Origin of the sequence: Streptomyces sp. NPDC059255, from assembly GCF_042752355.1 — a bacterium.
GTDB lineage: Bacteria > Actinomycetota > Actinomycetes > Streptomycetales > Streptomycetaceae > Streptomyces.
This window is the reverse complement of the sequence record NZ_JBHYZP010000001.1, coordinates 133732-463988: the sequence shown is the minus strand read 5'-3', so window position 1 is coordinate 463988 and position 330257 is coordinate 133732. Positions and strand designations below refer to the sequence as shown.

Annotated in this window: 260 protein-coding genes, 4 tRNA genes, 1 other RNA gene, 8 pseudogenes and 1 riboswitch; of the genes and pseudogenes, 129 read left to right on the top strand and 144 right to left on the bottom strand. The window is 71.7% G+C overall.

The window, feature by feature from the left end; genetic code table 11:
• Nucleotides 1-97 precede the first annotated feature (97 nt).
• Nucleotides 98-2755, bottom strand: a complete 2658-nt coding sequence (locus ACFXKG_RS01970; RefSeq protein ID WP_384830742.1) for a PA14 domain-containing protein — start codon at nucleotides 2753-2755, stop codon at nucleotides 98-100.
• A gap of 47 nt (nucleotides 2756-2802) precedes the next feature.
• On the opposite strand from ACFXKG_RS01970, the gene ACFXKG_RS01965 reads away from it, so the two are divergent.
• The 5 genes from ACFXKG_RS01965 (at nucleotide 2803) to ACFXKG_RS01945 (ending at nucleotide 8756) form a co-directional block, all read left to right on the top strand.
• The gene (locus tag ACFXKG_RS01965; RefSeq protein WP_384830739.1) at nucleotides 2803-3843 is read left to right on the top strand and encodes a LacI family DNA-binding transcriptional regulator; all 1041 of its coding nucleotides are present in this window, start codon (nucleotides 2803-2805) and stop codon (nucleotides 3841-3843) included.
• 187 nt (nucleotides 3844-4030) lie between these two features.
• The gene (locus ACFXKG_RS01960; protein WP_384830736.1) at nucleotides 4031-5119 is read left to right on the top strand and encodes an ABC transporter substrate-binding protein; all 1089 of its coding nucleotides are present in this window, start codon (nucleotides 4031-4033) and stop codon (nucleotides 5117-5119) included.
• A 121-nt stretch (nucleotides 5120-5240) separates the two neighbouring features.
• Nucleotides 5241-6773: a sugar ABC transporter ATP-binding protein gene (locus ACFXKG_RS01955; RefSeq protein WP_384831739.1), complete on the top strand. Its 1533-nt coding sequence runs from the start codon at nucleotides 5241-5243 to the stop codon at nucleotides 6771-6773.
• The gene (locus ACFXKG_RS01950; RefSeq protein WP_384830733.1) at nucleotides 6766-7740 is read left to right on the top strand and encodes an ABC transporter permease; all 975 of its coding nucleotides are present in this window, start codon (nucleotides 6766-6768) and stop codon (nucleotides 7738-7740) included. Before ACFXKG_RS01955 ends, ACFXKG_RS01950 begins: the two co-directional genes overlap by 8 nt.
• 5 nt (nucleotides 7741-7745) lie before the next feature.
• A complete protein-coding gene (locus ACFXKG_RS01945) occupies nucleotides 7746-8756 on the top strand; it encodes an ABC transporter permease (RefSeq protein ID WP_384831736.1) in 1011 nt (336 codons plus the stop codon).
• A gap of 45 nt (nucleotides 8757-8801) precedes the next feature.
• Here the strand turns inward: ACFXKG_RS01945 and glgC are convergent, their stop codons facing one another.
• Together glgC and glgA are read right to left on the bottom strand one after the other, a co-directional pair.
• On the bottom strand, nucleotides 8802-10019 hold the full coding sequence (gene glgC, locus ACFXKG_RS01940; protein ID WP_382892978.1) for a glucose-1-phosphate adenylyltransferase: 1218 nt from the start codon (nucleotides 10017-10019) through the stop codon (nucleotides 8802-8804).
• A gap of 23 nt (nucleotides 10020-10042) precedes the next feature.
• Nucleotides 10043-11236, bottom strand: a complete 1194-nt coding sequence (gene glgA, locus ACFXKG_RS01935; RefSeq protein ID WP_384830730.1) for a glycogen synthase — start codon at nucleotides 11234-11236, stop codon at nucleotides 10043-10045.
• 326 nt (nucleotides 11237-11562) lie between these two features.
• On the opposite strand from glgA, the gene ACFXKG_RS01930 reads away from it, so the two are divergent.
• Nucleotides 11563-12585, top strand: coding sequence for a DMT family transporter (locus tag ACFXKG_RS01930; RefSeq protein WP_384830727.1), 1023 nt, complete (start codon nucleotides 11563-11565; stop codon nucleotides 12583-12585).
• On the opposite strand, the gene ACFXKG_RS01925 is transcribed toward ACFXKG_RS01930, so the two are convergent.
• The 7 genes from ACFXKG_RS01925 to ACFXKG_RS01895 form a co-directional block, all read right to left on the bottom strand.
• Nucleotides 12466-13800, bottom strand: coding sequence for a transglycosylase family protein (locus ACFXKG_RS01925; protein WP_384830724.1), 1335 nt, complete (start codon nucleotides 13798-13800; stop codon nucleotides 12466-12468). The two genes, ACFXKG_RS01930 and ACFXKG_RS01925, sit on opposite strands and share 120 nt — an antisense overlap.
• Nucleotides 13801-14110: 310 nt before the next feature.
• Nucleotides 14111-15040: a PfkB family carbohydrate kinase gene (locus ACFXKG_RS01920; RefSeq protein ID WP_384830722.1), complete on the bottom strand. Its 930-nt coding sequence runs from the start codon at nucleotides 15038-15040 to the stop codon at nucleotides 14111-14113.
• Entirely contained in the window at nucleotides 15037-16026 is a 990-nt protein-coding gene (locus ACFXKG_RS01915; RefSeq protein WP_365812567.1) for a zinc-dependent alcohol dehydrogenase family protein, read from the bottom strand. Before ACFXKG_RS01915 ends, ACFXKG_RS01920 begins: the two co-directional genes overlap by 4 nt.
• Entirely contained in the window at nucleotides 16026-16925 is a 900-nt protein-coding gene (locus ACFXKG_RS01910; RefSeq protein WP_384830719.1) for a carbohydrate ABC transporter permease, read from the bottom strand. Before ACFXKG_RS01910 ends, ACFXKG_RS01915 begins: the two co-directional genes overlap by 1 nt.
• On the bottom strand, nucleotides 16922-17899 hold the full coding sequence (locus ACFXKG_RS01905; protein WP_384830716.1) for a carbohydrate ABC transporter permease: 978 nt from the start codon (nucleotides 17897-17899) through the stop codon (nucleotides 16922-16924). Before ACFXKG_RS01905 ends, ACFXKG_RS01910 begins: the two co-directional genes overlap by 4 nt.
• Nucleotides 17896-19257, bottom strand: a complete 1362-nt coding sequence (locus tag ACFXKG_RS01900; RefSeq protein ID WP_384830714.1) for an ABC transporter substrate-binding protein — start codon at nucleotides 19255-19257, stop codon at nucleotides 17896-17898. Before ACFXKG_RS01900 ends, ACFXKG_RS01905 begins: the two co-directional genes overlap by 4 nt.
• A 138-nt stretch (nucleotides 19258-19395) precedes the next feature.
• Complete coding sequence (locus ACFXKG_RS01895; protein ID WP_384830711.1) at nucleotides 19396-20157, bottom strand: DeoR/GlpR family DNA-binding transcription regulator; 762 nt, start codon at nucleotides 20155-20157, stop codon at nucleotides 19396-19398.
• 439 nt (nucleotides 20158-20596) lie between these two features.
• Between ACFXKG_RS01895 and gndA the strand changes: the two genes are divergently transcribed.
• Entirely contained in the window at nucleotides 20597-22039 is a 1443-nt protein-coding gene (gndA, locus tag ACFXKG_RS01890; protein WP_384830708.1) for an NADP-dependent phosphogluconate dehydrogenase, read from the top strand.
• Nucleotides 22040-22690: 651 nt separating this feature from the next.
• On the opposite strand, the gene ACFXKG_RS01885 is transcribed toward gndA, so the two are convergent.
• Together ACFXKG_RS01885 and ACFXKG_RS01880 are read right to left on the bottom strand one after the other, a co-directional pair.
• Nucleotides 22691-23332, bottom strand: coding sequence for an aspartate/glutamate racemase family protein (locus tag ACFXKG_RS01885; protein ID WP_384831732.1), 642 nt, complete (start codon nucleotides 23330-23332; stop codon nucleotides 22691-22693).
• A 59-nt stretch (nucleotides 23333-23391) separates the two neighbouring features.
• Entirely contained in the window at nucleotides 23392-23742 is a 351-nt protein-coding gene (locus ACFXKG_RS01880) for a GNAT family N-acetyltransferase (RefSeq protein WP_384830705.1), read from the bottom strand.
• Between the two features lie 449 nt (nucleotides 23743-24191).
• Here ACFXKG_RS01880 and ACFXKG_RS01875 point away from each other — a divergent pair, with 449 nt between their 5' ends.
• The gene (locus ACFXKG_RS01875) at nucleotides 24192-25172 is read left to right on the top strand and encodes an MIP/aquaporin family protein (RefSeq protein WP_384830702.1); all 981 of its coding nucleotides are present in this window, start codon (nucleotides 24192-24194) and stop codon (nucleotides 25170-25172) included.
• A gap of 87 nt (nucleotides 25173-25259) precedes the next feature.
• Here the strand turns inward: ACFXKG_RS01875 and ACFXKG_RS01870 are convergent, their stop codons facing one another.
• The 14 genes from ACFXKG_RS01870 to ACFXKG_RS01805 all read right to left on the bottom strand — a co-directional run bounded on the left by ACFXKG_RS01870 (nucleotide 25260) and on the right by ACFXKG_RS01805 (nucleotide 43064).
• A complete protein-coding gene (locus ACFXKG_RS01870; RefSeq protein WP_384830699.1) occupies nucleotides 25260-25808 on the bottom strand; it encodes a DoxX family protein in 549 nt (182 codons plus the stop codon).
• Between the two features lie 174 nt (nucleotides 25809-25982).
• The gene (locus ACFXKG_RS01865) at nucleotides 25983-27215 is read right to left on the bottom strand and encodes an SGNH/GDSL hydrolase family protein (RefSeq protein WP_384830696.1); all 1233 of its coding nucleotides are present in this window, start codon (nucleotides 27213-27215) and stop codon (nucleotides 25983-25985) included.
• Nucleotides 27216-27285: 70 nt separating this feature from the next.
• Nucleotides 27286-29583, bottom strand: coding sequence for an MMPL family transporter (locus ACFXKG_RS01860; RefSeq protein ID WP_384830693.1), 2298 nt, complete (start codon nucleotides 29581-29583; stop codon nucleotides 27286-27288).
• A gap of 127 nt (nucleotides 29584-29710) precedes the next feature.
• A complete protein-coding gene (yicI, locus tag ACFXKG_RS01855; RefSeq protein WP_384830690.1) occupies nucleotides 29711-32023 on the bottom strand; it encodes an alpha-xylosidase in 2313 nt (770 codons plus the stop codon).
• A gap of 83 nt (nucleotides 32024-32106) precedes the next feature.
• Complete coding sequence (locus ACFXKG_RS01850; RefSeq protein WP_384830687.1) at nucleotides 32107-32934, bottom strand: carbohydrate ABC transporter permease; 828 nt, start codon at nucleotides 32932-32934, stop codon at nucleotides 32107-32109.
• Nucleotides 32935-32939: 5 nt separating this feature from the next.
• Nucleotides 32940-33941 carry a carbohydrate ABC transporter permease gene (locus ACFXKG_RS01845; RefSeq protein WP_384830684.1) on the bottom strand — a complete coding sequence of 334 codons (1002 nt, stop codon included), beginning with the start codon at nucleotides 33939-33941 and terminating at the stop codon, nucleotides 32940-32942.
• A gap of 16 nt (nucleotides 33942-33957) precedes the next feature.
• Entirely contained in the window at nucleotides 33958-35184 is a 1227-nt protein-coding gene (locus ACFXKG_RS01840) for an extracellular solute-binding protein (protein ID WP_384830681.1), read from the bottom strand.
• Nucleotides 35185-35592: 408 nt separating this feature from the next.
• Nucleotides 35593-36702: a LacI family DNA-binding transcriptional regulator gene (locus ACFXKG_RS01835; protein WP_384830678.1), complete on the bottom strand. Its 1110-nt coding sequence runs from the start codon at nucleotides 36700-36702 to the stop codon at nucleotides 35593-35595.
• Between the two features lie 140 nt (nucleotides 36703-36842).
• On the bottom strand, nucleotides 36843-37340 hold the full coding sequence (locus tag ACFXKG_RS01830) for a hypothetical protein (RefSeq protein ID WP_384830675.1): 498 nt from the start codon (nucleotides 37338-37340) through the stop codon (nucleotides 36843-36845).
• Nucleotides 37341-37498: 158 nt separating this feature from the next.
• Complete coding sequence (locus ACFXKG_RS01825) at nucleotides 37499-38293, bottom strand: SDR family NAD(P)-dependent oxidoreductase (protein WP_384830672.1); 795 nt, start codon at nucleotides 38291-38293, stop codon at nucleotides 37499-37501.
• A gap of 107 nt (nucleotides 38294-38400) precedes the next feature.
• Nucleotides 38401-39174: an SDR family NAD(P)-dependent oxidoreductase gene (locus ACFXKG_RS01820; protein ID WP_384830669.1), complete on the bottom strand. Its 774-nt coding sequence runs from the start codon at nucleotides 39172-39174 to the stop codon at nucleotides 38401-38403.
• 88 nt (nucleotides 39175-39262) lie between these two features.
• Complete coding sequence (locus ACFXKG_RS01815) at nucleotides 39263-40615, bottom strand: MFS transporter (protein ID WP_384830666.1); 1353 nt, start codon at nucleotides 40613-40615, stop codon at nucleotides 39263-39265.
• A gap of 407 nt (nucleotides 40616-41022) precedes the next feature.
• A complete protein-coding gene (locus ACFXKG_RS01810) occupies nucleotides 41023-41901 on the bottom strand; it encodes a polysaccharide deacetylase (RefSeq protein WP_384830663.1) in 879 nt (292 codons plus the stop codon).
• Nucleotides 41902-42044: 143 nt separating this feature from the next.
• Nucleotides 42045-43064 (bottom strand): asparaginase, encoded by a 1020-nt coding sequence (locus ACFXKG_RS01805; protein WP_384830660.1) that lies wholly within the window; start codon nucleotides 43062-43064, stop codon nucleotides 42045-42047.
• Nucleotides 43065-43259: 195 nt separating this feature from the next.
• Here ACFXKG_RS01805 and ACFXKG_RS01800 point away from each other — a divergent pair, with 195 nt between their 5' ends.
• The 4 genes from ACFXKG_RS01800 to ACFXKG_RS01785 all read left to right on the top strand — a co-directional run bounded on the left by ACFXKG_RS01800 (nucleotide 43260) and on the right by ACFXKG_RS01785 (nucleotide 48142).
• Nucleotides 43260-44306 (top strand): LacI family DNA-binding transcriptional regulator, encoded by a 1047-nt coding sequence (locus ACFXKG_RS01800; protein ID WP_384830656.1) that lies wholly within the window; start codon nucleotides 43260-43262, stop codon nucleotides 44304-44306.
• A 162-nt stretch (nucleotides 44307-44468) separates the two neighbouring features.
• Nucleotides 44469-46109, top strand: a complete 1641-nt coding sequence (gene pgm, locus ACFXKG_RS01795) for a phosphoglucomutase (alpha-D-glucose-1,6-bisphosphate-dependent) (RefSeq protein WP_384830653.1) — start codon at nucleotides 44469-44471, stop codon at nucleotides 46107-46109.
• 167 nt (nucleotides 46110-46276) lie between these two features.
• Entirely contained in the window at nucleotides 46277-47224 is a 948-nt protein-coding gene (locus ACFXKG_RS01790; RefSeq protein ID WP_384830650.1) for a 4-hydroxybenzoate octaprenyltransferase, read from the top strand.
• Between the two features lie 24 nt (nucleotides 47225-47248).
• The gene (locus tag ACFXKG_RS01785; protein WP_384830647.1) at nucleotides 47249-48142 is read left to right on the top strand and encodes an oxygenase MpaB family protein; all 894 of its coding nucleotides are present in this window, start codon (nucleotides 47249-47251) and stop codon (nucleotides 48140-48142) included.
• 6 nt (nucleotides 48143-48148) lie between these two features.
• Here ACFXKG_RS01785 and ACFXKG_RS01780 read toward each other — a convergent pair whose 3' ends face one another.
• Complete coding sequence (locus tag ACFXKG_RS01780; protein WP_384830645.1) at nucleotides 48149-50353, bottom strand: SpoIIE family protein phosphatase; 2205 nt, start codon at nucleotides 50351-50353, stop codon at nucleotides 48149-48151.
• Nucleotides 50354-50707: 354 nt separating this feature from the next.
• Here ACFXKG_RS01780 and ACFXKG_RS01775 point away from each other — a divergent pair, with 354 nt between their 5' ends.
• Complete coding sequence (locus tag ACFXKG_RS01775) at nucleotides 50708-53200, top strand: SpoIIE family protein phosphatase (RefSeq protein ID WP_384830642.1); 2493 nt, start codon at nucleotides 50708-50710, stop codon at nucleotides 53198-53200.
• Nucleotides 53201-53220: 20 nt separating this feature from the next.
• On the opposite strand, the gene ACFXKG_RS01770 is transcribed toward ACFXKG_RS01775, so the two are convergent.
• On the bottom strand, nucleotides 53221-55023 hold the full coding sequence (locus tag ACFXKG_RS01770) for a bifunctional sugar phosphate isomerase/epimerase/4-hydroxyphenylpyruvate dioxygenase family protein (RefSeq protein WP_384830639.1): 1803 nt from the start codon (nucleotides 55021-55023) through the stop codon (nucleotides 53221-53223).
• Nucleotides 55024-55199: 176 nt separating this feature from the next.
• On the opposite strand from ACFXKG_RS01770, the gene ACFXKG_RS01765 reads away from it, so the two are divergent.
• The 3 genes from ACFXKG_RS01765 to ACFXKG_RS01755 all read left to right on the top strand — a co-directional run bounded on the left by ACFXKG_RS01765 (nucleotide 55200) and on the right by ACFXKG_RS01755 (nucleotide 57676).
• A complete protein-coding gene (locus tag ACFXKG_RS01765; RefSeq protein WP_384830637.1) occupies nucleotides 55200-56036 on the top strand; it encodes an IclR family transcriptional regulator in 837 nt (278 codons plus the stop codon).
• Nucleotide 56037: 1 nt separating this feature from the next.
• On the top strand, nucleotides 56038-57111 hold the full coding sequence (locus ACFXKG_RS01760; RefSeq protein ID WP_384830634.1) for a protein kinase family protein: 1074 nt from the start codon (nucleotides 56038-56040) through the stop codon (nucleotides 57109-57111).
• A gap of 319 nt (nucleotides 57112-57430) precedes the next feature.
• Nucleotides 57431-57676 carry a hypothetical protein gene (locus tag ACFXKG_RS01755; RefSeq protein ID WP_384830631.1) on the top strand — a complete coding sequence of 82 codons (246 nt, stop codon included), beginning with the start codon at nucleotides 57431-57433 and terminating at the stop codon, nucleotides 57674-57676.
• A gap of 106 nt (nucleotides 57677-57782) precedes the next feature.
• On the opposite strand, the gene ACFXKG_RS01750 is transcribed toward ACFXKG_RS01755, so the two are convergent.
• The 3 genes from ACFXKG_RS01750 to ACFXKG_RS01740 form a co-directional block, all read right to left on the bottom strand.
• Nucleotides 57783-58727: a LamG-like jellyroll fold domain-containing protein gene (locus tag ACFXKG_RS01750; protein WP_384830628.1), complete on the bottom strand. Its 945-nt coding sequence runs from the start codon at nucleotides 58725-58727 to the stop codon at nucleotides 57783-57785.
• The gene (locus ACFXKG_RS01745) at nucleotides 58717-60141 is read right to left on the bottom strand and encodes a PQQ-dependent sugar dehydrogenase (protein ID WP_384830625.1); all 1425 of its coding nucleotides are present in this window, start codon (nucleotides 60139-60141) and stop codon (nucleotides 58717-58719) included. The genes ACFXKG_RS01750 and ACFXKG_RS01745 overlap by 11 nt, the downstream gene beginning before the upstream one ends.
• 200 nt (nucleotides 60142-60341) lie before the next feature.
• Entirely contained in the window at nucleotides 60342-60749 is a 408-nt protein-coding gene (locus ACFXKG_RS01740; RefSeq protein ID WP_384830622.1) for a winged helix-turn-helix transcriptional regulator, read from the bottom strand.
• A gap of 63 nt (nucleotides 60750-60812) precedes the next feature.
• On the opposite strand from ACFXKG_RS01740, the gene ACFXKG_RS01735 reads away from it, so the two are divergent.
• Nucleotides 60813-61502 (top strand): DsbA family oxidoreductase, encoded by a 690-nt coding sequence (locus ACFXKG_RS01735; RefSeq protein WP_384830619.1) that lies wholly within the window; start codon nucleotides 60813-60815, stop codon nucleotides 61500-61502.
• A gap of 257 nt (nucleotides 61503-61759) precedes the next feature.
• A complete protein-coding gene (locus ACFXKG_RS01730) occupies nucleotides 61760-62935 on the top strand; it encodes a serine hydrolase domain-containing protein (RefSeq protein WP_384830616.1) in 1176 nt (391 codons plus the stop codon).
• A gap of 52 nt (nucleotides 62936-62987) precedes the next feature.
• Here ACFXKG_RS01730 and ACFXKG_RS01725 read toward each other — a convergent pair whose 3' ends face one another.
• From ACFXKG_RS01725 to ACFXKG_RS01705, 5 genes and pseudogenes are all read right to left on the bottom strand, one after another.
• Nucleotides 62988-63668: a response regulator gene (locus ACFXKG_RS01725; RefSeq protein ID WP_384830614.1), complete on the bottom strand. Its 681-nt coding sequence runs from the start codon at nucleotides 63666-63668 to the stop codon at nucleotides 62988-62990.
• Entirely contained in the window at nucleotides 63665-64942 is a 1278-nt protein-coding gene (locus tag ACFXKG_RS01720) for a sensor histidine kinase (protein WP_384830610.1), read from the bottom strand. Before ACFXKG_RS01720 ends, ACFXKG_RS01725 begins: the two co-directional genes overlap by 4 nt.
• 98 nt (nucleotides 64943-65040) lie before the next feature.
• Nucleotides 65041-67419, bottom strand: coding sequence for an MMPL family transporter (locus tag ACFXKG_RS01715; RefSeq protein ID WP_384830607.1), 2379 nt, complete (start codon nucleotides 67417-67419; stop codon nucleotides 65041-65043).
• A 161-nt stretch (nucleotides 67420-67580) separates the two neighbouring features.
• Nucleotides 67581-68312, bottom strand: a pseudogene (locus tag ACFXKG_RS01710) (amidohydrolase); the annotation flags it as partial.
• A gap of 42 nt (nucleotides 68313-68354) precedes the next feature.
• Entirely contained in the window at nucleotides 68355-69533 is a 1179-nt protein-coding gene (locus tag ACFXKG_RS01705; RefSeq protein WP_384830604.1) for a cytochrome P450, read from the bottom strand.
• Between the two features lie 320 nt (nucleotides 69534-69853).
• On the opposite strand from ACFXKG_RS01705, the gene ACFXKG_RS01700 reads away from it, so the two are divergent.
• Complete coding sequence (locus tag ACFXKG_RS01700; protein ID WP_384830601.1) at nucleotides 69854-71356, top strand: multicopper oxidase family protein; 1503 nt, start codon at nucleotides 69854-69856, stop codon at nucleotides 71354-71356.
• Between the two features lie 195 nt (nucleotides 71357-71551).
• On the opposite strand, the gene ACFXKG_RS01695 is transcribed toward ACFXKG_RS01700, so the two are convergent.
• Together ACFXKG_RS01695 and ACFXKG_RS01690 are read right to left on the bottom strand one after the other, a co-directional pair.
• The gene (locus ACFXKG_RS01695) at nucleotides 71552-72064 is read right to left on the bottom strand and encodes an RICIN domain-containing protein (protein ID WP_384830598.1); all 513 of its coding nucleotides are present in this window, start codon (nucleotides 72062-72064) and stop codon (nucleotides 71552-71554) included.
• A gap of 114 nt (nucleotides 72065-72178) precedes the next feature.
• The gene (locus ACFXKG_RS01690; RefSeq protein ID WP_384830595.1) at nucleotides 72179-72547 is read right to left on the bottom strand and encodes a Dabb family protein; all 369 of its coding nucleotides are present in this window, start codon (nucleotides 72545-72547) and stop codon (nucleotides 72179-72181) included.
• A 559-nt stretch (nucleotides 72548-73106) separates the two neighbouring features.
• On the opposite strand from ACFXKG_RS01690, the gene ACFXKG_RS01685 reads away from it, so the two are divergent.
• From ACFXKG_RS01685 to ffs, 11 genes and pseudogenes are all read left to right on the top strand, one after another.
• The gene (locus ACFXKG_RS01685) at nucleotides 73107-74231 is read left to right on the top strand and encodes a ketoacyl-ACP synthase III family protein (RefSeq protein WP_384830592.1); all 1125 of its coding nucleotides are present in this window, start codon (nucleotides 73107-73109) and stop codon (nucleotides 74229-74231) included.
• A gap of 10 nt (nucleotides 74232-74241) precedes the next feature.
• Nucleotides 74242-75372: an acyl-CoA dehydrogenase family protein gene (locus tag ACFXKG_RS01680; protein ID WP_384830589.1), complete on the top strand. Its 1131-nt coding sequence runs from the start codon at nucleotides 74242-74244 to the stop codon at nucleotides 75370-75372.
• On the top strand, nucleotides 75369-76868 hold the full coding sequence (locus ACFXKG_RS01675) for an AMP-binding protein (RefSeq protein ID WP_384830586.1): 1500 nt from the start codon (nucleotides 75369-75371) through the stop codon (nucleotides 76866-76868). The genes ACFXKG_RS01680 and ACFXKG_RS01675 overlap by 4 nt, the downstream gene beginning before the upstream one ends.
• Nucleotides 76865-77611: a class I SAM-dependent methyltransferase gene (locus tag ACFXKG_RS01670; protein WP_384830584.1), complete on the top strand. Its 747-nt coding sequence runs from the start codon at nucleotides 76865-76867 to the stop codon at nucleotides 77609-77611. The genes ACFXKG_RS01675 and ACFXKG_RS01670 overlap by 4 nt, the downstream gene beginning before the upstream one ends.
• Nucleotides 77608-77886 (top strand): phosphopantetheine-binding protein, encoded by a 279-nt coding sequence (locus tag ACFXKG_RS01665; protein WP_382895554.1) that lies wholly within the window; start codon nucleotides 77608-77610, stop codon nucleotides 77884-77886. Before ACFXKG_RS01670 ends, ACFXKG_RS01665 begins: the two co-directional genes overlap by 4 nt.
• A gap of 72 nt (nucleotides 77887-77958) precedes the next feature.
• The gene (locus tag ACFXKG_RS01660; RefSeq protein ID WP_365812674.1) at nucleotides 77959-79308 is read left to right on the top strand and encodes an NAD(P)/FAD-dependent oxidoreductase; all 1350 of its coding nucleotides are present in this window, start codon (nucleotides 77959-77961) and stop codon (nucleotides 79306-79308) included.
• Nucleotides 79309-79500: 192 nt separating this feature from the next.
• Nucleotides 79501-80586, top strand: coding sequence for a ketoacyl-ACP synthase III family protein (locus tag ACFXKG_RS01655; RefSeq protein ID WP_384830579.1), 1086 nt, complete (start codon nucleotides 79501-79503; stop codon nucleotides 80584-80586).
• On the top strand, nucleotides 80583-87107 hold the full coding sequence (locus ACFXKG_RS01650; protein WP_384830576.1) for an SDR family NAD(P)-dependent oxidoreductase: 6525 nt from the start codon (nucleotides 80583-80585) through the stop codon (nucleotides 87105-87107). The genes ACFXKG_RS01655 and ACFXKG_RS01650 overlap by 4 nt, the downstream gene beginning before the upstream one ends.
• A gap of 100 nt (nucleotides 87108-87207) precedes the next feature.
• Nucleotides 87208-87633 carry an HIT family protein gene (locus tag ACFXKG_RS01645; protein WP_384830573.1) on the top strand — a complete coding sequence of 142 codons (426 nt, stop codon included), beginning with the start codon at nucleotides 87208-87210 and terminating at the stop codon, nucleotides 87631-87633.
• Nucleotides 87630-87941 (top strand): annotated as a pseudogene (locus ACFXKG_RS01640) (nucleoside 2-deoxyribosyltransferase domain-containing protein); the annotation flags it as partial. The gene ACFXKG_RS01645 and the pseudogene ACFXKG_RS01640, both read left to right, overlap by 4 nt.
• Before the next feature lie 290 nt (nucleotides 87942-88231).
• Nucleotides 88232-88328: signal recognition particle sRNA small type (gene ffs / locus ACFXKG_RS01635), an RNA gene on the top strand.
• A 173-nt stretch (nucleotides 88329-88501) separates the two neighbouring features.
• On the opposite strand, the gene ACFXKG_RS01630 is transcribed toward ffs, so the two are convergent.
• The 3 genes from ACFXKG_RS01630 to ACFXKG_RS01620 form a co-directional block, all read right to left on the bottom strand.
• Entirely contained in the window at nucleotides 88502-90457 is a 1956-nt protein-coding gene (locus ACFXKG_RS01630) for an FHA domain-containing protein (RefSeq protein WP_384830570.1), read from the bottom strand.
• A 177-nt stretch (nucleotides 90458-90634) separates the two neighbouring features.
• Nucleotides 90635-92368, bottom strand: coding sequence for a serine/threonine-protein kinase (locus tag ACFXKG_RS01625; RefSeq protein ID WP_384831729.1), 1734 nt, complete (start codon nucleotides 92366-92368; stop codon nucleotides 90635-90637).
• Nucleotides 92369-92835: 467 nt separating this feature from the next.
• Entirely contained in the window at nucleotides 92836-94485 is a 1650-nt protein-coding gene (locus ACFXKG_RS01620; RefSeq protein ID WP_384830568.1) for a hypothetical protein, read from the bottom strand.
• Between the two features lie 128 nt (nucleotides 94486-94613).
• Between ACFXKG_RS01620 and ACFXKG_RS01615 the strand changes: the two genes are divergently transcribed.
• Both ACFXKG_RS01615 and ACFXKG_RS01610 read left to right on the top strand, forming a co-directional pair.
• Nucleotides 94614-95294 carry a response regulator transcription factor gene (locus ACFXKG_RS01615; protein WP_384830565.1) on the top strand — a complete coding sequence of 227 codons (681 nt, stop codon included), beginning with the start codon at nucleotides 94614-94616 and terminating at the stop codon, nucleotides 95292-95294.
• A complete protein-coding gene (locus tag ACFXKG_RS01610) occupies nucleotides 95281-96744 on the top strand; it encodes a sensor histidine kinase (RefSeq protein ID WP_384830562.1) in 1464 nt (487 codons plus the stop codon). The genes ACFXKG_RS01615 and ACFXKG_RS01610 overlap by 14 nt, the downstream gene beginning before the upstream one ends.
• 99 nt (nucleotides 96745-96843) lie before the next feature.
• Here ACFXKG_RS01610 and ACFXKG_RS01605 read toward each other — a convergent pair whose 3' ends face one another.
• The gene (locus tag ACFXKG_RS01605; RefSeq protein ID WP_384830559.1) at nucleotides 96844-97296 is read right to left on the bottom strand and encodes an alpha/beta hydrolase family protein; all 453 of its coding nucleotides are present in this window, start codon (nucleotides 97294-97296) and stop codon (nucleotides 96844-96846) included.
• Nucleotides 97297-97404: 108 nt separating this feature from the next.
• Nucleotides 97405-98721 (bottom strand): MFS transporter, encoded by a 1317-nt coding sequence (locus ACFXKG_RS01600; RefSeq protein ID WP_384830556.1) that lies wholly within the window; start codon nucleotides 98719-98721, stop codon nucleotides 97405-97407.
• Nucleotides 98722-99080: 359 nt separating this feature from the next.
• On the opposite strand from ACFXKG_RS01600, the gene ACFXKG_RS01595 reads away from it, so the two are divergent.
• The 9 genes from ACFXKG_RS01595 to ACFXKG_RS01555 all read left to right on the top strand — a co-directional run bounded on the left by ACFXKG_RS01595 (nucleotide 99081) and on the right by ACFXKG_RS01555 (nucleotide 110352).
• Nucleotides 99081-99611: a flavin reductase family protein gene (locus ACFXKG_RS01595; protein WP_384830553.1), complete on the top strand. Its 531-nt coding sequence runs from the start codon at nucleotides 99081-99083 to the stop codon at nucleotides 99609-99611.
• Nucleotides 99612-99830: 219 nt separating this feature from the next.
• Nucleotides 99831-100802 carry a hydroxymethylglutaryl-CoA lyase gene (locus ACFXKG_RS01590; protein WP_384830550.1) on the top strand — a complete coding sequence of 324 codons (972 nt, stop codon included), beginning with the start codon at nucleotides 99831-99833 and terminating at the stop codon, nucleotides 100800-100802.
• Complete coding sequence (locus ACFXKG_RS01585; RefSeq protein ID WP_384830547.1) at nucleotides 100799-102118, top strand: CaiB/BaiF CoA transferase family protein; 1320 nt, start codon at nucleotides 100799-100801, stop codon at nucleotides 102116-102118. The genes ACFXKG_RS01590 and ACFXKG_RS01585 overlap by 4 nt, the downstream gene beginning before the upstream one ends.
• 50 nt (nucleotides 102119-102168) lie before the next feature.
• Nucleotides 102169-104532 (top strand): pyruvate dehydrogenase, encoded by a 2364-nt coding sequence (locus ACFXKG_RS01580; protein WP_384830544.1) that lies wholly within the window; start codon nucleotides 102169-102171, stop codon nucleotides 104530-104532.
• Nucleotides 104533-104909: 377 nt separating this feature from the next.
• A complete protein-coding gene (locus ACFXKG_RS01575; protein WP_384830541.1) occupies nucleotides 104910-105878 on the top strand; it encodes an AraC family transcriptional regulator in 969 nt (322 codons plus the stop codon).
• A 208-nt stretch (nucleotides 105879-106086) separates the two neighbouring features.
• Entirely contained in the window at nucleotides 106087-107574 is a 1488-nt protein-coding gene (locus ACFXKG_RS01570; protein ID WP_384830537.1) for an aldehyde dehydrogenase family protein, read from the top strand.
• A gap of 117 nt (nucleotides 107575-107691) precedes the next feature.
• Nucleotides 107692-108870: an LLM class flavin-dependent oxidoreductase gene (locus ACFXKG_RS01565; RefSeq protein WP_384830534.1), complete on the top strand. Its 1179-nt coding sequence runs from the start codon at nucleotides 107692-107694 to the stop codon at nucleotides 108868-108870.
• A gap of 291 nt (nucleotides 108871-109161) precedes the next feature.
• Nucleotides 109162-110088 (top strand): MBL fold metallo-hydrolase, encoded by a 927-nt coding sequence (locus tag ACFXKG_RS01560; protein WP_384830531.1) that lies wholly within the window; start codon nucleotides 109162-109164, stop codon nucleotides 110086-110088.
• Between the two features lie 27 nt (nucleotides 110089-110115).
• The gene (locus ACFXKG_RS01555) at nucleotides 110116-110352 is read left to right on the top strand and encodes a hypothetical protein (RefSeq protein WP_384830528.1); all 237 of its coding nucleotides are present in this window, start codon (nucleotides 110116-110118) and stop codon (nucleotides 110350-110352) included.
• A gap of 440 nt (nucleotides 110353-110792) precedes the next feature.
• Here ACFXKG_RS01555 and ACFXKG_RS01550 read toward each other — a convergent pair whose 3' ends face one another.
• The 6 genes from ACFXKG_RS01550 to ACFXKG_RS01525 form a co-directional block, all read right to left on the bottom strand.
• Entirely contained in the window at nucleotides 110793-112115 is a 1323-nt protein-coding gene (locus tag ACFXKG_RS01550) for a cytochrome P450 (protein ID WP_384830525.1), read from the bottom strand.
• Nucleotides 112112-112756, bottom strand: a complete 645-nt coding sequence (locus ACFXKG_RS01545; RefSeq protein ID WP_384830522.1) for an ATP/GTP-binding protein — start codon at nucleotides 112754-112756, stop codon at nucleotides 112112-112114. The genes ACFXKG_RS01550 and ACFXKG_RS01545 overlap by 4 nt, the downstream gene beginning before the upstream one ends.
• Nucleotides 112734-113090 (bottom strand): DUF742 domain-containing protein, encoded by a 357-nt coding sequence (locus tag ACFXKG_RS01540; RefSeq protein ID WP_384830519.1) that lies wholly within the window; start codon nucleotides 113088-113090, stop codon nucleotides 112734-112736. The genes ACFXKG_RS01545 and ACFXKG_RS01540 overlap by 23 nt, the downstream gene beginning before the upstream one ends.
• Nucleotides 113087-113572 carry a roadblock/LC7 domain-containing protein gene (locus tag ACFXKG_RS01535; protein ID WP_384830516.1) on the bottom strand — a complete coding sequence of 162 codons (486 nt, stop codon included), beginning with the start codon at nucleotides 113570-113572 and terminating at the stop codon, nucleotides 113087-113089. Before ACFXKG_RS01535 ends, ACFXKG_RS01540 begins: the two co-directional genes overlap by 4 nt.
• Entirely contained in the window at nucleotides 113569-115320 is a 1752-nt protein-coding gene (locus ACFXKG_RS01530; RefSeq protein WP_384830513.1) for a sensor histidine kinase, read from the bottom strand. Before ACFXKG_RS01530 ends, ACFXKG_RS01535 begins: the two co-directional genes overlap by 4 nt.
• Before the next feature lie 860 nt (nucleotides 115321-116180).
• A tRNA-Pro gene (locus tag ACFXKG_RS01525) sits at nucleotides 116181-116254 on the bottom strand.
• Between the two features lie 110 nt (nucleotides 116255-116364).
• On the opposite strand from ACFXKG_RS01525, the gene ACFXKG_RS01520 reads away from it, so the two are divergent.
• Entirely contained in the window at nucleotides 116365-116838 is a 474-nt protein-coding gene (locus tag ACFXKG_RS01520) for a DUF309 domain-containing protein (protein ID WP_384830510.1), read from the top strand.
• Nucleotides 116839-116870: 32 nt separating this feature from the next.
• Here the strand turns inward: ACFXKG_RS01520 and ACFXKG_RS01515 are convergent, their stop codons facing one another.
• The 8 genes from ACFXKG_RS01515 to ACFXKG_RS01480 all read right to left on the bottom strand — a co-directional run bounded on the left by ACFXKG_RS01515 (nucleotide 116871) and on the right by ACFXKG_RS01480 (nucleotide 125799).
• On the bottom strand, nucleotides 116871-117515 hold the full coding sequence (locus tag ACFXKG_RS01515; protein ID WP_384830507.1) for a lactate utilization protein C: 645 nt from the start codon (nucleotides 117513-117515) through the stop codon (nucleotides 116871-116873).
• Nucleotides 117512-119095, bottom strand: coding sequence for a LutB/LldF family L-lactate oxidation iron-sulfur protein (locus ACFXKG_RS01510; protein ID WP_384830504.1), 1584 nt, complete (start codon nucleotides 119093-119095; stop codon nucleotides 117512-117514). The genes ACFXKG_RS01515 and ACFXKG_RS01510 overlap by 4 nt, the downstream gene beginning before the upstream one ends.
• Nucleotides 119092-119811, bottom strand: coding sequence for a (Fe-S)-binding protein (locus ACFXKG_RS01505; protein ID WP_384830501.1), 720 nt, complete (start codon nucleotides 119809-119811; stop codon nucleotides 119092-119094). Before ACFXKG_RS01505 ends, ACFXKG_RS01510 begins: the two co-directional genes overlap by 4 nt.
• Nucleotides 119812-120048: 237 nt before the next feature.
• A complete protein-coding gene (locus ACFXKG_RS01500) occupies nucleotides 120049-123357 on the bottom strand; it encodes a family 78 glycoside hydrolase catalytic domain (RefSeq protein ID WP_384830498.1) in 3309 nt (1102 codons plus the stop codon).
• 255 nt (nucleotides 123358-123612) lie between these two features.
• Entirely contained in the window at nucleotides 123613-124125 is a 513-nt protein-coding gene (locus ACFXKG_RS01495) for a hypothetical protein (RefSeq protein WP_384830495.1), read from the bottom strand.
• Nucleotides 124126-124205: 80 nt separating this feature from the next.
• A complete protein-coding gene (locus ACFXKG_RS01490; protein WP_384830492.1) occupies nucleotides 124206-124616 on the bottom strand; it encodes an ATP-binding protein in 411 nt (136 codons plus the stop codon).
• Between the two features lie 103 nt (nucleotides 124617-124719).
• Nucleotides 124720-125079, bottom strand: coding sequence for an STAS domain-containing protein (locus ACFXKG_RS01485; protein WP_384830489.1), 360 nt, complete (start codon nucleotides 125077-125079; stop codon nucleotides 124720-124722).
• A gap of 204 nt (nucleotides 125080-125283) precedes the next feature.
• Nucleotides 125284-125799 (bottom strand): MarR family winged helix-turn-helix transcriptional regulator, encoded by a 516-nt coding sequence (locus ACFXKG_RS01480; RefSeq protein WP_384830486.1) that lies wholly within the window; start codon nucleotides 125797-125799, stop codon nucleotides 125284-125286.
• A gap of 118 nt (nucleotides 125800-125917) precedes the next feature.
• Here ACFXKG_RS01480 and ACFXKG_RS01475 point away from each other — a divergent pair, with 118 nt between their 5' ends.
• The gene (locus ACFXKG_RS01475; RefSeq protein WP_384830483.1) at nucleotides 125918-127108 is read left to right on the top strand and encodes a PP2C family protein-serine/threonine phosphatase; all 1191 of its coding nucleotides are present in this window, start codon (nucleotides 125918-125920) and stop codon (nucleotides 127106-127108) included.
• A gap of 37 nt (nucleotides 127109-127145) precedes the next feature.
• Here ACFXKG_RS01475 and ACFXKG_RS01470 read toward each other — a convergent pair whose 3' ends face one another.
• The 4 genes from ACFXKG_RS01470 to ACFXKG_RS01455 form a co-directional block, all read right to left on the bottom strand.
• Nucleotides 127146-127613, bottom strand: coding sequence for an ATP-binding protein (locus tag ACFXKG_RS01470; protein WP_384830481.1), 468 nt, complete (start codon nucleotides 127611-127613; stop codon nucleotides 127146-127148).
• 103 nt (nucleotides 127614-127716) lie between these two features.
• Nucleotides 127717-128181, bottom strand: a complete 465-nt coding sequence (locus ACFXKG_RS01465; protein WP_384830478.1) for a response regulator — start codon at nucleotides 128179-128181, stop codon at nucleotides 127717-127719.
• Nucleotides 128178-129923: a CHASE3 domain-containing protein gene (locus ACFXKG_RS01460; RefSeq protein ID WP_384830475.1), complete on the bottom strand. Its 1746-nt coding sequence runs from the start codon at nucleotides 129921-129923 to the stop codon at nucleotides 128178-128180. Before ACFXKG_RS01460 ends, ACFXKG_RS01465 begins: the two co-directional genes overlap by 4 nt.
• Nucleotides 129920-131065 carry a PP2C family protein-serine/threonine phosphatase gene (locus ACFXKG_RS01455; RefSeq protein ID WP_384831726.1) on the bottom strand — a complete coding sequence of 382 codons (1146 nt, stop codon included), beginning with the start codon at nucleotides 131063-131065 and terminating at the stop codon, nucleotides 129920-129922. The genes ACFXKG_RS01460 and ACFXKG_RS01455 overlap by 4 nt, the downstream gene beginning before the upstream one ends.
• A gap of 485 nt (nucleotides 131066-131550) precedes the next feature.
• Here ACFXKG_RS01455 and ACFXKG_RS01450 point away from each other — a divergent pair, with 485 nt between their 5' ends.
• From ACFXKG_RS01450 to ACFXKG_RS01430, 5 genes are all read left to right on the top strand, one after another.
• Nucleotides 131551-131964, top strand: coding sequence for an ATP-binding protein (locus ACFXKG_RS01450; RefSeq protein ID WP_384830472.1), 414 nt, complete (start codon nucleotides 131551-131553; stop codon nucleotides 131962-131964).
• A 485-nt stretch (nucleotides 131965-132449) separates the two neighbouring features.
• Nucleotides 132450-134039 (top strand): PP2C family protein-serine/threonine phosphatase, encoded by a 1590-nt coding sequence (locus ACFXKG_RS01445; protein WP_384831724.1) that lies wholly within the window; start codon nucleotides 132450-132452, stop codon nucleotides 134037-134039.
• Nucleotides 134036-135196, top strand: a complete 1161-nt coding sequence (locus ACFXKG_RS01440) for a B12-binding domain-containing protein (RefSeq protein ID WP_384830467.1) — start codon at nucleotides 134036-134038, stop codon at nucleotides 135194-135196. The genes ACFXKG_RS01445 and ACFXKG_RS01440 overlap by 4 nt, the downstream gene beginning before the upstream one ends.
• A complete protein-coding gene (locus ACFXKG_RS01435; RefSeq protein WP_384830465.1) occupies nucleotides 135193-135585 on the top strand; it encodes an STAS domain-containing protein in 393 nt (130 codons plus the stop codon). The genes ACFXKG_RS01440 and ACFXKG_RS01435 overlap by 4 nt, the downstream gene beginning before the upstream one ends.
• 152 nt (nucleotides 135586-135737) lie before the next feature.
• The gene (locus tag ACFXKG_RS01430) at nucleotides 135738-136658 is read left to right on the top strand and encodes an AEC family transporter (RefSeq protein ID WP_384830462.1); all 921 of its coding nucleotides are present in this window, start codon (nucleotides 135738-135740) and stop codon (nucleotides 136656-136658) included.
• 88 nt (nucleotides 136659-136746) lie between these two features.
• On the opposite strand, the gene ACFXKG_RS01425 is transcribed toward ACFXKG_RS01430, so the two are convergent.
• From ACFXKG_RS01425 to ACFXKG_RS01395, 7 genes are all read right to left on the bottom strand, one after another.
• Entirely contained in the window at nucleotides 136747-138624 is a 1878-nt protein-coding gene (locus ACFXKG_RS01425; RefSeq protein ID WP_384830459.1) for an FAD/NAD(P)-binding protein, read from the bottom strand.
• Nucleotides 138621-139661: a membrane dipeptidase gene (locus tag ACFXKG_RS01420; RefSeq protein WP_365819966.1), complete on the bottom strand. Its 1041-nt coding sequence runs from the start codon at nucleotides 139659-139661 to the stop codon at nucleotides 138621-138623. The genes ACFXKG_RS01425 and ACFXKG_RS01420 overlap by 4 nt, the downstream gene beginning before the upstream one ends.
• A 56-nt stretch (nucleotides 139662-139717) precedes the next feature.
• Nucleotides 139718-140518 carry an ABC transporter permease gene (locus ACFXKG_RS01415; RefSeq protein WP_365819968.1) on the bottom strand — a complete coding sequence of 267 codons (801 nt, stop codon included), beginning with the start codon at nucleotides 140516-140518 and terminating at the stop codon, nucleotides 139718-139720.
• Nucleotides 140515-141579: an ABC transporter permease subunit gene (locus tag ACFXKG_RS01410; RefSeq protein WP_384830454.1), complete on the bottom strand. Its 1065-nt coding sequence runs from the start codon at nucleotides 141577-141579 to the stop codon at nucleotides 140515-140517. The genes ACFXKG_RS01415 and ACFXKG_RS01410 overlap by 4 nt, the downstream gene beginning before the upstream one ends.
• Entirely contained in the window at nucleotides 141576-142742 is a 1167-nt protein-coding gene (locus ACFXKG_RS01405) for an ABC transporter ATP-binding protein (protein WP_384830451.1), read from the bottom strand. The genes ACFXKG_RS01410 and ACFXKG_RS01405 overlap by 4 nt, the downstream gene beginning before the upstream one ends.
• A complete protein-coding gene (locus ACFXKG_RS01400) occupies nucleotides 142735-143850 on the bottom strand; it encodes an ABC transporter substrate-binding protein (protein WP_384830448.1) in 1116 nt (371 codons plus the stop codon). Before ACFXKG_RS01400 ends, ACFXKG_RS01405 begins: the two co-directional genes overlap by 8 nt.
• Before the next feature lie 171 nt (nucleotides 143851-144021).
• Complete coding sequence (locus tag ACFXKG_RS01395; RefSeq protein WP_384830445.1) at nucleotides 144022-145299, bottom strand: peroxidase-related enzyme; 1278 nt, start codon at nucleotides 145297-145299, stop codon at nucleotides 144022-144024.
• 421 nt (nucleotides 145300-145720) lie between these two features.
• Here ACFXKG_RS01395 and ACFXKG_RS01390 point away from each other — a divergent pair, with 421 nt between their 5' ends.
• The 5 genes from ACFXKG_RS01390 (at nucleotide 145721) to ACFXKG_RS01370 (ending at nucleotide 152864) form a co-directional block, all read left to right on the top strand.
• The gene (locus ACFXKG_RS01390; protein ID WP_384830442.1) at nucleotides 145721-146518 is read left to right on the top strand and encodes a GntR family transcriptional regulator; all 798 of its coding nucleotides are present in this window, start codon (nucleotides 145721-145723) and stop codon (nucleotides 146516-146518) included.
• Between the two features lie 419 nt (nucleotides 146519-146937).
• Complete coding sequence (locus ACFXKG_RS01385) at nucleotides 146938-149382, top strand: zinc-dependent metalloprotease (RefSeq protein ID WP_384830439.1); 2445 nt, start codon at nucleotides 146938-146940, stop codon at nucleotides 149380-149382.
• A gap of 168 nt (nucleotides 149383-149550) precedes the next feature.
• Nucleotides 149551-150570, top strand: a complete 1020-nt coding sequence (locus ACFXKG_RS01380) for a lytic polysaccharide monooxygenase (protein ID WP_384830436.1) — start codon at nucleotides 149551-149553, stop codon at nucleotides 150568-150570.
• A gap of 48 nt (nucleotides 150571-150618) precedes the next feature.
• The gene (locus tag ACFXKG_RS01375) at nucleotides 150619-151866 is read left to right on the top strand and encodes a pyridoxal phosphate-dependent aminotransferase (protein ID WP_384830433.1); all 1248 of its coding nucleotides are present in this window, start codon (nucleotides 150619-150621) and stop codon (nucleotides 151864-151866) included.
• Between the two features lie 101 nt (nucleotides 151867-151967).
• Nucleotides 151968-152864, top strand: coding sequence for an LLM class F420-dependent oxidoreductase (locus tag ACFXKG_RS01370; RefSeq protein WP_384830430.1), 897 nt, complete (start codon nucleotides 151968-151970; stop codon nucleotides 152862-152864).
• Nucleotides 152865-152924: 60 nt separating this feature from the next.
• Here ACFXKG_RS01370 and ACFXKG_RS01365 read toward each other — a convergent pair whose 3' ends face one another.
• Nucleotides 152925-153833 carry a YceI family protein gene (locus ACFXKG_RS01365; RefSeq protein WP_384830427.1) on the bottom strand — a complete coding sequence of 303 codons (909 nt, stop codon included), beginning with the start codon at nucleotides 153831-153833 and terminating at the stop codon, nucleotides 152925-152927.
• Nucleotides 153834-154203: 370 nt separating this feature from the next.
• Nucleotides 154204-156783, bottom strand: coding sequence for a beta-L-arabinofuranosidase domain-containing protein (locus ACFXKG_RS01360; RefSeq protein WP_384830424.1), 2580 nt, complete (start codon nucleotides 156781-156783; stop codon nucleotides 154204-154206).
• 218 nt (nucleotides 156784-157001) lie between these two features.
• Here ACFXKG_RS01360 and ACFXKG_RS01355 point away from each other — a divergent pair, with 218 nt between their 5' ends.
• Nucleotides 157002-157916 carry a helix-turn-helix transcriptional regulator gene (locus ACFXKG_RS01355; protein ID WP_384830421.1) on the top strand — a complete coding sequence of 305 codons (915 nt, stop codon included), beginning with the start codon at nucleotides 157002-157004 and terminating at the stop codon, nucleotides 157914-157916.
• 95 nt (nucleotides 157917-158011) lie between these two features.
• Nucleotides 158012-159433 (top strand): DUF2252 domain-containing protein, encoded by a 1422-nt coding sequence (locus ACFXKG_RS01350; protein ID WP_384830418.1) that lies wholly within the window; start codon nucleotides 158012-158014, stop codon nucleotides 159431-159433.
• 91 nt (nucleotides 159434-159524) lie between these two features.
• On the opposite strand, the gene ACFXKG_RS01345 is transcribed toward ACFXKG_RS01350, so the two are convergent.
• The 5 genes and pseudogenes from ACFXKG_RS01345 to ACFXKG_RS01325 all read right to left on the bottom strand — a co-directional run bounded on the left by ACFXKG_RS01345 (nucleotide 159525) and on the right by ACFXKG_RS01325 (nucleotide 165286).
• Nucleotides 159525-160799 carry a cation:proton antiporter gene (locus ACFXKG_RS01345; RefSeq protein ID WP_384830415.1) on the bottom strand — a complete coding sequence of 425 codons (1275 nt, stop codon included), beginning with the start codon at nucleotides 160797-160799 and terminating at the stop codon, nucleotides 159525-159527.
• Nucleotides 160800-160976: 177 nt separating this feature from the next.
• A pseudogene (locus ACFXKG_RS01340) lies at nucleotides 160977-162019 on the bottom strand (LacI family DNA-binding transcriptional regulator).
• Nucleotides 162020-162119: 100 nt separating this feature from the next.
• On the bottom strand, nucleotides 162120-162989 hold the full coding sequence (locus tag ACFXKG_RS01335) for a carbohydrate ABC transporter permease (protein WP_384830412.1): 870 nt from the start codon (nucleotides 162987-162989) through the stop codon (nucleotides 162120-162122).
• Nucleotides 162979-163998 (bottom strand): carbohydrate ABC transporter permease, encoded by a 1020-nt coding sequence (locus ACFXKG_RS01330; protein WP_384830409.1) that lies wholly within the window; start codon nucleotides 163996-163998, stop codon nucleotides 162979-162981. The genes ACFXKG_RS01335 and ACFXKG_RS01330 overlap by 11 nt, the downstream gene beginning before the upstream one ends.
• A 1-nt stretch (nucleotide 163999) precedes the next feature.
• Nucleotides 164000-165286: an ABC transporter substrate-binding protein gene (locus tag ACFXKG_RS01325; protein WP_384830407.1), complete on the bottom strand. Its 1287-nt coding sequence runs from the start codon at nucleotides 165284-165286 to the stop codon at nucleotides 164000-164002.
• Between the two features lie 603 nt (nucleotides 165287-165889).
• Here ACFXKG_RS01325 and ACFXKG_RS01320 point away from each other — a divergent pair.
• Nucleotides 165890-167011 (top strand): peptidoglycan recognition family protein, encoded by a 1122-nt coding sequence (locus ACFXKG_RS01320; RefSeq protein ID WP_384830404.1) that lies wholly within the window; start codon nucleotides 165890-165892, stop codon nucleotides 167009-167011.
• Nucleotides 167012-167131: 120 nt separating this feature from the next.
• Nucleotides 167132-168343 (top strand): cytochrome P450, encoded by a 1212-nt coding sequence (locus ACFXKG_RS01315; RefSeq protein WP_384830400.1) that lies wholly within the window; start codon nucleotides 167132-167134, stop codon nucleotides 168341-168343.
• On the opposite strand, the pseudogene ACFXKG_RS01310 reads toward ACFXKG_RS01315, so the two are convergent.
• From ACFXKG_RS01310 to rpmG, 7 genes and pseudogenes are all read right to left on the bottom strand, one after another.
• Nucleotides 168337-168979: pseudogene (locus ACFXKG_RS01310) on the bottom strand (bifunctional glutamine-synthetase adenylyltransferase/deadenyltransferase); the annotation flags it as partial. The gene ACFXKG_RS01315 and the pseudogene ACFXKG_RS01310 overlap by 7 nt on opposite strands.
• A gap of 559 nt (nucleotides 168980-169538) precedes the next feature.
• A complete protein-coding gene (locus ACFXKG_RS01305; RefSeq protein ID WP_384830397.1) occupies nucleotides 169539-171848 on the bottom strand; it encodes an FdhF/YdeP family oxidoreductase in 2310 nt (769 codons plus the stop codon).
• A 44-nt stretch (nucleotides 171849-171892) separates the two neighbouring features.
• Entirely contained in the window at nucleotides 171893-172405 is a 513-nt protein-coding gene (locus tag ACFXKG_RS01300) for an SRPBCC family protein (protein ID WP_384830394.1), read from the bottom strand.
• 399 nt (nucleotides 172406-172804) lie between these two features.
• Nucleotides 172805-173053, bottom strand: coding sequence for a 30S ribosomal protein S18 (rpsR, locus tag ACFXKG_RS01295; RefSeq protein ID WP_384830391.1), 249 nt, complete (start codon nucleotides 173051-173053; stop codon nucleotides 172805-172807).
• Between the two features lie 38 nt (nucleotides 173054-173091).
• Nucleotides 173092-174252, bottom strand: coding sequence for a CobW family GTP-binding protein (locus ACFXKG_RS01290; RefSeq protein WP_384830388.1), 1161 nt, complete (start codon nucleotides 174250-174252; stop codon nucleotides 173092-173094).
• Complete coding sequence (locus ACFXKG_RS01285; RefSeq protein WP_384830386.1) at nucleotides 174252-174497, bottom strand: type B 50S ribosomal protein L31; 246 nt, start codon at nucleotides 174495-174497, stop codon at nucleotides 174252-174254. Before ACFXKG_RS01285 ends, ACFXKG_RS01290 begins: the two co-directional genes overlap by 1 nt.
• 47 nt (nucleotides 174498-174544) lie before the next feature.
• Complete coding sequence (gene rpmG / locus ACFXKG_RS01280; RefSeq protein ID WP_384830383.1) at nucleotides 174545-174709, bottom strand: 50S ribosomal protein L33; 165 nt, start codon at nucleotides 174707-174709, stop codon at nucleotides 174545-174547.
• Between the two features lie 69 nt (nucleotides 174710-174778).
• Here rpmG and rpmB point away from each other — a divergent pair, with 69 nt between their 5' ends.
• The 3 genes from rpmB (at nucleotide 174779) to metE (ending at nucleotide 178181) form a co-directional block, all read left to right on the top strand.
• A complete protein-coding gene (gene rpmB, locus ACFXKG_RS01275; protein ID WP_384830380.1) occupies nucleotides 174779-175015 on the top strand; it encodes a 50S ribosomal protein L28 in 237 nt (78 codons plus the stop codon).
• A complete protein-coding gene (gene rpsN / locus ACFXKG_RS01270) occupies nucleotides 175015-175320 on the top strand; it encodes a 30S ribosomal protein S14 (RefSeq protein ID WP_384830377.1) in 306 nt (101 codons plus the stop codon). The genes rpmB and rpsN overlap by 1 nt, the downstream gene beginning before the upstream one ends.
• A gap of 174 nt (nucleotides 175321-175494) precedes the next feature.
• Nucleotides 175495-175698, top strand: a riboswitch (cobalamin riboswitch).
• Between the two features lie 164 nt (nucleotides 175699-175862).
• Entirely contained in the window at nucleotides 175863-178181 is a 2319-nt protein-coding gene (metE, locus tag ACFXKG_RS01265; protein ID WP_384830374.1) for a 5-methyltetrahydropteroyltriglutamate--homocysteine S-methyltransferase, read from the top strand.
• A 340-nt stretch (nucleotides 178182-178521) separates the two neighbouring features.
• Here the strand turns inward: metE and ACFXKG_RS01260 are convergent, their stop codons facing one another.
• On the bottom strand, nucleotides 178522-179202 hold the full coding sequence (locus ACFXKG_RS01260) for an HAD family hydrolase (protein ID WP_384830372.1): 681 nt from the start codon (nucleotides 179200-179202) through the stop codon (nucleotides 178522-178524).
• Between the two features lie 123 nt (nucleotides 179203-179325).
• On the opposite strand from ACFXKG_RS01260, the gene ACFXKG_RS01255 reads away from it, so the two are divergent.
• On the top strand, nucleotides 179326-179679 hold the full coding sequence (locus tag ACFXKG_RS01255; RefSeq protein WP_384830369.1) for a helix-turn-helix domain-containing protein: 354 nt from the start codon (nucleotides 179326-179328) through the stop codon (nucleotides 179677-179679).
• 491 nt (nucleotides 179680-180170) lie between these two features.
• Here the strand turns inward: ACFXKG_RS01255 and ACFXKG_RS01250 are convergent, their stop codons facing one another.
• Nucleotides 180171-181160, bottom strand: coding sequence for an NAD(P)-dependent alcohol dehydrogenase (locus ACFXKG_RS01250; protein WP_384830366.1), 990 nt, complete (start codon nucleotides 181158-181160; stop codon nucleotides 180171-180173).
• A gap of 482 nt (nucleotides 181161-181642) precedes the next feature.
• Between ACFXKG_RS01250 and ACFXKG_RS01245 the strand changes: the two genes are divergently transcribed.
• The 3 genes from ACFXKG_RS01245 (at nucleotide 181643) to ACFXKG_RS01235 (ending at nucleotide 184224) form a co-directional block, all read left to right on the top strand.
• Nucleotides 181643-181783 (top strand): hypothetical protein, encoded by a 141-nt coding sequence (locus tag ACFXKG_RS01245; protein WP_384830364.1) that lies wholly within the window; start codon nucleotides 181643-181645, stop codon nucleotides 181781-181783.
• A gap of 54 nt (nucleotides 181784-181837) precedes the next feature.
• Nucleotides 181838-183805 (top strand): ABC transporter ATP-binding protein, encoded by a 1968-nt coding sequence (locus tag ACFXKG_RS01240; protein ID WP_384831720.1) that lies wholly within the window; start codon nucleotides 181838-181840, stop codon nucleotides 183803-183805.
• A gap of 170 nt (nucleotides 183806-183975) precedes the next feature.
• Nucleotides 183976-184224, top strand: coding sequence for a hypothetical protein (locus ACFXKG_RS01235; RefSeq protein WP_384830361.1), 249 nt, complete (start codon nucleotides 183976-183978; stop codon nucleotides 184222-184224).
• A gap of 177 nt (nucleotides 184225-184401) precedes the next feature.
• Here the strand turns inward: ACFXKG_RS01235 and ACFXKG_RS01230 are convergent, their stop codons facing one another.
• The 4 genes and pseudogenes from ACFXKG_RS01230 to ACFXKG_RS01215 all read right to left on the bottom strand — a co-directional run bounded on the left by ACFXKG_RS01230 (nucleotide 184402) and on the right by ACFXKG_RS01215 (nucleotide 186656).
• On the bottom strand, nucleotides 184402-184836 hold the full coding sequence (locus ACFXKG_RS01230; RefSeq protein ID WP_384830358.1) for a VOC family protein: 435 nt from the start codon (nucleotides 184834-184836) through the stop codon (nucleotides 184402-184404).
• A pseudogene (locus tag ACFXKG_RS01225) lies at nucleotides 184833-185651 on the bottom strand (IS5 family transposase). Before ACFXKG_RS01225 ends, ACFXKG_RS01230 begins: the two are co-directional and overlap by 4 nt.
• Before the next feature lie 6 nt (nucleotides 185652-185657).
• Nucleotides 185658-185987: a hypothetical protein gene (locus ACFXKG_RS01220; protein ID WP_384830355.1), complete on the bottom strand. Its 330-nt coding sequence runs from the start codon at nucleotides 185985-185987 to the stop codon at nucleotides 185658-185660.
• Nucleotides 185988-186407: 420 nt separating this feature from the next.
• Nucleotides 186408-186656 carry a hypothetical protein gene (locus ACFXKG_RS01215; RefSeq protein ID WP_384830352.1) on the bottom strand — a complete coding sequence of 83 codons (249 nt, stop codon included), beginning with the start codon at nucleotides 186654-186656 and terminating at the stop codon, nucleotides 186408-186410.
• 356 nt (nucleotides 186657-187012) lie between these two features.
• Between ACFXKG_RS01215 and ACFXKG_RS01210 the strand changes: the two genes are divergently transcribed.
• The 5 genes and pseudogenes from ACFXKG_RS01210 to ACFXKG_RS01190 all read left to right on the top strand — a co-directional run bounded on the left by ACFXKG_RS01210 (nucleotide 187013) and on the right by ACFXKG_RS01190 (nucleotide 192191).
• Complete coding sequence (locus tag ACFXKG_RS01210) at nucleotides 187013-187450, top strand: hypothetical protein (protein WP_384830349.1); 438 nt, start codon at nucleotides 187013-187015, stop codon at nucleotides 187448-187450.
• An 890-nt stretch (nucleotides 187451-188340) separates the two neighbouring features.
• Nucleotides 188341-188745 (top strand): peptidase inhibitor family I36 protein, encoded by a 405-nt coding sequence (locus ACFXKG_RS01205; protein WP_384830346.1) that lies wholly within the window; start codon nucleotides 188341-188343, stop codon nucleotides 188743-188745.
• A gap of 322 nt (nucleotides 188746-189067) precedes the next feature.
• Nucleotides 189068-189895, top strand: a complete 828-nt coding sequence (locus ACFXKG_RS01200) for a DUF3626 domain-containing protein (protein ID WP_384831717.1) — start codon at nucleotides 189068-189070, stop codon at nucleotides 189893-189895.
• A pseudogene (locus ACFXKG_RS01195) lies at nucleotides 189882-190627 on the top strand (IS5 family transposase); the annotation flags it as partial. The gene ACFXKG_RS01200 and the pseudogene ACFXKG_RS01195, both read left to right, overlap by 14 nt.
• 1303 nt (nucleotides 190628-191930) lie before the next feature.
• The gene (locus ACFXKG_RS01190) at nucleotides 191931-192191 is read left to right on the top strand and encodes a tyrosine-type recombinase/integrase (RefSeq protein ID WP_384830343.1); all 261 of its coding nucleotides are present in this window, start codon (nucleotides 191931-191933) and stop codon (nucleotides 192189-192191) included.
• 88 nt (nucleotides 192192-192279) lie between these two features.
• Here ACFXKG_RS01190 and ACFXKG_RS01185 read toward each other — a convergent pair.
• Nucleotides 192280-192353 (bottom strand) — tRNA-Pro (locus ACFXKG_RS01185).
• A 241-nt stretch (nucleotides 192354-192594) separates the two neighbouring features.
• Here ACFXKG_RS01185 and ACFXKG_RS01180 point away from each other — a divergent pair.
• The 6 genes from ACFXKG_RS01180 (at nucleotide 192595) to ACFXKG_RS01155 (ending at nucleotide 200475) form a co-directional block, all read left to right on the top strand.
• Complete coding sequence (locus tag ACFXKG_RS01180) at nucleotides 192595-193242, top strand: transketolase (RefSeq protein ID WP_384831714.1); 648 nt, start codon at nucleotides 192595-192597, stop codon at nucleotides 193240-193242.
• A gap of 62 nt (nucleotides 193243-193304) precedes the next feature.
• A complete protein-coding gene (locus tag ACFXKG_RS01175; RefSeq protein WP_384830340.1) occupies nucleotides 193305-194204 on the top strand; it encodes a transketolase in 900 nt (299 codons plus the stop codon).
• Between the two features lie 81 nt (nucleotides 194205-194285).
• The gene (locus ACFXKG_RS01170; protein WP_384830338.1) at nucleotides 194286-194813 is read left to right on the top strand and encodes a DUF664 domain-containing protein; all 528 of its coding nucleotides are present in this window, start codon (nucleotides 194286-194288) and stop codon (nucleotides 194811-194813) included.
• Nucleotides 194814-194990: 177 nt separating this feature from the next.
• Nucleotides 194991-195848: an aldo/keto reductase gene (locus tag ACFXKG_RS01165; protein ID WP_384830335.1), complete on the top strand. Its 858-nt coding sequence runs from the start codon at nucleotides 194991-194993 to the stop codon at nucleotides 195846-195848.
• Between the two features lie 208 nt (nucleotides 195849-196056).
• Entirely contained in the window at nucleotides 196057-199518 is a 3462-nt protein-coding gene (locus tag ACFXKG_RS01160; protein ID WP_384830331.1) for a ThuA domain-containing protein, read from the top strand.
• 231 nt (nucleotides 199519-199749) lie between these two features.
• Nucleotides 199750-200475 carry a sugar phosphate isomerase/epimerase family protein gene (locus ACFXKG_RS01155; protein WP_384831711.1) on the top strand — a complete coding sequence of 242 codons (726 nt, stop codon included), beginning with the start codon at nucleotides 199750-199752 and terminating at the stop codon, nucleotides 200473-200475.
• A 413-nt stretch (nucleotides 200476-200888) separates the two neighbouring features.
• On the opposite strand, the gene ACFXKG_RS01150 is transcribed toward ACFXKG_RS01155, so the two are convergent.
• Nucleotides 200889-201044 (bottom strand): hypothetical protein, encoded by a 156-nt coding sequence (locus tag ACFXKG_RS01150; protein WP_384830328.1) that lies wholly within the window; start codon nucleotides 201042-201044, stop codon nucleotides 200889-200891.
• Between the two features lie 206 nt (nucleotides 201045-201250).
• Nucleotides 201251-204199, bottom strand: a complete 2949-nt coding sequence (locus ACFXKG_RS01145; RefSeq protein WP_384831708.1) for a BTAD domain-containing putative transcriptional regulator — start codon at nucleotides 204197-204199, stop codon at nucleotides 201251-201253.
• 669 nt (nucleotides 204200-204868) lie between these two features.
• On the opposite strand from ACFXKG_RS01145, the gene ACFXKG_RS01140 reads away from it, so the two are divergent.
• Nucleotides 204869-206539 (top strand): serine/threonine-protein kinase, encoded by a 1671-nt coding sequence (locus tag ACFXKG_RS01140; RefSeq protein WP_384830325.1) that lies wholly within the window; start codon nucleotides 204869-204871, stop codon nucleotides 206537-206539.
• A gap of 52 nt (nucleotides 206540-206591) precedes the next feature.
• Here ACFXKG_RS01140 and ACFXKG_RS01135 read toward each other — a convergent pair whose 3' ends face one another.
• Complete coding sequence (locus ACFXKG_RS01135; protein ID WP_384830322.1) at nucleotides 206592-208142, bottom strand: CehA/McbA family metallohydrolase; 1551 nt, start codon at nucleotides 208140-208142, stop codon at nucleotides 206592-206594.
• Between the two features lie 452 nt (nucleotides 208143-208594).
• Between ACFXKG_RS01135 and ACFXKG_RS01130 the strand changes: the two genes are divergently transcribed.
• The gene (locus ACFXKG_RS01130) at nucleotides 208595-208954 is read left to right on the top strand and encodes a Dabb family protein (protein ID WP_384830319.1); all 360 of its coding nucleotides are present in this window, start codon (nucleotides 208595-208597) and stop codon (nucleotides 208952-208954) included.
• A gap of 48 nt (nucleotides 208955-209002) precedes the next feature.
• On the opposite strand, the gene ACFXKG_RS01125 is transcribed toward ACFXKG_RS01130, so the two are convergent.
• Nucleotides 209003-209578, bottom strand: coding sequence for a helix-turn-helix domain-containing protein (locus tag ACFXKG_RS01125; RefSeq protein WP_384830316.1), 576 nt, complete (start codon nucleotides 209576-209578; stop codon nucleotides 209003-209005).
• Between the two features lie 208 nt (nucleotides 209579-209786).
• On the opposite strand from ACFXKG_RS01125, the gene ACFXKG_RS01120 reads away from it, so the two are divergent.
• Nucleotides 209787-212687: an ADP-ribosyltransferase gene (locus tag ACFXKG_RS01120; RefSeq protein WP_384830314.1), complete on the top strand. Its 2901-nt coding sequence runs from the start codon at nucleotides 209787-209789 to the stop codon at nucleotides 212685-212687.
• A 68-nt stretch (nucleotides 212688-212755) separates the two neighbouring features.
• Here the strand turns inward: ACFXKG_RS01120 and ACFXKG_RS01115 are convergent, their stop codons facing one another.
• The 5 genes from ACFXKG_RS01115 to ACFXKG_RS01095 form a co-directional block, all read right to left on the bottom strand.
• Nucleotides 212756-213007, bottom strand: coding sequence for a DUF397 domain-containing protein (locus ACFXKG_RS01115; RefSeq protein WP_384830311.1), 252 nt, complete (start codon nucleotides 213005-213007; stop codon nucleotides 212756-212758).
• Between the two features lie 269 nt (nucleotides 213008-213276).
• Nucleotides 213277-214521, bottom strand: a complete 1245-nt coding sequence (locus ACFXKG_RS01110) for a cytochrome P450 (RefSeq protein WP_384830307.1) — start codon at nucleotides 214519-214521, stop codon at nucleotides 213277-213279.
• 2 nt (nucleotides 214522-214523) lie between these two features.
• Nucleotides 214524-215276 (bottom strand): tRNA-dependent cyclodipeptide synthase, encoded by a 753-nt coding sequence (locus ACFXKG_RS01105; RefSeq protein WP_384830304.1) that lies wholly within the window; start codon nucleotides 215274-215276, stop codon nucleotides 214524-214526.
• 180 nt (nucleotides 215277-215456) lie between these two features.
• Nucleotides 215457-216635 carry an RNA polymerase sigma factor gene (locus ACFXKG_RS01100; RefSeq protein WP_384831705.1) on the bottom strand — a complete coding sequence of 393 codons (1179 nt, stop codon included), beginning with the start codon at nucleotides 216633-216635 and terminating at the stop codon, nucleotides 215457-215459.
• Nucleotides 216636-216643: 8 nt separating this feature from the next.
• Complete coding sequence (locus ACFXKG_RS01095; RefSeq protein ID WP_382886722.1) at nucleotides 216644-217051, bottom strand: YciI family protein; 408 nt, start codon at nucleotides 217049-217051, stop codon at nucleotides 216644-216646.
• Between the two features lie 267 nt (nucleotides 217052-217318).
• On the opposite strand from ACFXKG_RS01095, the gene ACFXKG_RS01090 reads away from it, so the two are divergent.
• The 4 genes from ACFXKG_RS01090 to ACFXKG_RS01075 all read left to right on the top strand — a co-directional run bounded on the left by ACFXKG_RS01090 (nucleotide 217319) and on the right by ACFXKG_RS01075 (nucleotide 226374).
• Nucleotides 217319-219943 carry a bifunctional FO biosynthesis protein CofGH gene (locus ACFXKG_RS01090; protein ID WP_384830301.1) on the top strand — a complete coding sequence of 875 codons (2625 nt, stop codon included), beginning with the start codon at nucleotides 217319-217321 and terminating at the stop codon, nucleotides 219941-219943.
• Nucleotides 219944-220004: 61 nt separating this feature from the next.
• Entirely contained in the window at nucleotides 220005-223316 is a 3312-nt protein-coding gene (locus ACFXKG_RS01085) for a tetratricopeptide repeat protein (protein WP_384830299.1), read from the top strand.
• 316 nt (nucleotides 223317-223632) lie between these two features.
• A complete protein-coding gene (locus tag ACFXKG_RS01080; protein WP_384830296.1) occupies nucleotides 223633-225159 on the top strand; it encodes a DUF418 domain-containing protein in 1527 nt (508 codons plus the stop codon).
• 90 nt (nucleotides 225160-225249) lie between these two features.
• The gene (locus ACFXKG_RS01075; RefSeq protein WP_384830293.1) at nucleotides 225250-226374 is read left to right on the top strand and encodes an ADP-ribosylglycohydrolase family protein; all 1125 of its coding nucleotides are present in this window, start codon (nucleotides 225250-225252) and stop codon (nucleotides 226372-226374) included.
• Here ACFXKG_RS01075 and ACFXKG_RS01070 read toward each other — a convergent pair.
• From ACFXKG_RS01070 to ACFXKG_RS01055, 4 genes are all read right to left on the bottom strand, one after another.
• Complete coding sequence (locus ACFXKG_RS01070) at nucleotides 226334-227926, bottom strand: sodium:solute symporter family protein (RefSeq protein ID WP_384830290.1); 1593 nt, start codon at nucleotides 227924-227926, stop codon at nucleotides 226334-226336. The two genes, ACFXKG_RS01075 and ACFXKG_RS01070, sit on opposite strands and share 41 nt — an antisense overlap.
• 428 nt (nucleotides 227927-228354) lie before the next feature.
• A complete protein-coding gene (locus ACFXKG_RS01065; protein WP_384830287.1) occupies nucleotides 228355-228564 on the bottom strand; it encodes a DUF397 domain-containing protein in 210 nt (69 codons plus the stop codon).
• A 217-nt stretch (nucleotides 228565-228781) separates the two neighbouring features.
• Complete coding sequence (locus ACFXKG_RS01060) at nucleotides 228782-229639, bottom strand: helix-turn-helix domain-containing protein (protein WP_384830284.1); 858 nt, start codon at nucleotides 229637-229639, stop codon at nucleotides 228782-228784.
• A 411-nt stretch (nucleotides 229640-230050) separates the two neighbouring features.
• Nucleotides 230051-230794: a GPP34 family phosphoprotein gene (locus tag ACFXKG_RS01055; RefSeq protein ID WP_384830281.1), complete on the bottom strand. Its 744-nt coding sequence runs from the start codon at nucleotides 230792-230794 to the stop codon at nucleotides 230051-230053.
• Nucleotides 230795-231279: 485 nt separating this feature from the next.
• On the opposite strand from ACFXKG_RS01055, the gene ACFXKG_RS01050 reads away from it, so the two are divergent.
• The gene (locus ACFXKG_RS01050) at nucleotides 231280-233538 is read left to right on the top strand and encodes a D-alanyl-D-alanine carboxypeptidase (protein ID WP_384830278.1); all 2259 of its coding nucleotides are present in this window, start codon (nucleotides 231280-231282) and stop codon (nucleotides 233536-233538) included.
• Nucleotides 233539-233931: 393 nt separating this feature from the next.
• A complete protein-coding gene (locus ACFXKG_RS01045; protein WP_384830275.1) occupies nucleotides 233932-235938 on the top strand; it encodes an MFS transporter in 2007 nt (668 codons plus the stop codon).
• A 345-nt stretch (nucleotides 235939-236283) separates the two neighbouring features.
• On the opposite strand, the gene ACFXKG_RS01040 is transcribed toward ACFXKG_RS01045, so the two are convergent.
• The 3 genes from ACFXKG_RS01040 to ACFXKG_RS01030 all read right to left on the bottom strand — a co-directional run bounded on the left by ACFXKG_RS01040 (nucleotide 236284) and on the right by ACFXKG_RS01030 (nucleotide 240527).
• Nucleotides 236284-237768 carry a UDP-N-acetylmuramoyl-L-alanyl-D-glutamate--2,6-diaminopimelate ligase gene (locus tag ACFXKG_RS01040; RefSeq protein ID WP_384830272.1) on the bottom strand — a complete coding sequence of 495 codons (1485 nt, stop codon included), beginning with the start codon at nucleotides 237766-237768 and terminating at the stop codon, nucleotides 236284-236286.
• A 450-nt stretch (nucleotides 237769-238218) separates the two neighbouring features.
• A complete protein-coding gene (locus ACFXKG_RS01035; protein ID WP_384830269.1) occupies nucleotides 238219-239685 on the bottom strand; it encodes an MFS transporter in 1467 nt (488 codons plus the stop codon).
• A complete protein-coding gene (locus ACFXKG_RS01030) occupies nucleotides 239682-240527 on the bottom strand; it encodes an alpha/beta hydrolase (RefSeq protein ID WP_384830265.1) in 846 nt (281 codons plus the stop codon). The genes ACFXKG_RS01035 and ACFXKG_RS01030 overlap by 4 nt, the downstream gene beginning before the upstream one ends.
• 92 nt (nucleotides 240528-240619) lie before the next feature.
• On the opposite strand from ACFXKG_RS01030, the gene ACFXKG_RS01025 reads away from it, so the two are divergent.
• From ACFXKG_RS01025 to ACFXKG_RS01015, 3 genes are all read left to right on the top strand, one after another.
• On the top strand, nucleotides 240620-241588 hold the full coding sequence (locus ACFXKG_RS01025) for a LysR family transcriptional regulator (RefSeq protein WP_384830262.1): 969 nt from the start codon (nucleotides 240620-240622) through the stop codon (nucleotides 241586-241588).
• A 174-nt stretch (nucleotides 241589-241762) separates the two neighbouring features.
• Complete coding sequence (locus tag ACFXKG_RS01020; protein WP_384830259.1) at nucleotides 241763-242647, top strand: Scr1 family TA system antitoxin-like transcriptional regulator; 885 nt, start codon at nucleotides 241763-241765, stop codon at nucleotides 242645-242647.
• Nucleotides 242647-242892: a DUF397 domain-containing protein gene (locus ACFXKG_RS01015; protein ID WP_384830256.1), complete on the top strand. Its 246-nt coding sequence runs from the start codon at nucleotides 242647-242649 to the stop codon at nucleotides 242890-242892. Before ACFXKG_RS01020 ends, ACFXKG_RS01015 begins: the two co-directional genes overlap by 1 nt.
• 80 nt (nucleotides 242893-242972) lie before the next feature.
• Here the strand turns inward: ACFXKG_RS01015 and ACFXKG_RS01010 are convergent, their stop codons facing one another.
• From ACFXKG_RS01010 to ACFXKG_RS00990, 5 genes are all read right to left on the bottom strand, one after another.
• Complete coding sequence (locus ACFXKG_RS01010; RefSeq protein ID WP_384830251.1) at nucleotides 242973-244046, bottom strand: C40 family peptidase; 1074 nt, start codon at nucleotides 244044-244046, stop codon at nucleotides 242973-242975.
• Nucleotides 244047-244074: 28 nt separating this feature from the next.
• Nucleotides 244075-244557 carry a poly-gamma-glutamate biosynthesis protein PgsC/CapC gene (locus ACFXKG_RS01005; RefSeq protein WP_382886346.1) on the bottom strand — a complete coding sequence of 161 codons (483 nt, stop codon included), beginning with the start codon at nucleotides 244555-244557 and terminating at the stop codon, nucleotides 244075-244077.
• The gene (pgsB, locus tag ACFXKG_RS01000) at nucleotides 244554-246308 is read right to left on the bottom strand and encodes a poly-gamma-glutamate synthase PgsB (protein ID WP_384830248.1); all 1755 of its coding nucleotides are present in this window, start codon (nucleotides 246306-246308) and stop codon (nucleotides 244554-244556) included. Before pgsB ends, ACFXKG_RS01005 begins: the two co-directional genes overlap by 4 nt.
• Nucleotides 246309-246314: 6 nt before the next feature.
• Nucleotides 246315-248666: a HAMP domain-containing protein gene (locus ACFXKG_RS00995; protein ID WP_384830245.1), complete on the bottom strand. Its 2352-nt coding sequence runs from the start codon at nucleotides 248664-248666 to the stop codon at nucleotides 246315-246317.
• 441 nt (nucleotides 248667-249107) lie between these two features.
• The gene (locus ACFXKG_RS00990) at nucleotides 249108-250397 is read right to left on the bottom strand and encodes a CapA family protein (protein ID WP_384830242.1); all 1290 of its coding nucleotides are present in this window, start codon (nucleotides 250395-250397) and stop codon (nucleotides 249108-249110) included.
• A gap of 53 nt (nucleotides 250398-250450) precedes the next feature.
• Here ACFXKG_RS00990 and ACFXKG_RS00985 point away from each other — a divergent pair, with 53 nt between their 5' ends.
• The 3 genes from ACFXKG_RS00985 (at nucleotide 250451) to ACFXKG_RS00975 (ending at nucleotide 255085) form a co-directional block, all read left to right on the top strand.
• The gene (locus ACFXKG_RS00985) at nucleotides 250451-251398 is read left to right on the top strand and encodes a hypothetical protein (RefSeq protein ID WP_384830239.1); all 948 of its coding nucleotides are present in this window, start codon (nucleotides 250451-250453) and stop codon (nucleotides 251396-251398) included.
• Between the two features lie 392 nt (nucleotides 251399-251790).
• On the top strand, nucleotides 251791-252792 hold the full coding sequence (locus ACFXKG_RS00980; protein ID WP_384830236.1) for an adhesin: 1002 nt from the start codon (nucleotides 251791-251793) through the stop codon (nucleotides 252790-252792).
• Between the two features lie 385 nt (nucleotides 252793-253177).
• Nucleotides 253178-255085: an RICIN domain-containing protein gene (locus ACFXKG_RS00975; RefSeq protein WP_384830233.1), complete on the top strand. Its 1908-nt coding sequence runs from the start codon at nucleotides 253178-253180 to the stop codon at nucleotides 255083-255085.
• A gap of 25 nt (nucleotides 255086-255110) precedes the next feature.
• On the opposite strand, the gene ACFXKG_RS00970 is transcribed toward ACFXKG_RS00975, so the two are convergent.
• Nucleotides 255111-255386, bottom strand: coding sequence for a hypothetical protein (locus ACFXKG_RS00970; protein WP_384830230.1), 276 nt, complete (start codon nucleotides 255384-255386; stop codon nucleotides 255111-255113).
• Between ACFXKG_RS00970 and ACFXKG_RS00965 the strand changes: the two genes are divergently transcribed.
• Nucleotides 255371-255706, top strand: coding sequence for a hypothetical protein (locus ACFXKG_RS00965; RefSeq protein WP_384830227.1), 336 nt, complete (start codon nucleotides 255371-255373; stop codon nucleotides 255704-255706). The genes ACFXKG_RS00970 and ACFXKG_RS00965 overlap by 16 nt on opposite strands.
• Before the next feature lie 89 nt (nucleotides 255707-255795).
• On the opposite strand, the gene ACFXKG_RS00960 is transcribed toward ACFXKG_RS00965, so the two are convergent.
• On the bottom strand, nucleotides 255796-257127 hold the full coding sequence (locus ACFXKG_RS00960) for a phosphoribosyltransferase family protein (protein ID WP_384830225.1): 1332 nt from the start codon (nucleotides 257125-257127) through the stop codon (nucleotides 255796-255798).
• A 151-nt stretch (nucleotides 257128-257278) separates the two neighbouring features.
• Between ACFXKG_RS00960 and polX the strand changes: the two genes are divergently transcribed.
• The gene (gene polX / locus ACFXKG_RS00955; protein WP_384830222.1) at nucleotides 257279-259006 is read left to right on the top strand and encodes a DNA polymerase/3'-5' exonuclease PolX; all 1728 of its coding nucleotides are present in this window, start codon (nucleotides 257279-257281) and stop codon (nucleotides 259004-259006) included.
• A complete protein-coding gene (locus ACFXKG_RS00950; protein WP_384830219.1) occupies nucleotides 258925-259389 on the top strand; it encodes a hypothetical protein in 465 nt (154 codons plus the stop codon). The genes polX and ACFXKG_RS00950 overlap by 82 nt, the downstream gene beginning before the upstream one ends.
• A gap of 164 nt (nucleotides 259390-259553) precedes the next feature.
• Here ACFXKG_RS00950 and ACFXKG_RS00945 read toward each other — a convergent pair whose 3' ends face one another.
• The gene (locus ACFXKG_RS00945) at nucleotides 259554-260681 is read right to left on the bottom strand and encodes a Kelch repeat-containing protein (protein ID WP_384830216.1); all 1128 of its coding nucleotides are present in this window, start codon (nucleotides 260679-260681) and stop codon (nucleotides 259554-259556) included.
• Between the two features lie 262 nt (nucleotides 260682-260943).
• On the opposite strand from ACFXKG_RS00945, the pseudogene ACFXKG_RS00940 reads away from it, so the two are divergent.
• Nucleotides 260944-261812: pseudogene (locus ACFXKG_RS00940) on the top strand (LysR substrate-binding domain-containing protein).
• Nucleotides 261813-261823: 11 nt separating this feature from the next.
• A pseudogene (locus ACFXKG_RS00935) lies at nucleotides 261824-262021 on the top strand (tyrosine-type recombinase/integrase); the annotation flags it as partial.
• Between the two features lie 68 nt (nucleotides 262022-262089).
• On the opposite strand, the gene ACFXKG_RS00930 reads toward ACFXKG_RS00935, so the two are convergent.
• From ACFXKG_RS00930 to ACFXKG_RS00915, 4 genes are all read right to left on the bottom strand, one after another.
• Nucleotides 262090-262165, bottom strand: a tRNA-Arg gene (locus ACFXKG_RS00930).
• 356 nt (nucleotides 262166-262521) lie between these two features.
• Nucleotides 262522-262827 carry a hypothetical protein gene (locus ACFXKG_RS00925; RefSeq protein WP_384830213.1) on the bottom strand — a complete coding sequence of 102 codons (306 nt, stop codon included), beginning with the start codon at nucleotides 262825-262827 and terminating at the stop codon, nucleotides 262522-262524.
• Between the two features lie 37 nt (nucleotides 262828-262864).
• Nucleotides 262865-263755 (bottom strand): MerR family transcriptional regulator, encoded by an 891-nt coding sequence (locus ACFXKG_RS00920; protein ID WP_384830210.1) that lies wholly within the window; start codon nucleotides 263753-263755, stop codon nucleotides 262865-262867.
• A 132-nt stretch (nucleotides 263756-263887) separates the two neighbouring features.
• Nucleotides 263888-264073, bottom strand: coding sequence for a hypothetical protein (locus ACFXKG_RS00915; RefSeq protein WP_384830207.1), 186 nt, complete (start codon nucleotides 264071-264073; stop codon nucleotides 263888-263890).
• Between the two features lie 139 nt (nucleotides 264074-264212).
• Between ACFXKG_RS00915 and ACFXKG_RS00910 the strand changes: the two genes are divergently transcribed.
• Both ACFXKG_RS00910 and ACFXKG_RS00905 read left to right on the top strand, forming a co-directional pair.
• Nucleotides 264213-264698, top strand: coding sequence for a hypothetical protein (locus tag ACFXKG_RS00910; protein ID WP_384830204.1), 486 nt, complete (start codon nucleotides 264213-264215; stop codon nucleotides 264696-264698).
• Between the two features lie 358 nt (nucleotides 264699-265056).
• Complete coding sequence (locus tag ACFXKG_RS00905) at nucleotides 265057-265509, top strand: VOC family protein (RefSeq protein WP_384830202.1); 453 nt, start codon at nucleotides 265057-265059, stop codon at nucleotides 265507-265509.
• A gap of 138 nt (nucleotides 265510-265647) precedes the next feature.
• Here the strand turns inward: ACFXKG_RS00905 and ACFXKG_RS00900 are convergent, their stop codons facing one another.
• Together ACFXKG_RS00900 and ACFXKG_RS00895 are read right to left on the bottom strand one after the other, a co-directional pair.
• Nucleotides 265648-265815, bottom strand: coding sequence for a hypothetical protein (locus tag ACFXKG_RS00900; RefSeq protein ID WP_384830199.1), 168 nt, complete (start codon nucleotides 265813-265815; stop codon nucleotides 265648-265650).
• 91 nt (nucleotides 265816-265906) lie between these two features.
• The gene (locus ACFXKG_RS00895; RefSeq protein WP_384830196.1) at nucleotides 265907-266767 is read right to left on the bottom strand and encodes an alpha/beta hydrolase; all 861 of its coding nucleotides are present in this window, start codon (nucleotides 266765-266767) and stop codon (nucleotides 265907-265909) included.
• 238 nt (nucleotides 266768-267005) lie between these two features.
• Between ACFXKG_RS00895 and ACFXKG_RS00890 the strand changes: the two genes are divergently transcribed.
• Nucleotides 267006-268196, top strand: coding sequence for a PucR family transcriptional regulator (locus ACFXKG_RS00890; protein ID WP_384830193.1), 1191 nt, complete (start codon nucleotides 267006-267008; stop codon nucleotides 268194-268196).
• Between the two features lie 305 nt (nucleotides 268197-268501).
• On the opposite strand, the gene ACFXKG_RS00885 is transcribed toward ACFXKG_RS00890, so the two are convergent.
• Nucleotides 268502-269665 (bottom strand): histidine kinase, encoded by a 1164-nt coding sequence (locus ACFXKG_RS00885; protein ID WP_384830190.1) that lies wholly within the window; start codon nucleotides 269663-269665, stop codon nucleotides 268502-268504.
• Between the two features lie 179 nt (nucleotides 269666-269844).
• Between ACFXKG_RS00885 and ACFXKG_RS00880 the strand changes: the two genes are divergently transcribed.
• Nucleotides 269845-270429 carry a hypothetical protein gene (locus ACFXKG_RS00880; protein WP_384830187.1) on the top strand — a complete coding sequence of 195 codons (585 nt, stop codon included), beginning with the start codon at nucleotides 269845-269847 and terminating at the stop codon, nucleotides 270427-270429.
• Here ACFXKG_RS00880 and ACFXKG_RS00875 read toward each other — a convergent pair.
• From ACFXKG_RS00875 to ACFXKG_RS00865, 3 genes are all read right to left on the bottom strand, one after another.
• Entirely contained in the window at nucleotides 270371-271051 is a 681-nt protein-coding gene (locus ACFXKG_RS00875) for a response regulator (protein ID WP_384830184.1), read from the bottom strand. The genes ACFXKG_RS00880 and ACFXKG_RS00875 overlap by 59 nt on opposite strands.
• Nucleotides 271039-272259: a histidine kinase gene (locus ACFXKG_RS00870; RefSeq protein ID WP_384830181.1), complete on the bottom strand. Its 1221-nt coding sequence runs from the start codon at nucleotides 272257-272259 to the stop codon at nucleotides 271039-271041. Before ACFXKG_RS00870 ends, ACFXKG_RS00875 begins: the two co-directional genes overlap by 13 nt.
• 399 nt (nucleotides 272260-272658) lie before the next feature.
• Nucleotides 272659-274890, bottom strand: coding sequence for an MMPL family transporter (locus ACFXKG_RS00865; protein ID WP_384830178.1), 2232 nt, complete (start codon nucleotides 274888-274890; stop codon nucleotides 272659-272661).
• Between the two features lie 287 nt (nucleotides 274891-275177).
• Between ACFXKG_RS00865 and ACFXKG_RS00860 the strand changes: the two genes are divergently transcribed.
• A complete protein-coding gene (locus ACFXKG_RS00860) occupies nucleotides 275178-275771 on the top strand; it encodes a TetR family transcriptional regulator (protein ID WP_384830175.1) in 594 nt (197 codons plus the stop codon).
• A gap of 25 nt (nucleotides 275772-275796) precedes the next feature.
• Here the strand turns inward: ACFXKG_RS00860 and ACFXKG_RS00855 are convergent, their stop codons facing one another.
• Entirely contained in the window at nucleotides 275797-276177 is a 381-nt protein-coding gene (locus tag ACFXKG_RS00855) for an ArsR/SmtB family transcription factor (protein WP_384830173.1), read from the bottom strand.
• Nucleotides 276178-276236: 59 nt separating this feature from the next.
• On the opposite strand from ACFXKG_RS00855, the gene ACFXKG_RS00850 reads away from it, so the two are divergent.
• The 3 genes from ACFXKG_RS00850 to ACFXKG_RS00840 all read left to right on the top strand — a co-directional run bounded on the left by ACFXKG_RS00850 (nucleotide 276237) and on the right by ACFXKG_RS00840 (nucleotide 280107).
• The gene (locus ACFXKG_RS00850; protein ID WP_384830170.1) at nucleotides 276237-276620 is read left to right on the top strand and encodes an ArsR/SmtB family transcription factor; all 384 of its coding nucleotides are present in this window, start codon (nucleotides 276237-276239) and stop codon (nucleotides 276618-276620) included.
• Between the two features lie 110 nt (nucleotides 276621-276730).
• A complete protein-coding gene (locus ACFXKG_RS00845; protein WP_384830167.1) occupies nucleotides 276731-278032 on the top strand; it encodes an MFS transporter in 1302 nt (433 codons plus the stop codon).
• A gap of 65 nt (nucleotides 278033-278097) precedes the next feature.
• Nucleotides 278098-280107 (top strand): heavy metal translocating P-type ATPase, encoded by a 2010-nt coding sequence (locus ACFXKG_RS00840; protein ID WP_384830164.1) that lies wholly within the window; start codon nucleotides 278098-278100, stop codon nucleotides 280105-280107.
• 96 nt (nucleotides 280108-280203) lie between these two features.
• Here ACFXKG_RS00840 and ACFXKG_RS00835 read toward each other — a convergent pair whose 3' ends face one another.
• Nucleotides 280204-281241 carry an NlpC/P60 family protein gene (locus tag ACFXKG_RS00835; protein ID WP_384830161.1) on the bottom strand — a complete coding sequence of 346 codons (1038 nt, stop codon included), beginning with the start codon at nucleotides 281239-281241 and terminating at the stop codon, nucleotides 280204-280206.
• Nucleotides 281242-281511: 270 nt separating this feature from the next.
• On the opposite strand from ACFXKG_RS00835, the gene ACFXKG_RS00830 reads away from it, so the two are divergent.
• The 4 genes from ACFXKG_RS00830 (at nucleotide 281512) to ACFXKG_RS00815 (ending at nucleotide 284673) form a co-directional block, all read left to right on the top strand.
• On the top strand, nucleotides 281512-281880 hold the full coding sequence (locus ACFXKG_RS00830) for a BlaI/MecI/CopY family transcriptional regulator (RefSeq protein ID WP_365813906.1): 369 nt from the start codon (nucleotides 281512-281514) through the stop codon (nucleotides 281878-281880).
• Nucleotides 281877-282836 carry a M56 family metallopeptidase gene (locus tag ACFXKG_RS00825; RefSeq protein WP_384830156.1) on the top strand — a complete coding sequence of 320 codons (960 nt, stop codon included), beginning with the start codon at nucleotides 281877-281879 and terminating at the stop codon, nucleotides 282834-282836. Before ACFXKG_RS00830 ends, ACFXKG_RS00825 begins: the two co-directional genes overlap by 4 nt.
• Before the next feature lie 107 nt (nucleotides 282837-282943).
• Nucleotides 282944-283777, top strand: coding sequence for a hypothetical protein (locus ACFXKG_RS00820; RefSeq protein ID WP_384830153.1), 834 nt, complete (start codon nucleotides 282944-282946; stop codon nucleotides 283775-283777).
• Nucleotides 283778-283851: 74 nt separating this feature from the next.
• Complete coding sequence (locus tag ACFXKG_RS00815; protein WP_384830150.1) at nucleotides 283852-284673, top strand: DUF1775 domain-containing protein; 822 nt, start codon at nucleotides 283852-283854, stop codon at nucleotides 284671-284673.
• 9 nt (nucleotides 284674-284682) lie between these two features.
• Here ACFXKG_RS00815 and ACFXKG_RS00810 read toward each other — a convergent pair whose 3' ends face one another.
• From ACFXKG_RS00810 to ACFXKG_RS00795, 4 genes are all read right to left on the bottom strand, one after another.
• Nucleotides 284683-285345 carry a DsbA family protein gene (locus ACFXKG_RS00810; protein ID WP_384830148.1) on the bottom strand — a complete coding sequence of 221 codons (663 nt, stop codon included), beginning with the start codon at nucleotides 285343-285345 and terminating at the stop codon, nucleotides 284683-284685.
• Between the two features lie 25 nt (nucleotides 285346-285370).
• Entirely contained in the window at nucleotides 285371-287449 is a 2079-nt protein-coding gene (locus ACFXKG_RS00805) for a cytochrome c oxidase assembly protein (RefSeq protein ID WP_384830145.1), read from the bottom strand.
• Nucleotides 287439-288077 (bottom strand): copper resistance protein CopC, encoded by a 639-nt coding sequence (locus ACFXKG_RS00800; protein ID WP_384830142.1) that lies wholly within the window; start codon nucleotides 288075-288077, stop codon nucleotides 287439-287441. The genes ACFXKG_RS00805 and ACFXKG_RS00800 overlap by 11 nt, the downstream gene beginning before the upstream one ends.
• Before the next feature lie 91 nt (nucleotides 288078-288168).
• Nucleotides 288169-288858: a hypothetical protein gene (locus tag ACFXKG_RS00795; RefSeq protein WP_384830139.1), complete on the bottom strand. Its 690-nt coding sequence runs from the start codon at nucleotides 288856-288858 to the stop codon at nucleotides 288169-288171.
• Between the two features lie 272 nt (nucleotides 288859-289130).
• On the opposite strand from ACFXKG_RS00795, the gene ACFXKG_RS00790 reads away from it, so the two are divergent.
• The 4 genes from ACFXKG_RS00790 to ACFXKG_RS00775 all read left to right on the top strand — a co-directional run bounded on the left by ACFXKG_RS00790 (nucleotide 289131) and on the right by ACFXKG_RS00775 (nucleotide 292793).
• The gene (locus tag ACFXKG_RS00790) at nucleotides 289131-290369 is read left to right on the top strand and encodes a cytochrome P450 (protein ID WP_384830136.1); all 1239 of its coding nucleotides are present in this window, start codon (nucleotides 289131-289133) and stop codon (nucleotides 290367-290369) included.
• Nucleotides 290370-290469: 100 nt separating this feature from the next.
• On the top strand, nucleotides 290470-290667 hold the full coding sequence (locus tag ACFXKG_RS00785; protein ID WP_365813916.1) for a ferredoxin: 198 nt from the start codon (nucleotides 290470-290472) through the stop codon (nucleotides 290665-290667).
• The gene (locus ACFXKG_RS00780; protein WP_384830133.1) at nucleotides 290664-291854 is read left to right on the top strand and encodes an NAD(P)/FAD-dependent oxidoreductase; all 1191 of its coding nucleotides are present in this window, start codon (nucleotides 290664-290666) and stop codon (nucleotides 291852-291854) included. The genes ACFXKG_RS00785 and ACFXKG_RS00780 overlap by 4 nt, the downstream gene beginning before the upstream one ends.
• Before the next feature lie 63 nt (nucleotides 291855-291917).
• Complete coding sequence (locus ACFXKG_RS00775; protein ID WP_384830130.1) at nucleotides 291918-292793, top strand: SDR family oxidoreductase; 876 nt, start codon at nucleotides 291918-291920, stop codon at nucleotides 292791-292793.
• A gap of 52 nt (nucleotides 292794-292845) precedes the next feature.
• Here the strand turns inward: ACFXKG_RS00775 and ACFXKG_RS00770 are convergent, their stop codons facing one another.
• Both ACFXKG_RS00770 and ACFXKG_RS00765 read right to left on the bottom strand, forming a co-directional pair.
• Nucleotides 292846-293622 carry an NADPH-dependent F420 reductase gene (locus ACFXKG_RS00770; protein ID WP_384830127.1) on the bottom strand — a complete coding sequence of 259 codons (777 nt, stop codon included), beginning with the start codon at nucleotides 293620-293622 and terminating at the stop codon, nucleotides 292846-292848.
• 158 nt (nucleotides 293623-293780) lie between these two features.
• Nucleotides 293781-294758: an aldo/keto reductase gene (locus ACFXKG_RS00765; protein WP_384830124.1), complete on the bottom strand. Its 978-nt coding sequence runs from the start codon at nucleotides 294756-294758 to the stop codon at nucleotides 293781-293783.
• Nucleotides 294759-295038: 280 nt separating this feature from the next.
• On the opposite strand from ACFXKG_RS00765, the gene ACFXKG_RS00760 reads away from it, so the two are divergent.
• Nucleotides 295039-295974, top strand: a complete 936-nt coding sequence (locus tag ACFXKG_RS00760) for a helix-turn-helix transcriptional regulator (protein WP_384830121.1) — start codon at nucleotides 295039-295041, stop codon at nucleotides 295972-295974.
• Nucleotides 295975-295998: 24 nt separating this feature from the next.
• Here ACFXKG_RS00760 and ACFXKG_RS00755 read toward each other — a convergent pair whose 3' ends face one another.
• Nucleotides 295999-297372: a diacylglycerol/lipid kinase family protein gene (locus ACFXKG_RS00755; protein WP_384830119.1), complete on the bottom strand. Its 1374-nt coding sequence runs from the start codon at nucleotides 297370-297372 to the stop codon at nucleotides 295999-296001.
• A gap of 245 nt (nucleotides 297373-297617) precedes the next feature.
• The gene (locus ACFXKG_RS00750; RefSeq protein ID WP_384830116.1) at nucleotides 297618-298889 is read right to left on the bottom strand and encodes a M6 family metalloprotease domain-containing protein; all 1272 of its coding nucleotides are present in this window, start codon (nucleotides 298887-298889) and stop codon (nucleotides 297618-297620) included.
• Nucleotides 298890-299175: 286 nt separating this feature from the next.
• Here ACFXKG_RS00750 and ACFXKG_RS00745 point away from each other — a divergent pair, with 286 nt between their 5' ends.
• Nucleotides 299176-299865 (top strand): TetR/AcrR family transcriptional regulator, encoded by a 690-nt coding sequence (locus tag ACFXKG_RS00745; RefSeq protein WP_384831702.1) that lies wholly within the window; start codon nucleotides 299176-299178, stop codon nucleotides 299863-299865.
• A gap of 352 nt (nucleotides 299866-300217) precedes the next feature.
• Nucleotides 300218-301825, top strand: coding sequence for an MFS transporter (locus ACFXKG_RS00740; RefSeq protein ID WP_384830113.1), 1608 nt, complete (start codon nucleotides 300218-300220; stop codon nucleotides 301823-301825).
• Between the two features lie 78 nt (nucleotides 301826-301903).
• Here the strand turns inward: ACFXKG_RS00740 and ACFXKG_RS00735 are convergent, their stop codons facing one another.
• A complete protein-coding gene (locus tag ACFXKG_RS00735; protein ID WP_384831699.1) occupies nucleotides 301904-302467 on the bottom strand; it encodes a MarR family winged helix-turn-helix transcriptional regulator in 564 nt (187 codons plus the stop codon).
• Nucleotides 302468-302572: 105 nt separating this feature from the next.
• On the opposite strand from ACFXKG_RS00735, the gene ACFXKG_RS00730 reads away from it, so the two are divergent.
• A complete protein-coding gene (locus ACFXKG_RS00730; protein WP_384830111.1) occupies nucleotides 302573-303352 on the top strand; it encodes a dioxygenase in 780 nt (259 codons plus the stop codon).
• Between the two features lie 367 nt (nucleotides 303353-303719).
• Complete coding sequence (locus tag ACFXKG_RS00725) at nucleotides 303720-304715, top strand: sigma-70 family RNA polymerase sigma factor (protein ID WP_365813926.1); 996 nt, start codon at nucleotides 303720-303722, stop codon at nucleotides 304713-304715.
• A gap of 197 nt (nucleotides 304716-304912) precedes the next feature.
• Here the strand turns inward: ACFXKG_RS00725 and ACFXKG_RS00720 are convergent, their stop codons facing one another.
• Nucleotides 304913-305920, bottom strand: coding sequence for a helix-turn-helix transcriptional regulator (locus ACFXKG_RS00720; protein WP_384830107.1), 1008 nt, complete (start codon nucleotides 305918-305920; stop codon nucleotides 304913-304915).
• Between the two features lie 62 nt (nucleotides 305921-305982).
• Here ACFXKG_RS00720 and ACFXKG_RS00715 point away from each other — a divergent pair, with 62 nt between their 5' ends.
• The 4 genes from ACFXKG_RS00715 to ACFXKG_RS00700 all read left to right on the top strand — a co-directional run bounded on the left by ACFXKG_RS00715 (nucleotide 305983) and on the right by ACFXKG_RS00700 (nucleotide 311660).
• Nucleotides 305983-307572, top strand: a complete 1590-nt coding sequence (locus ACFXKG_RS00715; protein ID WP_384830104.1) for an MFS transporter — start codon at nucleotides 305983-305985, stop codon at nucleotides 307570-307572.
• A gap of 104 nt (nucleotides 307573-307676) precedes the next feature.
• Nucleotides 307677-308438, top strand: a complete 762-nt coding sequence (locus ACFXKG_RS00710) for a DeoR/GlpR family DNA-binding transcription regulator (protein WP_384830101.1) — start codon at nucleotides 307677-307679, stop codon at nucleotides 308436-308438.
• An 11-nt stretch (nucleotides 308439-308449) separates the two neighbouring features.
• Nucleotides 308450-309409, top strand: a complete 960-nt coding sequence (gene pfkB / locus ACFXKG_RS00705; RefSeq protein ID WP_384830098.1) for a 1-phosphofructokinase — start codon at nucleotides 308450-308452, stop codon at nucleotides 309407-309409.
• Nucleotides 309410-309509: 100 nt separating this feature from the next.
• A complete protein-coding gene (locus ACFXKG_RS00700; RefSeq protein ID WP_384830095.1) occupies nucleotides 309510-311660 on the top strand; it encodes a fructose-specific PTS transporter subunit EIIC in 2151 nt (716 codons plus the stop codon).
• 113 nt (nucleotides 311661-311773) lie between these two features.
• On the opposite strand, the gene ACFXKG_RS00695 is transcribed toward ACFXKG_RS00700, so the two are convergent.
• Together ACFXKG_RS00695 and ACFXKG_RS00690 are read right to left on the bottom strand one after the other, a co-directional pair.
• Entirely contained in the window at nucleotides 311774-312631 is an 858-nt protein-coding gene (locus ACFXKG_RS00695) for a DUF6227 family protein (RefSeq protein ID WP_384831696.1), read from the bottom strand.
• A gap of 191 nt (nucleotides 312632-312822) precedes the next feature.
• Nucleotides 312823-313854, bottom strand: coding sequence for a P1 family peptidase (locus tag ACFXKG_RS00690; protein WP_384830090.1), 1032 nt, complete (start codon nucleotides 313852-313854; stop codon nucleotides 312823-312825).
• A 196-nt stretch (nucleotides 313855-314050) separates the two neighbouring features.
• Between ACFXKG_RS00690 and ACFXKG_RS00685 the strand changes: the two genes are divergently transcribed.
• Nucleotides 314051-314278, top strand: coding sequence for a hypothetical protein (locus ACFXKG_RS00685; protein ID WP_384830088.1), 228 nt, complete (start codon nucleotides 314051-314053; stop codon nucleotides 314276-314278).
• Between the two features lie 76 nt (nucleotides 314279-314354).
• Here the strand turns inward: ACFXKG_RS00685 and ACFXKG_RS00680 are convergent, their stop codons facing one another.
• The 6 genes from ACFXKG_RS00680 to ACFXKG_RS00655 form a co-directional block, all read right to left on the bottom strand.
• Nucleotides 314355-314795 (bottom strand): MscL family protein, encoded by a 441-nt coding sequence (locus tag ACFXKG_RS00680; RefSeq protein WP_384831692.1) that lies wholly within the window; start codon nucleotides 314793-314795, stop codon nucleotides 314355-314357.
• A gap of 273 nt (nucleotides 314796-315068) precedes the next feature.
• Nucleotides 315069-315605: a hypothetical protein gene (locus tag ACFXKG_RS00675; protein ID WP_384830085.1), complete on the bottom strand. Its 537-nt coding sequence runs from the start codon at nucleotides 315603-315605 to the stop codon at nucleotides 315069-315071.
• A gap of 370 nt (nucleotides 315606-315975) precedes the next feature.
• Nucleotides 315976-316809: an S-methyl-5'-thioadenosine phosphorylase gene (locus tag ACFXKG_RS00670; RefSeq protein ID WP_384830082.1), complete on the bottom strand. Its 834-nt coding sequence runs from the start codon at nucleotides 316807-316809 to the stop codon at nucleotides 315976-315978.
• A 126-nt stretch (nucleotides 316810-316935) separates the two neighbouring features.
• A complete protein-coding gene (locus tag ACFXKG_RS00665; RefSeq protein WP_384830079.1) occupies nucleotides 316936-317316 on the bottom strand; it encodes an FmdB family zinc ribbon protein in 381 nt (126 codons plus the stop codon).
• A gap of 66 nt (nucleotides 317317-317382) precedes the next feature.
• The gene (locus ACFXKG_RS00660) at nucleotides 317383-318825 is read right to left on the bottom strand and encodes an MFS transporter (protein ID WP_384830076.1); all 1443 of its coding nucleotides are present in this window, start codon (nucleotides 318823-318825) and stop codon (nucleotides 317383-317385) included.
• 331 nt (nucleotides 318826-319156) lie between these two features.
• Nucleotides 319157-320710 carry a potassium/proton antiporter gene (locus ACFXKG_RS00655; protein WP_384830073.1) on the bottom strand — a complete coding sequence of 518 codons (1554 nt, stop codon included), beginning with the start codon at nucleotides 320708-320710 and terminating at the stop codon, nucleotides 319157-319159.
• Between the two features lie 313 nt (nucleotides 320711-321023).
• Here ACFXKG_RS00655 and ACFXKG_RS00650 point away from each other — a divergent pair, with 313 nt between their 5' ends.
• Nucleotides 321024-323882 (top strand): penicillin acylase family protein, encoded by a 2859-nt coding sequence (locus tag ACFXKG_RS00650; protein WP_384830071.1) that lies wholly within the window; start codon nucleotides 321024-321026, stop codon nucleotides 323880-323882.
• Nucleotides 323883-323950: 68 nt separating this feature from the next.
• On the opposite strand, the gene ACFXKG_RS00645 is transcribed toward ACFXKG_RS00650, so the two are convergent.
• Nucleotides 323951-324574 carry a 5-formyltetrahydrofolate cyclo-ligase gene (locus tag ACFXKG_RS00645; protein WP_384830068.1) on the bottom strand — a complete coding sequence of 208 codons (624 nt, stop codon included), beginning with the start codon at nucleotides 324572-324574 and terminating at the stop codon, nucleotides 323951-323953.
• A gap of 102 nt (nucleotides 324575-324676) precedes the next feature.
• Between ACFXKG_RS00645 and galU the strand changes: the two genes are divergently transcribed.
• From galU to ACFXKG_RS00610, 7 genes are all read left to right on the top strand, one after another.
• A complete protein-coding gene (gene galU / locus ACFXKG_RS00640) occupies nucleotides 324677-325579 on the top strand; it encodes a UTP--glucose-1-phosphate uridylyltransferase GalU (RefSeq protein ID WP_384830065.1) in 903 nt (300 codons plus the stop codon).
• Nucleotides 325580-325582: 3 nt separating this feature from the next.
• Entirely contained in the window at nucleotides 325583-326947 is a 1365-nt protein-coding gene (gene glp, locus ACFXKG_RS00635) for a gephyrin-like molybdotransferase Glp (protein ID WP_384830062.1), read from the top strand.
• A gap of 71 nt (nucleotides 326948-327018) precedes the next feature.
• Nucleotides 327019-327618 carry a cyclic pyranopterin monophosphate synthase MoaC gene (moaC, locus tag ACFXKG_RS00630; RefSeq protein WP_384830059.1) on the top strand — a complete coding sequence of 200 codons (600 nt, stop codon included), beginning with the start codon at nucleotides 327019-327021 and terminating at the stop codon, nucleotides 327616-327618.
• Entirely contained in the window at nucleotides 327615-328154 is a 540-nt protein-coding gene (locus tag ACFXKG_RS00625) for a molybdenum cofactor biosynthesis protein B (protein ID WP_384830056.1), read from the top strand. Before moaC ends, ACFXKG_RS00625 begins: the two co-directional genes overlap by 4 nt.
• Nucleotides 328151-328774: a GNAT family N-acetyltransferase gene (locus tag ACFXKG_RS00620; RefSeq protein WP_384830053.1), complete on the top strand. Its 624-nt coding sequence runs from the start codon at nucleotides 328151-328153 to the stop codon at nucleotides 328772-328774. The genes ACFXKG_RS00625 and ACFXKG_RS00620 overlap by 4 nt, the downstream gene beginning before the upstream one ends.
• A gap of 142 nt (nucleotides 328775-328916) precedes the next feature.
• Nucleotides 328917-330068, top strand: coding sequence for a gephyrin-like molybdotransferase receptor GlpR (gene glpR, locus ACFXKG_RS00615; protein WP_384830051.1), 1152 nt, complete (start codon nucleotides 328917-328919; stop codon nucleotides 330066-330068).
• A 106-nt stretch (nucleotides 330069-330174) separates the two neighbouring features.
• Nucleotides 330175-330248, top strand: a tRNA-Ala gene (locus tag ACFXKG_RS00610).
• The last annotated feature ends 9 nt before the right edge of the window (nucleotides 330249-330257 follow it).

Below are 330257 nucleotides of genomic sequence, written 5' to 3'. Positions count from 1 at the left end.
CCCCGGGGCGCGCCGGCGGGGGGGCGCGGTGTCCAGGGTCCGCCCCTGGCGGGGGCGGACCGGGGCCGTCTCCTGCGTCCCTCAGGTCCTCAGGCCGTCAGGAGGTGCACTCCATGGTGGCCGGGTTCTCCGCGTCGCGGATCAGCGACTCGTGCGCCGCCCTGAGCCGCTCGGCGTCCGGCTTCAGCACCTTGCGGTCGTAGGTGAGCAGACCGTTCAGCTCGCCCTCCACATCGGAGATCTGGGTGTAGACCGCGCCGTTGCTCCCCCGGCAGGCGAGTGCGCGCACCTTGGCGAGTTCGGCCAGGTACGAGTCGGTGTACGCGGCCTGGTCCACCCCCACGTAGGTGTGCTGCACCGGCCAGGCGTGGCCGGGCACGGCGAGGCCGAGGCCACCGTACTCACCGCTGACCAGAGCCCGTTTCCCGTCGGGCGCGGGGAGTTGGGCGCTCGGATAGCCGTGGGCGTCGGCGATGTCCCCGTTGCGGCCGTCGACCGCGCCGCAGCAGTTCACCCCGCTCATGTTGTTGATCAGCCGGCTCGGGTCCCAGGCCTTGGCCTGGTCCGCGACGCGCGCCTGGTCGTACTGGCCCCAGCCCTCGTTGAAGGTGACCCACATGATCACCGAGGGGCTGCTGCTGTGCTGGTCGATCATCCGCTTCATCTCGTGCTCGTACTGGGTACGGGACTCCGCGTCCGGGTTGATGGTGTTCATCGCGGGCATGTCCTGCCAGACCAGCAGTCCGAGCCGGTCCGCCCAGTAGAACCACCGGTCGGGCTCGACCTTAATGTGCTTGCGCACCGAGTTGTAGCCGAGCTTCTTGTGCGCCTTGAGGTCGTAGGCGAGGGCCTCGTCGGTCGGCGCGGTGTGCAGCCCGTCCGGCCAGAAGCCCTGGTCGAGGGTGGCCATCAGGAAGGTGGGCTTGCCGTTGAGGACGGTCCTGGGGGTGCCGTCGACCTTCTCGACCGTGAGCGAGCGCATCCCGAAGTAGCTGCCGACGCGGTCCTTGCCGGCCGTCACCTCCAGCCGGTAGAGGTAGGGATCGTCCGGCGACCAGAGGCGCGGGTCGCGGACGGGCACACTGAGCGCGCTGCCGCTGCGGCCCGTGACACTGCCGACCTTGCGCCGGCCGTCGTACGCGGTGGCCGTGACCGGGACCCCGTCCCGGATGCCGCGCACCTCGACGGCGAGCTCCTCACCGGCGACGTCGGGGGTGAGCTTCAGGGAGCCGATGTGGTCGGCCGCGACCGGCTCCATCCACACCGTCTGCCAGATCCCGGAGGACGGGGTGTACCAGATGCCGCTGGGGTCCAGGCGCTGCTTGCCCATCGGCGGGTTCTCGCCGTCGCTGGAGTCGGTGGGGTCGTAGACGCCGACGATCAGTTCCTGGGTGCGGCCGGGCTTCAGCGCGTCGGTGACATCGGCGGTGAAGCGATCGTAACCGCCCTTGTGCTCGGTGACCTTGGTGCCGTTGACGTAGACCTCGGCCTGCCAGTCCACGGCGTCGAAGTTGAGGTTGAGCCGCTTGCCCTTGCCCACCTGCCAGTCGGACGGCACGGTGAAGGTACGGCGGTACCACATCCGGTCCTCGTGCCGTTCGACCCCGGAGAGCTGGGACTCCACGGGGTACGGGACGAGGATCTTCTCGCGGAGGTTCTTGCCGACCGGCGGGCTCTCGCCCTTCGTCGCGGCGGCGAACTGCCACTGCCCGTTGAGGTTCTGCCAGTCGCCCCGGGTCAGCTGCGGCCTGGGGTACTCGGGAAGGGCGTTGCGGGGCCCGACCTCCTTGGCCCAGGGGGTGGAGAGCTGGTACTCGGAGGTGTTGGGCCCGCTGCTCCAGAAGGCGTCGACGGGCTTGCCCTCGCGGGCGGCGAGGCCGCCGGTCCCGTCGTAGCGCACGTCCGCGTTGCCGCCCTGGCCGACAACCGGTTCCTTGAGGGTGACCAGCAGCCGCCGGGCGTCCTTCGGATCCTTCTTGACGGTGCCGAGCGGCCACTGGGCGCCGCCGATGACCGCGCTGAGGTGGCCGGCCAGACCGGCGGGCGGGGCGGCGAGCTTCTGCGCGAAGTCCAGGCGCAGGCTGCGGCCGTCGGGCAGGACGGTGGCGGCGAGAGCACCGTCGTACGCGAAGCCGTCGGGCAGCCGGAAGGCGGAGGAGGGGACGGGCACCTTGGTGCCGCCGGGCTCGGTCCACCGCAGACGCAGGTTCGAGCCGCCGACGCGCTCGAAGAACTCCACCTTGATGTCGTAGGCCTGGCCCTTGGTCAGGTCGATGGGCTGGGCGGTCTGTTCCTTGTCCCAGTCGTCGACCCAGTGGTCGATGGCGAGGCGGCCGTCGACCCAGAGCCGGAAGCCGTTGTCACCGATCATCGAGAATGTGTGCGCGCCGGAGGTGGCCGGGACGACCTTCCCGGTCCAGCGCACGGAGACGTCGTCGGAGCGTCCGGTGGTGGCGGCCAGCCGCGGCTCCAGATTGGCGAAGTCGATGGCCGGGTCGAACACGGTGGCCTTCAGCTCGTGGAAATCGAAGGCGCCGGGGGCGGACTGGGTGTAGTACTCGCCCTTGAGTCCCTGTACCTCGACCGGGTCGTCCGCGGCCGAGGCGGCGGGCGCCGCGGTGAGTCCGGCGACGCCGAGGACGGCGGCGAGCAGGAGGGCCAGTTTTCTTCGGATGCGCACGAATCCTCCTTGCGAAGAGAGGTGGCGGCTCGTTGCGTCAGTCTGTACAACGTTGGAAGGAACGGCAGTTGGCATGACAACACGCCAATCCTGCACTGTCCAGACCCGGGGAGAAGGTATCGGTGACCGTCAGCCTCAAGGACGTCGCGGAACGCGCGGGCGTCTCGATCAAGACCGTGTCGAACGTGGTCAACAACTACCGGCACGTCACACCGTCGATGCGGTCCCGCGTACAGCGGGCCATCGACGAGCTGGGGTACGTACCGAACATGACGGCCAGACACCTCCGCAAGGGCCGCACCGGCATCCTCGCGCTGGCCGTGCCCGAGCTGGGGAACCCGTACTTCGCGGAGCTGGCGGGCGCGGTCATCGACGCCGCCGCCGAGCACGAGTACACCGTGCTGCTCGATCACACCGGGGGCAGCCGGGAGCGGGAGATCCTGGTCAGCCAGGGGTTCCGGGCGCGGGTCATCGACGGGCTGATCCTGAGCCCGATCGAGCTGGAGGCGGAGGACCTGCGCGGCCAGGACCAGGACGCGCCGCTGGTGCTGCTCGGCGAGCGGGAGTACGACCTGCCGTACGACCACATCGCGATCGACAATGTCGCTGCTGCCAGGACGGCCGTACGCCATCTGCTCGCGCTCGGCCGGTCGCGGATCGCGTTCCTCGGGGCCCGCACCGACCGGTTCAACGAGCCCTCGCAGCTGCGGCTGCGCGGCTGGCGGGCGGAGCTGACGGCGGCGGGGGTGCCCGCGCCGGACTCGCTGGTCGCGCCGACGGGCGGCTGGGCGCACGCCGACGGCGCGGCGGCGACGGCCCGGCTGCTGGACTCGGGCGAGCTGCCGGACGCGGTCTTCGCGTACAACGACCTGATCGCCATCGGCGCGATGCGGGTGCTCTCCGAGCGGGGGCTGCGGGTCCCGGAGGATGTGGCGGTGGTGGGCTTCGACGACGTCGCGGAGGGCCGGTACGGGACGGTCACCCTGACCACGGTCTCCCCCGCGAAGCACACCATCGCCCGGCTCGCGGTGCGCTCGCTCGTGGAGCGGCTGGAGGGAGCCAGGGAAGGCACCGGCGACGCGGCCGGGGACGGCCGGCGGGCGCGGGAACTCCGGGCCGAATTCCGGCTGGTGGAACGGGAGTCCACGCTCGGCCGAGCATGAGGTGCCCGTACGGAGCGGTCGCGGGCCCGGGTGGCGCCGTTCTCGCGCGAAGGGTTTACAGGATCCGTACAACGATGTAAAAACCCTTCCGAACGAGCGCAGCAGACCGTGCAGACCAGCAGACCGTACGAGCCGATCTCCCGGGCGGTGTCCGCGCGCCGGGGCCGTGCCGAGATGGGGTTCCGCCATGAAGTCCTCCGCCCGCTCCACCACCACGACCGTTCTCGCCGCGAGCCTCGTCGCCGCACTCGCCCTGACGGGCTGCGCCAAGTCGGAGGAGGACGCCGCCAGTGACAGCGCGACGGCGACCGCCGCCGGAGGCGGCGACCAGGTGGTCGCCTCCCCCGGCGCCGGGGCCGACAAGACCTGCACCCTCGAACAGTTCGGCGGCGAGAAGCTGGACCTCTCGGGCGCGACCGTCGGCTTCTCCCAGTCCGAGAAGGAGGCCAACCCCTTCCGGATCGCGGAGACGGCCTCCATCAAGGCGGAGGCGGCCGACCGGGGGGTCAAGCTCCTCACGGCCAACGCCCAGTCGCAGTTCTCCAAGCAGATCAGCGATGTCCAGGACCTGATCGCCAAGGGCGCGGACCTGCTGGTCATCGCCCCGCTCAACTCGGACGGCTGGGGCCCGGTGCTGCGTTCGGCGGCGGCGAAGAAGATCCCGATCGTCACCATCGACCGGAAGATCAACGCCACGGCCTGCAAGGACTATGTGAGCTTCATCGGCTCGGACTTCATCGAGCAGGGCGAGCGCGCGGCGGACCGGATGATCGAGGCGACCGGCGGCAAGGGCAAGGTCGCCATTCTGCTCGGCACCGCCGGGAACAACGTCACCACGGAACGCACCAAGGGGTTCAAGGACCGGATCGCCGCCGAGGCCCCGGGGCTCCAGGTGGTGTTCGAGCAGACCGGCGAGTTCGCCCGGGAGAAGGGCCAGCAGGTCACCGAGCAGCTCATCCAGTCCAACCCGGACATCACCGGGATCTACGCCGAGAACGACGAGATGGGCCTCGGCGCCGTCAACGCCCTCAAGAGCGCGGGCAAGAAGGCGGGCGACGTCAAGATCGTGACGGTCGACGGCACGCGCAACGCGGTGCGCGGCATCGTGGACGGCTGGATCTCCGGTGTCATCGAGTCGAATCCGCGCTTCGGGCCGCTGGCCTTCGAGACGCTCGACACCTTCACCCGGGGCGAGAAGGTCTCCCAGGACGTCGTCATCCAGGACAGCGCCTACACCCCCGAGAACGCGAAGGCCGATCTCGGCAAGGCCTACTGACGTGCCGCCGGAAGCACCGGAGCCGCCGGAAGCACCGGAGCCGCCGGACACGCCTGAGCCGCGGGCAACGACTGAGCCGCCGGCAACGCCTGCGGCGCCGGAGAACGCCGTACGGCCGCCGCTGCTGTCGGTCACCGGGCTGACGAAGTCCTTCCCCGGCGCGCGGGCGCTCGACGGGGTGGACCTCACCGTCGGCCCCGGCGAGGTCCACGCGCTGATCGGCGAGAACGGCGCGGGCAAGTCCACGCTCATCAAGGTGCTCACGGGGGTGTACCGGCCCGACGGGGGCGAGATCGCCCTGCGGGGCGAGCCCGTACGGTTCGCCACCCCGCTGGAGGCGCAGCACGCCGGGATCTCCACCATCTACCAGGAGGTCAATCTCGTCCCCCTGATGAGTGTGGCCCGCAATCTCTTCCTGGGGCGCGAGCCGCGCGGCCGGCTCGGACTGATCGACTTCGGGCGGATGCACCGGGCCGCCGACGAGGCGCTGCGCGGTCTCGGGCTGCGCGTCGACGTCCGCCGGCCGCTGCGCTCGCTGGGGGTCGGCGCCCAGCAGATGGTGGCGCTGGCGCGGGCGGTCTCGGTCGACGCGCGCGTCGTCGTCATGGACGAGCCCACCTCGTCGCTCGAACCACGCGAGGTCCGCACCCTGTTCGGGGTGATCAGGATGCTCAAGGAGCGCGGGATCGCGGTGATCTACGTCAGCCACCGCCTCGACGAGCTGTACGAGATCTGCGACACCGTCACGGTGCTGCGCGACGGCCACCGGGTCCACGCGGGCCCCCTCGCCGGGCTGGACCGGCTGCGGCTGGTCTCGCTGATGCTGGGGCGCGAGATGGGCGAGGTGCGCGGCGAGGGGCTCACCAAATTCTCCGGCGGGCACGACACCGGCGGCGAACCGGTGCTGGAGGCAATCGATTTGACGCTGCGTCAGGTACTCCACGGGGTGTCGCTACGGGTGCGGCCCGGAGAGGTGGTGGGGCTCGGCGGGCTGCTCGGCTCCGGCCGCAGCGAGACCGCGAAGGCCGTCGCGGGCGCGCTGCCGCCCGACTCGGGCCGGGTGGTGGTGGCCGGGGCGCCCGTACGGACCGGGTCCACGCCCGCCGCGATCCGGGCGGGCATCAGCCTGCTGCCCGAGGACCGCAAGGCCGAGGGGATCGTCCCCGGGCTCTCCGTACGGGAGAACATCGCGCTGGCCGCGCTGCCGGGGCTGGCCCGCTTCGGGCTGGTCGACGACGCCAGGATCGACCGGCTGGTGGACACCTTCATGACGCGGCTGCGCATCAAGGCGGCGGGTCCCCATCAGAAGGTCGGTGAGTTGTCCGGGGGCAACCAGCAGAAGGTGCTGCTCGCCCGCTGGCTGGCGATGCGGCCCAAGGTGCTGCTCCTGGACGAGCCCACGCGCGGCATCGACGTCGGCGCCAAGGCCGAGGTGCAGGCGCTGATCGACGAGCTCGCGGGCGAGGGGCTCGGAGTGGTGCTGATCTCCTCCGACATGGAGGAGCTGATCGAGGGCTCCGACCGGGTCGTGGTCCTCAAGGACGGTGCGGTGGTCGCGGAGCTGACGGGTGCCGAGGTGACCGAGGACCGGCTGCTGGGCGCCATCGCGGCCGGTTCCGTACCCGGGGAGGACGGAGGGTCCCCGCATGACTGATCTCGCGGCGCTGCGGCGCCTGCCCCTGGGACAGGCCGACCGGGGGCGTCTGCTGGCGCTCCTCCAGGAGTACGGCGTCTACGCGGGCGTGGCCGTCCTGCTGGTCGCCAATGTCCTTCTCACCCCGCACTTCCTGTCGGCCGAGAACTTCCGTACCCAGGCCGTGCAGGTGGCGCCCGTCATCATCGTGGCGCTCGGCATGGCGCTGGCCATCGGCAGCGAGGGCGTGGACCTCTCCGTCGGCGCGGTGATGGCGCTCGCCACGTCCCTGCTCTCCCTCTATCTCGGGTACGGGCCGTGGATCGCGCTGCTCGCCGCCGTGGTGGGCGGGGCGGCCGTGGGGCTCGCCAACGGGTCGCTGGTGGCGTTCATCGGGGTGCAGCCCATCGTGGCGACGCTCGCGCTGATGGTCGCCGGGCGGGGTCTGGCGCTGGTCCTGCTCCCGCAGTTGAAGGACGTCCGGGACCCGGGGCTCGCCGCGCTGGGCTCCGGCGATCTGCTGGGCGTCCCGTACCTGGTGCTGATCGCCGGCGCGCTGGCGCTCGCGGTGGGCTTCACCGTACGGCGCACGACCTTCGGCCGGCAGCTCCTCGCGATCGGGGACAGCCGACCGGCGGCCCGGCTCGCGGGGCTGCCGGTGCGCCGGGTGCTGATCCTCGTCTACGTCGTCTCGGGCGTGCTGGCCGCGGTCGCGGGGGTGCTGGCCACCGCCCGGCTCCAGGCGAGCGACCCGACCTCGCTCGGGACCCTGATGGAGCTGTCGGCCATCACCGCCGTGGTCGTGGGCGGTACGCCGCTGAGCGGTGGCCGGATCCGGATCGGCGGGACCGTGGCGGGCGCCGTACTCATCCAGCTCCTCACCGCCACACTCATCAAACACGACCTGCCGCCGTCCTGGACCCAGATCGCCCAGGCCGTGGTGATCGTGCTCGCGGTCTACGCGGCACGGGAACGGGGGAAGCGGTGACCACGGTGGAGACCAGGGAGACCCACTCCCCCGCGGACGAGGCGGAGGCCCCCGGCGCGAGCCGGGCCGAGCGGCTCAGCGCCTTCGCGCAGCAGCACGGGGCGCTCGTCACGCTCGCCGTGGTGGCCGTCGCCGCCTCCGTCGGCTTCGACACCTTCGCGACCGGCGACAACCTGGCCAACATGGCGGTCTCGTCGGCGTTCCTCGCCGTCGTCGCCCTCGGCATGACCTTCGTGATCATCACCGGCGGGATCGATCTGTCGGTGGGTTCGCTCTTCGCGCTGGGCGGGGTGCTCGCCGCCTGGGGCTCGCGGTACGGCACGGCGGTCGCGCTGCTGCTGCCGCTCGCGGTGTGCGGGCTGATCGGCCTGGTCAACGGTCTGCTGATCGCGCGGGCGCGGCTGGCCCCGTTCATCGTGACGCTGGCCGCGATGCTGCTGGCGCGCGGGGTGCTGCTGTCGGTCACCGACGAGGGCGCGAACACCTATCTGGTGGACGGGACGTCCTTCTTCGCCCGGCTCGGCCAGGACAGCCTGCTCGGCATCGGCGTGCCCGTGTGGATCACGGCGGCGCTCTTCGTACTGGGCGCGGTCGTGCTGCGCCGCAGCCGCTTCGGCCAGTACGTGTACGCGGTCGGCGGCAACGAGGACGCGGCGGCGCTGATGGGCGCACCCGTGGCCCGTACGAAGATCGCCGTCTACACCCTCTCGGGGCTCTGCGCGGGGCTCGCCGGGGCGCTCAACGCGGCCTGGCTGGTCTCCGGGGTGACCATTCTCGGTACGGGGATGGAGCTGGAGGCGATCTCCGCCGTCGTCATCGGGGGCACCCTGCTCACCGGCGGCTTCGGCTTCCTCAGCGGCTCGCTCGTCGGGGTGCTGCTGCTGAAGGTCATCCAGAACGTCATCAACCAGATCGGTTCGCTGGACTCCGCCTACCAACAGGTCGTCAGTGGCGCCTTCCTGGCGGTCGTGGTGATCGCCCAGACCTGGCTGGGGCGGCGGCGCCGGATGCTGTGACCCAGGGTCTCCCGTCCGGTCCCCGCCGCCCGCCGCGGGGACCGGTCAGACCACCGGCTGTCCCTTGCCCAGGGCGATGACGCCGTTCTTCGAGACGGTGTACAGCTCCTGGTCGCGCCCGGGGTTGACGCCGATCGTCGCCCCGGGCGGCACGTCCACGTTCTTGTCGAGGATGGAGCCGCGCACCACCGCCCCGCGTCCCACCCGTACGTTGTCGTGCAGCACCGAGCCCTGCACCATCGCGCCCTCGGCCACCACCACACCCGGGGAGAGCACCGACCGGCTCACCTGGCCCCGGATCACACAGCCGGGGCTCACGATCGAGTCGGTGGCGATGCCGCCCGCCACGAAGCGCGCCGGGGGCAGCTGGCCGGGGTGGGTGTAGATGGGCCAGCGGCGGTTGTCGAGGCCGAACTCCGGCTCGGGCGAGATCAGGTCCATGTGCGCGTCGTAGTACGAGTCGAGGGTGCCGACGTCACGCCAGTAGCCGTGCTCCCGCGCCGACTCGCCGGGGACGTGGTTCTCCTGGAAGTCGTAGACCTGGGCCATGCCCCGCTCGGTGAGCATCGGGAGAATGGAACCGCCCATGTCGTGCACGGAGTTCTCGTCCTCGGCGTCCCGGTGCAGCGCGTCGACGAGGACCTTCGTGGTGAAGAGGTAGTTGCCCATCGAGGCGAAGACCCGCTCGGGGTCGCCCGGCAGCCCCGGCGGATCGGCCGGCTTCTCCAGGAACCGTTCGACCTGGACGCCGTCGGCGCCCGGGGTGATGACCCCGAACGACGACGCCTCCGTACGCGGCACCCTGATGCCCGCGACGGTGACGCCCGCGCCGTTCTCCACGTGCTGGGCGAGCATCTGGCGCGGGTCCATCCGGTAGACGTGGTCCGCGCCGAACACCGCGATGTAGTCGGGGCGTTCGTCGTGGACCAGGTTGAGGGACTGGAGGATCGCGTCGGCGCTGCCCAGGTACCAGCGCGGCCCGAGCCGCTGCTGCGCGGGCACGGGGGTCACGTAGTTGCCGAGCAGGCTCGACATCCGCCAGGTGGTGCTGACATGGCGGTCCAGCGAGTGCGACTTGTACTGCGTCAGCACACACATCCGCAGGATGTCGCCGTTCACCAGGTTCGACAGGACGAAGTCGACGAGCCGGTACGTACCGCCGAACGTCACCGCCGGTTTGGCCCGGTCCGCGGTGAGCGGCAGCAGACGCTTGCCCTCCCCGCCCGCCAGCACGATCCCGAGCACCGAAGGTCCACCACGCATGGCCGCTCCCTATGACTGGGTTCCTACCGGTTCCTGAGAAGCTCCCGGTACACGTCGTACGTACGCCGGGCCACCTGGTCCCAGCCGAACTCCCGTACGGCACGACGCCGTCCGGCGGCCCCCATCCGGGCGGCCGACTCGGGGTCGTCGAGCACCCGGTTGACCGCTTCGGTGAGCCCCGACTCGAAGTCCTCCGGGTGACGTTCGTCGTACGGTACGAGCAGTCCCGTACCGCCGTCGTCGACGACCTCCGGGATGCCGCCGACCGCCGAGGCGACCACGGCGGTGCCGCACGCCATCGCCTCCAGGTTGACGATGCCGAGCGGCTCGTACACCGAGGGGCAGACGAACACCGCCGCGTGGGTGAGGAGTTGGATCACCTCGGGGCGCGGCAGCATGTCGGGGATCCAGTGCACCCCGTCCCGGGTCCGGACCAGCTCGTCCACCAGGGCGCGGAATTCGGCGCCGGTCTCCGGGGTGTCCGGGGCGCCCGCGCAGAGCACGAGCTGAGCCTGCGGGTCGAGGGCGCGGGCCGCGCGCAGCAGGTGCGGGACGCCCTTCTGGCGGGTGACCCGGCCGACGAAGAGCACGTACGGGCGCTCCGGGTCGAGGCCGATCCGCTCCAGTACGCCGGTGCCGGGGTCGGGGCGGTAGAGCCGGGTGTCGATGCCGTTGTGGACGACACGCACCCGCCCGGGGTCGAGCGCGGGGTAGCACGCGAGGATGTCGGCGCGCATCCCCCGGGAGACCGCGATGACGGCGTCCGCCGCCTCGAAGGCGGTGCGTTCGGCCCAGCGGGACAGTGCGTAGCCGCCGCCGAGCTGCTCGGCCTTCCAGGGGCGCAGGGGTTCGAGGGAGTGCGCCGTCACCACGTGCGGGACGCCGTGGAGCAGTTTGGCGAGATGGCCGGCGAGGTGGGCGTACCAGGTGTGCGAGTGGACCAGGTCGCGGCCGCCGAGCGCGGCGGCCATCGACAGGTCCGCGGAGAAGGCGCGCAGGGCGTCGTTGGCGTCCGTGAGACCGGGGGCGGCCCGGTGCCGTACCACGGTCCCGGCGTCGGTCCCCGTCGCGGGGGGCGACGCGGCGTCGCTCCCGGTCCAGCAGTGCACTTCGAGGTCGGTCAGCGGGCGGAGCCCGTCGGCCAGGAACTCCACGTGGACGCCCGCGCCGCCGTAGACCTCCGGCGGATACTCGCGGGTGAGCAGACCGACCTTCACGCCGTACCCCCGTCCTCGCCCGGCGACCGCGCGGCCCTGTCATGGTCACCCGGAAACCGTCCGGGCGGAAGACCGCTGCGGCGCCCGGCCGGGAACCGGGCACACCCGGGCGGTCACGCTCCGCTGTGCCGGACCGGTGTGGCGGCGGCGCGGGCCCGGGTCCCGGCCGCTCGGGCCGCGCCCGTGGAGGGGCCCGAGCACGGCGCTGACCTGGAGCGACCCTCCACGGGTGGAAACCGGCCCGGATCCGTACTACTACAGCAGTACGCCGGATTGACCTCTACAGGACGACGCGGGAGCCGTCCCCGGCGAGAGATCGTGAAGACATGAGTGCACTCGCCCTGTCCGTTCTCCTGTCGCTGGTCTCCGCGGTCGCCTACGCGTCCGGGGCCATCCTTCAGGAGCATGTCGCGACGGACACCCCCGCCCGCCCGTACGCACCGCTGCACCACGGGCTGTGGTGGGCCGCGGTGGCCCTCAACGGGCTCGGGGCGGCGCTCCACGTCGTCGCGCTGGCCTACGGGCCGCTCAGCGTCGTCCAGCCGCTCGGCGCGCTCACCATCGTCTTCGCGCTGCCCATGGCGGCGCTCTTCGTGGGGCGCAGGGCCGGGCGCACGGCGTGGCGGGGCGCGCTCATGGCGTCGGTGGGGCTGGCGGGGCTGCTCGCCCTCACGGAGGGGACGGACACCCGCGCGCTGGACGGCACGGAGCGGCTGGTCCTGGCCGCCGCGACGTTCGGCGCGGTGGGGGTGGTCTTCCTGGCCGCGCAGCTCGTGGGGCGGCCCGCCGTACGGAGCATGCTGCTGGCGGCCGCGGCCGGGATCGCGTTCGGCATCGCCTCGGTCTTCACGAAGACGGTCGCCGTGGACTGGACCTCGGACCGGCCCACCGTGCAGGTGCCGAGCCTGGTGGTGATCGCGGTCCTCGCGGCGGGCGGGCTGCTGTTGTCGCAGGCGTCCTACCGGGGAGCGGGGCTGGCCGCCCCGCTGGCCACGGTCACGGTCGTGAACCCGGTGGTCGCGGCGACGGTGGGACTGACGCTGTTCGGTGAGGACTTCCGGTACGGGACGCTCGGTACGGCGCTGGCGCTGGCCTCGGGTGCCGTGGCGGCGGGCGGGCTGATCCTGCTCACCGTGGAGCGGTCGGTCGCCGCGTCGCGGGCGGCGCGGGCCGCGACGCGGGGCGGCGCCGGGTCATCGGTCCCGGCCGCCCGGCCTCCGGAGCGGGGGTCAGAGCCGGACACCGCCCGCGCGCAGGTAGGCGAGGGGGTCGATGTCGGAGCCGTAGCCGGGCCCCGTGCGCATCTCGAAGTGGAGATGCGGTCCGGTGCTGTTACCGGTCGATCCTGAGCGGGCGATCCGCTGGCCGCTGCCGACGTTCTGGCCCTCGCGCACGGTGAGCGCGGAGAGGTGCGCGTACTGGCTGTACTTGCCGTCGGTGTGCCGGATGACGACCTGGTAGCCGTAGGCCCCGGCCCACCCGGCGGAGACCACGCGGCCGGCGGCGACCGCCTTCACCGAGGTGCCGGTGGGGACGGGGAAGTCGACGCCCGTGTGGTAGCCGCTGGCCCAGGAGCCGGCCTGGCGGTACTGGGTACCGGTGGAGGCGGCGACCGGCGCGGACATGCCGCCCGTCTTCGGCTTGGCGGCCGGGGCTTCGGCCTTGACCTGCCGCTTCTCCTCCTGCTTGGGCGCCTGTTCCTTCTTCTGCTCCTGCTTCTGCTCCCGCTCCTGCTGCTTTTCCTGCGGGGGCTTTTCCTGCTTCTTCTCCACCCGGCGCTCGGGCTCGGCCGTCGCCTTCGGCTTCTCTGCGGGGGCGGGCCGCGCCGTCTTCTCCGGCCGGGTGGCGGTGCCCTTCGCGGGCGCCTGGAGCACGAGCTTCTGCCCCGGGAAGATCAGGTCCGGGTCGCTGCCGATGACCTGGCGGTTCTCCTCGTACAGCCGCTGCCAGCCGCCCTTGACGGACTCCTCGACGGCGATCCGCGAGAGCGAGTCGCCCCGGGCGACGGTGTACCCCTCGCGCTGGGTCGGTACGGAGGTGGGCGAGGCGGCCTTCGTCCGCTCGGCCTTCACCGTGGTCCCGGTCGTCTCCGTGGTCCCGGTCTGCGCGGGGGCGCTCTTGGCCTGGGCCCGCTCCACGGTGCCGGTGTCGCGGCCCTGCGCCGGGGTGATGTCGGGCGCGTCGCCGCCCCGGGTCAGTCCGGCCCGGACCGAGCAGGCGGGCCAGGCGCCGGGGCCCTGGCCCTTGAGCACCTTCTCGGCGACGGCGATCTGCTGGTCCCGGGTGGCGAGATCGGCGCGCGGAGCGTAGCGGGTGCCGCCGTACGCCTCCCAGGTGGACCGGGTGAACTGGAGCCCGCCGTAGTAGCCGTTGCCGGTGTTGATCTGCCAGTTGTTGGTCGACTCGCAGGCCGCGACCTTCTCCCAGACGTCCACCGGGGCCGCCTGCGCGGTCGCCGCGGCGAGGAGCGGCAGGGCCATGCCCGCCCCGCCCGCCGTGACGGTGAGCGACGCACGGTTGATACGGCTCGGCTGGTATCGGCGGTGCCGACCGGTTGCGGCCATGATGTGGCTCCCCCACTGGCTGTAGGACACGTCGCAGCGGCCAACGTAAAGGCTGGGCAAGGACCGTGACAAGAGCTCACCGTCGCGTCCCGGTCGCCGGACGGCCGCGTACCGGCACACAGCGTGCCATCCCGGAACCCGTGGTGTCCCGGGGAGCGGGAAATTCGCCCGCCCGAACCCGGGCACCGGCCCGCGCGCCCCGTCCGGGAGGCGCCCGCGCACCCGCGCGGAGCCGCCGCCCCGCGCGGGTGCGGGGCGGCGGCTCCGGGAGGGAACCCCAGGGGATCAGGGGAGGAAGTCCCCCGGGGGGTCAGGCGTCCGGCGGTCTCGTCGGCTCCGTACCGGTCTGGGCGCAGACCGAGGCGGCCACCCGGGACGCGAAGCCCAGCATCTCCGTCACCTCGTCGCGGGAGAGCCCGGCGACGCCGCCGGACCGGTCCGCGCCGGGTGCGGTCAGCCAGTTGAGGACGCCGGCCATGAAGGCGTCACCGGCGCCGATGGTGTTGACCACCTCGACGGGTACGGCGGGCACGGAGACCGGCTCCGCGTTCCCCGCGAACGCCGTGGCGCCCTGGGCGCCCCGGGTGAGCACCACGAGGCGCCCCTCCCCGGCCAGCCGCCGGCAGCTCGCGTCGGGGTCCGTGCCGGGCCACAGCCGGGCCAGGTCCTCGTCGCTCGCCTTGACGACCTGGGCGAGCGCGCACAGCTCGCGCAGCCGCCGGACCGCCCGTTCCGGGTCGATCGTCCGGTCCTCACGCACGTTCGGGTCCACCACCAGCAGCGAACGCGCGGCGCCCGCGCGGGCGGTGGCCGCGACCGCCTCGGCCGCGGGCTCCACGACGGCGGCGACCCCGCCCACGTACACGGCGGCGAACCGCTCGGTCCGCGCGGAGTGGTCCGGCAGCCGGAAGGTCGCCGTGTCGCCGAGGTGGAAGTGGTAGCCGGTGCCGTCGGGACCCGGGTCGGCGACCGCGAGCGTCGTGGGCAGCTCCGAGCGTGCGCAGAGGCCGAGTTCCGTACCGGCGGAGACCAGCCGCTGTTCGATCACGCGGGCGAAGCCGTCGCCGCCGAGGGCCCCGGCGAACCAGCTCGGCGTACCGAGCCGGGCGAGCCCGGCCGCGACATTGGCGGGCGCGCCGCCGGGCTGGGCCCGGTACGTCTCCGGGTCGTCCGGCACCGGGACGAGGTCGATGAGCGCCTCGCCCATGACGAGCACGGCGCCGGGGCCCACCTCGGTCACGGCTGGACCACGATCTTGCGTCCCTGGCCCGCCTTGAACTTCTCGATGGCCTGCGGGTACTGCTCCAGCGGCAGCCGGTCGCTGATGAAGACGGCCGGGTCGAGCACCCCGGAGGCGAAGAGCGCGGCGGCCCGCTCGTAGCTGTGCAGCACCGCCATGGATCCGGTGATGGTGATCTCCTGGTTGTAGATCCGGTACGGCTCGATGACGGCGGTCGTCGCGTAGTCGGCGACCCCGAACTGGAGGAACGTACCGCCCTTGGCGACCCGGCCCAGACCGTCCTGGATGGCGCCCGCGTTGCCGGTGGCGTCGATGACGACGTCCCAGCCGGTGGGCCGGTCGAACTCGTCCGCCGAGGAACCGGAGCGCGAGCAGCCGAGCTTGCCGGCGGTCGCCAGCCGCTCCGGGTTGATGTCGAGCATGTCGACGGAGGAGGCGCCGGTGCGCTTGGCGAGCTCCAGCATCATCAGGCCCATGGTGCCCGAGCCGTAGATCAGCACCTCGGCGCCGAGGGTCGACCGGAGCACGTCGTACCCGCGTACGGCGCAGGAGAGCGGCTCGATCAGGGCCGCGTCCTTGACATCGACGTGGTCGGGCAGTTTGACGCAGTTGGCCACGGGCGCGACGGCGAACTCCGCGGCCCCGCCCGGCTTGCTGACCCCGATCGCGTTCCACCGGTCGCACAGGTTGCCCCGTCCGGTGCGGCAGTAGCGGCATTCGTTGCAGTACAGGGACGGGTCGACGGCGACCTTGTCGCCGATCGCCAGTTCGGTGACGTCGGTGCCGATCCCGACGATCTCACCGGCGAACTCGTGCCCCGGAACGATCGGCAGGGTGGGCGCGAACTCACCCTGCAGGATGTGCAGATCCGTGCCGCACAGTCCGCATGCGGCGACGGAGACGACCACGTCGCGAGGGCCGGGGGTGGGGTCGGGAACCGTCGTGACGGAGACCTTGCCGACGGCTTCGACGATCGCTGCCCTCATTACTTCACAGCTCCAAGAGAAAGGCCCTGGACCAGCTTGTCCTGGGCGGCGAATCCTGCGGCGAGCACCGGCAGGGACACAACGACGGACGCCGCGCACAGTTGGGCGAGGAAGAGCCCCTGACTGGTCACGAAGCCCGTCAGGAACACGGGGGCGGTCTGCGCCGTCACTCCGGTGAGGACCCGGGCGAAGAGCAGTTCGTTCCAACTGAAGATGAAGCAGATCAGCGACGTCGCCGCGATCCCGGGCGCGGCGACCGGCGCGACCACGCGCAGCAGGACGGTCGGCAGCCGGGCCCCGTCCACCTGCGCGGCCTCGATGATGGAGACCGGTACGTCGGCGAGGAAGGACTGCATCATCCACACCGCGATCGGCAGGTTCATCGAGGTGTAGAGGATGACCAGCAGCCAGATGTTGTCCAGCATGCCGACGTTCTTCGCGAAGAGGTAGACGGGCAGCAGCCCGGCGACCACCGGCAGCATCTTCGTGGAGAGGAAGAAGAACATGACGTCCGTCCACTTCTCCACGCGCTTGATGGAGAGCGCGTACGCCGCCGGCAGGGCCAGCAGCAGCACGAAGAGCGTGGAGAAGAACGACGCGGTCACGGAGTTGATCAGCGGCGGCCAGGGGCTCGCGCCGCCGCCCTCGCCGAAGAACACCCGGTAGCTGTCGAGGGTCAGTCCGGCGGTGAGCGAAGGCGGGTTGGTCGCCGCGTCGGCCTCCGTGTGGAAGGAGGTCAGCAGCATCCAGAGGGCCGGCAGGCAGAAGACGATGCCGACGATCCAGGCCAGCAGGCCGAGTCCGGCGGAGCGCCGCCTGGCCCGCCGGGCGGCGGGGGCGTACTTGTCGACGTGCGGCCGGGCGCTCGCACGGGGGCCGGTCACGGAGAGGGTGCTCATGCGCGGTTCGCCTCCTCACTGAAGAGGGACGAGACGACGCGCAGGGCGAAGGTCGCGATCACGATGGTGCCGATCACGACCACGACGCCGGCGGCCGAGGCCAGTCCGTACTCGTGAGCCTGGTAGAAGGTCTGGTAGATGGTGTACGGGAGATTGGCGGTGCCGAGGCCCCCGGAGGTGAGGGTGAACACCGCGTCGAAGTTCTGCACGATGTAGATCGAGCCGAGCAGGATGCCCAGTTCGAGGTAGCGGCGCAGGTGGGGCAGGGTGAGGTAGCCGAACATCTGCCATCCGGTCGCGCCGTCCAGCTTGGCTGCCTCCAGGATCTCGGCGGGCCTGCTCTGGAGTCCGGCGAGCAGGATGAGCATCATGAACGGCGTCCACTGCCAGATCAGCGCGGCCTCGACCGCGAGCAGCGGCATGTCGGAGATCCAGTCGGGCTGGGTGGGGTTCTCCACCCCGAAGAGCCCGGTGAACCAGGCCCAGCCGCCGTTGAGGAGCCCGTACTCGGGGTTGTAGAGGACGTGCTTCCACATGAGCGCGGCCGAGACCGGGACCAGGAGGAACGGCGTGATCAGCAGGGTGCGGACGAAGCCGCGGCCGATGAACTTGCGGTCGAGCAGCAGTGCGAGGAGCAGCCCGAGGACCACGCTGGCGATCACCACGGTCGCGGTGAGCAGCACGGTGGTGAACACCGATTCGCGCAGGCTCGCGTCGGTGAACACCGAGCCGTAGTTGGCGAGTCCGGCGAAGCTGCGCTCGTCGGGGGCGAGCGAGTTCCAGTCGAAGAGCGAGATCAACAGGGTTGCCACGAAGGGCAGTTGGGTGACAGCGATCAGGAAGATCAGGGCGGGCAGCAGCGGTGCCCGGGTGGCCCATGCGCGGGCCCGGGTGCCCCGGCCGGCCTGGTGCGACGCGGGGGGCCGCGGCCCCCCGGCCGGGGTGAGCGGGGGTGTGCTGACGGAGGTACTCACTTCTGGTCCTTGCCCACCTTTTCGGCCAGCGCCTGCGAGTTCTTCAGCGCTTCGGCCACGGTCTTCTTGCCGGCGATGGCGGCGCTGATCTCCTGCGAGACCTTGGTGCCGAGGTCGGTGAACTCGGGGATGTCGACGAACTGGATGCCGACGGTGGGACGGGGCTGGACGCCCGGGTCGGTCGGGTTGGCGGTGGCGATGGCGTTCTTGGTCACCTCGGCGAACGCGGCGGCTTCCTTCAGGTACTGCGGGTTCTCGTACGTCGAGGCGCGCTTGCCGGCCGGGACGTTCGACCAGCCGGCCTTCTCACCGGCGAGGGTCTCGTACTCCTTGCTGGACGCCCAGGAGATGAACTTCCAGGCGCTCTCCGTCTTGCTGGACGCCTTCTGCATGCCCCAGGCCCAGGTGTAGAGCCAGCCGGAGCTCTCCGTCTTGTCGACCGGGGCCGGTACGTAGCCGATCTTGCCCTTGACCGGGGATCCCTTGGCCTCCAGCGAGCCGGCGCCGGCGGTGGCGTCGTACCACATGGCCGACTTGCCCTGCGTCATGTTGTTGAGGCACTCGGCGTAACCGGCCTGCGGGGCGCCCGCCTCGCCGTGCTCGCGCACCAGGTCGACGTAGAACTGGGTGGCCTTGGTGAACTCGGGCGAGTCGAGCTGGGCCTCCCAGTCCTTGGTGAACCAGGTGCCGCCCATGGTGTTGACCACGGTCGTCAGCGGCGCGATGACCTCGCCCCAGCCGGGCAGCCCGCGCAGACAGATGCCCCGCATGCCCTTCTCGGCGCCGTCCGCCTTGGCGGCGAGGTCCGCGACCTGCTGCCAGGTGGGCTTGTCGGGCATCGTCAGCTTCTTCGCCTCGAAGACGTCCTTGCGGTACATCAGGAAGGACGACTCGCCGTAGAAGGGCTGGCCGTAGAGCTTGCCGTCCTCCGCGGTGAGGGAGTCCGAGAGGGGCTTGAGTATGTCGCCCTGGTCGAACGCCTTGTCCTTCTCGGTGTACTCGTCGAGCGAGTGCAGCCAGCCGTTCTTCGCGAAGAACGGCACCTCGAAGTTGCTGATGGTGGCGACGTCGTACTGGCCGGCCTGGTTCGAGAAGTCCTGGGTGATCTTGTCCCGGACGTCGTTCTCCGGCAGGACGGTGAAGTTCACCTTGATGCCGGTTTCCTTGGTGAAGTTGTCCGCGGTCAGCTTCTGCAGGTCGACCATCTGCGGGTTGTTCACCATGAGCACGTTGAGCGTGTCGTCGCCGCCGGAGGAGGAGCCCCCACCCGCGCCACTGCACCCCGCGAGAAGCGCGGTCAAGGCCACACTCGCGCCCACACGCATGCGGATTCCACGACGTCGTTGTTGCAGTGGCATGAGAGATCTCCTGATCATTCGGGGTGGTGAGTGGGGGGTGGTGGGACGAGGGGACGGTGCGCCGGGGTGGCCGGCGCGGCGCCGGTCCGGCGGAACGGAGAAGACGGACGTGCCCGTTCGGGCGGGAGGGGACCGCCGTCAGACGCGGATGACCTGCGGTCCGAGCAGCGAGTACCGCTGAGCCTCGGCCGAGGGCAGTCCGGAGTCCGTGACGATGGACTCGAAGTCACCGACCTCGGCGAAGCGGCAGAAGCTCACCGCGCCGAACTTGGTGTGGATCCCGGCGAAGACCCGGCGGCGGGCGCTCCGCATCGCCTGGGCCTTCACCTCGCTGACGGCGGGATCGGGAGTGGTGAGCCCGTACTCGCGCGAGATGCCGTTGGCCCCGACGTACGCGAGGTCGATGACGAACTCGGAGAGCATCCGGGTGGTCCAGTGGTCCACGGTGGCCATGGTGGAGCCGCGCACCCGGCCGCCGAGCAGCAGCACGGCGATCTTCTCGGCGTCCGCGAGGGTGGTCGCCACGGCGAGGGAGGCGGTGACCACGGTCAGCGGCCGGTCGCGGGGCAGCGCCTCGGCGACGAGCTGGGGGGTGAACCCCTCGTCGACGAAGACCGTCTCGGCGTCGCCGAGCAGGTCGGCGGCGGCCGCCGCGATCCGGGACTTCTGGGGTACGAGCCGGGTGGTCCGTACCGCGAGGGTCGTCTCGAATCCGGCGCTCTCCACGGGATAGGCGCCGCCGTGGGTGCGCCGTACCAGTCCGTGTCCTTCCAGGGCATGCAGGTCTCGCCGTACGGTCTCCTTGGCGACCTGGAGCCTCCCGGCCAGTGCGGTGACCTCCACTGACCCGTTGCTCCGGGCGATCTCAAGGATTTCTCGTCGGCGCTCGTCGGTGTCCACGACCACACACTTCCCTGCTTTTACTGCGGCTCAGCACCCGTTCGGGCTCGTGCGTCGTTTTTACAAGCAGGCAACCCGCTGCGACCAGGCTCTTCACAGGGTTGAGTGAGTCCGAGTCTGCCCGTTCGACCAACCGCGTCTGCCCTGGTCACACCGGCCGGTGGGGTCGGTGTTGCACGGATCACTGCCCGAATGGAGTCACTTCGGTGCCCGTTCGGTGCCCGGTGCGGCCGTGGCCCGCACCGGAAACGGAGCCCGTTTGCGGGCAGGAGCGGGCGGCGCCGGGCGGGGTGAACGGCCGTGTTCGGCGGTACGTATCCCTCCCCGGCGGCCCCGTCCGGCCGGCCCGGTACCCGCAGGTCTTTCTTGGCGCGCCCGGGTGCGGGGGTCTTTACTGTCGGGGCACGGCACAATTCGACGGATATCCAGGAGCACACGCATGAGTGGTACAGCCCAGATCGGTGTCACGGGGCTCGCGGTGATGGGCCGCAATCTCGCCCGGAACTTCGCCCGCAACGGATTCACCGTCGCTCTGCACAACCGCACCGCGTCGAAGACCCGTGCCCTGGTGGACGAGTTCGGTGACGAGGGCGCGTTCGTCCCCGCGGAGTCGGCGGAGGAGTTCGTCGCGGCCCTGGAGCGGCCCCGCCGACTGGTCATCATGGTGAAGGCCGGTGACCCGACGGACGCCGTCATCGAGGAGTTCGCCCCGCTGCTGGAGGAGGGCGACGTCATCATCGACGGCGGCAACGCCCACTTCGCGGACACCCGGCGGCGCGAGAAGGAACTGCGCGAGCGCGGCATCCACTTCGTCGGCGTCGGTATCTCCGGCGGTGAGGAGGGCGCCCTGCACGGGCCGAGCATCATGCCGGGCGGCTCCAAGGAGTCGTACGCGTCCCTCGGCCCGCTGCTGGAGAAGATCTCCGGCAAGGCGAAGGACGGCACGCCCTGCTGCACCCACATCGGCCCGGACGGCGCGGGACACTTCGTCAAGATGGTGCACAACGGCATCGAGTACGCCGACATGCAGCTCATCGCCGAGGCGTACCACCTGCTGCGCTCCGTCGCCGGCTACTCCCCCGCGAAGATCGCGGAGACCTTCAAGTCCTGGAACACCGGCCGCCTCGACTCGTACCTGATCGAGATCACGGCCGAGGTGCTGGCCCATACGGATGAGGCCACCGGCAAGGCGTTCGTGGACATCGTGACCGACCAGGCCGAGCAGAAGGGCACCGGCCGCTGGACCGTGCAGATCGCCCTCGACCTGGGCGTCCCGGTCTCCGGCATCGCCGAGGCGGTCTTCGCCCGTTCGCTCTCCGGCCACGCGGGGCTGCGGGACGCGTCGCAGGCGCTGCCGGGCCCGGCGGCGGCGCCGCTGGGCGAGGCCGAGGCGGCCCGTTTCGCGGACCAGGTCGAGCAGGCGCTCTACGCGTCGAAGATCGTGTCGTACACGCAGGGCTTCCACCAGCTCCAGGCGGGCAGCGCGGAGTACGGCTGGGACCTCGACCTCGGTGCGATCTCGGCGATCTGGCGGGAGGGGTGCATCATCCGCGCCGCGTTCCTCGACCGGATCCGCGAGGCGTACGACACCCGGGCCGACCTGCCGAGCCTCCTCTCCGACAAGCAGTTCGCCGAGGAGATCGGCGCGGCCCAGGAGGACTGGCGCGCGGTGGTCGCCGCCGCCGTGCACCAGGGTGTCCCCACGCCGGGCTTCGCGGCGGCGCTCGCGTACTACGACGCGCTGCGCGCCGAGCGGCTGCCCGCCGCGCTGACCCAGGGCCAGCGCGACTTCTTCGGCGCGCACACCTACCGGCGCACGGACCGCGAGGGCTCGTTCCACACGCTGTGGGGCGGCGACCGTTCCGAGGTGCGGACCGGCTGATCCGGCGGCCGGCCGGCCACGGCTGAACGGGCTCCGTACCGACCTGGGTCGGTACGGAGCCCGTTCCGTTGCGCGCGGGGCTCGGCCGCGTGGGCTCAGCCCGGTGGGATCAGCCCAGGGGGCCCGGCTGCGGCTGGGGTTCCGGCTGGGGTACGGGGCCGGGCTCCGGCGGGCCGGGGACAGGGTCGGGGCCGGGGATCGGCGCCGGTCCCGGCGGCGTGGGCACGGGGGACGGCGCGGGGCCCGGAGGAACGGGATCCGGCGCCGGTCCCGGGCCTGGCGGACCGGGCGGCGGGCTGGGCGGCGGAACCGGGTCGGGGTACGGACTGGTCATGCCTGTCCTCCAGAAGTACGGGAGTCGTGCGTTCCCAATGTCTCCCGGTGCGCGTGCCCACGCGCGCCGGGTCCACGCGTGGTCCCTCGTCGGCCCCTGATCGGCCCCTCGTGGTCCGGGGGACGCGAGGGGCCGAGTCCGTGGCGGAGGCCGGTCGCGCGCGGCCCGGAGAGGCCGTCCGGAGAGGCCGGAGTCGGGGCGTCGCGGAGAGGCGGGTCGTGCGGGACGCGCGGGGGCGCGGGCCGCGGAGGGGCACGCGAGGCGCTCGGCGCGCGCGGGACGCGCGGGAGCGCGGCAGCGCGGCAGCGCGCCGAACGTCAGCGGGCGGCTGTCGCGGCCGCCACCGCCGCGGCCAGCCCGGTCCGGGGCCCCGTGAGTACGGGCACGGCGCCGCGGGCCCGTTCGGCCGCCCCGGCCATCGACGCCTGGGCCAGCACGATCACCCCGCCCTCGGCGGAGTCCGTGACCGCGTCGACGGTCGCCGCCACCCTCGCCAGATAGCCGTCCATGTCCCCGGCCTCGAAGCGTTCCCAGGCCCCCTCCACCAGCACCGTGCGCAGTTCCAGGGCCTGCCCGGCCGCCGCCTCACGGATCAGCTCGGCCGTCGGCCCCAGGGTGGACTCCACCGTGGCGACCACCACGACGCGGCCGGCCGCCGCCGCTGCCTCGGCCATCGGCCGGTCGGCCCGCAGCACGGGCACGCCGAGCGCGGTCCCCGCCCGCTCCGCCACCTCCCCGATGGTCGAGCAGGTGCAGAGCACTGCGCCCGCCCCCTCGGCGACGGCCGGGGCGAGCACCGCCACGACCTCGGCCGCCACCGCCTCGGGCCCCTCCGCCCTGGCGCGGGCGAGCAGCTCCTCGGCGACGACATGACGCAGGGTCACACCGGGGTGGCCCGCGTCCCGCAGGGCGTCGAAGGCCGGGACATGGACCGGAGAGGTGTGCAGCAGGACGAGCACGGCCGGGTCCGGAGCCCCCGCCGCCCGCCGCCCGTCCGCAGGCCTCGCGCTCCGCGCCGTCACGCGTTCCTCACCTGTGCCTTCGCCGCCTCGACGGCCTCCGGCGGGGCCTCGGGCGCCGCTTCGGGGTGGCGCTGCGCCCAGCGGGCGGCGTACGGGCAGAGCGGGACGACGAAGGCGCCCTCCCGCTCCGCCATCGCGTAGAACTCCCGCACCAAGGTGCCGGCGATGCCCTTGCCCTCGTACCCCTCCTCCACCACGGTGTGCACCGCGACCAGCGCGGCCGGTACGGCGGGAGTCTCCGGGGTGGCCGCCAGGGTGACGTACGAGATGGCGCCGACGGCCTGACCGTCCTCGTACGCCTCGAAGCGGCCCTGGGGCCGGTTGTCCCGGATGTTCAGGTCTGCCATGCGCCTGTCTCCCTGCTGATCGTTCACGTCCGGCTCGGTTCCGGCTCCGGTCCGTTCCCGCCTGGTTCCGGCCGGCTCGTTATGGATGAGGCCGGCCCCCCTTACCGTACGGGCGCCGGGCCGGCCGGGTGCGCGGCGGGATCGCCCGGACGGCCGACGGCCCCGCGAGGAAAACCCCCGCGCTCCCGGAAAGGCCCACCGTAATTCCCGGGCCACGGGCGCCGCGCGCGGCGGTGTCCCCGCGTTCCCTGCCCTCCGGTGGCCGTTCCGATTCCCTTTCCGGAATTCCCGGCCCCCGCGCGGCGCGTGAAATCACCGGTCTGCCGTACGCCGCCGGACGGGGCGGCCGGACTTTCCGCCGGGCCGTCCGGACGCGGCCGCCGAACCCCGCGCCTAGGGTCGGGAATGTGTGATGCGCGGTGCGGAGCCGCCCGGGAAAAGGAGAGCACATGGCCGTACGCAGTACACGCCGCAGAGGCTACCCGGAGGGTCTCGGCGGCGAACTGGCCGCCGAGTTCCTGGGCACGCTCGTCCTGCTCCTGCTGGGCTGCGGATCCGTGGCCGTCGCCGTCGTCGGGCTGCCCGGTTCGGGCCGTCAGGTCGCGCCCTTCGGGCCCGCCAACTGGCTCATCATCTCCTGGGGCTGGGGTCTCGCCGTGGTGTTCGGCGTGTATGTCGCCGGCGGTATCAGCGGCGCGCACATCAACCCGGCGGTGACGCTCGCGTTCGCGGTCCGGCGGACTTTTCCCTGGCGGAAGGTCCTCCCCTACTGGGGCGCCCAATTGCTGGGCGCTTTTATCGGCGCCGCGCTCGTCTACGCCACCTACCGGTGGGCGATCGACTCGTTCAACTTCAAAGCGGGAACCGGGCGGGAGCAGTCCCTTTCCACCTACTCGATCTTCGCCACCTTTCCCGCCGAGTATTTCGGGAATTCATGGTGGGGGCCGCTGCTCGACCAGATCGTGGGCACCGCTGTTCTGCTCCTGCTGATCTGCGCGCTCATCGACACGAAGAACCTGGCACCGGGCTCCAACCTCGGCCCGTTCCTGACCGGTCTGGTCGTTTTCGCGATCGGTCTGACCTTTGGAGTGAACGCCGGTTACGCGATCAACCCCGCCCGGGACTTCGGTCCCCGGCTCTTCACTTTCTTCGAGGGCTGGGGCGCCATCGCGCTGCCGGGCAGCTTCCAGTGGTTCAGCCACTACTGGTGGATCCCGATCGTCGGCCCGCTCATCGGGGGCATCGTCGGGTCCCAGATCTACGACCGCGTGATCGCCCCGGTCATCAGGGCGCGCGGCGGCCCCACCGAGGAGGGCCGCGTCCCGGCCAGGGACGCTCCCCCGTCCCCCTCCTCTCCCGCCGCTCCCGCGACTCCGTCGGCTCCCCATTCGACCGAGCCGCCGGTCGAGCGGCCTCCGACGGAGCCGTAGACCGGCCGGGACCACCGCGCACGTACGAGGGGCGGGCCACCGTGGATGGTGGCCCGCCCCTCGTACCTACGCGGGCGCTCCCGCGTGTCACTCCCGCGCGGAGCCACCGTCCGGCCCGCCGTCCCCGGCCGCCGCCAGCGCCTTGGCCCGCCTGCCGATCACCACATAGGCCGCCGCCGCGCTGACCGCGAACGCCGCGGGGACCATCCAGTGCCGGTCGAACACGTGGCAGGTGGCGTGGTCGAGGGAGTAGCGGCCCGCGCCCGCCAGCCCGATGGAGGCGGCCGTCCAGCCGAGGAGGCCCGGGTACTCGCAGCCGCCCGACTGGGCGAAGAACCCGTTGGGCGCGTCCACGGCCACCGCGCCCGCCATGCCGCCCGCCGCCGCCGCGCCGGCCGCCGGGGTGGCGAGGCCGAGCGCCAGCAGCACGCCGCCGCCCGTCTCGGCGAGGCCGGAGGCGAGCGCGCTCGGCCGGCCCGGGTGGTAGCCCATGGCCTCCATCCCCTGGGCGGTGCCGTCGAGCCCGGGGCCGCCGAACCAGCCGAACAGTTTCTGCGTGCCGTGCGCGGCGAGTACCGCGCCGGTGCCGAGCCGCAGGGCGAGCAGGCCGAGGTCTCGTCGGGCAGGACAGGTCATGGCGGGCTCCTGGGAGTGGCGTGGGTGCCGCGGAAGGATCCGGGCGTACGTCTCCACTCTCGGCCGGGGAGGTCGCTCCCGCACGTCGGCCGGAGGGTCCGCGCCGAGTACCGGCGGTCCCGGGCAGCCCGCCCGGGACCGCCGGCCGTGTCGTACGTCCGGATCCCCGGGGGCCTACCTTCCGCAGCGCAGCGCGCGGGTGTCGACGGTGTCCGCCATGACCTGCATGCCCGCGTCGTTCGGGTGGAGATGGTCCCCGCTGTCGTACGCGGGCAGCATCCTCTCCGGGGCCGCCGGGTCGCCGATCGCCGCGTCGAAATCGATGACGGCGTCGAACGCGCCGCTCTCCCGGATGAAGGCGTTGACCTCCTGGCGCACCGCCTCACCGGCCACGTTCCACTCGCGCCAGCCCTGGTACGGCATGACCGTCGCCCCGACCGCGCAGGCGCCCGCGGCGTGGGTCCTGGCGATGATCTGGCGGTAGCCGTCGATCATCGCCGCGGCGGTGGGCGCCGGGGTGGCCTTGATGTCGTTGACGCCTTCGAGCAGGATCACCGTCCGCAGGCCGCGCTGCGACAGGACGTCGCGGTCGAGGCGCTTCAGCGCGCTCTCCCCCGCCCCGTCGGAGAGGACCTTGTTGCCGGAGATCCCCTCGTTGGCGACGCCCTTGACGGTGGTCCGCCGGTCGTCGCCGAGCCGCCGCGCGAGGAAGTCGGGCCAGCGCCGGTTGGTGTCGGCGGTGGAGCTCGCGCCGTCGGTGATCGAGTCGCCCAGCGCGACGACGGCGCCGGTGCCGCGTGGCGCGTCGGTCACCACGGCGTCGAGGTAGTAGCGGAAGCTCGTGCGCTGGGTGTACGCCGTGCCGGCGTCCTCGGCCGCGTGGTCGCCGACGGGGGCGATGTACGAGGTCTGGAGCCCCATCCGGTGGCCGGTGGCGGTGCCGGACGCGTCCCGTACGTACAGGCTGACGGCCAGGTCCGCGTACGGCCGTACGGTGCCCGGCAGCGGATCGCTGTAGACGGAACCGCCCGCCGGTACGGTGACGGAGGCGGCGCCGCGGAAGGTCAGCGCGCGGTTGGTGCCGGGCACCACGGCGGCGCCCGAGTCCACGGCCCCCGCGTAGGCGCTGCCGAAGGTCACCGGCTGTTCGCCGAAGGCGTTGGAGAGCCGGATCCGCAGCGCGCTGCCGCCCGCGCTGGTGCGGACGACGACGCGGTGGGTGCGCTCGGGTACGGCGGTGTCCAGCCGGTCGGCGCTGGCGGCCCAGGTGACGACGGGGGTGGTACGCGCGGCGGGCGCGGCGGTGGCCTCCTGCGGAACGGTGGTGACGGCACCGAAGGCGAGGGCGCCGAGGGCGAGGGCGACGGCCGCGCGCCGGGCGCGGCGAGGTAACTCCACATTTCTCATTGCGGGTTGAAGCCTCTCGTGACGACAGTCGTGCCCATGACATAAATCGGGGCCACCTCCAGGTGTGACCTCACTCCATGACACGGACGCCGGGCGCCGCCGGTTCGACTCCCTCCGTGTCCACGTGCGGCAGGAGCCGGTCCAGCCACCGGGGCGTCCACCAGGCGGCGGAACCCAGCAGGGTCATCACCGCCGGAACGAGCAGCAGCCGGACGATGGTCGCGTCGATCAGGACGCTGACGGCCAGACCGAGGCCGATCATCTTGACCACGATGTTGTCGCTGAGGATGAACGCGGCGAAGACGCTGACCATGATGAGGGCGGCGCAGGTGATCACCCGCGCGGTGATCTCCAGGCCGTGCGCGACGCTGTCCCCGCTGCGGTGGGTACGGCGCCAGGCCTCGTGGACCCGGGAGAGCAGGAAGACCTCGTAGTCCATGCTCAGCCCGAAGACGATGGCGAACATCATCATCGGCACGTAACTCTCGATGGGCACGGTCCCGTTGACGCCCAGCGCGGGCCCGCCCCAGCCCCACTGGAAGACGGCGACGACGACGCCGTACGACGCCGCGATCGAGATGAGGTTGAGCACGGCGGCCTTGAGCGCCACCAGGATCCCGCGGAACACGAGGAGGATGATGAGGAAGGCAAGGGCGACCACCACGCCGATGATGAGCGGCAGCCGGGCCGAGATGAGGTCGAGGAAGTCCTCCTGGGCGGCAGTCGTGCCCGTCACGTAGGTCGCCGCCGCGGTGCCGGCCGCGCCGCGCGGCAGCACGTCGTCCTTGAGGTGGCGGAAGAGCTTCGCCGTCCCGGCCGACTGGGGCGAGGTGCGGGAGAGCGCCGTGGCCGTCAGCACCTCGCCGTCACCGACCGGGGTGAGCGGGCTGACACTGGCCGCGCCGGGGACATCGGTGAGCGCCTTGGTCAGATTGGCGGCGAGCGCGGAGCGGTCGGCCGGCGGCACCTTGCTCTGGTCGACGACAAGGGTGAGCGGGCCGTTGGCGCCGGGCCCGAAGCCCTCGGAGATCAGGTCGTACGCGCGCCGGTCGGTGAAGCTCGTGGGGTCGGCCCCGTCGTCGATATGGCCCAGGCGGATGGAGAACAGGGGGATGGCGAGGACGCCGACGATCACGACGCCGCCGAGCAGGAACCACCACGGGCGGTGCTCCACACGCTGGGCGTACCGGTGCCAGCCGCCCCCCGTCCCGGTGGGGACCCGGGTACTGCCGCCGTGCCGCTCGGCGCGGACGAACCCCGGGTCGGAGACGCCCTCCGCCACCGGGCGGCGGACCCGGTAGCGGTCGATCCGGCGGCCGGCGAGCCCGAGGAGGGCCGGGACGAGGGTGAGCGCGCCGAGGACGGCGGTGATGACGGTGACGGCCGCCGCCGCGCCGAGCTTGCCGATGAAGCCGATCCGGGAGACGTACAGCCCGGCCAGGGCGACGATGACGGTGCATCCGGAGACGAGTACGGCCCGGCCGCTGGTGGCGACGGCACGGCCCGCCGCCGTCACCGGGTCCGCGCCGTCCATCGACAGCTGGCGGTGCCGGGTGATCAGGAAGAGGGCGTAGTCGATGCCGACGCCGAGTCCGATCATCGTGGCGAGGGTGGGCGAGACGCTCGCGAAGGTGAAGGCCGCGGCGATCAGGCTCAGACAGGCCAGCCCGACGATGACCGCGATCAGGGCGGTGAGCAGCGGGATCCCCGCGGCGATGACGCTGCCGAATCCGATCAGCAGGACGATCACCGCCACGGCGAACCCGATGGCCTCGCTGGTCAGGTCCGCGGCTTTCGGGCGGGCGAGTTCGCCGAGCGGTCCCCCGTACTCGACCTCGACGCCCGCGGCGCGCAGCGGCCGCACCGCCTTGTCGACGCCGTCGAGATACGAGTGGGGGAACGAGGTGGGGTTGGCGCTGAAGCGGACGCTGATGTAGCCGGTCCGTCCGTCGGAGGTGAGCGCTCCGGTGGGCGGCGAGGAGGGCGTGGCGGGCAGCGGGCCGACGACGGACAGGACGTGCGGGAGCTTCTTGAGGGAGGCGACCGTCTGGTCGATCTGGCTCCCTGCGGCGGTGAGGGACTGCTTCCCGTCGTGCAGGACGACCTGGGCGCCGACGCCGCCGGCCCCGGGCGCGTGTTCACCGAGCACCCGGGCGCCGGTGTCCGACTGGGTTCCGGGGAGGGTGAAGTTGTCGGAGTACGTACCTCCGAACGTGTTCTGCAGCGCGTGCAGCCCGCCGAGGGCGACCAGCCAGACGACGACCACCACGACGACATGACGGGCGCACCACTCGCCGATGCGCTGCAGGAGGCCCGGCCGCGTCCGGTTCGCCGCCGCCGTTCCGTCCGTACCGCCGCGCTCGGCCATGCGTACCCCCAGAGGGTGCGAAACATCAGCTCACCATAATAAATACGCCATATGCGACTTATGCGGTCATCTTTACGCATTCAGCCAGGGTGGCGACGGTGACCCGCTGGGGGTACGTGGACGGGGCTCAGGCCAGGCGGAGCGTCAGCCGGTGGGTGCCCGCCGGGGCGTTGTGGAGGGCGCCGAGCGGATCCGCGGCGGCGTCCCCGGTGGGTTCCGCGCCCACCAGCAGGACCTTCCAGGGCAGTGCGCTCCCGGTCTCCACGACGATCTCGTCACCGTCGCGCCGGGTGGTGAAGACCGCGGCGGGGCCCGACCCGTCCGGCGCGGGAACGGCGGTGACGACCTCCGCGCGGTCCGCCGGGGTGTGCACGCGCAGGGTCACCCCGTCCGCCCAGTCGTACTCGGGCCCCTCGTCCACGGCGCCGAGCGGGATCACCGCGCCGGGCCTGGCGAGCAGCGGCAGGGTGTCGAAGCCGTGGGTCTCGCGGTGCCAGCCGGGCCCGGTGACCTGGGCGCCGGTCAGGATGTTGGTCCAGGCGCCGGCGGGCACGTAGTACTCGACGGAGCCGTCCTCGGTGAAGACGGGGGCGACCAGCAGGTCGTCGCCGAGCATGTACTGCCGGTCGAGCGGGTGGCAGGCCGGGTCGTCGGGGAACTCCACCACCATGGCGCGCATCACGGGCGTACCGGCGTCCCTGGCCTGGGTCGCGGCGCGGTAGAGGTACGGCATCAGCCGGTGCTTGAGCCGGGTGAAGTCGCGGGTGACGGCGACGGCCTCGTCCCCGTAGTCCCACGGCACCCGGTAGGACTTGGAGCCGTGCAGCCTGCTGTGCGAGGAGAGCAGGCCGAACTGGACCCACCGCTTGAAGAGCGCGGGCGTCGGCGTGCCCTCGAAGCCGCCGATGTCATGGCTCCAGAAGCCGAAGCCGGACAGGCCCAGCGAGAGTCCGCCGCGCAACGACTCGGCCATGGCCTCGAACGTCGACTCGCAGTCGCCGCCCCAGTGCACGGGGAGCCGCTGGCCGCCGGTGGTCGCGGAGCGGGCGAAGACGACGGCCTCGCCCTCGCCCCTTTCCTGGCGCAGCAGTTCGAAGACGGTCTCGTTGTAGATCTGCGTGTAGTAGTTGTGCATCCGCTCCGGGTCGGATCCGTCGTGCCACGCGACGTCGACGGGCACCCGCTCGCCGAAGTCCGTCTTGAAGCAGTCGACACCCTGGTCGAGCAGGACGCGCAGCTTGTCGGCGTACCAGACGCGGGCGTCCGGGTTGGTGAAGTCGACCAGCGCCATGCCGGGCTGCCAGCGGTCCCACTGCCAGACGTCCCCGTCGGGCTTCCTGAGCAGATAGCCCGCGGCCATCCCCTCGGCGAAGAGGGGCGACTTCTGCGCGATGTACGGGTTGATCCAGGCGCAGACGCGCAGCCCGCGCTCGCGCAGCCGGGCGAGCATGCCCTCCGGGTCGGGGAAGACGTCCGGGTCCCAGACGAAGTCGCTCCACTGGTACTCGCGCATCCAGAAGCAGTCGAAGTGGAAGACGCTCAGGGGGATTTCGGCGTCGGCCATGCCCTGGACGAACCGGTTGACGGTGGCCTCGTCGTACGAGGTGGTGAAGGAGGTCGAGAGCCACAGGCCGAACGACCAGGCGGGCGGCAGCGCGGGACGGCCGGTGAGCGCGGTGTAGCGGGCGAGGATCTCCCGGGGGCCGGGGCCGTGGATGACATAGAACTCCAGGCTCTGGTCCTCGACGCTGAACTGGACGCGCCCGACGGCCTCGGAGCCCACCTCGTACGAGACCTGGCCGGGGTGGTTGACGAAGACGCCGTAGCCGCGGGTGGTGAGGTGGAACGGGACGTTCTTGTACGCCTGTTCGCTGCTGGTGCCGCCGTCCGCCTGCCAGATGTCCACGGTCTGGCCGTTCTTGACGAACGGGGTGAAGCGTTCGCCCAGTCCGTACACGCTCTCCCCGACGGCGAGGGAGAGCTGCGCGAGCATGAAGTGCCGGCCGTCGGCGTCGGTCGCGAAGCCGGCCCCGCGGCTGCCGACCGAGGTGAGGGTCCGCCCGCCCGCCGTGAAGTCGAGCTGCCAGGGTGCGTCGGTGTCGGTCCGCAGGGAGAGTTCCCCGGAGGCGAGTTCGACCGTGGTGCCCTCCCTGACCACCTTCCCCGCGCCGGTTCCGGAGCCGGTGGCGAGCGCGAACTCCGGTGTCCTCGGGGCGCGTCCGCCGTGATGGGTGACGCGGACCCCGATGACGCCCTCGGCGGGTGACCAGCAGTCCACGGTCACGAGGGGGGCGTTGAGCGTGTCGCCGCGGTGGGTCACCCGCCCCACCGGAGCGTAGAGGGTGACCCGGTCGTCGGTGACCTCGGCGTCGGCGACGGAGACCGCGTACCGCGCGGTCACGCCGGGGCGCATCTGCCAGTACCCGTCGGTGAACTTCATCAGTGCTCCTGCTCTGTGGAGGGGGCTGGTGCGGATCGGTGGTCCATCAGGTCGATGGTCTCTGCTCGACGGTGCGACGGCCGTTATTTGACGGAGCCGCCGGAGATGCCCGCGGCCACGTACTTCTGCGCCACGACGAGCAGGATCGCGGCGGGGACGGCGGAGACGACGGCGGTCGCCATCACCGCGCCCCAGTCGCTGACGTGGGCGCCGATGTACTCGTACATGGAGAGGGTGATCGGTTTGACGTCGTCGGTGGTGTTGAGCGTCAGGGCGAACATGAAGTCGGACCAGGCGAAGAGAAAGGTGAACAGGCCCGCCGTGAGCAGGGCGTTGCGGCTCATCGGCAGCACGATCCGGACGAAGGCGGTGAGCCGGTTGGCGCCGTCGACCAGCGCCGCCTCCACGACCTCGCGCGGTATCGACACCATGAAGGCGCGCAGCAGCACGATGGAGAACGGCAGCCCGAGCGAGGCGTCGGCGAGGATCAGTCCCAGCGGGGAGTTGACGAGGCGGAGTTCGACATAGGCGCTGTAGAGGGCGTTGGCGATGACGATGCCGGGGACCATCTGGGTGATCAGCGTGGCGAACACCATCGTACGGCTGCCGCGCAGCCCGAGCTGGGCCAGGCCGTACGCGGCGGGCGCGGCCAGCGCCAGACAGACCACGACGGCGCCGAGCGCGACGACGAGGCTGGTCACCAGCGAGCCGCCCTGGCTGCTCAGCGCCCGCTGGAAGTTGTCCCAGCCGGGCGAGGTGGGCAGCCAGTGGGTGGCGGCGAGGCTCTCGCCGGGCTGGAGGGCGATGTTGACCATCCAGTAGAGCGGGAAGAGCAGGACGACGAGGATCAGCAGGGCGACGGCGGTGGAGCCGCCGCCGCGCGAACGGCGGGCGGAGTCGGTGGTGGACATCGCGGTCACTTCCCCTGGCCGAAGTCGGAGCGGTTGGCCCGCAGGTAGAACACGGCGAAGACCGCGCTGATCAGGATGAGAACGTTGCCGACCACCGCGCCCTGGCCGAAGTTGAGCTGCTGGAAGGAGAGTTGGTAGGTGACGGTCCCCAGGGTCTGGGTGGAGTCGGCGGGGCCGCCGCCGGTCAGGGCGAGGATCAGGTCGAGGATCTTCACCGTGGACATGAAGCCGAGGATGAGGACCACGGTCACCACCGGGCGCAGCAGCGGCAGGGTGAGGCCGCGGAAGGTGCGCCAGGGCCCGGCTCCGTCGAGGGCGGCGGCCTCGTACAGGTCGCGGGGTATCTCCTGGAGCCCGCCGTAGAGGATCACCATGTTGAAGGGGATGCCGATCCAGATGTTGACGAGGACGGCGGAGAGCAGGGCCACGTCCGGGCTGCTGAGCCAGGGCACGGCGGACGAGGTGAGGTGCAGGTCCATCAGGAAGGTGTTGAGGACGCCGGTGTCCTGGTCGAGGAGTTTGCGCCAGACGACGGCCGAGACGACCATCGGGACGAGCCAGGGCAGCAGCAGGACCGCGCGGACGAAACCGGAGAGCCGGAAGCGGCGGGAGAAGAACACGGCGAGCGCGAGGCCGATGACGAACTGGCCGAGCAGGGAGCCCGCGGTGAAGAGCAGGGTGTGCCAGAGCGAGTCGGTGAAGAGCGGATTGCCGAAGACCCCGCGCCAGTTGTCGAGCCCGTTGAAGGGGGCCTCGCCGGTGAAGTACGTGCGCGGGGTGAAGTGCTGGAAGCTCATGATGACGTTGCGCACCAGCGGATAGCCGAAGAAGGCCAGCATGTAGAGAACGGCGGGCGCGACGAAGAGCAGGCGCAGGACCGCGCCGCGGCGGCCGGGGGTGCCGGGTGCCGCGCCGCCGGGGACGGTGGCACCCGTTTCCGCTGCGGGGGCGTCCACGGAGGGTGTCGCGGCGGGTTCCGGCGCGGCGGCCGGGGTGGTGGGCTTCATGGCGGTTCTCCTCACGTCACTCACCGGCCGTGGCCCGTGACTGGGCCTGCTTCAGGGCGGCTTCGGGTGTGGAGCGGCCGGTCAGCACGGACTGGAAGGCGCCCGCGAGGGCGTCGGAGACGACCGGCCAGCGGGCACCGACCCGGTCGGTGCGGGAGCGCGCGGTGGCGACCTGGTCGGCGAACGCGCCGAGCTTCGGGTTCTGGGCCTTGTACGCGGCCGCGGCGGCCGTCCGGGTGGGGACGTTGTAGACGGACTCGCCCCAGGAGATCTGGTTGCGCTGCTCGTTGAGGCAGTCGATGATCCGCGCGGCGGTCTTCTGGCGCCCGCTGTCACCGGTGCGGGGCAGGGTCATGACCGTGCCGCCGATCGGCGGCACCGGCGGGCGGCCGGCCTCGGGAACGGGGATCGTGGCGACCGCCCAGTCGAGGTCCTTGTGCTCGCCGAGGACCGGGACCTGCCACGGCCCGTTGATCATCATCGCGGCGCGGCCCGCGATGAACTGGTCGTTGACGTCCTGCTGGTTCCAGGTGACGACGGCGCTGGAGGCCGACTTGTCGTCGACCAGGCCTTTCCAGAGCCGCAGGGCGGGGGCTCCCCGGCCGTCGTCGAGCCGCGTCTCGTCACCGCCGGCCGACCAGAAGAACGGCAGGAACTGGTAGACGCCGTCCGCGTCGGGGGTCGCGCTGAAGGCCATCCCGAACGTCCGGCCCTGGGTGAGCTTCTTGGCGGTCGCCTTCAACTCCGCCCAGGTGGTGGGCGGTTCGACGCCCGCCTTGCGCAGCAGATCGACGTTGTAGATCAGGGCGAGGGAGTTGACCGACCGGGCGATGCCGTACTGGTCGCCCCGGAAGCTGCCCATGGAGACGGCGCCGGGCGACATCCCGGTCACGTCCACGCCCGCCTCCTTCAGCGGGAGGAGGCCCCCGGTGTCGGCGAACTGCGGGAGTTCGGAGCCGTCCAGCTCCAGGATGTCGGTCAGCGAGCGGGACGAGGCCATCCGCAGGGCTTTGGACACCACCTGGTCGGCGGGGACGCTGGTCTGTCTGACCTTCACCCCGAGCGGCTTCGCACAGCGGTCGAAGAACTTCTGCTGCTGGGTGTGTTCGTGGGTGTCGGTGGCCGAGTTGAGGACGGTGAGGGTGCCGGGATCGGGCAGCCGCGCGCACCCGGCGAGCGGTGCGATGGCCACGAGCGCGGTAAGGAGCACGGCCGGCGCCGGAAGGCGGCGGATCGGGTGCATGGCAGGGGAACTCCGTTCGGTCTACAACGCTGTATGGAGACGGAGATGGACGTGGATGTGCGTGGTGTACGTGGATGCACGAGAGCGCGCTGGTGCCTACCGGGACGCACTGGCGCGTACGGGGACGCGCCTCCGGATGGGCGGGGCAGGCGGCGAGGGCCGGTAGGAGGCGGAGCGAGCGGGCGGGCGGGAGAACAGGTGTCGAATCGATTCGATTCAGCGCTGCGGCGATGTTAGGCGCTCGCCGAAACGGCGACAAGGGGCGCAGCGGCGTCTTCGCCACGAGGGTCGGGATCCGGCCGGGGCGTCTTCGCCACGAGGGTCCGGATCCGCCCGGGCGCGTTCGCGACGGAGGTCGGAATCCGCCCGGGCACGTACGCCACAGGGGTCGGAATCCGCCGGGGCGTGTCAGCCCTGCGGCGCGCCGAGGGGCCGCGTGCCCAGCAGCAGGACCGGTGCGATCAGCAGGTGCCCGACGGAGTCGGCGAGCAGCCGCGCGCCCGGCTCCGCCCGCTCCGTGCCGGGCGCGGTGTCCTCCCGCAGCGCGGCGGCGGCGGACACCGCGAGCCGGGTGACCTCGGTGGCCAGCGTCTGGACCGGCAGGTCGATCCGCGGCAGCCGGCGGCTCGACGGGTCGCCCGGGAGCGTACCGATGACGACGACGGTGACGTCCTCCGGCACCCGCAGCCCGGCCGCGGTCACGGACGCCAGGATGTGGTGGTGCGCGGAGGGGTGCTGTACGACCAGCGCGGTCGGCGCCGCGTCGGCCCCCGCGCCGCTCCCCGGCCGTCGGGTGCCGTCGGCCGTCCGGCCCCCCAGCAGCGCCCGGAGCCGGCGCGCCAGCGTGGCCGGATCGCCGACGGAGTGGACGACCCTGACGGCGGTGCCGGTGGTACGGGCGCCCCGGCGGGCGCCGGCGATCCCGCGCAGCGCGTAGCTGCGCCGCCCCCGTACCTCCGACTCACCGGGCGCGAGATACACCAGGTCGCGGTGGCCCGCGGCGGCCAGTTCCCGCACGGCGAGCGCCGCGGCCTCCTCCCAGTCGAGGTCGGTCCAGGGCAGCGCGTCCTCGTCCGCGGGCCGCCCGATCAGGGCCGCGGGGAAGACCAGTTCCCGTACGACGTCGATCCGCGCGTCTTCCATGTCGACGGCCATCAGGACCGCCGCGTCCGCGAGGCCGCTGAGCGCCACGCGTCGCAGCCCCTCCGCCTTGTCCTGAGAGGTCGTCAGCAGCAGGTCGTAGCCGAGGGTGTTGGCGGCGTCGCTGACCTCGATCGCGAACCGGCCGTCCACGGCGTGCCGTTCGCCGGCCGCGCGGGGCAGGGCGAGGGCGATCACATGGGTCCGGCTGCTGCGCAGGGTCCTGGCGCTGGCGCGCGGGTGGTAGCCGAGGGCGTCCACCGCCTCCTGTACGCGTCGGCGGGTCTCCTCGGAGATCGAGCGGGAACCGTTGAAGACGTAACTGACGGTGCTGGGCGCGACCCCGGCCCGCTGGGCGACGTCCCTGATGGTAGCCAACTCGACCCCTTCGATGATGCGGGAACGACGCCGGAGGACGTGCGGCAGCGCTGGCCGTTCATCGTATCGAACGGGTCGCCGCGCCGGTCCCGGGCGCGCTCCCGGACACCCCCGGGGTCAGCGCGGCCCTCTCCCCGGGGTCAGCGCGGCTCCTCCGGGGCGGCGCACACCCGCGTCAGATGCGCGGCGAGCGTCCGGGCGCCCCACGCGGCCTCGACCCGCACCGCGCGGGCCGCCGGATCCGTGTCCCCGCGGTGGAGCACCGGCACCGCGCCCGGCTCCGCGCCGCCGGTCAGCGACCAGCCGGCCGCCCGTACGGTGAGCGGCCCCGGCACCGCCCCGGCGCGCAGCGCCGCCGCCGTCCAGACGACCAGCGCGTGCGGGTCGATCACGGGGGCCTCCGGCAGGTGGTGGAGGCGGGTGGTGTCCCCGGACCCGGCGGTGATCACCGGCCCCGAGAGGGCGCGTACGGCGGTCCAGAGCGCGTCGAGTCCTGCGCAGTGGCGCCGGCGCCCGCCCCGGTCGGCGAGCTGCCAGCCGCCGCCCGGCCAGGGCCTGGCGGTCAGCCGGGTCCCGGCCAGCAGCAGGCGTACGGCACGGTGCCGGGCGGCCGTACCGCCGGGTCCGAGCGGCGCCACGCGCTCCGTCCAGCGGGTCGCGGGGCGGCCGCACCCTCCGCACACGGCCGGTCAGCCCCGCTCCGTACCGGAGGACTGCGGGGCGGACGGTCCGCCGGGGCGTCCGCACACACGGGAATCCGTGCCGCCGAGGCGCCCGTTCCGTCCGGAAGCCGTCCTCATGCCATCACGTCGCCGCTGTTGGGGCCGAGCGTCTGTCCCACGTAGAGGTTGCCGCCGGGGTCGGAGGCGAGGAGCAGCACGGTCGGCGCGATCTCCTCCGGGCGCCCGAACCGGCCGAGCGGCAGCTCCGCCTGCTTGGCGCGTTTCCACTCGGGGCTGAGCCCGTCCACCAGCGGGGTCTCCACCGGCCCCGGGGCGACCGCGTTGACCAGCACGTTGTGCGGGGCGGCCTCCCGCGCGAGTGCCTTGGTGAAGCCGATGACACCGGCCTTGGCGGCCGAATAGTGCGTCAGCCCCTCGCCGCCCTTCTGTCCGAGCTGGGAGGCGATGTTGACGATCCGCCCGCCGCCCCGCGCGATCATGTGCGGAAGGAGGTAACGGCAGCTCAGGAAGACACCGCGCAGGTCCACGGCGATGGTCTCGTCCCAGACCGCCGGATCCATCTCCACCAGCGGGACCTCGGTGAGGATGCCCGCCGAGTTGACGAGGACGTCCACCCCCTCGTGGCGGCGTACGGCGTCGTCCACCACCGCCCTGACCTGGTCGGCGTCGGCGACGTCGAGCGTGTGCAGGGTGACGGCGGCGGTACGGGGCAGCCGGTCGCGCAGGGCTTCCAGCCGGCGGGTGTCACGGTCGGCGAGGGCGAGCCCAACCCCCTGGCGGGCGAACGCCTCGGCGACGGCGGCGCCGATGCCGCTGGCCGCACCGGTGATCAGCACGGTGCGCGGGAAGGGAGAGGAGGCGTGGGACGAGGCCGGGGGCGGGGTCGGGGTCGGGGGCGCGGTGGTCATGGGGTCTCCGTGAGAGGTCGGGCGGTGGGGCAGTCCGGTCAGCCGAGGCAGCCGGGGCAGCCGGTCAGCCGGGGCAGCCGGTCAGGCAAGTCAGTCGGTCAGGCGAGTCAGTCGGGGAAGCGGACGGTCAGGCCGCCGTCCACGACGAGCTGCTGTCCGGTGATGTACGAGGCTTCGGGCGCGCACAGGAAGCGGATGGCCGCGGCCACCTCCGCCGGGCGGCCGACCCGGCCGGCCGGGATCGACGCCCCCGCCGCGCGCAGCCCCTCGGGGCCCAGCGAGTTGCGCGCGTCCAGCGACTGCGGGGTCTCGATCAGCCCGGGGATGACGGAGTTGGCGCGGATCCCCCGCGGTGCCAGCTCCACGGCGAGGGAGCGCACCAGCCCCAGCACCCCGGCTTTGGCGGCGGCGTAGTGCGCGTGCTCGCCCCACCCGTACACGCCGCCCGCGATGGACGAGACGGCGAGCAGCGCGCCGGGTCCCGTCATCCGCGCCGCCGCGGAGCGGAAGGTGCGCAGCACCCCGGTGAGGTCGACGCCGAGCATGTCCTGCCAGGCGTCCTCGGTGAGTTCGGCGAGCGGCGCCCGGCGCAGGATGCCGGCCGCCGCGACCGCGGCGTCGAGCCGGCCGTAGGTGTCCACGGCCGCCTGCGCCAGCCGCTCGGGCCCCGCGGCGCTCGCGACGTCCGCCTCGACGGCGAGACATCTGCCGCCGGCCGCGCGCACCGCGTCGACGGTCTCGGCCGGGTCGTGCGGATCGGCGGTGTGGAAGCCGATCACGGTGTCGATGCCGGCTTCGGCGAAGGCGACGGCCGTCGCCCGGCCGATGCCGCTGGCACCGCCGGTGATGAGGGCCGCGCCGCGCTGTCGTTCTGCGGTCATGATGTCGCGTTCTCCTGAGGGGAAAGAGGGACGAGGCGGTGGGGACGGGAGGGGGACTTGGGGCGGAGGGGAACGGCCGCCGGGCGCGTCAGACCGGCGCGGGCTCCGCCGGTACGGACGTACGGTGCCGGTCGACGTCCCGGGCGCCGAGCATCACCAGGCCGGAGCCGAAGATGCCGACGGCTCCGGCGGCGAAGGCGGCGAGGGTCATCGAGGCACCGGCCGAGAGCAGCGCGCCGAGCAGCGCGGAACCGACGATGGCGCCGACCGGGCCCATGGTGTGGGCGACGTTGGAGCCGATCCCGCGGACCTGCTCGGGGAAGGACTCGCTCATGTAGAACAACATCGCCGAGTAGGGGCCGGTCAGGAAGAACAGCCCGAGTGCGTACAGGCCGATCACGGCCCCCGTGGAGGTCGGGCCGAAGAGCATGGCCGTCATGGCGGCGCCACCGCAGCTCCAGCCGATGATGATGGTCGTACGGCGGCCGATCCGGTCACCGAGCCAGCCGTGGAAGACGTAGCCGAAGAAGCCCGCCAGGTTGGCGAGGACGAGGACCAGCAGCGCGCTGCTGAACGAGACGCCCTTGGCCTCGACGAGCACGGTCGTTCCCAGCACCGAGAAGATCTGGATGCCCATCCAGTTGAGCAGCCAGGCGGCGGCGAGACAGAGCGTGTGGCGGCGCAGCGCGGGGGCGAAGACCTCCCGCAGCCCGGGCTTGGCCTCGGCGGTCTCGATACCGGCCGACTTCTCGACGGCGGCGGCCTCGGCGGCGCGCCCCTCGGCGCGCAGGGCGCGGGCCTTCTTCAGGCCGAGGAAGACCGGGGACTCGGGCAGGGTGCGCATCAGCAGCGCGATGACGAGCGCGGGAACGGCCGCGATCACGAAGCTGCCGCGCCAGCCGAAGGTGGGCAGGGTCAGGGCCGTCACACCCGCGCCGACCAGGGCGCCGACGGGCCAGCCGCTCTGGACGAAGCTGAAGAGCAGCCCGCGCCGGGGGTGCTTTCCGTAGATCTCGTTGAGGTAGACGGTGTTGACGACCTCCTCGGAGTAGCCGAACCCGGAGAAGGCGCGGATACCGACCATGGAGATCGCGCCGCCGGCCAGGGCGGTCGCGGCGGAGGTGAGGGCGGCTCCGGCCGAGGTGATCATCAGGGCCGGGCGGCGGCCGAACCGGTCGAGGATGGGGCCGACGCAGAGCGAGACCACGAAGGTGCCCGCGGTGACGCCGGTGACGACGTTGGCGGCGGTCGCCGTGGACCAGCCGAAGTCCTCGGCGATCTTGGGGAGCAGCGTGCCGAAGAGGGTGAAGTCGTAGACGCTGAAGACCCAGGCCAGGAAGCAGATGACCGAGGCGCGGACGACGAGCTTGCGGGACGGGGCCGCCGGGTCGGTTATGACGGCGGGCTCGGTGACGGACGAGGGTTTCGCTGACGAGTGCACGAGCGGACTCCGATATGTACGAAGGGAACGCGGGGACGGTGCGGTGCGTACGGCGCGGCGAGGTGCGATGCGGTGCGTGCGGCGCGATGCGGTGCGATGCGTGCGGCGCGGCGCGTGGTGGTGCGCCGGGGCCGGGACGGGGAGCGGGGCCGGGTCCCGGCGCCGGCCCCGGGGAGAGGGCCGGCGCCGCGCGGCCGGATGCCGGGGCCGGGGCGGGAAGCCGGGGCCGGTGGCCGGGGGGGCCGCTGCGGGAAGGGGAAGGGACACAGCGGGAACGGCACGGGAGCAGTACGAAGCGGTACGAAGCGATACGGAAGCGAGCGTTCCGCGGAAGCGGTGCGGAAGCAAGCGTTCCGTGCGGGCGGTACGGGACGTGGTGAGCCGTACCGAGCGGGTACGGAGCCGGGTCAGCCGCGGGGACGGCGGCGGACGAAGTCCGTGGCGATCTCGTCGAAGGTGACCCAGCGGACGCCCTCGTGGCTGTTGATGTGGTCGATCAGCCGCTCGTGCATCAGCAGGTTCTGCGGCCGTCCCGACACGTCGGGGTGCACGGTCATCGTGAAGACGGCGTAGTCGTTCTCCCGGTAGACCCAGTCGAACTGGTCGCGCCACATCTGTTCGAGATCACGGGGGCTGACGAAGCCGTGGCTGTTGGGGCTGGCCTTGACGAACATCATCGGAGGCAGGTCGTCGAGGTACCAGTTGGCGGGGATCTCCACCAGATCGGTCTCCTCGCCGCGCTCCAGCGGCTTCATCCACTCCTCCGCCGGACGGTCGTAGTCGATCTTCGACCAGCTGTCGCCCACCCGTACGTAGTACGGCTCGAAGTCGCGGTGCATCAGGGAGTGGTCGTACGCGATCCCCCGCTCCAGCAGGAGCTCGTTGGTGACCGGGGAGAACTCCCACCAGGGGGCGACATAGCCGGTGGGGCGCCGCCCGGTGCGGGTGGTGATGAGGTCGATGCAGTGGTCGAGGATGTCGGACTCCTGCGTCCGGCTCATCGCGATCGGGTTCTCGTGGCTGTAGCCGTGCACCCCGATCTCGTGGCCGGCGGCCGTACATGCCTCGAACTCCTCGGGGAACGTCTCGATCGAGTGGCCCGGCCAGAACCAGGTGGTGGTCATCCCGCGGCGCCGGAAGAGCTCCAGCATCCGGGGCACGCCCACCTCGCCCGCGAACAGGCCGCGGGAGATGTCGCAGGGGGAGTCCTCTCCCCCGTACGAGCCGAGCCAGCCGCCGACCGCGTCGACGTCGACTCCGTAGGCGACCAGAATCTCTTTCGCCATGTCGGTTCTCCTCCACATGTGCTGGTTGGTGCGCGTTGACGTGTGCGCGTGGTGTCTGCGGGTGGTGTACGTGGTGTCTGCCGGTGGTGTACGTGGGGACGGGCCGCCCTTGGGGGAGGCGCGCCCGGTCGGCGGTCGGCCGGCTAAGGCCTCGGTGTGTCGTGGTGCCCGGCGTCGGCGAGCCAGTCGTGGATCAGCGCGGCGGCTCCCGTGGGCCCTCGCCCGGCGGCCCGGTGCAGCGCCGCGGCCAGGAGCAGCCGCAGATGCCACGGGGAGAGGTCGGCGGCGAAGACCGCGCCGGCCCGCAGCAGGTCGGCGCCGCCGCCCGCGCCGTACGCCGCCGAGGTCGCCCCGGCCGGCACCCGGCTCGCGACGGCGACCGCGACGCCGTCCGCCACCAGCCGCGCGACGGCGTCGGTGACGTCGGGCGGGGCGTTGCCCGCGCCGAAGGCGCACAGCACCACGCCGCGCGCACCCGCGGCCACCGCGGCGTCGAGCAGCGCGGGGTCGCAGCCGACGTAGAGCGGGACGATGTCCACCCGGGGCAGCCGGCCGAGGTCGTCGGCGCGGAGCAGCGGGGCGGGTCGGGGCGGCCGGCCGATCAGCCGGACGCGGCCGTCGTCCACGCGGGCGACGGGCCCCCGGCCCGGGGCGCCGAAGGCGGCGGGCGCCAGGGTGTCGGTCTTGCGCAGCCCGATGGCGGGCCAGACCGCGCCGTCGAAGACCGCGCTGACGCCGTGGCCGCGGGCCGCGGGGTGGGCGGCCCAGGTCAGGGCGGTGGCGAGGTTGCGCGGCCCGTCGGGCGCCGGGTCGTCGGCGGGACGCTGGGCGCCGGTGAGCACGACCGGGCGGTCGTCGGCCTGTACGAGGGAGAGCGCGAAGGCGGTCTCCTCCAGGGAGTCCGTGCCGTGGGTGACGACCACCGCGTCGGCCCCGTCGCGCAGGCTCTCGCCGACGGCTGCGGCGAGCGCGGCGAGGTCGGGGAGACCGAGCGAGAAGCTGGCCCTCAGGCCCATCTCCGCGCAGGTCACCTCGGTGCCCTCCGGCAGGGGGAAGGCGCGCGCGGCGTCCAGCAGCTCCTTCACCGTGACGGAGGCGACCCTCCCGGTGGGCGTGGAGCGGCTGGCGATGGTGCCACCCGTGCCGATGAGACGAAGCTGCATACGAAGCTCCACAATCGATTGCGAGAACGATTGCGCAACCATGCTCCACACGCACCCCGGAGGGCAACCCCCGTAATCGGATTTTCATGGAAGATGATGGTTCCGGACATGCGGCCACCCGGGCCGGTGCCTCCCGCACGGCCCGCATACCGGGGCCCGGCGCCCCCCAGCAGGACAGGAACGAGGACCACGGCCTTGAGACGACAGCCCGCAGCCGGCCGCGCCCCGGGCGAGAACGGTGCGACCGAGAACGGTGTGACCCTGGCCGATGTGGCCGCCGACGCGGGTGTGCACCAGTCCACCGCGTCCCGGGCGCTGCGCGACGGAGCCGGGGTAGGTGCCGCCACCGCCGACCGGGTGCGGGAGTCCGCGAGACGGCTCGGCTATGTCGCGCACCCCGCCGCGTCCAGCCTGCGGACCGGCCGCTCCCGGCTGCTGGGGGTGCTGGTCCCCCGGCTCACCGACATCGTGCTGGCCACCGTCTACGAGGGCATCGAGGCGGGCGCGGCGGCGGCCGGGTACCAGGCGGTCGTCGCCAACACCGGGGACGACCCGGCGGTCCAGCGGGCCAAGGTCGAGCGGCTGCTGGCGCTGCGGGTCGACGGGCTGCTCCTCGGGGACGCGCGCGGTGACACGACGCTCGCCTCCGAACTGGTCGCGCGCGGGGTGCCGGTGGCGCTGGTCTCCCGGCGGCTGCGCGGGGTCACCTCGTTCACCTGCGACGACATCGTCGGCGGACGGCTGGTGGCGGAGCATCTGCTGACGCTGGGACACCGCAGGGTCGCGGTCGTGGCGGGCGAGCCGTACGCCTCGACCGGGGTCGAGCGGACGAAGGGCTTCACGGACGCGTACGCGAAGGCGGGCCTGCCGGTGGACCCGGCACTGGTCGTCAACGCGCCCTTCGACGTGCACGGCGGCGAGCGCGCCGCGCACCGGCTGCTGGCCGCCGGGCCCCGCCCCACGGCGATCTTCGCGGTCAACGACTTCGCCGCGATCGGGGTCATGGGCGCGCTGCGCGCCTCCGGTCTGGTGCCGGGGCGGGATGTCGCGGTGGCGGGCTTCAACGACGTGCCGCTCTCCGCCCAACTCCCCATCCCGCTCACGTCCGTACGCTCACCGATGCGGGACATGGGAGAGCGGGCGGCGACCGCGCTGGTGGGGATGGTCGAGGGGCACCCGGCCCGGTCACGCCGGTTCACCCCGGAACTGATGGTGCGCGCGTCCACCGTCGCCGCCGACTGACCGGACCCGGGCCGGCCCCACCGTCCCGCGCCGGAACCGCCGTGGCCCGGTTCACCTGACAGGGTGCCCGGCGGGGCGGTCGCCGGTCACGGAGGCGACCCGCGAAGATGAACCGACGAAACGATCGACCGACCTGACCGACCGACCTGGAGGAATGGGCAGATGCCGCACGAACGAGCGGGACAGCCGGCCCGGCCGGAGGACCTCATCGATGTCGCCGAGCTGGTGACCGCCTACCACGCGCTGCACCCCGATCCCCAGGAGCCGGGCCAGCGCGTGGCGTTCGGGACCTCCGGGCACCGCGGTTCGTCCCTCGCCACCGCGTTCAACGAGGACCACATCGCCGCGACCAGCCAGGCGATCTGCGAGTACCGGGCGCTCCAGGGCACCGACGGGCCGCTCTTCCTCGGTGCCGACACCCACGCGCTCTCCGAGCCGGCCCAGGTGACCGCGGTCGAGGTGTTCGCGGGCAACTCCGTGACCGTGCTCATCGACAGCGCCGACGGCTACACCCCCACCCCGGCGGTCTCGCACGCGATCCTCACGCACAACCGCGGCCGTACGACGGGCCTCGCGGACGGCGTGGTGGTCACCCCGTCCCACAACCCGCCCGCCGACGGCGGTTTCAAGTACAACCCGCCGAGCGGCGGCCCCGCCGGGTCCGAGGCGACCAACTGGATCCAGGACCGCGCCAACGAGATCATCGCGGGCGGTCTCAAGGACGTACGCAGGCTGCCGTACCGGAGTGCCCTGGCCGCACCCGGCACCGGGCGGTACGACTTCCTCGGCACGTACGTGGCCGATCTGCCCGCCGTGCTCGACCTGGACGCGGTGCGCGCCGCCGGGGTACGGATCGGCGCGGACCCGCTGGGCGGCGCGTCGGTCGCGTACTGGGGCCGGATCGCCGAGGAGCACCGGCTCGACCTGACGGTGGTCAACCCGGAGACCGATCCGACCTGGCGGTTCATGACGCTGGACTGGGACGGCAAGATCCGGATGGACTGCTCGTCGCCGTACGCGATGGCCTCGCTGATCGAGCGGCGCGACCGGTTCGCGATCGCGACCGGCAACGACGCCGACGCGGACCGGCACGGCATCGTCACCCCGGACGGCGGGCTGATGAACCCCAACCACTATCTCGCGACCGCGATCTCCTACCTCTACACCCACCGTGAGCGGTGGCCGGCGGCCGCCGGGGTCGGCAAGACGCTGGTCTCGTCGGGGATGATCGACCGGGTGGCCGCGGACCTCGGCCGGCCGCTGGTCGAGGTGCCCGTCGGCTTCAAGTGGTTCGTGGACGGGCTGGCCGGCGGCTCGCTCGGCTTCGGCGGCGAGGAGTCGGCCGGGGCGTCGTTCCTGCGCCGGGACGGCTCGGTGTGGACCACCGACAAGGACGGCATCATCCTGGCGCTGCTCGCCTCCGAGATCCTCGCGGTGACCGGGAAGACCCCCTCCGAGCAGTACGCCGCGCTCACCGCGCGCTTCGGGGAGCCCGCGTACGCCCGGATCGACGCGCCCGCCACCCCGGCCCAGAAGGCGGTGCTCGCGCGGCTCTCACCGGCGCAGGTCACCGCGGACAGCCTCGCCGGGGAGCCGGTCACCGGGGTGCTCACCGAGGCTCCGGGCAACGGCGCGCCGATCGGCGGCATCAAGGTGTCCACGGAGAACGCCTGGTTCGCCGCGCGCCCCTCCGGCACCGAGGACGTCTACAAGATCTACGCGGAGTCCTTCCGCGGCGCGGACCATCTCGGCCGGGTCCAGGAGGAGGCCAGGGCGGTGGTCTCGGCGGCTCTGGGCGGCTGACACCACCGGCGGAACGGCCGCCGCCCGGCGTGCACTTACAGACTCTTGCCCTTGCCCGTAAGACTCTGGTTTCCGGGGATATCCCGACCGGAACGGCGAATTCCCCCCATCCGGGGCTAGGTTGGACGGATCGGCAGCCAATCCCCCCGGAAGGGACATGATTCGGTATGTCCGTCGCCTCAAAAGCCCCGGCCCACGTCCCTGCTCAGGTCCCGCCCCAAGGCCCTGCCGCCCGGTGGGTGGGGCGGGCCCCCGCCGGGGTGCGGCCGTATCTGGAGTCGCTGCGGCTGGACCGGCCGGTGGGGTCCTGGCTGCTGGTGATGCCCGGATGGATCGCCCTGGCAGCGATCGCCGGGCCCCGGGAAGGGGTCCTGCTCGGGCTGCTGCTCCTGGTGTACGGGGTGCTGTCGAGAGGGGCCGCCTGCGGGCTCAACGACGTGCTGGACGCGCGGTTCGACGCGCAGGTGCCGCGTACGGCGGGGCGGCCCGTCGCCTCCGGGCGGCTGGCACCCGGGCGGGCACTGGTGCTGTGTGTCGTGGTGGGGGCCCTCGCTCCGCTGGTGATGGGGTTCTGGAGTGTGGAGGCCGTGCTGTGGGCGGCGGCCGGGGCGCCCCTCGCCGCGGTGTATCCGTACATGAAGCGGGTCACCCACTGGCCGCACGTGTGGCTGGGGATCACCATCAACTGGACGGTGCCGCTGGTGTACGTCCTGCTCACCGGAGGGCTCGGGCTCGGCGGTGTGCTGCTGTACGGGGCGGTGATCTGCTGGGCCGTGGGGACGGACGTGATCTACGCCTGCCAGGACCGGGAGGCCGATGTGCGGGCCGGGGTGCGGTCGGCCGCCGTGCTGCTGGGGCGCCGCCGTACCCGGGTGCTGGTGGGCGGCGTGTACGCGGGATGTGTGGTGCTGCTCGCCTGGTTCGGGGTCGTGGCCGGGCTCGGGCCGCTGTACTGGCCCGGACTGTGCGTGGTCGCGGGGCAGTTGGGATGGCAGGTACGGCGGGCCGACCCCGCGGACGTCGGAGCCTGCGGGCGGGCGTTCGGCACCAACCCCCTGTGCGGACTGCTCATCCTCGTGGCCGTGCTCGCCGGGCGGATCGGTACCCTCGGCTGAGGGACGCGGACCCTGGAGGTACCGGTGGGAGTGCGGGAACGGATCGCGGCGGAACTCACGGCGGTCACACACGGCGGGGATCTCAAGCTGGAGCGGTACGCGGGGCCGCCCGGTGATCCCGGGCTGTTCGGGATCGCGCCGGGGGACCCGGTGTGGCGGGTGCACGGGCAGGCCACCGGGATGCTCACCGGCGGGTTCGCCGCGCTCATGCTCCAGTCGCTCCATCCGCTGACCATGGCGGGGGTCGACCAGCACTCCGATTTCCGCGCCGATCCGGTCGGGCGGCTGAACGGAACCGTACGGTTCATCACCACGACCACCTTCGGCTCCTCCGCCGCCGCCCGCGAGGTGATCGACCTCGTCCGGCGGATCCACACCCGGGTGCACGGCACCGCCCCCGACGGCCGGCCGTACCGCGCGGACGATCCCGACCTGCTCACCTGGGTGCACACCGCCGAGGTACGCAGCTTCCTCGCCGGCCACCAGACCTACGTGCCCCGGCCGCTCCGGCTGACGCCCGCCGAATGCGACGCCTACTACCGCCAGGCCGCCCCCATGGCGGAGGCGTTGGGCGCACGGGACGTACCGCGCACGTCCCTCGAAGCCGAGCGCTATCTGGCCCGTATGCGCCCCCAACTCCACGCCACTGAGGCCGCGTTGGACTCGGTCCTGTTCCTCCGCCGCTTCGGACGCACCCGACGGGAGCGGCTGGCCGCGGGCCTGCTCACGAACGCCTCGGTCGGGCTCCTTCCCGACTGGGCCCGCACCGAACTCGGCATCCGCCGCCCGGCCCCCGTCCGCACCGGCTGGGACCGGCCTCTGGCGACGGCCGTCGGACGCACCCTCCAGTGGGGGCTCGGGCCCTCCCGGATCCAGGCCGCCGCACGGGGGCGGCTGGCGGGGGCGCGGCAGGGGTGACGCCGGTCAGGCCGCCGGGAGAGGCTGTTCGGCCCAGATCGCCTTGCCGCCGGGGATCTGGCGCGAACCCCAGCGCCGGGTGAGCTGGGCGACGAGCAGCAGCCCGCGCCCGCCCTCGTCGTAGACCCGGGCCCGGCGCATGTGCGGCGCGGAGGTGCTGTGGTCGGAGACCTCGCACAGGAGCGTACGGTCGCGGATCAGCCGGAGCAGCACGGGGCCCCGGCCGTGCAGGATCGCGTTGGTGAACAGCTCGCTGACGACCAGTTCGGTGGTGAAGGTCAGCTCTTCGAGCCCCCACGCGGCCAGTTGGCCGGTGATGCGCTCGCGGGCGTCCGCGACGAGTTCGGGCTCCGCGGGCAGTTCCCAGGTGACGACCTGTTCCGCGTCGAGCACCCGGGTGCGGGCGAGCAGCAGGGCGACATCGTCGGTGCGGGACGGCGAGAGCAGCTTGTCGAGCACCGTGTCGCAGGTGGACTCCAGCGACGGGGACGGCGTGCCCAGGATCGCGCAGAGGCCCTCCACACCGGAGCCGGGCGCGGTGCCCAGCCCTTTGCCGGTGCCGGCGCCGTGCTCCGGCGACTCGATCAGGCCGTCGGTGTAGAGGGCGAGCGTGCTGCCCTCGGGAATCTCGAACTCGGCGGACTCGAAGGGCAGGTCCCCCAGGCCGAGCGGCGGTCCCGCGGGCAGGTCGAGCAGGCGCGCCGCGCCGCCGGGGGTGACGAGCACCGGCGGCGGGTGGCCGGCCCTGGCCGCGCAGCAGGCGCGGGCGACCGGGTCGTAGACCGCGTACAGACAGCTCGCGCCGATGTCCTCGTCGGCGGCGGCGCCGGGGTCGCCGTCCGGTCCCGCGCTCCCGAAGTTCTCCGAGGCGAGCCGTACCACCACGTCGTCGAGGTGGGTGAGGAGTTCGTCCGGAGGCAGGTCGATGTCGGCGAGCGTGCGGACCGCCGTACGGAGCCGGCCCATGGTGGCGGAGGCGTGGATACCGTGCCCGACGACGTCCCCCACCACCAGCGCGACCCGCGAGCCGGCCAGCGGGATGACGTCGAACCAGTCGCCGCCCACACCGTACTCGGAGTCGGCCGGGCGGTAGCGCGATGCGACCTCGACGGCCGACTGCGGGGGCAGTCCGCGCGGCAGCAGACTGCGCTGGAGGGCGACGGCGGTGGCCCGCTCGCGGGTGTAGCGGCGGGCGTTGTCGATGCAGATCGCGGCTCTGGCCGCCAACTGCTCGGCGAGGGCGAGGTCCTCCTCGGTGAAGGGCTCCGGGTGCAGGTGCCGGGTGAAGAGCGCGGCACCCAGGATGTTGCCCCGGGCGACCAGCGGGGCCGCCACGAGGGACCGGACCCCGAGGTCGGCGGACAGGGCGCCGCGCCCGGGATCGCGCGCCAACCAGTCGGTGTACGCCTGGTCCCCGGGGCCGGTGAGCACGGCGTGTCCGGTGGCGAGGCAGCGGGCCGGGGGCGAGAACTCGGGGTAGCGGTCGATGTCGCCGACGGCGACGGCGGCCTCGGGGGCGTCCGGATGCCGGGCGGATTCGTGCGCGACGCGGCGCAGCAGGATGTCACCGGAGACCGGTCCCGGCGCCGGCTCGTCGCCGCGCAGTACGGAGTCCAGCAGGTCGACGCTGATGAAGTCGGCGAATCCGGGGAGCGGTGTGCTCGCCAGTTCCTGGGCGGTGCGGGTGACGTCCAGGGTGGTGCCGATCCGCATGCTGGCCTCGCTGAGCAGGGCGAGGCTCGCGCGCGCCCTGCGCTGCGCGCTGTTCTCGAAGCCGGTCACGGCGAGCGCGTGCACCCGTCCCGAGGCGTTCCTGAGCGGCGAGAGGGAGAGTGCCCAGGAGCGGAGGTGCCGCTCGCCGTCCACGCGGCGGACGGTCTGCAGGGACTCGGCCTCGCCGGTGCGTACCACCCGGCGCAGGGCGGCTTCGAGCGCGCCCGCCGGTGTCTGCGGACCGCCCCCGCGCGCCGGGCGTCCGCCGTCCGGACCGGCCGCACCGTCGTCGGCTCCGCCGTCGTCACCGGCCGCGCCGTCGTCCAGCAGGAAGCCGGAGCGGCGGCCGCGCATCTCGGCCTCCGTGCGGCCGGCGATCCGGCACATCCGTTCGTTGGCGTGGAGCAGCCGCAGATCCGCGTCGTACACCGCCATGGGCAGGACGGACTGGGCGAATGACAGCTCCTGCCAGAGAGCCGCTTCGCGCGTGTCATCCATGGTGCTCGCTCCCCGCCGGGCCCCTGCCCTTCAGGCATGTGGTCGACCTCTGCCGGTCGCCCCCTGGTGCCCGGAGATCAAGATTACAAATCGGTACGAACGGTACCTTTCTCGTAGTTTTCCCCTTCGGCTTTCCTTCCACTCGCGTCCCCCTCACCCCTTTCGCCGTCCTGACGTTTTCCTGTCGCCTTCCTTCGTCGTCCTTCGCCATCCACGGTTCTCCTTACGCCCTCCTTAAGGAGCAGCCCCGCTTGTTGGGCGGCCCCGGGTGCCCCAGGCTGGGGAACGTGGTTCCGTACGGCGTGGCGCCGAGCCGCGCGTGGGGGCAGTGCGGCGAACGTGGGACGGTCGACGATGACGCGCCAAGGCAGCCCCTCCCCTGGCCCCGGCGACCGGCCGGAAGGCCCCGTCAACGACGCGGACGCCGGCAGCGACATCGACGCCGACACCGCCACGGTCAGGGTGGACCCGCGGGGCGTTCTCACCTCGTGGAGCGAGGGCGCCGAGCGGCTGCTGGGCTACCCGGCGTCGGAGACGGTGGGCCGGGAGGCCACGATGCTGCTGGCGCGGGGGCTGCCCGAAGGCGGTCTGCCGGAGGGGCTGCGGCCCGACGGCGGAAAGCCGCGCTGGAACGGCACGGTCACCCTGCGGCACCGGGACGGCCGTCCGCTGGACGTACGGGTCGTGGCCCACCGGCAGGACCCGACCGACCGCGCACCCGGCGGCGACTGGCTGCTGGTCTCCGCGCTGAGCGGTACGGAGGCGGTGGCCGAGGACGCCGAACTCAGCCGCTGGGCGTTCGACCAGTGCCCGTGCGCCCTGGCCGTGTACGACACCCGGCTGCGGCTGCGCCGGGTGAACGGCGCGATGGACAAGGTCATCGGGCTGCCGGAGGACGAGATCCGCGGCCTGCACCTCGCCGAGATCGGCGGCAAGCCGCAGAGCGCCGAGCTGGAGGACCAGATGCGCGAGGCACTGACCACCGGCACCGCGCTCGACGCCCGTACCTTCATGCGGACCGGCGGCGAGGCCGAGGAGCATGCCTGGTCGGCACGGCTCGCCCCGCTGCGCGACGAGGAGGGCCGGGTACGGGGCGTGTGCCTGGCCGCGCACGATGTCACCGAGGAGGTGCTGGCCCGGCAGCGGCTGCTGCTGCTCAACAGCGCGAGCGTCCGCGTCGGCACCACACTGGACGTGAACCGCACCGCGTGGGAGCTGGCCGACGTGTGCGTGCCCCACCTCGCGGACTTCGTCAGCGTCGATCTGCTGGAGCATCTCGCCGACGGCGCCGAGCCGCCGCCGGGCCCGGTCACCGGCCCCGTACCGCTGCGCAGGGTGGCGCACCGCTCCCGTACGGAGGACCACGTCAACGAGGACGCCCCCGACGCCTGGGTGAAGGTGGGCGACGTACAGGTCTATCCGGACTTCTCCCCACTGGCGGCCAGTCTGGCGTCGGGCCGTCCCGTCCTGAACACGATGACCGACCCGGTCATGCGGCGCTGGGCCGAACTGATCCCCGCACGCGCCGCGCACGCCAAGAAGTACGGCTTCCACTGGGTGATGGCCGTACCGGTCCTGGCGCGCGGCACGACGCTCGGTGTGGCGGTCTTCTCCCGGTTCGAGGGCGGTGTGCCGTTCGCCCCCGACGATGTACTGCTGGCCGAGGAGATCACCGCGCGGGCGGCGGTGTGCATCGACAACTCGCGGCGCTTCACCCGGGAGCAGAACACCTCGCTCGCGCTCCAGCGCAGTCTGCTGCCGCACCACCTGCCCCGGGCAAACGCCGTGGACATCGCCTCCCGCTATCTGCCGGCCTCCCCGCACCCCGGGGTCGGCGGGGACTGGTTCGACGTGATTCCGCTCTCCGGCGCACGGGTCGCGCTGGTGGTGGGCGACGTGGTGGGGCACGGCATCCAGGCGTCGGCCACCATGGGCCGGCTCCGCACGGCGGTGCGCACCCTCGCCGATGTCGATCTGCCGCCGGACGAACTCCTCACCCACCTCGACGATCTCGTGATCCGGCTCTCCGCCGATGCGGGCGCCGAGCAGACGTCGGCCGAGGTGGGCGCCACCTGTCTCTACGCGGTGTACGACCCGATCTCGCGGCGCTGCACCCTCGCGGGCGCGGGCCATCCGCCACCCGTCGTGGTCACTCCGGACGGCCGGACGTTCCCCGTCGAACTGCCGGTCGGTCCCCCGCTCGGGGTCGGCGGGCTGCCGTTCGAGTCGGTCGACTTCGAGCTGCCGGAGAGCACCGTGCTCGCGCTGTACACCGACGGCCTGATGGACCCCGGGGAGCGCGACACCGACGAGGGCCGGCGGATCCTCGCCGAGATCCTGGCGCGTCCCGCCGCGTCGCTGGACGCCGCCTGCGGCGCGGTACTGAGCACGCTGCTGCCCGGCGGCCGCGCGCAGGACGACGTGGCACTGCTGCTGGCCCGTACGAAGGTGCTGGACACCGCGCACGTGGCGACCTGGGACGTGCCCGCCGACCCCGCCGAGGTCGCCAGGACCCGCGGCTATGTCACCGCACAGCTCCGGGACTGGCGGCTGGAGGACGCGATCTTCGCGACCGAACTCGTCACCAGCGAACTGGTCACCAACGCCATCCGGCACGCCACGCCGCCGATCCAGCTCCGGCTGATCCACGACCTTTCGCTGATCTGCGAGGTCTCCGACTCCAGCACCACCGTGCCGCATCTGCGCCGGGCGCGCGCCTTCGACGAGGGCGGCCGGGGGCTGCTGCTGGTCGCCCAGCTCACCCAGCGCTGGGGCAGCCGGCACAACCCGACGGGCAAGACGATCTGGGCGGAGCAGATCCTCCACCCGGAGAACGGCGAGGCGTAGCGGGCGCCGACGGCCTTCGCTCAGTGGTCCGCGGCGCGCTGCGCCGCCAGCCGGACAGCGGCGTTGGCCGCGCCGTACCCCTGGTAGCCGCCGGTGCGCTGGACCACCTCGAAGAAGATCCGGCCGATCGACGCCGTGTAGAAGTGGCGGAACTCCCCGCCCCGTTCGTCACGGTCGTAGAGGATGCCCAGTTCGCGGTACGTGTCCAGCTCGCCGGGGGCGAACGCGAAGCGGGCGTCGAGGTCGTCGTAATAGTTGGCGTAGCTGGCCGAGAAGTCCAGCAGCGCCACGCCGCGCTCCCGTACCAGCCGGGCCGTGGCGGCGATGTCCTCCGTGGCGAGGGCGAGGTGCTGCGCGCGTCCCGTGTCACCGGTCGGCAGGGGGGCGAGGTTGAGCACGAGCCGCGGCTCCCCCGCGCCGCCGGTCAGGGCACGGCTGCGGAAGAGACCGTACGGGTCGGCGATGTCGACGCTGTCGTGCGGGCGCAGACCGAGCACGGTGCGGTGGAACAGGACCGCCTCGTCGTACTGGTGCCACGGCTGAGTGAGCGCGACGTGGTCGACGCGGCGGATCCCGGTGGACCGCGCCGGGCCCCGGGCGGGCACGGCGGGGAAGTCGCCGGTCCAGTCGGGCAGTCCGGCGCGGCCGGTGGCGCAGAAGAAGAGTTCGGTGCCGTCGGGGGCCGCGACCGCGTCCAGCGGTACGTCGGCGGCGGCCCGGCGGCGCGGCAGGACCGGTGCGAGAAGCGCCTCGGCGCGCCGGACGGCGCGGCCGGGGTCGGGCGTCTCCAGGCCGATCGCGGCGAGCGCGGTGGACGCGCGCCGGCCGCCCGCCGCGGTGTTGAGCAGGACCCGCGCCTCGCCCTGGGCCCACAGCTCCACCGGCTTCGTGGCGTGCTTCCCGGTACGGGCGAAACCGAGGGCGCCCAGCAGTTCCCCGACGGGTCCGGGGTCGGGGGTGGCCAGCTCGGCGAAGGCGAAACCGGAGGGCACGACGGGGCCGGGCAGCCCGGCGAGCCCGGCGGAGTCCTCCAGCGCGATCAGCGACCGCAGCGCGTCCACGGCCGTGGGTCCCGCCTCCGCCTGCCGGAAGACATCATTGAAGACCTCCAGGGAGAGCGGACCCTCGTATCCGGCGTGGACCGCCTGGCGGACCAGTCCGGCGACATCGAAGCCGCCCTGCCCCGGGAAGCAGCGGTAGTGCCGACTCCACTGGAGCACGTCCATCGCCATCAGCGGGGCGTCGGCGAGCTGGAGGAAGAAGATCTTCTCGCCGGGGATGTCCGCGATGCCCCGCGGGTCCGAGCCCCGGGACAGGATGTGGAAGCTGTCGAGGCAGACGCCGAGCGCGGGGTGCCCGGCCGCCGCCACGATCCGCCAGGCGTGGTCGTACGTCGAGACATGGCGCCCCCAGGCCAGCGCCTCGTACGCGATCCGGACACCGGCCTCCCGCGCGCGCTCGGCGAGGGCGTGGAGCTGGGCGGCGGCGAGGGCGTCGTCGTCCTCGGCGTGCGGGGAGACGCTGGAGCAGACCAGCAGCGTGTCCGCGCCGAGCCGGCGCATGACGTCGAACTTCAGCTCGGCGCGGCGCAGGTTGTGCGCGAACAGCTCCGCGGGGACGGCCTCGACGTCGCGCATCGGCTGGTACAGGTCGATGGTCAGGCCCAGGTCCGCCGCGCGGTCCCGTACCTCTTCCGGCGCGAGCGGCGAGGCGAGCAGGTCGTTCTCGAAGATCTCGACGCCGTCGAAGCCCGCACGCGCGGCGGCGGCGAGCTTCTCGCCGAGCGAGCCGCTCAGCGAGACGGTGGCGATGGACTTGCGCACAACAACCTCCGTTGGTCCACTCCACGGACCAAATGGTCCGCTGAGCGGAGAGACTAGGGCGCGGAAAGGGCACCGGCAAGGGTCGCGCCCGCACCGGGACCGGGCCGCACCGCCGCGGGGATAGGGTGCGTGGGGCGCGTACGACAGGAGCGGGCAGGAGCGGGAGGCGGTGGGCGGTGGACGACGGGACCGGGCGGTCCGACGGCGAACAGGACGCCGGTGAACGGGATACCGGCGAACGGGACACCGGCGGCGGGGTACGCAGCGTCCGGCGGGCCCTGGACATCCTCACCCTCCTGACGGAGGACCGGCCGGTCGTCTCGCTCCGGGAGATCACCGAGGCCACCGGACTGCCGAAGACGACGGTGCTGCGCCTGGTCCACACACTGGAACAGAGCGGGCTGCTGTGGTCCGCCGAGGGCGGCTACACCGCGGGCCCCGGGCTGTGGCGATGGGCGCATCTCGCGCGCCGCCAGTGGGAGGTCACTCGCGGGACCCGCGCTCTGATGCGCGAACTCGCGGACCGGACCCGGGAGACGGTCAATGTCTTCGTCGCGCACGATCTGCGCCGGGTGTGCGTCGCGCACGAGGAGAGCCCGCACCCGCTGCGCCATGTGATCGACGTGGGCGACGAACAGCCGCTGTGGGCCGGCGCGTCCTCGAAGATCCTGCTCGGCGACGCGCCGGACGCACTGCTGCGGCGAATCGCGCTCGCCTCGCCGGACGGCGAGCCCGCCATGGAACGGCTGCGCACGGCGGCCCAGGAGGCACGGCGCCGCGGGTACGCGGTGAGCAGCGGGGAGTGGGACGACGGGCTGACCGCCGTGGCCGTACCGGTCACCGGACGGTCGGGCGCCGTCATCGCCTCGCTCTCCCTGAGCGGCCCGAGCCAGCGTTTTCCGTACGAGGCGATCGAACGGTTCGCCGCCGATCTGACCGAGGTCGCCCGGCTGATCTCGGAGCAGGGCTTCAGCCATCCGCTGAGTCCGCGCGGCCCGGCCGGAACGCCCTGACGTGGCCCGGCCGGGCACCCCGTACGACGACCGCCTGTCCGCCCACGAGGCCGTGGCGGCGCGCCTGTCCCCGCTGAGCGACCAGCGCCTCGGCCGGCTCGTGGCGGCCGCGACCCCGCTCGGTACCGGCATCGGCGGCAGGTCGGCCGAGCTGGACGTCGGAGGCCGGCGGGTCTTCGTCAAGCGGATCCCCTTGACGGAGACCGAGCTGTCGTCGGCGCACGCCCGGTCGACGGCGAACGTGTTCGGGCTGCCGGTGTTCTACCAGTACGGGGTGGGCTCGGCCGGGTTCGGCGCATGGCGTGAGCTGGCCGTGCACACCATGACCACGCGGTGGGTTCTCGCGCGGGCGTACGAGGGTTTTCCACTCATGTACCACTGGCGGGTCCTGCCGGACTCCCCTCCGGAGGGGTTCGTCGACGAGTTCGGGGGCGTCGACGGGTCGGTCGCGCACTGGGAGAACTCGGCTGCCGTACGGGCCCGTCTGGAGGCGATCGGCCGGTCCACCTCCAGTCTGACGCTCTTCCTGGAATTCGTACCGCACACACTCGCCGCATGGCTGGACGGCCACCGCGACACCGTTCCGCGGGACGTCCCGGACGCGCCGTACGCCTGGGTGGCGGACGCCCTCCTGCGCGGCGCCGCGTTCATGAGCGCTCGGGGCCTCGTGCATTTCGACGCCCATTTCGCCAACGTGCTGACCGACGGCCGATCGCTCTACTTCGCCGATTTCGGGCTGGCTCTGAGTTCCCGCTTCGAACTCTCCGGGATCGAGGCCCGGTTCCTCGCCGACCACCTCTCGTACGACCGGGCGTACACCGGGGCCCACCTGCTCCGCCATCATCTTCCGCCCGGCGTGCGGGGCGGCAGGACGCACGGCGCGTTCCTGCGTGACTGGATCGCGGGCCGGCGCGCTGCCGCGGTACCGACCGGGATCGCCACGGTCCTCGACCGGTGCGCGCGGGCGGCGGTCGTCCTGGACGAGTTCCACCACCGTCTGCTCACGGAGAGCAAGCGCACCGCCTTTCCGCGCGCGGAGGTCGAGTCGGCCCTCGGCACCGACGGGTCACCGTAGCCTCACCGAAGTCCTGGACGAGCCCGGCACGGCACGCTGCCCGCCCTCTCGGCCGGCCCATCCACTTAATCGATCAACTTCTGGTCCGCAGACGACGACATGGGAATACGCAGAGCCGCAGCCCGCCGTGCCCGCGCGGCCGCAACAGGAATCGGGAGGCGGGGCGTCGCCCTGTCCGCCTGCGCCGCCGTCCTGCTCACCGGCGTCACCGTACCGGCGGCTCCCCCGAGCGCGATGGCGGATCCGGCCGCCGATCCGGCTCCCCGCCGCGCGGCGGCGTGCGGCGGCGTGCGGCGGCGGCTCCTACCAGGCGGAGGCCGTGCTCAGCGGCGACACCTGGAACGCCCGGCGCGGCAGCACCGTCGTGTACACCGGGACCGACATGCGCGCCGCGGTGCAGGCAGCGATCGGCAGCCTCACGGCGGGCCGCACCGCGAAGGAACGGGTCGTGGTCCGGGGTTCGGGCTCCATCAGCGCCAACTCACTTATCACGGAGAACCCCTGCGGCGTCAACACCACGTTCCGCAACAACAGGCTCGTCAACAGCCAGCAGAACATCTGCTGACGAGCCGCTACGAGCCACCACGACCACCCGTCCCCGGCTCCGTGGACCCCACTCGGCCCCACGGAGCCGTGGCCCCTCGCGCCGACGGCGACGGTAGACGCACCCCTTACCTGGTCCGCCGGTACTGGGCCAGGATTTCGCCCGGGGTCAGGGCACGGTCGAGGAACATCAGGTCGTCCATGCGGCAGTCGCAGGAGTTGCCCTCCCTGGTGTTCTGCGGATAGCTGCCGCCGATCTTGATGCCGCGCGGGTCGGTGGGGGATGTGGTGTCGGGCTCCGGTTCGCCCTCGACGGACCAGGGGTCGCCGGTGGTGGTGTAGAAGCCGGGCAGCGGGCGGCCGTTGCGGTAGAGCGCCATCGTGCCGTCGTCGTAGTCGAAGGTGGCCGCGAGGAACACCCACTCCCCCCGCGGCAGCAGCGTCGTCCAGTCGGCGTCGGCGGCGAAGGTCGCCGAGTTTCCGCCGTCGAGGCGGCGGCCGAGCGCGACCACCTTCATCTCGCCGTCCACCGTGATGAGTTCGAGGAGGGCGCGCACATCGTGGCCCTGGGAGGTGCCGGAGAGGACGCCGGCCAGTCCGACCGCACCGTAACGGTCGGTGGGATCGGCGGAGTTCGAGTTGAGGCCCGGGTTCTCGCCGGTCATCTTGAACCAGCCCATGACGGTGGTCTCGCGCACGCCGTTGAACGCGCCCAGCGAGGCGACGCCGCCCGGGTCGTAGACCCCGGCCTTCCAGTCGTCGTTGCCCGCGGTGGCGGGCGAGATCTGTGCGGTCCGCAGGACGGGGCCGCGGGCGCGGTCCCACACGCGCATCCGTGTGCCGCCGTTGACGAGTCGGATGTCGGTGCCGGACCCGCCGCGGTCGAGTTCCCACTCCGGATTCCCGCGTACGGGATGGGCGAAGTCGTAGTACGCGACGAGGTTCGACCGGAGGCTCGCCGGTACGGGGGCGGAGGCCGCGGTCGCCTGCTGCGCGGGGGCGAGTGCGGCGCCCAGCAACCCGACGGCCATCGCCAGCGCGCCCACGGCGCGCAGACCGCCGTTACCGCGCATCGGACACCTTCCAGATCTTGCCGTTGGCCTTCGAGAGCACGTAGAGCTCACCCGCACGGTCCGTACCGAAGCGGAGGTCGACCCGCTCGTCGCCGGCCAGCGTCCGCATCGAGGTCACCGCGCCCTGGGTGTCGAAGAGCTGGAGCTGGTGGACGCGGGCGAGCGGTCCGCCGCGGCGCATCTCGCGCACCTCGGAGTAGAAGACGCGCCCGCTCACCCCCTCGGAGAAGATGTACTTGCCGCGCAGTTCGGGGATCCGCCCTCCGCGGTAGACGAATCCGCCGATGAGCGCGTTCCCGCTGTCGGCGCAGGGCCTGTCCGCCGGAGGGTTGTGGTCGAAGGCCGCGACCGGATAGGTGTAGCCGTTCTTGGCGTCGTCGGCCGGGAGGGGGAAGACCCCGCAGGTGGGATTGTCGGCCTTACGGTAGGTGAAGGGCCCCTCGCGGTCGCTCCAGCCGAAGTTGTCGCCCGCCCTGACCTCGTAGACGGACTCGACCCGGTGTTCGCCGATGTTCCCGACGAACATCTGGTGGCGGCCGCCGGTGTCCCAGCTGAAGCGATGGGGGTCGCGCAGCCCGTACGCGTAGATCTCGCCGAGCCTGCCGGGCTGCCCGACGAAGGGGTTCGAGGGCGGGATGCCGTACTTTCCGCCCGGCCCGTCGTGGCCCAGGGGGTCGATCCTGAGAATCTTGCCCTGCGGCGCGGTCAGATCCTGGGGAACCGTGCCTCCCGCGCCCGCCCCGCCGTCACCGACGGCGACATGGAGGAGGCCGAAGTCCCGCTGCCCGGGGCGGGCGTTCGGATCGAAGCCGATCTCCTGGATGTCGTGGTAGACGTCCTGGAACCCCAGGCGCATCACCTCGCGCCGGGTCCCGCTGAACGTACCGGCCGCGGGGTCGTCCGCGGTCCACTCGGTGATCACGGAGTGCACGCGCGTGGTGGCGGGCGCCGGCAGATCCACCGGCTTGTCGGTGAGCGCGTCGCGTGCCTCGGTGTGAACGGTGTAGAACTTGCCGTTCTGCGCGAAGCGCGGATGGAAGGCGACGAAGCCGAACCCGCTGCCCAGCCCCCGGTGCGACCAGAAGTCGGGGCCCGCCGCCGCCCCCACGTCGAGGTACTCGCGCGGAGTGCCGTCGCGGTCCAGCAGATAGAGCTTGCCGTTGAGATCGGGGACGTACAACCGCTTGGAGCCGTCGGGCACTTCACCGAGGTAGTTGATCCGGGCCCAGCGTTTCAGCCGGTCGTCCGTGGGAGGCGGGACCGACTCCGACTTCGGGAGGGTCGCGAACTCCTTGAGCACCAGACCGTGCCGGGAGACGGCGGGGTCCGGCAAGGGGTCGTCGATCGGCGCGTCGTCCTGTGCGAAGGCCGGTGGCACGAGAAGCGCCATCAGCAGCACACCCGCAGAAATCACCAACCGGCTCCGGCCCGACTTGGGCATTCCGCTCACCTCATCGGTTCGCAGGGCGTAGAAAGCGCTTCCACAAGCGCCTGCGTCAAGCTACAAAGCTGGGGCCGGGGCGACAAGAGGTGCGACACGAGAAATGTGATGCACACGCCAATTCCGGCCACCGGCCTCATCGGGTCCGCCCGCGCCCGGCCGGGGCGGCCACCTCATGGGCCGGCGACGGTGCGGTGGTCGTGGTCCTTCTGCGCGGCGAGCACGGTGGGCGCGTTCTGCCGCACCCAGGCGAGCGTCGCCTGCAGCGGCTCGGCCGCGCCCCGCCCCAGCGGCGTCAGTTCGTAGCGCACACTCGGCGGCACACTGGGCAGCACCTCGCGCGAGAGCAGTCCGTCCCGTACGAGGGTGCGCAGGGCCTGCGCCAGCATCTTGTCGCTGATGCCGTCCACGAGGGTGCGCAGTTCGTAGAAGCGCAGGGGGCCGCCCTGGAGCGCCACGAGGACCAACAGGCCCCAGCGGCTGGTGAGATGGTTGAGGATTTCCCGGCCGGGACAGTCGCTGTTGAACGCGTCACACGGGTCTCGCGGCGTGCCGCCCGTGAGCTGAGAGCTGTTCAGCATGGACTGAGCTTACCTCCAGGTAGGCGCCTTCGAATAGTTAGCCATGAGGGCTACCGTCGGCCCATGAGCTCCCGACACGTCAGCATCGCCCCGTCCGGCGCCCGGACGATCGACCTCGACCTGTGGTCCGACTTCGTCTGCGCGCACTGCTACTACGGCACCCGCCGCGTGGCCGACGCGGTCGCCCGGCAGCCGGACCCCGGCCTCTTCCGGCTGCGCTGGCGGAGCTTCGAACTGGACCCGCGGCCCGCCGAGGAGCGCCCCACCGGCGATCTGTACGACTACCTCGCCCGCTTCAACGGCAGCCGCGAGGCCGGGCGCGCGGCCATGAACAGGATCGAGGCCATCGCCACCGCGGACGGCCTGCCCTTCCATGCCGACCGGGCCCGGCCGGGAAACACCGCCGACGCCCACCGGCTGATCCACCTGGCAGGGACGGAGGGCCGGCAGACCGAGGTCGCGCAGCGCTTCTACACCGCCTACTGGACCGAGGGGTTACCGGTCGCCGACCACGACGCGCTCGCCGGGACGGCCGAGAGGGCCGGTCTCGACGGCGGGCGGGTGCGGGAGGTCCTCTCCGGCGACGAGTTCGCCGACGAGGTGGTCCGGGATCAGCAACTGGCCCTGCGGATGGGCATCATGGAGGTGCCCACGGTCGTGGTGAACCGCCGGTGCTCGCTGAGCGCCGCGCTGCCGCCGGAGACACTCGCCGCCCAGCTCCGCCGTCTGACCGCCGAGGCCCAGGAGGCGTGACGCCAGCCCGGCCGGGGCCCGGCATCGCACAGCGGCCGCAGACCGGGCTACCGGGGCGGGCCCCCACTGCGCCGGTTTTGGTGAGCCGCTGGTCCCGGGCCGTCGCCCGTAGGGGCGAACCCCTACAGCTCGGTTGCTGCGCAGGGAAATTGATCCGGGCCGCATCAGGGGTGACGCCCTCCTCGCCGACGGTCCGCAGAGGTGTCGTACCGCCACAGAATGATCAGCGACATCCCCTCAGCCCGCTGGAGCAGCCGATGCGTGCCCGCGCTTCTGTCCTCACCTCCGTTGTCGTCCTCGCCCTGGCGACCGGCCCGTTGTCCGTACCGGCTTCGGCATCCGTACCCGCTTCCCCCTCAGCCGTGCCGGCGACTTTGTCCGGCACGGCAACAGGCCCGGACGGCCGGGCCCTGGCCGCCGCGATCGCCGGACTGCCGGACGCGGACGCGACCGCCGCTCTCGTCCGGGTCGGCGGCACCGAGGGCACGTGGCGCGGCAGCACGGGTGTGCACGACCTGGTGAGCGGCCGGAACGCGGACGCGGACGCGCGGTTCCGGGCCGGCTCGACGACGAAGGTGGTGACGGCGGCGGTCGTCCTGCACCTCGCGGCGGAGGGGAGGGTCGACCTGGACGAGCCGGTACAGCGCTATCTCCCGGACCTGCTGAACCGGTCTTTCAAGCCCGTCACCGTACGGCAGTTACTGAACCACACCAGTGGCATACAGGCCGGTGACGGCTTCGGGGACTCCTTCGAGGACGCGTACGCGCACCGCTTCGACACGCTGACGCCCCAGGACGTCGTGGCATCGGCGGTGGCGAAGGGCCCGGAGTTCTGCCCGGGGACCCAGCAGAACTACCTCAACATCAACTACACGATCCTCGGCCTGCTGATCGAGAAGGTGACGGGACACTCGTACGCCTCGGAGGCCACCAGCCGCGTCCTGCGCCCCGCCGGGATGCGGGACACGTACTTCCCCGGCACGAATCCTCGTATCCACGGGCCGCACAACCACGGCTACCAGGCGGTGCGGCGCGCGGACGGCACGACGGAGTTCGTGGACGTCACCGACTGGAACCAGGCCGACCGCCGGGCGGCGGGAGACATGATCTCCACGACGGCGGACCTGGAACGCCTGATCGTCACGCTGTTCCGGGGCCGGATCGTCCCCGAGCCGCAACTGGCGGAGATGTTCACGGTCCCGGCGGACATCAAAGGCGCGACGATGGGCGCGGGACTGGAACGCTTCGAGTACGACGGCACGGTCTACTGGGTCAAGTCGGGCGCCCGCTACGGCTACAGCACCGCGATCGCCGCGACCCGCGACCTGAGCCGCACCCTGGTGTACTCGGTCAACGCCACGGACGCCAAGGGCACGTCGACGAACCCGGTGGCCCGGCAGATCGTCCTGGCGGCTCTCCAGCGGGAGGAGTAGGGGGTGCCCCTCACCCAGCGCCTCCGTGCGGCGGTGCCGGATGTCGTGAGAGTCAGCGGACGGTGGGTGAGGTCCGCACCAGCCCGGCTTGATAGGCGATGACGACGAGCTGGGCGCGGTCACGGGCGCCGAGTTTGGTCAGGGCGCGCTGGATGTGCGTGCGTACCGTCAGCACGCTGATGAAGAGGTCCGCGGCGATCTCCACGTTGGACTTGCCCTGCGCGGTGAGCACGGTGACTTCCCGTTCCCGCGGTGTGAGCTCGTTCAGGCGCTCCGGTGGTGCCATGAGGTCGTCCGGCGCGGGGGTGGCGAGGAAGCGGGTGATCAGGGCGCGGGTGGCCCCGGGGGACAGGAGTGCCTCGCCGGAGGCGACCGTACGGATGCCCGCCAGCAGGGTGTCGGTGGTGACGTGCTTGCCGAGGAAGCCGGAGGCACCGACCCGCAGTGCTTTTGCCACGTACTCGTCGGTCTCGAACATGGTGAGGATCAGGACACGGGTGCCCGCCAGCTCGGGGTCGGCACAGATGACGGCGGTGGCGGCGAGGCCGTCCGAGCCGGGCATGCGGATGTCCATGAGGACGACATCGGGGTGGTGGGTGCGCGCCAGCGCCACGGCCTCGTTGCCGTTGGCGGCCTCCCCGACCACCTCCAGGTCGTCGCAGGAGTCGATCAGGAGCCGGAACGTGCCCCGCAGCAGGGCCTGGTCGTCGGCGAGCAGGACACGGACGGTCACGCGGTTGCCTCTTCTCCGGAAGGGTCTTCCCGGCGCTCTTCCAAGGCCTGGGGATGGATCGGGAGCGCGGTGGCGACTTCGTAACCGCCCGCGGCACGGGGCCCGGCCCGCAGTTCGCCGCCGACGGAGTGGGCGCGCTCACGCATGCCCATGAGACCGAAGCCGCCACCGCGGGCCGTGGGAACGGTGGGAGCTGTGGGATCTGTGGGAGCGGTGGGATCTGTGGGAGCGGTGGTGACGGGCCCGTCGTTGGTGACGGTGATGAGCAGGCGGGAGTCACGGTAGGCGAGCTGTACGCGGGCCGCTCGGCCGGCCGCGTGTCGGGTGACGTTGGTGAGGGCTTCCTGAATGATCCGGTACGCCGTGAGGTCCACGCCCGGCGTCAGCGGCCGGGGCTCGCCTTCGGTGGTGACGGTGAGGGCGAGACCGGCGGATCGGCAGGTGGAGATCAGTTCGGGGAGCCGGTACAGGCCGGGTGCCGGCTCCAGGGAGTCCGCGTCCGGGTCGCCGGCCTGGCGCAGCACGCCCACGGTGGCGCGGAGTTCGAGCAGCGCGGAGGAGGTGGTGGACGTCAGGTCGGCGAGGATCCGCTGTGCCTGCTCGGGGTGGCTGCGCGCCAGGTGGGCGGCGGTGCCGGCCTGCGCGTTGGCCACGGCCATGTGGTGGGCGACGACATCGTGGAGTTCGCGGGCGATCCGCAGGCGTTCCTCGGCCACGCGCAGCCGTGCCTCCTCCTCGCGGGTGCGCTCGGCGTGGGCGGCGCGGGCGTGCACGGACTCCGTGTAGGCGCGCCGCAGGCGGGACTGGCCGCCGAAGGTGAGGGGCAGCATCAGCCACAGGAAGGGGCCTACGGTCCTGAGCAGGAACGAATGGCTGGTGGGGTTGGCGATCAGCGCCGTGGCCACGACGACGGCCATGGTCGTGCAGCCGTAGACGCGTGTGGTCCTCGCATCGGTGAGCGTGGCCAGCCAGTACAGCGCGACCATGACCGGTGCCAGCAGCAGCGGGCTGAGCAGATATCCTCCCGCGCCCATGAGCGCGGCACCGGTCGCGGTCACCACGACCCCGGTGCGCGGATGACTGCGCCCCTTCACGACAGCGACGCAGGAGACGACGGCGGCCAGGATCTGGACGGGCCACTCCTGGGGCGGCCGGCCACTGTCGGGCGTCGCGATCACGGAGCCGAGGACCGTGCAGCCGAACAGCGCGAGCACCGTCACCGCGTCCACGGTGTGCGGGTGGCGCTCCGTGTAGCGCTCAAGGCTGAGAGTCATCACGTCCCTCCGGTTGGTGCATGGGTCCATAGTGACCGATTTCCGGCTGAGGCCGCCCGGGCGGATCTCGGGCGGCCCCGGCCGGTGGGACGGGCTGGTCAGAGACGTGCCGGGACCGGTTCCTCCCGGGCCTGGTCGGGTAGCATGGCGGCGGCCGACCGGTGACTGAGCGCCTCGCCCTCGACATCGACATGCGGCAGGATCCGGTCGAGCCGGCGCGGCAGCCACCAGGCCCGGTCGCCCAGCAGGGAGAGGACGGCGGGGACCAGGGCCATGCGGACGACGAAGGCGTCGAGGAGCACGGCCGCGGCGAGTCCGAAGCCGATCATCTTGATCATGGAGTCGCTCTCGCCGATGAAGCCCGCGAAGACCGCGATCATGATCAGCGCGGCCGCGACCACGACCCGGGCGCTGTGCCGGAAGCCGGAGATCACCGACTGTTCGGCCGTTTCCCCGTGGACATGAGCCTCCCGCATACGGGAGACGAGGAACACCTCGTAGTCCATGGCGAGGCCGAAGACGATGCCCACCAGGAAGATCGGCATCAGGCTCATGATCGGTCCGGTCTGCTCCACTCCGAACACACCGGCTCCATGTCCCTGCTGGAAGACCACGACGACCGCGCCGAGGGCCGCGAGCACCGACAGCAGGAAGCCCAGGGCCGCCTTGAGCGGGACGAGCACGGACCGGAAGACGACCAGCAGCAGGATGACGGCGAGGCCCACGATGGTCGCCAGGTAGGGGAACAGGGCGGCCTGGACCTTGTCGGCGATGTCGATGTTGAGCGCCGTGGTGCCGGTGACCTCGAAGGAGGCTCCGGTGGCGGACTCGACGGCCGGCCGCTCGTCCCGGATGGTCTTGACGAGGGTCTTGGTCCTCTCGTCGGTGGGGCTGGTGGACGGCGTCGCCATGAACACCGCGGTGTCCGCGGCCTTGTTGAAGTAGGGCGGCGCGACGGAGACCACGCCCTTCGTACCGCCGATCTTCTCGGCGATCGTCGTCACGGCCGCCTTCGCGTCGGCGCCCCGCGCGTCCACGACAATGGTCAGCGGACCGTTGAAACCGGGCCCGAAGCCCCGGGCGAGGTCGTCGTAGGCGCGGCGCTCGCTGGTGGAGGTGGGCTTGGCCTCGTCGCCGGGCATGCCCAGTTGCAGGGACGTCATCGGCACGGCGAGGGCGCCGAGGCCCAGCACGCCGAGAATCAGTACGGGAACGGGGCGGCGCCAGACGAAGCGGGCCCAGCGGGTGCCCAGGTTGTCCTGGGCGTCCTGGGCCGCCGGCCCGGTCTCCGGGTTCCGTGACGCGGTCCGTGCGGTCCGTGCGGTCCGCGGCTTCCCGCTCCACCGGGGCTTCCCACCGGTCCGGGCGGCCTTCGCGCCCGGCGTGCCCGTCTTACCTTGCTCACCCTGCCTGCTCTGCTCGCCTTGCTCTCCCTGCTTGCCCTGCTTGCCCTGCTTGCGCGCGGCGCCGGACAGTACCGCGCCGGGCCAGAAGCCGAGGAAGGCCGGGACCATGGTCAGCGCGATGAGTACGGCGACGACGACCGCGCCGCTGGCGGCCAGGCCCATCTTGGTCAGCATCGGAACGCCGACCACCGCCAGACCGGCGAGCGCGATGACGACGGTGAGGCCGGCGAAGACGACCGCGGACCCGGCGGTGCCCACGGCCAGACCGGCCGCCTCCTCCGGGGCGTGTCCCTCGGCGCGTTCCTCGCGGTAGCGGGAGACGACGAACAGCGCGTAGTCGATGCCGACGGCCAGCCCCAGCATCATCGCCAGGGTGCCGGTGCTCGTGGACAGACCGAAGGCGGCGGCCAAGGTGGTGATCGTGAACATGGTGATGGCGACACCGAGGATCGCGGTCAGCAGCGGCAGCCCGGCGGCGACCAGCGAACCGAAGGTGACCAGCAGCACGACCGCGGCCACCGATATACCGATGATCTCGGCCACACCACCGGGACCGCCGCCGCTGTCCGTCGCGGAACCACCGGCCTCCATGGTCAGGCCCGACTCACGCGCCCCGTCCACGGCCTTCTCCAGCGCCGTCCGGCTCGCGTCGGTGAGGTCGTCGGCCGTCACCCTGTACGTGACGGTCGCGTACGCCGTCGAGCCGTCCTCGCTGACCGCCTTCGAGGTGAAGGGATCGGCGACGGCGGCGACCTGCGAGCCGCCGCCCAGTTCCTCCACCGCCCCCTCGACGACCTTCTTGTTCTCGGCCGCGGTGACCTTCTGCCCGTCGGGGGCGACGAAGACCACCCGGGCGGTCGCGCCGTCGGCGGCAGCCCCGGGGAAGCGCTCGCCCATCAGGTCGAACGCCTTCTGGGACTCGATCCCCGGCATCGAGAACCCGGAGTCGGTGGCTCCCGGCGCCCGGAGCGCGCTCAGCCCGAGACAGGCCAGCACACCCGCCCACAACACGGCGACGTACCAGCGCCGCCTGAAGGCCAGACGGCCCAGTCGATAGAGAAAAGTAGCCACGGCAAGGAACCTCACGTCGGATCTCACGGACCCGACCAGGCTGCCTCGGCAGGGGGTGCCGGGGCGTCGTGCGGCTGCTGGCAGTCGCGTCTACCGAAACCGCAGCAGCCGCTACTGAAACCGCAGTACATCCGCGCCGGTCCGTCACACCGGCGTCCGGATCACGGCGCCCGCGTTCCCGCTTCGCCGCCGTCCACGTAGGTCGCCGCCACCTCGATGTCCCCGATGCGCGACGGGTCGACGCGCCGGGGGTCGTCGCCGAGCACGACCAGGTCGGCGCGCTTGCCCGGGGTGAGGCTGCCCAGGGTGTCCTCCCAGTGGCAGGCCCAGGCGCCGGTGACGGTGTAGGCGCGCAGGGCCTCGTCAATGGTGATGCCCTCGTCCGGGCCGATCACTTGGCCGGAGTCGGAGGCACGCTCGACCATGAACTGAACGGCCCGCAGCGGGGACCCGTCGGCGACGGGGCGGTCGGAACTGCCGACGAGGGGGATGCCGTGGGCGAGGAACGCCCTGCCGCGGTAGAGCCACGGGGCCCGTCGCTTGCCCATGATCGCCGCGTAGTCGTCGCCGAAGGAGCGCAGGAAATGGGGCTGGACGACCGCGCTGACGCCGAGTCGGGCGAAGCGCGGGAGCTGGTCGGGGCGGATCAGGCCGGCGTGCTCGATGCGGTGCCGGGCACCGGGGCGCGGCCGGTCGCGCTGGGCGCGCTCCAGCGCGTCCAGAGCGAGGTCGGCCGCGCGGTCGCCGATCGCGTGGACGGCGAGCTGCCAGCCGGCGCGGTGACCGTCCACGATCGTGTCCACGAGCACATCGGGGTCGTCCTGCAACTGGCCCGCGTGGTCGAGCCCTTCGTACGGGTCGCCGAGTGCGGCGGTCCTGGCACGCTCCCCTCCCCCACGACCGGATTTCTCCGCGGGGTGCGGTGACCGCGTGCGTCAGGCCGCCGCTTCGATCGCCACGTCCAGGTGGTCGAGACCGCGCAACCCGTTGTTGATCATCGGCCGGCGTTCGAGGATCTCGAAGCAGGCGACCCGGTCAGCGAGCCTTTCCAGCAACGCGCTCATTTCCAGCCTGGCGAGGTGCATCCCGACACACACGTGCTCGCCCCGCCCGAAGGCAAGGTGGTCCGAAGGGCGACGGGTGATGTCGAAGCGCGTCGGGTCCGGGTAATGGCGCTCGTCGCGGTTGGCGGAGGCGTAGAGCAGCGCGACCCGTGAGCCGGCGGCCAGCGGAACTCCGCCGATCTCGTGGTCCTCGGTGAGCACCCGGCTGAACTGGGGCACCGGGGTCTCCAGGCGCAGCGACTCGTTGATCGCGTGCGGAATCAACGAGCGGTCCTTGCGCAGCAGATCCCACTGGTCCGGGTTCTGGGCGAACAGCGCGACGGTGTTGGCGATCGCGAGGATGGTCGTGTCCAGGCTGGGAGTGACGTAGTCGAGCATCATCACCGGGCACTTGTCGCGCGGGATCTCACCCCGGTCGGCGGCCTGGTAGAGCTGCGCCGCCCAGCCGTCGGGGTCGATCTTTCCGGGTACGGCGTCCTGCATGGCGAATGCCATGAACTCCTCGACGGCCGGCCCCGCCGCGGCTGCCCGGTCGTCGGCCGGTCCCTGGGTGTTCCAGATGGCCGCGGCCCACTCCAGCATCTTCTCCCGTCCGTGATCGGGCAGTCCGACCAGGTCCGACACCACGGTCATGGGAAGGTACTCCGCCAGTTCGGTGACGACCTCGAACCGGCCCTGGCCGACGACCCGTTCGACGACGCGGTCGGCCTCGGCCTCGATCCGCGGAGTCACCTCGCGCATCCGCTCCGGCCGCAGCGGCCGCCCCAGCACCGAGCGCATCGCCGTGTGCTCGGGCGGATCGCTGCACAGCGTGATCCCCTCCAACTGGGCGTTCACGGCCGGATCCACGAACACGCCCCGGGCCGACGAGAACGTCTGCCAGTCCATCAGTGCCGCCCGCACCTCGTCGTAACGGGGCAACGCGTAGAGGTCGTAGCGGGACAGGTACACCACCGGCCCGAGAGCCCGAAGCTCGGCATAGATGTCGTACGGGTCGATGCGCGCCGATTCGGTGTAGAGATCGACGTCGCTGACAGGTATCTGGGACAACAGTTCTCCAGGAGACATGTGGAGCGAACACCGCGACGGACAACCTAACCGGTGCCGCGCGGCAGGAGGCGCGATTAGCCGACGGGCTCCTCAGGAACATACGAAAGTAAGGTCGAGAACTGTCCTTCGGAAGGGCCCTGGGAAGACTCTCCCGCGACGCCGGGATCCTTCGCGTCGGCAAGAAGTGCCTACGTCTCGACGATCCTGTCCGTCCCGTGCACGACCGCCGGCCGAATCGTCGGCGGAGCCATCGGCGGCACACCCGGTCTAGGTAATTCACACCGACGCGAAGTCGCTCTCCGGCGCGGGACGGTGTCCGCATGAAACGACGCACAGCGCTGAAGGCCCTCGGACTCGGCATCGGGGGCGCGGTTGTCCTCACCGGCGGTGGTTACGGCGTCTACTACGCCGCCGCGAAGCAGGACACGGTCGGCAAGGTCGCCTTCGACCGGGCCCTGCCGATCCCGCCGCTGGCCGAGTCGGAGGCCCGCACGCCGGGTACCCGGGTGTTCACGCTCGGCATCCAATCGGGCAGGACCCGGTTCAAGGCCGGGTCCACCACCCGCACCTGGGGTGTGAACGGTACGTACCTCGGTCCGACGATCCGCGCGCGGCGCGGCGAGCAGGTCGAGTTCGTGGTGCGCAACGGCCTGGATCAGGACACCTCGCTCCACTGGCACGGGATGCGCCTGCCCGCGGCCATGGACGGAGGACCGCACCAGGTCGTCCCGGCCGGAGGGACCTGGCGACCGCGGTGGCTGATCGACCAGCCCGCCGCGACGCTCTGGTACCACCCGCACGTACACGGCTCGACCGCCGACCACCTGTACCGGGGCCTCAGCGGGCTGTTCATCGTCGACGACGAGGGCTCCGAGGCGTCGAAGCTGCCGTCGGAGTACGGCGTCGACGACATCCCGATGATCGTCCAGGACCGCGCGTTCGACGGGGACAACCAGTTCGAGAAGCGGGTGCCGCTGGGCGGCACACTGGGCATAGTCGGTGACGAGGTGCTCGTCAACGGCACGATCGGTCCCTACGTCGACGTCACGACCGGGCTCGTACGGCTGCGGCTGCTCAATGCCTCCAACGCACGCCTGTACCACTTCGGGTTCTCCGACGACCGGCCCTTCTCGCTCGTCGCCACCGACGGCGGCCTGCTCGCCGCACCGTGGAGCACCGAGCGCCTGTACCTCTCGCCGGGTGAACGCGCCGAGATCGTGGTGGCGTTCACGCCGGGTGAGCGGGTCGAACTGCGCTCCTACCCGTCCGCGTACGGCGGCACGCTGGGCCGGGTGGACGGCTTCGACGACCGTCTCGACATCTGCCGGTTCCGGGCCGCGGCCACCCTGTCCGACGGCGCGGAAATCCCTGCCGCGCTCGGTGCCGCACCGGACCTCGCCGGCGAACAGGTCGCGCGGAAACGCTCCTTCGTGCTCGCGTCGGACCAGATCAACGGCCGTTCGATGGCGATGGACCGCATCGACTTCGGTGTCCGCGAAGGCACCGTCGAGGTGTGGGACGTGGTCAACGACAACGGTTTCCTGCACAACTTCCACGTCCACGACGTGCAGTTCCAGGTGCTGACGGTCGACGGCGGGAAGCCGGAGCCACACCTGCGCGGCTGGAAGGACACCGTCCTGCTGACGCAGGGAAAGCACTACCGGCTGGCGATGCGCTTCCACGGCCACACCGACCCGAACACGCCGTACATGTACCACTGCCACCTGCTGCAGCACGAGGACAACGGAATGATGGGCCAGTTCGTCGTCCTGGGCGAAGGCGAGAAGGTCGGCGCCGTGCCGCGGACACACCACAGCTCCTGAACACCCGCACGCCCGAGCGTGGTGAGGGGTGCCCACAGCTCGGCGTAGTCCCGGGATCGACGGACGCGTACGGTGGACGACTGTTCCTTCCCGTACGCGCCCGCCCTGAAGAGCTCCCCTACGCCGTACTACGTGCCCGGCGCCGGTCCTCGTTCACCGTCGGGTGTCGGACGACCTCGGGGCGGCGTGGCCTTGTCACCAGGCTTCCCACCGCTGGTCCGACGCGCGATTGCAGTCCCACTGAATGACTTTGGTGCCGGACTGGGTGGTGCCACCGGGTACGCTCAGGCACTTGCCGGTGGCGGCGTTCTGGTAGCTGGCGTCCCTGCCGACCGGATTCCCGTCCAGAGTCCAGAGCTGTTCCCTGCCGTTGCCGCAGGACCACTGAATGGCCACCACGCCGTTGGCCGAGTTCCCCCCGGGGATGGCGAGGCACTTACCGCTGTGCCGGTTCTTCAGTCTGACCTGATTGCCGACGAACTCGGGATCCCAGCCCTGATCACTGGTGTTGGTGCTCCCGCAGGGCCACTGGATCAACTGGGTGCCGTTGGCCTTGCTGCCACCGGGTACGGCCAGGCACTGCCCGGTGCTCTGGTTCAGCAGCGAGAGTGGGGCGGCCGCGTCGGCGGTCGCCGGGACTGCCAGGACAAGGGCGGCCGACGCTGCGGCCGTCGCCAGAACCTGCTTGACGGTGCTCTTTCTCGACATGTGACGTGCTGTGCCTTTCTGTTCTGTGCCACCTGGACAGGTGCCGTTCAGTGATGATGCGGCTGCGAGGGCAAAGGTTGCTCACTCCAACCTCCCTTTGTGCGCAGCAGAGTGCTACGGCTGCTCGCTCACCGGTGCGGGGGCGGTTTCGGACCAACGCCGTTGCAGATCGGCGATCTTCGCCCCCATCTGCGGGTCGTGATCATCAACGGTGTCGTACCAGTCGTACTTCTCCACCAGAGGTATACCGATCCGGTCGGCGTGCGCGTGCGCCGGATGCGTCAGGTACTCCCAGTAGCCGTCGAGGTCCTCGATGACGAACACGCCGCCGCAGTCGTAGTCGCCTCCGAATTCGCGGCCGACGACGAACGACTTCACCGCAGGGATGACCCGGCCCTGGTCGCGCATGCTCTCCAGAGCCTCGTCGATCTGCTCCTGCGTCACGCCCGCCTTGGCCTTCAGCCGGACACTGTGGTAGATCATCGTGCTCCCCTTCGCGGGTGGTGAAACGCCGTCGCCGGCCGGCGACGACCCTTTCGCCTTCGAGGTCATGAGCCGACTATGAACCGGTCGGGTACCTCGCCATATCGGCATGAGTTGCCTATTCGACGACGCCTGGGGCTCCGAGCCGACGCGGTGTCCGGCACCCGAGATCCACTTCCGTTCGATGTCGTCCCTTGTCCCCCTATCTATCCATATGGGTCGCCGGCGTCTTGACGCACACCGAAACGGAGTGCACCCTTACTCAGGGAATCTCACCCCCGTCGGAACATGACGGATTTCAAGGGTCGGCGCATGAGCGAGTCGGTGCACCAAAGAGCTGCACACTTCCTTCGGACGGCACGGCGCGCGTATCAAAAGACCGACAGAACTGGCGTTCCGGAATAAGCCGACACTGCCGACGCTTTCGCGCAACTCTTTTTCCATTCCTCTCCGCCCCCCACAAGTTTCACGGCCGGGGCCAAAAGAAATGCCCCCTGACGCCCTCTCCTGCCAGACAACGTTGTCAGGGAGAGACGGACGCAGGGTGGCTCTACCGGTAATGGCGCACGCGCAGCCATTTTCTGACTCATTCTTCACGCTACGCGACCGAGAGAATCCGGGGTGGGCCATGAAAACACGTGATGTGTTGATCAGCGGTCTGGGAGCCTTTCTTCCCGAGCGCGTTCCCATCGGATGGGCTGTCGAACGGGGGCTGATCGACCGGAGCGCCGCAGAAGAGTACGGAATCACCAGTGTCGCGGTCGCGGGCGATATACCCGCCCCCGAAATGGCGGTGCGGGCATGCCGGCAGGCGCTCGAACGGGCCGGTCGGCATCCCTCGTCGCTCAGCTTGTTGCTCTACGTCAGCGTCTGGTACCAAGGCCCCCACGGCTGGTGTCCGCAGTACTACGTGCAGCGGCACACGGGCGCGGGGCAGGCCACCGCGGCCGAGGTCAGGCAGGGCTGCATGGGCATGTTCTCCGCCCTGGAACTCGCGGCGGCGCATCTCATGGCCTCGGCCGAGCACGAGGCCGCCCTCGTCACCTCCGGGGACAACTTCACCTCGGACCTGCTGGAACGCTGGCGATTCAGTCCGCATTTCGTCATGGGTGACGCGGGCTCCGCCGTCGTCCTGAGCCGGCGGACAGGTTTCGCCCGGCTCAGGTCGATCAACGCGATCACCCTCCCCGAGTACGAGGCCATGCACCGCGGTCCCGAGCCCCTGTTCCCGCCCGGAGCCGGCCTGCCGGGCAAGCTCGACTACGGCGATTCCAAGCACCGCTGGCTGGACGGCCCGGACCGGGACCCGGCCGGCCCGCTGAAACTCGTGGCGGCGCAGGACGAACTCATCAGCCGCACACTCGACGAAGCCGGCATCACGATGGACGACATCTCTCGCGTCGCCTATGCCAACGGGTCACGGGAACGCGTCGAAGGCCGCGCGATGATACCGCTGGGTCTGCCGATGTCCCTTTCGACGTGGGAACAGGGCCGTACCGTCGGCCATATCGGCGCCAGTGACCAGATGGTGGCGCTCGAACAGCTTCTCCTCTCCGGTGAGCTGCGACGCGGGGACCATTTCCTGATGCTCGGCGTGGGGCCCGGACTGAATATCGCCTGCGCCGTGATCGAGATCATCGAAACTCCGCACTGGTCCTCCGGCCGTCCGGTCACCGCTGCCTGAAAGGGGTCTCATGGATTTCCGCCTGAGTGCCGAACAGCAGGAGCGGTACGCGCGCATGCGGACAGCCGCGCGAGACCTTCCTTCGCCGTCTTCCACCGCCGGATTCCGCGAGGACGCCTGGAGGAAACTGGCCGGCCTCGGATTATTGGGCGCCGCCGTTCCGGAGGAGCACGGCGGTGCGGGCTTCGGAGCTCTCGACACGGCCCTCCTGTACGAGGGGGCGAGCGACGGCGGCGCGGACACCGGAGTGCTCTTCGCCGCGGCGGCCCATCTCTTCGCCTGCGTCCTGCCGGTGCTGGAGTTCGCGCGGCCCCGGACGCGCAAGTCCCTGCTGCCCGCCCTGTGTTCAGGTGAACTGATAGCGGGAAACGCCATGACGGAGCCCGACGCGGGATCGGACCTCTCCCGGCTGGCGACCACGGCCACCAGGGTCGACGGCGGATATCTCCTCGACGGGGTCAAGAGCTTCGTCAGCAACGGCCCGGTCGCCGATCTCTATGTCACCTATGCGACAACCGATCCGGACGGCGGTTACTTCGGTTCCACCGCGTTCGCCGTGGACCGCGACTCCCCCGGGCTGGTCGCGGGAGAACCGATGCCCAAGTCCGGCCTGACCGCCTGCCAGGCCGGCGAGGTTCGGTTCACCCGGTGTTTCGTGCCGGACGACCGGGTGCTGGGCAGCCCCGGCCAGGGACAGCCGGTGTTCCAGACATCGATGTGGTGGGAGCGCTCCTGCCTGTTCGCGATCTATCTGGGCCAGCAGGAACGCCTCATCCGGCGATGCGTCCACCATGTACGGGAGCGGCGGCAGGCCGGTAAGCGGCTCGCGGACGTCCAGCCGGTCGCGGACCGGCTGGCCGACATGCGGCTGCGGCTGGAGAGCGGCCGGCTCCTGCTCTACCGGGCCTGTACCGAGATCGACGACGGCCAGGACCCCTCCCTGTGGGTCGCCCTGGCGAAACTGGCCGTGTCCGAGGCCGCGGTCGCCACCTCGCTCGACGCCGCCCGGATCTTCGGGGGCCGCGCCTTCCTCACGGAGTACGGGATCGAGGAACAGGTGCGCGACGCCGCTCCCGCCACCACCTTCTCCGGCACGTCGGACATCCAACGGCAGCTGATCGCCCGGGAGATGGGGCTGTGAGCCGCTACGGCGACGGAGCTGGGAGCCTCAACGGCGACAGGGCGGTGAGCCTCTACAGCCCGGTGGTCGACGCGGCCGCCCGGACGCCGGACGCGCTCGCGGTCCACGACCACACCACCGGCCTCGGCTACGGCGAGCTGGACCGGCGCGCGGACACGTATCTCGCCGCGCTGCGCGGTCGCGGCGTACGGCCGGGCGACCGCGTCCTGGTGTGGACGGACAAGACGGCCGAAGCGGTGGCCGTCGCACAGGCGGTGTTACGGTGCGGCGCGGTCCACGTTCCCGTCCCGAGGAGCAACCCCGCCGGACGGGTCGCCCGGATCGCCGCGGACGCCCGCCCGGCGCTGATCGTCACGGACCACACCGACCGCGTCCACGGCATCGACTCCGTACCCTGCGCGGCTCTCTTCCAGGAGGCGGCCCACCGCTCGGGCGGCACCCACCGCTCGGACGCCGCCCACCATCCGGTCCGGCCGGACGACCCGGCGTACATCCTCTACACCTCGGGGTCGACGGGGGCGCCGAAGGGAGTCTGCCTCAGCCACGGGAACGCGCTCGCCTTCGTCGACTGGGCCTGCCGGGAGCTGGACCTCACCGCGGCCGACCGGCTCGCCAACCACGCCGCGTTCGGCTTCGACCTGTCCGTCTTCGACCTCTACGGAGCCTTCCGGGCCGGTGCCTCGGTCCACCTCGTCGGCGAGACCCTCGGTCAGGCCGCCGAACCGCTGGTCGACTTCCTGCTGGAACGGCGGATCACCGTCTGGTACTCGGTGCCGTCCGTCCTGGTGCTCATGGCCGAGTACGGCGAGTTGCTGGAGCGCGGACCAGGCGCGCTGCGCGCGTGTGTCTTCGCCGGCGAGCGGTTTCCGCTGAAGCCGCTGAAGGACCTGCGCCGCGGCTGGCCCGGCGTGCGCATGCTCAACTGGTACGGCCCGACGGAGACCAACGTGTGCACCTCCTACGAGGTGACGGCGGCCGACCTGGCGCGCACCTCGGCCATCCCGATCGGCTCCCCCGCCGCCGGGGACAGGGTCGCGCTGGACGACGGCGAGATCGTGGTCAGCGGCCCGACCGTCATGCTCGGCTACTGGGGCGCGGCGCCCCAGGCCGGCCCGTACCGTACCGGTGATCTCGGCCGGTACGACGCCGACGGTCTGCTGGAGTACCGGGGGCGCGTCGACGACATGGCGAAGGTCCGCGGCCACCGGATCGAGCCGGCCGAGGTGAGCGGCGCACTCGTCGCGCACGCGTCGGTACGCGACGCGGTGGTGGTCGTCGTGGGCGCCGGTCTCGACGCCCGGCTGCACGCCTTCGTCGTCCCCGAGACCGGCTGTGCGCCCGGGTTCGCGGAGCTGCGACGGCACTGCACACACCTCCTGCCGCCGTACATGGCCATCGACGCGCTGCACACGGTCGGCGGCTTTCCCCGCACCGCGAACGGGAAGGTCGACCGGGCGGCGCTCGGCCGCCTGGTGGCGCGGGGAGCGGGCGTATGACGGGCGACGCGGCCTGGGACGCCTTCTGGTCGACGCTGCCGGCCGAGCCCGGCGCCGCCCTGTGGGACTCGTCGCCCCGGCTGACCGCGGCACGGCATCTGCCGCTGTTCCGCGGCCATGCCGACCCGACGCTGCCCCTGATCGACATCGGGTGCGGCAGCGGACGGCAGACGCGGTGGCTGGGGCGCCACTTCGGACGGGTCGTCGGACTGGACATCGCCGAGGCCGCGGTCGAACTGGCCGCCGCGTCGCACGCGGCGCCCAACGTCTCCTACCGCCGCGCCGACCTCCTCGACCGGGACACCGCGGGGGCGCTGCGCGCGGAGTTCGGGGACGTCAACGTCTACCTGCGCGGTGTGCTGCACCAGCTCGCCCCGGACGACCGCACGAGGATGCTGGCGACGATCAGGCTCCTGCTCGGCGGCACGGGGGTCCTGTTCGCCCAGGAACTGACCGAACACACCGGCTGGTACGTCGCCGAGCTGCTCGCCGGCGGTGCCCACCTGCCGAAGACGGCCGGGCTGGCGGCCCATTTCGACTTCGGCGCCCGGGTCGCCCCCGCCCATGAAGGGCGCCTGCGGCTGCTGTTCGAAGGAAACGGATTCGACGTCGTCACCGACGGCGAGATCGCCCTGCACACCACCGAGCGCACCTCCGGCGGGCTTCCGCTGGAGCTACCGACGAGATACATCGTGGCGCGTGCGTCGGCACCGCTCCGACAACCGGAGGAACCGCAACCATGACGGACCTTGACCGCACGACACTGCTCGACCTGCTGCTCCGCTACGTGCGAGAGGAACTCGCGACGGGCCTGCCGTCCGACCTGATCACCGCCGACAGCCGGCTGCTTGAACTGGGGGTGCTGGACTCGGTGCGCACCGCACGCCTGCTGGCGCACATCCGTACCACGTACGGCGTGCGTGTTCCGCCCGTACACATGACCGGTGAGCACTTCGCCACGCCGGAGACGATCACCGACCTGATCCTGCTGCTCCGGTCGCGGACCGCCGCCCTCTGACACTCCCGCCGGCACTCCCTCCGGCACCTGTTCCGACACCTTTTCCGACGTCTTGCCCTGACAGGAGAACAGATGACGTACGCCTACGACATCGGCATCATCGGCGGCGGCCCGGCCGGTTCCACCGCCGCGTCCTACCTGGCCAAGGCCGGTCTGTCGGTCGCGGTCTTCGAAGGCGAATTCTTCCCCCGGGAGCACGTGGGCGAGTCCCTGGTGCCGGCGACCACGCCGGTCCTGCTGGAGATCGGCGCCATGGACAAGATCGAGGCGGCGGGCTTTCCGCGCAAGTACGGCGCCGCGTGGACGTCGGCCAACGCGGACGACGTGGACCCGCTCGGCTTCCAGGTCCACGACCACGGCCTGGGCGCCGCCGACGTGCTGTTCAACGAACGCGATCAGCTCGGCGTCGACCGCGACCACACCTTCCACGTCGACCGCGGCCGGTTCGACCACATCCTGCTCAAGCACGCGGAGAGCCTGGGGGCGAAGGTGTTCTCCGGGGTGCGGGTGCGCGGTGTGGACTTCGCCGACAGCACCCGTCCCGTGCTGCGGGTCGGGCTGGGCGGGACGACCACGGAGGTGCCGGTACGGATGGTCGTCGACGCCAGCGGGCGCGGCACCCTCCTGGGACGGCAGCTCAAGGTCAAGGTGGCCGATCCGGTGTTCAACCAGTACGCCGTGCACAGCTGGTTCGAAGGACTCGACCGGGAGGCCCTGGCGAACGACGAGAACCAGGCCGAGTACATCTTCATCCACTTCCTGCCGCTCAGTGACACCTGGGTGTGGCAGATCCCCATCACCGACACGATCACATCGGTCGGGGTCGTCACCCAGAAGGCGCGGTTCCGGGAGGGCAAGGACGATCTCGAAGGCTTCTTCTGGGACTCGGTGGCCAGCAGGCCCCTGCTGTACGACGCGTTGAAGCAGACCGCGCGGGTGCGTCCGTTCAAGGCCGAGGGCGACTACAGCTACGGCATGCGCAAGGTGTGCGACGACTCGATGGTGATGATCGGCGACGCCGCGCGGTTCGTCGATCCCATCTTCTCCAGCGGTGTCAGCGTCGCCATGAACAGCGCCCGGCTGGCCTGCGCCGACATCATCGCCGCCGCCGAGGCCGGTGATTTCAGGGCCGGACGGTTCGAGAACTACGTGACGAAGCTGCGGCGCGGTGTGTCCAGTTGGTACGAGTTCATCTCCCTCTACTACCGCCTCAACATCCTGTTCACTGCCTTCGTCCAGGATCCCCGCTACCGCATCGACGTCCTGAAACTGCTGCAGGGCGACGTCTACGACGAGCAGGAGCCCGTCGCGCTGACGGCGATGCGCGAGTTCGTCGCCGCCGTGGAGGCGGATCCCGGCCACCTCTGGCACCCCCTGCTGGGAAAGATGAAGGTGTCCCGCAGCTCCGGGGCGTTGTTCTGACCGCGCCATGAGCGGTGTCCGGAGCATTGTTCCGACCGCGCCGTGGGCGGTTCCGGTCGACAGGGACGGAACTCTCGCCGCCGAGGAGAACCGTCCGACTCGCAGAAGAAAGTGAGGCATCGCCGTGTACGGACCCTGGCTCTCGCGCGTCGCGCGGGGCGTGCCGCCCATACGTGTCACCGGGACGTCGGTATGAGGCCGGCCAACGTGTTCCTCGCCGGCCTGGGCTGCTGGCTGCCCGCCCCCTACGCGGCGTCCGAGGCGGTCGCCGCGGGCCTGTACGACGCCACGGTCTTCGCCGAGAGCGGTCTGCGCGGCGTGCTGGTCGCCGGGCCGGAGGCACCGCCCGACATGGCCGTGCGCGCCGCGCGGACCGCGCTCGGCCGCTCTCCGGGAGGGGCCGCCGCGATCGGTACGGTGCTGCACGGCTCGACGTTCTACCAGGGGCCCGAGATGTGGTCACCGTCCGCCTACATCATGCGGGAACTGGGCATCACGGGGGCCGGCGGCACAGAGATCCGCAACGGGTGCAACAGTATGCTCACCGGTGTGGAACTGGCCGCCGGCCTGCTGTCGTACCAGCCGGACAGCCGACCGGACATCCTCCTGACCACGGCGGACAACTTCAACTCGCCGTTGATCAACCGGTGGGACAGCGGGCCGATGGGCGTGATCGCCGCCGACGCGGCCAGCTCCGTCGTGATCAGCCCGACCGGTGGCTTCGCCCGTGTCGACGCCGTCGTCTCCCGGGTCTATCCGGAGTTCGAGGCGATGGCGCGCGGCGACGAACCGCTGTTTCCCCCCACTGGATCGGCGGGCCGGCGGATCGACACCGTGGAGCGCGCCCAGCAGTTCAACGAGCGGGTGCGTGAGATCGGCGGGACGAGCGTCGCCGACGGCCTGGCGAAAGCCTGTTCCGACACGGCACTGGCCGCCCTGGACACGGCCGGGATCAAACCCTCCGACCTGCGCTGGGTCCTGGTGCCCAACGGCGACGAGGCGACCACCCGGAACTGTGTCATGGACCCGCTCGGGCTGGACGTGTCCCGGTCGCAGTGGGAGTTCGGCTGCGGGATCGGGCACGCCTCGGCCAGCGACCAGTTCATCGCCCTCGACCATCTGCTGCGCACCGGCCGGCTCGACGCCGGCGACCATGTCCTGCTGTTCGGCGGCGCGCCGGGCTGGTCGGCCGTGGCGGTGGTCCTCACCCTCTGCGCACTGCCGTCCTGGAGTGGGAGTCCGACGGGGCCGACGATGCCGACAGGAGGTGCCGCGTGACGGCGCAGCAGCAGGACCCGGCCGCCCCGCAGCCGATCGCCATCGTGGGCATGGCGTGCGAGTTCCCCGGCGCGCACGACGTTGCGGCGTTCTGGAGCATGCAGCTCGACGGGGTCGACGCCACGTCGGACGTCCCGGCCGACCGCTTCCCCGTCGACGTGTTCCACGATCCCCGCCCGCGGACCCCCGGACGGACCGTCAGCCGCCGCGGCGGCTTCCTGCCCGACATCCGGGGCTTCGACGCCCAGTACTTCGGCATCTCCGGCCGCGAGGCGAGCCACATGGACCCGCAGCAGCGGCTGCTCCTGCAGACCGCCGCCGCGGCCGTGCGGGACGCCGGCCTGACGCCGGAACGGCTCGCGGGGAGCCCGACCGCCGTCGTCGTCGGGCAGCGCACCGCCGAATACTGGGACCTGCTGCGGGCCGCCGGGGCACTGGACATCTACGCCAACACCGGCACGTCGCGCAGCGTCCTGTCCGGCCGGCTGTCGTTCTTCTTCGATCTGCGCGGCCCGAGCACCTCGGTCGACACCGCCTGCTCGTCCTCGCTGGTGGCGGTGCACCAGGCGTGCGCCGCGCTGCGCGGCGGGGAGGCAACCCTCGCCCTGGCCGCGGGGGTCAACCTGGTGATCACACCGGAGGAGAGCATCACGTTCTCCCAGGCGGACATGTTGTCCGCGGACGGCCGGTGCAAGTTCGGCGCGGACGGCGCCGACGGCTTCGTCCGCAGCGACGGCGTCGGCGTCGTCGTCCTCAAGACGCTGGCGCGGGCCGAGGCGGACGGCGACCGGATCCACGCGGTCATCCACGGTTCGGCGGTCGAGAACGAGGGCCGCAGCAGCGGATATCTGATGACCCCGTCGGGGAGCGCGCAGATCGACGCGATGCGGCACGCCTGCTCCCGTGGCGGAATCGCCCCGCGGGACGTCGGCTTCGTGGAGGCGCACGGCACCGGCACACCCACCGGCGACCCGATCGAACTGCGCAGCCTGGACGCGGTGTACGGCACCGGCGCCGACCGCCCGGCCACGGATCCCGTGCTGGTCGGCTCCGTGAAGACGAACATCGGACACACCGAGGCGGCCGCCGGCATCGCGGGACTCATCAGGGCCGCGCTGTGCGTGGCGCACGGCGTCGTCCCGCCCAGTCTGCACAGCGGCCGGCTGACCGACGCGGTGGACTGGGCCGGCATGGCCCTGGAGATCCCGCAGACCGCCAGGGAGTGGGGCCGGAACGGCGCCCCGCGGTACGCCGCCGTCAGCTCGTTCGGCATCTCCGGCACCAACGCCCATGTCGTCCTCGGCGAGCACCGGCCCGCGGCCGTGCCACCACCGGCCGGCGAGCCGCGGCCGTACCTGCTCGCCCTGTCCGCCCGGACCCCCGCCGCGCTGCGTGAACTCGCCGCCTCCTACGCGGACTTCCTCGGACCCGACGGGGCGGGCCACCGGCACACGTTACGTGACGTCAGCTTCAGCACGCTGACCCGCGGCGCCCATGACCGGCACCGCATGACCGTACTCGCCACGGAGCACGACCAGGCCGTCCGGCAACTGCGCGAGGGCCGGCCGATCGTCGCCGCCGGGCCGGGCGCGCGGTGGCGGACCGTCTTCGTGTTCCCCGGGCAGGGCTCCCAGTGGTCCGGGATGGGACGCCGGCTCCTGCGTACCTCGCCGGTCTTCCGGGAGACGGTCGAGGAGTGCGACCGGCACGTCCGCGCCGAGCGCGGCTGGTCGGTGATCGAGCAACTGACCGCCGACGACGGGGCGGACCGGCCGATCGACGTGGTGCAACCGCTGCTGTGGGCGGTCGAGGTCGGTCTGGCCGCGCTGTGGCGGTCCTGGGGCGTCGTCCCCGACGTCGTGATCGGTCACAGCATGGGCGAGGTCGCCGCCGCCTGCGCCGCGGGCGCGCTCAGCCTGGCCGACGGCGCGGCGGTGATCTGCCGTCGCAGCGCGCTGCTCAGGGAGATCGCCGGCGCCGGGTCCATGGCCGCGGTCGATCTGCCCGCCGACGAGCTGCGGCGGGAACTCGCCGATGTGCCGGACGTCGACGTCGCGGTGAGCAACGCGCCCCGGCGCAGCATCATCTCGGGCCGTACTCCGGCGGTGGAGAAGGTGCTGGCCGCACTGTCCGAGCGGGACGTCTTCACCCGGACCGTCAAGGTGGACGTGGCCTCGCACAGCAGTCAGGTGGACCCCCTGCTGGACGCGCTGCGCGCCGCCCTGGAGTCGGTCCGGCCCCGCGAGGGACGGGTACCGCTGCGCTCGACGGTGACCGGGGAGCTGCTGACCGGTGCGGAGCTGGACGCCGGCTACTGGGTGCGCAACCTCCGCGACGAGGTCCGCTTCCACGCGGCCGTCGACGCCGAGACCACCTGCTCCGAGGCGGCGGCCGTCGTCGAGATCAGCCCGCACCCGATCCTCGGCGGTGCGGTGAAGGAGTGCCTGCCCGCCGAGCGCACCGGCGACCTCGTGGTGCGGTCGCTGCTGCGCGACACCGACGAGCTGACCACGCTGCTGACCTCTGTCGGCATGCTGCACCAGGCCGGATACCCGGTGCGGTACGACGCGCTGTTCGACGGTCCGGCCGCCTATGTGGGACTGCCCTCGTATCCCTGGCAACGCACCGCGTTCTGGTTCGAGCCGGTCTCCGGGACGGCCGGCCCGGGGACCACGGCGGCTGCCCCCGCCGCTCCGGACGTCCCGGACGGACATCCGCTGCTCGGCGCGCACACCGTCCTCGACGACGGCGCGCACCGCTGGGAGGGGCCCGTCGACCTGGAGCGCAACGGTTACCTCCTGGACCACCAGGTGCAGGGTCTGGTCATCCTGCCCGGCACGGCGTACCTGGAACTGGCGGTGGCCGCCGCCACCCGGACCGTCGGCGCCGAGGTCGTCGTGCGGCACGTCCACTACGACAAGGCGCTCTTCCTCACCGTCGGCGATCCGCCGGCGCTGCGGGTGACGCTGCGGCCGGACGGGCGGGGGTGGGCCTTCGACGTCGCCACCGCCGAGGGCACCGAATGGACCCGCCATGCGCACGGCCGGGTCGAAGAGGCAGTGGCCGGCGCGCGCGTGCTCGAACTCCCCGAGGACACCCCCCGGCAGATCGCCGCACGGGTCCCCGACCACTTCACCGGCGCCGAGTTCTACCGCCGGTTCGCGGCCCGCGGCAACGACTGGCACGGCGTCTTCCGGGGCATCGGGCAGGTGTGGCGCGGCGACGACGAGGCGCTGGCCGAGATCGCCGTCCCGGCCGGTCTCCCCGGCTACGAGCGGCACCATGTCCATCCGGCGGTCCTCGACGCCTGCGGACAGATCCTCGCGGCCACCCTGCACGACTCGGCCGTACCCGGCGAGCAGCACGCCTTCGTCCTGGGTTCCCTCGACGCGTTCCGCCGGTACGGGCCGCTGACCGGGACCCTGTACAGCCACGCGGTGCGGCGCGAACTGACGGCCGAGTCGTTCAGCGGCGACGTCGTCGTCCGGGACGAACGGGGCACGCTGCTGGCCGAGTTCCGCGGCCTGCGGATCCGCTGGCTCCTGCGCCGGGAGAAGCCCGGTCGGCCGGCCGACTGGCTCTACCGGCCGCGGTGGCTGCCGGCCGCCGTACCCGGGGCACTGCCGGAGCCGGCCGCCGGCGCCTGGCTGGTGTTCGAGGACGAGGACTTCGGGCCGCGGCTCGCCCCGGCGCACGGCGCGCGGATCGCCGTACGGCCCGGGGAGCGGTTCGAGCGTACCGGCGACGGGTTGTACCGCATCGACCCGTCCCGTCGCGACGACTACGTCCGGCTGCTGTACGAGGCCGGCCGTGACCGTCCCGGGGGCGTCGCCGCCGTGGTGCACCTGTGGAGCATGCGCGCGGCCCGGCCGGTGGGGGCGGTGCCGCTGGGCCTCGGCAGCGCGCTGCTGCTGGAGCAGGCGTTGGCCACGACGCGGTGGGCCGGCGCGCTTCCCCGGCTCGTGCTCGTCACCCGCGGCGCCGACACGGTCGTGAGGACGGACGGGGCACCGGATCCGGAGCAGTACGCCGTGTGGGGCTTCGGGCGTACGGCGGCGAGCGAGCTGTCCGTCGTACGCCACACCCTCGTCGATCTGGACCCGGCCCGTGGCACGGAACAGACGGAGGCGCTGGCCCGGGAGATCGCGGCTAGCGGCGGGGGCGCGGATGCCGGCCACGGGAGAGAGGACCAGATCGCGCTGCGGGCGGGCGAGCGGTACGTCCTGCGGCTGCGCCGCGCGTCACCGGCGAGCGGTGCCGATGACATCACCGGGATCGTGCCGGCCCGCGACCGCGGCACGGGCCCGGTGCGCGCGGTGGCCGCGGCGCGGCCGCCGGCCGCCGACGAGGTCCAGATCGCCTCGGCGTACGGCGGCGTCGGGTTCCGCGACGTGCGGCGAGCGGCCGGGGCCCGCCCGGACCGGGACGACGACGGCGGGCCGGGCCGGGAGACCTCCGGCGTGGTGACGGCCATCGGCACCGACGTACGGGGGCTGGCCGTGGGCGACCGCGTGGTCGCCGTGGCCCGGCCGGGACTGGCCACACGGGTCCTCGCCGATCGCCGGCTGACCCACCGCCTGCCCGACGGACTCGGTCTCGCCGAGGCCGCCACCGTGCCGATCCCCTATCTGACCGCCTGGTACGGCCTGATGGAGCTGGCCGCGCTCCGCGCAGGGGAGAAAGTCCTCATCCACTCGGCCACGGGCGGCACAGGGCTCGCCGCGATCCAGGTGGCCCGGCGGTGCGGCGCCGAGATCTTCGCCACCGCGGGCAGCGAGCGGCGGCGGGCCCTGTTGCGCACCATGGGCGTCACCCATGTCGCCGACTCCCGGGGCGACTTCGCGGGTCCGCTGCTGGCCGGGACCCGGGGCACCGGGATGGACGTCATCCTCAACTCGCTGCCCGGGGCGGCCGTCGAGCAGAACCTCGGCATGCTCGCACCGTACGGGCGCTACGTGGAACTGGCCGAGCAGGACCCGGCGGACGGCCGCCCGGCCGGTCCCGGTGGCCTGCCGCGCAACGGGTCCTTCCAGGTCCTCGACATCGCCGCCTTCTGCCGCGAGCGCCCGGAGCGGGCCGGGGCGCTGCTCGGCCGCGTGCTGCGCCTGATCGCGGCCGGCGAACTCGCGCCGTTGCCGGCCGAGGTGTACCCGCTGGACGCCGTCGACCCGGCGTTCGACGACATGCTCGGGGCCCGGCACATCGGCAGGGTGCTCATCGACCTGCGGACCACCGCCCCGGCGGTCCCGGCGGCGCCCGAGCCGACCCGGATGCGGCCGGACGCCACGTATCTCGTGACCGGCGGCGCGGGCGGCATCGGCTCCGAACTGGCCCGCCGGCTCGTCGCGCGGGGCGCCCGGCACCTGCTGCTCACGGGCCGCTCGGTGCCCACCACGGCGTCCTCGTCGGGGGGTGACATCGCCGGCCTGCTGGAGGAACTACGAGGCCAGGACGTCGAGGTGCAGTACGCCCCCGTGGACGCGGCCGACGAGCGGTCGATGCGCCGACTGGTCGAGAACCGCCGCGCCGCCGGCCGGCCGGCGGTCCGGGGCGTCTTCCACACCGCCGGAGTGTTCCTGTACAAGCCGATCGGCGACACCACCCTGCGGGATCTGCAAGCCGTACTGAGGCCGAAGGTCGAGGGGGCCCGCGTCCTCGACCGTCTCTTCGGGGACGACCTCGACCAGTTCGTCCTGTTCTCCTCGGGGAACGCCCTGCTGGCCTCGCCTCACGTCGCTGCGGCGGCCGCGGCCAACGCGGGCCTCGACGCGATCGCCCGCGGCCGCCGCAGCCGCGGCCGGGCGGCACTCTCCGTGAACTGGGGCTTCTGGACCGACCGGGGCATGGCCGCGCGGGCGGGTACCGAACTCGGCCGGAACCTGATCCCGCGGGGCATGACCGGGTTCACCGCCGAGGCCGGGTTCGCGGTGCTGGACCACCTGCTGGCCACGGGCGCCGAGGACACCGTCGTCATGCCGGTGGACTGGGCACAGTGGCGGGCCGCGTACCCGGCAGCGGCCGCGTCCCCGTTCCTGCGGGACGTCGTCGACGACACACCGACGCCCCGTGTCACCACGGCCCCGCCCGCTCTTCCGACGACGGCGCGGGCCGGGGCGGGGATCGGGCGGGAGTCGACCGACGATACGGATCGAATGACGGATGCGGATCGGACGGCCGCTACGGATCGCAGGACGGGTGCGGATCGGACGGCCGGTACGGATCGGACGACGGGCGCGGATCGGACGGCCGGTACGGCGGCACCGCCCGCGGACCGGGCGGAGCTGTTCCGGGCCGGGGTCGCCGCCATCCTGCGCGTCGACTCCGGGCACCTCGACCCGAACCTGGATCTGACCAGCCAGGGACTCGACTCGCTGATGGCGGCTCAGCTGCGGCAGGAGGTGCAGCGCTCGCACGGGGTGCTGCTGCCGGTCGGCAAGATCCTCAGCCGGGCCACGCTGCGTGAGCTGACGGACCACCTGCTCGACGCGGCCCGACCGGAGGGGAGGAGAGCGGTGGGGTGACCGCAGGAGAATCCGGGCGCGGCAGCCGAATCGGCCCGCGCCCGCCCCCGTCGGCGCTCGACGGAACTACCCTGAGCTGAAGCCCTGCCGGGAGAACAGGATGAGCGCACGGCCCCACCCCGACCAGGAACAGGAGAGCCCCACCATCTCTGATCAGCCCTCACCATGCGTGTTCTGCGCCATCGCAGCCGGGGAAGCACCGGCCACCTTCGTGCGGGAGTGGCCGGACGTGATCGCCATCCGTCCGCTGGACGGAGTGAACGAGGGCCATGTCCTGGTCATCCCCCGCGCCCACGTCACCGACGCCGGCGCCGACTTCGCGGTCTCCGCCCGCACGATGGCCTGCGCCGCCGAGCTGATGGCCGAACACCAGGACGCGAACATCATCACGTCGAAAGGCTCCGCTGCGACGCAGAGCGTCTTTCACCTTCACTTGCACGTGGTGCCCCGCGAGGGCGGCGACGGCCTGCCCTTGCCCTGGACACCTCGGCAAGAGGCCGCGCGGAAGGCCGGAGGCACGCGGTGACGAGCGACAACCTCACCATCGTCTTTGCCCGCGAGCCCGTCCCGGCCTCCGGCCCGAAGGTCTTTCTCGCCGGTCCCACTCCCCGTGCCGACGGCGACGTCGAGTCCTGGCGCCCCTCCGCCATCACGGAACTTGCCGCTCAGTGGGCCGGCGAGCAGCCGCTGACCGTGCTCACCCCGGAGTCCAGGGAAGGAAAGTACGCAGCGCACTACGACGACCAGGTCGGCTGGGAGACCGACGCCCGCGCCGCCGCCGACGCCATCCTCTTCTGGATCCCCCGAGACCTGCGCACCCTGCCGGGCTTCACCACCAACGTCGAGTTCGGGCTCGACGTCGCCACCGGCCGCGCGGTCCTGGGCTGCCCGCCGACCTGCCCCAACCCCGAACGCAACCGTTACCTCATCTACGTCGCCGGGCGCCACGGCGTCCCGGTGCTCGACACGCTCGCCGAGACCGTGACCGCTGCTCTGGACATCGTCGCTGCCCGCCCGTCGGTCGATCCGGACCCGCACCGACCATCCGTGAGTCTCGACCCCAGGGGCGGCTCGGAAACCCGGTCCACGGTCTTCCAGGAAGCCACCGATCAGCTACAGTTGGGGTCGGCCCCTCACGTGGCGCTATCTGACTGAACTCCCCCAGAGCCTGCCGGCAGCAAGGGTAGGTCGGCTCTGGCGGGTACGTGGGGGGTTCTCTGTTTCCACGATCCACGTTGTCGGTGGGCGCGCCGGCTGTGCCTCGCCTTCGCCGCGGGACAACGGCGAAGGGGCGGTACGGCGGTGTGCGTCCCGGCTGCGAGGATGCCTGCACTTCCGGTGCCCCGGACGCGCCGTTCGGCGCGCTTCCCGGGGCACCGGGAGAGACGCCGATGTCAAGCGGAGTTCGAGAGGTTGAGCTCCGGGGAGCCTGACCGGGGTGTGAGGGTGCGCGGGTCGGCGGGGGCGGGGGCGGGGACGTAGACGGGTGCGTCGGTCTGGTAGAAGAGGTCGATGTCGGCCTCCTCGCCTCCGACGATCAGCGTGTCCCAGGCGCCGCTCGCCTGCAGTGTCCGCAAGGTCGCCGGTGCGAGAGCGGAGAGATGGTCGCGGAGCTCCTGATCGGTGGGCATGCCGGGAAGGCGGGCCGCGAGGCGTTCACGAATCGCCTGCATGCGCTCCAACAGGGCTTCCAGGTCGGGCTGTTCCGTCGGGGAGTCGGCCACGGGACCGGGTGCCGCCTGCTGCTCCGTGCTCCGGGCGATGACGTCCTTGATGGCGTGCGAGGCACCTTGCTCGTCGGTGGTGACCATGGCGTTCCAGGCGCGGCTCTTGTGGCGGTACTGGAGCATGGACATCGCGGCCTCGTGCCGGATGAAGTCGGCGTCGCGCAGCGGTCGGCCCTGCCAGGTGCGGCTGAGTGAACGGGCCAGTGAAGTCGCCGAGGCCAGACCGCTGTTGAGGCCCCGGCCGGGCCAGAAGTGGATGGCGTTGGCCGCGTCGCCCAGCAGGAAGCCGTAGGTCCCCGGGCTGCTCGACGTGGGACTGTGGAGTTGAGCGGTGAAGCGGGGGCGCTGCACCATGTCCAACCTGAACGACGTGATCGCGCTGAGGTCGTCCTCGGCCACACCGAACAGCTTCAGACCTTCCCGGATCCGCTTCCACAGGGGCGAGCCGCGCAGCAGGGCGGGGAGGAAGAGTGTGCCGTGGGTGGGACAGACGAACTCGTTGTCCTCGTGACGGCTCATCACACAGGGGCGTGCGGCGATGCATTCCTCGAAGACCTGACGGACGGGATCGATGCCGACCACGTTCTTGGTCTCCTCACGCGTGAGCCTCATGTTCAGGAAGCCCTCGCCGTGCAGCGAGTTGAGCAGGAACCTGTTCTGCGAGACGGTCAGCAGAACACTCATCGGGTCACTGAGCGGTGACTTGACCTTCAGTCCCAGCACCACGTCCTGCAGGTGTTCGCCGTCGAGGGAGTACACGGAGGCGTCGGCCGCACCGAAGCGGTCGCCGTAGTACTCACGCGTGCGGGATCGTCCGCCGTCACAGATGGCCAGGACGTGCTGGGACGAGAGCCGGTGTTCGTCCTCCCGCGGGTCGAACCGCTTCGGCACGAGGCGGATGGACGGCTTGGTGTTGGCCAGCTTCAGCAGCCGGTCCTCGACAGAGGCGATGGGAATGTTGCGCGGAGGTCTGCCGTCGACCGAGTCCGGCCCGACGGGCCACATCTCCGAGAAGCCGCCCGAGTCGAAGAGCGCGGACTGCATCTCCTCGGTCAGCGCCAGGTACTGCCTGCTCTGGATGGTCACGACCTGCTGCCGGCGGACGTTACCGTGCGACTCGTCCTTCCACACCACGGTCGAGCCGGACGTCAGCCAACGCCCGTCGTGGACGGTGATGCTCACACGCCCCTCCAGCGCGCTCTCCAGCATCAGGGCGAAGGCCAGACCGACAGGGCCACCGCCGACGACCGTGACACGCAGGTCGTCCGGGTTCGCCGGGGCGCTCGACCGGGGCAGGTCGATCTGGGAGACGTCGAAGACCGTCTCCATGGCCTCCTGTGTCTCGAACAGGAAGGTCTCGTCCCCGATCCGGATGACGTCGCCCGGGCTCAGGACATGCCGTGCGACGCGCCGTTCGTTGACGTAGGTGCCGTTTCTGCTGTCGCGGTCGTGCAGAACGCGTGCGTCACCCTCCTCCACGATCTCGGCGTGCAGACGGGAGGCGCTGGTGCTGACGATGATCACATCGTTGTCGCTCTTGCGTCCGAACCGCAGAGGTGCGGTGCCCAGTACCACACTCTGACCGGTGAAGGGACCTGTGCGTCCCACGATGACCGACGTCACTCGTACTCCTTGGGTACATGCTGTGGTGCCTGGGTGGGGCGCGCGCGACGCGGCGACCCCGGCGTAGGACGAGTTGACCCGCCGGCCGAATGCCCCCGAGGCGCGTTCGGTTCAACGGGTCCTGCCTTCCAGGACGGAAGGGACCTGCCGGTCCGGGAGCGGGCTGCTCCCGGACCGTCACTGGCAAGTGATGGAGAACGGGACCGCGTCGGACACGGTCTGCGTGGCTGCCTTGAACTCCACACCCATGGCGGTCGACAGCGTCCCCGCCTCCGCCCAGGTCGTCACGCGCACCGTCTCCTGATGGGTGCGAGGACCGCCCTCCACGAACGACAGCGCACGCCAGGTGGGATCGACCACCTGCCCTCCCGTCGACACCCATCGGTAGGTGAACCGCGCGGGCAGTTCCGTCGCCTCGAAGGTGGCGGTGAAGGAGGGGGCCTGCCCCTGGGGCGTCGGGCAACTGCCCGCGTACGTCAGGTTCTCTCCGGTGACCGACACCTTGACCGGCAGTTCGGCCGCGATGTCCGCTTCCTCGTTTTCCGCGGCGGCGTCCGGATTCTGTGGTGAGGGGGAGCCGGAACCCGCCGTGGGCGACCCGTTGCCCCCTTGATCCGTGTCCCCGCTCGTCAGGGCATACCCGAGTCCGCCCAGCAGCAGGGCGAGGGCGCCTCCCGCCGCCACCAGGGCGTACACGGTACGCCGGCTGCGTCGCGGCCTACCGGTGGGCACGGCAGCCGCAGCCGCAGTCGAGGGCGCGGGCGTCGCGGCGGTGGAGGCCGTGGGTGTGGCAACGGGGTGAGGCGGCGGCCCCTGCGGCGCGACCGGGGGCGGGGAGAGGGCTGCCGGGGGAGATGCGACCGTGGGCGTGTGAGCGACGGCGGCCGGAGCGGTTTCGGCCGATGTCCCGCCGGTCCCGGGCGAGGTACCGGCCGAGGTACCGGCCGGCGCGTCGGCGCGTGTCTCGGTGGTGACGGTGGGTACGTCCGTGGTGGCCGTCTCCACATCGTCGTGGGACTGCGTGGGTGCGTCGGTGCCCACACCGTCCGTCGGCAGATCCACGGTGTCCGTCGCCGTGAGGTCTGCCCCCGGCGTACCGCCCGCGGCCACGAGCCGCAGGTCCTCCACCGTCCGCGCGAGCGAGGCCCGTTCGTCCGGGTCCTTGCGCAACAGGCCCTCGATGACGGGGACGAGCGCTCCGGCCCGGTGCGGGACGGACGGTTCGTCGTCGACGACGGCGCGCAGGGTGGTCAGGGCGCTGCTGCGCCGGAAGGGAGAACGGCCCTGGACGGCGGCGTAGAGCAGCACGCCGAGAGACCACAGGTCCGAGGCGGGTCCCGGCATGCGGCCCAGCGCCCGTTCCGGGGCGAGGTACTCGGGGGAGCCGACGACCTCACCGGTCATCGTCAGAGCCGAGTCCCCCTGGATCACGGCGATCCCGAAGTCGCTGAGCACGACCCGGCCGTCGTCGGCGAGCAGGACATTGGCCGGCTTTACGTCACGGTGCAACACCCCCGCCTCGTGCGCGGCCTGGAGCGCGGCCAGGACCTCCGCGCCGATCCGCGCGGCCTCCCGCGGTGCCAACGAGCCCTCCGCCTCCAACCGGTCGGCGAGCGATCGGCCACGAACCAGCTCCATCACGATCCACGGGCGGTCCTCGTCGCTGACCACGTCGTGGATGGTGATCACGTTGCGGGCGGTGACACGCGCCGCGGCCCACGCCTCGCGCTCCAGCCGCGTGTACAGACGCTCCACCTTGGCGCTGGGCAGTCCGGCCGGAGCCCGGACCTCCTTGACGGCGACCTCCCGGTGCAGCACCTCGTCGCGGGCGCGCCACACGGTGCCCATGCCGCCTTCTCCGAGAGGGGCGAGCAGACGGTAGCGGCCGGCCACGACCCGGTCAGGGCTCATGCCCGAGGACGCGATGTCCTCGCGCCGGGAAGGGACTTCCCGCCCCTGATCCTTGGGAACGGACGGATCCGCCCGGACGTCTCCCGCCTGATCGGATGTCATCGCTCCGCCACTCCTGTTCTCCCCTGCACGCGAGGGCCGCCGTCGCCGGTGGACCGGCCATCCCCCGTGCGCCATGACGCTCCCGTTCCTCACCGCATGGCCGTCAACTGCAGTACGGGAAGGCCCTGTTGGTCTTCGTAGCTTAACAACGGAACCGATGGACGCGGCTGCCGGTCTCGCCGCCGACAGCCCGTGCCACCCCGGAAACACCAACGCCACGGCATGAACGGCCAGGTCCTCACCGATCCCTTCGGCGATGGAAGCGCTGCCACAACACCACCCATGCCGAGATCCGCCGCCTCGGCGGGCGAGCATGGCCACCATCAAGGGCCGGCGCCTCAGTCGGCCGGAAGGGATGTCTCTCGTCAGCAGTTCCTTTGCCAAGGCACGGCATAGGAGCTGCCGATTTCATACAGTCCTGGTGCGGAAACCTTGAATCGGGTCCAATGACCATCACGCTCGACACAACCAGCGCTGGTGCGCAGCCAGGGGGAATACGGGATACGCAACCTGACCAGGCCAGGTTCGGAGACTTGCACCGTAATGTTTGCATTGTCGCTGCTGACGACTGACGCATCCGCACCTGAGAGAATGGGACGGGCACCCTTCACCCGATAGATCCGCCACCGGGAGTCGTGCCATACCGGCTCCAGCCAGCTCGGCCTGCTGCGGACGAGCTCGGCTTCGTCTCTTGCCGCCCAGTCCGGCTCCCCCTCCGGCACGACGACATAACCTACCGCCCACTTGTCGAGCCATGCGCGATATTTCCCGACCGTGAACCGGTTTTCATAGAAAAGATCCCCACGTTCCACATCGAGCTGACGATTCCATCCCCGTGCCAGATTCACGTGAGGACCGAGTACGGTGGTTTCACGATGGTTGACAGCAGGCACTACCTCCACACGAGTGCGTTCCGCGTGCAAACGGTCGAGCGCTTTCAGTACACCTTGCGTGTGGGACGCCCAAGACGGCACAGGTGTCGACATATCGAGCACATGAACAGCGTGTGCTGTCACCCACTGCACAGAAAGAGCGAGGGAAAGCCCGACAGCCACCCTTGACACCATACGAACGCCACGCTCGAGCAGCACGCAGAGAAGCACCGGAGGCCCGAACAGTTCAGCGAGACGGATGACGTTGGAACCGACAGGCGAAGAAATCAGTCCGGTCAAAACCACACCTGCCGCATAAACCGCCGAGCTGAAACGTAGAGTCCTCCACTCCCGCGGTGCGAGCAGCGCCAGAACGATTCCGAAGAGGGTCGGCTTCCAGATGTCACCCATCGCCATGGGCATTACGCCACTGAAAGGGAAGAGCAAGGTTGTCAGAGCGACCACGGCGACAGGCGGCGCACAGACAGCGACAGCTCTTCCCATATCCCGGTTCAAGAGCCACCCTGCCCCAAGAACCAGGAGGAACAGCCCTGCGACAGGACTGGCCAGAGTCGCCAGGGCGCTGAACGCCGATGCAAGTACCAAGCGCCTACTGGAACCTGCCAGGCCAAGGCAGGACACCAGTGCCAGAGTCACGCCCAGTGCGAAAGTCGAGCGCCCCGACGCGACATTCGCCCAGAGGGACAGGACCGCCAGGAGGGCGGGCCACAGCGGACGACTTACTCCGCTACGTACGAACACACGCCCCACGAACCACGAGGCAATGACGCCCGCCCCCGCGGTGACAGTCCGCACACCGAGAAGAGCCATCAACTGCGGTGCAATGACACTGTAGTTGCCGACATGGATGCCCCCGTACCAGCCCAGGTTGTAGGGGGATCCGGGGTGCCGGGAGACGAAATCCGCCCAGGAAAGCTGCGCGGCGAGATCACCGCCGCCTGTCGCCAGACAGGCGGCCCATACCGCATACAGCGGCAGGGCTACGGTGGTAGCCGCAATCGGGACGTGATGTCTGCGCCAGCGTGTACGTGCCCATGCGAATCTGCCGGCAAGAGCACTCTCTACCGGCAGTTGGACCGCCGAGACGGTGGAGCCGACGGGGCCACGTTCATCAACGGACATCGGGAGACAGGGCCTTTCAGCAGCGGCGAGGACTCTCCGCAGCGTGCCCGGGGCTCGTTGACCGGTTGCTGATCCAACCTGATCGGCCGATCAGGAAGGCGGGCTCGCGGTGTGCGAGGCTGCATCACATGCGCATCCTGGTGGTCGAGGACGAGGTGGACCTTGCCCGCACCCTGCACACCGGTCTGACCGCGGAGGGCTACAGCGTCGACCTCGCCCATGACGGCCGGCAGGGACTGTGGATGGCCAGGACCGGCGAATACGCCCTTGTCGTCCTGGACTTGATGCTGCCCGGACTCAACGGCTACAAGGTCTGCGCCCAGCTGCGCAGGGAGGGCAACGCGACCCCCATCCTGGTACTCACCGCCAAGGACGGGGAGTGGGACCAGGCGGAGGCCCTGGACACGGGGGCCGACGACTACCTCGCCAAACCCTTCTCCTACCTGGTTCTCGTCGCCCGACTGCGGGCCCTGGTCAGACGAGCCGCCACCCTCGCCCCGCCCGTCCTTGCCGTGGGCGACCTCTCGCTGGACGTCGCCGGCCGAATCTGCCGCCGGGCCGGGGCCCGGGTGGAACTCACCCCCCGGGAGTTCGCCGTGCTGGAACTGCTGGCCCGCCGGGCGGGCCAGGCGGTCTCCAAGACAGATCTGCTCTACCACGCGTGGCCCGACGAAGCCCGGGACCCCAACCTGGTGGAAGCACGCGTCAGCGCCCTCCGCAAGAAGGTCGACGCCGCGTTCCACCGGCAGTCCCTGCAGACCGTACGGGGCACCGGCTACCGACTCGTGGACGACCGTGAACGCGACTGAGCCGCGCCGCCGCTGGTGGCCGCGTTCCGTACGGGCCCGCACAGCCCTGGCCGCCGCCGCGACCGCCGCCGTCATCCTGGCCGGCACCGGCTGGTGGGTACACCGCGACGTCTACCACCGGAGCACGCAGATCGCCGAAGACCAGGCCAAGGCACAGCTCTGGACTCTCTGCGATCAGCTGAGCAAGGGTGTCATTCCCGACACCAGAAGCACCGTGCCGTACGAGGTCGTCGCGACCGGCCGGCGCTCCGCCGTCGCCTACGGCGGAGGCATGGCCGACTTCGATCCCGGCACCCGCCACGTGATGCCCGCCCCGCCGAAGACCATGAGGGCCGAGCTCATCACTACCGTCCGCCTACCTGCGAACCCCGACTACGACCCCCATGACAACCTCTCCGTGGCCGGCGGCACCAACCAGGTCTTCACAGCCGATATCTGGGCCGCTGAGCTCAGCAGCGACCAAGTCGCCGCTCTGGGCGTAGCCGCCGACGCCACACTGCGGGTCTATGTGGTGGTGCTCCCGCACACGGCCGAGGCGATCACCGAGACCATCGACCGTCTGCTGCTGCGGGCCGGACTCGTCAGCCTCGTACTGATCGCCGCCGCCGCCTACTTCACCGTCCGTATCGCGCTGCGGCCGGTCGAAGCCATCCGCGTCCTCACCGCCTCGGTCACCGCGAACGACCCCCGCGAACGTGTCACCGTCCCCGCCACGGGACACGAGATCACCGCCCTGGCCACCACCATCAACACCACCCTCCAACGCCTCGACAACGCCGCCGCCCAACAACGCCGCTTCGTCGCCGACGCCGCCCACGAACTACGCAGCCCCCTCACCACACTCCTCGCCAGCCTCGAAGTCGCCCTCGCCTACCCCGAACACACCGACTGGCCCGCCGCAGCCACCACCGCCGCACGGCAGACCCGCCGCCTCCACGCCCTCGCCGAAGACCTCCTCCTCCTCGCCCGCCTCGACACCCGCGCCCCCACAACCGACCCCCACACCGTCGACCTGACAGCCCTCGCCTCCCAGCTCACCGAGCAACATTCCCTCTCCGAGAAGCAGTTGACGCTCACCTGCGACAGCACCGGCCCCGCCCCCGTCCACGGAAACCCCGGCGAATACGAGCGGCTGCTGCGCAACCTCCTCGACAACGCCGCCCGCCACGCCGCACACCGCATCCAGATCACCATCCGGGACCACGACACCTGGATCATCCTCACAGTCCACGACGACGGACCCGGCGTGCCCACCGAAGACGCCGAGCGCATCTTCGAACGCTTCGTCCGACTCGACGACGCCCGCTCCCGCGACCACGGCGGCACCGGCCTGGGCCTCGCCATCGCCCGCGACCTCGCCCACCGCCACCAAGGCACCCTCACCCTCACCCTCACCCCCCGCACCCTCGGAGCATGCTTCCAACTACGCCTCCCCCGAGCGCCGGTGTGAGGCGGATCCTCTCGGGGAGAGGCTGTCCGTACTGTTCAGCGAGTTGTGACAAACACTCACCTCAGGTCGCCCGACCGACCTCCCCGGGTGCGGACGTGGTCAAGGACCGCCCGCCAGGTGCCGGGCAGGAAAGCGCTCGATCGTGCGGTACAGCTCGATGTTGCTGTCCGGGTTGATCAACCAGTGGCCCTCGGCCTTGTTCAGCAGGTACTCGGCCTCGGCGCCGCGGGCGCGCAGCGCATCGACGATGCGGTCGGAGTGGCGGCGAGCGACGCGAACATCGTTGGCGCCGTGGATCAGCAGCATCGGTGCGGTGATGTCGTCGACCTCGCAGCAGCGGTGAGCAGACCCACTCCCCGAGCCAGGGGAAATCACCGGACCGTCCGCTCGGCCTTGGTAAAAGCTCGTCGCAGCACCGCGCCACTCCGTCGGAATCCCTTCCCGCAGCCGTTCGGCTTCCTCGCGGGTTTCACTGGCGTCATCAGCGCCGACATCCTCGTCGTTGTCGGGATCCTGTGACGCGGAACGCAGCAGTACAGCGGCGGCCTCCACCTACTCCTGGTTCCCCTCCTGCCCCGGACAGATCGAGGCGACACAGGGCTGAAAGCGTGTCTCCGTCCCTGCCGGCCGGGCTCTTCCTGTGGTGCCGGCGCGGTGCCGTCAGCCGGCGTTCGTCGTGGTCGTCCCGGGCCGCGGGACGGGCGGGGCGGATTCGGGGCCGGAGCCCGATTCGGAGCCGGGGTCGACCGGGTCCGGTTGGGCCAGGGAGCCGGCGACGAGGAGGACGCCCAGGATGAGCAGCAGCGGCACGCACATGGCCGCCCGGTACGAGACGGCTGCCCCGACGGCCCCGACCAGGGGCGGACCGATCAGGAAGCCCACGTAGTTGAAGAGGTTGACGCGGGCCACGGCGGTGTCCACCGCCCCCGGCAGCCGCTGCGCACCGACGACGAAGAGCTGAGGCAGGATCACGGACAGCCCCGCGCCGAGGACGGCGAAACCGAACGCGCCGGTCAGGGGTTCCGGCGCGGCGGCGATGACGGCGAACCCCACGGCGGAGAGCAGGGCGCCCACCCGCACCACGGCCACCGCACCCCACCGCTGCACCCAGCCGTCCCCGAGACTGCGTCCCAGGAGGGTGGCCGCCATGTAGAGGGCGTACGGTACGGTCGCCATCGCCTCCGAGCTGTGCAGCGTGTCCTCAAGGAACTTGGCGCTCCAGTTGCTGGCGGTGGAGTCGGCGATGACAGCCACGGTCATGATCAGGCAGAGCGGCAGCAGCGGCTTCCACGGGACGCCGCGCGGGCGAGCGGGCCGTGGGGAGGAGGACTGCGCGGACGAAGGCTCCGTGGACGGGAGCTGCGCGGCCGGTTCGGCCGCGGCACCGCCGCCGGTCACCGTGCCCGGCTCGTCCGGCTGCCGGGTCAGGCGCGGGCCGACCGACACCGCGAACGGCAGCAGCAGGGTGACCGAACCGGCGAAGAGGGCGAACAGGGAGAGGTGCCAGTTGGCCCCGGCCCAGGCGAGCAGGGCACCGAGGATGCCGCCGAGGCTGGCGGAACCGTGGAAGCCCAGCATGATGCTGCGGCCGTAGCCGCGCTGGATCCCGACGCCCGTCATGTTCAGGCTCGCCTCCATGGCGCCCACCAGCAGCCCGAAGGCGCCCAGGCAGGCCACGAGCTGCTGGACGGACTCGCCCGCCCCGACCCCGACCAGGCACAGACAGATCAGGGGCTGGAGCACGCGTACCACCACGGAGGCGGGAACCTTGCGCACCACACGCGAGACGGTGACGCTGCCGACGCCGGCCAGAATCGGCACGGCGGCGAGAAACATCGGGAGCGCGGCGTCGCTGAGCCCGTACCGGTCCTGGATCGCCGGGATACGCGTGACCAGCAGGGCGAAGACCGCGCCGTGGACGAGAAAGACCAGGAGCAGCGCGGACCGGGCCTGTCGCAGCCGTACCGGGATCTCCATGACACCCCTTCAGTGATCGCCGCCACTCACCCGAGGGCGACTCCGGGCGCGACCGTATGGGGCGACGCTGAAGCGCGGCTTGCGCGACGGTCAGGACGACGGTTCGCCGCTCCACGATCCGTACCGCCGACGACCGCACCGCTGAGCGCACCGACGACCGCCGGCCATCCGCGATCACCTCGACGAGGTGTGGCGCAAGATCGCCGGTACGGCGGTCGAGGACGGTTCGAGGACCGGCACCCGTGCGGGCGCCCGGCCGCCGCCGTCCCCGCGTGGCGACCGGAACCCTCGCACAGACCGGATCGGAGTCTGCCGCGAGTGGATAGGCGGCCGGTGCCATGTGGACGACGCTGTTCGGCATGAATCGCTTCACCACCCCGCTGAGACACGCAGCAGCCGACGCGATCACCCCCGAGATCCTGCGCGCCACGATGGGCGCGTTCTGTTCGGGTGTTGTCGTCGTCACCGCACTGAGCGACCAGGCCGACGCCGAGCCCGTGGGCTTCACCTGCCAGTCGTTCGTTTCGCTCTCGCTCGAGCCGCCGCTGATCTCCATCAGTCCCGCTCGCACCTCCACGACCTGGCCCCGCATCCGAAAGGTGGGCCGGTTCGCCGTCAACGTCCTCGCCGACGACCACGCCGAGCTGTCGAACAGGTTCGCCCGGTCGGGGACCGACAAGTTCGCAGGCGTCGACTGGACGCCCTCGCCCAACGGTTCGCCCGTCCTGGACGGGGTCACCGCCTGGGTCGAGTGCGATCTGTGGCGCGAGTACGACGGCGGCGACCACACGGTCGTCATCGGTCAGGTCACCGCACTCGACCACGACATCGGGCGGAACCCCCTGCTCTACTACCGCGGCTCCTACCCGCGGGCCTACTGGGCGGCCTGACAGGCGACGCCGGGGACACCGCCGGATCGCCCCACGTCGCCGCGGCGTGCCGCTCGTCAGGCCCACGGGGCCTGACCTCGCCGGATCGCAGACGATCCCGCCGGGTCGGTCCGCCGGCCCCGGGCCCTCGTCACCCGGCGCGGACCGGCATCAGTCGTGAGCCGGGGCCGGGTGCGCCCCCGGCCCCGCCATCCTCGAACCAGCATGGAGAACGCGGATATGTCTACGACTGTCGAACTTGTCGAGGTCGGCCCACGCGACGGCCTCCAGAATGAGAGGAGGCCGCTCGACGTCGGCACCCGCGTGGAGCTCATCAGGCGTCTGGTCGGCCAAGGAGCGTGCCGCATCGAGGCGGTCAGCTTCGTCCGGCCCGACCTCGTCCCGCAGATGGCCGGCGCCGAGGAGGTCATGGCCAAGGTGCCGCAGGACCCTGGGGTGTCCTACATCGGCCTCGTCCTCAACCGCCGCGGTGCCGAACGGGCCGCACAGACCCCGTGCACCGAGGTCAACATCGTCATCCCCGTCACCGATGCCTTCTCCACCAGGAACCAGAACCTCACCGTCGACGCGATGCTCGACCACGCCGCCGCGGCCGCGCAGGTCGCCCGCGGCGCCGGTATGCGCGTCAGCCTGACCCTCGCGGTCGCGTTCGGCTGCCCGTTCTCCGGGCCGGTCTCCACCGGACAGGTCTCGGACGTGCTGCTCCGTGCGGCCGAGATCGAACCGGACGAGATCGCGTTCGCGGACACCATCGGCGTCGGGGTCCCCCGCCAGGTCCGTGAACTGGCCGCGCTGGCGGTCGGCGACGACCGTATCCGCAAGCTCCGATTCCACTTCCACAACACCCGGAACACCGGCTACGCGAACGCCGTCGCCGCCGCACACCTCGATACGGCCGTAGGGGGCCTCCCCGGCGGGGTCATCGCGCTGGACGCGTCCGTCGGCGGGTTCGGCGGCTGCCCGTTCGCGCCCGCCGCCACCGGCAACATCGCGACCGAGGACCTCACCTACCTCCTCCGCGGGGAAGGCGTCCCGCCGGCCGGCACCGGCCACTGCGACATCGACGCCCTCGCCCAGGTCGGGACCTGGCTGGGTGACCAGCTCGACAGCTCACCCCAGGGCTTGCTCGTCCGGGCCGGCGACTTCACCCCGGCCGTTCCCGCGCCCGACAAGGAAGGCACCGTGCAGTGAGCCGCGCAGCCCACGATCCGGACTCTCCCCATGCCTTGATCGACGTGCTGCCCCTGGCGGGCATCCGTGTCATCGAGTTGGGCAACTTCATCGCCGCGCCCACTGCGGGCCGCCTGCTGGCCGACTTCGGCGCCGAGGTCATCAAGATCGAGCGGCCCCGTACCGGGGACGAACTCCGCAACTGGCGCCTGTTCGCGGGCGACACCTCGATGCTGTACCGCACCATCAACCGGAACAAGAAGTCGATCGAGCTCGACCTGCGGACCGGCGAGGGGCGGGCGACGGTCCTCGAACTGGTCTCCTGCTCCGACGCCCTCATCGAGAACTTCCGTCCCGGCACCCTCGACAAGTGGGGGCTGACCGCGCAGGCACTCACCGACGCGAACCCCGAACTCGTCGTCGCGCGGGTCTCCGCCTTCGGTCAGACCGGTCCGCTCGCCCATCGGCCCGGGTTCGCCGCCGTCGCGGAGGCGTTCGGCGGCATGCGGGAACTCGTCGGCGAGAGAGACCGGCCTCCGTCCCGGGTCGGCGTGTCCATCGGGGACTCCATCGCCGGCCTCTACGCGGCGTTCGGGGTCGTCATGTCGCTGCTGGACCGCGCCCGGCGCGGGAAGAACGGCCTGCGGCCCTGGACGCCCATGGAACGGCACATCGACGTGGCACTCCACGAGGCCGTGTTCTCCATGATGGAGTCCCTTGTCCCCGACTACTCCGCCCATGGCGTCCTCCGGGAACGCACCGGCGGCCGGATGCAGGGGATCGCCCCCTCCAACGCCTACGTCTGCGGCAGCGGCGACTCCGTCGTCATCGCCGGAAACGGCGACTCCATCTTCGGCCGCTACATGGAGGCCATCGGGCGCTCCGACCTGCGCGACGACCCCGGACTCGCGACCAACGCCGGCCGCTGGGCCCGACGCGACGAGCTCGACCGGGCCATCGAGTCCTGGACGAGCAAGTACCCCCGCGACGAGGTCCTCTCCGTCCTGGAGGCGGCCGGTGTGCCCGCCGGGCCGATCCACACCGCGAAGGACATCGTCGTCGACGAGCAGTTCGCCGCCCGCGACATGGTGCAGACACTGCCGGTCGACGTCGCCGGGGAGACCCGCCAGGTCGCGTTCCCCGGCATCGTGCCCGTGCTGGACCAGAGGTCCGTCCCGGTCTCCCATCCGGGCCCGGACCTCGGTGAACACACCCACGAGATCGTCTCCGAGCTGCTCGCGCGTCCGTGCAACTGCCGGGCGTGCCTGGAGGCGACAGCCGAACTCGGGGACAACGCCGAGCAGGACGCCGAGGCGGGAGAGACGCCCGTTCTCTGACCTTCACGCGCACCCGATCCCACCCGCCACCGAGAAGAAGCGGCGCACCCATGACACCTCCCCCACCGGCCACCACCACGCCGACGAGCGTGCCGGACCAGTCCATCGGCGGAGCCGATGTCGCCGCTCTGCGTGACATCTCCCGACGAGTGCTATGGCTCTCCGCCGCCATCATCGACTCCGCCAACCGCGGGCGCCCGAACGAGACCGGTATCAAGGTCGGCGGGCACCAGGCGTCGTCCGCCTCCATGGTCGACATCATGGTGGCCCTGTGGTTCCACCACCTGACCGACCTGGACCGGGTGTCGGTCAAGCCGCACGCGTCACCGGTCCTGCACGCCATCAACTACCTGCTCGGCGACCTCGACCCGAAGTACCTGACGACGCTCCGGGCACAAGGCGGCCTTCAGTCCTACCCGTCACGCGTCAAGGACCCCGACACGGTCGACTTCTCCACCGGGTCGGTCGGTATCGGTGCGACGGCGGCCCTGTGGGCGGCCGTCGCGCATCGCTACCTCGCATCCCGGTTCCCCGGCACGCCGCCCGCGGGCCGGTTCGTGAGCCTGCTCGGCGACGCGGAACTCGACGAGGGTGCCATCTGGGAAGCAGTCGCGGACCCGCAGGTGGCGAAGCTCGGGGAGCTGCTGTGGGTCGTCGACCTGAACCGCCAGTCGCTGGACCGGATCGTGCCGGACATGCAGATCACCCGGCTCCAGGGCATGTTCGCCGCGGCCGGCTGGCAGGTCGTCGTCCTGAAGTGGGGCCGCACCATCGGCGAGCTGTTCGCGCGTCCCGGCGGAGAGGAGTTGCGGCGGCGTCTCGAGGAGATGCCCAACGAGGAGTACCAGAGGATCCTCCGCGTCGACTCCTCCGAGATCGCCGCACGCCTCGTCGGGGAGAGCGGCTCCGGCGAACTCCGGGCGCTGCTGGACTCCCTGACCGCGGCCCAGCTCTCGACTGCGGTGCGTGACCTCGGCGGACACGATCTCGGGCTGCTGGTCGACACGTTCGACGGCGTCGACACGCACCGGCCCACGGTCGTGTTCGCCTACACCGTCAAGGGCCACGGGCTGCCCACCGAGGGGCACCCGAACAACCACTCCGCGCTGCTGACCGAGGCGCAGATGCGCTCGCTGGCCGCATCGTGCGGGGTCCCCTTCGAGGACCCGTGGCGTATGTTCGACACCGGTACGGCGGCGGCCGAGGTGTGCGACCGGCGCGGACGGCTGCTCCGGCGTTCGCCCCACACGACGTCCGCGCCCGTCCCGGTGCCGACCTCGCTCGGGCACCCGCATCGCAAGACCTCCTCGACCCAGGCCGCGCTCGGCAGGCTCCTGGCCGACCTGGTACGTGACGCCCCGGAGGTGGCCGCCCGGGTGGTGACGTGCAGCCCCGATGTCGCGTCGTCGACGAACCTCGGCGGCTGGATCAACAAGACCGGGGTGTGGTCGGTCGCGGAGCGGCACGACTGGTTCGCCGACGACACCGACCGTGTCCTGCGGTGGTCGGAGGTCCCCAACGGTCAGCACATCGAACTCGGCATCGCCGAGGTGAACCTGGTGTCGCTCGCCGGCGAGCTGGGCGCGACATGGTCCCGGTGGGGCCGGCGGCTCATCCCCATCGCGACCCTGTACGACCCGTTCGTGTCACGTGCCCTGGAACCGTGGAGCTACGGCATGTACGCCGGCGGGCAGTCCATCCTGGTCGGCACCCCGTCCGGAGTGACGCTGGCCCCCGAGGGCGGCGCCCACCAGTCGATCACGACACCGTCGATCGGTCTGGAGCAGCCGTCCTGTGTCGCGTGGGAACCGGCGTTCGCGCAGGACCTCGAGTGGTGCTTCCTGCACGCGATGAACCAGGTCGGCGTCCCTGGTGGCATCTCCGCCTATTTCCGGCTCTCGACGCGGCCCGTCGACCCCGCGCCGGCGCTGCTCCCGGAGGACCCGGCGCTGCTGGAGCGGCGGCGCCTGCAGGCGGTGGCCGGCGGATACCGTCTCCGGGCACCGGGCCCGGCGCCGGAGCAGATCACGCTGGTCGGTGTCGGGGCGATCATGCCGGAGGTGGTCGCCGCGGCCGACGCCCTGGCGGAGCTGGGGATCGAGGCCGGGGTCGTCTGCCTCACCAGCCCCGACCTGGTGTTCCGGTCGTTCCAGCAGCGCGGGTCGCGGACCGTCGGCGGCGGGTCCGACATCATCGACGAGCTGTTCCCGCCACACCGCCCGGCGCCGCTGGTCACCGTCCTGGACGGCCACCCGCACACGCTGTCCTACCTCGCGGGCGCCCGCGGGGACCGCATCCGGTGCCTGGGGGTGACCGAGTTCGGGCAGTCGTCGGACCTGGCCGACGCGTACAAGCTGCACGGCATTGGCACCGAGGCCATTCTCGACGCGGCGCTCACGCTGCTGGGGCGGTAGGCCGAGGGACCGCCCCGGCGGTCCCGGGCCTGCGGCGCACCGTGCCACGTGAGCCGTACCAGGCGGCTGCCAGGTGTCCTCGCCGCCGTCGGGGAGCCGACCAGGGCACCCTCGCACCATCCACCGTCTCCGGTGTCCGCCGTCCACCGGAGCGGTTCCACGGCAGCCTCCGTGGTGCCGGACGGGTGCCGGACGGGTGCCGGACGGGTGCCGGACGGGTGCCGGACGGGTGACGGACCCAACGGTACCGGGCCGTTTTTGGGGTGGTTCCGCACTCAGCGGATGGTCGGCCGCCACCGATGGCTTCCAGGGGGACGATCCCGCGGCTATATTTCGTGGGCTTCACGACACGGCAGATGTCCCCCGGAGGGGGTCCGATGGAGTACCTGGCGTCTACTCCGGTGATCGACACGCACAGCCTGGAAGAGGCCCGCGAGGCGGTCAGCCGGATCTACCTGCCTCACGAACTGGTCGGCCCGCAGGACGCGATGAACATGCGCCTGAACGCCCTGAGTGACCGCCGCGTGACGTTGGGCTACCTCACCTACCAGGCCGAGGCACAGCTCACGATGCCCGCGACCGAGTACTGCTACCACGTCAACCTGACCATCAGCGGTGAGACTGACGCTTCCCGCAGCGACGGCCGCCGCGAACACACCGTGGCCGATCGGAGTGGTGTTGTGCTGTCTCCGGTGCAGACGAACGTGGTGAGATGGAGTCCCGAGGCCGAGCAGCTCATCCTGAAGATCCCGCGCAGCAGTCTCGAGTCGCACCTCTCCGACCTGCTCGGACAGCCGGTCACCGCGGTCATCGACTTCGACTTCGGTCTCGACCTGACCAGCGCCTCCGGGCGCGCCCTGCTGCGGTCGGTGCAGTTCCTCGCGACCGAGTTGGACAACCCCGCCGGGCTGGCGGCGATGCCGCTGGCGCGTGAGCAGCTGGAGGCGTACGTCCTCACGTCGCTGCTGCACGCCGGCCGCCACCAGTTCAGTGCCGCGCTGGCCGGCACCGAGGACACGCGCCGTCTCGGCCGGCTGTCCTCGGTGGTGGCCTACATCGAGGAGCACGCGGACCGTGAGATAACGCCCGAGAGTCTCGCCCGGGTCGGCTGTGTCAGCGTCCGCACCCTCCATGCCGCGTTCCAGGACCAGCTCGGGGAGTCCCCGATGGCGTATGTGCGTCGCATCCGGCTGGGCAAAGCCCGCGCCGAACTGCTGCGCAGCGACCCCCGGAAGACCCGTGTCGCGGACGTCGCCATGCGCTGGGGGTTCTTCCACCAGTCACGGTTCGCCCAGCAGTACCGGGACCAGTTCAACGAACTGCCTTCCGTCACGCTCCAGCGCTGACCGGCCTCGTCCAGGGGCGCCGGAGCCGACGACGGCCCGGCGCCGTTCCGCCGTGCCCGCACACCGGGGCCGCGGAACACGGATCGGACAACTCTGCACTGAACGGCCCTTGCCCGTCCGTGAACGGATAGGAGCCGGCCGCCACCCTTCTTAGCGTTTCGAGCGACATCCACAACGCTCCGACTCACAGCTGAGGAGACCGAATACCGTGTCTCATCCCGCCTCCGGCCTCGATACGTTCAAGCTGTTCATCAACGGCGAGTCCGTCGACGCGATCTCCGGAAAGACCTTCGAGTCCCTCAACCCCTACACCGGTCAACCGTGGGCGAGGATCGCCGACGGCGGTCCGGAGGACATCGACGTCGCCGTGCGTGCGGCGCGCGCGGCGTTCGAAGGCGAGTGGGGCAACAAGAGCGGCTTCGAGCGATCCGACATCCTGCGCTCGATCGCCGACGCCATCACCGCGAACGCCGAGCGGCTCGCGCTGCTGGAGGTACGCGACTCCGGCAAGCTCATGCGTGAGATGCTCGGCCAGCTGGGCGGGCTCGGGCGCTGGTACAGCTACTTCGCCGGCCTTGCCGACAAGCTTGAGGGCAAGACCGTTCCCGCGCTGAACCCGCAGACCTACTTCGGTTACACACTCCGGCAGCCCGTAGGGGTGGTCGGCGCCATAACGCCGTGGAACAGCCCCCTGCTGCTCCTGACGTTCAAGCTCGCGCCCCTGCTGGCGGCCGGCTGCACCGCCGTGGTGAAGCCGTCGGAGCACTCGCCGGCCTCGACGGTCGCGTTCGCCGAGATCCTCACTGCGGCCGGCCTGCCTGCCGGTGCCCTGAACGTCGTCACCGGCTGGGACCGCTCCACCGGTGAGGCACTCGCCGCGCACAAGGGTGTTGACAAGATCGCGTTCACCGGCTCGACCGCGACCGGCGCGAAGGTCGCGCAGGCCGCGGTCGCGAACATCAACAAGGTGACCCTCGAACTCGGCGGCAAGTCGCCGCAGATCGTATTCCCCGACGCCGACCTGGACGCCGCCGCCAACGGACTCGTCGCCGGTGTGTTCGCCGCGACCGGGCAGACATGCATGGCCGGTTCCCGGCTCATCGTGCACGAGTCGGTGAAGGACGAACTGGTGGCCAAGGTCGTCGAGCGCGCCAACGCCATCAAGCAGGGCGATCCCACGGAGGCCGGGACCGAGATGGGTCCGGTCGCGAACCGGCCCCAGTACGAGAAGGTCCTCGAGTTCCTGGACGGCGCGCGGGCCGAGGGCGCGACCATCGCGTGCGGCGGCGGGCCGAACACCGAACTCGGCGGCCTGTTCGTCCGCCCGACCGTGGTGCTCGCCGACCCCGACAAGACCATCGTGCGCGAGGAGGTCTTCGGCCCGGTCCTCGCCGCCTGCACGTTCACCGACGAGGCCGACGCCATCGCCCTGGCCAACGACACCCCGTACGGCCTGGCCGGAGCCGTCTGGACCAAGGACGTGCACCGGGCCCACCGGGTCGCCGCCGCCGTGCGCGCCGGCACGGTCTGGATCAACGCCTACCGGGTCGTCACCCCCAACATGCCCTTCGGCGGCTTCGGCAGCTCCGGCATCGGCCGCGAGAACGGCACCGACGCCGTCAACGAGTACCTGGAGAACAAGTCCGTCCTGGTCGAACTGACCGGCGGCACCCGCGACCCGTTCAAGATGGGCTGACCGAGCCCGTTCCCTCCCCTGGCACGGCCCGCCTCCGCGAGCCGCGCCGCCCTTCCGAACCCTCGAAAGCACGACTCCCTCCGTGCGAGGCGAACCAGCGAACCAAGGAGACACGCCATGACCACCCTCACCGCGAACGAGAGGCTCGGTCTCGCCGGCACCGACCAGCGCCCCGACAGTGAGACCGAACCGGCTCAGGACCGCCGGGAGACGAACCCGCTGCTCAACGACCAGCCGATGAAGCTCGGTCTGTTCGGCACGAACTGTTCCTACGGCCTCATCGTGTCCCACGCACCGTCCTCGTACGAGATCACCTGGGAGCACACGAAGTCCATCGCTCGGCAGGCCGACGAGATGGGCCTGGAGGCCATGGTTCCGGTCGCTCGATGGAAGGGCTTCGGCGGTTCGACCAACTTCAACGGCAACTGCTTCGAGACGTACACCTGGGCCGCCGGCATCGCCGAGGCCACCGAGAACATCGCGGTGGCGGCGACCTCGCATCTGCCGACCGTGCACCCCATCGTGGCGGCCAAGGCCGCGACCACCATCGACCGGATCTCCCACGGCCGGTTCGCCCTGAACCTGGTCATGGGCTGGGTTCCGCCGGAGATGGAGATGTTCGGCGGTGAGCAGCGTCAGCATGACGAGCGGTACGCGTTCGGGCAGGAGTGGATCGACTACGCGATGCGCCTCTGGTCCGAGCCGGGCAGCTTCGACGTAGCAGGCACGTACTTCGAGGGCCGGGACGTGGAGGCGTACCCGAAGCCGCACCAAGGTCCCCACCCGGTGCTGCTGAACGCGGGCAACTCGCCCGCCGGCATCGACTACTCGGCCCGGAACGTCGACATCAACTTCGCCAGCCTCGACACTCTGGAGAACATCAAGGCGTACACCGAGAAGGTCCGCAACAAGGCCCGCGACGACTACCAGCGCGCCATCGACGTGATGACCTACGGCCTCGTGGTCGTCCGGGACACCGAGAAAGAGGCCGAGGCGGCCTTCCAACAGGTCGTCGACGAGGGCGACTGGGGTGCCGCGGGCAACGTCATCAAGATCGCGCTCTCCGGGGCGAGTCAGTCCTTCGACCACGCCAGGAAGATGTCGGAGCGCTTCATCGCCGGCTGGGGCGGCTACCCGCTCGTCGGCACCCCGGAGCAGGTTGTCCAGGGCATGAAGGAGCTGAACGAGGCCGGCATGGGCGGCATGATCATGGGGCTCATCGACCCGAACGAGGAGCTGCCCATGTTCAAGGAGCAGGTCCTGCCGCTCATGATCGAGGCGGGCATCCGCCACTGACCGTGACCGGCCGGCCATCCCGCACGGCGCCCCTCTCCCGCCGGACGGGGAGCCGTCGCCGGGGCGGACGCCCGCCCACGGACGCGCGGTACGTCACCTGTCCGGGCCCGCCGGCCTCCAGGGCCACGGCACGCGGCCGCCGCAGGCAGGCGCCCGGAAGCACGATCGATTCCTCGGCGGCCCGCCGTTGCCGGCCACCGATGGACCGGGCCTTCTCCTCATTCCGCCGGGCGGCACCGCCCGGCCGGCGATCCGCTCACCGGGACGTGAGCGACGGAAGGAACGCCTCGCATGAAGAACGAAGTGTGGAGAATCGGCGACGTCAAGATCACCATGATCGAGGAGTTCGGCTCCTGGTCACCCATAGACGCGGACCTCATGAAGGAGGCCTCACCCGACTCGGTACCCGATGAGATCCGCGCGACCGACTGGCTGCGGCGGGACTACCTCAACGAGAACGGCGAGGTGTACGGCGCCATGCGCACCTACGTCATCGAGACGCCGACCAGGACCATCGTCATGGACACCGGACTCGGCAATCACAAGGACCGTGTCCTGCCGATCTGGCAGCTCGACACCGACTTCCTGGACCGGTTCACGGAGATCGTGGATCCCACGGACGTCGATGTCGTGGTGAGCAGCCACCTTCATCTGGACCACTGCGGCTGGAACACGAAGCTGGTGGACGGCGCGTGGGTGCCGACGTTCCCCAACGCCGAGTACCTGTACGTGCAGAAGGAATACGACCACTGGAAGCGCTACGCCGAGGACCCGGACTTCGAGGACGGCTACACCGAGGCCACCCGGGACATCATCGACGCCCGCGGCGCGTTCCGTGACTCCATCCAGCCCGTGGTGGAAGCGGGACTCGTACGCTTCGTCGACGCCGACTTCGAGATCACTCCCGAGGTGCGGATGGAGGCGGTGCACGGGCACACCCCGGGCCACATCGTCATCCGCGTCGACTCGCAGGGGCAGAGCGCGGCGCTTCCGGGCGACGTGGTCCATACCGTCTGGGGTCTGAGCCGTCCCGACTGGCGGGACGGATTCGACTCCGACAAGGCGGTCGGGATGCAGTCGCGGTGGGAGTTCTTCGAGAGCGTGGCCGACAAGCCCGTCCTGCTGCTGACGACCCACATCGGCCCGGTCCCCGCCGGCCACCTGGTCCACGAAGGTGACAGTTTCCGGCTGATCCCCGCCCCTGACACCGCCGTCTGAGTCGAACCAGCAGGAAAGAAGGTTGCAATGACGCAGCCCGTCGACCACCTGGCCAATGAGACCTGGACACTCGGGGATATGACGATCACCAAGGTGGTCGAGTCCTCAGGCCCGTTCCCGATCGAGCTTCTCGACCCCATCGTCGGCGCCGAACGGGTCAGGTCGGTGAAGACCGACCCCTCGTGGCAGCGCCCGTACTACCTCAGCGGGAACGACGAGAGCGGTTCGCGGACACTCCGACGATGGTGCTCTTCACCCACCTAGGGCCGTCGCCGGCCGCGTACATCAAGCGCGAGGGCGACAGCTACCGGCTCGCACCCGCCGGCGTCCGACGGTGACGGGACGGACGGTCCGGAGCGGACGTGCACCGCCTGCCCCGGACCGTCCGATCCCCGAACCTGAACCGGTCGGCGCCGTTGACCAGGTGATACGTCGCGCCGACCCGTGTCCGCGACGGGTCCGGCATGAGTTCGGCGGCCGCACCGCCGCTGTCGCCCGCGTCGATGAAGTTCATGAGCCTCTCGGTCGGCATGGTGAGGTGCGCCGGTTGACGCTCGAAGGCGACATGTAGTTGGCGAAGTGGCGACAGCCCGGCTCCCGACCTGACACCGCGATCGGGAGGTCGCCCAATTTCCGGCTTCCGGCTCTGATGTCCTCCCGCCGCGCGGCCTTCTCACCCTCGCCTCACGCGTCAGGGGTGGCGGTCAGGGGGAACTCTCGGTGTATGCCACCGAGGCTTCCTGGGGTGACTGTCTGTTCCAAGGAGTCGCGCCCGCTCGGCCGGGGGTGATCGGGGTGAATCGCGCCGGGAGTTCGGCGAGGGCCCGGTGGATCACGCCGGGCCGCCATTGCAGCTTGGCGCGCGGCACCGTCAGCTCCAGGTCGGACAGCCAGCTGGTGAGCCGTTCGATCGCGGTGACCGCCAGGAGCAGCGCCGAGTGTTTCACCGGGCACTGGTGCGGGCCCGCCGACCAGGCCAGGTGGGAGCCGCCGTCTGTGCGCGGGCCGGGCGGCAGCCCGTCCGGGGTGGTGTTGGCGGCGGCGTACGAAATCAGGATCAGCTCGCCGGTCCTGATCCAGTTGCCGTGCAGCAGCACGTCACGGCGAGGGAAGTGGTACGAGTAGTTCGACATCGGGGGCTCTTCGCGCAGCACGTCCTCGACGGCCTCGCGGGCGGTACGGGCGCCGTTGGTGAGCGTGGAGTAGTAGCTCGGGTCGGAGAGCATCCGGGACAGCGCGTTGGAGATGAGGTTGGTGGTGGGCTCGTTGCCCGCGACAAGCGTCAGAAGCAGTTGGTGGGCCATCTCCTCCTGGGTCATTCCGTTCGGGTGGTCCAGGTACCAGGAGGTGAGGTCGGCGCCCCGGTGCTCGGTCTTCATTGCAATCAGCTCGGCCAGGTACGCTTCCAGCTCCTCGTTCGCGTCGGCCGCCTCGTCGCCGCCTTCCATCAGCCGGGCCATGGTGCGGCTGAGTCCGGTGGCGTACGAGGCGGGCAGTCCGAACAGGTCGTTGAACACGACCAGTGGCAGCTGCCGGGCGTACTGCGCGACCAGGTCGACTTCACCGGCCTCGGCGAAGTCACGGATCAGGTCGTCGGCCAGCCGGGTGACGCGGTCGCGCAGCTCGTGAGACGGGATCATGTTGAAGCCGTCGGTGATGACTTGCCGGTAGCGCTGGTGTTCGGCGCCGTCGGTGGCGATGGCACAGGGCCTGGGCTGGATGACCGGAGCGATCGGATGGTCGGAAGGGACCGGATCGCTCCAGCTGAGCGGGTTGTGGGAGTACGTCGCAGTGTCGCGCAGCACCTCCAGTGCGGCCTGGTAGTCGATGACGAGCCAGGCGTTCACTCCGGGGTGGATCTCCACCGGCGCGACGGCGCCGAACCGACGCAGCCGGGCGTAGATCGCGTACGGGTCGGTATTGAAGTCGTCGCCCCACAGCGGGACGGGAACCGCGCCGGCGCCCGCCCACGTAGCGGCCGGCGGCGTTGCGGCCGACTGTGATGTGCTCGGTGGTTTCGTGGTCATGGTGCGACGGCTTCCTGGGGGAGCTCGGAGAGAAGACAGGTGACCAGCGCGATCAAGGCGTCGACCGCCTGGCTGGTGTCGCGGGCGTCGCAGTACACCAGCGGGGTGTCCGGGCCCAGGTCGAGGTGGTCACGCAGCACTCCCTCCTCGTAGGCGGGCGAGTCGGGGAAGGAGTTCACGGCCACCGCGTAGGTCAGGCCCTGCTCCTCGATCATGTCGATGACTTCGAAGGAGTCGCCCAGCCGCCGGGTGTCGACCAGGACCAGGGCGCCGAGTGCGCCCCGGGCTATGTCCTCCCAGAGCGGTTTGAAGCGGCGCTGGCCGGGGGTGCCGTACAGGTAGAGCACCAGATCGCCCGGGAGGGTGCGGCGGCCGAAGTCGATCGCGACGGTCGTGGTGGTCTTGTCCCGCACTCCCGACAGGTCGTCCACCAACTCACCCGCCTCGGTGAGCAGTTCCTCCGTGTGCAGGGGGCGGATCTCGGACAGGGCCCGGATCAGGGTGGTCTTGCCGACCCCGAACGGCCCCGCGATCACCACCTTCACCAGCGTCTGAGCAGTGCCGCCGGGAAGATAGGCGGGGGCGTCGGTGGCCGTGCCGGGGGCGTCGGCCGACTGCTTATCGGATGGCGCGGAGTCCACTGAGAACCCTCTCTAGCAGCTGTCTGTCGTGGAGAGGCGCTGCCGGTATGGGCGCGCGGGCGTACAGCAGCCCTGTGTCCACGAGATCGGAGGCCAGTACTTTTGTGACGCTCACCGGAAGCCCCAGGTGGGCGGCGGCCTCGGCAAGCGCGAGCGAGCCGTGCGTGAGCAGCGCGAGCAGCCGCCGCTGCGGCGGTTCGAGACCGCCGGGCAGCTGGTCGGATGCCCCGCTCAGCACGGTCAGCGTGTCCAGGGTGTTGCGGGTCGGGGTTGCCCGTCCACCGGTCGCGAGATACGACGGCACCAGGCGCCGTGGGCCTCGTCCGCGCGTCATGCGGTTCCGGACGTCAGTCCGTCCGACGCCACCGCTCGGGCAGCCGCGTCGGCCGCCGGACCGGTGTCACGTGGCTTGGTGGTCATCACCTTGCGGCCCAGGGTGTTGACCTGGATCTGCATGTGGTGGGTTACCACGCCCATGTCGACGCTGTGCGCCGCGAACACGGCGAGCACGGTGTTGTCACCGGCCGGTACCGCGAACACAAATCCGTTGCTGGTCTCCACCACCACCTGCCGGACCTGGGTCTCCAAATCGCCGGAGAACGTCGCGCCGAGCGTGCGAGCGGCGCCCTGGAGCGCCGACATCATCGCCGAGGCGCCCTCACCCGCTTCTCTGCTCAGGTCGGGCGACGTCCCCTGCACCATGCCGTCCGCCGACAGCACCAGGCCGTGCAGCACCCCCGGCAGGACCAGCAGGGGTTCCAGCACCCAGGACATGTCCGGCTGGAGGGTGGCTCGCTTGGCAGTGCTCGCGGTCATGTCGATTCCCCTTCGAATGATGCAGTCGGTACGTCGTCGGAAGCGGCCGGGTCGTCGGCGGAATCACCGTCCGCCGCCTCCGCAATCGTCACCGCCTCACGGCCCGAGGCGGTTCCCAACTGGAAGGAACTCCAGGTAGCGCCGGTCTGCTCCGGGCTGCGCTCCTCGCCACCGGCATCGTCGGCACCGGTAGGGGCAACCGAGGTGGCGGGACGCTTGCGCCGTCGGCGCGGCAGATCCACGGCGGCGGGAGCGGTCTGCTCCGCAGGTCCCGCATCTTCGGAGCGGGTGCCCGACCCGTCGGCGCCCGGAATGACGGCAGCGGGGGCGTCCGAGGACGCGGAAGGTCCCCGGGAGCCCGCCCCTGACGTGGTCGTCCTCGGCTGCCGCACCGGCAGTGCGGCGATCAACGAGGGTGCGGTGGGCACCGGAGACAGCGGGGCACTGGCGGACATCGGGTACTGGGACTCATCGAGGAGCGTCAGCAGATCCCCGGGGATGAACACCACCGCCCGGACACCGCCGTACGGCGCCGGTTTGTCCACCGAAACGGAGAACCCGTACTGCCGGGTCAGCCGTCCGATCGCGGCGAACCCGGCGCGCGGCGGGTCGCCCAGCTCCGCCAGCCGGGCGGCCTCCTGGCCGGACAGCATGCGGGTCGCGTAGTCGATCTCGTCCTGGTGCATGCCGACACCGGCGTCGTCGATCACGACGACCGCTCCTGACGCCGACTGGTGCAGGCTCACGTCCACGGAGAGTGTGCCGTGCGAGTGGTGCACCGCGTTGGCCAGCAGCTCCGTCACGGTGATGGCGATCGGCTCGACCGCGCGCGAGACGACAGCGACCGGGTCCGCCAGCTGGCTGGTCACCTTGACCCGGTGATAGCCGCGCACCCGGGACTTCGCACCCGCCACTACGTCGCCGAGGTGCGAGTCGGCGCGGCTCAGACCGGGCCAGGCACCGCACAGCACCCCGGTGGCCTGAATACGCCGCAGGTTCTGCTCGTTCAGCTCGTCCAAGGCCAGCAGGTCATCGGCCAGACCAGGGTCGTTGTACTTCTCCTGCATCCCGACGATGCGGGACTGGAGCTGGTAACTCATCGCCTGCATAACGGTGGTCGCACCGCGCATCGTAGCCTGCGCCGCCTCGTCCACCCGGCGGCGCTCCATGGCGACAACCGTCGCCAAGTGTTCCAGGACGGACACGTGGTCGGCGCCGGGGCCGGTCTCCGCGAACTCGCTCTTCAGCGGGCCCGGGACGGCGACGAAACGATTCTCCAGATGGGCCGCCATGGCAGGGAGCCGCGCCGTCACCAGGTGCCGGGTCTCGTCCTCAACGGCCTGCGCGTAGCCGGCCAACCGCTCGCGCTCCCGGTCGGCCTCGTCGCGTTCGGCACGCAGGGCATCGCGTTCCGCGCCTACGGCCTCGCACTCGACGCGCGCCGCGTCCCGCTCCGCCTGCACGGTGTCGCGCTCGGTGTACGCGAGATCGCGGTCGGCCTGGGCGGCATCCCGTCCGGCGCGCGCGGCGTCGAGTTCCTCGTGCGCGGTGTCACGCTCCTCCTGGGCCGCGTCGCGTTCCTGGTACGCGACATGGCGGTCGGCCGCCGCACGCTGGGCTTGCCGTTCTACTTGGTCACGCAGGGCCCGAACCTGGTGCCGGACGCGGTACAACATCGGCGCCAGCCCGGCGGCAGCCGCGGTGCCGACCGCCAGGCACCAGATAAGTGCCTCTGGTAGCTGTGTCATGTGTCCTCAGGGAGCGGCAGCGCCGCAAGGGTCGTCATGTACGAGGTGAGGGGATCTCAGGTATATGGAGAACATGAGCAATGGGACAGAGACGATGCGCCAGTGCCCTGAACCACGCAGGAGGGCACGCAGGCCATGAACTGCCACGAACAACCACGAAGGGATGTACCGAACAGGCGGCCTGGATGGAGATGTCGATCGCTCTGCGTCACTCTAACCTCACCAGTGGCTGAAAGTCACCAGGTTGACGAAAAGGCATATGCACAGCACAGCAACGATGTTGAGGGACTCTCTGAACGGGAGACGCCAGAGGGAAAAGCCAGTTGCGCCGTCTCATGACATCGCGCCACGGCCGCAATCACCGCGCGTTCAGGACCTCCGTTTCATCTCCGGGAAGAACGAGCAGAACGCCGTCAAGTCCGTGATCGTCACGGATGCCGACGGCCGGGTGCTGTTCTGCAGCCCGGCCGAGCCGGCCGGTGCAGCAGGCGATGGGTTCAAGGACCGCCACGCACTCCACTTGGTGCGTCATCGAGAACAGGTCGACAACGCATCGTTGAACAGCCGAAGGTCGACTGATGTCGAGACAGTCACCAGCCCCGCCGAGCCAGCCGAGGGACGGGAGCGACGCCGGGCGGGCGGGTCTTCAGGATGCCGATCCGGCCCCATCGTCCGCCGCCGATCGGGCGGCTTTCGCCTCGTGCGCGATGCGGGGACCGGGCACCTCGCCCTCGCCCTCGCCGTCAAGCAAGCGGCGGCACGACGTCGCCAGACCCTGTGGTCCCCAACTGGTCCCCAAGGAACGCGGAAAGGCGGTACCGGATTTCTCCGATACCGCCTGCGACCTGCGAAAACACAAGTCGGGACGACAGGATTTGAACCTGCGACCCCTTGACCCCCAGTCAAGTGCGCTACCAAGCTGCGCCACGTCCCGATGCGCGTCCCGCCTCCCGGGAAGATCTTCCCTGGTGACCGGCCACGCGGAGAACATTACCTCACTCCGCGCCACGGAAGGACACGGCTCGTTCGCGCGACAATCGGTGCATGAGGGAAGAACGACGGGACCGTGACAGCGAGGGGCGGGCGCGCAGCGCTCGGCCCCGGGACGGGTTGGGGCGGCCGTTGCCGTACGGGGCGCCCGGGGTGGAGCGGCAGCCGGAGGGGGTGGTGCGCGGCGCCGGGGAGACCCTTCGGGAGGCGCAGCGGCTGCTGGACGCGGGCATGCCCTTCCACGCGCACGAGGTGTTCGAGGACGCGTGGAAGTCGGGGCCCGAGGCGGAACGGGCCCTGTGGCGCGGGATGGCCCAGCTCGCGGTCGGGCTGACACACGCCGCCCGGGGCAATGCGACGGGCGGGGCGCGGCTGCTGCTGCGCGGGGCGGCGGTGATCGACTCGTATCCGGACCGTACGCCGCACGGCATCGACATGGCCGGGCTGGCGGTGTGGGCCAGGGAGCTGGCGGCGCGCGTCGGCGACGGGCCGGTGGACGCCGCCCGCGAGGCGCCCCGGCTGACCTGACCCGTCCCACCGCCTCCGGGCCCGGGCGTACGTCAGTCGGTGAGCAGGACGACTTCGAGTGTGCGGGGGCCGTGCACCCCCTCGACCCGGTCGAGTTCGATGTCGCTGGTGGCGGACGGCCCGGAGATCCAGGTGAGCGGGCGGGTCGGGTCCAGGCGGGGCATCGCCTGCGGTACGGAGCCGACCACCTGGTCCGTGGTGCGTACGACGCAGATGTGGTGATCGGGGACGAGGGTGATCCTGCGGCGGCCCTGGTCCGGCGCCGCGTCGAGGACGAGGGTGCCGGTCTCCGCGATGGCGAGGGCACAGCCGGTGACGACGCTGTCGACCGTGTCGAGGGCCCCGGCCGTCGCGCCGGGGTCGTCCGGCACCCGGGTCACCGCCTCGGGCGTCGCGGAGAGCCAGGTCTCCGGGAGCAGCGGGGGTACGAGGACGGTACGGGCGCCCCGGTCGGCCAGGAGGCGGGCGACGAGGGCGGGCAGCCCGGCGGTGTCCGTGCGGTGGACGAGGGCGCGGTAGTCGGCGAGGTTCTCGGCGAGCAGGTCGACGATCCGGCTCTCGGGGGTGTGGGTGTCGAGGTAGTCGCGGGGTGCCTCGGGCGCGTCGGGGGCGTCGGCGAGCGCGGTGCGGATCCGGGCGAGGATCCGCTCGCGCGAGCCGGCGGGAGTGCTGCTCATGTCCCGTTGTCCTTACGGTTGTCGTTCTCGCCGGTGGTACCGCCCACAGCCCCGTCGCCGGTGCGGTCGCCGGATCCGCCGGCGTCGCGCCGGGCGCTGTCCGCAGTGGCGGTGCCGGCCGAACCGGTCGCACTGGCCGGGCCGGTCGCGCCGCCCGTGCCGTTCCCGGGGCGGTGTTTCCACCAGGCGCGGAACGACTCGGCCGGCATCCGGGGGAGGTCCCGCGCGTCCGTCCAGGCCCCCGCGCCCGGGAGCCTGGCGGGGTGCAGCGCCCGGGTCATGGACGCGGCGCGCTCCCCCGCCGCCAGGACGCGGGGATGGTCGAAGACCCAGCCCGCCGCCTTCATCGCCGCCTTCTCCAGCCGGTGTCCCCGGCCCCCCTGGTCCGCGACCCGTTCGCGGAGGTGGACCAGGACCTCGGGGATGTCGATGGCCACCGGGCAGACCTCGTAGCACGCCCCGCAGAGCGAGGAGGCGTACGGCAGCGAGGCGTCGATCTCGCTCCCCGTGCCCCGGAGCTGGGGGCTGAGGATGGCGCCGATCGGGCCGGGGTAGACGGAGCCGTACGCGTGGCCGCCGGCCCGCTCGTACACCGGGCAGACGTTGAGGCAGGCCGAGCAGCGGATGCAGCGCAGCGCCTGCCGCCCCACCTCGTCGGCCAGGGTGTCCGTGCGGCCGTTGTCGAGCAGGACCAGGTGGAAGGTGCTCGGGCCGTCGGTGTCGTGGGTGCCCGTCCACATGCTGGTGTAGGGGTTCATCCGCTCCGCCGTCGAGGAGCGCGGCAGTGTCTGGAGGAAGACCTCCAGGTCCCGCCAGCTCGGCACCACCTTTTCCATGCCCACCACCGAGATCAGGGTCTCGGGCAGTGTCAGGCACATCCGTCCGTTGCCCTCGGACTCGAAGACGACGAGGGTGCCGGTCTCGGCGACCATGAAGTTGGCCCCGGAGACACCGACCTTGGCGCGCAGGAACTTCTCGCGCAGGTGGAGTCTCGCCGCCTCGGCGAGTTCGCCGGGGGTGTCGGAGAGGCCGTCGGGGGCCGCCTTGCCCCAGTCGGCCATCCGGTCGCGGAAGATGTCGCGGATCTCGCCGCGGTTGCGGTGGATCGCCGGGACCAGGATGTGGGAGGGCCGGTCGTCGCCGAGCTGCACGATGAGCTCGGCGAGGTCGGTCTCGTACGCGGCGATGCCCTCGGCGGCGAGCGCCTCGTTGAGGCCGATCTCCTGGGTGGCCATCGACTTGACCTTGACGACCTCGGTCTCGCCGGTGGCCTTGACCAGGTCCGCGACGATCCGGTTGGCCTCGTCGGCGTCGGCGGCCCAGTGGACCTGCCCGCCGGCCGCCGTGACCGACTCCTCCAGCTGGACCAGATAGCGGTCGAGATGGCGCAGCGTGTGGTCCTTGATCCGCTTGCCCGCCTCCCGGAGGCGGTCCCAGTCGGCCAGCTCCGCAACGGCGACGGCGCGCTTGTCGCGGATGGTGTGGGTGGCGTGGCGCAGATTGCCGCGCAGTGTCTCGTTGGCGACGGCTTCCTTGGCGGCCACCGGGAAGGCCGGCATCCCCAGATACGTACCGCTCATGACCAGGGCTCCTCTTCGGTCGACGCCAGGATCTCCGCGAGATGCACGGACCGCAGCGGGGCGGCCTCGCGGCTCGCGATGCCGTCGATGTGCATCAGACAGGAATTGTCGGCGCCGCAGAGCACCTCGGCCCCGGTGGAGACGGCGTGCCGGACTTTGTCCTGGCCCATCGCGGCGGAAACATCGGAGTTCTTCAGGGCGAAGGTGCCACCGAAGCCGCAGCACTCCTCGGCGCCGGGCAGCTCTTTCAGCTCCAGGCCGCGCACCGCTTCGAGGAGTTTCCTGGGTCGTTCGCCGAGGCCCAGCAGACGCACTCCGTGACAGGAGGGGTGGTAGGTGACGGTGTGCGGGAAGTACGCCCCGACATCGGTCACGCCCACCACGTCGACCAGGAACTCCGTCAGCTCGTAGGTGCGCGCGGCCAGCGCCGCGGCCGCCTCGCCGCCGATCTTCGGGTAGTGGTGGCGGACCATGGCCGCGCAGGACCCGGAGGGGGTGACCACGTAGTCGTACCCCTCGAAGGCGCTGGTCATCCGGCGTACCAGCGGCTCCGTCTCCCGTCGGTAGCCGGTGTTGAACTGCGGCTGGCCGCAGCAGGTCTGCGCCTCCGGGAAGTCGACCTCGACACCGAGGCGTTCGAGGAGGCGTACGGTCGCGATGCCGGTGGACGGATACACGGCGTCATTGACGCAGGTGACGAAGAGGGCGGCGCGCATGGGCGGAGCATATGTCGGCTCCGGCGCCGCACGGTAGTCCCCCGCGCGGGGTGAAGGGTTCTCAGACATCCTATGAATGTGTCCGCTCTCGTGGTGCTGTCCCCGGCGGAGCCGGAGGAAGATCTCAGTCATCGGTCATCTCGGTCATCGGCCATCGGCCATCGGTGACGGGACGGGCGCCCCGTCCGGCCGCCTCGCCGAACGTGCCGACGGCCGGGGGCGCCGCGTCAGGTGGGTTCAGGCGCGTCCCACGAACTCCCAGGCGCCCTGGCCCGCCCGGTACACCACGAATCCCGGTTCCGTGCGGGCGTAGGCGGCGCCGGCGGGCGCCGTGACCTGGTCGCGGGTGGCGGCCGGTACATGGATCTCCGCCGTCGCGCCGACCGGGACGCGTACGGAGAGCCGCAGGGTGGCGCCGATCGCCGACCAGGCCACCGACGCCTCGCCCCGGACGGTACGGATCCAGGTGCGGGCCCAGCTGACACCGGTCCGCCCGTCGGGCCGTACGGTGAAGGTCCGGTAGCCCGCGTCCCCGGGGCGCAGCCCGGCGACGTTCTCGTACAGCCACTGGGCGACCGTGCCCTGGAAGTAGTGGTCGCGTGAGCGGGAGTCGAGGGGCCACATCTCCCACATGGTGTCGGCGCCGTTGTCGAACCAGTGGCCCCAGCTCGGGTAGGTGCGCTGAGTGGCGACGGCGTGTGCCACGTCGGGGTGGCCGTGTGCGCACAGGACGCGCAGCAGCACACTCGTGCCGAGCGCGCCGGTGTTGAGGTGGTCGCCGCGCGCGGTGATGTCCGCGACGAGGCTGTCCACCACCGTGGCACGGGCGCCGTTCGGGACCAGCCCGAAGGCCAGCGGGAGTGCGTTGGACGTCTGGCGGTAGCCGGGGTCCTTCGCGGTCCGGTAGTGGCCGGAGGCGTCGAGGAAGGCGGCGTTGAAGGCGTCCTTCAGGCCGGCCGCCGCGGTCCGGTAGCGCTCCGCGGTCCCGGTGTGGCCGAGCAGGTCGCCCAGCTCGGCCGTGTCGGTGAGCGCGCGGTGGAGGTACGCGGTCGCCGTCAGCCGGGTGTCCTCGGGCGGGTTGCCGCCGTAGCCGGGCGGCAGGTAGTCGCCGAGCGCGGTGATCGCGAGGCCGTCGACGAGCCGGGCCAGCTCCCAGTCCAGATAGCGGGTGAGGGGGGCCCAGTGCTCCCGCGCCACCCGGTCGTCGCCGTAGATCCGGTACATCTCCCGTATCAGGAACGGATATACGGTGGTCCACTCGGGCGAGGGGCCGAGGTCGCCGTAGCCCCAGCCGCCGCTGGGCACGATCACCGGCAGCTGCCCGTCGGCGTTCTGGCTGTCCGCCAGGTCACCGAGCCACTTGGTGAGGAAGCGGTGCACCCCGAAGGCGTACTCCATGACGGGCGCCCCGAGCTGCGCGTCGCCCGTCCAGCCGTTCTTCTCGTACATCGGGGTGTCGGTGGGTATGCCGTGCAGGTTGTTGAGCAGGGTGCGGCGCATCGCCCGGTCGAGCTGTTCGTGGAACGGCTCGGAGCAGGCGAAACCGCTGACCTCCGCCACCTTCGTGTGGACGGTCCTGCCCACCACGTCGGCCGGGCGTGGCCGGGTCGGCAACCCGCTGACCTGGACGTACCGGAAGCCCTTGTACGAGAACGACGGCTCCCACACCTCGGTGGCGCCGCCGCCCGCGCAGATGTACTCGTCGCGCTGGAAGCGGCCCGGCACATGTCCGGTCTCGGCGTGGACGCTGCCGTCCGCCTTCAGTTTCTCGCCGTGTACCAGCGAGACGACGGTGCCGGCCGGGGCCCGTACGCTCAGCCGGCTCCATCCCGCCGTGGTGCGGCCCAGGTCCACGATGTACACGCCGGGGGTGTGCTCGGTGATCGCGGTGGGGGTGTGGGTCGCGATGACCTCGATGGGGTCGTGCGGCTGGGCGCGCAGGGTGCCCCTGGGGGCGGGCTGCTCGGCCGGGTGGCGCCAGGAACGGTCGTCGAAGCCGGGCCGGGTCCACCCCCGCGGGGCCAGCCTGGCGTCGTACGTCTCCCCCGCGTAGAGGGAGTTGGTGAGGGTGGGGCCCTCGGTGATGCGCCAGTCGGTGTCGGAGACGACGGTGGTGCGGGAGCCGGCGGGGTGGTCGGCCTCCAGCCGGCACAGCAGGCGCGGTTCGCCGTGCCAGGGCGGCCGGTGCCAGTTCCACACGTTGGGGGTGGTCATGCCGTAGAAGCCACGACCGAGGGTGACGCCGATCGCGTTGTCGCCGCGCCTGAGGAGCGCCGTCACGTCGTGCACCGCGTACAGCACGGTCTCGTCGTAGTCGGTGAAGCCGGGGTCGAGCACCTGGCTGCCGACCCGCTCCCCGTTCAACTCGGCTACGTAGTAAGCCAGTCCGCTGATGTAGAGGCGGGCGCGGGTGACGGGTTTGCGTACCGTGAACTCCCGGCGCAGCAGGGGCGCGGGCACCTCCGGCGCGGCGATCGACACCCCGTTGCCCCACGGTCCCTGGCCGTAGGGTGCGAGTACGGTGGCCGCGGCCCACCCGGTGTCGTCGAACTCGGGGCGCTCCCAGCCGGGTTGCTCGGTGTCGGTGGTACGCCACCCTTCCCCGGTGGCGAGTCGGTGGACGGCGCCGTCGGTGGTCTCCACCCGCAGGAGTCCGAGCAGTCCGGCCGGATTGGCTGCGGCCCCGCCGCGGTTGGTGGCGACGGCGGCGAGGACGACCGGGGCGCCGCTGCCGGCGGCGGCGCGCACGGCGCCGGTGACATCGGCGGCTGTGCCGGTGCGCCAGGCGTCCACCTGCTCGGGGGTGTGCAGGACCTGGCGGCCGTTCAGGTGGAGGGTGAAGTCGTCGTCGGCGGTGGCGACGAGCGTGGCCCGCGCGATGTCCGTGGCCGCGGGAAGGCCGAGGGAGCCGCGGAACCAGCGCGGTCCGACGGGGGCGCCGCCCGTGGTCGCGTCCGCCGTCCAGATCCAGGACGCGCCGTCGAGGCCGGGCGGTGCGGCCGGCTGGTCGGCGCCTATCCACCGGGCGTGCCACCGCTCCGTGCCGAGCGCGGTCTCCCACCAGCCGGGGGTGCTCCACGCGGACGCGCGTCCCGTGCCGTCCCAGACCCGGACCTGCCAGTGGCAGCGGGTACGGGGCGGCAGCGCGGGGCCCGCGTAGGGCACGGCGACGGTACGGTCCGACGCGACCCGGCCGGTGTCCCAGAGGAGTTCACGCCCGGCCACCAGCGCGCGCCGCCCGGTCGCGGCCCGGATCTGGTACGCGCTCTGCCGTGCGCCCGGGCCGCCGTCGGGCGCGGGGCCCCCGTCGGGCCCGGCCCCGAGCACCCAGGAGAGCAGGGGTGCGGCGACATCGGTGCCGAGGACGTGCTCGGCGTACTCGACGGTGGCGGAGTCGATACGGAGCCGCCCGGTCCGGCCGCCCTCCCCCGCGGGGCCGCCCGACGGGGACGCGGCAGCGGTGCCGGAACCCATGGCCAGGCCGGCGAGGCCGGCCCCCGCCCCGAGCGCGGAGGTGTGGAGAAGACCCCGGCGTGTCCAGCCCATGCCCATCGCAGCCCCTTGGATTGAAACGTTTCACGTCCCGGCTATGCATCGTAGGGCCGACCTGTCCCCGCTACAAGAGGTGCGGGAGGGTGCGATGGGACGTGGCGGGCCGCGGCCCGGCGCGCCGCCTGGCGTCAACGCGGCGTGCGGCTCGGCGCGGCGGGCGAACTACCGGCAGGCGGCGCCCCCTCGCCGTACAGCAGGATGTCGCCGTACGGCAGACCGGTGCGCCGCCGCCGTATCAGGGGGGTGGCGTCAGGAACGTGGCGTCAGGCGTACGCGTACGGTCGAGGCCCCGATGCCGACGAAGGTCACCGAGACGCCTTCCGCGGTGACCGTCGTCCCCGGGCCGACCGTGCCCCGGCATCCGCCGTCGTCCCCGCGCATCCGGACGCTTCCCGGCCCGGACGCTCCGCACCGGTGCGATCCCGGCAGCTCCCAGCTCACCGTCGATCCGTCCACGCCGGTGATGACGAAGCGGCCCGCCTCGTCGCCGCGGTCGAAGCGGACCGTGTCCCCCGCGGCCAGGTCCACCTCGCAGTCGGCGTCCCCGCAGGCACCGGGGTCCGCGCGGCCCGCCGCGGGCGGCGCGGGGACCGTGACCGTCGCCGTGACGGGCCCCTGGCCCGGCGCCGCGGGCTGCCCGGCCGTACCGCCGGCGCACCCCGTCGGCAGCGCGAGCGCCGCCACGGCGAGGAGCGCGCGGGCCCCGCGCGCCGTGGCGCCTCTGCCGCGGGTGCCCGTACCGGAGCCATGTGTCTCGCGCATTCCACTCCTTCGTCCTGCGGGAAGGATGCACGCCGCCCCGGACGCGAAAACCCCTCTGCGCCCCGCGCGCCCCGAACGCGCTACCGCGCGAGGACGGCGCGGATCGTCTTGCCGCCGCCCGCGTTCGGCAGGACGGTGACCTTCTCGGCCAGGCGCTGGATCATCGGCCAGCCGAAGCCGCCGGTGCCGCCGGTGAGATCGGGCGTACGATCCTGCGGCCGGGCAGGGCTCGGGTCGCCCACCACGACCTGCAGACTGCGCCGGTCCGCACGCAGATGCAAAGAGGTCACCTCGCCCGCGTGCCGGATCGCGTTGGCCACCAGTTCGGAGACGAGCAGGACCAGGTTCTGGGAGGTACGCGCGGACGGCTCGGGAACGAGAGCGGCGAGAAAGCCGTAGGCCGCCTCCCTCGCCTCGGCCGCCTGTTCCGGACGCAACGCCCACTCGGCGTCGCCGTCGGACCGCGGGTCGCTCGTAAGAGGTTGCTGCATGGGACTCACCCCGTCGTTCGGATCTCGGTGCGGCGTTCTCCAGCCGTCGTTTACCCCCGCAATCGGGGTCGAAGAGTCTCCGCGTGATTCCGGCGGCTCCGGGTCACTCCGAGGGGCCGGGGCGACCGGGACGACCGGGACGACCGGGCGCGAGCGCGGCCTCGATCGTGCCGTACACCGGCAGGGCCTGGTCCAGGCCGATGACGCCGAACAGGCGCTGGACGAAGGCGGAGGGCCGGGCGAGCCGCAGCCTCGGGCCGAGGGAACCATGGGCCTGGAGAAGGACGTTCACCGTGGTGGAGTCCGCGAAGGTGACGCGGGACAGGTCCACGACCACCGGTCCCGTGGCGGTCCCGCCGGCCTCGGTGAGCGCGGCGGCGAGCGGGGTGATGCTCTCCACGTCGAGATCACCGCTGGGGGCGAGCACGACCGCGTCGCCGTTCCGCCTCGTGGCCAGGCCCATGGTCCGACCTGGGCCGTGAGGAGGTTGCACAGGAAATCCATTCGTGGGCTGTGAAGGTCGGGGCGGCTCCGCGATCCAAAAGATAGTTGCCATTTGACAACATTCGCCGGTGGGCAACAATCTGTTCACTGCTTCCGCACAACTTCTCTGCGCGGAGAGTGCGGAGAGTAGTGTGTCGATGCCAGGAAGTGGGCCCCAATGAAGCTATGCGCTGTCCGCCACGTGGCTCCGCGCGGAGTCCGCGGGGGGCTGGGCCCCGGCGCTCAGGCCCCGGCTCGCCGCCGCGTGGAAGGCGCGCAGCCCCTCCGCGAGCAGCAGTACCTCCGAGGGATCCATCCGCTCCAGCACCAGCTCCACCTCACGGGTACGGAAGGCACGGTGCTCGTCCAGCACCTGGTGGCCGCGCCGGCTCAGCCGCAGCTCGACCTCGCGCCGGCTCGTCCGGCTCTGGGAGCGTGTCACGAGCCCCATGGCCTCCATCCGGTCGCAGAGTCTGCTCACGGAGGAGGGACGCGACCCGAGCGCCTCGCCGAGGGTCCGCAGGTTGGCGCCCTCATGCGATTCGATGACGAGAAGGGCCCGTAGCTGGGAAGGCGGGACCGGACCCGACGGCGCGGCCTCCTGGCCGCGCCCCCACAGCACTTCGAGCAGTTCCGAGGCGGCACAGGCGGCCTCGGCGACCTGCTCCCGCCGACGCGCCTGACCGGTGAAACGGGACATCGATCCACCCTTTCATCCGGCGTGGCCATCTGTCAGCCCGGACCGTCCGAGGACCGCCACGACCGTCCCAGGACCGGCCCGGTACCGAAACGGGCCCCTTGAGGAAAGCTGAACGACAGTGACTCTACTCGCGGATGTGGAAAGAGCGGTCCGTGCGGCGGCCCCGCACGACCTGGTGGGCGCCTTGCGCGGCGCGCTCGCGACGGCGTACGGAGCGGCCTCCGTCACGCTCCATCTCGCGGACTACGGGCTCACGGTGCTGCGCCCCGTCGACGGAGCCGGCGATCCGGCGGGCTCCGCGGCCCCCGCGACCGAGGATCTGTCGCTGCACAACACGCCGGAGGGCCGGGCGTTCGGGAGCCAGGAGCCGCGCGAGCAGGAGGTCAGGCACCGGGACGCGGTGGACCACCACCTTCCGGTCACGGTGCGCGGCGAACGGCTCGGCATTCTCACCGTCCGGCTGCCGGGCGGCCTCTCCACCCCGGAGGCCGTCGACGATCTGACCCAGGTCGCCGATCTGCTGGGCCACGAGATCCTGGTGGCGGAGCGGGACACGGACCTCTACCAGCGGGCGCGCCGGGCGAGCCGGCTGACCCTGGCGGCCGAGATGCAGTGGGAGCTGCTCCCGGCGCGCGCCTGCACCGCCCGGGAGTACGCCATCGGCGCCCAGCTCGAACCCGCGTACGCGATCCACGGCGACAACTTCGACTGGGCGTCGGACGCGAACGAGCTGACCCTCGCGGTGACCAACGGGATGGGCGAGGGCATCCAGGCCTCCCTGCTGACCAATCTCGCCGTCAACGCCCTGCGCAACGCGCGCCGCGCGGGCATCGGCATCGCCGACCAGGCGGCCCTGGCCGACCAGGCGCTGTACGAGCAGCACCGGGGCGCCTCGTACGTCTCGACGCTCCTGCTCCGTTTCGAGCTGGCGACCGGGCGGGTCGAGGCCGTGGACGCCGGGTCGCCCGAGCTGTGGCGGCAGCGGGACAAGACCGTGGAACGGGTCCACCTCGACGCGCAGCTCCCGCTGGGCATGTTCGAGGAGTCGGACTACGTGGCCCAGTCGTTCCAGGTGCTCCCCGGCGACCGGCTGCTCTTCGTGAGCGACGGGGTGTACGCGGCGGTCTCGCCGCAGGGCGAGGCGTACGGGGAACGGGCCCTGGCGCGGGCGATCGGCGCGACGAGCCTGCTGCCGGCGGCCATGGTGCCGCGCGCGGTGCTGCGGGAGCTGGCGGAGTACCGGGGCGCCGAGTCGACGGACGACGCGCTGGTGCTCTGCCTGGACTGGTTCGGCCGCCCGGAGGAGTGACGCCGACCGGAGGAGTGACGCCGCCCTGCCGCGGAGGTCAGGCCGGAAGCCGGCGGGCCGTCAGGTCGAACACGGCCTGGACGCGCTTGCCGACCGGGACGCGCTCCGCCGTGAGCAGGTCGGCGAGGGCGTGGACGATCTCCAGGCCGTGCCCGCCGAGCCGGGCGGGGTCGCGCGGGTAGCGGCGCGGCAGGGTCGAGCTGCTGTCGTACACGGTCACGAGCACCTGCTCGTCCGTGCCCTCCAGCTCCAGCAGATACGGTCCGTGGCTGTGCCGCTCGGCGTTGGTGACCAGTTCGCTGACGACGAGCAGCAGATCGCCCCGCGCGCGCTCGCCGAGGTCGGCCAGCCACTCGGCCTCCAGTTGCTGGAGGAACCGCTCGGCCAGCAGCCGGGCCTCGGCGATGCAGCCGGGCTCGCCGCTGAACTGGCCGGCCCGCCGCAGCGGGTGTACGGAGTCGGGCAGGGCCGTGCGGGCCCTTCCGACGATGGTCTGTTCGTTCATAGCTCCTGCCCGGGCACCGGTGAGGCGATCGGGGGGTCCCCCTTCTCGGATCCCCTTATGCCCCCACACGCCGCCGATATGCCCACCGGTTTCGTGAGGGGTGTCACGCACGCCCGGAAATGCGCCCGGGCAGCCGGACCACGGTGACGAAGAACTCATCGATCTGCCGGACGGCCGCGATGAATTGATCGAGGTCGACCGGCTTGGTCACATAGGCGTTCGCGTGCAGTTTGTAGCTGCGCAGGATGTCCTCCTCCGCCGACGAGGTGGTGAGGACGACGACGGGGATGAGCGCCAGTTCGGGGTCGGTCTTGATCTGCTCCAGGACCTGGCGGCCGTCGTACTTGGGCAGGTTGAGGTCGAGCAGGACGAGATCGGGGCGGGGCGCGTCCGTGTGGGCCCCCCGCCGGTAGAGGAAGTCGAGGGCCTCCTCCCCGTCGCGCACCACGTGCAGGGTGTTGCGGATCTTGTTGTCCTCGAACGCCTCGCGGGTCATCAGTTCGTCGCCGGCGTCGTCCTCGACGAGCAGGACCTCGATCGGCTCGGCGCGCTGGGGCTGGGAGTTCACAGGGGGGCTCCATGGGAGGTGTGCGGCCGTGCCTCGCCGGCCGCCGCTCCGGACGGCGCGAGCGCATCGGCGGAGGCGGGCGGACCGGCGGGGGCTGGGAGTCCGGCGGAGGCGGGTGAAGCGGCCTCGTCCGGGATGACGGGCAGCGTGAAGTGGATACGGGTGCCGCCCCCGGGGGCGGACTCCAGCCGGATCCGGCCGCCGTGGAACTCCACGATCTTACGGCAGAGCGCCAGCCCGATCCCGGTGCCCTCGTACTCGTCCCTGGCGTGCAGCCGCTGGAAGATGACGAAGACCTTCTCGGCGAACTCGGGCGCGACGCCGATGCCGTTGTCGGTGACCGTGAGATGCCACTCGGCGCTTCCGGCGCCCTCGGCGGCGCCCTCGGAGCCCGCCGTGCCCGCGGAGCCGTCGGTGACCTCGGTGGTCCCGGCGACGCAGCCGACGGTGATCAGGCAGGGCTCGTCGGGGCGGCGGAACTTGACCGCGTTCCCGACGAGGTTCTGCAGGAGCATGGCGAGGGTGGTCGGGTCGCCGGTGACCCGGGGCAGCGGATTCTCGCGTACGACCGTCACCTCGCCCTCCTCGATGGCGAGGGCGAGATTGCCGAGGGCGCGGTCGAGGACCTGATCCAGTTCGACGCCCTGCCACGCGTCGTGGACCCGGCCCACCCGGGAGAAGGTGAGCAGGTCGTTGATGAGGATCTGCATGCGCTTGGCGCCGTCGACGGCGAAGTCGATGTACTGCTTGCCCCGGGCGTCGAGCTGGTCGCCGTACCGTTTCTCCAGCAGCTGGCAGAACGAGGCGACCTTGCGCAGCGGCTCCTGGAGGTCGTGCGAGGCCACGTAGGCGAACTGTTCCAGCTCCGAGTTCGAGCGGCGCAGTTCCTCGGTCTGTTCCGCGAGGAGGTCCTCGCGCAGCCGGGTGGCGGCGATCTCGTCGGCCAGCCGGCGCCGCATGTCCTCCACCGCGGCGCCGACGGCCCGCAGGTCGGAGGGGCCCCGGGCCTCGATGCGCCGGTGGAACGCCCCGGCGCGTACGCCGTCGGTCGCGGCCCGCAGCGCGTTCAGCGGCCGGCCGACCATCCGGTGGAGGACGAGGGCGAGGCCCACCACCGCCGCCGCGAAGACGCCGAGGATCACGAGGAAGACGGTGTCGCGCAGTTCCCGGGCGTCGTCCAGTCCGGCGCGCGCGTGGTCCCTGGCCTCGTCGAGATGGCTCTGCTGGACGGCGACGAGCCGGCGCAGTTCGTCGAACGCGGCCTTGTTCCCGGCGAGCAGTTCCCCGGAGGCCGTGACGGCGCCCCGGGTCCGTACGGACGCGATGAGCGGTTCGGCCTCGTCGCGCCGCCACTCGTCGGCGGCGCGGGTGATCCGGGTGAGGTCGGCGGCGGCCCGCGGGTCCGAGCCGATGACGGTGCGCATCCGCGCGGTGAACCGTTCCTCGTCGGCGCGGCCCTGTTCGTACGGCGCGAGGAACGACGGGTCGGCGGTGAGCGCGAAGCCGCGTACCCCGGTCTCCTGGTCGACCAGGGAGCGCTGGAGCTGGAAGGCGGTGGACCGGGCGGGCTGGATCCGGTCGACGAGTTCGTCGGTGCGGTCGGTGGTACGGGAGAGCAGTACGCCGGCGATGAGGGTGCAGCCGCAGACGACCAGGACCAGGCCGCCCAGGATGAGGCGCACCCACCCCTGCACCGAGAGCCGGGACCGCGCGGTACGCCACAGTGCGGAGGGGCTCCTCACGGGGTGCCGCCCCAGCCCAGGTGGAGCACGGCGACGTCGTCCGCGAGTCCGCCGTACGGCGCGGCCCCCTCGGTGGCGCCGTCGACCAGCGCGTCCACGAAGGCATGCGCGGGCAGTTCGCCGTGGCGCCGCGCCAGCCGCAGCAGCCCGTCCTCGCCGAGCCGGGCCGAGGGCCCCGTACGGCCTTCGAAGAGGCCGTCGGTGAAGAGCACCACATGGCCGCCGGGCGGCAGCGGGACCGTGGTGCCGGTCCAGCGGCCCGCGCCGGGCAGCAGCCCGAGGGCCATGCCGATCCGGGGTTCCTCCCAGCGCACCTGGGCACCGTGGCGGACGAGCAGACCGGGGTGGCCGGCGCGCACGACGCCGAACTCGCGGCCGCCGGGCGGGAAGACCAGGGAGGTGACGGTGGCGAAGAGGTGCGGGTCGGACCGTTCGGCGACCAGGATCTCCTCCAGGAGCCGTACCCGCTCCAGCGGCGGTGTCCCGCACAGGACGGCGGTGCGCCAGGCGACGCGCAGGCAGACCCCGAGCGCCGCCTCCACGGCGCCGTGGCCGGAGACGTCGCCTATCACCGCGTGGACGGTGCCGTCCTCGGTCTGGACGACGTCGTAGAAGTCACCGCTGAGCAGTCCGTGGGCGCGGCCCGGTTCGTACCGGGCGGTCGCCTCGAAGTCGTCGCCGCGCAGCAGGGGTACGGGCAGCAGGCCGCGTTCCAGCCGGGCGTTCTCCTGGGCCATCCGTTCGTTGGCGCGCAGCGCGGCGGCGGCCTGTTCGACCTGTTTGCGCTGGAGGGCGTAGCGGACGGCGCGGCTGAGTGCCTCGGGGTCGATGCGGCCCTTGACGAGGTAGTCCTGCGCGCCGGTGGCCACGGCGGAGAGCCCGGCCTCGCCCTCGGCCAGGCCGGTGAGGACGACGATGGCGGCGTCCGGGGCGGTGCGCAGGATACGGGTGACCGCGTCGACGCCGTGCACGTCAGGGAGGTGGAGGTCGAGCAGGACGCAGACGGGCGCGGTGCGGTCGGCGAGGAACCGCTGGCCCTCGGCGAGCGTCTGGCACCACGTGAGCGGGGCGTCGAGATCGCTGTCGGCGAGCAACTCCTCGACGAGCAGGGCGTCCCCCGCGTCGTCCTCGACGAGCAGCATGACCGCGTCGACGGCCCACGGGGAGTCGTGTACGGCGGAGGGTGCGGCCTCCCGTGCGGGCGAGCCGCCGCGCCGGGGAGGCGGGGACACGGCCCCAGGGGTGCGGCGGCCCCGTACCGGACGCGACGAGAGGCCCACGGGCAACTCGACCACACTCCACCCCCTCACCCGGCGGCGCCGGTCACCCGACGTCGTTCCGGCGGGAAGCATATGCGACATCCGGAGTGTCGCTCCGCGCGGTGGGAGAACGCTCCCCCGGGAGAAGTTACGGCAAACGGGCGGAACGGAACCGGGTGTTCCCGCACACTGGTCGCGGAACGGGACGGGGCGTTCCCGCACACCGGTTCCCGCACACCGGTCCCCGGACGGGGGATTACGTGCGATGCTCTCCGCCGGGCGCGGGGCCGTGCGGAGTGTGTGACGGAGCGGGCGCCGGGCAGGACTCACCGGCAGGGAAGACAGAGCCGCGTACGGGGGGTGCGGGGATGACGACAATCGACGACGGGGCGGAGCACGCCGTGCCGGGGGCGCAGCCGTGGCTGGACGCGCGCCCGGCGGGCACGGCGGAGGCCCGCGCGCTGGTGCGCTCCTATCTGGACCGGCATGCGCCGGGCGTACCCGAGCAGACGGCGATCGACGTGCTCCTGGTCGTGTCGGAGCTGGTGACGAACGCCGTGCGGCACGCGGGCGGCGTGACGGGCTTCCGGGTCTCGGCGGACGCGGGGGTGGTCGAGATCGCGGTACGGGACGCGAGTCCGCGGCTGCCCGCGCTCACGGAGCGGCACGAGGACTGGCTGCCGGGCGGTTACGGCTGGCCGCTGGTGCAGCGTCTGGCCGAGGTGACGGTCACCCTCCTCGGCGACGGCGGCAAGCTGATCCGGGCACTGGTGCGGCACTGAGGGAGGCGCCGGCAGGGACCGGCCGGGCCGGCGTGCCGGCCGCTCTCCTCGCCCTGGGAGTACCACCGTTCCGGCGGCCGCGGGGCCTGCCATGGCATGCTGGTCGCCCATGAGTTCCGACCACGCCCAGGCCCCGGACCGGTCTCGCGCCGGGCCGCCCGTCACCGGGCGGCGGGCCGTCGGGGGCGCGTTCGCGGTGAGCCCGGCGGGCGGGCCGGACATCGCCGGCGCGCCCGAGGTCGGGGCCGCGAACGCCGACGTGCGGCGTCCCGGTCCCGGCGCGGCGCCGGATGACGGGCGGTGCGGGGACGGATGTCCGGCGCGGCAGGGCGGGGAATTGCGTCCCGCGCCCCGGAAGAGGATTGTTTCCCCATGACAACGATGCAGTCGAAGTAGCGAGAGGGTGAAGGGGATTCGTGCCCGCGGGCACGGCGTCCCACTATGTGAGGCATTCACCGAAGACCTCCTCCCCGGCCACCGGGGCCGTGGGCGACGTGGCACTGGAGTCCTCGCCGCACCCGGTGATCGTGGCCGACCGCACCGGTGTGGTCCGGCTCGCCAACGCGGCGGCCGCCACCCTGCTGCCCGGTCTCACGGCCGGCTGCGACCTCTTCCGGAGAGGGCCGCACTGGCTCGCGCAGGCGCACGCCGGGCGCGAGCACACCGCGTACGGGCCCGTGGGTGAACGCTCGTACCGCGCGTCCGGCGCGGAGACCGGCGCCGCCGGCCTGACGACGTGGTGGCTCAGCGACGAGACCGACCACCGGGCCACGCAGCGGGCGCTCGACACCGAGCGGGAGCGCACCGCCTTCCTCGTCGAGGCGTCCAACCAGCTGCTGTCGTCCCTCAACGCCCGTAAGTGCATGGACACCACGGCGCTGCTCGCCGCGGCCCATCTCGCCGACGCGACGGTCGTCGTCGGACCGCGTACGGGGCGCCGGATGCCGCTCACCCGCGCCGGGCGGGACGGCTCCGTCACCCGTGAGACGCTGACCGCCGACCCGGCGGAGGTGCCCGGGCTGGCCGAGGCGCTCCAGGGCTTTCCGCCGGTGCCCTCGCGCTGGATCGCCCCGGGAACCGCCCCGGAGTGGCTGGCGCCCGAGGGGTTCGGCGAGATCGGCTCGGTCGTGGTGACCCCGCTGCCGGGCAACGGGGTCCCCGCGGGCGCGCTGATCCTGCTGCGCGGTCCCGGCCGGGGCCCGTTCACGGAGGGCGAGGAGACCTTCGCCCGTATCTTCGCCGCCCGCGCGGGAGCGGCCATCTCGGCCGCCCTGCTCTTCGCCGAACAGTCCTCCGTCGCGGATCTGCTGATGCGCGATCTGCTGCCGCCCCGGCTCCACCACTACGACGGGGTGGAGTTCGCCGGGGGCTACCGCCCTTCCCGCGACGACCAGCGGGTGGGCGGGGACTTCTACGACTTCTATCCGGCCGAGCAGCCGGGCGGGGAGACCCAGGCGGTGCTGGGCGACGTCTGCGGCAAGGGCCTGGAGGCGGCCGTGCTGACGGGCAAGATCCGCAACACCCTGCAGGCGCTGCGGCTGGTCGAGCCCGACCACGAGCGGCTGCTGAAGCTCCTCAACGGCGCCCTGCTCACCTCGCACCACACCCGGTTCGCGACGCTGGTGCTCGCCTCGGTGACGCGCCGGGCGCACGGGGTGGAGCTGCGGCTGACCAGCGGCGGCCATCCCGCCCCGCTGATCGTACGGTCCGACGGCACCGTGGAGGTGGCGCGGACCAGCGGCACCCTCATCGGCGCGCTGCCCGACGTGTCCGCGCTGACGTTCCGTACGGTGCTGCGGCCGGGCGAGACATGTCTGCTGTACTCCGACGGGATCACGGAGGCCAGGGGCGGGCCGTTCGGCGACGACATGTTCGGCGAGGACCGGCTCACGTCCGCGCTGGCCGAGTGCGCCGGGATGCCGGCGGAGGCGGTCGTCGAGCGCGTCCAGATGCTCGCGACCGAGTGGGTGGGCCCGGGCGCCCACGACGACATGGCGCTCGTCGCCGTGACCGCGCCGCGCCGCAACCGGCTCAGTGCGGTGGGAGGGCACGGACCGGGCAGGTTCACCGCATGACCCGAGTGCACCGTACGACCGGTCCGACCGGTCCACAGACAGAAGAACAGACAGAGGAACAGCCGGAAGAACAGACGGAAGAGCTGTGGAACGCCTTGATGGCGGGCGACGAGCGGCGCGCCGTGGGGGTGGTGACACGGGCGCTCGACGACGGCGCCGACCCCGAGGCCGTCCTGCTCGACCTGATCGCCGCCGCCCAGCGGCGCGTCGGCGAGGCGTGGGCCGGCGCGCTGCTGACCGTCGCCCAGGAGCACGCCGCGACCGCCATCAGCGACCGGGCCGTGGCCGCGCTCGCCCTGCATCCGGCCGTGCGGCACCCCGGCGGGAGCGGCCGGATCACCGTTTCGTGCGTCGACGGCGAGTGGCACGCGCTGCCCGCCCGGCTGCTCGCCGAGGTACTGCGGCTGCGCGGCTGGCAGGTGGACTTCCTCGGGGCGCAGGTCCCGAGCCCGCATCTGATCTCCCAGCTCCACCGCACCGGCCCGGACGCGGTCGCCCTGTCCGGCTCCCTGGTGACCCGGCTGCCCACCGCACACGCCGCGATCAGCGCCTGCCAGTCCGCCGGGGTCCCGGTGCTGGTGGGCGGCGCGGCCTTCGGCCGGGACGGGCGGTACGCGCGGCTGCTGCGCGCCGACGCCTGGGCGCCGGACGCCAGGGCCGCCGCCGAACTGCTGGCGCACCCGCTGCCGGTACCGGGGACACCGCATCCGCCGGCGGACGCCCTGCCGCACCTGGACGACCAGGAGTACACCCTGGTCGCGGGGGCCAGGTCCCGGCTGGTGCGGGCCACGACGGCCGGTCTCACCGTACGGTTCCCCCCGCTGGGCGAGTACGACGAGCGGCGGCGCCGGCACACCGCCGAGGACATCGCGCACATCGTGGACCATCTCGCCTGTGCGCTCTATGTGGCGGACGACGCCCTGTTCACCTCGTTCCTCGGCTGGACGGCGGGCATCCTCACCGCGCGCGGCGTCCCGTCGCGCGCCCTGCCGCTCTCGCTGCGCGTGCTGCTCGACGAGTTGCGCGACTTCCCCCGGGCGACCGCCCTGCTCCACGCCGGGCTGGCGGCGCTGGAGGACCGGGTGGACCCGGCGGATCCGCGCGAGTCCTCGTCCTCCGCCCGGCCGCCGGCCCCGTCCCGAGGACGCACCGTATGACCGCCCCGCCGCCGGAGCCGCTGGCCGTCGTCGTCACCACACCGGCCGCCGACACCGTCGAGGTGCGGCTCGACGGCGAGATGGACTACGAGACGTCGTACGAGGTGATCGACACCGTACGGCAGTTGCTCCGCGCCCACCGGGGCGTGGCCCGGCTGGAGCTGCACTGCGGAGGGCTCACGCTGTGCGACTCCATGGGTCTCTCGGCGCTCCTGATGATCCGGCGCCTCGCCGAGTCCGACGGCGTGCGCCTCGTCCTGACGGAGCGCCGGGCGGCGCTGGACCGGGTGCTGCAGGTCACCGGCACGCTGGACCACCTGAGCGGGACGGAGCGCAACGGCCACGGGCACGGGGAGTGCGCGCCGTCGGGTGACGCCGGCCCCGGCTGACACCGGTCCGGCGTGCCCGTCGGCCGGGCGCCGGGCCGGGGGTGAGCCAGCCCACGTTGACCTGGAGTGATGTTCCTCGGGAGGGTTGGCTGCATGACCCACCTATGTGCTCCACCACCGTCGTCCGCGCTGATCTGTGACGGGGACATGCCGTGCAAGGAGTACTGACCGGCTTCGCCGTCATCGCGGTCGTCATCGGGGTCGGATATGTGATCGGGCGGCGCAGATACCTCGGCGACAACGGACGGGAGGTGCTCACCAAGCTGGCCTTCCACGTGGCCACGCCCGCCCTGCTGTTCACCACCCTCGCGCAGGCCGATCTCTCGGTGGTCCTCTCCAGCCGGCTGCTGATCACGGCGATCAGTACGGCCGTCGCGGCCGGTCTCTTCGTGGCCGTCGCCTTGGTCCGCCGCTGGGACATCGGGCGCACCACGATCGGCGCGCTGTGCTCCAGCTATGTCAACGCCGGAAATCTCGGCATCCCGATCGCCGTGTACGTCCTCGGGGACGCCTCGCTGGTGGCGCCCGTCCTGCTCTTCCAGCAGCTCGTGATGACCCCGATCGCGCTGACCGTGCTGGACCTGACGCGGCCGGGCGAGAAGCTGCCGCTCTGGCAGCGGGTGACCACGCCGCTGCGCAACCCGATCGGCGCGAGCTCGCTGTGCGGGGTCGCGGTCGCGGCCACGGGGTGGACGGTGCCGGGGCCGGTGCTCGACCCGCTGGTCCTGATCGGCAACATGTCGGTCCCGGCCGTCCTGCTGGCCTTCGGGATCTCGCTGCGCGGCAGCGCGCTGCCGGGGCGCGGCGCCGACCGTCTCCCCGTGCTGCTCTCCGCCGCCCTGAAGTCGGTCGGCCAGCCCGCCGCCGCGTGGGCGCTGGGCGCCCTGGTGTTCGGGCTGCACGGCGCGGCGCTGCTCGACGTCGTGGTGACCTCGGCACTGCCCGCGGCGCAGAATCTGTACACCTACGCCTCGCGCTACCGGGTGGCCGAACGGCTGGCACGGGAGTCGATCCTGCTCTCCACCGTGATGTCGGTGCCGGTGCTGGTGGCGATCGCGGCGCTCCTCGGCTGAGGAGCGCCGCTCTCCGCGACGGTGCGGGGGGCCGCCACGGTACGGAGGCCGCGCGGTCCTGCGGGCTACCGCCGGCCGGCCGTGCGGGCTACCGCCGGCCCGCCGCCGCTCCGAGGGCGGCGCGGGCGATCGTGTCGGCCTGCCGGAACATCGCGGCGTTGCCGCGGGCCCGCGCGCCGATCGCCGTGTTCCACTCGACGCCCTCGACCGGGATGCCGAACGCGAAGAGGTGCGGGTGTGGCCGTCCCCCGGCGTCGCGTACCCGCAGCTCCGCGGGGACGATGTCGAGCGCGCCGGTCGCCGTCGCGTCGTCCCCCGTGCCCGCCAGGTGCGGGCGGGCCAGCCCCGAGGTGACGAGCCCGGCCAGCAGCGGATCGGCGGTACGGGCCAGGTCCTGGCCGGGCAGCCAGGCGTCCAGCAGGGCGCGGGCGGTGGCGGTGGCGGGCGGGCCGCCGGTGGTCGGGGAGAGCGCGGTGAAGCGGCCCGCCTCCCCGTCGACGGTGACGGTGACGGTGGGGCGCGCGCCGAGGAACTCGACGACGCCCGCCTCGCTCAGCGCGATCAGCTCGGCGATCCTGCGGGCGGGCGGGCCACTGGCGACATGGGCGCCGTACGACCGGAACCAGGACAGTTCGCGCTGCGAGGCACCGGAGAGCACCCCCGCGGCGACGACCCGCCGTACCTGCCCCTTCACCGCGGCGACCGCCGCCGCCGCGGCCTTGACCGGGCTGCTTCCGGGGTCGCGGGCCGCCGCGAGGTCCGTACGCATCCACTCCCGCGCCCAGGTGCCGAACGCCGCGCGGCCGGGGAAGGTCCGGCCCGCCAGCGGGGTGTCGAGGTCGAGCGCGTCGAAGCGGTCGGCGGCGTCCCTCAACTCCTCGCCGAGCAACCGGGCCTGGGCGTCGGAGCCGTGGCCGGCCGCCGCGTACCGCTCCAGGAACGTGTCGGCCGGCAGCCGGGCGGCCGAGGGACGGAGGTCGAGGAGGGTCCGGTACCAGGCCGCGCCCGCCTCCCGCGCGATCAGCGGCCACACCTCGTCCCGGAAGCTCACCGTGCCGGGCGCGCGGGCGGTCAGCCGTACGACCGCCGCCTCGTCGAAGACGCGCGGGGTGTGTCCGGGCGGCATCCGCCCCGGGGTCTCGGCCCGCGCGAGGTACGGCACGCCCCGGCCGGAGCCCGCGATCAGGCGCGGCTCGCGGCCCGACGGGAGATAGCGCAGCGCCCCGCCGGGGCCGGCCGGTTCGAAGCGGCCGCCGCGCCCGGCGGTGAGCAGGGTGAGCTGGTCGAAGAAGTTGAGTGCCAGGCCGCGTACGAGGACCGGCTCGTCCGGCTCCAGCAGGTCGAGGGGTGCCTCGTGCGGATGGCCGGGCGGCAGGTACCGCAGCCCGTGGCGGGCGGCGGTGGCGGTCAGCGCCCGTACCTCGTCCGAGGGACGCTGGTCGGTGTGGCCGGTGGCGAGGACGGCGGCGTCCACGAGCAGGCTCGTCCCGTCGCCGAGCCGGAGCAGCAGCCGCCCTTCGGGGGCCTCGTCCAGCGCGACGGCACGGGTCGCGTGCGGGACGATCCGGACGGAGTCCGCGGCGCCCCGCACGATCCGCCCGTGGGCCCAGGAGAGATAGCGGCCCATCAGCGCGCGGGACGGGAACTCCCAGGGCTCGGTGCCCGGTTCGTACTCGCTCGCCCACTCCGCCAGGGAGGGCCCGGTGGTCGCGGGCCCCGCCATCCGCACGGTGTCGTCGGGGAACGCGGTGGCGTGCCCGGAGAGCGTGTTCATGAGCAGGTGCCCGGACTGCCCCGGGTGCCAGATCCGACCGGCGCCCGGCGGGTGCTCCTCCACGACGTGCACCTCGGCCGCGAGCCCCGCCCAGGGACCGCCCGGGCCGAGGTTGGCGGTGAGGCGCTCCAGTACGGCGGTGCCGCGCGGCCCGGCCCCGACGACGGCGACGCGGAGCGGCCGGGCGCTCACGCCGCGGTGTCCCAGATACCGGTCAGCACGCGGTGCATGTTACCGCCGAGGATCTTGGTGATGTCCTCGGCGGTGTAGCCGCGGCCGGCCAGCAGTCCGGTGATGACCGGCAGGTCGGCGGGGGTGCCCATGCCCTCGGGGTGGATCCGGTCGAGATCGAGGTCCTCGCCGACGATGGGGATCTCCGGGTAGAGCCTGCGCACCCGTGCCATGCCCTCGCGGGAGTACTTGCGCTCGTCGCCGACGTCCGTGCCGACGATGACGTGGTCGATGCCGATCAGCTCGACCAGGTAGTCGATGTTGTCGGCGAAGACCTCGGCGCCGGGCCGCCGGGTCAGCCCGTCGGGGGTGAGGAACCCGGACTTGGCGGCGAGGCCGAACACCCCGCCGCGCGCGGCGAGTTCACGGGCGACGACATCACTCTTGTTGCGGGGGCTGTCGACGAAGTGGGTCAGCCCCGCATGGGTGACGAGGACGGGCTTCTCGGAGACCTCGATGGTCTCCAGGGTGGAGCGCTCGCCGGTGTGCGACAGGTCCAGGGCGACGCCCAGCCGGTTGCACTCCCGCACGAGGGCGCGGCCGAAGCGGCTCAGCCCGCCGTTGGCGGTCTCACCGCTGCCGTCGCCCGCGTAGTTGCGGTTCTGGTACGTCAGCCCCATGAAGCGCAGGCCCAGCTGGTGGAGGGCCTCCAGCCGCCACAGGTCCTCCCCCACCGGCTTGCTGTCCTCGAACCCGGCGAACCACGCCACGCTGCCCTCGGCCTTGGCGCGGGCGACGTCGTCGAGACCGTACGCCTGGAAGACCCGGCCGCCGGTCTCGGCGAGACGGTGCCGCCAGCCGACGATGGCGGCCGCGGCCGCGTCGTACCCCTGGGAGATGGAGACCGCGTGGTTGATCGCCGTGACCCCGGAGACGGCGAGCTTGCCGAGGTAGGTCTCGTCGGCCCACGGCAGCGGCGTGCAGTCGAGCGCGTTGAAGACGACGCTGTCGCGGTGGAGCGCGGCGGGGTCGAGGGGCTGCGCCTGGGTGTCGGGCACGGTGTTCTCCTTGCGGCGGGGGTGTTCGGTCGGTACGGGGCGGGGGCGGGGTCCGCTCAGCCGGATCGCAGGGTGCGGCGCAGCCCGAGTCCGCGCTCCACCAGGACGACCACGACGACGGAGAGCAGGACGAGCAGGACGGAGAGGGAGGCGACGGACGGGTCGCTGCGGTACTCGACGTACTGGAGCACGGCCACCGGCAGCGGCACGGTGTTCTGCCCGGAGACGAACAGGGAGATGACGGTCTCGTCGAAGGAGAGCAGGAACGCGATGATCCCGCCGGAGAAGAGACCGGACCTGATGGTCGGCAGGGTGATCCGCCAGAAGGTGACGAGCCCGTTCGCGCCGAGCGTCCGCGCCGCCTCCTCCGCGCTCGGGTCGGCGGAGACCAGGGAGGCGGCGACCGTCCGTACGACGTAGGGGATGGTCACCCCGAGGTGGGCCAGGATCAGCCCCCAGTACGTGTCGGTGAGCGGGATCGGCGCCAGGATCAGCAGCAGCGCGAGCCCGAGCACGATGTGCGGCACGAGCAGCGGCGAGAGGAAGACCGCCTCGATCGCGGCGCGTCCCCGGAAGCGCAGCCGGGTCAGTGCGAGCGCGGCCGGTACGCCGGTGACGACGGCGAGCAGCGCGGTGACCGCGGCAGTGATCCCGCTGACCTTGAACCCCTCGCGGAAGGCGTCGTTGGCGAAGACCTGCCGGTAGGCGTCGAGACTGAAGCCCTCGGGCGGGAAGCGGAGGTAGGTGGAGGTGTCGAAGGACTCCACGAGCACGATGAGGATGGGCGCGAGGAGGAAGAGGTAGAGGACGGTCAGAAGGACGGCCCACAGGGCACGGGTCGGCCGGCGCGCGTTCATGAGCGGGCCTCCCGGGGTCCGGTGAAGCGGGCTTCGAGGGCCCGCTGGGCCCACAGGTAGACCGCGATGACCACGCCGAACACGGCGAGCAGCAGCATCGACAGCACGGCCGCGACCGGCCAGTCGAGGCTGGTGATGGCCTCGTCGTAGATCTCGGTGGCCAGGACGAAGACCCGGCCGCCGCCGATGAGCCGGGGCGTGACGTAGCCGCTGAGGCTGAGGACGAAGACCAGCAGCGCGGCGGTGAGCACCCCGGGCAGGGTGAGCGGCAGCACGACGCGGCGGAAGACCGTACGGCGCGGGGCGCCCAGGGAGGCGGCTGCGTGCTCCAGCGCCGGGTCGAGCCGGCCGAACCCGCTGATCATCGCGAGGATGGCGAACGGCATGTAGATCTCCGTCGAGGCGATGACCACGCCGGTGAGGTTGTTGGCGAGATGGAGCGGGCTGTCGATCAGACCGATGCCGGTGAGCGTCTTGTTGACGACGCCCTGACTGCCGAGGATCGCCATCCAGCCGAAGGTGCGCGCCACGGAGGAGATCAGCAGCGGCGCGATGGCGAGCGCGACGAGCAGGCTGCGCCAGCGGCTGGTGGTACGGGCGAGGAAGAGCGCCACCGGGTAGGAGACGAGGAGGGTGAACACGGTGACGAACACGCCGAGTTCGACGGTCTGCCCGATGACGTTCCAGTAGTGGGGGCTGGAGAGCACGTCGCCGAAGGTGGCGAGGGAGAGGGTCTGCCGGATGAGGCCGCCGTCCACCGACTCGTTGAACGACATGCGCACCACCCAGACCAGGGGCAGCGCGTACGTCAGCAGCAGCGCGAGCAGACCGGGCAGCAGCAGCGCGAGGGCGAGCCGGGCGGTGCCGCCGCGGCGCGGGGACGCCTGCGCGGGTGCCGGTGTCTTCTCGGGTACGGACGGCTCTCCGGGTACGGACGTCGTCGCGGGTACGGACGGCTTCTCCGGTACGGACGGCTTCTCCGGTACGGACGGCTTCTCCGGTACGGACGGCTTCTCCGGTACGGACGGCTTCTCGGGTACGGCGCCGGGGTCCGCCGTCATGACGGGCCCTCCGCGCTGTCGGGGGCGCCGGTGCCATCGGCGCTGTCGGTGCCGGCCCGGCCGTCGTCGGCCACCAGCCGGGGCGCCGCCGGGTCCCAGGACAGTTCCACCGCGGCGCCGGGGCCGAACGGCTCCTGCGTCCCGGTGGGCCGTTCGACGTCCAGGACGGGCCCGTCGGCGCCGACCCGTACCCGGTACGCGACGGTCTCGCCCGCGTACCCGGCGGAGAGCACCGTGCCGCGCGCGCCGCCGCCGCTGCCCGGGGCGGCCGGGGCGAGGGCGATCCGGTGCGGGCGCAGCATCACGGTGGCCGTACGGCCGGCCGCCACGGCGTCGCCCGCCGCGGCGACCGTGCCGAGGCCGGGCAGTTCGACCGGTGTACGGTCCCCGTCGCGGTCCCGGGCCGTACCGTCCAGCAGGTTGGCGCGGCCGACGAAGCGGGCGACGAAGGCGCGTTCGGGCCGCTCGTAGATGTCCTCCGGGGTGCCCACCTGCTCGATCCGGCCCTGGTTCATGACGGCCACGCGGTCGGCCATGGACAGGGCCTCCTGCTGGTCGTGCGTGACGAAGACGGTGGTGACCCCGGTCTCGCGCTGGATCCGGCAGATCTCGTCGCGCATGGCGGAGCGCAGCTGCGCGTCCAGGTTGGACAGGGGCTCGTCGAGCAGCAGCACGGCCGGCTCGACGACCAGCGCGCGGGCCAGGGCGACGCGCTGCTGCTGGCCGCCGGAGAGCTGGGCGATCCGGCGCCCGGCGAGATGGCCGAGACGGACGAGCGTGAGCGCGTCGTCGACCCGGCGCTTCAGCTCGGCCTTGGGGATCTTGCGCATCTCCAGGCCGAAGGCGACGTTGCGGGCGACGTCCAGGTGCGGGAAGAGCGCGTACGACTGGAAGACCACTCCCATGTCGCGGCGGTGCACGGGGGCGTCGGTGATGTCGCGGCCGTCGACCCGGACCCGCCCGGAGGTGGGCGGGACCAGCCCCGCGATCATGCGCAGCGTGGTGGACTTGCCGCAGCCGGAGGGCCCGAGGACGGCGAGCATCTTCCCGCGTTCCACGGCGAGGTCGACGGAGCGCACGGCGGCGCCGTCCTTGCCCGGGTAGATCTTGGCGAGCCCGTCGAGCACGAGGTGCCCGGGAGCCGCCTCCGGCGCGTCAGCCACCGATGACCTCCTGCTTGATGCGGTCGACCCAGCCGGTGTAGCGCGTGGTGAGCCAGCGCCAGTCGACGGGGATCTGGTTCTTCTGCTGCTCGGCGGAGGCCGTGGTGCGCTCCTTGGTCGCCGCGGCGAGCTCGACGTCCTTGTTGACGGGCGCGTAGAACGCCTCGTCGTCGAACGCCTTCTGGGCCTCGGCGCCGATGGCGTAGTTGATGAACTTCTGCGCGGCGGCGCTGTGCTGCGACTTGTTCACCAGGTTGATGGTGTTGACCTGGGTGACGGTGCCCTCCTTGGGGAGGACGGGCTGGACGGCGCCCTTGGACGCGTCCTTGTAGTACTGGCCGCGGGCGTTCCAGCCGACGGCTATGTCCGCGTCACCGGACTGGATCGCGGTGTAGACGTCCGGCGACGGCTGCCAGGTCTGGACGGACGGCGACAGCTCCTTCAGCTTGCCGATCGCCGGGTCGATGTCCTTCTTGTAGTCGCCGCCGAGGATCTTCTCCAGGGCGATGATCAGGGCGACGCCACGGGTGTCGGCGATGGGCATCGCCAGCTTGCCCTTGTACTGGGCGTCCCAGAGGTCGTTCCAGCTCGTCGGCGCCTTCTTGACGTTCTTCGCGTTGTAGAGGATCGAGAGGCTGTCGAAGGTGACGCCGGGGCCGTAGCCGTCCGGGCTCTTCGCGGTGTCGACGAGCCGCGCGACGTTGGGGACCTTCGACTCGTCGAGCGGGGCGAAGAGCTTCTCCTTGTTGGCCGTCGGCGCCACGGAGCTGTCCATGAGGGCGACGTCGGCGAGGGGGCGGGCGCTGCTCGCGCGCAGCTTGGCCAGCACCTCGGCGGAGTTCTGGATGGGGACGTACTTGACCGTGATGCCGGGGTTGGCCTTCTCGAAGGGCTTGATCACGGTCTTGGTGAAGGAGTCCTGGAAGGTGCCGTAGAACCCCATGAAGGTGATGGTCTGCTTGCCCCCGGAGTCCCCGCCGTCGGCGGCGGAGCCGGACGGGGAGGCCGCGTTGGAGGTGCAGGCCGTCGCCAGCAGGGCGGTGGTGGTCAGCGCGACGGCGGCGGTGAGGGTGGTGCGGAGGCTACGGCTCGAACGGCGGGAAGGCATGGCGGTCTCCGGTCGGACGGATCGGGAGATACGGGAAGTACGGGGGCTACGTGGCTATGGGCTACGGGGCTACGGCTACGAGGTGGGCGGCCACCCCGAACGCGGTGGACACCGGGAAGGGGCGGCGGGTGCCTCGGCGGGGCGACGCCGGGCCGGGGACCACGGGGGCGGCTACGCGCCGCCCGTCCGTGGTGCGGGGACCGACGTCCCACTACAGGACTCCCGTGCGTCGGTGCGCGGGATTCCGGCGTCCTGGAGCGGGGTGCCGGGGTGGCGGGCGTCGCCGAGGACGAGCATCAGCCGGTTGGCCCAGCCGAAGAGGGCGGCCGCGTGGACCAGGTCCGTCAGCTCGGCGTCGTCGAGCCCGGCGGCGCGCAGCGCGGCGAGGTGGCGGGCGTCGGCCCGCGGGGGCGTACGGGTCAGGGCCTCGGCGAAGCGGGCGACGGCGGCGGCGCGCGCGTCGGCGATGGGGCCGTCCGGCGCGCCGTCGACCGGGCTGCCCGGCGCGTCGGTGAGCGGGCTGTCCCCGACGCCGGGCTCCCCGGTGCCGGGCTCCCCCGTGCCGGCGTCCGGCTCGGGGGCGGTGAAGGCGGCGGCGCCGTCGCGCAGGACGCGCAGGGCGCGTGCCTCGTCACGGGAGAGCTGGGCGTACTTCCGGCCGTGCACGGAGGCGCAGTAGACGCAGCCGTTGACCCGGGAGACCACCAGCGTCGCCAGTTCGCGCTCGGCGCGGGGCAGGCCGCCGCGGCCGTACATGACCGCGTTGTAGACATGCGTGCGGTGGTCGAGCGCGGCCGGGTCGTGGAGCAGGGTGCGGTAGTACGGCGAGGCCGTGGAGAGCGTGGTGTGCGCGTCGACGACGGCGCGCTGCTCCGGCGTGAGCGCGTCCGCCTCGACGGCGGTGATCCGCGGCTGCCAGGTGAGCTGGTCGAGCGTGAAGGGCGCGGCCGGCGCGGCGGGGGCGCCCTTCACGGCCGAGGTGGCCGCGGGCTCCGCGGTCGTCGCCGGGCCGCCGGCCAGGAGCGCGAGTCCGGCGGCGACGCGTGCCTCGTACGAGACGAAGGCGCAGATCTGGGCGAGGGCGACCACGGCCGGCGCGTCGAGTCCCCGCGCGGCGAGACCGGCCAGGAGGTCGGCTCCGGCCAGGTCGGGCGCGAGGGTGACACGGTCGGTGAAGGCGAGGACGGCGGCGGTCAGCGCGAGGTCCTGCTCCTCCCCGGCGGCGTCCACGGGGACCGGGGCCTGCGCCAGGTCGCGGTAGGCGGCGGCGAGCCCGGGCTGCCCGGCGAGCTCGGCGGCGCGGGCGGCGGCGGTGATCCGCAGTCCGGTGGCGAGGGTCCCGGGGTCGGAGGGCAGGAGCAGAACGCGGCGGGCGGCGGCCGTGTGCTCGCCGATTCCGGCGCGGGGCGCGGTACCGGCTCCGGTGGGCCGCCCGGTCTCCTGGCTCATGGTCCGTCCTCCTCACCTGTGGTCCGTAGCTCCGCCGCGGGGCGCCCCGTATCCGGTGGGCCGCGCGTGTGTCCATCGTTCTGTCCGGCTGGTAAGACGCCCTCGTACGGACAGAACTCGCACGGACAGGAAAGGAAAGTTAGCCCCGGCCAGGGGCACCGCGCAAAGGTCCGCCCGGCCGCGAGGAGCGCTGTTCGGACCCCCGGGGCGGCGGCACGGGACCGGTCGCGGGCGGCTACCTGGTGCATCAGGTCGTGGCGGTGGCGTGGCAGACTGCCCGGGTAAGTGGATTTTCGGCCCCACCTGATGCATCAGGCCATCGGCGGGCCCTCCGGGAGATCCGTTTCGGGCGGACTCCGGCAGGGCCGGGCCAGGAAAAACTTCTCGCATGTTGAGACGCGGTCCAGAAGGTGAGACAGGGATGGCGGTCGCGGCGTACCGGACCGTGGCGGAGGATCTCCGGCGCCGGATCGAGGAGGGCGAGTTCGCCCCGGGCGATCCGCTCCCCTCCCGGGCCACTCTCGCGCGCCACTACGGCGTCGGCGCCAACGTCGCCGCGGCCGCTGTGCGCGTGCTGACCGTGGAAGGCCTGGTCAAGGGGCGCGCGGGGCGCGGCGTGTTCGTACGGGAGCGGCCCACCTCCGGGACGATGGCCCGCTCATGGACCCAGGAGCGCCTGCAGGGCCGGCTCGCGGTCACGGCGGGCGGACGCGACGCGGACTCGGACGCGGTACGGGGCGCGGACTCCGGGCACGACGGCCGTACGGTGCGCGGCACCCCTCGCTCCACCACCGGCGAGGCCCCCGAGGAGATCGCCCGGCGCCTGGGGGTCCCCGCCGCCGAGCCGGTGATCCGCAGCGAGTACCTGCTCACCCGGGACGGCAGACCGGCCATGCTCTGCGTGAGCTGGGAGCCGCTCGGCATCACCGGCGGCACCCCCGTGTCCCTGCCCGGCGCCGGTCCGCTGGCGGGGAGCAGTGTGGTGGCGCGGATGTCGTACATCGGCCTCCAGATCACGCACTCCACCGAGACGGTCACCGCGCGGACCGCCACCCGTGAGGAGGCGGACGCCCTCGATCTGACGCCGGGCGCGCCCGTCGCCGCCATCGAGCGCACGTACTTCGCCGGGGAACGCCCCCTGGAGACCGCGGACCTGGTCGTCCCCGGCGAGCGCTTCCGCCTCGCGTACGAGATCCCCGCCGAGCCGGCCGAGGGCTAGACGAGTCATTCCGAAGTCCCGTCTGCGGGGAGGCGCCGTGCACGCACATCCGCGGCGTTGTCGTCGGTCATCCCCAAGGTCTCGGCTTCGCTCGACCAGGGGAGACCCCATCCGCTCCTGCGTCGCTTCCCTCCTCCGCCTTGCGGCTGCGCTCGGCATCCGAAGGACAATTCAGCGCGCCGAGACGGAGCGAGCGGAGCGCACCTGACACCTCCCCGCCCGCCCCGAGGGGCGGACGACGCTACTTCGGAATGACTCGTCCAGCACACCGCGGGCCACGGACGGCGGGGACGTACGATCTGATCCGGCCCGGATCCGCTCCGGCCGCCGGTCCGGTCCCGTGCCGGTACGCACCCGTACCGGTCCTGTCCGGTGCCGGCCGTACGGATTCCGATCCCCCAGCGAGAGGCGAGCCCGGCGTGAACGACCTGTCGCCCGCGACGACTCAGGGCGCGGCCCCGGATCCCCGCCCCTTCGTCGAACTGCGCGCCGACCCGGAGGGGCACCGGCTGCTCCTGGCCGTCCGGCGGTTCGACGAGCCCTTCCTGCTGACGGCGTCGCTGTCGCACGGCGTGGGCTCCAGCCTGCTCGCCGTGGACCGGGGCAAGGCGGGCAAGGTGAAGGCCGCCGTCTTCCGGCGGATCGCCGGGCGGGTCGTCCTCGTCCAGCGCAACAAGCACCATCTCGCCACCGGTGACGCCGCCGCGGTCCGCGCCGGCGAGGAGTCCTTCGCCACGTCGGTGCTGTGGAGCGCCCCGGCGCTGAGCGAGCGGGACGGCGTCGTGGTGGTGGACGCGACCGGGCTCGCGCTCCTCGATCTCCACGGCGTGGCCGAGCAGTTGGCGGCGCCGGAGCAGGGCGGGTACGTGGTCGACCCGGCCGCCTCCTTCCCACTGCCGGACGAGGCGCACCAGGGCGCGCGCGGGGTGCGGCTGCCCGCGCTGCTGACCTTCCGCGGCTCCTCCCCCGGTGCGGCGGTGCGGGCCGTGGTGCCGGCGCCGGGCGCGGTCAGCGTCGTACAGCACGTCCATCTCGTGCCGCTGCCCGACCCACCGCTGCCGGTGCGCCGCTACCACCCCGGCTCCGGCGGGTACGGCATCGGCCACGACGACCACGGCGCCGGTACGGCGGCCGGTCGCCGGGTGCGGTTCCAGCCGCGGTTCCGGCTCGAACCGCTCGACCCGGACGCGCCGTCGGGCCCGGTGCGCCAACCGATCGTCTTCTCCGTCGACCCGGCCGTCCCCGAGCCGGTGCGGAGCGCGGTCGTGGCGGGCGGCAACTGGTGGCGGGAGGCGTTCGAGCGGGCCGGGTTCACCGACGCCTTCCGGGTCGAAGTGGCGGCCGAGGGCACCGACGACAACGATCTCGCCGTCAACTCCGTGCGCTGGGTGCACCGGGACGGCCGCGGCTGGTCGCACGGCCAGGGCCTCACGGACCCCCGCACCGGCGAGATCCTCAGCGGCCGGGTCCGGCTCGGCTCCCAGCGCGTGGAGCAGATCACCGCGCTCGCGGAGGCGCTGCACGCCCCGTACGGGCAGCCGGACGAGCGGGAGCGGCTGGCCGCCGTCGAGCGGCTGGTGCTCGGCCGGATGCGGCAGCTCGCGGCCCACGAGATCGGGCACGCGCTGGGCTTCATGCACAACTTCGCCAGTACGCACCATCCCCGCCCCTCCGTGATGGACTATCCGCATCCGCGGGTCACCGTCACCCCCGACGGCCGGGTGGACTCCTCGGAGGCGTACGGCGAAGGGCTCGGCCCGTGGGACCACTTCCTGGTCGCCCACGCCTACGGCCGCTTCCCGGACCGGGCCGGCGGACGGAAGGACGGCCGGGCCGGCGGACGGGCGGACGGCCGGGCCGACGGCCGGAACGACGGTCCGCCCGACGGACGCGACGACGTCCTGGCCGAAGAGGCCGCCCTCGCCGGACTGCGGCGCGCCGCGGCCGAACAGGGCCTCGTGTACGTCACCGACGAGGACGCCCACGCCCCGGACGCCGCGCACGCCGACGCGGTGCTCTGGATCACGCCCGTCGCGGACCCGTTCGCCGCGCTGGACGAGGCCCTGGCGGTACGGCGGGCCGCGCTGGCGGGATTCTCGCGCGCGGTGCTGCCGCCCGGCCGGCAGACCGGCGAGCTGGAGGAGCGCGCGGTGCTCCTCCAGCTCTACCACCGCTCCCAACTCGCCGCCGTGGGGCGCCTGATCGGCGGCACGCGCTACGCGTACGGGCTGGCCGGCGAGGAAGGCGGCGGCGCCGTCCCGGTGGCCGGGGACGTCCAACGCCGGGCCCTGGAAAGCCTGTCGGAGCTGCTCCGCCCCGAACACCTCGCCCTGCCCGCACCGGTGCTCGACGCGCTCACCCCGCCCGCCGTCCGGTACGGGCGGAGCACGGAGTACTTCGACACCCGGGCCGGCCGGGTCTTCGACCCGTTCAGCGCGGTGGAGGCGACGGCCGCGCTCGTCACGCAGGAGCTGCTGGACCCCGCCCGGCTCAACCGGCTGGGCTGGCAGCACGCGGCGGACCCGGCCGTCCCGGGCCCCGGAGAGGTCCTGGACAGCCTGCTGGACACGGTGTGGCGGGACGGAACCCCGGCGCCGGACGGCCTGGTGGCGGGTGCGGCCGTGCGGGAGACCGCGGGGTGGGTGGTGCTGCGCTCCGCCGTCGGCGCGGTACGGAGCGACCTGCTGCACGGCGTCGTACGGACACGGCTCACCGCCGCGCTGCGGCGGCTGGCGGAGGAACTGGGCCGGGCGGACGGCCCGGCGGAGCGCGAGGCGTCCGCGACGCTGACCGCCTTCCTGACGGGCGACGGCTCCACGCGCCTCGGCCCGCCGCCCCGCGTCCCGCCCGGCGCACCCATCTAGAGCCCTGCCGATGCTCGCAAACCAGCCTGACCTGCGGACATAAAAGCCCCGTAGATACCTCCCGAAGATCGTTGGCGTCTCGCTGAACAACCGGTGGGCCCCGGCCGTAATAGACAGCACGCTGCTGGGGCCGAGGCTGTCGGGGCCCGCCGAGGAGGTCTGTCAGGGATGTTCCGCCATCGCATCGCCGCCGCCGTTGTCACCGGCGTCTTACCACTGCTGCTCGCGGTGCCGACGGCGCTGACCGCGACCCCGGCGTACGCGCACGGCGCGCCGACCGACCCGTTGAGCCGTACCGCCGCGTGCGGCCCCGAGGGCGGTGCGGCGGCGTCGACCGCGGCCTGTCAGGCGGCCGTCGCCGCCAACGGCGGCCAGACGTTCGAGGCGTGGGACAACCTCCGTATCGCCGATGTCAACGGCAGGGACCAGGAGTTCGTGCCGGACGGGCGGCTCTGCAGCGGCGGCCTCGACGCGTACCGGGGTCTCGACCTCGCCCGCGCCGACTGGCCCGCCACACGGCTGACCCCCGGCGCCGGTCTCGATCTCACCTACCGCACGACGATCCCGCACACGGGAACGTTCAGCCTCTACCTCACCCGGGAGGGATACGACCCGACCACTCCGCTGCGCTGGTCCGATCTGGCCCCGCAGCCCTTCATGACGGTCACGGACCCGCCGGTCGTGAACGGCGCGTACCGCATGTCGGGCACGCTGCCGTCGAACCGTACCGGCCGGCACGTGCTCTACACGGTGTGGCGCAACACCAGCACGCCGGACACGTACTACTCGTGCTCCGACGTCGTCTTCCCCGAGGCGGCGGGCGGCTCGGGCGGCTCCGGCGGCTCGGGCGCAGCCGCCGGGACCGGCGCCTCCTCGGGCCAGGCCGTCCCCGGGCAGCCCGCCGTCCCGACCGCGCCGGCGTCCCCCACCGCCGTCCCGGACCCGGTGCCCGCGACCTCCGCCGCACCGTCCTCCCCCGAGGCGGCCGCCGTACCGTCCCCGGACGCCTCCGCCGCTCCCTCCGCGGCCACTCCCCCCGCCGACCAGCCCGTGCCCGCGGCCGCCGCTCCCCAGGCCGTCCCCGTGTCCGCCATATCGCCGTCCGAGTACCTGCCGGTGGCAGTGGGCGGGGTCATGGCGGTCGTGGGCATCGGAATCTTCGTGATGCTCAGGCGGCGTGCCCGCTGATCACCGCGCGCCTCCCCCGCAAGCACCGACCGTAAGGAGACCTCCTCCATGTCCCAGCCCCTCGAAACGGGCCTCCTGCGTGCCACCGCGCACAGTCCGTCCTGGGCCATGCTGAGCCGCCTGTCGCCGGACAACGGGCCGGCGGCCCCGTCAGGGCAGGAGCCCTACCGCAGGGCCGAGACGGCGCACGAGCAGCGCGTCGACTTCTGCATCCCGTGCAACCCCTACTTCCCCACGCCCGAGATGTTCGGCCGTATGCAGGGGTCCCTGGAGTCGATCCTCAAGTACTACCCGAGCGACGCGGACACCGTCACCGCCGAACTGTGCTCCGTGCTCGGCCTCAACCCGCAGACGGTCGCCATGGGCAACGGCTCGACCGAGCTGATCACCTGGATCGACCATCTGCTGGTCCGCGAGAGCCTGGCCATCCCGATCCCCACCTTCGGGCGCTGGACGGACCAGCCGCTGGAGACCGGCAAGCGCGTGGACATGTTCCCGCTCCAGGAGGAGCAGGACTTCACCCTCGACCTCCAGGAGTACGTACGGTTCATCCGCCAGCGGGGGTCGCGGGTCGCGGTGATCTGCAACCCCAACAACCCCGACGGCGGCTATCTGAAGCGGCACCAAGTGGTCTGGCTGCTCGACGAGTTGTCCGACCTCGACCTGGTGGTGGTCGACGAGTCGTTCATCGACTTCGTCGACGCGGAGCGCGCCCCGTCCGTCGCCGACGAGGCGTCGATCCGCTCCAACGTGATCGTGCTGAAGAGCCTCGGCAAGAACTTCGGGCTGCACGGCATCAGATTCGGCTACCTGGTGGCCAACCCGGCGCTCGCGGCGAAGGTGCGCAAGGCGCTGCCCAAGTGGAACCTCAACTCCTTCGCCGAGAGCGTCGTCTTCATGCTCAAGGAGTACGGGGTGGAGTACCACCAGTCCCTCGCGCTGCTCTCCCGTGACCGGGCGAACATGGCGCAGACCCTCGCCGCCGTCCCCGATCTGGTGGTCTTCCTGTCCCAGGGGAACTTCCTGCTGGTCAAGTTGCCCGACGGGGTGGACGGGGCGGCGCTGCGGGACCGGATGCTCACCCAGTACGGCGTCTTCATCCGCGAGTGCGGCAACAAGCTGGGCAGCACCAGCCAGTTCCTGCGGCTGGTGGTCCGGCCGCAGGAGGACGTCCAGCGGCTGGTGGCCGCGCTCCAGGCCTGCCTGCCGTCGGGCCCCACCGGCATGGCCCGCCCCCAGGCACACGCCGCGCCCGCGTCGCCCCCGTCCCTCCCGGCGCTGGCTCCGGCACGCTAGGGCCCCGGGGCGCGCACCGTCCCGTACCGCCGGCAGGTCCGAACGGGTCAATTGTCCCCGGGGCCGGAATAGGACGGGTGCGGGCCCCCGTTGGGCGACACATGACTTCCGACACCTCTGACCACACCGCCCGCTTCGGCCCGATCGGCATCTGGAGTTCCGCCCTGCACCGTCCCGCCCCCGGTGACGCCGGAGGCGTCGCGGAGGCCGTGGCCGAGCTGGACGAGCTCGGGTACGGCACGATCTGGGTCGGCGGCAGCCCCTCCGTCGAGGAGGCCGGGACCGTGGTCGCGGCGACCCGCCGGATCACCGTGGCGACCGGCATCCTCAGCGTCTGGCAGCACGAGGCGTCCGCGGTCGCGGAGCAGGTCGCCGCGGTCGAGCGGGCCTCGCCGGGACGCTTCGTCCTCGGGCTCGGGGTGAGCCACGACGCGCTCACCCCGCGGTACGCGCGCCCGTACTCGACGATGGTGGCGTATCTCGACGCGCTGGACGCCGCACCCGAGCCGGTGCCCGCCCGGAGCCGGGTGCTCGCCGCGCTGGGGCCGAGGATGCTGGCGCTGGCGAGCGACCGTTCGGTGGGCGCGCACCCGTACCTCGTCACGCCGGAGCACACCGCTCAGGCGAGGGCGGCGCTCGGTCCCGACGCCCTGCTGGCGCCCGAACTGGGCGTGGTCCTGGACACCGATGCCGACCGGGCCAGGACCACCGCGCGCGCGATGCTCTCCTTCTACCTCACGCTGCCCAACTACACGGACAATCTGCTGCGCCTCGGCTTCACCGACGACGACTTCGCGGACGGCGGGAGCGCCCGGCTGCTGGACGCGCTGTTCGCGCTCGGCGACAGCGACGCGGTCCGCGCCCGCGTCGACGCCCACCGCGCGGCGGGCGCGGACCATGTCGCACTCCAGGTGCTGACGCACGACCCGGCCGGCGGCCTGCCGCGCGCCGAGTGGCGCGAGCTGGCCGCCGCCCTCGCCCTTCCGGGCGCCGCGTAGGGACCGCGCGGCCGGCCCGCGCGCAAACGGGCCGCCCGCCGAGGCGCCCCGCCCCGCCGGCTACTCCGGCGGGGTGGGCGTCTCGTCGCAGCGGAACATCACCTGGATGTCCAGTTCGAGCTGGATGGTCGGCCCCACGATCGCGATACCCCTGGCCAGCATGGAACTCCAGTTCAGTGTGTAATCTTCCCGGTGGAGTTCTGTCCGTGCCTTGGCGGCGCAGCGGAGTTCTTCCCCGTAACCGCCATTCACGGATCCGAGATAGTCGGTCTCCAGACTGACCGTGCGGCTGATTCCGTGCAGGGTGAGGCTGCCGTGCACGGTCCACCTGTTGCCCGCATGACGCTGGAAGCGTTCGCTGACGAACTGGATGTACGGATAGTTCTCCACATCCAGGAAGTCCGCGGAGCGGAGATGGGTGTCCCGCGTATTGTTTCCGGTCGTAATGCTCGCCGCGTCGATGGTGCACTCGGCGTAGGAGTCCTCCGGCCGTTCGCCGACCCGTACCCCGCCGTCGAACCGGGTGAACCGGCCGTGCACATTGGCCATGCCGACATGGCGCGCGATAAACCGGACGGCCGTGTGCGGCGGGTCGAAGAGCCAGATGCCCGGCTGCGGCGGCTCCAGGGGGCGCGAGTGCTCCAGGGTGACCCGGAGGTGGCTCTGCCGGCCCGCGTCGACGTCCACCGTGAGCTGCGTGGGGAGCAGCCCGTCCGCCATGACCAGGACGGAGTACCGCCCGGTGGGCAGGCCGACGGTGAAGGTGCCGTACGGATCGGTGCGGCCCTTCATCACCACGTGTCCGGTGTGGTTCGCCTTCACCTGGATTTCGGCGCCGTCCATCGGGTGACCGTTGGGCTGGCCGACCTCCAGGGCGAGCGCCCCGGCCGTCAGGGGTATCCGGGACAGCACGTCCTTCGCTTTGCCGCCCGCTTTCGACTTCCCCCGTCGCAGTAACGAGAGGCCCATGATGACACCCTTCTTCCAGACACTGATATGGAGAGCCGAGAAACTCTCCAGAGAAGCGGTGGGCTCCTTTTCCGAGAATATCGGCCGCTTTTCACCGAGCGACCACGCCACCGCTGCCCCGACGAGTGTCCGGTCGCACGGGGGAAGAGGTGGCCCCGAGATAGTAGACCAGATCATCCACGCTTCAACGACCGGACTCCCGCGCATCCCGCCTGTGCTTGTCGGGTGAAGATTTCCGCAGGCCAGAAACAATTTCCTCACATTGTGACGGCCCTCGGGCAATGTATCTACGCGATGAATTCACCTTGCCGGAACATTCCGGAGCAAGCCGGCGCGCTCCCGCACCCGCAGGTCCGGGAGCGCCCGTCTGTCAGGAGGGGGCGGCGGCCAGCTCCGCGATCTCGTCGGGGCCCAGCGTCCTCCCGTAGACGCGGAAGTCGTCGACCGCCGCCCTGAGATACGGATCCGGGTACTGGGACCTGCCGATCCACCCGGACCGTACGGTGTTGCCGAAGTGCCGCGGCTCGACGGTGACACCGGTGTTGCGCCCGGCCTCCGCTCCGTCGACGTACAGCACCGCCGTTCCCGCTCCGTACGCGAGGGCGACATGGACCCACCGGTCGGCCGGCAACGCGGGCGCGTCGATGCGCTGTTCGGCCTCGCCGCCGCCCGACGTGACGGCGAACCGCAGCGTCCCGGCGTCACTGCGCGGGGTCAGGAACAGGTTGGCGGTGACGCCCGTCCCGATGTCGAAGATCCGGCTCCAGGTCTCGGGCGGCCCGTCCAGCCGGACCCAGGTCGCCAGGGAGTAGGCGGACGCACCCGCGAGGACGTTCGCCGCGACGGCGATGTGTCCGTCGGTCCCGTTCAGCGCCACGGCGCCCGCGAGGCGGCCCGCCGTCCAGGACGCGCCGCCCGCGAGGGTGGCCGTCCTCCCGTGGCCCGTCGCGTCGCCGGCCTCGGTGCCCGCGCCCTCGTCGAAGCGGTACCAGGCGGCGAAGGCCGGGGGCGGCGGCGCGGGCTCGCCGGTGAGCCAGTAGACGTGGTAACGCTGGTGGTGGACGCGGGCGATGGGCAGCAGCGAGACCTCCCGGGCATCGGCGCTCGCCGTGAACCGCATCGGCGCCTCGGCCGCCTTGCGCACCGACGCCGGGTCGAGCCGCGGCATCCCCGGGCCGGCCTCGTCGCCGTACGCCCCGGCCAGCACGACCGGCCCGTACAGCACGGCCCGTACGTCGGGGTCGTCGGGCGTCGGCTCGACGGTGACCCGCATCGGCAGCGACACCTCGACCCGGTCGCCCGCGCGCCAGGTGCGGTCGAGGACGAACCAGTTCCCCGGGGCCGGAACGCCGTTCACCGGGCGCCCGTTGAGCCGTACGGTGGCGCCGGAGGTCCAGCCCGGGATCCGGACCTGGAGCCGGTGGGCGGCCCGGCCCGCGGCCACGGTGAGCACGGTGGACGCCCGGTCCGGGAAGGCGGTGGTCTGCCGCCAGGTGATGCCCCGCTCCCGCCAGACCACTTCCGACGGGATGAACAGGTTGACGAGCAGGGTCTGTTCGTCGTGCGTGTAGACGGTGTCCGCGAACTTGGCGTGGGTCTCCATGCCGGAGCCGTGGTCGCAGGAGAAGTTGTCGTAGTCCGTGGAGTACACGTCCGGGTCGGGACCCATGAACGACGGCTGCCGCTTGTACGAGCCCGGCGCGAGCCCCGTGTAGTAGATGTTGAAGCCGTGCGCGGAGTCGGGGTCCTGCTCCCCGAGCATCTGGTTGAAGAGCGTCCGCTCGTAGTAGTCGAGCAGTTCGACGCGGCCGGGGGCGTGGCAGTGCATCAGCCGGGTGAGCTTCAGCATGTTGTAGCTGTTGCAGTTCTCGCAGCAGCCGTTGCTGAGCTGGGAGGCGATGGCGTCCGGCTCGTGGAACGCCTCGCCGTTGCTGTTCCCGCCGATGACATAGGTGTGGTGTTCGGTGACGATGCGCCAGAAGTTCTCGGCGATGTCCCGGTAGCGGGCGGGCAGCCCCTCCTCCCACAGCCGCATCGCGCCGACGGCCTTGGGGATCTGGGTGTTGGCGTGCAGTCCGGCCAGCCGGTCCTCGTTCCGCGCCAGCGGGTCGAAGACCCGTGCGTGGCTGAAACGCTCCGCGACCTGGAGCCAGCGGGCGTCGCCGGTGACCGTGTGCAGATCGGCGAGCACCTCGTTCATGCCGCCGAACTCGGTCTCCAGCACCCGCTGCATCGCGGCATCCGACAGCGGCGCCGTCCGCCGGTCCACCCACGCGGCCTGGGCCAGCAGTGTGTCGAGCGCCTGGGCGTTGCCCGCCAGCCGGTACTGGTCGAGCAGCCCGGCCATGATCTTGTGGATCGTGTAGTACGGCGCCCAGACGCCGGTGCCCGCTTCGAGGCGGTCGAAGAAGCTCTCGGGGAACGCGGAGAGATAGCCGCGGCCGTACCCCGACTCGGGGGATCTCGCCTGGCATGCGGCGAGCGCGGCCACGAGCCGGTCGCCCTTCTCGCGCACGGCGCGCTCGCCGGTGTTGGCGTAGGTGAGGGCGAGGCCCGAGAGGAGATGGCCGGTGGTGTGGCCGCGCAGTTCGACGGTCGGAGCCTCCCAGCCGCCGCAGGGCCGCGCGGTGCTGGGCAGCCCGACGTTCAGCCGGAAGGTGTGCAGCAGCCGGTCGGGGTCGACGAAGCGCAGATACGCCGTGTTGCGCGCCTGGTTGTCCCGGAACGGGCCCGCGAGCAGTGTCACCGCGCCGAGAGGAAACGGCTCGACGACGGCCGGCGCCCGCCGCCCGCCGCCGTCGGCAGGGTCACCGCCGACGGCGGTGCCTGCCGTGTCCGCCGGGGTCGCGGACGCGGCGGGCGCGTCGATCCCGCCCGCCGCGACGAATGCGGCGGCCGTACCGCCGGCCGCCGTACCGAGGAAGTGCCGTCGATCGAGTGGTTCGCGCATCGCAGGTCTCCGCATGTCGGGGGCTGTCAGCCCTAGGTGGTTGCCACCTTGGTTTGTTCGTCATTTCGAACGTTGTGCGACATGCTGTGCCGCTCCACGCTATCGAGGCCCCACGGGAAGTCAATGGCCCCGGGGGCGGGGCGCGGGCCGCGTGCCGGGGTGTGACAGGGCCCCTCATCCGGCTGTCTCGCAGGTCACGGGGCTGACACACTGAAGATATGGCACCTGAGCGGCACAGCGGCGGCAGCGGGAGCGGGAGCGGCGACGGCACCCGGGGCGGCCGTGGCGGTACGGAGCTGGGGCGTTTCCTGCGCGCGCGCCGCGCCCAGGTGACCCCGGCCGACGTCGGGCTCCCGGCCGGCCCGGGAATCCGCCGTACGCCCGGGCTGCGTCGCGAGGAACTGGCCACGCTCTCCGGGGTCAGCATCGACTACTACACGCGTCTGGAGCGTGGCCGGGAGTCCAATCCCAGCCCCTCCGTGGTGGACGCCCTGGCCGCCGCCCTGCTGCTGACGGCGGTCGAGCGGGAGCATCTGCGCGGTCTCGCCGCGCGCGCCGCGCGCACCACGCACGAGCCGGCGACCGCACCGAGCCGGTCCGTCGCCCCGGGGATCGAGCTGATGCTGGAGCGCATGCAGCCGTACCCCGCCTATCTGACCAGTCGCACCCTGGGCATCCTCGCCGCGAACACCAGCGGGGTGCGGCTGCTCGCCGGGATCTCCGACTGGCCGGTCGCGCAGCGCAACATCGCGCGCTACGTCTTCCTCCATCCCACGGCCCGCGGCCTCTTCGACGACTGGGACAACCAGATCCGCGGCTGCGTCGCCCGCCTGCGCGCCTTGGCCGGCACCGAGCCGGACGCCCCGGACCTCACCGGTCTCGTCGAGGAACTCCTGCTGAAGAGCCCGGAGTTCGCCCGTCTCTGGGAGCGTTACGACGTCGTGGGGCACACCTCGGGACGCAAGACCTTCCATCATCCCGACGCCGGCACCTTCACCCTCGGTTACCACGCCATGCAGGTGGAGGGCACCCGCGGCCAGCGTCTCACCACGTACAACGCGGAGCCCGGCACCCCCGACCACGCGGCGATGCTGCTGCTCGACTCCGCCGAACGTGTCGGTACCTCTCCGTAGGGTGACCGGCGGTGACACGGTGATGCCGGGTGAGCCCGAAGCTGCGAGGCTTGAGGTACGGACCATCACGCGCCCCGTCCTCCAGGAGGCTTCCGATGACCGGCGAAGCGGTGACGAACATCCAGGGCGAGCCATGGCTCTCTCCCCGGGAGAGCGCGGCTCTGGGCAGGGCGGCACGGGCCCGGGCGCACCGCTCCGCCCATGACGCGTTCGAGCCGGCCCCGCGCCGCGCGGACCCGGTGAGCGTCGTCGAAGAGCAGTCGGCGACGCGCGTGCCCGAACTCGTACCGATCCGCTACGGCCGGATGACGGAGTCCCCGTTCCGCTTCTACCGCGGCGCGGCCGCGATCATGGCGCGGGATCTGGCCCGCACCCCCACCTCCGGGCTGCGGGCGCAGTTGTGCGGCGACGCGCACCTGCTCAATTTCCGCCTGCTGGCGTCGCCGGAGCGCAACCTCCTCTTCGACATCAACGACTTCGACGAGACACTGCCCGGCCCCTGGGAGTGGGACGTCAAGAGGCTGGCGACCAGTCTGGTGATCGCGGGGCGGGAGAACGGCTACACGGACGCGGAGCGCGCCGCGATCGTACGGAGTACGGTCCGGTCGTACCGCGAGGAGATGCGCCACCTCGCGGCGCTGCCCCATCTCGCCGTCCGGTACGCGAAGGCCGACGCGGCGCAGATGGAGGCCCTGGCCTCCGGCCGGTTGCGGCAGCGTGGCCGCAAGCAGTTGTCCAAGGCCCTGGCGAAGGCGCGTACCCGGGACAGTCTCCAGGCCTTCGGGAAGCTGACGCGGGTGGTGGACGGGCGGCGGCGGATCGTCCCCGTACCCCCGGTCGTCATGCCGGTGACCGACCTGCTGCCGGGCCGGCAGCGGGCCGAGATCGAGGAGATGATCCGGGACCTCGTCGCGCGGTACGGGAGGACCCTGCGGCCGGACCACCGGCATCTGCTCCAGCAGTTCACCCTGGTCGACGTGGCGCGCAAGGTGGTCGGGGTCGGGAGCGTCGGCACCCGGTGCTGGATCATCCTGCTGGTGGGCCGGGACAGCGGGGACCCCCTGTTCCTCCAGGCGAAGGAGGCCGACGAGTCCGTGCTCGCCCCCTACGCGGGGAAGAGCGAGTTCAGCACACAGGGCGAGCGGGTCGTCACCGGCCAGCGCCTGATGCAGGCGGCCAGCGACATCTTCCTCGGCTGGGAACACGTGCACGCGCCCGACGGCAAGGAACGGGACTTCTACGTACGGCAGTTGCGCGACTGGAAGGGCATCGCGGAGCCGTCGATCATGGTGCCGCGCGGCATGGGCGTCTTCGGCGAACTGTGCGGCGCCACGCTCGCACGCGCCCACGCGCGCTCCGGCGACCGGATCGCCATCGCCGCCTATCTGGGACGCGGGGACGTGTTCGACCAGGCGCTCGTGCGCTTCGCCGAGAGCTACGCCGACCAGAACGAGCGTGATCACCAGGCGCTCGTCGACGCCGTCGCCTCCGGCCGGGTCGCGGCCCAGGCCGCCTGATCCTGATCCGGCGGCCGGCGCGCGGGCCGGGCGGCGCGCGGGCCGGGCGGCGGCCTCGTCCGGCGAGCGCGCCGGGCGCTGCGGGTGTGTCTCACGCACCGGGGCGCGGGGCTCTCCCCGCCAGTCCCCTGACCGGCAGTTCGTCCGCGGGCGATCGCCGGCCCGCCCCGGCGTCCTGGCGTACCGCCGATCCGTACCACCGGGCGAGCGGACCCGAGGTGAGGCCGTGCGCCACGACGCTGAGCAGAACGGTACAGACCACCACCGGCACCACCACCCGGGCGGCGGCGGGCGCGAGCCCCTCGACGGCCAGCAGCCCGAAGATGACGGACGCGAGCCCGCGTGGCCCGAACCAGCCGACGAACAGCACGGTCCTGCGGTCCAGCCCGCTGCCCAGCAGGGCCAGCGCCACCGGCACCATCCGGATCACCGTCAGGCTCAGTACCGCGTAGCAGACGGCCTGCCAGGTCAGATGCTCCAGCGCCGCCGGGAGCATGACGGCCCCGAACATGAGCCAGACCAGCAGGGACAGCACCGACGCCGACTGCTCGACGAACGCGAGCTGCCACTCCGGAGCGCCTTCCCCGTACGCCGTTCCGAACGCCAGCCCGGCGACGAAGGCCGCGACGAACCCGTTGCCGCCGAGCGCGATCGCCGAGGTGTAACAGAGCAGGGCGAGGGCCAGCACGGCGGCTCCCGCGGAACTCTCCACCGTCCAGGACCGGCGCAGCGCGGAGCGCACCAGCAGGCCCGAGACCAGACCGATCGCCGCCCCGTACACCAGGCCGATGAGCAGTTCCACGAGGGCGCCACCGGCCCCCTCATGCCCCGCGCCTCCCCCGGCGGCGGCCAGACCGGCGAGTGACAGGACGACGACGGGGGTGGCGATGCCGTCGTTGAGACCGCTCTCCACATTGATCGTCCGGCGGATCCGGGCGGGAACCACCGGGTTGTTCATCATCGAGGCGCCGAGCGCCGCGTCCGTGGGAGCCAGCGCGGTTCCCAGGTAGAGCGCGGCCCAGCCGGACACACCGGGAACAAGACCGAGCGCCACCAGGGTGCCGAGTCCGATGCACAGCGGCAGCCCGATCAGCAGGAGGCGCGCGTACAGACCGAGGTCCGGGCGCAGCGACCGGAGGGAGAGCCGCGCCGCGTCGGTGAAGAGCACCCAGGTGAGGGTGGTTTCCACCAGTGTCCTGACCGTCGCCGGCGACGGCACGAGCTCCTCCGTGCCGAACCCGTGGTGCAGCAGGAAACCCGCGGCCACGAACACGACGGGGGCGGTGAGTTCGACGCGCGCCACCTTCTGTGCGCACAGGCCCCACGCGAACAGCAGGAGCAGGATGAGGGAGAAGACGGCGTCCACCCGGCCGAGCGTACGGAGCCACGCGCGCGTCGGGTGGGGGGCCGCGCCGGGGACCTCCGCGTGTTCACCCCACGTCCGGCCCGCCGCGCGGCGTTCGGGGACGGGCGCGGGTCGCCACCCGGACGGGTTGTTCCGAGGCCCCGTCCGGGTGCGAGGCGCGGCCGCGGAACGACTCGGTCAGGCCGAGGCCCGTACCACCAGTTCCGGGCGGACCCAGGCGTCCGCGCCGCTCAGTGGCTCCTCGCCCGCGCGCAGCCGGGCCACCTGCTCGACGGCGAGCCGCCCGAGCTGCCGCTTGTCGAGATGCAGGGTGGTCAGGGCGGGTTCCACCAGTTCACCCAGGGAGAGCCCGTCGAACCCCATGACGGCGAGGTCGTCGGGTACGCGCCGGCCGTGCCGCCGGGCGGCGCGCATCGCTCCGACGGCGATCAGATCGTTGAAGCCGAAGACCGCGGTGATCTCGGGCCGTACCTCCAGCAGCCGTTCAAGACCCGCCTCACCGCCCGCGACGCTGTGCTCGGGGCACAGCACGACCCAACTCCGGTCGAGCGCCAGGCCGTGCCGGCGCGCCTCGGCCAGAAAGGCCTCCCGCCGCGGGCCGGGAGCGTCCGGCCGGTCGCCGTCCAGCATGCCGATCCTGCGGTGCCCCGCGCGGACCAGGTGGGCGACGCCCTGCGCCAGCCCGGCGGCCGCGTCGATGCCCACGGCGGCGAACCGGGTCTGCTGGGGCCCGCGCTCCAGCAGTACGAGCGGTACACCGCCGAGGTGCCGGGCGAGGGCGTCGTCCTCGTTCTTGAAGTAGCCCACGACCGCGTCCGTCTGGTGGGACAGTACGTCGAGGGCCTCCCGCTCCCTGGCGTCGTCGGTGCGGGTGTCCCACACCACCACCTGCCAGCCGCGCTGTTCGGCGGCCTCCAGCACACCGGCGGCCACCTCGGGGAAGAACGGGTTCATCAGGTCCGGGATCACCAGACCCGCGGTCACCGCCCCTTTGCGGACGAGGCCCCGCGCGAACCGGCTCGGCCGGTAGTCCAGCAGACGGGCCGTCTCCAGCACCCGTTCCTTCGTGGCCGGGTCGATTTCTCCCTTGTTGTTTACCGCCCGGGAGACCGTCTGTCGTGATACCCCGGCCAGTCGCGCGACATCGTGGATCGTGGCCCGGTGGTGAGGGCCGTCAGGCTCGTCGATCGTGGCTCCCGTTGCTGGTTGTCGGCCCACACGCTGTGCACTGTAGCCGGTCACTACGGCTCCGGCGCCAGGTATGCCGTGGAGGGGGAACGGGGGCGATTCCACGTCGCCGCCGTCCGGTTCCACGGGCATTCACATCTTCGTCGCCCCCGCGGCGAGGTCCCGCAGGAAGTGCCGCGCCCCGATCAGGAAGACGACGATCAGCGGGACGACACTCATCAGCGCCCCCGCCATCACCAGGGCGTAGTCGGTGTTGTAGGCCACGTTGAGGTTGGCGAGGGCGACCTGGAGGGTGAGCCGGTCGGGGTTGACCAGGACCACCAGCGGCCAGATGTAGTCGTTCCAGATCTGGATGAAGGTGAAGATGCCGAGGAACGCCAGCGCGGGCCGGAAGAGGGGCAGCGCGATCTGCGCGTACAGCCGGAAGAAGCCCGCGCCGTCGATCCGTCCGGCGTCGAGGAGTTCGTCGGGCAGCGAGTTCTGCGCGTACTGGCGCATCCAGAAGATGCCGAACGCGTTGGCCGCGCCCGGAATGATCAGCGCCTTCAGTGTGCCGGCCCACCCGAACTCGGCCATGGTGACGAACTGCGGCACCAGTGACAGCTGCGCGGGGATCATGTACGTCGCCATGAGGGCGCCGAAGAGGAACTTCTTGGCCGGGAAGTCGTACTTGGCGAAGGCGAAGGCGGCCAGGGAGTCGAAGAACAGCACCAGGACCGTGCCCGTCACGGCGACCACCACGGTGTTGAACAGCGAGGTGAAGAAGTCGATGCGGTGGATCACCTCCTGCATGTTGTGCAGCAGTTGGGTGCCCGGCACCAATGTGGGCGGATAGCTCAGGATGTCCTGACTGGTGACCGAGGCCATCACCACCAGCCAGTAGAAGGGGAACATCGAGACCAGCACCCCGAGGAGCAGGGCCGCACGGACCCAGATCCGGGCCGCACGGCTGCCGGCGCCGATGGCGAGCCCCGCGTGCGAGGCCGTGGGGTCAGCGGCCATTGCGGGCCCCCTTGCGCAGGGTGAAGCCGCGTCGGTCGTCGCGGTCGGAGCCCGACACCAGCCGCCAGTTGATGACGGCGAAGAGCGCGATGATCGCGAACAGGAGCCAGCCCATCGCGGCCCCGTAACCGAACTGGAGGTCGTTGAAGGACCTCTGCCACAGATAGAGCACGATGGTCATACCTTCCTGGCCGGGACCGCCGGTGGACCCCGGGTCGTCCGAGTAGAAGAGCACTTGGGGCTCGGTGAAAATCTGCAGGCCGTTGATGGTGGACGTGATGACGGCGAACAGGATCACCGGCCGCAACTGCGGGACCACGACACGGAAGAGGACCTGCCGGCTGTTCGCCCCGTCGACCCGGGCGGCCTCGAAGAGTTCGGTGGGAATGGCCTGGATACCGGCGAGGAAGATCAGGGCGTTGTAGCCGACCCACCGCCAGATGATCATGATCGAGACGGCAGCCTTGATGCCGAGGTCCGAGCTCAGCCAGCCGACGCCGTCCACCCCGACCGCCTTGAGCAGCGAGTTGGCCAGGCCGGTCTGGGCGAAGACCGAGCCGAAGACGATGGTCATGGCGACCATCGACGTGACGTTGGGGATGAAGTACGCGACCCGGTAGGCGGCGGAGAAGCGCACCTGCGAATGGAGCAGGAAGGCGAGCCCCAGGGCCAGGAGGAGCATCGGCACCGTGGAGAAGAACCAGATCTCGAAGGTGTTGAGGATCGCGTGCCAGAACACCGGGTCGTGGAGCAGCCAGTCGTACTGCTGCAGCCCGACGAAGCGCATGTCGCCGATGCCGTCCCAGTCCTGGAAGGACAGGTAGAGCGAGAAGAACACGGGGAAGGCCCCGAAGACGGCGAAGAGCAGGTAGTACGGGGAGATGGCGAGGTACGAGGGCAGGTGGCGCCGCCACCGCCCGGGCGGCCCCCCGGCGCGGGCGGGCCGGCCGGCCGCCCCCTTGCCGCTGGGGGCCGCCGGGGCCTCGGGGGCTTCCGCTACGGTGGCCATGTCAGCTCACCCCCCGCTGGGACAGCGCGGTTTCGGCGGCGTTCATGGCATCCCGCCAGGCCTTGTCGGGGTTCTTGCCGAGCGTTTCCACGTTGGTCAGCTCCTGGAAGACGGGGGTGTTGGCGGTCGCCTCGTAGGGGCTGGAGTAGATGACCGGGGCTTTCTCGGCGGCCGGGCCGAAGACGTCCACAGGGATCTGACCGCCGAAGAAGGGATCGGGTTCACGCATCGCCGCCGTGGTGTACACGGACGGGGTCGTGGGGAACAGCGCCATCTCCTGATAGCTCTTCAACTGGTTCTCGGGCCCGAGCATCCACCGGAGGAAGGCGAACGCCCCTTCCGGGTCGCGGCAGTAGCGCGTGACGCCCACGTACGAGCCGCCGTAGTTGGTCGGCCCGCCCGGCATCGCGGTCAGCCGCCAGGAACCGGAGGTCCTCGGCGCCACGTTCTTGAGGCCGTTGATCCCCCACACCGCGTTGAGCAGGGAGGCGACCCGGCCGCCGCTCACGGCCGCGTTGTAGTCGGGCTGGTTGTCCAGGAACCCGGCGCTGAGTCCCTGGCGGTGCGCTTCCACAGCCACGTCCCAGGCGTGTTTGACGTGCTCCTGGTCCCCGATGAACCGGTCGTCGGCGTCGACGAACTGCCGCGGGCTCTGGTACAGGACCATCCGGAAGACGTAGCTGATCTGCGAGACCAGGAAGGGCTTGCCGGGCGCCCTGGCCTTGAGGGTCCGGCCCACCGAGAGGTACTTCTCCCAGGTGGAGGTGGCCTCGGCGACCTCCACCGGCTCGGTGGGCAGACCCGCCTTCCCGAAGAGGTCCGGGCGGTAGTAGAGCGCTGTCGGCCCCGCGTCGAGCGGGAAGCCGATCAGCCGGCCCGTCGGGCTGATGCCGCTCTTCCACTTCCATTCCAGGTACTGGTCCTCGACGGCCTCCGCGCCGAGGTCCCGCAGGTCCAGGAACTCCTGTTCGTCCGGGAAGAACTCGGAGATGCCGGAGTTCACACAGGCCAGATCCGGTACGTAGGCCTGCGCGGCCATGCTGGTGCGCAGCTTCGACTTGTAGTCGCCGGCGATCGGCGAACCCTTCACCTTCAGTCCGGGCACCCCGGGCACCGACCGCGCGGAAGCGGCGAGGAGTTTCTCGCTCAGCGCTCCGTTCCAGTACCAGATGCTGAGACGGTCGGTGCCCGCGGAGGCCGAGCCGTTGCCCGCCCCGCATCCCGGCAGACCCAGCAGGGCGGCGCCCGCGCCCCCCAGGGAGGCCCCCAGCAGACGCCTGCGGGACATCGTTCGGTGTTCCATGGGCTCGCACTCGCTTTCCGGACACGGCTCGGCCGGGGCATGCGCCGGCCCGGCCCGCTGACGGGGTGGGGAAGATCGTGAACAGCGTCGACAACTCGCTACGTCGACGACGCCGACCACGCTGATGAAGCCGGCATTCCGACAACGATGTCAGCGGGTGATTCCAGGGCTCTGGCCGACATCGTCGCGGCGCCGTGAACGTTCACGTGAACGTTGCCGTCGAGTATCGGCGCGGCCGAAAACCACTGTCAAGAGACGTGCACCGGCTGGATGACCGACGTGTTTCCGATGGCGTGCTCCTCACCGCGACACGGCACCGCCGACAGCACCGCCGGGGCCGGGCGGGCAGCCACGGGGGCAACTGGGGCAACCGCGCGGGCCGTCGCGCGGGCTGCCACGCGGGCCGTCGTACGAGCCGTCGTACGGGCCCCGCGCGGGAGCAACTTCCCACCGGTTCTTTGAGGTTAGGGTGTCGCCAGCGATCGACGAGGCGCGTGCGTGCTTCGCCGCCGGCCGCTCCCGCCGAGCGGCCCCATCCGGCGTGAACGCCGGGTTCGCACGGTTGTCGACCCTTCGAGAGGACCCAGCATGGCCCATCCGTTCTCCTTGACGCGCCGCACCGTCTTCAGAGCGGCCGCCGTCGCGGCGGGCGTTGCCGCCGTGCCCACGCTCCTCCCGGCCGTGCCCGCCAAGGCTTCCCGTACGGTCCGCGTACCCGGCATCCGCGCGAAGGCCGTCGTCGGTGCCGCCGCGCGGGCCGTGGAAGCGGACTTTCCCATCGGATACGTGGGCGTGACCTGGAGCGGGCCCCAGCGGGGCGCCGGCATCAGGCTGCTGGAACAGGACGGCAACCGCGGGGCGTGGACGGCGCTCCGGCCGACGTGCGTGGCCGGCGCCGACGCGGACGGCCCCGCGTCGTCGGGGCGCGTCAGCGTGCTGGTTCCGGCCGACGGAGCGGCGGGGTACGAGCTGCGGTTCCCGGACGGGGCCACCGACACGCGCTCCACCGCCATCGACACGGTCAACGGGCCGGCCGTCGAACGCGCCGTCACCAGCACGACGGGGCAGTTCCTCGGCATCGACTACATCACCCGCGCGGGGTGGGGCGCCGACGAATCCCTTCGCTTCAAGGCCGACGGCAGCGAGAACTCGCCGCAGACCTACTACCCGGCACAGACCCTGACGGTGCACCACACGGCGGGCGCCAACGGCGATCCGGATCCGGCGGCCACCATCCGGGCGTACTACCACCTTCACGCGATCGAGAACGACTGGGGCGACATCGGCTACCACTTCCTGATCGACGAAGCGGGCCGTGTCTACGAAGGGCGTTTTTCGGGCACGGACGGAATGCCGGCCCATGACGCCGACGGAAAGATGGTGACCGCCTTCCACGCCGCCGGCTTCAACTCCGGCAACCTCGGCATCGCGCTGCTGGGTACGTTCACCGACCAGTCGCCGACGCCCGAGACCCGGCAGTCGCTCACCAGGCTGCTGACGGCGCTCTCCGACTACCACGGCTTCGATCCCCAGGCCGCCGTCACTTTCGTCAACCCGGTCAACGGCGTGACGAGGGACGTCCAGATGATCAGCGGTCACCGTGACTGGCTCGTCACCGACTGCCCCGGCGCCACGCTGTACGACGGACTGCCCGCCCTGCGCGCGGACGTCGCCTCGGCGCGGCCGGAGAACCGGGCCCGGAAGCTCTGAGACCGGCAGCGTCGGTACCGGTGCCTCCCGCCGGTGAGGGAGGCACCGGCCGGCGTCGTCACGGCGGCCGGTCCCCGGCTGCGCCGCGGTGCGGGATTCCCTCTGTCTAGGGTGGAGTCCATGCCCACCTCAACTCCCGCTCCGCCGCCTTTCCTTGATCCCGAGCTGACCGCCGGGCCGACCGCCGACCCGTACGCCGTGTACGCGCGGCTCCGCGAGGCGGGGCCCGTCCACCGCGTCGCGGGGACGGACGGGCTGCCGGCCTGGCTGGTCACGCGTTACGACGACGTACGCCAGGCCCTCGCCGATCCGCGGCTCTCCCTGGACAAGCGCAACGCGGCGCCCGGCGGCTACCAGGGGCTGGCGCTGCCGCCGGCGCTGGACGCCAACCTGCTGAACATGGACCCGCCCGACCACACCCGGATCCGGCGTCTCGTGTCCCAGGCGTTCACCCCGCGGCGTATCGCCCTCCTGCGCGAACCCGTCAGGAAGACGGCCGACCTGCTGCTGGACGCCATCGCACCGCACGGCCACGCCGACCTGATCGCCTCCTACGCCGCGCCGCTGCCGATCACCGTGATCTGCGATCTGCTGGGCGTGGCCCCGCACCACCGGCAGGACTTCAGGTCCTGGACCGATGCCCTGGTGGCCCCCGACCCCGCGCGACCGGACCGGGCCAAGGGAGCCGTCCGGTCCATGCTGGCCTTCTTCACCCGGCTCATCGCCGACAAGCGCGCCGCCCCCGCCGACGACCTGGTCTCCGGCCTGATCGCCGTACGCGACCACGAGGACCGGCTGAGCGAGGACGAGCTGATGTCCCTGGTCTTCCTCATCCTCTTCGCCGGGTACGAGAACACGGTCCATCTGATCGGCAACGCCACCCTGGCCCTGCTCAGCCACCCCGGCCAACTGGCCGCGCTCCGCGCCGACCCCGGCCAGCTGAGCGGCGCGGTCGAGGAGCTGGCCCGCTACGACGGGCCCGCGCCCCTGGCCATCCGCCGGTTCCCCACCGAGGACATCACCATCGGCGGGGTCGGCATTCCGGCCGGTGAGACCGTCCTGCTGTCGCTGGCCTCCGCGCACCGCGACCCGCACCGCTACGCCGAACCCGACCGCCTCGACATCGGCCGCGACGCCACCGGCCACCTCGCCCTCGGTCACGGCATCCACTACTGCCTCGGCGCGCCCCTGGCCCGCATGGAGACCGAGATCGCCCTCGCCGCGCTCCTCGACCGCTTCCCCGGGCTCGCCCTCGGCACCCCGCCGGAGGGCCTGCGGTGGCGGCCGTCGCTGCGCGCCCGCGGCCTGCTCGCACTGCCGGTCACTTACTGACCGGTGGTCAGCTCTCGCGGGTCGTAGAACCGGCGTTCCACCACGGCTCGGGCGCGCCGGGTGGTGCGGCGGTAGTCCTCCACCATCTCGCCGGCGTGGCCAGGGCCGTAGCCCAGGTAGCGGCCCACCGCGGCCAGTTCACGGACGTCCGTCGGGAAGGTGTCGCCGGGGGCGGCCGCGGACCAGCATGACGGCGTTGCGGACCCGGCTGGCCAGCACCCACGCCTCGTCGAGGGTCCCGGCGTCCTCGGTGGGGATCAGTCCGGCGGCGTGGGCGGCGGCCAGGGTCTCGCGCGTGCGGGTGGTGCGCAGACCGGGCTCGGCCCAGCCGTGGCGCATCTGGAGCAGCTGGACGGTCCACTCGACATCGCAGAGGCCGCCCCGGCCGAGCTTGGTGTGGGCGGTGGGGTCGGCGCCGCGCGGCAGCCGCTCGGACTCCATGCGGGCCTTGAGCCGCCGGATCTCGCGGACCGCGTCCTCGCCCAGGCCCCGGTGCGGATAGCGCAGCGGATCGATCAGCTCGATGAAGCGCGCGCCGAGACCGGGGTCGCCCGCGACCGGTTCGGCGCGCAGCAGCGCCTGGCTCTCCCAGACCTGCGCCCAACGGCGGTAGTAGGCGACGTACGAGGCGAGGGGTGGAGCCATGCGCGCCGCCTCCCTGCCCGGCCGGCATTTCCGCGCCGGCATGGTCAGGGCCCGCCGACGAGCCCAAGTGAACGCCCTTGCGATGCCGACCCGGATCATTCCTCAAGACATTGATTATTTACTGGTTCTCACGACTGGTACTCACGCCGCACCGACCAGAACGCGTCGAGCCGTCACGGAATCCTCTTATCCCCTTCTCGCCTTATACCGGACGGGCCGGGCGGCTGCATTTCGACAGGACCGGCACGCACTTTTTCGTTACCCGTACCAGGCGAAACGCCAGAATCCGGCGGTAAAAACGTAAGAGGCGTCGTCGACGCAGGTCAAGGCGGAGGCGATAAAACGTTGACCAATGCATTGATGCGCGAATGAGGGCAAAGCGGATTCACATGACGCCGCGTCCGCGAAGTTTTGGACAATGCTTTTCTTAGCGAGCCCCTTCGCCTCCCAGACACCCTCCTGCGGCTCTTTTGATCAATGTTCGCCAAACATTTGTCCGCGTTTTGAACGCGTCGGCAGAGAACGCGAGGGCGCCGTCACAGCGTCATCGTCAGCACGGCGCCACTGGACCCCGTGGTTCCAGGCGGACCACGATGCCTTTGGATGTCGGCGTGTTGCTGGTGTCGGCCACACTGTCCAGAGGTACGAGGACGTTGGCCTCCGGGTAGTAGGCGGCGGCGCATCCGGGGGTCGTGGGATAGGAGACGAGCCGGAAGTCCTCGGCACGTCGTTCGGTGCCGTCCCGCCCGACACCGACCACATCCACCTGGGCGCCGTCCTTCAGCCCGAGGGCGCGCAGGTCGGCGGGGTGGACGAGCACGATCCGGCGGGATCCGTGGATGCCCCGGTACCGGTCATCGGTCGTGTAGGGCACGGTGTTCCACTGGTCGTGGGAGCGTAGCGTCTGGAGCAGGAGATGCCCTTCCGGGGCGCTCAGCGCCTCGAATGCGTTGCGGGAGAACAGTGCTCTGCCGCCGGGGGTGGGGAAAACGCCCTCGTTCACGGGGTTGGGCAGCGCGAAGCCGCCCGGCTTGCGCACCCGTGTGTTGAAGTTCTCGAAGCCGGGCACGACCCGCGCGATGCGGTCCCTGATGTTGCCGTAGTCCGCCTCGAAGTCTTCCCAGGGGACGGACACCTTGTCGCCGAGGGTCCGGCGGGCCAGCCTGCTGAGGATCGCGACCTCGCTGAGCAGGTGACTCGACGCCGGGGCCAGGTGCCCGGACGAGGCGTGCACCTGGCTCATGGAGTCCTCGACGGTGATGAACTGCTCTTCGCCGTTCTGACAGTCCCTTTCGCTGCGGCCGAGGGTCGGGAGGATCAGGGCGGTGTCGCCGCAGACGGTGTGGGAGCGGTTCAGTTTGGTGGAGATGTGCGCGGTGAGGCGGCACCCGCGCATCGCCTTCTCGGTGAGGTCGCTGTCGGGGGCGGCCCGTACGAAATTGCCCGCGAGACCGAGAAAGACCCTGGCCCGGCCCGCCAGCATCGCCCGGATGGAGGCAACCGTGTCCAGCCCGTGGTGGGCGGGCGGGGTGAAGGCGAACTCGCGTGCCAGTGCGTCCAGGAACTCCTTGGGCATCTGCTCCCAGATCCCCATGGTCCGGTCGCCCTGGACATTGCTGTGCCCGCGTACGGGGCAGACGCCGGCGCCGGGCCGGCCGATGTTCCCCCGCAGGAGCTGGAAGTTCACCAGTTCGCGGATGGTGGGGACCCCGTGCTTCTGCTGGGTGAGTCCCATGGCCCAGCAGACGACGATCCGCTCGCTGACCAGGACCCGGTCCCGCAGTTCCTCGATCTGGTCCCGCGTCAGACCGGTGGCGGCCAGGACGTCCGGCCAGGAGACGGTGGCGCGAAGGTGGGCGGCGAACTCCTCGAACCCGCTGGTGTGCCGGTCGATGAACTCCCGGTTCAGCGCCGTCCCCGGCGCGGCGTCCTCGGCCTCCAGCAGGAGCAGGTTCAGCGCCTGGAAGAGGGCGAGGTCGCCACCCAGCCGGATCTGCAGGAACTGGTCGGCGATGGTGGTACCCCGGCCGACCACCCCGCGCGGCTTCTGCGGGTTCTTGAAGCGCATGAGGCCCGCTTCGGGGAGTGGGTTGACAGCGACGATCCGGCCGCCCCCGCGCTTGGTCTCCTCCAGTGCGGAGAGCATCCGCGGGTGGTTGCTTCCCGGGTTCTGCCCCACGATGAGCACCAGGTCGGCGTGGTGGATGTCCAGCAGGCTCACATCGCCCTTGCCGATGCCCAGCGTCTCGTGCAGGGCCGCGCCGCTCGACTCGTGGCACATGTTGGAGCAGTCGGGGAGGTTGTTGGTCCCCAGGGCCCGGGCGAAGAGCTGGAGAACGAAGGCGGGCTCGTTGCCGGCCCGGCCCGAGGTGTAGAAGATCGCCTCGTCCGGGGAGTCCATGGCCTGCAGCTCGTCGGCGATCAGACCCAGGGCGTCGTGCCAGTTGATCGGCTCGTAGTGATCCGCGCCCGGCCGTTTCACCATGGGATGGGTGAGCCGGCCCTGCTGGTTCAGCCACCGGTCCGAGGCCCGCCCCAGTTCGGAGACCGAATGCCGCCGGAAGAAGTCCGGAGTGACGCGCCGCGTGGTGGCTTCGTCGTTGGCGTGCTTGGCTCCGTTCTCGCAGTACTCGTTCCTGTGGCGTTCGCCCGGCGCGGGGTCCGGCCAGGCGCAGCCCGGGCAGTCGAAGCCCTTGGTCTGGTTGATGTCGAGCAGGTTCAGTGCCGTACGGCGCGCCGTTGTCTCACCCAGGGAGTACTCGACCGCGTGCACCACCGCCGGGACTCCGGCCGCCCACTTCTTCGGCGGGGTGATCTTCGCCTGCTCGCCGCCCGGGTCACCGTTCGATGGTTCTCGCACCGCCACAACCTTCCGCCTCGGGTCTTCACGTCGTACGGGCTGCTTCAGCCGGTCGGCCAGTTCGGCACGTGCGGCGGCGGGCGGTCCGAGTCCGGTTCCACATGCCCACCGCTGATCGTTCCCCGCCACCGCCCGGTCTCCCGGCCCTGGCCCTCGATGTACTCCTTGAACCGCCGGAGATCCGCGCGCACCTGCCTGCGGACCAGGCCCAGGGCGTCCGCGGCACGCTCGGCGGCGCCGCGCGGAGTGAAACCGATACGGAGGGTGACCCGGCAGCGGTTGTCGCCCAGTGACCGGAAACGCACCGATCCGGTCAGGCGGGGCTCGCCCACCGTGCGCCACTCCACCCGGTCGTCGGGGCGCTGCTCGGTGATCTCCGCGTCGAACTCGCGGGACACGCCGCCGAATCCGGTCACCCAGTGCGTCACGGAGGAGTTCGACCGTTCCACTCGGCGCACTCCGCTCATGAACTGGGGAAAGCACTCGAATTGGGTCCACTGGTTGTAGGCCGTTTGGACCGGCACGTCGACGTCGACCGCGCCTTCGATGACGCTCATGGTTGCCCTGCCTCTCCGCGGCGGCACCGGTGCCGCCGCACCCGGCCGTGGTGCCACGCCACTGGGTGCCCGTTCCGCGCGATTCCAATCCGGGCGATGTCGTACGAAACCACTGTGGCTCGGGTGAGAGGCCGCCGCCTGTCAGCGGCCGGGGGCCTTGCGCGGTCGCCGTGTCCATCGAGGCGGCTCTCGATGCCGGTCCCCCGGGAAACGCCGGAAGGCGGTACCGGATTTCTCCGGTACCGCCTGCGACCTGCTCGCGCGTAGTCGTTCTCCCGGTGCACCTGCCGCTGAGCCTCATCGAGGCCGTGATCGAGGCAACGCCATCCTGCCCGTCGTCGGGCAGGGCCGCCGAGGCCGACCTCCCCTCGCGCACCGTCCTGACCGCGCTCCCGGGTGTCAGCGGCCGCTGGAGGCTCCGGCATAGGGGAGCAGGGCCATCTCGCGGGCGTTCTTGATGGCGGCGGCAAGCTTGCGCTGCTGCCGGGCGGTGACGCGAGTGACGCGGCGGCTGCGGATCTTGCCCCGTTCGGAGATGAACTTGCGCAGCAGATCGGTGTCCTTGTAGTCGATGTACGTGATCCTGGCCGCGTCGAGCGGGTTGGGGCGGGACTTGGCTGGCTTGCGGATTTCCGGGCGGCGGGCCATGAGTGTTGCTCCTTGGGTACGGGGAGTTGTCGGCGGGGTCAGGCGGGGTCGAGGAGGGCGTCGAAGGCCGCGGGGAGGTGCTGCCACGCCTCGCGTCCGGCGGCGTACTCGGCGTCCGTCAGCAGGCAGGACTCAAGGAGCTGTTCGAGCCCTTCGCGTTCCAGTCCGGGGGAGGTGAAGACGAGGTGCTGGCAGCAGTCGCCGTGTTCGGGGTGCCAGTCCAGTGATGCGGCCGCCTGCCGCATGGGCGGGATCATCTCCCAGGCCGCGTCGGGCAGAGAGGCCAGCCACGGGCCGACGTTCTCCACGCACAGGGCGCCGCCCGCGGCGTCCCAGGCGAGCAGGGTGTCGGGGCGGTCGGCGAGCCAGAACCGGCCGCGGCTGCGTGCGGCCGCGCAGCACAGGTCCTCCAATGCCTCGTAGAGGCGCCCAGGGTGGAAGGGCCGGCGGCGGCGCCAGACGAGCGTGGTCACCCCGGCCTCGTCGGCGTCCTGGGGCAGCAGCGCGCACGCCGGATGCTGGGCGGCGGCGGCCGTCTCGACGTCGAAGCCGGCGAAGGCGACCTCGGCGAGTTCAGCGAGTCCGCCGGAGTGCGCTGCCACCTGGCGGGCGGTGGGGTGCAGTTGCCTGAGGAGCGCGCGGTCCTCGCTGTCCGCCTCCTCGTTGTCGACCAGGGCGAGGACCGGCGCGTATTCCAGCTGGCGGGCCCAGGTGTCACCGACGGTACGCTGATCGGTCGGCGCGGCCCCCAGGCCGGCTTCGGCCAGGTCGTCGCCGTTGGCCAGGTACGGCAGCACGAGCGCGGGATCCACGGCGGTGATCACGCCGGTGAGGACCAGGCCGGCGTCCCCGTGAGCCGCGACGACTTCCGCCATCCCCTTCGGCTCGACCGAGTCCCACAGTTCGACGACGGCGAGCCGGGTCGAGCCACTGCCGGCCAGCCGCTCCAGCTCGGGGACGAGGTCCTCGCGCAGCGCGCAGCACGCGCAGTCGTTGACCAGCGGAGTCTCACCGTCCGAGAGGTGTCCGGAAGCGTCGCGGATCAGGCGGCGTACGGTTCCGCCGCCCGCGCCGGTCAGGTCGTGATGCAGGGCGACGCTGCCGGGGACGGACCGCAGGAGCAGGTCGACGACCTGTCTGCGGGCGTCCGCGTGGAGCCCGGCGACGATGACGACGGGCAGTCGGGGGTCCTGCGCCATCACCGGGTCCCGTAGCGGCGCTCGAAGCGTTCGACGCGGCCGGCGGTGTCCAGGACGCGGGCGGTGCCGGTGTAGAAGGGATGGCTCACCGAGGAGATCTCGACATCGACGACCGGGTAGGTGTGGCCGTCCTCCCACTCGATCGTCCTGTCGCTGGTCATCGTGGATCGGGTGAGGAAAGCGTGGTTCGAGGCGGAGTCACGGAAGACGACGGGGGCATAGACGGGGTGGATGCCGGGCTTCATGGCTGAGGCGGGCCTTTCGAGGACAGGGCGTGGGGTGGCGGAGCGTTTCAGCGCTCTTCACGGAAGTCGACATGACGACGGACGACGGGGTCGTACTTGCGCAGCACCATCCGGTCGGGGTCGTTGCGCCGGTTCTTACGGGTGACGTAGGTGAAGCCGGTGCCCGCGGTGGAGCGCAGCTTGACGACCGGGCGGAGTTCGTTGCGTGCCATGAGGCTAGTATATGGGAATGATTTCCATTACCAATAGGTAGTGGTCGCAGAGAGAGGCAGGTAACACCCATGTCCGCCCACTGCCAACTGACCGGTGCCAAACCGGGCTTCGGCAACAAGATCTCCCACTCCCACCGGCGCACCTCGCGCCGCTTCGACCCGAACATCCAGCACAAGCGCTACCGGCTCCCCGGCGAGGGCCGCACTGTCCGCCTGACCCTGAGCGCCAAGGCGATCAAGACGGTGGACGTGATCGGCATCGAGGCGGCCGTGGCACGGATCCGGGCACGCGGGGGGAAGGTCTGATGGCGAAGAAGAGCAAGATCGCGCAGAACGAGAAGCGCAAGGAGATCGTCGAGCGGTACGCCGCCCGGCGGGCCGAGCTCAAGGAGATCATCCGCCGCCCCTCGTCGACCGGGGACGAACGCCGGGCCGCACTGGCGGAGCTGCGCCGGCAGCCGCGCAACGCCGGCGCCACCCGCGTACGCAACCGCGACAGTGTGGACGGCCGCCCCCGCGGCTACCTGCGCAAGTTCGGCCTCTCCAGGGTCCGCGCCCGGGAGCAGGCACACGCCGGCTTCCTGCCCGGGGTGACCAGGTCCTCCTGGTAACCGCTGCCCGCTGACACAAAGGCCACGGCCGCGCCCCGCCGCCGCGCATCGGCCGGCGTCTCGCGCCGCGCGGGGCCGACCGTGGCGGCGAAGACCGGTGCGGACAGGAGCAGGCGGCGGCTCGAACACGCTCGACCAAAGGGTTGTCCACGCTCTAGGCTGGGCGGTGCAGCTGGTTCGCCCTGCCCTCCAGGTAGACGCGTCGCAAGAGGGAACCTGGTGGGAATCCGGGACTGCCCCGCAGCGGTGAGTGGGAACGACCACCGTCATACGCACTGGATCCGACGTACCGGGTCTGGGAAGCGACGGCCAGTAGGTGTCTTCCGCAGGAAGGCGTGCCCGCGAGTCCGAAGACCTGCCCGTTGCCCGTGTACGAACCATTCGTGCGCGGAGATCCCGGTGACCTCGTGGGCGGGTCGGCGTACATATCAGGCGGATGACCGCGCTGTGCCGCGCGAGGTCGGGTCCGTCCGGTTCGTCACCCCTTCGCGCTCGCGTCCCGTCCCGGGATTCCAGGGAGATATCTCGCGAAGGAGATTTCCGTGACAACGAAGTCCGCAGCCGCGGCAGCACGGGCCACCGTGTACGGCTACCCCCGCCAGGGTCCGAACCGGGAACTCAAGAGGGCGATCGAGGCCTACTGGAAGGGCCGTGTCCCCGCCGACGCCCTCCGCTCCGCCGCCGCCGACCTGCGCGTCCGCAGCTGGCGGCAGCTCGCCGACGCCGGCATCACCGAGGTCCCGACCGGCGACTTCTCGTACTACGACCATGTCCTGGACACCACCGTCATGGTCGGTGCGATCCCCGCGCGCCACCGTGCCGCAGTGTCCGTCGATCCGCTGGACGGCTACTTCGCCATGGCCCGCGGCACTCAGGACGTCGCACCACTGGAGATGACCAAGTGGTTCGACACCAACTACCACTACCTGGTGCCCGAGCTGGGCCCGGACACGGTCTTCACGGCTGACTCGACCAAGCAGGTCGCCGAGTTGAAAGAAGCCCTCGCCCTCGGGCTGAGCGCCCGGCCGGTACTGGTCGGCCCGGTCACCTACCTGCTGCTCGCCAAGCCCGCCCCCGCCGTGCCCGCGGACTTCGAGCCGCTCACCCTGCTGGACCGGCTGCTCCCCGTGTACGCGGAAGTCCTCGCCGACCTGCGCGCGGCAGGCGCGGAGTGGGTGCAGTTGGACGAGCCCGCCCTGGTCCAGGACCGCACCCCGGCCGACCTGAACGCCGCCGCCCACGCCTACCGCGACCTCGGTGCCCGCACCGACCGGCCCAAGCTCCTGGTCGCCTCCTACTTCGACCGGCTCGGCGAGGCTCTGCCCGTCCTCGCCAAGGCGCCGGTCGACGGACTCGCCCTGGACTTCACCGATGCCGCAGCCGCCAACCTCGACGATCTCGCCGCCGTGGGCGGACTGTCCGGCAAGCGCCTGATCGCCGGTGTCGTCAATGGCCGCAACATCTGGATCAACGACCTGGCCAAGTCCCTCGCCACCCTCGGCACCCTGCTCGGACTGGCCGACCGGGTCGATGTGGCCGCCTCCTGCTCCCTCCTGCACGTCCCCCTCGACACGTCCGCCGAACGGGACATCGATCCGCAGATCCTGCGCTGGCTCGCCTTCGCCCGACAGAAGACCGCCGAGACCGTCACCCTCGCCAGGGGCCTGGCGCACGGGACCGACGCGATCGCGGGCGAGCTGGCCGCGAATCGCGCCGACCTCGCCTCCCGCTCGAACTCTCCCCTCACCCACGACCCGGCCGTCCGCATCCGCACCGCCGCCGTCACGGACACCGACACCCGCCGCTCCCAGCCGTACGCCGAGCGGGCCACCGCCCAGCGCTCCCACCTCGGCCTGCCGCTGCTGCCGACCACCACCATCGGCTCCTTCCCTCAGACCGGCGAACTGCGCACGGCCCGCGCCGACCTGCGCGCCGGACGCATCGACACAGCCGGTTACGAGGAGCGCATCCGCGCCGAGATCGACGAGGTCGTGTCCTTCCAGGAGGAGACCGGGATCGACGTCCTGGTGCACGGCGAGCCCGAGCGCAACGACATGGTGCAGTACTTCGCCGAACAGCTCACCGGTTACCTCGCCACCCAGCACGGCTGGGTGCAGTCCTACGGCACCCGGTACGTGCGTCCACCGATCCTCGCCGGGGACATCTCCCGCCCCGAGCCGATGACCGTACGCTGGACGGCATACGCCCAGTCCCTCACCTCACGCCCGGTCAAGGGCATGCTCACCGGCCCGGTCACCATGCTCGCCTGGTCCTTCGTCCGCGACGACCAGCCCCTCGGCGACACCGCACGCCAAGTCGCCCTGGCCCTGCGTGACGAGGTGAACGACCTCGAAGCGGGCGGCACTTCGGTGATCCAGGTGGACGAGCCGGCGCTGCGCGAGACCCTGCCGCTGCGGGCCGCCGACCGTCCGGCGTATCTGAGCTGGGCCACCGAGGCGTTCCGGCTCAGCACCAGCGGAGTACGGCCGGGCACGCAGATCCACACGCACATGTGCTACGCCGAGTTCGGCGACATCGTGCAGGCGATCGACGATCTCGACGCCGACGTCATCAGCCTGGAGGCCGCCCGCTCGCACATGCAGGTCGCCCGTGAACTGGCATCGCACGGCTATGCGCGCGAGGCCGGACCCGGCGTGTACGACATCCACTCCCCGCGCGTGCCCAGCGCGCGGGAAGCCGCTGATCTGCTGCGGGCCGGCCTCAAGGCCATCCCCGCCGAAAGGCTGTGGGTCAACCCCGACTGCGGGCTGAAGACCCGTGGCTGGCCCGAGACCCGCGCGTCCCTGGAGAACCTGGTCACCGCCGCCCGCGCGGTCCGCGAGGAACTCACCACGTCCTGACCGAAAGCCCGGTCGGCCGGGGGAGGAAGCACCCGCTTTCCTCCCCCGGCCCCAAGCCGCGGGCAGCCGGACAGCCCCGCTGGACCTTGTGGTCCCCAACTGGTCCCCAAGCGTGAGGCGAACGAGCCCCGCCGCAACGAACCATGAAGCACGACTACAGACCTCGCCCCATACGCTCCGAGACGGGTTGACGGCATCGCTCCTGTGGGCACGGGGTCGCACGGCACCTATGGCTCCTGAACCGAATACGCCCAACCCTCCGCGAGGGCAGGACACATTCGACTTACCCGCCCAATGGTTTTTTGCCGACGTGTCCGGAAGGTGTGAAGTCGGGTTCCGCTCACCTGTCTCTGTTCGGTAGAACGGCTTCAAGAAACACATCGAGACTTCGAAGGTCCGGCAGAACGGCATCGGCCCCCGCGCTCCTCAGTACGCTCTTGCCACTCCTCCCCGTCGCTACTGCGACGATGCGTACCCCGTTGGCGCCACCACCCGCTATGTCGGCCGGCGTATCGCCGATGAGTACTGCGTCAGCCGCTGGGCAGCCCGCTCGTTCGAGTGACAGCCGGACCAGGTCGGCACGGTCCTCTGCGTCCTCGCCGTACGCGCCGATGCTCCAGACGATGTGACGGTCGAGGCCAAAAACACTGAGCTTGATCTCTCCCGCCGACCGAATGTTGCCCGTGACCACGGTCTGGGTGACGCCTGCTGACGCGAGCGCGTCCAGTGCACCAGTCGCGCCGGGGAGAGCATGGCCACGTTCACGCAACTCGGCAGAGTGAGCGAGATGCTCCTCAGCGAGCGCCTGGGCGAATCGCTCAAATTCCGCCCGATCAGTCGTAAGACCGTGGAGCTTCGCGGTCTCCCGGAAGATGACTGGCTCGGTGATGCCGTCGATGGCCGCCTGCTCACGCATCGGTATGCCGGTCGTTCGCTCGAACGCGGCGGCGGACAGTTCCCGCCCCACGCCACGTGTCGAGATGAGCGTGTGATCAATATCCCACAGCACCAGCCGCGCCATCCGTCCTCCAACTGCTTGGGCTCGCTCGCTACAAGCTCTCACACGTTCGAGGGGGCACCATGTGGCCACCGTTCAAAACGAGCCCTACCCTGGCGTCACTGCTCAGCCATCGAAAGGGCGGGTATGGAGCCTCCACACACCCGGCTCGGCGATCGGGTCAAGCGCTACCGGAGAGCAACCGGCCGCAGTCAACCGGTCATCGCAGGGCTGTGCGGCATCTCCGAGCGCTATTTGTCCCTGATCGAGGGCAACAAGAAGGTACCTTCCGTCGACGTTCTGTCTCGTCTCGCTGCCGAGCTGGGAGTGCCGATCGGTGCCCTGCTCAACGACATCGTCACTACCGGGTCGACCGAGCCGACCGTGCCGAATGGAGCCGTGCCCGACGTCGCCCGTGCCCTCATCGGTTACGGCAGACCCATCAGCAAGAAAACACCGGCGGTACCAGTGGTTGATCTGCGCGAAAGAGTGGCGGTGTAAGCGGCGACGTCCTCGGCAACCTTGGTGCGGACGTCGCGTGCAATTTTCCTGCCGTCGGTGATTGTCGTCATGGTGGAGCCGCCTTTCTGCGAGGTTCCGGTCAGGCGACGACGATGGTGTGGTTGCCGTTGCGGATCACGCGGTCCTGGCTGAGACCCTCGCCGTTCGCGGCTGATGACAGCATTCTTACCGGCACCCCAACCAGGGACAGCCCCTCAAACGCACGAAACAGGCCGCCAGCCCGACGGCCGCGACCCTGCCCCGACGTGCTCGGCCCGCTATCGGGCGAGGGTGATACCGACCGGCGCGTTGGCGCAGCCGACGGCGATCGCCGCACACTCCCCGGAGAACCGGTGCCGGACAGCTCTGCCCGGGAACCCGCCGTGTGGGAGCGGCGGTGTCGGGGCAGCGGTCCCAGACGCGGACGCGGGGCCGGCGGGGCGGATCGGCTGATCCCGCCCGTGGGGCGAGCTGGACCCGCGGCCTCTGGGTCAGGGCATGGTGATGACGGTCTTGCCGCGGGAGTGGCCCGCCTCTACATGGCCCATGGCCTCGGCCGTCTCGGCCAGCGAGTGGGTCCGGCCGACCACGGGAGTGACCTTCCCGGCCTCGATGAGCGCGGTCACGGCGAGGAGATCTTCCCGGGCCGGACCACCCGGGGTCGCCGGGGCGATCGGACGCAGGGTGTGCCGGGTGACGGCGTTGACTGCGGCCACTCTCAGCATGGAGCCGATGGCCCCGAACACCCGGCCGGGCGAGCCGCCGCCGTTGGCCACCAGGATTCCGGTCGGGGTGAGCGCCCGGCGCAGCCGGCTCGGCGACAGATTCCCCACGTTGTCCAGGATCACGTCGTAGCGAGCCAGGCGCCCGGTGAAATCCCCGCGGGCGTAGTCGATGACGTGCGCGGCGCCCAGCGAGCGCACCATCTCGACACTGCCTGCGCTGCACACCCCGGTGACCTCCGCGTCCAGGGCCGCCGCGATCTGTACGGCGAAGGTGCCCACACCACCGCCCGCCCCGTTGACCAGCACCCGCTGCCCCGCCGCGACCTGGCCCACCGTCCGGATGCCGCGCAGGGCGGTCACCGCTCCCATCGGCACGGCCGCCGCCTGCTCGAAGGAGAGACGCTCGGGCTTGCGGACCAGCAACTCCGCCTCCGCACAAGCGTATTCGGCGAAAGCTCCCGTACAGAAGCCCAGCACCGGGGTCCCGGGCCTGAGCCCTCCCGCATCGGCGCCGACCGCCTCCACCACCCCGGCCGCGTCGATGCCGGCCACGCGGTGCTTCGGACGCCTCAGCCCCATACCGCCCAGCAGCCGCGCCGCGTACGGATCGCCGCGCATCATGTGCCAGTCGTACGGGTTGAGCGCGGCGGCGCGCACCCGGACCAGCACCTGGCCGCCCCCGGGCCGAGGCCGGTCGACGTCCCGTAGCCGCAGCACGTCCGGCGGCCCGAACCGCTCCTGGAGCACTGCCTTCATCCCCTGCCCCCGTATCCTCTGGTTCCGTCATGAACAGCGCATGTCCGGCGTACGGATGAGGGCAACGTAGGCGTGCGCGGTGGAGCCGTCAATGGCCACCGGCCGCGTCTTCCGAGCCAGGAATTCTGTTCGGACGCACGCGGTGGGCGGCCCATGGAAAACCCGTCAGGCGGCTCCGGCGTGGAGAACCCGCCCGGCGGGGCTGCGGGTATGGAGCCGGGCGGCCGGTGCGGTCGGCGCCGCTCCGCCACGGAGCACGGCCGGGGCCGCGAACCAGCTGCCCGGGGAGCCACCACGACCGCGCCGAACTGCGCGAACAGACCGATCGCGATCGGGATCCCGACCCCGATCGCGCCCATGGAGGGCTGCCGTTCGACGACGCGGAGCTCGCTCGACGACCTGGCCGGGGATGCCGGACATGCTCGTGAAGCACGTGGACGACCAGACCGCTTCCGCCGGTTGATCTCACGGAGAGGATCGGCTTGGCGGAGACACATCCGCAGAAGGGAGGACAGCCGACAGCCCGGATCGACCGGCACGACCCGCCCCTGACGACCATCGGCATGGACACCGCCGAAGAACCGCGGCGCCGTCGCTCCGGGCGCCTGGTGGAGATCCGCTGATCGAGAGCGAGTTGACCTCAAGGTCACTTGAGGTTCTAGGTTCCTTCCATGAGTATGGAGAGCACAGCCTGGACGCAGTTGCAGAACGTCATGAACGCCCGGCCCGAGCGTCGGCCCTTCGCCCGTGCCACCCTCCGCGGAATCGCCGGTTTCGCCCGGCCGCACCGCCGCCGCATCATCCAGTTCGTCCTGCTCGGTGTCGCCACCGCGCTGCTCGCGGTGGCGACACCCGTCCTCGCGGGCCGTGTCGTCGACGCGATCGTGTCCGGCGGTGACCAACGGCTCGTGGTCCGGCTCGCGTTGCTGATCGCGTTCATCGCCGTCGTCGAAGCGGGTCTGGGCCTTCTCGGCCGCCGGCTCTCCGCCACCCTCGGTGAGGGGCTGATCCTGGATCTGCGGATCGCGGTCTTCGACCACGTCCAGCGCATGCCTGTCGCCTTCTTCACCCGTACCCGTACCGGCGCCCTGGTCAGCCGGCTCAACAACGATGTGATCGGCGCGCAGCGCGCCTTCAGCAACACGCTCTCCGGTGTCGTCAGCAATGTGGTGACGCTGCTGCTGACCCTCGCCGTCATGCTCACGCTCTCCTGGCAGATCACGCTCCTCGCGCTCATCCTGCTGCCCGTGTTCGTGGTGCCCGCGCGCCGGATGGGCACCCGTATGGCGAGGCTCCAGCGGGAGGCCGCCGACCTCAACGCGGCGATGGGCAACCGGATGACCGAGCGGTTCTCGGCACCGGGCGCCACCCTGATCAAGCTGTTCGGGCGGCCCGACGACGAGTCCGCCGAGTTCGCGGCGCGGGCCCGCAGGGTGCGGGACATCGGGGTCCGTACGGCCATGGCGCAGTCCACGTTCATCACCGCCCTGACCCTCGTCTCCGCGCTGGCCCTGGCACTCGTCTACGGGCTCGGCGGCTCCTACGCCCTGCGCGGCAGCCTCGACCCCGGCGCCGTGGTCGCGCTCTCCCTGCTTCTGGTCCGCCTGTACGCGCCGCTGACCGCGCTCGCCGGCGCGCGTGTCGAGGTGATGAGCGCCCTCGTCAGCTTCGAGCGGGTCTTCGAAGTCCTCGGCCTCCAGCCCCTCATCGCGGAGCGGCCCGACGCGCGGCGGGTTCCCGACGGGCCGGTCTCCGTCGAGTTCGACTCCGTACACTTCGGCTACCCCTCCGCCGACAAGGTCTCCCTCGCCTCGCTGGAAGAGGTCGCCTCGCTCGACACCCGCAGCGGCGCCGAGGTGCTGCACGGGATCTCGTTCCGCGCCGAGCCCGGCCGGACGGTCGCCCTCGTGGGCTCGTCCGGCGCGGGCAAGTCGACCATCGCGCAACTCCTCCCGCGCCTGTACGACACCGACGCGGGCGCCGTCCGTATCGGCGGTGTCGACGTACGCGACCTGTCCGCCGATTCACTCCGCGCCACGCTCGGCATGGTCACCCAGGACGGTCATCTCTTCCACGAGTCCGTACGCGCCAACCTGCTGCTCGCCCGGCCCGGGGCCACCGACGACGAGCTGTGGGACGTGCTGCGCCGGGCCCGCCTCGACGGTCTCGTCCGGTCGCTGCCCGATGGGCTCGCGACCGTCGTCGGTGAGCGCGGCTACCGGCTCTCCGGCGGCGAACGCCAGCGCATGACCATCGCCCGGCTGCTGCTCGCCCGCCAGCGTGTCGTGATCCTCGACGAGGCGACCGCGCATCTCGACAACACCTCCGAGGCGGCGGTCCAGGCGGCGCTCGCCGAGGCTCTGGAAGGCCGTACCGCCGTCGTGATCGCGCACCGGCTCTCCACCGTACGGGCCGCCGATCTGATCCTCGTGGTCGAGGACGGCCGGATCGTGGAACGGGGCACACACGAAGAACTTCTCGCCGCGGAGGGACGGTACGCGGAGCTGTACCGCACGCAGTTCGAGCACGGCTCGGCCGGCGACGGCGCACACACCCGGAACCACGAGAAGACGGAGCCTCATGACCTTCCGCCCCGCACGGACCTCGGCGGAGACCCTGCGGACATCGCGGCCGCGGCAGGATAGGCACGCCGCCGCACAGCCGGCCCCGTGGGGCGGCACCCCGTTGTGCACGACCTCGTCGGCACGGCAACGACACTCCGAAGCGCGGGTACACCGTGCCCGCAATACTCGCCCCCGTTTCCCGAGACCGCACCCGGCCGTGTTCCTGGACCCGCGAGTGCCTTCACGCCCGCATGGTCCGGCCGGGCCGCGCCTACCGGGCAGGCCGGGAACGAGGCAAGCCCCGGTGGGTTCCCGCCGATGCGGACGCCCGAGACCTCGCCGACAGCGCTCGCCCCGCGCTGCGCTACGACGTACCGGGCGTGGACGACCGGCCCACCCGAACAGCCCTGGCGCGCCTTCAATCGCTCTACACCACGGCCCTGGAGCACAGCGACCAGCCGGTGATCGACCTGGTCACCAGCCTCCGGCCCACTCCGTAATCAGGAGACACCTCGCCCGGGAGCAGCAGCGTCGGCACGATACGCACAGGAGATCCGGCAACTGGGCGGCCCGCAGGCGGACCGCCCAGAGCGTGGACTTCCAGGACCTGTCCGGCGGATCATGTGACCAGTCGCCGTTGTCTGGTTGGGGGCGGGGCCTTCGTTCCTGTTGAACCATCACGCAGAGGCTGCGCCGACGCAGAACTCGTTACCCTCCGGGTCGGCCATCAGGACATGGTGTCCGTCGAACTTCTCCAGGATGGTCCCGTCGGCTCGCACCAGGCGTTCGGACTCCGCCTTGATCCGTGCCCATCGTTCGTCAGGACTGCCGTGCCCTGGCACTCGGACGTCGATGTGGAGCCGGTTCTTCGCTGTCTTGGGCTCGGGGACCTTGAGGATGCAGAGGCGCGGGCCGACGCCGTCGGGATCACAGAGCCATGCGCCGTCGTCCACGGAGTCGTTCTCTGGCAGGTCGAACTGCGCGAACCACTCCTCGCGTGTCTTGAAGGGAGCAGGCGGTGGCTCGTCGACATAGCCAAGGGCCGTCTTCCAGAAGACGGCAAGAGCCTGCGCGTCCGCAGCATCAAGCGTCAGGTCGATTCTGGTTGTCATGGAGGGACCGTACTGCGCACCTCTGACAGTCGAGGCACAACTCTCTTGTCGTATCTCGTGGCCACGGCCCGGGAGTTCTTGAGGCCGTTAATCGTCCGCTCGACTTCGTTCCTTCTTCTGTAGGTCGTCTTGTCGAAGCCGGTGGGCCGACCGCCCTTGCTGCCGCGTCGTTGACGGTTGGCCCGCTGGCTTTTCGGTTCTGGGATGGTGTGCAATCTGGCGTCTGCGCAAGGTAGCGGCGGTTACGGCGGGAGGAGTACGCCTTGTCGCCGCCAAGTTGGCCGGGGCGGGTGCGGGGCCGGCCGCCATTGAGTCGGGCTACCCGGATCCGTTCCATGACGGGGACGAACAGCGGGGCATCTCTCCACTGGCCTGGTGTGATCAGGAACGCGAGTGGTCCGCGCCCGCCTTCCCCGGCGAGGTGGATCCTGCTGGTCAGGCCGCCCCGGGAGCGCCCGAGTCCCTCGTCAGGGCGGTGCTGCCGGGGCGTGGCGTCTTCCCCCGGAATCCGCGGGCGTCTCTTGCGGGCTCCGGCGGCGTGCTGGTGGGCCCGGCAAGAGGTGGAGTCCACACTCACCATCGACCAGTCGATGCGGCCCTCCGCGTCGGCGTCGGCCAGGACGGACGCGAAAACTCCGTCCCAGGTGCCGTCCCGCCGACCAGCGTCTGTGCCGCTCGTACGCGGTCTTCCAGTCACCGAAACGCGCGGGCAGGTCCCGCCAGGGCACCCCCGTGCGCTGCCGGTACAGGATCCCGTTGAACCCCGACAAAGTTTGAGACAATCGTTCGATTTCGCGGCCCGACCTGCCTGACAGACGCTGTCACTCACTCCCAGACTCCGCTGGTGTATCAGGGTGCTTGTCCAGATAGGCATTGATGAACTCCACCCCAAAGGCGTGTGTGTCCGCGGAGACGCCGGAAGGCGACTCGCCAAACCACAGCACGGTCTCCGGGTTGCGTTTGGCTTCATCGAGCCACTTACGGAGTCTGTCGAGTCGTCCTCCGCTCAGCTGGACCGCAGCTTGATGCACGCGTTCACGTTCCGGGCCTGCATAGAGGTCCAGGAGTGACAGGGCACTCACAGCCTCGTCATACGAAAAGGTGGTGTCGCAGAGCCGACGTGTTGCAGGTGACACGGCCATGCCCGTCATCCTGACCACCGTTAACGCAGTCGGCAACGACCAAGTCCGTGCGGAGGGTTAAACGACAAGCTCGCCGAAGAAGCGAGCTGATGTCACAGCTTCAGGTCTCTCCTCAGCCGCCGTGGTGGGTGCCTCGCAGGCCGCACTCGAAACGGCTGCGTCGTCGACGGCGGGGCAAGGGCGCGACGCGTTCGTGGCATCGCGGAGCCCGGGGCGTACGATCCGCCCTTGGCGAAAGAGGAGAGACCCGAGGTACCCGACCGTCTGATACATCTCCAGCGCACGTCGAACGCCGCGCGCCGGGAGGCGTACACCCCGGAGAGCTGGCGGCCGTGGCGGGACGCAGCAGACGAGGTGCACGTGGCCGTGACCGCGCACGCGGCGGAGGCCGGGGTTCGCGGTACGAACTGGAGATGGAGACGAAGCGAGTCACACGTAGACGACGCGGACGACGGTCACCGCCAGGACGTCCTGGCTGACGTAGTAGCGGATGACCGTACCGGCGACCACGGCCTGGCGCCGGTCGTCGTCCTTGTCGATCGGCGCGGAATCCAGACCGTACGGGGCGGTGGCCAGCCGCTGCATCCCGGCGTCGAAGGCGGCCCGGAGCGCGGGCGGCATGGTGTGGCGGGCCTGGTCGGCGGGCGGGGCGTACTGGAGGCGGTAGCAGCGGCTCACGCCACCTCCGAGCCGGGGGCGGCCGCCTCGGTCGCGCCGATGTCCTCGCCGCGGGCGAGGTCCTCGAAGAGAACCTCGCCCTCCTCGGCGCCGGTGCCGGCCGGCGCCCAACGCACGAGGGCGGCGGGGAGCTGCTCGATCTCGCTCCGCTTCCAGGTGCCGTCACGCTGCCAGCGCCGGAACAGACATCAAGACGGTGGCGACCACTCGGGACTGGCTGTAGACGCATCGTCAAGACGTTTGGACTCTCGGATAAAGACATTCTTCCGACAGTGCGGCAATATCGATTCCGCCATCACTCCCACGGTGGCATTAATTCTCGTTCGCGTCTCGATGCTACGAGGTTAGGAATCATCATGAGGTTTCGCACCATAGCTTCAACCGCAGCACTGGCCATGTCAGTTGGTCTCGTTCCGATTTTGGCAACGCCAGCCTCGGCCGCCACTATTACCGCAAGCGGTTCTTGCAGGGCGCCGGACGGCGGGTCGGAAGGAAGCTGGACCGGCACCTTTTCGAGCCTGTGGATGATCAGAGGGATATCCCTGAGGGTGTATGACACGAAGGCCGACGGGCATCACGTCGGAATCCGCTTGATCACCTATGACCACCGCGGCGTGAAGAAGTACTGGCCGTGGCACAAGGTCTACGACGGGAATGGGCACGGTAAAATCTGGAATACCAGTGCACAGGACGACTTGCAGATCATCTACGCCAAAGTGCAGGTTGCCACTATCGAAGGGACAACAGTGCTGAGCAGCTGTGAGACCCCCACCGCCACCAACCCCGACCTCTAATATTCCAGTCACTCTTCTCCATTTGCCCTGGCCACAGGGCCTTCTGGGAGTCTAATGAGCTGACATCTGGGCGGCGGCCACCGGGACGATGCCGGTCTGCACAGGGCGGGCGGCAGGACGCGACGGACCTTCACCGCCCGTACCCGTTCGTTGGCCGCGGCGATCAGCTTCGGCGCGCTCCAGCGCAGCCTGGTCCCGTCCGCCGGGGGTCGGGGGCGACGTCCGGACGCCGGGCGTACGTATCGAACGCCACGGCCCGGACATGGCCGACGAGTTCGGGTATGGCCGCGGCGAGGATGACGTCGAAGTGGGCGAGGACGCTGCCGCCGGCGGCCTGGCGGGTCGTCCCTCCCGCTGTCCCGGGCCGGGCGGCGGGAGGGACGGCTGCCTGTTTACTCTGCGGACAGGTCGGGAAGTGCTGGGCGGTGTCCGTGGTGTTGCAGGGGCGGGAGACAACGACGTTGCGTGCGCGGTCGGCGGGTGAGGCAGTGGTCGCTCGCGGCGGCGCTGCCGCGCGGTGAGCCGGCTGGGCGGGCGGTGGCGAGGTCCAGGACGTGAAGGGGTCCGGCCGGTGGTGCGGCGGGGGCTGTATCCGGGCTGGCTCATCAGCAGCCCTCCTCGCTCACGACGGTGTCGCGCAGGTCGGTGGCGCCGCCGGTGCCGCCTGCGCATGGTCAAGGGTGCCCGCAAGCAATGCAGTTCGTACATTCCCGCCCACACCTGAGAAACAGCGGGCCACGTCTCGACCTCTGTCGCCTAGCCATTCCTCCGGCCGTCGGCTGCCGCCGCCTCACCGTCCTGTACAACCGGTTCACCGGTCCGGATCACGAAGTAATCACAGCCTGCCACTGCGTCAATCTCCGCTGAGAGAGAATAGCGAATGGAGAATCATGGAGAAGGTTAGATCTGCGTCTATCGCGCTTGCCGCTATGTCGGCTATCGCCGCTTCCGCCCTCAGTGCTTCTCCGGCTGCTGCCGTCGGTGGGTGTCCGTCAGGAAAGGCATGTCTTTACTCCGGGAAGGACTTCACGAGCCTTAGGGCGACCACCGCGAGCACGAACGCTTGCTACTGGCTTTCAGATTACGGATTTACTCCCGGCGGCGTCGGTGTGCGCTCCTGGGTCAACAACTTGCCGGTAAAGATCACCCTTTGGGAGACATCTGATCTGAACAACTGGTACTCAAGAAAGACGTTGGGGCCAGGTGCATTTAGCAGCGACACGAATGTAGCTGTCGATCCTCACTGGTATTCCTACTCAGACGTGTTCTGCATGGGGTCGGCAAAGCCATATTAGAGGACCATCCTTGCTGCAGCCCTCACGAGAGTAGAGTTGTGACATCTCGGTCCCGGTGGGTGCATGGCCAGTGGCGCGAGCCGTTCGACGGCCAGCGTGAGCTCCGCCAGCCCCGCCGAGCCGAGGCCGTCTGATCGGCTTCAGAAATCGTCTCGATTGGTGATCAATCAACGCTCCGTCACGCTGGAACGGGATGTCGGTGGACAATCCGCGTGCACCGGTTGATCAGGTTGGGGAAACTGAGCTGATGAGCTCTGCAGCCTTCCGGACAGCGCAGGAACAGGCCCTTCGGCATGTCGCGGAACTGGCGTCGGGACCTCCGATGGACCCGGCATTGCGGGTGACCCTCAACTTTCACCCGGACCGTCTGCTGCGCGGCAAGCCGATCCTGGATGCTATGGCCGAAGGCGGCGTCTACCACTCGCAGTTCGTCACGGGAACCAGCAACGGCGGCCTGACCGCGCATCCAGGCGGCGACCGGTGGCGCTGGGAGAGCCGGATCTTCGACGGTGCGTACGACAAAGCGGCCGCCCATGAGCGGCCCGTCTACGGAGCATTGAACTTCCGCCGCAAGCCGGTCGGAGGGGCGCCGCGGTTCGGCTCGGCCCACTTCCGGCTGACGGCCCAGACACTGACGCGCAGCACGTTCTGCTACCCGGACAGTTACCTCGAACCGTCAGATTTCGGTGTCGCGGTCCGCATGGGGCTTATCGAGCTTGCTTGCGCCGATCGTCAGGACGAGCTTGATGACTACATCGAGGCGCAGGTGCACGCGTCGGTCCAGCTGCAATGCGATATGGAGGCGTTGGTGCTGGACCCCTGTTACCGAGGCACGACGGTCGAGGACGCGGCTCTGCGTCTCGACTGCCCGGTGGAGTGGCACCCCGGCTTCCGACTCGGGGTTGAGGAACTCCGACGTCACCCCGGCTATCGCGGCCCGGAATACGTCGACTTGGGCGCGCGGATCGCGGTCGACGGCATGCTCGATCCTCGGATCGTCGGAGACGCCGCACGTGCCGGCCTCTACGACCCCCAGGCGGTTAAGAAGGTGTGGCACTACCTGGCGCGATTCGGGTCTCCCTGGAAGGCCACGGAGAGATCGGTGACCCCGGCAGTGATGGAGGGGGCTGTACTCGATGGCCTTCATTGAGAGGCTGGTGCCGGAGGGACTGTGGGAATTGTTCCGTGCTGTGAGACCGCAGGTCCCCACAAGGCCGCAAGGCGGCGGCCGTCGACGGGTTGATGATCGCGCGGCACTCGCCGCGATTATCTTTGTCGCCACGTCGGAGTGTACCTGGCGGCAGTTGCCGCCCGTCTTCGGCGCCTCGCGGCAGACGGTCCACCGGCGGTTCTCCGAGTGGACCGCGGCGCGGGTGTGGGCGAAGCTCCACCACCTGGTGCTGGACTAGCTCGGCGCCCGCGGGGAGCTGGACTGGTCGCGGTGCGCGATCGACTCCGTGAACATGCGAGCCCTCAAAGGGGGGAGCTGACAGGTCCGAATTCTGTCGATCACGGCAAGAAAGGGTCGAAGATCCACTTGCTCACGGAGCGGACGGGTCTGCCCCTCTCCATCGGCATCTCCGCCGCCAACACCCATGACAGCCAGGGTCTCGAACCCCTCGTCCGGGGCATACCGCCCATCCGCTCCCGCCATGGGGCGCGACGCAGCCGTCCGGCCAAACTGCACGGCGACAAGGGCTACGACTACGACCGCCTGCGGGCATGGCTCCGTTCTCGGAACATCACGCCGCGCATCGCGCGCAGGGGCATCGAATCCTCCCAGCGTCTCGGTCGTCGCCGCTGGACCGTGGAGCGGACGGTGGCCTGGCTGTCCGGGTGCCGTCGTCTGCACCGCCGCTACGAACGCAAGGCCGAGCACTACTGGCATACAGCTAAACGAACACCCGCCCGCCCCAGGCACAGTGCCCGTGGCATTAGCACCCCTGGGGAGAATCTGGGGAGTATCCGAAGGCTTGGGGAGCGCGTGGGGAGAATCGGCTACATAACGCAGCACGAAACTGAAAGACAGTGAAAGACACATACACGCAGGTCAGGAGCCCTTAGGATCACAAATTAGCAGGTCAGCGCTACCAGGTGGACAACTTCATGACGAAGTCTACGAGCGCCTCCGGAGCGTTCCCCGGTACCGGGACGGGCTCCCTGCACTGGTGCGACTTCAACATCGACAGCAGCACCGGCAGATACTCATCACCATCGGTAACACCGAGCCGCCCACTCCATCTCTGCCCGGACCCGCATCCGCGCTTTCCGGGTTCCTTCGGAATTGGCCGATAACCAGGTGCCCTGCATCTGTCCGATGCGGGTTGTCCTGAGAACGCGGCGGGTTACAGCAGGTGATCGCCGGTTGGGGTAACCGGTGAAGGTTCGGAGACTTGAAGGGTGAGTTACCCCCGCGCACCCCCTCCGGAACTTCTCCTGCTGTCACCTGCCTCTCTACTTCCAGGACTCCATGCCCACCCGCTCCACACCGCCCGACACAACCATCCGCACCTCACCCGACCGGCAACTGTCCGACATCTGGTACTCGACCGCGGAACTCGACCGCCTCCTTCATGTCGCCCCCTCCGCCGCTGGCGCACCATGCACCCCCGTCGAGGCCCCCCGTACGTCCCCGTGAGCGGGCGCCTCGTCCTCTACAGCGCCCGCGACGTGAAGACCTGGCTCGCCGAGCGCCGGGTCATCCCCGGTCCGGTGGCCTGATGCCCTACACCGAGTCCGTCCCGCTCGGTGTGCGCGTGTCCAGCGACATCGAGCACCGACCCGACCGCTCCTCCCTCTACCGTGCCCGCGTCCGCTGGTTCGGCCCCGTCTCCAGACGCCGCAAGTCCCTCTCCGAAGGCAAAGACACGCTGGACCTGGCCGAAGAGTGGATCTCCGGCATCCGGCAGGCCGCACAGGCAGGTATCGCGCCGAACGTGGCCACCATGTCCCTGGTCGCGGCGGCGAAGACGACGACGTCGCCCCACCCCCGCACCCGGCGGACTCACCGACAAGAACACCAAAGGAAAACAAGCCCGCCAGGTCCCCCTCATCGAAGAAATACGCCCCCTCGTCGCCGAACGCGTCCTCGCCGCCGGGCCCAACCCCGAAGCCCGGCTCTTCACCGGACCCCGCGGCGGACGCATCTCCACCGCCGTACTGCGCGACGCCACCCACGGGACGAAGTGGTCACCTCACTCGGCCACGAACACCTGCGCCGCCACGACCTCCGCCACACCGGACTCACCTGGTTCGCCGACGCCGGCGTCCCCGCCCACGTCCTCCGCAAAATCGCCGGACACGGCTCCCTCCTCACCACCCAGCGCTACCTCCACCCCGACATGACCCAGATCACCAACGCAGGCCACGCCCTCACCGCACACCTCAACCCCGTCCGCACACCCCTCACCGTCGCCGTCCAGCCGGCAGCAGGACGCCGCCGCTAGACCCCGTGGTCCCCAAGTGGTCCCCAAGAACGACGAAAAGGCGGCACCGGATTTCTCCGATACCGCCTGCGACCTGCGAATACACAAGTCGGGACGACAGGATTTGAACCTGCGACCCCTTGACCCCCAGTCAAGTGCGCTACCAAGCTGCGCCACGTCCCGATGCCCGTCTGACCTGGGGTTTCCCCGGCCCGATCGCGCATGAGAACAATACCGCACTCGGGCCGGTGGTCACGAATCGCTTTCCGGGCGGACCGGACGGGGGCGTCTTGACCTCAAGCGCGCTTGACGTTGCACCGTGGCTCGTATGACGACGACAGAGACGACCCGCGCGACCAGCACGGAAGGCACCGACGGCACGGACGGGGCGCTCACCGGCTCGGCGCAGGAGCTGAACCGGCTCATGGCCCTGATGACCGGCGACGAGAAGCACGGGCCCGCCGCGACCTCCACCCTGGACGCCCTGTGGGTGCTCTACGACCGGGTGCTGCGCGTGACGCCGGGGAGCGCCGACGACGCCGGGCGGGACAGGTTCCTGCTCTCCAAGGGGCACGGGCCGATGGCGTACTACGCGGTCCTCGCGGCGAAGGGGTTCCTCGCCGAGGAGCTACTGCCCGGCTTCGGCTCGTACGGCTCACCGCTCGGCCACCACCCCGACCGGACCCTGCTGCCGGGGGTCGAGATCGGCAGCGGCTCCCTGGGGCACGGGCTGCCGCTCGCCGTGGGCAGCGTGCTCGGGCTGCGGGCGCGGGGGCTCACGGAGCCGCGCGTGTGGGTACTGATCGGCGACGCGGAGCTGGACGAGGGCAGCAACCACGAGGCGCTCGCCTTCGCCGGTCCCGCCGGGCTCGAACAGCTCCACACCCTCGTGATCGACAACAGCTCCGCGACCCACGGCTGGCCCGGCGGTATCGCCTCCCGGTTCGAGGCGGCCGGCTGGTCGGCCGAGACCGTCGACGGCCGCGACCACGAGGCGCTCTACGCCGCCTTCACCGCGCCGCACGCCGGGCGGCCCCGCGCCGTCGTGGCCCGGGTCGAGCCCAAGGACTGACCACGGCCCCCATCGCCCCCGTACGGCGCACCGGACACGAGAACCGAGAGAGGTACAGCTCCATGGACACCATGCGTGACCGTTTCATCTCCACCGCCTCCCGGCTGCTGGACGAGGACCCGCGTCTCGCGGTCGTCCTCGCCGAGATCAGCGGCGACGGCTTCACGGCGGCGCAGCGCCGCCATCCGGACCGGGTGATCAATGTCGGTATCCGCGAGCAGCTCCTGGTCGGTGTGGGCGGCGGGCTCGCGCTCGCCGGGCTGCGCCCCCTCGTGCACACCTTCGCCAGCTTCCTGATCGAGCGCCCCTTCGAGCAGGTCAAGCTGGACTTCGGCCACCAGGGAGTGGGCGGGGTGCTGGTGAGCGCCGGGGCGTCGTACGACTTCCCCTCGGGCGGCTTCACCCATATGGCGCCCGGGGATGTCGCCCTGCTGGACACGCTCGACGGCTGGACGGTGCACGTGCCCGGCCACCCCGACGAGGCCGAGGCCCTGCTGCGGCATGCCGCAGCAGGGGACGACCGGGTCTACGTACGGCTGTCGCTCCAGAGCAACAGCCGGGCGCGCGAGGTGGCCGGAACCGGCTTCAGCACCGTACGCGAGGGAAGGGGCGGCGTCGTGGTCGCCGTCGGGCCCTTGCTGGACAACGTGCTGGCGGCGACGGAGGGCCTCGACGTGACGGTGCTGTACGCCGCGACCGTGCGCCCCTTCGACGGCGCGGCGCTGCGCCGGGCGGTGGCGGGCGCGGACCGGGCCGATGTGGTGATCGTGGAGCCGTATCTCGCCGGGACCTCCACGGCCGCCGCCAACGACGCGCTGGAGGCGGCCCCGCACCGGGTGCTGGGGCTCGGGGTGGCCCGCCGTGAGCTGCGCCGTTACGGATCGCTGGACGAGCATGTCGCGGCGCACGGGCTGGACCCGGCCGCGCTGCGCGGGCGCGTCTCGGCGTTCCTGGCGCGCTGACCTCTCCGGCGGGAGATCCTGGAGTCCGCACGGGGCCGCCGCGGCGCGGCCGAGACGTCCGGAGCACCGAGGGAGCCCGCCATGACCGTGACCCCGACCACCGCGAGCGCGGAACTGCTCGTCGACGCCTTCGGCCGTATCCGGGAGACGGTCCACGACGCGGTCGACGGGCTCTCCCCCGACGAGCTGGAGGTGCGGATCGACGACGGGGCCAACTCCATCGCCTGGCTCGTCTGGCACCTCACCCGGATCCAGGACGACCACGTCGCGGATGCCGCCGGTACGGAGCAGGTGTGGACGGCGCAGGGCTGGTACGGGCGGTTCGGGCTGCCGTTCCGGCCGGACGCCACCGGTTACGGGCACTCCGCCAAGGACGTGGCGAGGCTCGGCGGGGTCACGGCCGAGCTGCTGTCCGAGTACCACGACGCCGTCCATGACCGGACCGTCGCGTATCTCGGCACGCTGGCGGACGCGGATCTCGGGCGGATCGTCGACGAGGCGTGGACCCCGGCCGTCACCCTGGGGGTGCGGCTGGTCAGCGTCATCTCCGACGATCTCCAGCACGCCGGCCAGGCGGCCTTCGTCCGGGGCTGGCTGGAGCGGCCCTGAGCCGGTCAGCCGGCCGGTCCCCCGGCGGGAGATGACACGGCTCCGTGATGTTCCGACATGTGTCCCGTGATGTTTCGACGAGGAATTGTCGTCTTCTGTTGGACGCGTAGCCGATCAACGGCGAGGCTGGGGAGGGACCGGCAGCACGTCCCCAGCAGGAAAGGTGTGCCCCCCACCATGAAGACTCGCCGCATCGGAACCGTCGACGTCAGCGCGATCGGGCTCGGCGGTATGCCCATGTCCATCGAGGGCCGGCCCGACGAGGCCCGCTCCCTCGCGACTCTGCACGCCGCGCTGGACGCCGGTGTGACACTGATCGACACGGCCGACGCCTACCACCTGCTCGCCACCGACGTCGGCCACAACGAGACCCTGATCGCCAAGGCGCTCGCCTCCCACCCGCGCGGGCCGGAGGTTCTCGTGGCCACGAAGGGCGGCCATCTGCGCCCCGGTGACGGTTCGTGGACGGTGGACGGCTCCCCCGAGCACCTGAGGCGCGCCTGCGAGGCGTCGCTGGGACGGCTCGGGGTGGAGTCGATCGGGCTGTACCAGTTCCACCGCCCGGACCCGAAGGTGCCGTACGAGGAGTCGATCGGCGCCCTGCGTGATCTGCTCGACGAGGGCAAGATACGGCAGGCGGGCATCTCCAACGCGAACCCGGCACAGATCCGTTCGGCGAACGAGATCCTCGGCGGGCGGCTGGTCTCCGTACAGAACCAGTTCTCGCCCGCATTCCGTTCCAGCGAGCCGGAGCTGGAACTCTGCGCGGAGCTGGGGATCGCGTTCCTGCCCTGGAGCCCGTTCGGCGGCATCAAGAACGCGGGTGAACTCGGCTCCTCGTACGCCCCGTTCGCCCGGATCGCGGAGGCGCACGGGGTCAGCCCGCAGCGGGTCTGCCTGGCCTGGATGCTGGCCAAGTCGCCCACGGTGGTGCCGATCCCCGGCTCCAGCCGGCCCGGGACGATCGTCGACTCGGTGGCGGCGGCGGAGCTCGTCCTCACCCCCGCCGAGGTGGCGGAGCTGGACGCCGCCTGACGGTGGCGGAGCCGGACGCCGCCTGACGGTGGCGGGACGGGGCCGGGCGGCGCCGTACGCCCGCGGCGGCGCCCGGGCCGTCCCGGCACCCCTGTCGCAGAAGGCCCTTCCGACCCATTGCCTCTCCGTGATACGGGGACCTACGCTGTGCGACGTACTCCTGAAAGCGCTTTCTAACCCGTCGGCCCCACCAGCACCGGGAGCGCCTATGAGAGCCAAGTCGCCCTTTCTCGTGATCATCGCGTTGCTCGCGCTCGTCCTCGGTGCCGGGGTGGCCGCCCCGCCCCCGGCCGAGGCGGCGCCGTTCCGCGTTCTGGTCTTCTCCAAGGTCACCAACTTCGAGCACGACTCGATTCCCGCCGGTATCAAGGCTGTTGAGCGACTCGGCAGCGAGAACGGCTTCGACGTGGAGGCCACGTCCGACGCCGCCGCCTTCACCGAGGAGAATCTGTCCCGCTTCCAGGCGATCGTCTTCAACAACACCAACTCCACACCGGAAAGCGGAGATCTGCTCGACGCCGCCCAACGCACCGCCCTCCAGGGGTTCGTGCGCGGGGGCGGCGGCTGGGTCGGGCTGCACTCCGCGTCCGCCAGCGAGCGCGACTGGAGTTGGTACGAGGGGCTGGTCGGCGCGGTCTTCGACAAGCACCCGGCCGTCCAGACGGGCCGCGTGAAGGTACTCGACCGTACGCACCCCTCCACCCGTGACCTTCCGCAGCTCTGGGAGCGTACGGAGGAGTGGTACAACTGGCGCACCAACCCGACGGGGAAGGTGCACACCCTCGCCCAGATCAAGGTGAACGACGGGATCGACGGCCTGGACGAGGGCGTCGACCATCCGTGGTCCTGGTGCCAGAACTACGACGGCGGACGCTCCTGGTTCACCGCCGGCGGGCATGACGCGGCCTCGTTCGAGGAGGACGCCTTCCTCTCGCATCTGCTCGGCGGCATCCAGTGGGCTGCGGGCAACAAGCCCGGCGACTGCACCGCCAACCGTACGAGCGCCTACCAGCGCACCCCGCTGGTCACCAGCGACCTCGCCGACCCCTTCGAGCTCGCCGTGGCCCCCGACCGCCGGGTCTTCTTCATCGAGCGCACCGGCAAGCTCAAGGTGATCGACCAGGAATCGCTCCAGGTCTCGACCGCGCTGGACTTCGCGTACACGCCGGAGATGACGAGCCAGTCCGACGGACTCCTCGGCCTCGCACTCGACCCGGACTTCACGACGAACCAATGGCTCTATCTGCTGAACTCCGACAAGAACGAGAAACAGATCAACCTGTCGCGCTTCACGGTCACGGGCGACACCGTCGATCCCGCCTCCGAGAAACGCCTGCTCACGTTCCCGACGCTGCGCGGCGAGGGCCGGGCGAACTCGCACATGGCCGGGTCGATCGCCTTCGACAAGAACGGCGACCTGTACGTCGCGACCGGCGACAACACCGATCCGTTCGCCTCCGACGGCTTCACCCCGATCGACGAGCGCGCGGGGCGCCGCGCCTGGGACGCCCAGGGGACGGCCGGCAACACCAACGACCTGCGCGGCAAGGTCCTGCGGATCACACCGCGGGACGACGGAACGTACACCGTTCCCGAGGGCAATCTCTTCGCCCCCGGTACGGAGCTCACCCGTCCCGAGATCTACGCGATGGGCCTGCGCAACCCGTTCCGCATCACCACCGACCCGCGGAGCGGTGCGGTGCTGGTGGGCGACTACGGGCCCGACGCACGCGCCGCCGTCGCCGACCGGGGGCCCGAGGGCACGGTCGAGTACAACCGGATCACCAAGGCCGGGAACTACGGCTGGCCGTACTGCGTCGGCGCCAACACCCCGTTCAACGACTACGACTTCGCGACCGGCACCCCGGGTGCGAAGTTCGACTGCGCGAACCTGGTCAACGACTCGCCGAACAACACCGGACTGCGCGAACTGCCGCCCGCCGCACCGGCGACGGTCTGGTACGCCTACTCGGCCTCGGCCGACTTCCCCGAACTGGGCACGGGCGGCGGGGCGCCGATGAGCGGCCCGGTCTACGACTACGACCCGGACAACACCTACCCGTCCAAGTTCCCCGAGTACTTCGAGGGGAAGTGGCTGGTCTACGAGCTGACCCGGACCTGGTTCAAGACCTTCTCGTTCCAGGAGAAGGACCAGACGTTCACCGATCCGCGGTTCCCGCCGGTGAAGGCCGGTGACCTCCAGTCGATCAACGGCGTGTTCGGCGACATGAAGTGGAACCAGCCCTTCGACGCGGACTTCGGACCCGACGGCGCTCTGTACGTCATCGACTTCGGGCTCGGCAGCGGCACGGGCCGCGGCGGCAGCAACGAGGGCTCCGGCATCTACCGGATCGACCATGTCGGGGACGACCGGCTGCCCGAGGCCAAGACCACGGCGGCACCGGACACCGGGGCCGCGCCGCTCACGGTCGCGTTCTCCAGCGCGGGCTCCGGACTGCCCGACGGTCAACCGGTCCGCTACGCCTGGGACTTCGACGGTGACGGGACCACCGACTCGACGGAGCCCAACCCGTCCCATGTCTACCGGGAGAAGGGCCGGTTCACCGCCCGGCTCACCGTCACCGGACCGACCGGGCTGACCGGGCTCTCGGTCCAGGAGATCACCGTCGGCAACACACGTCCGGTGGTGACGATCCAACAGCCCCCGGACGGCGGGATCTTCCGCTTCGGGGACACCATCCCGTTCACCGTGAAGGTGAAGGACCGGGAGGACGGGAAGACCGGCCCGGGCGGCAGGATCGACTGCTCACGGGTGGTCGTCCAGTCCCAGCTCGGCCACGACAGCCACCTCCACCCGCTGGACAACTACAGCGGCTGCACGGGGGAGATCGTCACCGACGCCGGGGACAGTCACGGCCCCGGGCAGAACCTGTACTACGGGATCACCGCGCGCTACGAGGACAAGGGCGGCGCGGGCGGCGTGCCCGCCCTGACCGGCTCGGCCTCGCTGACCCTGCGCACCGCCTTCCGCGAGGCGGAGCACCGCACGTCGACCGGCGGCGCGCACGGCGGGGCGGAGACCGTGGACCGGGCCGACTCCTCCGGCGGCAAGCGGCTCGGTGAGATCGAGGACGGCGACTGGATCGCCTTCGACCCGGTATCGCTGAAGGGCATCAATTCGGTGACGGTCGGGGCCTCCTCGGGCGGCATCGGCGGGGACATCGAGTTCCGCGCGGACTCCCCCACCGGCCCGCTGCTGGGCAAGGTGACCATCCCCGTCACCGGCGGCTACGGCAATATCGTCTCCCCCACCACCGATCTCGTCGACCCCGGGCGCACGGTGAAGCTGTACGCCGTCTTCACCAACCCCGCCTGGACCGCGCAGGGTCCGGATCTGCTCGCGGTGGACTGGCTGCACTTCAACGGCACCGGTGTCGAGAAGAAACCGGCCACGAAGGTGACGGTCGGGGCGACGGCGGACGGCTCGACGCCGCGCGCCTTCCAACTCACCGCGAAGGTAAAGCCGTTGGCCGGGCGCACCATCGCCTCGTACCACTGGGACTACGGCGACAACACCAAGCCGGCCGGTCCGGAGGGCCCGAGCGCGACGCACACGTACGCCCGGGCGGGCGCGTACACGGCGCGGCTGACCGTCACCGACGACCGGGGCGACACGACGACGGGCGCGGTCCGTGTCGACGCACGCTGAGAGGGGAGTGGGATGAGCCACGAGAGCCACGGAAGCCGCGCGAGCGATGAAAACCATGGGAGCCATGGGAGCCGTATAAGCCTCAACGGCGCCATCGGCAGGGCGGTCACCGGCAGACGGGCGTTCCTCGGCGCGGCGGCGGGGACGGCCGTCGCGCTGAGCGGCGCGGGGAGCGCGAGCGCCACCGGACCCGGGCGGCGGCACCGGCGGATCCCGCCGTCCGCGATCGGCATGCATCTGTACACCATGCGCACCCCGCTGGCCTCGGACTTCGGCGGCACACTGGAGCGCCTGGCCCGGATCGGCTACGCGACGGTCGGGGTCAGCGGCCGGCACGGACACAGCGCGGCGGCCATCCGCGCGATGCTGGACGCCACCGGGCTGCGGGCGGTGCTCGAACACGTCGCCTACCCCACGGTCACCGGCAGCGGCCTGCCGCAGGCGATCGAGGACGTCCGGATGCTCGGCGGCCGGTGGATCGTGGTGCCGAGCCTGCCCACCACGATGCACTCGCCGGCCGGATACCGCGAGGCGGCACGGCAGTTCAACGCGGCGGGGCTGCTCGCGCGCCGCGCCGGGCTCCGGGTGCTCTTCCACAACCACGACGGCGACCACGCCACCGTCGACGGGGAGAGCCTGTACGGCATCCTGCTCAAGGAGACCGATCCGGAGCTGGTGGGTTTCGAGCTGGACCTGTACTGGGCGTCGAAGGGCGGTGACGATCCACGCCGGCTGTTCGTGACCCACCCCGGCCGGTTCCCCGCGCTGCACGTCAAGGACATGACGCCGGAGGGCGGGTTCGAGGACGTCGGCTCCGGTGTGCTGGACTTCCCGGCGATGTTCGACACGGCGCGGTCCGGGGGCGTACGGCAGTGGCTGGTGGAGCACGACACACCGGCCGACCCGTTCCTGACGGCGCTGCGCAGCTACCGGTATCTGGCGCGGCTGCGCTACTGAGCCGCGTACGGGTGAGCCGCGCGCCGGTCGGGGCGCGCGGCTCACCCGTGCGGGGGCCGGTCGAGGCGGGGCCGGTCAGCGCGGCTCGCCCGTGCGCGGGGCCGGTCAGCGGGACGAGGGCCCGGACGGGCCGCCGCTCAACACGGCAGGAGCCGGGGGGGGGGGGGGGGCCCGGCCCCCCCCCCCCCACGCCGCGGTCGCGCCCGCGGCGACGATCAGGGCGGCGGTGACCAGGATTCTCTTGGCGAGCGTTATCTCAAGTGTCATATCGAAATTCTTTCCGGTAGGCACTGCCGCAACCGTCGACGGCACATCGGTAAGTGGTATCCGGGGTTCCGGCCCCTGACATGCCAGGGCCGCGGCGGCTCCCCCTCCGCGCCGCCGCGGCCGATACCCCCGTCGAAGAGGCTTGATCAGGCAGGCTCGCTGGTGACGTGCGTGTCACCCTGCGGCTTGACTTCCCCACTCGTGACGTGCGTGTCCAGCGGCTTGGGCGTGGTGTCCGGCTCGCCGGTGACGTGCGTGTCGCCCTGCGGCTTGACGATCTGCTCGGTCTTCTTCTCGCTCATGGCCTGAACTCCCTCGTGTAGAGCGATGCGGTGGGGCATGAGGCCCGTCCGGCCGTTCCCCCGAATGACCGGACGGGCGTCTCAAGGCCGCTCACCCTAGGGGTTCGGCCTCACATCGATCCGTCTGCCCCCCGACGCAACGGATTCGACGGGGACGACAATGCCGTGCACCGCTAAACGAATGATGAACGCGCAGCCCAGGCAGGTTATGCGACGGCGGAGGAGGTGATGAGGCTGTGAACTTCCGTCGCCTCCGGTGACCCCAGTTCCTCGAAAATGGCCAGCGCCTCCTGCCAGCAGACCTGGGCGCGTCCCGTCTGCCCTATGCCGTTCAGGGCCCGCCCGAGCGCCGTCAGCACCTGCCCGCGCCGCCACTCCCCGCCGATGCCGCGCAGCACGATCAGCGCCATCTCCGCGTTGGACGCGGCCGGCGCGGGCCGCCTGCCCGCCAGGTCGACCTCGGCGAGGCGGAAGAGCGTCATCCCCTCCCAGAGCCGCTGCCTGCTGTCCCGGAAGGTCTCCAGGGCCTCCGAGAACTGCTGGGCCGCGTCGGAGAGATGACCGATCGTCGTGAGCGCCATGGCGAGCGCGTAGCGGGCGTTCGCGGCGCGCAGGGCGTCGCTGCCCATCTGCTCGTAGATCCGGATGCCCTCCTTGGCGAGGGAGACCGCGCTGGACGTACGCCCCATCGCGAGATGCGCGCGGGAGAGGTTGCAGAGCGCCGCCGCCTCGCCCGGCAGGTTCCCGTCGGCCCGGAAGTCGTCGATCGCGCGCTTCAGATGGACCTCGGCGTCCGCGTTCCGGTTCTGGTAGAAGGCGATGGCACCGTGGAGGTTGCTCCCCCAGCAGACGGTCAGCGTGTCGCCCGCGGGCTCCGCCAGCGCCATCGCCTGCCGGGTCCGCTCGTCGGCCTCCTCGAAGCGGCCCGTGGACAGGTGGAGGTTGCTCAGGGCGATGAGCGCCCGGCCTTCGGCCCGGTCGTCGCCGAGGGTGTGCGCGGCGTCCCGTACGGCGGTCGCCGTCGCCTCGTACTCCTTGGCGTTGGCGCCCGACTCGCCGAGGTCCAGTGAGGCCCAGAGCAGGTCCACGGCCCGGCGCAGACTCTCCGCGTCGGGACCGCAGGCGGACTGGCGAACGCACGCCAGCAGGCAGTTGGCCTCCGCGTACAGCCAGTCCCGCGCGTCGTGCCGGTCCGTGAACGACAGTCCCTCGTACGACGTCGGCTCCAGGTGGTCGACCAGCCGGTCGCCGGGCCGCTCCAGCGCGTACACCCGCGCCGAGGTCGTCAGGTAGAAGTCCAGCAGCCGGGAGAGCGCGGAGCGCCGCTCCGTGGGGTTCTGCTCGTCGCGTTCGGCGCAGGCACGCGCGTAGAGCCGTACGAGATCGTGGTAGCGGTACCGGCCCGGCGCGGCCGATTCCAGCAGCGACGTGTCGACCAGCGACTCCAGCAGGTCCTCCGCCTTCCGCGGCGGCAGGTCGAGCAGCGCGGCGGCGGCCGCCAGGGAGATGTCGGGGCCGTCGGCGAGGCCGAGCAGCCGGAAGGCGCGCGCCTGGGCGTCGTCCAGCGCGCCGTAGCCCAGTTCGAAGGTGGCCGCGACGGCCAGATCGCCCGCCTGCAGTTCGTCCAGCCTGCGCCGCTCGTCCGCGAGCTTCGCCGCGAGGACCGACACCGTCCAGGTGCGGCGGGAGGCGAGGCGGGATGCCGCGATCCGGATGGCGAGGGGGAGGAAGCCGCAGGCGGCGACCACGTCGAGCGCCGCCTCGCGCTCCGGGGCGACCCGTTCGAGACCGACGATGCGGGTGAAGAGCTGCAGCGCCTCCTCCGGCGACATCACATCGAGGTCGACGAGGTGCGCGCCCACCAGGTCGACCAGCCGGACCCGGCTGGTGATCAGCGCCGCGCACCCGGCCGTACCGGGCAGCAGCGGCCGGATCTGCGCCGCGTCCCGGGCGTTGTCCAGCAGCACGAGGACGCGCCGTCCGTCGAGCACGGAGCGGAAGAGCGCGGAGCGCTCGGCGAGCGAGTCGGGGATCTCGGCGTCCGCGGTGCCGAGCGCGCGCAGGAACGAGCCCAGTACGGCCTCCGGCTCCGCCACCCGCGTCCCGGCGCCCTGTAGGTCCACGTACAGCTGGCCGTCGGGGAAGTGCGCGCGGGCCGCGTGCGCGACATGGACGGCGAGCGTCGTCTTGCCGACGCCGCCGATGCCCGCGAGCGCGGAGACCGCCATGACGGACCCCTCGGCGGTGGCCAGCCGGTTGCCCAGCTCCCGTACGAAGGCGTCGCGGCCGGTGAAGTCCGGGACGGTCGCCGGGAGTTGCGCGGGACGCGGCAGGGCGTGCACCGGCTCGGGTTCCTCCGGCGGGCGCGCCAGGTCCTCGTCCGCCTGGAGGATGCGGCGCTGCAGCTCCGACAGTTCGGGCCGGGGGTCCACCCCCAGCTCGTCGGCGAGGAGCCGGCGCGTGTCCGCGTACACGGCGAGCGCCTCCGCCTGCCGGCCGCTCCGGTACAGCGCCACCATCAGCAGCTCGCGGAGGCGTTCCCGCAGCGGGTGGGCGGCGGTCAGGGCGGTCAGCTCGGAGACGGCCTCCGTGTGGGCGCCGACCTCCAGATCCAGGTCGAGGAGGGCCTCGGTGAGCTGGAGGCGCCACTCCTCCAGGCGGGTGCGCTGCGTCTCGGCGTACGGTCCGGGCACGGAGGCCAGCGCCTCGCCGTCCCACAGGTTCAGCGACTTGCTGATCAGGGAGCGCGCCTGGCCGCGGTCGCCGGCGGCGCGCGCCTTGTCCGCGTCGGCGGCCAGCTCCTGGGCCACGTTGAGGTCGAGGGCGTCGTGGCCGGTCCGCAGGGCGTAGCCGCCGGACTCGCTGACCAGCACGCCGGGGGAGAGGACCTTGCGCAGGCGGGAGGCGTACGTACGGACGGCGGCGAGCGCCTGCGAGGGCGGTTCGTCGCCCCAGAGCCCGTCGATGAGTTCGGCGGCGGTCGCGGTGCGGCCCTCGCGCAGCAGGAGCGAGGCGAGCAGGGCGCGCTGCTGCGGCGAGCCGGGGGGCAGCGCCTCGCCGCCGCGCCAGGCGCGTACCGGGCCGAGCACGCTGAAGCGGAGGAGCGCGGACTCGTTGGGTTCACCGGCCACGGTGCTGTCGGCCTTTCCGCCCATCGCCTTGTCGAACGTGCCGAGTTTATCGGGCTTCATCGACGTGCCGTTGCGGTTGCCGTGGCCGGTCCCGTTGACGTGGCCGGTCCGGTTGATGTGCTCGCCGATCTGCGCCGCAGTGGTCGCGGTGGTCGCGGTGGCTGCCGTCGCCGCAGTCTCGGTGGCCGCGGTCGTCGCGCGGTTCCGGTCGGAGGTCGTGCGACTCCGGTCGGAATCACCGCCGTCGACGTGTCCCGCGCCGCGCACGGTATCGGCGCGGCTGCCGTTGGTGCCGCTGCTGTTGGTGCCCCTGCCGTCATTGGTCGCGCCGGTCCTGTCCCTGTCGCTCGGCGCGGCCGGAGCCCGTTGCTCCGGTACGCGCGGCCCGCCGTCGAGGCCCATAGCTCCCCCTGCCCGCCACTCACCGGTATCGCCCCGGACAGTCTGCCTTGCCGGAGGCTGTCCGTCAGCAGTGAGCAAGGCTCTGCACAAGCCCTCGACAGGATCAGGACCGCAAGTGGCCGAAGGGCTACGGGGTGAACGAGGGGGCGGAGTGGCCCGCCGCCTCCCCCTTGGTCTCCCTTTCACTTCCCCCTCCTCCCGCCCGTACGAAACTGTCGTGTGAGAATCACGGACCGGGTGCGGGATGCCCGGCGAGCGACGCGCGGTCACACGACGCCGAGGGAACAGGGAGTGGAGTCATTGGAACCGCTGGACGCCCAGGATCCGCGCCGGGTGGGGGAGTTCCGGATACTGGGCCGCCTCGGTGAGGGCGGTATGGGACGCGTCTACCTGGCCCGCAGCCCTGGTGGCCGGGCCGTGGCGGTCAAGTTCATCCACGCCGACATGGCCGCGACGCCCGGGTTCCGGGACCGCTTCCGGCGGGAGGTGGACGTGGTCCAGCGGGTCGCCGGCGTGGCGGGGGCCGCCGGTGCGCACGGCACGGGCACCGTCCCGGTGGTGGCCGCGGGCGTGGACGAACGCCACCCCTGGTACGCCTCCGACTACGTGCCGGGACCGTCGGTACAGGAGGCCGTGGACCGGTTCGGGCCGCTGCCCGAGGAGACGTTGTGGAGGTTCGCGGCCGATCTCGCGAAGACCCTTCGGCATGTCCATGCCGAGAGCCTGATCCACCGTGACCTCAAGCCGTCCAACGTGCTGCTGTCCAGCGCCGGGCCGCGCCTCATCGACTTCGGGATCGTGCACGCCGCGCTGGAGAGCGCGCTCACCATCTCCGGCGCCCGGATCGGCACGCCCGCGTTCATGTCGCCCGAACAGGCTTACGGGGAGCGGGTCACCCCCGCCACCGACATCTACAGCTACGGCCTGACGCTCGCCTTCGCGGCGACCGGGCAGGTCTCGCGCCGGGCCAGCCAGGAGGTCGATCTCGGCGGCGTGGACGAGCAGTTGAGGCTGCTGATCCTGCAGTGCCTCGACCCGGAGCCCGAGCGCAGGCCGAGCGCGGCGGAGGTCCACAGCCGGGCCGCGGCGATGGACCGGACGACCGACACCTGGCTGCCCGCCCCGATCGCCTCGGCGATCGCCGGCACGTCGGAGCGGCTGCTCAACCTGGAGTCGCGGGACGACGGGGGCGACGGGGGACACGGGCATCCCGGGACCGTGCGGGACGCGTTCCACCACGCGCGGACCGGGGGCCCGCACTCCCCGCCCCCGCCGTCGTACGGCCCGCCGCCGCACAGCGCGCCGTACTCACCACCGCCGAACGCGCCGCACAACGCGCCGCACCCGGTGGGCCCGTACGGACAGCCGCTGTACGGCGCGCCGACGCCGCCCATGTACGGACCCGGGTACGGCTACCCCCAGGCGCAGGCGCATCCCCAGGCTCACGCCCACGCCGCCCAGGCGCACGCCCAGGCGCCCGCCCGGACACCGCCCCCGCAGCCCGCGACCGGCGCCCTCGGCTGGGCGTACGGCGGGCTGATCGGGCGCCCGGCACTGGGGCTGCTCTGGCTGGCGCCGCTCAGCCTCGGCTCGTTCCTGCTCCTTTTCGCGCAGTTCAGCTTCCTGGGCGGGCTCACGGCCATGCTCCTGCCGGGGCTGCTCGTGCTGGCCGGCTGGCTCACCGTCACCAAGGGCCGCACGGAGCACCGTGTGTGGCACCGCTGGAACCACCGCTACTGGCTGCTCCTGGCGTACGTCGTGGTCCAGGGGTGCTGGGATCTCAGCACCTACGACACGCAGGACATCCTGCTGAAGCGGGGGAGGGTGTCGCCCTATCAGGAACTGATGGGCCCGATGGCCGGCCTGCTCGGCGCGCTGCTCGGCCTCGGCGTCCTCGCCCTGATCTACGTGGTGCCCACGGTCATCTCCCGCCGCCGGCGACTGCGCGCCGAGGGGCTCTGAGCCACCGGACGGGCCCGGCCCCGTGGCCGGGCCCGCTCTCCCCTCACTCCCGTCACTCCCCGAGGAACACCGGGTTCGTGAACGCCGCCAGCGCCCCCGGCAGCCCGGTCACCTTCGGGGCGTGCCGCACCTCCGCGCGTACGTAGGCGGCGTACGCGGCGGTCGTACGCCACTCCACCGTGCCCGAGCCCGACTCGGGGAGCGCGGAGCTGTACAGCGGCCCCTGGTCCGTGACGAAGTACACGGTGCACCCCGGGGCGCCGGTCACCTCCAGGCGTACGGTCACCGGGGCGTCCGGGGCGACGCCCAGCCGTTCGCCGATGCCCGCGTGGCGCCCCCGGCCGCCCGCCGCGCCGAAGACCAGTGAGACCGCCGCGGACTCGGCGACGTAACTGCGGCCCGCCCGGATCCCGGCGAGGATGGCCTCGCGGGTGAGGTCGTCGGCGAGGACGACGGTCTGCGGGGTGCCGACCGGGTCGGGGTCGCGGTGCGCGTCGCTGTTCCCCATCGCGGGGGTCCACTGCCGCCCCGTACCGCCCGAACGGACCGACGCCACCAGGAGGTTGTCCCACTCGGCGAGGGAGATCTCGTCGTCCGGCGTGTACGCGCCGTTCCAGACCTCCACCGCGTCGGCGTCCGCGAAGCCGAACTTCCAGTTGCAGCCGATGCAGGTGCCGTGCGGATGCGCGGGCACGACGAGGCCGCCCGCGCGGCCGATCTCGCGGGCGAAGCGGCCGAAGCGGTTCTCGCGGGCGCGGTAGCGCCAGTCGATGAAGGTGCCCGGGTCCGTACCGAGCGCGAGGACGTGGCCGTTACGGGTGGTGACCTCCTCACCGGTGAGGATCAGCAGGTCGTCACCCCACAGGCCCTCCCAGGCGCGGTGCCCGGAGTACGTGTTGTGCTCGCTGGTGTTGATGAAGTCGAGCCCCGCCGCGCGGGCGAGCGCGGCGATCTCGGCGGGGGTGCGCCGGCCGTCGGAGTGCACGGAGTGGAGGTGGCAGTCACCGCGGTACCAGGCCCGGCCGCGCCCCTTGGCCCGCCGCGGCGGGTGCACGGGGGGCGGGGTGGTGCCGGGGGCGCCGAAGGTGAGCGTGATGGTGACCTCGTACGGCAGCCCCTCCGGCGCGACGGTGTACGGGCCGAGCGCGATGTGCCAGACGCCCGCGCGGACCGGGCCGGGGATGTAGCCCGGGGTGGCCGTGTCGGCACGTACGAAGAACTCGGTGCGGGCGCCGCCGGACCAGCCGCGGAAGCCCTTGCCGCCCAGCTCCGTGCCGCGCTCGTCGAAGAGGCCGATGTCGAGGGCGTTGCCCTGGGTGCCGGCCGGGACGGCGGGTCGCTCGTACGAGTAGGCGACATGGATCTCGTTGACGCCACGCGGTACTTCGACGGGGAGGTACACGAAGTCGGGGGAGCCGGGCGGCAGGGTGCCGCGGACGGTCCTGGCCTGTCTGCCGTCGGCGGCCGGGCCTGCGGAGGCGGGGCCGGGGTCGGGGGAGTCGGCGGAAGCGGCGTTCGCGAAGCTCACGGTACTCAACGTAAGCGCGGTGGCGGCTCCCGTCACCAGGAGTCCGCGTCGTCCGATGGGCTGGCTCGTACTCATACCGGCTGCTCCAGAGGCGAGAGGGGCGGAGGTGCGAAAGGGCTGACGGAAACGGTGCGGTGTTCCGTCACTCTCGTAGCCCGGGGTGAACCGGGGCACAAGGCCCGGCGGGTGGCGGATTGCGTGCAGACACCGGGCGGATGGCCCGCCGGGGACGTGCCGGGCGGAACGGCCGGGTCCGTCGCGAGACCGCGAACCCGGACCGGAGTACCTGGAGTACCAGGTGTCGTCGAATAGGCATCCGATGCCGATATGACGAGGTACTGGACCAGTCCATAGTCGGCTCATGACCTCGAAGGCGAAAGTGCCTTCGCTGTCGGCCCGGAGGCCTGGCGTTGGCAACAGCCCATGGCCCGGCCGGCGCCGGCGATGCCGTGACGGTCATCGGCCGGGATTCCCACCGGGGGCCGGTCGGTGGGTGACGATCCGGCCGAATTCATCCAGGGAGCACGATGATTTACCACAGTGTCCGGCTGAAGGCCAAGGTGGGCGTGACGCGGGAGCAGATCGACGAGGCTCTGGAGACCATGCGCGACCAGGGCCGGAACATCCCGGCGGTGAAGTCGTTCGTCGTCGGCCGCGAATTCGGAGGCGGCTTCGACTGCGGCGGGGTGTTCGTCATCGAGGACCTCGACGGCTACTGGGAGTATCTGACGCATCCAGCGCACGCCCGCGCCGACCGGATCGGTATGGCGCTGGTGGAGGATTACGAGTGGTCCGACACCGTCGATGACGACGACCCGCTGATGGGCGAGAAGATCGCCGACCTGCAACGGCGCTGGTACGAAAGCACCCTCGCGCCGGTGAGCTAGCAGCGCGGCTGCCCGGACCTCTTCGAGCGCCCGGTGGACCGGGGAGGGTCAGCCGGACGCGGTCAGGGCGCGCAGTTGGGCGAACGACTGACGAATGGCCTCGTGCAGGTCGAGGCCGTCGGCGGTGTCGGTGGCGTCGACCCATCGCTGGAAGGCGACCCGGTACACCGCGGAGCCGGCCTCGGTGGCCAGGTCGGCCTCGGTGCCGTCGACGCCCCGCCGTCGGAGCCCGTCGGCGAGCGTGGCCGACATGCCCGCGAGCTTGATCAGTTCACGTTCCCGGAGATCGGCGTTGGCCATGATCACCGCGTGCCGCTTCCGCGCGAGCTCACGGTCACCTCCGATCACGTCGGCCGCGGCGAACAGCGCGGCCGCGACGGCCTCCAGCGTCGACGCCGTGGCGGGCGCCGCCTCCAGTGCGGCCAGCGCCTTCTCCTCCAGTTCGGACGACCGGTCGAAGAGGACCTCGCGTTTGTCGGCGAAGTGGCGGAAGAAGGTGCGGGCGGTCACGCCGGCCCGGTCGGCGATGTCCGCCACCATGGTCTGGTCGAAGCCATGTTCGATATACAGCGCCAGTGCGGCTTCACGTAGCCGGTCACCGGCTCCAGGCTCCCATCGTCCCATGCCGCGAGTTTAGTGCTGGCGTTTAGGCCCAGGCGTGGGCCCACGGGCCCTGTCGCTGGGCCCGGTCCGGACATAGCCTTCGTCGTGCTCCGGGGGACTCGCAAGCGGGGGGAGCGAACAGTGCGACGGCTCAAGTGAACTGACGGGCTGTCAGTCCTGGCGCGACCGTGTGTGTGAGTGCAAGTCAATTCACTTACATAAAAGTTGGGTGAGTCACTTGTCCGGGCTCGGTCTCCAGTCGCACGCCGGAATCCTCGCGCGGTTCACCCGCGATCAGGGGAAGCGCGATCTTCCACCGCCTCTCCGCGCCGCGCGCGTTCTGCTGCACGTGCTCTTCGGGCTCACGGCCGTGGGCGGGCTGGGGCTGGTCGGCGAGGCGGTGTCCACGGGGCTGATGACCCCGACGCTCTTCTTCCTCGCCCTGTACGCGGCGGCTCCTGGGGTGCTGGCCTGGGTGCTCACCTGGCGTCTCCGCGAGGGTGCCAACCGCGTCTGGGGCGGCCTGGTCGCCGTACAGGTGTGGCTGGTCTGCGGCGGCCTGTTCAACATCGCGAGTGGCTCGGTACGGGGCCTCACCCAACTGGTGCTGCCGCTGGCGATCCTGGCCTTCCTGACCCGGCCCGGAAGCCGTACCTGGCTGGGGGTGCCGCTCCCCGCGAAGAGCCTCCGGGAGCTGTTCTCCCGGTTCTCGTTCACGCGCGTGCTCTTCCGGCGGGGCGACCGGGCCCAGACGGCCGTGGAGTACCTGGGGATGATCGTGGTCGTCTCCATGATCATCCTGGCGATGGTCACCGGAGGCATCTCCAGCCGCTTGACCGGCGGACTCCAGGAGGCGGTCTGCAGCCTCGTCGGCGAGTCGTGCGAAGGGTCGGGCGGCACGTCGGGCGGCACCGGCGGCGGTACGTCGGGCGGTACGTCGGGTGGTTCGACGGGCGGAACCACCGGGGGCGCCAGCGGCGGTGCCACGGGCGGCTCGACCGGCGGCGAGGACAACGGTGGGAAGACCACCGGCGGTACGGCCAACGGTGGCGGAGACAACGGGGGTGCCTCGGGCTCCGGCGGCGCGAGCGGGGGCGCGAATGGCGGTGCGAATGGCGGCGATTCCGGGGGCGACTCCGGGGGTGCCAACGGCGGCGCGAACGGCGGTACCAACGGCGGGAGTTCCGGCGGTACGAGTAATGGAGGTGGCGACAACGGGGGCGCCACCGGCTCCGGCGGTGCGAGCGGGGGCGCCAATGGTGGCGCGAACGGCGGTGATTCCGGGGGCGACTCCGGGGGTGCCAGCTCCGGGGGGACAGGTTCGGGAGGCAGCGGCTCAGGCGGCTCGGGGTCGGGCGGCTCCACGGGGGGCGCGGTCGGAGGCACGAACAGCGGCGGCCCGTCGTCCGGCGGCTCGACGGGTGGCGACAGCGGCGGGAACAACGGCGGCAGCACCGGCGGTGACGACGACAGCGGGGGCGCCGTCGGCGGTGCGGTCGGCGGTACGTCCGGGGGGAACAGCGGAGGGACGAACTCCGGTGGTGCGAACGGCGGCTCCGACAGCGGCGGCGCCAGCGGGGGCGCGAGCGGCGGCGCGAGCGGCGGCGCCAACGGAGGATCGAACTCCGGCGGCTCCGATTCGGGCGGCGCGACCGGCGGAGCCAGTGGCGGAGCGAGCGGTGGAACCAGCGGTGGTTCGAGCTCGGGCGGTGCGAGTGGTGGCGCGAGCGGTGGTTCCAGCTCGGGCGGTGCGAGCGGCGGGGCCAGTGGTGGCGCGAGCGGCGGGGCCAGCGGTGGCGCGAGCGGTGGTTCCAGTTCCGGCGGTGCGAGTGGTGGTGCGAGCGGCGGGGCCAGCGGTGGCGCGAGCGGTGGTTCCAGCTCCGGTGGAGCCAGCGGTGGCGCCAGCGGTGGCGCGAGCGGTGGTTCTAGTTCCGGCGGGGCGAGCGGTGGCGCCAGCGGTGGCGCGAGCGGCGGTTCCAGTTCCGGCGGGGCGAGCGGCGGAGCCAGCGGTGGCGCGAGCGGCGGTTCCAGCTCCGGCGGGGCCAGTGGCGGTGCGACCGGTGGCGCCAGCGGCGGAACAAGCAGCGGTGGCTCCTCGTCCGGAGGGCCCTCGCCCGACCCCTCCAAGTCTTTGGAGGAGCCTGACGACGATCCTGACGACGAGCCCGAGGAGAAGCCCAAGAACGACTGCGACAACGCCCCCAAGGCTGCCGGCTTCCCCACCGTGATGAACGCGGGATCGACCGGTCATCTCATCCTGGCGACCGGTGCCAAGCCCGGCCTCGACACGCAGGCGACCAAGTCGATGTTGGAGCAGGCGGCTGCCGCCGCCAAGCAAATGGGCAGTTCCGCGGTCCCCGGTTACGACACGTACCAAGAGGCCGAAGATGCCGCCAAGGCGGCCTTCGGCAATGAGTGCAACAAAGACACCACGGACACCGACAAGGAGCAGGACAAGACCAGCGATCAGCTCGACGAGGCCGGGAGCGACAAGGACAACCGTCCGATGCAGGACCCCCTGCACGCCCTGGACGGCATCCCCGACTACAAGCCGGGAGCGGCCGGGCGCAAGGAGTGGTCGCAGGCGGTCGAGGAAATCGCCAAGAAGAATCCTCTGACCGAGAACTTCACGGCCCAGGACGCGCTCGTCATCGCCGACTACACCGGCAGTTGGGCCGCCGACCTCAACAACTACCTGCGGACCGGGAGCGCGCGCGGATCGTTCAAGAACCCTGATGCCAAGGTGCAGTTGATGGACGAGGCGCTGAGCCACCTTCCGCCGGTCCCCGATCTCACCGTCTACCGGGGCACGTTCATGCCGGACAGCGTCCTCCAGCAGCTGACCGGCGGTGGCGAGGTCAACTTCCCCGAGTACCTGAGTACGTCGACGGACCTCGCCAAGGCGGAGTCCGCCCTGGGCCGGGCCAACGGAGGGGGCGTCGGGGGCGAGAACGTGCTGCTCGAAATCGAGACGAGCAACGGCCGCAACATCGACCCGCTGTCCCGCTACCGGGGCAAGGAGTCGGAGGTCCTCATCCCGCGCGACGGGAAGTTCACGATGACGAGCCAGGAGACGCGCATCATCAACGGCAAGGAAGTCAAGGTCATCAAGGTGACCCAGACGGGTTGACGGCGGACCCCGCGCGGACGGGCCGGCCGAGCCGGTCGCGTCCGCACGGGGCGGGCGGCGCCCGTCGTTCAGGCGGGGGAGCCGGCCGGGCCGTCCTTCTCGCCCAGCTCCGCGAAGTGGTCGAACTCCCCGGCCATGACGCCCTTCACGAACGCGTCCCACTTCACCTGCGTCGTGGTGACGATGTTGTCGGGGTCGCTGGTCTCCCGGAGATGAATGAGATCCCCGGCCCCGGCGGCCACCTCGATCCACGGCCCGGGGCCGTCGTCGCCCTCGGCGGTGGCGCGGACCCATTCGAGACCGGCGGGTACGTCAGCCATGGTGATCGGACTCCTTGAGTGAGCGGAGGAAACCGGCTCAGGTGGCCGGGTCGGTGGTCAGTATGGATTGTGCGGGATCGGCGGTCCCGGTGAGCTGTATCGCGTGATCGGACGTCACGGCGACGCCGGGACCAGCCCCGCCTTGAGCGCCGCTCCAGCAGCGTACGCACGACGGCCGATCGGAGGCCGTCGCCCTGGCCACCTGCGTCACCTGCGTCACCTGAGTGATCTGGGTGACCTGGGTGACCTGGGTGACCTGGTGACCCAAGTCACCAGGTCACGGGGATGGCCTCCGGGATGCGGAAGGCGACATCGGGTCGCCATGGCACCTGCGTGTCCGGCTCGGCGAGGCGCAGGGTGGGGGTGCCGGGGGTGGCCAGGGCTTCCAGTACGGCGGCGATCTGCATCCGGGCCAGCCGGTTGCCCGGGCAGTGGTGCTTGCCGTAGCCGAAGCCGAGGTGCGGGCAGTGCTGCCGGTCGGTGGAGAAGCGGCCGGGGTCGAAGCGCTCGGGGTCCGGGAAGGCCACGGGGTCGTGGTTGGCGGATTCGAGGGAGAACAGCACGCACTCCCCGGCCTTGATGGTCAGGCCCTCGATCTCCACGTCACGGGTGGCGAGCCGCTTGGCGCCGCCGGTGGCCATCGGTGTTCTGCGCAGCAGTTCCTCCACCGTGGCCGGGACCAGCCCGGGGTCGACCCGGATGGCCGTGACGATGTCGGGGCAACGGGCGAGGGTCACGAGGGCGTTGGCGAGGAAACTGGCGGAGGTCCGGTATCCCGCGATGAGGAACACGTTGGCGACCTGGGCGAGTTCGGAATCGCTCAGCCTGCCGCCCGCTCCGTCGCGCCCGGCCGGGATCTCGGCCTCGGCGAGTCGTCTGAGCAGATGGTCACCCGGGGTGGCGACCAGGCCGGGGAGCCGCCGCAGGAAGAAGTCGTACATGCGGGCGATCGCCGCCGTCATCGCCTCCGTGCCGGGGCCGCCCCAGGTCAGGACGGTGTCGCAGGCCTCGTTGAGCAGGCGCTTCTCGTCCTCGTCCAGCTCGCCGAGGAGGACCTGGCAGGCCACCAGGTAGGGCAGCGGGACCGCCAGCCCCGTGTACAGGTCGGCGGGCGGTCCCGTCCGGACGAGGCCGTCGATCAGCGCCGTGGCGTGGCGCCGGGTCCAGGCGTGGTAGCGGCGTACCGCGCGCGGGCCGAGCGCGTCGCTCATCACCGAGCGCAGCCCGGTCTCGCGGAGGGTGGCCATGATGTCGCCCCGGGTGCCCTCGGCGCGCGGGGGGATGGGCTCCTGGCGCGGGGCGCCCGGTCGCAGGGCGGCGGAGAGGCTCAGCCGGGGATCGCCGAGGAGGGCGCGGGCCACGTCGTACCGGGTGACGAGCCAGGCGTGATCGCCGGTGACCGTCCTGACCCGGGTGGCGGGTTGCGGGGTGTCCCGCAGCAGGGCGTACACCGGGGAGATCGCGTCGCTCCAGTCCCCGAACGGGAAGTCGAGGGGCGGCAGTTCCGTACTCATGGTCAGCCTCCCGTGCGGGGTCGCGGGAGCGTGACGCCCGGCGCCGGGGCGGGCGGAGGGGCCGCGTCGGCGGGCCGGACCACCGCGAACGCCTGGCCGGGCGAGGCGAACAGCTCCTCGAACATCAGCGGCATGGTGGGGATCACGTGGTGGTAGATGTGCACGGAGGAGGGCACGCCGAGGATGGCCGGCGTGTCCGCGCACACGGGCAGCTCCGCGATCAGATAACCCATGCCGACCTCCAGTTGCCGGTCGCTGGGCTCGACGCCCTTCAGGTGCGAGGCGAGGGCGAGTCCGCTCGCCTGGCGGAACACGTTCCGTACGTGGGGCTTCTCCGCGACCACCTGCTCGATGCGGCGGAGCAGCGAGCGGTACGTGGGGTGCTCGGTGAACTCCGAGAGCACGCGCACCCGGTGCCGGCAGGCGGGCACCTCGGCGGCCACCCAGGCCCGCGCGATCCGCCGCCGCAGCCGCCGGGTCTCGCGCTGCGTGCTCGTCCGTACGCGCTCGGGGTCCCAGCCCAGCGCGCGGTACGTGTGGGTGAGCGACGCGTCCGGGATGATGGGATCCACCTCGTCGAACACCGAACTGGCCCACCGCAGCAGGGCGGTGAGCCGCTGTTCGTTGAAGTACCCGTTCCCCGGGCTGACTCCGATCAGGGCGTGCTCGCCCCGTTCGCAGATCTGCCGGCAGTGGTCGGTGTACGGCTCGATGGTGAATTCAGGCGGGATCCTTCGTCCGGCGATCTCGTGCATGGGTTTCTCCCGTACGTCAGGAAAAGTGCGGACACGTGGCAGTGTGTTCGGCGCCGTGAGCGCGCGACAGCTTCCGCCGGGAGACTCCATTCGAATGAGTGGCCACCGCTGGTCAAACGTGCGAGACGTGGCGTGTACTCGTCAATTTTGGATGGCGTGGCGGCCTTACGGTCCGGCCTGTCAGCGCTTCCGGCGGGCGTTGAGCCGGGCGGCCTGGCGGGTCAGATGGTCGCGTTCGGCGAGGTTGGTGGCCTGGTGGGCGGCGTCGGCGTACAGCCGCGCCGCCGTCTCCAGGTCCCCGTCGCGCTCGTGGAGGTACGCCGCCACGGCGGTGCGGCGGGGCAGGGGGTGCCCGCTGCCAGGGGAGCCCGGGGAGGCGGCGTCGTCCAGTGCCGCGAGCGCCGCCAGGCCCGCGCGCGGTCCGTCGGCCTCGCCGACGGCGACCGCGCGGTTGAGCCGGACGACCGGGCTGTCGGTCAGGCGGACGAGTTCGTCGTACCACTCGACGATCTGCACCCAGTCGGTCTCCCCGGCGGTGGGCGCGTCGGCGTGGAGGGCCGCGATGGCGGCCTGGGCCTGGAACTCGCCCAGCCGGTCCCGGGCGAGAGCCGCCTGCAGGATCCCGATGCCCTCGGCGATCGCCCCCGTGTCCCACCGGCCCCGGTCCTGCTCGGCCAGCGGCACCAGGCTCCCGTCGGGCGCGGTCCTGGCGGCGCGCCGGGCGTGGTGGAGCAGCATGAGGGCGAGCAGCCCCGCCACCTCGGGATGGTCGATGACGGCGGCGAGCTGCCGGGTGAGCCGGATGGCCTCGGCGGCGAGGTCCACATCGCCGGAGTAGCCCTCGTTGAAGACGAGGTAGAGGACCCGCAGCACGGTGGAGACGTCGCCGGGCCGGTCGAACCGTATCCCGGAGACGGTGCGCTTGGCCCGGCTGATGCGCTGCGCCATGGTCGCCTCGGGCACCAGGTAGGCCCGGGCGATCTGACGGGTGGTGAGCCCGCCCACGGCGCGCAGCGTGAGGGCGACCGCGGACGCCTGGGTCAGCGACGGGTGGGCGCACAGGAAGTAGAGCTGGAGCGTGTCGTCCACCGCGGACGCGGGCCCCGGCTCCGGTTCCTCGTCGACGAGGTCCTCACGCCGGCGGCGGGCGGTGTCCGCCCGGGTCGCGTCGAGGAACCGGCGCCAGGCCACGGTGACCAGCCACCCCTTCGGGTCCCGCGGCGGGGCGGCCGGCCAGACGCGGACCGCCTCGACCAGCGCGTCCTGTACGGCGTCCTCGGCCGCCGCGAAGTCGGCTCCGCGGCGGACGAGGATCCCGAGCACGCTCGGGGTGAGGCTCCGGAGCAGGACCTCGTTCACCGGGGAGGTCACTCCGTGACGGTGGGCGGCTCGGTCAGGAACGGGCGCAGTTCGAGCCACTCGTGGATCGGCTCCCCGCCCGCGCCGGGGGCGGCCGACAGTTCCCCGGCCAGTTCGACGGCGCGCTCGTAACTGTCGACGTCGATCACCATCCAGCCGGCGATGAGGTCCTTGGTCTCGGCGAACGGGCCGTCGGTGACCGGCGGGCGGCCCTCGCCGTCGTACCGCACCCACGTCCCCTCGGGGGCGAGCGCCTGACCGTCGACGAACTCGCCGGTCCCCTCCAACCGTGCCGCGAAGTCCTGCATGTACCGCACGTGGGCCGTGATCTCCTCCGGCGTCCACCGGTCCATGGGCACGTCGTTGGCCGGGGCCGGGGCGCCGCGGTAGTGCTTGAGCAGCAGGTACTTGGCCATGGTGTTCTCCTCGGTGCTGGTGCGGCCCATTGTGGCCGCGTTCACCCCTGGGACGGAGCGGGCCACGGGTTCTCGACATCCCCGGCCCATCTTTTTCGGTTCTCTTTTTGGTTCTCCTGGCCGAGCCCTCCGCGGCGGAGACCGAGCTCTCTGCGGCGGAGGCCGAGTCTTCCTCCACGGAGGCCTAGCATTCCGTCTCGCCGAGAGACATATGCCACCACATGCCACACATCCAAGATCCAGCCGCGCGCTCGTATCCTCGGACCTATGACAACCAGCAGCGCACCGCAGGGCCCCGGGACCGGACAGCCGACCGCCAACGGCATGCGCCGCGCCCTCAAACGGGCCCGGGACGGTGTCGCGCTCGATGTCGCCGAGGCCACCGTGCTGCTCCAGGCGCGCGGGGCGGATCTCACCGAGCTGGCCGGGTCCGCCGCGCGGGTGCGGGACGCCGGGCTGGCGGCCGTCGGGCGGGCCGGGATCATCACGTACTCCCGGAAGGTCTTCATCCCGCTCACCCGCCTCTGCCGCGACAAGTGCCACTACTGCACCTTCGTCACCGTGCCCGGCAAGCTCCGCCGCGCCGGGCACGGCATGTTCCTCTCGCCCGACGAGGTCCTGTCGATCGCCCGCGAGGGCGCCGCCATGGGGTGCAAGGAAGCCCTGTTCACCCTCGGCGACCGGCCCGAGGACCGGTGGCCCGAGGCGCGGGAGTGGCTGGAGGCGGAGGGGTACGACGACACCCTCGCCTACGTACGCGCCATGGCGATCCGCGTCCTGGAGGAGACCGGGCTGCTGCCCCACCTCAACCCCGGGGTGCTGTCCTGGACCGACCTCCAGCGGCTCAAGCCCGTCGCGCCGAGCATGGGCATGATGCTGGAGACCACCGCCACCCGGCTGTGGTCCGAGCCCGGCGGCCCGCACCACGGCTCGCCCGACAAGGAGCCCGCCGTCCGGCTGCGGGTCCTGGAGGACGCCGGCCGCTCCAACGTGCCGTTCACGACCGGTGTGCTGATCGGCATCGGCGAGTCGTACGAGGAGCGCGCCGACGCCCTCTTCGAGCTGCGCCGGATCCAGCGGGCCTACCAGGGCCTCCAGGAAGTCATCATCCAGAACTTCCGCGCCAAGCCCGACACCGCCATGCGCGGCATGCCCGACGCGGAGCTGGAGGAGCTGGCCGCGACCATCGCCGTCGCCCGGCACATCCTCGGCCCCGCCGCCCGCGTCCAGGCACCGCCGAACCTGGTCACGGCGTCCATCAGCGGCTCCGCCGCGGGCGAGTACGCCCTGATGATCGGCGCGGGCATCGACGACTGGGGCGGGGTCTCGCCGCTCACCCCCGATCATGTCAACCCCGAGCGCCCCTGGCCGCACATCGACGAACTGGCCGCGCGGACCGCCGAGTCCGGCTTCGAGCTGCGCGAACGCCTCACCATCTACCCGGAGTTCATCCGGCGCGGCGAGCCCTGGCTCGACCCCCGGCTGCTGCCGCACGTACGGGCCCTCGCCGACCCGGAGACCGGGCTCGCCCGCGAGGACGTCACCCCGGCCGGGCTGCCCTGGCAGGAACCGGACGAGGGCTTCACCGCCACCGGCCGCACCGATCTGCACCGCACCATCGACACCGAGGGCCGCACCGCCGACCGGCGCGACGACTTCGACGAGGTGTACGGGGACTGGGAGGCGCTGCGCGAGGCCGCCGCCCCCGGCATGGTGCCCTCCCGTATCGACACCGACGTACGGACCGCCCTCGCGCAGGCCGCCGACGACCCGACGCGGCTCACCGACGACCAGGCCCTCGCCCTGCTCCACGCCGACGGGCCGGCCCTCGACGCGCTCACCCGGATCGCGGACGAGCTGCGCCGCGACACCGTCGGCGACGACGTCACGTACATCGTCACCCGCAACATCAACTTCACCAACGTCTGCTACACCGGCTGCCGCTTCTGCGCCTTCGCCCAGCGCCGTACGGACGCCGACGCGTACACCCTCTCCCTCGACCAGGTCGCGGACCGCGCGCAGCAGGCGTGGGAGGTCGGCGCCACCGAGGTCTGCATGCAGGGCGGAATCCACCCCGACCTGCCCGGCACCGCCTACTTCGACATCGCGCGCGCGGTGAAGGAGCGCGTCCCCGGCATGCACGTCCACGCCTTCTCCCCGATGGAGGTCGTCAACGGCGCCTCCCGGACGGGACTTTCGATCCGGGAGTGGCTGACGGCTGCCAAGGAGGCCGGACTCGACTCGATCCCCGGCACGGCGGCGGAGATCCTCGACGACGAGGTCCGCTGGGTCCTCACCAAGGGCAAGCTGCCCACGGCCACCTGGATCGACGTCGTCACGACCGCCCACGAACTGGGCATCCGCTCCAGCTCCACGATGATGTACGGCCATGTCGACCAGCCCCGCCACTGGCTGGGCCACTTCCGTACGCTCGCCCGCATACAGCGGGAGACCGGCGGCTTCACCGAGTTCGTGACGCTGCCCTTCATCCACACCAACGCCCCGGTCTACCTGGCCGGCATCGCCCGCCCCGGGCCCACCGACCGGGACAACCGGGCCGTGATCGCGATGGCGCGGCTGCTGCTGCACCCGTACATCCCCAACATCCAGACCAGTTGGGTGAAACTCGGCACGGAGGGCGCGGCGGAGATGCTGCGCTCCGGCGCCAACGACCTGGGCGGCACCCTGATGGAGGAGACCATCTCCCGTATGGCGGGCTCCAGTTACGGCTCGTACCGCTCCGTGCGGGACCTGGTAGCCATCGCGGAGGCGGCGGGCCGTCCGGCGAAGCCGCGGACGACGCTGTACGGGGAGGTCCCGGCGGAGCGGGTCGAAGCGGCGGCCGCGTCGGACGGACACCTGCCGGAGTTGCTGCCTCTGCTGGCAGACTGAGAAGGAGAGCAGGAGCGGCGAGCGGGAAGGCGCGGGAGCGCGCGATCGGGGGAGTACGTACGTGGCAGAGGCGCGGGCGCATCAGCCGTCGATGGCCGAACTGATCGCGCGGCGCCGCAGATTCATCGGCCGCAGCGCCGAACTGTCCGCGTACCGCGACAACTTCGGCCACCCGCCCGAGGACGAGCGACACCGCTACCTCTTCCACGTCCACGGCAACGCGGGCGTCGGCAAGACCTCCCTCGTACGGGAGCTGGAGCGGGCCGCCCGGGAGTGCGGCGCGCTGACGGCGTACGTGGACGAGTCCGTCAGCAGTGTCCCCGAGGCGCTGGCCGCGATCGCCGAACAGCTCGACCGGCAGGGGCATCCGCTCAAGCAGCTCGACCGGCAGCTCGCCACCTACCGGCAGCGGCGGCACGAGGCCGAGGCCGTGTCGAGCGCCGCCCAGGCGGGCCCCGGCGCCGTCGGAGGGGCGCCTCCCGCCCCGTCCGCCGGGTCCACCGCCGCTGTCACGGCCGGGGTGATCGGGCTCCGGATGGTCCCCGTCGTCGGGGCGTTCGCGGACGCGGTCGACACCCAGCAGCTCGCGTCGGGAGCCGACCGGCTGCGGGCCACCCTGAGCGCGCGCTTCCGCGACCAGGAGGACGTCCAGCTCGTCCTCAAGCCGGACCAGGTCCTCACCCCCGTCCTGGTCACCGAACTCACCGGGATCTCCCGCGACATCCCCTGGATCGCGCTCTTCTTCGACACGTACGAACGCACCGCGCCCTTCCTGGACACCTGGCTGCGCGACCTGGTCAAGGCCGGCCGGTACGGGGACTTCCCGGCCCGCGTCGTCGTGACGCTCGCCGGCCAGCGCCCCCTCGACACCGCGGTCTGGGGCGGTTACGGCGGCTTCGCGACGGAGCTGCCGCTCGCCCCCTTCACCGAAGGGGAGGCGCGCACGCTCCTCGCGGCGAAGCGGGTCACGGACGAGTCCGTCGTGGAGGAGGTGCTCAGGCTCTCGGGCGGCCTGCCCGTCCTGGTCTCCACGCTCGCGGAGAACCAGCCGGCGGACCCGGACGACGTGGGCGATCCCAGCGCCACCGCCGTCGAACGCTTCCTCAAGTGGGAGCAGGACCCCGTACGGCGGGCCGCGGCCCTCGCCTGCGCCCTGCCGCGCCGGCTGGACGAGGACGTGTTCGGTGCCGTCGTGGCCGAGGACGCGGCGGGGCTGTACGACTGGCTGCGGGCGCTGCCCTTCGCCACCCGCAAGGACGGCGGGATCACGTACCACGGCGTCGTACGCGCCCCCATGCTGCGCCTCCAGCGCACCCGCTCCCCGCGCGGCTGGCGCGAGCGGCACGCGGCGCTCGCCGCGTGCTTCGCCCGCTGGCGCGCCGAGACCGAGAGCGAACTGCGCGCCGACGAGGTCTGGGAGAGCGCCGAATGGCGCGCGCTGCGCTTCGAGGAGACGTACCACCGGCTGTGCGCGGGACCCCGCGGCGCGCTCCCCGGCGCACTGCGCGACGTCGTCGAGGGCTGCCGCGAGAGCCCGGCCGCGGCCCGCCGGGCAGCCCAGGTGCTGGCGGAGGCCGGCACGGACACCGGCGACGAGGCGGCCCGGGAGTGGGGACGGCGGCTGGTGGCCGCCCTCGACGACGAGGAGAACGGCGTACGGGCCGCCCTCGGCGTGCTGCTCGACCGGCCGGGACTGGACACCCGGGGCCGCGCGGCGGCGCACACCGTACGGGGCCGGGAACTGCGCGAGGCGGGCTCGCACGAACCCGCACTCGCCGAGTACGACCGGGCGCTCGCGCTCGACCCGCGGGCGCCCCTCGCGCACTACGGCCGCGGCCTCACCCACCAGTTGTCCGGGGCGTACGAGGCCGCCCTGGCCGATCTGCGCCGCGCCGACGAACTCTCCCCGGACACGGTCTGGATCCTGGAGGTGTACGGGGAGACGCTGCGGATCGTCGGCAGGGACGACGAGGCCGTCACCCTGCTGGACCACGTCCTCGCGCTCGACCCGACCGACGCCTTCGCGCTGGCCTCCCGGGGCGTCACCCAGCACGCGCTGGGCCGGCACGAGGCCGCCCTGGCCGATCTCGACCGCGCTCTGGAACTGGACGACGAGTACCTGTGGGCCCTGGTCCGCAGGGCCCGCCTGCTGCGCGACCTGGAAGAGCCCGACCGGTCCTTCGCCGATCTGGACCGCGCGGTCGAACTGGCCCCGGACAACGCGTGGGTCGCCTCCGAGCGCGGCGAGGGGTACCGGCTCGCCGACCGCTACGAGGACGCGGAACGGGAGCTGACCCGTGCCCTGGAGCTCGACGCCGAACACGCCTCGGCGCTGGGGGGCCGGGGACATGTCCGCCACCTGCTGGGGCGGGACGCCGAGGCGCGCGCCGATCTCGACCGGGCGATCGAACTGGACCCCGAGTACGCCTGGGCGCTGGCGCACCGCGCCCGGCTGCGGCAGGAACACGACGACACCACGGGCGCGCTGGCCGACCTGGAGCGCGCCGTCGAGACCGATCCGGACGCTCTCTGGATCCGGCGGGAGCGCGGCGAGGCCCGGCTGAAGGCGGGACAGCACGAGGAGGCGCTCGCCGACCTCACCGAGGTGCTGGACCGGCGGCCCGACGATGACGTGGCGCTCACGCTGCGCGGCCGGGTCCATCACGTCCGGGGCCACTACGGTGACGCCTTCGCGGATCTGGACCGGGCCCTGGAACTCGATCCGGACGACTCGTGGGCGTACTACTGCCGGGGCAGGACGGGCCAGGCCGCGGGCCGCCCGGAGCAGGCGTACGCCGATCTCGTACGGTGCGCCGAGCTGTACCCGGAGGCGGACCACGCCCGGCGCAGGGCGGCCGCCATCTGCCTGCTCCTGGGCCGGCCCGAGGAGGCGCTGCGCCTGCTGGACGAGATGACCGACCCCGGCGAAAGCAGCCCGGTGGACCGCTGCGAGGCACTGCGCCGGAGTGGACAGTGGGCCGAGGCGCGCGCGGTGGCCGAGCGGCACAGCGCCGAGGCGCCGGTGTACGGCACGCTCCAGCTGGCCATGACGGTGACCGTGGCCGAGGGCGCGGAGGCCGGGGTTCCGGTCTGGCGGGAGCTGGAGCGGCTGATGGGCGAGGCCGGCGACCTCCCGGTCGACACGACCGCGTACGGGGCCATGCTGAGCGGTGCCGTACGGGGGGACTGGGCGGCGCTCGACACCGCGCTCACCGCCCTGTTCGAGACGGCACACGAGTGGGACGACCTCGCGAACATGGCCTGCGACCTGGAAGAACTGCTCCACGCACCCGGCGTCGACACCACCGGCCTGAGCCCCTACCTCGCCCGGGCCGTCGCCGCGCGCGACGCGTTCGCCGCCCGCTGGGCGTGACCCGGAGACGGGACCCGGAGACGGGACCCGGAGGCGGGACCCGGAAGGAGAAAGACCGAAGAGAACCGCCGCGCTACTTTGGTCGGATGCGGTACCGGGCCGGCCCTCCGTAACGTCATACGGTATGACAGCACCGTTTCCCGCCGAGTCCGCCGGCGGACCACCCGCTCCCGGCCCGCGTGTCGGCGATGGGCCCGCTCCTGGTCCGCCCGCTCCCGGCTCGCCCGCCGTCGGTAGCGCCGCTCCCGGTCCGCGCGCCGGCGGAACGCCCGCTCCTGGCCCGCCCGCTGTCGGTGGGGCCGCCGGTGGAGTGCCCGTGCCCGGCGCGGCCGCCGACGGTGGGGCGGTCGGCGGAACGCCCGTGCGCGGCCTGCCCGTTCCCGGCTCGCCCGCCGTCGGTGGGGCCGCCGGTGGAGTGCCCGTGCGAGGCCTGCCCGCCGACGGCGCGGCCGCGGGCGGAGCGCCCGCTCCCGGTCCGCGCACCGACGGAGCGGCGGTCGGCGGAACGCCCCTGCGAGGCCTGCCCGCCGACGGCGCGGCCGCAGGCGGAGCGCCCGCTCCCGGCGTGCCTACCGACGGCTCGGCGGTCGGCGGAACGCCCCTGCGAGGCCTGCTCGCCGACGGTGGGGCGCCCGGGGGAACGCCCGCCCCCGGCAAGCCCGCCACCGCGCGCCTCGCGGATGTCGACGCGCTCCGCGGCTTCGCGCTCTTCGGCATCCTGATGGTCAACATCCCGTTCTTCGCGAGCGGTTACACCCTGTTCGACGTGGCCGACCCGGCCAGGACCGCGTGGCACGACCATCTCGCCACGAACGTGGTCCAGTTCCTCTTCGAGTCGAAGTTCTACCTCCTCTTCTCCTTCCTCTTCGGCTACAGCTTCACGCTCCAGCTCAACTCCGCCGCCGCGCGCGGGGTCTCCTTCCGCCCCCGCTTCCTGCGGCGGCTCGGCGGGCTGCTCCTGATCGGGGTCGCCAACGCGGTGCTGCTCTTCTACGGCGACATCCTGGTGACGTACGCCTTCCTCGGCCTGCTGCTCTTCCTCGTGCGGGGCATCTCGCCGCGCCGCGCGCTGTGGGTGGCCGGGATCATCACCGGTGCGATCACGCTCGCCTTCCTGGCCCTGGCCGTCCTCGTGGTCCTCATCGACGAGGCATCCGCCACCGCGACCCCCGCCGAGCGGCTCACCATGCTGGCCGACGGCCACGCCGCCACCGAGGCGATGCGCGGCGGGCTCGGGTCGGTGCTCGGGGAACGGGTCTCCTCGCTGCCGACCGCGTTCCCGCTGATCTTCTTCCTCCAGGGCCCGCTGGCCTTCTCCGCCTTCCTGGTCGGGCTGGCGGCCGGCAAGCACCGCGTGCTCGACCACACCGCCGCCGCGGACCCGGACGCGTACCGGCGCAAGCTGCGGCTCGTCCAGCTCATCGGCTTCCCGGTCGGCCTGGCGGGCACGTTCTGGTACGCCGCCGCCGGCCCCGAGGACTTCTTCGCGCCCGCCCTGCACCTCGTCACCGCGCCCTGCCTCACCGCCGCGTACGTCGCCACCCTGCTGCGCTTCTTCCGCACCGCGCGCGGCGCCCGGCTCGCCGAGACGCTGGCCCGCCCCGGCCGCATGGCGCTCACCAACTACCTGAGCCAGTCGGTGCTCTGCGGTCTGGTCTTCACCGGGGTGGGCCTCGGGCTCATCGGGCGGATGCCGTACGCCGCGGTGATCGCCGTCGCGGTCGGGATCTTCGCCGTCCAGGTGGTGTGGAGCGCCTGGTGGATGCGGCGGTTCCGGATCGGCCCGGTCGAGTGGCTGCTGCGCGCCCTCACGCACCTGGAGCGGCCCGCACTGCGCGGCTGAGTGCGCCCTCAACCCACTGTTCCCGTTCGATTACAGTGCTGCGCAACCGTGCGCAGTCCGATCGGGGCCGACAGGGGAGGGGGGCCGCGCGTGAGCACACCGTCCGGAGCCATCTGGGGCCGTGCCGAGCAACAGGACTTCCGCAGCCGGGTACGCGGCGCCCTGCTCGGCGGCGGCCTGGGCGACGCGCTCGGTGCCGGGGTCGCCACGCTCACGCTCGACGAGATCCGGGCCGCGCACGGCGGCCCCGGCGGGGGCGGCGTCGGCGAACTCGTCCCCGCGTACGGCCGGCGCGGCGCGGTCACCGCCAACACCCAGCTCACCCTGTTCACCGTCGACGGGCTGATCCGCGCCCAGGTGCGCCGCGACATCGGCGCCTGGCACCCGCCCACCGATGTGCACCGCGCGCATCTGCGGTGGGCCGCGACCCAGCGGGACTGGGGGCCCGACCTGCGGCGCAAGGACAACGGGTGGCTCGCCCAGGAGGAGTGGCTGTACGTACGCCGCGACCCGACCATCTCCTGTCTCACCGGCTTCGGCGACCAGGTCATGGGCACGCTCGACCAGCCGAAGAACCCCATCGCGCGGGACGCGGGCGCGCTCGTACGGTCCGCGCCGTTCGGGCTGCTCGTCGGGTGGGAGCCCCAACTCGTCTGCCAGCTCGCGCTGGAGTGCGCCGTCCAGACGCACGGCTCGCCGGGGGCCTTCGTCTCGGCGGGCGCCTACGCCGTGATCGTCCACGAGATCGCGCGCGGCGGGACCCTGGAGGCGGGTGTGGAGCGCGCCTGCGTGCTGATCGCGCCGCGCACCGGCCACGAGCCCGTCACGGCGGCCCTGCGGCAGGCGCTCGACCTCGTACGGCAGGGTGTGCCGGGCCCCGAGCAGATCGCCGCGCTCGGCGACGGGCGCACCGCCGAGTCGGCGCTCGCCGTCGCCGTCTACTGCGCGCTGGTCGCCGAGGACGTACGCCAGGGGCTGCGGCTCGCCGTCAACCACGACGGTCCCTCCGCCGCCACCGGCACCCTCTGCGGCTCGCTCCTGGGGGCGATGCACGGTGAGACGGCCCTGCCGCCCGCCTGGCTGGCGGAGCTGGAGGGCCGGCCCACCCTGCTGGAGATCGCCGACGACTTCGCGATGGAGATGACCCAGGGGCCGGCCCTGCACAGCCCCGATGTCACGGAGTCGGGCTGGCTGACCCGCTACCCGCGCGGCTGATCCCGGGGCCCTTCCCGTTCCCCTTGCCGTTCGAGTCGCCCGCCCCGTCGGTCTCCTCGTGGCCGTCCCCGTCGATCCGCCCCAGCAGCGCGTCACGCTCCGGGGTGTCCTCCGGCTTCAGGAAGCCGATGACGATGTACAGCACGAGCGACACCGCGAGCGGCACGGAGACCTGGTACTGGAGCGGCACGCCACCGTCCACGTTCCAGTTGATGGGGTAGTTGACCAGCCAGAACGCCAGCAGCCCCATCGCCCAGCTCACCAGCGCGGCCGTCGGCCCGGATTTGCGGAACGGCTTGAGCAGCCCCAGCATGAACGGGATCGCGATCGGCCCCATCAGCCCCGCCACCCATTTGATGACGACGGTGATGATGTCCTTGAACGTCGGCGAGTTGACCTGGGTGGCGATCGCCATCGACAGCGCGAGGAACGAGATCGTCGACAGCCGCGCCGCCAGCAGCCCCGCCCGGTCCGACCAACTGCGCGCCGCCCGGGAGAGCACCGGGGCGATGTCCCGGGTGAAGACCGCCGCGATGGCGTTGGCGTCCGACGAGCACATCGCCATGGTGTGCGAGAAGAAGCCGACGATGACCAGGCCCAGCAGCCCGTGCGGGAGGAGCTGTTCGGTCATCAGGGCGTACGAGTCGGACGCGTCCGGCTTCTGCGCCTCCACCAGCAGCGGCGCGCACCACATGGGGAAGAACAGGACCAGCGGCCACACCAGCCACAGGACGGCCGAGAGCCGCGCCGAGCGCGTGGCCTCGCGGGCGCTGGCGGTGGCCATGTAGCGCTGCGCCTGGTTCCACATGCCGCCGTTGTACTCGAAGGTCTTGATGAAGAGGAACGCCAGCAGGAACGTCACGGTGTACGGTCCGGCCGTCGGCTCGGCGTGGCCCTCCGGGAGCTTGTCCCAGACCGTCCACAGCGCGCTGACGCCGCCGAGTTCGCCCATGACCGCGACGAGCATCGCGATCCCGGCGAAGAGCTGGATGATGAACTGGCCCAGCTCGGTGAGGGCGTCGGCCCACAGCCCGCCGACGGTGCAGTAGATGCCGGTGATGACACCGGTGATGAGGATGCCCTGGTTGAGGGAGATCCCGGTGAAGACGGAGAGCAGGGTGGCGATGGCGGCCCACTTGGCGCCCACGTCCACGATCTTCAGCAGCAGCCCGGACCAGGCGAGCGCCTGCTGAGTTCTCAGGTCGTACCGGTTCTTGAGATATTCGAGCGGCGAGGCGACCCGCAGCCGGGAGCGCAGCCGGTTGAGCCGGGGCGCGAAGACCTGCGCGCCGATCCCGATCCCGATGGCGATGGGGAAGGACCAGGTCACGAACGAGGTGACGCCGTAGAGATAGGCGATGCCGGCGTATCCGGTGAACATCACGGCGCTGTACCCGGACATGTGGTGCGAGATGCCCGACAGCCACCAGGGCATCTTGCCGCCCGCGGTGAAGAAGTCGCTGACGTTGTCCACTCGTTTGTGCGACCAGATACCGATCGCGATCATGACGCCGAAGTACGCGATGAGCACGATCCAGTCGAGGCTGTTCATGTCACCCCTCCAGGGGTCCGCCGGATGAACGTCGGAGCGCTTCGTCAGTGGGCGCGTTCCGGTCGGCGGCAACCCCCGTGCGGGAGCGGGGACTTGGGGGATTGAACCGCCTGGCGGGGTGGCGGGTCAAGGGTGTTCGTGGTCATGGACGTGAACACAGGTCAGCAAGTCGAACGTTTTTACCTGTTCTTGACTCTCCGTGGCGTTGTCGTGACCGTGCCCGCTCACCCAGGATGAGCGGGCACTTCGTCAGCGGGCTCCGGTCGTGGGCCGCGAGTCTTTGACGTACGGAGCGGGTGGCCGTACGGAACGGAAACAGCCGCGCGGGATGCGGGTCCCGCGCGGCCGGGCATGGTCGAGCCCCCTCGGCCAGGACGGCGGACCGGTCGAGAGGGCTCTGTCTGTGCTGCGGTAAAACGCGGCGGGCCTCAGACGAGGCCGGCGGCGCCCTTGCCCATTTCCTGGACGAAGGCATTCCATGAGCTGGGGACGAAGGAGATCGACGGCCCCTCGGGAGCCTTCGAGTCCCGGACGGCGACGGCCTGGACGAAGGGGGACCTGACCTCTACGCATGCGCCGTTTCCGCCGGAGTACGAGGACTTCGTCCACGTGTCCGTAGCGCCCTGAAGGATTGCCATATTCGCTCCGGTTCAGCAAGTGAGGTGACATAGCGCCAACTTCTGCTGGCATGATCGACGCTACTCGCCTCACTTGATGAGTGGGATGTGCGTTCACTCGTCCGGATGGTCTATGGGGGAACAGCCTTACGTCTGAAGCGGATTGAGTCGTATACTCCTCCCGCCGCCACGCGTAAAAGCGGATCAATTTGACAATCCGGACCAATGCGACGGGCGTTCAACGGGCGTATTCCTTGGCGATATCCGCGATGTACTGCCGCGTCTGATCCGCATTCAGGGCCTGCGCGCGCAGGTGTTCGTACATCACGCTGTACCGCTGCACATCATTCGCCTTCTCCAGATAAAGGTCGCTCGTCACGCCCTCGATGTAGACCACGCTGGAGTCCGACGCGTCGGGGAATTCGAGAATCGCGTAGTGCCCGCTGATTCCGGGATGCGCGCCCATGTCGAAAGGGAGCACCTGAACCGTCACATGCGGCAACTGCGACTGCTCCACGAGGTGTTCGAGCTGCTCGCGCATGAGCTGACGGCTGCCGACGACCCGCCGCAGCGCCGCCTCGTCGACCACGGCCCAGAGCCGCAGCGGCTCCTCGGGCGCGTTGATCCGGTCCTGCCGCCGCATCCGTACCCCGACGCGCTTCTCCACATCCGGTACGGCCGACTCCGGAAGCGCGCCGTTGATCAGCGCCTCGGCGTACGGGCGGGTCTGGAGCAGCCCGGGAACCACCTGCGGTTCGAACACGCGCAACGAGGCCGCGTCCGTCTCCAGGCCGATGTAGACGCTGTACGGGATGTCGCCGAAGGCGTGCCACCAGCCCTGCTGGCGGGAGTCCTTGGCCATTTGCATAAGCGAGTCGACGATCCGGCTGTCCTCGACGTCGTAGACCCCGCAGAGATCCCGTACGTCGCGCTGGCTGATCGAACGGCGGCCGTTCTCCAGCCGGCTGATCTTCGACTGGGAGACCAGCAGGCGTTCCGCGACTTCCTCGGCCGTCATGCCCTTGAGTTCGCGAAGCCGGCGCAACTCCTGGCCCAATCGGCGTCGCCTGACGGTGGGATTGACGTTGGACGCCACGGAAACTGCACCTCCGGCTGTGTAGCTGTAGCTGTACGTATCTACTGCTCAGCAGACTGCCACCAAAGGTCCCGGCTGCGCTGGGAAATGGCTACAGAGGTGATTGCGCCGTTCTGCGCGCCGCGCCGCGCGCCCCCGCGCGCGCCCTGGCGCCGGTGCGGGCTTCAGGGCCCCTCTCAGGGCTTCGGGAGCCCCGTGGAGCCCTGGCCAAAGGTCTGGCCCTTTGTCGGGGCCCCAGGCGCCCGTGGGGCGGCCGCGAGGTGGCTGTGGCGCGGCCGTGGGGTGGCTGATACGCGACGCGCGGGGCAGCCGGATGGTGTTGGCTGCCCCGCGCGTCCTGTGCGGCTCCCGAACCGGGTCTGGCCCGCTGTACGACGACGGCGGTGCGTCGGCGCGGCGGAGTGCGGTGTGTCAGTGCGCCGGCACGCGCGCCATGCCACCGCGCTGCGGCTGCATGGGCACGCCACCGACCGGCCGCGCGCCGACCGGAGCGCCGGGGGCGCCCTGGGCCGGGTTACGGCGCGGCTGTGCGCCCACCCCGTTCTGGACGTCCATCACGGCGTGCGCCACGAGACCGCCCATCGGGTCGTGTCTGATCAGGTCCCGGAGCCGGGAGCGCGACGAGCGCCCCTCGTTCCCGGGATAGAGGTGCTTGCCGAGTCCGACCGCATGGGCCAGCGCGGCGAGCGCCGCGGTCCGCGGGTCCGGCGGAACGCCGGTGCGGATCGCGCTGTCCAGCCGGGACCTGATCTCCCGGCTGATCGCCGTCTCCGTCGCCTGGTAGCGAGTCGTCGGCAGCACCCCGCACATCTGGCCCGCGACGGCATGCACCATGCCGCACCGTTCCAGATGCGAGAGATAGGTCTGGCGCAGCCCCAGCCGGGGCCCGCCGATCCAATGGACCGCCCGAACCGGGCTGCCACGTCTGCGCAGCAGCTCCAGTGCGGAGTCCAGAGTCGGATCTCCGGTCGGCCGTGGCATCACCACGGCGATACGATCCCCGTCAGGGGCTATCCGTCCTGCCAGAGCCAGCTCTACTAGCTGTGCTCCGGCCAGGCCGAGGTCGAGCGACTGCGGCTGCGCTGTGGTACCCGTGGCCGGGTCCAGAGCGAGCAACAGAAGCTCCTCCGGAATTGTTCTGCGGCTCCTGCCCATCCATGCCTCCCCGCGTGGATGAATGACAGGGTGACCCCTCTCACAATGGTCTGTCGAGGGTGCCTGGGTGCTTTGTGCGGGAACCGTTATGTATGTCGTTCTCGTCTAGCACTCGGGCCGAGGTCCCAGAGCGGGACACTGATAGATGCTTCGGACAGTGCGGTTTACGGCGCATGAGACATGAAGGAGACACGGTGGCGGGCGAGTCCCCCGACAAATCGGATCAGCGGAAGTCGTCGGGGGAGACGACTCCTGGCGAACGTGACCCGAGGCTTTCGGTCTTCCGTGAATCGGCCGCGGCCGTGCCGGACCGCAGAGACGGGGGCGAGGGGACCGAGGGGTCGGAATCCGCCTCGGGGGTGTCGACGAAGGTTGCGACCGCAAATCGGGACGAGGGCTCCGCGACGGAACCGGAGGACGGCCCGGCGGCTGCCGGGGGCGCGGCGAGCGCGCCCCCGGAGCGCCCGAAGTCCGACAACCGGACGATGACCTTGAAGGGCGCCGGGTCGCCTTCGTGGGCGAGGCCCGAGTCCGAGTCGGAGAGGGCGGAGAAGGCCGGGGACGCCTCGGCCGGCTCGCCCGCCCCTGACGGGAAGAAGGACGGGGAAGAACCCGGGAAGGCGCCCGAAGTGGGGGCCCAGGAGCCGGAGAAGCCGCGAGCCGCGAAGGACTCCGAGGAGCCGAAGGAGTCCAAGGAGTCCCCGGAGTCGAAGGACTCCGACGACTCCGACGACTCCAAGGCGGCGGCGAAGGCGTCCAGGAGCGGGGGCGGCGACGACCGGCCCGCGCCTGCTTCGGGGTCCGGATACGAGCCCGGGGCCAAGGCCGAGCCCGAGTCCGGGGGCAAGTCCGGGGCCGGTTCTGGATCTGAGCCCGGGGCCAAGTCCGAGTCCGGTTCCGGATCGGAGCCCCAGTCCAAGTCCGAGTCCGGTTCCGGATCGGAGCCCCAGTCCAAGTCCGAGTCCGGTTCCGGGACCAAGGCCGGGTCCAAGTCCGGGGCAGGATCCGGATCTGAGCCCGGGTCAAAGTCCGAGCCGGGGGCCGGGTCCAAGCCTGGGCCCAAGCCGGGGTCCGAGTCCAAGCGCGGATCCGACCCCGAGTCCAAGTCCAAGCCCGTATCCGACCCCGAGTCCAAGTCCGGCTCCAAGACCGAGCCCGGGGCCAAGTCCGGGGCCGGGCCGGTCGATCAGGCCACCGCTGTCTTCAAGACCCTTCCCAAGCCCACCACCGACCAGCCCACCACCGCGCTGAAGCTGCCCAAGTCGGCCGACGTGGCCGAGGCCCCGGCGGAGCGGACGAGTACGTTCGTACCCCTGCGCCGTGACGACCGTCCGGCCCCGGCCGCGTCCCCGGCGGCCCCCGCGGCGTCCAAGCCGGCCCAGGCACCGGCTCCGGCTCCGTCGCCCGCGCCGTCCGGTTTCCCGGAGGCCGAGCGGACCCGGCAGCAGCCGTTGCCGCCGATGCCCCCGCTCGACCTGCTCGCCGAGCTGACCAACAAGCCGGCCCCGCCGGAGACCCCGGTCCGCACGATGGTCCGCCGGGTCAAGATCTGGACGCCGCTGGTGCTGCTCGCGGTGGTCGTCTTCGCCGTCGTCCAGGCGGTACGGCCGCTCCCCGCCCCGGAGCTGATGCTCAGCGCGGACTCCGAGTACTCCTTCGACGGCGACAAGCCCACGCTGCCGTGGCCCGACCACGGGCAGGGCGCCATGTCGGTGGCGGGGCTCGGGGCGGTGGACTCCTTCGGCGAGCAGAAGCCGGTCCCGATCGCCTCCGTGACCAAGTCGATGACGGCGTACATCATCATGCGGGACCACCCCATGAAGGTGGGTCAGGACGGTGCGATGATCCCGGTCGACGCCCTGGCGGAGAAGGAGGGCGGCTACGACGAGTCCGGCAACGAGTCGACGCTGAACACGATCAAGGAGGGCGACAAGCTCTCCCAGAAGGACGCCCTCAGCGCGCTCATGATCCCGTCGGCGAACAACGTGGCCCGGCTGCTCGCGCGTTGGGACGCCGGTTCGCAGGACGCGTTCGTCAAGAAGATGAACGACGCGGCCGAGGAACTCGGGATGAAGGACACGAAGTACACGGACCCGTCGGGTCTGGACGCCACGACCGTCTCCACCGCGTCCGACCAGGTGAAGCTGGGGCTGGAACTGGTGAAGATGCAGGCGCTGATGGTGATCACCCAGCTGCCGCAGTGGACCGACCCGTCCGGCAAGACGTGGCCCAACTGGAACACCCTGGTGCCCTACAACGGCGCCATCGGGATAAAGACCGGTACCACCACCAAGGCCGGCGGCAACCTGCTCTTCGCCGCGACCAAGGACGTCGAGGGCACGAAGAAGCAGTACGTCGTGGGCGCCATCCTCGGCCAGCGGGGCCCCTCGATCATCGACGCGGTCAACGCGGCGAGCAAGAAGGTGCTGATCGACACGCGTGAACTGCTGGTGTCGCAGACGGTGGTGAAGAAGGGCCAGACGGTCGGCTACGTCGACGACGGCCTGGGCGGGCAGACCCCCGTCGTCGCCACCAAGGACCTGACGGCGGCCGGCTGGCCGAGCCTGAAGATCTCCCTCGGGGTGACGGACGGCGGCAAGGCGGTTCCGCAGACGGCGGCGGCCGGCACGGTGGTCGGTCAGCTGACCGTCGGTTCCGGACCGGGCCAGGTGACCGCACCGGTCGCGCTCCAGGAAGACCTGGTCGAGCCCGGCTTCGGCGCGAAGCTGACCCGCGTCGGCTGACCGGTCGCCGGAAGCGGTGTGAAGGCCGGTGGCCCCGGAGCATTCGTGCTCCGGGGCCACCGCCGTAGGGCCGCACGTGACGGCCTCGGAGCCCGCGCCTGCCGTACGCGCCAGCCATACGTGCTAGCGTCGCGAAACGGACATCTGTTGGGCACTGCCCCGTCATCTGCCCGGCCTGCCGCTCGACCGGCCGCCCGGGCAACTGATCGCCCCGGGGTCGGCGTCCTGGAAGATGCGGGCGTCCTGCAAGGATGCCGGGGTGGGCACACCGGGCCACGGGCCACGAACTACGCGTGACGAATGACGGGCTACGGAGAAGAGCTTCGGGCGACCGCGGGACCGCAGGACCGCGCGGCGGATCGACGGTGGGACGGGAAGACGTGGAGAGCCGAAGTGACGACCGCTGAGCCGCCGCGCGCCGACGGCGGCGCCGTCCCCGGTGCGCCCGCCGCCGAGGCGCGAATAGATCTGCCCGCGGACCGATCCGCGGTACCGACCGAGGGACCGGCCCCGGAGCCCCCGACGCACCGATCCGCGAGCCCGGCCACGGAGCCGGCCACGGAGCCCACGGAGCCCACGGAGCCCACGGCGAATCCGGGCACCGGGCCGTCCACGAGGCCGGCCCCGGGGCTCACGGACGCGTCCGTGAGCCCCGGGGTCCCCGGCGGAGGCGGGCGGTTCCCAGGGGCCCGGGAGCGGGTGCGGCGGCATCCCGTCCTCTTCGCCACCCTCGTCGCCGCGGCCGTCCACGTCCTCTGGTTCTTCTTCTTCGCGAACAGCGGCGGCGACATCGCCGCCCAGGACGCCTGGGCCGAGTTCGTGGGCCGCCACCCCGACTCCGCGTACAACCTCGCCTGGTACGGCGGGATGCACCCCGTCTCGTACAGCGTCGTCTCGCCGTACCTGATGTCGGTCCTCGGCGTCCGCTCGACCATGATGGTCGCCGGGACGGTCTCCGCCGCCCTGACCGCGCTGATCCTCGTCCGCGTCCCGGCGGTCCGTAACCCCGTCGCGTGCGCGCTCGCCGGGGTGTTCGCGTTCCTGTGCAACGCGCTCTCCGGGCGCGTCACCTTCGGCCTCGGCGTGATGTTCGCGCTCGGCGCCGTCGCCGCCGTGTTCTGCTGGCCTCACCGCTGGCGCCGCAAGCGCTGGCTCAAGGGCGTGGCCGCCGCGCCGCTCGCCGCGCTCGCCACCGCCGCCAGTCCGGTCGCCGGGCTGTTCCTCGGTGTCGTGGCCGCCGCGCTCTTCCTCAACAAGCGCCGCCCCGGGGCCTACGCGCTCGGCCTCGCCCCGGCCGCGGTCGTGGCGGTCTCGGCCTGGCTGTTCCCGTTCTCCGGCACGCAGCCGATGTCGGTCGGCACGGCCTCGCTGCCGTTCCTCTTCTCCGTCCTCACCTTCGTCCTCGTCCCCGGGGAGTGGCGTACGGTCCGGGTCGCCACGGCCGTCTACGGCTCCGGTGTGCTGCTCACGTACGTGATCGACTCGCAGATCGGCTCCAACGTCTCCCGGTTCGCGATGATCGTCGGCGGGGTGGTGCTGCTCGCCGCCCTGCCGTACACCGCACCGCGCACCCGCCGCTGGTACGCCCTGGTCGTCGCCTTCGCCGGGCTGAACTTCTGGATCGGCTTCAAGGGCGTCGACGACATCGTGCGGACGGCCCCCACCGCCTCCTGGGCGCGCGAGCTGGCGCCGCTGGTCAACCAGTTGCAGCGCAGGGGCGCGGACAAGGGCCGCGTCGAGGTCGTGCCCGCCAGCAGCCACCGCGAGTCCTCCGCGCTCACCCCGTACGTCAACCTCGCCCGGGGCTGGAACCGGCAGGCCGACATGGAGCGCAACCCGCTCTTCTACGACGACACCCTGACCGAGACGACGTACCGGGACTGGCTGGACCGCTGGGCCGTGCACTACGTGGTGCTGCCCGAGGGCCGGTTCGACGACGGCGCCGCCGTGGAGGCCGAGCTGGTCCAGGGCGGCCTGCCCTATCTGGAGCGCCTGTGGGGCGACGCCAACTGGACGCTCTACGTCGTCCAGGACCCGACGCCGCTCGCCGACCCGCCCTCGGTCGTCGAGCGGGCGGGCGCGGAAGAAGTGACGATCCAGGTGAAGTCCGCCGGGCGGGTGCTCATCCGGATCCCGTACTCGCCGTGGCTCGCGCTGGTCGACGAGAACGGCAAGCGGGTGCTGCCGCCGCAGGAGACGGCCGCGTCCAAGGCGGCCGGGGAGGCGGACGGGAACAGCCCGAAGACCTTCACCAACCCCAACGGCTGCCTGCTGAAGGCCGAGACGACCGCGCAGGGCGACGAGTGGACGGAACTGCTCGCCCCCCGGGCCGGGGTCTACCGGCTGGCCGCGCCGTACCAACTGCCGCGCGGGACGGGCTGCCCGGAGGAACTGCGCTGAGCCGGATGCTCGCCGGCCCCGGCCCCGGCCCCGGCCCCGGCCGCCCTGCGCCGGATGGCCGACCCCAGCCCGCCCCGATCAGCGCCATCAGGCGTCCACGCCGACGGAAATGCGGGCGGCCCGCACGTCCCCCGGGTAGCCGCGGGGCCACAAGGTCTCGTGCGTAGCGGGCAGCGGGTCCCTGACGGCGCTGGAGGCCGACGATGTGCCGGACGACCGCCTTCGCTTCGGCCGGGGCCGCGGACCTGCCATCGCGCATCAGCCGGCAGGCCGGCATCCGGAGAAGCCGCACGTCCTCGTGCCCGGCACCGCAACCAGCGCCGGGCGTCAAGAAGGCCGGTACGCCTACCGCGTGGCGAGTTCGCGTACCGTCGCCATGTCGCTGAACGGCAGCAGTTCCTCTTTGACGATCTGGTGGGGCTCGCTGCCTTTGCCCGCGATCAGGATGACGTCGCCGTGCCCTGCGGCGGACAGGGCGAAGGAGATGGCGCGGCGGCGGTCGGCGAACCGCTCGAAGGTGGTGCCGCTCGCGAGCAGGCCGGGGACGATCTGATCCATGATCGCCCGGGGGTCTTCGTTCCGGGGATTGTCCGAAGTGAGAACGCACAGGTCGGAGTAGGTGCCGGCGATCTCCCCCATCCGGGCGCGCTTGGTGACGTCCCGGTCCCCGCCGCAGCCGAAGACCGTGACGACCCGGCCGGAGGCGAAGCCGCGGATGGTGGTCAGCACCTTCTCCAGTGAGTCCGGGGAGTGCGCATAGTCCACGATGACGGACGTGCCGTCCGGGGTCTCGTAGCGTTCGAACCTTCCCGGGATCGGGGGCAACTGCTCAAGCGCGGCGACCAGTCCGGCCAGATTGTGGCCGATGAGGTGGCAGGCTGCGACAGCGGCCAGTGCGTTGGAGACGGAGAACCGTCCAGGCACGGGGATCGCCGCCGGATACTTGTGGCCGGCGTGGTGCAGGGTGAAGCGGGTGCCGACGGCGTCCATGGTGAGGTCGGTCGCCCGGTAGTCCGCCTCCTCGTCGATGCCGTACGTGACGACCGCGCCGGGCATCATCGCCCCGATGCAGGCTCCGACCGGGTCGTCGGCGTTGACCACCGCACGCCGGCACAGTCCCTGGAACAGAAGCAGTTTGGCGTCCCGGTAGTTCTCCATGGTGCCGTGGTCGTCCAGGTGATCCTGCGTCAGGTTGGTGAACACCCCTACGTCGATGAACGAGTGGTCGAGGCGGTGGGTCAGCAGGCCCATCGACGTGGCTTCGAGCGCCACGGTGCCGGCACCGCGGTCGCGCATGCACCCGAGCAGATACTGGAAGTCCGGCGACTCCGGTGTGGTCAGTACCGACCTCGGCATCGGGATCAGTTCATCGCCGATCCGGCTGCCGCCCGTCCCGATGACCCCCACCCTGGCGTGCTCGGCGATCCTCAGCACCGACTCCACCATGGAGGAAACCGATGTCTTCCCGTTGGTGCCCGTGACGGCCACCATCTTCATCTGCCGGCCTGGCTCCCCGTGGTAGCGGGAGGCCACGACCGCGGCCGCCTTGCGCGTGTCCGCGACTGCTACGACGCATACACCAGCTGCCGATGCCCAGGTCGCGACCGGAAGTTGCGCCGTCGCGGAGTCGATGAGTACCGCCACCGCGCCGCGTGCGAGGGCCGGTCCGATGGACTCGGGGCCGCCCTCGCGATGACCGGGTACCGCGATGAACAGGGATCCCGGAGCGGCGCGGTGAGCGTCGAAGCAGATGCCTCCGGTGATCCTCGTCTCCGGATCGCCCTCGATGATTTCATGATCGTGCCCGGCGAGCAGCTCGCTCAACTTCACAAGGGTCCTCTCGAAGATGCACCGGCTGCCGGTCGTCCGGCGGTCGGCGCGCAGGCGGCGCCAGGGCGCCGAAGGGTGACAAAGTAGGAAATTATGGCGAGGACCGTCGCCGTGCGGTGACAGAGGTGGGGAGGGGCGGCCGCGCAGAAAATGGTCCGCATACAGGGGCGGAGTGACCTGGGAAATGCCGAGAATCGCCCGGAATCGCTAGCCGTGACCGTGCAACGCGCGACAGTGGATCGCCGGCGCGTTCACCGGGTCGACGGCCGTCGCGCACGCGGCGGACGGGCACAGGGCATGAGCGGCCTGGGAAAGGCACTCCCTCACTGCGCATGTGCGACCCATGTGTGGAGTGTACGTCCAGCCGCAAGGGCGATCGCCCACCGCTCGTTCGCACATCTGCGTTACTGCTGCCGGGCTGTCTCCGGCACCCGCCCGTGGCTTTTGATGTCACTCGCCGCTTGTCCCTTCAACTGAGGAAGGCGGAAAGGCACCGTCGTCGGAGCTCGGCTGCGTCTCTTGCGTACGTGCTCTTCCGCTGTGACTGCTGTGGCCGTGCACGGGCTCGGTGCCAGGCCGGTGACGGAGCCGGAGGCTGATCAGCGCGGTGATCGTGAAGGCGGCGACCTGATAGAGCATGGCGTGCCGGAACGCGGTGTCCGCATCGGCGGCGGGGGCGTAGTAGGCGAGTCCGGCCGCGGTCACTCCGACGGATCCGCCGAACTGCTGTGCTGTGGGCAGCAGTCCGGAGACCGAACCGGCGGCGGGGCCGTGCACCTCGGCCAGGACCAGGGCGAACACCGACGCGGTGAAGGCGCCGAACGCGGCTCCGCCGACCGCCAGCACGGGCAGTGCCGCCTGGCGTCCCGTCGCCGAGCCGACGAGCGGGCCCAGCGCCAGGCACATCCCGGCCAGCACCAGGGACGCGACGGTGAGCGCCGTCGGCCCGTGCCGGCGGGTGAGAGCGGGCGCGGCTCTGCTGCCGACGACGGCGGCGGCGGCGAACGGTGCCGACGTCAGCGCGGCGGCCAGGGCCGAGTACCCGACGGCGGACTGAAGGTGGAGGAAGAGCAGGTAGGTGAAGGAGGGCACGCCCGTGTTGAACACGAACACCAGCAACGTGCCCCTCCGCGCCGACCGGTCACGCAGCACCGCGGGATGGATCAGTGGGTCAGGCCGGTGCGGGAGGCTCCGGACGAAGTGGCCGAGGGCGGCGACAGCCACGGCGAAACCGGCCCACGTCCACCAGGGCCAGCCTGCTTCCCGCCCCAGCGCCAGGGGCAGGACCAGTGCGCCGGCTCCCACGGTGACCAGCAGCGCACCCAGTTTGTCGACGCGGAGTCCGTCCGCCCCGCGGGTGCGGGGCAGCGCGGTCGCTCCGGCCAGCGAGGCGAGCGCCACCGGCACGGTGAGGAGCATCACCGGCCGCCAGCCGAGGCCGAGGAGATCGGCACCGAGGACGAGGCCGCCGATCAGCGGCCCGGCCAGTGACGCGACGGCCATGGTGGCGCCGTACAGGCCGAAGGCGCGCGGCCGGCGTGTCGCCGGAACGGCGGTCTGGATGAGCGACAGGACCTGGGGGGCGACCAGACCGCTGCCCGCGCCCTGCACCAGCCGGGCCGTGATCAGCGATGCGGCGTCGGGGGCACACGCGCCGGCCAGCGAACCCGCGGTGAAGACCACGGTGCCCGCCACGAACAGCCGGCGGTAGCCGTACCGGTCGCCCAGCCGTGCGGCGGGGATGAGCAGGCACGCGTACGTCAGGGTGTATCCGGCGAGGACCAGTTGCACGGCGCCCGGACCGGCGCCCAGGCCGGCCTGTATCGCCGGAGCGGCCACCTGGGCGACAGTGACGTTGAGCAGTTGCACGAAAGTGGCGCTGAGCACCACCGGCAGCACGAGGCGTCCGCCGCTCACGGCAGCAGGGCCGCGGCGAGCTCACGGGGCCGGGCGGCGAACGGGCTGTGGCTGCCCGGGAGGGTGCGCACGGTGAACGGGTTGCCGGGCATGGTCCGGTCGGCTTCCGCGATCATCAGATCCTGCACGGCCGTCGGCAGCGCCCGGTCGTCCGCGCAGCGCAGGAAGGTCCGCGGGACGCGCCCCCACCGTCCCGGAGTCACGATGACCGGGGTGGTGGGGATCGCCAGCGGCAGATCGGGGCTCAGTGCCGAGCGCCAGCGGTCGAAGCGGTCCGGAGCGGTGTCGTGGTAGTGAGTCTGCCGCAGTTCCTCGACGTAGGCGGGATCCTGCGAGAGCGGGTTGATCCGCACGGCGCCCAGTTCCCCGGGGTCGCCGAGGTTGAGGCTCCTGCCCCGTGCCGTGGCGTTCTCGGGCGAGCCGAGGTAGTCGAAGAATCGCGGCCGTCCGGCGGGCACGAAGGCGGAGAGGTAGACGATTTCGTCGACGAGTTCGGGTGCCCGCTCGGCGGCCAGTGACGCGGGGCCGCCGCCCGCACTGTGTGCGACGAGCACGACACGACGGTGGCGGCGGGCCTGGCGCAGCGTGTCCAGCACCGCCTCGGCGCTGTCGTCCATCGTCACGGTGGCGAGCGCGGACTTCTCGGTCGACAGGCCCGGCTGGCCCGGCTGGAGGTATCCGCTGGGCAGTGGCGCGTCGAAGCCGTGCCCCGGCAGATCGACGGCCATGCTCGCGGCACCGAGTGCGGCGAGTGCGCGCTGCGTCGCCGCCCACTGCCCGGAGCCGTGCCAGGCTCCGTGCACGAAGACGAAGACGGTGTCTGGGGAGGAAGGATCAGTCATGACCGCATTCCACGCGCCCCGGCCCCGATCATCCAGCGAAAGATCTGACAAGCTGGCCGACGATACATTCAAGATATGACCGGGAGGCCGGCATGGAGGCGCGGCACCTGCGGTACGCACTGACCCTCGCCGAGCACGCACACTTCGGCCGGGCCGCCGGTGCGCTGGGCATCGCACAGCCTCCGCTGTCCAAGCAGATCGCCGACCTCGAACGGGAAGTGGGCGCCCGCTTGTTCGACCGCACCCGCCAGGGGGTGTTTCCGACGGCTGCGGGCGCGGCCTTCCTCTCCCGGGCGCGCAGGGCGCTCGACGAGATCGCGGCGGCCTCGGTCGACGCGGCCAGGGCGGCGCGCGGCGAGACGGGCCGGCTGCGCCTGGGGTTCATCGCCTCGGCGCTGCTCGAACCCCTGCCGGACGTCCTCGGCCGGTTCGGCAGCGAACGGCCCGACGTGCGGCTGGAACTGCACGAGATGGCGACCAGGCGCAGCACGGCCGCGCTCGTCGCCGGCGAGCTGGACGTGGCGATCGGCCTCGGCCGGCCAGGGGGCGTCGGGGCCGAGCAGTTGGTATCGGTGCCGATCGGGCACGACCACCTGGTCGCGGTCGTGAGCAGCACACACCCGTACGCGGGTCAGTCGTCGGTGGACGTGGACCAGCTGCGGCGACAGCCGCTGATCGTTGCGCCGGGGGAGGACGAGCCCGCCGTCGCCACCGGGCTGCGGACCCTCCTGGGCAAGGACTCCCCGGCGCTCTCCGGCGCGACCGTCGCGAGGGACATCCACACCATCATCGGCCTCGCCGCATGTGGTGCAGGCGTCGGTCTGGGGCCCTCCCGCATGCTGGCGGCCCCACGACGGGGCACGTGGTTCTGCGAGGTGACCCCGCGCACGCCTCTGCCCGATCTGGTCCTGTCCTTCAGCGCCCGGGACCGTTCCCCGGCGCTGAACGCCTTTCTTGACGTCATCCGCGATAACTGCCCCGACGTCGGTGCCGCGCTCGACCACCGGCTCGGCCCACGCGGACCGCGAGAAGAAGGCGACCGCGACTCGACCCCTACCTGACGGCGTTGGCGTCAGTACGCCAATCCGGCCCGGCCGAACGCCGGTTCACCAGTCCGGCGACTCGTACGCTGAGTCAGCGTACGGGTACACAGGGTGGACTGGTGTGGTGACTCCACGTCACCATGTCCGGGTTCAGAGTGTGCGTCGAGGCGGGTGTGCGGGAGGTGTCCTGGCATGGCGGACGAGATCGGCAGTACGGACGGGACGGGTGAGATCGGTGGACCCGGTGGGGCGGGTCCCTGCCCCAGCGGAGTTGAACCGGAAAGGTCGGACAGCCTCAAGGCGTTCGGCGAGGTCGTCAAGGCCTTCCGGAAGCGGGCGGGCCTGACCCAGGAGGAGTTCGCCCCGAGGGTCCAGTACTCGCTGCAGACGGTCGCCTCGATCGAGCAGGGCAGGCGGTTCCCGCAGCGGGCCTTCGTGGAGCGGGCGGAGGAGGTCCTGGACGGATTCGGGGCGATCAGGGGCGCGGCACGGCACCTGTCGCGGAAACCGGGGCTGGCGAGCTGGTTCAGGCAGTGGGCGCTGCTGGAGGCGGAGGCGCTGAATCTGTACACGTACGAATGCCGCCTGATTCCGGGCCTCTTGCAGACGGAGGCGTACGCGCGCACGCTGTTCGTGGAGCAGTTGCCACTCTTTGACGACGATCAGATCGAGGCGCAGTGGGCGGCGCGGGCGGAACGGCAGCGGCTGCTGCGGGAACGGCCGAACACGACGTACAGCTTCATCCTGGAGGAGCACCTGTTCCTGCGGCGGACGGGCGGGGCGGAGGTGACGCGGGGGCTCGTCGAGCATGTGCTGGAGATCGCGGAGTTGCGGAATGTGGAGATCCAGGTGATGCCACAGGTGCGGGAGTCTCATGCGGGACTCGACGGACCCATGCGGCTGCTGGAGAGCCCGGATAACCGGTGGTTCGCGTACTGCGAGGGCCAGGAGAGCGGACAGTTCATCTCCGACCCCAAGGTGGTCAGCAAGCTCCAGATGCGGTATGCCAGGATGCGGTCGCAGGCTCTCTCCCTCGAAGACTCCCTGAGCCTGTTGCGGCGGATGCGAGGAGCATGATGAGCACCATGGAACTGGTCTGGTTCAAGAGCAGTTACAGCAGTGGCGGTGACGGTGACTGCGTCGAGGTCGCCCTCTCCTGGCACAAGTCCAGCTACAGCGGTGGTTCCGGTGACGACTGCGTAGAGGTGGCCACCTGCCTCGACACCGTTCACGTCCGGGATTCCAAGGTGCGGCAGGGGCCGCAGCTCGCCCTCGCACCGGCGGCTTGGAGCAGCTTCCTCTCGTACGCGACCCGGGCCTGAGCTTCGGCGTATACGTACGAGCGCCCCGCCCCGGAGCCGACTGGTCCAGGCGCGGGGCGCTCGCGGTGGTGTGCTGTGCGTCAGAGGCGCTTGGCGGCTCGCAGCAGTGCCGCGTAGAAGCCGTTGCCGTCCAGGCGCGAGGTGCCGCCCTGGTCGCCGATGGTCGGGCCGTTGACCTCTTTGCGGCTGGAGACGAAGATCTGGTGGCCGTCGGTGTCGTTGCCGACGTACAGGCCTACGTGGTCCATCCGGTTCGCGGTGCGCTTGTCCATCTTGAAGAACACCAGGTCGCCCGGCTGGAGCTTGCTGGTGGAGTCCGGCCGCTTGTACCAGGGGGCGGGGCCGCCCAGCTTGTAGATGTCCACGCCGACGTCCGAGCGCGTCATGCCGTTGGCGGTGCGCGGCAGTCCGTCGCCGGCCTTGTCGCTGGACATCAGCGGGTAGCGGGCGCGGTAGCCGAAGACCGTCCTGATGAAGCCCGAGCAGTCCATCGCGCGGTAGCGGGCCTGCTGCGGCTGCTTGGTGGTGCCGTCGCGGAAGGTGTACGGGATGCCGAGGTAGTCGTAGAAGTCGGACTGCTCCAGGCGGTTGCCGGGGGTGCTCTCGTCGATCGGCCCGAAGTTGGCGTCGCCCGCGTACGGGACGCCCTCGTCGTCCTTCTTGAGCGGCGCGCCCTCCAGGTACTGGAAGGCGTACGCGAAGATGTCGTCCTCCTCGCTGCCGTAGAACTCCTTGAACCAGTCCTTGAACCACTTCTCCTTCTCGGCGCCCTCCGTCCACACCTCCGGCATCAGCCGCACCCAGTTCTCCGTGACGACACGGGACTTGGTGTTGGTCGGCTCGTCGAAGGTACGGCTGGGGCCGGTGAGGGTGGCGGTGCGCGCGCCGTCGGTGAAGGTGGCGAGGATGTCGCCGTCCCCGCCGCGCAGCACCGAGCGCTCCGGGCTCTTCAGCCGCTCCCAGGTCTGCTCGCCGGTCGCCTTGGACCCGTTCGCCAGCTTGCCGGGGGTGTCGGTGATCGCCTGGACGGCGGGCGCCTTGGCCTGCTCGTCCTTGCGGAGTTCTACGGTGAGGTAGGCGCTGCCGGCCAGCAGCGCGAGGACCGTCGTGGCATGCAGGACCGGGCGGCCCCGCTTCTTGGACTTGGCACTCATGACGAATCGGCTCCCGTGGGTGGGCTGGTCAGGCTGACGGCAGTGCGCCGAGCAGGATGCCGGCGGTGAGGACGACGTAGGCCGTGAGCGTGACCGTGCCGGTGGCGAGGATGGTCGCGCCCTTGGGCTGGCGTACGAGCTGGTACGCGATCAGGCCCGGGACGATGAAGCCGAGCGTCTGGTTGGCGTACATGAGGGGGAACTCCAGCGACAGCACGATCATCACGGTCCCCTGGAGGAGCACGCCGATCATGACGACCGCGGAGAACAGGCGCTTCCCGTAGAGGATCACGAAGCGCTGGACGAGCAGCGTGCTGACGTACGTCAGCACGGTCACGCCGACCACCATGGCGGCGCGCTGGAGGTCCTCGACGAGGGTCAGCGCGAGCCAGCCCGGGGTGATCATGCCACCGGGGGAGAGGTTGGTGGTGAGGTAGCAGATCAGGGAGAACATCAGGCCCAGGCCGATGCCGATCGCGGCGATCTCGGGGGTGAGGACTGCGGGGATCAACGGAGCTCTCCTGGGTTCTGCCGCGGGGTCTGGTGGGACGAGGGGTGCTCCGGGTGCTCCGGGTGCTCGCCGTCGGGGAAGTGGTGCTGCGCCTGCTGCTGTTGGCCGTGCGGATCCTGGTAGCCCTGAGCCTGGTTCTGGACCTGGCCTTCGTTCTGGCCCTGGTCCGGCATCTGGACCGGTTCGAACGCGCCGCGCGGGCGCGGCACTTCGGTGGCGGGGCGCTGCTGGTAGCGCTGCTCGTACGCCTCGGAATAGGGGCGGAACGGGTCGAGGCGCGGGGCGTAGCGGGGCAGTGCCAGGGTCTCGTCGTGGCGGGGGTGCGCGGCGGGCTGCGGGGTCTCCTGCCCGCCCTGCCGTACGTCGGCGGGCGCGGGCGGGAGGGCGCGGAGCGCCGGGGCGGCGGCAGCAGCGGGCGCGGACACCACCGGGATGGCGACGGTGCCGGCCGCGTCGGGCGCCGGGTCGGGCGTGGCGGCGGAAGGCGTCCGTACCGTACCGGTGCCGCCCGTGCCTCCGGATCCGCCGGGGGTTCCGGCGGGTCCGTCCTCTTCCTCGGGGTCCGGCGTCTCGTCCGCGGGCAGTTCCGCGAGGTGCTCCAGCAGCAGCTCGCCCTGGCCGTGGATGTTGCCGATCGCGACCAGCGAGGACTCCTGCCCCAGCATCCCCAGCAGCTCGCGCATGAACTCCTCGGGATCGCGCTTGTCGCCGCCCAGGTCGACGGCGTGCGAGCGCCACTCGGCCGGGATCGCGTCGATGGCGCTCTTCGCCGGGTGGCCGATGACGAAGACCTTCTCCGGCTCCAGCTCGGGGATGATCTCGCCCATCTGGCCGTTGCGCTCGACGCGGTCGGGACGGCAGTTGATGACCACGTTGAGCGGGCGGGAGATCGCGCCCAGGTCGAGGAGCTGGTTGATGTTCATCAGCGTCGACTCGGGGTCGTTCGCCGCGAAGACGTTGGCGAACCGCAGCTTCTTGCCGTCCGGCGTGAGGTAGCGCTCGACGGAGAGGACACCCGGGTCCGGCGGCGCGTCGTACATGCCCTGGAGCGCGGTCTCGCGCTCGACGCCCATCAGCTCGGCGACCTTCAGCGCGATGGCCACGTTCTCCTTGAACGTGAACCAGCTGAAGCCGCGCAGCTCCTCGTCGGAGACCGTCTCGGGGTCCGCGTAGATGAGCTGGCAGTTACGGGCGTCCGCCTCCTCCTGGAGGATGTCGAATCGATCCTTCTCCGCCGTGACGCAGATGCCGTCCTCCGGCATGGAGCGCGACAGCGAGCGGGCCACGTCGTCCAGGGTGGGGCCCATCTCGGCGAGGTGGTCCTCACGTACGTTGCAGAGCACGCCGATCGTGGAGCGGATCAGCTTGGACTGGTTGATCTCCTGGAGCGCGGGCATCACGGCCATGCACTCGATCACCAGCGCGTCGGGGTTGTACGCGGCGGCCCGCCGCACGATCCCGATCTGCTCCACCACGTTGGCGATGCCGAACTTGCGGTAGACGGGCTCCTCGGTGGCGTCCGGGTGGATGAAGCGTGCCGCGGTGCCGGTGGTCTTGGCGACCGTGACGAGGTCGCCGCCGCGCAGCGCGCCCGCGCAGAGCCGGGTGATGGAGGACTTGCCGCGGATGCCGTTGACGAGCACCCGGGTGGGGATCCGGTTCAGGTTGGTGAAGTGCCTGCGCTGTTCGACGAGTCCCGCGACCAGCAGGATCGTGCTGCAGATGAGCAGCACGAAGTAGAGGAAGAGCACGGTCGGTCAGTTCCTTCCGGCGAGGGCGGACGGCGCGCCATCGCGCTTGCGTTGCTCCTGGAGCTGCTGGCGCAGCAGTTCCAGGGAGCGGGCGATGGCGCCGACCTCGTCGTGGTGGCGCGGGTAGAGGACGGTACGGCGGTCGCCGTCGGCCAGCGTCTCGGCCTGCTTGGCCAGGTCGCGCAGCGGACGTACGACGATGATGTGCAGCCAGCCCAGGCAGCCGACGGCGGCCGTGACACCGAGCAGCCCGGCGAGGACCGTACGGTTCTGCGCGCTGTACTCGGGGATGGCGAGTCCGGAGGCGGGCTGCCAGCTCACGACGGACCAGCGCAGCTCCTTCGCCACACCGCCGCCCGCGAAGGGCGCTGCGGCGGCGATCTGGATGCCGCCGCCGCTGCGGTAGAGGACGCTGCTGGGCTTGGCGCTCAGGCCGACCTGCTGGTTGGTGCCGGCTACGAACGAGTCGAGCCGCTTGGACGGCAGCTTCTCGAAGGCCAGGTAGCCGGTGTTCGAGCCGAGGACGCGCCGTTCGGCGTCGACGATCCGCACCTGGCCGAGGCCGGGCCGCTTCAGGAGCGAGTTGAGGAAGTCGACGCGGAACTCACCGACGACGGCGGCGCCGTCGCGTCCCGGCAGCTCGGCGTAGCCGGCGATGCGCGGTTCCTTGCTGTCGGTGTCGAGGACGGTGAGGGGGGCCGCGCCGGGCTTCTGTCCCTCGGGGTGCTTCGGTGCGTCGCCGGCCTTGGCGATGACCTTGCCGTCACCGGAGAGGACGTACATCGACTGGTAGCGCGCGTGCTCCTCCATGGTCCGCTCCAGGACGGCGGACATGGCGTCGGGCTCGGTCCTGTCGCCGATGAGGGTGGCGACGGAGACGATGTCGGCGTGGCCCTCGTTGAGGGCGCGGCGCACCCGGTCGGCGAGGGTGTCGGTGCGCTCGCGCTGGTCGTTGACGATCTGCTGCGGTACGACGACGGAGTCCCCGGCGCGGTTGAGCAGCAGCATCATCGGGGCGGACCAGACGAGCAGCAGGATGCCGCCGGTGGCGAGCAGCGCGCGGGTGCCGACGCGGCGTCCGCGGCGGCGGCGCGGCGCCTTGCCGCCGGGGCCGTCGCCGTTCGGGCCGTCGCCGTTCGGCGCCGTGGTGGGCGCGCCGTCCGCGGTGGCCTCCGGCGTCTCGCCGAGGAGCTGGCGGCGCAGCCGGTCCAGGGCGTGGCCGATCCGCCGCGCCTCGCCGAAGCGGGGCACGGTGACGGGCCGGGTGAGGTCGCCGCGGGTGAGGCGGCGGCTCTCCAGGAAGAGCCGGATCAGGGGGCGCTGGACCGTGCCGAGCAGCAGGGTCACGGCGAGCGCGCCGATGAGGAGCAGCGCGGCGGCCGAGAGCAGGCCGAACAGCGGGCTGTTCACGCGGCTGGTGTTCTCGGGGACGGTGACGAGGGAGACGACGGAGAGTCCGAGGCCGGTGGCGTCGGTGGACTCGCCCGCCTCGGGCGCGGCCAGCGAGGCGTACCCGGCGATCGGGCGCTCACCACTGATGCGCTTTCCGGTCATCGTCCCGCTGACGCCGAGGAAGCCGCCGGAGCCGGGCTCCTTGGCCTTGAGGGGGTTCTCCGCGGCCTTCTCGGCGCTGCGCTTCGCGAAGGAGGCGAGCTGCTTCTTCGTCTGCTTGACCTCCTCCTCGACCGTGTCGGAGGGGATCTTCTCGGGGACCGGGATGCCGTCGCTGCTGAGGATCTGGCCGCCCGAGTCGACGACGGCGATCACCCGGAACTTGCCGAGGCTGACGCCGGGGAACTTCAGGCTGTTCGAGGTGACCAGGAGCTGCTGCGGCTGTCCCTCCCAGGAGAGCAGGGCGAAGGTGAGCAGCCGGGTCTCGCCGTTCTTGAGCCGGACCATGCGGGGCGCGAGGCCGCCGGGGTCGGCGAGCTTGTCCCGGTCGACCGCGAGCAGCGGTACGTTCTCGCCGCGCGCGGCGAGCAGCTTGCCGGACTTGATCTCGACGACGGCCGAGCCGCGCCACTTCTGGTAGACGCTGCCGAGCTTGTCGAGGACGGTGTCGGCGGAGACCGGGTCGCCCGCGTTGAAGAGGGCGGCCGTCCGGTTGAGGTCGGTGATCGACTCGTCCAGCGAGGCGCGCAGCGCGATGGCGCCGTCCTCGGCGAAGTGCTGCTGAGAGGTGAGTACGGCCTCGGGCAGCGGGTCCTTGATGGGGTTGCCGAGGCCGAAGGCGGTGAGGGCTGCCAGCGCGAGCAGCAGGGCCGAGAGGGCCGCGATCGGTGGACGTATGCCGCCCAGTAGCGACATATCGGCCCGTTTGCGGACCTTGTGCCGCCGCTTCGCAGACGACGCGGCCATGCGGGTACCTCTCTCAGGACGGTGTGTGCGGGCACAGCTGGTGGCGGCCACGCGGCGGGCGCGGGGCCGGTTTCAGACAGGGCGATGGGGGACGGACGGAGGCGTGAGAACACTGCCCCTGTCGCGATACGAGCCCCCGTCGCGATATGAGGACCGGTCAGGCTCTCGAATGGTTGTCCCTGACTCGAACTAATTCATGTGTGATCTGTGTTACAGGTGGTGTGCGCGTGGGTAACGCGCCCGGCTCGGGGTATACGGCGCGCCCACGGGCCGGTGGGCCCATGGGCGCACGGGCACCTCACCCGGACCGCACAGTTCACTCAGAGTTCGCCCGGGGCGCCTGGCAACTCAGGGCAGGGCCTGGTAACTCGGGGCGGCCCCAGGCCCGGGCCCGGGGCGTTCGACGGCGTGGGCGGGCGGGACGCCTCAGGCGGCGCCCGGTCATTCGGGCAGGGACTGGAGGGGCGTCAGTCCGTCCTTCTCCGCGCCACGGTTCAGCATCGTCCCTTGTGTACGGTCGAAGGCCAGCCGGTAGCGGGCGAGCTGCTCCTGGGTGTACTTCTTCCCGTCGGCGCCCTTGCCGTCCTTGATCGCCTGCACCGGGTTGAGCAGCCGGAAGTCCGTGACCGCCCCCGGCGGCAGCGAGTCCGGGTCCTCGTGGTCCTCCGGGGCGGGCGGGGTGTCCACGTACGTCGGCAGGTACTGCGGCCGTACGTCCCACTCGCCGCCCCGCTTGGTGAAGGTGAACCAGCCGATGACGCCCTCCTCGGACACACCGCTGGGCACCTCGTGCCGGGCGACCTGATTGCCCAGACCGTAGGCGAACCAGGTGCCGCCGACCTTCTCCATCGGCTGCACGACATGGGCGTGGTGCCCGATCACCAGGTTGATGCCGGTCTTCTCGGCGATGCGCCGGGCGAGCTTCATCTGCGCGGTGCTGGGCTCCTGCTGGTACTCGCGTCCCCAGTGGACGCTCAGGATGACGACCTCCGCGCCCGCCTTGCGCGCCGCGCGCTCGGCGGCGGCGATCGCCTTGAAGGAGGTCTTGTTGACCAGCCAGGGCTTGTCCGCGGGCACCTCGTGCTTGACGAAGCCGAAGGCGAAGGAGATCTGCGCCACCTTCACGCCCTTGACGTCGACGATCAGCGGCGTCTCGGCCTCTTCCTTGGTCCGGGCGGAGCCGGTGTGCTTCAGGCCGGCCGCGTCGAGCGTGTCGAGCGTGCGCTTCACGCCCTCGGGGCCGTGGTCGATCGAGTGGTTCGACGCCGTCGAGCAGGTGTCGTACCCGATGTCCTTGAGCGTGGTGGTGATCTCCGGCGGGACCTGGAAGTTCGGGAAGCCCTCGTACGGGCCGCCCTTCTTGGCGATCACCGGCTCCATGTGACAGATCGCCAGGTCCGCCTTGCTGATCACCGGCTGCACGCCCGCCAGCAGGGGACCGAAGTCCAGCCCCTTGCCGTTGCCGCCCGGCGCCTTCGCGTCCTTGACGGCCTGGTCGATCAGGGGCGGGTGGATCAGTACGTCACCGGCCGCGGCCACCGTGAACGACGGCCCTTCGGCCTTCGCCCCGTCGCTCCCGCCCGATCCGCCGTCGTCGCCCGCGCCGAGTGCGGAACACCCCGCGACGGCGGTGGCGAGGGCGAGGGCCGCGGCGGCGCGGAGGGTGGTGCGCGCCGCCGTGCGCAGGGCCGTGCGGGGCACTGCGCGGGACAGGGGGAGGGATCTCTTCACACCGGTATTTTGACCCGCATATGACACGATCTCCGACCGTGAAGATAACAATCATGGCAAGCCTGCTGGCCGGAGCCTTGATCGCGGTGATTGTGGTGATCGTCACCCCGATCCTGGGCCGGTCCTCCGACGGGTCCGACCCGCCCCGCTCCGGGGCCGGTGACGACGGCCGGACCACCGAGGTCGACCTGGAGCGACGTATCGCCGACTTCACCACCGGGAAGGTCGTGGAGGCCCGCTACCTGCCGCCGGACCGCGCCCAGCGCGACACCCTCGCCGAGGGGGTGGCGCTGTACGTGGACGGCAAGCACGAGGAGGCCGAACGCAGACTCGCGGAGGTCGACTTCGGCGTACGGATCCTGCGCGACATCGAGGCCACGGCCGACCGGCCCGGCCGCCGGTACGCGGAGATCGCGGACCGGGCCTCCGAGAACATGCGCGGCTGGGGGCGGGTGTACGTGGCGCTCGACGACCCGGTCCGCTTCTCCGTACAGGTGCCGCACCCTGTCGCGGACGCGTACAGCGACCGCCTCGGCGTCGGCATACTGCGCGGGGCGCCCGGCGGCGTGCTGGTGATCGCCGGGACGCACCGCAAGGCGGGGGAGGGCCGGGCCGCCGACGTGGCGCACCGCCGCGACACGGTCTTCCACGCCGTCTGCGCCGAGCTGGTCGCCCGCCGGATGCCCGGGATCCAGGTGCACGGATTCGCCGACAGCAGCGTCCCGGAGCATGACCTGGTCGTCTCCACGGGCGCGGGCGAGGTGGCCCGCCCGCAGGCCGTCACCCTGGCGCGCGCCCTGGTCGACGACGGCTTCCGGGTCTGCCGCGCCTGGTCGGCGAAGTGCCCGCTCGCGGGCCGTACGAACAAGCAGGGCGTCCTCGCGGCCGAGGAGGACGTACCGTTCCTTCACATCGAGGCCAGCCGCACGGTCCGCACGGACCCGGACCGCCTGCGCGGCGCCGTCGACGCCATGACGGCGGCGGTACGGGAGTGGCGGTAGGCGGTCCGGTTCGGGAGTGGCGGTAGGCGGTCCCGGTCCAGTACGCGGCCACCTGGGGCCCACCGTGCGGACCGGGCCGGGCACGCGTGCCTGACCTCGGGGCAAGGTCAACTCGGGGCGCGGGAGAATTGGCAGACCAATCGCGGTCTTCTGCTGCCGGAGTACGGTGCGATCCCCCATAGTGAGGCGACATGAGGTGTGAACGGTGCGGGAGTGGCCACGAAGTCTGGCTGCCGGGCATGCAATGCCCCGTATGCGGCGCGGGCACCGAGGAGATGCGGGGCGAAGAGGGCGGGCCGCGGGCGCCGGACGGGCCGGGTGCGCCCCAAGTGCCGCGCGGACCGGGGGAGTTCCGTACATACGGGACCCCTGCGGCGGACGAGGACCTCTGGGTGTCCAGAACGATGATGCCGGGGAGCTCCCCGGACGACGACGGACCGCTCCGCCCCTTCTCCCCGCCCGGCTCTTCCCGCTCCCCCCGTTCTTCTCGCTCCTCCCGTTCCTCCGGTTCCTCCGCGTCCAACTCCGCCTCCACCGACGGCTCCCCGGCCTCGCGTAAGCGCCTGCTGACCACCGTCGCGGTGGTGGCCCTCGGCTGCCTGGGTGTGACGGTCGCCGTGGTCGCGGGCACGGGCGGCGGTGACGGAGGCGGTGCCACCGGCGCCGGACAGCCGTCGCGGATCGGCTCCCCGGAACTGCCGGGGCTGGGCGGGGAGGTCACCCCGAGCACGATCCCCGGCAACGCCGGCGGAGGCGGCGGCGACGGCGCGGCGGAGGGCGGCGCGGGTCAGGGCGGCGCGGGTCAGGCGGGCGGCGTGGCACCCGGCCCCGGAGCCTCCGCGACCACGGACCCGCCCGCCGCCGCCCCGCCCCCGGGGGACGGACCCGGCGCGGGGGAGTGGGCGGGCCCCGGCTGCACGACGGGCAAGTACCGCGAGCACGGCCGCTTCGAGAACGGCAAGGCCGCCTGGTACACCGTCCACTCCGGTGGCTACAAGGGCAGTTCGTGCGACGGGCGGTTCTCCGCCGTACCGATGTCGGGCAGCCCGAAGGTGGACGGGGGCTCCTCCGCCGTCTGGTCCTGGAAGCTCGACGCGTCGTACGAGAAGTGCGCCCTCGCCGTCTACGTACCGGACAGCGGGCGCGACGCCGACGCCGCGGGTGATCCCACCGTCTACCAGGTGCTCGCCGATCCGGCGGACAGCGCCTCCGGCTTCGCGACCTTCGGGGTACGCCAGGTCGCGCACCGCGGCAGCCTGGTCCAGGTGGGCAGTTACCCGGTCAAGGGGAAGACGTTCGCCGTACGGCTGGTCGACCGGGGCCAGGACTGGGGCAGCGAGGAGCGGGTCGGAGCGCACCACGCGGCCGCCCAGATGCGGGTCAAGTGCGCGTAGGTTGCGCATAGGTACGTAGGTTGCGCGTAGGTACGGGGACGGGCGACGGGCCGGGCCTGGTGTCGGCCGGCCCGTCGTCGGCCCGCGACGCGTCGGCCCGTTGTGCGTCGACCCGCGAGTAACTCCTGCCCCCACGTTCTTAATTGACTTTATGTCAAAACAGCGGCCCCGTACTCATGCGCCTTGTTTCCCGCGAGTCACTTGTGGAAAGGTGCACCTACTCGTGCATGGTCAATGGCCGCCCTCGCTCCGCCGCTCGAATTCCGGGCCGCCGACCGCGCAGGTTCGCAGCGCCAATACCGGACAGGTATGTACCAATCGAGGGTCTGCTTTCTCAGGCCGGAACTTCTGCGTGTGACATTGCGCCTTGGAAGGAAGTATCTCTGTGCACACCCCTCACCCCCCGCGCCCGGCCTATCCGCCCCGTTCCGCCCGTCCGGCTCCCGGTTCCGGCGCGTTTCTCGGCCCCGGGGAGTCCCCCGCCCCCGCCCCCGACGAGCCTTCCGGCCCGGGTGAGTACGGTCGTCCCGGTGAGTACGGCGGCTCCGGTGAGTACGGCGGCCCCGGTGAATACTCCGGCCCCGCCGAGTCCGTAGGCCCCGGGGAATCCGACGCGCGCCTGCTCACCGCCGTGCGGGCGAGGGCGGGCACCGGGGACACGTACCCCGTGGCGCTGCTGATGGCGCGGCACTGGGAGGCGGTCCACGACTACGCGGCCGTCTGTCTCGCCTCCCCGGAGAAGAGCGCGTCGGTGGTCGCCGCCGCGACCTTCCACCAAGTGCTCGAAGCCCTCCGCCGGGTCGAGCCCTCCGCCGCGATCAGGCCCCAACTCCTCGTGACCGTACGGGAGATGGTCGGGGTGTGGTCGTCCGTGGAGCCCATCACGGACCTGCTGCCCGAACTGCGCAGACCGGCGGTGCGGCGCGGGGCGCGGGTGGCGAAGTCGAGGGACACCGACCACCGGAAGCTCGCCCTCCGCTCTTTTCGGGCGATGTCGGGAACCGCGCAGTGCCTGCTCTGGCACACCGAGGTGGAGGCCGAACCCATATCCGTGCCGGCGGCATTGCTGGCGCTCGACACCGATACCGCGCATATCGAACTGGAACAGGCGCGCGAGGAATTCCGGCGAGGATGTCTCCGGGCGCACATCGAAATCGCCCCGAAGTCGGAATGCCGGTATTACAACCGTCTGCTCGACGTGCCGATTCGCCGTGGCGGTTCCCTCCTTCCCGACGTACGGGACCATCTCGCCGAGTGCGCGCACTGCCGGGACGCCGCCGACCAACTGGCCCATTTCAACGGCAAGCTGGGCGTCCTGCTCGCGGAGGCCGTACTGGGCTGGGGCGCCCGCCGCTATCTCGACCTGCGGGCCGGTGCCCGGGCGCCGGAATCCGGGGCCCGGAGCACCGCGCGGCCGGCGGGCCGCCACTCGGCGCCCGGGCGGCAGCGGCTCCTGCCGGCGTTCACCGTGCTGGACCGGGTGTCGTCCCTGGCGCCGGTGCCCTCGCGCGTGTTCTTCGCCGGCCTGGGGGCCGGCTCGGCGGTCCTGCTGGCGACCGTCCTGACGGTCAGCCTGTGGCCCGCGCGGCACGCCTCCGACGACTACGGCTCCGCCGCGTCCAGCAGCGCCTCCGCCCCGTACCCCTCGCCCTCCGGCTCCACCGGGGCCAACGGAGGCGGGGTCCCGCCCGACCCCTCCGGCATGGCCACGGGCCCGCAGGACCTCCGGCTGCGCAACGCCGCCACCGACCTGTGCCTCGACATCCGGGACGCGCGGCTCAAGCGGGGCGCCGAGGTGACGACGGCGGCCTGCTCCTCGGCCGCCACCCAGCGCTGGTCGTACGAGGACGACGGCCTCCTGCGCAGCGCGGCCAAGCCCGAGCTGTGCCTCAACTCCCGTGGCGTCGACGGCATCGCCGTCCTCGGCCGCTGCGCCGTCCGCCCGGCGCGCGGCGCGGACGTACGGTACGACCTGACGGTGCAGGGCACCCTGATCCCCCGCTGGCAGGACAACCTGGCGGTGACCCCGGCGTCCGGGGACCGGGGCGCCGATGTGGTGGTCCGCCCCCGCGACGGCTCCCCGGAGCAGCGCTGGCTGACCGACCGCGTCACGACGGCCGCGGGCTCCCGCCCCATCACCGGCGGTACACCCCAGCCCTCCCCGCCCTCTCCATCCTCTCCGGCCTCCTCGACGCGACCCGTCACGGACCCGCCCGAGTCGGCCCCGCGGCCCAACCAGCACGACCCGCTCCAGGACGTCGGGGAGAGCGCGCGGCGCGCCCTCGTCCGGTAGCGGGAGGGGGGAAGGGCGAGTGGCCCTAAGGCAACTCCACCCGAGACGCGCTCAGTTGACGGCTGAGCCACCCGGCGGCCAGGGCGAGCAGGCCGGGATCCACCGGTTCGCGCAGGAGGCGGCGGTAGGAGCGCAGGGTGTGGTGTCCGGGGTCGGGGCGCAGGACATGGGTGAGGCCGGGGGCGCGGTGGATCTCCGCCCCGCCCGGCACCGGCCGGCGGATCACGTCCAGGTCGGCGGGGTCGACCTGGATGTCCTTCTCCCCGGTGACGGCCAGGACGGGGCGTGGACGGCGGCGCACTGGTCGACGCCGACGCCCGTACCGCCATGACCAAGGACGACCACCGGCAGGCGGTCACCGTCTTCACCGGGGCCCTGCTCGCCGACTTCGACCGCTACCTCTCCCACGAGGAGTCGGACCCCGTTCGCGACGGTGTCCTCTACCGGCAGGGCGCGGTGTGTCTGACCGGCGACGAATTCACCGCACTCGTCGAGGAACTCGAAGCCGTCGTCGCCCGCCACACCCGCACCGCCCCCGGCGGCGGACGCACCCGCCACACCGTCAGCCTCACCCTCGTCCCCGACACACCGCCCGCACCACCCGGCCCGAGCCGGCGCTGAGGGACCCGTACGAGCCGGCACCGAGGGACCGTACGAGCCGGCTTCCGCCCTCCGCCCTCCGCCCTCCGCGCGGGTGACGCGTGCGGGATTCAGCGCGTCGCACCGGGGACCGGGGCCATGTGGTCGGTGAACCAGTCACGGGCCAGCTCGGTGACCTTCTCCAGGGCGCCGGGTTCCTCGAAGAGGTGGGTCGCGCCGGGGACGACCGCGAGCCGGCTCGGGCAGCGCAGCCGGGCCTGCGCGGCGCGGTTGAGGCCGAGCACCAGCTCGTCGTGGCCCCCGACGATCAGCATCGTGGGTGCCGTCACGGCCGGCAGCCGTGGCCCGGCCAGGTCGGGCCTGCCTCCCCTGGAGACGACCGCGGCGATCCGCGCCCCGGGTTCGGCCGCCGCCCACAGCGCGGCGGCGGCACCGGTGCTCGCGCCGAAGTAGCCGACAGGCAGCCCCCGGGTCTCCGGCCGGCCGCCCAGCCAGCGGGTCGTGTCCGCCAGCCGCCGGGCCAGCAGACCGGTGTCGAACACGTTGGCCCTGTCCGCGCCTTCCTCCTCGGTGAGCAGGTCGAACAGGAGAGTGCCGAGCCCGGCCCGGTTCAGCCCGAGCGCGACGAACTGGTTGCGCGGGCTGTGCCGGCTGCTGCCGCTGCCGTGCGCGAACAGCACGACCCCGACGGCGTCCTCGGGCACCGTCAGCCGGCCGTGCAGCACGGTCGTCGCGCCGGCCCGCACCTCCACCTCCGGGTCCTCCGGCACGGAGTGGTGCGGCCCGGTCCGGCGGGTGCCCCGCGTACGGGCCGCGGCTTCTTCCAGGCAGGCGACGACTTCGTCGTCGCCGGTCTGGGCGAAGTCGGCGTAGAACTGCCCGATCGCGTGGAAGCCCCACGGGGCGTGCGGGCTCACCAGCTCGTCGGCGTCACCGCCGAGCCGTGCGGTCCAGTCGTGCGGTGCCACCGGGACGGCGAGCACGATCCGCGCCGCTCCCCCCGCACGGGCGATCCGGCAGGCCGCACGCGCCGTCGATCCCGTGGCCACCCCGTCGTCGACCACCAGCACCGTGCGGCCCTCCGTACCGACCGGTTCCCGCTCTCCCCGGTAGCGCCGGGCGCGGCTCTCCAGCACCTCCCGCTCCTGGTCCTCGACCCGGGCCAGCTCGGCCTGGGTGACCCGCGCCGCGCGCACCACGTCGTCGTTGATCACCCGTACGCCGCCCTCGCCGATCGCTCCCATGCCCAGCTCCGGCTGGAACGGCACACCCAGCTTGCGCACCAGGCAGACGTCCAGCGGCGCGCCCAGCGCCCTCGCGACCTCCGCGGCGACCGGCACCCCTCCCCGGGGCAGCCCCAGCACCACCACGTCGGTCCCTTTCAGATGCCCGAGCCGGGCGGCGAGCTGCCGGCCGGCGTCACGACGATCCCTGAAGAACACGACACGACCTCCTCCTCACTCCCAGTACACCCTTGGGCCCACGGTTTCGCGCGCCGAAGGGCCTGGCCGGGACGTTCCCGGAGGCAGCGGTGCCGACCGATGCGCCCGCCCGACGTGCGGGCCGGGCGCATCGGTTCCTACGCTGGGACATGTGGTCCGGCCCAACGAAGAGGTCGAGGCGCTCCTTCAGGAGTACGCGGATCTCATCGCCATCACCGGAGGCGAGGCGTTCAAGGCGCGCGCCTACGAGAAGGCCGCCCGCGCGATCGGCGGCCATCCCACCGATGTCTCCCACCTCGACGTCGCGGCTCTGAAGGAGATCCCGGGTGTGGGTACGTCGATCGCGGAGAAGGTCGTCGAGTACCTCCGCACCGGCAAGGTCACGGTGGTCGAGGAGAGACGGGCCAGGATTCCCGCGGGGGTACGGCAACTCGTCGCCATTCCCACCCTCGGTCCCAAGAGGGCGATGACACTCCACGAGGTTCTGCACATCTCCTCGGTGGACGAGCTGGCCGACGCCATCGAGGCGGAGAAGCTGCGCGACCTGAAAGGCTTCGGGGAGAAGACCGAGGAGAACATCCTGCACGGCATCGCGCTCCTGCGGCAGGCGGGAGAGCGGATCCTGTCGAGCACGGCCCTGGAATCCGCCGAGGACATCGTCACGGAACTCTCCCGGGTCACCGGCTGCGAGAAGTGCGCGTACGCCGGTTCGCTGCGCCGCGGGAAGGAGACCGTCGGCGACATCGACGTCCTGGTCGCCGCCGGCCGGTCGGCCCCCTTCATGGACGCCCTCACCGAACTGCCGTCCACCGCCGAGGTCATCGCCCACGGCGCGAAGAAGACCTCGATCCGTACCGGCGAAGGCGTCCAGGTCGACCTGCGCGTGGTGCGACCGGACGCGTGGGGCGCCGGCCTGCAGTACTTCACCGGCTCCAAGGCGCACAACATCCGCACCCGCACGATCGCCGTCCGCCTGGGGCTGAAGCTCTCCGAGTACGGCCTGTTCGAAACCGAGGGCGGAAAGCGGGTCGCCTCCCGCTCCGAGGAGGAGGTGTACGCCAGGCTCGGCCTGCCGTGGATCCCGCCCACGCTGCGCGAGGACCGCGGGGAGATCGAGGCGGGGCTGCGCGGCGAGCTGCCCGAGGTGGTGACCGAACAGGACATCCGCGGCGACCTGCACACCCACACCGACCTCACCGACGGCCTCGCCACGCTGGAGGAGATGGTGGCGGCGGCCGCCGGGCGCGGATACGCGTACTACGCGATCACCGACCACGCGCCGGACCTGTCCATGCAGCGCATGACCGACGAGAAGATCCTCGCCCAGCGCGAGAGCGTGCGCGCACTGGACGGCAGGCACCACCGGATGCGGCTGCTGCACGGCACCGAGCTCAACATCGGCCCCGGCGGGGAGGTCGACTGGCCCGACGAGTTCCTCCGGGGCTTCGACCTCTGCGTGGCCTCGGTGCACTCCCACTTCAACGCCGGCCGCGAGGCGATGACCCGGCGCCTCGTCCGGGCCTGCGAGAACCCCCACGTCAACGTCATCGGCCACCCCACCACCCGCCTGATCGGCAGGCGGCCGGGCATCGACGCCGACTGGGACGAGGTGTTCGCCGCCTGCGCCCGCACCGGCACCGCCCTGGAGATCAACGCCCAGCCCGACCGCCTCGACCTGGGCGACGAGGACATCCTCCGCGCCAGGAGCCACGGGGCGAAGTTCAGCATCGCCACCGACGCGCACTCGATCCCCCAACTCGCCTGCCTGCGCTACGGAACCGGCACGGCGCAACGCGGATGGTGCACCCCGGACGAAGTGATCAACACCTGGCCACTGCGGCGGCTGCGCCGGTTCCTGCGCAAGGGCGGGGCGGACTGAGGCAAAGGTCTTCCCGCCGGCCGGCGACCACCCAGCCCGGCGCCTCCGAAAACAACCCGCCCACCCCGCCGACACCGCCGAAGAACCGCACGGCCATCATCGCTTCCGCGGCTGCAGTAGCCGCCGCGGTCATCGCTGCCGCTGTCACCGCCGGCGTCACCAGCAGCAGCGAAGTCGAAGCCGGCCCGGCGCCGACAGCCACGGTCACGGTCACCGAAGAGGCGGCACCCGAAGCCGACACCGCAGAAGCGGAAGAGGCAGCGCCATCGAACGTCGAGGCGGACTTCGAAGTTGGCGACAGGGCCGGCAGCCAGGGAGTCATCGTGACGATCTCCAAGGTGATGGAGAGCGATCCGGCACCCGCCCTTGTCGACCTCACGTGAACCGGCCACCTACTGTGTCCTCTACGGCTGCTTCGCCCGCTGGGAAGCCGGCGGCATCTTCCGGCTCGCCTGCGGGCCGCGCGGGCGGGCCGTCTGCCTGATGACACGGCCGGCTGGTCATGACGGAAAGCTACGGAGCCGTCCCCTCCGGCCCGGATCGCCGGTCAACGGCACAGAGTGAGTTCCACCGTGTCCGCGCTGGCCCCGCCGCCGCAGTTCGGCGCGCCTGCCGTGAAGTACGCGCGCCCGCCCAAGACCGCCGCTCCGAAACCGTGTCGACCACCCGGCAGATCCGCGACAGCGTCCCACCGGCGCGCCTGCGGGTCGTACACGGTGACGTCACCGAACGTCTCGTTGCCACCGCCCGGACGGCACTCGCCTCCCGCGTACACCAGGCGACCGTCCAGCACCACGGCCGCCCCGGCCGAACGGGCGACCGGCAGCGGAGCGGCCCGCGTCCAGCACGCGCGCCGCACGTCGTACACGTCATGGCGACTCAGGTTGTTCGCCGTGTCTTCTACTCGGCCGCCGACCAGGTGGACCCGGCCGTCCAGTACCGCCGCTCCGGCGTGGTCCCGTGGCTCGCCCGGCAGTGACTGTGCCTGCGTGTAAGTGCGGCGGGCCGGGTCGAATACGTAGTGGGTGCGGACGGTCCCAAAGCCGAAGGAAATCGGCGATCCCTCGGGCGTCCCGACCCGCCGGGAGTCCCGGCCGCCCAGTAGGTGCACCCGTCCACCGACCGCCGCCACCGCAACGGAGCCCAGCGCCGTCGGCATGTCCGGCAGTCGTTCCCACCGATCGCGGCGCGGATCGTACACATAGGCATCAGGCTGCGGATGCATGTGCACGGCCGTGACGAACCCGCCGAACGCGTACAACTGCCCTCCCGATACTGCCACCCCGACGTGGGTCAACGGCCTCGGTAGCGGCGTGTGCTCCGCCCACTGGTCCTGGCGCGGGTCGTAGCTGTGGATCGCGGTGGTCGCCCACATCGGGGACTCGTCCTTGGTCTGTGTCGTCCCACCCACGACGTACATCCGGCCGTCGAGCGCGGCCACCGCCACCTCCGCGCGCTTGACCGGCAGCGGCGACCGCGCACGCCAGCGTGCCCGCACCGTGGACGATGCCTCGGTCCGCGCCTGGGGCGTTTCGGATGGAACGGCCGCGGACGCGCCTGCGGGCCAACGCAGCGAGGACGCTCCGGCTGCCACCACACCACCAGTCACCAGGGCCTTGAGTACTCCCCGCCGCGCCCTGTCGAATCCCGCTCCCCGCTCCGACACGGATCTCATTTCGGCTCCCACTTCAGCTTGTTCACTCCCACGGCCGTGACTGGCGGCCCTTGCCGGTTGGTGCGACGAAGTTGCCGCCCCCTGCCCCGCGCTTCGCCCCGGCACCTGCCCGGTACGGAACAGGTGGGGCCCCACGTCGGCACCATCGGGGGACGGGCCATGCCCGGGGCCTCCGCGAACCATGCTCCGATTCCATCGCCCCGCGCGGATCCTGTCCAAGACCTCTCATAGCGGACCGATACCCGGCGGGTATCGTGGGCGAATGGATCTACGGCTGCTGGGCTACTTCCTCGCTGTCGCTGAGGAGCTGAACTTCGGCCGCGCCGCCGCCCGCCTCCACATTCGCCGCCGCCGCTGAGCCGAGCGATCAAGAAACTGGAAGCGGAGTTGAGTACCGCCCTGTTCGTGCGGACCCCGGCGGGTGTCACCCTTACCCCAGCGGGCAGCGTCCTTCGCGAAGAGGCCCACATTCTCCTGGAGTACGCCGATCACGCCCGTGCCCGGATCGCGGCCCTGTCCGGCCCGGCCGTCCTGACCCTCGGGCTGCTGAGCGACGGCGACACCAGCGTCATCCACCGCGTCATGGAAGGGTTCCGCCACCACCACCCCGAGGCCGAGGTACGCGTCCGCGAGGCCGATCTAACCGATCCCACCTGTGGCCTCGCCGCTGGACGGGTCGATGTCGCCCTGACCCGCGGCCCGTTCCACGAGACGGGCATGCGGGTCACCCACCTCACCACGGACTCCGTCGCCGCTCTGCTGCGCGCCGGTGATCCTTTGGCCGGGCGCCCCCACCTCAGCCTCGCGGATTTGGAGGAACGCGAGTGGTTTCGCTTCCCCGAGTCCACCGACGCCCAGTGGCGTTCCTACTGGAGCGGTGGCAAGCCCCGCTCCGGCCCCGTTGTACGAGCGGTCACCGAATGCCGCCAGGCCGTCCTGTGGAACGGAACCGTCGGCATGACCCCCTTGGACCACGAACCGAACGAGGGACTGGCCATGGTGCCTCTCCTCGACATGCCGCCCAGCCCCCGGGTGATCGCCTGTGCCCGGACGGAGACCAGCCCTTACGTTCGCTCAGTCTTCGCCCTGACCGTGGCCGCCTTCCGTGACCGACAGGCGCGTCGTAACTGACGACCTCGTGCCGGCTGCACGACGCCCGGCACGGCTGCGCCACGACCCTCACCGCTGCCGGGGTGGCCCCGCGCGTCGTGATGGAGATCCTCGGCCACAGTCAGATCGGCATCACCAGGGGCGTCTACACACACGTCGTCCAGGACACTCAGCGTGAGGCGATCAGCCACATGGACCGGCTACTCACGAGGCGCCCCGGTCGCCAGTGATCGCCCGTGTTGATGTCGGAAGTGGATGTCAAAGGCCCACCCTGAACGTTCAGGGTGGGCCTTTTGCCTGGTGCCCTCGGCAGGATTCGAACCTGCGACACCCGCTTTAGGAGAGCGGTGCTCTATCCCCTGAGCTACGAAGGCCGGGGCTTGTGGAAAACCTTGTCGAAAACCCGGCGAGCGGATCTTCGGCTCGATTGAACAAGCCCGCAGGTCAGGCGGTCTGTGCAAAGTCTGTCCAGTGGCTGGACAGGAGACCTCGCGGTGGTGCCGTCTGACCCAGCACAGCGTACCGGATGCCATCCTCAAGGATGGAGCAAGTGCCCGGCGACTGCCGGGTGACTGCCGAAAGGTGCGGGTGACGTGCTCCGTTTCGGGTTCGGTCAGGGCGGGACGCGGCAGCCGGGAGTCACGCGACGACGCGGTGGCGATCACGCGGGCGCCTGCCGGCGCCGCAAGCTGCACGGCGAACCCACCGACCCCGCCTGCGCCGCCGGTGATCAGCGCGGTGCCGTCCTTGCCGACGTGGAGGCGGCGGGCCACCGCTTGGTAGGCGGTTGGCCCGGCCGAGGGAACGGCAGCCGCCTCCGCTGGTTCCAGCCCGTCGGGGACGCGGCGAGGAGTGAGGCATCGGCCAAGGTGTAATCGGCGAAACCGCCGTGTGCGCGGATGTCGCCGGGGTGGGCGACGCGCTGCCCCACGATCGACCAGTGGGCGCCGGTCGATCCGCTGGACGTGTGCGGGAGGCTGTCGCGGAACTCGATGTAGCGGGGCACCTTGAAGCGGGCTCGCCCAGACTCCCCCACCGCAGGCTCATGTCATGTGCGGCTCAGGAGGGGGTACTCAGTCGCGCGTGTCGAGTTCCTGGGCCAGTTCCGCGCAGCGCACTCGGGCAGGGGAGAAGTCGTGGGGCAGCTTGGTGACCGCGTCAAACGCGCTCATGCCACCATCCTTGGCATCCGGCTCCGGTGTGTTTTCGGCGTCCTCGGGGTGAGCGGCGTCCAGGGCGTCGAGGAGGGCTGCTTCCTCCTCCGCGATCCCTGACTCTTCGATCAGCGCCAGCAGGGTCTTCTCGAAGGCGTGGCGCTGGGCGGCCGTCTCGGCGACGCGCGGGTCGTCGACGGCGACGGTGTCGTCGAGTGCTTCCTCGGCGGTGTCCACGCGGTCGGACTCGGCCCGAAGTTCGGGACGGGTGGCCAGCGCGATGAACCGGGATGCCTGCACGGCCGCGCCGAGAGGGCCGAAGATCCGCTCGGTGACGAGCAGGGTGTCCAGGTCCGCCTGGCGCAGCGAGCCCTCGGGAAGATCCTTCAGGCGGCCGGTGACTGCCTCGGAGAGCAGGCCCATCCGGCTGCCCTCGGCGCGCATCCGCTGCACGCGGGCCCGCTGGCGGGCAAGCTCCGCCTCCTGGGCGGCGAGGGCCTCCTCCAGCCGGGCCAGGGTGGCCTCTACGCCGTCCCCTTCACTCTCGCCGGCCCCGGCCACGGCAACGGTGGTGTTGGTGAAGGCGTCACGGATGTCGTCCAGGGCGATTCCCGCGTCGGCCATCTTCCGGATCCACAGCAGCCGGACCACGTCCTGCAAGCCGTAGCGGCGGCGGTCGTCGCCGCCCCGTCCGGGCTCGGGGATCAGGCCCATGTCGTGGTAGTGCCGGATCGCCCGCGGTGTCGTGCCCACGAGGGCCGCCACGTCACCGATCTTGGCCTGACGCGATACGAAGAAGGACATGGGCATCAGTGAAGGACCTTTCACCAACAAACGAGGACAGCTCCACCTGACCACATGACGCTACGGCAGGTGCAAACCCGCACCTGCCTCTGCACGTCGAGCCGCCCGAACAGCATCGGCCGAGCCTCCGCGTGGTGCTCAGTTCTCCGCGCTGCCGGCGCCCGGCTCAGGCGGCGTCGGCGGAGTGACGGGCAGGTTCGTCCGGCTCAGGGAGGCGACGATGCGGTCGACCGTGCGGCCGAGTTCCTCGCGGCCGTCATCGCCGAGGCCGTCGAAGATCAGCTGCCGGACCGCGGCGACATGACCGGGGGCCGCCTTGCGCACGTGCTCACGGTCCCGGCTCGGAGGTGGCGTGAGCCCGACAGCCCCTCGAAGCCGGAGCTCGGGAGATCGGGATCGCCTTTCACAGCGGATGGTGAACGAGTCTGTACCGTGCGTGATTTGAGGCTCGTGGAGTGTGCGTATGAGGGCTCGCACTGTGGCCGCGCAATGCACGATCCACCTGCGGCATGAAACCGATCGCAGACCGCACGAGAAGCACTCGTCGTTGATCCAGTACTCCTATGTCCTGAGCTCCCGCGATGTCGAGCGCCCCGAGCACGGCAAGGCCACGGTGCTCATGACGTGCGACTTCTGTGGGCACCGCGCCGGCTTCTCCGTCTTCAGCGTCACCTGCACGCGCCGGCTGAGAGCGTTGTGGTTCGGGCTGCTGCTCCTGTTGTCAGGGCTTTCCGCGGTGCCGTTCTTCTGGCTCGCGGAAGTGTTCGGACTCTTCCGGAACTACTTCCTCGCCCTGCCGCAGTGGCTGAGCGTGGGACTCGCCGTGGCCGGGGTGCTGGCCACGCGGGTGGTCTTCTTCCGTCACTTCTACTGGGCCGACGAATTCGGGGTCAGGGCACTGCACCGGTGGCGATACAGCGGCTCTCACGAGCTCTCCGATGAGCAGTGAGGGGCGTTCGTCGCCAGGTGCGTGGGACGGGACGCCATCCCCGTGTTGAGAAACAACCCACGCTGAGTAACGGCTCAGGCGAGTTCCTGCGCTTGCTGCGGGGGAGGGCTCCACCGACGTCACCACAGCGCGCCGCACCGGCGCCGCCGTACGGCGCGACGGTATGCGGGTCCGCGGTGAACGGGCGTTCTCCGCCGGACCTGTCCCGGGCGTGCCAGTCAGCCGGGGCGGGGCCTGCGGCACGCCGGAGGGCCCGGCGGCCGGCGCGGTCGGCTCCCTCCCCGCCGTGTTTCCGCGTGCCCATGGACCTCCATCCATCACTATGGGAGGAAACATCCGATTCATCCGGAGGTTCTGCATGCACCGTGATGGCTTTCCCGCCCCGGAATCCGGGCTCCTCCTCACCCACTTCCTGACGGTGGCCGACGTGGCCCGCTCTCGCGCCTTCTACGCCGACGTTCTCGGCGGTGAGGTGGTACTCGAAGAAAACCCCTGCACCGTGAAACTCGCCAACGGATGGATCATCATGAACCCGGGCGGCGGCCCCACCCCGGACAAGCCGGACGTCACCCTGCGCCCGCCCACCGACCCGAGCACGGTCAGCGCCTTTCTCAACCTCCGCGTCGCCGACATCGAGGCATGCCACCGGGAGTGGAGCGCGAAGGGTGCCGAATTCCTGACGCCACCCATCGATCGCAAGGCCGAGGTGCGGTGCTACCTGCGTGACCCGGACGGCTATCTCATCGAAGTCGGACAGGCCACCGGCATGCTGCACGGTACCTACGCCGACCCGCCCGCCGGTACGAGTTAGATACTCGGCCGGGCTGGCCACCTGTTTCTCGTCGGCCGGCAGGGACGTGGACCGAGTGTGCTCGTCCGGCCGGTCACGATGGCAACCCCAAACCATCAGCTGCCCCGGAACGCGCCTGGGAGGGGGCGGCGATCGACGTCAGCCACGCCGGGTATCGAGCAGTTCGGAGCCGTTTCCACCCGTTACGACGAGCGCGGAGCCTGGGGCATGCCGCAGCAGCCCGCCCCAGGTGCCGCCGGCCGCCCACAGCCCGTGCCGTTCATGGACGGTCCGCCACGACCCGAAGCGCTTTGGCAGCTCACGCAACTGCACCCTTCCTCGTCACTCCGGCACGGCCAAGCCCCTCGATCGGCCCGAAGCCCGCGCGGTCACACGTTCAGTGACAGCAAACCGGATGTCAGCTCGCCTCTCCGCCCCCTTCGTGGTGTTCCTTGACGAAGGCCAGGGCCGCTTCGGCGACCTCCTGCCAGCCGCTGTCGAATACGAGGGAGTGGCCGCGGTTGGGGATCTCGTGGATGACAGTCGGTGCGGGATTGCGTTTCTGCTTCCTGTAGGAGGCGTTGGCGATCGCGGACGGTGCGATGTGGTCCTTCTCTCCGCTGATCAGGAGCATCGGGCCGCGCTGCGGGGTCCGTGTGTCGACCTTGATCTCGGTGAACGGGTTGACGTTCGCGGTGGCGGCCTGGAACAGCGGGATCCCGGAGCCGGCCACTGGATACGTCTCGTACAGGCGCTTGGCCTCGCTCTCGCTCACCGCGTTCGCGAACGAGTAGCGGAACTGGTCGTAGGTCAACGCCACGGCCCGCCGGTAGTTGGCCGGGTTGCCGATGACCGGGAGCGCGGACCTGAGTGCGGACAGCGGGAGCGGGAGCACCCCGCGAAACGGAGCGGAGTCCATCGGCACCGAGACCGTGGCCAGGCCCCGTCCGGCCAGCTGCTGGGTGATGAGGCCGCCGAAGGAGTGGCCGAGGACGGCCGGGCGCCGGCTGAGCGCGCCGATGGCCTCGGCCATGTGGTCGGTGACCTGCTTGACGCTCTTGCCGGCGAACACCCGCGGGTTCGCCCGGGCTTGGGCGACGGTCTCCGGGTCGTCCGGCCAGCCCGGGGCGAGGGTGGCGTAGCCGTTCTCTTCGAAGAACGAGCGCCATGGCTCCCAACTGGAGGCCAGCATCCACAGCCCGTGCACGAACACGACCGGCTTGAGGCCCGACGCGTTCGCTCGGGTGATCTCGTCCTTTTCACGGGAGGTAAGACTCATCGGCGTGCCGCCTTTCGATTCCAGGTGTCTCTCGGACGCGATGACGGTGCCGAGTGGACAGGACCGGGGTTCCTGCCGCCCCTCATCCTGACCCGCCCTCGGGGGCGGGAGCGATGTCCGGAGCGACACGAGTTTCCCGGCCGGATTGTTCCGGGGGACAACGGTGGCGCCGCGTGGAGGCCGAACTCCCGTCAGTTCGTGACCGGGTGACACCTAGGATTGGTTCATGGAACATCCCGTGCCTGACCCTGTTGGCGCGCAGGTCGCACTGCTGGGCGCTCGGATGCTGGAGCGGGCCGGTGAACTGGCCGACGAGATGGTCGAGCGGATCCGAGCGGCCGTGCCGGTCTACCGGAGCGACGCGGTCATCACGGCCGCGGAACTGCGCCGCACCTGCCTGGAGAACATCGACTTCGTCTTCGGGCCGATGGGACACGTCCCGGCACGTACCTCGCCGGAGTCCCGGGACAACGGACGGCGCCGCGCAACGGCCGGGGTACCGCTGACCTCGGTGATGGAGGCCTACCGCGTCAGCGCCCGGCTCCTGTGGGAACGCCTGGCCGAACACACCGCCACCGATGAGGTCGCGCCCGAGGCCGCCCTGCGCGCCGCCTCGGAGATGTGGCTCGTGCTCGACATCTTCACCCAGGAAATGGCCGACGGTTACCGCGAGGAGATCACCTCCCAGACCCTCACCCGCGAAGCCGAACGCTCGGCCGTGATGGAGGCACTGCTCGAAGGCCGCCTGGACGAGACCCACGTCTACGAGGCCGCTGACATCCTGCGCCTTCCGGCACAGGGGCCTTACGTCGTCATCGCCGCCCAGGTGCCCGAGGTGGCACGCCATGCGCTCCCGCGCGTCCAGGACGCGCTCCACGCCCTCGGCGTGGCCTCCGCGTGGCGACTGCTGCACGACGCCGAAGTCGGCATCGCACGGCTACCCACTGCCCGCCCCTGCGTCAAGGACCTCGCCGACGCATTGGAGAACGCCGCCAAGGGCAGCGTCGGGATCAGCCCGCCCTACCACGACCTGCGCACATCCGCAGATGCCCTGAAACTGGCCAGGATCGCGCTGCGCGGCGCACACGACGGGCAGCGGGTCACTGTCTTCGACCGGGACCCGCTGGCCATCGCCGCGGCCGGCGCCCCGCAGATCATGCGCACCGTAGCCCGAACCATCCTCGGCCCACTCGACCAGGCTCCCGAACATGACCGCGCACTGCTGCTCGGCACCTTCGGCGCCTGGCTCGACGCCGGCGGGTCCGCCGACCGCGCCGCCACCGCCCTGTTCTGCCACCCGAACACCGTCCGGCACCGCCTGCGCCGACTCCAGGACCGGACGGGCCGGACACTGTCCCACCCCCGCGACCTGGCCGAGCTGACCCTCGCCTTCGAGATCGACCGCAGGATCCCGGACCCCGCACCGTGAACGCTCACACGACAGGCCCCCCCGCCGGCCCGGTTGGCCGGCCGCGAGGCCCCCGGGCCTTGGCGGACCGGCCCGGGGATCTCGGATGGTGGCTCGAAGGCCCCCGGCCGAAGGCGAGGTGCCGTCGCGCTCCGGGGACTACTTCTGTGCGGCGGCATTCGGACAGGGTGGCCAATTCGGTGAGAGAGGGTCGGCCCCGGCCGCGCAGAGGCTCCGCTCGCAGGCAAGGCGCCACTGGGGACCTGCAGGCGTGGTGCTGTCCCGTGCGAGAGTCCGGCCGCCGTGCCTGTCCTGCTCGGCCCCGGTCACCATGCGCAGGGCAGCTCCACGTCGATCACGGTCGGGCCCCCGACGGGGCTGGTCAGGGTGACGGTTCCGTCGAGGGCGGCGACCCGGCGCCGTATACCCACCAGTCCGGAGCCGTTCTTCTCGTCGGCGCCGCCCCGGCCCTCGTCGCGGACCATGACCACCAGTCCGGTGAGGGTGCCGGCGAGCCATACCTCGGCCCGGACGGCCCCGCTGTACTTGGCCGCGTTCGTCAGTGCCTCGGCCACGACGAAGTACGCGGCCGCCTCGATCGCCGCTGGGGCGCGAGCGCCGCTCCGCGCTCCGTCCTCCAGGCCCTCCACCCGCACCGTGACGTCGAGTGCGCTGCCGGCGGCGAGTGCGCGTACGGCTCCGGTGAGGCCGCGGTCGGTGAGGATCGGGGGGTGGATGCCGCGTACGACGTGCCGGAGTTCGGTCAGCGCCTCGTCGGCCTGGTCCTGCGCGTCGTTCAGGAGCTTGCGGGCGGCCACCGGGTCGCCGTCGTACATCCGTTTCGCGAGGCCGATCCGCAGGGACAGGGAGACGAGCCGGGCCTGGGTGCCGTCGTGCAGGTCCCGTTCGATACGGCGTAGTTCGGCGCCGTGCGCGGCGATCGCACCCGATCTGGTCTCGGTCAGCTCGTCGACGCGCTCGGCGAGGCGGGCCCGCGGCGAGGGCTTGAGCAGCGCTGTCGACCAGGCGGCGTCGAGGTCCGCGACACGGCTGATCAGCGGCAGGACGACTGCCTCCCGGCGCAGCAGCACGCACCGTACGCCGTCGACAGGCAGACCCGCCACCCACAGCGGCACCGCCAGCACGGCCAGCAGGCCGTAGGCGTAGTAGGCCGCCATCCACCGCAGATCGGTGTGCGTACCGGGATCGCCCACCGCCGTGCGCAGCCGCGTCCGGAGCGGGCCCGTCAGGGACGGATAGGCCTCAGGGATCTCTCTCCCCGTCCATCCCTCGACCTGGCGTCGCTTGGCTCCCGCCAGCCGGCGCAGCAGCAGGACCGCCTCCGGCAGCAGCCCGGCACCGACCAGCATCATCGTGCCGGCGGCCACGGCCAGGAGCACCGTGACGAACAGGTAGGAGAAGAAGCCGAGGGCTGCGGCTCCCGCCAACTGCGCCGTGGCCTGCGCTGCCTGCCTCACTGTTCTTCGCATGCCGACCAAGCTAAATCCCCACTCCCCCGGGCGCGGGAGAGCGGGCACCCCGGCCATGGTGTAGCCCGCTGCACCATGAGTTCGGGAGAGCACCTCCTCGTTCCGGCGAGCGGGCGGCGGGACCGTTGAACCCGGTTGATCCCGGAGGTTCGCCGGTTCCCGCAGCGGAAGGAATACCGATGAAGTCGCTCGTTCCCTCGAATCCGGGCATGGATCGTGAGACGGGACGTGCGGAGGAAACAGAAGCCGGGAGGGAGGGCGCATTCCGGACGGGGTCCCTCCCCGGACCACTCGCATCCTTTGCCCGGTTTGTGGTCTTCGGTGGCAGCGTCGGGGTCGCCTCCAGTTCTGCCGTCGTTCTGCTTGCCGGGCTGATGCCTTGGACGGTCGCGAATGCGCTGATCACCGTGGCCTCCACCGTGCTGTGCACGGAGCTTCACGCGCGTTTCACGTTCGGGGCCCGGCAGCGTGCGGGATGGCGTCAGCATTGGCAGTCGGCGGGGTCGGCGGCGGCCGCCTATGTCGTCACCACCGTCGCGGTGGTCATCCTGTACGTGGTGCGACCGGCGGCCGGGACGCTGAGCGAGCAGGCGGTCTACCTCTGTGCTTCCGGACTCGCCGGTACGGGACGGTTTCTGGTGCTGCGCCTGTACGTCTTCGCCACCGGCCGGAACCGGGCCGCGGAGTCGTCGACGCCGTGCGCCCTCACCGGCGGCCCGAGGGGTTCTCGTCGGGGCTACCGGGCGTGTTGTTCAGATACGTGAGTACCGCCTGCACCCGACGGTGTCCGCTGTCGCTCGGCGGCAGTCCCAGCTTCAGGAACACATTGCCGATGTGCTTGCTCACCGCGCGCTCGGTGACGACGAGGGTCTTGGCCATGGTCGTGTTGTCATGGCCCTCGGCCATCAGCTTCAGGACCTCGCGCTCGCGCGGTGTCAGCGAGTCGAGGGGCGAGTCCCGGCGGCGGGTGAGGAGTTCGGTCACCACCTCGGGGTCGAGCGCCGTGCCGCCGGCCGCCACCCGGTCCAGCGCGTCCAGGAACTCGTCGACCCGGCCCACCCGGTCCTTGAGCAGGTAGCCGACGCCGCGCGCGCCGCCGCCCAGCAGTTCGGCGGCGTAGGACTCCTCGACGTACTGCGAGAGGACGAGCACCGGCAGCCCGGGGATCTCCCTCCGTGCCTCTAGCGCGGCGCGCAGGCCTTCGTCGCGGAAGCCGGGCGGCATCCTGACGTCGAGCACGGCGACGTCCGGGCGGTGCGCGAGCAGCGCGGGCACCACCTCGGGTCCGCTGCCCGCCACGGCCACCACCTCGTGCCCGGCGGAGGAGAGCAGCAGGACGAGCCCTTCCCGCAGCAGGGCATGGTCCTCGGCGATCACCACACGCACGGCAACTCCACTTCGATCACGGTCGGGCCCCCGACGGGGCTGGTCAGGATGACGGTTCCGTCCAGCGCGGCGACCCGGCGCCGCAGGCCGAGCAGTCCCGAGCCGCCCGGCTCCAGACCGGAGCCGGTGCCGGGGGCGGCTCCGGCGAGGGCGTGTTCGGCGCCGCCCCCGCCCTCGTCGCGCACCCGCACGCGCAGCCCCGTCGCCGTACGGTCGAGCCGGACCTCGGCCCGGTCGGAGCCGCTGTGCCGGGCCGCATTGGTCAGGGTCTCCGCGACGGCGAAGTACGCGGCGGCCTCGACCGCCGCCGGGGCGCGGGGCCCGTCGGGCCTGTCGTCCCCGCCGTCGCCGTCCGCCAGGCCGGTCACCGTGACGGTCACGTCGAGGCCGCTGCTCGCGGCGAGTGCGCGTACGGCTCCGGCGAGGCCGCGGTCGGTGAGGATCGGGGGGTGGATGCCGCGTACGACGTGCCGCAGTTCGGTCAGCGCCTCCTCGGCCTGGTCCTGCGCGTCGTCCAGGAGCTTGCGGGCGGCCACCGGGTCGCCGTCGTACATCCGCTTCGCGAGGCCGATCCGCAGGGAGAGCGAGACCAGCCGGGCCTGGGTGCCGTCGTGCAGGTCCCGTTCGATACGGCGCAGTTCGGCGCCGTGTGCGGCGATCGCGCCCGCCCGGGTCTCGGTCAGCTCCTCGACGCGCTCGGCGAGCCGCGCCTTCGGCGAGGGCTTGAGCAGCGCCGTCGACCAGGCGGCGTCGAGATCCGCGAGCCGGACGATCAGCGGCAGGACGATCGCCCGGCGCCGCAGCAGCCCGCATCCCACACCGTCCACGATCAGTCCCACCGGCCACAGCGGCACTGCCAGGAGGGCCAGGAGACCGTAGACGTAATAGGCGATCATCCACCGCAGGTCGGTGCGTGTGCCGGGGTCGGTGACCGCCGTGCGCAGTCGCTGCCGGAGCGTCCCGGTGATGGGGAGGTACGCCTCGGGGATCTCCCGGCCCGTCCAGGCGGCGACCTGGCGCCGCTTGGCCCCGGCCAGCCGGCGGATCAGCAGCACCGTCTCCGGCAGTATCCCGGCGCCGACCAGCAGCACGGTGACGGCACCCGTGAACAGCAGCACGGTGATGAACAGGTAGGAGAAGAAGCCCAGCATCGCGGCTCCCGCCAGTTGCGCCGTGGCCCGCGCCGCCTGCAGCACTGTTCTTCGCATGCGGACCAGGCTAATTCGCCGAGCCCGAAGGCCAGGGGCCCCATCGCGGCCAACGCCCCACGAAGACGGGTGCGGAAGCCGGTCGGCCTCCATGCCCGCCCGTGGACGTGGCGGGACAGCCTCTGCGGGCAGCAGGGTGCGTACGCCGCGGTGGCGAGGCAGGAGTGTCAGCTCCGCCGCCGAGCCGGTTCGGGTGGCAGCGGTTGCTCACGACGGTGCCTGTTCCGGGCGGGCAGTGCCCGGCCCGGCGGCGAGCAGCCGGTGCTCGCCGCCGGGCCGGGGTTCTCGCCGTTCCCCGTCCCCACGGGTGCGGCGAGCGCGGGGCCGATACCGCCAGGGCGGCCCCGGGTCCTGAGCGGTGGCCGCCTGCGGGAGGCGGCCACCGGGTTCGGCCGAGAGCTACGTGCTGAGTACGAGTTCGGAGTTGTCCTGGCCGGCCGGTGCCGCAGGAGCCGGGTGCTTGCGGGTGATGGCCTCTCCCTCGATGTCGATGGCGGGCAGGATCCGGTCGAGCCATCGGGGCAGGCGCCAGGCGCGGTCGCCGAGGAGGGCGAGGACGGCGGGCACGATGGCCATCCGGACGACGAAGGCGTCGAAGAGGACGGCGATGGCCAGGCCGAACCCGATCATCTTGATCATGGATTCGTCGGCGCCGACGAATCCGGCGAAGACCGCCGTCATGATCAGTGCGGCGGCGACGACCACGCGGGCGCTGGTGCGGAATCCGGAGACGATCGCCTGTGCGGGCCGGTCGCCGTGGACGTACGCCTCGCGGATCCGGGAGACCAGGAAGACCTCGTAGTCCATGGCGAGTCCGAACACGATGCCCACCAGGAAGATCGGCATCATGGACATGATCGGGCCGGTCTGTTCGACGCCGAGGAGGTCGGCGCCATGGCCGTACTGGAACACCGCGACGACCACACCGAGCGAGGCGAGCACGGAGAGCAGGTAGCCCAGGGCGGCCTTCAGCGGGACGAGGAGGGAGCGGAAGACGAAGAGCAGGAGCACGATCGCGAGGCCGACCACGACGATGAGGTACGGGATCAGCGCGTCCTGGAACTTCTTCGCGACGTCGATGTTCATCGCGGTGCTGCCGGTGACTTCGTAGGTGGCCCCGGCTTCCTGCTCGATGCCGGGGCGTTCCGCGCGGATGGTCTTGACCAGGTCGATGGTCCTGGAGTCGGTGGGGCTGGTGGACGGGGTGGCGGAGAGTGTCGCGGCGTCGCCTGCCTGGTTGAACTGCGCGGGGGAGACGGAGACGACTCCGCCGGTGTCCGCGATCCGCTTGCTGATCAGGGAGGCCGCGGCCTGGGGGTCGTCGGCGCCCTTGGTGTCGACGACGATGGTCAGGGGGCCGTTGAAGCCGGGGCCGAAGCCGTCGGCGAGGGCGTCGTAGGCCCGGCGTTCGGTGGTGGAGGTGGGCTTGGCCTCGTCGCCGGGCATACCGAGCTGGAGGTCGGCGGCCGGTACGGCGAGTACGCCCAGGCCGACGACGCCGAGCAGCAGCACGGGCAGGGGGTGGCGGATGACCAGGCGCGCCCAGCGGCTGCCGCCGTTCTCCGCGTTGCCCGCGTTGTCGGTCTTCGTACGGCGGGGCTTGCTGCCCTTGCGGACGCGGCGTGCGAGGACGGCGTTCGGCCAGAAGCCGAGCAGGGCCGGGACCAGGGTGAGGCAGATCAGTACGGCGACGACGACGGCGCCGGCCGCGGTGAGGCCCATCTTGGTGAGCATCGGGATGCCCACGACCGACAGGCCGGCGAGCGCGATGACGACGGTCAGGCCGGCGAAGACCACGGCGGACCCGGCGGTGCCGACGGCCATCGCGGCGGCTTCCCTGGGCGGGCGGCCCTTTCCGCGTTCTTCGCGGTAGCGGGAGACGACGAACAGGGCGTAGTCGATGCCGCAGGCCAGCCCCAGCATGGAGGCGAGGGTTCCGCTGGTCAGGGAGAGTCCGAAGGTGCTGCCCAGGGCGATGATGGCCGTCATGCTGACGGCGACGCCGATGATCGCGGTCAGCAGCGGCAGCCCGGCCGCGGCCATGGAGCCGAAGGTGATCAGCAGCACGACCGCGGCGATCGCGATGCCGATCATCTCGGCGGATCCGCCGGCGGCGGGCTGTGTCGCCAGGGCGTCTCCGCCGATCTCGACGGTCAGGCCCGCGTCGCGGGCCCGGTCGACGGCGCGTGTCAGATGTTCCTTGCCTGCGTCGGTCAGGTCGGCGGCCGGGGCCTTGAAGGAGACGGTGGCGTAGGCCGTGGAGCCGTCCTCGCTGACCGCCTTCGCCTGGAAGGGGTTGAGCACGCCGGTCACCTGCGGGCCGTCGGAGGCCTCGTCGACCAGGTGCTCGATCGCGGCCTTGTTGTCTGCGGCGGTGACCTTCTCCCCGTTCGGCGCGATGAAGACGATCCGGGCGCTCGCCCCGTCGGCCCCTGAGCCGGGGAAGCGCTGGTCCAGGAGGTCGAAGGCCTTCTGGGACTCGATGCCCGGCATGGCGAACCCGTCGTCGGGCGAGGCCGGGGCCTTCATGGCGGCGAAGCCGACGGCGGCCAGGACGGCTATCCACAGGAAGGTGACGAACCATCGCCACCGGAAGGCGATGCGGCCCAGATGAAACAGGAAGGTTGCCATGACGGTGGGAGAGCCTCCAGATCGGCGGTGCAAGACAGGGGAAGTGAGGCTTTCTCCGCCGGTGCCGGTGCCGGTGCCGGTGCCGGTGCCGGTGTTGGCGTTGGCGTTGGCTGTGACGTTGGCTGTGACGTTGGCGTTGGCGTTGACGTCGGTGTCTGCCGGAGACCGGGACGGTGTGCCTCAGTGATTTCCACGATCCCGTCCGGCCGTCGCGGCCACGAGGGAGTGCTCTCCCGAACCGGGGGTGTAGCCGGCTACACCCCTCGCGCAAGCCATAGGATCGCGAGGTGAACGGAGGACCGCGTACGACGACGAGGGACATCGCACGGGCTGCCGTGCGGTCGGAGCTGGCGCAGGTGGCCTACGGCCTGATCCGGCGCGAGGGCTTCGACCAGGTGACCGTCAGCGACCTGGCCGCGGCGGCGGGGGTGTCCCGCAGTACCTTCCTGCGGTACTTCGGTACCAAGGAGGACGCCGTGCTCGGCGCCGTCGAGGCGCAGGGCGGGCAGCTCGCCGACGCGCTGCGCGCCCGCCCCTCCGGCGAGGACGACTGGACGGCGCTGCGGCGTTCGCTGGACGTGCTCATGGAGTCCTACCGGCGGGACCCGGCCGAGGCCCTTGCCACGGCCCGGCTCATCATGGGCACCCCGGCGCTGTGTTCACGGCAGCGGGAGAAGCAGCACCGCTGGCGTCCGCTTCTGGTGCGGGCCCTGGCCGAGCGCACGGATCCGCCACGGCCTGTCGCGGTGGCTCTGTCGGTCAAGGCCGGTGCGGCGCTGGAGTGTCTGGACATCGCCCTGGACCACTGGATCGCGTCCGACGGCCACCTGGACCTCGTCGGCCTCCTGGACGAAGCCTTCGCCGCTCTCGCGCCTCGGTAGGGCCGGTGGGCGGAAGGGAAGGGTTCTAGGGCTCCACGCGGGTGGGGGCGGGGCGTACGGGGAGGTCGCGGGCGCCCAGGCGCAGGTGCTCGATGTGGTAGACGGCCTCGTCGAGGAGTTGCGCCACGTGGTTGTCGTACAGGCTGTAGACGATGCGCCTGCCCTGGCGGACGCCGGTGACCAGGCTCAGTGCGCGCAGGAGGCGCAGTTGGTGGGAGACGGCCGACTGCTCCATGGCGACGGCTTCGGCGAGTTCCGTGACCCCGCAGGGGTTCTGCCGCAGGCGCGTCAGGATCATCAGGCGGGACGGTGTGGCCAGGGCCTGGAGGGTGGCGGCGATGGTGGCGGCGGACTCCGCGTCGAGGTGTTCCGTGCGCGTGGCGCGTTCCTCGGCTCCGTGTCCCATGCGCCCATCGTATAGACCGGCTCGTATGGACCGGCCGGTGGTGGTCCTACGATGAGTGCATGGCAACGAGCCCGCGAGTAGCAGGTGCGCACCCTGTGCAAGAAGCAGGGGAGGCGCGGGATCCGGGGGAAGCGGGCGCCGGTGACCGGCTGGAGGTCGCGGCCTCGGTGCTGGCGCTGCTCGCGGACCGTACGCGGCTGGCCCTGCTGGCGCGGCTGGGGCAGGGGGAGGCCGATGTCACCACCCTCACGGAGGCGTGCGGCGCGGCGCGGCCCTCCGTCAGCCAGCACCTGGCCAAGCTCCGGCTCGCCGGTCTGGTGACCGCCCGCAAGGACGGCCGCCGCGTCGTCTACTCCCTGCGCCACGGTCATCTGCGCCGCCTCGTCGACGAGGCGCTGAGCGTCGCCGACCATCAGATCGGTGCTCTGCCGGCCCACGACTGAGGCCGTGACGAGGTGTCGTACCCGGGCGGTTTCGGGTCCAACATGTGCTCAGGTGCGCACATGTTGAGTATGGTGGTGAGGTCTCATGCCGCCGATCCGGGACGGGGCCGATGCTGTCCGTGCTGCGCAACCGCACCTACCGCCACCTGTTCGCCGCCCAGGTCGTCGCCCTGGTAGGCACCGGTCTCGCCACCGTGGCGCTCGGCCTGCTCGCGTACGACAGGGCGGGGGACCGTGCCTCCGCCGTGCTGGGCACCGCGCTGGCGATCAAGATGGTCGCCTACGTCGCCGTCGCGCCGCTCGCCGGAGTCCTCGCCGCCCGGGTGTCCCGCCGTTCCCTGATGGTGGGCGCCGACCTCACGCGCGCGGGTGTCGCGCTGGCGCTGCCCTTCGTCGGGCAGATCTGGCAGATCTACGTCCTGGTCTTCCTGCTGCAGGCGGCGTCCGCCGTGTTCACGCCGACCTTCCAGGCGGTCATCCCCGAGGTGCTGCCCGCCGAACGCGACTACACGCGGGCCCTGTCGCTCTCCCGGCTCGCCTACGACCTGGAGAGCCTGTTCAGCCCGGCGCTCGCCGCCGGGCTGCTCGTCCTGGTCTCCTCGGGGCGGCTGTTCGTCGGCACCGCGATGGGCTTTCTCGCCTCGGCCGTTCTGGTGGTCTCCGTCGCTCTGCCCGGGCGTTCCGGCGCCGTGCGTGGGCGCTCGGGTGTCGTGCGCGGGCGTTCGGGTGCCGTGCGCGGCAAGGGTGGCGTTCGCGGGGACGTGCTCCTCGGGGTGCGGTTGTTCCGGGCCGCGCCCGGGCTGCGGGCGCTGCTCGCGCTCGATCTCGCGGTCGCGGCGAGCGGCGCGATCGTCTTCGTCAACACCGTCGTACTCGTACGCGACCACTTTCACCGGCCCGCAGGTGACCTGTCCCTCGCCCTCGGCGCGTACGGCGCGGGCTCCGTGCTGACCGCCCTGCTCCTGCCCCGGCTGCTGCGGCGGGCCGGTGACCGCGCGGTGATGCTGCCCGCGGCCTTCGCCCTGCCCGTGATCCTCGCCGGTGTCGCCGCGCTCGGGGCCGCCGCGCCCACCGCCGGGAGCTGGGTCGGGGTCCTGGCGGCCTGGGCGGCGATCGGCGCCGCCTGTTCCGCCGTCCTCACCCCCGGCGGGCGGGTGATCCGGCGCTCCGTCACGGACGCGGAGCTGCCCGCCGCCTTCGCCGCCCAGTTCTCCCTCTCCCACGGCTGCTGGCTGCTCACCTATCCCCTCGCGGGCCGGCTCGGCGCGGGCGCGGGGCTGCCGGTCACCGCCCTGGTCCTCGGTGGTGTCGCGCTGGCCGCCGCCCTCGCCGCGGCCGTCCTGTGGCCCGCCCGCGCATCCGTGCCCGTACGGGAATCGCGGCCCGCGTCCGTACCTGTGCGGCATAAATGAAGAGGTATTCATTCTTTCCTGTACGGTGAGCTGGTCAGCCCCTGCCGCCCACCGAAGGAACCCGTATGTCCGCCACCCTCGCCGAGCGCCCCACCCCGGCCCAGGACCCAGCCGGCCGCGGCGGGGCCGCGCCCCGTCGCCGTACGCGGGTCCTCGCCCTGCCCGAGGCCCGCTGGGCCGCCGCGTCGCTGGTGCTCTTCCTGCTCGCGCTCCCGCTGCAACTGACCGGCGCCCCCGCCTGGATCTGGGGCCCGCTGTACGCGGCGGCCTACGTGACCGGCGGCTGGGAGCCGGCCTGGGCGGGGCTGCTGGCGCTGAAGGAGAAGACCCTCGACGTCGACCTGCTGATGATCGTCGCGGCGATCGGCGCGGCCTCCATCGGGCAGGTCATGGACGGCGCGCTGCTCATCGTCATTTTCGCCACGTCCGGCGCGCTGGAGGCGCTGGCCACCGCGCGCACCGCCGACTCCGTACGCGGACTGCTCGACCTCGCCCCCGCCACCGCGACCCGGCTGGACGGCGACGGAGTGGAGCGTACGGTCGCCACCGAGGACCTGGCGGTCGGCGACACCATCCTCATCCGCCCCGGTGAGCGCGTCGGGGCCGACGGCCGGGTGGCCGACGGGGCGAGCGAGGTCGACCAGGCCACCATCACCGGCGAGCCCCTGCCCGTACCGAAGGAGGCCGGGGACGAGGTCTTCGCCGGGACCCTCAACGGGACCGGCGCCCTGCGGGTCACGGTCGAACGGGACGCATCCGACTCGGTGATCGCCCGGATCGTGGCGATGGTCGAGGAGGCGTCCGAGACCAAGGCCCCGACGCAGCTCTTCATCGAGAAGGTCGAGCAGCGCTACTCGGTCGGCATCGTCGTCGCCACCCTCGCCGTCTTCGCGATCCCCCTCGGCTTCGGCGCGAACCTGACCGACTCCCTGCTGCGGGCCATGACCTTCATGATCGTCGCCTCGCCGTGCGCCGTCGTGCTGGCCACCATGCCGCCGCTGCTCTCCGCCATCGCCAACGCCGGGCGCCACGGAGTGCTGGTCAAGTCCGCCGTCGTCATGGAACGCCTCGGCCAGGTCGACGCGGTGGCCCTGGACAAGACCGGCACCCTCACCGAAGGCACCCCCCGCGTCACCGACCTGCGCCCCCTGCCCGGCGCCGGGCTCTCCGAGGACGAGCTGCTGGGCCTGGCCGCGGCGGCCGAACACCCCAGCGAGCACCCGCTGGCCCGCGCGATCGTCGGCGCCGCCCGCGAACGCGGCCTGGACCTCGCGGACGCACGGGACTTCACCTCCGCGCCGGGCGTCGGGGTGACCGCCGTCGTCGACGGCCGTACGGTCGCGGTCGGCGCCCCGTCCCGGCTCCTGGCGGACCCGGTGGAGGCGGAAACGGCCGGCGCGGTGGAGGCGGCTGACGCGGCCGGCGCGGTCGTCGCGGAGCTGGAGGACGGTGGCCGTACCGCGGTCCTCGTCCGGTGCGACGGCCGTCCCGTCGGGGTGCTGGGCATCGCGGACCGGCTGCGCCCCGGCGCCGCCGCCACGGTCGCCGCCCTCACCACCCTGACCGGCACTGCCCCGGCGCTGCTGACCGGCGACAACCCGCGCGCCGCGGCCCGTCTCGCCGACGAGGTCGGCATCACCGACGTACGTGCCGGGCTGCTGCCCCAGGACAAGGTCGCCGCCGTGCGCGAGCGGGAGGCGGCGGGGCGGCGGGTGCTCGTGGTCGGCGACGGGGTCAACGACGCCCCCGCCCTGGCCGCCGCCCACACCGGCGTCGCCATGGGGCGGGCCGGCTCCGACCTCGCGCTGGAGACCGCCGACGCCGTCATCGTCCGGGACGAACTCGCCACCGTGCCCGCCGTCGTGGCGCTCTCCCGCGCGGCCCGCCGTCTCGTGATCCAGAACCTGGTCATCGCGGGCGTGTTCATCTCCGGCCTGGTCGTCTGGGACCTGGTCGGCCATCTGCCGCTGCCCCTCGGCGTCCTCGGGCACGAGGGGTCCACCGTCATCGTCGGCCTCAACGGCCTGCGCCTGCTGCGCGAGGCGGCCTGGCGCCGGGCGGCCGACGTGAGGTGACGTGAAGTGAGGTGACGTGAAGTGACGGGGCCTCGGGGGCGTACGGCTGAGACGCGCGTACGCCCCCGAGGCATACGTCCTGGACGCGCCTGCGCGTCAGATGCGTACGCCCCACATGAACGGCATGCCGCTGCGCGCGATCGACTCGTAGCGGACCTGCGCCCCGGGCTTCGGCGAGTGGAGGATCTGGCCGTTGCCCGCGTAGAAGCCGACATGGCTCAGGTCGGTGCGCATGATGATGAGGTCGCCGGGCCTGAGGTCCCCGAGGGAGTTGATCCGGGTCCCCGCGTTGGCCTGGTCCTGCGAGGTGCGGGGGAGTGAGACGCCGGCCTGCTTGAAGGCCCACGAGGTCAGTCCGGAGCAGTCGAAGGACCCCGGCCCGCTGGCTCCCCACACGTACGGCATGCCGACGCGGCTCTTGGCGGCGGCGAACGCCGCGGCGCCGCGCGAGGAGGCGCTGGCCTCGTTGCCGAGGTCCGCGCGGGCGCTGTCGCGGTTGGCGCGGTCCTCCTCCTGGGTGATCTTGGCCCGCTCCTTGGCGCTGAGCGTGTTGAGGAGCTGCTGGGCCTTGGCCAGCTTGCCCTGGATCTCTGTCTTCTTGCGCCCCAACTCGGCCCGGGTGTCCCGAAGTTCCGTGAGCTTCGTGGCGGCCTGCGTGCGCTGCTGCTGCACCTCGCGCTGCTGGACCTGGAACTTCTGCAGGTCGCTCACGTCGCGGGCGCCGAGCTGGTCCATGAGGGTCGCCTGGTCCAGATAGGCGTCCGGGTCGGAGGAGAGCAGGAGCTGCATGGAGGGGGCGAGGCCGCCGCTGCGGTACTGGTCGGCGGCGATGCCGCCGATGCGGTTCCGCAGCTCGTTGAGGGCCTCCTGCTTGCGGGCGGCGGTGTCCTGGAGGACCTCGACCTCCTTCTGGAGGGTGCCCGCCTTCTCCTTCGCGCCGCTGTACTTCTCGGTCGCCTGCGTGGCCTCCTCGTAGAGGCGGTCGACCTGCGCCTTGACGCCCTTCTTGTTCGGGTCCGGGAGGGGATCTGCCGAGGCGGACTGCGCCGACAGGGCGACCGCGGCCGTGGCGGTGACCGTGAGCATCGTTCCGTAGGCATTGCGCTGCGGCTTGGGACGGCGGTGGGACGCCACGATGAGGCAGCTCCTTCTCTCTCTGACTCCGATCCGACTCGGCCGTCGGAATACTAAGCAGATTAGCTCTACTGTTCCAAGGGGGAGTGGCGTGGCTGCCGTTGACGCCCATACGCGGCTCGATTCCGTACGGATTCGTACGGCGACGGTGACCGGGAACCGGCTGTGCTGCTAAGCGGATTGGCGCCGAGCGCCATGAACGCCGGTCCGGCCCCGGAGACTACGATGAACGGCCGGGGAGCGAGGGGACGACGGACAAGGGGAGCGGCCGTGCGACAACTGGGCGAGCTGGAGGCGGAGATCATGCACCGCCTGTGGGCCTGGGGCAGGCCGGCGACCGCGCGCGACGTGCTGACCGACCTCAACAAGAAGCGGCCCCTCGCCTACAGCACGGTCAAGACCGTGGCCGACATCCTCTACCGCAAGGGCATGCTCCGGCGCGAGAAGGAGGGCCGGGCCTGGGTGTACGAACCCACCGGCACACGCCAGCAGTACACGGCGGCCCTGATGCAGGACGCCCTCGGCGGCAACCCGGATCCGGCCGGCGCCCTCGTCAGCTTCGTGGAGCAGATCACACCGGAGGAGGCCGACGCGCTGCGGGCGGCCCTGCGCACGGCGAAGCGGCGGAGCGGGACATGATCGCGGCCGTGGCGCTGACCGGATACGCGGTTCTGGTGGGCGCCGTGGCGCCGTACGGTCTGGCGAGGGCGCGCTGGGCGCACCGCGCCCCGGCCGTCGCCGTGCTGGCCTGGCAGGGGCTGATGGTGACCTTCGTGGTCTCCGTCGCGCTGGCCGCGTACCACCTCGTGCTGACCGAGGAGCATGTGCACCGGGGCCTCGTCGGGCTGCTCAGCATCTGCGGCGTGGCGGCGGACGTCCCGGCCGCGGCTCCCTCCGGTGCCCCGCGCGGCGCGGAGCCAGGACCCGCCGGTGCCGCGGAGGCCCCGGCCGCGGACGCCGTGACGCTCCTGGCCCCGGCGGCGGTCGTGCTGCTTCCGCTGGGCTGGCTGCTGCGTACGGTGTGGCGCTCGCGCCGGGCCCGGCAGCGGCGGCTCGATCTGCTCGCCCTCGTCGGCAGCCCGGCCCCCGAGTACGGCGCCACCGTCGTGGACCACGACATCCCGGCCGTCTACTGCCTGCCCGGACGCCGCCCGCGCGTGGTCGTCACGCGCGGCGCGCTCGATGTCCTCTCGGACGCCCAGCTCCGCGCGGTCCTCGCCCACGAGCAGGCTCATCTCACGGGCCGCCACCACCTCCTCCACATGGCGGCCGACGCGTTCGCCCGGGCCTTTCCCGGTCTGCCGCTCGCCCGGCGGGCCGGGGAACAGACCGCGCTGCTGCTGGAGATGATCGCGGACGACCGGGCGCTGCGCCGCCACCCCCGGGAGACGCTGGCCGCCGCGATGTGCGAGGTCGCGGCGGGCCGGGCGCCGCGACCCGCGCTGGGCGCGGGCGGTCCCGGCACCCTGATCCGGGTACGCCGGGTCCTCGCCCCGCAGCCGAGGCCGCACCGCGCGGCCTGGCTCGCCATCGTGGCGGCGTCGGTCGCGGCGCCGGTCTTCCCGCTCCTGCTCACCTGCGGGCCGACTCTCTGACCGCCGGCCGGTCCGGGCGGCCCACCGGTGAACGGCGGGGGCCCCGCGTCCGTACCCGCTGGGACCGGGCCTCGCGGCACACGACGAGCGGAAGACGTGGTCACCGCGTGGAGAAGCACGAGGACGCGTACGGGTACGCGTACGAGCGGGCGTACGGGTACGGTGCGGCCGCCCCGCCCGCCGGCCGGCGCCCGGCCGCGACGCGGCTGGTGCGGGCCTGGGCCGGGACGCGGCCGGTGCGGGCCTGGGCCGGGACGCGGCTGGTGCGGGCCGGTGTCTTCACGGTGGCCGGTACCGGGCTCGCGGTGGTGGGGCACCATGTCGCATCCGGTGAACCGCTCTCCTGGGGCGGGCTGTTGGGCGCCGCCGTGGCGGTGTTCGCCCTTGCTCTGCCGTGGGCGGGGCTGCGCCGCTCGCTGCCGGGCGTGCTGGCGGCGACGTTCGCGGCCCAGCTGGTCGCGCACGAGATCCTGGCCGCCGCCGCGCGCACGGCCGCCGCGACGGGTGGAGCCTCCGGGCCCGCCGGGGCCTCGGAGGCGGCCGGGCAGCTGGCGGGCATGCGGCACGGTCTGGGGCATCCGGCCTCCGCCGCGAGTGGCCATGGCATCTCCGTCGGTGACGGGACGATGCTCCTCGCGCATGTGCTGGCGGCCGTCGCGGTGGCCGTGCTGCTGTACGCCACGGACGCCCGGCTGTCCGCGCTCCCGAACCTCCCGGCCCTCCCCGTCGTACTCGGCCGGCTGGCGGGCGCGCTCCGCGCGGCGCTGGCCCGCTGTCTGCGGCGCGGCCGGTGCCGCCCGGTCCCGTCGCGGGCCGGGCCCCGCCGCTCTGCCGCGCGCTCCGACACGGCGCCGGGGACCCCGGCGGACGCCCTGCTCGCTCATGTCCTCGTCCGCAGAGGGCCGCCCGGACCACTGGTGTGTGCCACGACCGCCCAGTGATCCGACCGGCGGGACCCGTGGACCGGGTGTCCGCCGCAGAGCAAGAGACGAGACCAGCCATGACCGCTTTCCGCATGCCTTTCCGCTTGCCCTCCCATCTGCCCTCCCCGCCCTCCCGTCCGGCCCGTGTGCGGCTCTCCGGGCTGTCCGGAGCGGGTGCCGTCGTCCTCGCCGCGTCCGCCGTGGTGCTGGCCACCGCCACCACCGCCGCGGCCCATGCCGAGGTGACGGCGTCCGACCCGCGCGCCCTCGCCCGGGACGTCACGCTGGAGTTCACCTCCGAGGCGGAGTCCGCGGAGGCGGGCATCGCCAAGCTCCGGGTGGTGCTGCCCGAGGGCATCCCCGTCGACGCGGTGAGCCTCAAGAGCGCCCCGAAGGGCTGGAAGTTCACCCGTACCGAGGACGGTTACGACCTGGCCGGTACAGCTCTCGCCCCGGGCACCGACGCCGAACACAGCGTCACCGTCAAGCAGTTGCCCGACGCGAAGACGCTGGCGTTCAAGACGATCGAGACCTACGGCGACGGCGAGGTCTCGCGGTGGATCGAGCTGCCCCGGGCCGGCGAGGAGAAGCCCGACAACATCGCCCCGATCCTCGAACTGAAGCCCGCCGCCGAGGGGGCCACCCCGATCGACCAGGGCACCGGCCCCAGCCCCAGTGCCAGCCCCAGCCCCAGTGTGACGGCCTCCGCTCCCTCCCCCACCGCCACCCCGGCGGAGGACGGCGCCGAGGACGCGGACGGGAACGGGACCGAAGGGGCCGAGGCCGCCGCCGATGACGGCGACAACGCCACCACCCTGACCGGACTCCTCGTCGGCCTCGCCTCCGCGGTCGTGGTCCTCGGCATAGGGGCCCTGCTCTGGCTCAAGCGGCGGGGCCGCCCCGGAACGGAGTAGGAAGTCGGTTCACCCGGCCAGCCGGGCTTCGATCAGCTCCCTGAAGGCTTCGTAGGAGCCCGGCGTGGCCACCTTGATCCCACCGACGAAGAAGGTGGGGGTGCCCTGCACGCCCAGGCCCAGGCCGTCCTGCTGGTCGGCCCGGACCCGGGCGGCGGTCTCGGGCGAGTCGAGCGCCGCGTCGAACTCGGCCATGTCCAGGCCGAGTTCGCCGGCGTAACCGCGGAAGGTCTCCTTCTTGGAGTCCTGCGCCTCGCCCCACGCGGCCTGCGTGGCGAAGAGTTTGCGGTACATCGGCTCGAACTTCCCCTGCCGGGACGCCGCTTCGGCGGTACGCGCGGCGAGCTCGCCGTTGCGGTGGCCCGGCATCGGGAAGTAGCGGGCGACGAAGGTGACCCGGTCGCCGTACTCCTCCCGGAGCCTCTCCACGACGGGGTACGCGGCTCCGCACCCCTCGCACTCGAAGTCGAGGAACTCCACCACGGTCAGCTCGCTGCGCTCGGGCCGGGTGAGCCGGTGGCTGTCCGCGCGGACCGACTGGGCCTGCGCGGCGGGCCGGGCGTCGACCGCGCCGGTCCGGGTGGGGTCGTCGGGGCGGAAGGCGAGGAACGAGCCCAGGGCGGCGGCGAAGGCGGCCACGATGACCAGGGCGATGTAGACATGCTTCTTCACGGGAACCTCGTAACAGGGATGGGCGTCATGTCGGGGGCCGCCGCGCGTCCCGTGCGTGGAGCGCGGCGAGGTAGGCGTTGTACTCGGTCAGCGGGTCCTTGCCGTCCCCGCGGTCGATGGTCCGGTCGACGCGCCGCGCCTCGCGGGCGTCGGAGCGCACCCACTGCACGGCGAGGATGATCGTGGTGATGAGGACGGGGATGTCGCCGGTCGCCCAGGCGATGGCCCCGGCGTTGTACTGGTCGTCCGCCAACGACGGGCCCCAGGTGCGGCCGAGCGCCGTCCACCACTCCGCGCCGACGAGGTCGGCCGAGCTCATCAGCGAGATGCTGAACCAGGAGTGGAACGGCATCGCCAGCATCAGCACGAACAGCTTCGCCAGGTACGGGGGCCTGCGCGGCCCCGGATCGATACCGATGATCACCCAGAAGAAGAGCAGCCCGGTCGCGAGGAAATGCGCCTGCATCGCGAGATGCCCGAGGTGGCTGCGCATCAGGACGGCGAACAGCGGCGTGTAGTAGACGGCGAAGGCGCTGCCGATGAAGAGCACGCCCGCCACGGCGGGGTGGGAGACGACGCGCAGGTAGCGGCTGTGCAGCAGGGAGAGCAGCACCTCCCGCACTCCGCGCCGTTCGCCCTTCCCCGCCGCGGGCAGGGCGCGCAGCGCCAGGGTGACCGGGGCGCCGAGCACGAGCAGGATCGGCACGGTCATCGCCAGGATCATGTGCTGGCCCATGTGGACGCTGAACATTACTTTTCCGTACGTGGCCAGCCCGCCCATGGTCGTGAAGACGGTCACCGCGAGCCCCAGCAGCCAGGCGACCGTCCGCCCGGCCGGCCAGGCGTCGCCGCGCCGGCGCAGTCTCCGTACGCCCGCCAGGTAGGCCAGCGCCAGGGCCGCGCACCCGAACGCGAACACGACGTCGAACCGCCAGGCGGTGAAGAGCGGGGTCCACGGGAAGCCGCCGAGCGGCGCGGGCATGCCGTACCCGAGCAGTTCCCGGGCGGCGGAGTACGGTGCGTCCCCGCTGCCGCCGCCGGGCGCGGGGGTACGGGAGAGCGCCACGGCGAGGCCCGTGGCGGCGGCCATCAGCAGGAGTTCACCGGCGGCCAGCCGGACGAAGGGGCCGGCGCCGCCCGCGTCGAGCCGGCCGAGGGTGCGGCGCCGGTGCAGCCACCCGCACCAGCCGAGCACGGCGAGGGCGACCGCCTTGGCCAGGATCAGCACCCCGTACGGATCGGTGAGGAGAGCGCCCGGGGAGGGCAGCCGTACCGCCGCACTGAGCAGCCCGCTCGCGCCGACCGTCAGCAGGGCCCAGCCGGCCAGGACGCTGAAGCGCCGGGCCGCGACGGCCGCGGCGGGGTCGCGCCGTACCGCCACCACGAGGACGGCGAGCAGGCCGCCGGCCCACAGGGCGACACCGGCCAGGTGCAGGGCCAGGGCGGCGACCGCCGTGTCGTGGTCGGGCGCCGCCGAGGAGTGACCGGTGAACGCGGGCGGCAGCAGCGCCCCCACGGCGGCCACCAGGGCCCACCACGCGCCGCGCGCCGTACCGGTCCCGGGGACGAGCGTGGCGAGCGTGGCGCCCGCGACCACCACGGCGGCGTAGGCGCGCCCCCGCGCGTCGGTGGCGATGAAGTCCGCCAGCGGGCCGGGGGCGAGGGCCTCGGCGACCGGCAGGGCGGCCAGGTCGGAGAAGGTGAACACCAGCGTGACGGCCGCCGCGGCGGCCCACACCGCGGCGGCGAGCGCGGCCCACGGGAGGTACCGGCGCCGGGCGGCGGAGAGCCGGACCTCACGGCCGGGCAGCAGCACCGCGATCAGCAGGAGCACGCCCACGGTGGCGACGGCCGCCGCGTCCAGCACGGTCCTGGCCACGGGGAGCCCGTACGCGGTCACCCTCCCGGCATCCGGGATCCCGGCCACCGGCGGCGCGGTGCCGCCGCCGAACCAGAGCGCGGCCGTCGCGGCGGTCACCGCCACGGCGACACCGGCGCCGAGCAGCGCGGGCAGCGGTACACGTACCCGCCCTACCCGTACCCCTGCTTCTGCCCCTGCTTCTGTCTCTGTCTCCGTCTCTGTCGGTGCGTGATCAGTGTGCACGGCGGGCCCGCCTTCGCCGCGCGAGCCGCATCCAGGCCCAGCCGGACCCGACGACGGCCACCGCGCCGACGGCACCGACCAGCGTGTCCCGGCCCGAGGAACCCCCGGCCGGGGCGGTGGCCTCCGGCCCAGGCGTCTCCGGCGCGGGCGTCCCCGGCACAGAGGTCTTCGGCACCGGGGTTCCCGCCACCGGAGTCTCCGCCACAGAGGTCTTCGGCACCGGAGTCTCCGTCACCGGCGTCCCCGTCACGGTGAAGGAGAGCACCCCCGAGACGGGGTGGCCGTCGGCGGAGACCACGCGGTAGCCGATCCGGTAGCGGCCGGGAGGGGAGGAGGGTGACGGACGGACCGAGACGTCCTCGCCGTCGACCTCGGGCTCGCCGGCGAGGGCCGCGCCCCGGGGTCCGGTGAGCGACACCTTCGCGTACTTCCGGGACATCGGGTCGCTGAAGGACAGCCGTACGCGCTCGGGAAGCGAGGCGACCGAGGAGCCCTCGGCCGGGGTGGCGCCGGTCAGTTCGGTGTGGGCGGCGGCGGGCGTGGCGCTCGTCCAGAGCAGGGCGGCCACCGCGGGCAGCACGGCGCCGCGCGCCGCCGTACGGGCGGCACGCCGGTTCATCACAGGCATGGGGAAGGAGCTTTCTGTCCACCGGCGGGCGGCTCGGCTCGCCGGGACGGGACGGCCGTCGCCCGCTCGTATGGTCTGGCCGGCCCGCCCGTCAGGGCAGGGCGGGACCGCCGAGGAGCATCGGCCCGGAAAGGGGGAGAAGGGCAGGCGGCACCACGGCACGCCGCCAACGGGGCGGCGCGCGCCCCGAGTTCCGCCGGATGATCAGCGCGGGCCGCGGCGCGGCGGCGGTGTCACGGTGCCCGACGGCCGGCCCGTGGCGCTCTCCGGGCACCGACGGCCAGACGAACAGCAGCAGTTGCCACGCGGTGGCCATCAGGGACTCGCCGCGCCACAGCAACGCCTCGGTGACACCCAGCAGCCGGGCGGCGATCACCACGGTCACGAGGTGCCCCGTGAGCATGACCCAGGGCGGGGGCCCGGCGGCGGCATGTTCCACGGCGCCGGAGAGCCCGCCGCCCGAGGGCGCGGGAGCGCCCGGGGCGCGAGCGACCCCGCACGCCCCGGGCAGGGAGTACGCGGCGTGGTAGGCCACCTGCGCGGCGGCCAGTGCGCTCAGCAACTGGGCATCGGAGAGCCGTCTCCGGGTGAGGCCGACCGCGCCGAGCACGGCGACCGCGGCGACGGCCCCGTCCACGCACCACTGGGGCGCGTGCCCCTGCGCCAGCAGGTGCCCGGCCAGCGGCAGCAGCACGCAGGCGGCCGCGAGCAGGGCCGCCCGGACAGCCCGCGGCACCCCGGAGGCCGGGGGACCGGGGCGGGCCGGAAGGGCGGGACGCATGACGGCGTGGCTCTCGATCGTCAGCAGCGGGCGGCGGTGAAGCTCGGTGCCGGTGTGCTTCGCAGCGTACCCACAGCCCCGCGCGGCGCTCCGGGCCGGTCCCGCCTCCCCCGGGAACAGCGCACACAACCGCCCCGCCATGTGAGGTGTGTCACGTCAGGGTTATGTCAGGCGACTGGCCGGGGGCCGTCAGTCCGCTCCCCTTCCATGGGGGCCAGTCGAGCTCTTCACCCTCCCGGATCTCGACCCCCCACAGACACGGAGGAGATGTCATGACCGAGACCCTGTCCTGCCCCGCGGGCGGCGCGCAGCCGCTGCCGGAGTACCCGATGGAGCGCGCCGCGCAGTGCCCGCTGGCGCCGGCCCCGACCGCGCAGAAGCTGCGCGCGGAGGAGCCGATCACGAAGGTACGGATCTGGAACGGCGGCACACCCTGGCTGATCACCCGCCACGCCGACCAGCGGGCCCTGCTCACCGACCCCCGCGTCAGCGACGACGACCTCGACCCGGGTTTCCCGTACGTGAACGCGCACCGGGCCGAGATCGCGCCGCTGTCGCCGCGGATGATCACGAACACGGACGCGCCGGAGCACACCCGGCTGCGGCGGACCGTCAACGGCCCGTTCGTCATCAAGCGGATCGAGAAGATGCGGGAGCCGATCCAGAAGATCGTCGACGATCTGCTCGACGAGATGCTGGCCGGGCCGAACTCGGCGGACCTGCTCAAGACGTTCGCGCTGCCGGTGCCGTCCCTCGTGATCGCCGAGCTGCTCGGGGTGCCGTACAAGGACCACGACTTCTTCCAGTCCAGCAGCAGCACGGTGCTGGACAGCACGGTGCCGCCGGCGAAGGCGCGCGAGGTCAGCGGCGCGCTGGCGGCGTACCTGGACAAGCTGCTCGAAGAGAAGATGGCGGCCCCCGGCAACGACGTGCTCTCGGAGATGGGCGGGCGCGTCAAGACCGGTGAGATGAGCCGGGTCGAGGCCGTCAACATGGGCGTCGCGATGCTGATCGCCGGCCACGAGACCACCGCCACGATGATCAGCCTGGGCACCCTGGCGCTGCTGCAACACCCCGACCAGCTCGCCCTGCTGCGCGACACCGACGACCCGAAGGTGATCGCGAACGCGGTCGACGAGGTGCTCCGCTACCTGTCGATCGTGCAGACCGGGGTGCGGCGCGTCGCCAAGGAGGACATCGAGATCGGCGGTGTCGTCATCAAGGCGGGCGACGGGATGATCTTCGACCTGCACGCGGCGAACTGGGACCCGGAGGCGTTCCCCGAGGCCGAGCGCCTGGACCTGACCCGTCCGGCGCGCCAGCACCAGGCGTTCGGGTACGGGCCGCACCAGTGCCTCGGACAGAACCTGGCCCGTCTGGAGCTCCAGGTCGTGTACGGCACGCTCTACCGCCGGATCCCCACGCTGCGCCTGGACGCGGAGATCACGGACCTGGAGTTCGACCACACCGGGACGACGTACGGCGTGCACAGCCTGCCGGTCACCTGGTGACGTCCCGCGGCCCTCTCGCCACCCGCACCCTCACTCTCACCCACAGCGACCCCCACAGCCACACCCCCACACCCCCACGAACAAGCAGAGGTGAACGATCATGCGCGTAGAACTGGACGAGCCGAAGTGTGTCGCATCGGGCCAGTGCGTCATGGCCTCCCCCGAGGTCTTCGACCAGCGGGAGGACGACGGCGTCGCGATCCTGCTGGAGGAGCACCCTGACGACGCCCTCCTCGACGGCGTGCGCGAAGCCGTGGCGATCTGCCCGGCAGCGGCCATCCGGCTGGTGGAGCGGTGAAACGGATCGTGGTCGTGGGCGCCTCGGCCGCCGGGCTCGCGGCGGCCGAGACCCTGCGCAGGGAGGGGTACGACGGGGCCCTCACCCTGGTCGGGGCGGAGCCGCACGCCCCGTACGACCGGCCGCCGCTCTCCAAGCAGATCCTCGCCGGGGAGTGGAGCCCCGAGCGCCTGCCGCTGCGCCCGTACGCCGATCTCGAAGCCCTCGGCCTCGATCTGCGGCTGGGCCTGGCGGCGACCGGGCTGGACCCGGCGCACCGTACGGTGCGGCTGGCGGACGGGACGCGGCTGCGGTACGACGGGCTGATCGTGGCCACCGGGGTACGGCCCCGGCGGCTGCCCGGCGCGGGCGCGCATGTGCTGCGCACCCTCGACGACGCCCTCGCGCTGCGGGACCGGCTCGGCCCGGGGCGGCATCTGGCCGTGGTGGGTGCCGGGTTTCTCGGTGCGGAGGCCGCCGCCGTGGCCCGCGGGCTCGGTGCGCGGGTCACCCTGCTGGAACCGGCCCCGGTGCCGCTGGCCCACGCGGTCGGCGAGGAGGTCGGCCGCGTCCTGTCCGGGGCCCACCTCGACCACGGCGTGGACCTGCGCACCGGTGTCGCGGTGCGGGAGATCACCGAGGACGGTGTGCGCCTCGCCGACGGCGGCCTGGTCGCGGCGGACGAGGTCCTGGTCGCCGTCGGGTCGCTGCCCAACACCGACTGGCTGGCGGCGAGCGGGCTGGCCATCGGCGACGGGCTGGTGTGCGACGCGTACTGCGAGGCCGCCCCCGGTGTGTACGGGGCGGGCGACGTGGCCCGCTGGCACAACCCGCTGTTCGGAGTCGACATGCGGATCGAGCACCGTACGCACGCGGCCGAGCAGGGCATGGCCGCCGCCCGCAACCTGCTCCGCCCGGACGCGCGCAAGCCGTTCGCGCCGGTCCCGTACTTCTGGTCGGACCAGTACGACATGAAGATCCAGGCGTACGGATACCTGCGCGGCCACGAGGAGGTCGCCGTCGTGGCCGGGGACCTGGCGGAGCGCCGGTTCGTGGCCGCGTACCGCACCGGGGACCGGGTGACCGGGGCCCTCGCGGTCGGGATGCCGCCGAAGGAGCTCCGGCAGTGGCGTCAGGCCGTCGCGACGGGCGCCTCCTGGGACGGGACCGTGCCGGACGGGGCGTCCGTGCCGGCCGAGGCCGCCTGACCGCCGTTCACAGCTCAACATCCAACACCCAACCCCCAACGCCCGAGGAGAAAGGGGTCGTTCATGCAGGACACGCAGGACACGCAGGACACGCAGGACACGCAGGACCGTACGTACGACGACGCGCGGGACGTGGTGGTGGTCACCGGGGCGGGCGGCATGGGATCGGCCGTCGCGCGGCGGCTCGGCAGCGGGCGGACGCTGATCCTCGCCGACGCCTCGCGGGACCAGCTCGACCGGGCCGTCGACGCGCTGAGCGCCGAAGGGTACGCCGTACGCGGTGTGCCGACCGATGTCTCCGACCGCGCCTCCGTCGAGGAACTGGCGCGGACGGCCGCGGGGGAGGGCCGGCTGACCGCTGTCGTGCACACGGCGGGGGTCGCCGCCGCCACCTCGTCGGCCCGGAAGATCTTCGATGTCGACCTGCTCGGCACGGTCCATGTGATCGACGCGTTCGAGCGGGTGGCCGTCCGCGGCACCTCGCTGGTCTGCGTCTCCAGCATGGCGGGCCACTACGCGTCGCTGAGCCACGAGGACGAGGCCGCCCTCGCGACGGCCCCGGCGGAGGAACTGCTCGCACTGGGCGCGGTCACCGCCGTGGGGGAGGACGCGACGGCCGCGTACATCGTGGCCAAGCGCGCCAACCACGTACGGGTGGAGGCCGCGGCGCTCGCCTGGAACCTGCGCGGAGCCCGGATCAACACGGTCAGCCCGGGGGTCATCTCCACCGCGATGTCGAAGGCGGAGGCCGACTCGGATCCGGAGGGACACATGCTCCGCATGGTCGAGGCGTGCGGTGCGGGCCGTACCGGCACACCCGGGGAGATCGCCGACGCCGTGGCCTTCCTGGCCGGGCCGGAAGCGCTGTACATCACCGGCACCGACCTGCTCGTCGACGGCGGACAGGCCGGCTGGATCCGCTGGCACATGCGGCGCTGAGGAGCCGCGGGCTCCGGCCCGCCGGCTCCTCGGCCGCTCGGTCCTCTGCCGCTCAGTCCTCCGAGAGGGCCGCGCGGGCGCCGCCCGGGGTGACGCGGTCGGTCGTGGCGGCCAGTTCCCTGACCCGGTCGGCGCCGACCGGGACCCCCGGGGCCTCGAAGAACCAGCGCCGTTGCGCCTCCTCGTCCATCCCCTGGGGCCGTGCTGCCATGTACGGCCGTACGTAGCCGGAGGTGCCGGGCTCGCTGCGCCAGCTCTCGGCGAGCGTGCCGATGTCCACCGCGTCGTAGCCGATCAGGTCCAGCAGCTCCGCCACCCGCGCCTTGGCGTCCGCGTCGTCACCGGCGAGGGGCAGGGCGCTGCGGTCGGCGGCTCCGGCGGGCCGGGCGCTGGTGACCAGGCGGCGGAAGTCGATGTTGTTGAACGCCTTGACCACGCGCGAGCCGGACAGGTGCCGCTGCACCATCTCGCTGGAGGTCCGCTCGGCCGCGTCCAGTTCGGCGATGCGGTCGTCGCGCTCCGGGTAGTAGTTCATCGTGTCGATGACGATCCTGCCCGCCAGGTCCGCTGCGGAGAGCCGCGTGTAGGCGTGCAGCGGGATGGTCGCCACCACGAGGTCGCCCGCCCGGGCGGCCTCGGCGGGCGTGGCCGCCCGGGCGTGCCCGCCGAGTTCGGTGACGAGCTCGGTGAGGGTCTCGGGGCCGCGCGAATTGCTCAGTACGACATCCAGTCCGGCCGCGACGGCGAGGCGGGCCAGCCCGCCGCCGATCATGCCGGTGCCGATGAGCCCGAGGGTGCGGAGCGGGGGCCGGATCTGGTTCTCGGACACGATGTCGCATCTCCACTTCGATGATGAATCAAAGGATTGAAAGTGAAACTCGGTGTCACAGTAGATCCTGCGTATCGCTCCTGCAATCTCCATCCGGACCCGGACCCGGACCCGAACCTGGACCTGGACCCGGACCTGGACCCGGACCCGGATCGGCGTCAGCGTCCGATCAGCCGCATCTGATCCTCCTCGTGGTGGTCGCCGGAGGCCGGGGTGAGGTGGTCGAGCTTCCGGATCTGTTCGGCGGTCAGCGTGATGCCGTCGGCCGCGGTGTTCTCCTCGACGCGGGAGACGCGCTTGGTGCCGGGGATGGGGGCGATGTCGTCGCCCTGGGCGAGCAGCCAGGCGAGGGCGATCTGCGCCGGGGTGGCGCCCGCTTCGGCGGCGACGGCCTCGACCTCGTCGACGATGCGCAGGTTGCGCCGGAAGTTCTCGCCGGTGAAGCGCGGGTTGTTCTTCCGCCAGTCGGTGTCGTCGAAGTCGTCGGTGGAGCGGATCCGGCCGGTGAGGAAGCCGTGCCCCAGCGGCGAGTAGGGCACGAAGCCGATCCGCAGTTCGCGCAGCAGCGGCAGCACCTCCGCCTCCGGATCGCGGGTCCACAGCGAGTACTCCGACTGCAGGGCGCTGATCGGGTGGACGGCGTGGGCGCGGGCGATGGTGGCGGCCCCGGCCTCGGAGAGCCCGAGGTGGCGTACCTTGCCCTCGGCGACCAGCTCGGCCATGGCGCCGACGGTCTCCTCGATGGGAGTGTCCGGGTCGACCCGGTGCTGGTAGTACAGGTCGATGCGGTCGGTGCCGAGCCGCTTCAGGGAGCCTTCGACGGCCGTACGGATGTTGGCCGGGCTGCTGTCGAGATGCCCGGGTCCGGAACCCGCGTGCGAGACGAAGCCGAACTTCGTCGCCAGGACGACCTGGTCACGGCGGCCCTTGAGGGCCCGTCCGACGAGTTCCTCGTTGACGTACGGTCCGTAGATCTCGGCGGTGTCGATGAAGGTGACGCCCAGGTCGAGCGCCCGGTGGATGGTGCGGATCGACTCGGCGTCGTCCGTGCCCGCTCCGGTGTAGCCGAAGGACATCGACATCGCGCCCAGGCCGATACGGGAGACGTCCAGGTCTCCCAGCTTGACGTGGATCATGATGGTCGCTCCGTTTCTCGATCGGGTGCGCGTGGTGGCCCGCGCGCGCTCATGCGGGCTTACGCGAGCTGTGCTCATGCGGGCTCACGCGTGCCGTGCTCACGCCGGCTTACGTGAGCCGTGCTCACGCCGGCTCACGCGTGCCCGCGTTCCTATTCAGCCTCGCCGTCACGCGCGCCGCGCGGCAGAGCGTGCCGTACCGGGGAACGGTGTTCAGGGGCGCGACAGGGCCCCTCACGGCTCTGCCACGCGGCTCACCGGCGCCGCCACACTGAAAGGCATGACACGTGGGCAGCACGGCGGCGGCACCGGCACGGGCACGGGCACCGGCGCAGGCACGGGCGGTACGGAGCTGGGCCGTTTCCTGCGTGCCCGCCGGGCCCGGGTGACCCCCGCCGAGGCCGGTCTCGGCACCACAGGCCCCGGGCGGCGCCGTACGCCCGGACTGCGCCGCGAGGAGCTGGCCACGCTCTCCGGGATCAGTGTCGACCACTACACGCGTCTGGAGCGCGGCAGGGAAACCCGCCCCGGCCCGTCCGTCGTCGACGCCCTCGCCCGCGCGCTCCTGCTCGACACGGAGGAGCACGAACACCTGCGGGACCTGGCCGCCCTCGCCGCCAGGACCGCGCCGGAACCCGCGGCCGCGCCCGGCCGATCGGTGCGGCCCGGCGTCGGAGTGCTCCTGGAGAGCCTGCGGCCCGGCCCCGCGCACGTGGTCAGCCGTACCGGCGACCTGCTCGCCCACAACCCGGGCGGACTACGGCTGTTCGCCGGGCTGGGGGACTGGCCGGCCACCCGGCGCAACCTCGCGCGGTACGTCTTCCTCCACCCCGCGGCCCGCGACCTCTTCGCCGACCGGGACGGTCAGTTGCGCGGCTGCGTCGCCCGGCTCCGGGCGCTGGCCGCCACCGACCGGGACGCCCCCGACCTCGCCCGGCTCGCCGGTGAACTCCTTCTCAAGAGCCCGGAGTTCGCCCGCCTGTGGGAACGCCGCGACGTGCGGAGCAGCGGCCACGGCCGCACGGCCTTCCACCACCCCGACGTCGGCGACCTCACCCTCGGCCACCAGTCCCTGCTGCTGGAGGGCACCCCCGGCCACCGTCTGATCGCCTACTACGCCGAGCCCGGTACCGCCGAGCACGACGCGATCGTCCTTCTCGACATGGCCGCGCACGAGCCGGAAGCACCCCGGACCGGCCGCCCGCCCCAGCACTGAGGCGGGCGTCGTAGGGCCGTCGGGTCAGCCGGCGGGGCGTCCGCGTCGTGCGACCGCCGTACGGCCGACCGTCGCCGCGAGCTTGCGCAGCCGCCGCCAGTCCAGGGGCGGCTTCACCGCCGGGACGCCCGGCCGGTTCCTCGGGACCCGTACGCGCAGGGCGCCGGGCTCGATGCGGCACTGTACGGGCGTGGGCAGGACCAGCGCCTCCCCGTCGACGCCGACCTCGATCTCCGCCCGGTCGGCGTCCACCGTCACCGCGTCGGCCGTCAGGACCGTGAGCCCGGCCGACTGCCGGCCGCGCAGCAGCCCGGCCGCCTCCGCCGCGCTGTCGACCCGTACACCGAGCAACCCGAGCGCCCCCGAGTCCAGCCGCTCGCGGAAGCCCAGACCGGCCGGATCCTCCGTGCGGTACGGGTTGTTGCTCACCAGCAGGGCCTGCGGGCCGGTCACGGTGACCGGCGTTCCGTCCGTGGCGGTGGCGGTGGCCGTCAGCAGCGGGCCGCGCTCGTGGGTCAGCAGCTCGGGCAGCAGCTCAAGGGTGGTGCGTACCTTGTCGTCGCGGTAGGCGGGGCTCTGCACGACCGCCGCGTACGCCCCGAAGGACGCGTTGTTGACGAAGGGGTGCCCGCCCGCGTAGCCGAGGTCGACGTGGAGTTCGACGCCGTCGGTCAGCGCGTCCAGGCAGGCCGCCGGGTCCTCCCGGTCGAGCCCCAGGTCCATCGCGAAGTGGTTGCGGGTCCCGGAGGAGATCACCAGGAACGGCAGCCCCCGCTCCGCCGCCACGGCCGCCACCAGGGCCTGCGTGCCGTCGCCGCCCGCCACGCCCAGCAGATCGGCCCCGTCGTCGGCGGCCGAACGGGCGAGGGCGGCCACGTCCTGATGACGGCCCGTGTCGAGCAGCAGGACGCGCGCGCCGAGGCGCTCCGCCTTCTCCCGCAGCCCGAACCTGCCGACCTTTCCGCCGCCGGAGCGCGGGTTCATGATGAGGAAGGGACGCCGGGGCGGCGCCGTCTCGTGCTCCGTCATGGCCGGGGCGGGCGTGGCGCCCGTACTGCTGAGCGCGGTACGGCCCGTCCAGACGGCCAGCGCCCACAGCGCCGCGGAGACCAGGACCAGCCACAGCAGGTTCGCCGCGTCGAAGAACCCGAGGACGGTGACCGGCGTCGCCACGGCCAGCGCCACGGCCCCCGCCCGGGCGACCCCGCGGCGGGTCAGGACCCACCAGACGGCCGCGGCGGTGAGCGCCGTCCCGCCCACGATCACGCCGACCAGCACCACACTGGCGGCGCCCGCGTACCCGAGCGGCAGCAGCACGGCCACCCCGGCGGAGGCCAGCGAGACCCGTGCCGACCAGCGCTGCGCGGCATGGGCGCGCTCGCCGAATTCCACAACCACCGCTTCTCCCACCGATCACGCGGCCCGGTGCCCGATCGGCCCGGCGGCCTTTCACGTGATCACATTCGCCCGACAGCGCGACATCGTAGGGCCGGCGACCGTCCCGTGGCCATCCGCCCGCGCGCCGCGCGCCCCTGCTTGCGCCGGCGCCTCAGGACCGGGTCACCCGTACTGCCTCAGGGGCGGGTCCGTACCGCCTCGGGGGCGGGTCCGTACCGCCTCGGGACCGGATCACCGGAACCGCCTCAGGACCGGGTCACCCGCACCCTGAAGTGCTCGTTCGGCTCCTCCGACAGCACCGAGATCAGGATCCCGTTGTCGCGGTCCTCGAAGGACTGCCCCGGCCGGTACGGCGCGTCCGACAGCTCCGCGTGGACGTTCGGCCGCCGCGTGCAGCCGCCGCTGTTCTCCCTGCTGTCCGCGATCGTGACCGGACCGCGCCCCGTGTCGACGGCGGCGTCCACGCGGTAGACCAGCACGCCCGGCTCGCAGACCGCCTCGTCGTTGCCGGACCGCGTCCGCACCTCCACGGCGTACCCCGACTCCGCGGAGATCGGCACGAAGGCCATCTTCGGCCCGCCCGATGTCGCCAGCGGACCGAGCAGATGGTCCGTGCTGCCGCGCTCCGACGCGCAGCCGATCTGCTCGTCGTCGAGCCAGCCCAGCTTCCACTTGTGCCAGCCCAGCAGATCGTTGTTGGCGCCCCAGTCCTCGGACATGATGTCCCAGTGCCCGACCGAGCCGCCGCCGTCCACCGTGTAGAGGTCGGGGAGGCCGAAGACATGCCCGTTCTCGTGCGGCAGGACCCGGTAGCCGGTGTCGCCGTACGAGCCGGAGCCGTCGTCCTGACGGCTGTAGACGAAAGACGTGTTGGCGAGCGGTACGCCGTCCGCCTTCGGGGCGTCCGCGTTGCCCGAGAAGGTGACGGACAGGACGGTGTCCAGTGCCGAAGGGCCGGCGTTGGGCGTCACCAGGATGTTGACCAGGTCGTACCCGGCGAAGTTCACCCGGTCGTCGGCGGCGGCCACGATGTCGGCGACCAGCCGCCGGTAGCCGGGCTCGTACGGCGCGCCGCGCTCTATCCCGTACTCCGCGAACGGCAGCGGCATCCGCAGCCAGTCCTTGACCGGCGCCTCGGGACGGTAGTCGAGGCGCCCGTACGAACTGGTTCTGAACCACTCCGACGTCTTCGGGAAGAATTCGGCGAGCCGGTCGAGCGCCTTCCCGGGGCCTGGCGCGTCCGAGAAGTCGATCATGAGGTTGAGGGCGCGGATCCGGCCGGTCGAGCGGGCGTAGCCGGGCGGTGTGGGCAGCCCCTCCGACATCGCCACGGCCGTGGCGGCGGAGATACGGCACGGCCCGCGGCTCATGTCCTTGACCGCGCCGGGCCCCGCGTGGCCGGCGACGGGGAGGGTGCCGCTCGCGCTGGTCAGGGCGGCGAGGGTGAGCGCCGCGAGACCGGCGAGAGCGCCGAGACGGCGGGCGCCGGGTCCGGGTATGAGAAGCCTCTGCCGCATGCGGCCGCCTTCCTTCTCGGCAGCCGACCGTCCTGACTGCCCTCCGTCAGATCACCCTCCGACGGTGGGCGTGTCGGCGCTCGCTGGGTGCGCCGATCGGGTATGGACCCCCATGAACTCCGGGCTGTGGCTCAGGTCACACCGATGGGTGAAATAACCGGGGACGAGTTCCCCGTTTGCATCTACGTCCCCGGATGGCCGGGGCACACAGACCGAACGACCACGAAATGGGGAGGGGCGCCACGTGACCGCCACCGCCACCGCCGCTGTCGCATCCGGCACCGCCATGGGCGCGGCGGCCGGGGGTACGGCCACGGCCGCCCCTTCCGCCGCCGCGGGCCGGGAGGCGCGCCGCGCCCCCCGGCCGCGCGCGGACGCCCTGCGCAACCGGGAGCGGATCGTGGCGGCGGCCCGTGAGGTGTACGTGGAGTACGGCTCCGAGGCGCCGCTGGACGAGATCGCCCGCCGGGCCGGCATCGGCAACGCCACGCTCTACCGGCACTTCGCCGACCGGCATGCCCTCGTGCACGAGGTCGTCCTCGCCGTCATGGCCAAGGTCGCCGACCAGGCGGAGCGGATCGCAGCCGAGGAGGCCGACGCGTTCACCGCGCTGCGCCGCTTCACCCACACGGCGGCCGACGAGCGGATCGGCGCGCTCTGCCCGATGCTCTCCGAGGCGTTCGACCGGAACCGTCCCGATCTGGAGGCCGCGCGCCGTCGCCTCGAAGGCGCCGTCGAGGGGCTGATGGAGCGGGCCCGGCAGGCGGGACGGCTGCGCCCGGACGTCGAGTCCGGCGATCTCATGGTCGCGCTGTCCCAGCTCACCCGGCCGCTGCCCGACAGTCGCTGTCTCGCCATGGACCGGTTCGTGCACCGGCACCTCCAGCTCTTCCTGGACGGACTGGAGAACCCCGCCCGGTCCGAACTGCCCGGCTCGGCCGCGACCCTGGAGGATCTGCGCCGCGCCGCTCCGTGACGCGCCCTTGAACCAAGAACCGGAACAGGCCTCAAGCAGGAGCAGGCCCGAAGCGAAGTACGTCCTGAATCCCTGACCGACCCGAACCAGCCCAGCCTTGCCAGACGCGCAGACGCGTACGCACGCACCCGCGCAGGCACGTACGCACGTACGCAGCTCGGCCGACGAGCCGACGCGTTGCTGAACCAAGGCCCATCCACGACCACCGGCAGCCAGGCCCGCCAGCGGGCCACGCGCTGCCCGCGACGGCTTCACGCCGCCGTCATCACCCCGCAATGACTTCGTAAGTCCGGCAGCGTCGCCTGTACTTACGTACGTTTCGCCCTTTCTGCATCCTTAGGTGGATACCTCCATGTCAAAAGCAGCTGAAAAGCGGCTTCCCGCCCCAGGTGCCCCAGGTGCCGCAGGTACCGCAGGTGCCCCAGGCACCCCCGGCGCCCCCGAGGCCTCGTCGGCCCCCGATCCGGGGCGCTGGAAGGCGCTCGTCTTCATCGCGCTGGCCCAGCTCATGGTCGTGCTCGACGCGACCATCGTGAACATCGCGCTGCCCTCCGCCCAGCAGGACCTGGGGATATCGGACGGCAACAAGCAGTGGGTCATCACCGCCTACGCCCTCGCCTTCGGCGGTCTGCTGCTCTTCGGCGGCCGCATCGCCGACCTGTGGGGCCGTAAGCGCACCTTCGTCACCGGCCTGATCGGCTTCGCCGCCGCGTCCGCCATCGGCGGTGCCGCGAGCGGCGAGGCGATGCTGCTCGGCGCCCGCGCGCTGCAGGGCGCCTTCGGCGCGCTCCTCGCCCCCGCCGCGCTCTCGCTGCTCGCGGTGACCTTCAGCGACGCCAAGGAGCGCGCCAAGGCGTTCGGCATCTTCGGTGCGATCGCCGGTGGCGGTGGCGCCGTCGGGCTGATCCTCGGCGGGTTCCTCACCGAGTACCTGGACTGGAGGTGGACGTTCTTCGTCAACATCCCGTTCGCGGTGGTGGCCGCGCTCGGCGCGTACTTCGTGATCCGCGAGCCCGCGGCGGGCCGTAACCGCTCCGCGCTCGACATCCCCGGCGTCGTGCTCTCGACACTGGGCCTGGTCTCACTGGTGTACGGCTTCACGCGCGCCGAGTCCGACGGCTGGAGCCACCCCGTCACCGTCACGCTCTTCGTGGCGGCGGCCGTCCTGCTCGTCCTCTTCACGGTCGTCGAGTCGAGGGTCAAGGCCCCGCTGCTGCCGCTGCGCGTCGTCACCAACCGCAACCGCGCCGGTGTCTACCTCTCGCTGGGCCTGGCCATCATCGCGATGTTCGGCCTGTTCCTCTTCCTGACGTACTACCTCCAGGTGGTGCAGGGGTACTCACCGGTCAGGACCGGCTTCGCCTTCCTCCCGATGATCGCGGGCATGATCACGGGCTCGACCCAGATCGGCGCCCGGCTGATGACCCGGGTCCCGCCGCGCTACCTGATGGGCCCCGGCTTCCTGGTCGCGGCGGTCGGCATGCTGCTGCTGACGCGGCTCGACCTCGGTTCCTCGTACGCGGGTGTGATCCTGCCCGGCCAGCTCCTGCTGGGCCTGGGCATGGGTACGGCGTTCATGCCGGCCATGTCGCTCGCGACGTTCGGCATCGAACCGCGTGACGCGGGCGTCGCCTCCGCGATGGTCAACACCTCGCAGCAGGTGGGCGGCGCGATCGGGACGGCCCTGCTGAACACGATCGCGGCCTCGGCCACGACCTCGTACCTCGCCTCGCACGCGGCCACCGCGGGCGGCGACGCGCAGCTGCTCCAGATGCGTGCCCTGGTGGCCGGGTTCTCCAGCGCCATCTGGTGGGCGGTCGGCATCCTCACCGTCGCGGCGGCGATCGCGATCACCCTCATCAACACCGGTCGCCCCGGCGCCTCCGCGGGCGCCCCGGGCGCGGGCGGTACGCAGGGCGCGGAGGCGGACGAGGTGCAGCTCCCGGTCGCGATGCACTGACCGCGCCGCCTGCCCCGCGCGAAAGGCGAAACGGCCGGGACGACGACGGATCTCCCCTGGCGCCGCCGCTCTCAGGAGTCAGCGGCGCCAGGGCAGATCCGCGCCCGTCCCCTCGGGCTGCAGCCCCTCCGCCATCACCTGCATGATCTCGCCGAGCTGACCGACCTGTTCCGGGGTGAGCCGGTCGAAGATCGCCTGGCGTACGGCGGCGACATGGCCCGGCGCCGACCGCTTCAGCATCTCGAAACCCTGGTCCGTGAGGTACGCGTTCTGCCCCCGCTTGTCGGAGGGGCACTCCTCGCGCCGCACCCAGCCGTTCTCCTCCAGCCGCGCGATCGCGTGGGAGAGCCGTGAGCGGGTGATTTTGGCCTCCATGGCGAGCTGCGTCATCCGCAGCCGGCGGCGCGGCGCCGACGAGAGTTTGACGAGGAGCCCGTAGTAGACGTGCGGCATCCCCGCGTCACGCTGGAGCTGACGGTCGAGGTGGTCCTCCAGCAGCGTCGTCGCATGCACGTAGTTCAACCAGACGCGCTGCTCCTCGTCACTGAGCCAGCGCGTCTCCTCCACCCGGTGCTCAGCCTCGCCGGTTACTTCGCCTGGGCCGGCTCCTGTGCCGGTGGGTGCCATGGTCATGTATTCCACTGTACTCATTCTTGAAAGTTAAACTAGATCTGGTTAAGCTGCTAAGAAATGAATGCTTGAGCTTTCAAATTTTGGGCCCGCGTGACCCATGACCCGGGAGTCGCCATGAACGCCGTCGCGGAGCGGATGCCCGCCCTCTACCTCTCCCACGGGGCCCCGCCCCTGGCCGACGACCCGGTCTGGCCGGGGGAACTGGCGGCCTGGTCGGCGGCGCTGCCCCGCCCCAAGGCCGTCCTGATGGTCTCGGCGCACTGGGAGGAGGCCCCGCTCGCGCTGGGCGCCACGGAATCCGTACCGCTGGTGTACGACTTCTGGGGCTTCCCCGAGCACTACTACCAGGTGCGTTACGACGCCCCCGGCGCCCCGGGGCTCGCGGACTCCGTGCGGAAGCTGCTGAGCGGCGCCGGTACGCCCGTCCAGGACGTGCCGGACCGCGGGCTGGACCACGGTGCGTACGTACCGCTGGTCGAGATGTTCCCCGAGGCGGACATCCCCGTGCTGCAGATCTCCCTGCCGACGCTCGACCCGCGCAAGCTGCTGGACATCGGCCGCAAGCTGGCCCCGCTGCGCGACGAGGGCGTCCTGATCGTCGGCAGCGGCTTCTTCACCCACAACCTCGCGGCACTGCGCCACCAGGGCGGCGTACCCGGCTGGTCCGCGGAGTTCGACGACTGGGGTACGCGGGCGCTCCAGGCGCAGGACATCGACGCCCTGCTCGACTTCGAGCACAAGGCCCCGGCCGGCCGCCTGGCCCATCCCCGTACCGAGCACTTCGCCCCGCTGTTCGTGACGCTCGGGGCCGCGGAGCACGAGCTGGGCACCGGCAGGAGCGTCATCGACGGCTTCTGGATGGGGCTGGCGAAGAGGTCGCTCCAGTTCGGCTGAGCGCCGGCGGGGGCACGGGAGGGGCGCCTGCCGCGCACGGGTGGGGTGCCCGTCGGGCGCCGGCTCGGCGACCGCTGAGCAACCAAAGTCGCATGCGGGTCGTCTTCAAGAAGTGAGCGGAGCTGCTGAAGCCGCCGGTGGCGCAACCTCGTGAGCGCGGTCGGCGTCAGCTTCGGTAACTGTCCTGACCTGCGCTTCTCTGTCCATCGGAGGGGCCGGGCCAGCCGGTCGACGGCACAGGGTACTGCATGATCACAAAATCCATGCACGCCATGGGAATTCTGTCCGGATTCCAGTCGTTGTTTCCAACGGATGCAGGGCACCCGGAAGGGTGTCGCGACCTACTCAGTTCAGTAAGGGAGCTCGCATGGCAACCCGTGCCGTCGCCCGTCGTTCCGCCTCCAGCGGGGCGAAAGCGGCAAGCAGTGTTCGCGCCGTAGGCGGGGAGATCGCCGACCGCGACCTGGTCGGCATGTACCTCGACGAGATCGCGCGTACGCCGCTGCTCGACGCAGCAAAGGAAGTCGAGCTGTCCCAGACCATCGAGGCCGGAGTCTACGCCCGGCAGATCCTCGACGGAGAGGTGGAGAGCGAGGCGGGCGGTGCCTCACGCGAGGAGCTGGAGGCGCTCGTCGCCGAGAGCGAGCGCGCGAAGGACGTCTTCATACGCTCGAACCTCCGCCTGGTGGTGGCTGTCGCGCGCCGTTACCCGCGCAGCGGTCTGCCGCTGCTGGATCTCATCCAGGAGGGCAACGCGGGCCTGGTCCGCGCGGTCGAGAAGTTCGACTACGCCAAGGGCTTCAAGTTCTCGACGTACGCGACCTGGTGGATCCGCCAGGCCATCACCCGCTCCATAGCCGACCAGTCGCGCACGATCCGGCTCCCCGTTCACCTCGTGGAGGAGCTCGGCAGGATCCGCCGCGTGCAGCGGGAGTTCAACCGGGAGCACGGCCGCGACCCGGAGCCCACGGAGGTCGCCGCCGAGCTGGACTCGAACCCGGCGCGCGTCATCGATGTCCTGGACTGGGCCCGTGACCCGGTCAGCCTGAACATGTCGGTGGACGACGACGGGGACACGCAGTTCGGTGATCTGCTGGAGGACACCTCCGCGGTCTCGCCCGAGCAGTCCGTGCTCACGCTGCTGCGCAGCGAGGAGCTGGAGGATCTGATCGGCAAGCTCGACCAGCGCACCGCCTCGATCATCAAGATGCGGTACGGCATCGAGGACGGCCGCGAGCGCACGCTGACCGAGGTCGGCAAGCAGCACGGCCTGACCCGCGAGCGGATTCGCCAGATCGAGAAGCACGCGCTGCTGGAGCTGAAAAAGATGGCGCGGGACACCGGCTTCGACGCGGCGGCGTGACGTCGAGGCGTCATGGCCGTAGTGTCCCCTTTACCCGCACTCGTTCTCCGAGCGGTACGGGACGGCCGACGCGTCGGCCCCAGAGACGAGCCCCGGCACCAACCCCCCCCAGGTGCCGGGGCTCCCTTCTGCCCCGGCACCGGGCGTAGCCAGGGGGTCCCCCCTGGCTGAGTGGCCGTCCTGAGCGGTCGTCGGTGCTAGGCGGTCGTCGGCGCGGAGACCTCGGATGCCGCAGAGGCCGCGGAGGCGGCGGAGGCCCGGGTCAGCCGGGCCCCCAGCTCCCGCAGATACCCGGTGAGCTGGGCCGGGGCGTGCGCGGTGAACTCGCAGTCCACCAGAGCCAGGCGCAGCGCCAGCCACTCCAGTGAGTCGCCGACGGTCGTACGCAGCCGGCAGGTGTCCGGCCCGGTGGACTCGGGTGCGCCGAGGTGCGCCGGCAGCCGGGCCGCCACGAACTCGACGGGTGCCCGGAAGGTGACGTCCACGTCCACCTGGGGCTGCATCCGTGACATGGACCGGACCAGGAACTGTGCGGCGTCCCCCGTCGGCAGCTCGCGGGGGGAGAACCGGGCACCGGTGGCGAACGGCGCGCTGACCCGGTCGACCCGGAACGTACGCCAGTCGTCGCGCTCCAGGTCGTACGCGACGAGATACCAGCGCCTGCCGGTCGAGACCAGCCGGTACGGCTCGACCTGCCGCTTCGTCTCGGTGCCGTCCCCGGAGCGGTAGCCGAAGCGCAGCCGCTCGGTGCCGGCGACGGCGCCGGCCATCACCGTGAGCGTGTCGGGGTCGATGGTCGTGCCGTCCCCGCGGGTGAGCGGCATCGTCGCCGTCTGGAGGGTGGAGACACGGTGCCGGAGCCGGGACGGCAGCACCTGCTCCAGCTTGGCCAGGGCGCGTACGGACGCCTCGTCGACGCCCTCGATGGCGTGGCCCGCCCCGGCCCGCAGGCCGACGGCGATGGCCACGGCCTCCTCGTCGTCGAGGAGCAGCGGAGGCATGGCCGCACCGGCGACGAGGCGGTAGCCGCCGACCGCCCCCATCGTGGCCTCGACGGGGTATCCGAGGGTGCGGAGCCGGTCGATGTCGCGGCGGATGGTGCGCGCGCTGACGTCGAGCCGCTCGGCCAGTTCGCTGCCCGGCCACTCGCGCGGGGTCTGGAGGAGGGAGAGCAGCCTCAGGAGCCGTGCCGGGGTGTCGGTCATGCGTCCATGGTGCGCGTCATCTAGGACATGTTCCGACCTGGATGCTCCCTAATTTGTGGCGCATGAGTTCACCCACCACATCCCCGACATCCCCGGCAGCGCCATCTCCCACCCCCTCTCCTGCCCCGTCGTCCGCCGCTCTCGAAGCGCCCTCAGGGCGGGCTCCGGAGGCCGGTGACCGGCGTCGCTGGCTGGCCCTGGCGGTGGTCATGACGGCCGCCTTCATGGACCTGGTCGATGTCACCATCGTCAACATCGCCATTCCGAGCATCGAGCGGGACCTCGGCGCGACGTTCGGGGCGATCCAGTGGATCACCGCCGGGTACGCGCTCGCCTTCGCCGCCGGGCTGATCACCGGTGGCCGACTCGGTGACATATACGGCCGCAAGCGGCTCTTCCTGATCGGTATCAGCGGATTCACGGTGGCCTCCGCGCTCTGCGGCTTCGCGGTCAGCCCGGAGATGCTGGTCGGCTCGCGGCTGCTCCAGGGCGCCATGGCCGCGATGATGGTGCCCCAGGTGCTGGCGATCATCCATGTCACCTTCCCCGCCCACGAGCGCGGCAAGGTCTTCGGGCTGTTCGGGGCGATCGTCGGCCTCGGCGCGGTCTCGGGCCCGCTGCTCGGCGCGCTGCTCACCCAGTGGAACCTTCTCGGTCTGGAATGGCGCCCGATCTTCCTCATCAATCTGCCGGTCGGCGTGGCCGGAGTGCTGCTCGGCCGGCGGTTCATCGTCGAGTCCAAAGCGCCCAAGGCGCTCCGGCTCGACCTGGTGGGCGTGGTGCTGGTGACGGTCGCGCTGCTGATGCTGGTCTATCCCCTCACCCGCGGCCGCGAGCTGGGCTGGCCGCTGTGGGGTCATGTCTGCATGGCCGGCAGTCTCGGCGTGCTGGCGGTGCTGGTGGCGTACGAGCGGAGGAAGGCCCGCAAGGACGGGTCGCCGCTGATTGAACTGTCCCTGTTCCGGGTGAAGAGCTTCGCCGCGGGCGTCGCGGTCCAGCTCACCTTCGGGGTCGCGCTGGGCATCTTCTTCCTGGTCTGGACGCTGTACATGCAGATCGGTCTCGGCTGGAGCCCGCTGCACGCGGGGCTCACGGGGGTGCCGTTCTCCCTCGCCGTATCGGTCGCGGCCGGTGTCTCCGTGCAGAAGCTGGTCCCGCGCTTCGGGCGCGGGGTCCTCCAGGCGGGCGCGCTGACGATGATCGCGGGGCTGCTGCTCTACATCGGCGCGGCCGGACGGTACGGCCTGGAGATCCGCTCCTGGCAGATGGCGCTGCCCCTGGTGGTGATGGGCGCGGGCATGGGACTGATCGTCGCCCCGCTGACGGACGCGGTGCTCTCGGGCGTCCCGCGCGAACACTCGGGATCCGCGTCCGGCCTGATCAACACCACCCAGCAGATGGGCAACGCGCTGGGGCTCGGACTGGTGTCGGTGGTGTTCTTCGGAGTGGTCGACGACCGGCCGGCGAGCGCGATGAACGAGGCCTTCGCCGATGGCTTCCAGCACGCGCTGTGGTGGGTGGTGGCCGTGCTCGCGGTCATCTTCACCATGATGTTCGCGCTTCCGCCGAAGCCGACCGTCGAGCCGACCGCCGAGCCGACCGCCGAAACGAGCACGGAAGCGGCAACCGGTGTGGGTACCGACGCGGAATGACTGATCGTGTCCGTTGTTCGTCCGAATCTGTTTACTTTCCAGAAATGTGGGCGTAGCGTGTCGCCGAAACCACAGGTTCGGGCACGGAACGGACGTAAACCCACATGTACGCACCGGAGCGTCAGCAGGAGATCCTGCGCCTTGCCCGCGAGGGCGGACGCGTCGACGTGCTGTCGCTTGCCGAGCAGTTCCAGGTCACGGCGGAGACCGTACGGCGTGACCTGAAGGCACTCGACCGGGCCGGTCTCGTCCGCCGCGTGCACGGCGGGGCCATACCGGCCGGGCGGATGGACTTCGAGCCCGACCTCGCGGAGCGCGAGTCCACCGCCGCCGACGAGAAGGACCGCATCGCGCACGCGGCGCTCGCGGAACTGCCGCAGGACGGCAGCGTGATCCTGGACGCCGGATCGACCGTCGCCCGGCTCGTGGCCGAGCTGCCGCTGGAGTGCGGGCTCACCGTCGTGACCCACTCCCTCCCCGTCGCCGCCCGCCTCGCCGACCACCCGGGGATCTACCTCCACCTGGTCGGCGGGCGGGTCCGGCACCGCACCCGCGCCGCCGTCGACGCCTGGGCGCTGCGGGCCTACGGGGAGATCCGCGCCGATGTCGTCTTCCTCGGCGCGAACGGTTTCTCCCCCGAAGGCGGTCTCACCACCCCCGACCTCGCCGAAGCCGCCGTGAAGCGCGCGGTCATCGGCGCGGCGCGGCGCGTGGTGCTCCTCGCCGACTCGGCCAAACACGGCCAGGAGCACTTCGCGCGCTTCGGCACGCTCGCCGATGTCGACCTGCTCATCACCGACAGCGGGCTCAGCGCTTCGGATGTCGCGGCCATCGAGGCCGCCGGCACCGAAGTGCTGTGTGTTTAGGAGAACGCCGCATGATCCTCACCGTCACCCCCAACCCGAGCCTGGACCGTACGTACGAGGTCCCGGCCCTCGACCGTGGCGAGGTGCTGCGGGCCACCGCCGAGCGCATGGACCCCGGCGGCAAGGGCGTCAACGTCTCCCGCGCCGTCGCGGCGGCCGGCCGTCGTACGGTCGCCGTGCTGCCCCTCGGGGGCGCCCCGGGGGCGCTGGTAGCGGAGCTGCTGGCCGGGCAGGGGATAGAGGTCGCGCCGGTGCCGGTCGCGGGGGCGACCCGCTCCAACATCGCGCTCGCCGAGCCCGACGGCACCCTGACCAAGATCAACGCACCGGGGCCCGAGCTGACCGCGGAGGAGTCGGAGTCACTGCTCGCCGTGGTGCGCACGCAGATCCGCACCCACTCCGCCGCCGCGGCCTGGATCGCCTGCTGCGGCAGCCTGCCACGCGGACTGGCCCCCGAGTGGTACGCGGAACTGGTCGCCGGCGCCCACCACGCGGGGGCGAGGATCGCGCTCGACACCTCGGGCCCCTCGCTGCTGGCCGCGCTGCGCGAGCGGCCGGACGTCGTCAAGCCGAACGCCGAAGAACTGGCCCAGGCCGTCGGCCGCCCCCTCGCGACCGTCGGTGACGCCGTCAAGGCCGCGGAGGAGCTGCGCACGTACGGTGCCGCCGCCGTCCTCGCCAGCCTCGGCGCGGACGGCCAGCTCCTGGTCTCCGGGGCGGGGACGTACTTCGGCTCCGCCACGGTCACCACCGTCCGCAGTAACGTCGGTGCGGGCGACGCCTCGCTCGCCGGGTTCCTGGCGGCGGGCGGCGAAGGCCCGGAGGCGCTCGCGTCGGCCGTCGCGCACGGCGCGGCGGCGGTACAGCTCCCGGGCAGCGTCATGCCGGCGCCCGGGGACCTGGACCCGGCGGCGGTCACGGTGACCGCCGACATCCCGCTCGACCGCCTCCTCAGGGAGCCCGCCTCATGACCCCCTTGCCGTCCCCAGCCCCTTTTCCTCTTTCCGTTGTTCCCCTCCCCGTCCCCCTTCTGGACCTGACCCGCGCGATAAGCGAGCAAAGGAGCCCGCGATGAGCGACATGATCACCGCGGACCTGGTCGACCTCGACCTGGCCGCCGAGACCAAGGAAGCAGCGGCCCGCTCGCTGGCCGAGCGGATGGTGACCCTGGGCCGGGTCACCGACCTGGACGGCTTCCTGGCCGACGTGGCCGCCCGCGAGGCGCAGATGCCGACCGGTCTCGACGGCGGCATCGGCATCCCGCACTGCCGCAGCGCCCATGTCGCCGAACCGACGCTGGCCTTCGGCCGGTCGGCGCGGGGCATCGACTTCGGCGCCCCCGACGGCCCCGCCGACCTGATCTTCCTGATCGCGGCCCCGGCCGGCGCCGACGACGCGCACCTCACGATCCTCTCCGCCCTGGCCCGCCGCCTGATGAACGAGGAGTTCACCACGGCGCTCCGCTCGGCGACGGACGCGACGGCGACCGCCGCGCTGATCCGCGGCGAGAAGCCCACGCCGGCCAACCCCGAGGCCGCCGCTGCCCCCGAGGCTCCCGCCCCCGCCCCCGAGCCGGCCCCCGCCCCCGAGCCGGCCCCCGCCCCCGAGCCGGCCAAGGCCCCGGAGACAGCCTCCGAGAAGGCACCGGGAGGGGCACCGGGAGCGCAGGCCCAGCCGGCCACCCCGGCAGCCACCCCGGCAGCCGCCCCGGCCGCTCCCCAGGTCTTCCGGATCGTCGCCGTCACCTCCTGCCCCACCGGTATCGCACACACCTACATGGCCGCCGAGGCCCTGGAAAAGGCCGGACAGCAGACCGGCGTCGAACTCGTCGTCGAACCGCAGGGATCCTCCGGCTTCAACCGGCTCGACCCGGCCGTCATCGCCGCCGCCGACGGCGTGATCTTCGCGCACGACGTGCCCGTACGGGAGAAGGAACGCTTCGCCGGGAAGCCGACGGTCGACGTCGGCGTCAAGGCGGGCATCAACCGCCCCGCCGAGCTCATCGCCGAGGTACGCGGCAAGGCCGAACGCGGCGAGATCAGCGACGCCGCGGGCGCCCACAGCTCACCCGTGGACGACGCGGGAGAGCCCGGCGAGGGGTACGGCACCAAGCTGCGCAAGTGGCTGATGTCGGGTGTCAGCTACATGGTCCCGTTCGTCGCGGCGGGCGGTCTCCTCATCGCCCTCGGCTTCGCCATCGGCGGCTACACCGTCAACAAGGCCCCTTCCGTCGCCGAGCACTTCGTCTGGACGGAGAGCATGAGCTGGGCCGCTCTGCTCTTCCAGATCGGCGGCCTGGCCTTCGGCTTCCTGGTGCCCGTCCTCGCGGGCTACATCGCGTACGGGATGGCCGACCGCCCAGGTCTCGTGCCCGGCTTCGTGGGCGGCTCCATCGCCCTCACCATCAACGCGGGCTTCCTCGGCGGCCTCGCCGCCGGTCTGATCGCCGGTGGCGTGGTGATGGCCATCCAGCGGGTCAAGGTGCCCGCCCCGCTGCGCGGCATCATGCCGGTCGTCGTGATCCCCCTGATCTCCTCCGCGGTCGTCGGATTCCTGATGTTCCTGGTGGTCGGCAAGCCGATCGCCTCGCTCCAGGAAGCCCTGTCCAGCTGGCTCTCCGGCCTCTCCGGGGCCAACGCGATCATCCTGGGCGTCATCCTCGGCCTGATGATGTGCTTCGACCTGGGCGGCCCGCTCAACAAGGTCGCCTACGCCTTCGCCGTCGGCGGTCTCGCCAACCCCAACGAGGGCAGCCTGAAGGTCATGGCCGCCGTGATGGCAGCCGGCATGGTCCCGCCGCTGGCCATGGCGCTCGCCACGACCGTACGCGGCAAGCTGTTCACCCGTACCGAACGCGAGAACGGCAAGGCCGCCTGGGTGCTCGGTGCCTCCTTCATCACCGAGGGCGCGATTCCGTTCGCCGCGGCCGACCCGCTGCGGGTGATCCCGTCCGCGATGGCCGGCGGCGCGGTGACCGGCGCGCTCTCGATGCTCTTCGAGTGCACGCTGCGGGCCCCGCACGGCGGCGTCTTCGTGATCCCGCTGATCGGCAATCCGTTCCTCTACCTGATCGCGATCGCGGCGGGTACGGCCGTCACCGCCGGACTGGTCACCCTGCTCAAGGGAGCACGGAAGACCGGCCGTCCGGACCAGGCCGCCGGGGCCGGAGCCGACGGAGCGAGCGGCGCCGGAGCGGAGGCCAAGGTGCCCGTGGGCGTCTGAGCCCACCGGCCGGTCCCGCCCCGGTGCCCATCCCGGGAGGTCGTACGGTCCGTCCACCCCTGGCGGCCGTACGACCTTCCTCCCGGCCCGGTCCGCTCAGCCCCGGCCTGCCCTCACAGAACCCGCGCGCGGAGCTCCATGGCTTCGCGCGCCGTCTCTTCGGCCCCGTACACCTCACACATGTGCCGGCCGTCCGGCGTCGCCGTGTGCTCCACCTCCCACAGACTCATCTCGGTGCCGTCGATCAGCAGGAACGCGTGCTCGTAGAGCATGAACCCCGCGTCCTTCCCCTCGACTTGGCACTGCCGGCCGAAGACCTGCGTGATGTGATGCGCGAACGCCGTCTTCAACAGCAGCTTGGTCTCCTCACCCGGGCAGTCCATGTTCTCCGCCCGGCGGAGCACTCTGCGGGCGTGGTCCGGGGAGTTGTCGGGTGAGTACAGCCGGTGCCGCGGCGCGGACGCCGGGGCGGGCAGCGCGCGCAGTCCGCGGATCAACGCGAGATGAGCGTCGATCTCCGCCGTGCGCTCCGACTCCAGCTCCGCGAGCAGATCCGTCGCGAGATCGTCCATGGCCGTCTCACGACTTCGGGGTTCCTCCTCCCGGAGTTCGTCGTCCAGGCATCCTCGTTCTCCCCAGTACGCCTCGTCGTCCTCCTGGTGCGGGTCGGCCGACGAGAGCCGCGGTGCCTCCGGACTGCCCGGACGGCACAGCCGCGCCGCGGCGAGCTGGGCCTCGGACTCGTCCCCGTACAGCTCATGCAGCCGCGCGCCGTCCCGGCCGGTGTTGTGCACCAGCTCCCAAAGGCTGAGCGCGCTGCCGTCGTTGAGCAGATAGGTGTGCCGGTACGTCTCGCGGTGCAGCCCCGCACTGTGGTGCGCGGAACACAGCGAGCTGGCGTGCGCCAGCGCACGGTCGAGTCGATCGACCAATGCGTCAGGCAGGTCGAAGGAGTTGAGTGCCCGACCCAGGAGTCGCTCGAGGTGCGTCTCGGTTGTCTCGTAGGGATCGTTCAAGATGGGTCTCCAGGCCGTCGCCACATGTCACTTGGTGATTGCATAACGTAGTGCCTAGGGCTGACATCGCGTCCTAAGTTTGAGAAAACGAAGGGGGCGTACGCGAAGTTCCCGCGCGCCCCTTGCCAACTCGCCGGACACGCCCCTCAGTCGAGCTCGTACAACTCGCGGTACGAAGGGAACGTCCCGCCAGGCCCCTCGACCCCTTCCGCCGCACGCACGGCCGAGACGATCGCCCTGGTCACCACGTCCGCGCCTGCTGCCAGTATCGCGTTGAGAGCGAGCAAATCCCCCTCGGGCAGAGGCTGGACGCCCGTCGACAACGCGAAAACAGTATCCCCGTCGTTGAGCAGATGCACAGGACGGACGGCGCGCGCGATGCCGTCGTGCGCCGTCCCCGCGAGCTTCTGCGCCTGGGCACGGGAGAGCTCGGCGTCGGTGGCGACCACGGCCAGGGTGGTGTTGAGCGGAGCGGGGCCGTTCCGCTCGCTCAATTCGACCAGTCGTCGTTGCGCCGCCTGATGTACCTCAGGTGTCGGGTACTCCGTACGGCCGCTGAAGTAACGTCCGTACAGCACGCCGGTCAGCGGATCGATCACGGAGCCCGCCGCGTTGGCCACGATCAGTGCGGCGACGGTGATTCCGGACTCCAGGACCGTACTCGCCGTCCCCACACCGCCCTTGACCGCCCCGACGAGGGCGCCGACCCCCGCGCCCACGCATCCCTCCGCGACCGGTGCCCCACCCGTCGACGCTGCCGCCGCCTCCACCGCCGCACGCCCCGTCGCCGCGTCGGGCCGGACCCGCCAGTCGCCGCCGCGCCCCAGGTCGAAGATGCCCGCCGCCGGGACGACGGGCACCACCTGACCCGGGTCGGCGCCGACCCGTATGCCCCGCCCCTGCTCCTCCAGCCACGCCATCACACCGGACGCCGAGTCGAGCCCGTACGCGCTGCCGCCCGTCAGCACGACGGCCTCCGTGCGCTGGACGATGTTGCGCGGGTCGAGCGCGTCGGTCTCCTTCGTGGCCGGACCGCCGCCCCGTATGTCCACGGCGGTGACCACCCCGCCCTCCGGGGCGAGCACGACGGTGGTGCCGGTGAGCGCGCGATCTCCGGCCACCTGGGCGTGCCCTACCCGGAGGCCCGCCACGTCGGTCAGTGCGTTATTCGATGCCATGAGCCCCATGCGTACCACGCGCTACGGGCAGTGAAGCGCTGTACGCCGGAGAAACGGCGGGGGAGGGCGGGGCGGAGCGGGCGTCGGCGGTGTCGGAGGTGGGCCGCGCGCGCGTCGGCCGATCCCGGCCCCGGGCGTCGTCCACCGCCCGTCCGCGTACGCACCGACGGCCCGGGCGCCCCCGTACTCTGGAGGCATGAGCACCACCCCGACCCCGGAGCCGGCCCCCGCGGAACAGCCCTCAGAGCCGCGTCGGCCGACCGGGCCGCCGCGTCCGCACGCCGCGCTGATCTTCGACGATCCGCTGGACCAGCAGTCCTCGGACGACACCGACGACGGCTGGGGGGACCGCCCCGCGGGCAGCGGCGGCGGCTCCGCCGATCTCGCCCGCTTCCTCGACGAGAAGCCGCCCCACCACATCTGAGGCGACCGCCCCGGGCCGGGCGCTCCACGGTGCGCCGCCAGGACGCGCGAGCCCGGCACGATCCCGACGCGAGGCCCTAAGGCGTGCTCCGGCCCGGGCTGTTGCCGCCGGTGCCGCGCTGCGCGACCAGAGCGTCCCTGATCTCCTTGAGCACCTCCAGCTCGCTGACCTCGATGACCTCCTGGACCTCTTCCTTGGCGGCCTGCTGCCTGGCGCGCCGGGCGAGGTACTTGGCCATCGGCAGCACCATCAGGAAGTACACGACGGCCGCCGTGATCAGGAAGGTGAGAACCGCGCTCAGCACCGTTCCCCACATGATCGGGATGCCTCGGACGACCTCGCCCGCGTCGTTCACCTTGCACGGCGCCTTCAGGCACGAGCTGTACTTGTTCAGATCCTGTGTGCCGAACGCGCCGACCACCGGGTTGATGACGCCCTTGACGACCGAGGTCACCACGTTGGTGAACGCCGCCCCGATGACCACCGCCACCGCGAGGTCGATCACGTTGCCGCGCATCAGGAAGGCCTTGAAGCCCTCCAGGACGCTTTCCTTCTCCTTGCTCACGAGTGAGCCTTTCTTCACATGTGCTGTAGGGGTGACAATCTGTTCCGCAACCTACGGCAGCGCGTGCCCGCGCTGTCCACTCCGCACACGCGATCAGGCGACGCCACAGCTCGCCAGTGCGAGTCCGTACCGCACGGCCCAGCTCCACCCCCGTCCGGAGCAGAGGTCCTAGAACCGGCCTCACCCGCGTCGCGCCGCTCCGCACCCGACTCCACACCGCGCGGATCAGCACAGCGTCACCGCCAGCCGCGACGTGGAGCTCGCTCCGGCCAGCGCCGTGGCGGTGGCGCGCGGCACGGACAGAACGATCAGGGCCCCGCCCTCCGGCGAGATCTCCGGGGCCTTCGGGACGTCCGCGACCCGGGCGCCCACCGCCACCACACGCGCCTCGGGCCCGCTCTCCCCGATCCCCGCGGATCCCGGCGGAGGCACCGCGGACGCGATCACATCGACACGGTCCCCCCGGCGCAGCAGCCGGACCGTCGCCGCGTCGGCGATACGCACGGGCGCGGACACCATTTTCACCGGCCGCGGAGCCCGCTGTCCTCGGGAAGGCGGCGGTGACGTGCTGAGGGCGCCCGGGGCGGTCCCCACTCGGGCCTCGGCGCCCGCGGTGCCGCCGGCCGCGCCACCGGCTCCGGCGGCGGCCAGCGCGGCCGCCGTCACGGCCAGACCGGCCGCCGCCGCCCGCCGTCGTTTCCTCAGGACCCTGCGCAGCCGCTGCCGCGATCCGCCCACGCACAGCGGGGGGAACGGCGGCACGTCGCGCGGCTCCGGCGTGGCACCGGACGGAAGAAACGGGGGACGCGGGGCGACGAGGGGCGGGTGTGCGTAGGGGGGAAGCGCGGGAGCGCGGGAGGGATCATGCGTGAAGGAACCGGACACGGCGAACACCGCCTGACGTGAGAAGTTTCTGCGATCGCTCCTCACGATGCACCGGCCGCCGAGATCCCGCTGAGGCCTGTGGATCAATTCCCGATTGTGGATAACTCCCTCACCCGCAAGGGTGGTTCAGGGTGCTACCCGTCGAATTGCCCCGCTTCCGTGCGTAGCCTGAGCGAGAGCGCGGCAATTCAAGATCGTGCGACGATTCAAGATCAACGGATCAGTTCAAGATCAAGGTGCATCGGGGTCAGGGCAGTTGAATCCCGGTGTCGATTCCGTCCAGCGCGTGCGCGCACGGACAGTCGCGTGCGTCGTCCGACGGCAGTCCGGCCACGGCATCGAAAAGCACGGTGCGCAGCCGGTCGACGTTGGCGGCGAAGACCTTGAGGACCTCCTCGTGGGAGACCCCCTCGCCGGCCTCGGCCCCCGCGTCCAGATCCGTCACGAGCGTCATGGAGGTGTAGCAGAGACCCAGTTCACGGGCGAGTACGGCCTCGGGATGACCGGTCATCCCGACGACCGACCAGCCCATCGCCGCATGCCAGCGTGACTCCGCCCGCGTGGAGAAGCGCGGGCCCTCGATCACGACGAGCGTTCCGCCGTCCACCGGCTCCCAGTCGCGCCCACGCGCTGCCGCCAGAGTTGTCCTGCGCCCTTCGGGACAGTACGGATCGGCGAGTGAGATATGGACGACTTTGGAGGCACTGCCGTCCGGCAGCGGCAGCCCGTCGTAGTACGTCTGGGTGCGGGCCTTCGTGCGGTCCACCAGCTGATCGGGTACGAGCAGTGTCCCCGGGCCGAACTCCGGCCGCAGTCCGCCCACCGCGCACGGTCCCAGAACCTGCCTCACGCCCACGGAGCGCAGGGCCCACAGATTGGCGCGGTAGTTGATGCGGTGCGGGGGAAGGCCGTGCGAGCGCCCGTGCCGGGGCAGGAACGCGACCTTCCGGCCGGCGATCTCACCGAGGAAGAGAGAGTCACTGGGCGGTCCGTACGGGGTCTCCACCTGTACCTCCGTCACGTCCTCCAGGAAGGAGTAGAAGCCGGAGCCACCGATCACGCCGATCTCTGCATTCACCATCCGGTCACAGTAGCGGGACCCCCGCACCCGTATCCGGTACGGGCCTGCCGCGCCCACCGGTGCGGAGTCACGCAAAGGACCCCGGCCGTGGGGAACGGCGGGGTCCTGGCGGTGAAAGGAGAAGAATCAGGCGGCCGAGGAGCCGCTGGAGCTGCTCGACGAGCCGGATGACCCGCTCGTCGAGGAGGAGCCGGAGCTCGAAGAGGACGAGGCGGATGCCGAGGCCTTGGAGTCCGAGGACGGCTTCGCACCCGAGGAGCCGGAGCCGGAAGACCCGGAACCGGAGGACCCCGAGGAACTCGCCGCCGCGGGCGCGCTGCTCGACGACGAGCCACGGCTGTCGTTGCGGTAGAACCCGGAGCCCTTGAAGACGATGCCGACCGCGGAGAAGACCTTCTTCAGGCGTCCTTCGCAATTCGGGCACACCGTGAGGGCATCATCGGTGAACTTCTGCACCGCCTCGAGGCCCTCGCCACACTGGGTGCACTGGTACTGGTAGGTCGGCACTTGCTCCTCCTGGCACTCTCATTCAATGAGTGCTAACGACGCTCCATAGTGACCTATTCCGAGCGATCAGTCCACTGCCACCGGCACGCGGTGACTCATGCCACGCGCGGCGACCCGTCCCGAAGCCTTCGGGGCGAGCCGTGAACGCAGTGCCACCAGGGTGGCCAGCGCCAGCGCCGTGCCCGCGAGCGGGACCACGAATCCGGCGCGCGAGCCATAGGCATCGGCGAGCTGCCCGGCGGCCGTGACCGCCGCCGCCTGCCCGAGCGCGACCGCGCCGGTCAGCCACGTGAACGCCTCGGTGCGCGCCGAGGCGGGCACCAGCGACTCGACCAGCGTGTAGCTCGTGATCAGGGCGGGAGCGATACAGAGGCCGACCAGCAGCCCGAGGCCGGCGAGGAGCGTTACCGAGTGCACGGTCCAGAGCGCGGAGGCGGCCACGGTCAGCACCGCGTACCCCACCACCAGCCTCCGGCGCGGCCCGATCTTCCAGGCCACGGCGCCGCAGACGATCCCGGCGAGCATGTTGCCCGCCGCGAAGATCCCGTACAGGAGGCCGTTCACACCGGGATCGCCGATCTCCTCCGCGAACGCGGTGAGGGAGACCTGCATTCCGCCGAAGACCGAACCGATCCCGAGGAGGGCCACAGCCAGTACACGCACGCCGGACACGGAAAGAGCCGATACCCGAGGGGAGCCTGAGCCGGCCGCCCTGTCATGGCGGTCCGACCGGGGCTCCGTGGCGCGCTGGGCGGCGAAGAGCAGGCCGCCGACCAGCGTGAGCGTGGCCTCGGCGATCAGCCCGGCCGCCGGATGGATGCCCGCGCAGAGCGCGGTCGCGAGCACGGGGCCGATGACAAAGGTGAACTCGTCCGTCACGGACTCGAAAGCGGCGGCGGTCGGCAGCAAGGACGACGAGCCACGCTCGCCCGAGCCCGAGCCCGAGCCCGAATCCGCACCCGCGTCCGAATCGGCACCCGCACCCGCGTCCGCGTCCGAAACCGACCCGGGGTCTGCCCCGGGGGGCGTTTCGGCCGGGCCGAGCAGCGCGGCCCAGCGCGAGCGCACCATCGGGCCGATCTGTGGGACGGAGGCGCCCGTCGGCAGAGCCGCGGCGAACAGCGCCCAGAGCGGAGCGCCGGTCAGGGTGAGCGCCACCAGCGCCGCCACGGACGCCGCGTGGATCATCACGCCCGGCACCAGCACGGCGCGCTGCCCGTACCGGTCCGCGAGCTTGCCGCCCTGCGGGGCGAACAGCGCCATGGACACACCGGTCACCGCGGCGACGGCGCCGGCCACGCCGTAGGAGCCGGTGGTGTGCTGGACGAGAAGGACGATGCCGATCGTCAGCATCGCGAAGGGCTGCCGTGCGGCGAAGCCCGGGAGCAGGAACGTCCAGGCGCCCGGGGTGCGCAGTAGCTGCCCGTACCCGGGGCGGGGTGTCGCGCCCTCCGCCTCGACAGCGCCCGTGCCGGTACCGGCACCGGTGTCGACCGTGTTGCGGGACACGGCCCTTGCCTTTCTGCCGCCTGGTAGCGCGCCCCTGTACGGCCTCCGTCGGTCACGGGGCCGGGCGCAGCCGAGAGCTGTCCTCTTGCGCGGAACTGCGGTAGATACCAGGGCCCACTGAGGGGACAGCCACGGCCGCCATACGGTCGCGCCAGCACTGCGTCAGGCAGAGTTGGTCGATCAGTAGTGCAGATGATGTCGAAGGATTATCGAGAGACGCAGACGACGGACGGGGCCGATCATCTGCGCCTTTATCGTACAGGCAGGTGTCTCCTGAGCACCTGGGCAAGCCCGTTCGTAGAGGGCGGGCGAGGGGGCGGGGCGACGGCGGTCACGGGGTCTTGCCGCCCGCGCCGGCCCCCGTACCGACCCCGTTGCCCGTGCCCAGCCAGCCGGCCAGCTTTCCGCCCTGTCCGACGGCCCGCAGGCGCCGTTCCGCCGCGTCGCGCACCGGGTCCGTGGCCACCACGAGCAGTTCGTCGCCGCGGCGCAGCACGGTCGCGGGAAGCGGTACGAAGCTCTTCCCGTCCCGTACGACCAGCGTGACCGCGGACCCCGGCGGCAGCCGTAGCTCCGCGACCTCCACGCCGTGCATCTTCGACCCCTCGGGGATCGCCACGGAGAGGAGGTGACCGCGCAGCCGTTCCAGCGGCGCCGACTCGATCCCCAGGTCGGACGCCTCCGAGGAGTCCCTGAGCCGCAGCGCCTTCGCCAGCCAGGGCAGCGTCGGCCCCTGCACCAGCGTGTACACGACGACCAGGATGAAGACGATGTTGAAGATCCGCAGGCTGCCCTCCACCTGCGTGACCATCGGAATGGTCGCCAGGATGATGGGCACCGCGCCGCGCAGCCCCGCCCAGGACATCAGGGCCTGCTCCTGCCAGGGGATCCGGAAGGGCAGCAGACTGATCAGGACGGAAAGCGGCCGGGCCACCACGGTCAGGACCAGGCCGACGACCACGGCGGGCAGGAAGTCGTCGCCCAGTTCGTGCGGGGTCACCAGCAGGCCGAGCAGGACGAACATGCCGATCTGCGCGATCCAGCCCAGTCCCTCGGCGAAGCCGCGGTTCGCCGGGGCGTGCGGCAGTTTCGAGTTCCCGAGGATCATGGAGGCGATGTACACGGCGAGGAAGCCGCTGCCGTGCGCCGTGGCGCCGACCGCGTACGCCGACACCGCGATGGCCATCACGGCGATCGGGTAGAGCCCGGAGGCCGGCAGGGCCACGTGCTTCAGCCCGTACGCGCCCGCCCAGCCGACCGCCAGTCCGATGACGGCGCCGATCGCCAGTTCCAGGGCGATCTCGCCGACGAGGATGTACCAGTGCTCGACCGGGCCCGCCGCCGAGAGCGCGACCACCATGATCACCACGGGGGCGTCGTTGAAGCCGGACTCGGCTTCCAGCGCTCCCGTCACCCGGGACGGGAGCGGGACCCTGCGCAGCACGGAGAAGACCGCCGCGGCGTCCGTCGAGGAGACGACGGCCCCGACGATCAGCGCCTGCCGCCAGTCCAGGCCGATCAGATAGTGGGCGGCGGACGCCGTGACGCCGACGCTCACCGCGACCCCCACCGTCGACAGGGCGGCGGCGATGGGCAGGGCCGGTTTCACTTCCTTCCACTTGGTGCCCAGGCCGCCCTCCGCCAGGATCACCACCAGCGCGGCATAGCCGATGACCTGGGTCAGTTCGACGTTGTCGAACTTCACGTGGAAGAGGCCGTCCTGCCCTATGACGACACCGATCCCCAGGTACAGCAGCAGGCTGGGGAGGCCGCTCCGCGACGAGATCCGGACGGCGGCGACCGCGATCAGCAGCACGAGCGAGCTGATGAGCAGCAGTTCATTGAGATGGTGAACAGACAGCGGCCGATCCTTCCCCTCGCGCACGCCGGATCGTTCCTCCGGGAGCCGGTACTTCGTTACCTTACCTAATCTTTAACGTTTTCTTGACGCTTTCGATCGCCAGTACGAGCGTTGATGTGATTTCCATCGCGGTTGACGGGTGCGTCGGGCGTACGAGGCGGTACGACAAGGGCGAAGGGTGGTGAATTAGCAGGGGAATCCATGTGTCAGTCTCTGTGTGATCATTCTGTGATCGTCGGATCAGTCGCACTACATGACACCGAGTCGGGGGCGTGGAACCCCTGCGCCTATGGTTGCTCCAGCATTCCAGGACCACCCTGCCCCTCGAAGGACAGCGATGCCCGCCAACACAGCCCCCCCTTCCGTCAAAAAGAAGGGGCGACGCGCCCGTCTGATCGTGATCGTCCTGGTGCTGGCGCTTGTCGCGGGTGTCGGCTATGGCGCGTTCTGGGGCGTCAGTACGGTCCGTGCCTCCTTCCCCCAGACCACGGGGAAGGTCACGCTCAAGGGCCTGTCAGGACCCGTGGACGTCCGGCGCGACAGTTACGGCGTCCCGCAGATCTACGCGAACAGCGACGCCGACCTGTTCCGCGCGCAGGGGTACGTCCAGGCGCAGGACCGCTTCTGGGAGATGGACGTACGGCGGCACATGACCGCCGGCCGGCTCTCCGAGATGTTCGGGAAGGGGCAGGTCAAGACCGACACCTTCCTGCGCACCCTGGACTGGCGCGGAGTCGCCCAACGCGAGTACGACACCGTGCTGTCGGCGGAGACCAAGAAGTACCTCCAGGCGTACGCGGACGGCGTCAACGAGTACCTCAAGGGCCGTGACGGCAAGGACATCTCGGTCGAGTACGCGGCCCTGAGCTTCACCAACGACTACACGCCCGAGAAGTGGACCCCGGTCGACTCGGTGGCGTGGCTCAAGGCGATGGCCTGGGACCTGCGCGGCAACATGAAGGACGAGATAGACCGCTCGCTGCTGACCAGCCGGCTGAGCGAGCAGGAGATCAAGGACCTGTACCCGGCGTACCCGTACGACCGGAACAAGCCCGTCGTCAGTGAGGGCGGGATCGACCCGGTCACGGGCGCGTACGACCCCGGAGCCCAGCCCACCGGCGACAGCGCGGGCACCGACGGCGGCACGGGCACGGGCACAGGGACCGGCACCGGCACCGGCACCGGCGGCAGCGTAGGCACGGACGGCAGCACAGGCACCGGTACGGGTACGGGTACCGGCACAGGCACCGGAATCAGCACCGACGGCGGCACCGACGAGGCCGGCGCCGCCACCCAGGGCTTCGAGGCGCAGCTCGGCGCCCTCTCCGGCACCCTGGACGAGATCCCCTCCCTGCTCGGCCCGAACGGCAGCGGCATCGGCTCCAACTCCTGGGTCGTCTCCGGCAAGTACACGACGACGGGCAAGCCCCTCCTCGCCAACGACCCGCACCTCGCGCCGCAGCTCCCCTCGCTCTGGTACCAGATGGGGCTGCACTGCCGCAGCGTCTCGGCGACCTGTAAGTACGACGTCGCCGGCTACACCTTCGCCGGTCTTCCCGGAGTGATAATCGGGCACAACAAGGAGATCGCCTGGGGCTTCACCAACCTGGGCGCCGACGTGACCGACCTCTACCTGGAGAAGGTCAGCGGCGACACGTACCAGTACGGCTCGGAGAAGAAGAAGTTCAAGATCCGCGAGGAGACCATCAAGGTCGCCGGCGGCGCCAGCAGGGAGATCACGGTCCGCTCGACCGACCACGGTCCCGTGGTCTCCGACCGCAACAGCGAGCTGGAGAAGGTCGGGGAGAAGGCGCCGGTGGGCGATGTCGCCCCGGACCGGGGCACCGGCTACGCGGTCTCCCTGGAGTGGACCGCGCTCCAGCCCGGCAAGTCCATGGACGCCGTTTTTGAGCTCAACAGGGCCAAGGACTTCGCCGGCTTCCGCAAGGCCGCCGAGCACTTCGAGGTCCCCTCGCAGAACCTCATCTACGCCGACGAGAAGGGCAACATCGGTTACCAGGCGCCCGGCCGGATCCCGGTCCGGGCCGAGGGCGACGGCAGGATGCCGGCGCCGGGCTGGGACCCGAAGTACAAGTGGAAGGGGTACATCCCCTTCGACGAGCTGCCGTACGAGTACAACCCCGAGCGCGGCTACATCGTCACCGCCAACCAGGCTGTCGTGAACGCGGAGAAGTACCCGTACCTGCTGACCGAGGACTGGGGCTACGGCGCCCGCAGCCAGCGGATCAACGACCTCATAGAGTCGAAGACCAAGGACGGCGGGAAGATCTCGACCGACGACATGCAGACCATGCAGATGGACAACACCAGCGAGATCGCCAAGGTGCTGATGCCGTATCTGCTGAAGATCGATGTCCCGGACCCGGCCATCCGCGAGGCGCAGAAGCTCCTCGAAGGCTGGGACTACACCCAGGAGCCCGACTCGGGTGCCGCCGCCTACTTCAACGCCGTCTGGCGCAACGTCCTCAAGCTGGCCTTCGGGAACAAGCTTCCCAAGGAGGTACGCGTCAAGGGTGAGTGCCTCAATGTGCGTTCCGCAGACTCGACCGGTCCGGTGGACGGCCAGGACCAGCTCGTACGGGAGTGCGGCCAGCGCGACCCCGAAGAGGCGCAGCCGGACGGCGGTGACCGCTGGTACGAGGTGGTGCGCGGCATCATCAAGGACGAGGACAACTCCTGGTGGAGCTCTCCGAAGAGCCGCAAGGACGCCGCCACGACGACCCGTGACGGGCTCCTGAAGCGCGCCATGACCGACGCGCGCTGGGAGTTGACGGCCAAGCTCGGCAAGGATGTCTCCAGCTGGAGCTGGGGCCGTCTGCACCAGCTCCAGCTGGAGAACCAGACCCTCGGCACCGAAGGACCCGGTTTCCTCAAGGAGATGCTCAACCGCGGCCCGTGGAACCTCGGCGGCGGCGAGGCGGCGGTCAACGCGACCGGCTGGAACGCGGCGGGCGGTTACGAGGTCGTCTGGGTGCCGTCCATGCGGATGGTCGTCAACGTGGGGGAGTGGGACAAGTCCCGCTGGATCAACCTGACGGGCGCCTCGGGGCACGCGTACGGCGCGCACTACACCGACCAGACGGACAAGTGGGCCAAGGGCGAGCTGCTCGACTGGGCCTACACCCCCAACGCGGTGCAGAGCGCCACGAAGGACACGCTGACGCTCGAACCGTAGGGCTCGGGCTCCGCGGGCTCGCGGGTTCTTCCCGCGCTCGGCCCGCCCGGGTTCACCCGGTCACCCGTTCACCTGGTCGTCGGGCCGTCGGATGATCGGAAGTGTCTGACGCCCTCCGGTGTCACCACGGCCTGTACGGGGTGGTCGTGCGGTTCCTCCGGGACCCGCGCGACCACCTCGTTCGCGTACAGCAGCACCACGAGGGACGGCGCGGCCCCCGCACGTGCCAGCCGGCTCAGCACCCGGTCGTACGAGCCGCCGCCCCGGCCCAGCCGCATCCCGCGCCCGTCCACCGCGAGACCGGGCAGCAGGACCGCCTCCGCCTCCAGGACGGCCTCCGGGCCCAGCCGGGGCCCGTCGGGCTCCAGCAGCCCCCGTCCGGCCCTCACGAGCCGTTCAGCGCCCTCGTAGCGGGCCCAGTCGAGATCGTTGTCGGCCATCAGCACCGGCAGCAGGACCCGGACGCCCCGTGCCCGCAGCGCATCGAGCAGCGCGCGCGTGCCCGGCTCGCGTCCGACCGACACGTAGGCCGCGACGGTACGGGCGCGAGCGAGGTCCGGCAGATCCAGTGCCCTCCGGGAGAGAACCTCCGCGGCCTTCCGTACGTCTTCACCGGACAGCAGCCCGCGCGCGGCGAGGAGTTCACCTCGCAGAGCACTCTTTCCCGGCGCGGCGGGAGCGTCGTCGCTCATGGGGCGTCACAAACCTCTCGTATCTCTCCTATGGGCTTACATGAGGCGAAAGTTAACCGAAACATCATCTTCCGCCCATAATCACCGGATAGGCTCCGCGCCATGACTCATTCGCCCTCCAGGATCACCAAGGCTGTCATCCCCGCCGCCGGCCTCGGCACCCGGTTCCTTCCCGCCACCAAGGCCACGCCCAAGGAGATGCTGCCGGTCGTCGACAAGCCGGCGATCCAGTACGTGGTCGAGGAGGCGGTGGCCGCGGGGCTTTCCGACGTCCTCATGGTCACCGGCCGCAACAAGCGCCCTCTTGAGGACCACTTCGACCGGAACTATGAACTGGAGCAGGCGCTGACCCGCAAGGGCGACGCCGGGCGCCTCGCGAAGGTCCAGGAGTCCAGCGACCTCGCCACCATGCACTACGTACGCCAGGGCGACCCCAGGGGCCTCGGGCACGCCGTCCTGTGCGCCGCCCCGCACGTCGGGGACCAGCCCTTCGCGGTCCTGCTCGGCGACGACCTGATCGACCCGCGCGACCCGCTGCTCGCGCGCATGGTCGAGGTCCAGGAGCGCGAGGGAGGCAGTGTCGTGGCCCTCATGGAGGTCGATCCGGCGCAGATCCATCTGTACGGCTGCGCCGCCGTGGAGCCCACGGGCGACACCGACGTGGTCAAGGTGCACGACCTGGTCGAGAAGCCCGACGCCGCCGACGCCCCCAGCAACTACGCCATCATCGGCCGCTACGTGCTGGACCCCGCCGTCTTCGGCATACTGCGCACGACCGAGCCGGGCCGCGGAGGGGAGATCCAGCTCACCGACGCCCTCCAGCAGCTCTCCGCGGACGAGAAGATCGGCGGACCGGTCCACGGCGTCGTCTTCCAGGGGCGGCGCTACGACACCGGTGACCGGGGCGACTATCTTCGTGCCATTGTCAGACTCGCGTGCGAACGTGAAGACCTGGGCCCGGACTTCCGGACCTGGCTCCGCAGTTACGTCAGCGAGGAGATGTAGCACTTGAGCAGCTCGGCAGAACCGGCACCCGCGCCTGCCCCGGACCCGGCCGCCGCCCCGGCCTCCGGGCAGGACCGCCTCTGGTCGGTGGAGGACCATCTCGCGGACATCCTCGCCGCGGTCCGTCCCCTCGACCCCATCGAGCTGCAACTGCTCGATGCCCAGGGCTGCGTCCTCGTGGAGGACGTCACGGTTCCGGTCGCGCTGCCGCCCTTCGACAACAGTTCCATGGACGGGTACGCGGTCCGTACGGCCGACGTGGCGGGGGCGACAGAGGAATTCCCCGCCGTGCTGACCGTCGTCGGGGACGTGGCCGCGGGCAGCGGCGCGCTCCCCGAGGTCGGCCCCGGGCAGGCCGCAAGGATCATGACCGGAGCCCCGTTGCCGCCCGGCGCCGAGGCCGTCGTCCCGGTCGAGTGGACCGACGGCGGTACGGGCGCCGGCGCGGCCACCTCCATGCGGCCCGCCGGGGAGGGAGGGGTCGGCGCGAGCGGTGAGGTACGGGTCCACCGCTCGGCCGAGGCCCGCGCCCATGTCCGCGCCCGCGGCAGCGACGTGGGCGCCGGCGACCTCGCCCTGAAGGCCGGTACGGTCCTCGGCCCGCCGCAGATCGGCCTGTTGGCCGCCATCGGCCGGGGCAGGGTCCGGGTCCGCCCGCGCCCGCGCGTGGTCGTCCTCTCCACCGGGAGCGAGCTGGTCCAGCCGGGCGAGTCGCTCGGCGAGGGTCAGATCCACGATTCCAACAGCTTCGCCCTCACGGCCGCCGCCAGGGACGCGGGCGCCCTCGCCTACCGGGTCGGCGCCGTCACCGACGACGCGGACACCCTGCGCGCCACGATCGAGGACCAGCTCATCCGCGCCGACATGGTCGTCACGACGGGCGGCGTCAGCGTCGGGGCGTACGACGTCGTCAAGGAGGCGCTCTCCTCCGTGGGGGACGAGGACGAGGCGGGCAGCGGTATCGACTTCCGCAGAGTCGCGATGCAGCCCGGCAAGCCGCAGGGCTTCGGCTCGATCGGCCCGGAGCACACCCCGCTGCTCGCGTTCCCCGGCAACCCGGTGTCGTGCTACGTCTCCTTCGAGCTGTTCGCCCGTCCCGCGATCCGCGCCCTCATGGGCCTGGAGGACCTGCACCGTCCGACGGTCGGGGCGACGCTCAAGGCGGAGGGGACGCTCTCGTCCCCGGCGGGCCGCCGCCAGTTCCTGCGGGGTACGTACGACGCCGAGGCGGGCGCCGTCGTCCCGGTCGGCGGCGCGGGCTCCCATCTCGTGGCGGCCCTGGCCCACGCGGACGCGCTGATCGTCATCCCCGAGGAGACGGTCACCGTCGAGCCGGGCACGGAGGTCGAGGTGGTTCTGATCGGCTGACGCCCCGCTGTGGCGGTACCGTATCTGCCCACACAGGCCCTGTCGGGCCCGGACCGGGAGCGCCACAGCGAATGACCGTGTTTTCCCGGGGGGCGACCCCCGGACACCCTCAGCAGGCCGAACAGAGCGGCACGAGCGGTCAGGACGGCCTGACCGATGCGGGACAGGAACACCTGACCCACATCGACGAGTCGGGCGCCGCCCGGATGGTCGACGTCTCCGCCAAGGAGATCACGGCGCGCACCGCACGCGCCAGCGGCCGGGTGCTGGTCTCGCCGCGCGTCGTCGAACTGCTCAGGAGCGGGGGAGTGCCGAAGGGGGACGCCCTGGCCACGGCCCGTATCGCGGGCATCATGGGCGCCAAGCGGACCCCGGACCTCATCCCGCTCTGCCACCCGCTGGCCGTCTCGGGCGTCACGCTCGACCTCTCGGTCGCGGACGACGCGGTCGAGATCCTGGCCACGGTGAAGACCACGGACCGCACGGGCGTCGAGATGGAGGCCCTGACCGCCGTCTCGGTGGCCGCGCTGACGGTGGTCGACATGGTGAAGGCCGTCGACAAGGGCGCGGTCATCACGGACGTACGGGTCGAGGAGAAGACCGGCGGCCGGTCCGGCACCTGGAGCCGCCCGGAAGCGGCCGGTGACGCGGCGGCCGGAGGCACGGCATGAGCACCACACCATCCGGGCCGCCCGCACCGCGCGGCGTCGCCTCCCCGGCGCCGTACCGGGCTCTGGTCGTCACGGCGTCCAACCGGGCGGCCGCGGGCGTCTACGCCGACAAGGGCGGCCCGCTCCTCGCCGACGGCCTCGGCGCGCTCGGCTTCGCCGTCGACGGCCCCCGGGTCGTCCCCGACGGCGACCCGGTCGAACAGGCCCTGCGCGACGGCGTGGCCGCCACGTACGACGTGATCCTCACCACCGGCGGTACGGGCATCTCGCCCACCGACCGCACCCCCGACGCCACGCGCCGCGTGCTCGACTACGAGATCCCCGGCATCCCCGAGGCGATCCGCGCCGAGGGCGCCACGAAGGTCCCCACCGCGGCGCTCTCCCGCGGCCTGGCGGGCGTCGCGGGGCGGACCCTGATCGTGAACCTGCCCGGCTCGACCGGCGGCGTACGCGACGGACTCGCCGTGCTCGACCGGCTGCTGGTCCACGCCGTGGACCAGCTCCGCGGCGGCGATCACCCCCGCGTCTCCGGATGAACCCGGCCTGGCCCGCGATGCTGGTGGACGGTGAGGTGACCCTCCGCCCCATAAGACTGCGCGACCAGCGCGCCTGGCGTGAGGTGAACCGGCGCAACCGCGACTGGCTGCGCCCCTGGGAGGCGACGATTCCGCCGCCTCCCCCCGGCGGCCCGGCCGCCCAGCGCCCCACGTACCGCCAGATGGTCCGCCATCTCCGCGCCGAGGCCGGCGCGGGCCGGATGCTGCCGTTCGTCATCGAGTACCAGGGGCGGCTGGTCGGTCAGCTCACGGTCGCCGGGATCACCTGGGGCTCGATGTGTTCCGGTCATGTCGGCTACTGGGTGGACCGCGAGGTGGCGGGCCGCGGCGTGATGCCGACGGCTGTCGCGCTCGCGGTGGACCACTGCTTCCGGATGGTCGGGCTGCACCGCGTCGAGATCTGCATCCGCCCGGAGAACGGGCCCAGCCGCCGCGTCGTCGAGAAGCTCGGCTTCCGCGAGGAGGGGCTGCGGCCGCGCTATCTCCACATCGACGGGGCCTGGCGGGACCATCTCGTCTATGTGCTCACGTCGGAGGAGGTCCCCGAGGGGCTGGTCCACCGGTGGCACCGGGCCCGCCCCGGAACGACAAGAAAATGAAACACTTATTCGATATCGCGTTCCATACGAACATAAACCGATACGAACAATCATAAAAAAAGTCCGTGGTATCAGCCGGATCGTGCGACACACCGGCTCAATTGGCCGATGCCCTCGTGCGAACCCCTCTACGGTGTGAACCGTGAGCAGCAGCGGCCTCATCTACGCAGTCATCGTCGGGGCCTGGGCCGCCTATTTGGTGCCGATGTGGCTCCGCAGGCAGGACGAGCTCAACGAGGCGCGTCCGACGGAACGCTTCAGCACCGCCATCCGGCTGCTGTCCGGAAGGGCGGCCATGGAGCGCCGTTACGCCAAGGAGCTTCAGGGGCGGGCCGCCGAAGGGGCGGGGACCGACGCGGAACCGGAGAGCCGTACGGAGTCGATGAGCTCCGTCGACGTCCGGTCCTTCGCCGCGCCCCCGGACCACACCGAACTCCGGATGAGCGTCCGCGCGGAGATCCCCGCGCCGGCCAGGCCGGTACAGCCCAGGTCCGCGGCGCCCGTTCCCGCACCCCACCCCACGCCCCACCCCGAGCTCCGTCCGGCCCCCGAGCACCCCGCGGCCAAGCGGCGCGCGCGCCCCGCGGGCACTCCGGCCGAACGGGCCCGGCGCGCGCAGCGCCTCCAGGTCCTCGCCCGCCGCCGGCGCACCACCATGATCCTCTTCCTCTCCTTCACCATCGGTGCGATCGTCGCGGCCGTCGGCGGCCTGGGCTTCCTCTGGGCGCCCGCGGTCCCGGCCGTACTCCTCAGCACGTACATCGTTCACCTGCGCGGCCAGGAGCGGCGCCGCTTCGCGTTCACCATGGACCGGCGCCGCGCCGAGGCCGCCGCCCAGCGGCTCCGCGAGAACCGCGCCCCCCGCCGGCAGCCGGCCGCGCCCGCGGCCCGCGAGCCCGAACAGGAGCCGGAACCCTGCCCCGAGCCCGAACCGGCCGTCACGGTCTCCCCCCAGGAGGCCGGCCGTCGCGCTCTGGTCGAGCAGACCGACCACGCGGAGTGGGTGGACCAGCAGCGCGAACGCGGTCCCGCTCGCGGCGAGAGCTGGGAGCCGGTCCCGGTCCCGCTGCCCACGTACGTCACGGCCCCGGTCGCCCCGCGCGCCACCGGCGGCGTGGAGGTCGGCGACCCGGAGACCTGGAGCGCGGCCCGCTCCTCCACCGCCGAACCGGCCACGGACACGGCCCCCACCCCACGCACCCCACCCCCGCGCCGCACCCGCGACCACGGCAGGACCCCGCTCTTCGACCAGTACGACGAAGACGCGACCCGCCCCCGCGCGGCCAACGAGTAACCACCCGCCGCCACCCCACGGCCGACCGGCGGCCCGCCCACCGTGACCAGCGGCTGACGGATTTCCGGGCACGGGCGACAGGGTGCTAGAGTTTCACTCGTTGCAAGGGCCTGTGGCGCAGACTGGTAGCGCACCTCGTTCGCATCGAGGGGGTCAGGGGTTCAAATCCCCTCAGGTCCACAGCAGCTA

Bases quoted from the DNA above. Each gene is read 5' to 3' on its own strand.
- ACFXKG_RS01970 (WP_384830742.1), bottom strand. From the start codon at position 2,755: ATGCCAACTGCCGTTCCTTCCAACGTTGTACAGACTGACGCAACGAGC.
- ACFXKG_RS01960 (WP_384830736.1), top strand. From the start codon at position 4,031: ATGAAGTCCTCCGCCCGCTCCACCACCACGACCGTTCTCGCCGCGAGC.
- ACFXKG_RS01950 (WP_384830733.1), top strand. From the start codon at position 6,766: ATGACTGATCTCGCGGCGCTGCGGCGCCTGCCCCTGGGACAGGCCGAC.
- glgC (WP_382892978.1), bottom strand. From the start codon at position 10,019: ATGCGTGGTGGACCTTCGGTGCTCGGGATCGTGCTGGCGGGCGGGGAG.
- ACFXKG_RS01930 (WP_384830727.1), top strand. From the start codon at position 11,563: ATGAGTGCACTCGCCCTGTCCGTTCTCCTGTCGCTGGTCTCCGCGGTC.
- ACFXKG_RS01925 (WP_384830724.1), bottom strand. From the start codon at position 13,800: ATGGCCGCAACCGGTCGGCACCGCCGATACCAGCCGAGCCGTATCAAC.
- ACFXKG_RS01915 (WP_365812567.1), bottom strand. From the start codon at position 16,026: ATGAGGGCAGCGATCGTCGAAGCCGTCGGCAAGGTCTCCGTCACGACG.
- ACFXKG_RS01910 (WP_384830719.1), bottom strand. From the start codon at position 16,925: ATGAGCACCCTCTCCGTGACCGGCCCCCGTGCGAGCGCCCGGCCGCAC.
- ACFXKG_RS01900 (WP_384830714.1), bottom strand. From the start codon at position 19,257: ATGCCACTGCAACAACGACGTCGTGGAATCCGCATGCGTGTGGGCGCG.
- gndA (WP_384830708.1), top strand. From the start codon at position 20,597: ATGAGTGGTACAGCCCAGATCGGTGTCACGGGGCTCGCGGTGATGGGC.
- ACFXKG_RS01880 (WP_384830705.1), bottom strand. From the start codon at position 23,742: ATGGCAGACCTGAACATCCGGGACAACCGGCCCCAGGGCCGCTTCGAG.
- ACFXKG_RS01875 (WP_384830702.1), top strand. From the start codon at position 24,192: ATGGCCGTACGCAGTACACGCCGCAGAGGCTACCCGGAGGGTCTCGGC.
- ACFXKG_RS01870 (WP_384830699.1), bottom strand. From the start codon at position 25,808: ATGACCTGTCCTGCCCGACGAGACCTCGGCCTGCTCGCCCTGCGGCTC.
- ACFXKG_RS01865 (WP_384830696.1), bottom strand. From the start codon at position 27,215: ATGAGAAATGTGGAGTTACCTCGCCGCGCCCGGCGCGCGGCCGTCGCC.
- ACFXKG_RS01860 (WP_384830693.1), bottom strand. From the start codon at position 29,583: ATGGCCGAGCGCGGCGGTACGGACGGAACGGCGGCGGCGAACCGGACG.
- yicI (WP_384830690.1), bottom strand. From the start codon at position 32,023: ATGAAGTTCACCGACGGGTACTGGCAGATGCGCCCCGGCGTGACCGCG.
- ACFXKG_RS01850 (WP_384830687.1), bottom strand. From the start codon at position 32,934: ATGTCCACCACCGACTCCGCCCGCCGTTCGCGCGGCGGCGGCTCCACC.
- ACFXKG_RS01845 (WP_384830684.1), bottom strand. From the start codon at position 33,941: ATGAAGCCCACCACCCCGGCCGCCGCGCCGGAACCCGCCGCGACACCC.
- ACFXKG_RS01840 (WP_384830681.1), bottom strand. From the start codon at position 35,184: ATGCACCCGATCCGCCGCCTTCCGGCGCCGGCCGTGCTCCTTACCGCG.
- ACFXKG_RS01825 (WP_384830672.1), bottom strand. From the start codon at position 38,293: ATGACCACCGCGCCCCCGACCCCGACCCCGCCCCCGGCCTCGTCCCAC.
- ACFXKG_RS01820 (WP_384830669.1), bottom strand. From the start codon at position 39,174: ATGACCGCAGAACGACAGCGCGGCGCGGCCCTCATCACCGGCGGTGCC.
- ACFXKG_RS01810 (WP_384830663.1), bottom strand. From the start codon at position 41,901: ATGGCGAAAGAGATTCTGGTCGCCTACGGAGTCGACGTCGACGCGGTC.
- ACFXKG_RS01805 (WP_384830660.1), bottom strand. From the start codon at position 43,064: ATGCAGCTTCGTCTCATCGGCACGGGTGGCACCATCGCCAGCCGCTCC.
- pgm (WP_384830653.1), top strand. From the start codon at position 44,469: ATGCCGCACGAACGAGCGGGACAGCCGGCCCGGCCGGAGGACCTCATC.
- ACFXKG_RS01790 (WP_384830650.1), top strand. From the start codon at position 46,277: ATGTCCGTCGCCTCAAAAGCCCCGGCCCACGTCCCTGCTCAGGTCCCG.
- ACFXKG_RS01780 (WP_384830645.1), bottom strand. From the start codon at position 50,353: ATGGATGACACGCGCGAAGCGGCTCTCTGGCAGGAGCTGTCATTCGCC.
- ACFXKG_RS01775 (WP_384830642.1), top strand. From the start codon at position 50,708: ATGACGCGCCAAGGCAGCCCCTCCCCTGGCCCCGGCGACCGGCCGGAA.
- ACFXKG_RS01750 (WP_384830628.1), bottom strand. From the start codon at position 58,727: ATGCGCGGTAACGGCGGTCTGCGCGCCGTGGGCGCGCTGGCGATGGCC.
- ACFXKG_RS01740 (WP_384830622.1), bottom strand. From the start codon at position 60,749: ATGCTGAACAGCTCTCAGCTCACGGGCGGCACGCCGCGAGACCCGTGT.
- ACFXKG_RS01735 (WP_384830619.1), top strand. From the start codon at position 60,813: ATGAGCTCCCGACACGTCAGCATCGCCCCGTCCGGCGCCCGGACGATC.
- ACFXKG_RS01730 (WP_384830616.1), top strand. From the start codon at position 61,760: ATGCGTGCCCGCGCTTCTGTCCTCACCTCCGTTGTCGTCCTCGCCCTG.
- ACFXKG_RS01720 (WP_384830610.1), bottom strand. From the start codon at position 64,942: ATGACTCTCAGCCTTGAGCGCTACACGGAGCGCCACCCGCACACCGTG.
- ACFXKG_RS01700 (WP_384830601.1), top strand. From the start codon at position 69,854: ATGAAACGACGCACAGCGCTGAAGGCCCTCGGACTCGGCATCGGGGGC.
- ACFXKG_RS01695 (WP_384830598.1), bottom strand. From the start codon at position 72,064: ATGTCGAGAAAGAGCACCGTCAAGCAGGTTCTGGCGACGGCCGCAGCG.
- ACFXKG_RS01690 (WP_384830595.1), bottom strand. From the start codon at position 72,547: ATGATCTACCACAGTGTCCGGCTGAAGGCCAAGGCGGGCGTGACGCAG.
- ACFXKG_RS01685 (WP_384830592.1), top strand. From the start codon at position 73,107: ATGGCGCACGCGCAGCCATTTTCTGACTCATTCTTCACGCTACGCGAC.
- ACFXKG_RS01680 (WP_384830589.1), top strand. From the start codon at position 74,242: ATGGATTTCCGCCTGAGTGCCGAACAGCAGGAGCGGTACGCGCGCATG.
- ACFXKG_RS01670 (WP_384830584.1), top strand. From the start codon at position 76,865: ATGACGGGCGACGCGGCCTGGGACGCCTTCTGGTCGACGCTGCCGGCC.
- ACFXKG_RS01665 (WP_382895554.1), top strand. From the start codon at position 77,608: ATGACGGACCTTGACCGCACGACACTGCTCGACCTGCTGCTCCGCTAC.
- ACFXKG_RS01660 (WP_365812674.1), top strand. From the start codon at position 77,959: ATGACGTACGCCTACGACATCGGCATCATCGGCGGCGGCCCGGCCGGT.
- ACFXKG_RS01655 (WP_384830579.1), top strand. From the start codon at position 79,501: ATGAGGCCGGCCAACGTGTTCCTCGCCGGCCTGGGCTGCTGGCTGCCC.
- ACFXKG_RS01645 (WP_384830573.1), top strand. From the start codon at position 87,208: ATGAGCGCACGGCCCCACCCCGACCAGGAACAGGAGAGCCCCACCATC.
- ACFXKG_RS01625 (WP_384831729.1), bottom strand. From the start codon at position 92,368: ATGAGCCCTGACCGGGTCGTGGCCGGCCGCTACCGTCTGCTCGCCCCT.
- ACFXKG_RS01620 (WP_384830568.1), bottom strand. From the start codon at position 94,485: ATGTCCGTTGATGAACGTGGCCCCGTCGGCTCCACCGTCTCGGCGGTC.
- ACFXKG_RS01615 (WP_384830565.1), top strand. From the start codon at position 94,614: ATGCGCATCCTGGTGGTCGAGGACGAGGTGGACCTTGCCCGCACCCTG.
- ACFXKG_RS01600 (WP_384830556.1), bottom strand. From the start codon at position 98,721: ATGGAGATCCCGGTACGGCTGCGACAGGCCCGGTCCGCGCTGCTCCTG.
- ACFXKG_RS01595 (WP_384830553.1), top strand. From the start codon at position 99,081: ATGAATCGCTTCACCACCCCGCTGAGACACGCAGCAGCCGACGCGATC.
- ACFXKG_RS01590 (WP_384830550.1), top strand. From the start codon at position 99,831: ATGTCTACGACTGTCGAACTTGTCGAGGTCGGCCCACGCGACGGCCTC.
- ACFXKG_RS01580 (WP_384830544.1), top strand. From the start codon at position 102,169: ATGACACCTCCCCCACCGGCCACCACCACGCCGACGAGCGTGCCGGAC.
- ACFXKG_RS01575 (WP_384830541.1), top strand. From the start codon at position 104,910: ATGGAGTACCTGGCGTCTACTCCGGTGATCGACACGCACAGCCTGGAA.
- ACFXKG_RS01565 (WP_384830534.1), top strand. From the start codon at position 107,692: ATGACCACCCTCACCGCGAACGAGAGGCTCGGTCTCGCCGGCACCGAC.
- ACFXKG_RS01560 (WP_384830531.1), top strand. From the start codon at position 109,162: ATGAAGAACGAAGTGTGGAGAATCGGCGACGTCAAGATCACCATGATC.
- ACFXKG_RS01555 (WP_384830528.1), top strand. From the start codon at position 110,116: ATGACGCAGCCCGTCGACCACCTGGCCAATGAGACCTGGACACTCGGG.
- ACFXKG_RS01550 (WP_384830525.1), bottom strand. From the start codon at position 112,115: ATGACCACGAAACCACCGAGCACATCACAGTCGGCCGCAACGCCGCCG.
- ACFXKG_RS01540 (WP_384830519.1), bottom strand. From the start codon at position 113,090: ATGACGCGCGGACGAGGCCCACGGCGCCTGGTGCCGTCGTATCTCGCG.
- ACFXKG_RS01535 (WP_384830516.1), bottom strand. From the start codon at position 113,572: ATGACCGCGAGCACTGCCAAGCGAGCCACCCTCCAGCCGGACATGTCC.
- ACFXKG_RS01530 (WP_384830513.1), bottom strand. From the start codon at position 115,320: ATGACACAGCTACCAGAGGCACTTATCTGGTGCCTGGCGGTCGGCACC.
- ACFXKG_RS01520 (WP_384830510.1), top strand. From the start codon at position 116,365: ATGAGGGAAGAACGACGGGACCGTGACAGCGAGGGGCGGGCGCGCAGC.
- ACFXKG_RS01515 (WP_384830507.1), bottom strand. From the start codon at position 117,515: ATGAGCAGCACTCCCGCCGGCTCGCGCGAGCGGATCCTCGCCCGGATC.
- ACFXKG_RS01510 (WP_384830504.1), bottom strand. From the start codon at position 119,095: ATGAGCGGTACGTATCTGGGGATGCCGGCCTTCCCGGTGGCCGCCAAG.
- ACFXKG_RS01505 (WP_384830501.1), bottom strand. From the start codon at position 119,811: ATGCGCGCCGCCCTCTTCGTCACCTGCGTCAATGACGCCGTGTATCCG.
- ACFXKG_RS01500 (WP_384830498.1), bottom strand. From the start codon at position 123,357: ATGGGCTGGACACGCCGGGGTCTTCTCCACACCTCCGCGCTCGGGGCG.
- ACFXKG_RS01495 (WP_384830495.1), bottom strand. From the start codon at position 124,125: ATGCGCGAGACACATGGCTCCGGTACGGGCACCCGCGGCAGAGGCGCC.
- ACFXKG_RS01490 (WP_384830492.1), bottom strand. From the start codon at position 124,616: ATGCAGCAACCTCTTACGAGCGACCCGCGGTCCGACGGCGACGCCGAG.
- ACFXKG_RS01485 (WP_384830489.1), bottom strand. From the start codon at position 125,079: ATGGGCCTGGCCACGAGGCGGAACGGCGACGCGGTCGTGCTCGCCCCC.
- ACFXKG_RS01480 (WP_384830486.1), bottom strand. From the start codon at position 125,799: ATGTCCCGTTTCACCGGTCAGGCGCGTCGGCGGGAGCAGGTCGCCGAG.
- ACFXKG_RS01470 (WP_384830481.1), bottom strand. From the start codon at position 127,613: ATGAACGAACAGACCATCGTCGGAAGGGCCCGCACGGCCCTGCCCGAC.
- ACFXKG_RS01455 (WP_384831726.1), bottom strand. From the start codon at position 131,065: ATGCTGCTCGTCGAGGACGACGCGGGGGACGCCCTGCTCGTCGAGGAG.
- ACFXKG_RS01450 (WP_384830472.1), top strand. From the start codon at position 131,551: ATGACGACAATCGACGACGGGGCGGAGCACGCCGTGCCGGGGGCGCAG.
- ACFXKG_RS01440 (WP_384830467.1), top strand. From the start codon at position 134,036: ATGACCCGAGTGCACCGTACGACCGGTCCGACCGGTCCACAGACAGAA.
- ACFXKG_RS01435 (WP_384830465.1), top strand. From the start codon at position 135,193: ATGACCGCCCCGCCGCCGGAGCCGCTGGCCGTCGTCGTCACCACACCG.
- ACFXKG_RS01415 (WP_365819968.1), bottom strand. From the start codon at position 140,518: ATGAACGCGCGCCGGCCGACCCGTGCCCTGTGGGCCGTCCTTCTGACC.
- ACFXKG_RS01410 (WP_384830454.1), bottom strand. From the start codon at position 141,579: ATGACGGCGGACCCCGGCGCCGTACCCGAGAAGCCGTCCGTACCGGAG.
- ACFXKG_RS01400 (WP_384830448.1), bottom strand. From the start codon at position 143,850: ATGCCTTCCCGCCGTTCGAGCCGTAGCCTCCGCACCACCCTCACCGCC.
- ACFXKG_RS01395 (WP_384830445.1), bottom strand. From the start codon at position 145,299: ATGAGCCAGGAGACCGGGCGGCCCACCGGAGCCGGTACCGCGCCCCGC.
- ACFXKG_RS01390 (WP_384830442.1), top strand. From the start codon at position 145,721: ATGGCGGTCGCGGCGTACCGGACCGTGGCGGAGGATCTCCGGCGCCGG.
- ACFXKG_RS01380 (WP_384830436.1), top strand. From the start codon at position 149,551: ATGTTCCGCCATCGCATCGCCGCCGCCGTTGTCACCGGCGTCTTACCA.
- ACFXKG_RS01375 (WP_384830433.1), top strand. From the start codon at position 150,619: ATGTCCCAGCCCCTCGAAACGGGCCTCCTGCGTGCCACCGCGCACAGT.
- ACFXKG_RS01370 (WP_384830430.1), top strand. From the start codon at position 151,968: ATGACTTCCGACACCTCTGACCACACCGCCCGCTTCGGCCCGATCGGC.
- ACFXKG_RS01365 (WP_384830427.1), bottom strand. From the start codon at position 153,833: ATGGGCCTCTCGTTACTGCGACGGGGGAAGTCGAAAGCGGGCGGCAAA.
- ACFXKG_RS01360 (WP_384830424.1), bottom strand. From the start codon at position 156,783: ATGCGCGAACCACTCGATCGACGGCACTTCCTCGGTACGGCGGCCGGC.
- ACFXKG_RS01355 (WP_384830421.1), top strand. From the start codon at position 157,002: ATGGCACCTGAGCGGCACAGCGGCGGCAGCGGGAGCGGGAGCGGCGAC.
- ACFXKG_RS01350 (WP_384830418.1), top strand. From the start codon at position 158,012: ATGACCGGCGAAGCGGTGACGAACATCCAGGGCGAGCCATGGCTCTCT.
- ACFXKG_RS01335 (WP_384830412.1), bottom strand. From the start codon at position 162,989: ATGGCCGCTGACCCCACGGCCTCGCACGCGGGGCTCGCCATCGGCGCC.
- ACFXKG_RS01330 (WP_384830409.1), bottom strand. From the start codon at position 163,998: ATGGCCACCGTAGCGGAAGCCCCCGAGGCCCCGGCGGCCCCCAGCGGC.
- ACFXKG_RS01325 (WP_384830407.1), bottom strand. From the start codon at position 165,286: ATGTCCCGCAGGCGTCTGCTGGGGGCCTCCCTGGGGGGCGCGGGCGCC.
- ACFXKG_RS01320 (WP_384830404.1), top strand. From the start codon at position 165,890: ATGGCCCATCCGTTCTCCTTGACGCGCCGCACCGTCTTCAGAGCGGCC.
- ACFXKG_RS01315 (WP_384830400.1), top strand. From the start codon at position 167,132: ATGCCCACCTCAACTCCCGCTCCGCCGCCTTTCCTTGATCCCGAGCTG.
- ACFXKG_RS01300 (WP_384830394.1), bottom strand. From the start codon at position 172,405: ATGAGCGTCATCGAAGGCGCGGTCGACGTCGACGTGCCGGTCCAAACG.
- rpsR (WP_384830391.1), bottom strand. From the start codon at position 173,053: ATGGCCCGCCGCCCGGAAATCCGCAAGCCAGCCAAGTCCCGCCCCAAC.
- ACFXKG_RS01290 (WP_384830388.1), bottom strand. From the start codon at position 174,252: ATGGCGCAGGACCCCCGACTGCCCGTCGTCATCGTCGCCGGGCTCCAC.
- ACFXKG_RS01285 (WP_384830386.1), bottom strand. From the start codon at position 174,497: ATGAAGCCCGGCATCCACCCCGTCTATGCCCCCGTCGTCTTCCGTGAC.
- rpmG (WP_384830383.1), bottom strand. From the start codon at position 174,709: ATGGCACGCAACGAACTCCGCCCGGTCGTCAAGCTGCGCTCCACCGCG.
- rpmB (WP_384830380.1), top strand. From the start codon at position 174,779: ATGTCCGCCCACTGCCAACTGACCGGTGCCAAACCGGGCTTCGGCAAC.
- rpsN (WP_384830377.1), top strand. From the start codon at position 175,015: ATGGCGAAGAAGAGCAAGATCGCGCAGAACGAGAAGCGCAAGGAGATC.
- ACFXKG_RS01260 (WP_384830372.1), bottom strand. From the start codon at position 179,202: ATGGCGCGGCTGGTGCTGTGGGATATTGATCACACGCTCATCTCGACA.
- ACFXKG_RS01255 (WP_384830369.1), top strand. From the start codon at position 179,326: ATGGAGCCTCCACACACCCGGCTCGGCGATCGGGTCAAGCGCTACCGG.
- ACFXKG_RS01250 (WP_384830366.1), bottom strand. From the start codon at position 181,160: ATGAAGGCAGTGCTCCAGGAGCGGTTCGGGCCGCCGGACGTGCTGCGG.
- ACFXKG_RS01240 (WP_384831720.1), top strand. From the start codon at position 181,838: ATGGAGAGCACAGCCTGGACGCAGTTGCAGAACGTCATGAACGCCCGG.
- ACFXKG_RS01235 (WP_384830361.1), top strand. From the start codon at position 183,976: ATGGTCCGGCCGGGCCGCGCCTACCGGGCAGGCCGGGAACGAGGCAAG.
- ACFXKG_RS01230 (WP_384830358.1), bottom strand. From the start codon at position 184,836: ATGACAACCAGAATCGACCTGACGCTTGATGCTGCGGACGCGCAGGCT.
- ACFXKG_RS01220 (WP_384830355.1), bottom strand. From the start codon at position 185,987: ATGACGGGCATGGCCGTGTCACCTGCAACACGTCGGCTCTGCGACACC.
- ACFXKG_RS01210 (WP_384830349.1), top strand. From the start codon at position 187,013: ATGAGGTTTCGCACCATAGCTTCAACCGCAGCACTGGCCATGTCAGTT.
- ACFXKG_RS01205 (WP_384830346.1), top strand. From the start codon at position 188,341: ATGGAGAAGGTTAGATCTGCGTCTATCGCGCTTGCCGCTATGTCGGCT.
- ACFXKG_RS01200 (WP_384831717.1), top strand. From the start codon at position 189,068: ATGGACCCGGCATTGCGGGTGACCCTCAACTTTCACCCGGACCGTCTG.
- ACFXKG_RS01180 (WP_384831714.1), top strand. From the start codon at position 192,595: ATGGCCCTGATGACCGGCGACGAGAAGCACGGGCCCGCCGCGACCTCC.
- ACFXKG_RS01175 (WP_384830340.1), top strand. From the start codon at position 193,305: ATGGACACCATGCGTGACCGTTTCATCTCCACCGCCTCCCGGCTGCTG.
- ACFXKG_RS01170 (WP_384830338.1), top strand. From the start codon at position 194,286: ATGACCGTGACCCCGACCACCGCGAGCGCGGAACTGCTCGTCGACGCC.
- ACFXKG_RS01165 (WP_384830335.1), top strand. From the start codon at position 194,991: ATGAAGACTCGCCGCATCGGAACCGTCGACGTCAGCGCGATCGGGCTC.
- ACFXKG_RS01160 (WP_384830331.1), top strand. From the start codon at position 196,057: ATGAGAGCCAAGTCGCCCTTTCTCGTGATCATCGCGTTGCTCGCGCTC.
- ACFXKG_RS01155 (WP_384831711.1), top strand. From the start codon at position 199,750: ATGCATCTGTACACCATGCGCACCCCGCTGGCCTCGGACTTCGGCGGC.
- ACFXKG_RS01150 (WP_384830328.1), bottom strand. From the start codon at position 201,044: ATGAGCGAGAAGAAGACCGAGCAGATCGTCAAGCCGCAGGGCGACACG.
- ACFXKG_RS01145 (WP_384831708.1), bottom strand. From the start codon at position 204,199: ATGGGCGGAAAGGCCGACAGCACCGTGGCCGGTGAACCCAACGAGTCC.
- ACFXKG_RS01135 (WP_384830322.1), bottom strand. From the start codon at position 208,142: ATGAGTACGAGCCAGCCCATCGGACGACGCGGACTCCTGGTGACGGGA.
- ACFXKG_RS01130 (WP_384830319.1), top strand. From the start codon at position 208,595: ATGATTTACCACAGTGTCCGGCTGAAGGCCAAGGTGGGCGTGACGCGG.
- ACFXKG_RS01125 (WP_384830316.1), bottom strand. From the start codon at position 209,578: ATGGGACGATGGGAGCCTGGAGCCGGTGACCGGCTACGTGAAGCCGCA.
- ACFXKG_RS01115 (WP_384830311.1), bottom strand. From the start codon at position 213,007: ATGGCTGACGTACCCGCCGGTCTCGAATGGGTCCGCGCCACCGCCGAG.
- ACFXKG_RS01110 (WP_384830307.1), bottom strand. From the start codon at position 214,521: ATGAGTACGGAACTGCCGCCCCTCGACTTCCCGTTCGGGGACTGGAGC.
- ACFXKG_RS01105 (WP_384830304.1), bottom strand. From the start codon at position 215,276: ATGCACGAGATCGCCGGACGAAGGATCCCGCCTGAATTCACCATCGAG.
- ACFXKG_RS01095 (WP_382886722.1), bottom strand. From the start codon at position 217,051: ATGGCCAAGTACCTGCTGCTCAAGCACTACCGCGGCGCCCCGGCCCCG.
- ACFXKG_RS01090 (WP_384830301.1), top strand. From the start codon at position 217,319: ATGACAACCAGCAGCGCACCGCAGGGCCCCGGGACCGGACAGCCGACC.
- ACFXKG_RS01070 (WP_384830290.1), bottom strand. From the start codon at position 227,926: ATGAACAGCCTCGACTGGATCGTGCTCATCGCGTACTTCGGCGTCATG.
- ACFXKG_RS01065 (WP_384830287.1), bottom strand. From the start codon at position 228,564: ATGGCAATCCTTCAGGGCGCTACGGACACGTGGACGAAGTCCTCGTAC.
- ACFXKG_RS01055 (WP_384830281.1), bottom strand. From the start codon at position 230,794: ATGGGCAGGAGCCGCAGAACAATTCCGGAGGAGCTTCTGTTGCTCGCT.
- ACFXKG_RS01050 (WP_384830278.1), top strand. From the start codon at position 231,280: ATGACCTTGAAGGGCGCCGGGTCGCCTTCGTGGGCGAGGCCCGAGTCC.
- ACFXKG_RS01030 (WP_384830265.1), bottom strand. From the start codon at position 240,527: ATGACTGATCCTTCCTCCCCAGACACCGTCTTCGTCTTCGTGCACGGA.
- ACFXKG_RS01025 (WP_384830262.1), top strand. From the start codon at position 240,620: ATGGAGGCGCGGCACCTGCGGTACGCACTGACCCTCGCCGAGCACGCA.
- ACFXKG_RS01020 (WP_384830259.1), top strand. From the start codon at position 241,763: ATGGCGGACGAGATCGGCAGTACGGACGGGACGGGTGAGATCGGTGGA.
- ACFXKG_RS01015 (WP_384830256.1), top strand. From the start codon at position 242,647: ATGAGCACCATGGAACTGGTCTGGTTCAAGAGCAGTTACAGCAGTGGC.
- ACFXKG_RS01010 (WP_384830251.1), bottom strand. From the start codon at position 244,046: ATGAGTGCCAAGTCCAAGAAGCGGGGCCGCCCGGTCCTGCATGCCACG.
- ACFXKG_RS00995 (WP_384830245.1), bottom strand. From the start codon at position 248,666: ATGGCCGCGTCGTCTGCGAAGCGGCGGCACAAGGTCCGCAAACGGGCC.
- ACFXKG_RS00985 (WP_384830239.1), top strand. From the start codon at position 250,451: ATGGCAAGCCTGCTGGCCGGAGCCTTGATCGCGGTGATTGTGGTGATC.
- ACFXKG_RS00950 (WP_384830219.1), top strand. From the start codon at position 258,925: ATGGTGCACCCCGGACGAAGTGATCAACACCTGGCCACTGCGGCGGCT.
- ACFXKG_RS00945 (WP_384830216.1), bottom strand. From the start codon at position 260,681: ATGAGATCCGTGTCGGAGCGGGGAGCGGGATTCGACAGGGCGCGGCGG.
- ACFXKG_RS00920 (WP_384830210.1), bottom strand. From the start codon at position 263,755: ATGCCCATGTCCTTCTTCGTATCGCGTCAGGCCAAGATCGGTGACGTG.
- ACFXKG_RS00910 (WP_384830204.1), top strand. From the start codon at position 264,213: ATGAGGGCTCGCACTGTGGCCGCGCAATGCACGATCCACCTGCGGCAT.
- ACFXKG_RS00905 (WP_384830202.1), top strand. From the start codon at position 265,057: ATGCACCGTGATGGCTTTCCCGCCCCGGAATCCGGGCTCCTCCTCACC.
- ACFXKG_RS00895 (WP_384830196.1), bottom strand. From the start codon at position 266,767: ATGAGTCTTACCTCCCGTGAAAAGGACGAGATCACCCGAGCGAACGCG.
- ACFXKG_RS00885 (WP_384830190.1), bottom strand. From the start codon at position 269,665: ATGCGAAGAACAGTGAGGCAGGCAGCGCAGGCCACGGCGCAGTTGGCG.
- ACFXKG_RS00880 (WP_384830187.1), top strand. From the start codon at position 269,845: ATGAAGTCGCTCGTTCCCTCGAATCCGGGCATGGATCGTGAGACGGGA.
- ACFXKG_RS00870 (WP_384830181.1), bottom strand. From the start codon at position 272,259: ATGCGAAGAACAGTGCTGCAGGCGGCGCGGGCCACGGCGCAACTGGCG.
- ACFXKG_RS00865 (WP_384830178.1), bottom strand. From the start codon at position 274,890: ATGGCAACCTTCCTGTTTCATCTGGGCCGCATCGCCTTCCGGTGGCGA.
- ACFXKG_RS00855 (WP_384830173.1), bottom strand. From the start codon at position 276,177: ATGGGACACGGAGCCGAGGAACGCGCCACGCGCACGGAACACCTCGAC.
- ACFXKG_RS00850 (WP_384830170.1), top strand. From the start codon at position 276,237: ATGGCAACGAGCCCGCGAGTAGCAGGTGCGCACCCTGTGCAAGAAGCA.
- ACFXKG_RS00845 (WP_384830167.1), top strand. From the start codon at position 276,731: ATGCTGTCCGTGCTGCGCAACCGCACCTACCGCCACCTGTTCGCCGCC.
- ACFXKG_RS00840 (WP_384830164.1), top strand. From the start codon at position 278,098: ATGTCCGCCACCCTCGCCGAGCGCCCCACCCCGGCCCAGGACCCAGCC.
- ACFXKG_RS00825 (WP_384830156.1), top strand. From the start codon at position 281,877: ATGATCGCGGCCGTGGCGCTGACCGGATACGCGGTTCTGGTGGGCGCC.
- ACFXKG_RS00815 (WP_384830150.1), top strand. From the start codon at position 283,852: ATGCCTTTCCGCTTGCCCTCCCATCTGCCCTCCCCGCCCTCCCGTCCG.
- ACFXKG_RS00800 (WP_384830142.1), bottom strand. From the start codon at position 288,077: ATGCCTGTGATGAACCGGCGTGCCGCCCGTACGGCGGCGCGCGGCGCC.
- ACFXKG_RS00795 (WP_384830139.1), bottom strand. From the start codon at position 288,858: ATGCGTCCCGCCCTTCCGGCCCGCCCCGGTCCCCCGGCCTCCGGGGTG.
- ACFXKG_RS00790 (WP_384830136.1), top strand. From the start codon at position 289,131: ATGACCGAGACCCTGTCCTGCCCCGCGGGCGGCGCGCAGCCGCTGCCG.
- ACFXKG_RS00785 (WP_365813916.1), top strand. From the start codon at position 290,470: ATGCGCGTAGAACTGGACGAGCCGAAGTGTGTCGCATCGGGCCAGTGC.
- ACFXKG_RS00775 (WP_384830130.1), top strand. From the start codon at position 291,918: ATGCAGGACACGCAGGACACGCAGGACACGCAGGACACGCAGGACCGT.
- ACFXKG_RS00765 (WP_384830124.1), bottom strand. From the start codon at position 294,758: ATGATCCACGTCAAGCTGGGAGACCTGGACGTCTCCCGTATCGGCCTG.
- ACFXKG_RS00760 (WP_384830121.1), top strand. From the start codon at position 295,039: ATGACACGTGGGCAGCACGGCGGCGGCACCGGCACGGGCACGGGCACC.
- ACFXKG_RS00750 (WP_384830116.1), bottom strand. From the start codon at position 298,889: ATGCGGCAGAGGCTTCTCATACCCGGACCCGGCGCCCGCCGTCTCGGC.
- ACFXKG_RS00745 (WP_384831702.1), top strand. From the start codon at position 299,176: ATGGGCGCGGCGGCCGGGGGTACGGCCACGGCCGCCCCTTCCGCCGCC.
- ACFXKG_RS00740 (WP_384830113.1), top strand. From the start codon at position 300,218: ATGTCAAAAGCAGCTGAAAAGCGGCTTCCCGCCCCAGGTGCCCCAGGT.
- ACFXKG_RS00730 (WP_384830111.1), top strand. From the start codon at position 302,573: ATGAACGCCGTCGCGGAGCGGATGCCCGCCCTCTACCTCTCCCACGGG.
- ACFXKG_RS00725 (WP_365813926.1), top strand. From the start codon at position 303,720: ATGGCAACCCGTGCCGTCGCCCGTCGTTCCGCCTCCAGCGGGGCGAAA.
- ACFXKG_RS00720 (WP_384830107.1), bottom strand. From the start codon at position 305,920: ATGACCGACACCCCGGCACGGCTCCTGAGGCTGCTCTCCCTCCTCCAG.
- ACFXKG_RS00715 (WP_384830104.1), top strand. From the start codon at position 305,983: ATGAGTTCACCCACCACATCCCCGACATCCCCGGCAGCGCCATCTCCC.
- ACFXKG_RS00710 (WP_384830101.1), top strand. From the start codon at position 307,677: ATGTACGCACCGGAGCGTCAGCAGGAGATCCTGCGCCTTGCCCGCGAG.
- pfkB (WP_384830098.1), top strand. From the start codon at position 308,450: ATGATCCTCACCGTCACCCCCAACCCGAGCCTGGACCGTACGTACGAG.
- ACFXKG_RS00700 (WP_384830095.1), top strand. From the start codon at position 309,510: ATGAGCGACATGATCACCGCGGACCTGGTCGACCTCGACCTGGCCGCC.
- ACFXKG_RS00690 (WP_384830090.1), bottom strand. From the start codon at position 313,854: ATGGCATCGAATAACGCACTGACCGACGTGGCGGGCCTCCGGGTAGGG.
- ACFXKG_RS00685 (WP_384830088.1), top strand. From the start codon at position 314,051: ATGAGCACCACCCCGACCCCGGAGCCGGCCCCCGCGGAACAGCCCTCA.
- ACFXKG_RS00680 (WP_384831692.1), bottom strand. From the start codon at position 314,795: ATGCGCGGCAACGTGATCGACCTCGCGGTGGCGGTGGTCATCGGGGCG.
- ACFXKG_RS00670 (WP_384830082.1), bottom strand. From the start codon at position 316,809: ATGGTGAATGCAGAGATCGGCGTGATCGGTGGCTCCGGCTTCTACTCC.
- ACFXKG_RS00650 (WP_384830071.1), top strand. From the start codon at position 321,024: ATGCCCGCCAACACAGCCCCCCCTTCCGTCAAAAAGAAGGGGCGACGC.
- ACFXKG_RS00645 (WP_384830068.1), bottom strand. From the start codon at position 324,574: ATGAGCGACGACGCTCCCGCCGCGCCGGGAAAGAGTGCTCTGCGAGGT.
- galU (WP_384830065.1), top strand. From the start codon at position 324,677: ATGACTCATTCGCCCTCCAGGATCACCAAGGCTGTCATCCCCGCCGCC.
- moaC (WP_384830059.1), top strand. From the start codon at position 327,019: ATGACCGTGTTTTCCCGGGGGGCGACCCCCGGACACCCTCAGCAGGCC.
- ACFXKG_RS00625 (WP_384830056.1), top strand. From the start codon at position 327,615: ATGAGCACCACACCATCCGGGCCGCCCGCACCGCGCGGCGTCGCCTCC.
- ACFXKG_RS00620 (WP_384830053.1), top strand. From the start codon at position 328,151: ATGAACCCGGCCTGGCCCGCGATGCTGGTGGACGGTGAGGTGACCCTC.